At 61.1% G+C, this 461,373-nt stretch carries 399 protein-coding genes, 7 tRNA genes and 1 riboswitch (1 of these 407 cut by a window edge); of the genes, 201 read left to right on the top strand and 205 right to left on the bottom strand.

Annotation, left to right across the window (positions count from 1 at the left end; translation table 11 throughout):
• Together BM400_RS16405 and BM400_RS16400 are read right to left on the bottom strand one after the other, a co-directional pair.
• On the bottom strand, positions 1–850 hold the 5' portion of the coding sequence (locus BM400_RS16405; protein ID WP_175529065.1) for a rhamnogalacturonan acetylesterase. Its footprint begins 458 nt before the window's first position; the window shows 850 of its 1,308 coding nt (coding positions 1–850); its start codon is at positions 848–850; the stop codon falls past the left edge of the window.
• 25 nt (positions 851–875) lie between these two features.
• A complete protein-coding gene (locus BM400_RS16400; RefSeq protein WP_089840751.1) occupies positions 876–3,128 on the bottom strand; it encodes a glycosyl hydrolase in 2,253 nt (750 codons plus the stop codon).
• A gap of 99 nt (positions 3,129–3,227) precedes the next feature.
• Between BM400_RS16400 and BM400_RS16395 the strand changes: the two genes are divergently transcribed.
• The 3 genes from BM400_RS16395 (at position 3,228) to BM400_RS16385 (ending at position 9,642) form a co-directional block, all read left to right on the top strand.
• Positions 3,228–4,514 (top strand): DotU family type IV/VI secretion system protein, encoded by a 1,287-nt coding sequence (locus BM400_RS16395; RefSeq protein WP_141223973.1) that lies wholly within the window; start codon positions 3,228–3,230, stop codon positions 4,512–4,514.
• A gap of 158 nt (positions 4,515–4,672) precedes the next feature.
• Positions 4,673–8,041 carry a TonB-dependent receptor gene (locus BM400_RS16390; RefSeq protein WP_175529064.1) on the top strand — a complete coding sequence of 1,123 codons (3,369 nt, stop codon included), beginning with the start codon at positions 4,673–4,675 and terminating at the stop codon, positions 8,039–8,041.
• 86 nt (positions 8,042–8,127) lie between these two features.
• Entirely contained in the window at positions 8,128–9,642 is a 1,515-nt protein-coding gene (locus BM400_RS16385) for a glycoside hydrolase family 43 protein (RefSeq protein ID WP_089840744.1), read from the top strand.
• On the opposite strand, the gene BM400_RS16380 is transcribed toward BM400_RS16385, so the two are convergent.
• Both BM400_RS16380 and BM400_RS16375 read right to left on the bottom strand, forming a co-directional pair.
• Positions 9,636–9,989, bottom strand: coding sequence for a MarR family winged helix-turn-helix transcriptional regulator (locus tag BM400_RS16380; RefSeq protein WP_245781916.1), 354 nt, complete (start codon positions 9,987–9,989; stop codon positions 9,636–9,638). The two genes, BM400_RS16385 and BM400_RS16380, sit on opposite strands and share 7 nt — an antisense overlap.
• Positions 9,990–10,136: 147 nt before the next feature.
• Complete coding sequence (locus BM400_RS16375; RefSeq protein ID WP_089840739.1) at positions 10,137–11,750, bottom strand: DHA2 family efflux MFS transporter permease subunit; 1,614 nt, start codon at positions 11,748–11,750, stop codon at positions 10,137–10,139.
• Positions 11,751–11,986: 236 nt separating this feature from the next.
• On the opposite strand from BM400_RS16375, the gene BM400_RS16370 reads away from it, so the two are divergent.
• Positions 11,987–13,045, top strand: coding sequence for a bifunctional glycosyltransferase family 2/GtrA family protein (locus BM400_RS16370; protein ID WP_089840737.1), 1,059 nt, complete (start codon positions 11,987–11,989; stop codon positions 13,043–13,045).
• Between the two features lie 6 nt (positions 13,046–13,051).
• Here the strand turns inward: BM400_RS16370 and BM400_RS16365 are convergent, their stop codons facing one another.
• Positions 13,052–15,268: a tetratricopeptide repeat protein gene (locus BM400_RS16365; protein WP_141223972.1), complete on the bottom strand. Its 2,217-nt coding sequence runs from the start codon at positions 15,266–15,268 to the stop codon at positions 13,052–13,054.
• A gap of 368 nt (positions 15,269–15,636) precedes the next feature.
• Between BM400_RS16365 and BM400_RS22855 the strand changes: the two genes are divergently transcribed.
• From BM400_RS22855 to BM400_RS16350, 3 genes are all read left to right on the top strand, one after another.
• Entirely contained in the window at positions 15,637–18,075 is a 2,439-nt protein-coding gene (locus tag BM400_RS22855; protein ID WP_089840730.1) for a DNRLRE domain-containing protein, read from the top strand.
• Positions 18,076–18,180: 105 nt separating this feature from the next.
• Positions 18,181–21,267 carry an Ig-like domain repeat protein gene (locus BM400_RS16355; protein ID WP_089840728.1) on the top strand — a complete coding sequence of 1,029 codons (3,087 nt, stop codon included), beginning with the start codon at positions 18,181–18,183 and terminating at the stop codon, positions 21,265–21,267.
• 9 nt (positions 21,268–21,276) lie between these two features.
• Positions 21,277–21,858 (top strand): hypothetical protein, encoded by a 582-nt coding sequence (locus BM400_RS16350; RefSeq protein ID WP_089840726.1) that lies wholly within the window; start codon positions 21,277–21,279, stop codon positions 21,856–21,858.
• Between the two features lie 89 nt (positions 21,859–21,947).
• Here the strand turns inward: BM400_RS16350 and BM400_RS16345 are convergent, their stop codons facing one another.
• The 5 genes from BM400_RS16345 to BM400_RS16325 all read right to left on the bottom strand — a co-directional run bounded on the left by BM400_RS16345 (position 21,948) and on the right by BM400_RS16325 (position 25,798).
• Entirely contained in the window at positions 21,948–22,937 is a 990-nt protein-coding gene (locus BM400_RS16345; protein WP_089840723.1) for a polyprenyl synthetase family protein, read from the bottom strand.
• 123 nt (positions 22,938–23,060) lie between these two features.
• Complete coding sequence (locus BM400_RS16340; protein WP_089840721.1) at positions 23,061–23,564, bottom strand: YajQ family cyclic di-GMP-binding protein; 504 nt, start codon at positions 23,562–23,564, stop codon at positions 23,061–23,063.
• Between the two features lie 26 nt (positions 23,565–23,590).
• On the bottom strand, positions 23,591–24,421 hold the full coding sequence (locus BM400_RS16335) for a TatD family hydrolase (protein WP_089840719.1): 831 nt from the start codon (positions 24,419–24,421) through the stop codon (positions 23,591–23,593).
• Between the two features lie 8 nt (positions 24,422–24,429).
• Positions 24,430–24,993 carry a DinB family protein gene (locus BM400_RS16330; protein ID WP_089840717.1) on the bottom strand — a complete coding sequence of 188 codons (564 nt, stop codon included), beginning with the start codon at positions 24,991–24,993 and terminating at the stop codon, positions 24,430–24,432.
• Positions 24,994–25,150: 157 nt separating this feature from the next.
• Positions 25,151–25,798, bottom strand: a complete 648-nt coding sequence (locus BM400_RS16325) for an alpha/beta hydrolase family protein (protein WP_089840715.1) — start codon at positions 25,796–25,798, stop codon at positions 25,151–25,153.
• A gap of 215 nt (positions 25,799–26,013) precedes the next feature.
• Here BM400_RS16325 and mce point away from each other — a divergent pair, with 215 nt between their 5' ends.
• From mce to BM400_RS16290, 7 genes are all read left to right on the top strand, one after another.
• The gene (gene mce / locus BM400_RS16320; RefSeq protein ID WP_245781915.1) at positions 26,014–27,216 is read left to right on the top strand and encodes a methylmalonyl-CoA epimerase; all 1,203 of its coding nucleotides are present in this window, start codon (positions 26,014–26,016) and stop codon (positions 27,214–27,216) included.
• Entirely contained in the window at positions 27,216–27,857 is a 642-nt protein-coding gene (gene tsaB / locus BM400_RS16315) for a tRNA (adenosine(37)-N6)-threonylcarbamoyltransferase complex dimerization subunit type 1 TsaB (RefSeq protein WP_089840711.1), read from the top strand. The genes mce and tsaB overlap by 1 nt, the downstream gene beginning before the upstream one ends.
• Positions 27,858–27,859: 2 nt before the next feature.
• Entirely contained in the window at positions 27,860–28,321 is a 462-nt protein-coding gene (locus BM400_RS16310) for a GNAT family N-acetyltransferase (RefSeq protein ID WP_089840708.1), read from the top strand.
• Between the two features lie 143 nt (positions 28,322–28,464).
• Complete coding sequence (locus tag BM400_RS16305; RefSeq protein WP_089840705.1) at positions 28,465–29,106, top strand: phosphatidylserine decarboxylase family protein; 642 nt, start codon at positions 28,465–28,467, stop codon at positions 29,104–29,106.
• Between the two features lie 29 nt (positions 29,107–29,135).
• The gene (gene pssA / locus BM400_RS16300; protein WP_245781914.1) at positions 29,136–29,975 is read left to right on the top strand and encodes a CDP-diacylglycerol--serine O-phosphatidyltransferase; all 840 of its coding nucleotides are present in this window, start codon (positions 29,136–29,138) and stop codon (positions 29,973–29,975) included.
• A gap of 14 nt (positions 29,976–29,989) precedes the next feature.
• Positions 29,990–30,988, top strand: coding sequence for an Asd/ArgC dimerization domain-containing protein (locus BM400_RS16295; RefSeq protein ID WP_245781913.1), 999 nt, complete (start codon positions 29,990–29,992; stop codon positions 30,986–30,988).
• A gap of 21 nt (positions 30,989–31,009) precedes the next feature.
• Positions 31,010–31,096 (top strand) — tRNA-Leu (locus tag BM400_RS16290).
• Between the two features lie 131 nt (positions 31,097–31,227).
• Here BM400_RS16290 and BM400_RS16285 read toward each other — a convergent pair.
• A complete protein-coding gene (locus tag BM400_RS16285) occupies positions 31,228–33,228 on the bottom strand; it encodes an ATP-dependent nuclease (RefSeq protein ID WP_089840699.1) in 2,001 nt (666 codons plus the stop codon).
• Positions 33,229–33,517: 289 nt separating this feature from the next.
• Between BM400_RS16285 and BM400_RS16280 the strand changes: the two genes are divergently transcribed.
• Positions 33,518–38,074: an AAA domain-containing protein gene (locus tag BM400_RS16280; protein ID WP_089840697.1), complete on the top strand. Its 4,557-nt coding sequence runs from the start codon at positions 33,518–33,520 to the stop codon at positions 38,072–38,074.
• Here the strand turns inward: BM400_RS16280 and BM400_RS16275 are convergent.
• Positions 38,060–39,094, bottom strand: coding sequence for a tyrosine-type recombinase/integrase (locus tag BM400_RS16275; RefSeq protein WP_089840695.1), 1,035 nt, complete (start codon positions 39,092–39,094; stop codon positions 38,060–38,062). The genes BM400_RS16280 and BM400_RS16275 overlap by 15 nt on opposite strands.
• Positions 39,095–39,129: 35 nt before the next feature.
• Entirely contained in the window at positions 39,130–39,360 is a 231-nt protein-coding gene (locus BM400_RS16270; protein WP_089840692.1) for a helix-turn-helix domain-containing protein, read from the bottom strand.
• 106 nt (positions 39,361–39,466) lie between these two features.
• On the opposite strand from BM400_RS16270, the gene BM400_RS16265 reads away from it, so the two are divergent.
• The 7 genes from BM400_RS16265 to BM400_RS16235 all read left to right on the top strand — a co-directional run bounded on the left by BM400_RS16265 (position 39,467) and on the right by BM400_RS16235 (position 49,008).
• The gene (locus BM400_RS16265; RefSeq protein WP_089840689.1) at positions 39,467–40,621 is read left to right on the top strand and encodes a hypothetical protein; all 1,155 of its coding nucleotides are present in this window, start codon (positions 39,467–39,469) and stop codon (positions 40,619–40,621) included.
• Between the two features lie 206 nt (positions 40,622–40,827).
• Positions 40,828–41,175: a hypothetical protein gene (locus tag BM400_RS16260; RefSeq protein WP_089840688.1), complete on the top strand. Its 348-nt coding sequence runs from the start codon at positions 40,828–40,830 to the stop codon at positions 41,173–41,175.
• 83 nt (positions 41,176–41,258) lie between these two features.
• Positions 41,259–43,205: a type IV secretion system DNA-binding domain-containing protein gene (locus tag BM400_RS16255; RefSeq protein ID WP_175529063.1), complete on the top strand. Its 1,947-nt coding sequence runs from the start codon at positions 41,259–41,261 to the stop codon at positions 43,203–43,205.
• Positions 43,206–43,211: 6 nt separating this feature from the next.
• Positions 43,212–45,962: a MobF family relaxase gene (mobF, locus tag BM400_RS16250; protein ID WP_089840684.1), complete on the top strand. Its 2,751-nt coding sequence runs from the start codon at positions 43,212–43,214 to the stop codon at positions 45,960–45,962.
• Between the two features lie 58 nt (positions 45,963–46,020).
• The gene (locus BM400_RS16245) at positions 46,021–46,617 is read left to right on the top strand and encodes a type IV toxin-antitoxin system AbiEi family antitoxin domain-containing protein (protein ID WP_175529062.1); all 597 of its coding nucleotides are present in this window, start codon (positions 46,021–46,023) and stop codon (positions 46,615–46,617) included.
• Positions 46,614–47,531, top strand: coding sequence for a nucleotidyl transferase AbiEii/AbiGii toxin family protein (locus BM400_RS16240; RefSeq protein ID WP_089840681.1), 918 nt, complete (start codon positions 46,614–46,616; stop codon positions 47,529–47,531). Before BM400_RS16245 ends, BM400_RS16240 begins: the two co-directional genes overlap by 4 nt.
• A gap of 340 nt (positions 47,532–47,871) precedes the next feature.
• The gene (locus tag BM400_RS16235; RefSeq protein WP_089840679.1) at positions 47,872–49,008 is read left to right on the top strand and encodes a Fic family protein; all 1,137 of its coding nucleotides are present in this window, start codon (positions 47,872–47,874) and stop codon (positions 49,006–49,008) included.
• A 349-nt stretch (positions 49,009–49,357) separates the two neighbouring features.
• Here BM400_RS16235 and BM400_RS21755 read toward each other — a convergent pair whose 3' ends face one another.
• Positions 49,358–50,479, bottom strand: coding sequence for a hypothetical protein (locus BM400_RS21755; protein WP_141223970.1), 1,122 nt, complete (start codon positions 50,477–50,479; stop codon positions 49,358–49,360).
• An 814-nt stretch (positions 50,480–51,293) separates the two neighbouring features.
• On the opposite strand from BM400_RS21755, the gene BM400_RS16225 reads away from it, so the two are divergent.
• Together BM400_RS16225 and BM400_RS16220 are read left to right on the top strand one after the other, a co-directional pair.
• Positions 51,294–51,713: an organic hydroperoxide resistance protein gene (locus BM400_RS16225; RefSeq protein ID WP_089840675.1), complete on the top strand. Its 420-nt coding sequence runs from the start codon at positions 51,294–51,296 to the stop codon at positions 51,711–51,713.
• A 121-nt stretch (positions 51,714–51,834) separates the two neighbouring features.
• Positions 51,835–52,392, top strand: coding sequence for a cytochrome P460 family protein (locus tag BM400_RS16220; protein ID WP_245781912.1), 558 nt, complete (start codon positions 51,835–51,837; stop codon positions 52,390–52,392).
• A 116-nt stretch (positions 52,393–52,508) separates the two neighbouring features.
• Here the strand turns inward: BM400_RS16220 and BM400_RS16215 are convergent, their stop codons facing one another.
• The 5 genes from BM400_RS16215 to BM400_RS16195 all read right to left on the bottom strand — a co-directional run bounded on the left by BM400_RS16215 (position 52,509) and on the right by BM400_RS16195 (position 58,566).
• Complete coding sequence (locus BM400_RS16215) at positions 52,509–53,066, bottom strand: RNA polymerase sigma factor (RefSeq protein WP_175529061.1); 558 nt, start codon at positions 53,064–53,066, stop codon at positions 52,509–52,511.
• Between the two features lie 270 nt (positions 53,067–53,336).
• Positions 53,337–53,633, bottom strand: a complete 297-nt coding sequence (locus BM400_RS16210; RefSeq protein WP_089840670.1) for a DoxX family protein — start codon at positions 53,631–53,633, stop codon at positions 53,337–53,339.
• Positions 53,634–53,802: 169 nt separating this feature from the next.
• Entirely contained in the window at positions 53,803–54,435 is a 633-nt protein-coding gene (locus BM400_RS16205; RefSeq protein WP_089842043.1) for a response regulator, read from the bottom strand.
• Positions 54,432–57,449 (bottom strand): sensor histidine kinase, encoded by a 3,018-nt coding sequence (locus tag BM400_RS16200; RefSeq protein ID WP_245782002.1) that lies wholly within the window; start codon positions 57,447–57,449, stop codon positions 54,432–54,434. The genes BM400_RS16205 and BM400_RS16200 overlap by 4 nt, the downstream gene beginning before the upstream one ends.
• Positions 57,450–57,492: 43 nt before the next feature.
• Positions 57,493–58,566: a glycoside hydrolase family 16 protein gene (locus tag BM400_RS16195; protein ID WP_245781910.1), complete on the bottom strand. Its 1,074-nt coding sequence runs from the start codon at positions 58,564–58,566 to the stop codon at positions 57,493–57,495.
• 231 nt (positions 58,567–58,797) lie between these two features.
• Here BM400_RS16195 and BM400_RS16190 point away from each other — a divergent pair, with 231 nt between their 5' ends.
• Positions 58,798–59,193 carry a (R)-mandelonitrile lyase gene (locus BM400_RS16190; RefSeq protein WP_089840667.1) on the top strand — a complete coding sequence of 132 codons (396 nt, stop codon included), beginning with the start codon at positions 58,798–58,800 and terminating at the stop codon, positions 59,191–59,193.
• A 23-nt stretch (positions 59,194–59,216) separates the two neighbouring features.
• On the opposite strand, the gene BM400_RS16185 is transcribed toward BM400_RS16190, so the two are convergent.
• From BM400_RS16185 to htpG, 5 genes are all read right to left on the bottom strand, one after another.
• Complete coding sequence (locus tag BM400_RS16185) at positions 59,217–60,785, bottom strand: OmpA family protein (RefSeq protein WP_141223969.1); 1,569 nt, start codon at positions 60,783–60,785, stop codon at positions 59,217–59,219.
• Positions 60,786–60,788: 3 nt separating this feature from the next.
• Entirely contained in the window at positions 60,789–61,379 is a 591-nt protein-coding gene (locus BM400_RS16180; protein WP_089840662.1) for a hypothetical protein, read from the bottom strand.
• Positions 61,380–61,385: 6 nt separating this feature from the next.
• Complete coding sequence (locus BM400_RS16175; protein ID WP_089840660.1) at positions 61,386–62,417, bottom strand: GGDEF domain-containing protein; 1,032 nt, start codon at positions 62,415–62,417, stop codon at positions 61,386–61,388.
• Positions 62,404–62,928: a Rab family GTPase gene (locus tag BM400_RS16170; RefSeq protein ID WP_217644116.1), complete on the bottom strand. Its 525-nt coding sequence runs from the start codon at positions 62,926–62,928 to the stop codon at positions 62,404–62,406. Before BM400_RS16170 ends, BM400_RS16175 begins: the two co-directional genes overlap by 14 nt.
• A 251-nt stretch (positions 62,929–63,179) precedes the next feature.
• The gene (htpG, locus tag BM400_RS16165) at positions 63,180–65,051 is read right to left on the bottom strand and encodes a molecular chaperone HtpG (RefSeq protein ID WP_089840656.1); all 1,872 of its coding nucleotides are present in this window, start codon (positions 65,049–65,051) and stop codon (positions 63,180–63,182) included.
• 73 nt (positions 65,052–65,124) lie between these two features.
• Here htpG and BM400_RS16160 point away from each other — a divergent pair, with 73 nt between their 5' ends.
• Entirely contained in the window at positions 65,125–67,455 is a 2,331-nt protein-coding gene (locus tag BM400_RS16160; RefSeq protein WP_245781909.1) for an ATP-dependent helicase C-terminal domain-containing protein, read from the top strand.
• Positions 67,456–67,576: 121 nt separating this feature from the next.
• On the opposite strand, the gene BM400_RS16155 is transcribed toward BM400_RS16160, so the two are convergent.
• Positions 67,577–68,335 carry a dienelactone hydrolase family protein gene (locus tag BM400_RS16155; RefSeq protein ID WP_089840654.1) on the bottom strand — a complete coding sequence of 253 codons (759 nt, stop codon included), beginning with the start codon at positions 68,333–68,335 and terminating at the stop codon, positions 67,577–67,579.
• Between the two features lie 85 nt (positions 68,336–68,420).
• Here BM400_RS16155 and BM400_RS16150 point away from each other — a divergent pair, with 85 nt between their 5' ends.
• The 4 genes from BM400_RS16150 (at position 68,421) to BM400_RS16135 (ending at position 72,506) form a co-directional block, all read left to right on the top strand.
• On the top strand, positions 68,421–69,182 hold the full coding sequence (locus BM400_RS16150; protein ID WP_089840650.1) for a hypothetical protein: 762 nt from the start codon (positions 68,421–68,423) through the stop codon (positions 69,180–69,182).
• 80 nt (positions 69,183–69,262) lie between these two features.
• Positions 69,263–69,667, top strand: a complete 405-nt coding sequence (locus tag BM400_RS16145; RefSeq protein WP_089840648.1) for a BlaI/MecI/CopY family transcriptional regulator — start codon at positions 69,263–69,265, stop codon at positions 69,665–69,667.
• Between the two features lie 2 nt (positions 69,668–69,669).
• Positions 69,670–70,959, top strand: a complete 1,290-nt coding sequence (locus BM400_RS16140) for a M56 family metallopeptidase (RefSeq protein WP_089840646.1) — start codon at positions 69,670–69,672, stop codon at positions 70,957–70,959.
• A gap of 29 nt (positions 70,960–70,988) precedes the next feature.
• Complete coding sequence (locus BM400_RS16135; RefSeq protein ID WP_089840644.1) at positions 70,989–72,506, top strand: Do family serine endopeptidase; 1,518 nt, start codon at positions 70,989–70,991, stop codon at positions 72,504–72,506.
• A 364-nt stretch (positions 72,507–72,870) separates the two neighbouring features.
• Here the strand turns inward: BM400_RS16135 and BM400_RS16130 are convergent, their stop codons facing one another.
• Entirely contained in the window at positions 72,871–73,338 is a 468-nt protein-coding gene (locus BM400_RS16130; RefSeq protein ID WP_089840642.1) for a superantigen-like protein SSL4, read from the bottom strand.
• 237 nt (positions 73,339–73,575) lie between these two features.
• Between BM400_RS16130 and BM400_RS16125 the strand changes: the two genes are divergently transcribed.
• Positions 73,576–74,553: a glycosyltransferase family 2 protein gene (locus tag BM400_RS16125; protein ID WP_089840640.1), complete on the top strand. Its 978-nt coding sequence runs from the start codon at positions 73,576–73,578 to the stop codon at positions 74,551–74,553.
• Positions 74,554–74,644: 91 nt separating this feature from the next.
• On the top strand, positions 74,645–75,613 hold the full coding sequence (locus tag BM400_RS16120; protein WP_089840638.1) for a quinone oxidoreductase family protein: 969 nt from the start codon (positions 74,645–74,647) through the stop codon (positions 75,611–75,613).
• A gap of 316 nt (positions 75,614–75,929) precedes the next feature.
• Here BM400_RS16120 and BM400_RS16115 read toward each other — a convergent pair whose 3' ends face one another.
• On the bottom strand, positions 75,930–77,627 hold the full coding sequence (locus BM400_RS16115; protein ID WP_089840636.1) for a sensor histidine kinase: 1,698 nt from the start codon (positions 77,625–77,627) through the stop codon (positions 75,930–75,932).
• 75 nt (positions 77,628–77,702) lie between these two features.
• A complete protein-coding gene (locus BM400_RS16110; RefSeq protein WP_089840634.1) occupies positions 77,703–78,965 on the bottom strand; it encodes an MFS transporter in 1,263 nt (420 codons plus the stop codon).
• Between the two features lie 31 nt (positions 78,966–78,996).
• Between BM400_RS16110 and BM400_RS16105 the strand changes: the two genes are divergently transcribed.
• Both BM400_RS16105 and BM400_RS16100 read left to right on the top strand, forming a co-directional pair.
• Positions 78,997–79,776 carry an ABC transporter ATP-binding protein gene (locus BM400_RS16105; protein WP_245781907.1) on the top strand — a complete coding sequence of 260 codons (780 nt, stop codon included), beginning with the start codon at positions 78,997–78,999 and terminating at the stop codon, positions 79,774–79,776.
• Positions 79,777–79,841: 65 nt separating this feature from the next.
• Complete coding sequence (locus BM400_RS16100) at positions 79,842–80,369, top strand: STM3941 family protein (protein ID WP_089840632.1); 528 nt, start codon at positions 79,842–79,844, stop codon at positions 80,367–80,369.
• A gap of 90 nt (positions 80,370–80,459) precedes the next feature.
• Here BM400_RS16100 and BM400_RS16095 read toward each other — a convergent pair whose 3' ends face one another.
• From BM400_RS16095 to BM400_RS16065, 7 genes are all read right to left on the bottom strand, one after another.
• Positions 80,460–81,092 (bottom strand): GNAT family N-acetyltransferase, encoded by a 633-nt coding sequence (locus tag BM400_RS16095; protein ID WP_089842031.1) that lies wholly within the window; start codon positions 81,090–81,092, stop codon positions 80,460–80,462.
• 4 nt (positions 81,093–81,096) lie between these two features.
• On the bottom strand, positions 81,097–82,509 hold the full coding sequence (argH, locus tag BM400_RS16090; RefSeq protein ID WP_089840630.1) for an argininosuccinate lyase: 1,413 nt from the start codon (positions 82,507–82,509) through the stop codon (positions 81,097–81,099).
• Between the two features lie 110 nt (positions 82,510–82,619).
• Positions 82,620–83,717 (bottom strand): ornithine carbamoyltransferase, encoded by a 1,098-nt coding sequence (gene argF, locus BM400_RS16085; protein ID WP_089840628.1) that lies wholly within the window; start codon positions 83,715–83,717, stop codon positions 82,620–82,622.
• Entirely contained in the window at positions 83,710–84,981 is a 1,272-nt protein-coding gene (locus BM400_RS16080; RefSeq protein WP_089840626.1) for an aspartate aminotransferase family protein, read from the bottom strand. The genes argF and BM400_RS16080 overlap by 8 nt, the downstream gene beginning before the upstream one ends.
• Positions 84,978–85,760 (bottom strand): acetylglutamate kinase, encoded by a 783-nt coding sequence (gene argB, locus BM400_RS16075; protein ID WP_089840623.1) that lies wholly within the window; start codon positions 85,758–85,760, stop codon positions 84,978–84,980. Before argB ends, BM400_RS16080 begins: the two co-directional genes overlap by 4 nt.
• Complete coding sequence (argC, locus tag BM400_RS16070; RefSeq protein ID WP_245781906.1) at positions 85,757–86,818, bottom strand: N-acetyl-gamma-glutamyl-phosphate reductase; 1,062 nt, start codon at positions 86,816–86,818, stop codon at positions 85,757–85,759. The genes argB and argC overlap by 4 nt, the downstream gene beginning before the upstream one ends.
• Positions 86,811–87,248 carry an arginine repressor gene (locus tag BM400_RS16065; protein ID WP_089840619.1) on the bottom strand — a complete coding sequence of 146 codons (438 nt, stop codon included), beginning with the start codon at positions 87,246–87,248 and terminating at the stop codon, positions 86,811–86,813. The genes argC and BM400_RS16065 overlap by 8 nt, the downstream gene beginning before the upstream one ends.
• A gap of 165 nt (positions 87,249–87,413) precedes the next feature.
• Between BM400_RS16065 and BM400_RS16060 the strand changes: the two genes are divergently transcribed.
• From BM400_RS16060 to BM400_RS16050, 3 genes are all read left to right on the top strand, one after another.
• Positions 87,414–91,925: a glutamate synthase-related protein gene (locus BM400_RS16060; RefSeq protein ID WP_089840617.1), complete on the top strand. Its 4,512-nt coding sequence runs from the start codon at positions 87,414–87,416 to the stop codon at positions 91,923–91,925.
• Between the two features lie 146 nt (positions 91,926–92,071).
• Entirely contained in the window at positions 92,072–92,737 is a 666-nt protein-coding gene (locus BM400_RS16055) for a TetR/AcrR family transcriptional regulator (protein WP_089840615.1), read from the top strand.
• The gene (locus BM400_RS16050) at positions 92,730–94,520 is read left to right on the top strand and encodes an AMP-dependent synthetase/ligase (protein WP_089840613.1); all 1,791 of its coding nucleotides are present in this window, start codon (positions 92,730–92,732) and stop codon (positions 94,518–94,520) included. Before BM400_RS16055 ends, BM400_RS16050 begins: the two co-directional genes overlap by 8 nt.
• A gap of 3 nt (positions 94,521–94,523) precedes the next feature.
• Here BM400_RS16050 and recR read toward each other — a convergent pair whose 3' ends face one another.
• The 4 genes from recR to BM400_RS16030 form a co-directional block, all read right to left on the bottom strand.
• Positions 94,524–95,126, bottom strand: coding sequence for a recombination mediator RecR (recR, locus tag BM400_RS16045; protein ID WP_175529059.1), 603 nt, complete (start codon positions 95,124–95,126; stop codon positions 94,524–94,526).
• A 47-nt stretch (positions 95,127–95,173) separates the two neighbouring features.
• The gene (locus BM400_RS16040; RefSeq protein WP_089840612.1) at positions 95,174–95,497 is read right to left on the bottom strand and encodes a YbaB/EbfC family nucleoid-associated protein; all 324 of its coding nucleotides are present in this window, start codon (positions 95,495–95,497) and stop codon (positions 95,174–95,176) included.
• Positions 95,498–97,606: a DNA polymerase III subunit gamma/tau gene (dnaX, locus tag BM400_RS16035; protein ID WP_089840610.1), complete on the bottom strand. Its 2,109-nt coding sequence runs from the start codon at positions 97,604–97,606 to the stop codon at positions 95,498–95,500. It lies immediately after the preceding gene.
• 120 nt (positions 97,607–97,726) lie between these two features.
• Entirely contained in the window at positions 97,727–98,641 is a 915-nt protein-coding gene (locus BM400_RS16030) for a LysR family transcriptional regulator (RefSeq protein ID WP_089840607.1), read from the bottom strand.
• Positions 98,642–98,732: 91 nt separating this feature from the next.
• Here BM400_RS16030 and BM400_RS16025 point away from each other — a divergent pair, with 91 nt between their 5' ends.
• Entirely contained in the window at positions 98,733–99,632 is a 900-nt protein-coding gene (locus tag BM400_RS16025; protein WP_175529058.1) for a DMT family transporter, read from the top strand.
• A gap of 10 nt (positions 99,633–99,642) precedes the next feature.
• Here BM400_RS16025 and BM400_RS16020 read toward each other — a convergent pair whose 3' ends face one another.
• The gene (locus BM400_RS16020) at positions 99,643–100,116 is read right to left on the bottom strand and encodes an SET domain-containing protein (protein ID WP_089840603.1); all 474 of its coding nucleotides are present in this window, start codon (positions 100,114–100,116) and stop codon (positions 99,643–99,645) included.
• Between the two features lie 146 nt (positions 100,117–100,262).
• Between BM400_RS16020 and BM400_RS22850 the strand changes: the two genes are divergently transcribed.
• Positions 100,263–101,030 (top strand): tetratricopeptide repeat protein, encoded by a 768-nt coding sequence (locus tag BM400_RS22850; RefSeq protein ID WP_175529057.1) that lies wholly within the window; start codon positions 100,263–100,265, stop codon positions 101,028–101,030.
• A gap of 67 nt (positions 101,031–101,097) precedes the next feature.
• On the opposite strand, the gene BM400_RS16010 is transcribed toward BM400_RS22850, so the two are convergent.
• Both BM400_RS16010 and BM400_RS22140 read right to left on the bottom strand, forming a co-directional pair.
• Positions 101,098–102,660 carry a flavin monoamine oxidase family protein gene (locus tag BM400_RS16010; protein ID WP_089840599.1) on the bottom strand — a complete coding sequence of 521 codons (1,563 nt, stop codon included), beginning with the start codon at positions 102,658–102,660 and terminating at the stop codon, positions 101,098–101,100.
• 86 nt (positions 102,661–102,746) lie between these two features.
• Positions 102,747–102,917, bottom strand: a complete 171-nt coding sequence (locus tag BM400_RS22140; protein ID WP_175529056.1) for a hypothetical protein — start codon at positions 102,915–102,917, stop codon at positions 102,747–102,749.
• A 101-nt stretch (positions 102,918–103,018) separates the two neighbouring features.
• On the opposite strand from BM400_RS22140, the gene BM400_RS16000 reads away from it, so the two are divergent.
• A complete protein-coding gene (locus BM400_RS16000) occupies positions 103,019–103,852 on the top strand; it encodes an energy transducer TonB (RefSeq protein WP_141223967.1) in 834 nt (277 codons plus the stop codon).
• 6 nt (positions 103,853–103,858) lie between these two features.
• Here BM400_RS16000 and BM400_RS22135 read toward each other — a convergent pair whose 3' ends face one another.
• Positions 103,859–105,484, bottom strand: coding sequence for a putative N-acetylmannosamine-6-phosphate 2-epimerase (locus BM400_RS22135; RefSeq protein ID WP_175529055.1), 1,626 nt, complete (start codon positions 105,482–105,484; stop codon positions 103,859–103,861).
• Positions 105,485–105,597: 113 nt separating this feature from the next.
• Here BM400_RS22135 and BM400_RS15990 point away from each other — a divergent pair, with 113 nt between their 5' ends.
• The 5 genes from BM400_RS15990 to BM400_RS15970 are packed head-to-tail and all read left to right on the top strand — an operon-like array spanning position 105,598 to position 115,093.
• Entirely contained in the window at positions 105,598–106,641 is a 1,044-nt protein-coding gene (locus tag BM400_RS15990) for an L-rhamnose/proton symporter RhaT (RefSeq protein ID WP_089840592.1), read from the top strand.
• Between the two features lie 16 nt (positions 106,642–106,657).
• On the top strand, positions 106,658–107,530 hold the full coding sequence (locus BM400_RS15985; protein WP_141223966.1) for a GntR family transcriptional regulator: 873 nt from the start codon (positions 106,658–106,660) through the stop codon (positions 107,528–107,530).
• The gene (locus tag BM400_RS15980; RefSeq protein WP_089840587.1) at positions 107,523–111,977 is read left to right on the top strand and encodes a hypothetical protein; all 4,455 of its coding nucleotides are present in this window, start codon (positions 107,523–107,525) and stop codon (positions 111,975–111,977) included. The genes BM400_RS15985 and BM400_RS15980 overlap by 8 nt, the downstream gene beginning before the upstream one ends.
• Positions 111,977–113,935 carry an FAD-dependent oxidoreductase gene (locus BM400_RS15975; RefSeq protein WP_089840585.1) on the top strand — a complete coding sequence of 653 codons (1,959 nt, stop codon included), beginning with the start codon at positions 111,977–111,979 and terminating at the stop codon, positions 113,933–113,935. The genes BM400_RS15980 and BM400_RS15975 overlap by 1 nt, the downstream gene beginning before the upstream one ends.
• Positions 113,936–113,944: 9 nt before the next feature.
• On the top strand, positions 113,945–115,093 hold the full coding sequence (locus BM400_RS15970; RefSeq protein ID WP_089840582.1) for an acyltransferase family protein: 1,149 nt from the start codon (positions 113,945–113,947) through the stop codon (positions 115,091–115,093).
• A gap of 62 nt (positions 115,094–115,155) precedes the next feature.
• Here BM400_RS15970 and BM400_RS15965 read toward each other — a convergent pair whose 3' ends face one another.
• The 4 genes from BM400_RS15965 to BM400_RS15950 form a co-directional block, all read right to left on the bottom strand.
• Positions 115,156–115,602: a hypothetical protein gene (locus tag BM400_RS15965; protein ID WP_089840580.1), complete on the bottom strand. Its 447-nt coding sequence runs from the start codon at positions 115,600–115,602 to the stop codon at positions 115,156–115,158.
• A gap of 95 nt (positions 115,603–115,697) precedes the next feature.
• Positions 115,698–115,772, bottom strand: a tRNA-Cys gene (locus BM400_RS15960).
• A 90-nt stretch (positions 115,773–115,862) separates the two neighbouring features.
• Positions 115,863–115,937, bottom strand: a tRNA-Gly gene (locus BM400_RS15955).
• Positions 115,938–115,984: 47 nt separating this feature from the next.
• Entirely contained in the window at positions 115,985–117,916 is a 1,932-nt protein-coding gene (locus BM400_RS15950; RefSeq protein ID WP_089840578.1) for a hypothetical protein, read from the bottom strand.
• 173 nt (positions 117,917–118,089) lie between these two features.
• On the opposite strand from BM400_RS15950, the gene BM400_RS15945 reads away from it, so the two are divergent.
• From BM400_RS15945 to BM400_RS15920, 6 genes are all read left to right on the top strand, one after another.
• Entirely contained in the window at positions 118,090–120,264 is a 2,175-nt protein-coding gene (locus tag BM400_RS15945; RefSeq protein ID WP_089840575.1) for a beta-glucosidase, read from the top strand.
• Between the two features lie 145 nt (positions 120,265–120,409).
• Positions 120,410–121,051 carry a helix-turn-helix domain-containing protein gene (locus BM400_RS15940; RefSeq protein ID WP_245781905.1) on the top strand — a complete coding sequence of 214 codons (642 nt, stop codon included), beginning with the start codon at positions 120,410–120,412 and terminating at the stop codon, positions 121,049–121,051.
• A gap of 89 nt (positions 121,052–121,140) precedes the next feature.
• A complete protein-coding gene (locus BM400_RS15935) occupies positions 121,141–121,902 on the top strand; it encodes an electron transfer flavoprotein subunit beta/FixA family protein (protein ID WP_089840571.1) in 762 nt (253 codons plus the stop codon).
• The gene (locus BM400_RS15930) at positions 121,899–122,849 is read left to right on the top strand and encodes an electron transfer flavoprotein subunit alpha/FixB family protein (protein WP_089840569.1); all 951 of its coding nucleotides are present in this window, start codon (positions 121,899–121,901) and stop codon (positions 122,847–122,849) included. The genes BM400_RS15935 and BM400_RS15930 overlap by 4 nt, the downstream gene beginning before the upstream one ends.
• A gap of 18 nt (positions 122,850–122,867) precedes the next feature.
• Complete coding sequence (locus tag BM400_RS15925) at positions 122,868–125,261, top strand: (Fe-S)-binding protein (RefSeq protein WP_089840567.1); 2,394 nt, start codon at positions 122,868–122,870, stop codon at positions 125,259–125,261.
• A 54-nt stretch (positions 125,262–125,315) separates the two neighbouring features.
• The gene (locus BM400_RS15920) at positions 125,316–126,944 is read left to right on the top strand and encodes an MFS transporter (protein WP_089840564.1); all 1,629 of its coding nucleotides are present in this window, start codon (positions 125,316–125,318) and stop codon (positions 126,942–126,944) included.
• A gap of 323 nt (positions 126,945–127,267) precedes the next feature.
• On the opposite strand, the gene BM400_RS15915 is transcribed toward BM400_RS15920, so the two are convergent.
• The 6 genes from BM400_RS15915 to BM400_RS15890 all read right to left on the bottom strand — a co-directional run bounded on the left by BM400_RS15915 (position 127,268) and on the right by BM400_RS15890 (position 134,492).
• Positions 127,268–129,655, bottom strand: a complete 2,388-nt coding sequence (locus BM400_RS15915; RefSeq protein WP_089840562.1) for a glycoside hydrolase family 2 protein — start codon at positions 129,653–129,655, stop codon at positions 127,268–127,270.
• A gap of 386 nt (positions 129,656–130,041) precedes the next feature.
• Complete coding sequence (locus tag BM400_RS22845) at positions 130,042–131,085, bottom strand: HEAT repeat domain-containing protein (RefSeq protein WP_089840560.1); 1,044 nt, start codon at positions 131,083–131,085, stop codon at positions 130,042–130,044.
• A gap of 98 nt (positions 131,086–131,183) precedes the next feature.
• Positions 131,184–132,116, bottom strand: a complete 933-nt coding sequence (locus BM400_RS15905; protein WP_089840558.1) for a HEAT repeat domain-containing protein — start codon at positions 132,114–132,116, stop codon at positions 131,184–131,186.
• A gap of 238 nt (positions 132,117–132,354) precedes the next feature.
• Complete coding sequence (locus tag BM400_RS22840; protein WP_089840556.1) at positions 132,355–133,086, bottom strand: hypothetical protein; 732 nt, start codon at positions 133,084–133,086, stop codon at positions 132,355–132,357.
• Positions 133,083–133,664, bottom strand: a complete 582-nt coding sequence (locus BM400_RS15895; protein WP_089840554.1) for an RNA polymerase sigma factor — start codon at positions 133,662–133,664, stop codon at positions 133,083–133,085. Before BM400_RS15895 ends, BM400_RS22840 begins: the two co-directional genes overlap by 4 nt.
• Positions 133,665–133,778: 114 nt before the next feature.
• Positions 133,779–134,492, bottom strand: coding sequence for a hypothetical protein (locus BM400_RS15890; RefSeq protein WP_141223965.1), 714 nt, complete (start codon positions 134,490–134,492; stop codon positions 133,779–133,781).
• Positions 134,493–134,548: 56 nt separating this feature from the next.
• Between BM400_RS15890 and BM400_RS15885 the strand changes: the two genes are divergently transcribed.
• The 6 genes from BM400_RS15885 (at position 134,549) to BM400_RS15860 (ending at position 142,792) form a co-directional block, all read left to right on the top strand.
• Positions 134,549–135,787 carry a Zn-dependent hydrolase gene (locus BM400_RS15885; protein WP_089840550.1) on the top strand — a complete coding sequence of 413 codons (1,239 nt, stop codon included), beginning with the start codon at positions 134,549–134,551 and terminating at the stop codon, positions 135,785–135,787.
• Positions 135,788–135,857: 70 nt separating this feature from the next.
• Positions 135,858–137,192 (top strand): NAD(P)-dependent oxidoreductase, encoded by a 1,335-nt coding sequence (locus tag BM400_RS15880; protein ID WP_089840548.1) that lies wholly within the window; start codon positions 135,858–135,860, stop codon positions 137,190–137,192.
• Positions 137,185–138,618 (top strand): NAD-dependent dihydropyrimidine dehydrogenase subunit PreA, encoded by a 1,434-nt coding sequence (gene preA / locus BM400_RS15875; protein WP_089840546.1) that lies wholly within the window; start codon positions 137,185–137,187, stop codon positions 138,616–138,618. Before BM400_RS15880 ends, preA begins: the two co-directional genes overlap by 8 nt.
• 15 nt (positions 138,619–138,633) lie before the next feature.
• A complete protein-coding gene (hydA, locus tag BM400_RS15870) occupies positions 138,634–140,031 on the top strand; it encodes a dihydropyrimidinase (RefSeq protein WP_089840544.1) in 1,398 nt (465 codons plus the stop codon).
• On the top strand, positions 140,031–141,452 hold the full coding sequence (locus tag BM400_RS15865; RefSeq protein WP_089840543.1) for an NCS1 family nucleobase:cation symporter-1: 1,422 nt from the start codon (positions 140,031–140,033) through the stop codon (positions 141,450–141,452). Before hydA ends, BM400_RS15865 begins: the two co-directional genes overlap by 1 nt.
• Entirely contained in the window at positions 141,449–142,792 is a 1,344-nt protein-coding gene (locus BM400_RS15860) for an aminotransferase family protein (protein ID WP_089840541.1), read from the top strand. Before BM400_RS15865 ends, BM400_RS15860 begins: the two co-directional genes overlap by 4 nt.
• 119 nt (positions 142,793–142,911) lie before the next feature.
• On the opposite strand, the gene bshA is transcribed toward BM400_RS15860, so the two are convergent.
• Both bshA and BM400_RS15850 read right to left on the bottom strand, forming a co-directional pair.
• Positions 142,912–144,078: an N-acetyl-alpha-D-glucosaminyl L-malate synthase BshA gene (gene bshA, locus BM400_RS15855; RefSeq protein ID WP_089840539.1), complete on the bottom strand. Its 1,167-nt coding sequence runs from the start codon at positions 144,076–144,078 to the stop codon at positions 142,912–142,914.
• Entirely contained in the window at positions 144,078–145,010 is a 933-nt protein-coding gene (locus tag BM400_RS15850; RefSeq protein WP_089840537.1) for a ChbG/HpnK family deacetylase, read from the bottom strand. The genes bshA and BM400_RS15850 overlap by 1 nt, the downstream gene beginning before the upstream one ends.
• A 379-nt stretch (positions 145,011–145,389) precedes the next feature.
• Here BM400_RS15850 and BM400_RS15845 point away from each other — a divergent pair, with 379 nt between their 5' ends.
• From BM400_RS15845 to BM400_RS15805, 9 genes are all read left to right on the top strand, one after another.
• On the top strand, positions 145,390–146,289 hold the full coding sequence (locus tag BM400_RS15845) for a ThuA domain-containing protein (RefSeq protein WP_245781904.1): 900 nt from the start codon (positions 145,390–145,392) through the stop codon (positions 146,287–146,289).
• A 131-nt stretch (positions 146,290–146,420) separates the two neighbouring features.
• Positions 146,421–147,596, top strand: coding sequence for a Gfo/Idh/MocA family protein (locus tag BM400_RS15840; RefSeq protein WP_089840532.1), 1,176 nt, complete (start codon positions 146,421–146,423; stop codon positions 147,594–147,596).
• Entirely contained in the window at positions 147,596–148,555 is a 960-nt protein-coding gene (locus BM400_RS15835; protein ID WP_089840531.1) for a sugar phosphate isomerase/epimerase family protein, read from the top strand. Before BM400_RS15840 ends, BM400_RS15835 begins: the two co-directional genes overlap by 1 nt.
• A 314-nt stretch (positions 148,556–148,869) precedes the next feature.
• On the top strand, positions 148,870–149,886 hold the full coding sequence (locus BM400_RS22295; RefSeq protein WP_245781903.1) for a c-type cytochrome: 1,017 nt from the start codon (positions 148,870–148,872) through the stop codon (positions 149,884–149,886).
• Between the two features lie 49 nt (positions 149,887–149,935).
• Positions 149,936–150,997, top strand: a complete 1,062-nt coding sequence (locus BM400_RS15825) for a c-type cytochrome (RefSeq protein WP_217644115.1) — start codon at positions 149,936–149,938, stop codon at positions 150,995–150,997.
• Positions 150,998–151,006: 9 nt separating this feature from the next.
• Positions 151,007–152,566, top strand: a complete 1,560-nt coding sequence (locus tag BM400_RS15820) for an acido-empty-quinoprotein group A (RefSeq protein ID WP_089840527.1) — start codon at positions 151,007–151,009, stop codon at positions 152,564–152,566.
• Positions 152,567–152,734: 168 nt separating this feature from the next.
• Positions 152,735–153,892, top strand: coding sequence for a P-loop NTPase family protein (locus BM400_RS15815; protein WP_089840525.1), 1,158 nt, complete (start codon positions 152,735–152,737; stop codon positions 153,890–153,892).
• Positions 153,874–155,388 (top strand): DNA polymerase Y family protein, encoded by a 1,515-nt coding sequence (locus BM400_RS15810; RefSeq protein WP_141223963.1) that lies wholly within the window; start codon positions 153,874–153,876, stop codon positions 155,386–155,388. Before BM400_RS15815 ends, BM400_RS15810 begins: the two co-directional genes overlap by 19 nt.
• Positions 155,381–158,593: a DNA polymerase III subunit alpha gene (locus BM400_RS15805; protein WP_089840521.1), complete on the top strand. Its 3,213-nt coding sequence runs from the start codon at positions 155,381–155,383 to the stop codon at positions 158,591–158,593. Before BM400_RS15810 ends, BM400_RS15805 begins: the two co-directional genes overlap by 8 nt.
• Positions 158,594–158,623: 30 nt before the next feature.
• On the opposite strand, the gene BM400_RS15800 is transcribed toward BM400_RS15805, so the two are convergent.
• Positions 158,624–158,700: transfer RNA gene (locus tag BM400_RS15800), tRNA-Val, on the bottom strand.
• A 265-nt stretch (positions 158,701–158,965) separates the two neighbouring features.
• Here BM400_RS15800 and BM400_RS15795 point away from each other — a divergent pair.
• The 3 genes from BM400_RS15795 (at position 158,966) to BM400_RS15785 (ending at position 160,855) form a co-directional block, all read left to right on the top strand.
• Positions 158,966–160,177 (top strand): carbohydrate porin, encoded by a 1,212-nt coding sequence (locus BM400_RS15795; protein WP_245781902.1) that lies wholly within the window; start codon positions 158,966–158,968, stop codon positions 160,175–160,177.
• Between the two features lie 166 nt (positions 160,178–160,343).
• Positions 160,344–160,420, top strand: a tRNA-Asp gene (locus tag BM400_RS15790).
• A gap of 216 nt (positions 160,421–160,636) precedes the next feature.
• The gene (locus tag BM400_RS15785) at positions 160,637–160,855 is read left to right on the top strand and encodes a hypothetical protein (RefSeq protein ID WP_089840519.1); all 219 of its coding nucleotides are present in this window, start codon (positions 160,637–160,639) and stop codon (positions 160,853–160,855) included.
• 103 nt (positions 160,856–160,958) lie between these two features.
• Here the strand turns inward: BM400_RS15785 and BM400_RS15780 are convergent, their stop codons facing one another.
• The 4 genes from BM400_RS15780 to BM400_RS15765 form a co-directional block, all read right to left on the bottom strand.
• Positions 160,959–162,752 (bottom strand): glycoside hydrolase family 13 protein, encoded by a 1,794-nt coding sequence (locus BM400_RS15780; RefSeq protein ID WP_089840517.1) that lies wholly within the window; start codon positions 162,750–162,752, stop codon positions 160,959–160,961.
• A gap of 30 nt (positions 162,753–162,782) precedes the next feature.
• Positions 162,783–164,183: a glycosyltransferase family 87 protein gene (locus BM400_RS15775; protein WP_175529054.1), complete on the bottom strand. Its 1,401-nt coding sequence runs from the start codon at positions 164,181–164,183 to the stop codon at positions 162,783–162,785.
• Between the two features lie 252 nt (positions 164,184–164,435).
• Entirely contained in the window at positions 164,436–165,791 is a 1,356-nt protein-coding gene (locus BM400_RS15770; RefSeq protein WP_089840513.1) for a Gfo/Idh/MocA family protein, read from the bottom strand.
• Between the two features lie 173 nt (positions 165,792–165,964).
• Positions 165,965–166,348, bottom strand: coding sequence for a DUF302 domain-containing protein (locus BM400_RS15765; RefSeq protein WP_089840511.1), 384 nt, complete (start codon positions 166,346–166,348; stop codon positions 165,965–165,967).
• A gap of 103 nt (positions 166,349–166,451) precedes the next feature.
• On the opposite strand from BM400_RS15765, the gene BM400_RS15760 reads away from it, so the two are divergent.
• Positions 166,452–167,474 (top strand): LacI family DNA-binding transcriptional regulator, encoded by a 1,023-nt coding sequence (locus BM400_RS15760; protein WP_089840509.1) that lies wholly within the window; start codon positions 166,452–166,454, stop codon positions 167,472–167,474.
• Here the strand turns inward: BM400_RS15760 and BM400_RS15755 are convergent.
• The 5 genes from BM400_RS15755 to BM400_RS15735 all read right to left on the bottom strand — a co-directional run bounded on the left by BM400_RS15755 (position 167,467) and on the right by BM400_RS15735 (position 173,234).
• Positions 167,467–168,042 (bottom strand): DNA-3-methyladenine glycosylase I, encoded by a 576-nt coding sequence (locus tag BM400_RS15755; RefSeq protein WP_089840506.1) that lies wholly within the window; start codon positions 168,040–168,042, stop codon positions 167,467–167,469. The genes BM400_RS15760 and BM400_RS15755 overlap by 8 nt on opposite strands.
• Positions 168,039–169,442, bottom strand: coding sequence for a glucose-6-phosphate dehydrogenase (gene zwf, locus BM400_RS15750; protein ID WP_089840504.1), 1,404 nt, complete (start codon positions 169,440–169,442; stop codon positions 168,039–168,041). The genes BM400_RS15755 and zwf overlap by 4 nt, the downstream gene beginning before the upstream one ends.
• Positions 169,443–169,466: 24 nt before the next feature.
• Positions 169,467–170,489, bottom strand: a complete 1,023-nt coding sequence (gnd, locus tag BM400_RS15745) for a phosphogluconate dehydrogenase (NAD(+)-dependent, decarboxylating) (RefSeq protein ID WP_089842021.1) — start codon at positions 170,487–170,489, stop codon at positions 169,467–169,469.
• Between the two features lie 175 nt (positions 170,490–170,664).
• Positions 170,665–172,047, bottom strand: a complete 1,383-nt coding sequence (locus BM400_RS15740) for a sigma-54-dependent transcriptional regulator (RefSeq protein ID WP_089840502.1) — start codon at positions 172,045–172,047, stop codon at positions 170,665–170,667.
• Positions 172,044–173,234: a sensor histidine kinase gene (locus BM400_RS15735; RefSeq protein WP_245781901.1), complete on the bottom strand. Its 1,191-nt coding sequence runs from the start codon at positions 173,232–173,234 to the stop codon at positions 172,044–172,046. The genes BM400_RS15740 and BM400_RS15735 overlap by 4 nt, the downstream gene beginning before the upstream one ends.
• A 164-nt stretch (positions 173,235–173,398) precedes the next feature.
• Between BM400_RS15735 and BM400_RS15730 the strand changes: the two genes are divergently transcribed.
• Genes BM400_RS15730 through BM400_RS15720 form a run of 3 tightly spaced genes read left to right on the top strand, consistent with a single transcriptional unit; the run spans position 173,399 to position 178,973 of the window.
• Positions 173,399–174,664 carry a TolC family protein gene (locus BM400_RS15730; protein WP_245781900.1) on the top strand — a complete coding sequence of 422 codons (1,266 nt, stop codon included), beginning with the start codon at positions 173,399–173,401 and terminating at the stop codon, positions 174,662–174,664.
• Positions 174,661–175,827: an efflux RND transporter periplasmic adaptor subunit gene (locus tag BM400_RS15725; RefSeq protein ID WP_089840495.1), complete on the top strand. Its 1,167-nt coding sequence runs from the start codon at positions 174,661–174,663 to the stop codon at positions 175,825–175,827. The genes BM400_RS15730 and BM400_RS15725 overlap by 4 nt, the downstream gene beginning before the upstream one ends.
• Complete coding sequence (locus BM400_RS15720) at positions 175,827–178,973, top strand: efflux RND transporter permease subunit (RefSeq protein ID WP_089840493.1); 3,147 nt, start codon at positions 175,827–175,829, stop codon at positions 178,971–178,973. Before BM400_RS15725 ends, BM400_RS15720 begins: the two co-directional genes overlap by 1 nt.
• A 313-nt stretch (positions 178,974–179,286) precedes the next feature.
• Here the strand turns inward: BM400_RS15720 and BM400_RS15715 are convergent, their stop codons facing one another.
• Together BM400_RS15715 and BM400_RS15710 are read right to left on the bottom strand one after the other, a co-directional pair.
• Positions 179,287–180,756: a protein adenylyltransferase SelO gene (locus tag BM400_RS15715; protein WP_089840491.1), complete on the bottom strand. Its 1,470-nt coding sequence runs from the start codon at positions 180,754–180,756 to the stop codon at positions 179,287–179,289.
• Between the two features lie 122 nt (positions 180,757–180,878).
• Positions 180,879–182,519 carry a S41 family peptidase gene (locus tag BM400_RS15710; RefSeq protein ID WP_089840489.1) on the bottom strand — a complete coding sequence of 547 codons (1,641 nt, stop codon included), beginning with the start codon at positions 182,517–182,519 and terminating at the stop codon, positions 180,879–180,881.
• A gap of 284 nt (positions 182,520–182,803) precedes the next feature.
• On the opposite strand from BM400_RS15710, the gene BM400_RS15705 reads away from it, so the two are divergent.
• The 3 genes from BM400_RS15705 (at position 182,804) to BM400_RS15695 (ending at position 186,389) form a co-directional block, all read left to right on the top strand.
• On the top strand, positions 182,804–184,792 hold the full coding sequence (locus BM400_RS15705; protein WP_245781899.1) for a peptidylprolyl isomerase: 1,989 nt from the start codon (positions 182,804–182,806) through the stop codon (positions 184,790–184,792).
• Between the two features lie 86 nt (positions 184,793–184,878).
• A complete protein-coding gene (locus tag BM400_RS15700; RefSeq protein ID WP_089840485.1) occupies positions 184,879–185,868 on the top strand; it encodes a 3'-5' exoribonuclease YhaM family protein in 990 nt (329 codons plus the stop codon).
• Entirely contained in the window at positions 185,865–186,389 is a 525-nt protein-coding gene (locus BM400_RS15695) for a DinB family protein (protein WP_089840483.1), read from the top strand. Before BM400_RS15700 ends, BM400_RS15695 begins: the two co-directional genes overlap by 4 nt.
• On the opposite strand, the gene BM400_RS15690 is transcribed toward BM400_RS15695, so the two are convergent.
• From BM400_RS15690 to BM400_RS15680, 3 genes are read right to left on the bottom strand one after another with little or no spacing between them, the layout of a single operon-like run.
• Positions 186,379–187,278, bottom strand: coding sequence for a 2-dehydropantoate 2-reductase (locus BM400_RS15690; RefSeq protein ID WP_089840481.1), 900 nt, complete (start codon positions 187,276–187,278; stop codon positions 186,379–186,381). The two genes, BM400_RS15695 and BM400_RS15690, sit on opposite strands and share 11 nt — an antisense overlap.
• 45 nt (positions 187,279–187,323) lie before the next feature.
• Complete coding sequence (locus BM400_RS15685; RefSeq protein ID WP_141223962.1) at positions 187,324–187,692, bottom strand: hypothetical protein; 369 nt, start codon at positions 187,690–187,692, stop codon at positions 187,324–187,326.
• On the bottom strand, positions 187,689–188,228 hold the full coding sequence (locus BM400_RS15680) for an RNA polymerase sigma factor (RefSeq protein ID WP_245781898.1): 540 nt from the start codon (positions 188,226–188,228) through the stop codon (positions 187,689–187,691). The genes BM400_RS15685 and BM400_RS15680 overlap by 4 nt, the downstream gene beginning before the upstream one ends.
• A 159-nt stretch (positions 188,229–188,387) precedes the next feature.
• On the opposite strand from BM400_RS15680, the gene BM400_RS15675 reads away from it, so the two are divergent.
• From BM400_RS15675 to BM400_RS15655, 5 genes are all read left to right on the top strand, one after another.
• A complete protein-coding gene (locus tag BM400_RS15675) occupies positions 188,388–188,885 on the top strand; it encodes a hypothetical protein (protein ID WP_141223961.1) in 498 nt (165 codons plus the stop codon).
• A gap of 96 nt (positions 188,886–188,981) precedes the next feature.
• Positions 188,982–190,190: a chorismate synthase gene (gene aroC, locus BM400_RS15670; protein ID WP_089842018.1), complete on the top strand. Its 1,209-nt coding sequence runs from the start codon at positions 188,982–188,984 to the stop codon at positions 190,188–190,190.
• Positions 190,191–190,199: 9 nt separating this feature from the next.
• The gene (gene def / locus BM400_RS15665; RefSeq protein WP_089840472.1) at positions 190,200–190,712 is read left to right on the top strand and encodes a peptide deformylase; all 513 of its coding nucleotides are present in this window, start codon (positions 190,200–190,202) and stop codon (positions 190,710–190,712) included.
• A 19-nt stretch (positions 190,713–190,731) separates the two neighbouring features.
• Positions 190,732–191,664, top strand: coding sequence for a methionyl-tRNA formyltransferase (fmt, locus tag BM400_RS15660; protein WP_089842015.1), 933 nt, complete (start codon positions 190,732–190,734; stop codon positions 191,662–191,664).
• The gene (locus BM400_RS15655) at positions 191,661–193,031 is read left to right on the top strand and encodes a transcription antitermination factor NusB (RefSeq protein ID WP_089840470.1); all 1,371 of its coding nucleotides are present in this window, start codon (positions 191,661–191,663) and stop codon (positions 193,029–193,031) included. Before fmt ends, BM400_RS15655 begins: the two co-directional genes overlap by 4 nt.
• Position 193,032: 1 nt before the next feature.
• Here BM400_RS15655 and BM400_RS15650 read toward each other — a convergent pair whose 3' ends face one another.
• The 7 genes from BM400_RS15650 to aroB all read right to left on the bottom strand — a co-directional run bounded on the left by BM400_RS15650 (position 193,033) and on the right by aroB (position 201,468).
• Positions 193,033–194,091 (bottom strand): hypothetical protein, encoded by a 1,059-nt coding sequence (locus BM400_RS15650; protein WP_141223960.1) that lies wholly within the window; start codon positions 194,089–194,091, stop codon positions 193,033–193,035.
• Between the two features lie 99 nt (positions 194,092–194,190).
• A complete protein-coding gene (locus BM400_RS15645) occupies positions 194,191–195,288 on the bottom strand; it encodes a Gfo/Idh/MocA family protein (RefSeq protein WP_089840467.1) in 1,098 nt (365 codons plus the stop codon).
• A 170-nt stretch (positions 195,289–195,458) separates the two neighbouring features.
• Positions 195,459–196,325: a PASTA domain-containing protein gene (locus tag BM400_RS15640; protein WP_089840465.1), complete on the bottom strand. Its 867-nt coding sequence runs from the start codon at positions 196,323–196,325 to the stop codon at positions 195,459–195,461.
• A 100-nt stretch (positions 196,326–196,425) separates the two neighbouring features.
• Positions 196,426–197,886 (bottom strand): cation diffusion facilitator family transporter, encoded by a 1,461-nt coding sequence (locus tag BM400_RS15635; protein WP_089840463.1) that lies wholly within the window; start codon positions 197,884–197,886, stop codon positions 196,426–196,428.
• A 63-nt stretch (positions 197,887–197,949) separates the two neighbouring features.
• Positions 197,950–199,236 carry an MFS transporter gene (locus BM400_RS15630; RefSeq protein ID WP_089840461.1) on the bottom strand — a complete coding sequence of 429 codons (1,287 nt, stop codon included), beginning with the start codon at positions 199,234–199,236 and terminating at the stop codon, positions 197,950–197,952.
• Positions 199,237–199,415: 179 nt separating this feature from the next.
• Positions 199,416–200,198 (bottom strand): bifunctional demethylmenaquinone methyltransferase/2-methoxy-6-polyprenyl-1,4-benzoquinol methylase UbiE, encoded by a 783-nt coding sequence (gene ubiE, locus BM400_RS15625; RefSeq protein ID WP_089840459.1) that lies wholly within the window; start codon positions 200,196–200,198, stop codon positions 199,416–199,418.
• Positions 200,199–200,370: 172 nt separating this feature from the next.
• The gene (gene aroB, locus BM400_RS15620; RefSeq protein WP_089840457.1) at positions 200,371–201,468 is read right to left on the bottom strand and encodes a 3-dehydroquinate synthase; all 1,098 of its coding nucleotides are present in this window, start codon (positions 201,466–201,468) and stop codon (positions 200,371–200,373) included.
• A gap of 105 nt (positions 201,469–201,573) precedes the next feature.
• Here aroB and BM400_RS15615 point away from each other — a divergent pair, with 105 nt between their 5' ends.
• Positions 201,574–202,317 carry a TIGR03435 family protein gene (locus tag BM400_RS15615; RefSeq protein WP_245781896.1) on the top strand — a complete coding sequence of 248 codons (744 nt, stop codon included), beginning with the start codon at positions 201,574–201,576 and terminating at the stop codon, positions 202,315–202,317.
• On the opposite strand, the gene BM400_RS15610 is transcribed toward BM400_RS15615, so the two are convergent.
• The gene (locus BM400_RS15610) at positions 202,314–202,793 is read right to left on the bottom strand and encodes a hypothetical protein (RefSeq protein ID WP_089840452.1); all 480 of its coding nucleotides are present in this window, start codon (positions 202,791–202,793) and stop codon (positions 202,314–202,316) included. The two genes, BM400_RS15615 and BM400_RS15610, sit on opposite strands and share 4 nt — an antisense overlap.
• Positions 202,794–202,901: 108 nt before the next feature.
• Between BM400_RS15610 and BM400_RS15605 the strand changes: the two genes are divergently transcribed.
• Entirely contained in the window at positions 202,902–203,291 is a 390-nt protein-coding gene (locus tag BM400_RS15605) for a RidA family protein (protein ID WP_089840449.1), read from the top strand.
• Positions 203,288–204,511 carry an aminotransferase class V-fold PLP-dependent enzyme gene (locus tag BM400_RS15600; RefSeq protein WP_089840447.1) on the top strand — a complete coding sequence of 408 codons (1,224 nt, stop codon included), beginning with the start codon at positions 203,288–203,290 and terminating at the stop codon, positions 204,509–204,511. Before BM400_RS15605 ends, BM400_RS15600 begins: the two co-directional genes overlap by 4 nt.
• Here the strand turns inward: BM400_RS15600 and BM400_RS15595 are convergent.
• Positions 204,483–205,415: a TerC/Alx family metal homeostasis membrane protein gene (locus BM400_RS15595; protein ID WP_089840444.1), complete on the bottom strand. Its 933-nt coding sequence runs from the start codon at positions 205,413–205,415 to the stop codon at positions 204,483–204,485. The two genes, BM400_RS15600 and BM400_RS15595, sit on opposite strands and share 29 nt — an antisense overlap.
• Positions 205,415–206,194 carry a peptidoglycan editing factor PgeF gene (pgeF, locus tag BM400_RS15590; RefSeq protein ID WP_089840440.1) on the bottom strand — a complete coding sequence of 260 codons (780 nt, stop codon included), beginning with the start codon at positions 206,192–206,194 and terminating at the stop codon, positions 205,415–205,417. Before pgeF ends, BM400_RS15595 begins: the two co-directional genes overlap by 1 nt.
• 235 nt (positions 206,195–206,429) lie before the next feature.
• Between pgeF and aroE the strand changes: the two genes are divergently transcribed.
• Positions 206,430–208,007, top strand: a complete 1,578-nt coding sequence (gene aroE / locus BM400_RS15585) for a shikimate dehydrogenase (protein WP_089840437.1) — start codon at positions 206,430–206,432, stop codon at positions 208,005–208,007.
• Between the two features lie 71 nt (positions 208,008–208,078).
• On the opposite strand, the gene BM400_RS15580 is transcribed toward aroE, so the two are convergent.
• The 10 genes from BM400_RS15580 to hfq form a co-directional block, all read right to left on the bottom strand.
• Positions 208,079–208,603 carry a GNAT family N-acetyltransferase gene (locus BM400_RS15580; protein ID WP_175529053.1) on the bottom strand — a complete coding sequence of 175 codons (525 nt, stop codon included), beginning with the start codon at positions 208,601–208,603 and terminating at the stop codon, positions 208,079–208,081.
• 4 nt (positions 208,604–208,607) lie between these two features.
• On the bottom strand, positions 208,608–209,042 hold the full coding sequence (atpC, locus tag BM400_RS15575; protein WP_089840433.1) for an ATP synthase F1 subunit epsilon: 435 nt from the start codon (positions 209,040–209,042) through the stop codon (positions 208,608–208,610).
• A 54-nt stretch (positions 209,043–209,096) separates the two neighbouring features.
• The gene (gene atpD, locus BM400_RS15570; protein ID WP_089840431.1) at positions 209,097–210,536 is read right to left on the bottom strand and encodes a F0F1 ATP synthase subunit beta; all 1,440 of its coding nucleotides are present in this window, start codon (positions 210,534–210,536) and stop codon (positions 209,097–209,099) included.
• A gap of 26 nt (positions 210,537–210,562) precedes the next feature.
• Positions 210,563–211,654: a F0F1 ATP synthase subunit gamma gene (locus BM400_RS15565; RefSeq protein ID WP_089840429.1), complete on the bottom strand. Its 1,092-nt coding sequence runs from the start codon at positions 211,652–211,654 to the stop codon at positions 210,563–210,565.
• Between the two features lie 3 nt (positions 211,655–211,657).
• Positions 211,658–213,202, bottom strand: a complete 1,545-nt coding sequence (gene atpA, locus BM400_RS15560) for a F0F1 ATP synthase subunit alpha (protein ID WP_089840427.1) — start codon at positions 213,200–213,202, stop codon at positions 211,658–211,660.
• 39 nt (positions 213,203–213,241) lie between these two features.
• A complete protein-coding gene (atpH, locus tag BM400_RS15555; RefSeq protein WP_089840425.1) occupies positions 213,242–213,781 on the bottom strand; it encodes an ATP synthase F1 subunit delta in 540 nt (179 codons plus the stop codon).
• Entirely contained in the window at positions 213,781–214,512 is a 732-nt protein-coding gene (locus BM400_RS15550; RefSeq protein ID WP_245781895.1) for a F0F1 ATP synthase subunit B, read from the bottom strand. The genes atpH and BM400_RS15550 overlap by 1 nt, the downstream gene beginning before the upstream one ends.
• Positions 214,512–214,976, bottom strand: coding sequence for a F0F1 ATP synthase subunit B (locus BM400_RS15545; protein WP_089840423.1), 465 nt, complete (start codon positions 214,974–214,976; stop codon positions 214,512–214,514). Before BM400_RS15545 ends, BM400_RS15550 begins: the two co-directional genes overlap by 1 nt.
• Positions 214,977–215,192: 216 nt before the next feature.
• The gene (gene hflX / locus BM400_RS15540; RefSeq protein ID WP_089840421.1) at positions 215,193–216,689 is read right to left on the bottom strand and encodes a GTPase HflX; all 1,497 of its coding nucleotides are present in this window, start codon (positions 216,687–216,689) and stop codon (positions 215,193–215,195) included.
• A gap of 90 nt (positions 216,690–216,779) precedes the next feature.
• On the bottom strand, positions 216,780–217,094 hold the full coding sequence (hfq, locus tag BM400_RS15535; RefSeq protein ID WP_089840420.1) for an RNA chaperone Hfq: 315 nt from the start codon (positions 217,092–217,094) through the stop codon (positions 216,780–216,782).
• A 190-nt stretch (positions 217,095–217,284) separates the two neighbouring features.
• On the opposite strand from hfq, the gene BM400_RS15530 reads away from it, so the two are divergent.
• Positions 217,285–218,424 carry a DegT/DnrJ/EryC1/StrS family aminotransferase gene (locus BM400_RS15530; protein ID WP_342714594.1) on the top strand — a complete coding sequence of 380 codons (1,140 nt, stop codon included), beginning with the start codon at positions 217,285–217,287 and terminating at the stop codon, positions 218,422–218,424.
• A 69-nt stretch (positions 218,425–218,493) separates the two neighbouring features.
• Here BM400_RS15530 and BM400_RS15525 read toward each other — a convergent pair whose 3' ends face one another.
• The 4 genes from BM400_RS15525 to BM400_RS15510 all read right to left on the bottom strand — a co-directional run bounded on the left by BM400_RS15525 (position 218,494) and on the right by BM400_RS15510 (position 221,887).
• Positions 218,494–219,654, bottom strand: a complete 1,161-nt coding sequence (locus tag BM400_RS15525; protein WP_245781894.1) for an SH3 domain-containing protein — start codon at positions 219,652–219,654, stop codon at positions 218,494–218,496.
• A 105-nt stretch (positions 219,655–219,759) separates the two neighbouring features.
• Positions 219,760–220,893 (bottom strand): lactonase family protein, encoded by a 1,134-nt coding sequence (locus tag BM400_RS15520; protein ID WP_089840416.1) that lies wholly within the window; start codon positions 220,891–220,893, stop codon positions 219,760–219,762.
• A gap of 106 nt (positions 220,894–220,999) precedes the next feature.
• Positions 221,000–221,428, bottom strand: coding sequence for a Fur family transcriptional regulator (locus BM400_RS15515; RefSeq protein ID WP_089840414.1), 429 nt, complete (start codon positions 221,426–221,428; stop codon positions 221,000–221,002).
• A 21-nt stretch (positions 221,429–221,449) separates the two neighbouring features.
• Positions 221,450–221,887 (bottom strand): DUF2203 domain-containing protein, encoded by a 438-nt coding sequence (locus BM400_RS15510; RefSeq protein WP_089840413.1) that lies wholly within the window; start codon positions 221,885–221,887, stop codon positions 221,450–221,452.
• A gap of 77 nt (positions 221,888–221,964) precedes the next feature.
• On the opposite strand from BM400_RS15510, the gene BM400_RS22835 reads away from it, so the two are divergent.
• Genes BM400_RS22835 through BM400_RS15495 form a run of 3 tightly spaced genes read left to right on the top strand, consistent with a single transcriptional unit; the run spans position 221,965 to position 224,196 of the window.
• A complete protein-coding gene (locus tag BM400_RS22835) occupies positions 221,965–222,501 on the top strand; it encodes a twin-arginine translocase TatA/TatE family subunit (protein ID WP_089840411.1) in 537 nt (178 codons plus the stop codon).
• Complete coding sequence (gene tatC / locus BM400_RS15500) at positions 222,494–223,279, top strand: twin-arginine translocase subunit TatC (RefSeq protein WP_089840409.1); 786 nt, start codon at positions 222,494–222,496, stop codon at positions 223,277–223,279. Before BM400_RS22835 ends, tatC begins: the two co-directional genes overlap by 8 nt.
• Positions 223,276–224,196 carry a M28 family peptidase gene (locus tag BM400_RS15495; RefSeq protein ID WP_089840407.1) on the top strand — a complete coding sequence of 307 codons (921 nt, stop codon included), beginning with the start codon at positions 223,276–223,278 and terminating at the stop codon, positions 224,194–224,196. Before tatC ends, BM400_RS15495 begins: the two co-directional genes overlap by 4 nt.
• 106 nt (positions 224,197–224,302) lie before the next feature.
• Here BM400_RS15495 and BM400_RS15490 read toward each other — a convergent pair whose 3' ends face one another.
• Entirely contained in the window at positions 224,303–224,908 is a 606-nt protein-coding gene (locus tag BM400_RS15490; protein ID WP_089840405.1) for a histidine phosphatase family protein, read from the bottom strand.
• A 35-nt stretch (positions 224,909–224,943) separates the two neighbouring features.
• Between BM400_RS15490 and uvrB the strand changes: the two genes are divergently transcribed.
• Positions 224,944–226,932 carry an excinuclease ABC subunit UvrB gene (gene uvrB, locus BM400_RS15485; protein ID WP_089840403.1) on the top strand — a complete coding sequence of 663 codons (1,989 nt, stop codon included), beginning with the start codon at positions 224,944–224,946 and terminating at the stop codon, positions 226,930–226,932.
• A 63-nt stretch (positions 226,933–226,995) separates the two neighbouring features.
• Here the strand turns inward: uvrB and BM400_RS15480 are convergent, their stop codons facing one another.
• Positions 226,996–227,535 (bottom strand): glutathione peroxidase, encoded by a 540-nt coding sequence (locus BM400_RS15480; protein ID WP_089840401.1) that lies wholly within the window; start codon positions 227,533–227,535, stop codon positions 226,996–226,998.
• A 174-nt stretch (positions 227,536–227,709) separates the two neighbouring features.
• Positions 227,710–228,408 (bottom strand): HAD family hydrolase, encoded by a 699-nt coding sequence (locus BM400_RS15475; protein WP_089840399.1) that lies wholly within the window; start codon positions 228,406–228,408, stop codon positions 227,710–227,712.
• 88 nt (positions 228,409–228,496) lie between these two features.
• On the opposite strand from BM400_RS15475, the gene BM400_RS15470 reads away from it, so the two are divergent.
• On the top strand, positions 228,497–229,090 hold the full coding sequence (locus BM400_RS15470; protein ID WP_089842007.1) for an acetate uptake transporter: 594 nt from the start codon (positions 228,497–228,499) through the stop codon (positions 229,088–229,090).
• Positions 229,091–229,151: 61 nt separating this feature from the next.
• Here BM400_RS15470 and BM400_RS15465 read toward each other — a convergent pair whose 3' ends face one another.
• The 5 genes from BM400_RS15465 to lexA all read right to left on the bottom strand — a co-directional run bounded on the left by BM400_RS15465 (position 229,152) and on the right by lexA (position 233,903).
• A complete protein-coding gene (locus tag BM400_RS15465) occupies positions 229,152–230,192 on the bottom strand; it encodes a ComEC/Rec2 family competence protein (protein WP_089842004.1) in 1,041 nt (346 codons plus the stop codon).
• A gap of 34 nt (positions 230,193–230,226) precedes the next feature.
• Entirely contained in the window at positions 230,227–230,676 is a 450-nt protein-coding gene (locus tag BM400_RS15460; protein WP_089840398.1) for a YybH family protein, read from the bottom strand.
• Between the two features lie 32 nt (positions 230,677–230,708).
• On the bottom strand, positions 230,709–231,575 hold the full coding sequence (locus tag BM400_RS15455) for a DUF4097 family beta strand repeat-containing protein (RefSeq protein WP_089840396.1): 867 nt from the start codon (positions 231,573–231,575) through the stop codon (positions 230,709–230,711).
• An 88-nt stretch (positions 231,576–231,663) separates the two neighbouring features.
• Positions 231,664–232,866, bottom strand: a complete 1,203-nt coding sequence (locus BM400_RS15450) for an efflux RND transporter periplasmic adaptor subunit (RefSeq protein ID WP_089842001.1) — start codon at positions 232,864–232,866, stop codon at positions 231,664–231,666.
• A 431-nt stretch (positions 232,867–233,297) separates the two neighbouring features.
• Complete coding sequence (lexA, locus tag BM400_RS15445; protein ID WP_089840394.1) at positions 233,298–233,903, bottom strand: transcriptional repressor LexA; 606 nt, start codon at positions 233,901–233,903, stop codon at positions 233,298–233,300.
• Between the two features lie 375 nt (positions 233,904–234,278).
• Between lexA and BM400_RS15440 the strand changes: the two genes are divergently transcribed.
• The 11 genes from BM400_RS15440 to BM400_RS15390 all read left to right on the top strand — a co-directional run bounded on the left by BM400_RS15440 (position 234,279) and on the right by BM400_RS15390 (position 243,119).
• The gene (locus BM400_RS15440) at positions 234,279–235,052 is read left to right on the top strand and encodes a response regulator transcription factor (RefSeq protein WP_089840392.1); all 774 of its coding nucleotides are present in this window, start codon (positions 234,279–234,281) and stop codon (positions 235,050–235,052) included.
• Positions 235,042–235,284, top strand: a complete 243-nt coding sequence (locus tag BM400_RS15435; RefSeq protein WP_089840390.1) for a hypothetical protein — start codon at positions 235,042–235,044, stop codon at positions 235,282–235,284. The genes BM400_RS15440 and BM400_RS15435 overlap by 11 nt, the downstream gene beginning before the upstream one ends.
• Positions 235,285–235,317: 33 nt before the next feature.
• Complete coding sequence (locus BM400_RS15430) at positions 235,318–236,517, top strand: sigma-54-dependent transcriptional regulator (RefSeq protein ID WP_089840388.1); 1,200 nt, start codon at positions 235,318–235,320, stop codon at positions 236,515–236,517.
• A 112-nt stretch (positions 236,518–236,629) separates the two neighbouring features.
• Positions 236,630–236,983 (top strand): flagellar basal body rod protein FlgB, encoded by a 354-nt coding sequence (locus BM400_RS15425; protein ID WP_089840386.1) that lies wholly within the window; start codon positions 236,630–236,632, stop codon positions 236,981–236,983.
• 39 nt (positions 236,984–237,022) lie between these two features.
• Positions 237,023–237,454, top strand: coding sequence for a flagellar basal body rod protein FlgC (flgC, locus tag BM400_RS15420; RefSeq protein ID WP_089840384.1), 432 nt, complete (start codon positions 237,023–237,025; stop codon positions 237,452–237,454).
• A gap of 12 nt (positions 237,455–237,466) precedes the next feature.
• Positions 237,467–237,763: a flagellar hook-basal body complex protein FliE gene (fliE, locus tag BM400_RS15415; RefSeq protein WP_089840382.1), complete on the top strand. Its 297-nt coding sequence runs from the start codon at positions 237,467–237,469 to the stop codon at positions 237,761–237,763.
• A gap of 21 nt (positions 237,764–237,784) precedes the next feature.
• A complete protein-coding gene (fliF, locus tag BM400_RS15410) occupies positions 237,785–239,581 on the top strand; it encodes a flagellar basal-body MS-ring/collar protein FliF (protein ID WP_089840379.1) in 1,797 nt (598 codons plus the stop codon).
• Complete coding sequence (fliG, locus tag BM400_RS15405) at positions 239,581–240,621, top strand: flagellar motor switch protein FliG (RefSeq protein WP_089840377.1); 1,041 nt, start codon at positions 239,581–239,583, stop codon at positions 240,619–240,621. Before fliF ends, fliG begins: the two co-directional genes overlap by 1 nt.
• On the top strand, positions 240,614–241,312 hold the full coding sequence (locus BM400_RS15400) for a FliH/SctL family protein (RefSeq protein ID WP_089840375.1): 699 nt from the start codon (positions 240,614–240,616) through the stop codon (positions 241,310–241,312). The genes fliG and BM400_RS15400 overlap by 8 nt, the downstream gene beginning before the upstream one ends.
• Positions 241,312–242,625 (top strand): FliI/YscN family ATPase, encoded by a 1,314-nt coding sequence (locus BM400_RS15395; protein ID WP_089840373.1) that lies wholly within the window; start codon positions 241,312–241,314, stop codon positions 242,623–242,625. Before BM400_RS15400 ends, BM400_RS15395 begins: the two co-directional genes overlap by 1 nt.
• Entirely contained in the window at positions 242,625–243,119 is a 495-nt protein-coding gene (locus tag BM400_RS15390) for a hypothetical protein (RefSeq protein WP_089840371.1), read from the top strand. Before BM400_RS15395 ends, BM400_RS15390 begins: the two co-directional genes overlap by 1 nt.
• A gap of 334 nt (positions 243,120–243,453) precedes the next feature.
• Here BM400_RS15390 and BM400_RS15385 read toward each other — a convergent pair whose 3' ends face one another.
• Positions 243,454–243,861: a hypothetical protein gene (locus tag BM400_RS15385; RefSeq protein WP_141223959.1), complete on the bottom strand. Its 408-nt coding sequence runs from the start codon at positions 243,859–243,861 to the stop codon at positions 243,454–243,456.
• A gap of 45 nt (positions 243,862–243,906) precedes the next feature.
• Positions 243,907–244,221 (bottom strand): hypothetical protein, encoded by a 315-nt coding sequence (locus BM400_RS15380; RefSeq protein WP_089840368.1) that lies wholly within the window; start codon positions 244,219–244,221, stop codon positions 243,907–243,909.
• Between BM400_RS15380 and BM400_RS22115 the strand changes: the two genes are divergently transcribed.
• The 12 genes from BM400_RS22115 (at position 244,220) to BM400_RS15320 (ending at position 254,319) form a co-directional block, all read left to right on the top strand.
• Complete coding sequence (locus BM400_RS22115; RefSeq protein WP_175529052.1) at positions 244,220–244,774, top strand: hypothetical protein; 555 nt, start codon at positions 244,220–244,222, stop codon at positions 244,772–244,774. The two genes, BM400_RS15380 and BM400_RS22115, sit on opposite strands and share 2 nt — an antisense overlap.
• A 36-nt stretch (positions 244,775–244,810) precedes the next feature.
• Positions 244,811–245,152 carry a flagellar hook assembly protein FlgD gene (locus BM400_RS15370; RefSeq protein WP_089840364.1) on the top strand — a complete coding sequence of 114 codons (342 nt, stop codon included), beginning with the start codon at positions 244,811–244,813 and terminating at the stop codon, positions 245,150–245,152.
• A gap of 41 nt (positions 245,153–245,193) precedes the next feature.
• The gene (locus tag BM400_RS15365) at positions 245,194–246,423 is read left to right on the top strand and encodes a flagellar hook protein FlgE (protein WP_089840361.1); all 1,230 of its coding nucleotides are present in this window, start codon (positions 245,194–245,196) and stop codon (positions 246,421–246,423) included.
• A gap of 314 nt (positions 246,424–246,737) precedes the next feature.
• On the top strand, positions 246,738–246,980 hold the full coding sequence (locus BM400_RS15360) for a flagellar biosynthetic protein FliO (protein WP_089840359.1): 243 nt from the start codon (positions 246,738–246,740) through the stop codon (positions 246,978–246,980).
• Positions 246,974–247,744, top strand: coding sequence for a flagellar type III secretion system pore protein FliP (gene fliP / locus BM400_RS15355; protein ID WP_245781893.1), 771 nt, complete (start codon positions 246,974–246,976; stop codon positions 247,742–247,744). Before BM400_RS15360 ends, fliP begins: the two co-directional genes overlap by 7 nt.
• A 26-nt stretch (positions 247,745–247,770) precedes the next feature.
• Positions 247,771–248,043: a flagellar biosynthetic protein FliQ gene (locus tag BM400_RS15350; RefSeq protein ID WP_089840357.1), complete on the top strand. Its 273-nt coding sequence runs from the start codon at positions 247,771–247,773 to the stop codon at positions 248,041–248,043.
• Complete coding sequence (locus tag BM400_RS15345; RefSeq protein ID WP_089840355.1) at positions 248,040–248,804, top strand: flagellar biosynthetic protein FliR; 765 nt, start codon at positions 248,040–248,042, stop codon at positions 248,802–248,804. The genes BM400_RS15350 and BM400_RS15345 overlap by 4 nt, the downstream gene beginning before the upstream one ends.
• 16 nt (positions 248,805–248,820) lie before the next feature.
• Positions 248,821–249,948, top strand: a complete 1,128-nt coding sequence (locus BM400_RS15340) for an EscU/YscU/HrcU family type III secretion system export apparatus switch protein (protein ID WP_089840352.1) — start codon at positions 248,821–248,823, stop codon at positions 249,946–249,948.
• Complete coding sequence (flhA, locus tag BM400_RS15335) at positions 249,945–252,032, top strand: flagellar biosynthesis protein FlhA (RefSeq protein WP_089840349.1); 2,088 nt, start codon at positions 249,945–249,947, stop codon at positions 252,030–252,032. The genes BM400_RS15340 and flhA overlap by 4 nt, the downstream gene beginning before the upstream one ends.
• Positions 252,033–252,065: 33 nt before the next feature.
• Positions 252,066–252,974 (top strand): sigma-70 family RNA polymerase sigma factor, encoded by a 909-nt coding sequence (locus BM400_RS15330; protein ID WP_245781892.1) that lies wholly within the window; start codon positions 252,066–252,068, stop codon positions 252,972–252,974.
• Positions 252,975–253,147: 173 nt separating this feature from the next.
• Entirely contained in the window at positions 253,148–253,420 is a 273-nt protein-coding gene (locus BM400_RS15325) for a FliM/FliN family flagellar motor switch protein (protein ID WP_089840346.1), read from the top strand.
• Positions 253,408–254,319: a hypothetical protein gene (locus tag BM400_RS15320; protein ID WP_089840343.1), complete on the top strand. Its 912-nt coding sequence runs from the start codon at positions 253,408–253,410 to the stop codon at positions 254,317–254,319. Before BM400_RS15325 ends, BM400_RS15320 begins: the two co-directional genes overlap by 13 nt.
• Before the next feature lie 206 nt (positions 254,320–254,525).
• On the opposite strand, the gene BM400_RS15315 is transcribed toward BM400_RS15320, so the two are convergent.
• From BM400_RS15315 to BM400_RS15305, 3 genes are all read right to left on the bottom strand, one after another.
• Complete coding sequence (locus tag BM400_RS15315) at positions 254,526–256,400, bottom strand: DNA polymerase/3'-5' exonuclease PolX (protein ID WP_089840341.1); 1,875 nt, start codon at positions 256,398–256,400, stop codon at positions 254,526–254,528.
• Between the two features lie 65 nt (positions 256,401–256,465).
• Entirely contained in the window at positions 256,466–256,684 is a 219-nt protein-coding gene (locus tag BM400_RS15310; RefSeq protein ID WP_089840340.1) for a cold shock domain-containing protein, read from the bottom strand.
• A gap of 252 nt (positions 256,685–256,936) precedes the next feature.
• Positions 256,937–257,590, bottom strand: coding sequence for an NUDIX hydrolase (locus BM400_RS15305; protein ID WP_089840338.1), 654 nt, complete (start codon positions 257,588–257,590; stop codon positions 256,937–256,939).
• Between the two features lie 126 nt (positions 257,591–257,716).
• Between BM400_RS15305 and bshC the strand changes: the two genes are divergently transcribed.
• On the top strand, positions 257,717–259,318 hold the full coding sequence (gene bshC / locus BM400_RS15300) for a bacillithiol biosynthesis cysteine-adding enzyme BshC (RefSeq protein WP_089840336.1): 1,602 nt from the start codon (positions 257,717–257,719) through the stop codon (positions 259,316–259,318).
• A 9-nt stretch (positions 259,319–259,327) separates the two neighbouring features.
• Here the strand turns inward: bshC and BM400_RS15295 are convergent, their stop codons facing one another.
• Entirely contained in the window at positions 259,328–260,161 is an 834-nt protein-coding gene (locus tag BM400_RS15295) for a glycoside hydrolase family 6 protein (RefSeq protein ID WP_089840334.1), read from the bottom strand.
• A gap of 60 nt (positions 260,162–260,221) precedes the next feature.
• Between BM400_RS15295 and BM400_RS15290 the strand changes: the two genes are divergently transcribed.
• The gene (locus BM400_RS15290) at positions 260,222–260,530 is read left to right on the top strand and encodes a hypothetical protein (RefSeq protein ID WP_089840332.1); all 309 of its coding nucleotides are present in this window, start codon (positions 260,222–260,224) and stop codon (positions 260,528–260,530) included.
• A gap of 124 nt (positions 260,531–260,654) precedes the next feature.
• On the top strand, positions 260,655–262,457 hold the full coding sequence (locus BM400_RS15285) for an ABC-F family ATP-binding cassette domain-containing protein (protein ID WP_089840330.1): 1,803 nt from the start codon (positions 260,655–260,657) through the stop codon (positions 262,455–262,457).
• 153 nt (positions 262,458–262,610) lie between these two features.
• Here BM400_RS15285 and BM400_RS15280 read toward each other — a convergent pair whose 3' ends face one another.
• Together BM400_RS15280 and BM400_RS15275 are read right to left on the bottom strand one after the other, a co-directional pair.
• Positions 262,611–265,268, bottom strand: coding sequence for an ABC transporter permease (locus BM400_RS15280; protein ID WP_089840328.1), 2,658 nt, complete (start codon positions 265,266–265,268; stop codon positions 262,611–262,613).
• Positions 265,265–265,609 carry a PadR family transcriptional regulator gene (locus tag BM400_RS15275; protein ID WP_089840326.1) on the bottom strand — a complete coding sequence of 115 codons (345 nt, stop codon included), beginning with the start codon at positions 265,607–265,609 and terminating at the stop codon, positions 265,265–265,267. Before BM400_RS15275 ends, BM400_RS15280 begins: the two co-directional genes overlap by 4 nt.
• A 227-nt stretch (positions 265,610–265,836) precedes the next feature.
• Between BM400_RS15275 and BM400_RS15270 the strand changes: the two genes are divergently transcribed.
• Positions 265,837–267,138 carry a metal-dependent hydrolase family protein gene (locus BM400_RS15270; protein ID WP_089841991.1) on the top strand — a complete coding sequence of 434 codons (1,302 nt, stop codon included), beginning with the start codon at positions 265,837–265,839 and terminating at the stop codon, positions 267,136–267,138.
• A gap of 98 nt (positions 267,139–267,236) precedes the next feature.
• Here the strand turns inward: BM400_RS15270 and BM400_RS15265 are convergent, their stop codons facing one another.
• Positions 267,237–268,352 (bottom strand): alpha/beta hydrolase, encoded by a 1,116-nt coding sequence (locus BM400_RS15265; protein WP_089840325.1) that lies wholly within the window; start codon positions 268,350–268,352, stop codon positions 267,237–267,239.
• Positions 268,353–268,424: 72 nt separating this feature from the next.
• The gene (locus BM400_RS23000; RefSeq protein ID WP_141223958.1) at positions 268,425–268,541 is read right to left on the bottom strand and encodes a DinB family protein; all 117 of its coding nucleotides are present in this window, start codon (positions 268,539–268,541) and stop codon (positions 268,425–268,427) included.
• 39 nt (positions 268,542–268,580) lie between these two features.
• Between BM400_RS23000 and BM400_RS22995 the strand changes: the two genes are divergently transcribed.
• Positions 268,581–268,739 carry a hypothetical protein gene (locus tag BM400_RS22995; RefSeq protein WP_175529051.1) on the top strand — a complete coding sequence of 53 codons (159 nt, stop codon included), beginning with the start codon at positions 268,581–268,583 and terminating at the stop codon, positions 268,737–268,739.
• Positions 268,740–269,027: 288 nt separating this feature from the next.
• On the opposite strand, the gene BM400_RS15255 is transcribed toward BM400_RS22995, so the two are convergent.
• From BM400_RS15255 to nth, 9 genes are all read right to left on the bottom strand, one after another.
• Complete coding sequence (locus BM400_RS15255) at positions 269,028–269,804, bottom strand: enoyl-ACP reductase FabI (RefSeq protein WP_089840321.1); 777 nt, start codon at positions 269,802–269,804, stop codon at positions 269,028–269,030.
• Positions 269,805–269,849: 45 nt separating this feature from the next.
• Positions 269,850–271,031, bottom strand: a complete 1,182-nt coding sequence (locus BM400_RS15250; RefSeq protein WP_089840319.1) for a GGDEF domain-containing protein — start codon at positions 271,029–271,031, stop codon at positions 269,850–269,852.
• A gap of 51 nt (positions 271,032–271,082) precedes the next feature.
• On the bottom strand, positions 271,083–272,261 hold the full coding sequence (locus BM400_RS15245; protein ID WP_089840317.1) for a GGDEF domain-containing protein: 1,179 nt from the start codon (positions 272,259–272,261) through the stop codon (positions 271,083–271,085).
• Between the two features lie 80 nt (positions 272,262–272,341).
• A complete protein-coding gene (locus tag BM400_RS15240) occupies positions 272,342–273,598 on the bottom strand; it encodes a GGDEF domain-containing protein (protein WP_089840315.1) in 1,257 nt (418 codons plus the stop codon).
• Positions 273,599–273,678: 80 nt separating this feature from the next.
• Positions 273,679–274,065, bottom strand: a complete 387-nt coding sequence (locus BM400_RS15235) for an EVE domain-containing protein (RefSeq protein ID WP_089840313.1) — start codon at positions 274,063–274,065, stop codon at positions 273,679–273,681.
• 53 nt (positions 274,066–274,118) lie between these two features.
• The gene (murI, locus tag BM400_RS15230; RefSeq protein ID WP_089840311.1) at positions 274,119–274,937 is read right to left on the bottom strand and encodes a glutamate racemase; all 819 of its coding nucleotides are present in this window, start codon (positions 274,935–274,937) and stop codon (positions 274,119–274,121) included.
• A gap of 6 nt (positions 274,938–274,943) precedes the next feature.
• On the bottom strand, positions 274,944–275,609 hold the full coding sequence (locus BM400_RS15225; RefSeq protein ID WP_089840309.1) for a GerMN domain-containing protein: 666 nt from the start codon (positions 275,607–275,609) through the stop codon (positions 274,944–274,946).
• On the bottom strand, positions 275,606–276,379 hold the full coding sequence (locus BM400_RS15220) for an N-acetylmuramoyl-L-alanine amidase family protein (protein WP_175529050.1): 774 nt from the start codon (positions 276,377–276,379) through the stop codon (positions 275,606–275,608). Before BM400_RS15220 ends, BM400_RS15225 begins: the two co-directional genes overlap by 4 nt.
• Before the next feature lie 66 nt (positions 276,380–276,445).
• Entirely contained in the window at positions 276,446–277,264 is an 819-nt protein-coding gene (nth, locus tag BM400_RS15215; protein WP_089840305.1) for an endonuclease III, read from the bottom strand.
• 353 nt (positions 277,265–277,617) lie between these two features.
• On the opposite strand from nth, the gene BM400_RS15210 reads away from it, so the two are divergent.
• Positions 277,618–279,255: an OmpA family protein gene (locus tag BM400_RS15210; RefSeq protein WP_175529049.1), complete on the top strand. Its 1,638-nt coding sequence runs from the start codon at positions 277,618–277,620 to the stop codon at positions 279,253–279,255.
• A 199-nt stretch (positions 279,256–279,454) separates the two neighbouring features.
• Here BM400_RS15210 and BM400_RS15205 read toward each other — a convergent pair whose 3' ends face one another.
• Complete coding sequence (locus BM400_RS15205; RefSeq protein WP_089840301.1) at positions 279,455–280,228, bottom strand: chlorite dismutase family protein; 774 nt, start codon at positions 280,226–280,228, stop codon at positions 279,455–279,457.
• Between the two features lie 44 nt (positions 280,229–280,272).
• On the opposite strand from BM400_RS15205, the gene BM400_RS15200 reads away from it, so the two are divergent.
• The gene (locus BM400_RS15200; RefSeq protein WP_089840299.1) at positions 280,273–280,905 is read left to right on the top strand and encodes a DedA family protein; all 633 of its coding nucleotides are present in this window, start codon (positions 280,273–280,275) and stop codon (positions 280,903–280,905) included.
• 304 nt (positions 280,906–281,209) lie between these two features.
• Positions 281,210–282,550 carry an inositol-3-phosphate synthase gene (locus BM400_RS15195; protein ID WP_089840297.1) on the top strand — a complete coding sequence of 447 codons (1,341 nt, stop codon included), beginning with the start codon at positions 281,210–281,212 and terminating at the stop codon, positions 282,548–282,550.
• Positions 282,551–282,703: 153 nt separating this feature from the next.
• On the opposite strand, the gene BM400_RS15190 is transcribed toward BM400_RS15195, so the two are convergent.
• From BM400_RS15190 to BM400_RS22105, 3 genes are all read right to left on the bottom strand, one after another.
• Entirely contained in the window at positions 282,704–282,970 is a 267-nt protein-coding gene (locus BM400_RS15190) for a pentapeptide repeat-containing protein (protein ID WP_089840294.1), read from the bottom strand.
• 8 nt (positions 282,971–282,978) lie between these two features.
• On the bottom strand, positions 282,979–283,590 hold the full coding sequence (yihA, locus tag BM400_RS15185; RefSeq protein WP_089840292.1) for a ribosome biogenesis GTP-binding protein YihA/YsxC: 612 nt from the start codon (positions 283,588–283,590) through the stop codon (positions 282,979–282,981).
• 131 nt (positions 283,591–283,721) lie between these two features.
• A complete protein-coding gene (locus BM400_RS22105; RefSeq protein WP_089840290.1) occupies positions 283,722–284,555 on the bottom strand; it encodes a hypothetical protein in 834 nt (277 codons plus the stop codon).
• Between the two features lie 149 nt (positions 284,556–284,704).
• On the opposite strand from BM400_RS22105, the gene BM400_RS15175 reads away from it, so the two are divergent.
• Positions 284,705–286,990, top strand: coding sequence for an Ig-like domain repeat protein (locus tag BM400_RS15175; RefSeq protein ID WP_089840289.1), 2,286 nt, complete (start codon positions 284,705–284,707; stop codon positions 286,988–286,990).
• Here BM400_RS15175 and BM400_RS15170 read toward each other — a convergent pair.
• Together BM400_RS15170 and BM400_RS15165 are read right to left on the bottom strand one after the other, a co-directional pair.
• A complete protein-coding gene (locus BM400_RS15170) occupies positions 286,971–287,477 on the bottom strand; it encodes a DUF4149 domain-containing protein (RefSeq protein WP_089840287.1) in 507 nt (168 codons plus the stop codon). The two genes, BM400_RS15175 and BM400_RS15170, sit on opposite strands and share 20 nt — an antisense overlap.
• Before the next feature lie 20 nt (positions 287,478–287,497).
• Entirely contained in the window at positions 287,498–288,010 is a 513-nt protein-coding gene (locus BM400_RS15165) for a DUF6982 domain-containing protein (protein ID WP_089840286.1), read from the bottom strand.
• Positions 288,011–288,208: 198 nt separating this feature from the next.
• On the opposite strand from BM400_RS15165, the gene BM400_RS15160 reads away from it, so the two are divergent.
• Both BM400_RS15160 and BM400_RS15155 read left to right on the top strand, forming a co-directional pair.
• A complete protein-coding gene (locus tag BM400_RS15160) occupies positions 288,209–290,272 on the top strand; it encodes a tRNA nucleotidyltransferase/poly(A) polymerase family protein (RefSeq protein ID WP_089840284.1) in 2,064 nt (687 codons plus the stop codon).
• A 296-nt stretch (positions 290,273–290,568) separates the two neighbouring features.
• Positions 290,569–291,738, top strand: a complete 1,170-nt coding sequence (locus tag BM400_RS15155; protein ID WP_089840282.1) for a Gfo/Idh/MocA family protein — start codon at positions 290,569–290,571, stop codon at positions 291,736–291,738.
• 99 nt (positions 291,739–291,837) lie between these two features.
• On the opposite strand, the gene BM400_RS15150 is transcribed toward BM400_RS15155, so the two are convergent.
• The 5 genes from BM400_RS15150 to BM400_RS15130 all read right to left on the bottom strand — a co-directional run bounded on the left by BM400_RS15150 (position 291,838) and on the right by BM400_RS15130 (position 296,351).
• Positions 291,838–293,007 (bottom strand): mannonate dehydratase, encoded by a 1,170-nt coding sequence (locus BM400_RS15150; RefSeq protein WP_245781890.1) that lies wholly within the window; start codon positions 293,005–293,007, stop codon positions 291,838–291,840.
• A gap of 26 nt (positions 293,008–293,033) precedes the next feature.
• Positions 293,034–293,207, bottom strand: a complete 174-nt coding sequence (locus tag BM400_RS15145; RefSeq protein ID WP_175529048.1) for a copper resistance protein CopC — start codon at positions 293,205–293,207, stop codon at positions 293,034–293,036.
• An 80-nt stretch (positions 293,208–293,287) separates the two neighbouring features.
• Complete coding sequence (locus BM400_RS15140) at positions 293,288–294,067, bottom strand: cytochrome c oxidase subunit 3 (RefSeq protein WP_089840278.1); 780 nt, start codon at positions 294,065–294,067, stop codon at positions 293,288–293,290.
• Between the two features lie 26 nt (positions 294,068–294,093).
• Positions 294,094–295,800, bottom strand: a complete 1,707-nt coding sequence (locus tag BM400_RS15135) for a cytochrome c oxidase subunit I (protein ID WP_089840276.1) — start codon at positions 295,798–295,800, stop codon at positions 294,094–294,096.
• Positions 295,801–295,859: 59 nt separating this feature from the next.
• Entirely contained in the window at positions 295,860–296,351 is a 492-nt protein-coding gene (locus BM400_RS15130) for a DinB family protein (RefSeq protein ID WP_089840274.1), read from the bottom strand.
• A 223-nt stretch (positions 296,352–296,574) separates the two neighbouring features.
• Between BM400_RS15130 and BM400_RS15125 the strand changes: the two genes are divergently transcribed.
• Positions 296,575–297,849: a serine/threonine-protein kinase gene (locus tag BM400_RS15125; RefSeq protein WP_141223955.1), complete on the top strand. Its 1,275-nt coding sequence runs from the start codon at positions 296,575–296,577 to the stop codon at positions 297,847–297,849.
• Here the strand turns inward: BM400_RS15125 and BM400_RS15120 are convergent.
• Positions 297,846–298,574, bottom strand: a complete 729-nt coding sequence (locus BM400_RS15120) for a cytochrome c oxidase subunit II (RefSeq protein WP_089840269.1) — start codon at positions 298,572–298,574, stop codon at positions 297,846–297,848. The two genes, BM400_RS15125 and BM400_RS15120, sit on opposite strands and share 4 nt — an antisense overlap.
• A 16-nt stretch (positions 298,575–298,590) precedes the next feature.
• Positions 298,591–299,490: a HEAT repeat domain-containing protein gene (locus BM400_RS15115; RefSeq protein ID WP_089840266.1), complete on the bottom strand. Its 900-nt coding sequence runs from the start codon at positions 299,488–299,490 to the stop codon at positions 298,591–298,593.
• A gap of 70 nt (positions 299,491–299,560) precedes the next feature.
• On the opposite strand from BM400_RS15115, the gene BM400_RS15110 reads away from it, so the two are divergent.
• The gene (locus BM400_RS15110; RefSeq protein ID WP_089840264.1) at positions 299,561–300,559 is read left to right on the top strand and encodes an aldo/keto reductase; all 999 of its coding nucleotides are present in this window, start codon (positions 299,561–299,563) and stop codon (positions 300,557–300,559) included.
• A gap of 51 nt (positions 300,560–300,610) precedes the next feature.
• On the opposite strand, the gene pdxT is transcribed toward BM400_RS15110, so the two are convergent.
• The 4 genes from pdxT to truA all read right to left on the bottom strand — a co-directional run bounded on the left by pdxT (position 300,611) and on the right by truA (position 304,114).
• The gene (gene pdxT / locus BM400_RS15105; RefSeq protein WP_089840262.1) at positions 300,611–301,180 is read right to left on the bottom strand and encodes a pyridoxal 5'-phosphate synthase glutaminase subunit PdxT; all 570 of its coding nucleotides are present in this window, start codon (positions 301,178–301,180) and stop codon (positions 300,611–300,613) included.
• 114 nt (positions 301,181–301,294) lie between these two features.
• Positions 301,295–302,032 (bottom strand): tetratricopeptide repeat protein, encoded by a 738-nt coding sequence (locus BM400_RS15100; protein WP_089840260.1) that lies wholly within the window; start codon positions 302,030–302,032, stop codon positions 301,295–301,297.
• Positions 302,033–302,153: 121 nt separating this feature from the next.
• Positions 302,154–303,326, bottom strand: a complete 1,173-nt coding sequence (locus tag BM400_RS15095) for a M20/M25/M40 family metallo-hydrolase (protein ID WP_089840258.1) — start codon at positions 303,324–303,326, stop codon at positions 302,154–302,156.
• Positions 303,326–304,114 (bottom strand): tRNA pseudouridine(38-40) synthase TruA, encoded by a 789-nt coding sequence (gene truA, locus BM400_RS15090; protein WP_089840256.1) that lies wholly within the window; start codon positions 304,112–304,114, stop codon positions 303,326–303,328. The genes BM400_RS15095 and truA overlap by 1 nt, the downstream gene beginning before the upstream one ends.
• A gap of 354 nt (positions 304,115–304,468) precedes the next feature.
• Here truA and BM400_RS15085 point away from each other — a divergent pair, with 354 nt between their 5' ends.
• Together BM400_RS15085 and BM400_RS15080 are read left to right on the top strand one after the other, a co-directional pair.
• Entirely contained in the window at positions 304,469–306,523 is a 2,055-nt protein-coding gene (locus BM400_RS15085; RefSeq protein WP_245781889.1) for a TolC family protein, read from the top strand.
• Between the two features lie 118 nt (positions 306,524–306,641).
• A complete protein-coding gene (locus BM400_RS15080) occupies positions 306,642–308,807 on the top strand; it encodes a thioredoxin domain-containing protein (protein ID WP_089840251.1) in 2,166 nt (721 codons plus the stop codon).
• On the opposite strand, the gene BM400_RS15075 is transcribed toward BM400_RS15080, so the two are convergent.
• Positions 308,804–309,742, bottom strand: a complete 939-nt coding sequence (locus tag BM400_RS15075) for a mechanosensitive ion channel family protein (protein ID WP_245781888.1) — start codon at positions 309,740–309,742, stop codon at positions 308,804–308,806. The genes BM400_RS15080 and BM400_RS15075 overlap by 4 nt on opposite strands.
• A gap of 125 nt (positions 309,743–309,867) precedes the next feature.
• On the opposite strand from BM400_RS15075, the gene BM400_RS15070 reads away from it, so the two are divergent.
• The 4 genes from BM400_RS15070 to BM400_RS15055 all read left to right on the top strand — a co-directional run bounded on the left by BM400_RS15070 (position 309,868) and on the right by BM400_RS15055 (position 311,484).
• Entirely contained in the window at positions 309,868–310,317 is a 450-nt protein-coding gene (locus tag BM400_RS15070; RefSeq protein WP_089840249.1) for a hypothetical protein, read from the top strand.
• Positions 310,318–310,689 carry a hypothetical protein gene (locus BM400_RS15065; RefSeq protein WP_089840247.1) on the top strand — a complete coding sequence of 124 codons (372 nt, stop codon included), beginning with the start codon at positions 310,318–310,320 and terminating at the stop codon, positions 310,687–310,689.
• A 79-nt stretch (positions 310,690–310,768) separates the two neighbouring features.
• Positions 310,769–311,191 carry a hypothetical protein gene (locus BM400_RS15060; protein ID WP_141223954.1) on the top strand — a complete coding sequence of 141 codons (423 nt, stop codon included), beginning with the start codon at positions 310,769–310,771 and terminating at the stop codon, positions 311,189–311,191.
• On the top strand, positions 311,188–311,484 hold the full coding sequence (locus BM400_RS15055) for a hypothetical protein (RefSeq protein WP_089840242.1): 297 nt from the start codon (positions 311,188–311,190) through the stop codon (positions 311,482–311,484). The genes BM400_RS15060 and BM400_RS15055 overlap by 4 nt, the downstream gene beginning before the upstream one ends.
• Before the next feature lie 7 nt (positions 311,485–311,491).
• Here BM400_RS15055 and BM400_RS15050 read toward each other — a convergent pair whose 3' ends face one another.
• From BM400_RS15050 to BM400_RS15035, 4 genes are read right to left on the bottom strand one after another with little or no spacing between them, the layout of a single operon-like run.
• Positions 311,492–312,220 carry an SIMPL domain-containing protein gene (locus BM400_RS15050; protein WP_089840240.1) on the bottom strand — a complete coding sequence of 243 codons (729 nt, stop codon included), beginning with the start codon at positions 312,218–312,220 and terminating at the stop codon, positions 311,492–311,494.
• A gap of 31 nt (positions 312,221–312,251) precedes the next feature.
• Positions 312,252–313,676 (bottom strand): cytochrome P450, encoded by a 1,425-nt coding sequence (locus tag BM400_RS15045; RefSeq protein ID WP_089840238.1) that lies wholly within the window; start codon positions 313,674–313,676, stop codon positions 312,252–312,254.
• Positions 313,673–314,341: a dTMP kinase gene (gene tmk, locus BM400_RS15040; protein ID WP_089840235.1), complete on the bottom strand. Its 669-nt coding sequence runs from the start codon at positions 314,339–314,341 to the stop codon at positions 313,673–313,675. Before tmk ends, BM400_RS15045 begins: the two co-directional genes overlap by 4 nt.
• Positions 314,342–314,366: 25 nt before the next feature.
• Positions 314,367–314,723: a hypothetical protein gene (locus BM400_RS15035; protein ID WP_089840233.1), complete on the bottom strand. Its 357-nt coding sequence runs from the start codon at positions 314,721–314,723 to the stop codon at positions 314,367–314,369.
• 87 nt (positions 314,724–314,810) lie between these two features.
• On the opposite strand from BM400_RS15035, the gene BM400_RS15030 reads away from it, so the two are divergent.
• A complete protein-coding gene (locus tag BM400_RS15030) occupies positions 314,811–315,245 on the top strand; it encodes a DUF1801 domain-containing protein (RefSeq protein WP_089840230.1) in 435 nt (144 codons plus the stop codon).
• Here BM400_RS15030 and lpxD read toward each other — a convergent pair.
• Positions 315,229–316,239 (bottom strand): UDP-3-O-(3-hydroxymyristoyl)glucosamine N-acyltransferase, encoded by a 1,011-nt coding sequence (lpxD, locus tag BM400_RS15025; RefSeq protein WP_089840226.1) that lies wholly within the window; start codon positions 316,237–316,239, stop codon positions 315,229–315,231. The two genes, BM400_RS15030 and lpxD, sit on opposite strands and share 17 nt — an antisense overlap.
• Positions 316,236–317,462, bottom strand: coding sequence for a peptidase associated/transthyretin-like domain-containing protein (locus BM400_RS15020; RefSeq protein WP_089840225.1), 1,227 nt, complete (start codon positions 317,460–317,462; stop codon positions 316,236–316,238). Before BM400_RS15020 ends, lpxD begins: the two co-directional genes overlap by 4 nt.
• Before the next feature lie 100 nt (positions 317,463–317,562).
• On the opposite strand from BM400_RS15020, the gene BM400_RS22100 reads away from it, so the two are divergent.
• A complete protein-coding gene (locus BM400_RS22100; protein ID WP_089840223.1) occupies positions 317,563–318,090 on the top strand; it encodes a hypothetical protein in 528 nt (175 codons plus the stop codon).
• Position 318,091: 1 nt separating this feature from the next.
• Here BM400_RS22100 and BM400_RS15010 read toward each other — a convergent pair whose 3' ends face one another.
• The 4 genes from BM400_RS15010 to BM400_RS14990 form a co-directional block, all read right to left on the bottom strand.
• The gene (locus BM400_RS15010) at positions 318,092–318,358 is read right to left on the bottom strand and encodes a hypothetical protein (protein ID WP_089840221.1); all 267 of its coding nucleotides are present in this window, start codon (positions 318,356–318,358) and stop codon (positions 318,092–318,094) included.
• A complete protein-coding gene (locus tag BM400_RS15005; protein WP_175529046.1) occupies positions 318,359–318,820 on the bottom strand; it encodes a cytochrome c-type biogenesis protein in 462 nt (153 codons plus the stop codon).
• Complete coding sequence (locus BM400_RS15000) at positions 318,813–320,879, bottom strand: heme lyase CcmF/NrfE family subunit (protein ID WP_245781887.1); 2,067 nt, start codon at positions 320,877–320,879, stop codon at positions 318,813–318,815. Before BM400_RS15000 ends, BM400_RS15005 begins: the two co-directional genes overlap by 8 nt.
• Positions 320,880–321,318: 439 nt before the next feature.
• Entirely contained in the window at positions 321,319–321,687 is a 369-nt protein-coding gene (locus BM400_RS14990; protein ID WP_089840214.1) for a response regulator, read from the bottom strand.
• A 265-nt stretch (positions 321,688–321,952) separates the two neighbouring features.
• On the opposite strand from BM400_RS14990, the gene BM400_RS14985 reads away from it, so the two are divergent.
• The 3 genes from BM400_RS14985 (at position 321,953) to BM400_RS14975 (ending at position 326,833) form a co-directional block, all read left to right on the top strand.
• Positions 321,953–323,701, top strand: coding sequence for a sodium:solute symporter family protein (locus tag BM400_RS14985; RefSeq protein WP_089841980.1), 1,749 nt, complete (start codon positions 321,953–321,955; stop codon positions 323,699–323,701).
• Between the two features lie 10 nt (positions 323,702–323,711).
• Positions 323,712–323,960, top strand: a complete 249-nt coding sequence (locus tag BM400_RS14980) for a hypothetical protein (RefSeq protein ID WP_089840213.1) — start codon at positions 323,712–323,714, stop codon at positions 323,958–323,960.
• Between the two features lie 392 nt (positions 323,961–324,352).
• Positions 324,353–326,833 (top strand): protein kinase domain-containing protein, encoded by a 2,481-nt coding sequence (locus BM400_RS14975; protein WP_089840210.1) that lies wholly within the window; start codon positions 324,353–324,355, stop codon positions 326,831–326,833.
• 200 nt (positions 326,834–327,033) lie between these two features.
• Here BM400_RS14975 and BM400_RS14970 read toward each other — a convergent pair whose 3' ends face one another.
• Positions 327,034–327,945 (bottom strand): TraB/TrbI/VirB10 family type IV secretion system protein, encoded by a 912-nt coding sequence (locus tag BM400_RS14970; RefSeq protein ID WP_089840208.1) that lies wholly within the window; start codon positions 327,943–327,945, stop codon positions 327,034–327,036.
• 315 nt (positions 327,946–328,260) lie between these two features.
• Here BM400_RS14970 and eno point away from each other — a divergent pair, with 315 nt between their 5' ends.
• Together eno and BM400_RS14960 are read left to right on the top strand one after the other, a co-directional pair.
• On the top strand, positions 328,261–329,550 hold the full coding sequence (gene eno / locus BM400_RS14965; RefSeq protein ID WP_089840206.1) for a phosphopyruvate hydratase: 1,290 nt from the start codon (positions 328,261–328,263) through the stop codon (positions 329,548–329,550).
• Positions 329,551–329,776: 226 nt separating this feature from the next.
• Positions 329,777–331,339: a hypothetical protein gene (locus tag BM400_RS14960; RefSeq protein ID WP_089840204.1), complete on the top strand. Its 1,563-nt coding sequence runs from the start codon at positions 329,777–329,779 to the stop codon at positions 331,337–331,339.
• 177 nt (positions 331,340–331,516) lie between these two features.
• Here the strand turns inward: BM400_RS14960 and pdxS are convergent, their stop codons facing one another.
• The gene (gene pdxS / locus BM400_RS14955; RefSeq protein ID WP_089840198.1) at positions 331,517–332,458 is read right to left on the bottom strand and encodes a pyridoxal 5'-phosphate synthase lyase subunit PdxS; all 942 of its coding nucleotides are present in this window, start codon (positions 332,456–332,458) and stop codon (positions 331,517–331,519) included.
• 243 nt (positions 332,459–332,701) lie between these two features.
• Between pdxS and BM400_RS14950 the strand changes: the two genes are divergently transcribed.
• The gene (locus BM400_RS14950) at positions 332,702–333,427 is read left to right on the top strand and encodes a glycosyltransferase (protein WP_089841977.1); all 726 of its coding nucleotides are present in this window, start codon (positions 332,702–332,704) and stop codon (positions 333,425–333,427) included.
• 63 nt (positions 333,428–333,490) lie between these two features.
• Here BM400_RS14950 and BM400_RS14945 read toward each other — a convergent pair whose 3' ends face one another.
• Both BM400_RS14945 and BM400_RS14940 read right to left on the bottom strand, forming a co-directional pair.
• On the bottom strand, positions 333,491–333,973 hold the full coding sequence (locus BM400_RS14945; RefSeq protein WP_089840195.1) for a PaaI family thioesterase: 483 nt from the start codon (positions 333,971–333,973) through the stop codon (positions 333,491–333,493).
• Positions 333,974–334,065: 92 nt separating this feature from the next.
• Positions 334,066–336,567, bottom strand: coding sequence for a RecQ family ATP-dependent DNA helicase (locus BM400_RS14940; RefSeq protein WP_089840192.1), 2,502 nt, complete (start codon positions 336,565–336,567; stop codon positions 334,066–334,068).
• A gap of 213 nt (positions 336,568–336,780) precedes the next feature.
• Between BM400_RS14940 and BM400_RS14935 the strand changes: the two genes are divergently transcribed.
• Positions 336,781–338,169: an outer membrane beta-barrel protein gene (locus BM400_RS14935; protein ID WP_089840190.1), complete on the top strand. Its 1,389-nt coding sequence runs from the start codon at positions 336,781–336,783 to the stop codon at positions 338,167–338,169.
• A 78-nt stretch (positions 338,170–338,247) separates the two neighbouring features.
• On the opposite strand, the gene BM400_RS14930 is transcribed toward BM400_RS14935, so the two are convergent.
• On the bottom strand, positions 338,248–340,161 hold the full coding sequence (locus BM400_RS14930) for a hypothetical protein (RefSeq protein WP_089840188.1): 1,914 nt from the start codon (positions 340,159–340,161) through the stop codon (positions 338,248–338,250).
• A 307-nt stretch (positions 340,162–340,468) separates the two neighbouring features.
• Here BM400_RS14930 and BM400_RS14925 point away from each other — a divergent pair, with 307 nt between their 5' ends.
• The 3 genes from BM400_RS14925 (at position 340,469) to accC (ending at position 343,545) form a co-directional block, all read left to right on the top strand.
• A complete protein-coding gene (locus BM400_RS14925; RefSeq protein ID WP_089840186.1) occupies positions 340,469–341,587 on the top strand; it encodes an aminopeptidase P family protein in 1,119 nt (372 codons plus the stop codon).
• Between the two features lie 22 nt (positions 341,588–341,609).
• Entirely contained in the window at positions 341,610–342,110 is a 501-nt protein-coding gene (gene accB, locus BM400_RS14920; RefSeq protein WP_089840184.1) for an acetyl-CoA carboxylase biotin carboxyl carrier protein, read from the top strand.
• A gap of 79 nt (positions 342,111–342,189) precedes the next feature.
• Positions 342,190–343,545 (top strand): acetyl-CoA carboxylase biotin carboxylase subunit, encoded by a 1,356-nt coding sequence (gene accC, locus BM400_RS14915; RefSeq protein ID WP_089840181.1) that lies wholly within the window; start codon positions 342,190–342,192, stop codon positions 343,543–343,545.
• 22 nt (positions 343,546–343,567) lie between these two features.
• Here the strand turns inward: accC and BM400_RS14910 are convergent, their stop codons facing one another.
• The gene (locus tag BM400_RS14910) at positions 343,568–343,879 is read right to left on the bottom strand and encodes a hypothetical protein (protein ID WP_089840179.1); all 312 of its coding nucleotides are present in this window, start codon (positions 343,877–343,879) and stop codon (positions 343,568–343,570) included.
• Between the two features lie 35 nt (positions 343,880–343,914).
• On the opposite strand from BM400_RS14910, the gene thiE reads away from it, so the two are divergent.
• The 3 genes from thiE to BM400_RS14895 all read left to right on the top strand — a co-directional run bounded on the left by thiE (position 343,915) and on the right by BM400_RS14895 (position 347,658).
• Positions 343,915–344,541 carry a thiamine phosphate synthase gene (thiE, locus tag BM400_RS14905; protein ID WP_089840177.1) on the top strand — a complete coding sequence of 209 codons (627 nt, stop codon included), beginning with the start codon at positions 343,915–343,917 and terminating at the stop codon, positions 344,539–344,541.
• Between the two features lie 114 nt (positions 344,542–344,655).
• Positions 344,656–346,254: an amino acid permease gene (locus tag BM400_RS14900; protein WP_089840175.1), complete on the top strand. Its 1,599-nt coding sequence runs from the start codon at positions 344,656–344,658 to the stop codon at positions 346,252–346,254.
• Between the two features lie 210 nt (positions 346,255–346,464).
• On the top strand, positions 346,465–347,658 hold the full coding sequence (locus tag BM400_RS14895) for an acyltransferase family protein (RefSeq protein ID WP_141223951.1): 1,194 nt from the start codon (positions 346,465–346,467) through the stop codon (positions 347,656–347,658).
• Positions 347,659–347,730: 72 nt separating this feature from the next.
• On the opposite strand, the gene BM400_RS14890 is transcribed toward BM400_RS14895, so the two are convergent.
• Together BM400_RS14890 and BM400_RS14885 are read right to left on the bottom strand one after the other, a co-directional pair.
• Positions 347,731–348,510 (bottom strand): ABC transporter ATP-binding protein, encoded by a 780-nt coding sequence (locus BM400_RS14890; protein WP_089840170.1) that lies wholly within the window; start codon positions 348,508–348,510, stop codon positions 347,731–347,733.
• A gap of 191 nt (positions 348,511–348,701) precedes the next feature.
• On the bottom strand, positions 348,702–350,096 hold the full coding sequence (locus BM400_RS14885) for an efflux RND transporter periplasmic adaptor subunit (protein WP_089840167.1): 1,395 nt from the start codon (positions 350,094–350,096) through the stop codon (positions 348,702–348,704).
• A gap of 291 nt (positions 350,097–350,387) precedes the next feature.
• On the opposite strand from BM400_RS14885, the gene BM400_RS14880 reads away from it, so the two are divergent.
• Positions 350,388–352,130 carry a GWxTD domain-containing protein gene (locus tag BM400_RS14880; protein ID WP_089841974.1) on the top strand — a complete coding sequence of 581 codons (1,743 nt, stop codon included), beginning with the start codon at positions 350,388–350,390 and terminating at the stop codon, positions 352,128–352,130.
• Positions 352,131–352,319: 189 nt separating this feature from the next.
• Positions 352,320–354,035 (top strand): carboxypeptidase-like regulatory domain-containing protein, encoded by a 1,716-nt coding sequence (locus tag BM400_RS14875; RefSeq protein WP_175529044.1) that lies wholly within the window; start codon positions 352,320–352,322, stop codon positions 354,033–354,035.
• A 149-nt stretch (positions 354,036–354,184) separates the two neighbouring features.
• Here the strand turns inward: BM400_RS14875 and BM400_RS14870 are convergent, their stop codons facing one another.
• The 5 genes from BM400_RS14870 to BM400_RS14845 form a co-directional block, all read right to left on the bottom strand.
• Entirely contained in the window at positions 354,185–354,460 is a 276-nt protein-coding gene (locus BM400_RS14870; protein WP_089840163.1) for a hypothetical protein, read from the bottom strand.
• A 271-nt stretch (positions 354,461–354,731) separates the two neighbouring features.
• Positions 354,732–354,807 (bottom strand) — tRNA-Lys (locus BM400_RS14860).
• A gap of 122 nt (positions 354,808–354,929) precedes the next feature.
• Positions 354,930–355,784, bottom strand: a complete 855-nt coding sequence (locus BM400_RS14855; RefSeq protein ID WP_089840159.1) for a menaquinone biosynthesis family protein — start codon at positions 355,782–355,784, stop codon at positions 354,930–354,932.
• 80 nt (positions 355,785–355,864) lie between these two features.
• The gene (locus BM400_RS14850; protein WP_089840157.1) at positions 355,865–356,479 is read right to left on the bottom strand and encodes a biotin transporter BioY; all 615 of its coding nucleotides are present in this window, start codon (positions 356,477–356,479) and stop codon (positions 355,865–355,867) included.
• A 48-nt stretch (positions 356,480–356,527) separates the two neighbouring features.
• Positions 356,528–357,034 (bottom strand): hypothetical protein, encoded by a 507-nt coding sequence (locus tag BM400_RS14845; protein WP_089840155.1) that lies wholly within the window; start codon positions 357,032–357,034, stop codon positions 356,528–356,530.
• A 125-nt stretch (positions 357,035–357,159) separates the two neighbouring features.
• On the opposite strand from BM400_RS14845, the gene BM400_RS14840 reads away from it, so the two are divergent.
• From BM400_RS14840 to BM400_RS14830, 3 genes are all read left to right on the top strand, one after another.
• Entirely contained in the window at positions 357,160–357,555 is a 396-nt protein-coding gene (locus BM400_RS14840; RefSeq protein ID WP_245781886.1) for an FtsB family cell division protein, read from the top strand.
• Between the two features lie 81 nt (positions 357,556–357,636).
• Positions 357,637–358,476: an alpha/beta hydrolase gene (locus BM400_RS14835; RefSeq protein ID WP_089840153.1), complete on the top strand. Its 840-nt coding sequence runs from the start codon at positions 357,637–357,639 to the stop codon at positions 358,474–358,476.
• Positions 358,477–358,497: 21 nt separating this feature from the next.
• Positions 358,498–359,130, top strand: a complete 633-nt coding sequence (locus BM400_RS14830) for a flavin reductase family protein (RefSeq protein WP_245781885.1) — start codon at positions 358,498–358,500, stop codon at positions 359,128–359,130.
• Between the two features lie 168 nt (positions 359,131–359,298).
• Here the strand turns inward: BM400_RS14830 and BM400_RS14825 are convergent, their stop codons facing one another.
• Positions 359,299–360,714: a pyridoxal phosphate-dependent decarboxylase family protein gene (locus tag BM400_RS14825; protein WP_089840149.1), complete on the bottom strand. Its 1,416-nt coding sequence runs from the start codon at positions 360,712–360,714 to the stop codon at positions 359,299–359,301.
• A 101-nt stretch (positions 360,715–360,815) separates the two neighbouring features.
• On the opposite strand from BM400_RS14825, the gene BM400_RS14820 reads away from it, so the two are divergent.
• A complete protein-coding gene (locus BM400_RS14820) occupies positions 360,816–361,820 on the top strand; it encodes an acyltransferase family protein (RefSeq protein ID WP_089840146.1) in 1,005 nt (334 codons plus the stop codon).
• Positions 361,821–361,840: 20 nt separating this feature from the next.
• On the opposite strand, the gene BM400_RS14815 is transcribed toward BM400_RS14820, so the two are convergent.
• Positions 361,841–362,680: an ABC transporter ATP-binding protein gene (locus BM400_RS14815; protein WP_089840144.1), complete on the bottom strand. Its 840-nt coding sequence runs from the start codon at positions 362,678–362,680 to the stop codon at positions 361,841–361,843.
• Between the two features lie 84 nt (positions 362,681–362,764).
• Positions 362,765–363,544, bottom strand: a complete 780-nt coding sequence (locus tag BM400_RS14810) for an MlaE family ABC transporter permease (RefSeq protein ID WP_089840141.1) — start codon at positions 363,542–363,544, stop codon at positions 362,765–362,767.
• Positions 363,545–363,645: 101 nt separating this feature from the next.
• Between BM400_RS14810 and BM400_RS14805 the strand changes: the two genes are divergently transcribed.
• From BM400_RS14805 to BM400_RS14780, 6 genes are all read left to right on the top strand, one after another.
• Positions 363,646–364,698 carry a zinc-dependent alcohol dehydrogenase gene (locus BM400_RS14805; protein WP_089840140.1) on the top strand — a complete coding sequence of 351 codons (1,053 nt, stop codon included), beginning with the start codon at positions 363,646–363,648 and terminating at the stop codon, positions 364,696–364,698.
• Positions 364,695–365,633 (top strand): squalene synthase HpnC, encoded by a 939-nt coding sequence (hpnC, locus tag BM400_RS14800; RefSeq protein WP_089840137.1) that lies wholly within the window; start codon positions 364,695–364,697, stop codon positions 365,631–365,633. Before BM400_RS14805 ends, hpnC begins: the two co-directional genes overlap by 4 nt.
• Entirely contained in the window at positions 365,630–366,568 is a 939-nt protein-coding gene (locus tag BM400_RS14795; protein ID WP_089840135.1) for a phytoene/squalene synthase family protein, read from the top strand. Before hpnC ends, BM400_RS14795 begins: the two co-directional genes overlap by 4 nt.
• Positions 366,514–367,950 carry a hydroxysqualene dehydroxylase HpnE gene (gene hpnE, locus BM400_RS14790; RefSeq protein WP_281245506.1) on the top strand — a complete coding sequence of 479 codons (1,437 nt, stop codon included), beginning with the start codon at positions 366,514–366,516 and terminating at the stop codon, positions 367,948–367,950. The genes BM400_RS14795 and hpnE overlap by 55 nt, the downstream gene beginning before the upstream one ends.
• Positions 367,951–368,130: 180 nt before the next feature.
• On the top strand, positions 368,131–370,329 hold the full coding sequence (locus BM400_RS14785) for a DUF1800 domain-containing protein (protein WP_245781884.1): 2,199 nt from the start codon (positions 368,131–368,133) through the stop codon (positions 370,327–370,329).
• Positions 370,330–370,359: 30 nt separating this feature from the next.
• Positions 370,360–371,697, top strand: coding sequence for a DUF1501 domain-containing protein (locus tag BM400_RS14780; RefSeq protein WP_089840133.1), 1,338 nt, complete (start codon positions 370,360–370,362; stop codon positions 371,695–371,697).
• Positions 371,698–371,748: 51 nt separating this feature from the next.
• On the opposite strand, the gene BM400_RS14775 is transcribed toward BM400_RS14780, so the two are convergent.
• From BM400_RS14775 to BM400_RS14735, 9 genes are all read right to left on the bottom strand, one after another.
• Positions 371,749–372,141 carry a hypothetical protein gene (locus BM400_RS14775; RefSeq protein WP_089840130.1) on the bottom strand — a complete coding sequence of 131 codons (393 nt, stop codon included), beginning with the start codon at positions 372,139–372,141 and terminating at the stop codon, positions 371,749–371,751.
• On the bottom strand, positions 372,141–372,578 hold the full coding sequence (locus BM400_RS14770; protein WP_089840128.1) for a DMT family transporter: 438 nt from the start codon (positions 372,576–372,578) through the stop codon (positions 372,141–372,143). Before BM400_RS14770 ends, BM400_RS14775 begins: the two co-directional genes overlap by 1 nt.
• A 35-nt stretch (positions 372,579–372,613) precedes the next feature.
• Positions 372,614–373,051 carry a hypothetical protein gene (locus tag BM400_RS14765; RefSeq protein ID WP_089840125.1) on the bottom strand — a complete coding sequence of 146 codons (438 nt, stop codon included), beginning with the start codon at positions 373,049–373,051 and terminating at the stop codon, positions 372,614–372,616.
• Positions 373,052–373,336: 285 nt separating this feature from the next.
• A complete protein-coding gene (gene hpnJ / locus BM400_RS14760) occupies positions 373,337–374,818 on the bottom strand; it encodes a hopanoid biosynthesis associated radical SAM protein HpnJ (protein WP_089840123.1) in 1,482 nt (493 codons plus the stop codon).
• 62 nt (positions 374,819–374,880) lie between these two features.
• On the bottom strand, positions 374,881–376,218 hold the full coding sequence (locus BM400_RS14755; protein WP_089840122.1) for a TolC family protein: 1,338 nt from the start codon (positions 376,216–376,218) through the stop codon (positions 374,881–374,883).
• A complete protein-coding gene (locus tag BM400_RS14750) occupies positions 376,215–377,180 on the bottom strand; it encodes a tetratricopeptide repeat protein (protein ID WP_089840120.1) in 966 nt (321 codons plus the stop codon). The genes BM400_RS14755 and BM400_RS14750 overlap by 4 nt, the downstream gene beginning before the upstream one ends.
• Positions 377,181–377,182: 2 nt before the next feature.
• The gene (locus BM400_RS14745) at positions 377,183–378,424 is read right to left on the bottom strand and encodes an efflux RND transporter periplasmic adaptor subunit (protein WP_089840118.1); all 1,242 of its coding nucleotides are present in this window, start codon (positions 378,422–378,424) and stop codon (positions 377,183–377,185) included.
• Positions 378,425–378,482: 58 nt separating this feature from the next.
• The gene (gene recJ / locus BM400_RS14740) at positions 378,483–380,294 is read right to left on the bottom strand and encodes a single-stranded-DNA-specific exonuclease RecJ (protein WP_089840116.1); all 1,812 of its coding nucleotides are present in this window, start codon (positions 380,292–380,294) and stop codon (positions 378,483–378,485) included.
• Positions 380,295–380,424: 130 nt separating this feature from the next.
• Positions 380,425–380,895, bottom strand: coding sequence for a hypothetical protein (locus tag BM400_RS14735; protein ID WP_089840115.1), 471 nt, complete (start codon positions 380,893–380,895; stop codon positions 380,425–380,427).
• A 72-nt stretch (positions 380,896–380,967) separates the two neighbouring features.
• On the opposite strand from BM400_RS14735, the gene BM400_RS22830 reads away from it, so the two are divergent.
• The 3 genes from BM400_RS22830 (at position 380,968) to BM400_RS14720 (ending at position 381,685) form a co-directional block, all read left to right on the top strand.
• Positions 380,968–381,246: a DUF507 family protein gene (locus BM400_RS22830; RefSeq protein ID WP_089840113.1), complete on the top strand. Its 279-nt coding sequence runs from the start codon at positions 380,968–380,970 to the stop codon at positions 381,244–381,246.
• Entirely contained in the window at positions 381,243–381,518 is a 276-nt protein-coding gene (locus BM400_RS22825) for a DUF507 family protein (RefSeq protein ID WP_089840112.1), read from the top strand. The genes BM400_RS22830 and BM400_RS22825 overlap by 4 nt, the downstream gene beginning before the upstream one ends.
• A gap of 90 nt (positions 381,519–381,608) precedes the next feature.
• Positions 381,609–381,685, top strand: a tRNA-Glu gene (locus tag BM400_RS14720).
• Between the two features lie 511 nt (positions 381,686–382,196).
• On the opposite strand, the gene BM400_RS14715 is transcribed toward BM400_RS14720, so the two are convergent.
• The 5 genes from BM400_RS14715 to BM400_RS14690 form a co-directional block, all read right to left on the bottom strand.
• Complete coding sequence (locus BM400_RS14715) at positions 382,197–384,173, bottom strand: EAL domain-containing protein (protein ID WP_089840110.1); 1,977 nt, start codon at positions 384,171–384,173, stop codon at positions 382,197–382,199.
• A 165-nt stretch (positions 384,174–384,338) separates the two neighbouring features.
• Positions 384,339–384,908, bottom strand: a complete 570-nt coding sequence (locus BM400_RS14710) for a PEP-CTERM sorting domain-containing protein (protein WP_089840107.1) — start codon at positions 384,906–384,908, stop codon at positions 384,339–384,341.
• A gap of 298 nt (positions 384,909–385,206) precedes the next feature.
• Positions 385,207–387,522, bottom strand: coding sequence for a tetratricopeptide repeat protein (locus BM400_RS14700; protein ID WP_089840102.1), 2,316 nt, complete (start codon positions 387,520–387,522; stop codon positions 385,207–385,209).
• A 32-nt stretch (positions 387,523–387,554) separates the two neighbouring features.
• Positions 387,555–388,220, bottom strand: a complete 666-nt coding sequence (locus tag BM400_RS14695; protein ID WP_089840099.1) for an exosortase C-terminal domain/associated protein EpsI — start codon at positions 388,218–388,220, stop codon at positions 387,555–387,557.
• Positions 388,217–389,113 carry an exosortase/archaeosortase family protein gene (locus BM400_RS14690; protein ID WP_089840097.1) on the bottom strand — a complete coding sequence of 299 codons (897 nt, stop codon included), beginning with the start codon at positions 389,111–389,113 and terminating at the stop codon, positions 388,217–388,219. Before BM400_RS14690 ends, BM400_RS14695 begins: the two co-directional genes overlap by 4 nt.
• A gap of 411 nt (positions 389,114–389,524) precedes the next feature.
• On the opposite strand from BM400_RS14690, the gene BM400_RS14685 reads away from it, so the two are divergent.
• The 8 genes from BM400_RS14685 (at position 389,525) to BM400_RS14650 (ending at position 398,666) form a co-directional block, all read left to right on the top strand.
• The gene (locus BM400_RS14685) at positions 389,525–390,037 is read left to right on the top strand and encodes a polysaccharide biosynthesis/export family protein (RefSeq protein ID WP_245781883.1); all 513 of its coding nucleotides are present in this window, start codon (positions 389,525–389,527) and stop codon (positions 390,035–390,037) included.
• Complete coding sequence (locus BM400_RS14680; RefSeq protein WP_089840095.1) at positions 390,037–391,332, top strand: hypothetical protein; 1,296 nt, start codon at positions 390,037–390,039, stop codon at positions 391,330–391,332. Before BM400_RS14685 ends, BM400_RS14680 begins: the two co-directional genes overlap by 1 nt.
• A gap of 12 nt (positions 391,333–391,344) precedes the next feature.
• Positions 391,345–392,892 (top strand): GumC family protein, encoded by a 1,548-nt coding sequence (locus BM400_RS14675; RefSeq protein ID WP_089840093.1) that lies wholly within the window; start codon positions 391,345–391,347, stop codon positions 392,890–392,892.
• Positions 392,893–392,894: 2 nt separating this feature from the next.
• Positions 392,895–393,836, top strand: coding sequence for an ExeA family protein (locus BM400_RS14670; RefSeq protein ID WP_089840091.1), 942 nt, complete (start codon positions 392,895–392,897; stop codon positions 393,834–393,836).
• A complete protein-coding gene (locus tag BM400_RS14665) occupies positions 393,833–394,756 on the top strand; it encodes a CpsD/CapB family tyrosine-protein kinase (RefSeq protein WP_089840088.1) in 924 nt (307 codons plus the stop codon). The genes BM400_RS14670 and BM400_RS14665 overlap by 4 nt, the downstream gene beginning before the upstream one ends.
• A gap of 18 nt (positions 394,757–394,774) precedes the next feature.
• Positions 394,775–396,151: a sugar transferase gene (locus BM400_RS14660; protein ID WP_089840086.1), complete on the top strand. Its 1,377-nt coding sequence runs from the start codon at positions 394,775–394,777 to the stop codon at positions 396,149–396,151.
• Positions 396,152–396,228: 77 nt separating this feature from the next.
• On the top strand, positions 396,229–397,284 hold the full coding sequence (locus BM400_RS14655) for an SDR family oxidoreductase (protein WP_089840083.1): 1,056 nt from the start codon (positions 396,229–396,231) through the stop codon (positions 397,282–397,284).
• Positions 397,281–398,666 carry a nucleotide sugar dehydrogenase gene (locus BM400_RS14650; RefSeq protein WP_089840080.1) on the top strand — a complete coding sequence of 462 codons (1,386 nt, stop codon included), beginning with the start codon at positions 397,281–397,283 and terminating at the stop codon, positions 398,664–398,666. The genes BM400_RS14655 and BM400_RS14650 overlap by 4 nt, the downstream gene beginning before the upstream one ends.
• A 53-nt stretch (positions 398,667–398,719) precedes the next feature.
• Here BM400_RS14650 and BM400_RS14645 read toward each other — a convergent pair whose 3' ends face one another.
• Positions 398,720–399,784 carry a sigma 54-interacting transcriptional regulator gene (locus tag BM400_RS14645; RefSeq protein WP_245781882.1) on the bottom strand — a complete coding sequence of 355 codons (1,065 nt, stop codon included), beginning with the start codon at positions 399,782–399,784 and terminating at the stop codon, positions 398,720–398,722.
• Between the two features lie 342 nt (positions 399,785–400,126).
• On the opposite strand from BM400_RS14645, the gene BM400_RS14640 reads away from it, so the two are divergent.
• Positions 400,127–401,593 carry a sigma-54-dependent transcriptional regulator gene (locus BM400_RS14640; RefSeq protein WP_245781881.1) on the top strand — a complete coding sequence of 489 codons (1,467 nt, stop codon included), beginning with the start codon at positions 400,127–400,129 and terminating at the stop codon, positions 401,591–401,593.
• Entirely contained in the window at positions 401,586–402,050 is a 465-nt protein-coding gene (locus tag BM400_RS14635; protein WP_141223949.1) for a DUF6982 domain-containing protein, read from the top strand. The genes BM400_RS14640 and BM400_RS14635 overlap by 8 nt, the downstream gene beginning before the upstream one ends.
• Here the strand turns inward: BM400_RS14635 and BM400_RS14630 are convergent.
• The 7 genes from BM400_RS14630 to BM400_RS22095 all read right to left on the bottom strand — a co-directional run bounded on the left by BM400_RS14630 (position 402,047) and on the right by BM400_RS22095 (position 410,072).
• Positions 402,047–403,267, bottom strand: a complete 1,221-nt coding sequence (locus tag BM400_RS14630) for a glycosyltransferase family 4 protein (protein ID WP_089840071.1) — start codon at positions 403,265–403,267, stop codon at positions 402,047–402,049. The two genes, BM400_RS14635 and BM400_RS14630, sit on opposite strands and share 4 nt — an antisense overlap.
• 1 nt (position 403,268) lies before the next feature.
• Positions 403,269–404,615 (bottom strand): O-antigen ligase family protein, encoded by a 1,347-nt coding sequence (locus BM400_RS14625; protein WP_089840068.1) that lies wholly within the window; start codon positions 404,613–404,615, stop codon positions 403,269–403,271.
• A 51-nt stretch (positions 404,616–404,666) separates the two neighbouring features.
• Positions 404,667–405,785 (bottom strand): glycosyltransferase family 2 protein, encoded by a 1,119-nt coding sequence (locus tag BM400_RS14620; protein ID WP_089840065.1) that lies wholly within the window; start codon positions 405,783–405,785, stop codon positions 404,667–404,669.
• Positions 405,786–405,959: 174 nt separating this feature from the next.
• On the bottom strand, positions 405,960–407,483 hold the full coding sequence (locus BM400_RS14615; protein WP_089840063.1) for a lipopolysaccharide biosynthesis protein: 1,524 nt from the start codon (positions 407,481–407,483) through the stop codon (positions 405,960–405,962).
• Complete coding sequence (locus BM400_RS14610; RefSeq protein ID WP_089840061.1) at positions 407,480–408,502, bottom strand: glycosyltransferase family 2 protein; 1,023 nt, start codon at positions 408,500–408,502, stop codon at positions 407,480–407,482. Before BM400_RS14610 ends, BM400_RS14615 begins: the two co-directional genes overlap by 4 nt.
• 65 nt (positions 408,503–408,567) lie before the next feature.
• Positions 408,568–409,527 (bottom strand): glycosyltransferase family 2 protein, encoded by a 960-nt coding sequence (locus tag BM400_RS14605; RefSeq protein WP_089840059.1) that lies wholly within the window; start codon positions 409,525–409,527, stop codon positions 408,568–408,570.
• A gap of 152 nt (positions 409,528–409,679) precedes the next feature.
• On the bottom strand, positions 409,680–410,072 hold the full coding sequence (locus tag BM400_RS22095; protein ID WP_175529043.1) for a serine O-acetyltransferase: 393 nt from the start codon (positions 410,070–410,072) through the stop codon (positions 409,680–409,682).
• Between the two features lie 286 nt (positions 410,073–410,358).
• Here BM400_RS22095 and BM400_RS14595 point away from each other — a divergent pair, with 286 nt between their 5' ends.
• Genes BM400_RS14595 through BM400_RS14580 form a run of 4 tightly spaced genes read left to right on the top strand, consistent with a single transcriptional unit; the run spans position 410,359 to position 414,423 of the window.
• Positions 410,359–411,189 (top strand): polysaccharide deacetylase family protein, encoded by an 831-nt coding sequence (locus tag BM400_RS14595; protein ID WP_089840054.1) that lies wholly within the window; start codon positions 410,359–410,361, stop codon positions 411,187–411,189.
• Positions 411,186–412,304, top strand: a complete 1,119-nt coding sequence (locus tag BM400_RS14590) for a glycosyltransferase family 4 protein (RefSeq protein ID WP_089840052.1) — start codon at positions 411,186–411,188, stop codon at positions 412,302–412,304. The genes BM400_RS14595 and BM400_RS14590 overlap by 4 nt, the downstream gene beginning before the upstream one ends.
• Before the next feature lie 23 nt (positions 412,305–412,327).
• On the top strand, positions 412,328–413,530 hold the full coding sequence (locus BM400_RS14585) for a glycosyltransferase family 4 protein (RefSeq protein WP_141223948.1): 1,203 nt from the start codon (positions 412,328–412,330) through the stop codon (positions 413,528–413,530).
• On the top strand, positions 413,521–414,423 hold the full coding sequence (locus tag BM400_RS14580; protein WP_089840048.1) for a glycosyltransferase family A protein: 903 nt from the start codon (positions 413,521–413,523) through the stop codon (positions 414,421–414,423). The genes BM400_RS14585 and BM400_RS14580 overlap by 10 nt, the downstream gene beginning before the upstream one ends.
• Here the strand turns inward: BM400_RS14580 and BM400_RS14575 are convergent.
• Positions 414,413–415,696 (bottom strand): hypothetical protein, encoded by a 1,284-nt coding sequence (locus BM400_RS14575; RefSeq protein WP_141223947.1) that lies wholly within the window; start codon positions 415,694–415,696, stop codon positions 414,413–414,415. The two genes, BM400_RS14580 and BM400_RS14575, sit on opposite strands and share 11 nt — an antisense overlap.
• A gap of 542 nt (positions 415,697–416,238) precedes the next feature.
• Entirely contained in the window at positions 416,239–418,902 is a 2,664-nt protein-coding gene (locus tag BM400_RS14570) for an Ig domain-containing protein (RefSeq protein ID WP_089840044.1), read from the bottom strand.
• A gap of 300 nt (positions 418,903–419,202) precedes the next feature.
• Between BM400_RS14570 and BM400_RS14565 the strand changes: the two genes are divergently transcribed.
• Both BM400_RS14565 and BM400_RS14560 read left to right on the top strand, forming a co-directional pair.
• Positions 419,203–419,784 (top strand): PEP-CTERM sorting domain-containing protein, encoded by a 582-nt coding sequence (locus BM400_RS14565; RefSeq protein ID WP_089840042.1) that lies wholly within the window; start codon positions 419,203–419,205, stop codon positions 419,782–419,784.
• 91 nt (positions 419,785–419,875) lie between these two features.
• A complete protein-coding gene (locus tag BM400_RS14560) occupies positions 419,876–420,280 on the top strand; it encodes a hypothetical protein (protein WP_089840039.1) in 405 nt (134 codons plus the stop codon).
• Between the two features lie 28 nt (positions 420,281–420,308).
• Here the strand turns inward: BM400_RS14560 and BM400_RS14555 are convergent, their stop codons facing one another.
• Complete coding sequence (locus BM400_RS14555; RefSeq protein ID WP_089840037.1) at positions 420,309–420,887, bottom strand: recombinase family protein; 579 nt, start codon at positions 420,885–420,887, stop codon at positions 420,309–420,311.
• A 176-nt stretch (positions 420,888–421,063) separates the two neighbouring features.
• Here BM400_RS14555 and BM400_RS14550 point away from each other — a divergent pair, with 176 nt between their 5' ends.
• Complete coding sequence (locus BM400_RS14550; RefSeq protein ID WP_141223945.1) at positions 421,064–422,641, top strand: tetratricopeptide repeat protein; 1,578 nt, start codon at positions 421,064–421,066, stop codon at positions 422,639–422,641.
• Between the two features lie 26 nt (positions 422,642–422,667).
• Here the strand turns inward: BM400_RS14550 and BM400_RS14545 are convergent, their stop codons facing one another.
• From BM400_RS14545 to BM400_RS14530, 4 genes are all read right to left on the bottom strand, one after another.
• Positions 422,668–423,417 carry a hypothetical protein gene (locus BM400_RS14545; protein ID WP_245781880.1) on the bottom strand — a complete coding sequence of 250 codons (750 nt, stop codon included), beginning with the start codon at positions 423,415–423,417 and terminating at the stop codon, positions 422,668–422,670.
• 55 nt (positions 423,418–423,472) lie between these two features.
• Complete coding sequence (locus tag BM400_RS14540; RefSeq protein WP_089840030.1) at positions 423,473–424,846, bottom strand: multicopper oxidase family protein; 1,374 nt, start codon at positions 424,844–424,846, stop codon at positions 423,473–423,475.
• A gap of 69 nt (positions 424,847–424,915) precedes the next feature.
• Entirely contained in the window at positions 424,916–426,418 is a 1,503-nt protein-coding gene (locus BM400_RS14535) for an ATP-binding protein (protein ID WP_089840028.1), read from the bottom strand.
• The gene (locus BM400_RS14530) at positions 426,399–427,076 is read right to left on the bottom strand and encodes a response regulator transcription factor (RefSeq protein WP_089841959.1); all 678 of its coding nucleotides are present in this window, start codon (positions 427,074–427,076) and stop codon (positions 426,399–426,401) included. The genes BM400_RS14535 and BM400_RS14530 overlap by 20 nt, the downstream gene beginning before the upstream one ends.
• Positions 427,077–427,237: 161 nt before the next feature.
• Between BM400_RS14530 and BM400_RS14525 the strand changes: the two genes are divergently transcribed.
• From BM400_RS14525 to BM400_RS14465, 13 genes are all read left to right on the top strand, one after another.
• Positions 427,238–427,765 carry a c-type cytochrome gene (locus tag BM400_RS14525; protein ID WP_089840026.1) on the top strand — a complete coding sequence of 176 codons (528 nt, stop codon included), beginning with the start codon at positions 427,238–427,240 and terminating at the stop codon, positions 427,763–427,765.
• Between the two features lie 86 nt (positions 427,766–427,851).
• Complete coding sequence (locus BM400_RS14520) at positions 427,852–428,835, top strand: polyprenyl synthetase family protein (protein ID WP_175529042.1); 984 nt, start codon at positions 427,852–427,854, stop codon at positions 428,833–428,835.
• Entirely contained in the window at positions 428,832–429,944 is a 1,113-nt protein-coding gene (locus BM400_RS14515; RefSeq protein ID WP_089840021.1) for an ABC transporter permease, read from the top strand. Before BM400_RS14520 ends, BM400_RS14515 begins: the two co-directional genes overlap by 4 nt.
• Positions 429,941–430,636 (top strand): ABC transporter ATP-binding protein, encoded by a 696-nt coding sequence (locus tag BM400_RS14510; RefSeq protein WP_089840017.1) that lies wholly within the window; start codon positions 429,941–429,943, stop codon positions 430,634–430,636. Before BM400_RS14515 ends, BM400_RS14510 begins: the two co-directional genes overlap by 4 nt.
• 10 nt (positions 430,637–430,646) lie before the next feature.
• On the top strand, positions 430,647–431,978 hold the full coding sequence (locus BM400_RS14505; protein ID WP_089840015.1) for a heme-copper oxidase family protein: 1,332 nt from the start codon (positions 430,647–430,649) through the stop codon (positions 431,976–431,978).
• Positions 431,975–432,388, top strand: coding sequence for a hypothetical protein (locus BM400_RS14500; RefSeq protein WP_089840013.1), 414 nt, complete (start codon positions 431,975–431,977; stop codon positions 432,386–432,388). The genes BM400_RS14505 and BM400_RS14500 overlap by 4 nt, the downstream gene beginning before the upstream one ends.
• A complete protein-coding gene (locus BM400_RS14495; protein ID WP_089840011.1) occupies positions 432,375–434,309 on the top strand; it encodes a cbb3-type cytochrome c oxidase subunit II in 1,935 nt (644 codons plus the stop codon). Before BM400_RS14500 ends, BM400_RS14495 begins: the two co-directional genes overlap by 14 nt.
• Positions 434,306–434,878: a YceI family protein gene (locus BM400_RS14490; protein ID WP_089840008.1), complete on the top strand. Its 573-nt coding sequence runs from the start codon at positions 434,306–434,308 to the stop codon at positions 434,876–434,878. Before BM400_RS14495 ends, BM400_RS14490 begins: the two co-directional genes overlap by 4 nt.
• An 84-nt stretch (positions 434,879–434,962) precedes the next feature.
• Positions 434,963–436,357, top strand: a complete 1,395-nt coding sequence (locus BM400_RS14485; protein ID WP_141223943.1) for a hypothetical protein — start codon at positions 434,963–434,965, stop codon at positions 436,355–436,357.
• Positions 436,358–436,506: 149 nt separating this feature from the next.
• Positions 436,507–438,003: a two-component system sensor histidine kinase NtrB gene (locus tag BM400_RS14480; RefSeq protein ID WP_089840003.1), complete on the top strand. Its 1,497-nt coding sequence runs from the start codon at positions 436,507–436,509 to the stop codon at positions 438,001–438,003.
• 43 nt (positions 438,004–438,046) lie between these two features.
• Positions 438,047–439,369, top strand: coding sequence for a tRNA (N6-isopentenyl adenosine(37)-C2)-methylthiotransferase MiaB (gene miaB / locus BM400_RS14475; protein WP_245781879.1), 1,323 nt, complete (start codon positions 438,047–438,049; stop codon positions 439,367–439,369).
• A complete protein-coding gene (locus BM400_RS14470; RefSeq protein ID WP_089839999.1) occupies positions 439,369–439,863 on the top strand; it encodes a bifunctional nuclease family protein in 495 nt (164 codons plus the stop codon). The genes miaB and BM400_RS14470 overlap by 1 nt, the downstream gene beginning before the upstream one ends.
• 13 nt (positions 439,864–439,876) lie before the next feature.
• Positions 439,877–441,052 (top strand): glycosyltransferase family 9 protein, encoded by a 1,176-nt coding sequence (locus BM400_RS14465; protein WP_141223942.1) that lies wholly within the window; start codon positions 439,877–439,879, stop codon positions 441,050–441,052.
• Here BM400_RS14465 and BM400_RS14460 read toward each other — a convergent pair.
• Genes BM400_RS14460 through BM400_RS14450 form a run of 3 tightly spaced genes read right to left on the bottom strand, consistent with a single transcriptional unit; the run spans position 441,049 to position 444,401 of the window.
• Positions 441,049–442,170: a glycosyltransferase gene (locus BM400_RS14460; RefSeq protein WP_089839994.1), complete on the bottom strand. Its 1,122-nt coding sequence runs from the start codon at positions 442,168–442,170 to the stop codon at positions 441,049–441,051. The two genes, BM400_RS14465 and BM400_RS14460, sit on opposite strands and share 4 nt — an antisense overlap.
• 14 nt (positions 442,171–442,184) lie before the next feature.
• Positions 442,185–443,477, bottom strand: a complete 1,293-nt coding sequence (aroA, locus tag BM400_RS14455) for a 3-phosphoshikimate 1-carboxyvinyltransferase (protein ID WP_089839991.1) — start codon at positions 443,475–443,477, stop codon at positions 442,185–442,187.
• A gap of 36 nt (positions 443,478–443,513) precedes the next feature.
• Complete coding sequence (locus tag BM400_RS14450; RefSeq protein WP_089839988.1) at positions 443,514–444,401, bottom strand: aldo/keto reductase; 888 nt, start codon at positions 444,399–444,401, stop codon at positions 443,514–443,516.
• An 86-nt stretch (positions 444,402–444,487) separates the two neighbouring features.
• Between BM400_RS14450 and BM400_RS14445 the strand changes: the two genes are divergently transcribed.
• Together BM400_RS14445 and BM400_RS14440 are read left to right on the top strand one after the other, a co-directional pair.
• A complete protein-coding gene (locus BM400_RS14445) occupies positions 444,488–445,117 on the top strand; it encodes a LysE family translocator (RefSeq protein WP_089839985.1) in 630 nt (209 codons plus the stop codon).
• A gap of 74 nt (positions 445,118–445,191) precedes the next feature.
• Positions 445,192–445,548 carry a hypothetical protein gene (locus BM400_RS14440; RefSeq protein ID WP_089839982.1) on the top strand — a complete coding sequence of 119 codons (357 nt, stop codon included), beginning with the start codon at positions 445,192–445,194 and terminating at the stop codon, positions 445,546–445,548.
• A 48-nt stretch (positions 445,549–445,596) separates the two neighbouring features.
• Here the strand turns inward: BM400_RS14440 and BM400_RS14435 are convergent, their stop codons facing one another.
• The gene (locus BM400_RS14435; RefSeq protein WP_089839978.1) at positions 445,597–447,441 is read right to left on the bottom strand and encodes a SpoIIE family protein phosphatase; all 1,845 of its coding nucleotides are present in this window, start codon (positions 447,439–447,441) and stop codon (positions 445,597–445,599) included.
• A 55-nt stretch (positions 447,442–447,496) separates the two neighbouring features.
• Here BM400_RS14435 and BM400_RS14430 point away from each other — a divergent pair, with 55 nt between their 5' ends.
• Complete coding sequence (locus BM400_RS14430) at positions 447,497–448,165, top strand: O-methyltransferase (RefSeq protein WP_089839975.1); 669 nt, start codon at positions 447,497–447,499, stop codon at positions 448,163–448,165.
• Positions 448,166–448,394: 229 nt separating this feature from the next.
• Here the strand turns inward: BM400_RS14430 and deoC are convergent, their stop codons facing one another.
• Positions 448,395–449,162, bottom strand: a complete 768-nt coding sequence (deoC, locus tag BM400_RS14425; protein WP_089839973.1) for a deoxyribose-phosphate aldolase — start codon at positions 449,160–449,162, stop codon at positions 448,395–448,397.
• A 38-nt stretch (positions 449,163–449,200) separates the two neighbouring features.
• Entirely contained in the window at positions 449,201–450,028 is an 828-nt protein-coding gene (locus tag BM400_RS14420) for a DUF4130 domain-containing protein (RefSeq protein WP_089839971.1), read from the bottom strand.
• A gap of 119 nt (positions 450,029–450,147) precedes the next feature.
• Here BM400_RS14420 and BM400_RS14415 point away from each other — a divergent pair, with 119 nt between their 5' ends.
• Complete coding sequence (locus tag BM400_RS14415) at positions 450,148–451,149, top strand: LLM class flavin-dependent oxidoreductase (RefSeq protein WP_089839970.1); 1,002 nt, start codon at positions 450,148–450,150, stop codon at positions 451,147–451,149.
• A gap of 13 nt (positions 451,150–451,162) precedes the next feature.
• On the opposite strand, the gene BM400_RS14410 is transcribed toward BM400_RS14415, so the two are convergent.
• The 3 genes from BM400_RS14410 to BM400_RS14400 are packed head-to-tail and all read right to left on the bottom strand — an operon-like array spanning position 451,163 to position 453,180.
• Entirely contained in the window at positions 451,163–451,741 is a 579-nt protein-coding gene (locus tag BM400_RS14410) for an OmpH/Skp family outer membrane protein (RefSeq protein ID WP_089839967.1), read from the bottom strand.
• Positions 451,742–451,774: 33 nt separating this feature from the next.
• A complete protein-coding gene (locus tag BM400_RS14405; RefSeq protein ID WP_089839965.1) occupies positions 451,775–452,545 on the bottom strand; it encodes a hypothetical protein in 771 nt (256 codons plus the stop codon).
• On the bottom strand, positions 452,542–453,180 hold the full coding sequence (locus BM400_RS14400; protein ID WP_089839962.1) for an RNA polymerase sigma factor: 639 nt from the start codon (positions 453,178–453,180) through the stop codon (positions 452,542–452,544). Before BM400_RS14400 ends, BM400_RS14405 begins: the two co-directional genes overlap by 4 nt.
• Positions 453,181–453,534: 354 nt before the next feature.
• Between BM400_RS14400 and BM400_RS14395 the strand changes: the two genes are divergently transcribed.
• Complete coding sequence (locus BM400_RS14395) at positions 453,535–454,359, top strand: Ntn hydrolase family protein (RefSeq protein WP_089839960.1); 825 nt, start codon at positions 453,535–453,537, stop codon at positions 454,357–454,359.
• A 282-nt stretch (positions 454,360–454,641) separates the two neighbouring features.
• Here the strand turns inward: BM400_RS14395 and hpt are convergent, their stop codons facing one another.
• Positions 454,642–455,220, bottom strand: a complete 579-nt coding sequence (gene hpt, locus BM400_RS14390) for a hypoxanthine phosphoribosyltransferase (protein ID WP_089839957.1) — start codon at positions 455,218–455,220, stop codon at positions 454,642–454,644.
• A 120-nt stretch (positions 455,221–455,340) separates the two neighbouring features.
• Between hpt and BM400_RS14385 the strand changes: the two genes are divergently transcribed.
• The 3 genes from BM400_RS14385 (at position 455,341) to BM400_RS14375 (ending at position 460,663) form a co-directional block, all read left to right on the top strand.
• Positions 455,341–456,201, top strand: coding sequence for a prolipoprotein diacylglyceryl transferase (locus BM400_RS14385; RefSeq protein WP_089839955.1), 861 nt, complete (start codon positions 455,341–455,343; stop codon positions 456,199–456,201).
• A gap of 227 nt (positions 456,202–456,428) precedes the next feature.
• A riboswitch (cobalamin riboswitch) is annotated at positions 456,429–456,617 on the top strand.
• Positions 456,618–456,715: 98 nt separating this feature from the next.
• Complete coding sequence (locus BM400_RS14380; protein ID WP_089839953.1) at positions 456,716–459,556, top strand: ribonucleoside-diphosphate reductase subunit alpha; 2,841 nt, start codon at positions 456,716–456,718, stop codon at positions 459,554–459,556.
• A gap of 33 nt (positions 459,557–459,589) precedes the next feature.
• Positions 459,590–460,663: a ribonucleotide-diphosphate reductase subunit beta gene (locus BM400_RS14375; protein WP_089839950.1), complete on the top strand. Its 1,074-nt coding sequence runs from the start codon at positions 459,590–459,592 to the stop codon at positions 460,661–460,663.
• Positions 460,664–460,667: 4 nt separating this feature from the next.
• Here BM400_RS14375 and BM400_RS14370 read toward each other — a convergent pair whose 3' ends face one another.
• Positions 460,668–461,354: a M48 family metalloprotease gene (locus BM400_RS14370; protein ID WP_245781878.1), complete on the bottom strand. Its 687-nt coding sequence runs from the start codon at positions 461,352–461,354 to the stop codon at positions 460,668–460,670.
• Positions 461,355–461,373 lie beyond the last annotated feature (19 nt).

Raw genomic sequence — 461,373 nt, 5'->3', positions numbered from 1 at the left:
CCTTGTAAGTTGTTGAAGCATCGACATAAGTCTGCGGCCAAGCCTCCTTCGAGTCGTTATGGCAGAACTGGAGAAAGAGGTAGTCCCCCTTCTTCATCTGGCTCAGAATCTTGTCCAGCCGCAGCGCATTCGCAAAGCTTTTCAGCGTCTCCCCCGACTGCGCCTGGTTCGAAACAGCAACCCCCGGCTTCAAAAACCGAGGCAAAAGCTGTCCCCAGCTCACATCATTGCCGCCATCGCGATCCGTGACCGTCGAATCCCCAGCCAGAAAAACCGTAGGAGCGGAAGGCGCGGAAACAATCGAAATCGACCGCAAAGCCGCATGCGGACTGTTGATCTCGATCGTCAGTTTGTCATCCCAATCCAGCACATTGGCCCGGTCGAACTGGTCGAGACTGATCTCCTCCCGCCCCGTCGCATTGAGCGGTAACTTCGGAAGATGCGGCGTCCGAACATTCGTCGTAAAGGTCCTTTCGACCACCTTCCCAGCAGGCACCTCAACCCGCTCCGCCATCAACCGCCCCGACTCTGCCTTCAGCGTCGTCGTGGTAGAAACCGAAGAGTCGCCAAGACTGACCGTCACGGTATAGTTCCCCTCAGGAACACGCGCCGAGAAGAAGAACGGAGCCCCGCTGGTCGTCGTCTTGCCTTGATCGCCGTTCGCAAGCTGCGCTCCTGGCTCAAATCCATAACCCGTCGATTCCGCATACAAATCGGTCGGGGCCACATGGGTGAAACCCGCTCTGCCCGATCCGAAATCGAACTTCAAATCAGTAGCTTGCGCCGCGGCACAAACCGGCAACGTCGCGCCCAACAGGCAGACAAAAGCAAAACGACGAACATCGTGCATGGCATGCCTCATAGTCAACATTCGCTTACCGTACCGAGATCAAACGCGTCTCGTGACCCTTCAGATCGAGCGTGATGGTGGTGTCGACTCCATGGTGCGTGGAGGGCAGGGAAGAGACAACACTCGTCTCCGGATCCCACACCGAAACCGTCTTCCCCTTGCCATGAATCGTAACCGCATGCGACGCAGCCTGTGGCCCCTCATTGAAGAAGAAATACACCTCCGCATCGGCAAGCCTGCGGCTGATCACCTTCAGCGACGCGTCCGGCGCATCGAGCGAAACGTCCCGCACACCAACAGCAGCATTCACCGCCTTCTCGATCGCAGCCGGCACCACCTGCGGCGTCAGCGCGACCGCCGGTGGCTGTGCCGGTGGCGTCGGTGTCTCCGGAAGCTGCGCCGACGTCTCGACGGCCGCAAAGCCAAAGTCCACGGCAGTCGCCTCGCGCCCGTCCAGCATCGTTTTCCCCGCGATCAGCGAAGGCGTTCGCCCCAGAAACAAAACCTTCCCGCCGCCCTGCGCGAAGGCCTTCAGGCGATCAAGCTCCACCTGGCTGATGACCGAAGCCGAAGGCACAATCACTGTCCGATAACGATTCCCGCTCAGCGTCTCAAGATAGCCTCTGCCCGCCTCCAAATCACTCGCAAGCGCATCCCCACCGATCACATCGAAGTCGATCTGCCTCTCCGAGAGCATCTGCTCCGACGCAACAAAGGCACGGTCCGCGTCCGCATCGCCAAGCCAGAGCGAACTTGACGGCAGGTAAAGCGCGACCGAGGCATCGGGTCTCCCCATGCTCATCACGTAACTGATGCGACGCACATACTGCATCAGCCCCGGCCACGAAGGATCCCGCATCAGGGCGGATGGACCACCACCACGGCGGGTCGCAGTCGCCGGACTCGCCGTGGACGGGTAATACATCGTCTCCACCAGATTCACGCCGCGCACGAGCTGCTCGTTCAGAATGTACCGGGCCATCTGCCCGTCTGGCTCAGGCCGATAAGCCGCGAACGTCTCCGTAAACGCCCTGGGATGCCCGTATATATGCGCCGCGCTCGCCGCCAGACGCGGAAAATCCGAGATCGTGTCCTGCCATATCTGGTGCCAGATGCTGTCGATCCCAGGAACCTGAACGTACTTCATATCGCGGAAGAACTCGCCCTCCGAACGCACCAGCGCCAGTTCCATCTCTTCGTGGTTCAAATGCACCTGGTATTCGACATGATGGGCAGCACACCACTCACTCTGCGGCTTGAAAAAACCATCGCGAAACATCTGCGAGAACACGTCGTAGTAGTCGCCCTTGGCACGCAACTCTTTTTGCGTCAGGGTGCCGGCCGTCTGGCCTCGCGCAGGCAGCGAAGCCAGCATCGCCCCCAGGTAAGGATGAACGTCATATCCCTTAATCTGCTGAAAACGCTCGAACAAGGCAGGTGTCCATGGCAACCCGTTGATGGAGTAGTCTGGCTCATCCCCACGGAACCCCAGGATCGTCTTTCCAAACTCCTCCGGCATCGCGTCGTAGTACTTCTGGTGTGTGAAACCCAGGTACGCGGCGGTCGCTGCCGGGTTCAGGTAGTCCTCGAGCGACTGGGACTGATCCTTCTGGTGCGTTGGATTGGTGTCGCTCCTGGTCGGCGAAGTGCGGAACACATGCTCGACCACCAGAACCTCCCAATCTGACCCGGTCGGCGCGGCCCACGTCAGGGTCTCGCCGTCAATCTTCACCGGCTGTTGCTGGCCCGTGGAGCTAACCGCCACGGCTGCAACCACATCCGGCCCCACTGCCTGTCTCAGCGTAGCCCCGCCCTTCACCGGCAGACGTTTGGCAATTGAGAGGGCCTGCATCCGTAACGCGGGCTTGTCAGTCGTGAACTTGCCTCCGGCAAATCCGCTCGGATAGCCGATATCGTCCACGATCCATACCCGCATCGACCTCTTCTTTGCTTCGCCGACAAACTGTTTGAAGAAAGCAAGATACTCCGGTGAAAGGTAGGTCTGCAGCATGCCTCCGCCAGCCTGCACCGTCACTGCCTGGAACCCGAGACCTTTCATCGTGTCGAGGTCGTGTTGGACTGTCTCGATCGTCGCCGCCCCATTGAGCCCGTAGTAGGGTTCCGGGCCATACTCCGGCGGAGGCGCCGCCCACACCTTGGCAACGTCAGTCGCCGTCGGCATCTGCATCCGCTGCCAGGGCTGTTGCGCATAGGCCGAACCGAAAAACACGGCACACGCCGCAAGTTTCACCGCATTGTTAAGAGTTCGACCGCTCATCCGGATACAGCCTCCGCACCGAGTTATACATGGTTCGGACGAAGTATAGGAAATAGTTTTCCATTTGAAAATAGGCGTCGTGCGACGGACCAGACCTCTATGCCAAATGCTAGAATCGCGGTCGACACCACTATGTTGCCCGCCGATGTCCAGGAAGAAATCCGCACCGAACTGACCCCGGAGGCTATCCGCGAACAGCTTGAGATTCTGGTGCGGGACCACGTCTTCCGTTCCAGCAAGCGGTCGGTGCAGTTTCTCCGGGATGTCGTCGAAGAGACGCTGCGGGGTGCGGCTGAACATATCAAGGAACGCACGATCGGCGTCGAGGTCTTCGGTCGCGAACCCTCGTACGACACCAACGTCGACCACGTCGTCCGCACGGCGGCCATTGAGCTCCGCAAGCGGTTGGCGATCTACTACGGCGACCCGAAACATCGCTCGGAACTGCGCATGAGCCTCGTTCCTGGCTCGTACGTCCCACACTTCGCGCCGCCGTCCGAGGTTGAACCTGCTCCGGAGATGCCGCACGCACTCCCCGCCGCTGCCGAAGAGTCCGCGCCAGGAATCGAGCCAGTGCCGGTACGACGGGTTCTGCCCTGGGTGATGGCCGGAACAACTGTGGTTTTGCTCGCCTGCATCCTTCTTGGTTATCGCTGGTTGCACGCACCAGGCGCGCAGGACCTGTTCTGGGCACCGGTTGTCGATACGCCGGGAACGGTGCTTATCGCCGTCGGCGACGTCCCCAATGGACCTCCCAGCCCGCCCGTTGCGGGGGAGGGACGACCGGGAGACATCCCCGTCATCCATAAGACCTCATCCCCCTCCGTGCCGTTCGCCGATATGGTCACCGTCGCCCGGGTGCTCGGCATCCTGGACTCCCGAGGCAAGAAGGTCATCATCCGACAGGAGTCGGTCAGCTCCTTCTCCGACCTGCGCGAAGGTCCAGTTGTCCTGATCGGTGCCTTCAACAACGAGTGGAGCCTCCGTCTCAGCCGTCAGATGCGCTATACCCTCGCTCTCGATCCAGATCAACACCTCATCTATATAAGAGATACGAAGAATCCCGACCAGCGCACGTGGGCCTGGGGGACGGATAAATCGACCCAACATCAGGGGGAGTCCGGGGGGCCACCTCTTCAGGACTACGCCCTGATCTCTCGGATCTGGAACTCCGAGACCGGTCACATCGTGGTCGTCATCGGAGGCCTATACACCTACGGCACCCAGGCCGCAGGGGAACTCCTCAGCAACCCGCAACTGATGCAGGCAGTCGCCAAAGCCGCTCCTCTGGACAAGGCGCACGCCAATCTCCAGATCGTCCTGGGCACGACCGTCACCGACGGAACACCGGGTCCGCCAAGGGTGTTGGCCGTCTCGCAAGAGTAAATTGCCAATAAAAGCGCAATTCCTGACAGTCAGGAACCGTGTCTGTCTCACGTGTGGTCTCCCTGCCACCGTACAAACCTCACGCTTGAGCTCATCCCCTTCCGTTCGTTGCGAAAGATATGAGGGGTGGCCAGGGAAGACCTTCAGGGGAGACCGCAATGACCCATCGCCGCACCAGAATTCTGGCTTTCATCGTCTTTTGTACCCTCACTCTCTTTGCATCGCAGGGTGCCTTTGCCCAGGGGCTTGGACGCATCAGTGGCGTCGTGACCGATCCGTCGGGTGCCTCTGTCGGCAAGGCGACGGTCACGGCTACACGGAGCGGCACCGGTGAAGTGACCGAGGTGACCAGCGACGCCGGAGGTTCCTATGTCTTCCCGTCGCTTCCACCGGCCCAGTACAACGTGTCGGCCAAGGCTGCCGGCTTCTCCCAATTCAGGGCGCCCGATACCGTTCTCCAGGCCGATCAAGCCCTGACGCTCAATATCGTCCTCAAGCTGGGTGCCTCTACTGAGGTGGTTACCGTGACCTCCGCCGCGCCGCAGATCGACGTCACCACCGGAACGCTCTCGCAGGTCATCGATGAGCGCCGCGTGAACGATCTCCCGCTCAATGGACGCAACGCCGCCGCGCTCACCGTTCTGGTCCCGGGCGTCGTGGTTGCCCCCAGCGCCAACATCGATCAAGGCCAGACCAAGACATTCCCCACCGTCGCCGCCGTGACCATCAATGGCACACGCGCCAACCAGGTGAATTACATGCTCGATGGAGGCAACAACGTTGACGAGTACACGAACGTCAACGCGCCCTTCCCATTCCCCGACGTCCTCCAGGAGTTTTCGGTGCAGACCTCCAACTACAGCGCCGAGTATGGCCAGAATGCTGGCGGCGTGGTCAACATCATCACCCGTGGCGGCGGTAATCGGTTCCATGGAGATGCATTTGAGTTCGTCCGCAACCGCGTATTCAACGCGGCGAACTACTTCGCCTACAACAACGGCGTCAAGACAGTCGACCCCCTGAAGCGCAATCAGTTCGGTGGAACCCTCAACGGTCCAATCTCCATTCCGCACCTCTACGAGGGCAAGGATAAGTCCTTCTTTTCCTTCGGGGTACAGGCTACCCGTCTGCGGACCAACGGCGTGGGCGGAACTGCTTTCCTGCCGACACCTGCGCAGTTGGCTGGAACCTTTACCGGCCTTTCAAGCCCCATCATCAACCCGTTGACGAAGACCGCTTATCCCTGCACTCCCACCGGGACGACCTATACCTGCCAGATCAACCCGGCCGACTACTCCAAGCCGTCGCTCGCGCTCCTCAAATATCTGCCCACCATCTCTGGTGCCGACGGGACGTACCAGTTCTTCCGCCCCAGCAAGCAGAATTTCATCGAGTACACGGGCCGCGTGGACCACGCCGTCACCTCGCGGGACCGCCTTACGCTGCGGTACTTCTACGACAGCTTCGACAACGCCGGTGTGCTGAATCTTGCGAATCTGCTCAGCTATTCGGATCAGGCATCCATCCGCTACCACAACGCGCTCGTCTCCGAGACCCACACCTTCAGCTCCAGCCTGCTGAACAACTTCTCGCTCAGCTATCAGATCGAGAACGCCTCCCGTGGACCCGTTGCCGGCGCGCCCTCGGTTGCTGACTTCGGTGTCAACATCTGGCAGCCTGCCTTCAAACAGATCAACCAGATCGCGGTCGCCAGCTACTTCACTATCGGCGACAACCCCGCCGCCAGCTTTCGTCGCAACAACTACACTCTGGCGGATGACCTGCACTGGGTGAAGGGCAATCACAGCCTCAGCTTCGGCTTTCACGGCGAACTCGCCAAGGTGGACGTCGACAATCAGTTCCAGCAGCCCGGGCAATTCCAGTTTGGCAGCAACCTCCTGGTTTCAAACCCCTTAGCCGACTTTCTCCTCGGTGGCCTCACCGGATTCCAGCAGGCCTCCGGACAATACTTCAATAACCGTTATCACGTCACCGGCTACTACGCGCAGGATAGCTGGAAGGTGAACCGCCACCTCACGCTCAACTACGGCATCCGGTACGAGCCCTTCTCGCCGCAGCATGAGGTAAAGGGACGCCAGGGCATGTTCGACCCCGCCCGCCGTGCCGCCGGCACCATCTCCATCACGCATCCCACCGCGCTCGCCGGACTCGTCTTCCCGGGCGACCCAGGATTCATCAACAACATGGTGCCGGCTATCCTGACGCACTTCATGCCTCGTTTCGGCTTTGCGTATGATGTGTTCGGTGATGGCCGGACCTCTGTTCGCGGCGGCTTCGGTCAGTTCTACGACACCCGCCTTCCCGGCGTCTTCGATAACATCTTTGCCAATTCGGTTCCGTTCGTCGCGGCGGTCAACGTTACGTTCCCGTCGGGCGCTCCGGCTGACTTCGTCAATCCGTATAACAGCATCTCGGGCGGCAATCCGTTTCCTGCACCACAGCCCCCTCCGGCCAACTACTTCACGCTGGGCAACTACCAGGCGCAGAGCTACAGCACTTTCAGCCCATCGACCTTCCGCCTGCCGGTCAGCTATTCCACGAACCTGACGGTGGAACAGCAGTTCACGAACACGATCTCCGGACACTTCGCCTATGTGGGGTCGCGCAGCCTGCACCAGTATGTGCCGACTGACATCAACCCCACCTACAACCAGGGTGCGGCGGCCGGACAGCGCGTCTACTTCTCCACGATCCCAACCCAGAACTACCCCAACCAGATCGCCACGACCGACACCGGTGGCAACGCAATCTACCACTCACTCCAGGCTTCGTTGCAGAAGCGCGTCAGCCAGGGACTCACTGCTTTTGTGAACTACACCTGGTCGAAGGCGATCGACAACTTCCCGTTCGGTGCTTCGGCGACGGCTGTCGTTCCCGGTAACGGGTATGTGTTGCCAATCTACGAGCCGAACTACAAGCGTCTGGACCGCGGTCCTTCGGACTATGACCATCGCAACGTGCTCACCGTCTCTTATGTCTGGCAGCTTCCAAAGTGGAAGGGCGGCAACGCCTGGACGCGTTACGTCGTCAATGGCTGGCAGACCAATGGCATCTTCGCGATGCGCTCGGGTGATCCTCTCACGGTCACCGGAACGACCGGCAACAGCGGAACCAGTCTGAACCGCGAGCGCGCCGTATGGAACGGGCAAACTGCGTACGGTGGCAATGCCTGCGCAGGCATCTCGACGCCATGCAAGAACTACCTGAATCCAGCCAACTTCTCCTCTAACCCCAAGTACACTGCGAACTTGCCTCTTTCGTATGGCAACGTGACGAAGGGAAGCTTCGTGGGGCCGCGCTATGCCAACTGGGACGTGAGCATCATGCGTCTCTTTCCCATCCGTGAGGCGACGCAGTTCCAGTTCCGTGCGGAGTACTTCAACGTGTTGAACCACACGAACTTCGGGGATCCCAACCAGTCGCAGGCCAACGGCGCCTTCGGTCGAGTGACCTCGACCAACGGTGATCCACGTATCGCGCAGATGTCGATGAAGCTTCTCTTCTAGTTCTGTGAAGGGTGGGGGCGCATTGCCTTCACCCTCTTTTTCAAAGGCAAGAACTTGCACGATTGCCGAAGACTCGAGGGCGCCGCGTGAAGATCCTGAAGTCCCTGATCCTGTTTTGCTGTTGTACCTCACTTTCCGCGCAGACGTATAAGAATCCCGTACTCCTGGCCGATTACTCCGATCCCGATGTCATCCGCGATGGCAACGATTACTACCTGATCGCCTCAAGCTTTCACTTCGTTCCTGGTATTCCGATCCTGCATTCGAAGGATCTTGTGCATTGGGAGCTCTCCGGGCACGTCGTCCAGCGCCTGAACTTCAGTCCCGCCTATGACATGGTGGGTGGCAACCGCTATGCGGGAGGTATCTGGGCACCCTCCGTGCGATTTCACCAAGGGCTTTTTTACGTCTACTTCCCAACGCCTGCGGAAGGCATCTTCGTCAGTACCGCGCCGAAAATGACAGGACCATGGACCGAGCCCGTGGCGGTGATCGCCGGACCTGGGTTCGAGGATCCGTGTCCATTCTGGGATGACGATGGCAAGGCCTGGCTCGTACACTCCCGTCTGGGCGCTGGTCCGCTAATCCTGCATCGGATGGCAGAGGACGGCAAGTCCGTTCTCGATGCGGGCAGAGTGATCGTACAAGACCCCAAAGCGCTCCCGACTCTTGAAGGCCCCAAGTTCTACAAGCGGAACGGGTGGTATTACATCTTCGCTCCCATGGGCGGCGTGGGCGAAGGCTCTCAGGCCGTTCTGCGCGCTCGCAACATCGAAGGCCCGTACGAGCATCGCATCGTGCTCTCGCAGGGAGACACGAAGATCAATGGTCCACACCAGGGTGGGTACGTGGAAACTCCCGATGGACGCGGCTGGTTCCTGCACTTTCAGCAGAGGGGAGCGCAGGGACGCATCGTGCATCTGGAGCCCGTGGTTTGGAAGGACGATTGGCCGATCATAGGCAACGTTGGCGAACCGGTGAGCGAGGGGCCGTTGCCGGTCGCGATCTCCGGTGCCGCGAAGATGAAACCGCAGACTTCCGATGATTTCAACGCCCCGACGCTCTCACCGATGTGGGAGTGGAACCACAATCCCGAGGACACGCTGTGGTCACTCAAGGAGCATAAAGGATACCTGCGGATGCATCCTGGATATGCCTTCGACCTCATGCACGCGCGCAACACGCTGACGGAAGTGATGCAGGATGAAGCGCTCGACTTTACGGTGCGCATGGATGCAAGGCATATGAAGGATGGCGATCATGCTGGCATTAGCCTCTTCGACAGAAGCCTTAGCTCATTGGCCGTGGTGCAGAAGGCAGAAGGGAAGCAACTCATCTTTACCTCGATGGGCCACGAGACCCCCGGACCGCCAATCTCCACGGGAACGATCGAACTGAGCCTTCGCTTCAACGGAGATACCGTGAGCTACTTCTACAGCGTGAACGAGGGCAAGACGTTTCTTCCGCTGGGAACGCCGGTTCGCATGGCGTTCAGTTGGTGGAAGGGAGCACGTCCTGCGATCTTCTCCTACACCACCGACTCCCAGCCACACCCGAATCATTTCGTCGATATCGACTGGGCGCACTACACGGCTCAATAAGCCTCGGAGAACGCCGCGCGCATGCGTCCGATGCTGCGGTCGAGTTCTTCGTGAAGCCGTCTCTTCGTTGCTTCGCCGAGTGCCGCGTCGATCTCCCGCTGTGCCTTCTGCCACAGCGGTTTCGCCTCGGCAAGAATGGTCTTGCCGGCCTTGGCGAGAGTCACGGACTTCGAACGGCGGTCGACTCCCGCCCCTACCGTCACATAGCCGCAGCGCTCCAGCGGTGACAGGTTGCGGGTGAGCGTGGTGCGCTCCATCTCCAACGCGTCGGCAAGCTCGGAGATGGAGGGGGAGTCCATCCTCGCAACGTGGGACAAGATGCTGTACTGACCGACGTTCAATCCCATGGGGGCAAGATGTCTATCGTATAAACGCGATGCGATGCGTGCTGTCTTTCTCAGCCGCCCACAGGTGCAGCCGCACTCGTCCGTCGTGTTCATCGCAACCTCCAATCCGCCTGCGTCTATCAGTGTAGATACACCGCAGCCCTTCGGCTAGTGAGACGGTGGTGCCTTGTCTCCGGCCTTGAAGTTCTTCGTCAGAAAAATCAAAGGCGCAGCACACAGCGTGATAATCGCCAGGATGTGGAAACAGTCCATGAAGGCAAGCAGCCGCGTCTGGTTATAGAGTTGCGTGTAGAAGCGTGCGGTCGCGGCCTTCATGGCACCAGCCTGCGAGAACCCATGGACCTGGAGATAGTTCGCGGTCTGCTGGATCGCTGCACGCAGTCCCGGGCTGGATGCCGTTAGGTTTGCCCCAACGCTGGCTTGGTGGAAGTTCTGCCGGCGCTCGCTGACGGAGACCACCAGTGCGATCCCGAAGCTGCCTCCCCAGTTGCGGAAAAAGTTCGTCAGCGACGAGGCTTTGTTGTTCTGGTCGGGCCGTAGCTGCGAGTAGGTCATGACCGAGAGTGGCACGAAGAAGAACGCATAGCCAAGACCTTGGAGGGCTCTCGCCAGGGCATAGTGCTTGTAATCGGTGGCCAAGTTGAAGTGGCTGTAATGCAGCATGGAGAGCCCAATGACCACGGTCGCGCCGAAGAGCAGGATACGCGGATGGACGATGTTTCTCTGGACCAGTTGTGCCCCGACCGGAGCGAGAAAGGTAATAACCAGAGCACCAGGTCCCAGGACGAGTCCTGCGTCGATGGCGCGGTATCCGTAGAGCGATTGCAGCAACTGGGGAATCATCGTCGTTGTTGCGAAGAGACCGAGGCCGAACATGAAGTAGAAGACGCTGGATATGGCGAAGTTGCGCGTCTTCAGCATGCGGAAGTCGATGACGGGATCGTCCTGCCGCAACTCCCAGAAGACCGCGCCCACAAGCCCAGTTAGGCCGATGACAAACATCCAACAGATGAACGGCGAGCCGAACCAGTCGTCGATCTCACCACGGTCGAGCATGATCTCGAGCGCCGCTGACCCAACCGCGATCAACGCAATGCCGACACTGTCGATGTTGAGCTTGCCGTTGACCCGCACCTTCTTTCGCTCCTCCTGGAAGGCCGGGGGATCATGGACGAAGCGGTTGGTGAAGTAGAGCGAGATGAGTCCGATGGGAATGTTGATGAGGAAGACCCAGCGCCAGTTGTAGTTATCCGTGATCCATCCACCCAGCACGGGGCCGATCGCCGGTGCGGTCACGATGGCGACGGTGTAGAGAGCAAATGCCGAGGCCCGCTTGGCCGGCTCGAAGGTATCGACCAGAATCGCTTGTTCGACGGGCGCGAGGCCACCGCCACCGATGCCTTGCAGCACGCGGGCCAGAAGCATGATGTTCAGCGTGGGTGCAACGCCGCAGAGGAAAGACGTGATGGTGAACAGGGCCACGCAGGCCATGTAGTAATTCTTACGTCCGAAGACTCGTGACAGCCACGCCGAGAGGGGAAGCACCACGGCGTTGGCGACCAGATAGGTGGTCAGGATCCACGTCACTTCGTCGTAAGAGCGTCCCAGGCCACCTGCGATGTAGGGCAGGGACACGTTGGCGATGGAGGTGTCGAGCAACTCCATGAAGGTGGCCAGCGTGACGGTGAGGGCTACGACCCAGGGGTTGATCGCCGGACGGGATCGAACCTGAATCTCGGGTATGCTGACCGCGGTTGCCATGGGTTATCGTGCTCCTCTGTGCCAATGGGGCACCTGAAAGGTGTATATGCACTAGATGGGGCAGCGCCAAAGAAGATGCAGAGATTTGGCCGCGCGAAATCGCCAGGACTGGAGTCTGGGCGAGCAGACCCTGGACGAGTTGCCGTGGGACGGCGATGCGTCCGAAGGTGTTTTACGCAGGCAAAACGAGGTCGATCTTCCTCCCGTTCTCACTCTGGCCATAGAATAGCCAGATCATGACAGTCGATCCCCAATCCGGCCTCGAAAGCTGCGCTGTGCTCATCCCGGCGCGCGAACCGGAGCCATCCCTGACGAGTATCGTGTCGGGGCTTATCGACGCCGGTTTCGGTGCGGTGATCGTGTTGGATGATGGGAGTTCTGCAGGATGTCGTCCGCTCTTCGAGTCCGTCGCATGCCTGCCTCGTGTCCATTTTCTCCAGCATGCCGTCAATCTCGGCAAAGGTCGGGCGCTCAAAACCGGCATCAACAACTTTCTGTCTCAGCTCCCGGAGTTGACACATCTTCTGACGGCCGATGCGGACGGACAACACCTGGTCGCCGACATCGTTCGCGTCGCACAAGCGGCGCTGGCTGCCAACGGGCAGGTAATCCTAGGCGTGCGTGTCTTCGCCGCGGATGTGCCTCTGCGCAGCCGCTTCGGGAACCTGCTGACACGGCAGGTCTTCGCGCTCGTGACAGGAACGAAGCTGGCCGATACGCAGACTGGGCTACGCGCCTTTCCGCGAGCGGTGCTGGCCGATCTGATGCTATTGGAGGGGGAACGCTACGAGTATGAGATGACGGTCCTCGCCCATCTCTGCAGGCAGGGCAATCGCCTCGTCGAGGTCCCCATCGAGACCGTCTATCTGGACGGCAACAAAAGCTCGCACTTCGATCCCATACGCGATTCGATGCGGATCTACTTCGTGCTCGCCCGCTTCTACCTCTCGTCGATCCTGGCGGCGGGCATCGACTTTGCGGGCTTCACGCTGGCCTATGCCATCACGCATCATGTGCTGACCAGCGTCGTCTTCGGTCGCCTCAGCTCGCTGGTGAACTTCGCTCTCAACAAGAAGTTCGTCTTCCAGAGCCACGGCTCCGTCAAAGGAGCCCTCTGGCGCTATTACCTTCTGGTGGTGGGCATCGGAGGTCTTTCCTATGGCTCGATCTTCGCACTCCACACCTATCTTAATTGGAACGTCTTCGTGGCCAAATTCACGGTCGATGTGCTGCTTTCGTTGGTCAGCTTCTCGATGCAGCGGACGTTCGTCTTTCGCAATCGCCGCGAGGCGTAACCGATCTCAGCGCCCCGCCTTCTGCTTCTGCGAGAGCGACCACGCCAGGTTGTTCTTCGCGAGTTGAAAGTCAGGCTTGAGGGCAATCGCGCGTTTCGCCGCATTGATCGCCTGGTCCCACTTCTGCTCCGATTCATACGCCGCGGCGATGTTGTTCCAGGCCTCCGGAAAGTTCGGCCTAAGCGCCAGTGCCGCACGCGCTGCTGCGATGCTCTCGTCGAACCTGCCTGCCTGATTCAGTCGCAGTGAATCGTTCAGAAAGTCCTCTGGTGTCTTCGTTCCCGCAGGCTGCGTGGCTTTCGCCGTATAGGCGTTGAGGTTGTTCTTTGCAATCTGCAAGTCCGGATTGATCTCGAGTGCCATCTTCTCATTGGCGATGGCGTTCTTCAGGTCACCCATCTCCGCATAGTCCGCGCCGATGTTGTTGTAGGCCTCCGCCAGCTTCGGATCGATGTCCAGAGCCTTCTTTGCGGATGCGATCGACTGCTGGTAGGCGTGGTTCTGGTACTGGGTGAGCGACATCTGAAGCCACATGGGTGCGCCCTGGAGTGCAGGACCGGCAAGGGCTAGCTTTACCTCGACGTTCCCGGGATCGAGCCGCAGTACCTCCTGCTCCTCGGCCTTCGTACCCGCTAGATCGCCCGCTTTTGCCAGCGCTTCAACCAGCAGAGTCCTCTGCATCATCCGTGATCCGTTGACCGCGACGGCCTTCCGCAGCACTGCGATCGCCTCGGGAAGCCGTCCCTTCGCGATGAGGTAACGACCATAGTAAGCGAGGGGAGTATCGTCAGCTGGAGCGAGTTGAATCGCCCGCAGAAAGTGTCCATCTGCCTGACCATCGTTGCCCATCGCCGCCGTAACGACACCAAGGTTCACCTCGAGCGTCGCATAGTTCGGAGTCAGCAACAGAGCCCTTTGAAACAGGTCCAGGGCCTCCGGATACTTGCCGATGTTCATCTGGGTAAGTCCATAGATCATGAGTCCGCGGCCGTTCTTCGGCGACTTCTCCACGTCATCCCGCCACAGCGACTCCTCGGTCCTCCATACGGTATTCCGGACGTGCGTTCCCCACCCATAGGCTGCGAGTATGACCACGACCGCCGCACCCGCCCAGGCGCGTCTCTCACCGCGGGGTATCCACCGCCGCACAGCCTCGCCCAGCAGACATATCGCAGCCAGAACCAGCCCGACGAAGGAAAAGAACATCCGGTGGTCGTTCTCCACCTCCGACAGCGGATAGAGTGAGGTGGGCAACTGCGTCACCACGAACCAAAGCAGGCCGAACGCCACCGGTCGCAGGGCTCTCCGTTGCAGCGACGCCCATATCCCCATCGCCAGCCCGGCCAGAAACACGAAGCCGACGAGCGCGCGCAGCCCGAACTCCGTGAAAACCTGCAGGTCGGTATCGACGTTCAGATGCACAGGAAGGAACAGGGCATCACAGTAGCGAAGCCATACGTATGGCTGGGTCATCCTGTAATCCCAGGGGGAAAGGATCGACGGCGCAAAGCTCTTTGGGGTCATGTGCGATTCGAACGCCAGCAGAGCTCCTGTCAACGCGACAGCAGGCAGCGCCGCCATCAGCGCTCGCCGCGCGGCAGCCCACGTTGCACGCTCTTCTTCCATGAGCAGCACATACAGAAATAAAAGCACCGGAAACACGGCCGCAGGCGGCTTGGAGAGGAGCGCCGGCGCAACCGGAGCGAGGTAGATCCCAGTCTTCCGCAGCGCGGGCCAGCGGGCGTAAATCGTGAGCGACGCTACGCAGCCCAGGGTGCAATACAGATCGCCGCGCTGGATGACATAGTTCACGGTCTCTGCCATCGCTGGATGCAGGCCGTACCAGGCCGCGCCGGCGATCGCGATCCAGTCGTTATGCCCCCCAGGCGTGGTCCGGTCCAGAATCATCCGGTAGAGAAAGAACAGGCAGATGACCTGTAACAAAAACAGCAGAAACGTCGAAATATGGAACCAAAGCGGACCGTATCCGTGCCCCAGGGCATAGTCCAGCGCCAGCATCGTCGAGACGATCGGCCTGTAGGTCCGGTTGGCCGGCAGAACGCTGAATGTCGTGGCGTCGGTAAAGAAACGCGGGATATTTCCTAAGGAGCGGATCGAGGGATTGTCGACGACGGTATGGAAGTCATCGAAGTGGAATGTGTTGTGAAAATGGTTCGCATACGCGGCAAAGACAGCGACAAGGACAAGCGCGAGCAGCGCCATGGGCTTCTTCTTCAATGCACCAATACCTGCCAGTGGGGAACTCTCGCGAGTGTAGCAAATCCGTCTTCTATCCTGCTTCTCGCTAGGCTCATTCTGCTACGGGGATTACCCCCGTGCATAAAATTCACACGATGGAGGAAGATATCTTCCCATTCACGAGCTAGCGTGATAGGCTTCACAGCGTCAACAAAGTACATAAAACGATCCCCGCTTTTTTCTTACCGCTCTGCGGCAAACTCCCTTCGGTTGCCACATTTAGGCCCAACGCCCAAGCCCGCAATGATCTTGCGTAGGCTAGCGCGGTTTTATGTCTTCAAAAAAGCTAAAAGCCCAGTTGGGCAGAGCAAGCAAGGTATGTGGAGCGGCAAATGACGAAGCAGCGGGTGATGAAGTTTGGCGTAGCGGTCCTCCTGGCGATGTTTGGTGTACGTGCAGCGCAGGCCACCGATGTAACCCTTGTTGGGGATGCCCACGTGTACTCCGGCCGCCCCCTCACCAACTACGGTGGAGTCTCGAACCTCGCAGTGGGAAGCGGCAATACAGCGCTCATGCAGTTCGATCTGTCCGCTCTTCCGGCTGCGACCCTCTCCTCCCAGATCGCCCGGGCTTCGCTTCGCTTGTATGTGAACCGCGTCTACACGCCCGGTACCGTCAACCTCGCGCCGATCACGAGTGCCTGGAGCGAGTTCGCCGTGACGTATGCCTCCATCCCTACCCTTGGCGCGACGGCTTCAAGCTTTTCGGTCACAAGCAACGATCAGTACGTCACCATCGACGTGACGGCCTTGGTGCAGGGCTGGGTTTCGTCTCCTGCGTCAAACTTCGGCGTTGCTCTTTCAGCGCCGACGGCGAACGCTCTCTTCGACTCCAAGGAGAACGATGAGACGGCGCACGTTCCGCTTCTGGATGTCACCATCACCTCGCAGGGGCCGACTGGAGCAACAGGAGCCACTGGTGCGACTGGCCCACAGGGTATCCAGGGTCTAACCGGAGCTACCGGTCCACAGGGCATTCAAGGCATTCAGGGTGTGACCGGACCTCAGGGAATCCAGGGCATTCAGGGATTCACGGGGGCGACCGGAGCAGTTGGTGCACAGGGTGTTACCGGTGTCACTGGCGCTCAGGGCCTCACTGGACCTAGCGGTTCGACTGGTCTAACCGGAGCCACGGGTGCGACCGGGGCGCAGGGCGTTACCGGTGCGACTGGACTGACGGGTTCCACCGGAGCAACGGGAGTGACTGGAGCAACAGGTGCGACCGGAGCAACGGGTGTTACCGGGTCGACTGGCGTTACTGGCGCGACCGGCTCTACCGGTGTGACTGGCTCCACGGGAGCAATCGGCGCGACAGGCGTTACGGGCTCAACCGGCGCAACGGGGGCGAATGGCGTAACCGGAGCAACTGGCTCCACTGGAGTCACAGGTTCTACCGGAGCAACGGGCGTTACCGGCGCAACCGGTGCGACCGGAGTGACGGGTGCTACCGGTTCTACTGGCGCGACTGGTTCGACGGGCGTTACTGGAGCAACGGGCTCTACCGGTGCGACTGGATCCACGGGGGCAACCGGCGCGACGGGTGTTACCGGCGCAACCGGTGCGACCGGAGTAACGGGTGTTACCGGTTCTACGGGTGCGACTGGGGCGACTGGCGTTACTGGTGCGACCGGCTCCACCGGAGTTACAGGTTCTACCGGCGTCACGGGTAGCATTGGTGTGACTGGCTCTACCGGTGCAACGGGCGCGACCGGATCCACGGGAGCGGGTGTCAACTTCAAGGGAGCCTGGTCCAATACCCAGACTTTTGCAGTCAATGATATTGCGACGTATCCATCGACCAACGGCTCGGCGTACATCAATATCGTTGCCGTCACGTCGCTTCCAGGTACATCGCCCGACGTCGACACGACTCACTGGAAGCTGTTTGTTCCTGCTGGCTCGGTTGGTGCGACCGGTGTAACCGGTTCCGTCGGCGCGACCGGAGCGACTGGCATTGGACTGATGGGTGCCACGGGGGCTACCGGTGCTAACGGTGTCACCGGCTCGACCGGAGCTACAGGGGCTACGGGCGTCACTGGCGCGATCGGTTTCACCGGTGCTACGGGCGCTACGGGTGCCACCGGAACAACCGGTGCCACGGGCGCTACAGGTGCTACCGGTGTGCACTACACCGGTTCCTATAGCAATAGCTCTACCTACAGCGCGAACGATGTCGTCCTCTACAACAACGCTCTGTACATCGACATCTTCACGGGTGGCACCGTCAGTGCCGATCCGCCAACAGACACCACCTTCTGGGCTGTACTTCTCCCCTCGGGAGCCACCGGCCCGACCGGTGCAAACGGAGCCGCCAGCACGGTGGCTGGTCCGAGCGGGCCAGCGGGCCCAGCGGGTGCAACAGGGCCAGCGGGTGCCACCGGACCGTCGTCCGCGTCAACCCCCGCCACCAGCTTCAGCTTGGGCGTCCCTTACTCGGTCTATCCCCACGCCGTCAATGCCACGGGCTTCAACTGTTCTCCGATGGGAGGGCCAGCATGCGTGACCACAGCGGCCATTACCGGTGCCTATTCGTACCTCCCGCTTGCCTGCACGGCACACCTCACGATCTACTCCCCTGGGGCTAACACGTACACCTTGTACGAAGGGCCCTATGTGAGTTCGTCGAATCCGGGCACGTCGCTGGGAAGCTGCACAACGACCGCCGGAGGTACCTGCTCGATCAACCCGTCGCCTCAACTGCCCGCTGGGACGAATCTCTACATTCTGGCGCCCGCGAATGGCTTCTTCACATCGGCCTTCTCCTGCCAGTAACAATCAACCCGGTGTTCCACATCCGTTCTTACGATGTGGAGCACCCGGGCCGCACGTTGTCTCATTGTGATCACGATTTAACCGCACCGAAGGGGACCGCAGGCGATGAACAAGAGAAGGCTGGAAGTCGCGGCTGGTCTCCCGGAGGGGAAGATGCTCGATCGGGCTTTTGAAATGGGGAGCAGGGTAGGGCCGAAGACGTTTGCACTCTTCACCCGCATGGCTCTCGTTGCAGCGTCGCTGACCGTTCCCTTTGCGCGGCCCTTGAGCGCCCAAACGTCCGCTCAGTTACGCGCTTTGTCGAATCAGCAAGTTGCGAGCGGTGTTGAGGCGACGACTGTTCCTGTTTCTGTTCCTGCTGGTCTTGCGTACGATGCAGTGGGGAACCTTTATATCGCAGCGATGAACGATCAGGTGATCCGGAAGGTTGACCTGAACGGGATAATCACGACGGTGGTTGGCACCGGCGAGCAGGGTTTTGGTGGCGATGGTGGTGCTGCGCTCTCGGCGCAGCTTGACTCCCCGGCCGGTATCGCGATCGACGGCTCCGGCAACCTGTATATCGCGGACTCGCATAACCACCGGATTCGCGAGGTGGTGAACGGTGTGATCAGCACCATCGCGGGCACGGGCACGGCAGGCTTCTCCGGCGATGGAGCCGCCGCGACGAGCGCGCAGTTGAACCTTCCCACCGCCGTCAGCGTCGATGCTTCCGGCAACCTGTACATCGCGGACACGAACAACCAGCGCATCCGCAAGGTGGTGGCGGGTACGATCACGACGGTCGCGGGTACTGGCGAACAGATCTACTCCGGCGATGGTGGCCCCGCTCTTCTGGCCGGTCTCGATTCGCCCAACGGCGTTGCGGCCGATACGCTGGTCGCAGGCAAGTTCTACATCGGCGATACGCATAACCAGCGGGTTCGCCAGGTGGATGCCTCCGGGATCATCAGCACGCTGGCGGGCACGGGCACGAAGGCCTTCTCGGGCGACGGTTCGAGCGGTGTGGGAGCCGGCCTCGCTCGGCCCCGCGGCCTGGCCGTGGACACCAGCGGTCGCATCCTGATCGCGGACTCCGACAACAACCGCGTGCGGCTTCTCGCCAACGGTACTATCGCGACGATCGCGGGGGACGGTGAGCAGACCTTTGCGGGGGACACGGGTCTGGCGATCGACGCGGCTCTCGATACACCGCGTACCACCGCCGTGAGCAACTCCGGCCTCATCGCCCTGACCGATACGAACAACCAGCGCGTGCGGGGCATCACCCTGTCCGGCGCCATCGCGACGCTGGCCGGCATCGCTCCCAGCTCGACCGAGTCGCTGGTGCTGAGCGGCGTCACCAGCACGGTCTACGGCAGCGGCTCGTTGACCGCCACATTCAACTACGGCAGCGCCACGGCGACCGGAACGGTAACGCTTCTCGATGGCACGACCGCAGCCGGCACCGCAACGTTCAGCAGCAACACCGCTACGTTCTCGCTGGCGACCCTGACCGCCGGCCAGCACACCCTTACGGCGTCCTACGCGGGCGATACGAACAACCCGGCGATCGTCAGCGGCGTGTACCTCGTCACGGTGACGCCGCTTGCCATTGTCGCCACGGCGAACCCGGTCTCGATCCTGTACGGTCAGCCGATTCCCACGCTGACCGGCACCCTGACGGGCGTCCTTCCCGCCGATACAGCCAACGTCACGGCGGTCTTCGCGACGACCGCGACGCAGGGTTCGCAGACCGGCCTCTATCCCATCACGGTGTCGCTGACGGGCTCCGCCGCGCCCAACTATAGCGTCTCTCTCGTGACGGGCGGCCAGAGCGGCCCCGACGGTGTCACCATCGCGCCGGCCTCCAGCAGGACAGTTCTGACGACCTCGAACGCCTCCCCGGCCTACTCGGTCTCGACGACGCTGACCGCGACCGTCACGGCCTCGACGAGCGGCACGGCGACCGGAACGGTCCAGTTCCTGAACGGTGCCACGGTCCTCGGGACATCGGCCCTGAACGCCGGCGGTGTTGCAACGCTGCCGGTCTCGACCCTTCCCCTGGGCGTCAACTCGGTCACGGCGGTCTACTCGGGCGATACCAACCTGACCACCAGCACCTCCGCCTCCGTCACGGAGACGGTGACGCCGTTTGCCCTGGTCGCCACGGCGAACCCGGTCTCGGTGCTCTACGGCCAGCCGATCCCGGCGTTGACCGGCACGCTCACCGGCGTCGCCCAGGCGGATGCGGCGAACGTCACGGCGGTCTTCGCGACGACCGCCACGCAGGGCGCGCGCTCCGGCGTCTATCCGATCACGGTGACGCTGACGGGCTCCGCCGCAGCCAACTACACGGTCTCGCTCTCGGGTACGCCAGCCGTCACCATCGCGGCGGCTGGAAGCAGGACGGTCCTCGCGAGCTCGAACGCCTCCATCGTCTTCTCCACGCCCATCACGCTGACCGCGACGGTCACGTCCCTGACGAGCGGGACGCCGACCGGAACGGTGCAGTTCCTGAACGGCACCACGGTGCTCGGCACGGTGGCGGTGAACGCCGGCGGCGTCGCAACGCTTGTGGTCTCGACCCTGCCGATCGGCGTGAACGCGCTCACCGCGGTCTACGCGGGCGATACGAACTTCGCGACCAGCGCGTCGACGGCGATCGCGGAGACGGTGGGGTCCTCCGACTTCAGCTTCAACCTCGCCACCGGCGGCAACGGCACGCAGACGGTCACGCCCGGCCTGAGCGCAACCTTCCCCTTCACGGTCGCGCCGACGCTGGCGACCTTCCCGCAGGCCGTGACCTTCACGGTCTCCGGTCTGCCGCCGGGCGCGACCTACACGCTGTCGCCGGCCTCGATCGCGGCGGGCGCCGGAAGCACGGCGATGACCCTGACGGTGCAGACCTCGAACCTGGCCGGCAAGCTGGCTCCCGCGCCCATGCCCCGGCGCCACGGATGGCCCGCGGTTGCCCTGGGACTGCTGTTGCTGCCCTTCGGTACGCGTCGCTTCCGGCGTCTGTCCAGGCGCTTCAGCAGGCGCGGTCTGATGTTGGTCTGGATGGTCTTCGGTCTGGCGGCCGCGGGTGCTCTCTCGGGTTGCGGTGCAGGCGGGTTCTTCAACCAGCAGCAGCAGAGCTACAACATCGTGGTCACCGCGACAAGCGGATCGATCTCGCACACGGCCAGCGTCACGCTGACCGTGCAGTAAGGAGAACGGATGGCAAGCACACGGTTCGGCTGGGCTCTGTTGGCAGTTGCGCTGACGGCTTCGGCCATGGCGCAGAGTAAGCCAACGGTCGGGGAGAAGAGCAGCCGTCTGGATCTGTCGGTGAACTACGTGGCCGACATCGCCAACGCGCGCCCTGGAGCGTGCGGCTGCTTCGCCCTTCAGGGTGGAGGCACGGAGGAGGCGTTCTTCTTCCTTCCCAACGCGGCGGCGGTGGTGGATGTCTCGGTCGTCCACACGTCCAAGGTCAGCGGCACCAACGCTGGCCTTGGACTGGCGACGTTCCTGGCTGGACCACGCTATGCAATCCGTAACAAGAGTCGTTACACACCCTATGTGCAGGCGTTGATCGGCGGTGTGGTCGGCTTCGACGGACTGTTCCCAGGCCAAACCTCCACAACCGCCAAGTCCTTCGCCATCACCGTCGGAGGAGGGCTCGAGATGAAATACAACCAAAGGCTCTCCGTCCGCTGGATCGAAGCAAACTACCTCTCCACACACCTCCCAAACAACACAACAAACCAGCAAAACAACCTCAAACTATCCACCGGAATCACCCTACACTTCAAATAAAAAAACACAAAAGCACGCTGGCTGCTTGAGACAATGACAACCGCCTCAAGCAGCCAACGTACGTTTGAAGAAGAAAATCGGAAAGAAAGTTAGCGGTCGCGGGAGGTGACAAAGCCCGGCACCCAGAGCAGCGCGCGCTTGGCGTCGGTGTCAGGAAGCATGCTGAGCGAGAGCCGTGCGGCCTCGGCGTAGGCACATGCCGTGTCCATCGCATATGCGATCGACCCATGGCGATGCAGAATCTCGAGGATCTGCACATGCGACACACGATCAAAGCTACGGTCGGCAAGCACCGTGCGGATGGCTTCCCGATCGGCTCCTGTGCCGCGCTCAAGTGCGTGGATCACCGCGAGTGTCGCCTTGCCTTCGCGAAGGTCCGAGGCGACGGGCTTGCCGAGAACGTTTTCGGCTGCCGTCAGGTCGAGAACATCGTCGACGATCTGGAACGCGAGTCCAAGGTTACGGCCGTACTCGCCGAGGTGCGACTCGATATCGTCATCGGCGTGCGTGATGGCTGCACCAAGCTGCATCGAAACCTTGAAGAGGCAAGCCGTCTTGCGGTAGATCAGGTCGAAGTATTCTTCTTCGTTGATGAGGTGGCCGAGTTTCTCCATCTGGAGCAACTCGCCTTCGACCATCTGCTTGGTCAGCGAGATGAGGTAGTCGAGTACCTTGAAGTTGCGCTCTTCAAGTGCGGCTTCGAAGGCTTGCATGTAGAGCCAGTCGCCGGCCAGCACGCACTTGGAGTTGCCCCAGGTGGTATTTGCTGATGGCCGGCCGCGGCGCATATCAGCTTCGTCGATGATGTCGTCGTGCACCAGGGTCGCGGTGTGCAGCATCTCAACGACGGCGCCGAGCCGAATGCGGCTGTGATTCTCGCATCCGAGGGCCTTCGCGGAGAGCAAAAGGAGCAGGGGACGAATGCGCTTGCCGCCGCCCGACATGAGGTACGTCGCGATATCCGTGACGACTTCGATCGGAGATGCGGACTGCTGCGAGAACTCGCGCTCGATGGCGGCGAGGTCGTCGGCAAGGAGGTCTTTGACTTCCTCTGCGGTCGCGATGGAGAGCGTGCTCACTCTGAGTAACAGACTAACAGGACGTTCACCTGCATCCGGTAATCGGCCTGATGCGAAGACCAGGGCCGTTTGATGGGAGCGACAAGGTGAGCGCGGATTGAAGCCCTGCGCTCACCGCCGCGATTAGTTCGAGCGGAAGTTCGTGAACTGAATTTCGACGCCGAAGTCGCCGCCGCGGAGCTTGGCCATAATCTGCTGCAGGACGTCGCGATCCTTGGAGACCACGCGTACAGTGTCACCCTGGATGCTGGCCTGCGCCTTCAGCTTCGAATCTTTGACCACCGCGACGATTTTCTTCGCGTTGTCGGAGGCGATGCCCTGCTTCAGCTTGATTTTCTGGCGGACAGAGGAGTTAGAGGCCGGTTCGATCTTTTCATACTCGAGGTTTTTCAACGAGATGCCACGCTTGACCAGCTTTTGCGAGAGGATCTCGATGACGGCTGACAGGGTGTACTCGTCCTGCGACGCGAGTTGGATGGCCTCATCCCCATCTGCCAACTCGATCTTCGACTTCGAGCTCTTGAGGTCGAAGCGGGCGTTCACCTCTTTGCTGGCCTGATCGATGGCGTTTTTCACTTCCTGGAGCTCTACTTTGCTGACGACGTCGAAGCTGTTATCTGCTGCCATATCCTTATGTTTCCTCGAAGGCGATTCTACCGCATGGTGGTGGGGAAGAGGCGGTGGAAGTTGTTTGTTGTCAGTTCGGCGAGGGCTTCGGTGGTGAGGCCGCGAAGGTTGGCTAAAAGGCTGGCGGTGTGGGTGACCAGGGCTGGCTCGTTGCGCTGTCCGCGGTAGGGGATAGGGGCCAGGAAAGGGGAGTCGGTCTCTACCAAAATGCGGTTTTCCGGGGCTTTCTGGGCAGCCTGGCGGATTTCGTCGGACTTGGGATAGGTGAGATTTCCGGCGAATGACAGGTAGAAACCGGCCTCGACGGACCGTGCGGCGTGGTCCACAGAACCAGAAAAACAGTGCATAATTCCCTGGTTGGACGTGGGCCAATGTGTGGAAAGTATGGACAAAAGATCCTCCCATGCGTCGGCGTCGCCGTACTTCGCCTTGGCGTCGGGGCGGGCGAGCTCAGAGGTGCGGCAGTGGATGAGGATCGGCTTGCGGAGGTCGTTGGCGATCTTCAACTGGGAGATGAAGGCAGCCTGCTGGGTGGGGATGTCGGGGTTGTCGAAGTGGTAGTAGTCGAGGCCGATCTCGCCGATTGCGATGACTTTGGGGTCGGCAGCGAGGCGAGCGAGGTCGGCGAGGGCCTCCGGAGTGGCCTGGTGAGCCTCCTGAGGATGGATGCCGACCGAGGCGAAGATCGCGGGCACACCGGTGTGGGACTTGGCGATGGCGAGGGCCTGATGCATGGTTTCGGGGCCTTCGCCGATGCCGATGGCGAGAATGGTGGAGATGTTCTCGTCACGGGCACGAGCGAGGACAGCTTCTAGGTCTTCGAAGCTGTCCAGGTGGGCGTGTGAGTCGATGAGCATGCGTTGTCTTATTTCTCGCTTGGGGTGGGGGCGATGAGGCCCTTGAGACGCAGGTAGAAGGAGAGGATGGCGTACTGCTCGTTGTCATGCGAGACGTTGCCCCAGGCTGCGCCGATGCGCGAACGCTTGTTGGGGCCGATCTGGATCGCCTCAGTGACGTTGGTGTCGGTGAGGGTGGCGTAGGCCTTGTCGCAGAGGTCGAAGGAGGCCTTCAGGCTGGCGACGATGGTGGCCTTGTCGGCGGTGTCTGCAGGAACCATCTCGGACTCGAACTTTGTACCGAGCAGGGCGGAGCAGGTGTGGGACTGAGCTTCGGTGACGTGGTTGACAACGCGGGCGTAGGTGCGGATGTCGAGGCCGGCCTTGTAGCCGTAGTCTTCGGCCGGCATCTTTTCCGCCGCCTTCACGATGTTGCCTTTGAGATTGGTGTAGCTGCGCAGGACCTCACCGGCCGGACCGAGGTAGGGAGCGGGAGCGGTGGGGCCGTGGGCCATCTGGGCGCAGACAGGGATCGAGAGGGCTCCGGAGATCGAAAGGGAGGCGAGGACGGCGAGGGACGAGATGCGCTTCATGGATGGAATCCCCTTTGTGGGCAGTTAAGCTGGTGTGCAAGCTCAGGGTACCCGGAGGGACGGGATGGGACAAGGGGTTGATATATTTTGATTCGGCTCGTGGAGAATCCCGTGTTCTCCAAGCAAGGCATAAGCCGTTTCCCCTGAGCGCCAGGCACTACAAATAGCGTTCGAAGAAGTCGGCGATGTATTCGACAATGCGGTGAGCTGCGGGTGCGGTGAAGTAGTGTGTCTCCCCGGGAAGGATATGGCGCTCGTGGGCGATGCCGAGAGTCTGGAGACGCTGTTCCAGGGCACGCGCCTGATCGATGGCGACGACCTGATCAATCTCTCCGTGCAGGATGAGGGTGGGTGGGTAGGCGCTGGTGGCATGCGAGGCGAAGGGTTCGACGATCCCGCCGGATATCTCGGCAATGCAGCGGATGCCGGGGTGGAGCGAGGCGTGGGCGAGGGAGAGGAACGCACCCAGCGATACGCCGACCAGGGCGATGCGGTTGGGGTCGACGTTGGGGCGCGAGCGGACGTAGTCGAGGGCGTCGGTCACGGTCTCGAGCCACTGCGGGACGTGGACGCCGTCGAAGATGATGTCGGGGGTGGCGTGCCGGTCGTGGGTGCGGTCGAGGTAATGCGGAGCGTAGAAGGCGAAGCGGGACTGGTGGATATACGGAGCGAGGCGGTCGGGCCAGTAGGTGGTGTCGCCCCCGGCTCCGTGCAAGTAGACGATGGCGGGGTGGAGGGTGTCTGTGGTGGGCTCGATCTGGTTGAGGCGAATGGTGGTGCCGTGGCTCTCGATGGTCGTGTGCATAGGGCTCGCGGGAGATTGGAATAGCTGCAGGGAAGCAGGATCGAATACCCATTCGGTATACAGCAAGATGGGGTTGGGGCAAAGGCTCAATCCGGGTTGATCTGTTTCCAGTGTTTGGACGCTGGACAGTCTCGTATTTGTTTCGAGGAGGAACCGGATGAGTGCGGGAAGCTGCGGAAAGGTATGATCGCTGGTTGATGGGTTTGGAGGCGAAGTTGGCTTTAGAGGCGATGCTCGGACGGCTGAAGGCTGGGGAGGTCCGGGCGGTGGCCCGGGCAATCTCGTTCGTGGAGCGTGGTGAAGCCGAGGCTGAGAGACTGTTGGCGGGCTGCCGGAGCTTGATCGAAGAGCGCGGTGGACGCGGCCTGCGGATTGGTGTGACAGGGGCTCCCGGGGCGGGGAAGAGCTCTTTAGTGGATCAGATGGTACGTCTGCTGCGGGTTGGCGGGGAGACCGTCGGAGTCGTTGCGGTGGATCCTTCGAGCCCACTTACCGGAGGGGCTTTGCTGGGAGACAGGATCCGGATGCAGGGCTTTAGTGGAGACGACGGCGTTCTGATTCGAAGCATGGCTTCGCGCGGTGTTGCCGGAGGTGTCGGACGTGCGGCGGAGGGAGCTTGCCTGGTGATGGAGGCGGCGGGTCGGGATATCGTGATCGTCGAGACGGTTGGGGTGGGGCAGGATGAGGTGGCTGTCTCGGGGATGGTGGATGTCGTCGTGCTGGTGCTTGTGCCGGGGATGGGAGATGAGGTGCAGGCTTTGAAGGCCGGGGTCATGGAGGTGGCGGATGTGTTCTGCGTGAACAAGGCCGACCGGGGTGGGGCGGAGGGGGTCGAGGCTGAGCTTGTGGCGATGCAAGGGCTGGTGGCCGGCGGGAGGGCTGTTCCGGTGGTGAAGACGGTGGGGACCACTGGGGATGGAGTGGCGGACCTAATACATATGGTGCGATCGGTAGCGGGTCGAAGCGCGATACCCATATCTCGGAAGCGAGATGTGGCGCACCCTGATTTGTGGCACGGGCGGTTGGCGCTCGATCATCTTGGGATTGCGGTGAGGGAGATCGATGCGGCCCGAGGATTTTACGAGGGGCTTGGTCTCGCCGTGAATGGGGTGGAGACGGTGGAGCATGAAGGCGTGCGAGTGGCGATGATTTCGCTGGGCACAAGCAGGATCGAGTTGCTGGAGGCGCTCTCGGCGGACACAACGATTGGGCGGTTTCTGGACCGGCGGGGCGAGGGGCTGCATCACGTGGCGCTGCGGGTCGAAGGGATCGATGCGATGTTTGAGAGGCTGAAGACGCAGGGCGTGCGGCTGGTTAGCGATGCGATTCGGGTGGGTGCGGGCGGTCATCGGTATTTCTTTGTGCATCCGGCGAGCACAGGCGGGGTTTTGATGGAACTGGTTGAGGGAGGGAAGTAATGCGGGCTTTGTTGATTCATACATGTGGGGTGGAGGGTTCGGTGGCGGTGGCGGATGGGGTTGTGCTGGCAGCGGCGGTGCTGCCTCCCCGGACGTTTTCGGAGGGTGTGCTGCCTGCCGTACGGGAGGTGCTTGGCGCCGCGGGATGGACGGTCGCCGACCTGGAGGTCGTAGGGGTAGTGAATGGGCCGGGATCGTTTACCGGGGTGCGGACGGGGCTGAGCGTCGGCAAGGGCATCTGTGAGGCGCAGGGGATTCCGCTGGTGGGGGTTTCCCGGCTGGCTCTGCTTGCCGGGAGCGAGGGACTGGTGCATGCCTTGCTGGATGCGGGGCGGGGGGAGTTCTACTACGGGCGTTTTCGGGATGGAGGGAGCGAGGGAGAGCGGCTGGTGAAGAAGGAAGAGCTGGAGGCGCTTCTCGCTGAGGGAGGCACGGTGATGGCCTGCGAGGAGAAGGTGCTGGAGGAGCTGATGGGATGGGGTGTTGAGGCAATACCGGAGCCTTCCGCCGGGGATGCGCTCGGGCTGGTGTTGGCCGGGTTGGAGAATGAGGGCGAGGGGGTGCTGGGGGATGCGAACTACCTGCGCCGGACCGACGGGGAGATCTTTGCGAAGCCGATGGTAGGGCGGGTGGCCCCTTGAGCGTGCGCGTTGCGGGATGGCATGACCTGGCGGCGATTCTGGCAGTTGAGCGTGGCGCCGCCGAAGGACCGCACTGGACGGAGGCCCAATACCGGGAGGCGTTGGCGGGTGGCGTGGAAGGTTCTGCCGTGCGCCGCAGGGTTTTTGTTTGGGATGGCGTGCTGGGGTTCGCGGTCGGAATGGTCCTCGCTGTAGGAGGGGAGAAGGAGGCGGAGTTGGAGCATGTGGTGGTGAAGGCCGAGGCGCGCCGGCGAGGGGTGGGACGGGCGTTGTGCGAGGCGGTGATAGGGTGGTCCAGAGAGTGTGGTGCGGAGGCGGTGAGGCTGGAGGTGCGGGCTTCGAATCTGGGGGCGATCCGTCTGTACCAGGGGCTCGGTTTTTTGGAGGTCGGGCGTAGGACGGGGTATTATCGGGAGCCCCTGGAAGATGCGGTCCTGATGGAGCGTCCGGATGTGGCGCGGTGAGTGTGCGCTGGGTCTCCTTTGTGTGGGGAGTTGCATCATAACGTGTTGATTTGTCCGACTTTATTGGGGATTTCCGTTGCATGGACAAACAAGAGACAGAACGCTAACGAGCAGTGCGGGATACGGCCTTATAATGGAGATCTATGGTTCGTGATGGGATTTTTTATGCGCTCGGCCTGATGGTCGTGGATGTGTTGCTTTGGAAGCTGACGAGCATGCACTGGCTGGCGGCGATTCCGATTGTGCTGGCTCTGTTTTTTCTTTGGTTCTTCCGTGATCCGGAACGCGTGATCCCGACGGGGCCCGGGCTTGTGGTGTCGCCTGGCGACGGCCTGGTGACCGAGGCGGAGTGGATCGAGACGACGAGCGGAAGCCGTCTGCGTCTGAGCATCTTCCTGAACGTCTTCGACGTGCATGTGAATCGCGCGCCGATCAGCGGCGTGGTGAAGCATGTGGAGTACCGCAAAGGCACGTTCATCAATGCGATGAGCGCCGAGGCCGTACTGACGAACGAGCAGACGATGATCGTGATCGACGGCGGCGGGTACGAGGTTGGGTACAAGCAGATCGCCGGGCTGATTGCGCGCAGGATTGTGTGCGCGGTCAAGGAAGGTCAGAAGGTAGAGCGCGGACAGCGGGTTGGACTGATCAAGTTCGGCTCGCGCGTGGATGTGCTGATGCCGGCCGAGGCAGTGCTGAAGGTGAAGACGGGCTCGCGCGTGGTCGGTGGAACGACGGTGCTTGCGGAGCTGCCTTCGGTGATTCGGGCGGCGGTGTCGGCCTGATGCAGGAAGCACAGCAGGGAGGCTCAGCCGTGGACGAGACACACGCAGCACCCGCCAAGGGACAGCCGCGGCGAGGACTTTATGTCCTGCCGTCGCTGTTCACGGCCGCCAATATCGCTGCGGGCTTCTATGCGATCACGCAGAGCATCCAGGGCTCGGTCACGCAGCAGGCGTACTTCGACCGGGCTGCGCTGGCGATTGGCGTGGCGGTGATGTGCGACGGGCTCGATGGCCAGGTTGCGCGGCGCACGAATACGACCAGCGCGTTTGGCAAGGAGCTGGACTCGCTGGCGGACGTGATCACGTTCGGTGTGGCGCCGGCGGTGTTGGCCTACATCTGGGGGTTCCGGATGATTCCCATTCCGGCCCATCCGCTGATGCTCGACAAGCTGGTTTCGCTAGGCGTGGCGGTCTGTTTCCTTTTCCTGATCTGCGGGGCGAGCCGTTTGGCGCGGTTCAACGTGAGCGTGAATCCGCAGCCGAAGAATCCTGGGCGGCCTGGACGGAAATACTTTGTCGGTATGCCGATTCCGGCTGGCGCAGGCGTGATTGCCGCGGTGGTTCACTACTTTCACGGGTCGCCGATCGATGACTGGCGCATGTCGCTGTTGTGGGTCGGCCTGATCATCGGCACGGGCTTCCTGATGGTGAGCAGTTGGCGCTTCTGGAGCGGTAAGGAAGTCGGCACGGACGGTAAGAAGACCTACCGGGTCTTTGTGCTGATTGCCGCGATCGGTACGCTGATTTATCTGGATTCGGAAGATATGTTGATGCTGATTGCGCTGGGGTACCTGGTCTCGGGTGTGGTGGCGCGGTTGGCCTACTCTTGGGGCAGAGGACGGCGCAGGGCAGCAGGGTTGCCGGCATAATGGAGGGAACTCGGTTGCGGATTGGGATCGTTGGCGCGTCGTCGCTGCTTGGCAAAGAACTGGCGGAAGAGCTCGGATCGTCTGTACTGGCTGCGGCTGAGGTCGCCTTGCTGGATGAGGAAGAGGCCGCGGGGCAGTTGACTTCGTTGGGCGACGAGGCGTCGTTCATCCGAAGCGTTGAGCCGAGCGCGTTCTCGGGGCTGGATCTGGTTTTCTTTGCAGGAACGGCGGACCAGGCCCGAAAGTACGGGCCGGAAGCGGTAAAAGCAGGGATTGCGGTGATCGATCTGACAACCGCACTGCGAGGCGAGGCCGGAGCGATTGTCCGGTCTCCGTGGATCGCGGAAGCGCAGGGCGCAGGCAGCTTGATGAATCTGGGAACGTCTGTGGTCATTCCTGCGCATCCCGTGGTGGTGATGCTTGGGCTGGTCGGTGCGCGATGCACCCGGCTGGGTGTGAATCTGATGGCTGCGACGGTGCTGGTGCCGGCCTCGGAGCGGGGCCAGGCTGGAATGGATGAGATGCATCAGCAGACGGTGAATCTGTTGTCGTTTCAGAGCCTGCCGCAGGAGGAGTTCGACGCGCAGGTCGCGTTCAATTTGTTGCCTTCTCTGGGGATTGCGGCGAAGGTGGGGATGGACGAGACGGCAGCGCGTATTGAAGGGGAATACCGAGCGGCCGGTCGTCTGCCTGAGTTGACGCTGCAACTGGTGCAGGCCCCGGTGTTTCATGGGTATGCCGCCTCGGTGATGTTGGAGGCTGGCGCGAGGATGCCAGCGTCGGAGATCGTTGCTGCTTTGGCCGGAGAGCATATCGACCTTCCTGAGGAAGACGAGGTTCCGAGTAACGTAAGTGCGGCGGGTCAGGGCGATGTGATGGTCAGGGTAAAGTCCGGCGCGTCGCGTCGCATGTGGCTCTGGCTGGCCACCGATAACCTGAAGCTGACGGCGCTGCATGCAATCGCGTGTGCTGTGGAATTGGTGAGCCTGCGACCGAAAGGAATTGTGCAGTAAGGCTGGTAGAATAAGTTTCGAGCCGGGATGGCGGAACAGGCAGACGCAGCGGACTCAAAATCCGCCGAGGGCAACCTCGTGGGGGTTCGACCCCCCCTCCCGGCACCAATAAAATCAATGATTTACCAAATCAACGCATCTTCGGATGCGTTTTTCTGTGCCCAAACTGTGCCCAAAGTTCCGAAACCTACTATGAACGAATGCCAGCAGCGTTCGATAGAGCTTCTCAAGGAGAATTGCTAAAGCGCAGTTGTCGATGCGGCAGAAAATTGCAAGATTTTCTCGCACAGACGGTCGAGCGAGGGCGACTGACCGTTGGCCTTGTTGAGCCGTTCCAGGAAGTAACCAATGTAAATCGAGTTTTTGCCAAGATCACCCGCGTTGCCAGCATCAGCGCGCGCTTTATTTTCGACCGCTTCTAGCTGTGCTTCACCTTGAGGCCCGAGCGAGACTATGAATTCCCGCTTCGCAGTATCAGCCAGATCGGAGGGCCACATTACCAAATTGTCCCCCCATATGACTCCCGAGGGAAAGAGGTTGTCCTCATCGCCCCCAAGCAGTCGCACTAAGGCTCGATTGTCACGCTCATGATCTAATCGGACGCTGCGATTATCAACTTTTACGCCGGTCGCGTCCGTCTTCATAAGCTTATCGCCGTCCGCATCTATGATTGCGAGGGTGGGAATTTCAAGACCCAATGCGATGATGACAGGGCGAATCAATTCACTCTTCCCATTGACAGGAACTATGTGTGCTCCGCATCTTCGAAAACTATCCCATCGACCGGTCAGCACCATCCACGCTTGGATGTACGCTACATCCTCAAGACCCTCCACCAGAATCAGCTTTTGCGTGAAGAACATTTCGCTCAAGGAGGGTTGCAACGCCTGATGAAGCTTTGCACTGGTTGCAGATGAATTGCGAAGTGGCTTGTTCACTACGGACGCAAACCGTGCGGCAAGCTCAGCAAAAGTGTACTGTCGAATCGAGGAACAGTTGTTATCTAGAGAGCGCCTCACCATTCTGATACTTTCAAAGTTCTCGCCCGAGACAAAATAGGGGCTGTGAGTTGTAACGAGAATCTGGGCACCTTGAACCGACAGTCGTTCGAAAACGGCAGCGAGATGCCTTGCTTGAGGCGGATGCTGATACAACTCCGGCTCTTCACATCCCAGGAGTAGGACAGGGGCATCCTTGTCATCAAACGATGCGAGTTCTTGCAGCAATGCGAGCAGGAAGCTACGTTGAAATCCGTGGCCAAGGCGGGCTAGCTTTCCTTCAAAGCCACTTTCGCCCGCCAGAACACCCGCAATGGGCGGCGCGACACTGACCGCCTTTGTCGAATCATTCTCCCAAACCACCCGTAGAGTGGCTTGCGGATGGGCCCATTCAGCCAGCCGGTTACCTAGCGACTGCGAAATCCCATCAAGGGCCATCTGGTTTGCATCGAGTATCGACTGGTATTTAAGACGAGTCTCCCTCAGGAGAGTATCCAGATCGGTAGTGAAACTCAACTTTGCATTTACAGTTCTAGCCAGCAGACGGCCAAGAGCGCTCGTCTTCGTGCCAGACTCTTCTTCGGACGCGTCCTTGACGGCTGGAATGTAAATCCACTGGACGTATTTGGCTAATTTATTAGCTCCCTTGCTAACCCCGTAGAACTGATCTTCGCTCGGAATGAGCACGCATTTGTCGGGCTTGGAGGCTTCATACTCTCTAAGCCCGTTAGACATTCCGTCCTTGGTTGTTTTTAACTTAAGTGCAGCAATTTCCGGATCAGTCTTTTCTAGGTCAGCGAAGAGCGCCTGCAAATCCTTTGCCGAAGCCTGATCGCCCAGAGCCTTGAAAAAGGGCTTCAATGACTCCATTCCCAGTCGTTGGCCATATTGCTTGACCTCTGCTTTACCAGTAGCGGGATCGAAACGCGCGATGGCTGAAATAACGAGTTTGTCTTGCCGGACGTATTCTTTGAAGTCCAGTTTCGCGTCGGCATTTAGGTCAACGAAGGTGACGGTGATTTCAATTGGCTCAGCAACATCTTGCAGATGGAAATCTTGTGCGACGAGAGACGCCAAATCTGTCGGCGCACTGTCGATATTGCGGAAGAAAATGTTCAGAGCGCAGAGTACCGTCGATTTGCCTGCTCCATTCGGACCGACGAAGCAGGTATATGGATCTAGGTGCGCGACACTTCGTCTGATACAGCGAAGGTTGTTGATTGCGACAGTCTCAATACGCATAAGATTCTCCGACGTTGGTTGCGCAACGATATCCTTTGTCTACGACTTCAATCAAGCAACCTCATTTGATTGCTACACCGCCACCAGCGTCGCGGAGGCCGCACCGCCGACCTGTACGCGGCAATGATTGCTCCAGATAGCATTTGGGAGACGGTTCCGTGTTGTCATTCAATTCGGGAATTTGCGGATCAAACGGGAGTATGCCATTGCGACTGTTTACAATGAACCATTGCCAGACTCCTGCTTCTAGACGGCCTCGTAGAGCAAGACTCTGCACCTGGGAGCCTGAATGCCTGATCCACGCGAACTGCTGGTTTGCCTGCTGGACTACATCAAAGAGCAGACGAAAGAAGTTGACCCAAAGGGATACAGGCTCACGTCTTCGAAGGGGTTCCTTCGCAGGAGAGGCGATATTGCGGGCCTGCCCGGTGTCGAGTTCGACATTCGCGTTGCCGGGGATCATGTTTGGCTGCGGGTTCCAAGGTTGGCCGCCGATCCACCGCCCGATCCACCGAAGACTCACAAAAGCCTGCTCAAATTTAGTTCCGACCCTGCGGGCGCTCTGCCGTCTCTTGATGATGCTGCGCTCACGCGGCTGGTGAATAGGTCGATCCAAGCTCTCAAAGCCCAAGGCTCGCCAACCGATGAGGACATTGCCCGGTTGGAGGCACAGCACAGGGGCAATGCGGCCCAAGTGTTGGCCACCTACACCATAGCTTGGAAGTCGTGGGCGGCGGCTGAACAGCCGCGACGAATGACGATTGCACTTTATGGCGACCTCTTTACGCTGATACACCAAATGGAAGCAGAGCAGACAAGCAAGCCGCAAGAGTTGATTTGGGGTATTGGAGTCTCATCATGGGAGCTTGAGGCTGAGAAACAGCAGATTCCTTTTGAGTACCCGCTTCTAACTCAGACCATGGAAATCACCATCGACGATCAAACGATGGCGATTGATCTGCGTCCCCGTGCTACCGACACGCGCGTTGAACTGGACGCTTTTGTCGCCTGCCAGGTCGTCGGCGCTATTGAGGTTGAACGGGCTGCCACCGCTCATCTTGCCAAGCACAAGGACAGCCCGGTTACACCCTTTGACCCAGGAAGCTATACCGATGTCCTGAAGCTCATTGCAGGGAACCTGGATAGCGAGGGTGCTTACCGTGAAGTTCTGGCGCAGGGTGAACCCGTACCGGCACCGGGCGAGCATCTCGTCGTCACGGATGCCTGGGTTCTAATGTCTCGTCCTCGTGCGATCAATTACCTTTTCGATGACCTTAAGCGGCTGCAGGACAAGTTGGAGGACGGATGTGAGATTTACAGTGGGCCGCTTTCGCTTGTCACTCCGCCGTCAGACCAGCCGATTGAATTCGAACCCATCAGCTTTCGAGGGCTGTCTAGCCGGGGAAGCAGCGGTGCCGGTGGCGCTCCCGAAGAACTGTACTTCCCCCTGCCGTACAACGATGAGCAGGTGACTATCGTGCAGCGGCTCAAACGCGCTGCCGGTGTGACTGTGCAGGGACCGCCGGGAACCGGCAAGACCCACACCATCGCAAATGTCATTTGCCACTATCTCGCAACGGGTAAGCGCGTACTCGTTACTTCACGAGGTGAAGCTGCGCTCGGCGTCCTGCAAGAGAAGATCCCCGAAGAGATTCGCGCTTTGACGGTTTCGCTGCTCACGAGCGATCGGGAAGGCATTCGACAATTTCAAGGCTCTATCGAGGCGATTCAGCATCGTGTATCCCAGATCAATCCGGAACTGACGCGCCAAGAGATTGCACGGATTCAAAGCTCGATTGATCGTGCTCACTCGGAGCTAATCACCATCGACCGCAAGGTAGATGAGATTGCCCTTCAGCAGCTGTCGACAATCGAAGTTGACGGAGTACCGATGCGCGCCCAGGCGCTCGCGGAGTTGGTGCTATCGGGCCTGGAGCGATATGGCTGGTTTGAGGACTCCATTACTCTCTCCCCTGAGCACGCGCCTCCTCTGTTCTCAGATGAAGCGGGGCGACTCAGGGAAGCTCGCAGGAAGCTTGGGAAAGACCTTGTATATGTGCAGGCGCGTGTCCCTTCCGCAGATAGTTTCCCTTCGGTATCGGCTCTCGGAGACCTCCATGATGTGCTCGTGAAGAGGGAGAGCATCGAAAACGAGGTTCGCGAAGGCGATCTACTGCCTCTCAAAGCCAATACTCCAGAGGTGCTGGCTGCTACTCGCAAATTGCTTGTACTCACAGATGAAATGCTCGGCTTTCTCGCTGAGTTGGAGGAGTTCGGTGACGAATGGCCCTTCGATCTACGCACCAAATGCCGACAATCGTCATTCGCATCAGAACGTGCAGCGTTGGAGTCGTTATTCGACGATCTTGATGCACTGATCTACGCACGAGCTGAGTTCCTGAAAGCTCCGATTGTGTTTCCCGAAGCAGGATTGAACGATCCGAAAACGGTGGAAGCTGTTGCCCGTGCTGTCGACACCGGCAAACCGTTCGGGTTTGTCTCGCTTGGGGCCTCCGATGCCAAAGGGCATATTGCGGCGATTCGTATCGAAGGTCGTCCGCCCTCGACTTCTGAGGACTGGATAAAGGTGCAGAGATGGCTCGGACTTCACTTGCAAGTCCTCACCTTCAATACCCGGTGGAACGAACTGCATCAGCTCCTTTCTGTGCCGTCTCTCAGCGGTGGAGTAGGCGGCCTTCGTCAGCTTGAGGTTGTTGCGACTACTGCACGGAAAGCCCACACTTTGGCGACGCATTTTGATAAACATTTCTTGAGCGGTACACGAGATGTCTTTGAACGGATGCCGCAGACATCCACGAGCATTACCCGCTCCGATTTGGAATTTGTTCGACAGCAGTTGTTGCGCCATTTGACCTTCGCTGATCTGTCGCGAGCAGCTATGCAACTGAGCGACTTTCAAGAAAAGCTCGCAGGTAAGTCTGGCCCGATATCGGATGCTCTTCGGCTGTTTGTTGAGAAGGCTCTTGGGAATGGCGACGTGCCCAGAGAACGTGTTTGCGCTCAATATGCCGAACTCATGGAAGAGTTGCGGCGCATTGCGGCACTTGCGAATGATCTTTCATTCGTCCATGATTCCACGCTGCGGATTGAAGTAGCAGGTGCTCCCAAATTAGCTGCAAGAGTTAGGACTTCACCTGTTGCAGAATCGGGTGAAGATACCGCCTTCCCGACGACCTGGCGAGACGCATGGAATTGGGCTCGCGTTCGCACTCATCTTGACGCGATTGAGGCCAGGGATGAGCTATTGACTCTGGCAAGACGGAGGCGCGAGGTTGAGACCGGACTCGCGAGGTTTTATCAAGAGATGGTCGCCAAAGCGGCATGGCTGGCGACGAAGAAAAACGCGACACCGAAAATCTTGCAGGCTCTAGCCGGATATGCCACCGCCATCCGGCGCATCGGTCAGGGTACTGGACCGAATGCGACTCGCTATCGGCGCGATGCGCGGGAGATGATGTTCGACGCGGCTGGTGCAGTGCCTTGCTGGATTATGAATCACAACCGAATCTCGGAGGCGATGCCTGCCGACATCGGTGCGTTTGACTTGGTAATTGTTGACGAAGCGAGTCAGTCGGACTTGTGGGCTCTACCTGCGATCTTGAGAGGTAAGAAGATTCTTGTAGTCGGTGATGACAAGCAGGTATCTCCAGACGGCGGATTCATTGACAGCAGCCGCATTCAAGAACTGCTAGACCGATTCCTAGTCGATCAACCATATAAGTCTGAGATGACACCCGAGAAGTCGCTCTATGATCTCGCTGCAAGGGTATTCGCCGCCGATCAGGTAATGCTGCGAGAGCACTTTCGCTGTGTGCCTCCGATCATTGCTTACTCAAACCGAACCTTCTACCAGAACCAGATTCTTCCTCTGCGAATTCCTCGGGCATCGGAGAGGATCGAACCTCCACTTGTTGACCTCTATGTAGAGGGCGGTGTCAGGGATCATCACGACCGAAACGATTGTGAAGCGCAAGCAATCGCAGATGAGATCGAAGCGATCCTGAAAGATGAAAGATTTTCAGGTCGAACGATTGGCGTTGTGTCTCTGCTTGGAACGGATCAAGCTAAGCATATTGACTCTGCTGTGAACCAGAGATGTGATGCGGCGGAATTGCATCGCAGGAAGTTCTTGTGCGGTGATGCCCGCACATTCCAGGGCAGTGAGCGGCACATAATGTTCTTGTCTTTAGTTGTAGATCCCACCAGTTGTAAAGCGCTTTCAGGCAACATGTTCGATCAGAGATTCAACGTAGCAGCTAGCCGTGCGCAAGATCGAATGTACCTTGTGCGATCTGTCACTGCGTCTGACCTCTCAGACAAGGATTTGAGAATGACATTGCTGTCGCATTTCGATAAGCCACTCGTTATGAATACGGAGGAGACGGCGCGACTTATCGATCTCTGTGAATCAGGATTCGAACAGCAGGTTTACACGGAGTTGAGCACTCGCGGATACCGGGTGATTCCGCAAGTGAAAACCGGTGCGTACCGAATCGATATGGTTGTCGAAGGCGCTGGCGATATCCGTCTTGCTATTGAATGTGACGGCGACGAATTTCATGGGCCAGATCGGTGGCAGCACGATATGAATCGACAGCGCATTCTTGAACGTGCGGGCTGGGTTTTCTGGCGTTGCTTCGCTTCGACGTGGACATTGCGAAAAGATGAAGTCTTGTTTGAGCTGCTTCAGCGGTTACACGCAATGGGAATTGATCCTCTCGGCGCGGTGGAACGAGCAAGTACGTCGGTTGAGAAGCGTACTTGGAGGCCCCCGATAGAGGAAGCCTTAGTGAGTGCGCCTCAGAGCGGACTATTGCATCTCTAACTTCTTAAGGGCATCTGCAATATCTGTCTGCGAAACGATGGCATAGCGCTCGAATACGCTACGAGTGCGCCAGCCTCCGATCTTCATAATGACTCCTTCCGCGATCCCGGCTCGACGCAGATTGCGAGCCGCAGTGCGGCGCAGATCATGGAAGAGAAGACCCGGCACTCCGGCAGACCTACAGGCGTTCGCCCACGTCTCGCGGAAGTCCCTTACCGGCTTCCCATCGGGGCGGGTTAACACCGAGGAATCCGTAGACTTCCCGGCGACACATTGTGTCAGCAGAGTATGGATGTTCGCGGTCATTGTCACCTCGCGTCCGTCCTTGTTTTTTGTGGTGCCAGGTTCCAGGCGAATCGTCCTTGCGGCGACATCGATTTGCCCCACCTTGAGGTTGATGAGTTCGCTGATTCTCCACCCGTATGTCCGCCCCATCTCGACTATCGTTTGGAACCAGAGATCGGGGCAGTATGCGATCAGCTTTCTGTACTGTGCGTCTTCGAGGAACCCGGTACGGATATTGTCCTCAGTGAGCTTCGGAAACTTGGGGAGACGGAAGACCTTTGGCGGTGTGGCGAACATGCCGATACGGAACATCCGTTTGAGCGCAGCCATCTCGCGATTGATGGTCGCATTCGAGGCTTGCTCACTCTGGCGATGGTCAACGTATTTCGCTACCAGATCGCTTGTAACTTCCATGACCCGGCGCGACCCGAAGAACGGCTCGATGTGCAGCCGCCAGCGAGTCTGTACATCATCCGTCGTCTTCCGCCCATTGATGCGGTAATCGCGGAAGAGATCGTCCGCCAATTCACCCACAGTGATGCGGTCATGCGTCGGCCCGACGAAAGTATTGGTGCTGATTTCAGCCAGCCGCTTGCCCAGGATTCGAGTCGCTATGCGCTTGTCTTCTGTGCGAGTCGATTCACGAAATGATCTTCCGTTGCGGTGGTACTTGATCCACCAGACGGCGCTGTCTTTCCGCTGATAAAGACTTCCGGTTCCCCGAGGACGTGCCATATGAATATCCCCCTTGCATCCGCGATGCGGACGGTCTAGCTGGCGAAGAGATCGATGCCAGTGTGTTTGTGCCGGTCGATATAGGCGTCGAGATCACGAAGATCAAAGAGGAAAGGCGTACCTTCACCATCTTGCACGAAGGGCAATCCGCCGCCTTGGACTAAGCGCCGGAGCTTCCATTCGCTGATGCAGAGATAGTCGGCAGCTTGCCTCGTTCGGAGGAGGCGGCGGTGATGATGCGTTGGGGATGGTGGAAATCGCTGCATAGGGGAAGACCCTCCAGACTGCCGATATTGACAATTTAGTGCGGGGTCGGTATGTTGTCAAATTGTATGACATACAAATTGACGAGTGACATCTGGGAGGTTGTACATGGCACGCGAGCGTGAGCTTTCCGAGGACAGGAGTCAGGAACGTCAACAAAAGACACTATCCCTCCGCATATCGGACGTGTTGCATGATCGGTTGGAACGAGTCCGCGATGTCTTGTCCGTAAAAGCAGGCAGTCGTGTGACGACCTCCGAGGTTGCAAAGCATCTGCTGGAGTCTGCCGACGAAGAGCGCCTCGAATTGGTCGAGCTGATGCAGAAGCCGACAGATGCGCTTCTCATGATTCGGGAAAAACATGCGCAAGGAGTACGGCTCTCAAAGAACGAATGGACCTGCATCGCCTATTACGCGCACAGAGGCATGGAGTGGTTCACCGGAGGGCATTCCAACATTCTTCCTGATTCCTACATTGCGGTCGTCAAGGCTTTCCTGGCTGTCTACGACATCCTTCCCGACTCTGACACAAGACATCAGGACTACTACTTTGGGAATCTCGCCGACAGTGAATTCACGGCAAAACGTCCCATTACCAGCGATGTCGTGCTGAAGGCTGCGGCGCACTGCATCCACAAAGTAGAGACGGCCAAGAAGCCGTACAGGCCGCTGTATGTCGGGCGGAATCTCTATCATGCGCTCGACAGCGAGAACATCACAGACACTACCGCACTAAACGAAGCTCTGGCTCCCTTCTGGAAGGCTCTTTGGAGACTCGCAGCGAGAGGCCACTATAGAGTGTGCAGTCTTCCCCTTCGTGCCCCTAAAGCGGCAGGGGGTGAACACTATGAAGAAGAATCCTTTTTACCTCCAGTGTCGGAGTCTGTGCCTGATGGTGATTTCTCCCTCTCTTTCTCGACTCTTGACAACACCGATCTCTCGATACTTTTCGTCTTTCCAGGAACGCGCGGTGCGATGTATCCACTCAGCCGCTATCCGATGATTGCAGCGTTTCGTGCAATGCTGTTCGGCATTTGCGATGACAGCGAGATGCAGCATTGGGACGGTGAGATGTTCTATGCCTATACCAGCCGGAATGGTGACGAGATCGACGTCTCCTTTCGCGCCAAGGACAACGGCATTACGTTTGGTTTTTCATCCCGCGAATGGGCGGCTGTAAAAAGACTGTTTGCAAAGGCGTGGAATTCGCCTGAGGTCAGTCGCACTTGGGACAAGTTGGTCGAGGAGTACGGCGAGCTGTAAGTACGCGCTGCCTACGGCATCGGCTTAAGAAGGACACACCACCCCAGATTGGGTGCTGTGCAGGAACCTTAGTTGCCGTGCGGTAACTATCGGCAGAAGTTGGACTTCGATGCGGCCTGCATTTCTTGCTTGGAGCATCAGTACCGCACGGTAACTGCTTGATTCTTCGTTCGTCATGAACACGTTGTCGGCGAAAGGAAGCCCATATGGTGAAGCTCGCACTGCGCAATAAATCTGTCGGGACGAAGGTCACAGCGGCTGAGTTTGACGCTTTGGAGAGACGAGCACACGCGCAGAAGTTGACCCTTTCCGAGTGGGTGCGAGCAGAGTTGCTGAACATCAAGAAAGAAGACGGTGACGAAGTATTGCTCGGGGAGCTGTTGGCTCTGCGAGCGATCCTGATAAATCTTCTCTTCTCGCTCGGGAAGGGTGAGAGATTGACGGCCGAGGCAATGAAAGAACTGATCGAGCGTGCAGATCGAGACAAGGCAAATCGCGCAGCCGGACGGCGCACGGACGGAGGACTGTCCGTTCGCAATGCCGCTACTGAATAGGAAGTGAGGGCCTGAATATGTCGGAATGGGGACGGAAGGAATACTCGAAAGCATGGCCGAGCCGGACGCCGGTTTGGACGTGGATGGCAACGCTGCTATCGCTGGCTTTCTTCGTCGGTATGCTGACGCTCCAATACGAGGCGAGCTGGACGGCGGCGGAGCGTCTGTATCTGACGGACTACCTAAAGAGCGGAGCGCGGGGCAAGGCGTCTGCAACGGCAGCGAGCAAGTACACGCTGCTGGAGGCTGTGGTCGGCAAGGGCCAGCGCCTTGTGATGGACGACGAGATAGAGCCGATTCCATCGTTGGACGGTAGGCCGGGTTACAGGCTGACGGACGAGGGTGTGAAGCACGGCATCGCGCGGCTGACCTGGGTGAGGGGTACGTTCAACGACCGGATGCTGCATCGGGTCATGGGTGAGGCCGTCTATGAGAATGTCGGGAGCTGGGAGTTCTACCGGCTTCCCTTGTCCCTCGCAGTGGCGTTCTTCGTTCTTGCGCTGTTCTTAGCCGTGCCGAAGGACCGGGCGCGGAGGATGATTTGGAAGCATGGCCGGAGGCTACGCGGGCCGGAGCTGGTGACGACAGCGGAGTTCAACGAGAGGTTGGGCAAGTCGAAGCTCTTGACGACTCATCTGCCGGATGGCATCGCACTCATCAATGAGGAGCGGAGCTGGATCGATATTGTCATGCGCAATGATTTAAGTCGCTGGGCGCGGGTCCCGCGCGACCGCGAGGCGATGCACTTCCTCATCGTAGGAGACAGCGGCACTGGCAAGAGCGCGGCTATAAGACAGATACTTTCGCAGGTTTGGGAACGCGGCGAAGCGGCCATCGTCTACGACCCGGCGATGGAATATCTGCCCCAGTTCTACAACGAAGCCAGGGGCGACGTTGTGCTGAACCCGCTTGATGCGCGGTGTCCGTTCTGGACTCCCGGAGACGAAGTTCCGCACGAGGCCGAGGCCCTTACGCTTTCCGTCAGCCTGTTCCCAGATCAGGGCCGGGAGAACCGGTTCTTCGTCGAAGCGCCGAGGAAAATCTTCGCACACCTAATCAATTTGAGGCCGACGCCGGAGGAGCTAACGTACTGGATGGCGAACGCGGATGAGATCGACAAGCGGATCGCCGGAACGGAGATGGCGGCCATGATCGAGAAGGGCGCGGCGAACCAGCGCAGCGGCGTTCTGGGGTCGCTGAACATGGTGGCGGATGCGTTCAAGCTGCTGCCCAGAGAGTCGGAGACGAAGCAGCGTTGGAGCACGGTCGAGTGGGCAAAGGAGCGCAAAGGATGGGTGTTCCTGACATCGAAACCGACGATGCGGGAGAGGATGCGCCCGCTCATCAGCCTTTGGCTGGACTTGCTTGTATTGCGTCTGATGAATGAGGAATCGAGCACCCGCAAGACGTGGTTCGTGCTCGACGAGCTGGCCAGTTTGCAGCATCTTCCGCAGCTCAAAACGGCGGTGACGGAGAACAGAAAATCGAATAATCCGATGGTGCTGGGCTTTCAGGGCAAGGCACAGGTGGAGGCTCTGTACGGCCATGTTGCGGAGGCGATGCTGTCGCAGCCGGCGACGAAGATCTTCCTCAAAACCAGTGAGCCTCATGCGTCCGAATGGATCTCGAAAGCCATCGGCGAAATCGAAATCGAACGTTTCCGCGAATCGCGGACAGTGGGCCGGTTCCCGGCGAACTCGCAAAACGAGCAGCGTGACATCACGCGGGAGCCGTTGGTTATGTCGTCGGAGGTGGCGGGGCTTGACCCGTTACATGGCTACTTGAAGCACGGCAATTTGGTCGTGCGGATGCGCTTCCCGTATCTTGAGCTGCCGAACAATGCGCATAAGTTCGTCGAACGGAAGACGACCGCGACGGCTGAAAAAATAGCCGCGCAGCCGGAACCTGTTGCGGTCAAAGAAGCCGAGTCAGTGATCGAGGTTGCTCCTCCGAAGAAGCCGTCGGTCGCTGTCTCTGAGCAATTGAAGCCGCCCGCCCAGGTCAATGAACAGCAGCACTTTTTCGAGTAACCAATAATGGTGACGCTCTCAAAACCGATCAGCGCGGGACAGGCTCAGGCGTATCACAAAGAAGAGTTCGCCAACGCCAAGGAGAACTACTACACGGAGGGTGAGCGCGTGCGTGGTGAGTGGCAGGGCCAGCTTGCCGCGCGTTTCGGATTGACCGGCGAGGTCCAGGAGGAGCAATTCGCCCGACTGTCCGAAGGCCAGCATCCGGTGACCGGCGAGCAACTTGTTCGGCATCAGACGGTCCGTGAATATGAGAACGGGCGCGGTGAGATGGTGCGTTCAATGGAGCATCGTGCCGGTTGGGATGCGACGTTCAGCGCGCCGAAATCTGTCTCGCTAACCGCGCTTGTCGGAGGCGATGACCGGATTAGAGAGGCCCATCGGGAAAGTGTGACGGTCGCGCTAAACGAGATGGAGAGATACGTTCAGGCGCGAATCGGTGGCAACATTCCGGCAGAGACGACAGGTGCATGGGCTGTCGCCAAGTTCGAGCATGACAGCAGCCGACCCGTCGAAGGGTACGCCGCACCGCAGCTTCATACCCATGCGGTCGTCTTCAATATCACCGAAACGGCGGACGGCGATACGCGGGCGTTACAGCCGCAGGAACTCTACAAGACGCAGCAATACGCGACGGCGGTCTATCGTTCGGAGTTGGCGGCACGTTTGCAGGGAATGGGCTACGAGATTGAGCGCGGGGAGCACGGCCAGCCGGAGATAAAAGGCTATTCGCGCGAGTACATGGAGGCTTCGAGTCCGCGGCGGCAGCAAATCAAAGATCATCTTGCGGAGCATGGTCGCACCGGCCCCGAAGCTGCGGAGATAGCAGCGCATCACACGCGCGGCAACAAACAGAATCTCTCACACGATGAGGTGCGAGCACAGCATCAGATTATGGCAACCGCACACGGAGATCAGCCGCAGCGGGTTGTCCTAGCAGCGGCACAGTGCCCCGCTGTCGAGCTTGCCCCGGAAGGATCATTGACCGCCGCAGCCGACGGCATGAGCTACGCGCGAGAGCGCGGCATGGAGCGGGAGGCCGTGACCGACGAGCGTTCTTTGATGCGCGACGCTCTTAAACACACGATGGGCGAGGCACGATTGCCGGAGATACGCGCCGAGTTCGGGCGGCGGGTTCAGGCGTCGGAACTGATCGAGGTGGCACATCGAGAAGGCGCGGCTGGGCGCACGTTCACAACTCGCGAGATGCAAGGCTACGAGCGCGAGCTGATTGACCGGATGAAGTTGAGCCAGGGCAACCGTGAGGTATTGGCGGACGGCAACGTGCGGCAGCAGACGATGGAGCAGCATCCGCATCTGAGCTTGAGCCAGCGGAATGCCGTCGATACGGTGCTGACAAGCCGCGACCAAATGATGGCCTTGGAGGGCGTTGCCGGAGCCGGGAAGACAACATCCCTAGCCGCTGTTCGTGATGCTGCTGTGAGCGCGGGCTACGAGGTCGAGGGGCTTGCGCCGACATCGAGAGCCGCACAGAAACTCGGCGAGGCGGGCATGGAAACCCACACGTTGCAGCATCATCTCGCGCGTGGTGACCGCGCCGACGACGGCCAGAAACGGCTCTATGTTATCGACGAATCGAGCATGGCGAGCACTAAGCAGATGCACACGTTCATCGAGCGGCTAAGGGAAAATGACCGTGTACTCTTCGTGGGCGATACGCGGCAGCATGAGGCGGTGGAGGCCGGGAGGCCCTACGCGCAGTTGCAGGAGGCGGGGCTTCGCACGGCGCGTCTTGACGAGATCATCCGGCAGAAAGACCCTGCTCTGAAGGAGGTTGTCGAGCAGCTTGCGAGGGGCCACGTACGGGATGCCATCGGCAATCTCAACGAACAGGGGCGGGTGCATGAGATCGGCGACCGGCAGCAGCGTATCGCGGAGATTGCCCGCGAGTATGTGCGTTCGCCTGAGAACACGTTGGTGGTCTCGCCCGACAATGAAAGCCGTCGTGAGATTAACCAGCACATCCATCGAGCGATGCAGGACACCGGCCAGGTGAAGGGTGAAGAGCACCGAGTGCATGTGCTCTACGCCCGACAGGACATCACTGGAGCCGACCGGCAATACGCGCAGAACTACGAGAGTGGCGACGTAATCCGCTACTCGAAAGGGTCGAAGCCGCTCGGCATTGAGGCGGGGGAATATGCGCGTGTGGCCCGTACTGAGCCGGTGAATAACATCGTCACGGTAACGCGGAAGAGCGGAGAGGAGTTGAGCTATGACCCGCGCCGGTTGCAGGGCGTGACGGTCTACCGCGACACCGAGCGCACATTTGCAGAGGGCGACCGGGTGCAGGTGACCGCTCCGTATCACGAGCATAAGCTGGCGAATCGTGAACTGGGGACGGTGGAGCAAATCGACGGTGGCGGAAACCTGAAACTGAAGATGGACTCGGGGCGTGAGGTCGAGTTCAATGCGCGGCAACATCCGCATTTGGACTACGGCTATGCGGTCACGAGCCACAGCAGCCAAGGCCAGACCGCCGACCGGGTGCTGATTCACGTTGACTCCGAACAGGCGCACGGCGAGCTGCTGAATAGCCGCATGGCGTATGTCTCCGTTTCTCGGGCGCAGTACGACGCACAGATTTACACGAACGACGCGGCAACGCTGGGCCAAGAACTGAGTCGTGATGTATCAAAGTCGGTTGCACTTGAGGATGTGAGTATCGCGAAGAGCCTTGACCCACAGCCGGTTCAGCAGATCGTAGAGCAGATTGGATTGGGTTTGAGCCTGTAGGAGTGTTGCAATACGTCATCCTTTATAATCAACTAATGACGTTTTGAGACAATCGGCGATGACAAACAACATGGCTATAACAATGCGGTATGTTGGCAAGCACGGGATCGTCAGACCCCGCGATCTCGAAGCGCTTGGCATTCCGCGCGAATATCTTCTGCGTCTGTACCGGCGAGGCAAACTCAGCCGAACTGGTCGCGGCGTCTACACTCTACCCGACGCGGCCATTACCGAGAGACACTCCTACGCTGAGGTGACGAAGCGAGTTCCGGGAGCTGTTCTATGCCTTCTAACGGCGCTCGCTTTCCACGAGATCACGACTCAGAACCCATCATCGATTTGGATTGCCCTGGGGAAGGGAGCCAGAACACCCGCGCTGGAGTCTCCTTCGCTAAGGATTGCTCGGCTGTCCGGGCCCTCCCTCACCGAAGGGATTGAAACCCATCGTGTCGAAGGCATTTCCGTCCGTGTTTACTCCGCAGCAAAGACAGTCGCGGACTGCTTTAAGTTTCGCAACAAGATTGGCCTCGATATTGCAATCGAGGCTCTACGAGATTGCCTTTCGCAGAGGAAGGCGAGCATCAATGATATCTACCGCTACGCCAAGATTTGCCGCGTAAGCAATGTCATTCGCCCATACATGGAGGCCGTATGACGCGAGAACCCAACAAGAATCCGGCGGCATCCATCCGAGCCAAGCTCCTCTCCCTGTCCCGCGAGAAGGGCGAAGATTATCAGAGAGTGCTCGGCAGATTCGCCATTGAAAGATTCCTCTATAGGCTGGGGATTTCGACCTACAGAGATCGCTTTGTGCTTAAAGGCGCAACGCTCTTTACGCTGTGGACCGGGGAAACACATCGACCGACGAAAGACTTGGATTTGCTTGGCTGGGGCTCCTCTGCCATCACTGACGTTGAACAGGTATTCCGTGACATCTGCGAAATCACGGAGGACGACGGCATTGTCTTTGATAGTCAATCTGTCGAAGGGACGACGATCAAAGAGAACGACGAATACAACGGCGTTCACATCAGGTTTCGCGCTCAACTCGCTGGGGCGCAGATCACGTTGCAGGTCGATATCGGGTTTGGCGATGCGGTTTTCCCGGAGCCGGAGTTGGCGACTTTCCCTGTACTCCTGCCAATGTCAGCGCCGATCATTCGAGCTTACCCACGGGAGGCGTCGATTGCGGAAAAGTTGCACGCGATGGTTCAGCTCGACATCCGCAACAGCCGCATGAAGGACTTTTACGACATCTGGTTCATGGCGAATACCTGGGCATTCAAGTTGGAATCCTTGCGTAATGCAATCGCGTTGTCCTTCCAGCGACGCGGTTCTGCGATGCCGAATGGCGTCCCATTTGCGCTCACCGATGAGTTCTTGACCGATGCACAGAAATTGCAGTTATGGAAAGCTTTTGCGGGACGCCTGAACGTTGGTGATAAAGCTCTTACTCTCGCCGAAGTGGGGGCCGTGCTCCGCGCTTTCCTTGTGCCGTGTCTTTCATCCAAGAGCGATATCGCTCAAGTGTGGACGCCGACCATCGGCTGGCACGAGTCCGAGAGCTAATCACAACTTCACATCGAGCCGCTGGCGCGGCGTACCCTCCGCTCCAGCGTCTGTAAAGGCTCTGCGCTGCGCTCCGACCGCTAGCGCGGCGCTTCGCGGCCTTGACAGACGCCTCCGCTGCGGGTGATTTCCAATTATGAGAAGAATGTATTCTTCTCATGTGTCCAGAAACACATGAAGACGCAACCGTGCCAGAAGCTCCGTACGAATGCTCAATTAGCGAATCGGCCTGTAAGCAAGACTTGAAAATGCCATGGGCGGATGCCTGCCGCTAAGCCAACTTTCCAGTACAGACATCGTCTGAACTTCACTCATTGTTCGACCCAGGTGATAATGAGATATGGCCGACACCGAGGGAAAAATTCGCGATTGGCGGTCTGGTACAACCCAAGCGGAGCGCATGTGCGCGGCTCTCTTGCATCTGGAAGGTTACGAAGACATCGATCCACAGCATCCACTCGGAGGTCCAGACGGTCTAAAAGACGTTCTCTGTAAGAAAAATGGAAAGAAGTGGGTGGCCGCAGCTTTCTTCCCTCCGACCCTACCAACGCTCAAACAGATCAAGGACAAGTTCGCTCACGACTTGGACGGGGTCACAGGCAATGACGCCGATGCGATGGCGTTTTTCGTTAACCAGCATTTGACCATTGGCGAGCGCGAGGAACTAAGGTCACGGTCTCCCAACCACGAGGTAGAGCTCTATCACCTCGAACGCATCCGCGACCTCCTGGACTCCCCAAAGGGATGTGGCATTCGGCTGGAATACTTGCACATCCCGATGACTGAAGAAGAGCAATGGGCGTTTTGGAGCGTGATGAATGCCGATGTTGTCCGGAAACTCGTAGACAACGAAATGAGACGTAATCAGCAAATGACCTCCATGGAGTCAAAAATTGACTTGTTATTGGAACGCTCGATGGCGATTGAGGCAAATTTACGCTCGCAGCGCTCTTTGTTGAGCAAGGCGTCGACCATTGCGACCGCAGTAGAGATGCCAACGGCATCGTTTACGGCGGCTACCGTTTGCTGGATCCACCGGCTCCTAACTGAAGACACCGTTATGCCGGAAGCAGTCAGAGGACGTTTCCGCACTACTCAGAGTTGGATCGGAAAAGCAGGATCAACTTTAGCCACTGCCAGCTATGTTCCTCCTCCTCCGGAAGAGGTCCCGCTCCTATTGGAGCATCTGCTCATCTGGTGGCACCAACGGCACGAGGAGTTGATAGGCCGTCCCAAGTCTGAGGTGGCCACTTCTCTAGCGGACTTGCATCATCGTTTCTTGGCGTTGCATCCGTTCCTCGATTGCAATGGACGAGTTGCCAGGGCTATCACCGACCAAGCTGCACGAGAACTCTTGAACCAAGGTGTCCAGGCGGAGCTTATTGACGACAGCGCCTCTTACTACGAGGCGCTAAGGAGTGCCGATCAAGGTGACCTCGTCCCCCTGACTCAGCGAATCCTAGCTGCCCTTGGCTGAGTACCGAAAATTGCCCTTCTCATCCGCAGACATGCCCTACTCGGCTTTCTACTGTTGCCTAATCACCAATGGGTATTTCGAACCCCTATTGCCCTGGAAACGCGCTTTGGCCTATTAGCAGTAGTCAAGATTCCGTGGCAACATCACCAGCAAACCCAAGCGATTATCCGGGACTAATCCTCGCCGGCTACTTATCTGACCGCAGCAATAGGTGCGGCATACAGAGGAGCTAGACCTTCAGACACCCTTGAGAAGATCCACCAGCGTTTATATACGAGCGTCCGCAAATGCTGAAGAGGCTGCAATGTTCTCCAGCCATCTTGGCGTTCGAGTCCAATCTGCAATCGAGCTACGGCGTTATGTACTTTGTCAAAGAGGAAGCCATAATGAACTTCCCATCTGGTGTAGTACTCAGAGTTTTAGCCGTGATCAATTTATCCACTGTCTTATCATCGGTATGCAGGATGAGAGCAACATCGTCACGACTGATCAATGCGGGAAATGTTGTCAGATTCTGTAAAGCGTTGTAGTCGAGCTTATTGGACGCAATTGGCAATTTAGTGTCGCTGGTCGAGTAGAGAAAGTGTTTCGAGAAATTACTAGGGTCCTTTTTCCAATTAGAGAATGCGATGCTTGAAATTTCAATCGTCGTGATGTTCGGATCGGTTTGGAGCATCACTTGTCCGTTTTGTATGCCAAGCAAGGAGGTGGGGGGGCTGGCTATAGGGTTCGCTTGAAAATACCAGCCAAATTTCTGGTTACCGTTGGTGTTGTCAATATACGCATATTGATAGGCAGTTGTTTTCGGAGGGAACAGGGAGTCAAATAAAACTTTTACTCCAGAAGCGGCGGCTGTGAGCACGGAACCTCCAGCAGGTAGCGCAGGTGCTATTGATGCGACTGCACTATTGACGCCGCCTGCTACCGTGTCGGGCACCTGAGGTTTGGCAGCAGCCGTCGTTGTTCCTGGAAGCAGCCCGATTATCTGGAAGCAGGGTCCCGGCGTACAAGTCAGCTCTTTTCCGTCCTTGCCAAGTCCCTTCAAGGTAAAAGTGATATCCATCCACTCTAATTCATTGTCACCACTAACATTCTTGATCGCATCTGGATTGCTTGATAGATCTTTTCCTTCCGGGGTCCTAAGCGGTGTGGCTGAAATTGCTAGGAGAATAGAGGGATAGTTGAGCTTCGATGCCGGAGCTGCTGGGATATTCGTGATGGCGGTACTTCCGGACGGTACTACGGCAGTCCCATACGGGCCGGGTGTTACGTTGACGGTGACTCGGGCCCATTCTTGCTTACTAGGGTCTGTTATAGGTGAGGTCAACTGTGTGAGGGAACTAGTCTTCTCGCCAATCGGTGCAACAACCTCTTGTGGGGCCAATCGTACTTCTTGGGCGAGAATGCTAAGGGGTGTCGTTAACGTCACAATAGAACATGACAAGGCCAAAGCTCTGCTGAATGCTTGCATGATTGCTTCTCCAATTTGTGGTGGGGGCCGGAACCAGAATGGTAAGCTCAAGTATTGTAGTGTGCAAGAGAATAATCTGGCGTCGTCCTTCCCACCTGCCCTATCCTGCCATCGTCATTGCCCAAGCAAACCAATCAACAACTTTTCAGCTGGCATCAAATCGCCAAGGCACTTATTGAGTCTCGCGGGGGGACAAGAGTGACAAGTTGCCACTCTAAAAGGGCAATCTAAATGACCGAATCTGATGCCGCGAACTGTGCCCAAACTGTGCCCAAACATCCCGAATGACCCCTCACAGAACCGCATGGAACCGCATCGTCAAGTCCGCTAAGTCGCTGTAAACACTGTATTTTCAATATGTAGGAAGTAGGGGATAGGGACTCAAAATCCGCCGAGGGCAACCTCGTGGGGGTTCGACCCCCCCTCCCGGCACCAAGATAAAAACTTGAAGAGAAATATCACCGATTGGCCTCTCGATTCTGAGAGGTCAAAGTAGTTTATTGGCTGTTTGATAGGTTGGGTCATACCTTTTGATTTCGTATGGTCCCGTACATCCAGCGATCTGTTTCGAGAATCGCCTTCAGTGCAAGATTTGCTTCTTAGGGAATCCGCCAGGCTCGTGATTGCCGACCGCATCGATAGCCTAGAAGAAGATCCTTCCCCGGAAGGTTACAAACACCCTCTGGATTGGCCTTCTCCAAAAACTGCACGCACGCACCTCAGATCCTGTCACCATTCGCCTCTTTGCGTCTCTCATGTGCATCCCGGCTGCTTCTGCATGAGCGGAAGTGGTCCGGGGATTCAAAAAGGAGAGATGATGGCGATCCATAAAGTTCTTTACACGGCAAAAGTTCATACAGCAGGCGGGCGGGATGGAGGCTCGGCGAAAAGCGAGGACGGGAATCTGGACCTTGAACTATCCTTGCCTGGTTCGAAGCATGCCGGCGTCAACCCCGAGCAGTTGTTCGCGGCTGGATGGTCTGCATGCTTTCTCGGAGCACTCGCAATTGCGGCAGCCAAGCAAAAGATAACCCTGCCTGCTAACCGCTCGGTCGATGCAGAGATCGATCTTGGCACGGGAGAAGGCGGATTCCTGCTTGCCGCACGCCTGTCCGTCAATCTCCCCGGCATTGCAAGTGAGGATGGTGAGCGGTTGATTGAGGCTGCGCATCAGACCTGCCCTTATTCAAAAGCGGTGCGCGGAAACATCGAGGTTGCCGTCTCACTCGCGTGAACCGCGACCGGTGATTCGAAACGACTCGCACAAAACATCGGCAGGTGACCCCGCTGAGGTGCTTTGCAGTCAACAGCGATTTGTCCCGTTGAGAACCTACTCTCGCGGAAGGAGATGGCGCATGAATCGGAAGGTGAGTCTTGTGAAGCAGAGAGCCTTCCAGGCCCTGCTGTTTGTGGGCGTTGTGAGTCTATCCCTCCGCGGGGTCATGTTGAACCCGAGAGGAGTCTACGCCACGGCGAGTGTCGCGCAGAACGTTTCCCCCGGGAACAGCCTGCCGTCGGGATATCGGGATTGGCGGCTCGTCTCGATCGCTCACGAGGCCGGCAACCTGAACGACCTGCGCGCGATCCTGGGCAATGACCAGGCGATCGAGAGCTACCGGGCTGGAACGCTTCCGTTCCCTGATGGAACGATCATCGCTCGTCTGGCCTGGATCTATACGCCCTCGGAAGAGAACAACAAGGTCTTTGGGAAGGAGCAATCGTTTGTGGCCGGTACTCCCACCAACGTTCAGCTCATGGTCAAGGACTCGCAACGATACGCAGCGACGGGTGGGTGGGGATTTGAGCAGTTCGATCACGGCAAAGCCGCCAGTGCTGAGGCGACCAGCGGTTGTTACGCCTGTCATGCTCCGGTCAAGGATCGCGACTATGTCTTCACCCGGTACGCTCCATAGCGAACGTCCCCACATGCGTCCGCGACCTTCCCTCGGGTGCAACGCATGTCGGCGGGTGCGACTCCGCATACGAGCAGGGAATCGAAGGATGCATGTTCAAGAGCCCCTGCCAAGGCTCACTTGGTCCGCAATAGTCCGGGACCGAGCGACGCCTGCAACATCACGCGAGCACGATGCAGACGCGTCTTTACCAGAGCGATGGATATCTTCAAGGTTTTGGCTGTTTCGAAGGTCGTCAACTCCTGCATGACGCGCAGAACGAAGACTTGCCGATAGTCCTCTGAGAGTGCCTCCATGGCCCGCAATAAGGTGCGGCGTAGTTCCTGTCTTTCCAGAGACTGTGCAGGAGTTTCCCCTGCATCGGAGACGTTGCGCGTCACGGTCGAGCCGTCAAGAAGGGAATGATCGAGGGACTGCATGGGAAAAGAGGAACTGCGACGCAACCGGTTTCTCGCTTCGTTGATCGTGATCCCGATCAACCATGTGCTGAACCGCGAGCGCCGCTGAAAGGTATGCAGCTTGATAAATCCCTTCAAAAGGCTCTCCTGCGCAACGTCTTTGGCATCCTCTTCGTTCTTCATGTGCGAGAAGGCGATCCGATACAGGCGAGTCTGGTAGGGAAGGATGAGGGTGCCATAGAGATGCGTGCTCCCACACAGGATTGCAGAGATCATCTCATCTTCAGAGAAGCTGCCGCCAATGCGAAGCGCTAACTCTTGTCCGCCTGCCCATGTTTGATCCCTTGAGAGTCCAAGCGAGAACAGAGATGGAATCGATTCGGTCGTATTCGTGGAAGGGTGTAATGCTTGCATAGCGATGAGCCGATACTAAGAATTCAGCCGAATCGGCACAATCCTGTATTGAGCCGGTTTCCGTTACTCAATCGAGTAGCGTCGTTTCAATGCCTGCGCTCCATGACGATCACCGAGGGCAGAGAGTCGAGTTCATCGATCCCGCACTTCCAGTCGGCGGCGCCCGAACATCCGTGCGTCGATGGACCACATCCCCGGCCCGGTCATCGCAAGCGCGATGCTCACCGTCCCCAGCAGGAGCGAGCCCTGCACGCTCTCGGCACCATAGACGATCCCGATCATTTCGAAAACCCCGAGCAGTATCCCGGCCACCGGTGTCCAAAAGCCAATCAGCAGCAACGCGCCCAGAATCGCGGGCACAATCAATAGGGCAACGTGTCTTTGATGCGACTGAGCCGCCAGGCCCGGCACGCCGGAATGGATAAGCATCGATCCTGCGACGAGCCGCAAGAGAAGAAGGCCTGCGCCAGGCCATCCGTTCGGAAACATGGAGAACAAGCGCTGCAGTGGGTCGACCTCCGCCTACGCAGAACACTAGCAGCGGCATGCCGTGGATCCAACCCCCGAAAGCTCATGGATTCCTACCCTTTGGGGTAGGTCACAGCTCGAGGATCCCGCGTTTCAGGGCTATGGTCACAGCGTGCGTGCGGTCATTGGCGTTCAGCTTCGAGAGGATATTCTTCACATGCATCTTCACCGTATCCTCGGAGACCGACAGCTTGTCGGCGACGATCTTGTTCGAGTTTCCACCGGCGATCAATCGCAGCACGTCGATCTCCCTGCTGGTCAGACTACTGTCCGTGGCGTGTTCGGCGAGTTGAAAGGCAAGCTCGGGTGAAATGAATTTGCGCCCCGCCTGGACGGCGCGGATGGTCTCGAGAAGCTCTTTGCGAAGCAGACCCTTCAGCAGATACGCGCGCGCCCCTGCCTTCAGAGCCCGCAGTACTTCCACGTCACCCTGGTAGGTCGTCAGCACAACAATCTTCGCCTCGGGGAACTCTCCGAGGATCGCCGTCATGGCTTCAATGCCGTTCATCTCGGCCATACGCAGATCCATCAAGGTCACGTCCGGACGATGGGCTCTGAACTGCTCAATGGCTTCGCGTCCGCTCGAAGCTTCGGCGACGATCCGCATGTCGGGTTGACTGCCGATTAGAGAGGAGACTCCTTCGCGAAGAAGAAGGTGGTCGTCGACAGTAAGAATGCGGATCAGTGTATGGTCTGTGGTCATGGTCGTGTAGCGCTTCCCCTGCGGAACGGCCAAAGAGACGAGCGTTCCTGCGATGCTTCGTACGCGAGACGGGCTGAGAGCTTCAACTCAACTTCCGTACCGGCGCCTGTCTTGCTCCATAGATTGAATTGCGCATGAATGCGTTCCGCACGTTCCTTCATCCCGACGATACCCCAATGTCCCGGCCGGTTGCCATCGCGGAGCGTTTCAGGATCGATCCCATCCCCATTGTCGCGGAAGCGCAGCCGCAGGTAGGAAACTCCATACGTAATCTCCGTCTCGATATGATCGGCGTTGGCGTGAAGAAGCGAGTTCCTCAAGGCTTCAAGGCCAATGCGGCAGATCTCCTCGGTCAGCAGCGGATGGATCGACTGAGGCTCACCCTCGGTCAGCAGAGAAAGCGCAGGCATTGTCCTATGCCCGCCGGAGTTTTCTTCCTTCAGCCGTATCATCATCGCGTTCATCGTCTCAGCGAGATCGCTCGTAGAACCCTTCGTGGACCGAATGTTCTGGATCGCACCGCGACCTTCGCTGATGGCTTGATCGGCTCGTTCGAGTGCCCCGTCGAGTGTAGCCTTCGCTTCCAGGGGACGGCTTGGCAGCAGCTCATCCACGGTCTGAAAGCGAAGCATCAGGCCCTGGAAGCTTTGCAGCAGTGTGTCGTGCAGCTCCTGGGCGATGCGTGTTCGCTCCGCCAGCCTCTCCTGGAAGTTGAGATTCAACTGACGCGTCAGTCGATACACCCGCAGCTGGTAAAGCAGAACGAACGTCAGGCCGAATGCCGTGACGCAAAGGGCCTGAAACCACCATGTCTGCCAGAAAGCCCGATCGACGACGAAGGGCAGGCTGGCTTCCGAGCCATTCCAGAATCCTCCACCGCTCGAAGCGATCACGCGAAAGCGATACGTGCCGGGCCCCAGGTTCTTATAGATGACATGCCGCATCCCGGTCGCGTCACTCCAACTCTGGTCCGAGCCGTCGAGCTTATAGCGAAACTCCATGCGTTCCAGATCGGACAGGCTTGTGCTCGCAAACGTGAACGTGATGCTGCGCGTCCCCGGCGCAATCTTCGGTAAGCCCTTGAGCGTGACGTCTACTCCATCCGCGGTCATCGATCGGATGCGTGCTGCAATCGGTCTCGTATCGCTGCTTAGAATATGCTGCGGATCGGCAACCACCAATCTGGAGTTCAAAGAAATCCAGATCCGGCCCATGCCATCGCTCGTCATGGAACGGTCGCGGCGTGTTCCGTCCAGTCCCTGCAAGCCATCCGAAGCGCCGTAGGACTGCAGATCCGACCCGGCCACCGAGCCGGACAAAAGCAGATCGCGGTTCACCTGAATCACATGATCAGAGGTCGTAAACCACAGCGAGCCCAGGCCGTCTTCCGTGATGCCGGAGATCTGTTCCCGCAAGAGTTCGGGCAATGCGTGCATCAGATGGATGCTTCCCGAAGAGAGATAGGCCAGCCCCCCGTGAGTCGCGATCCATACCGTGTCTTTCGAGTCTTCATAGATCGACTCGATCCCGGAGGCTGGCAAGCCATCCCGCGCAGTCCATGCGGTCCAGCGACCATCCTTGAAGGAGTCCAGACCGGCCGAAGTCGCAAACCACATCGTCCCGTCATGGCCCTCAGCGATGGACTTCACATCATTCGACGAAAGCCCATTCGCCGTGGAGAAATTCGTAAAGCGTCCATCCTTCAGTCTGCTGACACCGGCGCTCACCGTACCGGCCCAGACCGTTCCATCTTGATGCGCATGCACCGAATACACGGTATTCTGCGCGAGGCCTGCGCGCTGGGTAAAGGTGCGTGCGGTCACCCGCCCGCCATTCACGGAGAGCCCGGTAAGCCCGCCTCTCTGCCGCCCCACCCAAACCTCGTCGCCGCTGCCACTGATGGAATACACGACATCATCGGTCAGGCCGGCTGCGGTGATCCGCGTGGTGTGCCCGTCCTTCAAAAAGTAAAGTCCTCCGGAGAGCGGCGCAAACCAGGTGCGGCCATCGTTGTCGATAGACAAGGGACCGATAGCCTGATGCGGTACGCCCTGCTCGCCCGCATAGGTTGTAAATGCGCCATCGCGCAGGCATTCAATCCCGTGTGCACCTCCATACCAGAGGCTCCCCTCGTGATCCACATAAACCGCGGTGACTTCGGAACCTTCCTCGTTGCTGAGAAGATCGAACGACGCAGCTCCCGATGCCGTAATCCGAAGGAGACCGCGATTCGTCCCGATCCAGAGGTTCCCGCTCCTGTCCTTGGCCAGGGCCAGAATCGCAAGATGCCTCGTCAACGAGGAAAAATCCGCGGCCACCGTACCCCGCGCGGTAAGCAGCAAAAGACCGCTTTCGGTGCCAACCCAAAGCCCGCCATCGTTGGACTGCAGCAGGGAATCGACCTTCTTGCCGCCTAGCGCCCCCGACCGATTGGATACGCTTCCGCCAAGGGTTCGAGAGAGCCCACCCTCGCGCGTAGCGGTCCAGACCGCACCGTCCCGCGTCATCGCCAGCGATGTCACCGTCCCCGGAAAGCTCTCAGCCCCCGCCACCGTCTCAAACGTTCGGTTGCGATAGAGGAATGTGCCGCCACCCAGTCCCGAGAGAAGCATCCCGTTCGCCTCGTCGGAAGCCATCGCGGAAAAGAGAAACGCACTCTGCGGAATCTGCGCACTGGCATCTTCAAAGACGCCGTCGCGATACCGCAACAAACGAGGACCATCCATCCTGATCCAGAGATTGCCTTCGCCGTCGGAGACCAGGCTGCGGATGGCGCCAAGGGGCTCTGCGTTGCGCAACGGCTGTTGCATCAGGGTAAACGTGAATCCGTCGTATCGCAGCAGTCCGCGTTCGGTTCCAACCCAGAGATAGCCATCGTTGGATTCCCCAATCGCGTGGACCTGTCCACCGAGAAACCCCTTCTCGGCGTCCCACCTCTCATGGATATACTGCGACATCGACTTCGTACGATCCAGCGCCGCACCCGTCTGCACCAGGCAGAGACCCAACAGCATCGCCACGGCCCACGTCCATGGTCGGCAGATTCGAATCAGCCGTCTACGGAAGATATTCGAACTTTTCAACCACCACCTCGGTCGGCAGTCTGGAGGGATTCTTGGAGTGCTGAAAGTCATACAGATCCATGTGGACCTTCTCGCTCGCCGGCACCGGAACGCCTGAGGTAAACACCTTTTCGCTAACCAGCTTCTGTCCGGTACCCAGAGCCGCGCCCCGTGTCGTCTGGAACGTCACCTTGCCGGGCTCCCAGCGAAACGAGTGCGTAAGCTCGCCTGCCGGTGCCATAAAGCGCGACACATTCTCCGGAACGAAGAACGGCTGAACGACATATTGTGCGTTCTTGCTCGCGGCATTCCCCCACCGGCTCAGCTCGATATCCAGTTCATTGGTGCGGTTCTCGTTCGCGCTCAGCTCATCGAACGTGAACAGTCCCACCGTGGCGGAAGGGTCAAGATGCGCGCTATCCTGCACCACAAACCGATACAGGCCATACCCAAGACTGCGCTCCAGGGAAACCTCGGCGCACGACAGCTTTCCATTGCGGCTCATCATGCGCAGATGCAGATAGCCCTTCGCATCCACCCACGCGTTATCCGGATCGTACGAATTCGTCACTCCGCCCCGGTCGTTATCCGAAGTGTTCACCGTCCAGTCGTATCCGCTGAAGTGAAGCACCTTGGGTATGATCGTCTCGCTGCCCTCTCCCTTCAGGGAGGTCACAGCCAGCACACCGTTCCCGACGGCCGGCAGCGCCGCCAGCCGCAAAGCCGGATGGAAGCCCGGTTCCACCAGCAGCGCCGCATACTCGATCCCCAGGTGCGTGGAGTTCTTCCAGACCTGGTCGGGCTGAATCGTCGTCAGGGGGTTGTTGGCGAACGGCTGCAGCCACCAGACCCCGCTCCGGGCATACAGCACGACATGGTCGCCGGGCTCAGCGTCGCTCACGCTGCCTGCCAGGTAGCCCATCTTCTGCGGTCCACCCAGATCGGCCTTGGGGACTTCGGTGATGGTGATCTTGGGGCGATGGTCGCGGCTCGGCTGATGGCATCCTGCCAGCAAAACCAGACAAACGCAGACAAGGATCCCCGCTCGTTTCCGGCCAAAGGAAGTCATCGGTATGAGATGAGTCATAGGCATCCGCCAGACCGAATCCTCGCTGGAAGTCCGGATACGCCGCACCGGCACCGGTAGTGTACACCGCAGCCGGATCGAAGCAGTCTAACCCGCCGCAAAGTCCAGGCCTCAAGCGTACTCATATACGGAAAATCTGGCTCAGCCAGGCCCACCCCGGTCCCCGGAAGGTACGATCAAGGCAGCGTTACCTACGGGAGAGAAGGAACAACGATGGAGATCAAAAAGATTGGCACGCAGCCTTCCGGCACAGGCCCGGCAGACTGGTTCACGGGCACGGTTCGGATCGATCCGCTCTTCCAGGCGCCCGACCCCGCACGCGTAGCCGGAGCCGCGGTCACGTTTGAGCCAGGAGCACGCACCGCTTGGCACACGCATCCCCTCGGGCAGACGCTCATCGTCACCGCCGGCTTCGGCCGCGTGCAGCGCGATGGTGGACCCGTCGAAGAGATCCGCCCGGGCGATGTCGTCTGGTTCTCTCCCGGAGAGAAGCACTGGCACGGAGCCTCACCCACCACGGCGATGACCCACATCGCGATTCAGGAGCGTCTCGATGGCAAAGTGGTCGATTGGATGGAGCACGTCACCGACGAGCAGTATCGAGCGTAGGTCCACATCAGCGTAGATCCACATCAGCGTAGGTCCACGGAGAACGTAACCCTCCGGTCGAGATCCTGCCCTTCCTGCATCTGCTCACTGTTTCCCGGCTGCTTGTCACTCAGTCCCGCGGCGGACAGAAGACTGGCATCGATGCCGCGTGCCACGAGAAAGCGGACGATCCAGTCCGCGCGATTCTTGCTCAACGCGTCATTGCGCGCCGAGGTGCCGGTACGATCCGTATGGCCAAACACCTGGATATGGACATAGCGCCTCTGCCGGCTCGCATCTGTCGCCAGCTCCTGAATCTGGTCGCCGATCGTATCCAGCAGCGCAAGCTGGTCGATGGGCAACGTCGTGGAGTCGACCTGGAAACGAACCGCCACCTTCCGCAGCGCGTCTGCTTCGTTGTTCAGCCTTCGCACATTGGCGAATCGCGGATCGAGCGAATAGTACGGCTCCCAATGCTCGGAAACCTGCGTCGGCGAAAGGTCATACTTCCCCAGCAGTGATATCGGGTCGATCGCCATCGGATCCCGCAACCCCCGTACCGACAGGCTCGTCCAGTCGCGTGTCTCCTCAATCACGACGATTCCTGGCTGATGCCGCAGCCTCTGGATGTAGTCGTTCCAGATCAGGGCGCGCCGAAAATAGAAAAATGTAGCCGCGCAAAGCAAAGCCAGCAGCACCACTCCGGCAATCTTGAACTTCAGGTAAGACTGCTGTTTCTTCGGCTTCTTCACCTCTTCGACCAGGCACTCCCCCAGGCTCTCCTCGAGCCCCGGAATGGCTTGCCCGGTCGTCTCGAACCGTGCCATGCCCACCTGAAAGTTCCGGTGAATATACTCGACTTGCCGCACCAGCACATCGCGCAGCCCGGCCTTTGGCTGTCCGCTGATCACGGCAGCCAGCAGGGCGATCGGTCCATGCTGCAGCCAGATCTTGAACTCGCCTACCTGGATCACGTCGAGATCGGCCTGCTGGTTCGAGGTAAACGAATCGCGGACGAAGTCCTGGATGGCAGTCAACATCCCGACCACCATGTCCGAGTCCTGCAGCAGGTTCGCCTGGTTCGTCACCTGGCCCAGCAAAAGACCCGTAGTGCGATGGATCACGTAGATGTGCTCGACGCGGTACGAAAGGCTATGCGCCAGCGCCACCTCCGCGAAGTTCTTCCCCGTCCTCCACGCCTCGATGCGCCACCCGATGCGCTCGGCCGAGAGGCTGTTAGCCAGCAGCTCGTTCGTTGAATCCATCATCTGCTGCACGGCTTGTCCAACAGCCTTGCGGACCGCCTCGCCGATCATGGGGAAGAGAATCCCCGCCATCATCGACGGATTCTCCTCCACCGAGATCCTTAGCGCATCTTCCACAACCGGGGAGAGCACCTTCCTGATCTTCGGATCCTTCTTCGACTCCGTCGCAAGGGAGCGTGCCACCACGTGACTACTCTGCACCGCGTCCGCCTCGAGCTTTTCGAGCCGCTCGCGATGATCGCGCAGATCCCGGATATACTCGCCAACCAGCAGCTCCTGCAGCTCGGAGAAGTGCGTCTCGGAGTCAGGGCGGATGGCGTCATACACCGATGGGCGTTCTCGTGCCAATCATTACTCCGTGGGATGAACGTCGTCTTTTTCCAGCTGCGTTGCCAGTTCGCGCATCAGGTCCGAGATCACCGCGCGATCCGCCTTGCGCGCATGCAGCTCGGAGACCCGTGTCTCCATCAGGCCGCGCACGCTCTCGTGTCGAAGACCGATCTCATCGAGCAGCTTCCGCGACTCGTTCATCAGGTCGCGCCGTACCGCGCTGTCGCCCTCGTTCATCGCAAGGTTCAGATCGCCAAGCCGCCGCGCCAGGCTCGTCAGCGCGCCCTTCATCTCCAGGTCGTGCGCCTCGAACGCCGACATGCGCTCCTCGCGTTCATCGCGAATCCGCTCCGCCAGGGCCTGCGTCTCGCTATGGAAAAAAGCCTCCAGCGACTCCACCCGGCGCCGCAGCAGATCCTTCATCTCGAACACTTCGCGGGCAAGGCCATCCTCGAGCCGCGCAAAACGCGCTTCATTGCTCTTGGTCTGCGACCCGAACAGGATATCCCGCACCTTTTCGATGCTTGCCTTCGGATCGGCCGGCGCGTGGTTGTCATACGAGTTGGGCTGGCCCGCCGCTTCTCCGGCTCCATCATGGTTGTACTCAGACATAATGATCTAGCTCCCGCTGTGTGTGTCGTTCAATCGTTCCAGTTTCGTCGCGACGATGACCCGGTTACGGCCCTCTTTTTTCGCGCGATAGAGAGCCGCATCCACCGACTCCAGAATCTGCGCCATGGTGCGATACCCATCCGGTTGCCGGGTATACGCTCCCAGGCTGGCCGTCACGTAAGGACCGACCTCGGAGTTCTTGTTCGGAAAATCCAGTGCACGAACCGCCTTATTGATGGTGGTCGCAATCAGAAACGCATCCGCGGCCTCGGTGGCTGGAAGCAGAACCGCGAACTCTTCGCCGCCGAAGCGCGCCACCATATCGGTCGGGCGCCGCACCGTATCCGCCAGCACCTTGGCTACCGCCCTTAAGCAATCATCGCCAACCGAATGTCCATAAGTATCGTTCAGCACTTTGAACTTGTCTATATCCATAAACAGCACGGACAGCGGCTCGCCCGTGCGCATGGAGCGGTTCAACTCCAATTGAAACGTCTGGTCGAAGTGACGGCGATTGTAGAGACCCGTCAGACCGTCGCGAATCGAGAGCTCGCTCAACCGGTCGTTCGCCGCCTGCAACGCCGCCGAGGACTTCTCCAGCTCCCCCTTCAGCCGCTCGATCAACTGCAACTGGATCGCCGTCTGGTGCGCATAAAGCTGCCACCGCTGCCGCTCTTCGTACAGGTCGTTGGCAGAGCGAATTACGATCAACTGCCTGCCATCGATCACGGCGGCAAACGCCAGCAGATGAACCTCCTCGTTCGAGGAGTTTGTCTGGGTCCAGAAGTCCGATTGCAGCCGCCCAAGACTTCCCCCTGCCCAAAAGGCAACCGCCTCGTTCAGGAAGACCTCCAGAAAGGGCAGCAGAGACACCACCTCGACAGCACGCGGGTCGGCCTCCGACAACGCGTCGAGCCATGGTGGAATCGCGCTGACGATGCGAACATCGTAACCGCTCACCTCCAGCGCCACGCAATCCATCGCGGCCAGCAGCGAGGCAAGGGAACCAGAGGCGGGATCGAGATTAGGGTTCGTCACTGTCTGCACCGCCTGCCTGGAGAAGCCGCGACGCAAGGTCGGAGAAGATCTGTTCCACGCCCTGTCCGTCCTTCGCGCTGGTCAGCCGCACGTCCCACCCGGTCGCACGAAACTCTTCGACATCGGCCGAGGTCACAGTCCAGTCCGCAATCAGGTCGGCCTTGTTCACCGAAACAATAAAGGGAACCGTCCCCAGGATGCCAACGACCTCTTGATGCAAGCGCGTCGTCGCCAGCAGCGTCTCACGCCGCGTCCCGTCCGAGACCAGAATGAAGCCCGCCGCGCCCTTCACCAGAGACACCTTCAGCGCACTCACCGCCGACTCACCCGCCAGATCCCACAGCACGAGAGTGACCTCCTCATCGCCGACCGTGACATCCTTCTTATCGATCTTCACCCCAACCGTCGTGTGATACTTGTCCGAAAAGATGCTGCGCACATACCGCGCCACCAGGCTGGTCTTGCCGACGCCGAACTCCCCAATGATGCAGATCTTCTTGTGAATACTCATCGACCGCTCCACCCCGTGGAGGGTTCAACCGTCATGGAATCGCTGGAGGACGAACAGGATTGCTCTGGAGAATGTTCGTGGTGGCGTGCGCTCTTCAAGTTCATCGGGGAGAAGGGGATCCCTTGCAGCATACCATCGGCTGCCGACCATCCTCCGCGCGGGGCAACGCTAAATTTAGACACTTCCAAAAGTAACTGGCGGTAATGGTTACCATCCCATCACCGCCAGCCTCCTACGAATGTGCTGTATCGCTATACCGACAGGCTCAACACGCGATTCAGCCGCTGCACAAACGCAGCCGGATCCTGAAGAGGCACGCCCTCCATCAGCAGGGCCTGCTCGAAGAGCATCCATGCCGCGTCCTGGGCGATCGCGTCATCGGGCCGCGCCAGCAGTTTCTTCACGATCTCGTGGTCTGGGTTGATCTCGAGCGTCGGCTTCGGCAGAGGAATCTCCTTCTGGCCCATCGCCCGAAGCATCTGCTGCATCTGCAGCGAGGGCTCTTCCTCATCGGAGACGATGCACGAAGGGCTGTCGGCCAGCCGCACCGACGCCCGCACATCCTTCACGCGGTCGCCAAGCGTAGCCTTCAACTTTTCCAGCAGAGGCTTCAGCGCCTCAGCCTCATCCTTGGCCTCTGGACTGTCGTCCTTCAGGTCTTCGCTGGTGGAGGCCTTGTTCACGGCCTTCAGGTCGATCTCGCCATACTTCTCGATCCCGGAGAAGACGATCTCGTCGATCTCGTCATCCAGGATCAGCACCTCGAGACCCTTCTTCTTGTAAATCTCCAGCAGAGGTGACGTACGCAGCAGGGACTCCGACCCACCCGTGATGTAGTAGATGCTCTTCTGTTCGCCCTGCATGCGTGTCTTCACATCGGCCAGGCTGGTCAGGCCTTCCACTGCGGTCGATTTGAAGCGGATCAGCTCCAGCAGCGCCTCGCGGTTCGCATAGTCGCCGTACAGACCTTCCTTCAGCGGCCGGTTGTACTCCTGAATGAACTCAAGGTACTTCTCCGGCTGGTTCAGCGAGATGTTCTTCAACTCCGTCAGAATCTTCTTCACGCTCGCCGTGCGGATGCTGGTCAGCACCTTGTTCTGCTGCAGAATCTCGCGGCTCACGTTCAGCGGCAGGTCTTCGGAGTCGATGATCCCGCGCACGAACCGCAGGTACTGCGGCAGAAGCTCCTTCGCATCGTCCAGGATGAAGACGCGCTTCACATACAGCTTCACGCCCACCTTGTACTCGGCCTGGTAGAGATCCAGCGGAGCCTTCGACGGAATATAAAACAGCGTCGTGTACTCGAGCGAGCCTTCAGCCTTGGTATGGAACCAGAAGAGCGGATCGTTCGAATCGCCCGAGATGGACTTGTACAGTTCCTTGTAGTCCTCGTCCGTCAGCTCGCTCTTCGACCGCCGCCACAACGCGCTGGCCGCGTTCACCTGCTCGGTCGTAAGCACCTTGTCGGACTTCTTTTCTTCGGCGTTCCACTCGCTCTTCTCGTAAGTCAGGAAGATGGGGAAGGCGATGTGGTTCGAGTACTTCTTGACCACTTCCTTCAGCCGCCAGCTATTGGCATACTGCTTGCCCTCGTCGTTCAGGTGCAGGATGATCGTGGTGCCAGCGACATCGCGCTCTGCGGGCTCGATATCGAAGCCGCTCTTGCCATCCGAGGTCCAGCGCCATGCCAGCTCTTCACCAGCCTTGCGCGAGACGACCTCAATCTTGTCCGCAACCATGAACGCGCTATAGAAGCCCACGCCGAACTGTCCAATCAGGTTCGAGTCCTTCTTGGCGTCGCCGGAAAGCTGGTTGAGGAAGTTCTTGGTGCCCGACCGCGCAATCGTGCCGAGATGCGAGATCAGGTCCTCTTCGTTCATGCCGATACCCGTGTCGCCGATCGTGAGGGTCGATTTCTCTTCGTCGAGACCAAGTGCAATGCGCGGATCGAAGGGGAGGTTCTTGAACGTCTCGTCGGTGAGCGTCAGATGGCGGAGCTTATCCAATGCGTCGGACGAGTTCGAGATCAGTTCGCGAAGAAAGATCTCCGGGTGCGAATACAGCGAGTGGATGATGAGTTGCAGGAGTTGACTGACTTCGGTTTGAAATTCTTGCTTTGCCATAGCCTCCATTATAAAAACTCCTGTCAAGCGTGCCGCGTTGACGGTCCCCGGTCACTGTGTTCCGATCAAGAGAGTGAACCGAAAGCCAGCATTGCCGGTGGACGCGATTCTGCCGGGTGTGCTCGAATCCCTGCGGACCACGCCCAGCCTCGTCATCGAAGCCCCTCCAGGAGCCGGGAAAACCACCCGCGTCCCACCCGCTCTCCTCGGCCTGGTTCCGGGCGAGGTTATCGTCCTCGAACCCCGCCGGATCGCTGCCCGCCTCGCCGCCCGCCGCGTAGCCTGGGAGATGAATGAGGAGGCCGGCGAGACCGTCGGCTATCAGGTCCGCTTCGAAGAAAAGATCGGCCCCCGTACCCGCCTCCGCTTCGTCACCGAAGGCATCCTCAATCGACGCTTCCTCACCGACCCCACCCTCAAGGGCGTCGACGCCGTCGTCCTCGACGAGTTCCACGAGCGCCACCTCGACAGCGACCTCGCCCTCGCCCTGCTCAAGCGCCTCCAACGCACCCGCCCCAACCTCCTCATCGTCGTGATGTCCGCGACCCTCGACGCCGGACCCATCGCGGCGTATCTCGGCAACTGCCCCGTCCTCCGCTCCGAGGGACGCCTCTATCCACTCACCATCCGCCATATCCCTTACTCCCCTGAGCCCCTGCACATCCAGGTCCGCAAGGCCGTCGCCACCCTCAACGCCGAGGGCCACACCGCCAACATCCTCACCTTCCTGCCCGGCTCTGCCGAGATCCGCCGCGCCATGCGCGAGTGCGAGAGCCTCCCCGGCCTCACCGTCCTCCCACTCCACGGCGACCTCACCCCCGCCGAACAGGACCGCGCCGTCCTCCCATCCGCTTTGCCTGGATTCAGGGAACGCAAGCTGATCCTCGCTACCAACGTAGCCGAGAGCTCCGTCACCGTCCAAGGCGTAAGCGCCGTCATCGACAGCGGCCTGGTCCGCCGAGCCACCTACTCTCCCTGGACCGGCCTTCCCACCCTCGAAATCGGCCGCATCAGCAAGGCCTCCGCCACCCAGCGCGCCGGCCGCGCCGGCCGGACCGGCCCCGGCCAGGTCCTTCGTCTCTACACCGAGAACGACCTCTTCCTCCGTCCCGGCCACGACACCCCCGAGATCGCCCGGACCGACCTCTCGCATCTCCTCCTCACTCTTCGCGCCATGAAGATCGCCCACCTCGGCGATCTCGACTGGCTCGACGCACCCCCAGCCGACGCCGTAGCCAGCGCCGAATCTCTCCTCGACCGCCTCGGCGCCAACGCCGCCATGGCCGAACGCCTCGCCCGCTACCCGTTGCCTCCACGCCTCTCCCGCATCGTCGTCGAGTCCCTCGAACGCGGCGTTGGCGAAGATGGATGCCGCGCCGCCGCCCTCCTCGGCCTCGGTGCCCGCAGCGAAAAGAGCGATCTCCTCGCCGCCCTGGACCTCCCGCCCGACCCGCGCCTCCGCCAGCACATCGAACAGCTCCTCCGCATGGCCCGCCCCTCCAAACAGGATCACCACAACGACGAAGCCCTCCTCCTCGCCATCCTCTCCGGCTTTCCCGACCGCGTCGCCAAACGCAAAGCAGGGAAGCAGGTCCTCCTCGCCTCCGGCATCACCGCCGAACTCGCCGGCGAAGTTCCCACCTATGAGTTCATGGTCGCCCTCGACGTCGAAGACCGCAAAGAAAACCCCATGCCCCTCGTCCGCACGACCGCCCGCATCGAGCCCGACTGGCTCCTCGATCTCTTCTCCGACCGCGTCGAAGAGCAGGCGACCATCGTCTGGAACCGCTCCAACGATCGCGTCGAACGCGTCAGCGCCCTCGTCTACGAAAAGCTCGTCCTCGAAGAGACTCGCGGAGCCGCCTCCGAGACCGAGGCCGCCGACATGCTCGCCGCCAAAGCCCTCGAAGTCGGCATCGAGCAGTTCGTCGACCGCGCCACCCTCGAACACTTCACCATGCGCCTCGAGTTCGCCGGCTTCGAACCGCCCGACATCGCCGGAACTCTCCGTGAGCTCTGCCTGGGCCTGCAAAGCTTCGGCGACCTGAAGAAGGCCTCCCCAAACTTCATGCCCTTGCTCGAAGAACGCTCCAACGCTCGCCTCCTCAACGAAGTCGCCCCCCTGAGCATCCGCCTGAAGAATGGCCGCCCAACCAAGGTCCACTATGAGCAGGGCCGTCCCCCTTGGATCGCCTCGCGCCTGCAGGACTTCTGGGGCATGAGAGATACCCCCAAAATCGGCCCCGACTCGATCCCTCTCACGGTCCACCTGCTTGGCCCGAACCAGCGCGCCCTCCAGACCACCACCGACCTGGCCGGCTTCTGGGACCGCCTCTACCCGCAACTCCGCCCCGGCCTGGCCCGCAAATATCCCAAGCACCAATGGCCCGAGAAGAAGGCGTAACGTTCCTCCTGGCCGAATGGATCTCCCAATGCTCGGCGATGAAGCGTGTTCTCGACCATCGGGGAGAGCCACGCGAAGCTGTAAGAAGGCGTGTGAACGCCCACCGCCCGCGCAGGGCGCCTTACGCCTGGTGATCCCCGTCGCTCAGCCGCCGATGGAAAAAGTTGAACACCAGACCCATCATGCTGTGCGCCAGATCCGGGTCGTACCGCAGTCCTTCGTCGCGCAGAAACGCATGCGCTCCATTCACCTCGATCCAGCTCATCCGCGTCCCGACTTCATTCAGCTTCGCCTGAATGATCGTGCGGCCCTCCAGCGGAACATGCGGATCCTGCCGCCCCCAAACCATGAACATCTCACCCTTGATATCGGCCGTCCGCGCCAGCGAGTCGTCCTTCATCCCCGCGCCCAGTGAAGCCTTGTGCAGGTCCGTCGCATAGAAACAAACCGTCCCCAGCACCTCGGGGTTGAACGCCGCCCGCCAAGCCAGATGACCACCCAGACAAATCCCCATCGCCCCGATCTTCCCATTACAGTCCGGCCGCGCCAGAAAATGGTCGATCACAGCCCGTGCATCGGCGTCGTAGCTGGCCACCTCCTTGCGATACTTCAGGTCGTTCCCCCGGTCCGATCCCGCCTGGTCATACGGGAACACCTCGCCCGCCGGAACGAACTCGTGATAAATCTCAGGAATCGCCACGATATATCCATGCCCCGCCAGCATCGCGGCGGTCCGGCGAATCGGAGCCGTAGCCTGGAAGATCTCGGAATAAAGAAGGATGGCCGGATAACGCCCCGGCGAGGCAGGGCGCAGAATATGCGTGCGCATGGGGCCATAGGGCGTGGAAAGTTCTACGTGTTCGCCGTCAAGAATAATCATGCAAATATCATAGGCTCGAACGTTCTCCTGTTAGCGAATACCATAGTCACACGTCAGAAGAATCAAAGGCTCGTGGAGGGTAGAGATGCGCAAGATGGTCTGGATGGGTGTGGTCTGTTTCATGGTGGCGCTCAGTGTGCCTTCCGCGCCGGCGCAGGTGGCCTTGGATAACGCCTCCGTCAGCAAAATGGCGAAGGCAGGCCTCGACGAGGCGCTCATCCTCTCCATGATCAAGGCCCAGCCCGGCACCTACGACCTGACCCCCGATGCCCTCATCGCCCTGAAAAAGAACGGCGTCACCGATCGCGAAATCGAAGCGATGACCGCCAAAGGGCCCGCGGCGACCCTCAACGACTACGATGGCCTGGACATCGGCGTCTACTACAAGACCCCCAAGAACCCGACATGGACCGAGGTACCGTCCGAGAAGGTCTACGCCAAGAGCGGCGGAGCCCTCAAATCGCTCGTCACCAACAACATCATCAAGCAGGACATGAACGGCCGGCTCGACGGCGCGACCAGCAAGCTCGGCGTCTCCATGCCCTATGAGTTCCTCATCGTCACCCCCGACGGCATGGCCGGAACCGACTTCACACTCGTCGACCTCGACCTCAAGAAGGACGCCCGCGAGTTCCGGACCAAGACCGGCGGCGTCTTCCATTCCAGCGAAGACGTCGCCCGCAACAACGTCCCATTCGAGCAGAAACGCGTCGCCCCGCACACCTTCCTCGTCATCCTCCCCAAAGGCATGGGCAAGGGCGAATACGCCTTCCTCGCTGCTGGCCTCACCGGCTCCTCCGCCACGGGCTCCAAAGGCAAGGCCTATACCTTCCACGTCATCGAATAACGTCATCGCCAGAACCGCGAGACGTCTGCTAACTAATCCTTTAGTACCTTCGTCTCATACCCAGAGGGAACTGACGGACGATGCCTCCGAAGCGATCCATTACGTTGACCGAAGCGGAACTCCGGCTCATGCGCGTGCTCTGGCAGCGCGGCGAGTCTGCTGTTTCGGACATGGTGGCGGCCGTCGCCGACGCCACGCCCCTCGCCTACACCTCTGTTCTCACCACGGTCCGCGTCCTCGAAAGAAAGGGATACGTCGTCCACCGTCAGGAGGGCCGCGCCTTTCTCTACAGCGCATGCGTCGCCCAGCACGAGGCCGGAAGATCCGAGGTCAGCCACCTCCTCAGCCGCTTCTTCGGCAACTCCCGCGAAAAGTTGATGCTCGCCCTCCTCGGCGATGAAGAGATCTCCGCCGAGGAGTTGCAGCGCATGAAGCAGGCCATCGCCAGCGCGGCGGATGACCTGCCGGAAGGCGAGGCGTGCTAACGATGCCTCTTCTCCTCGGAACATTCGCCCATCTCTTTGCCCTCGCCGGCTCGGCGCTCGTGGCCTCCGCCTGGGAAGGCTGTGTCCTGGTCGCCGCCGTGGCCTTCTCCCTGCGCCTTCTGCCCGGAATCCCCGCCCGAGCCCGCTCTCTGGTCTGGCTCGCCGTCATGATGCTCGTGGTGGCCCTTACCTTCGTCCACGCCTCCCACGCAACCGGCGAATCCAGCAACGGAGGCATCCAGATCGGTCTCGGCTGGACCCTCGCACTCGCCGCCATCTGGCTCGGCTTGTCCGCCGTCCGCGCAGCCCGCCTGCTCTGGAGCGCCGCGCTCCTCCGCGGAATCGCGACCCGTGCGCGTCGCCTGGCCGTGTCGCCCGAAATCACGCATCTCCTCAACGGACGAGCCATCGTCTGTGTCTCCGATGAGGTCAGCGTGCCCAGCGTGGCCGGCTTCTTCGCCCCCCGCATCCTTATCCCCTCCGGAATCGTCGACCGCCTCTCCGAACAGGATCTCCGCCAGATCGTCGTCCACGAGCGCGAGCATCTGCGTCGCGGCGACGACTGGGTCAACCTCCTGCAGAAGCTCAGTCTGGTCCTCTTCCCGTTGAACCCGGCCCTTGTCTGGGTAGAGCGCCGCCTCTGCGCCGAGCGCGAAATGGCCTGCGACGATGCCGTACTCAAGGCCACCGGCTCCCCCAAGGCCTATGCCAGTTGCCTCGCCAGTCTCGCGGAACACACGCTCGTCCGGCGCGGCGTCTCGCTGGCTCTCGGCGCATGGGAGCGCAGGCCCGAACTTGCCCGTCGCGTGGCCCGTATCCTGGCGCGTCCCCAGGGCGAGATGCGGCGCTCCCGCGCTGTAGTCGCCGCCATGCTGGTCGGCGTCGTCGCGGGCGGCGGAGCGCTCAGCCGTTCGCCCCAGATCGTCCGCTTCGCAAGCTCCGTGGACGCCCCGGTCGCAACTCTCCGCCCCATGGCCTCGGATGGCGCCCATATGGTCCTCGCCTCGGCCGTCGTGCCCATCCGTCACGACGGTGGTCTGGTCGGCGATGGTATTGTCCCCGCCCCGAAGCCCATGGCGCATAAGCCTGAGCGCAGGCGTTCACGCCCGGCGCTCTCGCCCACGGTGGCTCAGGATCGGGCAGCGCAGCCCGACCCCGAGGCCCGGATGGTCACCGTCCGTGTCGACGCCGCTTTGCCTGCGCGGCGCGTCCTCCTCGCCTTCGACGAGGACTCTCAGATTTCGTACGCGGCTGTTCCGGTTCGGAACGGCTGGCTCATCTTTCAACTCTAACCAGCTACCAACAAGGAGAAGGTATCTTTATGTCAGTGAAAACTAATTCATTAGTTGATGGTCTCCGCCGTTTCGGCCTGCCGGCTGGCATCGCAGCAGCAACAGCTCTCGGTACCGTCATGTTCGTCAACTCCAACGGCGTGCACGCCTCAGCCATCACCGCCGCGGCTCTCGACGACCAGAGCGTCTCGGCCATCAGCCAACTCGACCAGGCCATGGAGGCAGTCGCCTCCCGCGTCACCCCCGCCGTCGTCAACATCTCCGTCACCTCGAAGGCTGAGGACACCGACGATCAGGGAAGCATTCAGGGCCTGCCCCCTGGCTTCGCGCAGTTCTTCGGGCAGGGAGGCGGTCGGCCCCAGCAGCCCCAGACCCAGCACGGCATCGGCAGCGGCGTCATCATCTCGCCCGACGGATACATCGTCACCAACGGCCACGTCGTAGAAGGCGCCACGCAGATCCGCGTCACCCTCCACGATCGCCGCATCCTTACCGGTAAGGTCATCGGCGTGGACAAGCTCACCGACCTCGCCGTCGTGAAGGTTAACGCCACCGATCTGCCGGCTATCTCCTGGGGCGACTCCGGCAAGCTTGTCCCCGGCCAGACCGTCCTCGCCTTCGGCAGCCCCTTTGGCTACTTCCAGTTCTCCGTCACCCGCGGCATCGTCAGCGCGGTCGATCGCCCCAACCCCTACTCCGATGACGCCCGCAAGCCCGGCGGCTACATCCAGACCGACGCAGCCATCAACCCCGGAAACTCCGGCGGCCCGCTCGTCAACGCGCACGGCGAACTGGTCGGAATCAACACCTTCATCATCTCTAACAGCGGCTCCTTCGCCGGTGCCGGCTTCGCCATCCCGGCGCAGATCGCCAGAAGCACCACCGCCCAACTCATCAAGTTCGGCAAGGTCGATCATGGCTACCTCGGCATCAGCATGAACGACGTCACCCCGGATAACGCTCACTTCTTCAACCTGAACGACGCGAACGGCGCCATCGTGGCCCAGGTCACCCCCGGCTCCCCGGCAAGCGCCGCCGGCCTCAAGCAGGGTGACGTCATCCGTGCCCTCGATGGCCAGAAGATCGTCAACGGCAGCGCCCTCCAGGTGGCCGTCAGCCAGAAGACACCTGGAACCAAGCTGGCTCTCGACGTCCTCCGCAACGGCAAGGAGCAGACGATCAACCTGACCGTCGGCACCTACAAGAAGGATGGCCAGGAGGTCGCCGACGCATCCGGTGACGGCAGCCCCAAGAGCGGCAAGCTTGGCCTCGCCGTCGCCAACCTTACCGACGACCAGCGCCAGCAGTTGCATGTTCCCACCGACGTCAAGGGAGCCCTGATCGCAAACGTCCGCCCCGATAGCCCCGCCGAAGACGCCGGCCTCCAGCCCGGAGACGTCGTCCTCGAGGTAAATCGTCACGCCACCGCAACCGCCGACCAGTTCGTCAACCAGGTCCACGACGGCGGCAAGGATGTTCTTCTTCTCGTCTGGTCGAAGGGTAACGCCAGCTACCGCACCATCCACACGGACAGCGATAAGGGCTAAATTTGCCAATCGGAAAAAGGCTCGTCCCAACTGGGACGAGCCTTTTTGTATGGAGCTTATGACTGATCCAGTTTTGAGAGTGGTCTAACCAGTTTGTTGCGGAGTTCAGGTCCAGAGGGAGTACAGACCACTTTGTATCGACGCAGTGTGCTGGATTTTGGCCACGATTTCCATGCTCTTAGCCAGCTTATGTGGTGCTTTTCAAACCGGAAAAGCTGCTGGAAGACCATTGGGCTTTTGGTGGGTGGGACATGCTAAGTCCTTTAGAACACCAGGATACGTGGAGCGACTCCATAGCCCCAGCCGGATTCTCGTCCACAATCTGCGGTCACAGGTCGGACCTGTCGAGCAAGTTGTTTCTTTTCTAGCTCTTGCGACAGCCGTTGTTGTAGACCTGGGGCTTGCGCCACTCGCGATTTGTGGCAAACAGCACGCAGGCTGCTCCCGTGTCGGTGTTGATGCGCCAGGTGATATTGCCCTGCCGATAAACCTGTATTTTCCCGGTCCCAGCGAAGACCATGCCGTTGGGAGGCTGGCGGTCGATCGTGTCGGATGCGGGCAGCGAACCCGCGTCGGAGTCGGCCTTCAGCGAGGTCTGCGTGGTGATGACGGGCTTGGAAGGGGTGGAAACAGAGGTCGAACCGGGCATCGCAGACTTGTTGACCGGTGCCGGGGCGGGGGTCGAGTCGGGCGGTGCCAGCGAGGTCGTCACCGAGTTATCGGGAGAGATTGTCTCGCCGTCGTTTGCAGCCTGGGTGGCGCGGTAATGATTGTACCAATACCCGCCCAGCAGAACGAGCGCGATGAGAACGGTAATTCCAACGATCTTCATAAAAACGGCCTCGGTTTGTATCGAGCCTGCCGTGGGCGACAGATGGGAAAACGCACTGCAAATGGTGCAACCCAAACTTAACTATAGATCCAGCAGCGTGGGCTGAGATTGTCTGGTGGAGTGTTAATTCTACTGATTGCTTTGACCCTACCAAAGGTTGGTCCGTCCTGGGAAGTCCGGAAGGATTGTCGTTGTTTGTCACATGGCTGTCGCTGCTCCGGGCGTATCATAAAGGGCGTGCTGAAATACTCCATCGTCGTGCCGTTTCATAACGAAGAAGAGAACGTGACCGCGCTCTATGACCGGGTGAAGCACGTCATGGAGCTTGTGGGTGAGACGTTTGAGCTGGTCTTTGTCGACGACGGCTCCCGCGACCGCACGTACCGCCTGCTTGAAGAGATCGCCGCGGTCGACTCGCGTGTGCTGGTCATCAAGCTGCGCCGTAACTTCGGGCAGACCTCCGCCCTTGCCGCGGGCTTCGATCATGCGCAGGGCGAGTGCATTCTTGCCATGGATGGCGACCTGCAGCACGATCCCTCCGAGATTCCCAACTTCCTCGCCAAGCTAGAAGAAGGCTACGACGTCGTCAGCGGATGGCGTGCGCAGCGTGGGGACAACCTCATGATGCGGCGCATCCCCTCGATGCTCGCGAACAAGATCATGGCCGCCTTCTCCGGCGTCGCGATTCACGACTTCGGCACTACCTTCAAGGCCTATCGCCGCGAGGTGATCCAGAACATTCCGCTCTATGGCGAGATGCATCGCTTCATTCCCGCGCTGGCAAGCTGGTACGGCGCAAGCATCTGCGAGATTCCCATCTCGAACCCGCAGCGGGTGGCGGGCAAGAGCCACTACGGTATCTCGCGAACGTTCCGGGTCTTCTTCGACCTGCTCACCATCCGCTTCCTGCTCCGCTACATGACCCGCCCGCTCCACTTCTTCGGCTGGATCGGTGCGGTCGGCATGCTCTCGGGCGGCGCGATCGGCGCGTGGATGATCCTGCTGAAGCTGATCACGCATCAAGCTGTCGGCGGAGAGCACGGGCCTCTGCTTGTGCTCGCGGCAGTCCTGATTCTGGGGGGAATTCAGATGCTTGGAATCGGCCTGTTGGGAGAGCTCCAGGTAAGGCACTTCCACACGGCGAACCACCGGGCTCCCTACGCCGTGGACCGGATTCTGCGGCTGCGGTCAAACGAAGAGAGCATGCACCTTTGAGATCGTTGTAAGTTCTAAGTTGTACGTTCTAGGTGCGAATCCATTTTCCCTAGAACTTAGAACTGGCAACTTACCACTTCCAGAGGGTGCGATGAAGGCGATTCAGATGTTTGAGACGGGTGGGCCAGAGGTTCTGCGTCTGGTGGATGTCCCAGTACCTGCTCCAGGGCCGAAGGAAGCGCTGATCAAGATTGAGGCCTGCGGGGTCAACTTTATCGACACGTACTTCCGCGAGGGACGTTATCCCGCTCCACTGCCCTATACGCTTGGGCAGGAGGCTGCCGGTATCGTGGAGGAGGTCGGCTCCGAGGTCACGACCGTGAAGGTAGGCGACAAGGTGGCGTGGTGCGGCGTTCCAGGCACCTACGCGGAGTACGCCGTCGCGCCCGCCGACCGACTCGTGCATGTGCCTGACGGGTTGAGTTCGCAGCAGGCAGCCGCGGCGATGCTGCAGGGCATGACCGCTCACTATCTCGCACAAACGACGTATGTGATTCACGCAGGCGACACGGTGTTGGTCCACGCCGGTGCGGGCGGTGTTGGCCTTTTGCTCACCCAGATGGCGAAGCGGCTGGGCGCATGGGTGATCACGACCGTCTCCACCGAGGAGAAGGCCGAGCTCTCGCGCGCAGCGGGCGCGGATGAGGTGATCTTCTACAACCAGGAGCCTTTCGAGGTTGCGGTGCGGCGCATCACCGAGGGTGTTGGCGTGCCGGTGGTCTACGATTCGGTGGGCAAGACCACCTTCGAGCAGTCGCTAAAGTGCCTCGCGCCTCTTGGCATGATGGTGCTTTATGGCGCATCCAGCGGTGCCGTGCCCCCGTTCGACCTGATCCGTCTGTCGCAGATGGGATCGCTCTTCGTCACCAGGCCCACCCTGAAGGACTACATCGGCCCCAGAAAGTATCTGGAATGGCGCGCCGCGGACGTTCTGGGCTGGATCGACGAGGGTGCTCTCAAGCTGCGCATGGAGTACAGCTACCCCCTGGCCGACGCCGCCGAAGCCCACCGAGCCCTAGAGGGCCGCAAGACCACCGGCAAGGTCCTGCTGATCCCTTAAAAGGGCAAAGAGGCCTGGCTAATAAGCTTTCTCTCATTGCGCCCCCTTTCTGGGCTTTGTGTCGATCTCACCACACAAAGTTGCTCTTTAAACACGCCTCTATGTGATTGAAAACAATCAACTTTTGGGTTTGTGGGGTTTTGTGGTGGATTTCAGGTTTTTATGGGTGTTTCTTCGGGTTTCTTTGGGTTTTACCTGTAGTTGTCGGGACGGTAAAACGTGGGTTCATGCATGGATTTTGTGGGCAGAGGGATGGTGAACGACGGTACACCTTCTGCCGGAGTGAGACGCTGGGCGGCCGGACTCGGGTGGGTTGCTAATCCGTGCTGCCGACGGGGAGGACGAGCTGGAAGGTCGTTCCGTGGTGACGATCGTTGGTGCAGCTTTTTACCTTCATCCAGCCGCCGTGCTTCTCGATGAGGTCGGCGGCGACCCACAGGCCGAGTCCGTTGCCGGTTTTTTCCTTGGTGGTGAAGAAGGGCTCGAAGACCCGGGCCAGGACGTTGGGAGGCATGCCGCAGCCGGTGTCCGAGACGGCGATGCGGATGACGCTGCGACCGGCGCGCGTCCAGGCTTTGGACAGGGCGGCTCGTACGACGATCCGGCCACCACGCGGGGTGGCATCGAGCGCGTTCGAGATCAGGTTCACGAGGACCTGCCGCAGTTCGCCGGCGGAGCAGACGATCGCGGGTAGCGGGGGGTAGTACTCCTCGATCACGTCCACGCCCTTGGAGCTGATCTTGCCGCGCAGGAGCTGGACGGAGGACGCCAGAATGGGCGTGATATCGGACAACACCGGAGCCGTGTTTTCCCGGTAGAAGCTGAGGGTCTGGGTGGTGATCTGCGTGACGCGCCGCAGCTCTTCGGTGGCGAGGTCCGCGTAGGTGTGCTGTTCGTCCATGCTCTCGCTGGTGCGGATGAGATAGAGCAGGTTGGAGATCGACTCGAGGGGATTGTTGATCTCATGCGAGATACTCGCGGCTAGACGCCCGGCGACCGCCAACTTTTCGTTCTTGCGGAGCACCTCTTCCATCCTCTGCTTGTTCCGGGTGAGCTGGGTGAGGGCGAGGTCGCTGCGCCAGATCAGGACCGTCTGCAAGCCGATGACCGCCACGGCGAAGAGGCTGAGCGCGAAGGAGGGTTCGTACCATCCCCTGCGTATGCCGTCCGACACGGAGAGGCCGATGAGCAGAGGGAGCGCCCATGTGCCGACCAGCAGTTCGATGCGAGCTTCAATGCCCAGCTCCTGCGCAAACAGAGAGCGCATTGGCTCCCGCGTGGGGCGGCAGGCAAAGGCGGCTGCAAAGAGCAGAAGCAGGGACAGCGCGCTCTGCAACGACATGGCGTCCAGCAGACGGGCGTTGAAGAGGGCGTGGGCGCGAAAGAGAAACCCGGAGATCGTGGAGAGGGCCAGCATCAGTCCAATGGACTGGAGTGCCGTGCTCAACCTGCGCAGACGGTCGAGCATGAGGAGCGAGAAGGCCAGGAATCCGATGCCTACGCTGCTGCCCATCGACATCCGCCACGGCGTCTCCACGTGGAGGAGGCCGTATTGAGCGGCCAGTCCTGCGAGTTTGACGAAGATGGCGTGGGGAATTCCGGGGGTCGACTGAAAGAGCAGAGCCAGAATACTCATGACTGCGAAGGCGAGCGGGACCAGGCACAGGATGTCTCCCACTCGCGTGAGAAGCTGACCTGACCGGCGCAGATGGCGTAGCAGGACGACCAGAGAGAGCGCGATGAAGCAGACTGCCGCCGACCAGCGCATGGGGCCGATCATGGGCATGGTGAGCTCTGTCCTGTGCCCGAACCATCCTGCCAGCGTTATCGCGGACGCCGTACCCACCAGGCCGCTGAAGAGGTAGACGACGAGCGGCCAGACGGCCGGGGTGTCGTATCCGGACGTGAAGATGCGGCGCGGCCACCGTGTCTCGGTGGGCACGGAACTCCCCGGAGAAGACAAGGTGTCGTCCTTCCGGCTTTCCGAGGTGCCGCTGTTCTTCTGAACGTTCAATGAGGCGCTCTCCTGTCTCCGTTGTATGACGCAGGAAAGGCCTCTGCGTGCCGTAAGGAGAGGAATCGAATCAGCCTAGAGAGGCTGGGGCGATTCGATGGGGTCAACATCGGGTGTATCGAGTTTGGTGGCGTTCGGAGAGAGGCTTTCCAGCTTGCGGAGGCCCGGAAAGAGGCGCATCCAGACCAGGGCGATGACGATGCTGCCGAGCCCGCCGAGAATGGTGGCGGGGATGATGCCAAACCAGGAGGCGGTTACGCCGGATTCGAACTCGCCGAGCTGGTTGGAGGTGCCGATAAAGAGGGAGTTCACGGCGGAGACACGGCCACGCATATCGTCGGGCGTCTCCAACTGGACGAGGGAGGAGCGGACCACGACGGAGACGACATCGGCGCAACCGAGGACGCAGAGGACACCCATCGACAGGAGCACGTTGCGGGAGAGGGCGAAGACCACGGTCGCCATGCCGAAGACGATGACGGCGATGAACATTTTGCGGCCCGCGTGGGTGTGGATGGGGTGACGGCCGAGGTAGAGGGAGGTCGCGAGGGCGCCGACCGCGGGAGCGAGCCGCAGGAGGCCGAGGCCCCATGGGCCGGTATGCAGGATGTCCCGGGCATAGGCGGGAAGGAGCGCGGTGGCTCCGCCGAGGAGGACCACGAAGAGATCGAGCGAGATGGCGCCCAGGATGTTTTTGCGGGCGCGAATGTAGTGGATGCCGGAGAACAGGGAGGCGGCGGAGACGGGCGTTTTGGGGGGCGTGATCCGCCGGCTGCGGATGGTGGAGGAGAGGATGGAGGCGGTTGCGAACAAGACTGCGCACAGGGTGTAGGGGATGGGTGCTCCGAGAGCGTAGAGAAGGCCACCCAGAGCGGGGCCGACGATGCTTGCGGTCTGATTCGCGGAGGCGGAGAGGGCGATGGCTCGGGGCACGAGGGACTCATCGACGAGGGTGGGAACTAGGGCTTGCGTGGAGGGGCTTTCGAAGGCTCGCGCGGCTCCGAGGAGGGAGACGGCGACGAAGATGCCTGCGGGATGCAGACGATGGAGGAAGCTGGCGAGGGCGAGGGTCGCCATGGTCGTCGCTTCCACGATCTGGCAGATGGAGATGATCGTCTTGCGGTTGAAGCGGTCGGCGGTATGGCCGACGATGAGTGTGAGGCAGAGCATCGGCAGGAACTGCGCGAGGCCAACCATACCCAGGGCGAAGGTGCTGTGAGTGAGCGCGTAGACCTGCCAGCCGATGGCGACGGCGGCCATCTGGAAGGAGATCGTGGAACAGATGCGCGCGAACCAGAATCTTGGATAGGATGTTGTTCCAATGGTGGGGATGGCCATTGATTTAAGGATGACACGATATTCTGTCTGTATGTCGTCTCCGTTTCTGGAACTGTCTCATGTGAACGTGGCACGCGGTGAGAGCACCGTGCTGCATGATGTCAACCTGACCGTGCATCCGGGCGAACATATAGCCATTCTTGGCCCGAACGGATGCGGGAAGTCCACGTTGATCAAGACGATGACGTGTGAGTGCTATCCGCTGGTGCGGCCAGAGACGAGGGTGAGGATCTTCGGCCGGGAGCGGTGGGATTTGACGGAGTTGAAGAAGCGTCTGGGGGTGGTTTCGGCCGAACTGCCGGGGAAGCCTATGCTGACCACCACGGGACGGGATGCGGTGTTGACTGGGTTCTTTTCAAGTTCGACCCTGTGGCCGAATCTGCGGGTGACGTCGGAGATGGAGGATCGGGCGGATGAGGTTTTGAAGTTAGTGGATGCGACTTCGCTGGTGAAGAAGGAGGTCGGGGCGATGTCGGCAGGGCAGCAGAGGCGCGTGATGATCGGGCGTGCGCTGGTGGCTTCGTCGGGGACGCTGCTGCTGGATGAGCCTTCGAATGCGCTGGATCTTTTTGCGCAGAAGGAGTTGCAGCAGTTGATGCGGAAGCTGGCGGGGCAGGGGACGACGATCATCCTGATTACGCACCATCTGCCGGATATTATTCCGGAGATCGATCGGATCTTGATGATGCGGGAAGGGCGGATCGTGGGGGATGGACCGAAGAGCGAACTGCTGACGGAGGAAAAGCTGGGTGGGCTGTTTGGGACTGAGGTGGCCCTGATGGAACGAGCCGGGTACTATCATGTTTCATAATTTGTAGCTGATTTTGTTGCGAGTCCTTTCTGCCGACGTGGGCCGGACGCGCCAGGAGAGGTGCGATGAAGGCCGTACCGACGTTCGATCAGTTGCCGCTGGTATTGCGGATGAGTCCGGTGCGAACTTCATTGATGCTTTTGGTGTGTGCGGCGTTTGCGACAGCGGGTGTGTGGATGGCGCGAGACGGCCAAGGTATGGGGTATTTCTGCGCTGCGTTTTTTGGGTTGGGAGTGATCGTTTTTGCCGTCAATCTTCACCCTCGGGCTGGGTATCTGCGGCTGGAGAAAGCGTCGTTTACGGTGTGTAGTTTGTTTCGGGCTCATACCGTCCTGTGGTCGGATGTGGAGACGTTTGGCGTGATGAAGATCCGCCACAACAAGATGGTGGCATGGAACTTTGCACCGACTTACGAGGGTAAGGCCGGGGTTCGTAAACTGAATCGAGCGTTGGCGGGGTTCGATGCGGGGATGGCGGGTTCGTACGGCGGACTGACGACGCAGGCCCTGGCGGAGATGATGGAGGGGTTGCGGGTGGAGGCGATGCGCAAACCTGAAAGCGGTGTTCCGTTTGGGATCAGCGAGCGGATTTAGGTTGCAGCGAGGATGGGCTATTCAGAGCTCGGCGGCATAGGAGAAACCCACATCTCAAAATCGAGATGTGGGGCACCCGCATTTGTGGCTCTAGCGATTTGTGCTGGGCGGGACGGGGTGCGGGGCGAGGGATGTGGTCTGGAGCTTGACGAGTTCGTCCTGGCGGAGGCGTGGGGGGCCGAGGACGGCTACCTTGGGGAGAGGGCCGCGGACCATGGTGACCTCGTCGCAGGCGTAGAGGCGGGGGCAGTTCTGGCAGTCTTTGTAGATCTTGTCGGGGATGCTGGTGCGGTCGGCTACGCGGAAGCCGAAGTGGAAGAAGAAGTCGGGGATGCGGGTGAAGAGGCAGACCGCGGTGACGCCTTGTTCTTCGGCTTCTTCCAGAAGAGCGCGTAGGAGCTTGCCGCCGGCGCCCTGGCCCTTGGCTTCGGGTTTGACGACGATGGAGCGGACCTCGGCGAGGTGGGGGCCGTAGAGGTGCAGGGCTCCGCAGCCGAGGAAGACGCCGGCTGCGGATTCGGCGATGTGGAAGTCGCGGACGTTCTCGCATATCTCCGCGTAGTTGCGGCGGAGGAGGGTTCCGTCGTGCGAGAGGGAGTTGACGAGCTCGAAGATGTTGACGGCGTCCTGGAGCTTGGCGTTGCGCACGACGGCGCCGCCCACGCGGGTGCGCGAGGAGCTGGTCGAGTCGCTGACGGGCTGCAGAGGGGTGAAGGACGCCATCAATTTAGTTTATCCCCGACAGCCTTTTTCTTGCATCCTGGAGGGCCTGTTTTACGCGCGGGCGAGAGGTCCCACCGATGACGTCGTGGCAGTCGAGGGTGGCCTCGAGGGTGATGGCGGCGTAGAAGTCTTCGGCGAAGGCTTCGGAGAGAGACTGAAGTTCGGAGAGGGGGATGTCGTTGAGCTCGCGGCCGGATTCGAGGCCGAGGCGGACGGCGTTGCCGATGATCTCGTGGGCCTTGCGGAAGGGGATGCCTTTGTTCGAGAGATAGGTGGCGGCGGCCATGGCGTTGAGATAGCCGGTGGTGGCGGCGGTCTGCATGGGGGTGGCGCGGAACTTGAGGGAGCGGGTGAAGGCGGGCAGGACGGAGAGGATGCCGGCGATGGTATCGGCTGCGTCGAAGATGGGCTGCTGGCCTTCCTGGAGGTCCTTGTTGTAGGCGAGGGGAAGGCCCTTGATGAGCATGGAGAGAGTGGTTGCGGCTCCGAGGAGACGGCCCGATTTGCCGCGGATGAGCTCGGTGAGGTCGGGGTTCTTCTTCTGGGGCATGGCGCTGGAGCCGGTGGAGAAGGCCTCGGGGAGATCGAGGAAGCCGAACTCGGCGGTGGAGTAGAGAGTGAGCTCTTCGGCGAAGCGCGAGATGTGGATGCCCAATGTGGACAGGGTTTGCGTGAAGTCGAGCATGAAGTCGCGGTCGCTGGTGGCGTCCATGCTGTTGGGCGTGGGGGCGTCGAAGCCGAGGGCCTTGGCGGCGATGGTGCGGTCGAGGGCGAGGGTCGCACCGGCGACGGCTCCGGAGCCGAGGGGGCAGAGGTTCATTCTCTTGCGGGCATCGGTCAAACGGCTTAAGTCGCGCTCGATCATGCTGACGTAGGCCTGTAGCCAGTGGGCTACGAGGACGGGCTCGGCGCGCTGGAGGTGGGTGTAGCTGGGGATGACGGACTCGCCGGAGGCTTCGGCTAGCTCGATGAGGGCGAGGGCCCAGTCTTTGAGGGCGATGACGGTCGCGTCGATGGCATCGCGCACGAAGAGGCGCATGTCGGTCGCGATCTGCTCGTTGCGGCTGCGGCCGGTGTGGAGCTTGAGGGCGAGGTTGCCGATGTGCTTGGTGAGTTCGAGCTCGGTGAAGTGGTGGATATCCTCGGCGTTGGGTGCGGAGGCTACTACCTTGGGGCCGTCGAGTTCGACGGTGGCGAGGACTTTGTCGAGGCCTTCGAGCATGGTGATGAGCTCGGTCTCGGTGAGGATGCCGGCGGCGGCGATGGCGCGGGCGTGGGCTTTGCTCGCGGCTACTTCTTGTGGGAGGAGACGCCAGTCGAAGGGGAAGGAGCGCTGCCACTCTTCGAAGGTTGTGTTGAGGGGCTCGCGGAAGCGGCCTGACCACATCTTGGCTGCGTTTTGTTCTTGCTCGGACATCTCGGATTGCCTTGTCTGACTACGGGGAAAGCGATCTCGTTATGTTGCATACCCCATCCTTTTGAGAGAGCCAAAGGGATGGGGTCCTTGTTTGTAACCGAATCGATTGCTTATGCGGTGACGCGCTTGCGGGCCTGGATGCCGCGGTCGCGGGAGTTGGAGATGCGCTTGGCCCCGCCGAGCAGCATGAGGAGGAGGGCCTTCTGGGCGTGCATGCGGTTCTCGGCCTGGTCGAAGACGACCGACTGCGGGCCGTCGAGGACGGCATCTGTGACCTCGGCGTTGCGGTGGGCGGGGAGGCAGTGCATGAAGACGGCGTGGGGCTGCGCGTGCGCCATCAGGGCTTCGTTGACCTGGTAGGGCTTGAAGATGGGGGCGCGTTTGGTGGCCTCGTGCTCGAAGCCCATGCTGGTGCAGACGTCGGTGTAGACGGCGTCGGCGCCGGTGACGGCCTTGATGGGATCGGTGGTGAGGGTGATGGAGGCACCGGTGGTCTCGGCGATCTCGATGGCCTTGTGGATGATCTCCAGCTTGGGGGCGAAGCCCTTGGGCGTCGCGATGGTGCAGTGCGCGCCGAGCTGTGCGGCGGCCAGCATGAGGGAGTGGCAGACGTTGTTGCCGTCGCCGACGTAGGTGAACTTGAGGCCTTCGACGGAGCCGAAGCGCTCTTCGAGGGTGAAGAAGTCGGCGATGGCCTGGCAGGGGTGCTCGAGGTCCGAGAGGGCGTTGATGACGGGGACCTTGGAGCAGGCGGCCATCTCGGTGATGGTGTCGTGGGAGTAGGTGCGGAGGACGATGATGGACATCCAGCGCTCGACGTTGTGGGCCATGTCGGGCAGGGACTCGCGCTCGCCGAGGGGCGACTGGGTCTGGTCGACGAAGATGGCGTTGCCGCCGAGGGTGTTGATGGCGGCTTCGAAGGTGAGGCGGGTACGGAGCGAGGCCTTCTCGAAGAACATGACCATCTGGCGCGCGTCGAGGGCGTGGCGGAAGTCTTCGGGGTGGTTTTTGACGGCGTGGGCGAGTTCCATGATGGCGGCCATCTCCTGGACGGAGAGGTCGGCGATGGAGCAGAGGTCGCGACCGTTCATGCGCTTGGTGGCCTCCGAGAAGGCGGTGTCGGACTGGATGCCGAGCGTGACGGTGGCCTTGGGGGCGACGAGGACTTCTTCGTTGGGCTTGTTCATGATGACGGTTTTGCTACCCATGTGCTTTCTCTCCAGCGAGATTGGATGCTGCCAACGATGGCATGGTGGTGAGGATCTCGTCCATGGTCCGGATCGCGATATCGATCTGGTCGCGGGTGAGGATATAGGGCGGAAGGAAACGGAGGACCGTGTCGTGCGTGCGGTTGAGGATGAATCCACGCTCCATCATGGTTTCGTGCAGATGCTTGGCGACGTCGGCGGAGTGGAAGTCGACGCCGATCATCAGGCCGGCTCCGCGGACTTCCACGATGGCTTCGTGCTTCTTTTTGAGTTCGTTAAATTGCTCGATGAAATAAGTGCCGACTTCGGTTACATGAGCCAACAGGCCCTCGTGCTTGATGGTGTCGATGACCGCGATCGCCACGGCACAGGCCAGGGGATTTCCGCCGAAGGTCGTTCCGTGCATGCCGGGCTTGAAGGCGCGGGCGGCTTCTTCGGTGCAGAGCATGGCACCCATGGGGACGCCGCCGGCGAGGGGCTTGGCGAGTGTGGTGACGTCGGGGCGCACGCTGAAGTGCTGGTAGGCGCACCAGGTGCCGGTGCGGCCCATGCCGGACTGGATCTCGTCGAAGAGGAGAAGGGCACCGGTGGAGTCGCAGAGCTCACGGGCTGTGGCGAGGAACTCTTCGCTGATCCAGTTGATGCCGCCTTCGCCCTGGAGGACTTCGATGGCGATGGCGCAGACTTCGTTCGAGAACGCGGCCTTGAGAGCGGCGACATCGTTGTGCTTCACGAATTCGACGCCGGGCATGACGGGGCCGAAGGGCTCACGGTAGGCGGCCTTGTGGGTGGTCGAGACGGAGCCGATGGAGCGGCCGTGGAAGCTGTTCTCGAGCGCGATGATTTTGGTGCCGATCTGCTTGCCTTCGGCGCGCAGCAGTCCGGCGTGGGCGCGGGCGAGCTTGAGCGCTGCTTCCCAGGCTTCGGTGCCGGAGTTGCAGAGGAAGACGCGGTCGAGGCCGGTGATCTCGGTGAGGCGGAGGGCGACTTCGGTGGTGCCGCGATGGAAGAAGAGGTTCGACGTGTGAATCAGCGTCTCGGCCTGCTTCGTGATAGCTGCTGTAATGGCGGGGTGGTTGTAGCCGAGGGCGGAGACACCGATGCCGGAGAGCAGATCGAGGTAGCGCTTGCCCTCGCTGTCATAGAGATAGACGCCTTCGCCGCTGGCGAGCTCGACCGGGTACCGGCCGTAGGTCTGGACGAGGAGTCTGGACTCGGCGGTTTGCAGCTCCTCAAGTTGTGTGGTGGCGATTGCAGTGCTCATGCGACCATGACCTCCGTTCCATCGTTGACGCGGGTTGAGATAAGGTCGGGCAGCACGGCAGCCGACTCGGCGGGGAGGATGCGGACTCGCTTGACGCCGCCCAGCAGCGCGGCTTTGCAGGCGTTGAGCTTGGGCAGCATGCCGCCGGAGACGATGGACTGCTTCTCGAGTGCGGGGATCTGCGCGAGGGTGAGCCAACGCATGACCTGACCGTCCGCACCCTTGACGCCGGGGACATCGGTGAGGAAGACGAGGGTGTCGGCCTTAGTGGCGATGGCGCAGGCCGAGGCCATCTCGTCGGCGTTGATGTTGTAGTACTCGCCGTCGAAGCCGAGGGCGATGGAGGAGATGACGGGCACCGCACCCATGGCCCAGATGGCTTCGAGATAGCGGGGGTTCGATTGGGCGATCTCGCCGACGAAGCCGAGGTCGGGGTTGGTCTTCTTCTTGCGGGCGCGGAAGACGTTGCCGTCGCCACCGGCGAGGCCGACTGCATCCTGCCCGTGCTTGCCGAGGGCGGCGACGAGAGACTTGTTGACGCGTCCGGCGAGCACCATGAGGGCTGCATCGCGGGTCTCGGCGTCGGTGACGCGGAGTCCGGAGATGAACTCGCTCTTCTTGCCCATGGCCGCGAGGGTTCTGGTCAACTGCACGCCGCCGCCATGCACGACGGCCACCTGATTCCCGTCCTTGACGAGATCGGCGATGGCGCGTCCGCAGGCATGCAGGAGCTTCGGATCTTCAAGGGCAGCTCCGCCCAGCTTGACGACAAATTTCATAGAAGGCCATCCTGTTCCGCGAACCCGAGCATCAGGTTCATGTTTTGTACCGCCTGTCCTGCAGCGCCCTTCAAGAGGTTATCAAGGCACGAGACGAGGAGAAGGCGTGTTCCGTTTTTGTGAAGGTGAAAGCCGATGTCGCAGTAGTTGGTTCGGACGACATGCTGAATCTGCGGCAGGTTGGGCGTCTGGTGGAGACGCACCATGCGCTTTCCCGCGTAGAAGTCAGCGAATAACTTCGTGATGGCTTCCGGCGTCGTGGGCTGGGTTAAACGCACATAGATCGTCGAGAGGATGCCACGCGGAATCGGCAGCAGATGCGGCGTGAACTGAATCTGATCTTCACTCAAGTGCAACTGCTCGAGCAGTTCCCCGGTGTGACGGTGACCGAAGACGTTGTAGGCGGAGAGGTTGTCGGCTGCATACATGAAATGCGTCTTGGCCGTGGCGGCCTTGCCCGCGCCGCTTACGCCGGATTTTGCGTCGCAGACGATGAGTTCCTTCGGATCGAGGAGGCCAGCCTTCGCCAACGGGGCGAGAGCGAGGATCATCGAGGTGGAGTAGCAGCCGGGATTGGCGAGCAGGCGAGCCTTGGCGATCGCTTCGGCATGAAGCTCGGGGGCACCGAAGACGGCTTCGGTTTCGAGGGCGTCGGCTGCGGCGGGATCGGCGTCGGTGAGGTTGTAGACGGCGCTGTTCTTCTTTTCCTTGAGGCGCCATGCCCCGCTGAGGTCGATGACGCGGATGCCGCGCCGGATGGCCTCGGGAGCCCACTCGCGGGACTGCTCATGAGGCAGTGCGAGGAATAGGATGTCGATCTTGTTCGCGACGAGCGTGTCCCAGGAGAAGGGAAGGATAGGGTCGGCGATGCCGTCGGTGGTGGCGAGCTGGGGCTGGAGGTCGGTGAGGACCTGTCCGGTGGCTTCACCGGCGCGACCGAAGAACATCGGGCGGGTGGTGAGCCCCGGGTGGTTGAGGAGCAGGCGGGCGAGTTCGCCGCCGGAGTAGCCGGAGACGCCGGCTACGGCTACGCGTGGGCTTTGCTGTGGGCTAGCCAATGTAGGTCGCAATCCTTCCCCGCAGCGTGGCTGCGCGTTTGTCATCGGGACAGATGATGAGTACGGTGTCGTCGCCGGCGATGGTACCGACGACCTCCGGCCAGTCTTCGTAGTCGATGTTGGCGGCGATGGGCTGCGCGCCTCCGGTAGTGGTGATGATGACGATGAGATTCTGCGCCTGCCGGACCTCAAGGCCGAAGCTCTTCAGGACGTCGAAGGTTTCGGGGAGATCGTCATCGGTGGTGGGGACGTTCGGGAGACGATATCCGTTTGGTCCCTTGGAGAGGTTGAGTTCGCGGATGTCGCGCGAGAGCGTGGCCTGCGTGACGGTATGACCGAGCGCGGCGAGTTTGCGCCGCAGGTCATCCTGATTGGCGACGTTTCCGGAGCTGAGAACCTCACGGATGGCGGAATGGCGTTGAAGCTTCATGACTAGGACAGATGACCGAATTCCGTGATGCATAAAAATACATCAACATGTATAAATATACATGAACGCAGCATTCGGTCGTCAAGGGCAGCGTTGACTCGAAAGATGAGGGCTTCGTAGGCCATCCCTGAGCAAAAAGGGACGCTAATCGAAGTATAGTGAAGCATGGACTGGTTAACAACAGGTAACCGGCAGGATGCTGCCGTCGGCATTGGCGTCTCTCAAAATGGGAGGCGCAATCTGGTCGATGCACGTTTCGATCAGGATTCTTGTGGCGTTGGATTTGTGGCTTCGATCGACGCAGTCGCTTCACACACCATCTTGAAACAGGCTGCGGGTGCGCTTGCGCGTCTGGCGCACCGCGGTGCGGTTGCGGCCGATGGCAAGAGCTCGGACGGCGTGGGTCTGATGACCGCTGTGCCGGCTGCGTATCTGCTTGGTGCATGCGGCCACGCGGTCGATGGCGCGCTGGGTGTGGGGATGCTGTTCCTGCCTGCGGGTGAGACCAAGGCGGAAGCCGTGATCGAGCGATGTCTCGTCTCGCAGGACCTGAAGGTTCTGTGTTGGCGCGAGGTTCCGACGAAGCCTGAGGTGCTTGGCGAAATCGCTCTCTCCACCATGCCGGTGATCAAGCAGGTTCTTGTCGTGAATGGCGAAGGCGATGCCGCCACCATGGAACGCCGCCTTTACCTGGCGCGGAAGCAGTTCGAAAAGCTGACCGAAGCCGGTGAAGTTGAGGGCTACCTCTGCTCTCTTTCTTCGAAGACTCTTGTGTATAAGGCGATGTGCTCCGGCACGCTGCTGCCTGAGTTCTTCCCCGACCTGGCGTCGGAGGAGTATGTGACTCCTTTTGCGATCTTCCATCAGCGTTATGCGACGAACACGGCTCCGAGCTGGCACCGGGCGCAGCCGGGACGGATGCTGGCGCACAATGGCGAGATCAACACCGTGTGGGGCAATCGCTCGCGCATGGTGGCCCGCGACGCGACGCTGCCGGTCGAGTGCAAGCCGGTGCTGACGCACGGCGGCACGGATTCGACGAGCCTGGACGAGGCGATCGAGCTGCTCTCGCGCAACGGACGTACGACGGCCGAGGCTGTGCGTATGCTGCTTCCGCCTGCCGAAGAAGGGCACCTGGGATCGGCCTTCCTGCGCTACAACACCGACTGCGCGGAGCCTTGGGATGGCCCGGCCGCCATTGCGTTCTCAGATGGCACGCTGGTGGGCGCTGCGCTCGACCGCAATGGACTTCGGCCCTGCCGCTTTGCCGTTACGCTGGACGGGCTGGTCGTTGCCGGGTCCGAGGCTGGACTGGTCGACCTCGATCCCGAGCGCGTTTCGCACAGCGGACGCCTTGGCCCCGGCCAGATGCTGGTCGTCGATCTTGCGCGGAACAAGTTTTATGAGGACGAGGCGCTGCTCGCGCTCTTCGACGAAGAGATGGGCGAGATGCCAGCCTCGACCGATATGCCTTTGGCGGGCATCGCGTCGGTGAGCCCGGATGCGGCTGCTCTTTCGGCTCTGCAGCGTGGCTTTGGCTACACGCGCGAAGACGTGAAGATGATTTTGCAGCCGATGGCAGCCGACGGCAAGGATGCTGTCTGGTCGATGGGCGACGACACCCCGCTGGCCTTCCTGGCGAAGGCTCCGCGGCCGGTCTACGCGTACTTCCGCCAGCGCTTTGCGCAGGTGACGAATCCCGCGATCGATCCGCTCCGGGAGGCGTGCGTGGTCTCGCTGCATACGCGCCTTGGACCGTGGCCTCACCTGCTGGACAAGAACGCTCCTTTGCCTGGCCTCTGGCTCAAGTCGCCGTTCCTCTCGACCGGACAGGTCGCGGCTCTGCGCAGCGGTCAGTACGGTCACGTCGACGAGATGCGCCTGGCTGAGCTGCACTGTCGCATCGAAGAGGATCAGACCCTCGCGACGGCGCTCGATGTCATCTGCGACCGCGCGGTGGAGCTGGTCCGCGACGGTGCCCGTCTTCTTCTGTTGTCGGACCGTTCCGCCAGCCCTGAGCTCGTCCCTGTGCCCATGGCGATGGCGACCGGCGCGGTGCATCAGGCTCTTGTGGCTGCAGGACTGCGTACGCTGACCGGGATCGCTGTGGAAGCGGGCGATTGCCGCGACATCCACCATGCCGCCGTGCTGATTGGGTATGGCGCGGGCGCGGTGTGCCCGTGGCTCGCGCTCGAGACCGGTATGGCTCTGACGCCCGCCGGGGGAGACCGCGCCGCCAGCGAGTACCGGATGCTGAAGGCGCTGGATGCGGGGCTCGCCAAGGTGATGTCGAAGATGGGCATCTCGGTGGTGGACAGCTACCGTGGGGCGCACCTGTTCGACATTCTCGGACTGCACCAGAGCGTTGTGGATCGTTGCTTTGTCGATACGCCGGCACCGCTGAGCGGTATCGGGTTCTCGGACCTGGAAGCGCATCTCCGCGCGACCTGGCAGCCGACTGTGGCCGCTGTTTCGGCGGAGCTGCCGGACTATGGCTGGGTGCGTTTCCGCAAGGCCGACCTGGCCGAGCCGCACGCCTGGCAGCCACCGACCGTGAAGGCGCTGCAGTCCGTGGTGGGCAGCGCACGGAATGTGCCGCAGCCTGCGGACCCGGCCGCGGCGTTCCAGATCTACACGCAGGGTGTGGTGAACCGTGAGCCTGCCGTGCTGCGCGATCTGCTGGAGATTCGTCCGGCGGGTGCGGAGTTGCGGCTTGAGGCGATCGAGTCGAACTCGAGCATCGTGAAGCGCTTTGTGGCTTCGGCCATGTCGCTTGGCTCGCTGAGCCCTGAGGCCCACCAGACCATCACCGCTGCGATGAACATGCTCGGCGGCCGGTCCAACACGGGCGAGGGCGGGGAAGACAGGGATGTCTACAAGGCCCAGCCGCAGCTTGTGCCGGCAGGTGGCGATGGCTCGGGCCGTTCGCTCGCTTCGGGGGGCGTGGCTGTCATGGAGCGCCCCATCGAGGCTCCGGCGGTCCATGTTTCGCTGAATAACAAGATCAAGCAGGTGGCTTCGGGCCGGTTCGGCGTCACCGCCGAGTATCTGGCGCACGCCGAGGAGATCGAGATCAAGGTCGCCCAGGGGGCGAAGCCCGGTGAGGGCGGACAGCTTCCGGGACACAAGGTCAGCGGCCTGATTGCTCGTCTGCGTCATGCGCAGCCGGGCGTCTCGTTGATTTCGCCTCCGCCGCATCACGATATCTACTCGATCGAAGATCTGGCGCAGTTGATCTATGACCTGAAGCGCGTGAACCCGAAGGCATCAGTTGGCGTGAAGCTGGTTTCGAGCTGCGGCGTCGGTACCGTGGCCGCGGGCGTGGCCAAGGCGTATGCGGACTTTATCGTCATCGCCGGCAACACCGGAGGGACGGGTGCGGCGGCGCTTTCGAGCATCAAGTACGCGGGCAATCCGTGGGAGCTTGGCCTCGCCGAAGCGCAGCAGGTGCTGATGCATAACGGCATGCGCGGACGCGTTCGTCTGCGTACCGATGGTGGGCTCGCCACGGCTCATGACGTTCTTGTGGCTGCGCTGCTTGGGGCGGATGAGTACGCTTTCGGGACGGCGGTTCTCGTGGTGCTGGGCTGCGATATGGCTCGCCAGTGTCACCTGAACACGTGCCCGACGGGCATTGCGACCCAGAAGCCTGAGCTGCGGGCCAAGTTCCGCGGTAAGCCGGAGCATGTAGTTCGCTTCTTCGAGGAGCTCTCCTCGGATCTGCGTCATCTTCTGGCTCGCTATGGACTGCCTTCGCTGGAGGCGGCTGTCGGCCGCACGGATCTGCTGGAGCAGGTCCGGTTCGAGGGCAACCTCGACCTGAGCCCCATGCTGGAGCGGGTGAACGACGGGCCGAAGAGCTGGGAGGGCAAGCCGAACAACCGTCCCGACGAGAAGGCGCCTATCGACGATGCCTGGGTTGAGCCGGCGCTTCGGGCGCTGGAACAACGCGAACCGTATTTTGTCCGTGCGAAGGTCGACAATGGCGACCGCTCGGTGGGCACAAAGCTCGCCGGAGCGTATGCGCTGAAGACGGTCGAAGACGAAGCTGCCGTACCGGAGGCTCGAATGGAGCTCGAAGGCATCGCGGGCCAGTCCTTCGGCGCCTTCGCGGTGAAGGGTATGACGCTGCGTCTCGACGGCCAGGCCAACGATTTCGTCGGCAAGGGTCTGTCAGGTGGCGAGATTGTGATCCGCGCGACCGGCCTTGCGGCCAAGGATAGCGGACAGCATGTGATCCTCGGCAATGTGGCGCTGTATGGCGCGACCTCCGGGGCGCTCTACGCGGCTGGACGCGCTGGCGAGCGGTTTGCCGTGCGCAACTCCGGCGTGACCGCCGTGGTGGAAGGCGTTGGCGATCACGGATGCGAGTACATGACGGGTGGAACGGTCGCCGTTCTGGGACGCGCCGGCATGAACTTCGGAGCGGGCATGACCGGGGGCGTGGCGTGGGTGTTCGATGGCGACGGATCGTTCGTCAACGACAAGCGCTACCATGTCGACTTCATGGAGCCTACGGCCTTCGACGACTGCAGTCCCGAGATCCAGGCGGAGCTGCGCGGTCTGCTCGAAGTCCACACGGAGAAGGCCTCCAGCGCACTTGCTGCCGCGCTTCTGGGGAACTGGCCGGAACGGGTCCAGGGCTTCGTCCGCCTTACGCCCAAGCCGCAGGTCTAGCCTCTGCTTTATGCGAGAGGGCCCACGCTCCGTCTGGGGTGTGGGCCTTTTCTTTTTTCATGCGTTGAAACGGTGAACTGGCATTCATTCGCGGGTTTGGGTAGAGTGGCGTGACTGGGAGATTGTGCATCTCTCCTGTTACAGGTATGCGGGAAGCGAGGCGGAGTCTGAAGCGGAAGACAACGAATGCGGAGGGTGGGTTGAAGGCGGAAGGCAGACAGGTGCCGGCAGCGGAGAAGTATCAGCGGATTCTGGACGCGGCGGTCGAGGTGATCGCCGAGAATGGCTACTTCAACTCCCCGGTGAGCGCGATTGCCGCGAAGGCCGGTGTCGCGGATGGAACCGTTTATCTCTACTTCAAGAGCAAGGACGAGGTTCTGCGCACGGCGATCGACACGACGTTTGCGCGCTTCTACGGGCGGGTGGAAGAGGAGTTCAAGACGATTACCGGGCCGAAGGAACAGCTCGAGTTTATTGCGCAGGTTCATCTCGAAAGCCACGAAAACCGCAGTGTCGCCATCTTAATGCAGACGGAGATGCGCCAGTCCGCGAAGTTCATCTCCGAGTTCTCGCATCATCATCTCGTCAAGTACATTAGCGTGGTGCGCGAGGTGGTTCGGCGCGGGCAGAAGATGGGCATCTTCCGGTCGGATGTGTCGGACGGGGTCGTCGCGCATTGCCTGTTTGGGGCGATCGACGAGTTGCTCAGCTCGGCAGTCTTCACGGGACGCGCGTACGACGCCAAGGCAACCGCGGCCCAGGTCATCGACGTATTACTGAACGGGATTCGCTCCGGAGAAAAGCATGTTTAGTTTGAAGACGATGAATGACGTGTTCGCCATGGTGGCAACGCGTGGCGATAAGACCGTCATGATGTGGCAGGATGCGCAGGCCCAGTGGCACCCTATCAGTTCGAAGCAGCTCTATGGCCGTGTGCGGGCGCTGGCGGCGGTGTTTGCGTCGTGGGGCGTAACGAAGGGCGATCGCGTCGCCATCCTGTCCGAGAACCGCCTGGAGTGGATTATCACGGACTTCGCTACGCTCTCGCTGGGCGCGGCCGATGTGCCCTTGTATGCGACGACCACTGCGGATCACGTTGGGTACATGCTGCGCGACGCGGGTGCGAAGGTGCTGGTGGTCTCTTCCGGGGAGCAGTACGCCAAACTTGCGGGTGCGGGCGATCTGCCGGATCTCGAACATGTGATCGTGATGGACGACGGTGACTTCGCCAATGCGGAGAAGTTCTCCGCGCTGATGGAGGCCGCGCCCTCGCTCGAAGCCCCCGATGCGGCCTTCGACACGCGTGCGCAGGAGGTCGCTCAGCCTGACGATCTCGCAACGTTGATCTACACGTCCGGCACCACGGGCGAGCCCAAGGGTGTGATGCTCAGCCACGGCAACCTGGCGAGCAACATCAATGTTTCGACCGATCCACTCAACTTTACGGATCAGGATAGCTGCATTTCGTTTCTGCCGCTGTCCCACGTTACTGCGCGCCATACGGACTACGCGCTGATGTGCCATGGTGCGACGCTGGCCTACCTGCCGAAGTTCGATCTTCTGGTGGCGGCGATGAAGGCTGTGCGTCCTACGGTGGTGATTGCCGTGCCTCGCGTGTACGAGAAGATCCGGCAGGGTGTGGAGGGCAAGTCCGCGCACTCGCCGATCAAGCGCGCCATCCTGAAGACGGCGGTTAGCGTGGGGCAGTCCCATCGCGAACAGACGCTGCGCGGCGAAGGGCCATCGGGGCTTGTCTGGAGCCTGATGGACAAGCTGGTGTATTCCAAGATTCGCGAGGCCTTCGGAGGGCGCGTGCGTGTATTTGTTTCGGGCGGCGCTCCGCTCGGTATGGACTCGGCCGGCTGGTTTGCCGATGTCGGCATCCGCATCTTCGAAGGCTATGGGCTGACGGAGACTTCGCCGGTCATTGCGGTGAACTACCCGAGTGCGCACAAGATCGGTACGGTCGGCAAGCCTCTCGTGAACGTGGAGTGCCGCTTCGCCCCGGATGGCGAGCTGGAGGTGAAGGGACCGTCCGTCTTCCACGGCTACTGGCATAAGCCGGATGCGACCAAGGAGGCCTTTACCGAGGATGGCTGGTTCAAGACCGGCGACATCGGCGCGATCGATCATGAGGGCTTCCTTTCCATTACGGACCGCAAGAAGGAACTGCTAAAGACCAGCGGAGGCAAGCTGATTGCGCCGCAGCCGATCGAGAACAAGTTGAAGGGCAATACGCTGGTCGGCAATGCCGCGCTGGTGGGCGACAAGCACAAGTTCGCGTGCGTGCTGCTCTCGCCGAACTTCGCCGCGCTGGAAGGCTGGGCGAAGCAGCAGGGGATCGCTACCAGCAATCGCGCGGAGCTTGTGAAGAATCCCAAGGTGATCGCGACCTACCAGGGCATCGTCGATGGCGTGAACGGCTCGCTGGCCCAGTACGAGAGCATCAAGCGGATGACGGTTGTCGGGGATGAGTGGTCGGTGGAAGACGGCGAACTGACGCCGAGCATGAAGCTGAAGCGCCGCATCATCGAGAAGAAGTACGAGAAGGAGATTGGTGAGTTCTACGCGGACGAGGCCAGCTCCCACAAATAGGGGCTAGAACTCGCGGCGGCCTTCGAGCGAGCGCGTCATCGTCACTTCGTCGGCATACTCGATGTCGCTGCCGGCGGGGATGCCGGTGGCGATGCGCGTGACCTTCAAGGTGGGCGCGATGCGATGCAGTTCGTGACCGATGTAGGCGGCCGTGGCCTCTCCCTCGGTGGTTGGGCTGGTGGCGAGGATTACCTCTTCGACGGCGGTCAGGCGGGTCAGGAGGTTCGCGATGCGAAGCTGCTCCGGGCCGACGCCTCCTATGGGCGACAGCGTGCCATGCAGCACATGGTAGAGGCCGTTGAAGCTGCGCGTCTTCTCGATGGTTGCGATGTTGGTGGGCTCTTCGACGACGCAGATCTGGATCTGCGACCGCAGCGGCGAGGTGCAAAAGATGCAGGGATCGACGTCGGTGATGTTATTGCAGAGCGAGCAGAGCCGGAGTGTGGCCTTCAACTCGCGGATCGCGATGGCGAGTGCCTCGGCGTCTTCCGCCGACGAGCGAAGGACGTGAAACGCGAGTCGTTGCGCGGATTTCGTGCCGATCCCCGGGAGCTTGCGCAGCTCGTCGATCAGGCGTGACATCGGTTCGGCGAAGCGAGAGGCCATAAGGACAGTTCTCAGCTGTAAGTCTTGAGAGTTTGAACGGACAACGGTTATCCGAGTCCGGGGAGGTCGAAGCCTCCGAGCATGTTGGCGGTGGAGGCCTTCATGGCCTCGTCGGCCTTCTGGCCGGCCTGGTTCACCGCGGCGGTGATGAGGTCTTCGAGAAGCTCCAGGTCGTCGGGTGTGCTGCCCATCGCCGTGGGGGAGATCTTCAGCCGGAGGAGCTCCTTGCGGCCATTCATCCGGACGGTGACGACGCCACCTCCGGCGGAGGCCTCGACGACGGTCTCCGAGAGCTTCTGTTCCATCTCGCCCTGCATGGCCTGCGCCTGCGAGAGCATCTGCTTCATCTTGCCAAGGTCCGAAAAGTTCATTTAGTCCTCTCTCAGGTCGATCACGTTGCGTATCTCGGCCTGGAACAGGCTCTGCGCACGCTGCACGATAGGATGCTCCATGGCTTTGGCCTGTGCCGATCCGGAACGGGGGGCCTTGGCTTTTTTTTCTGCAGCCTTCATCGCGGGGTCGGCGGGCAGGAGCGTGATGTTGACGGGGCCGCCGGCCTGGCGGACCGCGAGGCGCAGGATCTTTTCGGCATCGGCGTTGACGACTACGCCCAGCATGATCTTCGAGAGCATCGTCTGGATCTTGAGGGTGTCGCCGTCGAGTATAAAGTTCGCATCGCCGATGGCATCGGACGCCGAACCCTGCTTCGCGTTCGACAGTGCATCGACGACCGCATCCTGGAGGTGCGAGGCGGGTTCGCCCGGTGCGGAAGGGGCTGGAGCCGGTGGCGCCGCGACAGGGGTGGCGGGTGCCGGAGCGGAGAAAGGAGATGCCACCGCCGCGGGGGGCGCGACCGGAATGGGCGCTGGGGCGGGCACCGGTGGGGGAGGTGTGGACGGCGCCGAGAACGGAGACACGACCTCGACCGGTGCCGCGACCGGCTGAGCGGCTCCAGGCGGCGTAGCGAGGGGAGACGCAGCCACCACCGGAGGCACTCCAAGTGCCGGCGGAGGAGAGACGGGGGCCGCGACCGCGACAGGCGGTGCAACAGGGACAGGGGGTGCGACGGGAAGGGGAGCAGCCACAGGTGGTGCCGTCTTTGCGACCGGCACTGGCTCGGGCTGGTGGCCAACCGAGATCCCCTGGAAGCGCTCGCGATTTGGCGTGTCGGCGAAGGGCGAAAACGCGGGCCTGGTGTCCGCCGGGGCTGCTGGAGCTGTGGGGCGGGGAGCGGGAGCAGCGGCCACAGGGCGCACCGCGGACTGAGCCCGTGGCGCGGAGCCACCACCACCGCCCGCAAGCTGGCTAAGAACCTCTTCCACCGGCAGCAGACGCCGCAGATGCACCAGCTTCAGCAGGCCGAGCTCAAAGTGAAAACGCTGCTCCTGCCGGTAGCCAAGCTCATCGAAGGTACGGAGCATTGTCTGCAGGAAGCGGGTCAGCTCTTCCTCGGTGAAGAGCGCAGCCGTCCGTGCGGCACGCCTCTGCTCGTCGGGTGAGATCTGGAGAAGCTCCGCCGCTGCGCCACCCTCGGCCGATTCGGGCGTGAGCCCGGAGATCTTTGCAATGAGGGAGTTCCGCAGATACCGAACCGCCTGCCGGGCCAACTGGGCCGGGGAGTTTCCAGCGTCCAGCAACTGGTTCGCGGTGGTCATGACCTCGGCGGAGTTGTTGTCGTTCACCGCCTGAAGGATGCGCTCGAAGACCGCGTTGGGTACCGTTCCCATCAGTTCGCGAATCTGCTGCGCGACGAGACGTGGACGGCCATCCTCCACAGGAGCGGAGGCGATGGCCTGGTCCATGATGGAGAGCGCGTCGCGCATCGAACCGTCGCCGGCCTCAGCCAGCAGCGCCAGGGCGGCTTCGTCGGTGTCGACGTTTTCGTGGGCGGCGATGGCCCGGATTTCGCCGAGAATATCGACCAGCTTCACCGCATGAAAGCTGAAGTGCTGGCAGCGGGATCGGACGGTCTGCGGAATGTCTTCGGGCTGGGTCGTCGCCATCATGAAGATGACGTGGTCGGGTGGCTCCTCGAGCGTCTTCAGCAGGGCGTTGAAGGCCGCGTCCGTAATCTGGTGGGCCTCGTCGAGGATGTAGATCTTGTAGCGGTCGCGGGAGGGACGATAGCGGGCGGCGTCGCGGAGTTCGCGAATCTCATCGATGCCGCGATTGGTGGCGGCGTCGATCTCGATGACGTCGACGGCGTTTCCGGCACGGATTTCAGTGCAGGACTCGCAGACCTCACAGGGCTCCGCGAGCGGCCGCAGTTCGCTGCCGATGGGGTTGCGGCAGTTCAGGGCGGCGGCAAGTATGCGTGCGATGGTGGTTTTGCCGATGCCACGGTGGCCGCTGAAGATGTACCCGTGCGCGATCCTCTGCTGCGTCAGCGCGTTCATCAGGGTCACGGTGACGTGGTCCTGGCCGGCGACGTCGGCGAAGCGGCGGGGGCGATACTTGCGGGCTAGAACCTGATAGGCCATGGGTGTCCAAGGTCTATTGTAGCCGCTGGGCATGTGCGAAATCGGTCGTTTGGATACGCCTCGGGGAGCCCGAAGGTCCAGCTTTTTGTTCGTACGAAAGAGTGGGGATGGAGCTGCGGACTATTGGCGCGGTCGACCGGTCTGGGCCTTGCCGCTCAGCACGTCGACGGCGGTGGTCCAGAAGGCCTGCATGGTGGGAGAGAACCACTTCTCCTTGTTGCGGACGATCTGGGTGTAGACGTACAGGCGGCGCGGGGGCCAGCAGAGGGCGACCAGGCTTCCGCTGCGGAGCTCCTCGGCGACGACGATCTCGGGCAATACTGCGATGCCCATACGGGCGAGGGCGCACTGCTTGATGGCTTCGACGCTGGTGAATTCGAGGGATCGGGTAAGGCGTGCTCCGGTGCGGGCGAGGGTGCGCTCAAAGAGGGCGCGATAGCTGCATCGTCGCTCGGTGAGGAGGAGTTGTTCGGCGGCGATTGCGTCGGCGGTCACGCGCTTCGTCCGGGCCAGCGGATGGCCTGCCCAGACGGCAAAGACCATGCGTTCTTCGTGCAGCGAATGGACGACGTACTGCGAGTTCTGGACGGGCTCGTCGATGGTAATGGCGAGGTCGATCGTGGGGTCGGAGACGATGGCGCTGGCGCAGATGGGCGAGGCTTGCAGGACGATCTCGACGGCGGGGAACTGGCACTGGAAGTTGCGGAGGAGATCGGGCATCCGGTAGGTGAGGACGGACTCGGACGCCGTGAGGGTGAGGCGTCCGGCGGGGGTGCCGCCACGGTGGACGGAGAGGCGCGCCTCTTCGGCGAGGTTGATGAGGCGCTCGGCATAGGGAAGGAAGTCGGTCCCGGCGGCGGTGAGCGATAGGCCGCGTCCTACGCGGTCGAAGAGGGGGACACCGAGCTCGGACTCGAGTGCGTGAAGCTGCGCCGTGACGCTCGACTGCGCGTAGTTGAGGGTGCTGGCGGCGCGGGTGACGGAGCGCTCGTGGGCGACGGCGGCGAAGGAGCGGATCTGGCGGAGGTCGAGCATGGGGGCTGCTCCGGATACATCGATGGATTCGATGGGTTGTATCGTATCAATTCATTGGACGCGATGGAAATCCGCTGGCATTGTTGGGGATATGAAGACGAGGACGGTACTGCAGATTCTGTTGTTGTCGGCGGTTTGGGGTATTTCGTTTCTGATGATCCGGATAGCGGGGACGGTGTTTCCGCCGGTGTGGGTTGGGCTGATGCGCTCGAGCCTGGGGGCTCTGCTGCTTTGGACCGTGTTGCTGCTGGGCGGCAATAAGCTGCCGCCGCGCCGGTTGATTCGGTGGCTTCTCCTGGTGGCGCTGTTCAACAATGCGATTCCATTCACGCTGTTCGCGCTGGGCGAGAAGACGGTACCGAGCAACATTGCCGGGGTGATCAATGCGACGACGCCGATCTGGACGCTTCTGCTCTCGCTTGCGATCTTTCGGGTGAGGATGACGGCGCTGATGATTGGCGGGGTGCTGCTGGCGTTCGTCGGGGTGGTGGTTGTGGTGATGAACCAGACGGCCGATCCGGCGCAGGTGCCGGGGGCTGCGCTGCGGGGCTCGATTGTGATTGCGCTGGCGGCGCTGGGGTATGCGATTGCGACGGTGATTGCGAAGGCCAAGCTGAATGGGCTCGATCCGATTGGGCTGGCAACGACGCAGTTGACGCTTTCGGCGGGGATGCTGCTGCCGTTCGCTGTGTTCGGGGAGCATCCTTCGGCACTTTCGTGGGCGCCAGTGGCGGCGATTTCGGTGCTTGGCTTCGCCGGGAGCGGGCTGGCTTACCTGCTGTATTACAAGCTGCTGGGCGAGGTTTCGGCGACGCAGGTGGTGGCGGTAACGTACCTGCTTCCGTTGTGGGGGCTGCTGTGGGGCGCGGTCGCGCATGAGGCAGTGGGCCTGCCGGCGTGTGTGGGCGTGGCGATTACGATTGTCGGGCTGGTGATTCTGAACTGGAAGCCGACACCCAAGGAGCAGGCGGTGAAAGCGCAGACTGCCTGAGCTTCCTTGATCAATCGGCGGCTTGTCTGGCGGCGGCTTTGGCCTTGGCACGTTCGAGGCGGGCGCGGCGCTTGAGTTCGAGGGGGCTGAACATGGTCTTGCGGCAGTTGGGAGCGCCGCAGTCGCAGTCGGCGGTGGCGTCGTCGGAGTCGAAGAGGTTGTACTCGTAGGTGAGCTCTTCGCCGGGCTTGATGGCGCGCAGGGTCGAGATGTAAATGTGTCCGTCGACCTCTTCGGACTCGCAGTTGGGATTGCAGGAGTGATTGAAGAACATGGGCGTGCCGAAGCCGTCGATGACCATGTCGTCCTCGCCGTAGCCGAAGAGGTAGGTGACGAAGCGTTCGGCGTAGCGGGCGTCGGCGACTTCCTTGGTCATGCGTGGACCTTCGTACTCGCAGACGCGCGTTCCCTTGCGGAGGGTGCGGGTGGTGTAGCAGCCTGCGGCGTGGATAGAGGAGGAGCGAATGACGAGCGTCGGGAGCATGAGGCAGGGACCAGGGATCAGGGAATAAAGATCAGGTGTTCTTTTGCGACTATAGCAAATGCGTTTGGGACGGCGTGATTTGGTGATCCTTCGACCGGCTGCGGCGATTGCGTGACAAATGGGGCTTCGGCGTCGTCCAATGGGGTATGGTTCGTTGCGTCTGGATGCTTGGGTTGGTGATGGTGGGCGCTGCGGCGGCGCAGACGGGGAAGCCTTGTCCGACGGATGGGAGCGCTCAGCCGAAGGGGTGCGTGGTGGCACCGGCGAAGGCTCCGGGGAACGCGTTTCCTTATCCGGGAGATACGCCGGACACACCTGCCGCGGATGCGCCTGCACCTTCGGCACCGAAGACGGTGGCTCCGGATGCGCCTGCGGCCCCGGCACCTTCGGGAGCGGCGGACAGGTTTCCTTATCCGGGGGAGGCTCCTGCGGCTCCGGCTCCGAAGGCGGGTGGGGCGGGGGATAAGTTTCCGTATCCGGGGGAGACTCCGGCCGATGGTTCGAGTTCTTCGAGTTCGTCCAGCTCTTCGAGTTCCGGCGGGGAGGATCCGGCTGCGGCGGATGACAAGGGTCCTCTGAAGGATGAGGGGACGACGGGTTCGACGAAGAGCTCGCGACGTCGTTTGCGTCCGCCGGCACAGAAGATTCTGAGCGACCCGGAGAGGGAAGATGAAGACCTTACGGTCGCGAAGTTTTATCTGTCGCGGGGAAATCTGCAGGGAGCGTATCTGCGGACGAAGGATGCGGTGAAAGTGCAGCCGGACGATCCGGACAGCCACTGGGCGCTGGCAGACGTGGCGGACAAGATGGGGAAGAAGGATGAGGCGACGACCGAGTATCAGGCTTATCTGAAGCTCGATCCCGAGGGAGAGCATGTGAAGGCCGCCAAGGCTGCGCTGGGGAAGCTGAAGTAGGGCAAGGGCGGTCGGGAAGAGACACAACGTCCGTGGGCTCATGGATGACATGAGCCCACGGACGTTTTCAGGACTTGAGGGTGGTGGCGATGCGATCGATGGCGTGGTGGGCTGAGAGGACGGCACCCTCCTGCCAGCCTACGAGATGCGAGAGGTAGTCGCCGGCGAAGTAGGTACGGCCTTGCGGCTTGTCGAGTTGGGCGTAGGCTGGGTCGCTCGTGGCGAGGTGGTTGTTGGCGAAGCAGCCGAGTGAGTAGGGGGTCTTCGACCAGTTGATGTAGATGGGCTTGGTGAGCAGCGAGCCGCGGCCCGGGTGAAGGGTTTCTACGGCCGACCGGGAGGCTTCGAGCTTGGCGTGTGTGTTGGGCAGGGCACCAAAGGCGGTGGGTTTGCCGGCGGCGTCGTGCTCCAGGTTGAAGCCGGCGACTATTACGCCGGTGGGCGAGAAGAGCTTGTCGGTGGGGTACCAGACGATGTCGACGGGGTGGGTGAGGAAGGAGATGCCGCCGTAGATGCGGTTCTCCTTCTCCCAGAAGCGCGGGGCTTCCCAGGCGATCTTGTAGAGGGCGGTCATGGGCATGCCGGTGAAGGCCTTCCTGGTCTCGGGGGTGAAGTTGTTCTTTGTTTTCGCGAGCACCGAGATGGGCATCGTGCAGATGCAGAAGTCGGCTTTTGCGGTCTTCGGAGTGCCGGAGTGGGTGTAGGCAACGGTGACGCCGTTGTCGCTGGTGGTGATCTCGGTGACGGGTGCTTCGTAGACGATCATGTCCTGCGGCATGGCGCGGGCGAAGCCGTAGGGGATGCGGTCCATGCCGCCGACGGGCTGGAACATGGTGACCTGCCAGTCGATCTGATCTTCGTAGACCTCGCCTTTGCTGAGATCGGCGGCGAGGAGCTCGGAGAGCTTGAGTGGCTGGTGAAGGACCTCCTTCGAGAGTCCTGCTCCGCGTGGCGTGGTGAAGCCGGCGCGGGTGGTGCCGGTGTACTTCCCGTCTTCGAGGTCGCCGTAGGTGGTCAGAAAGGCGAGCATGCGCTCACGGTCTTCGGGGGTGAGTTCGGCATCGAGAGCTTTGCGGTCGATGCATTTGGCGAGGAGTTCGGCGAGGTATCCGCGGGTGTCGTAGACGACCTGACGCTGCTCGACGGGCTTGCCGCCGTTGAGCAGCGGGGACTGCATGAGGGCGGAGCGGGAGACGTTGACCTCGACTTCGACGGGAACGCCGAGCTGCTGACAGTAGTCGAGGAGGTGGGTGTGATGCGAGGGAATGCGGGCTGGGCCGGCGTTGAGGTAGCCGCCGTTCGACCAGGTACAGTGCTGGGTCTCGCCGTCGGTGGTGGTGATGGTGCTGCCGTCGCGGACGGACCAGGAGCGGCCTCCAGGGCGGTTGCGGGCTTCGAGGATGGTGCAGGTGAAGCCGGCCTTGCGAAGCTCATAGGCTGCGGTGAGCCCGGCAATTCCGGCACCGAGGATGAGGACTGTCTTCCCGCGGCCGAAGTCGGGGGCAAGGATGGGAAGGGAGGACTGGCCCACTGCGGGGATGAGGCCGAGGGTGTTCATGGCGGAGAAGGTGGCAGCGTAACCGCCGATTTGGGCGATGCGCTCGAGAAAGACACGGCGGGTGAGGGGCATGTACGGGGGCTCCTGGTGTGTCCTGTCTGATTTTTGGGTGACAGGTCCAGTGTGCCGGGTGGAGAAGGGGATTACAAGGATTTGTTTTAGTCTGCCTCGGGCAGGGCGGCGAGGTGGAGGGAGATGGTCTGGATCTCGGGGCCGTTCATGACGGCGACCATGATGCAGTCCTTGTGGAGTCCATCGTCGCCGGCGGCGATGTACCAGGGCATGACGGCTTGCTCAGGCTTCGAGTTGGCGGATGTGTGGTCCGGCATGATGGGCTCCCTCGGTTCGTCTTTGCTGGAGAAGTTATCGGCTGCTGACGGGCACTCCATGAGAGGATTCAACCACGACTTGCCGCAGAGGAAGAGGAACCGTGACGCGTTGGATGATAACCGTGGTGTTGCTGTTGGCGGGCGTGCCATCGCCTGCGCAATCGAACGAGGCGGACCTGACAGCAAGGCTGCTGGGGAAGCAGTTGTATCTGCGTGGGCTGTGGGGAAGCGACAAGCTGAAGTTCGATGGTGCGGGTGTACCTGAGGGCGACGCCGGGACGACCTCCTGCACGCTCTCCGGTATTGAGATTGAGTCGGTGAAGTTAAAGAGCGGAAAGCTGGTTCTGGAGGGGCGGCGGTACGGCATCGTCTATGACAGATCGATGCCGAAGCGGATTGCGATGGATGTAACCGTCGTCATGGGTATGGGGACCAAGCCGGAGAAGATGCATCTTGAAGTGATGGAACCGGCGGGCAAGAACTACGGGCCTGCGCTCGATGCGATCTTTCTGGATGACTTCGGCAAGGTGGGCGGATCGTGCCGCGATGGCTGGCGGAGCTTTGCGGAGAAGCAGCTTGCGATCACTTCGACGGCGCCGATAAAAAGCGGCGCGGCGCCGGTGGTGGAGGAGAAGAAGATGGATGCGCTGCGCGTCGGTCGCGACGGCGTCAAGGCACCGGTACCGCTGAAGATGCCGGATCCTGTGTTCAGTCAGGCGGCCCGCGCCATGAGAGTCTCGGGGAATGTGCTGGTCTATCTCTGGGTGGGGCCTGACGGCCGGCCCAGCCATATCCGTGTGATTCGCCCGTTGGGGCTGGGATTGGACGAGTCGGCTGTCACCGCGGTGGCGGGTTATCAGTTCAGACCGGCGCTGCGCGGCGACGAGGCGGTGACGGTGGAGATGAACGTCGAGGTTAACTTCCAGATCTTCTGACGGGTTTCATTCAGAGTGTGCGTTGAAGACGGAAGCGGCGGCGCCTTGTACCCCGGCGTAGTGCCCGGCTGTGGCGTGCAGGATTCTGGGCGGGCGTTTGGTGCCGAAGTGGAGTAGGGACTGGGTCTTCTGCTGAAGCTCTTCGAGGAAGGTTGGTTGTCCCTCGATGAGACCGCCGGAGACGATGACGGCTTCGGGGTCGAGGATGTTGAACACGTTCGCCAGGCCTTCGGCGAGATGCGTGGCGAGCGTGGTGTAGGCGGCGCGGGCTGCGGGGTCTCCGGCGATGGAGAGGTTTGCGATGTTGCGCGCTTTGGTGGCGTCGTCGCCCTCGAGAGGCTTGGGCGCCTGATACGCGCGGATGAGCGCTGCGGTGGAGACGTAGGCCTCAAGGCATCCGTTGCGGCCGCAGTTGCAGGGCTCTCCGTCGAAGCGGATGACCTGGTGGCCGATGGTGCCGGCGAATCCGTGCTGGCCGCGCTGCAGCTTGCCATCGACGACGAGGCCACCCCCAATGCCGGTGCCGATGGTGAGCGCAACGAAGCTGGAGAGGCCTCGGCCCGCGCCGTAGTGAAGCTCAGAGAGGGCGGCTGCCTGCGCGTCGTTTTCCACGAAGATGGGGAGGGAGGTGTGGCCGGCGAGGAAGCCGCGGATGTCGAACCCAGCCCATCCGGGGAGGTTTTCGGTGGCGGCGAAGACGATGCCGTTCTCGGCGTCGATGGCTCCGGCGCTGGCGATGCCGATGCCGGTGAGTCCGATGCTATGCACGGAGGCCGTGGCGAGGGTCTGCCGGACGGCCTCGAGCAGGGAGGCTGCGATGACGGCGCGGCCACCGGAGGCCTGGGTGGGGATCGAGATGTGGGATGAAACCTCACCGGTGGAATTGACGATGGCCGCCTTGATGGCGGTGCCGCCGATGTCGATTCCGATGGCATGGGCAATGCCATGAGAGACGGGGGCATCGATCGCGCGGAGGAAGTTGGCGGTGATGGTACCGGGGCGCGTGATGGCGGAGCCGACGACGACGCACCATGCTCCGGCATCGAGGGCGCGGCGGGCTTCGGTGGGTGTGCCGATGTGGCCTTCCGCGACGACGGGACGCTGGGTCGCGCTGGCGATGGCACCGACCAGTTCGAAGTCGAAGGAGGTGGTGCCGGCGGTCTCTTCGGTGTATCCGTTGAGGGTGGTGCCGATGAGATCGCAGCCGGCCTGGGCGGCGGCGATGCCGTCGCGGAGGGTGGCGATGTCGGCCATGACGAGGACGTTGAGCTCAGCCTTGATGCGGGCGACGATCTCGCGCCACGGTTCGCCATAGGAGTGGGTGCGGTCGGTGCAGTCGAGCGCGACGATGTCGGCTCCGGCAGCGGCGAGGGCTGCAGCGTCGGCGAAGGTGGGGGTGATGCGGAGCATGCCGCCACGGTAGCTCTTCTGGATGCCGATGATGGGCACCTGCGTGTCGAGGCGCACGGCGCGGATGTCTTGCGGGGAGTTGAGGCGGAGGGCCTTCGCTCCGCCGAGCACGGCGGAGCGGGCGACACGACGGAGCGTATCGGTGTCTTCCATGGGATCGTTCGGCGCGGCCTGGCAGGAGACGACGAGCTGACGGTGTAGGCTGGCGAGTGTTGTAAGCATGGGTTAAAGGTCTTTCCGCTCCGTGCGCGTATTCTATCGACGAAAGGGTTGCGTCGAACATCTCTAGTTGTATAGTGTACTGACGGAAGCGGGCGGTACGTCAAGAGCGGTGGATGGGAGTCAACGTGGAAGGTGTCGTTGCGTTCGGTGCTCTGCTGGCCCTGCTGTCCGGGGCGATGAATGGTTTATTCACGATGCCCATGCGTTTCCTGGGGCGGTGGTCCTGGGAGAATGTGTGGAGCGTGTTCATCGCCGGTGCGTGTTTGGTGCTGCCGGTGGTGATGGTGTCGGCTGCTCCGGGGAGTTGGAACGTCCTGATGCATGCTCCGGGGCATGCGGTGATCATCGCGTTGTCTACGGGGTTTGCGTGGGGCTTTGGCGCGGTGATGTTCGGGCAGAGCGTGAGCGCGATCGGCATTGCGCTGGCGAATACGTTTGTGCTCGCGATCAGTTCCGCGCTGGGTTCGCTGATTCCGATGTTGCTGCTGACGCCGGAGAAGATTCATGAGCGGGCCGGCGTGGCGATCCTGTCGGGCATTGCGGTGGAGATTGTGGGTATCGCGCTGTGCGGGCGTGCAGGCATGATGCGCGAGAAGGCGGCCGCGAGTGGGGATGCGGCGCAGCGTGGGGATCTGGTGGGGAAGGCGCGTCCGATGGCGGTGGCGCTTCTGTTGGTGGTGGGATCGGGGTTGTTGTCGGCGGTCTTCAATATCGGGTTTGCGCTGGCGCATCCGATTGCGGCGTTTGGACAGGCTGAAGGGTTGACGGAGTTCGCCAGTACGAATCTGATCTGGATTCTCATGATGGGCGGCGGGGCGGTTTCGAACCTGGGCTTCTGCGCGTATCTGCTGATCAAGAACAGGAGTGCGGGCAAGTTTCTGCAGCCTGGGGGTGGGAGGCTGTATGGGCTTGGGCTGGTGATGGCTCTGCTTTGGGGTGGAAGCATCTTTGTGTATGGCGCGGCAGCTCCGAAGCTGGGTGCGCTGGGCGCCTCGATCGGATGGCCTCTAAGCCTTGCGACTGGATTGCTGGTCGCGAATGTCGTTGGACTGACCTTGGGCGAGTGGAAGGGTGCGCCGAAGGGTTCGTTGGCATGGATGTTCTCTGGAATAAGCATTTTGATCGTCGCGATTGTTATCTTGAGTAAAGCCAATTAAGCAGAGGAGACGGCGCTTGAAAAAGAGACAAGGACGTGAAGCAAAGAAAGTAACTCCAGCAGTCACAAAACGTGGGGATGGGTTTGTACCCCTGGATAAGAACAGCTTTGAGCCTCTGTACTTTCAGATGCAGAAGCAGATGGAGCAGAAGATCCGGTCGGGAAAGCTGGCGGTGCATGATCCGCTCCCGGGTGAGGCGGAGCTTTCGCGTATCTTCGGGGTGAGCCGGATGACCTCACGGCAGGCGTTGCAGGGCTTGACCGCGGATGGGTTTGCGTATCGCGAGCGTGGGCGTGGAACGTTTGTGTGCGCGGCGAAGGTGGAGAAGCATATCGCGCATCTGCTGGGCTTCAGCGCGGAGATGAAGCTGCTGGGGCTGAAGGCGAGCTCAAGGGTGCTGGCTTCGGCTACGGTCAGTGCCTCACCGCAGATTGCAGCGAGCCTTCAGGTTGATCCGCAGGCTCCGTTGACCATGCTGCACCGGCTGCGTTTGGCGAATGGAGAGCCGATCGCGATTGAGCAGGTGTGGGTGCCGCAGACGCGATTCCCGGAGATCGATAAAGTCGACTTCGCGAAGGCTTCGCTCTACGACACGCTGCGGGATCGTTATGGCGTGAGGATCGGGTCGGCGAACGAGACGATCGAGGCGCGGGGCGCGACGAAGGCGGAGGCTGCGCTGCTCGGCGTTGCTCTTCGGGCGAGCTTGTTGGTGGTGTCGCGTACGCTGCTGGATGGCGATGGGCATCCCGTGGAGCTGGCGCACTCGATGTATCGCGGCGACCGGTATCGCGCTGTGCTGACGATTCCGGCGACAGGCATGGATGCGAAGGAGAAGGTAAATCTTCCGCGAGACCGCGTGAAGGTGAGGAGGAGTAAAACGCTTGCGTGAGGACATTCTGTTCGGTCAGGTTTCGAGGCGGCGCTTCCTGCAGACGAGCGCTCTGTTTGGGGTGGACGCGGCTTCGAGCGCATGGCTTCCGGAGGCATTACAAAGAACCGCGCTCCAGCATGCGAAGAAGATCTCGCTGCTGGAGGACGGTGGGTTGACGGGGTCTGCCTGGGGATGGCAGTTCACCGGTGGGGCGTCGGTGGCGAAGGGTGCGGGGCGCGGCGGCCTGGGTGCCATTCATGTGAAGAGCGCAGATGGAGATTATGCGCGGTTCCTGGTGCTCGGGCCTGTGGTGGGAGCTACGTATACGTTGTCGGGTTGGGTGAGGACGGACGGGATCGTCGCCGCGGAAGAGGGCGCCGGGGCCTACGTCGCGGCCTCGCAGTTTGAGTTCCAGGGCCGGCCCACGGAGTTCACTGTCGATGGCAAGCAGGCGGTGGAGATTCGTTATGGGAACTACGTGGGCACGGGTGGATGGAGGCGATTTACGCAGTCGGTGAAGTGCTTGCCGACGACGGCGTGGTTTGAGGTGGTGGCTGGGTTGTACCGGGCTTCGGGAGAGGCCTGGTTCTGTGGATTGACCTTCGTGGAAGGTGCCGAGGGCGCAGCGTTTGAAGACACGATGACGGCGCGTGAAGCGGCGATGCTGGCGCATCGATCGTCGGTACGGAGTGGTGGGCGGGTACGGCCTCGGGCGGCGATTCTCGAGGAGGCGGGGCTGCCGGTCAAGGGCGCTTTGACGGAGCCGAAGCGGCTTGCGAAGCTGCTGGGTGACACGCATGACGTGGCGATGATTTCGGCGTCCCAGATGGCGGATGCGGCGCAGTTGAACCGGAAGCATTTCGATCTGCTTGTGCTTGGGTATGGTGAGACGTTTCCCCTGGCTGCGCGGGAGTCGATGCTTGCATTTCTGGCCGATGGAGGTGATCTGCTGACGACCGGCGGCTATGCATTTCAATCGCCCGTGGTGATGCAGGATGGTCAGTGGCGGTTTGTGAGCGAGACGCTGAAGGCGGCGACGAAGAACGTGCTGCCATCGTTTGCGGACGTGGGGTGGAAGGGGACGAACGCATTGGTCGCGGGAACGGTGGCTCGTCTGACGGTGCCGAAGCACGTGTGGATGCAGGGCGCGGAGTGGCACTACGACTTGCCGGCGACCGGGGATGGCAAGCAGTATTTCTTTGCGGCGCAGTGGCGTGTGATGGATGTCGAGGCTGCTCCCGATGGTGTGGCGTCGATTGGAGTGGAGCAGCTTGATAAGGCGGGAAACCCTTCGTATGCGGCTCGTTTGACCTTTGCCGATGCGGTTGGCACTTCGGACTGGACGCGTGTGGAGCGGTTGTTTTACCTGGTGCCCGGGTGCGTCACGCTGCGGGTGAAGGTGGCACTGAAGAATGCTTCAGGTTCGGTGGAGGTGATGGATCTCCGGCTGGAGGAGCGTGCGGAGCAGGTCAGAATCAACACGGCGTTTGGATGGCCGGAGGATTCGCTGACTGTGACGGGCAAACAGCTCGGGTTGTTCGATGCGGACTACCGCCTGAAGAGGGTCGCAGGGCTGCGGAGTTTGCTGGATGGCGTGCAGAGCGCGGAGGCCGTCGAAGGGTATGCGGCGAGCGGCGTTGTGGGAATGAACTATGCGCGCTGGACTCCATTGCTGGTGGCGTTTGACGCGAGTGGGAGGAAGCGTGGCGCGGCGGGGGCGCTGATGCACCATCACCACGGGCCTTATACGCGCAGCTCGTGGGCTTTTTTTGGAGTGGAGAACAAGGATGTCTTCGCGACGAAGGCTGGGGTGTCGGCATTCGGGGCCGCGGCGAAGGCGCTGGCGCGGAAGTGTTACCTGCATAGCGCTGAGACGGACTATGCGACGTATCGCGATGGGGAAGCGGTGCGGATGCGGGCGTTGGTCAGCAACTACGGGTTGCTGGCTGCGAAGCTTCGGCTGCGGGTTTCGGTGATGCACGGCGAGATGTTGGTGCATCGCGTCACCCGTCCGGTTGTGATGGCGGTGGGCGAGACGATTGCTGTCGAAGAGACGTGGCGTGGTTCGTTGGATGGCGAGCAGTATGCGGTGCGGATGGAGTTGATGGATGTTTTTTTTGTGCTGGACTCTATTGAGACGGCCTTCAATGTCTGGAGAGATGCGACGCTGAAGGCCGGGATGGCGGTCGCGTTTCGCGAGAACTACTTCCAGGTAGAGGGCAAGAGCGTGTTTCTGCAGGGGACGGACGACTACCTGCATACGTTCATCGATCAGGATGAGAATCCAGGGACTTGGCTGAAGGATGCGCAGGGGTGTCGCGATTCGGCCATCGATGTGTATGAGAACCTGATGGGGCTGCGCGGGCCGCAGCATCGTCCTACGGAGACCTGGTGGCGATGGGTGGATGCCATGCTGCTGAATACCCAGAGGGTGGGCGGCATCTTCTTTCCGGGGATGTTGGTGTTCAGCAACACGGCCGTGAGCGACGTGGATCTCGGCGACCAGAAGGCCTATGTGAAGGCCTTTGCGAAGCGGTACGGCGGTGCCGCGGGCATCATGTACTACCTGAATGGGGATCTGCAACTGCACGATCCGAACCTGCCCGATCTGCAGAAGCTCTACAACGAATTTTTGACGACGAAGTATGGAACGGACGCAGCCTTGCGGACCGCGTGGAAGGTGTCTCCTCCGGAGGTTGGGCTAGGTAAGTTGACGATCAGGCATGGATCGAGCGACTGGCATGACGTGCGCACGCTGGATGATTTTCAGTTCCGCACGTTCCTGGTGCGGCGCTGGTTGAATGCGATGCATGACTCCATTCGCGAGGTCGATACCGTGCATCCCGTGACGGCTGAGTTCTATCAGTCGCCGGTGTCGGGGATCGATCTGCTGACGGCGCTGGGCAAGTTGGAGCTGGCGAATTTTGGCTACTTCAACGGGAAGGATGAGGACTCCTACCGGTTTCCGCAGATTTGCCGGTTTCTGGACCAGAGCATGCGCGGGAAGGGAATCAACGTCGGCGAGTTCGGCGTGAAGACGCATCCGGCATGGAACGATACGGGCTATTACATTGAGGCGCGCACGGAGGCGTACGAGCAGAGCTACTTCCTGTCGCTGGCGCACTATGGCTTTGCGCTGGGTGCGTCGAAGATTCAGAACTGGTGCTGGAAGTATCCGGCGGACCTGCCGTTTGAGTGGGGCATCAACTATCCGAATGAGATGGTGCCTCGGGACGTGCGCGCCTTTTACCGGAATAGCGGGATCCTGTTCCGGTCGTTGCGACCGCGGTACGAGGCTGCTGAGACGGTGATGCTGTTGGCGAGCGACAGCCGAATGGGTGGGCAGGGCCATCGCATCGTCGAAGGGCAGTTGAATGCGATTCGTCTGCTGATGGATGAGAATGTGCGATTCGGGACGCTGACGGATGAGTTTCTAGAGGAGCTTCCGCCGGGGGTGAAGACGATCTTCTATCCGCTGCCATACTGTCCCAGCGATGCGATTGTGGAGCGGCTGGAACGGTTCGTCAAGGAGGGTGGACAGCTCTATGTGTCGGGTGACATCAGCTATGACTCGTTGCGGCAGAGGACGAGGACGGATCGGCTGCGGCGACTCTGCGGCGTGGGATTCATTGCGGAGCGTTACGCGCCTATCGACTACGGCAAGGGCGCAATCGGGACGGTAGCGCAGGGTCTGTGGCCTGCCTACGACGCGGCTCCTTCCATGGAGATGAAGCTGGAGGGTGCGCGTGCGTTGCTGATGGATGTCAGCGGACATCCGGTGGTGACCGAGCATGGGTATGGCAAGGGTCGTGTGATGTTCTCCGCGGACCCGATCGAGCTGCATGGAGATCCTCGCTACCAGTCATATGGGCACGCTTTCTATCGGGCTCTTGTGAATGCGTTGAAGGTTCCGGCGGAGAAGGTTGAGGGGCAGGGTGTTCATTGCTTCCGGGTGCCCTCGCAGGATGCGCGTCAGGTGAAGGTGTTGGTGAATCATGGCGCGAAGAGGGAGGCGGTGACGGTCGATGGCGTGCGGCTCGTTCTGGAGACGCATCTGCCTGGAGTGGTGGTGAGCGAGGCGGGTAAGGGCCTGCAGGCGGTGGAGAGCTCCGGGGATGTGTTCGAGAACGGGAGTGCGTTGATCTCGAGCGATCTGCACATGATGGCGATCGCGTTCGACCGCGAGCCGCTGGCGTCGGCCAAGCGCGTGCTGCTGCTGCCGATGGGAACCGGGACGATGACGCTACATACGAAGCATGCCTTGGTGAAGCCGGTGTTGCTGATGGGCGAGATCGTCGATGGGCGTTGGAAGCAGTATGCTGTCCGTCCGCTGCAGGGTGAAATTGCGGTGGATGCGGAGCTTTCTCTTTCGATGCTCCTGGTGTGTGAGGAAGCGGACCGCGCGGGGACGATCGCGGAGATGGAGGTGTGGATGAACACACCGTGGAAGCTGGGGGAGGCTTGATGCTTGTACGCGTGATGGCTGTCTGGATGGTGTGTGCTTCGGTGATGGCGCAGGAGCCGAAGAGGCTGCTGGATGTGATGAAGGTGTCGGTCGACGGCGCGCCCGGTGCTGCGCTGGTGGTTCCGGTCAAGGGGCCGGTGCATGAGGTGTCCTGCGAGATTGTGATTGTGGGCGCGGGACTTGGTGGGGTGAGCGCTGCTCTTGCGGCGACGAAGGCGGGTCATACGGTTTGCATGACGGAGCCCACGCTCTGGGTGGGCGGGCAGGCCACGTCGCAGGGCGTGTCGGCCTTCGATGACAACAAGTGGATCGATACGACGGGTGGGACGGCGAGCTACCTGGATCTGAGCCATCGCATACGCGCCTATTATGCCGGGTTCCGGCGGGACAAGACGGTGAGCGTGGAGCAGTCGATCCAGGGATCGATGTCGAACCCAGGTGGATGCTGGGTGGGACGGCTTTGCTTTGAGCCGGAGCCGGCGGAAAAGATTCTGAGGGAGATGCTGCAGCCGGCGATTGCCACAGGCACGCTGAAGCTCTGGACTCACACTGTGCCGGTGGAGGTGCAGAAAGACAAACGACGCTTCGAAGCGGTCGTCGCGTATGACTTTGGCACGTCGTCGTGGCTGAGGCTGAAGGGGCAGTACTTTGTAGAGGCGAGCGAGCTTGGGGAGTTGCTGCCTCTGAGCGGGACGCCCTTTCGCAAGGGCGCGGAGGCGCAGTCGGAGACCCATGAGCGCAATGCGCCGGTTGTCGCGGACCCGCATGCCAGCCAGAGCTTTACGTATCCGTTCATCCTGGAGAAGGCTGCGACGCAGGGCGGATTGGGTGAGGTTAAGCCACCGCAGTATGAGAGCTTTCTGCCGCACTATACGATGGTGGTGGACTACGGCAAAGGGAAGCTGCTGACGTACGGGTTCTATGAGGCGAAGAAGGGGCTGCCAGGGTCGTTCTGGGTGTACCGGCGTTCGATCGACGCGGCGCGGTTCGATCCGGCGAAGTTTCCGGAGGATCGGGCGATGATCAACTGGAGCAGCAACGACCATTGCGATGCGAATCTCCTGAGCGATGATCCGCAGCTCCAGGCCAAGGCTTTGCAGGATGCGAAGAGGGCTTCGCTGGGGTTTGCATGGTGGATTCGGCATGAGGTTCCGCGTGATGGCGGCGAGGGTAAGGGATATCCGGAGCTGGCGGTGATGCCGCATGCGATGGGCAGCGACGATGGGTTGTCGCAGCATCCTTACATCCGGGAGTCGCGGCGGATCGTGCCTTTGCGGACGATCGTCGAGGAGGATCTGGCGGTGGACTTTCAGCCGGGTGCGCGGGCGGCGCTGTATCCGGATAGCGTGGGGATTGGCTGGTATCCGATCGATATTCATAGCTGCGACCGGCAGGACTTCGTGTCCGCGTCGAAGCCGTATGAGATTCCGCTTGGTTCGCTCATCGCGAAGGACGTGGACAACCTGATGGCGGTGGGTAAGGCAATGGGGACGACGCATATTACGAATGGCGCGTATCGTCTGCATCCCACCGAGTGGGCCGCGGGCGAGGCCGCTGGAGCCACGCTGGCGTGGGCTCTGGAGCACAAGGTCGGGCTGGCGGCGATCGATGGGGATAAGACCCAGATGGCTGGTTTGCAGAAAGCCCTCGTGCAGAAGGGGCATCCGGTGTTCTGGTACGACGATGTGCCGGTTGCTTCTCCCGGGTTTGCCGCGATGCAGATGGGGGGCGCGCAGCGGTGGTGGACGGCGGACGCTACCACGCTGCATGGCGAAGGGGACGCACCCATGACGGAAGGCGAGATCGTGGCCGCGCTGGGCGGCAGGCCGAGCGCTCGAGCAAAGATGGGACAAATGACGTGGCCGGATGTGCATGCGCTCGGATACGATACCGGGATACGCACAGGTGTCGTTCGCAGGCGGGAGTTCGCGAGCTGGATGCTGGAGCGAATGCGCTAAGAGGTGTCCATGGCAACGTTGGTCCGTGAAGAGGTCAAGCCGGGCAGGGTTCTTTCGCTCGATGTGGTGCGCGGCATTGTGATTGCGTTCATGATTCTGGTGAACGACGCCGGTGGCCGGGAATCGTACGCGCAGCTGGAGCATGCGGCATGGAACGGATGGACGCTGACGGACCTGGTGTTTCCGTCGTTTCTCTTCATGGTCGGCATCGCGGTGGTCTTCGCGACCGAGGCGCGGTTGTCGAAGGGTGAGACGAAGCGAACGCTGATGCGACATGCGCTCTATCGCTCCGTGGTGCTGTTCTGCTTCGGGCTGATTGTGAATGCGTTTCCCCTGTTTCACCTGTCGACATGGCGTATCTATGGCGTGCTGCAGAGGATTGCAATCTGCTACCTGGTGATGTCGGCGGCTTATCTGCTGAGCAAAAAGGCCGCGGTCTTTGTGGGGATTACGGTGGCGTCGCTGGTGGGCTACTACGTGATCATGCGATGGATTCCGGTGCCGGGATATGGAATTCCGGGACGCGATGTGCCTCTGCTGGATATGGATCACAACTGGGTCGCGGTCATCGACCGGGCGATCATGCCGGCGGCTCGTCTCTACCAGAGGGTGCGCGATCCGGAGGGTTTGCTGAGTACGCTGCCTGCTCTTGGAACGGCTGCGCTTGGCGTGCTGACGGGCCTTTGGCTGCGGAGTGCGCGTCCTGCCGTCACGAAGGTCGTTGGTTTGCTCGCGGCGGCGGTGTCGGGGATTGTGCTGGGAGAGATCTGGAACATCTGGTTCCCGATCAACAAGAAGATGTGGACGAGCTCGTATGTGCTCTTCGCAGCCGGCTGCACGCTGCTGCTGCTGGCGGTCTGCTACTTCCTCTTCGACGTGAGGAAGGCGCGCAGGGAGTGGGCTTACCCTGCGCTGGTCTTTGGATCGAATGCGATTACGGCCTACATGGTGTCGGAGCTACTGGCGGGCGCCCTGGGAGCGATCCGGTTCGAGAGCGGCGGAGCGACCACGAATCTGCACCGATTTATCTTCGATGGTGTGTTTGCGCATATTGGCTCACCTGCGTTCGCTTCGTTGTTGTTTGCGCTGGTGTATGTGGGCGTCTGTTGGATTCCCAACTGGGTGCTCTATCGCAAGAAGATCTTCCTCAAGGTGTGACACGAAAAAGGGCGGAGCCAATGGAGGCTCCGCCCTTTCTTCTGTAAAACGCAATCGAGCGGCTAGCGGCGTCCGCCGCCGGAACGACCGCCCCCACCGCCGACGTGTCCTGCGGCGTGCTCATTGCCGGCTTCGTGTCCGGCGTTCCCGACATGACCCTGGAAGTCGCGAGCCTCGTTGCCGTGAAAGTGATTGAAGGGCTGCTCACCGCGGTCAGGGAAGGGACCCGCGTAGCCATGATGGGGATCGTAGCGGTTGTCGACGTGTCCATAGAAGCCCTGGCGGCCGTGGTACCAGTGGCCTGCACCGATGAAGGCGCCGCCGATGAACCAGTCGGGTCCGTAGAAGCCGTAGGGAGCGCAGTTATAGGGCGCGTAGTCGAAGTATCCATAGGGGCATACGGGTTCCGCTCCGAACTGGATCGAAATCTGCGCAGGGGATGCAGTGTGGGCGAAGAGGAAAAAGCCTGTGGCAAGGCCGAGCATCGTGAGAGATTTGCGAACGTTCATGGGTACACCTCGGAAGGTGAGATGCGGGAATGCTTTCCGGGGGATACCTGAAAAGTGAGGGTCGTCTCAGTTTTGATTTTCTGGGAAGGAACTTTTGGAGGCGCGGGTCGGGATCGAACCGACGCATAAAGGTTTTGCAGACCTCTCCCTTACCACTTGGGTACCGCGCCTCGTGTCATCTGATACGACTCAAACGGGGCCTGATGGGGATTCACGCCTGCCTGAATTGTATGGAGAGTGTATCGCAGATGAGGTTTGTTTGGAGCGGGAGACCGGGGTCGAACCGGCGACATCTTCCTTGGCAAGGAAGCACTCTACCACTGAGCTACTCCCGCTCGTACAAGATCAATTATACCGAGGCTTTGACCCGAGGTCAACGTGCCTAGTCGGTGCGTTGGGAAGGGGGAAGATTGAAGGCGACACGAGGCCCTGCGATGTCGCCCACACGATGACGAACCACGTGAGGCGTGACCAGGATGACGAGCTCGCTGGTGTCTCTGGTGGCGTTCTGCTCGGTGGGAACCTGGAAGCCTGGAAGCTCCGATAAACCGGGCAGGCCGGTCACGGCAGAGGCTTCGCTCTTCGAAAGCGTGCTGGCGAGAAGCGCGGATTCCCCGTCGGCAACGGTGACGTCGGAGGTGAGGGTCCGGCTGTTGAGGATGGGGATGTTGTTGAGGGAACCGGAGCCCAGCGCTTCAAACTTGAGATCGAGATGGAGGAAGATTCGACCCGACTTTTGCACAGTCGGCGTCGCCTTGAGCGTGAGACCGAGATCCTCGTAGGAGATCTGCGGGATGGTCGTGGTGCTGTTGGTGCCGAGGTATTGCGAAAGCAGCGAGGCGGCGCTTGTGCCGTTGACGCTCACACCCGCAAGGGACGAGGCGCTCGGGGTGCTGTAGGTCGACGTCGTGATGGGGTAACGGGAGCCGGAGCGGAAGATGGCCTGCTGGCGGTCGCCCACACGCATCTGGACGTCGTCCAGGGCGTGCGACTCGGTGGAGTTGAGGCTGAGATTGAAGTTGAACACCGAGGAACTGGTGATGCCGGTCGTGGTGAACTGATTGCTCACCGCTCCCGTGGTGGTGTTGATGCTGCCGCCGAAGATCGCGAGGGTGCTCGAAAGCAGGGAACTGGAGACCAGGCCCGAGGCGATGAGCTTGAAGGCGATGGCGACATCGGAGTCCGTGGAGCTGATGAGCCCTTGCGAGATGGCCTGGTTGACGAGGCTCTGGTTGGCCTGAACGAGGGCTGCCGCGGCGGCGCTTACGTTGTACGCGCCAAACTGCGGAGGCTGGAAGCCGATGTCACGGCCATGGGTGATGTCGACGGAGTAAACCTTGAGTTCGAGCATCACCTCCGAGCCGCCGTCGAGCAGATCGGCGAGGACGAGGTTGATGGCCTTCAGGGTCTCCGGGGTCGTGCGTAGAACGAGCGAACTCTGGGCCTGTTGCACGGTCAGCAGCTTGACTTCGAACAGGTTGCGGACGACATTGGCGAGGTCCTGCAACTGGGTGATGGTCTGCCCCGGAATATAGATCGTTTCGAGGACCAGATGATCGAAGCGAGTGTGGTTTTCGACCGTCTCTTTGGCGATGAGCAGGCTTTTTTCGTCGAGCGGCACGCCGAAGACGTCACCCATGGCGAAGAGGACGGGGACGGCCTGATCGTAGGTGACGTCTTCGAGGTCGAAGCGGACCTGCTCGTTGCTTGCGGACTCGTCGAAACTCACCTTCATGCCGTAGGCGCGTTCCACCTGCGTGATGGCGTCTCGCAGAGTGCCGTGGATGTGAAAGGACTTTCTTGATGTCTTATCGGGTTGGATGGCGATGGCATCCGCAAAAGCCGTGGCCCTGGGGAGCTGGGTCTCGATGGTGACGGCTGCGGGCCGGGGCGGAGCGATCTGGTGCTGCGCGACGATCGGATCGCGGGGATCGAGCGCCCTGGCCTCGGCGAGGAGTGCATCGGCCTGGACGGGGTGCCCATGCAGACGCGCGTCGGCTGCCTTGTGGACAAGCTCGGTGAGGCGGTGCTCACGCGCCAGGGAGATGGCCTGCGCATAATCCGGGTTATTCGGATCGAGGGCTGCAGCGCGGGTGAAGTCCTGCTCGGCGGTCGCGGCATCACCATGGTCGAGCGCCCTGGCCCCGGCGAGGTAGGCGTCGGAGGCAGCCAGGGATCTGCCTTTGGGCAGCGCGGCGGCCTGGGAGGTGACGGGCGTCGTGGGGGCTTGCTGACCCTGCGCGTTCAGCATGAGGGCCAGGGCGCAGAGGGCTGCGGCAGCTTGGCGGGCTCGGCGCTGGGTGGAAAGGGTCATCAACTAAAGTTTAGACGGATGTGGCTCGGGAAGGGAGAGGGAGGGTTTTGCCCGGGAAACTTCTCCGTGGACAATCGTTTGATTCGATTCAGGGCACGGCATCGGTTTTCCTTACCAAAATCGTTTCATATGGTTAGACTGTTGCTCTATCGAGAGAGAGTTTCTGGAGGCTTATGAGATATATTCGTTCGTCTGGGTGGGTTCTGGCCGTGGTGGCCTGCGTTGCGATCGGGGTGCAGGGCGCCGTGGCGCAGGGAGCGAATCTTCCCTGGAAGGACAAGACCCTCTCGGCGGATCGGCGAGCGGATCTGGTGGTGAAGGCGATGACCTTCGACGAGAAGATTCGGATGGTGCATGGCATCGGGTGGGGTGTGCTGCGCCCGGGCGATCCGGTGCCGGCCGATTCGAATCATGGCGCAGGCTTTGTGCCCGGGATCGCGCGGCTGGGGATTCCGAAGATCGATCAGGCGGACTCCGCGGTTGGGATCAGGCAGGCGGCATACGATGCGCGCTACGCGACGCTGTTGCCGTCGGTCCTTGGTCTGGCCAGTAGCTGGGATCTGGACGCGGCGGACCTCTACGGAAAGGTCATTGGGAGAGAGCTGCGAGCGTGGGGGACGAATATGTCCATCGGCGGCGGCATGGACCTGACGCGCGAGCCGAGGAATGGACGCAACTTCGAGTATGCCGGCGAGGATCCGGTGCTGGCGGGCAACATGGTCGGGCAACTGGCCATCGGGGTGCAGTCGCAGCATGTCATGGGAGACATCAAGCACTACGCCCTGAACGACCAGGAGACCGGGCGGACCACGGTTGACGTGCTGATGGACAAACGAACTATGCGCGAGACGGATCTGCTGGCGTTTGAGATTGCGATCAAGAAGGCGCAGCCGGCGGGTGTGATGTGCTCCTACAACCTGGTGAATGGTGATCATGCCTGCGAGAGCGACTATCTGTTGAACGAGGTGCTGAAGAAGGAGTGGGGCTTCAAGGGCTTCGTGGTCTCGGATTGGGAGGCGACGCACTCCAACGTGAAGGCCGCCAACGCCGGGCTCGACATGGAGATGCCGGGGGAGGACTACTTCGGCAAGGATCTGCGGAAGGCGGTTGAGGATGGCAAGGTTCCCATGGCCCGCCTGGACGATATGTGCCACCGGATTCTGCGCAGCATGTTTGCGGCGGGCGTGGTGGACGATCCGTTCGTGCGCAGGGTCGTCGACCCCTTCCAGGGCCGCGAAGATGCCCGGCATATCGCAGAAGAGAGCATTGTGCTGTTGAAGAACGATGCAGGCATGCTGCCGTTGCACACCGGAATCCAGAAGATTGTGCTGATCGGCGGCCATGCGGATGTTGGAGTTCTGTCGGGTGGCGGGTCGGCGCAGGTGGACGCTCCGGGTGGCGATGCCGTGACGCACGAGGCGAGCCGCGGCTGGCAGAAGACGGTGTACTTTCCTTCCTCGCCGATGAAGGCGATCCAGAGGCTGGCTCCCGGGGCGGAGGTGGTCTTCGTTTCGGGAACGGATAAGGCCGAGGCAGCGCGCATGGCGACGGGCGCGGATGTGGCGATCGTCTTCGCGACGCAGCCCATGTCGGAGGGCCACGATGCGGCCACGCTCGCTCTGCCGGACGCGCAGGATGAGCTGATCGCGAGCGTCGCGGCGGCGAATCCGCATACGGTGGTGGTGCTGGAGACGGGCGGGCCGGTCTCGATGCCCTGGGTGGGCAGCGTGCGGGGCGTGATGGAGGCCTGGTTCCCCGGCATCGGCGGTGGAGAGGCGATTGCGGATCTGCTCTTTGGTGCGGTCAATCCGTCCGGCAAGCTTTCGATCACGTTCCCCAAGAGTGAAGCGGACCTGCCGATGCCGGTCATCCCGGGAATGCAGAAGCGCGATGCGAACGGCGACGTGAAGAACGTCTTCGACATGAGCTACAAGGAAGGGCTGGCGGTTGGGTACAGGTGGTACGAGGTGAGCGGTCACGTGCCGCTGTTCGCCTTTGGGCACGGGCTCTCCTACACGAACTACCGGTACTCCGGGCTGAAGGTGAGTGCCACCGGCGTGCAGTTCGAGGTGACGAATACAGGTTCCATGGCCGGGGCTGAGGTGGCGCAGATGTATGTGCGTCTGCCGGCTGCGGCGGGCGAGCCATTTCAACGTCTTGCGGGCTGGGCGCTGGTCAGGCTGGCCCCGGGAGAGACCAAGACGGTGACGCTGCCGCTCGACCGGCGCTACATCTCGGTGTGGGATGTGGCGGGCAACCGCTGGCAATTGACGCCGGGCGAGTATGGCGTGCATGTAGGCGGTGCCTCGGACGACGCCGGATTGAAAGCGACGGTGCCGTTGAAATAAACCCTTCCGGTTTGCGCGGAGTTACATCAGATCGGGAACGTAACCATTACTTTTCTCGACGTTTTGCCGGCTGAGACGATAGCCTAATGCTGGAACGCACCCTCTGGGCCCCAAGTGTGCATCCAAGCTGATGAGGAGATTGCCCTTGGTCGAACTTGATGGTGTAGATCCGGATGCTGTGGAGCTGATTATTGCCGAAGGGCATATTGGCGCACGGATCAAGCAATTGCGATTGAAGCGCTCGATGGGGCTGGTGGAGCTGGGGCAGTTGACCGGGCTTTCGGCCAGCTTCCTGTCGCAGTTGGAGACGGGACGTGTGGTGCCGACGCTGCGAAATCTTGCTCGCCTGGCGCTGGTATTCGGTAAGGATCTGTCGTTTTTCTTTCAACCGGAGAAACAGAGTTTTTTCAGGATCCAGAGGAAGAAAGACCGGGTCCGGCTCCCGCAGCCGCGACCGGCCAATCCGTCGCACGTTGCGGAGAGCTTCGGCATTCTGGTGCCGGACCGCAGCCTTGGGCCCTGCATGGCTGAGTTCTTCCCCAACAGCGATGTCCCTCCCTTCGAGCCGAAGATGTATCAGGGACACGAGATGATCTATATGATTTCGGGCCAGTTGGCGGTGGATTTCGGGAGTCGCAAGGAGCATCTGGAGGCCGACGATGTCGCATTTCTCGATGCGGAGACGCCCCGGAGCTTCCGCTGCGCGAGCGACACACCCGCGACCGCTCTGATCATCAGCATGCCCTACCGGTCGGATCGGGATCTGCCCCGTAGCGGACGGCTCTAGATCGGTTCGTTGACGAACTGAATGATCATTCAGTATGCTCCTTCCTGTCGCGTGTGGCATAGTTTGAGCGGACGGGACGGGAGTGTATCGTGCGAATTCTGACATTGATCCGGCAGGTGCTCGACGCGGAAGAGAGCGTACGCGTCGAGGCGGCTGCTGTAGCGCTGGGCTCAAGCAAGCTGGTGATGGATACGATGGACGAGTACGGCGTCGAAGAGGCGCTGCGTCTGCGTGAAGGCGGAGCGGAGGCTGAGGTGGTGGCTCTCGCTGTGGGGCCTGCGCGCCTGCAGGACGCGCTGCGGACCGCGCTGGCGATGGGAGCCGACCGGGCGATCCATGTCGAGACCGATGTGATACTCGACGCGATGGCGCTGAGCAAGGTGGTCGCGGCGATCGCCACGAAAGAAAACGTGGATCTGGTCCTCTCCGGAGGCCAGCAGGCGGACTGGGACAGTCATGCACTGGGTGCAGCCGTGGCCGAGAGGCTCGGCTGGCCGCAGGCGACGTGGACCAGTGCGTTGTCGCTCGCCGGCACAACGCTTACGGGAAAGCACGACGTCGATGAGGGAAGCGAGACCTTCGAGGTGGACCTTCCGGCGGTCGTGACCACGCAGCAGGGATTGAATGAGCCCCGCTATCCCACGCTGCCGGGCATCATGAAGGCCAAGAAGAAAGAGATGCGGAAGGATGCGCTGGAGCGCTTCGGCGTAACGCCGTCGGTGACGGTGAAGGGCGCGGAGATCCAGGTGAAGGCCCGTCTTGGAAAGATCCTCGACGGGAAGAAAGATCCGCAAGCGGCAGCGGCGGAGTTGGTTGGATTGCTGCGCAACGAAGCACGGGTGATCGCATGATTCTGATTGTGGCGGAGATGAGTGGCGGCAGGCTTTCCAAAAGCACGCTGGAGATGGTCGCGGCGGCCCGGCAGATGGGGCGCGGCGGCGACGTGACAGCTCTGGTGCTGGGAAGCGGCGTGGCAGCGGTGGCGGCCGAGGCCGCGAAGTACGTGGACACGGTACTGGTCGGAGATCTGCCGGCTCTGGCGCAGTACGGTGCGGAGACCTGGTCGGCGGCGGTCGCGCAGATTGCTCGCGAAGGCGAGGCAGATGCGGTGTTGATCGGCGGGAGCCGAAGCGGTCGTGAGTACAGCCCTCGGGTTGCGGTCAAGCTGGATGCGCCCCTGCTCGAAGATGTGATCTCCCTGAAGGATGAGGGTGGAGTCCTCACTGCATCGCGATACACCTATTTGGCACGGGTGACGGAGACGATCGAGACCTCGGCTAAAATTGTGGTCGTGACGGTGAAGCCTGGAGCCTTCGCTCCCGCCTCGCCACTCCCTGCTGCCTCGGAGCAGTTTGATGTAGATCTCTCGCTGCCCACCTCCAGACTGAAGGTAACCGGCAAGACGACGGAGAAGTTGGATCGCGTCTCGCTTGCGGAAGCCGATATCGTCGTCTCGGGCGGGCGCGGTGTGGGCAGTGCCGCAGGCTTCGACGCGACGGTCGTCCCGCTCGCGGATACCTTGGGCGCTGCCATCGGAGCGACCCGCGCCATCGTCGATGCGGGCTGGAGGCCTTACGCCGAGCAGGTCGGCCAGACCGGCAAGACCGTGCAGCCCAAGGTCTACATCGCGGTCGGGATCTCCGGTGCCGTGCAGCATCTCTCCGGCATGAACAAAAGTAAGGTGATCGTGGCAATCAACAAGGATGCGGACGCACCGATCTTCAAGGTGGCGGACTACGGGATCGTGGGCGACGTGAGCGTTGTGGTTCCGGCGATGCTGGATGCCTTAAAGAAATAGCAACAAGAAGGGTTGCGTATGCTTCCGCTGTCCAGCAGGATCGCGTTTCTGGTGTTCGCGGCGGTGACGGGCTCGCTTGGGGTCTGGGGCTTCTATCGCCTGTACCGCCGGATTGCGCGCGGACGAGCGGATACGGAGTTGCGCTTCGACGGTCTGCCCGCGCGCATCGGTGCAGCGCTGGTGACGACCCTCACGCAGAGCCGCACCTTCAAGAAGCGCCCCGTCGTGGGACTGTTTCACTCGTTCATCTTCTATGGATTCGTCTTCTACGTGCTGGTGAACGGCGTCGATGCATTGGAGGGATTTCTTCCGTTAGAGATCAAGCCGGAGAATATGCTCTCTTCCAGTTACTTATTTCTGGCGGATGTCTTCAGCTTCCTCGTCTTGCTTGGCGTCATCGCGTTGGTCGTCCGGCGTTTCCTGCTCCCCAGCCGCAGAGACTTCCGTTTCAACGCTCGAACGATGCTGCATGAGAACGTGAAGCTGGGGCGCATCTCTCGCGATTCGCTGATCGTCTCCGCTTTCATCCTCTTCCATGTGGGCAGCAGAGCGATCGGTGCAGCCGCGAAGGTCGCGATCGACGGCAGAGACAGCTTTCAGCCGTTTGCGTCCCTGCTTTCGGATTGGGTGCCGGCGCAGTATGCTGAGGCACTGCGGGTATTTGGCTTCTGGGGAGCCCTGGGCAGTGTCCTCGCGTTTCTGGCCTACTTCCCCTACACGAAGCACGTACACATCTTCATGGCGCCGCTCAAGTACACGGTGGCGCGGAAGGCGACGTCGGGCGTCATGCCTCCGGTGGAACTCAATCTCGAGGTCGAAGGAGACCTGGGCGTCGGGGCGAAGATGCTCGAGGACCTGAGCTGGCCCCGGATGCTCGATGCGTATGCGTGTATCCAGTGCAACCGCTGCCAGGATGTGTGCCCGGCCAGTTCGACGGGCAAGTCGCTGAGTCCGGCGGCGCTCGAGATCAACAAGCGCATGGAGTTGAACACCCTCGGCTCGGCGTTTGAACTGGGTGCCCCGAGTCCCCGCCCCTTGCTGCAGTTCGCGCTTTCCGCCGAGGCCGCCTGGGCCTGTACAACCTGCGGGGCCTGCGTCGAGGTCTGCCCCGTGGGCGATGAGCAGATGTTCGACATCCTCGATGTGCGCCGGCAGCAGGTGATGATCGAAGGTGAGTTCCCGCAGCAGTTGCAGACCGCCTTCCGCGGCATGGAGCGCGCGCAGAATCCATGGGGCATCAACAAGGCGAAGCGGCTCGATTGGGCCGAAGGCCTGCGCGTCCCGACGACCGACGAGAAACCTACGCCGGACGTCCTCTATTGGGTCGGTTGCGCGGCGAGTTACGACCCTTCCGCGCAGAAGACGGCGCGCGCGTTCGTGCAGTTGTTGGACCAAGCGGGCGTGGATTTTGCGGTGCTGGGCAAGCGCGAGTGCTGCACTGGCGACTCGGCGCGCAGGGCGGGCAATGAGGTCCTCTACCGGCAGCTCGCGGAGGAAAACGTCACGACACTGAACGAGGTCAAACCGAAGCTGATCGTGGCGAGTTGTCCGCACTGCATGAATGCAATCGGCAAGGAGTACGCGCAGATCGGCGGAGACTATACGGTCGTCCACCATACTGAGTATCTGGAGGGACTGGTGTCGGCGGGAAGGCTTGCGCCCACGCCTTCGACCGAGACCGTGACCTACCACGACCCCTGTTATCTGGGTCGCCACAACGGTGTCTACGATGCGCCACGGAATTTGTTACATATCCTGTCGAATGACGTTGTGGAGTTGCCGCGGTCAAAGGAGAACTCGTTCTGCTGTGGAGCGGGTGGGGCGCAGTTCTGGAAGGAAGAGGAAGAGGGCAACGAGCGCATCTCGGATAACCGATTCCGCGAGGCACAGGGGGCGCTCGCCTCCGCGGAACATGAGAAGGTGCTCGCTGTGGGTTGCCCGTTCTGCAAGAGCATGCTCGGAAGTACTCCGTTGAAGGGGGCGACCGACGATGTGACGATCAAAGACGTGGCGGAGATTCTTCTTGAAGGGGTTCTGCGCGCCAAGGGGATGGCCGCTTCGCCTGCCGTAGTCAGTGCGCCGGAGACGGCTCCGGTCGCTGTAGCTCCGTCTCTGCAAACACCTGTCGTCGCGGTGATTCCGCATGAGCCGCTGATTGTGCCGGAGCAGGCCTCGCCCGAGGTGATTGCCGCTCCGGTCGCCGAGAGAAAGAAGTGGGCACCGAAGGCAGCATCTCCCACACCGGTTGTGGAGGCCGCTCCTGTTCCCGAAGCGGTCCCGGAGCGCAAGAAATGGCAGCCGAAGAAGGTGGAGGGTACGCAGGTTGCCCCTGCGGTTGTTGATGTTCCTACCGTTGAGCCTCCAATTGTTGAACGGAAGAAGTGGACGCCGAAGAAGTCGGACCCCGTTTAGGAAAAGGTTTCGGCGGAGCGGTGCGTTCGAGCGCCTGGACGCATCCATAGAGTTGTGCCCGCAACATTTGGATATCGATCGCAGGTTCTGCCCCCCCGCTCGGCCTATGAGCCCGGAGAAGACAATACCGGCTGCTCCGAAGAGAACCTGAAGTGGGTCATGGTGGCCACGATCCTTGGATCCGGGCTGGCCTTCATGGACGGCTCGATCGTCAACGTCGCGATGCCGACGCTCCAGACGGACTTTGGGGCGACGTCGAGCGCGATTCAGTGGGTCGTACAAAGCTATACGCTCTTCAGTGCAGCTCTGCTTCTACTGGGCGGGACGCTGGGTGATCGGTATGGCCGGCGGCGAATCTTTTTCTGGGGCGTCGCGCTCTTTGCCATCGCGTCCGCCGGTTGCGCGGCGGCGAGCACACTTGGGCTGCTGGTGGCAGCGCGGGCGGTGCAGGGAATCGGCGCGGCGATGCTGATTCCTCAGGGGCTTTCGATCCTTTCGGTATCGTATCCGGAGAAACGCAGGGCGAAGGCGATTGGCACCTGGTCGGCATGGACCAGCGTCTTTGCGGCCCTGGGCCCGGTGGTGGGTGGGTGGCTGGTACAAGCGTGGTCATGGCGTTTGATCTTTGTGCTGAATCTGCCGATTGCCCTCACGGTTCTGGTGATGACACGCAGGATCCCGGAGAGCAAGGCCAACGGCAAGGATGGGAAGCCTGTCCCGCTGGACCGGCTGGGGGCGACGCTGGCCACTGTGGGCTTCGCAGCGGTCATCTACGCGCTTTCGTTTGCGCCGGAGTTCGGGTGGGACGATGCGCGCGTGCTGTCTTTGCTCGGGGTAGGCGGCGCGCTGCTCGCTGGATTCCTATGGTCGCAGGCGGGTCGCGTGGGCGCGATGATGCCTCTCGGACTGTTCCGGATCCCACGGTTTCTGGCCCCGAACCTGCTTACTTTTCTTCTCTACGGGGCACTCTACGGATCGCTGTATGTAACGCCGTTTTATCTGATCCAGGTAAGACACTACAAGCCGGCGATGGCGGGCGCGGTCTTTCTTCCTCTGATCGCCCTGATGTTCCTGTTCTCCACGTGGGCGGGGGGGATGGTCGCCAAGGTAGGCGAGCGATTGTTGCTATGTGCCGGTGCGGGGCTTGCCGGGGCAGGATATGTGGCGTTCGCCGTGTTCGACCGGAATGAGACCTACGTGACGGGTGTGCTGCCCGGGGTGCTCCTGCTCGGCGCGGGCTTGACGCTTTCGGTTGCGCCGCTCACCAGCGCCGTCATGTCTTCGGTCTCCGAGTCGGAGGCAGGCGTGGCCTCGGCGGTGAATAACGCGATCTCGCGGCTTGCCGGACTGCTGGCCGTCTCGCTCCTCTCGATTGTGCTGGCACATGGTTTCGGGGCGGCGCTGGCGCGGCAGTTGCATCAGTCGGATCTGCCCGGCGACGTGCAGAAGACGATGCTGGCAAGCCAGGGGCGCCTGCACGACACGCCGATTCCAGCGAGTCTGCCGGCGGAGCAGAGGGTGAAGGCGGAGGGGATGCTGGATACTTCGTTTCTGGCCGGTTTCCGGCTGGTGATGCTCTTTTGCGCCGGTGGTGCCTGGTTAGGCGCGCTTGCGGTGGCGCTCCTCTTGAAGGAGGGAGATCGCCCTGGGGTTTCGCCGGTGGCTCCTGTGGCTGGCACATAGCGATCTCATCTCCTATTGGATCGAGAGGCACTCCTTGTTCCCTCATCGAAGTACGATTGGTATGGTAGACCGAAGATCGCTCATGATGGTCGTCCCGATGGCCACGTTTTCCATGCATTTTTCCATGATTTTTGGTGCTTTTGGCGATCAAAAACAGTGTGGAGAAACATTGGGTTTTTTGCCTGGGGCAACCGCTAAGTTGTTTGTAGAACCATGTTTACGTCATGTTGCTACAAAGGGGCATCGGGACGGGGTACACAAGACTGAGAGGTAGGACCAGCGCTCCTGGGGGTTCGGGGATTTGGTCCTACCTCTTGGTGACTTTAGGCGAGTTCGGGGACGGATGGGGTCAGGGTGAAGACCACGGATTGTGTGCCGAGGTGCGGGTGTTTGGCGTGGAGGGTCACCTTGCCGGGGGCCTCGCCGGCGCGGATCCAGATGGCTCCGGTTCCAGCTACGAGGGAGAACGGGTTGTCGCCGACGATCTGGGCCGGACCTTCGAGCGTGAACTGGATGGCCTCGGTGGCGAACTGGCGGGGTGCGCCGAACTCGTCGGTGCAGCGGAGGACGACGCGGGTGGAGTCGGCACCGTCGGCGACGAGGGTGGTGTCGTCGGGCAGGACGACGAAGGCCTGATCGATGCCCTTGCCGGAGTACTTCTTCGAGAGCGCCAGCTTGCCTTTGAGGTAGCCGTCGATCCGGAGGTCGCCCCAGTGGTCGCTCACGGCTTTGCCGAGGTTGATGTTGAACGGCGGGTAGGGCAGGTGGTCCCACTTCGCGCGGTCGGGATCGACTTCGCCGACGAGCTGGAAGCCCTTGCCATAGTCGATGTAGATCTTGAGATGGTCGCAGTTGGAGCTGATGAGGGCGTCCCCAAAGAGGGTGGACTCATCGCCGCGCGACCAGTAGAAGGCGGGTTCGATGACAACCTCTTCGGATGGGTCGCACATGGACTTGTAGAACCCGGCGGCCGGCTTGGGTGTCCGCCACATGTCCATAACTCCATGATAACAAATGCGATCTCCGGATCCGAAGTTGCCGTGGGTGTTGTAGTCGAAGGCGCACCAGCCGATGCCGCCGGCGTACTGGGGGTCGGACCAGAGCTGGTTGTGGACGCGGATGTGGCGGATGGTGTGTTCGCGGAGACGCTCGAGGTCGTCGAAGGTCTTGGTGGGGAAGGTGTGGCCCACGAACTCGGTGTTGAGGTATTTGCCGTGGATCGGTGGCTTCAGGGGGAAGCCGAAGTCGTTCATGGTGAAGACGTCTTCGAGGAACTCGGACTCCTGGAAGTAGCGGATGCCGCCGGTCTGGCGGGATGTATCGAGGGCGTGAGCGGTGGCGTTGGTGCGGACGTAGAAGTCGTGGTTGTCGCGGGACTCGTTGATGCGCACGCCCCAGAGGACGATGGAGGGGTGGTTCCAGTCGCGGCGGACCATGCGCCGGACGTTGTCGACGGCGACGTCCTGCCACGCCTTGTCGCCGATGTGCTGCCAGCCGGGAATCTCTTCGAGAACAAGCAGTCCGAGCTCATCGCAGGCGTCGAGGAAGTGGCGGGACTGCGGATAGTGCGAGGTGCGGACGATGTTGGTGCGGAGGTCGCGGCGGAGGATGATGGCGTCCTGGCGCTGGACGCGGGCGGGCATGGCCTGACCGACCCAGGGGAAGGTCTGGTGGCGGTCTAAACCGCGTAGTTTGATGATCTTGCCATTGAGCGAGAAGCCTCCGTCGGTGAACATGGCCTCGCGGAAGCCGATGGTGCGGGTCTCCTCGTCGATGGGGGCGCCGTTCTCGGAGAGCTGGACGTGGACGGTATAGAGGTTGGGATGGTCGAGGTCCCAGAGATCGATCTTTCCAAGCTTTTCGAGCGTCAGGGTGTAGGAGTTGGGGTAGGGCGTGACGGGCGGGAGGGCACCGGCGGCCTGGTCGGCGTCCTGCGGGTGGTGCGGGGTAACGGTGGGGGCTTCGATGGTGTGAGTGGCGGCGGCGATGACGGTGGCACCCTTACGCAATTCGGCGTAGAGGCTCAGGGCACCGGGTTTGGACTTCGGGCCGCGGTCGAGGAAGCATTCGACCTCGACCTTGGGGGCATCGGTGAGGACGTGGATGGGGCGGGCGTGGATGTTTTCGAGGAAGGTATCGGCGACGACGCGGAGGTTGACCTCGCGGTAGATGCCGCCGAAGGTGAGGTAGTCGATCTCGTTGCCGAAGGGCGGGATGTCGGCGCGTTCGGTGGAGTCGACCTCGACGGCGAGGACGTTGCGGCCGGCGTGGTTGATGTGGTCGGTGAGCTCGAAAGAGAAGGGGGTGAAGCCGCCACGGTACTCGCCGAGCTTCTTGCCGTTGAGGTAGACGGTCGAGGCGGTCATGACGCCTTCAAAGTCGACAAAGACGCGCTTTCCGGCGGCGGAGGCGGGAATGCGGAGCTCGCGGCGGTAGAGCGAGACGAAGGTGTAGGTGGCCTCGTCGAAGCTGTGCCAGGGAAGCATGACGTTGGTGTGCGGGATGACGACCTTGTCGAAGTGGGCGTCGTCGAAGGCGAGGGCGGTGCCGCCCTTTGGATTCTTCGGGTTATAGCGCCAGCCGCGATTGATGGGCAGGATGGTGCGCCCTCCCTTGGTGGTGCGGGGCGCGGCCTGCGCGACGGCGGTGGTGGCGATGGACGTGGCTGCGGCGAGTGTGGTCGAGTTCTTGAGAAAGTCCCTGCGGTTCATCGTTCCCCTGCGTCGCCCGCTGTAGCGTACCTGCGGCGAGGCTTTTTTGCTGGCAGGGAGATGATAAAGGATCGAGCGGGAGAACGTTTTCTTTGGCGGAGTGGTCGGACCTCTTTGCTCTGTTTTTTGAGGTGTGCGTCTGAAATAGGCATTTGTGGGGATTTATGGTGATTTTTGGTTGTTTTGCCGGTTTTCTTGCCCGTTTCTTCGGTATTTACCTGTAGTTTTCGGGACCGTACACGATGGAGAAATGTATGGATACTGTGGCCAAATGTATGGAAAATGTGGGTTGCGGAACGTCGATGTTTTTTCTTGGTTAAGAAGAAAAAGAGGGCGCGGCTTTTGGCCGCGCCCTTTCCGAAAAGGCAGTACTTTGACCATGCGATCTACTGCTTGATCAAACGTGTGAGGTAGTCGAGGGCGTGGGGATCCCTGGACTGACCGAGCCAGAAGACGGCCTGTTTGCGGACGGCGGGGTCTTTGCTGTTGCTGGCCAATTCGACGAGGCGAGCGGTGGACTCGCCGTCGGGCAGACGGCTGATGGCGAAGACGGCCGACTTGCGGACCTCGGCGTTGGGGTCGTTGACGGCGATGTTGCCGAGATCGGCGCCTACCTTCTTGCCGCCCTTGTTGGCCATCCAGAACTGGGCCTGCTTGCGGACTTCGGGGGAGGCGTCGTCGTGTGCCATGCGGATGAGTTCGTCGAGGGCGGCGGGCTCCTTGACCAGGGTGAGGTCGAAGGTGAGTTTCTTGCGGAAGGCTTCGTCGGGGTCGTTGCGCGCGTACTTGCGGAGGGCGGCAAAGCCTTCGGTGCCGCGCTGGTTGGCGAGCCAGAAGGCGGCCTTGTCGCGGAGGTCGATGGGGTTGGAGGGCTCGGCGAGGGCGATGAGGGCAACGGTTGCCTGGGGTACGTTGTGGGCGGCGATGGCGAAGAGGGCGGAGGAGCGGATGCGGTCTCTGCGTTCGCTGCTTTCGGTCTTCGCGAGGGAGGAAAGGAGCTGGATGCTGTCGGTGGGGCTGACGTTGGTGAGCCAGAGAAAGGGCTGGTCGCCGGCGTCGAGGATGCGTGTGGGATCGACGAGACGGATGCGGGTGGCTACGCCCTGCTCGACGTGGATGAGGAGGATGGCCTGGGTGGGCGTGACGATGGGATCGTCGTTGTTGCGTCGATAGGAGTTGCCGTCGTTGTTGAGGTCGAGGGTGCCGGCGTTGTTGGAGTCGAGCTGGAGGCCGGGGATGAGGGCGACGGAGTAGCCGATCCAGGTGGGGTGGCCGCTGCGTTTGACGGATTCGAGGTGCGGGGTGAGGCCGTTGGCGGCGGATTGGGTGGTGAGCTGAGTGTGGAGGACCTGGGGAGCACTCTGGGAGTGGAGTGTGCGGGCGAGGGCGAGGAGGGGGAGGAGGATCAGGGTGCGGACGTGAGGGTGCATGGATTCGCTCCTGGGAATCTGGGTACGTGGCTGGTTGCGGGTGTGGGCTGGCTTGCGGCTGGAGTGCCGACCTAAAGCAAATACGGGGTGAAGAACCGCTATTTGAGCAATTCGATCATGTAGTCGGTGGCAGCTTTGTCGTGCATGAGGGCGAGCTGGGAGACGATGCTTCGTTTGAGTTCCATGTTCTTCTCGTTTTTGGCGAGTTCGACCATGCGGGGTGCGTCCTGCGAGATGAAGAAAGCGGAGATGACGGCCTGCTTGATCTTGATGTCGCTGGTTGTGGCGTAGACCTGGGCGAGGGTATCGTTGGCGGCTTTGCCCTTGTAGATGCCCATGGACTGGATGGCTTCGCGCTGGAGGCTGGGATCGAGCTTGCCGAGGACGGCGTCGTTGAGGATGGCCTGGGCTTCGGGCGACTTGCTCTGGGCGAGGACGAAGAGGGCGTGCCGCTTGATGTTGGAGGGCTGATTGCCGGTGAGGATGCCGCGGAGGAGCGGGATGGCGCGGGCGGGGTCCTGGTTGAGGAGCGAGTTGAGGGCCAGCATCTTGATGTCGGCGTCGGGGTCGCGGGACTCAGAGCGCAGCGTATCGCGCTCGGCGCGGGAGTAGGAGTCGCTGCGGGTGAAGGTGAATGTTCTGGTGGTGGGGGGCGTCGGGGGCACGGGAGGGACGGGGGGCACGGGGTTGGAATAGCCGGTGACGTCGATGTTGAGGGCGTCGCAATCCTTGTTCCATGTGCTGTCGGTGAACTGGGCGCGGAGCTGGAAGCAGGTGGCGAGCGCGAGGGGCTGGTTGCCGAGCTTGTTGAGGGAGTAGGCCTTCCAGTAGAGGGCGGCGTCGACCTTCTTTTGCCTGGCATTGATGACCTGGTCGAAGGAGGTGACGGCATCCTTCCAGCGATGGTCGTTCATGGCCCTGGTGCCGGAGATGTAGGCGGCGGGATCGTCGGAGGAGATGATGGGTTGGGCGGCGTGGACGATGGGGGTGGATGCGAGGAGGAGTGCGGCGGTTAGGAAGATGGTTTGCATGGTGGGGGTCCTTGTTGCGTTTCGTGTGTGGGAGAGAGATGTGACTGGGAGGAAGACATATCCCAGGGGCTAAAGCCCAGTTCCGTGGCGGTTTGTGAGACCCAGGGCTGAAGCCTTGGGGTACCTAGAAGCGAGGGCGAGAACAAGCAACGGCAAAAGAAGAAGCAGATTCCCTTCGGGAATGACAACCAAAAGGGCAACGGCAAGGGCAAGGGCGAAAGATTTTGTTTATTTTTCTTTATTGCCTCTGATCGTTCTGGCGAAGGATACGAATGTCGAGGAGGAGGCCGTCCGTATTCATGCTGATGCGGACGTGCCATCCGTCGTCGGGCTTGTTGACGGGTTCGTGGTCGATGGTGGTGAGGACGCGGCCGAGATCTTCGAGGACCGCGGCCTGGGCGAGGTCGCCGTTGTGGTGGGCGGTGGAGACGTAGACCGCATTCTTGACGAGGAGGTTGTGGGCCTCGGTGCGGGTGGTGGGATCGAGGGCGCCTTGTGCGTGATTGACCTCGGTAAGGAGGCGCTCGGCGGAGTCGAGGTGGTTGGCGATGGAAGGATCTTTGGGCGAGTTGGTGAGTGGGCCGGGATGGTTGAAGGCGTAGTCGTTCTTGGGCCTGGTGTGAGGGTGCAGGGTGAAGACAGCGACGGTGAGCAGGGCGGCGGCGGCAAGGCCTGCGAGGCTCCAGTTCAGGCGTGGGAGCTGATACCACTTGCGCTGGACAGGGACCGGGGTGAGGGTGGGAAGGTTGATGCGCAGGCGCTGCCAGGCGTGATCGAGGTTGGCCTGGGGGACTGCGTCGGCGGAGAAGACGCGTAGGGTCTCGGCGATGGACTCGGAGAGGCTGGCGCAGGCGCTGCACTGCTCGACGTGGGCGCGGACTGGGGCTTCGTCGGCGAGCTCATGCAGGTGGAAGGCGATGAGGTCTTCTTCGCAGGGGTGGAGCGGCGTGTTGTGATTGAAGTTGGTCATCGTGACATCACCATGGGAGAGAGCGAACGGCGGAGTTTGCCTACAGCGCGGAAGATGGCTTGTTTGGCGGAGTTCGCGGGGATGTTGAGGGCGGTTGCGATCTCGGCGATGGGGAGCTCCTCCATGTGGCGGAGGGTGAAGGCGGTGCGCTCCATGGGGGTGAGGGAGGCCATGGCGGCCTGACGGATGGTGGTGGCCTCGGTGTCGAGGAGGGAGTGTTCGGGCGATTTGCGGGTGTCTGGGATTTGCATGGTGTTCAGGGTGGGGGTTGCGTCGTCGCCGATTTGTACGGCGTGGTGCACCTTGTCGCGGGTGCGGCGCTCGACGAGATTGATGGAGAGATTCATGGCGATGCGATTGATCCAGGTGGAGAAGGTTGCGTCGTGACGGAAGGTGGAAAGGCTTTTGTAGGCGCGCAGGAACGCTTCCTGCGCAACGTCTTCGGCGTCGGCCGTATCGCCGATGATGCGGTAGGCGATGCGGAAAACAAACTGGAAGTGGCGGTCCATCAGCACCTTGTAGGCGTCGGGGTCTCCGGCGAGCACTTGCTGGATTGCTTGATGGTCTGTCGTTTCCATTCGCACGATTAGACAGGAGGATGCGGGGGCGGTTAGGTTCGGGGCGAAATTATTTTTCAGTGTGGGTAAAGATAGCGCGGGGGGAGGGAATGTCCATCCGACCCTGGCCCTGTGTCAGTGAGAGAATTCGCGGTGAGCGTGTTTGAGCAGCGAGCGATTGGTGTAGACCTGGGTGAATCCGAGAGCCATGCATACGAGGAGGAGGGCGAACTCGAAGGGAGTCCGTCCTTTGGCGTCGCGGACATTCCACCAATCGGTCAGCCGCGGATGGACTGCCGATGCCGCCGTCTCCACGACCATGAGCGCGAGGAGGAAAGCGAAGTGGCGGAGGAGGAGGCGCGGAAGTTGCGGGCGCACCGCCGGGCAGGTTAAGAGGTAGCGGGGATTCTCTCGCGATGCGGAGAAAGTGAGCCATGTGACGGCGAGCGTGTAGGTGATGACCGAGGCTTGCTGGAGCGGCCAGGGGCCTTGCATGGTGAGGAAGAGAGGGATGCTCCCGATAGTGGCAGACAGGAACAATGTCGTCAGCAGAAGAAAACGGCCGAGGGAGGAGGGAGCGCTACGGCAGGGGTCAGAGTAGGGCCAGGATTGCATGTCGCGCGATTGAGGAACGAAGGAGAGGACGTGATCGACCGGGATTGCGTAATTCTGCTCGCCGTCGCTGGGGTGGACGCGATTGGAGGCGATCACGTTAACGATGAGTTCGTCGCGGTCCTCATCATATGCAGTGATCTCGGCGGTGATGCGTCGGCTTCGTTCAAGATGGAAGACGCCGATCTGACCGATGCCGGTTTCGTCCATCCAGTCTGGGAATTCTTCTTGTCGCATGTTGGCGATCAGCATAGCAGGGTCGTGTAGTCTGTCCCTTTGATTGGGAGAGTGCGATGGGTTTGGATTCGGGGCGGCTGGTTCGGGATTTGAAGGAGCTACGGGCGCTGACGGGGGATGAGCACGGGGCGCAGCGGGTGGCATGGACGCCCACTTGGCTGAAGGCGAGGGAGTGGTTTCAGGCCAAGGCGACGGCGCTGGGGATGGAGCACCATCTGGATGCGGCGGGGAACTCGTGGTCCACGTTGCGGGGGGAGTCGGAGCGGGTCTTGATTCTGGGCGGGCATCTGGATTCGGTGCCGAATGGTGGGTGGCTGGATGGATGTCTAGGGGTGTTGGGGGCGTTCGAGGTAGCTCGGGGGTTGAGCGAGGACTATGGTGGGCGGCCTCCGCTGACGATTCGGGTGGTGGACTGGGCGGATGAGGAAGGGGCTCGGTTTGGGCGGAGTCTGTTTGGGTCTTCGGCGTTTGCGGGCACGGCTTCGGTTGCGGCGGACCGGATGCGGACGGATAAGGATGGGGTGACGCTGGAGGCTGCGCTGGCTGGTTGTGGGATCGATGTGGAGCGGGTTGGGGATGCGGTGTCGGAGCAGGCCGATGCGGCGGCTTATCTGGAGTTACATATTGAGCAGGGGCCTGTGCTGGAGGGGATGGGGCTTCCGCTGGGCGCGGTGACGGGGACCAAGGGCGTGGAGCGGCATGCGATTACGTTCCATGGGCAGGAGGCGCATTCGGGATCGACGCCTATGGGTGTAAGGAGGGATGCTCTGGCTGCCGCGGCGAAGCTTGCGCTGGAGATACGGCCGATCGCGAAGAAGCATGCGGATGCGGTGGCTACGATGGGGAGCGTAAAGACGTTTCCGGGGATTGTGACGGCGGTGGTGGGGCGGTGCGAGGCTACGCTGGATATGCGGGATCTGGATGCCGGTGTGCTGGCGGAGATGTTCGCGGAGGCCAAGGCTGCGAGCGAGCGGTTTGCGGCAGAGGAGCGATGCAGCGTCGCGTGGTCGCGGATATGGAGCATTGAGCCGATTCCGTTCGATGAGCGGTTGATCGGGTTTTGCGATGAGGCGATTTGTGAGGTCGCGGGAGTGTCGCACAGGCTGCCCTCGGGGCCTTTGCATGATGCGGCGGAGGTGGCTCGGGCGGGGATTCCGACGGTGATGATGTTTACGCAGTCGCTGGCGGGGCTGAGCCATAATCAGGCCGAGGATACGAAGGTGGAGCACCTGGAGATGGCGGCTCGGGCGTTCGATGCGTTGGCGCGGAAGACGATGGGGTGGTTGGCGTCGTAGCGTGGATGGTGCATAATCAGTTCTTCTCGCGAACGCAAATGATGGCGCATATGGAGGCTGACCGCACCGGATGAGTGAGACGATACCCTTTTCGCAACGGATAGAGGCTGTGCCTGAGATTGTGACACGGTTCGGGGATCTGCATCCGCCGTTCGACCGGCAGGGTGCGGTGACGGAGTCGAACCGATGTTTGTTCTGCTTCGATGCGCCGTGTGCGGGGGCTTGTCCGACGCATATCGATGTGCCGCGTTTCATCAAGAAGATTGCGAGCGGGAACCTGGCAGGTTCGGCAAAGACGATTCTCGAGGCGAACATCCTAGGGGCGAGTTGTTCGCGAGCGTGTCCGGTCAAGGTGTTGTGCGAAGGGGCTTGTGTGCTGCACCGGTATAACAAGCAGCCGATTGAGATTGGGCGGCTGCAGCGGTATGCGATGGATGCGTTCCATGCGAGTGGTGCTGCGCTGCCGTTTGAGGCCGGGGTGGATACGGGGCGGAAGGTGGCGTTGATTGGGGCGGGGCCGGCTTCGCTGGCGTGTGCCGCAGAGCTTCGCCGTAAGGGGATTGCGGCGACGATCTATGATGCGCGGCCTTTGCCGGGTGGGCTGAATACGTATGGCATTGCGGAGTACAAGCTGCCGCTGATCGAGAGCCTGCGGGAGATCGATATGCTGGCTCAGTTGGGCGTGGAGTTTCGCTTTGAGACGGTAGTTGATGCGGCGATGTTGGCTTCGCTTGAGGCTGAATGCGACGCGGTGTTTCTGGGGATCGGGCTGGGGACGATTCATCGGCTTGGGTTGGCGGGCGAAGAGATGCAGGGCATGACGAATGCGCTGGATTTCATCGCGGGGTATAAGGCCGGTGAGATCACTACGGCGCCTACGCGTGTAGCTGTTGTGGGCGCGGGGAATACGGCGATCGATGCGGCGATTGCCGCGGTGCGGCTGGGTGCCGGTGAGGTACATATGGTCTATCGTCGTGGACCGGAGCAGATGTCGGCATTTCAGTTCGAGTATGAGCATGCACGGGCTGAGGGTGTGAAGTTTCTGTGGCATGTGCAGCCGGTTGGGCTTGAGGGCGCGGGTGCGCTGGAGGCTTTGAAGCTGGCTCGGCTGGAGGCCGCGGAGGATGGCTCGATTGTGCCTGTGGCTGGGTCGGAGTTCTTACTCGGGGTGGATATGGTGGTGATGGCGATTGGGCAGGGGACGCACTCTGTTTTCGCCAGCGAAAAGGTGACGATGGAGCGTGGGCGGGTGGTGATCGATCGGGCTTCGGGACAGACTTCGAACGCGAAGTACTTTGCGGGCGGCGACTGCACGAATGGCGGGCGTGAGGTGGTTGATGCAGTGGCTGATGGGAAACGGGCTGGTGTTGGGATAGTGGCCTGGCTGGAGGGACAGCATGGCTAAGGCTACGCTTGCGAGTACGTTTTGCGGGATACCGATGTTGAACCCGTTCTGGCTGGCCTCGGCTCCGCCGGCGAACTGCGGCGAGCAGGTGATGCGGGCGTTCGATGCGGGCTGGGGTGGAGCGGTTTGGAAGACGATTGGCGAGCCGGTGACGAATGTGAGCTCGCGGTACTCGTCGATCGATTGGGCCGGGCAGAAGATGATGGGGTTCAACAATATTGAGCTGATCTCCGACAGGCCGATCGAGATGAACCTGAAAGAGATTGCGGAGGCGAAGAAGCGGTATCCGAAGCATGTGATTATTGCCTCGCTGATGGTGGAGAGTAAGCGCGAGAGCTGGCATGAGATTGTGGCGCGGGCGGAGGATGCGGGGGCGGATGGGCTCGAGTTGAACTTTGGTTGTCCGCATGGAATGAGCGAGCGCGGGATGGGCTCGGCCGTGGGGCAGGTGCCGGAGTACTGCGAACAGATTACGGGGTGGGTGAAGGAGAAGGCGCGGACTCCGGTGATTGTGAAGTTGACGCCGAATATTTCGGATATACGGATGCCGGCGCGTGCGGCGAAGAGGGCGGGCGCGGATGCGCTGAGTGCGATCAATACCATCAACTCGATTACGGGGATCGATCTGGATACGCTGACGCCGAATCCGAATGTGGATGGGCGGAGTTCGCATGGTGGGTACTGCGGGCCCGCGGTGAAGCCGATCGCGTTGAACATGGTGCAGCAGGTGATGAGCGATCCGTTGGCTGCGCTGCCGATGTCGGGGATTGGTGGTGTGGCGTCGTGGCGGGATGCGGCGGAGTTTATTCTGCTGGGCTCGAGCAGCGTGCAGGTGTGTACGGCGGTGATGCATTACGGGTATCGCATCGTCGAGGACATGTGCGATGGGCTGCTGGAGTGGATGGATACGAAGGGATATCGGACGATCGATGACTTTCGTGGGTTGTCGCTGCCGCAGGTGCGGGAGTGGAAGAACCTGAATTTGAACTATCGAGTGGTTGCGGAGATTCATGCGGACAAGTGCATTGGCTGCCAGCTTTGCTATACGGCTTGCTGGGATGGGGCGCATCAGTGCATTCATCTGGATCGGGCTGAGGGTGGGATGGAGGAGGCGGTTTTGGGGACCGATCCTCGGTATGTGATGCATGAGCCGAATCCGCATGGAAAGGCTACACCGGCGATGGTCGCGGCGCAGAGTGCGACGGTGATCTCGACGACGCCGATTCCCAAGCTGGATGCGGGTGGGGCGGGGTCGCATGCGAGCTTGACGCCGCTGCACCGGATTCCGCGGGTGGATGTGGATGAGTGTGTGGGGTGTAACCTTTGTTCGCTGGTTTGTCCGGTGGATGGATGCATCACGATGGAGCGGGTTGAGAATGGGTTGGCGGCGGAGAGCTGGGCTGAGCGGACGGTCTCAAATTTGTAATCATGGGAGTTACGTATGGGGATCTTGATTCAGGGCGGGACGGTGGTGAGTTCGGAGCGGAGCTATAAGGCCGATGTGTTGATTGAAGGCGAGTCGATCCTTGCGGTGGGGGAGTGGCTCGATCCGGGTGGGCATACGGTTGTCGATGCGGATGGGCTGCTGGTGATGCCTGGAGGCATCGATGTGCATACGCATCTGGATATGCCGTTCGGGGGGACTGTGTCGGCGGATGACTATACAACGGGGACGATTGCGGCGGCGGTGGGTGGGACGACGACGGTGATCGACTTTGCGCTGCAGGCCAAGGGCGGCACGATGCGTGAGGCGTTCGATGTCTGGATGGCCAAGGGTGTGGGCAAGGCTTGTGTCGATTGGTCGCTGCATATGGCGGTGACGGATCTCGGGGCGGATGAGGCTGCGGGGTTGGCGGAGATGGAGGCGATGGTTGCGGAGGGGATCGCTTCGTTCAAGCTGTTCATGGCGTATCCGAATGTGCTGATGATCGACGATGGGCTGATGTTCAAGGTGATGCAGAAGGCGGCTGCCTTGAAGGCGCTTTGTTGTATCCATGCGGAGAATGGGAGCGCGATCGATGTTGTGGTGGCGCAGATGATCGCGGAGGGGAAGACGGAGCCGCACTATCATGCGTTGAGCCGATCGACGAAGGCTGAGGCAGAGGCGACGCATCGTTCGATTGCGCTGGCGGAGATGGCGGGGGCTTCGGTTTATATCGTGCATCTTTCGAATGAGGACGCGCTGCGGGAGTTGCGGCATGCTCAGAACCGCGGGCTGAAGGCGCTGGCGGAGACGTGCACGCAGTATCTGGTGCTGTCGCTGGAGGAGCAGATGCCGGGCAAGAGCTGGGAGGAGGCGAAGTATGTGTTTACTCCACCGCTGCGGGAGAAGTGGAACCAGGAGGCGCTTTGGGGGGCGCTGGAGGATGGGGCTCTGTCGGTCGTTTCCACGGATCATTGTCCGTTCCGGTTTGCGGATCAGAAGGAGCTTGGGCGGGGTGATTTCCGGAAGATTCCCAATGGTGGGCCGGGGATTGAGAATAGGTTACAAATTTTGTGGCATTTTGGGGTGAACTCCGGACGGCTGACGCGGGAGCGGTTTGTGGAGTTGAGTGCTACGGCGCCGGCTCGGATCTTCGGGATGGAGAAGAAGGGCGCGATCGCGGAGGGGATGGATGCGGATGTGCTGCTTTGGGATCCGCATGCGGACTATACGATCAGCGCGGCCACGCAGAAGATGGCTACGGATTACTCGATGTTTGAAGGGTGGAAGGTGAAGGGGAATGCGAGGCATGTGTTCTCGCGTGGGGAGATGGTGGTGAAGGATGGGGAGTGGGTTGGGGCGGTTGGGCGTGGGCGGTTTGTGAAGCGGGTGGCGAATGCCGGAGGTTTTGCCTGATGGTTCTTAATCCGGATGCGCGGTTGTACAACGAGGACCTTGCTCCTACGTCGCCGGCGCAGAGGACGTGGGGAACGTACAACTACATTGCGCTTTGGTTCTCGATGTCGATGGAGGTGACGACGTATATGCTGGCGTCGTCACTGATTGCAGGTGGCATGAACTGGAAGCAGGCGGTGTGTACGATCCTGCTCGGGAATCTGATTGTGCTGATTCCGATGATTCTGAATGCGCATGCGGGCGCGAAGTATGGGATTCCGTTTCCGGTGTTTGTACGGGCGAGTTTTGGGACGCGCGGTGCGAATATTCCGGCGATTCTGCGGGCGATTGTGGCGTGTGGGTGGTTCGGGATTCAGTCTTGGATTGGGGGCACTGCCATTGCTCAGATGGTGAATGTGCTTTGGCCTTCGACGGTTGCGATGCCCGCGGTGACGTGGGTTTGCTTTCTTGGGTTCTGGATGTTGAACATGTTTGTAGTTTGGAAGGGTGTTGAGTCGATCCGATTTTTGCAGAGCTTTTCGGCTCCGTTCATGCTGGTGATGTCGGCTCTGCTGCTGGGTTTCATGCTGCATAAGGCGGGTGGGTTCGGGCCTATGCTTGCGGCTCCCAGTCAGTTCACTTCTACGGGAGCTTTTCTCAAATACTTCTTTCCGGCGTTGACTGGGATGGTGGGGTATTGGGCGACGTTGTCGCTGAACATTCCGGACTTTACCCGGTATGCGAAGAACCAGGATTCGCAGATCCTGGGTCAGGCGTTTGGGCTGCCGGTGGTGATGACGATGTACTCGTTTCTGGGGATCGCCTGTACTTCGGCTTCTACGGTGGTGTTTGGCGAGCCGATCTGGTCGCCGGTGGTTTTGCTGGGGCGGTTTCATCAGCCTCTGCTGGCTTTCCTGGGGTTGATTGCGCTGCTGGTTGCTACGTTGAATGTGAACATCGGGGCTAATGTGGTGGGGCCTTCGAATGACTTTGCGAACCTGGCTCCGAAGTGGATCAGCTTTCGGATGGGCGGGTTGATTACGGGCGTGCTGGGGTTGGCGATTATGCCGTGGCGGTTGATGTCGAGCTCGCATAATTACCTGGGATGGCTGGTGGACTACTCGGCGGTGCTGGGGCCTGTGGCTGGGATTATGGTGGCGGACTACTTCTTCTTCAGGCGTCGCAGGCTGGATGTGAATGCGCTGTATCAGTGGCGTGGGGCTTATGAGTATCGCAATGGATTGAATGGCGAGGCGCTGATCGCGCTTTTGCTGGGGATTGTGCTGGCTTTGATCGGGCGGTTTGTTCCTTCGCTGGAGTGGCTGTTCAAGCTGGCCTGGTTTGTTGGTTTCTTTGCGGCCGGTGTGGTGTATCTGGCCTTGATGACGATGCGGTATGGACAGCCGGCTCCGGTGCCGGCCGATGAGAGGGAATTGGTATGAGCACACTGAGTTCGCAGGAGATTGTAGAGCTGACGAGGAAGTATAACTACGGCACGTGGCGTTTTCAGAAGGGCTGGACGCCGATGCATATTGCGGATGCGGAGGGTTGTTATCTCATTACGGGGGATGGGCGGCGGCTGCTGGATTTTTCGTCGCAGTTGATGTGCTCGAACCTGGGACATAAGAATCAGGCGGTGATCGACTCGATTGCGAAGCAGGCGCAGGATCTGGCGTATGCGATGCCCGGGTATGCGACGGAGGCGCGGGCGGAGTTGTCGAAGCTGCTGGTGGAGGTGTTGCCGGCGGGGTTGAACAAGTTCTTCTTTACGACGAGCGGGACGGAGGCCAATGAGGCTGCGTTCAAGATTGCGCGGATGTATACGGGGAAGACGAAGATCATTGCGCGGTACCGGTCGTACCATGGCTCGACGAGTGGATCGATTGCGGCGACGGGCGATCCTCGGCGGTGGGCGATGGAGCCGGCGGGCAAGGGGCAGGGCGTGATCTTTGGGCCGGAGGTGCATTGCTACAAGTGCCCGATCAAACATACGTATCCATCGTGTGGGATTGCGTGTGCGGATTATCTGGAGCACATGATTCGCAATGAGAGCGATGTCGCTGCGGTGCTGGTGGAGCCGATCGTGGGGACGAATGGGGTGATCGTTCCGCCGGATGGGTACATGCCGAAGCTCAGGAAGATCTGCGATGCGTATGGGGTGCTGCTGATTGCGGATGAGGTGATGAGTGGATGGGGCAGGAGCGGGGAGTGGTTTGCGATGAACCACTGGGGGGTTGTGCCGGATATTTTGGTGACGGCGAAGGGGATTACTTCGGCTTATGTGCCACTGGGTTTGTGTGCGACGAGCGAGAAGATTGCAGCTTACTTTGAGGATCACTACTTTGCGCATGGGCATACGTATGAGGCGCATCCGATGACGCTGGCTCCGGCGGTGGCTACGATTCATGAGATGGAGCGGTTGGGGCTTGTGGAGCGGGCGCGTTCGCTTGGCGGGTATATGGAAGGGAAGTTGCGGGAGTTGATGGAGAGGCATGTTTGTGTGGGGGACGTGCGAGGAAAGGGGCTGTTCTGGGCGGTGGATCTGGTGAAGAACAAGACGACCAAGGAACCGTTCAATACTTACTCGGATAAGGTGGCTGGGAAGGTGCTGGTGGTGGACCAGATTGCGGGGAAGGTGCTTGGGGAGGGCGTTACGATTCAGGCCTGGGTCTCGCATTTTGTGGTGGCTCCGCCGTTGATTGTGACGAAGGAGGAGATCGATCGAGGGGTGGCGGCGCTGGATCTGCATCTTTCGATTGCGGATGGGTTGGTGGAGGCTTAGAGGCTTTCCGGATGTTCTTAGACGACAAGCCCACATCTCAGAAGCGAGATGTGGGGCACCCGGGTTCCCTGGCTGGTTGAGGAGGGCGGTCTCCCTTCGCTCGATATCCCCCCTTAGTCTTAGAGGGCGGGTGTGCCTGCTATTACTTGCTCGTAGAAGTCCTCGTAGCGGGTGATGATGTTTTGGGCGCAGAAGTGATTTTGAGCGGTTTGGCGGGCTGCTTGTGCCATGTGTCCGAGGCGAGTGGGGTTGCTTAGGAGGTCGATGGCGGCTTTGGCCATGGATTCGATATCGCCTATGGGGAAGAGGAGGCCGTTGACGTTGTGCTCGATCAGTTCGGGGACGCCGCCTACCTGGGTGGCGATGGCGGGGACTCGGCAGGCCATGGCTTCGAGGGCGGCCAGGCCGAAGGACTCCATCTCGGAGGGCATGAGCATGAGATCGGCTAATGGGAGGAGTTCGTAGACGTTGTCCTGTTTGCCCAGGAAGTGGATGCGGTTCTGAATGCCGTGTTTACGGGCGAGATATTCGGCTACGGAGCGGTCGGGGCCGTCTCCGATGAGCATGAGGCGGGCCGGCATCGCTTGCGCTACGCGGGCAAAGACTTCGACTACGTCGGCGACGCGCTTGACGGGGCGGAAGTTCGAGAGGTGGACGAGGAGTCTCTCGTTTTCGTTCGCGTACTTCGGACGCATGCGGGCTACTTTTTCTTCGTCGCGCTTGTAGATGTCGCAGTCGACGAAGTTGCGGATGACCTCGATGGGGCGGATGATCCGGAAGGCTTCGTGGGTGCGCTCGGCGAGGTAGGCGGAGATGCTGGTGACGCCGTCGGACTGCTCGATGCCGAACTTGGTGATGGGGAGGTAGGAGGGGTCGAGGCCGACGAGGGTAATGTCGGTGCCGTGTAGGGTGGTGATGAAGGGGAGGTGGATGCCTCTTGTGGCCAGCATTTGTTTTGCCAGCAGGGCCGAGACGCTGTGGGGGATGGCGTAGTGGACGTGGAGGAGGTCGAGCGAATAGAACTCAGCGACCTCGGCCATGCGGGTGGCGAGGGCGAGGTCGTAGGGCGGGTGCTCGAAGAGGGGGTAGTGATAGACGGCTACTTCGTGGAAGTGGATGTTCTTTTCACGGCCGTTGAGACGGAAGGGTGGAGCGGAGGTGATGAAGTGGACTTCGTGGCCGCGGGCTGCGAGTTCGATGCCGAGCTCGGTGGCGACGACGCCGGATCCGCCGTAGGTGGGGTAGCAGGTGATTCCGATGCGGCGGCGGGGGCGGGTTTCGCTCATTACAGGACCTTTTCGTAGCCGGTCTGGGGGAAGAACTGACCGATCTCGCGTAGGACGTTGAAGGGTCCCACGCTTCCGTAGTGGATGAACTCGGGGGAGTGCGGATGCATCCGGAGGGCGGGGACCTGGTGCATGAGGGCTTCGCGTTCGACGTCGCGGTGGTGGCGGAGGCGGGTGGTGACGGCGTCCAAAGCTGCGTCGTTATAGCCGGGATGGACGACGAGCTCCCAGGTCCCGTGGTCTGGGATGCTGGTGAGGGTCTGGGCCAAGGTGTGGATCGTAAGGTCTCCGGTGGCGGAGATGGAGATGGTTCCGTCGGTGGTGCCGACCTCCTGTTGGGTGCGGCGCATCTCGTCGAGGAAGCGGGGGCCGAAGTAATGGCAAAGGGCCTTGAGGACCAGGCGGCGGGCGCGCGTGCCCTGGTTCAGGGCTAAGGACCAGCCGGGTTCAAATGGATTGCGAATGGCTCCGATGCCGCAGCGCTCGGCGATGTGGAGCAGGGGACGGGATACGGCGGGGAAGATGTGGGCGTGCTTGTGGGTGTCGAGGTGCGTGATGTCGATGCCGGCGCGTTGGAGCTTCTGGATCTGGGCGGATGCTTCGCGGAGGATGTCGTTTTCGCGCACGGTGCCGCGAAGGACGGCCTGGGCGAAGTCCATGAGGGAGGGACGGAAGGTCTTGCCGTCGGCTCCGAGGAGGGTGGGGATGTCGTAGGGGTGTGAGACGGGGACGCCGTCGGTGAGGACGATGTGGCAGCCTACGCCGAGGGTGGGGTTTGCGAGGGCGATCTGGACGGCTTCTTCGAAGGCCGGACCGGTGGCCATGAGCGTGGTGGAGGTGATGGCCCCGGCGTGGTGGAGCTCGCAGACGGCACGGTTGATGCCGGGGGTGAGGCCGAAGTCGTCTGCGTTGATGATGAGGCGGGCGGGCATGGGGAGTTTGGTTGTCCTGGCAGACGTTGTTTTGGCTGGGACAGGAAGGCATACCCCAGGGGCTAAAGCCCCCGCCTTTGCGGTGGCCTGTGAGACCCAAGGTTAAAGCCTTGGGGTTCCTAGAAGCAAAAAGCACCAGATCCATAGAAGCTAACGCTTTGGGGTACCTGGACGCTCAGCCCTGGAGTACCTGGAAGCAAAAGCGATGTCGGCTATGGGTAAGGTATCACCGGGGCAGATGTAGGTTGTCTGGATGGGTCTGGGTTGGCAGGGATGGGAATCGTGAGTACACTTCTTCCGAGCCGTAAATCCTTTTGGGAAACGTTTCGTTCCGCTTCCAAATGGATCGAGCCTGCGACAGGAAAGCGATGGAGACGACGTGAGACAGCCAGGGAAATTTCTGCTTTTAGCGGTGGGTTTGGTTGGGATGACGGGTGGTACGGCGTGGGGCCAGGGTGCGGCCTCGGTGGCTCCGGCGCCGCATATGAAGCCGACGCATCTGAAGCATGTGCTGGTGATCGGGCAGACGAAAGGGTTTGAGCACGATTCGGTTTCGCCGGCGATGGCGGCGGTGTACCGGATGGGCGAGGAGAGCGGTCTCTGGGATACGGAGATGCGTACCGATACAGAGCTGCTGACCAAGAAGGACCTGGGACGGAATGCGAAGACGCTGAACTACTTCGACGCGATCGTGTTTGCGAGTACGACGGGGGAGCTGGAGCTGGACGACAGCCAGAAGGCTGATTTTCTCTCGTTCGTCCATGACGACGGCAAGGGCTTTGTGGGGATTCATGCGGCGCTCGATACGAATTACAAGTGGCCGGAGTATGGCGAGATGATTGGGGGGTATTTCGACCAGCATCCTTGGATGACGTTCAATGCGCCGATCCGGCTGGAGGATCCTTCGTTTCCTGCTGTACGGCACTTTCCGGCGGCGTTTACGAAGTACGACGAGATCTATCAGCCGATGACGTGGTCGCGGGACAAGGTGCATGTGCTGCTGAGCCTGGATGCTTCGAAGCTGGACTTCTTCGATCATGCGAAGGATGCGGCTCCGGGTGCGTTGAATCCGCGGGTGCATCGCAAGGACAAGGACTGGGCTGTGGCATGGTCGAAGATGTATGGGAAGGGCCGGGTTTACTACTCGACGCTGGGACATACGGAAGAGGCGTGGCATGATCCGGATGTGACGAAGATGTACTTTGAGGCGATCAAGTGGGTGCTGGGCATGACGGAGGGAAGCACGGCTTCGCATCCGCCTCTGCCGGCTTCGAAGTAGGCTCGTTGAGGGTGGGCTTTCCCGGTGAGGGATGGCGGGCTGAAACGGAATACTGGGATTCTTCGCTGCGCTCAAGAAGTGAACAAAATTTCGGAGTGACAACTAAATAGGGAATGAGATAGGTTCGACGGATGAAAAAGATTGGGATGGGGCTGATCGGGCCTGGGTTTGTGGCGATGCACCATATCGATGCGGTGCGGCGTCTTGGGGATGTGGATGTGGTCGCGATTGCGGGGTCGTCGGCGGAGTCGTCGGCGCGCAAGGCGAAGGAGTACAAGGTCGATCGGTCGTATGGGGACTATCGCGCGCTGATTGCGGACCCGGATATCCAGGTGATTCACAATACGACGCCGAACCATCTGCATTTGCCGGTTTCGCTTGCGGTGCTGGAGGCGGGAAAGCATCTGATTTCGGATAAGCCGCTGGCGCTGAACTCGAAGGAAGGCAAGACGCTGCGGGATGCGGCCCTGGCTGCGGGCGTGGCGCATGTGGTGACGTTCAACTATCGCGGGAACCCGCTGGTGCAGCAGGCTCGCGGGATGGTGGCCCGGGGCGAGGCCGGGAACGTCAATTTTGTGCGTGGGTATTATCTGCAGGACTGGATGACGGACCCGAATGTGTATTCGTGGCGGTCGGATCCGGCGAAGGGTGGGGTGAGTTCGGCGCTGGGGGATATCGGGTCGCACTGGTGCGATCTGGCGGAGCATGTTTCGGGACTGAAGATTGTGCAGGTGCTGGCGGATTTGAGCACGGTGATCAAGACGCGGTATTCGGCGGGGGCTTCCGCGGAGGCGTTTTCCACGACGGCTGCGGGCGAACGGACTCCGGTGCAGGTGACGGCGGAGGATCTGGCGAGCGTGCTGGTGCGGTTCGACAATGGGTCGAAGGGCACGTTTTCGGTGGCACAGGTGATGCCTGGGCATAAGAACGATGTGGAGCTGGAAGTGAGTGGGCTGGGCTTCTCGCTGAAGTGGCGGCAGGAGGAGCAGAATGAACTCTGGATCGGTCATCACGACCGTCCGAACCAGGTGATGATGAAGGACCCGGGACTGGTTTCTCCGGATGCGAGGAGGTATGTGCATCTGCCGGGCGGGCACCAGGAGAGCTGGGCGGACGCGTTCAAGAACCTGATGATGGATGCGTATGCGTGGATTGCAGAAGGAGGCAGGCCGGAGGACAAGCCGGCGATGCTGCCTACGTTTGAGGACGGGTATCGATCGACGTGTCTGGTCGAGGCGATGCTGGAGAGCGCCGCGAAGGGCGGGGTGTGGCAGGACGTGGCCTACGTGGCCGGGGGGATGCGCTAATGAAGCTTGGAGTATTTACGCCGTTGTTGTCGCAGATGCCGTTTGCGGATGTGCTGGCGAAGCTGAAGGGGATGGGCATCTCGACGGTGGAGCTGGGCACGGGGAATTATCCGGGTGGGGCGCATTGCAATCTTTCGATGCTCGAAAATAAGGCCGAGCTGAAGGTGTTCAAGGACACGATCGACGAGTACGGCTTTACGATCAGCGCGTTGAGCTGCCATGGGAATCCGCTGCACCCGAATCCCGAGATTGGGGATGCGATGTCGGAGGTGAACCGGAAGACGATTCTGCTGGCGGCGGAGCTTGGGGTTTCGACGGTGGTGGATTTTTCGGGTTGTCCGGGGGATCAGGTTGGGGCGAAGGCTCCGAACTGGGTGACGTGTCCGTGGCCGCCGGAGTATCTGGATGTGTTGAAGTGGCAGTGGGATGAGGTGGTGACGCCGTACTGGGTGAAGCGGGGTGCGTTCGCGGCGGATCATGGAGTGAAGATCGCGATCGAGATGCATCCGGGGTTTGTGGCTTACAGTCCTGAGACGATGCTGAAGTTGAGGGCGATTGCGGGGCCGTCGATTGGGTGCAACTACGACCCGAGCCACATGTTCTGGCAGGGGATCGATCCGATCGGTGCGATCCGGGTTCTGGGCGATGCGATCTTCCATGTGCATGCGAAGGATACGCAGATGTATCCGTCGAACCTTGTGAAAACAGGCGTGTTGGATACGAAGTTGTACACGGAGGAGAGGGATCGCGGATGGATCTTCCGGACGTGCGGTTATGGGCATGGCGCGGAGTGGTGGAAGGAGTTTGTTTCCACGCTCAGAATGTTTGGCTATGATGGTGTTCTCTCGATTGAGCACGAAGATAGCCTGCTTTCGCCGGAAGAGGGATTGACGAAGGCCGCTGCGTTTTTGAACGAGATTGTGATCAAGCAGGATGCCGTTGCGGCGTGGTGGGTTTAGCGTTTGACTGGAGCGGGAAGAGTACGCACGGCTCGACGTGTGGATGGCAGGAATTGAGCGTTTGTTCTCTCCGGAAGGCAGTTGGTGCCGGTGAGATTTCGAGATGGGATGCAGGATTAGCCAGGCAGAAGCAGTGAGGAGAGAACATGTCAGCGGGATTTCAACCGGGGCCCGGAGATCGGGGCAAAGCATCGCACCCAGGATTTGCGGGGGTGAGCCACGGACGGAACAGAGCGACGATGCAGGTGTGTTCCGGCTTGCTGGCGCTTTTTGCCTCTTTTTCGGCCGTGTTTTTGTCGGGTTGCCGGAGTGACATGCAGGACCAGCCGAAGATGTATCCCCAGCGTGGTGCGGCGTTGTTCGCGGATGGACGTTCTGTGCGGCCGCAGGTGCCCGGAACGGTTGCGCGCTCGCAGGGGAAGGACGATTTGTACCAAACGACGGGAATGGTTGATGGCAAGGTTGGGGATGCGCTGCCTTTTCCCGTTTCGAGCGAGTTGCTGGCTCGCGGGCAGGAGCGGTTCAATATTTATTGCTCGCCATGCCACTCGCGGGTGGGCAACGGTAAGGGCGCTATCGTGGAACGTGGCTATTACCGGGCGGCTTCGTTTCACTCCGAGCGTCTACGGCAGGCTCCGCTGGGGTATTTCTTTCGGGTGATTAGCGAAGGATATGGGGCGATGCCTTCGTATTACTCGGAGATTGCGGCCCAGGATCGTTGGGCGATCGTGGCGTATATCCGCGCGCTGCAACTGAGCCAGAACGCGAAGACGTCGGATGTTCCGGCGGGACGCGCGGCAGAAAAGCTGGTGAGCCTGGAGTCGAAGGAAGGATTTACGGAAGAGTTTCTGTCTTCTTGGGGTGTCACGCGGAATGCGCGGACGGATGGCGCGGCGGTACAGGCTCCCGCTGTGGCTCCTCCGACCGTTGCGGTTGCTGCCGTGAAGACCGATCTGGCGGCGGGAAGCAAGCCAGCTTCGATTGCGGCTCATCCGGCGACGACGCCGACCGCGATTGCGGATGGAGCGAACGCACCAGCGAAGGCTGCAACGGTGGCAAAGGCTACACCGGTTGCTGCGGCTCCAAAGGGCGATGCGGCAGCCGGGGCGAAGCTGTATGCGGCGAATTGCTCGATGTGCCACCAGCCGAATCGAGCAGGGTTGCCCCCGGTTTTTCCATCGCTGCTGGGTATTGTTGGCAGGGTCGGCGAGGCGCATATCCGGGAGACGCTGATCTCGGGTAAGCCGGATGCGAAGCCACCGATGCCATCGTTCTCGAAGTTTTCTCCGGAAGAGGTCGACGATTTGCTTGAGTTTTTGCGCACGAAATAACGGATGTACTGACCACGGCTAGGCATTTGAAGGTGTGAGGATCAAACTGATGACACAGGGACGTATGTTGGTGTGGATGGCGTTGGCGATGGGCACGATCACGGTTGGCCGTGCGAAGGCGCAGGCTACGCCGGATGTCGGCGCGGCGTACTATGCGGCTCATTGCTCGATGTGCCATGGGCCGAACCGTCAGGGGAATCCTCCGACGTTTCCGTCGTTGGTCGGCGTTGGCAAGAGGATGACCGAGGCGCAGATCGTGGAGTTGCTGCATACCGGGAGGAAGGTGATGCCGGCCGTCCCGACGTTGCAGGGCGCCGAGCTGGCGGCCGTGATCCGGTTTCTGGAGACGGATCCGGTGATGCCCGCACAGGCTGCTGCCCCACCGCCCGTGGCCTCCGCTGCCGGGCCGGTTCACGCCGGGGATATTGCGGCGGGTTCCGCGTCGTTCCGTCAGAACTGTGCGTTCTGCCATGGACGGGATGCGATGGGTGGCGAGTCGGGACCGGATCTGACGCGTTCGAAGCTGGTGCTGTCGGATGTGTCGGGGAACAAGATTGGTGAGGTCATCCGGGCTGGACGTCAGAATACGGAGAAGAAGATGCCTGCGTTCAACTTCTCGGACCAGGAGATTCTGAACGTTTCGGCGTTCATTCACAGCCAGGTCGAGAAGGCTGCGGCGAGTGCGAAGAAGCCAGGCGGACGGAAGGGCGTCGATGTGGCGGACCTGCAGACGGGCAATGTGGAGGCAGGGAAGAGCTACTTCAATGGCGCAGGGACGTGCTCGTCGTGTCACTCGGCTACGGGGGACATGGCGCATGTGGCTTCGAAGTATGAGGGGCTGCAGCTCGAGATGCAGATGCTGTATCCGCGGAATGCGAAGTTCAAGGGCACGGTGACGCTGCCTACGGGCGAAAAGGTAACGGGAATCGTTGCGTATAAAGACGAGTTCGTTGTGGGCCTGAAGACCGAGGATGGGACGTACCGGTCCTGGTCGCTCGACAAAGTGAAGTATGTGGAAGATGCGCCGGTGAAGATGCATGCGGAACTTTTCCCGAAGTACACCGACAAGGACATTCACGACCTGATGGCTTACATCCAGACGTTGAAATAGAGGCGAACCATGAAGCTGCGCGATTTAGCTTTGGCATTTTTTTCGATGGCTGGAATGATCGGCGCCGGTGCTTCGGCGCAGAGTCCGGATATGGCCGGGTTGCTGCACCCGGGGACGGACTCGTGGCCGACGTATCACGGGGATTACAGCGGAAGGCGGCATAGCTCGCTGACGCAGATTACTCCCTCGAACGTGGGGAAGATGGGGCTGGCGTGGGCGTTCCAGACGGGGACGGGTATCCAGATCAAGTCTTCGCCGATTCTGGTGGATGGGATTTTGTACTTCACGCTGCCGGACAATGTGTGGGCGGTGGATGCGCGGTCGGGGCATATGCTTTGGCGGTACACGTATCCGCCGAACCCTGGGCTGCATATCGGCCACCGCGGTGTGGGGATCTACAAGGGCACGCTTTACTTCACGACGCCGGATTGCCATCTTGTCGCTCTGGATGCGAAGACCGGTACGGTGAAGTGGAATGTCACGATCGCCGACGTCAGCAAGGGGTACTGGATGTCGGTGTCTCCTCTGGTGGTGAGGGACCATGTGATTGTGGGGGTATCGGGAGACTTCGATAACCTGCAGGGCGTGCTGCAGTCGCGCGATGCGGAGACGGGTGAGAAGCAGTGGGAGTGGAATGCGTCGCCGCCGCCGAACACGCCGGGGATGACGACGGGTGGCGGGATGTGGATGACCGGAACGTACGATCCGGACCTGAACCTGATCTATTGGGGCACGGGGAATCCGACGCCGGTGCTGAACGGAAAGCCACGCCCCGGGGACAATCTGTATACATGCAGCATTGTTGCGTTGAATCCGGACACGGGCAAGCTGACGTGGGCGTTTCAGCCCTCGCCGCACGATACGCATGACTGGGATGCGGCGGAGACGCCGGTGCTGGTGGACGGGGACTTTCATGGCAAGCCGCACAAGATGCTGATGCAGAGCTCGCGCAACGGGTACTTCTTTGTACTGGACCGGACGAACGGCAAGAGTCTGCTGACGACTCCGTTTGGGCCGGTGAACTGGGCCAAGGGGATCGATGCGAAGGGACAGCCGATTCCGAATCCGGATAAGGAGCCAGCTCCGGATGGACGTCTGATTGCTCCGGATGAGGGGGGCATGACGAACTATCGTTCGCCGAGCTTCGACCCGAAGCTGGGATTGTTCCTGGTGAATGCGCATCCGAGCTACAGCCTTTATTTCGCGAAGCCGGCGGATGGCGCTTATGGCTGGGCAGGTGCGGACTATGGACTCTGGAGTGTGGGGTTGATCGAGGCGATCGACTACCAGACGGGGAAGATCAAGTGGTCGCATGAAGTGGGGCAGGGCGGCTCGGGTGCCGGGGTGCTGACGACGGACTCCGGGGTGCTGTTTACCGGCGATGGGAGCGGAAACATTATCGCTCTGGAGACGGCGACGGGGAAGACGCTTTGGCATGCGGGCACCGGGGTCGGCATGGCGACTTCGCCGATGACCTATGAGCTGGATGGGCGGCAGTATGTGCTGGAAGGAAGCGGCGGTGTGATGTTTGCGTGGGCTTTGCCACTGGATGTCGCCGCGGCGAAGTAACGAACGCGGCCCCGGGCCTGACGGCATGAAAGACGGATAAGTGCAAGCAAGAGCTTGGCTTATCCGTTTTTTGTGCGTTTGTGTGCATGCCTGTTCTTCCACAGGGCGCGTTTTTGCGGCATAGATATTCCGGTTGCGTTAAGGCGAAAATAAGGCGAAACTAAAACCTTGAAGAGCGCAGCCCACCTTCGTTTGCAGATTGAGACCAGCCTGATGACGCGCGCGCCCTCGGCTTTGTCACCGCGGGAGCGCTTTGCGCCGGAGCGGATGGCGTGCGGGGTAGAGGCGTGCGATGCGCTGTTGTCAGGTGGGTTGCCGGTGGGGGCGCTGACGGAGCTGGTGGGGCCGGAGTGCTCGGGACGGACGACGGTGGCGCTGTCGTATGTGGCGGCCAGTACAAGAGCGGACCGCGTGTGTGCGTGGATCGATGTGGCGGATTCCCTGGATCCTGAGACGGCGGTGGGGCATGGGGTGGATCTGGAGCGTTTGCTGTGGGTCCGATGCGGGGCGAGCAAGGAGGATGTGGCGGCTGTTCCGGTGGCTGCGGTTGGGATGAAGGTAGGGGCGGGGGAGCCTGTGGCGCGTGGTTTGCAGGGCGGCGGGAGCCCGCATCCGCGATCAGAGGGGCGGGGGATGCCGGAGGCGATCAGCGCCATGATGCAGGCGCATGGGGGCTTGTACGACAAGCATATTCGGAGGGAGAAGAGGTCGATTGGGACGCCGGGAGCACCGAATCGTCCTCTGACGTTCCGGGCGGTGGAGCGGGAGGAGCAGATTGCGTTTGACCGCCTGCCGGCTCGGCGTGGCGAGGAGCTTCTGGCTCCCCGGTGTGCGGAGCCTTTGCATGAGAGGCGCAGGGAGGTGAGTGCGCAGCAGTGGGATGCAGCGAGCAAGCCGCTGCGGGCTGCTCCGCGTGCGGCCCGGCAGTCGTGGGATGCTCTGGATCATGCGTTGAAGACGGCGGATCTGCTTTTGCAGGCGGGTGGGTTCAGTGTGGTGGTTTTCGACCTGGGAAGTATTCCGGCGGAGCGTGCGTGGCGGATTCCTTTGGCGACGTGGTTTCGCTTTCGAGGTGCGTGCGAGCGGACGCGAGTGAGTGTGTTGCTGCTGACGCAGCATCCTTGCGCACGCAGCAGTGCGGAGGCGGTGGTGCGTCTGCATCCGGGGGGCATGGTGGGCGAGAACAGCGTGATGCGTGGCATTGCCTATTCGGGAGAGGCGGAGAGGCAGCGGTTCAGGAGCCATGTGGTGCCGATGAGGAAGCCTCCGCAGATAGAACGGCCCGGGCACTGGGAAGGACGAGCGGCGTGGGCGGCAAAACGATGATGGAGTGGTACGTCTGCGTGCATGTGCCGGAGTTTGCGGCACAGGCTCTTTTGCGTCTGCGGGCGGAGGTGGGAAAAGGGCCTGCCGTGGTGCTGGAGGGGGATGCTCCGCTGGAGCAGGTGTGCAGCGGCAATGCGGCCGCGCTGCGCCTGGGAGTGGCGCATGGCATGACGCGTGCGGAGTTGGATAGTTTTACGGGGCTGTCGATTCTGAAGCGCTCCCTCGCGGAAGAGGGCAATGCTCGCCTGGCGCTGTTGGGTGCGGCGGGGATGTTTACGCCGCGCATCGAGGTGATGGAAGGCACGGATGCGGCCTGGGTGATGGTGCTGGATATGACGGGAAGTACACGCCTGTTCGGCAGTCCGGAGCAGCTTTCGATGCGCATTCAGCAGATGATGAGGACGTTGCGGTTTTCGGTGCGGATCGCGGCCAGCGGGAATCTGCGGACGGCGGTGTGTCTGGCTGCCTCGGCGGTGCGGCGGCCTGTGGTCGTTACGCGGGGCGCGGAGGCGCAGTGCCTGGCTCCGTTGCCGCTGGCTGTGCTTGGGTTGACTCCGCAGCAGACGGAGGCGTTTGCGTTATGGGGGCTGCATACGCTTGGTGAGCTGGCTGCGCTGCCGGAGGTCGACCTGATTGTACGGATGGGACAGCAGGGAAAGCGTCTGCGTCTGCTGGCCAGGGGGGAGCATCCGCATCTGATGGTTCCCGATGAGCCGGTGTTTTTGCTGCAGGAGTTGCTGGCGTTCGATGCTGCGGTGGAGATGCTGGACTCGCTGCTGTTTGTGCTGGGGCCGATGCTGGGACAGTTGATCCTGCGGGCGCAGAACCATTCGCTGGCGCTGGCGAGTGTGACCGTGAAGCTTGGGCTGGATGGCGGAGGGGAGCATACGAGAACGATCAAGCCGGCAGTGCCTCTGGTGGATCGTGCGATGATCCTGCGGCTTCTGCATCTCGATCTGCAGGCGCATCCTCCGTCTGCGGGTGCGGTGAGCCTGTCGGTGTCGGCTGAGCCGGGGGAACGGAGCAAGGTGCAGATGGGGTTGTTCTCTCCGCAACTGCCGGAGCCGACGCGTCTGGATGTGACGCTGGCTCGGATTGCCGCGCTGGTGGGGGAAGAGCATGTGGGGCGGGCGTGCCTTAGGGATACGCATCAGCCGGGAAGTTTTCGGATGGAGCGGTTTCTTGTGCCATCGTCGAGCAGTCGGAAGGAGGTGCTGGCGGGGGCTTCGGTTGCGTTGCGGCGGTATCGACCGCCTGTTGCGATTCATGTGCGGATGGATCAACGGAGGCTGAGCGGGTTCTCTCTGCATGGGACGCTGTATGCGATCGAGAAGGCGTATGGTCCATGGCGGAAGAGCGGGGATTGGTGGTCGGAACAGGTGTGGTCGAGCGAAGAGTGGGATGTTGAGGCAAAGGCGCAGGACAGTACGCTGCTTTGTTTGATCTCGCACGATCTGTTGCAGGAGCGATGGCACCTGGAAGCGCTGTATGACTGAGTACATCGAGCTGCATGCCTCGAGCGCGTTCAGCTTTCTGGAAGGAGCATCCCAGCCGGAGGCTTTGATTCAGGCTGCGGTGAAGATGCAGATGCCGGCGATGGCGCTGATGGATCGCAATGGATTTTATGGTGCTCCACGCTTCCATACCGAGGCGAAGGATAAGGGTATTCGCGCGCATATTGGGGTGGAGATCGCGGCTTCCGGTCTGGGGATGCGCTTACAGCCGCCTGCGTGGTTGCCGCACCAGTGCAAGCCGGAGCCCGTGCGTCTTCCTCTGCTTTGTACGTCTCGCGTGGGGTATCAGAATCTTTGCCAGATGATGACCCGGTTCAAGATGCGTGAGGCCACGAAGAGCGAGGGCTTCGCGACGGTGCAGGATCTGGGTGAGTTTGCGGGAGGATTGATCTGCCTGACGGGCGGGGATGAAGGGCCGCTCGCTTCGGCTTTGGCGCGGGGCGGGGAAGAAGAGGGACGGAAGACGGTTGAGAGGCTTGTAAGTCTCTTTGGGCATGGGAACGTCTATGTCGAGCTGCAGCGGCATGGAGATCGCGGGCAGGAGTCTCGGAATCAGGCAGCGCTGCGGATTGCGGAGTCGCTGCGGTTGCCTATCCTGGCGACCAATGGGGTGCGCTATGCGACGCAGTATGAGCGCGAGATTCTGGATGTGCTGACCTCAATCCGGCATGGTGTTTCTCTGGACCGGGCGGGCCGTTTGCTCCAGGCGAATTCGCAGCGGCAGGTCCGTGGCGCGAAGGCGATGGGTGCGTTGTTTCGCGATCTGCCGGAGGCGATCGAGAATAGCGTATTGCTCTCGCAACGGCTGGAGTTCGCGATGAACGACCTGGGGTATGAGTTTCCAAGCTATGACGTGGGCGAGAACGATTCCATGGACAGCTTTCTGGGCAAGCGGGTGATGGAGGGAATCGTTACCCGTTATCTGCCCAAGAACGATGACGACCTGATGCGGAGGGCGAAGAAGCAGGCGGAGAAGGAGCTTGCCTTGATTGAGAAGCTTGGTCTGGCGGGCTACTTTCTGATCGTCTGGGACATCGTCGAATACTGCAAGGCGCATGACATTCTGGTGCAGGGACGAGGCAGTGCGGCCAACTCCGTGGTCTGCTATGCGCTGCAGATCACGGCGATCGATCCGATCGGGATGGACCTTCTGTTCGAGCGATTTCTGAATGAGAATCGCAAGGAGTGGCCGGATGTGGATCTCGATCTGCCTTCGGGAGAGAAGCGCGAACAGGCGATTCAATATGTGTATCAGCGGTATGGGGAGCTGGGGGCGGCGATGACCGCGAATGTGATTACGTATCGGGGGAAGTCTGCGGCGCGCGAGGTGGGGAAGGCGCTGGGGTTCGACCAGGATACGTTGGGACGGATCTCCGGGTTGGTGGGGAACTGGGAGTGGCGCAAGAAGGACGAGACGATTGGCGACAACTTCAGACAGGCCGGCTTCGATGTGGAGCATACGCGGATTGCGAAGTATGTCGAGCTGTGTGAGCGGATTCAGGACCTGCCGCGGCATCTGGGACAGCATTCGGGCGGCATGGTGATCTGCCAGGGACAACTGAACAAGGTGGTGCCGCTGGAGCGTGCGTCCATGGCTGGACGGACGGTGCTGCAGTGGGACAAGGAAGATTGCAACGATCTGGGTCTGGTGAAGATCGATCTGCTTGGGCTGGGGATGATGGCGGTCATGAAGGATTGTCTCGATCTGATTCCGAGGCACTATGGGGAGGCGATCGATCTGGCGCATCTTCCGCAGAACGATACGGAGGTGTACGACACGCTCTGCCGCGCCGATACGGTGGGTATGTTTCAGGTGGAGAGCAGGGCGCAGATGGCCTCGATTCCGCGCAATGCGCCGCGGATTTTTTATGACCTGGTGGTGCAGGTGGCGATCATTCGGCCGGGGCCGATTGTGGGCAAGATGATGCATCCGTATATGCGGCGGAGGCAGGGGAAGGAGGCGGCGACTTGCATTTTGCCGGAGCTGGAACCTGTGTTGCGGCGCACGCTGGGGGTTCCGCTGTTTCAGGAGCAGCTTCTACGGATCGCGATGGTGGTGGGGAACTTCAGCGGGACGGAGGCGGAGGAGTTGCGCAAGGCTGTGGGGATGCGCCGCTCGTGGAAGCGGATGGAAGAGCTGATGGTGAAGCTGCGGGCCGGGATGGTGGTCAATCAGATCGCTGAGGAGACGCAGGAGGTGATCGTGCAGAGCATTCAGTCATTCGCGCTGTATGGGTTTCCGGAGTCGCATGCGGCGAGTTTTGCGCTGATTGCGTATGCTTCGGCTTACTTTAAGGTGAAGTATCTGGCGGCGTTTACATGCGCGATGCTGAACAACCAGCCGATGGGGTTTTATACGCCGGCAGTACTGGTGAAGGATGCGCAGCGTCATGGGCTGCGGGTGCGCCCGGTGGATGTGCAGAGTTCCCATACGGAATGCACCGTGGAACATGAGGAGGATGGGTCGCTTTCTCTGCGGCTGGGGCTGCTCTACGCGCGTGGGCTGAAGAGGCAGACGGCGGATATGCTGGTTCACATCCGGCGGCATACGGGAGCCTTCAAGAGCGTGGAGGATCTTGCGTTGCGGGTTCCTACGCTGAACCGGAGCGATCTTGCGCAACTGGCGCGGATTGGGGCTATGAATGCATTGGGCGAGGTGGCGCATCGGCGTGAGGCTATCTGGCAGGTGGAACAGGTGAGCCGTCCGGTGGGACCTTTGCTGCGACAGCATGAGGCGGCTCCTGTGTCGACGCGGTCTCCTTTGCGGATGATGAAGACGGAAGAGCGGCTGATGGCGGACTATGCAGGCACGGGGCTGACGACGGGGCACCATCCGATGGCGTATCGGCGTATGGAGTTGCGGCGGATGGGGGTGCTTTCAGCGGTGGAGTTGCAGCGAGAGCCTGATGGGCGCAGGGTGATTGCCGCTGGGGCCATCATTGCGCGGCAACGACCGGGCACGGCGCTGGGTTTCATCTTTCTTTCGATGGAAGATGAGACGGGTATCGCCAATATCGTGATCCACCCGGAGCTCTATGAACGGGACCGGGTGATTGTGACGCGGGGAAAGTTTTTGAAGGTTACCGGGAAGCTGCAGAACCAGGATGGTGTGGTGCATGTGAAGGCGGAGCGGGTAGAGCGGCTGGAAGCCGTGGCGATCGAGGTGCGGTCGCATGACTTCCATTAGGAGGGGTTTTGGATGGGATTTGGGATTCGATGGTGGGCGGTGAGGGATTCGAACCCCCGACCCTCTCGGTGTAAGCGAGATGCTCTAACCAGCTGAGCTAACCGCCCGTCCTTTTGCCGGCGCGATGGCACGGCTAGGCACTCTTTCCAGTGTATGGCAGCATGAGGCGATGTGCAATGTGCAACCGCCCCCTCTAAAGAGGCTTGCGGCTTGGTGGCTGCCGGGACTATGGTCGGAAAGACTACACGGTACAGAACGATGATCGAGCGGATGAGGCGAGCGGGACTTTTTGAGCTGGCGTTTTTGTGCTTTGGCGCATGGACTGTTTGTGCTGCTCAGGTGGGGTCCGGGGCTCCGGACGCTTCGGCACGCGTGCAGCGGGAGAGCAAGGCGCAGGAGGAGGCGGTTGCGCGGGCGCAGACCGCGGCCCGGTATCCGGGGCAGGCGCTCGATATGGATGCGGTGGTGCTTGGCACGGTTCCTCCGGATCCTCTATTTAAGGCCGACCCGCTGCATCCTCTGATGAGGCCGGTGGACTTGATGCTGGATGGACTGCGGAAGACGCATCCTTTCAGCTTTGCGGCGTCGTACACCCTGCTCGACCAGTATGCGACGGCGACGCCTGACGGAGTTCGGCACAATGCCGGGACGGGGCGATTCGATTTGGTGGGTGCCTGGAAAGTATACGACCATGAGACGCATGCGGGGACGATCAGCATGCTGGTGCGGTCGGGAACGAATCTCGGCGTGAGCGAGCAGTTCAACCTGAGCAATGCGCTGGGTTCGGGGCTGGTGTTGAACTGTCTGCAGGGCGGTGGACCGCAGGACACGATCACGCTGAACGTTTTGTACTACCGGCAAGACTTTTACCAGAGGAAGATCGCATTTTATATCGGGAAGATCCATCCCAATGAGTTCATCAGCCTGAGCCTGTACAACAATGATGAGCGCAGCCAGTTTCTGAATGCGGAGAACGATGGGAACCTGACGATTCCGTCGGATGGCACGTACGCTGGGGGAGCGGCGCTGGAGTACCAGGTGACGCCCCATTTTTATGTGCATACCGTGACGATCGACACGGAAGGCGGGGAGCAGCGCAACCTGAAGACGCTGGCGGACCGGAAGTATATGAACGCGGTGGAGTTGGGGTGGAAGGAAGGCACGCCGACTCGGCAGGAGCATCTGTTTCGCATGGTGGTGTGGCGGGACGATACGGCCAGTCAGGGAAGCGGAGCAGGAGCGGGCTTCGGTTCGGACTATGAGCTGGCGAGCGGATGGGTGCCGTTTGGGAGACTGGGCATCGCGACGGATAAAGGCAACTCGATCAAGCGCATCTTCGACGCGGGGCTGGCGCATATACGGCCGTTCGGGAGGCGTGGGGATATGTTTGGCGCGTCGATCAACGTGACGGAGCCGAGCCACGGCGCGAAGCACCACGAGACGCTGTTTGAGACGTTCTATCGTGTGAGAATGACGCGCAGTCTGGAACTGGGGCCGGATCTGGAGGTGTCGGTTCATCCGACGAACGCTCCGAAGGCGTATACGACGGCTCTTCTGGGGATTCGTGGAAAGCTGATTTTTTAGGGGCGAATTTTCCACTGCGAGAGAGGTGGAGCATGACGCAAACGGCTCTTGTTCTGATAGACTTGATCTTGTTGCCGGGTGCTGAGGACTGCACCGGTGACGAGGCAGAAGAGAGCGAACGCTTTGCAACGCATCTTCTGTATCCAAGTTGTTGAAGAAACAGCCTGGGGACGTAGCTCAGTTGGTTAGAGCGCCGCCCTGTCACGGCGGAGGTCGCGGGTTCGAGCCCCGTCGTCCCCGCCATCAAACCGAAACAAGGTTGATGGCATAGTGACAAAAATTCGAATGAGTGAAAGGGTGCTGATCTTCATCAGCACCCTTTTCTGCGTCTCCTGCATGGACCACCTGCGTCGAGAGGTTTGCACGCGATAGGCCCTGCTCGAACGTTGCTATCTTCCAGGCTTCGGTAACCGCCATCGACGGTGAGAATCAGGTTCTGATTCCCAACTGCCGCACCAGTTGCTCCGGCTCCGGCAGCACCAGCCTGACAACATCCTTCGGTTTTCGCAGACGGGCATCCCGAACACCGGTGGCTCATCGAGTCATCACGGAGATGCGGTCCCGGGCCTGAGCGCTCCTACCGGTGCGACGATCGATGCTTCTGGAAACGTCTGGGTCTCGAACAATGCCACCGGAACACTCACGCAGGTGATCGGCTACGCCGCGCCCATCATCTAACCGCTGGCCCTGGCGTCTTCCGATGGGACCATCGGTCAGTTGCGTTAAGATGACAGACTTCGTTGCGAAGCCGAACCACTTTCGGTCCGGCTTCGAAGCGTTGCTAACGTACGGAGCCAATCCAGGATGCGAAGGGTGGGAGGGTGATGGTGAGGCTTGTGTTTCCGGCCAGCGAGGGGGCGCTGGTGAGGATGGTTTCTACCGCGGAGGCTTTGATCTTCGCGGCGGCAAGATCCAGCGTGATGGTCTGCGGCTGGGCGGAGAAGTTGAGAGCTACCACTGCTGAGGGTGCTCCTGAGGGGGCGGTTCGGCCGTAGGAAAGAACGTTGGGGTTGGCGGGGTTGAGCAGCACGAAGCCACCGTCGTGCAGGGCCGGTAGATCGCGACGCAAGTGGATGAGCCGTGTGTGCCAGTTGAGAAGCGAATCGGCATCGGCAGCTTCGGTTTTCACGTTGACGGTGATGTAGTTGGGAGTCACCGGCAGCCAGGTTTTTGGATCGGTGCTGAAATCTGCTTCGGGGTCTGCGTTGCTCCACTGCATGGGCGTGCGCTCGCCGTCGCGACCCTTCTCGCGGGGCCATCCGGTGATGCCGATGGGATCCTTTACGTCTTCGACGCGGGTGGGTGTGGCGGTGACCATGCCGATCTCTTCGCCGTAGTACATCATGGCGGTGGCGCGGCTGGTGAAGAGGATGGTTGCGATGATCCTGGCGATCTGGGCGTTATGGACGCCGTCGCCAAAGCGGTCCCATGAGCGTGGGTTGTCGTGGTTATCGAAGACCAGGAGGGGCTGGGATGGGCCTAGCGTGGTCTCCATCTCGTTGAGTGTCTGGCGGATGTGAGGAAGGTCGAGAGACACGTTCTCACTGTTGGGGCCACCGCCTTCGGAGTGGAAGCCGACGAGCATGTCCATGGGGAGATGGAGTTCGTTGCGGGCTGGGCCACCGTACCATTTGAGGAGCTCTGCTGTGTTGGGGAGGTAGGTTTCGCCGATGAGAACGCGGTGACCCGGATACTTGTCGGCCATGACGCGCATGCGGCGCAGGACGCCGTGTACCTCGGGCAGCATGTTGGTGTAGACGTCGTTGAGATTGGGATCGCCCTGTGCGTTGGTGCCGGGAGCTGCGATGGGCTCGTCGCGGAGTTGCGCGTCTTCGAAGAGCGTGGGCACTGCGTCGAGGCGGAAGCCGGCTACCCCGCGGTCGAGCCAGAAGCGCATGGTGCCGAACATGGCTTTTTCGACGGCGGGGTTGCGCCAGTTGAGGTCGGGCTGTTGCTTGTAGAACTTGTGGTAGTAGAACTGGTGGACCTTCGGGGACCACTCCCATGCGGAACCACCGAAGAGGGCGACCCAGTTGTTGGGGGGGACGCGGCCTTCGTGGGCGAGGGGGCCGGTGCCCGGTTTGCCGTCGCTCCAAACGTACCAGTCGTGTTTCGGGTTGGTGCGGGAGGAGGCAGCTTCTTCGAACCATTTGTGATGGTCGCTGGTGTGATTGAGGACCATGTCGAGGATGATCTTGATATGGTGCTTTTCGGCGTCGGCGAGGAGATGGTCGAAGTCGGCCAGGGTGCCGTACTGGGGATCGATGTTCTCGTAGTCGGAGATGTCGTAGCCGAAGTCCACCTGGGGCGAGGGGTACATGGGCGAGATCCAGATGGCGTCGACGCCGAGGCCTTCAAGATAGCCGAGGCGCTGGGTGATGCCGTTGAGATCGCCGACGCCGTCACCGTTGGTGTCCTGGAAGGAGCGCGGATAGATCTCGTAGATGACGGCGTGCTTCCACCAGGTTGAGTCGGTGCTGGGGGTCGCCGCGGACTTGAGCTGGACGGCGGTCTGCGCTGTCAGCACGCTGGGGAGAAGAGAGAGGGCGAGCAGAGCGGAGAGGAGACGACGCATACTCCATGATACTTCCTGGTTGGGAAGGAGTCAGATCCAGTCGTGTTCGAGGATGTGTTGTGGTGCTCCGTTGTCCGTCGCTCTTTGTTGCTGTGGGGATGTAAAGTCCCCGTGCAGCAACTTGTACATCATTCCGAGGTAGAACAAGCATGCAAGCAGGCAGGCCAGCGAAACCTGGCGCTCAATGAGCACTGTATAGAGGTGTCCGTTCCAGATGGAACCAAACAAGAATTTTGGAATATGGATGAGATATCGATGCCCTAACAGGTGGGTGTAGGTCACTGCGAGGCTGATGGACAGCGTCATGAGGATGCTTGTCCTCCCGATTTTGGATTGCGATATCAGGAAGGCAAGCGCGGGGAACGTCAGAAGCAGCAAAAGCGTGTCGCCGGAGCGATGGTAGAACGGGAGCAGGCTGAACGCACAGACGGACGCGATGCATATGAGATCTTTTGCGCGTCCATCCTGGAGGCGCCGCACGAGAGTAACCCATACCACGAGCAGAACGAGAGAGATCGCCCAGGCGACATGGTTGTAGAAGGCGCGGTCATCCCTGAAGACGCTGATCACAGCCTGCAGATCCGCGATGTTCGTTGCGTCGTGGTTGGTAGGTCCTGGATTGCTCAACCGGCCGGGCATCGAGATCGCATTTAGATTCATGGCATATTCGCGGTACCAGTTCTTCATATTCGGTTGTGTCGATACCCAGAGCAGAGGCGGTATGCACATCCCTATGGTCGTGCCGATGATCTGGAGTGCGCGTGTACGGTAGGCCTTGATCAGCAAAAGATAGAGCACCAGAGCGTATCCGATGTGAGGTTTGATCACTAAGGACAGGGAAAAGAGCAAAACGCCGGCCAGCTCGTAGCGCCGCTTCAGGATGCACCACAAGCCGACACAACAGAGTCCAATTGCCGGCACCGACGGGTTCGCCACCATGAGTGCGATTGGGCCGTTTGGCGCGAGAAAAAAAGCGATACACAGATTTGCTGAGAGTGGAGAATAGTCGGCGCACAGATCTGCGATCAGCACGACCGCACATCCGTAGATCAGGATGGAAAAAGCGAGCCAGGCGTACAAAGCCAGAGGCCACCGCAGGACTGAGATGGGTGTGAGGTAGACCAGGAACGTTGGAGGATAGCCGGCGATATTGGGTGCAAAAGGCCCCTCGGACGAGGGGATAGCTTCTTGCAATGTTCCCCCCTGCTTGAGAAACTCTGCCATGGTTTCAGATGCGCTAAAAGGATCGCACCCCGCGACGATACACCGCCCACTCCCGTAGATCGCTCTGAAATCGATGCCGGCATAGGGTTCCTGGCGGGGATGAATAGCGAGCGCGGCGTGCAACAGCCAGCCGAACAGGGCGATGGATATGCCCAGATATCGCTTCCAGGAAGCAAGTTGGTGCTTCTGCGTAGAACTCACAACCATGGACGACTCCAGCCAGTACGCTTCGGGTAGCACCCGGCGAGAGGACTTTGAGCTGAATTTCGATTGGGAGGAGTCTAAACGAAACATGCACCTCGCGATACCTCCATCTGAGGGATAAGTCCGTTCCTTCAGGGCACGAAGTCCCAATTTGGTATTGACGCATGCGATCAAACAGAGCAAACGTCCCGCCTGCCTTTGAGGGGAGCGGGACGTTTGTTCTGTTTGATCGACGTGGATGGAAGTGGCTGAGGTCTATGCCTTTGCCAGGACCATGGTCTCGGGGTCCCACTTGACGGCACCGCCACGGCTGATGCTCTCGTTGGAGAGTAGGGCGGCTCCGGCGGCACGCAGGCCGAAGGTGGCGTCTTCGGTGACGGGCTTGCGGGTGCGGACGGCGTCGAAGAAGGTGTGGAAGTGGTCGTAGCTGTCGCTGTAGCCCTTGGGCGCGGTGTAGCGCTCGGAGGACTTGAGGCTGTTGGCGGTGGGGCGCGGTGGCGGATACTTTGCGTCGTACTGCTCGACGATCTGCTTCTGCATGGCGGTGGTGTAGGTGCCGATGGTCAGGCCTGGATCCTTGGGGTGGGGGGCGTGGTTGATGGTGAGGCCCTGTCCGTTGATCTCCATGGTGCCCTCGGAGCCGGTGAAGAGGAAGCCCTCATTGTCGTCACCGCCTGAGGCGAAGTTGACGCGCAGGCTGAGATTGAAGCCCTGGGGATAGTCGAAGATGCCAAGCATGACGTCGGGAACGTCGCGACCGTCCTTCCAGTAGCGGATGCCGCCGGTGGCCATGCCGCGGGTGGGACCGTTGGATCCGGTGATGAAGTGGGTCCCGCTGAAGAGGTGGACGAAGAGGTCACCGGCGACACCCGAGCCGTAGTCCTTCCATTTGCGCCACTGGAAGAAGCGTTCGGCATCGAAGGGGCGTTTGGGCGCGGTGCCTTCGAAACGCTCCCAGTCGCAGGTGGTGGTGCTGGCGTCGAGGGGCACGGTGTAGTTCCAGGCACCCTGAGAGAGGCTGCGGTCCCAGTGGGCGCTGACCATGTTGAGCTCGCCGATGGATCCGGCGGCGAGCAGTTCCTTGGCTTTGGCATAGAGGACGTTAGAGACGCGCTGACTGCCGATCTGGATGATGCGGTTGGTCTTTTTTGCGGTGTCGATCATGGCGTGCCCATCGGAGTAGAGATGGATCATGGGCTTTTCGCAGTAGACGTCCTTGCCGGCGTTCATGGCGTCGATGGCGGCCTGCTTGTGCCAGTGGTCAGGTGTGGCGATGAGGACGGCGTCGACGTCCTTGCGGGCGAGGATCTGGCGGTAGTCGCGGGTGGTGAAGAGGTCGTTTCCGTAGACTTCCTTCATGTGGGCGAGGCGTCCGTCGTAGCAGTCGGCGACGGCGACGAGCTTGACGCCGGGGACCTGGACGGCCCAGCGGGTGTCGCTCTGGCCCTGGATGCCGGCTCCGATGAGGGCAAGGTTGATGTGATCGTTGGCAGAGGGTGCCTTGCCCATGTCGGGGAAGGGATCGGTCAGGACACTGATCTTGCCCGTGTAGGCCTGCGCCGCTGCCAGACCTGCGGTTTGAAGGAACATCCTGCGATCGAGACTCGCCATGCGTTGCTCTCCTTGATTGCCCATTTCATCGATGTGGTAACGATTCCGCGCCGTGCGCTGGAAACACGAGTCATCTTACATGGAAGAGGAAAGACAGGTCATCCTGGCGTGGAGAGTGCTTGGTTTTCAAGGAGACACGAATGGTTCTGCTCATGCCGGGGCACGCCGATGGTCTAGAGAGGGCCCGGCTTGACGGCGGCCTCGCATAGGTTGCGAATGCCGCCGATTGCCGCGATCATGTCGTGCGGCAGACCGTGGCGCTCTGCGAGATACTCAGGCGTATTGTAGGAGAGCCATACCGCGCCGGAGGGCTCCTGCCAGACGAGAGCCTTCAGCGGCAGATCGATGGCCAGCGTGGGTGCGGCGATCATCAGCGGCGTGCCTGCCTTAGGTGCGCCGAAGATCAGTACCGTCGCGGGCGTCATCGACAGACCTGCTGCCTCGGCGGTCGCGCGGTGGTCGATGGTAGCGAAGACATCGATGCCATTGCCGAAGAGGATGATCTGTAGACGGTCGAGCGTCTCGGCGACCGTGTAGGGACTTCTCAAGTGCGTCATTCCGTTTTGTTCCACAGGAGTCTCCTCTGCCGAGGCCATTCTAACGGCAGCCGCGCCCCGGGGGACTGTTTCAAGGCCAGCCGATTGTTATAGAGTCACATGTATGCCGGCCGTCAGGATGAAGGATATTGCGCGCGATCTGGGTGTCTCCGCCGTTACGGTGTCGAAGGTGCTGCGCGGCCATCCGGATATTGGACAGGCGACGACGGACCGTGTGCTGGCGCGGGTGAAGGAGCTGAAGTACAGGCCCAACCTGATGGCACGCAGCCTGGTCACCGGCCGGAGCTTTCTGGTTGCGTTTGTGGTGCCGGATCTTGTGCATGGCTTCTTCTCGGAGATTGCGATTACAGTTTCGACGGAGCTGCGCAAGCATGGTTACTCGATCCTGATCGCCTGGACCGCAGACGACTCCGAGGTGCAGTCGAGCGAGATGCAGCATCTGCTCTCCGTTGGGATCGACGCGATGATCGTGGCCACTTCAGGAAACGATACATCCGCCTTTGAGCTGCTCGAAGAGCGGGGTACGCCGTATGTCCTTCTGGATCGGGACTTGCATGCGTTGAAGGCTCCCTTTGTGGGGGGCGACGATGTTCTTGCGGGTCAGCTTGCTACGCAACACCTCATCGATCAAGGATGCAAACGGATCGCTCATATCTGCGGGCCGTCCATGAGTCCCGGGTTGCGCAGGCTCGAGGGCTATCGCGTTGCGATGAAGGAAGCGGGGCGCACGGTCAACGAAGACTATATTGTGACGCCGGTGGATGACGGTGCACGCAGCTTCCAGCATGGGTTCGAGGCTACCCAACGTCTGCTTGCCCTGAAACCTCGCGTCGACGGCATCTTCTGCTTCAACGACCCTCTGGCCATTGGCTCTATGGAGGCTATCTTCGCGGCTGGTCTGCGTGTGCCGGAAGATATTGCGATCATCGGTTGCGGCAACCATCCGATGGGTGAGACGTTGCGGCTTCCGCTCTCGACGGTCGACCAGGATATGAAGGGCCTTGGCGAGAAGTGCGCCAAGGCGGTTCTGGCACTGCTGGCTGCGCCGGTGAAGGCAAGCACGAAGAAGTACATTCTGAAGCCGCTCCTGGTAGTGCGGAAGACCTCACAGCGCGGGACTAAATAGCCTTCTTCTTCGCGCAGGGCTTGCGACGGAAGCAGTCCGCGGCATGATCGTTGGTAATGCCTACAGCCTGCATCCATGCATAGACGATTACCGGACCGACGAACTTGAAGCCGCGCTTTTTCAGGTCGGCGGAGATCTTCTCCGAAAGCTCGGTCTTCGGGGGCAAGGGGCCTTCGTGCTGGATGGGCTTGCCACCCGCCATGCCCCACACATAGTCGGAGAAGTCTTCTCCGCTGCGCTGCATCGCCAGGTAGATCTTTGCGCCGCCGATGGTGGCTTCGATCTTGGCGCGAGCGCGCACAATGCCGGAATTCTGCATGAGTCGCTCGATGTCCGCCTCTTTGTATCTGGCGATGCGTTCCGGGTCGAAGTGGTGGAAGGCCTCGCGGAATGCTTCCCGCTTTTTCAGGATGGTGATCCATGAGAGGCCAGCCTGAAAGCCCTCGAGCATGAGCACCTCCCAAAGGGTCCGGCTGTCGCGTTCGGGCATGCCCCACTCTTCGTCGTGGTAGCTGCGCATGAGACTATTGTTGCCGGCCCATGCGCAGCGGGTCATTGTGTCGCTCATCCCACGACCCGGTAGACGTCCTGCGGCTCGGGCGTGGGGATGTCCCATCCGCCGGGAGGGATGAGGCTGGGGTCGCAGTCCTGCGGGCCCCAGGTTTGGGGCTCATAGACGTGGACGGGCGTGGGGGCGTTCAGGATTGGATCGACGATGCGCCACGCTTCTTCGACATAGTCCTGTCGGGCAAAGAGGGTGGCGTCACCGGCCATGGCGTCGGTCAGGACGCGTTCGTAGGCCTCCATCTCGGTGGGCTCGGGGTGTCGCGTGGCCACCATCTCGACCTCCTGCCGGGGACCTGTGCCGGAGACCGATGAGGTTGAGACAGCGAGGGCGATCGTCATCTCTGGGCTGATGCGCATGCGCACGTAGTTCTGTGGTGAGTCTGGTTCGGTGATGTTGGTATGGGGCGGCTTACGCAGACGCGCCATGACCTCGGTGCAGGTGACGGGCAGGTTCTTGCCGGCACGAATGAAGAAGGGAACTCCGTCCCAGCGCCAGGACTTGATCTGCATACGCAGCACGGCGAAGGTCTCCACCTGGGAGTCGGGCGCAACCCCCTTCTCGTCGAGATAGCCCTTGAACTGGCCGCGGATGAGGTCGTCCGCCGTGATGGGGGGGATTGCCTTGAGGACCTTCACCTTCTCGTCGCGGACGGACTCGCTGTCGCTGGCGGCGGGGCACTCCATGGCGAGATTGCAGAGCACCTGGAAGATGTGGTTCTGGATGACGTCGCGGATCGCGCCGGTCTGGTCGTAGAAGGAGCCGCGGCCCTGCACGCCGAAGTCTTCGGCCATGGTGATCTGCACGCTCTCGATGTAGTTGCGGTTCCAGATGGGCTCGAGGAAGGAGTTCGAGAAGCGGAACGAGACCATGTTGTGCACGGGCCCCTTGGCGAGGTAGTGATCGATGCGGAAGATCGACGACTCTCGAAACGCGGACAGCAGGATGCGGTTGAGCTCCTGCGCGGAGGCTAGGTCATGGCCAAAGGGCTTCTCGACGATCATGCGTGCATCTTTCGCGGATCCGGACTGCACGAGTTGCTCGACGACCTTCTCGAACATCGACGGAGGAATTGCGAGGTAGTGCGCGGGCCGCTTCGCGTCGCCGAGCTCCTTGCGGACTGCCGCGAACGTTGCGGGATCGGCATAGTCGCCGTCCACATAACGCAGCAGCCCGCTGAGCTTGGTCCATGCATCCGGATCGAGGCCTCCGTGCTTTTCGAGGCTGTCCTTGGCGCGGTCCTTCAACTGATCCAGGTTCCAACCGGCTTTGGCGACGCCGATGACCGGAACGCTGAGGCTGCCGCGTTTGATCATCGATTGCAGGGCAGGGAAGATCTTCTTATAGGCGAGGTCGCCGGTTGCGCCAAAGAAGACAAGTGCGTCGGAGTGCGGCTGGGTCATGGTGGGTCCTCAGAAAGTGCGGGGTTACTTTTCGGCTGGCTTTTCGAGATGTCCGCCAAACTCGTAGCGCATCGCGGAGAGAAGTTTATTGGAGAACTCTGCTTCGCCGCGCGAGCTGAAGCGCTCATAGAGCGAGGCTGTGAGCACGGGCGTGGGAACACCCTCGTCGATGCCGGCCCTGATGGTCCAGCGTCCTTCGCCCGAATCGGACACGCGTCCACCGAACTTCGACAGGGCGGGATCCTCGATGAGTGCCTGCGCGGTGAGGTCGAGGAGCCAGGAGGCGATAACGCTGCCGCGACGCCAGACCTCGGTGATCTCCGGCAGGTCGAAGTCGTACTGGTAGTGTTCTGGATCGCGGAGGGGGGTGGTTTCGGCGTCGATCTCGCCAAGATGCTTGCCGATGTTTGCGGACTTCAGCACGCCGAGGCCCTCGGCGTAGGAGGCCATCATGCCATATTCGATGCCGTTGTGGACCATCTTGACGAAGTGGCCCGCGCCGTTGGGGCCGCAGTGCAGATAGCCATCCTCGGAGGTCCCGATCCCCGGCTTGCGTCCTGGCGTGGGTCCCGCGTCTCCCTTGCCAGGAGCGATGGTCTTGAAGATGGGGTCGAGGTGTTCGACGGTGGCGTTCGAGCCGCCGATCATCATGCAGTAACCGCGCTCCAGGCCCCAGACGCCTCCGCTGGTGCCTACATCGACGTATTCAATACCCTTTTCTGCAAGCATCTTGGCGCGACTGATGTCGTCTATATAGTACGAGTTACCGCCGTCGATGAGGATGTCGCCCTTCTCCAGGTGAGGCACGATGGAGGCAAGTGTCTTCTCGACGACGCCGGCCGGAATCATGAGCCAGATGGCGCGCGGGGTCGTTAGCTTGCCGATCATATCCTCGATTGAAGTCGCTCCGGTGACTCCCTCTGTCTTCGCCAGATCCGCGACTACGTTGGGGGACATGTCGAAGACGACACACTCATGCCCGTGGGCCACGAGCCGTTTGACCATGTTGGAACCCATTCTGCCAAGACCTACCATTGCCAGTTGCATCGACGTCTCCTTCAAGAGGCGGGTGTTGTTTCGGGGAGTGGGGATTCTGAGCCATCTGCTGCATCATACGATGCGTTTAGCGGGCGCAACGACGCACCCCTCAAAAGGGTGGTTTGTGTCGCGAGCGCCCGAAGGACATCTCCGCAGGCTTCTTGTCTGCTGTTCTGAGTGCGTCTTAGAGGGCAGGCTCCGGGTCGGTGGTCATCAGGCCATGCTTCTCCATGCGATAGATCAGGGTACGGCGGCTGATGTCGAGATAACGCGCGGCATGGGTCTGGTTGCCGCTGAACTTCTCGAGCGCACGGCTGATCAGGTCGCGCTCGATGGCCTCCAGGCTGATGCCTTCTTCCGGCAGATCGCGCCATGGCGCGGTGGAGTCGGTGGAGGAGCCCATCAGCTCTTCGGGAAGATCTTCATCGGTAATCAGGTCCGAGGCCGAAAGCACCAGAAGGCGTTCCAATACGTTTTCGACCTGCCGCACGTTGCCAGGCCACCGGTAGGCAATCAAACGGCGCTTCACGGCGGGTGAGAGCCTGACGTCCTCGAGTCCATGCCGCGTCTTGGCACGCTCCAGCAGGGAATCGATCAACTCCGGAAGATCTTCGCGACGCTCCCGCAGCGGCGGGATCAGGAGAGGGACGACGGCTAGACGGTAATAGAGATCTTCGCGGAAGGTCTCATCCTCGACCATCGCGGGAAGGTTGCGATGCGTCGCCGCGATGACGCGCACGTCGACCTTGACTTGTGAGTTTGCACCGAGCTTGGGGAGCTCGCCCTCCTGGAGGACGCGCAGCAGTTTCACTTGTGCTTCCAGGGGAAGTTCGCCGACCTCGTCGAGAAAGAGCGTGCCGCCGTCGGCCGATTCGATGCGTCCGGTCTTGTTCGTGAGGGCGCCTGTGAACGCGCCTCGGGTGTATCCGAAGAGCTCCGATTCGACGAGTTCGCGTGGGATGGCGCCGCAGTTGATGGCGACGAAGGGCCGGTTGCGTCGGCGGCTGTTGTGGTGGATGGCGCGCGCCAGCAGTTCCTTGCCCGTGCCGGTCTCGCCCTGGATCAGGACGGTGGTATCTCGCTGGGCTACGCGCGCGGCCTGATCGAGCACGCGGAGGAAGCTCTTCGAGTGCCCCACGATCCCCTCGAAGCCATATCGCTGGTCGAGCGCGGAACGAAGCGTTCGCACCTCCTCGATGAGGTTCTGCCTCTCCATGGCACGATGCACCACAAGCAGCAGAGCATCGAAGTCGAGGGGCTTCATCACGTAGTCGTAGGCTCCCAGCTTCATGGCCTCGACTGCGGTCTCCACCGTGCCGAACGCGGTCACGACGATGACTGTCGTCTGTAGCCCTTCCCTGGTGATGCGGCCCAGCAGTTCCAGGCCAGAGGTGGGCATACGAAGGTCGGTGATGACGAGGTACGGCTCGGTCTCCTGCAGCATCTTCCAACCTTCGTTGCCGTCGGTGGCGAGAGAGACTACGTATCCGGCCTCTTCGAGCTGCATCTTCATCACACGGCGCAGGCTGCTGTCGTCATCGACGACCAGGATGTGATTGCGCTTCATCGAACCGACCTCACGCTCTCTATGGCGACAGCCTCCGAGGCTGGCAGTTGCAGGCGGAAGATCGTGCCACGCCCTTCATTCGGCCGGAAGGTCAGCGTTCCTCCATGCTGTGCTGCGATGTTGGATGCGATCGCCAGGCCGAGCCCTGTGCCTGTCTCCTTGGTGGTGAAGAAGGGCTCGAAGATGCTCTCCCTCGCCTCGGTTGGGATGCCTTGCCCTTTGTCGCACACCTCCACGCAATACGCATCGTCCTCAAAGAAGCTGCGAATTGTCACGGCTCCATCTTCCCGCGTGGCCTGCACGGCATTCAGAATGAGATTGAGCAGAAGCTGTTTGATCTGCTCCGGATCGCACTGGACCTCGCGGCTTTCCGGTTGCGACTCCACCACGACCCGCAGGTTCTTGGTGTTGTGCTGCGCCAGCGCCGTGACGGAACGCACCATCTCCTCGGGATCCATACTCTGGTAACGAGGCAGACGTGGGCGTGCGAACTCCAGGAAGTTCGTCAGCAGCTTGTTCAGCCTCTGCGACTCTTTCGTCAGGATGTTCAGGCACTCGGTTCTGCTCTCCGCGGAGGCCTGTCCACGTGCCAGAATCCCAGCCGCTCCGCTGATGCTCGCCAGCGGATTGCGAATCTCATGGGCGAGGCTTGCGGAGAGCTGGCCCGCCGCAGTCAGCCGTTCGGTCTTCTTCAGCTGATCGATATTTTGCCGCAGCTCCGTGTACACCTGTTCCAACTCCAGTTTCGTCGTCTCGACCCGCCTCCGTTGCGTGCGTTCCCGTTCGGCCAGCACACCGGCGATCATTCCTGCCGCGCCAAAGGTGCTCAGTTCGACGATCTGGTCCTGGGCATCGAGGGGCTCGCTGAACCAGTGGCGGTGGATCGAAGGCGCCTGCAGGACGGTGGCCAGGAGAATCGTCTTCAGCGCACCCTTCCATCCGAAGAGAAGTCCCGCCAGCATGAACGGCAGGATGTTCAGATGGTGCAGGATGTTGTGCAACACGACGTCGTGGGGTGGGGTGAACCACGAGAAGAACGCCAGCGCGGTCACGAGCAGGACGATAAACGCCGCTTTCATCCTCGTCGATCGCAGGCTGGTCATGCCGTAGAGCATGTCTTCATTCTCCCACGCACGCCATCGTTGCCCCGGCAGAGCGCAGAGAGGGAAGAGCAATTCAATCGCCAACCCGGGAGCGTCGCTTTCCAAGGACGTGGAGACGAGTAAGAGCAACGTGGTGAACCATTTGGGTAGGGCGTTGTCCCATATGGGACAACCGGGCTGCGCCGCCGGTCGCGAACCCTATCCTTTGCAGCGTTTTGCTTTGGCGCTCGAATTGCCTTAGTCAAAGCGTGACGCTTCGACGCTTATCTCTCGTTCCGATTCTTCTGCTGGCACTGCCGCAGGATCGGCCCCTTGTTGCGCAGTCTGCCGCACCAGTCATCCTGACCCTGGACGACGCCATTACCCTGGCCGAGCGCAACAGCCCACTCCTGCAGGGAGCGGAGGCCGATACGCTGAAGGCGAAGGGCGCAGCACGTGCAGCACGGGCTTATACCAATCCTTCGCTTGAAGTTTTTCAGGGCAAACAGTCGGCACGTCCCATCGCGACACCCGGCGTTCCGGGTCTCCTCCAGCACTATGCCGCATACCAGCCGATTGAAATCCCGTCCGAACGAAGGGCACGGCAGCGTGCCGCGGACCTCGCCATTGCAAGCAAGGCTCTTGGCCAGCGCGGGGTGGCCCTCTCGGTTATCGCCGAGGCCAAACATGCTTTTTACGACACGCTCCATCGCCGCGAGGAGATCGGCCACGCCAGGGAGAACCTCCAACTGGTCGAAGATCTGCTCCGTCGCGTGAAGGTTGAGGTTGAAGTCGGCGAGAAGGGCCGACTGGAACTTACCCGCGCGGAGGCCGAGGCAGCGCGCGCCAGCTTCGCCGTGCAAAGCGCCCAGCTTGAGTACGCCAAGTCCATCGCGGCGTTGCGTCTGGCCATTGCCGCACCCCCCGACGCGAACCTCGATCCGCGAGGGGAATTTGAACCGCGGATCACGCTCGTCCCGATCGCCGAGGTGAGGGATGCGGTACTCCGCGCACACCCGGCCATCGGCCAGTCCGAAACCGACATCGAGGTCTCCCGTGCGTCGCTGGAGCGCGAGCGCGCTCTCCGTATCCCGCAGCCGACGGCGTTCGCCGAGTTCGAAAACCAGCCCGACCTGCGCTTCTGGCGAGCAGGCATTACCGTGCCAATTCCCCTGTGGGACCGCCGCCGGGGCCAGATCGATGAGGCCAAGGCAACGATCTCGCAGACGACCTCGGTCCTGAATCAGCGCCGCCTCGAGCTTGTCGCTGCGCTTGAACGTTCGTACGAGCAATATCAACTCGCCGACCAGCAAGCCACTGCGCTCGAGTCTGCCCCGTTGCGCGCGGCCGAGAGCGCGGTCGATGCCGCCAAGGCCGCTTACCGCTTCGGAGAACGCGGCATCGTCGAGGTGCTGGACGCGCAACGCGTGCTGCAGAGCGTTCGCGGCGACCTGCTCGAAGCGCAATTTGCACGCCAGTCGGCTCTCGTCGACCTGGAAGAACTTGGCGCGGTTGCGCCCGGAGTAAAGCCTTGATCACGACCCACCGCCTCCCCGCGATTCTCTCCGCCTTCCTCGTTCTCCCTCTGCTCGTGACGGGCGGATGCAAGGAGAAGCCCAAGGCCGCCATTGCTGCCGAAAAGAGCAATCCCAATGAGGTCGCGGTTACTCCGGCGCTCGCTGAGAATCTGAAGTTCGGGACGCCTGAGATGCAGGATGTCGTCGGCAACCTGCAGGTGGCGGCGCACGTCGAGACTGATGCGCGCCGCATCGCGCATGTCGGCTCTCCGGTGAAAGGCCGGATCCTTCGTCTGCTTGCTTTTGAAGGCCAGAGCGTGCGCCCCGGGACTACGCTTGCCATGCTTCACAGCACGGATCTTTCCGATACCCAGTTTGCGCTGATCAAGGCCGCCTCGCAGCAGACGCTCGCCGCCGCCGGTGTCCACCGCGCCGAGCAGCTTGTTAAAGCGGACGTCATCGGCCGCGCTGAGCTTGAACGCCGCGAGGCCGAACTGCTGCAGGCGAGTACCGAGGCCGCGTCATACCGCACGCAACTCCATGGACTCGGCATGACCGAAGGCCAAATCCACCAGCTCGAGACCACACGCAAGCTCAGCGCCGACTATCCCATCGTGACGCCCAGGGGAGGCACCGTGCTGAAGCGCGACATCACGATTGGGCAGGTGGTCCAGCCCGCCGATCCGGCGTTCACCATCGCCGACCTGTCGAGTGTCTGGATCGTCGCCAATGTGCCGGAAGAGGATGCCGGTCATCTGAAGAGCGGGATGCAGGTCGAGGTGCGGATTCCTGCGCTGCCCCAGGAGAAGATCACCGGTCGCCTGAGCTTTGTCTCGCCCATCGTCGATCCCGCGACGCGGACGGTCGAGGTGCGCATGGACCTTGCCAACCAGCGCGGTTTACTCAAGCCAGACGAACTCGCCAGCATGACCCTGACGGGCCACACCGAACGCAAGCTGACCGTGCCGAATGCCGCGGTCGTGCGCGAGGATAACCAGGACTATGTCTTCGTCCAGGCTGCCGAACAGAAGTACATCCTGCGGAGTGTTACGCTGGGCGAGGAAGAGAATGATCGCCGCGTCGTGCTTAGTGGCGTTGCTGAAGGTGAAAAGATCGTCACCGAAGGCGCCTTCCATCTGAACAATCAGCGCAAGCAAAACGCGGTCAAGGGAGGCGAGTAATGCTCGCTTCCATCATTGCCGGCGCGCTGAAGCAGCGCCTCATTCTCGTCGTCATTGCGCTGGCTTTCGTCGGACTGGGGATAAACGCGGCCCAGAACCTTTCGGTCGACGCCTTTCCCGATGTTGCGAACGTGCAGGTGCAGATTGCCACGGAGGCGGAGGGCAAGTCGCCTGAAGAGGTCGAGCGCTTCGTCACCATCCCCATCGAGATCGCCATGACCGGTCTTTCGGGCATGACCGACATGCGTTCGCTCAATAAGCCCGGGCTCTCGCTGATCACGCTGGTCTTTGCCGACGGCAGCGATCTGTACCGCGAACGCCAGATGGTCTCCGAGCGTTTGGCCGAACTGCGCGACCGCATGCCCGAGGGCGTCACGCCTATCCTTGGCCCCATCACCAATGCGCTGGGCGAGGTCTATCAATACACGCTGGAGATGCCGGGTGAAGGAGCCTCCAAGCACGCCCTGACGCACGACGAACTGATCCAGCGAAGGACGCTTGAAGACTGGGTCGTTCGTCCTCTGCTGCGCTCCATTCCCGGTGTCGCGGAGATCAATTCCACCGGAGGCTTCGTCAAGCAGTACGAGACGCTGGTCGATCCGCAGAAGCTGCATTATTACAACCTCACCATCAACGATGTCCGCACCGCGCTTTCGCGGAACAATGCGAATGCCGGCGGCGGTGTGCTGCCGCAGCATGCCGAGCAGTACCTCATCCGGAGCGTCGGTCTGATCCGTGACCTGGACGACATTCGCAACATCGTGCTCAAGGAGAAGAGCGGCACGCCCGTCTATGTGCGCGACGTTGCCGAGGTCCGTATCGGCACGGAGGTTCGCTATGGAGCGATGATCAAGAACGGCTACACCGAAGAGGTGGGCGGCGTCGTGCTGATGACCAGCGGAGGCAACGCCAAGGAGATTGTCAGCCGCGTGAAGGAACGCGTTGCCGAGATCAACCGCAAGCACATGATCCCCGGCGGGATTGAGATTGTGCCGTACTATGATCGCTCGCAACTGGTCGACGCTGCGATCCATACCGTCACCGAGGTGCTGGCCGAAGGGGTAGTTTTTGTTGTGATCATCCTGTTCCTCTTTTTGGGTGATCTGCGTTCGAGCTTCATCGTCAGTGCCAACCTCATTCTCACGCCGTTGCTTACGTTTCTGGTGATGAATCACATCGGCCTATCGGCGAACCTGATGTCTCTCGGTGGCCTTGCGATCGCCATCGGGCTCATGGTCGATGGATCGGTTGTCGTTGTCGAGAACGTCTTCGCGCAGCTCAGTCACGCACGCCATGCCGCCCATGGAGATGTCGACGAGAAGAGCAAGCTCGAGATTGTGCTCTCCGCTGTGAAAGAGGTTGCGACGCCGACTGTCTTTGGGGTCACCATCATCATCCTGGTGTTTCTCCCGCTTATGACGATGGAGGGGATGGAAGGCAAGATGTTCGCACCGCTTGCCTACACCATCGCCATCGCCCTGGCCATCTCGCTGGTGCTTTCGCTCACGCTGTCTCCTGTGCTGTCGTCGTATCTCCTGAAGGGTGGCTCGGAAGAGGACACATGGCTCGTCCGCATGCTGCGCAAGCCTTACAACGTGCTGCTGCGCTGGGCTTTGGCGCACCGGATTGCGATGGTGCTGGGTGTCATCGTCCTCTTCGTCGGTGCGCTGTCGCTTGTGCCCCTGCTCGGGACGTCCTTTATCCCCGAGATGCAGGAGGGCACGCTCTCGCCCAACGCCGACCGCGTTCCCAATATTTCGCTCGATGAATCGCTGAAGATGGAGAAGGAGATGCAGCGGCTGATGCTGCAGGTGCATGGCGTCGAGAGCGTCGTCTCCCGCGTTGGCCGAGGCGAATCGCCAGCCGACCCAGCCGGTCCGAACGAGGCCGATGTACTCGCGTCACTGATGCCACCCGAAGAGCGTCCGCACGGTATGACGCAGGACCATATCGCGGAGCAGATCCGCAATCGCCTCGCCTCGCTGCCCGGCATCAACCTTGTGATGTCGCAACCCATCAGCGACCGCGTCGACGAGATGGTCTCGGGTGTTCGTGCCGACGTCGCCGTGATGCTCTATGGCGATGACCTCGACATCCTTGTCGGCAAGGCCAATGAGATCGCCAAGGTGGCGTCTTCGATCCAGGGCACGCAGGATACGCGGGTCGATCGTGTCGGCGGTCAGCAGTACCTCACCATCCAGATCGACCGCGATGCCATCGCTCGGTACGGACTCAACGCAGCGGACGTCAATGTCGTCATCGAGACTGCCATCGCGGGCAAGTCCGCCACCGACATCTACGAGGGGGAACGCCGCTTTGCCGGTGTGGTGCGTCTTCCGCAGACGTTGCGTGACTCGGTCGAAGACATCCGTGAGCTTCAGATCAGCTCGCCCGATGGGCCGCGCATCGCGCTGAAGGATCTTGCGAGCGTCAAGGTCGTCGAAGGTCCGGCTCTCATCAATCGCAGCATGGGCAAGCGACGCATCGTCGTCGGTGTGAACGTGCAGAACCGCGACCTCGGCGGCTATGTGAAGGAGTTGCAGGAGAAGGTGGATGGCAACGTTCATCTTCCGGGCGGTTACTACATCGAGTGGGGAGGCCAGTTCCACAACATGGAGCGCGCGCTCCACCACCTCACGATCATCGTCCCCATCACGATCGCGGCGATCTTCTTCCTGCTCTTTGTCCTCTTCCAATCGGTGCGTTTCGCCGCGCTCATCATCATGGTGCTTCCGCTCGCATCGATCGGCGGCATCCTTGGGCTGTTCTTCACGGGCGAGTATCTCTCGGTGCCGGCGTCGGTTGGCTTCATCGCGCTATGGGGAATCGCTGTGCTCAACGGCGTCGTGCTCGTTTCGTACATCCGCAAGCTGCGCGATGAGGGACACAGCCAGGAAGAGGCTGTGCGTGAAGGCACACGGCTCCGCTTCCGCCCTGTCATGATGACGGCCACCGTAGCGGCCATTGGCCTGGTGCCTTTCCTCTTCGCCACCGGTCCGGGCTCGGAGATTCAACGCCCACTCGCCATTGTGGTCATCGGCGGTCTGCTGAGCTCCACTGCGCTCACGCTGCTCCTGCTGCCGGTGCTCTACGCCTTCTTCGAAGGCAAACAAGCTCCCTCCGTACCATCTCTCGCGGAGGCTTGAGGCGGGCCCCCGCGAGCGCAGGGGGTCCGTTTTTTTATTCCATGTCCTTCGCTCCCTCGGGCTTCAAGAACCGTGTGTAGCCATTCAAGCTGAAAGGTTCACAGACGTGCTTCATCTCCGGTTCCGCGAGATCGGCTTCTATCTTTGACTTGGCTACCGTGGCGAGACAGCGGAGACAGATGGAGTGGTAGGTACCTTCGTAGTCGAGCCGATGGGGGAAGCTGGGCGCGTTGATGCAGCGACCTCCTGATGTGTGGTCAACACACTCTATCGGAGATCGCGTTGTTTGTCGGTCTCCCCAGCTACATGCGCATCAGGTTCCGCAGAAGGTCTGCAGGACGCGCTCTTCCGGGCGTGCCGGGGTCGAGTACCTCTCCCTGCCAACCTGATCCTCGTACGGTTGTGTGACGACCGCCAGCAACTGCTCAAACGGCTGGAAGTCCCCGCGCTCCACAGCGAAGTCGATCATCTCTTCCACGCGATGATTGCGCGGAATGAACGCCGGATTGACCTGCCGCATTGCTGCCCGGCGGTCCTCTGCCGATACGGTCTCAAACTCCAGTCTTTTTTCCCAGGCAATCGCCCATTCGTCATACGCAGCAGGGTCGGCGAACAACTCGCGCGGGCCCTGGTTGTCGGCGAGCCTGCGGAAGGTCAGCGTGAAGTCCGCATGATTGGCTGCCATACGCTCGAGAAGATCTTCCGTCAGCCGGTCGTCTCCTTCGCGCTCAGCCGCCAGCCCAATCTTACTGCGCAACCCGGCGTTGCGCGCTCCTTCATACTTTGCCTCAAAGGTTGAAAGGGCATCGTTGGCCGAGGCCAGCGCACCCTCGTCGCTTCCTTCCTCCTGCGCGAGGATTGGGAGCATCGCCTCCGCCAGACGGGTCAGGTTCCAGTGCGCCGCATGGGGCTGGTTGCTGTAGGCATAGCGACCCTGGCGGTCGATGGAACTGAAGACCTTGCGCGGCTCGTACGCTTCCATAAAAGCGCACGGGCCGTAGTCCAGCGTCTCGCCCGAGATGGAGGTGTTGTCAGTATTCATCACGCCATGGATAAAGCCCAGCAACATCCACTGCGCGACCAGCGCGGCGTGCCGTGCGATCACACCATCCAGAAGGCCGCGATAAGGTTTCTTCGTCCCTACAACCTCGGGATAGTGCCGTGCGATCGCATAGTCCGCGAGCTTGGAGAGGCCCTCCGTATCCCCGAGCGCGGCGAAGTACTGGAATGTACCCACACGGAGATGACTGGCGGCGACGCGCGTAAACACAGCACCAGGCAGGGCAGCTTCGCGGAAGACCTGCTCCCCGGTTGTGACTGCGGCGAGAGCCCGCGTGGTGGGCACACCGAGAGCCGCCATTGCCTCGCTCAGGACATACTCTCGCAGAACGGGACCGAGGGCGGCACGGCCGTCACCGCGCCGTGAGAAGGGCGTGGGGCCCGACCCCTTGAGTTGAATGTCGTAGCCTTTAACCTCTCCCAGCAGGTTCGCGCGTCCGTCTCCGAGCTGGGGAACAAAGTGGCCGAACTGGTGCCCCGCATACGCAATTGCCAGGGGCTCGGAGCCGTCCGCAACGCGGTTGCCGGCGAGGATCGCAACACCCTCCTCGCTGGCTAGCTGCTGCGGGTCGATCCCGAGGTGCTCCGCAAGAGCGACGTTCACCTTGATCAGGCGAGGCTTCGCGACGTGGGTTGGATTCACCCTCGCATAAAAGCGCATGGGCAAGCGCGCATACGTATTGGTGAAGCCGAACTGAACGGTACCTGAAGCGGAAGAAGTCATATTGGATTCGATGTGAGAAGACGGGTTTCGTTCCAGATCAGAGACGACGACGGCCAAAGACGACTCTGCCGGTGCCGACTCCACCCGACGGGGGAAGCCAAACACCGGCAGGGGTGTGGACGTTACCGGCGTGCGGTGGTCAGGGGCTTCTGTGTGGACTCGTTGCTGTCTTCGAGCGCGCGTGCCTCAGGCAGGAAGGTCATCGCTTTGTTGATCTGCGGATCCCACTCGGCGCGAACCTTAAGACCTTCAAGCTGGCCAAACTGCGTCGTAAAGAGATCGCTCTTGATGCTCTCCTTCACCCAGTCGAGGTTTGCGGAAATCTCGGCGTCGGTGTAGTCGATCTTGCTCGTCTTGAGGAAGCCCTTGAAGCTCTGCAGCACGGAGTCATCCACCACAAAATCCTTGGGGATAGACCGGTTTGAGAGATAGAAACGGGCGAAGTCGAAGAAGGCGTAGTGGAAGAGAAGGCCGTTCTGGAAGGAGTTCGCCTTCACCTGATCGATCTTCTCGTCGGGCGTAATGCCTCCTCCACCGTAGACGGTGCGTCCATGGTCGGTGAGCTTCACTTCGAGGTTCGACTTGTCCTTCTGGTCGCGCCCATCGCGGACGACATAGTAGTCGTAGAGGCTCATGTGGTCGTATGAACGCTGAATCAGGCGACCGGAGGGAGTGTAGTAGTGGTAGGTCGTCAGCGCCAGACCGGAGTTCTCGCTGATCGTGAAAACGGTCTGTACAAGTCCTTTGCCGAAGGTGGTTTCACCGACGATTAAGGCGCGATCGTGATCCTGCAAAGCACCCGAGACGATCTCCGCCGCCGAAGCGGTGTTGCGATTCACTAGCACGACGATGGGGTACTTCTCGTCCGATCCGCGCGAGGCGCGGTAGACCTGGTCGGGGAAGGCCCGGCCCTTCTGCGAGACGACGATCTGCCCCTTCTTTAGGAACTTGTCGCTCATGTTGACGGCTTCGTTGAGGAGTCCGCCGGGGTTGCCGCGCAGGTCGATGACAAGCCCGGTCAACGGTCCCATGCCCTCGAACTTGTCGAGCGCATCGCCGACTTCGCGGCTGGTGGTCTCCATAAACTGCTTGACGTGGATGTAACCGACACCCGGCTTCGGCTCAAAGGCCAAATCGACCGAAGGCTGCGGGATCTCGTCGCGGACGAGGTCGAATACGAGGTTCTTGGGCTGGCCTTCGCGGTACATCGTGACCGTCACGTGCGATCCGCGGGGTCCCTTGAGCATGGCGGCGACCGCTGCGGAGTCGAGGTTCTCGCACGACTTGCCGTCTACCGAGATGATGGTGTCGCCCGGGCGGATGCCGGCCTTGTAGCTCGGGGTGCCCTCAAAAGGAGCCATGACGACGATCTTGGTCGTCGCGGGCTTGTCGCCGTCCGCAGGCTTGTCCGGCTGCGGCTGGATGGACATGCCGACGCCGTAGTAGCGCCCATGCTGATCTTCGCGCATCTGTGCGAAGGCCTTTGGATCGTAGAAGTTGGAGTGCGGGTCGAGAACATGGAGCATGCCCGGGATTGCGCCATCGTAGATGACCTTGTCGGTGCGATCGGCGTTCAACTGATCCGCGTAGTTCTGCTCGACGATGGAGTAGACATTGGTGAACTGGTGGAGCGAGTCGCGGAGTGTGGACTCATCGGACGCGGACTGCGCAGCGACCTTCTGGCTGATGATCGAGCCGAGAACACCGCACGTAGCGAGGAAGACGGTAACGGAAAAGAGTGCGCGGCGGGTGCGTGGAGCCATCGGCGGTGTGTCCTCGAAAACTGCGCTAGAAAAGCGTTTCGCTACGGTTAAAGACAGTCCTGCGTTGGACGGAGTATACACCCGGAGGTGAGCGCAACGCAGGGTTTAGGCCACTGCACCCGGGGTTCGGAGGTCCAGTTCGGCTTTCGAGGCGATTCGGCCTTAGAATAGGTTGACACCATTTCTCAGCGGCTTCGTCTTAAGAGGGAAGCCTCGGCATCGGTGCGGGTTGTGCCTGTCTGCGACAGGCTAAAAGGGTTTTCTGGATGAATGAAGGAACTTCGATGAATCGTCTTATGCGTTCGGCTCTGCTGAGCGGCGCGGTGGCCTGTGTGTGTGCGGTTCCGGTGTGGGCGCAGGCCCCTCCGCGGTATCAGAGCCCCATCATGGCTCCGTCTGCCCCCGCGAAGCCAACGCTTCCTGTGCCGGCAGCAGTTACGCCGAACGGTGTCGTGGTGGAAGATGTCGTGGTCCGGGTGAACGACCAGATCATCAGTCAGAGCGACGTGATTCGCGCGCAGCAGCAGCTCCAGCAGGAGATTGAGCAGGCGCATGCGACCCCGGCGGAGGCTGCCGATCGCGAAAAGAACATGCTGCGCGACATGATCGACCAGCAGTTGCTGCTCTCCAAGGGCAAGGAACTCGGTATCAACGCCGATGCCGAGGTCATTCGCCGGCTCGACGAGATCCGTAAGCAGAACCACTTCGAGACGATGGAAGATCTCGAAAAGGCAGCACGCTCGCAGGGCGTGTCGTTTGAAGATTTCAAGGCTGGCATCAAGACGAACGTGATCACGCAGCAGGTTGTGCGTGACGAAGTCGGCCGCCGTATCGGCCAGATGACTCAGGCGCAGGAGACGGCCTACTACGATGCGCATAAACAGGAGTTCGTGCAGCCGGAGCAGGTTCGTCTTGCCGAGATACTGATCGCGACTCCCGCCAACCCGACCGAAGCTCAAATCGCCGAGGCGCAGGCCACCGCGAACGATGTTTCCGCGAAGCTGAAGGCCGGTGCGAAGTTTGAGGATATGGCCAAGCAGTATTCGACCGGTCCGGCCGCACAGCAGGGCGGCGAGCTTGGCATGTATAAGCCGGGCACGCTGGGCAAGGTGCTCGAGGATGCAACGTTCCCGCTGCCGGTTGGCGGTCTGTCGGCGCCGATTCGTACGCGCCAGGGATTTGTGATCCTGAAGGTGCTGGAGCACCAGCAGGCCGGCGTTCCTCCGATGAAGTCCGTGGAGAACGAACTGCAGAATGCAATCTACCAGGAGCAGATGGGCCCCGCGCTCCGCGCTTATCTGACAAAGCTGCGTGAAGAAGCGTATGTTGACATCCGTCCCGGTTACATCGACTCCGGTGCAAGCCCGAAGCAGACCAAGCCGATCTTCTCCGCCTATGCTCCGCCACCGGTGAAGAAGAAGAAGAACCAGTCGAAGTCGCGCTACGAGGGCGAGTTCCGCCGGGCTGCCGTTGGCGTGAACAAGAGCGATAGCGACGGCTCCGCAGCGCCGGCAACACGTCCCGCACCCGTTGCCGCTGCGGCAACCACTCCGACCGCACTTGCCGGTACGAACGCTCCCGCTGAGACAGCCGCCGCAACGCCGGCATCCACGGTGTCCGTTCCGGAGAAGACGTCCGCCCGTCGCGCACAGCCTGTCAGCAAGAAGGAAACGAAGACGAAGCGGATTCGTCGCGAGAAGGTTCGGTTTGGCCAGGCTCCGCGTAATGCTCTTCCGGCCGGTCCGGATGAGACGGCGGCAGCGGCGCAGATTCCGGCAGCAGGTCCGGGCAATGCGGTGGGCGGTCTACCTGCCCTCGGCAGCCAGACGGCTCCGGTCAACGCAGGCGTCAACGTAGACGATCCGCTGGCTCCGGTGGCGGCTCCCGTCAAGAAGACCCGCTACTCCTCGCGTGCGCCTGAGGTGAAGCTGCGCAAGACGAAGGTGAAGGTCGCGAAGGCCAACGAGAAGGCGATTGCGACCCCCGTGTCGATGACCGCCGAGGAGAAGGCGACCAAGCAGACGCAGTCGACGGCTCTCGGTCTGAGCGGCGATACGACGAAGAAAAAGAAGAAGCGCAAGAAGGGCGATCCGAAGGAGCGTCTGCAGGAGAAGGCTCCCGAGCCGAAGACGGATAAGTTCGCAAATCCGACTGGTCCAGGGACCTCGAACGACCTGAGTAAGACGCCCATTGGCGGTGCTCCTGCTCCTGCCCCTGCCCCTGCTCCCGCATCCGCTCCGGCGCCTGCTCCTCCGGCAACGCCGCAGAACTAAGGAACGATCCACTCAACCGGAAGGGCGTGCGGGCTTCGGCTCACACGCCCTTTTCCTTTGCCGGGAAGCGGGTATTCTTGGTAGCGATGAAAGACTTTTTTATAGCGGATGCCGTTAAGTTCGAGAACGTCGTCGTCACCACCTACTTCGCGCTGGCCTCGGTGCAGGTGCGGGACAAGAAGACCGGCGGCCAGTACCTGGCGATGACCCTAGCGGACAAGACCGGCTCGTTCGAAGCGCGCATGTGGGACGACTTCGCCGAAGCCATCGCGAACTGCGCCGAGGGTTGCTACGTCAAGGTGCAGGGACAGGTCACGAAGTATCAGGGCAAGTACCAGATCACGCTGACCAAGATGCGACATGCCGCCGAGAGCGAAGTCGATACGGCCGACTTTGTGCCCACGACCAAGTACGACATCGAGGAGATGTTCGCCGAGTTGCGCGGCTACGTAACAAGCTTCACGAATCCCGATCTCACGCGCCTTGTCCTTGCTTTCCTCGACGACCCCGAGATCGGCCCTGCCTTCAAGACCGCTCCCGCCGCCAAGATGCTGCATCACGCCTGGATCGGAGGCCTGCTTGAGCATGTGCTTCTCCTGGTGCGCGTCTGCCGGGCTACCGCGCCGTTTTATCCGGAGGTCGATCCCGAGCTTCTGGTCACAGGAGCGATTCTTCACGACATTGGGAAGATCCGCGAGCTGAGCTGGAGGTCGTCGTTCTCCTACACGGTCGAAGGCCAGATGATCGGCCACATCTCCATCGCGCAGGGGATGCTGCGTGAGAAGGTCCAGCAGATTCAACCGTTCCCGGAGAAGCTCCGTGTGCTGGTCGAACACATGATCCTGAGCCACCACGGCAAGTACGAGTTCGGTTCGCCCAAGCTGCCCATGACGCCCGAGGCCGTGCTGCTCAGCATGCTCGACGATCTCGAAGCGAAGATGCAGAATATGCGTGCCGAGTTTGGCAAGGCCACCGCCGCAGGCAAGGGCGGCGGTGAGATGACGGAGTGGGTGCGGAGCATGGAGAGGCCGCTGCTCGATTCGCAGGCGTATCTGAAGACTGAGGAGACAAAGTGAAAACGACCATCGCCCTACTATCGCTTGGCTTTGCTGCAACCACCGCCGCTTTTGGCCAGACCGGCAACCCCGTCGTCACGAGCGCACGAGAGATCTTCGACAGCCAGTCGAAGTACATGATGGCGGCCGCGGCGGAGATGCCTGAAGCCAAGTACGGTTTCCGTCCCACGCCGGAGCAGTGGACCTTTGGCAAGACCGTGGCGCACGTCGTGGGTGGAAATAACCACGTCTGCGCGATGTTGGCCGACGTCGCTTCGCCCAAGGTCACGGTAACGGAAGCATCGACCAAGGACGAACTGGGCGCAGCGCTGAAGGAGTCGTTCGACTTCTGCGGCAAGGCGCTCGACGGCCTGAAGGATGCGCAGATGGGCGACCCGATCACCTTCTTCGGCGGGACGAAGAAGCCGAAGGCCCGCGCCCTGACGGAGTTGGTGGCCGATCTATCGGACCACTACTCGCAGATGGCAAGCTACCTTCGGCTGAACGGCCTGCTGCCTCCATCGGCGAAGCCTAAGAAGTAGTGCGCGGCTTTAGGTTTTTCAGGAGCGCATAGAGTGTCGCGTTGATGGGAGTTGGTATCCCGTGCTTCTTCCCGAGGCGCGGGATCACTCCGTTGCGTGCATCGGCTTCCAGTTCCCGCCCCGCGAGGCGGTCGTAGTACATGGAGTTGCCGCCTCCAGGTGTTCCCGGCGTGCCCGCAAGCTGCACCACGATCCGCTCTGGCAGGCCATCGTCGAGCACCGCACCCTCCGCCCTGCCTACCTTCATGCATTCGCGTACGATCTGACGGCACAACTCGGCGACCTCCGGCTCGCGGATGACGGACTGGTCCCGCTCGGTGAGCGCCGTCAGCGAACCGTTGGCGGCATTCAGGCACATCTTCTCCCACAGGCTCCTGAGAAAATCGGCGGTCATCTTGACCGGAAGGCGTGACCCCTCAAAGAGCGTCTGCAGTCCGCTGCCGAGGTCGCCCTCGGGAACGACGAGGTGCGGCGTCCCGGTGACGATCACTGTGCCGGGCGCGGTGCGCTCAGCAGGAATCTGCACGACGACGGGCAGGATGCGCTCCGGATTGCCGATGATGGGCGTGACGGAGTCGAAGTGCTCGACGCCGTTCTGGAGCACGGCAACCCTGGTGTTGGGCCCCGCAAGCGCTCGAAGCCAGGATTCGGTCGCTGGCACCTGCTGCGCCTTCACGCAGAGCAGCACCCAGTCCACCGGAGCAGGCGAGGATGGTGTGGTGGAAACCTCGGCAGGGGAGACGATCGCGCTTCCGTCCGGGAAGGACACATGAAGGCTCTCGAAGGGGGTATTCGCGCAAAAGACGACCCGATGCTTCCCGGTTTCGACCAGCGCGGAACCTACCGCGCAGCCGATTGCTCCGGAACCGATGATGGTGACTGTGGACATCGACGTGCCTCCTGGCGGTCTGAACCTCTCCGATTGTAGAGGCTGCTACCGGGTACCCGGAAAGCTGCGCGTGCCAAGCCACAGTGCCAGCGCCAGCATCTGCGCGATCAGGATGTATTCCAGCAGAACAAGCGGCGTCGGGCTCAACGGGTTGGCAGCCGTCGTCGCCGGAGACAGCACAGCGACCACCACGGCGAGCACGAGGAGTGAGATCCACGCCGCAGCCTGACCATAGTGGGTCTGGGGCTGCATACGCTTTACGGGTTGTGCCTGCGCCATCCTGGCCATGCGGGCGGCGAAGTCCCCAGGAATCGCAGGGTTGGGCTTCACCTCCAGGGCTTCGAGCATCGCGGGATAGAGCGCTGGATCGGCGTCGTGTTGCATCGGTTGGTCCGCTTTTTCGTTAGGTCTCATGCGATCCTTTCTACCGGCGCGGTTCGTCGTGCGGTTTGTGCGCGAACATGATCGCCCAATTTTTGGCGGCCACGATGAAGATGGGTCCGTACCGTTCCGATCGGCAGGTTCAGCGTCAGGGCGATATGCTCGTAACTACACTCCTCCTGATGATAAAGGACCAGTACGGCGCGCTCGGGTTCCGAGAGCAGGAGTAGACCTTGGTCGACCGCATCGAGCATCTCCTCCCGCGCATACTCCTGCTCGGCGTTCCTCCCGTGTGAAGGCAAGGTCTCGACAAACGCTGGAGCATCGTCATCCGGATCCGAAGCCGGGGTAAACCGGTACTCGCGATCCTTGCGCCGTCTCTTCCACTCGTCCTGCGCCACGTTGACGATGATCCGATAAAGATAGGTCGAAAGCTTCGCCTCTCCCTGAAAGTGAACTAGCCCACGATAGAGCCGCATGAAGACCTCCTGCGCCAGATCCTCGATGCGATCGTGCGAGCCGGTCAGACGGAGCAGCGTACGAAAGACAAGCGCCTGCTGCTCCTGCACGATGCTCTCGAAGTCCGCCTCGGGATTGGGTTTGGTCGGCAAGGTTGGGTCAGACCGCAGGTATCGGGAAAAGTTTCAGCGAATAGTTTGAAACTTAGCAGAGCCTACGCAGTCTTAGGGGGCGTTGTTCAAAATGGATTGGTGTGGAGGTGGATGATCATGATGGATGTCACTGAGGCGCTTGCTAGCCCTTATATCGTTCCGGTGTCGGCATGCGCCATGGTATTGGGAATCGTCATTGCGTCGAAGGTCGCGGAGGTCCGCAAGCGGCAGCTTGAGTATGAGGAGAGAATGGCTGCGCTGGCCAAGGGCTTGCCTCTGCCGCCTCTCGAATCTGAAAGCAAGAACCAGATGTGGGCCGCGATGAACGGCGCTCCCATGCAGCAGATGCAACAAATGCAGCGGGAGCGCGAGGCAGAGGGAATAGCACGGAGGCGCGGCGGCATTCGGCGCGCCGGCATCATCCTGGTGACCGGGGCGGTCGGGGTTGCGTTGTTCTTCGCGGTGCTAGCCATGATTCTTCAGGAGCGCGATGTCTTTGCGGGCGTACCGTGCGCACTGATTCCGTTTGCGATTGGAGTCGGACTATTGATCGACGCGAGGGTCAACACCAAGGAGCAGGAGGAGGCAGCAGCGGTGCTTGCGCTGAAGGAGTAAAGCGCAGGCTCCCGAAGGAGCTGGGCTTGTTACAATTTGAGTTTGGCCTTCGGCAAATTTTGCCCAGGCCACACTTCATTTCAGCGGGTCTTCATCGTGAGTTCGAAGTTCAGGTTTTCGACGGCAGGAGAGAGTCACGGCGAGAGCCTTGTGGCGATGGTCAGTGGTCTGCCGGCAGGCGTTCCCGTAGTGCAGGAGGTCGTCGATCGCGAGCTGTGGCGGCGGCAGCAGGGCTATGGCCGTGGCGGTCGCATGCGGATCGAGCGCGACAAGGCGCACATCCTCAGCGGCGTGCGCCACGGTAAGACCATCGGCTCGCCCATCGCGATGACGCTCGCGAACAACGACTGGAAGAACTGGGGCGAGATTCTTCCAGTTGAAGAGGGAGACGCCGCGAAGCACAAGGCGGTTGCGTCTCCGCGTCCGGGCCATGCCGACTTGGCGGGTTCTCTTAAGTATGACTTTAAAGATGCTCGCTATGTGCTTGAAAGAGCGAGTGCTCGCGAAAGTGCCGCTCGCGTGGCGTGCGGTGCGATGGCCAAGTTGCTCCTGCGCGAATTAGGGATTGAGGTGGCGAGCCACACTGTGCGCGTGGGCGGGCAGGAGCTTGGCCGCGATGCTGCTTGGCCCGAAATCGTAGCCTCCTGCGCTCGCGAAGAGGTCCTGCTGAACTGCGTGGATCCTGAAGCCGAAGCGCGAATGAAGTCCGAGGTGGATCGCGCTCTGCGGACGGGTGACACCATCGGCGGTGTCTTCGAGGTGGTGGTCCACGGACTGCCTCCGGGCGTCGGAACCCACGTGAACTGGGACGAGCGCATGGACGGTTTGCTCGCGCAGGCCGTGATGAGCCTCCAGGCGGTGAAGGCCGTCGAACTGGGGCGGGGAGTGACCGCTGCCGAATCAATGGGTTCAACCGTGCACGACGCGATCGCCTACGCGGAAGAGGGCGAGAACGAGCCGGAAGACGGCGGTCCGAAGTTCACGCGGTTTAGCCGCGAGAAAAATAACGCTGGCGGCATTGAGGGCGGTATCTCCAACGGAGAGGACATTGTTGTGCGCGGGTATCTGAAGCCGATCTCGACGCTGCGGAGGCCGCTTGGTTCCGTCAGCTTCGCGACGCGGGAGCCGGTCAAGGCGGCATACGAGCGTTCGGACGTCTGTGTGGTGCCGGCCGCGGGCGTTGCGGCGGAGGCGATGGTCGCGCTCACGATTGCAGGGCTGGTGATCGACAAGTTTGGCGGCGACTCGCTGCGCGAGATGAAGCGGAACTTTGACGGATATGCGGAACAGATTCGGAAGTTTTAGAGAGGGCTTGTGAAGATTCATGAGGTGGTGAAGTACCCGGAGCCGGTGTTGGCGAAGCGCGCCACGGAGGTGACGGAGTTCGACGCAAAGCTGGCGAAGCTGGTCGACGAGATGTTCGACAGCATGTACGCCGCGCAGGGGATCGGCCTTGCCGCGCCGCAAATTGCTATTTCTAAAAGAATTACAGTGATTGACGTGAGCTTTAAGGAGCGCCCGGAAGAGAAGCTGGCGCTGATCAATCCGGTGATCGTCGAGCAGGAAGGCCGTCAGGTCGAAGAAGAGGGCTGTCTCAGCCTGCCGGAGATCCGCGAGAAGGTCGTTCGCGCGGAGTGGGTGAAGGTGAAGGCGCAGAATGTAAAGGGCGAGTGGTTCGAGGTGGAGGGCACAGAGCTTTTGGCGCGGGCTCTCCAGCATGAGATAGACCACCTGGACGGCGTGCTTTTCATCGACCGGATCAGTCGTCTCAAACGCGAACTTGTGATGCGTAAGATCAAGAAACTACAGAAGAATGGCGAGTGGTAAGGCTGGGCTGGAGGGTCCGATGAAGATCGTTTTTTGTGGGACCCCGGAGTTTGCGGTGCCGACGTTGCGGGCGGTGGTGGCGGCTGGGCATGATGTGCGCCTTGTCGTGACACAGCCGGATCGCGGTGTGGGACGCGGGTTGGTGATGCAGGCTCCACCGGTGAAGGTCGCGGCACAAGGTCTTGGAATTTCAGTCGTCCAGCCTGAAAAAATCAAGAACAACCTTGAGTTTCGGGCGCAACTTGAAGAAATCAGGCCGGATGTAATCCTGGTTGTTGCGTATGGCCGCATTGTCCCGGATTGGATGTTGGCGCTTCCTCCCTTTGGAAACATCAATTTACACGGAAGTTTGCTGCCGAAGTACCGGGGTGCCGCGCCGATTCAGTGGGCGGTGGCGAATGGCGAGACTCATACGGGGGTGACCTCTATGTTGTTGGAAGCAGGGCTGGATACGGGGCCGATGCTTCTGGCGCAGGTGGTTCCCATTGCCGAAGAGGAGACTTCCGAGGATGTATTTGAGGGGTTGGCCGCGGTCGGGGCCGAACTTATCGTGAAGACTCTGCAGGGGTTAGAGGATGGTTCGGTGCAACCGATTGCGCAGAATCATGCGCTGGCCACGCTGGCTCCGATTCTCAAGCGGGAGGATGGGCTGGTCGATTTTTCGCGGCCGGCCAAGGTGATTTACGACCGCTGGCGCGGCTTCCAGCCATGGCCGGGTGCATACACGTTTTTGCGGGGTAAGAAGCTGATTCTGAGCCGGTTACGAGTTGCTGATGGAATGGATGGCCAGGTGGGAAATGTAGTCGTAGAAGGTGGTAGATTGCTGGTTATTTGTGGTGAACGGACCAGCATCGAGCTGGTCGAGGTGCAGATGGAAGGCAAGAAGAGGATGGCGGCCTCGGAGTTCCTGCGCGGATACCAGATCAAGACGGGCGAGCAGGTGGGACAGTGAAGCCGGGGAAGCAGGGATCAGGGACCAGGGAACAGGGAGCAGGAAAGAAGCCGCGCCAGTTTGTGAAGGGCAGGCCTGCCAGTGCCGGGCCGACCCGGTCGGCGGCGGAGGCTCAGGCCAAGGTATCTCCTGCACGGCGGGTGGCGTTTGAGATTTTGTTGCTGGTCGGAGCGAACAAGGGGCATAGCGACGAACTGCTGCATGGGGTGCGGACGGAGGAGCTTTCGGAGGCGGACCGGAATCTTGCCACGGCGCTGGTGATGGGTGTGCTGCGCTGGGAGATCGCGCTCGATGCACGGGTGAGAGTGCATCTGCAGAGACCGGATCAGGCTCTGCCGGAGCCGGTCGCGCTGGCGCTGCGGATGGGGGCGTTCCAGTTGCAGCATATGGACCGGATTCCGGCGCATGCGGCGTTGAGTGAGTCGGTGGAGCTTTGCCGGGCGGCGGGTCATCCGCATGCGACCGGGATGGTGAATGCGATTCTGCGCAAGGTGGCAGCGGCGCAGAAGCCGAAGGAGCGGATCTTTGAATCGGTCGCGGCGTTTGCGGAGCGGTTAGGGCATCCACGCTGGATGGTGGAGCGGTGGGTGGCTAACTACGGGCGGGATAAGGCGCTGAAGATCTGCGAGGCGGACCAGACGGAGCCGGTGGCGGGTGGGGTGTTCGAGGCGCTCGATAACGGGGACCAGGGCGCGGGGAAGATGCCGCAGATGGACGATGGATCGAGGCTGGTGGCGGAGATTGCGGCGGCGGCGGCTCCGGCGGTCGAGGGGAGGGCGCTGCGGGTTTGGGATTGCTGCGCGGCTCCTGGGGGGAAGACGCTGATGCTTGCTCTGAGGACCAAGGGCGAGGTACTGGCTAGCGATGTGAGTGCGCGGCGTCTGGAGCAGATGAAGGGGCGGCTGCGGCGGCACTCGTATGCGGAGGGGGTTCGGACGCTGGCGGTGGATGCGGCTGCGTTACCGGCCTCTGAAGGCGAGTTCGATCTGATTTTGTGCGATGTGCCTTGCAGCGGGACGGGGACGCTGGCTCGGAATCCGGAGATTCGGTTTCGGATGACGCAGGAGGAGTTGGGGCGGCAGGCTGGGCGCCAGAGGGAGATTCTGGGGGCGGCGCTGAAGAGGCTGGCTCCGGGGGGACGGCTGGTCTATTCGACGTGTTCGCTGGAGCCGGAGGAGAATGAGGCGGTGGTGGGGACGGTTGGGGACGGGTTCAGACGGATTCCGGTGGGGGAGTTTCTGGGTGGGATTCCGGGGTTGAAGGAGGGTGGGGATTTGTCTTCGGCGGTGGTGGATGGGGCGCTTCGGACATTGCCTGGGGTGGATGGGTGTGATGGGTTCTTTGCGGTGGTGGTGGAGCGGGTTTAGTTCACTTTACGGGTTTTGGCTCTCCGAACTCCGGGTGGTCGGGGCGGGAGAAGGAGGTTTTGGGGTGGTTGGGCTGCTTGATGTAGGCCAGCCATTCCTGGGCTAAGGCTTGGGTGGGGAAGAAGGCGGCTGGCTTTTCGTTTGGAGGGAAGGCGGTGCGGTTGCGTGAGATATGGGCGTCGCAGACGTTCCATAGCGGGAGTCCCCAGTGGTCCTGGTATTGGGTGGGACAGGGCTGGATGGATCCGTACCAGCCCGCTATCTGGTTCATGGGGCGCAGAGGCCGATTGGGGCTGGGCTTTCTTGCGTCGATGACGGCCTGGAGCCAGTCGAGGAGGAAGGGACGGATGTTGTTGATGCAACAGTGGGGGATATTGTTCTGGACAAGGAAGATCCATGGGGCGTGGTGGGTGCGGTGGTGGTCATAAAAGGCGTAGGGTTTGGTCACGCCTGCGATGGCGTCGTGGCCTCCTGCGACGATCAACTCGGGTACGGCGATGCCGTTCGTGTCGAGCGTGATCTTGTCGACGTTGTCCGGATCGGTCTGGCCGGGATTGGCGAGGATGGAGGCCAAGACTCGATCCGGCGAATATGCGACGAAATGCCCGAAGTAGGCACCTGTACCGGAGAAACCGAGGAGGATGAGCTTTGCCTTAGCTAATTCCGGGTGGCCGCTTTCTGAGCCGAGGTTTGCTAAGGCCGAGAAGAGGGAGCGGCCAAGGCCATTTCCCGGGTTCATGTCCATCTCGCCCTCTTCGGCGGTGCGTGAGGCTGGGCATTGGTGGGCGAGGACCATGGCGATGCTGTTTTTGCTGGCAAAGGCGATGACGCCGGGGTCGGTGTAGAAGCTGGTGATATCGGGGCCACGATCGTAGATGACCCATGCGGCCTTGACGGGGACTTGTGCGGCGGGAAACGAGACCTCGTATTGACAGGGTTGGGCTATGTTCTCGCCGGGCTGAGGAGGGTCGACGGCCTTGTATTGCTTCAACTGGGATGGGGCTGGCGGAGGGGTGAGAAGCAAGGCCAGTAGAGCGGCATGGATGACTCGGGATCTCATACCTGAAAGACGCCTTGTTTCTCGGAGCGCTCGTTTTTTTCATGACGGGGCGGCAAACCCACATCTCAGAATCGAGATGTGGGACATCCGGTTTGTGGATTAGTTGGGCAACGGGGTTAGACGGATGGTTTGGCCGGTTTTGGCGCTGCGGCGGGCGGCGTCGAGGATCTGGACTACGACCATGTTGGTTTCTAGGGAGGAGAGGTCGCCTTTGGAGTCGATTTGATGGTGGAGGACGGCCGCCAGATAGTCCAATGAGGTTGCGTGTTCGGGGGATAGTGGGGGTGCGGTCGATTCGGTTTCGGTTTTGTCGCCCTTGTAGCGGGTGCGGATGTGGTCCGAGGCTACGGTGAAGATGGTTCCGTTGACTCCGTAGACCTCCATGTTCTTGACGGAGAAGGACCAGTTCCAGGAGGGGAGCAGGACGGCCTGGGTGTGGGGGTAGCGGAGGACGATTGTGGCGTCGTCGTCGACCCTGGGGTAGGTGCCGGGCTTGTCGGTCTGGGCGACCGCGGTGACGGAGATGGGGGTCTGACCGTGCATCATCTGGGTGACCATGTCGGCTCCGTAACAGCCGAAGTCGAACATGGCGCCGGCTCCGTTCTGGACGGGGTCGGTGAGCCAATCCAGGAACTCGGGGGTGACGCCGATCTCCTTCGGTCCCTCGTGGCCGTCGCGAACGATGACCTTGCGGACCTCGCCGAGTTTGCCGCTGGCCGCTTCGTTGAGGGCTTCCATGTTGGAGGAGTACCAGGTGGTCTCGTAGTTGGTGAGGACCTGGATGTGGTTGGCGCGGGCAAGGTCGCGGATGGAGAGAGCATCTTCGACGGTTGTGGCTAGAGGCTTCTCGACCATGGCGGAGACGCCGTGATGGGCAGCGATCTCGATGACTCGGCGATGTCTGTAGATGGAGGTGTAGACAAGGACTGCGTCGGGGTGGAGCTTGTTGAGCATCTGGGCTTCATCTGGGTAGAAGAGGGTGGGGTCGAGATGGAAGCGGGTGGTGTACTTCTGGACGAGGGCCTGGTCGGGCTCCACAATCGCTACGAGTTCAGCCGAGTGGCTCCTGGGGAGGGCGCTGAGGAAGCCGGCTACGTGGTTGTGGGTGAGGCCGATGATGGCGACTTTGATGGGGGCTTGCTGGGCGGGGAGGCTGGATGCGGTCGCTACGAGGAGGAACGTGAGGAGTCGGCGCATAGGGGAGAAGGATAACGCACGATTCGATGGGGTGGGTAGGGCATTGGGCGGAGTGGGCCTCGGTTGAGTTTCGCGGCTTCACACCCACATCTCAGAATCGAGATGTGGGGCACCCGGGTTTGTGGCTTCCCTGAGCTATGACCGCAGGACCCCAGCCATCCGGATGATTCTTACGGAGCAGGGGTTGGAGTGGCCGGGGTAGCGTCGACGGTGGGGGTGGGGTGGGAGAAGGCGAGGTGGACGCCGTCGCCTCGGGTGACTTTGTGGCCGGCCAGAGGGAATTGGGCGACTACGTTGCCGGTTGGGTAGGTGAAGGTTGGGGTGACGGGGACGGCATCCTGGTAGGCACCGCTGGCAGTGGCGGGGCTCGCGGAGCCGTCGGGGTTGGCGGCCGCTACGGCCACGGGGTCGGGAGTGCGGATGATGTGCAGACCGGCGGCGGCGGCGCGGAAGCTGGCCACGGCGAAGGAGGTGCCGGTGAGGTTGGGCATGACGAAGGTATCGGGGGAGGCGGCGTCGGGGGGCTGGGAGATGAGGAGCGAGACGCGGGGGCCATCTACGTTCGTCGCGTTGGGCGGGGGGGACTGGGCGAGGACGGTGTCGGGCGGCCCGTCGGTGGGGAGGTAGGAGACGGTGCCGAGCTCCAGGGTGAGGCGCTTGATGGCGATGGTGGCGGAGCGCTCGGACTGGCCGATGGTGTTGGGGATCTGGACCTGCTGGGATCCGAGGGATTCGGTGACGCGGACCTCGGAGTCGCGGCGGACGGTCTCGCCGGGAGAGGGGGACTGGCTGATGAGGTGGCCGGCGGGGATGCTGGTGGAGTAGAAGCGGTTCTCGATGTTGAGCGAGAGCCCCTTGGAGCGGGCGCGCTTCTGGGCGTCGGGAACGGACAGGCCGGAGAAGCTGGGGACGTCGACCTCACGGCCGTGAATGGCGAGGCGCATGGTAATGAAGGCGGAGAGCAGCGCAACCGCCAGCATGGCGAGTGTGCCGAAGGCGAGGTTGAAGAGGCGGAGGATGCGGAGTTGAGTGCTCATAGGGGCAGATGTACGTTGTCAGTTCTAGGTTGTAAGTTGTTCGTTTGCGGGTTTGAGTTGTTTGGTTTCTATCGAGGGATCCTTGGAACTCAGAACTGTTTCATCTCCGGTTGTCGGTGGCAGGTTCGGGGTGGATGAGGAGGCGGGCGACCTCGGGATTTTCGAGCTTGAAGCTGCCTTCGAGGGCGGTGATGATGTCGTGGACCTCGGACATGGGGAGATCGTCGGGCAGGGTACAGTGGCAGTTGACCTGGATACGGTCCGATCCGTGGGAGGGCATGTGGGTGACGAGGACGTCGTGGATGTCGAGGATCTTGGGGTAGGCGCGGGCGGCGGTGCGGAGGCGGCGCTCTAGCTGACGGTCGTGTTCGAGGACGGCGGGGTGGAGGATGGTGGCGGGCTCGGACTCGATGTGGGTGAGGATGGTGGAGATGGCGGGGACCTCCAGGCGCATGTCGGCCTCGAGCTTGGTGACGAGGTCATGGGCCTGACGCAGCGGGAGGGTCTCGTCGACTTCGAGATGCTGCTCGACGTGGAGGTGTCCGTCGTATTGCTGGACGGAGACGTCGTGGATGGAGAGGTTGGCGCGGGCGGCGACGGCGCGGATGCGGTCGTGGACAGACTCGGCGAGGGAGGCGGTGGGGACGGAGTGGACGACGACGTCGGCGCCGGGGTAGAGGAGCTGGACGGCGGCGGTGGCGGCCATGGTGATCTGCTCGGAGCGCTGGAAGGTGACGTTGCGGGGGATGCCGAGGGTAAGGTCGGCGAAGTAGGTGGCTCCGGAGCGGCGGGTGCGGAGGCGGTCGACGGAGATGACGCCGGGGATGGCGAGGAGGTCGTGGATGAGTTGGCGGCGGATCTGCTTACGGGTCTCGGGCGGGGTGGCGTCGAGGAGGTTGTCGATGGTCTTGCTGGCGAGGGCGTAGCAGACCTTGAGGATGATGAGCGAGACGACGAGGGCGGCGATAGGGTCGGCGAGCTCGAGCCCGGGGATGTGGAAGCGCTCGCCGGCGTAGGCGGCGGAGAGGCCGAGGAGGACGGCGAAGGAGGACCAGATGTCGGTGCCGAAGTGAACGGCGTCGGCCTCGAGGGCTTCGCTGGCGTAGGCGACGGCGACGCGGTGGAGGTTGCGGGAGCGGGTGTAGTCGACCGCAATGGAGAGCAGAAGAACGACTATGGGCCAGGGGGACATGACCAGGGCGAGGTGGGTGCGGCCGAGGATGCGGTGGAGGGACTCGTAGACGATCCAGATGCTAGAGATGAGCATCAGGCCGGTCTCGACGAAGGCAGAGAGGGACTCGATCTTGCCGTGGCCGTAGTTGTGGTCCTCGTCGGCGGGGCGGTCGGAGACGTTGACGGAGAGCAGGGTGATGGCGGCGGCGATGAGGTCGATGCCGGAGTGCGCGGCCTCGGAGAGCATGCCGAGCGAGCCGGTGAGGAGGCCGGTGATGAGCTTGAGGAGGGTGATGCCGAAGGCGGCCAGGACGGACGAGAAGGCGGCGGCGCGCTTTTCGGCATGCGGAGCGGGCACGGCTGCGTTCGGTTGTGCCGTGAGGCTCATAGGGGCAATCGTACAGGGTTCGGCGGTGGGATAGATGGCCGGAACCACTTGGTAACAGGATTTTTAGGCGGGCCTCGACCTTGTGCTGAGATAGATCATGATGCCGGCGGCGAGGAGCATCGGCACGGCCATGGCGAGGAGACCGTGCTGGTAGTCGCCGGTCAGGTCGCGGGCGAAGCCCATCCAGTAGGGGCCCAGGAAGCCGCCGAGGATGCCGATGCTGTTCATGGCGGCGACGGCTGCGGCGCCACGGCGACCGGCCAGGAAGCTGCTGCCGATGGACCACAGGGGCCCCTGATAGGAGTAGTTGCTGACGACGATGACGAGGAGCGATGTGAGGGAGACGACAGGGTTGGTCGCCAGGCCGAAGACGACGAAGGCCGCGGCGATGACGATGCAGGCGGGGATGACGTGGGAAAAGGGACGGCGGCGGCGATCGGCGATGGCTGCGCTGATAAGCATGGCGACGGCACCGACGAGGCTCATTGCCGCGATGAGGTAGCCGACGTTGGTGATGGGGAGGCCGGTGACTTTCTGGACGATGGCCGGGGCGGAGAAGCTGTAGGCGTAGCCGGAGGCGAGGGTGAAGAAGATGAAGAGGCCGAGGAGCCAGACGCGGGAGTCTTTGAAGGCGGGGGCCAGGGCGTGGGTGGATGGGTCTTTGGGGGCGGGTACGCGGGTCATGATGGCGTCGCGCTCTTCGGGGGTGAGCCACTTTGCCTGGGCTGGGGTTTCGGGCAGCAGGAGGAAGAAGAGTATGCCGAGGATGACGGCGGGGAGGCCTTCCACGATGAAGAGCCATTGCCAGCCGGCTAGGCCGAGGTGTCCTTGCAGGTTGAGGAGAGCGCCAGCAACGAGGCCCATGAAGACGGAGGACAGAGGGAAGCCGATGTAGAAGCGGGAGACGGCGCGTCCGCGCTGCTCGGGCGGAAACCACTGCATCAGGTAGAAGACGACGCCGGGAAAGAAGCCTGCTTCCGCCATTCCAAGGAAGAAACGGGCCGCGTAGAACTGGAGCGGCGTTCGGACGAAGACCATGGCCATGGCGATGAGGCCCCAGGTGACCATAATGCGGGCTAGCCAGCGGCGGGCACCGAAGCGGTAGAGCAGGAGGTTGGACGGGATCTCGCAGGCGGCGTAGCTGAGAAAGAAGAGGCCCGCTCCAAAGCCGTAGACAGTGTTCGAGAAGTGCAGGTCGCGGTTCATCTGGAGCGACGCGAAGCTGATGTTCACTCGATCCATGTAAGCGGTGGCGTAGCCGAGGCCGATGAGAGGGAGCAGACGCCAAGAGGCTTTACGAAGGGCCGAGCGGGTGACGGGGTCTGAAGCAGGAGCAACGTCCACAGTCATGAGGCTTCTCGTCGTTTGAATAGCCCTTGCGGGTTAGTCGGACGATAGCATGGCTTTCGCTCTTATAGTGGGGATTTGTGGAGGAGAAGGGGGAGTGGGCGAGACTTCGCTGAGATGTGACGGAGGACCCCACCCTCTCTCGCCGGCGCGCCGCCGATCTGAGGATGGGCACCCGTCGACTAGTGGCAGGGCTTGGTAGCGCGGTAGAGGCCTGCTGTGCCGAAGGTGTAGGGGGTCCAGGAGGACTTGATGTAGCCAGCTTCGCCGATGAGCTGCAACATGCGCGGTGCGCGGGGAAAACGCTCCACGGAGGCGGGCAGATAGGCGTAGGCAGCCTTGTCGCCAGAGAGGATGCCGCCGATGAAGGGCAGGATCTTTTTGAAGTAGAGCGAGTAGGCCGAACCGATGGTGCCATCAGGCTGGTTGCATTCGAGGATGCCGATCTGGCCGCCGGGACGCAGGACGCGATGGAGTTCAGCGAGTCCCTCGGCGTAGTTGGCGAGGTTGCGGAAGCCAAAGGCGGAGGTGATGAGGTCGAAGCTGTTGTCCGGGTAGGGCAGGTGGAGGGCGTCCGCTTCGACGAAGACGGCGTTGGCCTTGGCATGCTTGGCGCGGGCGCGATCGAGCATCTGCGCGGAGAAGTCGACGCCGGTGACCGGGGCTCCCTTGCAGGGGCGGAGCTTGATGAGGGCGCCGGTCATGTCGCCGGTGCCGCAGCAGAGATCGAGCACACGGGAGGCGGGGTCGCGGAGAACAGGCAGGAAGGCGCGCGATGCGCGCAGCCACCAGGTACGATCGAGGCCGACCGAGAGGATGTGGTTCAGGCGGTCATAGCTGGGAGCGATGGTGTCGAACATGCGCTGGACGTTGACGGAGGCGCTGAGTTCGTCGGCTGTTCCGGCGGGGCGGGCGCCTGTGACCAGGGTGTGCGGGGTGGCGATCGTTTCGGGTGCAGTGGACATACCAGTTTTAAGAGTACGCCTAATATACGCAAGAGAAAAGAGTCGGTCGGTCTCTGCCGGCTATAGATCCCGGTTTGTGGGCTGGAGCAAAACAAGGCACAAGCAGGATCGAAAGGATGAAGGCGGATACGAACAGCAGAAGCTTTGCCTTGATCCGCCTTGCATCTGCTCCTTACGCCTTGTTTTTCATCTCATGGAGCATGGACTGCGTTGCCGTCAGGAGCTCGGCGTCGGTGACGTCGAAGACGATCTCCGTCGAGCCGATGCCCGTGGTCAGGACGAAGGCCCGGCGGCCGCTGCGGCGCTTCTTGTCGGACGCCGTGAGGGCTACGAGCTTCTTTGCGGTTGCCTTGAACGGAGGCAGGGGGCCATACGCGTAGACGAGCGTGGCCATGCGGTCGAACTCGGCCTGGGTGATGAGGCCGCGGTTGAGGCTGACGTGCAGGGCGGCAATCTGGCCCCAGCCAATGGCCTGTCCGTGGAGGAGCACTTTGTACTCTGTGGCGGACTCGATGGTGTGTCCGATGGTGTGGCCGAAGTTGAGGATCATGCGCGGGCCGGATTCGCGCTCGTCGATGTTGACGACGTTGGCCTTGACCTGCACGGACGCGGTGACGACGCGGGTGAGGGCCTTGACGTCAGGCTTTTTGGCCAGGATCGCCTCGGTTTTTGTTTCGAGGAAGCGGAAGAGTTTGGGGTCGCGGATGATGGCGGCCTTGACCGACTCCTGCAGTCCGGAGCGGAGCTCGGCGGCGGGAAGGGTGAGGCACAGCTCGGGGTCGACGAGGGTGGCGAGCGGATGATGGAAGCTGCCAATGAGATTCTTGCCCGCGGCGAGGTTGACGCCAGTCTTGCCGCCGACCGAGGAGTCGACCTGTGCCAGGAGCGTGGTCGGGACCTGGAGATAGGGGATGCCGCGCATATAGATGGCGGCGAGGAAGCCGGTCATGTCGCCGAGGACGCCGCCACCGAAGGCGATGAGCAGCGAGTCGCGGTCGGCACCCTTCTGCGCGAGCTGTTCGGCCAGGCGCTCGACGGAGGGGAGCCGCTTGTGGCTCTCGCCCGCGGGGAGGAAGAGCACCTCGGGGGGCGTGGGAAAGCTGGCGAGGAAGGGCTTCGACCAGAGCTTCCAGATGTTGGGCGAGGTGATGACGAAGAGGCGCGACTTCGGGGAGAGAGTGCGGACCCGGCGGTGCAGGGTGCGGAGAAGGCCGGGGCTGATGACGACTTCGTACTGGGCGGTGGGGGTGGTGACTTTGATCGAGGACACTGTACCTGTATCGTATCGCGTTCGTGGAGGAACTTCCCGGTGGTATCGTCCGTAGCAGAACGCATGATGCCTGTCTGGTTTCGCGCTGGATGTTCGCTCTTCCTTATGCTTTGCCTCGCACCGGTTTGCCTGATGGCGCAAACGGTCGCGGCGGCCCCGGCACCTGTACCGTTCGAGGTCGTCTCGATTCGACCGCATCAGCTTACCGGGAACGACCCCTCTGACCGGAAGATCCTGCCCGGTGGACGCTTCGTGGCGAGGGCGACGAGCGTGCGTACGCTCATCCGTATCGCCACAGGGCTTGACGATAACCGCATCTCCGGGGCCCCGGGCTGGATCGACGGTGAGTTGTTCGATATCGATGCCACGACCGCCGATCGCGCGGAGGTGAAGACGGCGTCACAGTTCCAGGGGCTGATTCTCTCTCTGCTCGAAGAGCGCTTCCAGTTCAAGTTCCACCGTGCGGAGAAGGAGGGGCAGGTGTACTGGCTGGAGGTGGACAAGCCGGGGAAGCTGGGCCCTTCTCTGAAGCTGAGTGCCGAGGATGCGAAGCCGAACATGAGCGTCAATGCGAACAGTGCGAGGACGCAGATGAAGGTGTCGAGCATGTCGATGACGGATATCGCGGCGGGGATGAACCGTCAGGTCGGGAAGCCGGTGCAGGACCATACCGATCTGAAGGGCCTCTACGACTTCCAGATCGAATGGTCTGCTGAGGACGCCCCGAATGCGTCGAGTCCTTCGCTGTTCACGGTTGTGAAGGAGCAGCTTGGTTTGAAGCTGCAACCGGCAAAGGGTGTCATCGGCACGATGGTGATCGACCGGGTGGAGCGCCCGTCCGACAACTAGAGCAGCAAGAGTAGAAGAGGGATGACGATGCCGGCCGCGAGCGTGGCCGTAATCACCGAGGGGCGCCGCGAGAATTTGTAGGCCATGTAGAGTCCGGTGAGCGTAGAGAGGAAGAGACTGATCGCGACGAAGAGGAAGAAGATCTTCATCGGGAGCAGGTTCTTCGCCTTCTGGGGCGCGACTGGTGAAGGAGCCGGAGTGGGTGTGGGAACAGGAGCGGGCACCGTCTCCGGTTTGGGGGCGGGCTTGGCCTCTGACTTGCGTTGCGGGACGACGAGTGTCTGCTTCTTGTGAAGCTGGCCGAGCTCGACGAGGATGGCGGGCGGCTTGTAGCTGCTGCCCCGGGTAGTCTCGTGCAGGGAGAAGGTCTGGACGGCCCCCGTGAAGGCGAAGAAGAGCAGGGCCGGGGCGAAGAAGACGCCGGTGTAGAGGTGGAAGACGCGGGCAGACTTCAGCAGGGCGTGTGGGGTCGGCATGAGAGTGATCCTAGCTTCGCATGGCTTGCGCCGATTGCACATGAAGTTTTCGTCATAGGGCCGGAGGGGTTGGTATGCTTGGGGCATTCGAGACAAAAGGCGGGCGCAATGGGAGCGGTAGAGCTTTCTTCGGCGAAGTTTCCCTTCAGCACGGCACTGTGGATGGGCGATACCTGCTCGATCAGCGGGCATCTTGGCATCGATCTGGCGACGGGGGCGGGGCCAGACGACCCGGAGGCCGAGGCGCGGCTGATGATGGAGAACTTTCGCTCGACGATCGTTGGGGCAGGGATGAGCATGGACGACCTGGTTTCGGTCGAGGTGTTCTGCACGGACCTGGCGCTGTTTGCGACGTTCAACGCGGTGTATCTGGAGTTCTTGACCGAGCCTTATCCGGCGAGGGCTTTTATCGGGATCAAGGACCTTCTGTTTGCGCGGCGCTTTGAGATTCTCGGCACGGCGATCCAGGGTGCGGCAGCGGGAAAGAGGCGCGGATGAATCGTCGGGATGTGTTGAAGATGGGTGGTGCAGCGATGGCGTTGCCGGCGGTAGGGATGGTTGAGGGCGGACTGGCGGGTGTACGCGGGCACTTCGGCACGACGGTGCGGAGCGGCATCTGCCTGAACAACGCGCGGTGGCATCCGCTGAGCGATGGCGCGGCACAGTCGATCGAGGAATACATCGCGTACAAGAAGCGGGGCATCTGGAATCCGCCGGATATGGTGAGCGAGACGCAGAGCCAGGTGAAGGCGGCGTTCGCGCGGCTGATTGGCGCTTCGGCGGCGGAGGTAGGGTACTGCAACTCGACGATGGCGGGCGAGAACATCGTCGTCAACGGGCTGATGGAGAAGCTGCAGGCGGGCGGGAATATCGTGACGGACGGGCTGCATTTTGAGGGCTCGCTGTACATGTACGAGGCGCTGTCGCGGCAGGGGATCGACGTGAGGGTGGTTCGGCCGAAGGACTGGGCTGTTACTCCCGAAGCGCTTGCGGCGGTGGTGGACAAGAAGACGGTGCTCGTGGCGGTTTCGGCTGTGTCGTATGTGAATGGGTTCTCGCACGATCTGAAGGCTGTGGGGGATCTCGCGCATGCCCATGGGGCGTATCTGTATGCGGACCTGGTGCAGGCGGTGGGGGCGGTGCTTCTGGATATGAAAGCGCTCGGGGTCGATTTCGCGGCGTCTGCCAGCTACAAGTGGCTGATGGGCGATATGGGAGTCGGCTTCCTGTATGTGCGGGAGGGACTGCTGGGTGCGGCGCTGAAGAGGACTGTGTGGGGCTACAAGGAGCTGTCCGAGAACGCGTATCACGAGTTTCCCGGGGATACGCCCGGGGATGAGGTGTTCTCGTGGACCCAGAGGAAGGACGTGGCGGGCTTCTCCGAGCTGGGGACGTACTCGAATACCACGGTGATGGCGCTGAAGTACTCGCTGGGGTATCTGGAGAGGATAGGCGTGGCGAGCATCCGGCGGCATGGCGATGCGTTGAAGGCCAAGGTGAAGGTTGGTCTGGCGGCCAAGCCGGGGTTCGAGTGCATCACGCCCGCTGGAAGCGTCGGGCCGATTGTGACGTTCCGGGTTGGGGATGCCGAGACAGCGAAGAGGAGGCTGGCCGGCGCGAAGGTGGATGTTTCCTGGACGTCGGACCGCATGCGGATTTCGCCGTCGGTTTACAACGATGCAAGCGACGTTACGGCGTTGCTGGCTGCGCTGGCTTAGCTGGAAACGCCAGCGAGAGCCCTGTCGTGATGCCCAGCAGACCGAGGATGACTGCCAGCGACGAGAGCGGGCCAAGCTCGAACCATCGGGTGGCCAGCATCTTGATGGCGGCGAACGCGAGCACCGCCGCCAGTCCGTAGTGCAGGAAACGCAGCTTGGCCAGCATGCCGATGAGCAGGAAGTAGAGCGAGCGCAATCCCATCACCGCCATGATGTTCGAGGTGTAGGCCAGGAACGGGTGGCGCGTGATCGAGAGCACAGCGGGGATGGAGTCCAGGGCGAAGACGAGGTCGGTTGCCTCGATGGCGATCAGCGCGAGGAAGAGCATGGTCATGCGGCGGTGGCCGTCTTCACGGGCGAAGAAGCGGTCGGTACGCAGGCTGACGGGGTGAATGCGGGAGATCCACTGGATCCAGACGGGGGGCTTGGAGTCGGATGTCTCGTGGCTGGGAAAGAGCAGGCGGATGGCGGCGTAGAGAAGGATGAGGCCGAACGCGTAGGAGACCCAGTGGAAACGCTCCAGCAGGCCGATGCCGCCGGCGATGAAGGCGCCACGCATGACGATGGCTCCGGAGACTCCCCAGAAGAGCACGCGCGGCTGATGGGAGCTGTCGATCTTGAAGACGCCGAAGAGAAGCAGGAAGACGAAGAGGTTGTCGATGGAGAGGGCTTCTTCGAGGGCATAGCTGGCGAGGTACTCCGACGTGCTCTGTCCGCCCAGAGTGGCGTAGACGAAGAGCGCGAAGGCCAGAGCGGCGCCGATCCAGAGCGCGGTGGCGACGAGCGATTTCTTGTGGATGGGACTGTGTTTGTGCGTGCGGTAATAGACCAGTTCCACCCCGAGCAGGACGACAAGACAGAGGTGAAAGCCGATCCAGTGGGAGATGGGGGTGGTTGCAGGCATTAAGCCATGGTATCCGATGGAGATACAGCGATGACGGACATCATGCGCCCAGTGACGCCGTTCTCGGCGCGGTAGGAGAAGAACGCGCGGCGGCCTTCGAAGGAGAAGGTGCTTGCGGTACACAGGTTCTTGATGGAGATGTTCGCCGAGGGAACTCCGGCTGACATAAGCTGGCGGCGGTTTGCCTGCCACAGGTCGAGCTTGCGGTTGCGAAAGAGCTCCGAAGCGTAGGAGAAGGTCTCGTGGAAGCGCGTGATGACCTCGTCGCCCACCATGTAGCAGCACGGTCCGATGCTTGGTCCTATGGCTGCGAGCAGGTCTTCGGGGTCGCTCCCGTAGGTCGCGCGCATATGCTGGACGCCCTTCTCGACGATTCCGGCGACCGTGCCGCGCCAGCCAGCGTGGAAGGCTCCGACCGCCCGCTGTTTTCGGTCGGCGATCAGGACGGGGACGCAGTCCGCTGTGAGCATCGCCAGGAAGACGCCGTGGAGGGCCGTGGTGAGGCCGTCGGCTGGCTCGAGGGGGGTGCTGGTGTCGGTGACCGCACGCGTGATGTCGGAGTGGATCTGGCGCGTGTTCCGGAGGGGCCAGTCATGGCCGGGAGCGATGCTTTGCAGGAAGAGGCGGCGATTCTCTTCCACCTTGGCGCGATCGTCTTCCTGCGTGAAGCCGAGATTCAGATCGTCGGGCTGGCCGTAGACGGTGCTGACGCCCCCGGCGCGGGCACTGAAGCCGTGGCGAAGCCAGGGAAGAGCGGTGAGTTGGGCAGCCTGGAACATGGCCTGATTCTACTTGGCTCAACGTAACAGTTACCCCGTGGATACGCATGTAGTGGAAAACGGCGTGACTTTTCAGCGAGGTTGGCGTCTGATACAGGTTGCCCGGTATGGGACGGCGGGCTTTTTTTGCGCTACGATTTCAACTTGATTGATTTCGCAGCGTTTTGTCGACTGTTGCATCCAAGTGAGCGGGCCTATAAGATACCCGCGGTTGTCCAAGAAGTGAGAACGAATATTGCCTAGTCCAAATACACAATTTCTGCGCTCCCGCATCGGTAAGGTCTGTGTGGCCATCACCGGATCTACGCCTGCCGAGATGATTGAAAAGGCCGGCGCCGTCGTCAAAGAAACTTCGTTTATCGAATTTCGTCTCGACTACCTGGAGAAGCCCCTCCTCGCCCTGCCGAAGCTGAAGGCCTTCTTCACCGAACACGCCGAGGTCACGGCGATTGCCACCTGCCGGCGCGAGGCGAACGGCGGCAAGTTCGCCGGGAACCTGGCGGCGGAGATCGACGTGCTGATCAAGGCTGCGGGTTCGGGTTTTTACATCGTCGACCTGGAACTGGAGTCGGCGGAAGAGGCGAAGAAGGGTGAACTCGAGAAGCTGAAGGAAGCCGGGGCCGCGCTGATCGTGAGTTATCACGACTTCAAGGCGACTGGAAATCTCGACGCGATCTACAAGCGGATCGAGCCGTTTCACGCGGACTTCGTGAAGATCGTCCCGACCGCGAAGCACCTGACCGACAACGTCACGTTGATGCGCTTTATCGAGCGGATGAGCGATTCGGCCAACATCATCGGCATCTGTATGGGCGACGCCGGGGTGATCTCGCGCGTCCTCGGCGTGCGTGCAGGCAGCGCGTTTACGTTTGCTGCCGCGACCCAGGGCGAGGAGACCGCTCCAGGGCAGATTGCGGCCCGGACGCTGATTGAGACGTACCGGCTTGACCAGGTGGATGCCGCGACCAAGGTCTACGGTGTGGTCGGGAATCCAGTGAAGCATTCGATGTCGCCGGCGATGCTGAATGCCGCGTTTCGCCGGGAGACGGTGAACGCGGTCTACCTGGCGCTGCAGACCACCGATCTGAAAGATCTGATCAAGCTGGTGCAGGATATCCCGCTGCAGGGACTGAGTGTGACGATGCCGTTCAAGCAGGACATTCTGCCGTTCCTGGAGAATACGGACCCCCTGACGGCCAAGATCGGCGCCTGCAACACCGTTCTGCGCGCGCAGGATGGCAAGCTGTACGGATTCAATACCGACGTTGCCGGCATCACGGTGCCGCTTGAGCGCCGGATGCCTCTGAAGGGTGCGAAGGTGCTTCTGCTGGGTGCTGGCGGATCGGCGCGTGCCGCGGCCTTTGGCCTGAAGGAGAAGGGCGCGGAGGTGCATATCCTGAACCGCACCGCCGAGACTGCTGCCAAGCTCGCCAAACAGGCGGGTGCGAAGGTCATCAAACGCGAGTTGCTGGCGAAGACTGCCTTCGACATCGTCATCAATTCGACTCCGGTTGGCATGGCGGGCAACAAGAGCGCGCAGCTTCTCGATGAGAAGGAGCTGAATGCGAAGCTGGTGTTCGACCTCGTCTACAACCCGATCGAGACGCCGTTGCTTCGCCTGGCGCGGCAGAAGGGCATTCCGGTCGTCACTGGTGTCGAGATGTTCGTGCAGCAGGGCGCGCGGCAGTTCGAGATCTGGACAGGGAAGCCTGCTCCGGAGGAAGAGATGCTGCGGGTTGTCCTGCATGCGCTGAAGCAGCAGCAAGAGGCTGCCGCGGCAGAGGCTCCGGCGAAGGCGGCCAAGGCAAAATAAGGCTGCATCATCCGCGCGCAGGGTGCGCTCCAACCCGGTCGCCGAGGTCGTATAGCCCTCTGGCTGGATCGCTAGGAGCGCAGCGGATTATCCAGACGATACGCCGGATGCTGCAGGCCTGTGGGTTCGTAGAGTTCGTCGTGGGTGTAGCGGTAGCCGAGGCTCTGGACGAGCCGGGCGGACGCGGCGTTTTGCGGATGATGCCGGACCAGGATGGCGGGCGTGTGGAGCACCTCGAAGCCGTAGCGATGGATAGCCTCGGCGGCCTCCTGCCCAAAGCCCCGGCTCTGGTAGAGAGGCCGGAGGTGGATGCCCATCTCCAGCTCCGTGGCGTGCGACGGATGGGGCCGTAGCCCCGCGCATCCGGCGAAGTCGCCATCCTCCAACCGAAAGACAGGCCAGTACTGGATGCCGGCGGAGGCTTGCGTGGCTTGCTCCCGAGCGAGGCGGTCACGGCAGTACGCGGTCGAGAACGGGCCGCCGATCAAGCCGGTGGCGGCAGGGTCGGTCCAGAGTGCGACCGCCAGAGACAGGTCCGCCCCGGACCATGTACTGAATCCGAGGCGGCTGGTGGTGAGAAAGTAAGTGCGGGACACTGGATTAAGCGGTGCGGCCCTCGGCGGAGGCGATCTTCTCCTCGGCCTGACGGGTGAGGGCGTTGGCTTCGTCGTACTGGTCGCCGTTGTCGCCAGCCTCATTCCACATCTTCTGGGCTTCCTGGAGTTCGGCGCTGGCTGCAGCCTTGTCGATCTCTGCCGGGACGACCGCTGTCTCGGCGAGGATGGTAACGCGTTCGGGAAGAACTTCGACGAAGCCCCAGGCCACGAAGAACTTCTGCTCGTGCGAGCTTCCGCCGTGCAGGCGCACTTCGCCGGCGCCAAGCTCGGCCAGGAGCGGGGCGGCGCCGTAGAGGGCTTCGAGATAACCGGACATCGCGGGCAGCTCGACGGCCTCGGCGGTCGCGTCTAAGAGAACGCGGTCGGGCGTGACGAGACGAACCTGAAGAAGACCGGATTGATTGATTGCTTCTGCCATTACCTTGCCTTTAGCCTCTCGCTCCCGAGGTCATCGAGAGCGAGAGGCAGGTGTTTATGCGTTCTTCATCTTTTCAGCAGCGGCGAGAACGTCCTCGATGCCACCCTTGAGGTAGAAGGCCTGCTCAGGAATCGAGTCGTGCTTGCCCTCGATGACTTCCTTGAACGCGCGGACGGTGTCCGCAACCTTCACGTACGCGCCGGGGATGCCGGTAAAGATCTCCGCGACGTGGAAGGGCTGCGACAGGAAGCGCTGGACCTTGCGGGCGCGCGCCACGGTGATCTTGTCCTCTTCCGAGAGCTCGTCGATACCGAGGATGGCGATGATGTCCTGCAGATCCTTGTACCGCTGAAGGATGCGCTTGACGCCCTGCGCCACATCGTAGTGCTCCTGGCCGACAACGCGCGGGGACAGAATGCGCGAGGTAGAGGCAAGGGGATCGACGGCCGGATAAATACCAAGCTCAGACAGGGGACGCGAAAGCACGGTCGTTGCGTCCAGGTGGGCAAAGGTTGTGGCCGGCGCGGGATCGGTAAGATCGTCGGCGGGCACGTAAACGGCCTGCACCGAGGTGATCGAACCCTTCTTGGTCGACGTGATGCGCTCCTGCAGTTCGCCCATTTCGGTGGCGAGGTTCGGCTGGTAGCCCACGGCGGACGGCATACGGCCGAGCAGCGTGGAGACCTCGGAACCGGCCTGGGTGAAGCGGAAGATGTTGTCGATGAAGAGCAGGGTGTCGGCGCCTTCTTCGTCGCGGAAGTGCTCGGCGACCGTCAGGCCGGTGAGCGCCACGCGCAGACGCGCCCCTGGGGGCTCGGTCATCTGACCGTAGATCAGCGCGGCCTTGGACTTCGTGAAGTCGTTGATATCGATAACGCCCGACTCCTGGAACTCATGCCAGAGATCGTTGCCCTCACGGGTACGCTCTCCGACGCCGGCGAACACGGAGAAACCACCGTGCTGCTGCGCGACGTTGTTGATGAGCTCCTGAATGACGACGGTCTTGCCGACGCCGGCGCCACCGAACAGGCCGATCTTGCCGCCTTTGAGGAAGGGCTGGATGAGATCGATGACCTTGATGCCGGTCTCGAACATCTCTTCCGAGGTCGACTGCTCGTCGAACGCGGGCGCCTGACGGTGAATCGGCATGTGTTTCTTGGCGTTAACCGGTCCAAGCTCGTCGACGGGCTCGCCGAGAACGTTGAGCACGCGGCCCAGGGTCTCACGGCCAACAGGCACCGAGATGCCGGCGCCGGTGTCGATCGCCTTCATGCCGCGAACCATACCTTCGGTCGCCACCATGGCGATGCAGCGCACACGGCCTTCACCGAGGTGCTGCTGCACCTCCACGATGACCGAGAGCGGCTGGGGGACGGTAAATCCGTCGCTGACGATGCGCAGCGCCTGGAAGATCGGCGGCATGTGCGACTCTTCGAACTGGACGTCAACGGCCGGGCCGCTGATGCTGATTACTTTTCCGATGTTTTCTGCCATAGTCTCTTTCGCTTACAGCCTTCGCGTTATAGCGCTGCTGCGCCACTTACGATTTCGATGATTTCCTTGGTGATTGCTGCCTGGCGCACGCGGTTCATGGTGAGCGACAGGGAATCGATGAGGTCGCCGGCGTTCTTGGTGGCGGCGTCGGTTGCGGTCATGCGGGCGGCGTGCTCGGCTGCCACGCTCTCCAGGAGGGCGTGGAAGATCTGCGTGGCCACGTAGCGAGGCATGAGGTGCTTGAAGAGCTGCTCCGGCGACTGGTCGAAGATGTAATCGACGTCGGCGTTGCCGAACTTCTTCGCTTCCTTCTCCATCACCGACTCTTCAGGCTCGTTGACGCTGATGCCTTCAGAGGCTGCGGACTTTGCCGCCGCGTCGCGCTGCTCCTCGCTCATATTCTCAGCGGCGGTGATCTCATGCGACCCCAGCTTGCGGATCGGCAGAAGCTTCTCGACGACGACGCGCTGCTGGATGACCGATTTGAACTCGTTATAGACCAGGTAGACGGCGTCGATCTCGGTCCGCTCATAGCGCTCGATGATCGAGTGAGCGAGCTTCGTGACGACATCGAACTCGGTCTTGCCAAGAAGGTCGAGGTGTTCACCGGTGACTTCGATCTGCTCCACACGATGACGGATCGTCTCGTAGTGCGTGGAGAGCTCGTTGTCGTAGTGCTCTTCCGTCTTCTCGTAGTTGGCGGCAGGGAAGCGCTTCTTGTAAAAGCCGACAGCCTTCTTGCCGATGGGCTCGAGGTCGACGTTCTGTCCCGCAGCGGTACGCTCCAGGAAGAACTTCTGCGCGGCCTTGCCGATGTTCGAGTTGAAGCCGCCCGCGAAGCCCTTGTCACCAGCGATGACGAGCAGCAGGACGTTTTTCTCTTCACGCTCGGCCAGGAGCGGGTGAACGATCTCGCCCGTCTGGGCGTTGTACAGGTCGGTACGGCGGACCAGCGACTCAAGCACGTTCGTGAGCATCTGCGCGTAGGGTCGTGCCTGCATGGCACGCTCCTGTGCGCGGCGCAGCTTGGCCGCCGAGACCATCTTCATGGCCTTGGTGATCTGCCGCGTGTTCTTCACACTGCGGATGCGGCGACGTAGATCGAGGACGTTTGCCATGGATTACTTCGCGACCGCCTTATCCTTGAGACCTGCGAGGAAATTCGCCTTGTACTCCTTGATCGCGTCGGTCAATTTGCCCTTGAGCACGCCGGGCTTATCGAACTCCTTCTTCGTCTTGATCTCTTCCAGAATCGCGGGCTGTGCGCTCTCGATCCAGGGGAAAAAGCCATCCTCGAAGGCGCGAAGGTCCTTGACCTCAACATCGTCGAGCAGGCCATTGACGCCGGCGAACAGGATTGCCGTCTGCTTTTCGGCAGGGAGCGGCTGGTACTGGGGCTGCTTCAGAAGTTCGGTGAGGCGCTGGCCGCGGTTGAGCTGCTGCAGCGTTACCTTGTCGAGATCCGAGCCGAACTGCGAGAAGGCGGCGAGCTCGCGATACTGCGCGAGATCGAGCTTCATCGTCGCACCGACCTGTTTGGTGGACTTGTAGGCAGCGGCGAAACCGACGCGCGATACGGAAAGACCGACGTTGACGGCGGGACGGATACCCGAGTTGAAGAGATCGGTCTCGAGGAAGATCTGTCCGTCGGTGATCGAGATCACGTTGGTCGGAATATAAGCCGAAACGTCGCCGGCCTGCGTCTCGATGACGGGCAGGGCAGTGAGCGAACCGCCGCCGAGCTTATCGGAAAGCTTGGAGCTGCGCTCCAGAAGTCGGGAATGCAGGTAGAACACGTCTCCGGGGTATGCTTCGCGCCCTGGCGGACGGCGGAGGAGCAGAGAAATCTCGCGGTACGAAGCGGCGTGCTTGGAAAGATCGTCGTACATCACCAGCGCGTGCATGCCGTTGTCGCGGAAGTACTCGCCGATGGCGGTTGCGGCAAATGGTGCCAGATACTGCATCGGAGCGGGCTCGGAGGCAGTCGCGGCCACGACGATGGTGTACGCCATCGCGCCGTTCTCTTCGAGCGTCTGCACCACCTGGGCAACCGACGAGCGCTTCTGGCCGATGGCGCAGTAGATGCAGATCAGGTTGTTCTTCGCGGAATTGATGATGGTGTCGAGCAGGATGGCGGTCTTGCCGGTCTGGCGATCGCCGATGATGAGCTCACGCTGGCCGCGGCCGATCGGAATCATCATGTCGATGGCCTTGATGCCGGTGGCCATGGGCTCGGTGACGCCCTGACGATCGATCACGCCGGGAGCGAGACGCTCAACGGGAAGGAACTCGGTCGTCTCGATGGGGCCCTTGTCGTCGATGGGCGCGCCGAGCGCGTTCACGACGCGGCCGATCATCGCCTTGCCAACCGGCACGGACATAATCTTGCCCGTACGCTTGACCTGATCGCCTTCGGAGAGCTCGGTGTAGTCGCCCAGAAGCACGGCACCGACCTGGTCCTCGTCGAGGTTCATGGCGAGACCCGCAACGCCGTGGGGGAACTCGATGAGTTCGCCGGCCATGACCTTGTCGAGACCGTGTACGCGAGCGATACCGTCGCCCAGAGAAATGACGGTGCCGACTTCGTCGACCTGAATCTTCTGTTCGTAGCTTTCGATCTGCTGACGAAGCAGCTCGGTTATCTCATCTGCCTTGATCTGTGCCATATCTTCTCTTTTACTCGTTTTCTTCGTACGAAACTTGGGTTATGCGTTGATCAGCTTTGTCTTCAACTGCTGCAACTGCGCCCTGACGGATCCGTCATACACGGTGGATCCGATACGGACGACAACTCCGCCGAGCAGGGTGGAATCCTGATGGTACGCGGTGCGAATCGCCCCGCCGGCCAGCGCACTGATGCGTGCCTCGAGCTCGACGCGGTCGGCATCGTTCAAGGGGCGGGCCGTAGTGACTTCAGCGTCGGTGATCGAAGCGGCCTCGTCGGCGAATGCTGCGAACTCCGCGATGATCTCCGGCAGATCGTGCAAGCGCTCATGCGTCATGATGACCGCAATGAAGTTGCGAACCTGCGGATAGACACCGATCTTGCTCGTGACGGCATCGACGATCTTGAGCTTCTCCGGTGCCGCAATCGACGGATTGCCAAGGAACTCATGCAACTCAGGGCTTCCGAGCAGCGTACCGGAGAAGTCTTCCAACTGCTGCTTGGCAAGCTGGGCGTCGAGATGGGCTGACCTGGCGACATCGCCAAAAGCGTGGGCGTAGCGAAGGGAGACGGTCGACATTAGTTCTGCCCTTCCTTCGACTCATCCGCGCCGAGGTTGCGGGCAAAGTTCTGCACCAGAAGACGGTCCGTCTCGGCCGAGATCGTGAGCTTGCGCGCGGCCTGCTCGATGGCAAGCTCGGCGGCGTACTTCTGAATCTGACGCTGCGCATGAATCGTGGCGGCGGAGATCTCCTGTTCGGCGGCGGCGAGGATCTTGGCCTTCTCATCCTCAACCGAAGCCTTGATGCGCGCCTCATCCTTGACCGAATCGGCCTCGGACTGAGTCTTCATCGCGGAGATCTGAGCATCCAGTTTCGACAGGCGCTCTTCCACACTGTTCAGACGGGCGGAGGCCTCTTCGGTGGCCGTGCGGGCGTCGACGAGGTGCTTCTGGATGGCGGAGTTGCGATCCCGGAAGGTCTTCGGCAGCGTCTTCACCAGGAAGAGGCCAACCAGACCTGCGAGCACCACGAAGTTCACGACCGTGAAGGTGGTTGCCGCCTGCTCGGCGTTGAGACCGAACAGCTTGCCGAACTTCTGCACCGAAGGCGACTTCAGGTACGCGTCGTTCTCGTCCTCGGCTTCCTTCTTCTGCTCGGGGCCGGCGGCCTCGGGAGTGGACTTCGCGCCCGAAGCGGTGACGTGCTCGGGAGCTTCCTGCATCGCGTGTGCGAAGGGGAGTGTGCCGAAGAAAAGAGCCGCGACGAAGGCGATGCGGAGGGAATTCTTGATTGCAAAGGAGAGGCGCATTACTGGGTGGCCTCCGTGGAGATGCCCGCGGGAAGAACGGCGCGCATCACCTGTTCGCTCAGGGCTTCGGAGAGGGCTTCGATCTGCTGGCGGGCGGTGGCAGCCGTGCGCTCGATCTCGGCGCGGGCTGCGGCAACGCGCTGCTGCGTGGCGGTACGAGCCTCTTCGAGGGCGGCATCGCGCTCGGCATTCCACTGCTTCAGCTTGGCTTCGCGCGCGGAGAAGATCTCCGAGCGGGCAGCGCGCAGCTTGTCTTCGTAAACCTTGGTCTCGGCTTCCGCAGCGGAGATGGCTCCCTTGGCCTGCTCGATAGCACCCGAGGTGCGGGCGCGGCGCTCGGCCAGGACCTTGTCCAAGGGCCGGCGCACGAGAAGGCCGTACGCGATGACGAGGAGGATGAACAAGATCATGGTCGGCACGGAGCCGAGCACAAGATCACCGAGTTGATTGAGAATCTGATCCATTGTTTGGGTATCGCCGGTCGGTCTTGAACCGTCTTGTTGCAGACTACGCGTTGGGTGTGGCTGAATCCGGTGCGCGAGATCGCCATGTGGGCCGGTCCGGCAGGGGTGTTTAGGTCGCGGTACCTACTATTTTTAGCAAAGGGGTTGGGGGAGTGTCAAACAACATGATTCCGCTATTCGCGCAGGTTGCTCGATAAACGCACCGGGTGCCCCCGATCACGCAACGACTTCCGTTTCTCGCCCGGAACGCTCCCGAAAACGGCGGTAGCGATTGAGCAGGGAAGCCGGCCCGCGCACCTCCAGGAAGACCAGATTTCCCTCAAAACGCTTCGTTTCAATCACGGCCCCTGCCTCGAGCGACGCCAGAATCGCGCCTTCGGACTGCGGAAGCCGGAGGCGCGACTGGATCAGGGGGTCCACCACCAGCGCGTCGTCGATGGCGGCAATCAATGCCGGAAGACCCACCTTCGCAAGCCCGGAGACAAGGATGTCGCCGGGGATATTCGACAGATTTTCACGTTCGCGCGGACCGACGAGGTCGATCTTGTTCAGCACCTGCAGAACCGTCTTTCCTTTGACCTCCAGCTCGGCGAGGACCTTCTCCACCTGTGCCTTCTGCTCATCGCGCATCTCGGACGAGGCATCCTGGATATGCAACAGAATCTCCGCCCGCTCTACCTCCTCAAGCGTGGCCCGGAAGCTGGTGACGAGCTGGTGTGGCAGATTGCGGATAAATCCGACCGTGTCCGAAAGCAGGATCTTCCGTCGCGAGGGAAGCGTAAGCTGACGCAGCTTTGGGTCGAGCGTGGCGAACATCCGCGCCGATTCCAGCACGCCCGCCTCGGTCAACGCATTGAACAGCGTGGACTTACCGGCGTTGGTGTAACCCACCAGGGCAACTACCGGTACTGGGACCGCCTCGCGCCGCTGCCTCTGCTGACGGCGAATCCGCCGGACCGCCTCGAGCTGCTCCTTGATGCGATCGATGCGGATGTTGATCTTGCGGCGGTCGGTCTCGAGCTGGGTTTCGCCCGGTCCGCGGGTGCCGATACCGCCGCCGGTCTGGCTCATGGCGCGACCGCGTCCGGAGAGGCGGGGAAGCTGGTATTCGAGCTGGGCGAGCTCGACCTGCAATTGGCCCTCACGCGTCCTGGCGTGCCGGGCGAAGATGTCCAGGATGAGCTGCGACCGGTCGATGACGTGGCAGGGCATGCGCGCTTCGATATTACGGAGCTGCGACGGCGTGAGGTCGTGGTCGAAGAGGACAAGCGACGCCCCCGTGGAGGTCACGATCTCAACGATCTCGTCCAGCTTGCCCTGGCCCACCAGGGAGCCGGGATCGGGCTTCTGGCGGCGCTGCACGATGGTGGTCGCGATGGTCGCCCCGGCGGAGCGGGCAAGCTCCTCGAACTCGGCGCGCGAGGCGTCGAAGTCGAGGTCATGGATGTTTTCGGCGGCAGGGTCCTCGCCGGCCAGCAGGGCAGCGGTGTCGCGGGCGAGTCGCGCAGCGGTAGTAAGCTTCTTGCGCTTCTGGTCGGCCGTGAACTCCACCGCGACCAGCACGGCGAGCTCGGACTGCTGATGTTCGGTGAGCGAACGGCGTTCGCGGGCCGCAATGGCGGCTTCCTGGGCTTCGGCGGCTTCGACGAGTGAGCGCCGCTGTGGACGCTTGGTCTGTTCTTCTTCGTGCTGCGGAGATTTCTTTTTACGCAAAGAGGCCTTCTAGAGGGTAAAGACGCGAAGGCATCGGCGGGGAGCATGCCGATGCCTTGCTGGAAGGAGGATTCATTGTGGTGCGCCGTATCAATGATCGGTGGCAGCGGAGACCGGCTCATGCACATGCACGGGAGCAGGAGCATGGCTGATGGAGCTGTGCCGCGGTTCGGACTTGCCTTCGCCGTGGCTGGCGGAACGGCCACTGACCACCGTGGAGATGGCGTGTTTGAAGATCAGTTGCTCCTGGCTGTTGTTTTCAAGCAGCACGGAGTATTTGTCGAAGGACCGGATCTTGCCGGTGAGCTTCACGCCACTGACCAGGTAGATGGTGATGGGGCTCTTGTCTTTGCGGACCGTGTTGAGAAAGGTGTCCTGGATATTCTGTGCTGGCTTTGAATCCATAGGTTTAGAGCTCCTTCGAATCAAGTTGTTCAGTTGTGAAAGTGCGACAAAAAAGGTCAAGGAACCGGCCGGGGAGCTACCGGTTCCACCGCGCCTCGTATCGACAGGCGTCTCTCAGATACAAGCCAACCAACGATACGACCATCCACGCGGAATTTCAAGCCGAGAGGGGCGTTGTAGGATGGACGGAGTGACGCCCGCAAAAGTTACCCCCGTTCCGATGCTCGATTTCAGCCGCCAGTTCGCGACCATTCGCGAGGAGGTTTTGGCCGCGGTCGAGACAGTCTTGACCTCCCAACGCTTCATCCTCGGTCCCGAAGTAGAGTCGTTTGAGCGCTCCGCCGCCCTGTCCTGCGGCGTTCCCCACGCCATTGGATGCGCCAGCGGCACGGATGCGTTGTGGCTGGCCATGGCCGCCGCCGGGGTCGGCCCCGGAGACGCGGTCGTGACCAGCCCGTTCAGTTTTTTCGCTACGGTCAGCTCCATCCTCCGCTGTGGTGCCCGCCCGGTTCTGGCTGACATCGACCCGCAGACGTTCAACCTGTCTCCACAGACTGTGGGCGAACTGTTGCGTGGCGGGGAGACGATCAAGGCTGTTCTGCCGGTGCATCTCTATGGCCAGTGCGCAGACTGGGATGCCTTCTCCACGTTGCGCGAGGAATTTGGCGTGACGCTGGTCGAAGACGCCGCCCAGGCCTTTGGCGCGGAATGGCGTGGTGTGAAGGCTGGTGCTCTCGGGGCCTCGGCTGCATTTTCGTTCTATCCCACCAAGAATCTCGCGGCGGTTGGCGATGCGGGCCTCGTGACGACCTCATCCGAATCCATCGACGAGCGCGTGCGCAGCCTTCGCGCCCATGGCATGAAGCGCCGTTACTATCACGATGAGGTCGGCTGGAACTCCCGTCTCGACACTATTCAGGCTGCCGTTCTCGAGGTGAAGCTGAAGTACCTGCCGGAAGGCAACCGCAAGCGGCGGGCCCTGGCCGCGGGCTACGCGGAGATGTTCGCAGCGGCCGGTTTGACGGGAAAGGGAATCGTCCTCCCGTTCGAGGACTCTCGCGGCACGCACGTGTACCACCAGTACGTGATCCGGGCTCCGAAACGGGATGCCCTCCGTGCTTTCTTGGCCGAGCGGAAGATCGGCACGGAGGTCTACTACCCCTTGTCGCTTCATCAGCAGGTCTCGCTGGTCGACCTCGGCTACAAAACGGGAGACTTTCCCGAGTCGGAGCGTGCGGCGGAAGAAGTCCTCGCTCTGCCGATGTATCCGGAGTTGCGGAGCGACGAGCAGGAGATCGTTGTCGGCGCGATTGCGGAGTTTTTCCGCTAGATCACTGCCGGTTCGTCATGCTTCCAGGGAAGTATCAGGAGCCCAGGAAGCATGAGCCGAAGAGGAGGCTCATTTCTTCTTCTTGCCCTTCTTGTTTTTCTCCGGCGGAGGCTCCGGATGCGCCTGTTCCTGCTTTGGATCCTGCCCGGGGTCGAGGATGCGGTGGACCGAATTGCCCTCCAGTCGCCATGTCTTCGAGATTAGCTTGCCTGGTGTCACCAAACCCGTCACAGGATCGGGGACGGCGGGTGCAGAGTCTGCTGCCAGCACCCGATAGGTGAAGCTCGGCAGCTCGGTCTGGGCCATTACCGACTTGCCGTTCGCATCCTTCATCCTGCCGATCTTCACCGGCAGGTAGCCTTCGATGTTCTTCTCGCGGAAGCCGGTCTCGTAGCGATGCATCTTGGTCGACCAGGTAAAGAGCCGGACCTGGTCGAAGTCGTACGGCAGGCCGGCACGGTAGGGGCTCAGCACCGTCAGGTAAATGGGAACGTCCTTGTTGTCCATCGGGGCTCCAGGATCGTTCACGGTGGTGAGAACGTAGGCCCCGACAAAACGCTGGCCCTCGGCATACCTGGTGAGCGTGTCGGGTGCATCAACGTCAATCATCCGCGAGTAGATCCAGCCGGAGTGCTTCTGCGCATCGCGGACCAGCCACCAGTCCTCCATGACAGGAGGAAGCGGCGCGGGAGCAGGTTCCCCGGGCTTGGCTGGTGGAGGCTTCGGCGGCGCCTGCCCCGGGGGCAGAGCCTTCGGCAGCGTGGCGCGCGCGATCAACTGCAGCTTGTCGCCCTCGGCGAGCCGGTAGAACCGCTCCGTCTCGCGCCCTGGCTTGATGTGCAGATACACCTCGTCGCGCACGACGGCGGAGGCTACCGAGGGATCCTTGGCATGATCTTCCGCAAGCTTCGTAAAGGTGTCCGCGACCTGTTGGGTGGCGACCGTCTTCTCGTCGATCCAGCCGATCTCGCCCTTGGTCGTCTTGACCTTGATAAAGCGCCGTCCATGCTCGAGCACGGTGAGCTTATCGCCGTTATTCACGATGCCAGTCCGGTTGGAGACGGCGGCGATACGGTCGCGCAGAAACGTCTGCTTGGCCGTCACATAGACGTACTCGCTCGAAAGCACCTTGGGACGGAAACGGGAGCAGCCCGTAAAGGCCAGGAGAAGCACAAACGACATGGCGAAGACACGGATCCGGCCGGCGTGGTCAGACTGGGTGGAATGCATACGGAGGGCGTTGCTCCTTCAGGCGGACAACTCCCATTATAGGCGGAGGTCCCGATACGGTTGGATGCCGTATCGGGCACAAACGGAGAGAGAAACGCGACGAACCTAGTGAGTCATCGCCACGGCGATTGCCCCCGTCGGGTCGGTTCCAGTCGTCGCGGTGCTGGCGACGTTCAGCTTGCCCGCTGTGGTGGCGTCGAAGCTGTACATCGTCAGATCGGACGATCCACCCAGCGAAGCCGCGACGATGTATTTGCCAAGCGAGTCGCGTCCCAGCGAGTTCACGTTGACACCGCTGGCGAAGGGTGAACCCGAGATCGGCGTCAGCGCGCCCGAGGTCGCAATGGTGTAGCCGGAGATCGTGCCATCGGTGCGGTTGCCCGCGTACAGATAATCTCCGGTGGCGTCGATTACGACCGAATACGGACCCCCGCCGGCAGCAAAGGGAGATCCGCTGACGGAGTTCAGCGCACCGTTCGAGCTGATCGTATACGCCGTCACACCGGCCCCGGTGCCGCTCCGCGCGATGTAAAGATGCGTCGAGGTGGAGTCGACCGTCAGCGCGTTGTCGCTGCTCGTCGTGGAGCCTGCCAGGCTGGTGTTGTACGTCAGAGCCCCGGTGGAGGTGTTGAAGTTGAACACCGCGTCACCGCCCGTGCCAAGCGCGGCGAAGACGAACGCTCCCGACGGAGCGAACTTGATGGCCCGCGGAGCCGAAACGCCGTTGCCCGTAATGCTGTACGTGGCACCGGTGGCCGCGTTCAGCAGACCGGTCGAGGTGTTGATCGCATACTCGTCGACGGTGACACCGCTTGCGTCGAGCGCGAGCAACCAGTTGCCGTCGGGGGAGACGTCCAGGGAGACGACATTCACGCTAGCCAGGGCCTGACCGCTGTTCAGTGCCGTCAGTTGCCCCGTCGTCGTATTGATCGAAAAGCCGTAAAGAGCCACGGCGGTGCCGACGTACAGATACGTATTTGCCGGCGTTACGACCAGGCTGGTCGGGGAGATTCCAAGGCTGTAAGGCGATCCACTCACCGACACCAGCTTGCCCGAGTTCAGCGCGAACGCGGCAAGATTGGTGGTTGTGGCATTCGCTACGTAGGCGTAGCTCGTCGTCGAACCCGAACCCGAGCCGCCACCTGTGCCGGGGTAGACGAAGAAGTTTCCGCAGCCGCTCAGGGCCGGGATCGCGGCGCAAAGCGCAAGCCGGAAAAGATACTGCGGGGAAAAACGCATGCATAGCCTCGTAGAAAAGAGCCGCGTTGGAAGACGGGGAGCCGCGACCTTCCCGTTAGACGCAGCCGATGCCCCGGAGTTGCGAACGAGGGGAGCGAAAGAACGTTCAGGCCTGCTGGCACTTCGCGCACAGCCCAATCACATCGACCGCGTAGCGCTCGACAAGGAACCCACCCGGCAGGCGATCGTGCTTCGGCAGAAGGCCAAGCTCGGCCTCGTCGATATCGGTGATCGACTTGCAACGGCTGCACACGACGTGATGGTGATCGGAGCTCGCCATCTCCACCCGTACGGTGCCGTGGTGGAGGCTGACCTCGCGCAACACGCCGCTTTCGACGAAAAGATGGATATTCTTGTACACCGTGGCCAGTGAGATGGTCGGGATGCGCTGCCGGACCTCGGCGTAGATCTCCTCGGGAGAGGGGTGTCCGTGCATCGACTGCATCACCTCATACAGCACTTCGCGCTGATGGGTGACGGCGATCCCCTGTTGCTCGCAGAGGGCACGGAACGAGATGTCGGCTGCGGCGGCCATCTTTCAATGGTAAACGAGAATCTAGTTCAGCCGCTCGCGTTCGATCCGGCCGAAGCGCCCGTCGATCGGTTTGCGGTCGGCGATCGACTCGTTTTCGTTCACCCAACTGGTGATCGTAAGTTCGCCAAGCTGCCAGCTCAGGAAGACCGTCGCACCCTCGAGCTTGCACGGAAACGCCAGCACGCCCTCTTCAAGATCCGCCACCTGCACCCCGATCGCTTCGATCTCGGCCAGCGTATCCTGCACCTCTTTGCTGCTCTTGTCGAACTGCGCACGGCGTTTGGCGGCGACGGAAACGTCGACCCGCACGCCGCCCGAGAGGAAGATGCGCTGCGAAAGCTCCTGCATCTCGACTTCCAGCCCGGAGGCCTTCTCGGCGTTCGCCTGGGCTCTCTTGAGGAGCGATTCGAGCACAGGCAGAAGGGTCTGCGCCTCCTGCCAGGTGAATGTCTTGGTCATCGCCGCCCTCTCCCTTCAAAGCTTATTCTAGGCCGATTTGTCCGGTCTGTAACGAGGCCGTATCATGGGAGGCAAGTATGCCTAGCTTTCAGGACAGTGCAGTCATCTTCATTATCGCGTTGCTGCTCTTCGGCCCCAAGAAGCTGCCGGAGCTGGCACGCCAGTTGGGCAAGCTGATGGGCGAGTTCCGGCGCGCGTCGAACGACTTCCGGATGCAGATGGAAGACGAGCTGCGGATGGCCGAACAAGCCGATCGCCAGAAGAAGATCGCCGAGATTGAGGCGGCGGCTCCGGTTGCACCCGCGCTTGAGGCGTCGACGGAGCTCGAAACGACCATGCCCACGGCCCATCCCGATAGCGGGGAAGACTTCGTCCAGAGAGACGGCGCAGTCGAATACACGGTGGAAGATCCCGCGCCGGTTGCGGCCGAGGTTCAGCCCATCGCCAGTGAGGGTGATTTGAAGATGATGCCGCCCGACACAGGGCTCCCGGTGGGACGGGGTAACAGCGCGTTGACGCCTCTGCTCGAATCGATCCCCGAGGCCACGCCGGCCGAGATCGAGGCGCGTGCCGGTCATGCCGCGGAAAGCACGCAGGTGGACCACCATGGATGACCCGATCGATAAGGCACGCGCCGAGATCAAAGACCGCGCCGAACTGCCCGGCATGAGCCTGATGGAGCACCTGGAAGAGCTGCGCAAGCGCCTCGTCCACTCCATCCTGTACCTGCTCGGCGGCTGCGCCATCGCCTATGTCTTCAACGCGAAGCTCATCACCTGGGTGCAGCAGCCGCTGCTCAACATCGGCCTCAAGATGACGATGACCCACCCCACTGACGCGCTGAACCTCATGATCAAGTCGGCGGCGGTCTTCGGTGCCATCTTCGCCAGCCCGTTCATCCTGTACCAGGTCTGGCTCTTCATCTCCCCGGGCATGTACGCGCACGAGAAGAAGTACGTCTTCCCCTTCATGGGCGCGACCGTCGGCCTGTTCCTCAGCGGAGCCTGGTTCGGCTATCGCTATGTGCTCCCCGGCGCAATGGTCTTCCTCATCCAGGACATCGGCAAGAACTACACCCACATGATCACCATCGAGGACTACACCGGCTTCTTCCTCGCGGTCATCCTCGGACTCGGCGTCACCTTTGAACTGCCGGTTCTCATCTTCTTCCTTGCGCTCTTCGGCATCGTCGACGCGAAGTTCCTGCTCAAACACATCCGTTACGCGATCCTGCTGATCTTCCTCATCGCTGCCATCATCTGCCCGCTGCCGGACCCCATCAGCATGTGCCTCTTCGCCAGCCCGATGCTTGTCCTCTACCTCATTGGCGTGGGTGTCGCGCTGGTCGTCCACCCGGAACGTCGTAAGGCCAGGGAGGCCAAGCGCGCATGAAGAGTCTTCTGAAGCTGAGTCTGCTGTTGCTGGTCTGCCTGCCGTCGTTCGCCCAGAAGCCCGGTGCCGTCAGTGGGGCCGCCGTCTATGCGACCACCAGGCAGCTTCTGGCGGTCGCGCCGAAGCGCTTCAACGGCTCTCCGGGTCACGCGAAGGCCGAGCAGTTCATCCAGGATCACTTCGCCCCCGAAAAAGCCAAGGGCAACTTCGAGCAGGACAGCTTCACCGCCCGCACGCCCGCCGGCATGCAGTCGATGAACAACTACATCGTCAAGTTCCCCGGCAAGAAGGACGGCATCATCGTCCTCGGCACCCACTACGAGACCAACTGGCCCCTGCGCGACATCAATTTCGTTGGCGCCAACGACGGAGCCGCGACCACTGCGCTGCTCATTGGCATCGGCCAGTACCTCCGCGCCCACCCGCCCGAGGGCTACTCGGTCTGGCTGGCCTTCTTCGACGGGGAAGAGGCCGTCCAAAGCTGGACGAACTCCGACTCGCTCTACGGATCGCGCCACCTCGCCGCCAAGTGGAGCCAGAACGGAACCATCGGCAAGATCAAGGCCTTCGTTCTCGCCGACATGTGCGGCGATCGCGACCTGAACATCGATCACGACGCTAACTCCACGCCCTGGCTGGAAGACCTGCTCGCCACCGCAGCGAAAAACACTGGCCACGCGTCCTCGGTCTTCAAGAACCAGACCGAGGTCGAAGACGATCACTTACCCTTCAAACAGCGCGGCGTCCCGGTCCTCGACATCATCGACCTCGACTACGGTCCCCCCACCAAGGAGCATCCGGAAGGCGGCTTCCACCACACCGAGCTCGACTCCATCGACAAGGTGAGCGCCCACTCCCTGCAGATCTCGGCGGACCTCTTCCTCGAAGTCATCCGTCTCGTCAACGCCAAAGGCTAGTTCCGGAAAGAAACAAAGAAAAGCGGGAGGAACCAGGCGTCGTGCCTGTTCTTATCCCGCTTTTTTTGATCCTGGTTACGAATTGCTTTAGAGTGAAGCCGCGTAGTTATCCGCCGAACCCACGATTCCAGTGCAAGATCACCCGCGTCTCCCGCTCCCATCCGAGCACCGAAACGCTCCCCGTCCCAAGCCCGAACAATGCGCCACCCTTAGCCGGCAATCCAATCCACCGCGCCGCCAGAATACGCAGAATATGCGCATGCGCGAACAGCGCCACATTCCCGCCGCCCTGCTGCCCACCTGCCTCCAGCGCCCGTGCGATCACATCATCCGCCCGCTCGCCCACCTGCTCCGCCGTCTCGCCCTCATAGATGGGATCCTTCCACACCGACCAGCCCGGAACCTCCTCGCGAATCTCCTTGGTCGTCTTGCCCTCGTAGATCCCGTAATTCCACTCCATCAGCCCTTCATCGATGTACGCGTTGTCGATCAATCCCGCGATCCGGCATGTCTCCTTTGCGCGGTGCATCGGGCTCACAAACACCGCCGCAAACGGTGTGTCCTTCAAATAAGCGCCAAGCTCGACGGCCTTCTCGCGCCCGTTGTCGGTCAGCGGAATGTCGGTGCGGCTGGTGTGTGCCCCCGAAAGGCTCCATTCGGTTTCGCCATGTCGACAAAGCCATAGCTGGCTTGGTGGGATCAGTAAGCTCATGCGTGAAAACCTCCGTCTTCCTCTATCCTATAGGGATGGACTTTCAGCTTGTGACATCGTACAAACCGCAGGGAGATCAGCCAAGGGCCATCGGCGAGCTCGTCGCCGGGATTGAGGCAGGCGAAAAAGACCAGGTGCTGCTCGGCGTCACCGGCTCCGGCAAGACCTTCACCATGGCCAAAGTCATCGAGGAGCTGCAGCGCCCCGCGCTCATCCTCGCGCACAACAAGACGCTGGCCGCCCAGCTCTATCACGAGTTCAAGACCTTCTTTCCCAACAACGCCGTCGAATACTTTGTCAGCTACTACGACTACTACCAGCCCGAGGCCTACATCCCCTCCGGCGACCTCTTCATCGAAAAAGAAGCCACCATCAACGAAGAGCTCGACAAGCTGCGCCTCGCAGCCACCCGCAGCCTCTTCGAGCGCCGCGACGCTATCATCGTCAGCTCCGTAAGCTGCATCTACGGCCTCGGCTCGCCCGAAGCCTACTACGGCATGTTGCTGCTGCTCGAACGCGGCCAGAAGATCCGCCGCGAAGACATCACCCGCCGCTTGGTCGAGATCCTCTACGAGCGCAACGACGTCGACTTCCGCCGCGGCACTTTCCGCGTGCGTGGAGACATCATCGAAGTCTTCCCAACCTACGACGAGTCCGCCTACCGCATTGAGCTCTTCGGCGACGAGATCGACGCCCTCTCGCAGATCGACCCGCTCTTCGGCACCGTCAAGCAGAAATACTCCCGCCTCCCCATCTACCCCAAGTCCCACTATGTCGTTCAGCCCGAACGCAAGAAGACCGCCTCGGACTCCATCCTCGCCGAGATGGAGTGGTGGGAAAAAGAACTGGAGTCCCAGGGCCGTCTCGTCGAGAGCCAGCGCATCCACCAGCGCACCCGCTACGACCTCGAGATGATCAAGTCCGTCGGCTACTGCCACGGCATCGAGAACTACTCGCGGCACTTCTCCGGGCGCCTCGCCGGCGAGCCGCCACCCACGCTCCTCGACTACTTCCCGCGCGACTTCCTCCTCTTCATCGACGAGTCCCACGTCACCGTCCCGCAGCTTCACGGGATGTGGCACGGTGACCGCAGCCGCAAGCAGAATCTCGTCGACTACGGCTTCCGCCTGCCCAGCGCCATGGACAACCGCCCGCTCAAGTTCGAGGAGTTCGAAGGCCGCACCGGCCAGATCATCTACGTCTCCGCCACCCCCGGACCGTACGAACTGACGAAGGCCGCTGGCGTCGTCGTCGAACAAATCATCCGCCCCACCGGCCTCATCGATCCCATCGTCGAGATCCGTCCCGTCAAGGGCCAGATCGACGATCTCCTCGCCGAGATCCGCGACCGCGTCTCGAAAGACCAGCGCGTCCTCGTCACCACCCTCACCAAGCGCATGTCCGAAGACCTGGCCAACTACTACACCGAGGTCGGCGTCCGCTGCCGCTACATGCACTCCGAGATCGAAACCCTGGAGCGCATCAAGCTCCTCCGCGACCTCCGCAAAGGGGAGTACGACGTCCTCATCGGCATCAACCTCCTCCGCGAAGGTCTCGATCTCCCCGAAGTCTCCCTCGTCGCCATCCTCGACGCCGACAAGGAAGGCTTCCTCCGCTCCCAGGGCTCGCTCATCCAGACCATCGGCCGCGCCGCCCGCCACCTCGAAGGCCGCGCCATCCTCTACGCCGACAAGATGACCGACTCCATGCAGCGCGCAATCAACGAGACCGACCGTCGCCGCGAGAAGCAGGTCGCCTATAACGAGGAGCACGGCATCACCCCCGCCTCCATCAACCGTCCCCTCGAGATGGGCCTCGCCGGCATCCTCAAGGCCGACTACGCCGACCTCACCGACGAGGCCGAGGGCATGCCTGACTTCGCCACGCAGGCCGAGCTCGACGTCTACATCGGGAAGCTCGAATCCGACATGCGCGAAGCCGCCAAGAAGTTCGAGTTCGAAAAGGCAGCGAAGCTCCGCGACACCGTCCGCGAACTCCGCACCAAGGAGTTCTTGTTCAGCTAAAGAAAAATCCTCACAACCAGAAGCCTTGGTTGTGAGGATTTGTATTTGCGCGGCGGCCGAGCGCTACTGCTTTTTCAACTCAGCCTCAATCGCCGCGATCACCTCGGGAGAGTCCGGCGTTGTCGCCGGTTCAAAGCGGCCTACCGGTCTTCCATTGCGTGCGACAAGAAACTTCGTGAAGTTCCATTTGATCTCGCCACCCACCGCAGGGTTCGCCGCCTTGTCCGTCAGGTAGTGATACAGCGGTGCCTGATCCGCACCCGCCACCGATACCTTCGACATCATCGGAAACGTCACATGGTACTTGCGGTTGCAGAAGGTCTTGATCTCGGCCTCGGTTCCAGACTCCTGGTTGGCGAAGTTATTCGCCGGAACCCCCACCACCACAAGCCCCCGGTCTTTGTACTTCTCGTACACCGCCTCGAGCGCCGAGTATTGCGGCGTATACCCGCACGCACTCGCCACATTGACCACGAGCAGGACCTTGCCCTTGTAGGTTCCAAGCGAAGTCGGCTCTCCATCGATTGTCTTGAGTTTGTAGCTGTAGAGCTGGTTCGCGGTTCCCGCAAACGCAGCGATGGCGGTACCAAGCAAGGCCAACATGAGTCGTTTCCGCACAGTGTTCTCCGTTTCTCTTAGCCGACGATGGCTGGATGCAGCCATTATAGGTCGTTCCCAAAATGTCATTCTCGCAAAACTCACAGCACCTGCGTTGGTTTTGCTGTCCCCAGGATGCTGAACCGCGAACGCCTCATGCCGTGTTAGGCCCAAGCCATTCTAGGCAAAGATCGCTGACGGCCACTCGATCGGAGCATCGACAGTGACGTCCGGCTGCGCCGCCGCCAGCGTATGCGGAGCCAGCCCGAACGTACAAGCCACCGAACGCGCCCCGGCATTCCGCGCCGTAAGAATGTCCACATCGGAGTCGCCGATCATTACCGTCTCAGCCGGGGTGATCGGCGACTCGGATGGGTGCAGCGCATTGGCCTCCGCGATCAGCTTCAGCAGCCCATGCGGATCTGGCTTTTTCGTATGGAACGAGTTCCCCCCATAGTTCTGAAAGAAGTATCGATCCAGCCCGAAGTGCGTGCAGATATCCCGCGATGGATGCACCGGCTTGTTCGTCAGCACCGCCATCGGCACGTCCGGATGTGCCGCACGAATCGCCTCCAGCGCCTCAAAGACGCCCGCATAGACATAGGTGAAGTCCAGCTTGTGCGCGCGGTAGTAATGGAGAAAGAAGCCTAGCGCCTCATCCAGCAGAGCATCCTCCACATAGTCCGGGTCGCCCAACGCCCGCCGGATCAGCATCGACGCACCATCGCCAATGTAGCTGGCAATCACGGCGTCCGGCAGAGAAGGCCGCGCCAGATGCGCCAACGTGGCGTTTACAGAGTTGCAGAGGTCCTGGCGGGAGTCGATCAGGGTGCCGTCGAGGTCGAAGATCAGAAGGCGCGGAGCAGGGAAGCGGTCCATAACTTAACGATACGGGATACGCCCATCCATGTACGATGGTGCCCGCATTCGCAACCCACTGTTTCCCGCGCCAAGGAGAGAAGAACGCATGCCCGAAGTCCTCGCCGCACCAGCTACTCTGCCCAAAATTGCAAACCCAGGCCCACTCGGCCTACTCGGCTTCGGCCTCACGACGTGCGTCCTCTCGTCCGTCAACGCCGGTCTGCTTCCTCCCGAAGCCGGAGTCGTCGTCGTCCCGCTCGCCTTTGCCTACGGAGGCATCGCGCAGATCATCGCCGGCATCCTCGAGTTCAAGGTCGGCAACACCTTCGGCATGGTCGCCTTTACCTCCTACGGCCTCTTCTGGTGGTGGTTCGCCCTGCTCAAGTGGACCATCGGCGCAGGCTGGCTCAAGGCCCCGCCCGCAAGCGCCGTGGCAGTTACTTTGCTGATGTGGGGCGTCCTCACCTTCCTCTTATGGATCGTGACCTTCCGCCTCAACAAAGCCGTCTTCAGCGTCTTCCTTCTGCTCTGGATCGCATTCTTTCTGCTTGCCGCAGGCGACTTCGGGTACGCTACCGGCAAGCTCGGCGGCTACGTCGGCCTGCTCACCGGCATCGATGCCATGGCAGTAGCCTTCATCGAAGTCCTGAACGCCGTAGCCGGCAGGGTCGTCCTCCCACTCGGAGACCCCATCCTCTAGCTCCCGAACCGGGTGCCCAGGTCTCGCTTCCGAGACCTGGGTTCCTCTCTGCCGTGCGCAATTATTTCGCCGGATACGTCTCCGTAGCATGTGTGCGATCGTTCGTAATCTCAAACGCACCATTCGGATGCGCAATCAATTCCAGCCCAACCCCCGCATCCGTTCCCTGCGGATTCGCAACGTACTTGTCCGCGGTGTTGTTCTCCGGCCCACCCTCCTCGGAGTAGTGAAGTTGCCACAGTGCCTCCAGCCCTGGGCTTGTCTGATAGACCTTCAGCACCGGAGTCGACCCACCCTTCTTCGCGCCGTTGTCCATAATCGCAACGCGTGGCGCAATCGCATGCACCAGCGCCGGACTCGAGCTCTGGTACCAGCCATGGTGCGAGACGATGTCGATATCGATATGCCCCAGCTTGTCGTTGGGACACATCATCTGCATCTCTTTGTCCCAGGTCAGGTCGCCCAGGTCCAGAATCTTCAGCTTCCCAAAGCGGATCAGGATCCCCAGCGACCGCGCGTTCTCCGTCACATCTGCTGGCCTCGTCTCGGACACGCCGCAAAACGCATTCGGCTTCCCCGCACCGGGCAGCGCATGGGCGATCGTCTCACCATCGGAACTGATGACCATCGCATCGATGCCGGTAATCGGCAGCTTGTCGCCCGGATGCAGCACAAGCTGCTTCTGCTTCCCGCCCGCCAGCAAAGCCTGATACGCCGTATAGCCCTCCACCGTGCTCTTGTCCCCCGGCTCGCGATTCGGCCCATGCACCAGGAACGTGCCGATCGGGAACCGCGCCGCAAGCTGCGGCACTCCGCCCACATGGTCCGCATGGTAGTGCGTGATCAGCACATAATCGATGCGGCTCAGGTGCGCCGCCTTGGCCGCGGCGACGATACGGTCGGCATCGCGACTCTCATGTCCCGCCCACCCCGTATCGATCAGCAGGCTCTGCCCGGTGGGCGTCACAAAGAGCGTCGACTGCCCGCCCTCCACGTCGATAAACGAGATCTTGAGTTCGCCCGATTGCGCGACGGCAGGAAACGTAAAGACGGCAGGAAGCGTAAGAAGGCCTAGAGCGAGCGTGAGCAGAATCGATTTCATGCAGGCCATTCTCTGTTGTGGAGGGTGCTTCCGTCTACTGGGGTTTCATCTCGGTCCATGCCTGCTGCACGATCAGCCACCGCCCGGCCACACTGCGATACACCGTCAAGTACGAACCCTTGAAGTGATTCTTCGCGCCGGTCGCCCGAACGGTGATGTCCTCGTCGTAATCCCCGCTATCGAAGGCGAGATCGCCCGACACCTCGACCGACCGTGACCGGAGATGGCACGAGGCGTCGAAGGTTGAGGTGACGGTCTTGTAGAGAGTAAGTGGCTCACTGGCTCCGTGAATACGCGCTCCGGAGGGATCGAGGAAGTCCGCATCTGGCGTATAGAGCGCCACGGCTGCTTGGACTTGCTTACTCAAAAGCGTCCCGATCCACTCGGTGCGCGCTGTAGAAAGCTCGTCCTGAATGCTCATCTCTGCGATGGCGCACGAAGGAAGGAAGAACGACAAAAGGGCCACAATCGTCTTAGCGATCATGGCCCATCCTCTCACTTTTTGTTGAGAAGCTTTTATTTAATCTCGATGTCGCCCGAGCCGGTGCTGGCACGAAGGTTAGGGCCGCCGCCGTTCACGGCACCGGTTACATGATGGTGATTCGCGCTCGACTGCATCGAAAGCGGCTGGTGAACACGAATGTCCCCCGACCCAGTCGACGCCGAGAGAGTAAACCGGGCGCCGTCGCCCAGGCTCGACCGAATCGATCCCGAACCCGTCTGCAGACGCCAGTCATTGGCAACACGTCCGGAGATTTCAATGTCCCCTGAGCCCGACTCCGCGTTCAATCCACCGTCCACACCACGCAGACGGATCGAACCGGATCCGGTCGAGGCCCGGACATCGCCCTGGCCCTGTTCGTCGAGTTCAATGTCGCCCGATCCGGAACGCAGGTAAGCCGGCCCGTGTACCCCGCGCAGACGCACGCTCCCGGAACCCGTTTCGGCCTTTACATTCTGTCCCACATCCTGGCTCTCCACGTCGCCCGACCCCGAAGTTGCCGTGATCGTCGAGGCGCGGGGAAGCGTGATCTCGTAGTCGATCGAGATATTGCGGTACAGATCCCGGCTCTGGCGCTCGCCAATGATAATGTCGTTGCCGTTCTGCTGCACCGGAGGATTCGCAACGATCTGATCGATCCGCTTATCGACATCGCCATACCCGCCCGAGAACCATCCGCCATTATTGCTTCCATGGAGATGGGCAGCGATGTGAACCTGGTTATCCGAGCCCGGACGCAGGTGGACGTAGCCTGAACCGGTCGCTACCGTCACATTCGGCGAGCCCGACGTCGAAAGCTTGCGCTCGAAGTTGTGGTCCGCGGCAAAGGCGGTCACGCTTGCGAAGGTAAGGGCCAGCGGAAGAAGCGATTTCTTGAACATGGGACTCCTCATTGCGAATCGTTCGATAGTTGGATGCGTTGACTGCAAAGCTCGTTCCATCCATTTCGGGCCAAACTCCACGCCCGGATTATTGCTGCAAAATCACATCCTGTCCGAAGTCGAGACCGCTCAACACCTCGGTCTTCGTGCCATTCGAAAGCCCGGCCACAATCGTCACCTTGCGCTTACCCGACTTCTGCGTCGCATCCGGCACTTCGACGGCGGCATTGCGATCCTTGTCGTAGATCACCGCCTGCTCCGGAATCGTCAGCACCTGCTTATGCTCCTCCAGAAGAATCTCGGCGTTCGCGGTCATATTGGCCTTTAGCTCGCCACCCGGATTGTCGATCGAGATGCGCGTATCGAATGTGGTGACGTTATCCTTTTCGACGCCGAGCGGCGTGATGCGGGTTACGTGGCCAAGAAACGTATGGTCGCGGAAGCTCTCCACCTTGATCCGCGCCGGCTGATTCAGATAGATCTTGCCGATGCCGCTCTCATCCACCTTGCCCTGCACGTAGACTTGGCTCGTATCGCCCACCGTCATCACCAGCGTGGCCGTCGAACCCAGCACCAGGATCGAGCTGACCGCGTCGCCAATCTCGATATCCCGCGAAAGGATCGTGCCATCCATCGGCGAAACGATGCTCGTATACGCAAGCTGCTCTTCCAACTGCTTCAACGAAGCCTGCGCCTGGGCGACCTGCGCCTCGGCCTGATGCATCTTCGAGGTGTCGACCGTAATCTGCGCCAGTCCCTTGTCCTGGATATTCTTCGCCGAAAGATACCGCTGCTGCGCATCGTCCAGCGCCTGCTGCGAGACCACCCCGATCGAAGACATCTGCCGCGCACGGTCGTATGTATGCCGATACATCGGAAGATCCGGTGCCTCCGCATTCACGCGGTCGAACTGGATCGCCGCCGCAGCCGCGCGCGCATTGGCCTCAGCCGCCGCAAGCTGCGCCTTCTGCGCAGCCACCTGGTCCAGAATCTCCTGCTGATCGAGCTGCGCCAGGATCTGACCCTTCGTCACATGAGCATTCACATCGACAAAGATCTTCGTCACAATCCCCGAAGCCTTCGACTTCACCTCGACCTTGGTCACGGGCTGCACCTTGCCGGTCGCAACCACGGAGTGAGCCACATCACCGCGCTCCACCTTGGCCAGTTGCGAACTCTCAAACTTCGGCTTCGTCCCATGGGCAATGGCGATCGCGGCGGATCCGCCCACAACGACAACCGTAAGGAGAATCCAGAGCCAGAGCTTCGAGCGTTTCCTGCTGGTCGACATGATGATGTTTCCTTTGTGAAGAAGATGCATGGGCTACACACGGGGAGGACTGTTCAAGCCAAAATACGCAGGGAAGCGCGCAATGGTTCCGTAGATCTGCCAGAAAGCAACGCGTACGGAAGTAAATTTTCAGATGGACTGGATAGTCCTGTGCATCGGGTCTCGAAAGCCCGCGCAGAGACGCGCAACAGATCCCAGACGACCGGTTCACAGGAAAGCGGAGCCCGCAACCCACTCTTGCCCTCGCGGCGGATCTGTAGGCGTACCTTCAGAGGCTATATGCTCCCGCGAGCCAATCCGTCCGCTCAGCGAGGCCGTGTCGGATACCGACCCCCGCAATGGCGGTCAACCAGGATGCAGCAGAACACGGTGCAACGGGGGAACGCCCTTATACCATCATCCCAAATCGCGAACCCCGATAACCTTCAGCCTTATGCGTACTTGCGCAGCACGCCGAGCACCTTGCCCTGAATGCTCACGCTCGTCGCCGGCGCATAGATCGGCGCCATCTCGTGGTTGGAGGGCTGCAGCCGGATCATCGTGCCTTCGCGATAAAAGCGCTTCAGCGTAGCATCCGCTCCGTCGATCAACGCGACGATAATCTCGCCCTCACGCGCCGTCTTGGTGCGCTCGACCAGCACATAGTCGCCGCTGACGATATGCTCATCCCGCATCGAATCCCCACGTACTTCCAGCGCAAACACCTCGCGGTTGCCGATGATGTCGCCCAGCGAGATCGATTCCGCGCTCTCGATCGCCTCCACCGGCTGCCCCGCGGCGATACGCCCCATCAGCGGCAGGCGCTCAAACCCCTTCTTGCTCGTCCGCGCCGGCAGCACGTCGATCGAGCGGCTGCGGTTATGCGCCCTCTGCAACAGACCTTTGTTCTGCAGGTTCGTGACGTGCTTATGCACCGTGGCCAGCGAGTTCAGGCCAAGCCCCGTCGCAATCTCTTCGTACGAAGGGGAGTAGCCATTCTTCTGCGTAAAGCCGGAGAGAAAGTCGATGACCTCTTTTTGCCGCCGCGTGATCGCCATGGCGTCAATTGTAGCGAATAAAAAGCGAACTGGAGGAGAAAAAATGACATCAACATTCCGAACGGGTTATTTACCAAAAAGATGCCCATTTTGGGCCGCGGGATCGAAGTCCCATTTTGGAACCACGGAACGCAAATCAGTCACTTCGATCTTGCCTCATCCACACATCCAGGCAGAAGGTAGAACCACGCAGAAATTGTTCTAACAAGGAAAGCCGCGATTCCAGCAAAGGCAAGCGCACTTCGTGGCAAGTCCCGGCACAACCATGCCGGGATGCAGGTTGGCCTTTTGACGCGGAGATATCTTGATCGTTGAGATCTCTCCCAACGTTTCGTACGCAGAGCAGTTCACAAACGGATCGGGCCAGGAGATGGAATGCGTGTATTGATCGTGGAAGACGATACATCGTTGGGGATGTTTCTGCAGAAGGGTCTGCAGATGGAGGGCCACAGCGTGGCCTGGGTGGGGGATGGCGATGCGGCGCTCGAACGAGCCGCGACGGAGCGTCCCGATCTCATGGTGCTCGACCTCGGTCTGCCCAAGCGGGATGGCGTCGAGGTCTTGGAAGCCATGCAGGGCCTCTATCGCGGTATGGGCGTCATTGTGCTCACCGGACGAGCCCAGGTCGAGGAGCGCGTGCGCTGCCTCAACCTCGGGGCGGACGATCTCCTGATGAAGCCCTTCTCGCTTCATGAGCTGACCGCGCGGTGCCGCGCCCTGCTGCGGCGTCGCGAGCAGTATGCCGATCCCTCCCTCCGCTCGGCCGATCTGGAGCTCAACCGCATGGACCGTCGCGTCACCCGCGGTGGCCGGCCCGTCGATCTGACCGTGAAGGAGTTCAGTCTGCTCGAGTATCTCCTCCAGCATCGTGGTCGCTGCTGCAGTCGCGCGGAGTTGCTGCGTGAGGTCTGGCAGATGTCTCCCGACGCCGGGACGAACGTCGTCGATGTCTACGTGAACTACCTGCGCAGGAAGCTCGCCGTGGGCGGAGACGCGTCTGCTCCGGTTATCGAGACGGTGCGCGGCGGGGGCTATCAGGTCGGTCGCGCCATCGATGCCCCCGGTCCGCCGAACTCCACCTGCGCTCATCCCGTCCCGAGGATGTCCGTATCGGGCCCAACGCTGGCAGGAGCCCGCTATGGAGCCTGAGCAAGAGCTTGTCACCGGCAAGACCCGCATCCTGCGCGAGCTCGCCGCCTCACTCCACGACATGGCCCAGCCCCTCACGGCGCTGCAATGCCGTCTTGAGATCGGACAGATGTTCGGCACGCCCGCTTCCTACGAGGAGGCGGTGCTGGAGGCTTTGCGCGAGAGTCAGCGTCTCTTCACCGCCGTGACCTCCATGCGGGAGATTCTGCGGCAGGCACTGGAACAGAACTAGACGGGTGGTCCCCGGCGGACAGGAGAAACTAGGATGGCATCGGCGGCGGGGCAGACAGGGCAGATGGCCGGATCACGTACGGTCGTGTTGGCAAGCGCGGATACTGCGTTGCGCGAACGTCTCAGGCAGAGCCTCACCGGGCTTCGCTGGCAGGTTCGCGAGGCCGGTGGCGGAGCCGAGGCGATCGAACTCATGGAGCGCTCCCGACCGGAGGCTCTCCTGGTCGATAGCTGGCTTCCGGACCTTGAAGTCGGTGAGTTCTCCGGCATGGTCCGCACTCTCTATCCCGCGCTCGATCTCCTGCGCGTGGATGGTGTCTCGGACGCCGGCACCGCCCGCAGTCCACGCCGGAACGAGCTGCTGCATGCCCTGCGCGAAGCCCAGGAAGAGTTCGACCGACCGGCCGCCGTCGAGCCGGACCCCGCTCCGGTCGCACGGGCCGTCGTACGCGATATCCGAACAGCCGCCCCCACCAGCGGACTCGCCGACATGGTCGGGACCAGCGAGCCCATGCTCGAGCTCGGCCGTATGATCCGTCTCGTCGCCCCCCGCTCCACCACCGTTCTCATCGAAGGCGAGACCGGCACCGGCAAGGAGGTCGTCGCGAAGGCCGTGCATCGCCTCAGCCTGCGCGCCGCCAAAAGCTTCACCGTCCTCAACTGTGCTGCGATCCCTGAGTCGCTCCTCGAGGCTGAGCTCTTCGGCCACACCCGCGGGGCCTTCACCGGAGCCGTCCAATCCCGCACCGGACGCATTGAGGCCGCTCACGGCGGCACGCTCTTCCTCGACGAGATCGGCGAGATGCCCCTCGCGCTCCAGGCCAAGATGCTGCGTTTCCTCGAGTACGGTGAACTCCAGCGCGTCGGCGACAACGAGGTCATGCGTGTCGATGTGCGCGTCATCGCCGCCACCCATCAGGAGCTCGAACGCCGCTCAAAGGAGGGTACCTTCCGCCTCGACCTCTACCATCGCCTCGCCGTCTTCCCGGTTGAGGTCCCCTCCCTCCGCGACCGTCTCGGTGACATCCCCGCGCTGGTCGATTACTTCCTGGAAGGCATGGGACGCGAGCAGCCCCGCAAGCGCCTCTCCGGACCGGCGATGACGAAACTCATGTCCTACGCCTGGCCCGGCAACGTGCGTGAGCTCATGCATGTGCTGGAACGCGGCGCGATCCTCTCCGGCGAATCGCCCGAGATCGCCGCCGAAGAGATCCGCTTCGGTCGTGGCCGTTAGCGCAACGAAGTCAGTCCTCCCCCAGGCCATCCCGGGTCGATAAGAGCGCTCTCATCCGAGGGCGCTTTTGTTTGGTCCCTCACATGCTTCCTTCCCAACCGGAGGCATTCGCATGCAAGTGACCACCCCAATGAGCGAGGCGCTGAAGCGCTACCTCGACCTCGCCAGCGACCAGATGAAGATGACCGCAGGCAATATGGCCAACGTCGACACCCCCGGCTTCAAGACCCAGGGCTTCGACTTCGAGCGCGAGTTCCAGGCCCAGCTCAACGGCCTCTCCCAGGTCCCTCTCGCCACGGCGGGCGACGTGGACGGCCTCGTCTCCCGTCCCGACGGCAACAACGTCTCCATGGACCGCGAGTCGCTGCAACTGGCCAAGACGCAGCTCCAGTTCCGCACCGCCGTCGAGCTTCTCAAACACCAGTACTCCTCCGTCATGTCCGCCATTCACGCCGAAAGCAAGTAGCGAAACGCACAACGTAGAACGTACAACGGGGAACGTCTTATGAATCTCTTCGGAATGATGGATATCAGCTCATCGGCTCTTCGCGCGGAGCGTGTACGCGCCGAGGTCGTAGCCTCGAACATGGCCAACGCCGAGACCACCCGCACCGAAGACGGCGGCCCCTACAGGCGTCATCACGTCGTCTTCGCCGCCGCCTCCAGCCAGACCTTCGGCAGCATGCTGAACAGCCAGATCGCGACCCCAGGCGGCGTCTCCGTCGCCGGTGTCGTCGAAGACCAGAGCGCGGCCCTCAAGCGTTTCGACCCCGGCCACCCCGACGCAGGCCCCGACGGCTACGTCAGCTACCCCGACATCAACCCCCTCACCGAGATGGTCGATCTCATGGGCGCACAGCGCGCCTACGGGATGAACGCCTCCGCAGTTCAGGCAGAGAAGGGGATGGTCTCAGCCTCGTTGGACATCTTGAAGTAAACGGAGAAGCACATGGTCATCGGCGCATCAGGCATAGGACAGATCGCAACAAACATCACGCCCCCACGACTCTCCGGAGCTCCCGGCGAGATGCCCTTTGGCGGCATGCTCCGATCCATGATCGATCAAACCTCAGCCCTCGACGCGAAGGCGTCGGACGCCGTCTCCGGACTTCTCAGCGGCAAGGGCGTCGAGATCCACGATGCCATGATCGCCACCCAGAAGGCCGACATGGCCTTCGAACTCGCCCTCCAGGTCCGCAACAAGGCCGTCGGCGCCTACCAGCAGATGATGGGTATGCAGTTCTAACCGCACGTCACGGAGAAGGCCTTGGCAGACCCCAAACAACCCGCAGGCACGGAGCTCGCCCGCACCGCCCCGGCGACCGCGACGCAGGCCTTGGCCGCCATGCACCAGGTGCGCGACCGCCTTATGGCCCTGCCGCCCCGTCGCCGCAACCTCCTCCTCGGCGGCATGCTCTTCGTCCTTGCCGGATGCGCCGCGCTCACCTGGTTCTGGCAGCGTCCCGACTGGCGTGTCCTCTTCTCCGGCCTCGACGCCCGGGACGTCCAGACCGTCTCCTCCGAGCTCGCCGGCGCTGGCATCCCCTTCCAGACCACCCCCGACGGCTCCAGCCTCCAGGTCCCCGCCGACGCTCTCGACAAGGCCCGCATGGAGGTCGCCGCCAAGGGCATGCCTCAGACCGGACGTCTCGGCTTCGAGCTCTTCGACAAGCCCAACTGGGTCGGCAGCGAGTTCGACGAGCGCGTCAACTACCAGCGCGCCCTCGAAGGCGAGCTCGAACACACCATCGCTTCCCTCGGCGTCATCCACTCCGCGCGCGTCCACCTCGTGCTGCCCCAGCAAACCCTCTTCGCCAGCCAGGACAAGATCGCGAAAGCCTCCGTCGTCCTTAAGCTTCGCCGCGCCTCTCTCACGCCCGAGCAAATCGACGCCATCCGCTCCCTCGTCGCCAGCGCCGTCGAAAACCTCTCCCCCGACAACGTCACCCTCGTCGACGCCGAAGGCCGTCAGAACCTCCAGGCCAAAGGCCGGGGCAGCGCCGCCCATGCCGATATGGAGCAGGCCCTCGAAGCCAAGCTCATCGCCATGCTCGAACCGCTGGCCGGTCGCGAAAACGTCCGAGCCACGGTCAACATCGCCTACGACGACACCACCGTCGAGCGCACCGACGAAGTCTATGACCCCGCCCAGAGCGCCACCCTCACCATGCGCAAGACCGAGCAGATCTCCGCTCCCAGGCCCATCCCCACCGGCATCCCCGGAACCGCCAGCAACACCCCTGCCGCCGCTCCCGCCGCGTCCGCGCAGGCTGCCGGGGCCGCCGCAGCCGCGGGCACACCGCCCCTCCTCAAAGAGGCCGCCCCCGTCTACCCCACCGCCGCCGCCGGTGCCAGCCAGACCTCGACCGAAGAGCAGGGAACCTACGGCGTCACCCGCCACGTCGTCCACACCGAAGAAGGCGCTGGCCGCATCCGGCGCGTCACCGCCGCCGTCGTCGTCAACGATCGCCAGATCACCGAAGGTGCCGGCAAGACCCAGCACGTCACTTGGAAGCCACGCTCTCCCGACGAGATGAAGCACCTCGAACAACTCGCGCAGGCCGCCGTAGGCTTCGACGAAAGACGCGGCGATCAGGTCGTCATGTCCAACGTAGGCTTCCACGCGAACGTTCCCGATATCCCCCTCGCCCCCATGGCCAAGCTCCTCGAAGAGAGCAGGAGCTTCCTCGCCCAGCAGCCAAGCCTCTTGCGCACCGCCATGATGGGACTCATCGCCTTCTGCGTCGTACTCTTTGTCCTTCGTCCCGTCGCGAACCAGATCTCCGCCGCCCTCAAGGCGCCCGTACTTCTGCCCGCCGGCTCGCCCACCGGAACCACCGAAGTCGAACCCAACGCCCTGGCCGAAGGTACCGCGACCCCCAGCCTCCCCACCCCGGAACCACATCACGCCACCATCGGCCTTCCCGTCCTTCCCATCAAGAGCCGCACCACCCTGCAGGCCCAGGCCATCTTCGATCACGTCTCGCGTCAGATCGCCCGTGAGCCCGCCCAGAGCACACGCCTGCTCGAAGTCTGGCTCGGCGCGCAGGAAGGAGACGCGTAATGGAAACCCTGCAACTCCCCGAATCCTCCAGCTTCACGCCCGCCGAGATACCCGGCATGCGCAAGGCCGCCATCCTCATGGTCACCCTCGGCGAAGAGCTCGCCAAGCAGATGTTCCAGTCCCTCACCGACCAGAACGTCCAGCGCGTCACCGAAGAGATCATGACCCTGCGTTCCGTCACCCCCGAGGAGACCACGCAGGTCCTCACCGAGTTCTACGGCCTCCTTGAAACTCAGCAGTACATCGGCCGCGGCGGCCCCGAGTACGCCCGGAAGCTCCTCACCGAGGCCTTCGGAGCCGCCCGCGCCGAAGAGCTCCTCGCCCAGGTCCGCATCCTTCAGGACCGGTCCGCCGGCGACCTCAAGATCCTCCAGAAGATGGATGTGCAACAACTCAGCAAGTTCCTCGAAAACGAGCACCCGCAGACGGTCGCACTCGTCCTCGCGCATCTCGACGCCCGCCGCGGCTCCAGGGTGCTCATGCACCTCAAGGAAGAGACCCGCGTCGATGCCGTCCGGCGCCTCGCCGAGATGCGCCAGTTCTCCCCCGAGATGGCCCAGCAGGTCGCCCTCGTCCTCAATCGCCGCATGGAGGCCATGGGCGAAGGCCGATCCCGTCGCTCCTACTCCGGCTTCAAGGTCGTCGCCGAGCTCCTCAATATGCTCGACCAGGAGTCCTCGAAGACCATCCTCGAAGAGATCGAGACCAGCCAGCCGCAGCTCGCCATCGGCATCCGCACCCTCATGTTCACCTTCGACGATCTCCTCACGGTCCCCGCCATCGCCATCCGCGAGATCGTCGGTGCAGCCGACAAGCGCAACCTCGCCGTCGCTCTCAAGGGAGCGAAAGACAGCATCCGCGCCCACCTCTATAAGGCCATGAGCTCCCGCGCCGTCGAGATGCTCAAGGAAGACATGGAGACCATGGGCCCCGTCCGCTCGAAGGACGTCCACGCCGCCCAGCAGGAACTCCTGCAACTCGCGCGCCGCCTCGAAAGCGAAGGCAAGATCGTACTCAGAGTGGAGGCCGAAGATGCATAGCGAACACGTCGAAGTAAAGATGCGCATGGGCGTCATGAACACCCCCGGCGAACTGCGTGGAGAGGTCACACCCCTCATCTTCCAGTCCGCCTCGCGCCGCTCTGTCCCCACCGAAGCCGAAGCCCTCTTCAACCCAACGCGCGCCGAGGAACAGGCCGAGATCGTCGACGGTCTCCGCGGCCAGGTCAAAGCCCTCCAGACCAAGGTCGAACTCGTCCGCGCCGAAGCCCGCACGGAGGGCCGCACCGAAGCCAACGCCTCGTTCGCAGCCTCCCTCGAACAGGAACGCGCCTCCATCGCCGTCGCTTGCGCGCGCTTTGCCGCCGACCGCGAGCGTTACTTCACCGAGGTCGAAGGCGAGGTCGTCCGTCTCGCCCTCGCCATCGCCGCCCGCGTCCTCCATCGCGAAGCCCGCATGGACCCTCTTCTCCTCGCCGCCTCCGTCCGCGTAGCCCTCGAAAAGATCGCCGGCCAGCCTGGCGCCATCTTGCGGGTCCCTGCCCAATCCGAGACCGCATGGCGTAGCCTCTTCACCGGCAATGCCACCGTCGAAGTCGTCGCTGGCGAAGACCTTCAGGACGGCGATCTTGTCCTCGAATCCCCCGTGGGCCGCGTAGAGTTGGGTATCCCCGTGCAACTCGAAGAGATCGAAAAAGGCTTCTTCGACCTCCTGCAGAAAAGGCCATCCTGATGGCCGTATCCGGCCCTCTGGCCGCCTACTTCGCGCAACTCGCCACCCGTCCCGCCTGGCGCTGGAGCGGACGCGTCGTCGAAGCCAACGGACAGACCATCGAGTCCGAAGGCCCCATGTGCTCCGTCGGCGAGTGCTGCGAGATCCTCGACGCCGAAGGCACGCGCCACCGCGCCGAGGTCATCGGCTTCCGCGGCCGTCACGTCCTCGCCATGCCTCTCGCCGAAACCCGCGGCGTCCGCTACGGAGACGCCGTCCTCGCCCTCGGCGTTCCGCCCGAGATCGCCGTAGGCCCCGCCATGCAGGGCCGCATCCTCAACGCCATCGGCCAACCCATCGACGCGCAACCCGCCCCACGCGTCACCCAGCGCTGGCCCCTCGACGGCATCGTCCCGCGCCCCATGGAACGCGTCCCCATCAAGCAACCTCTCTCCACCGGCCTCCGCGTCCTCGACGGCATGCTCACCGTCGGCCGCGGCCAGCGCGTCGGTATCTTCGGTGGCTCCGGCGTCGGCAAGTCCACCCTGATTGGCATGATGACCCGCAACACCGAGGCCGACCTCACCGTCGTGGGCCTCGTCGGCGAGCGCGGCCGCGAAGTCCGCGAGTTCGTCGAAGACTCCCTCGGCGCCGAAGGCCTCCGCCGCTCCGTCGTCTTATGCGCCACCTCCGACGAAAGCCCCTTGCTCCGCATGCGCGCCGCCATGGCCGCCACCGCCGTCGCCGAATCCTTCGCCGCGCAGGGCAAGCACGTTCTGCTCGTCCTCGACTCGCTCACCCGCTACGCCATGGCCGCCCGCGAAGTCGGCCTCGCCGCCGGCGAACCACCCGCCAGCAAGGGCTACACCCCCAGCGTCTTCACCAAGCTCGCCAAGCTCGTCGAGCGCGCCGGAAACTTCACCACAGGAAGCATCACGGCCTTTTACACCGTCCTCATGGAAGGCGACGATCAGCAGGACCCCATCGTCGACTCCGTCCGCTCTCTCCTCGACGGACACATCGTTCTTTCCCGCTCCCTCGCCTCCGCCGGCTGGTACCCGCCCGTCGACGTCCTCGACTCCCTCAGCCGTCTCATGCCCGCCGTCACCACGCCCCAGCATCGCCACCAGGCCGCCATCGCCCGCCGCCTCCTCTCCGCGCATCGCAAGTCCGAGGACCTCATCCGCATCGGAGCCTACAAGCCCGGCACAGACCCCGAACTCGATCAGGCCATCCACGCCCTGCCGCTCCTCCGCGCCTATCTCCAGCAAACCTCCAACGAACACATCACCATGGCCGAATCCATATCCCGCCTCGAAGGCCTGGACCTCTGATGTCTCTCCCGCGGACACCACGAGCCGCCGCCCTCCACCGTATCGCTACGCTGTACAGCGTCGTAGAAGACATGCACGCCGTTTCTCTCCGGCTGGCAAGCGCCAGCGTCGACGAAGCCGAGCAAGCCATCCAGGCTGGACGCAACGCACTCGCCGCAACCGGCAACGCCGCACGCAATGCCCTCACCACCGGCGACCGTGAAGAATCGCTCTTCGCCCAGTCTCAAACAGAGATATTCACGGCCCGTGCGGTCCGCCTCGAGTCCCTCAAGGCACAACGCCTCGCCGCCGAGTCCACCGCTCGCGCCGACTTTCTCGCAAGCCGCCTCAAGACCGAGCAGATGAAGCAACTCGTCGCCCACATCGCCGAGCAGGCCACCCTCGAAGAGTCCCGCCGCTCCCAGTCCCTCTCCGACGATCGCTACGCCGCACGCCGCGCATGGCTCTCCGGTCGCAGCCTCCAGCGCGATCCGCAACAACTGAGAACCCGCTAATCCAGCCGCACCCATCTTTGGCCCCTCACATGCATTCCTCATCGCGAACGAGGAGGGAAGCGACGATGACGACACTGGCCGTGACCCTCCTTGGAGTCCTGAACCCAACAGCGCTCCATGGAAACCCCGTAGTTACAATTTCCACACCCGGCAATACCAAAGCCCAGCCGCCCTTCGCCGAAACCATGGCCGAAGCCGGCGTCCCATCCACGACTCTCACCCTCAAAGAGCCCACCCTCCCGCAACTCCCCACCGTCACGTCTCAGCTTCACCCCACACCGATCCCATCTCAACCCCAAACAATCGCAACAGCCCCCATCGCAAATCAAACGTATCAAAAAAACTTACAAACCACGCAGCCTGAAATCCCATCGTCTCCCGCCAAAGCAATCGCCAAGGCGGCACCCATAGAAACAACCGAAACAATCACCGAAGCCGCACCAGCCCCCGAGCCCGAATCACCTCTCTCCGCGCCTCCCACGCAGGCGCTCGTAGCTTCGACAAACATCCCCGCGCCTTCAACTCCCGCCGCAAGCAAAGCAGAGCCCGAGGCTGTCTCTCTCGCTGAAGCACCTTCAACAAAACTCCCAGCGAAGGCGGTCGAAGCCCCATCCAGAAAGCCCACAATACAAGCCAGGCCAACAACACTTTCAACCGCCACACCCGAGCCGCAGCCAATCGTCCCCTTGGCGTCACCGCCGGAGCAGGCGACTACAACAACCCAGTCCGTCGCCACTGCCACCCTTCTCCCAGTCATCGAGCCAAAGAACCCCCCGGCATCACCGGCTCAAATCACCATCCCCACGGCGCCTGCACCGCAAGCAGTAGCCTCCCCATCGCCACAAGCCAACACCACCTTCGAAATCACCCCAACCCCAGAGCCCGCCGCACCCGCAAAGGCAGCAGCCGCACCCGATCCGCCAATTGAGCCAACCCCACGCAACGCATCACCCGGCACCTCCACGACACGAGTCCCGCGCAAGCCATCCGCGGAGACAACCAAACCCACCCCAACGAAGCCTCTATACGAAGCCCCATCCACCGTGCCATCGCCCACCCCACCCCAGCCCATCCCCGTATTGGCGCCGCAATCCGCCAGCATGCAAGCCGCTCCCACAATGCAGGCCGTAGCGCCAACCATCGCCGCAGCCCCACAACCCACTCCACAAAAAACAACCGAAACAACCGCCGCCCCCATAGCGGAAGCCCAAACACCAGCCCTGCCCACGCTCCCCCACACTACCCTCCAGGCTTCTCCGACAACGTTAGAAGTAGGTGTCCCCAGCGGCACGCACGGCTGGCTCAAGATCCGTGCCGAGATCGATTCCACCGGTACCGTTCAGGCTTCGCTCTCTCCCGCCAACCACGCCGCCCACGAAACCCTCCGGCGCGATCTACCCGCCCTCACCACCTTCCTCGCCAACGAGCAGGTAGCCGTCCAACTCCATGTAGCCGAACCCCCACAAACTACCCCCGCATCGCATGACCAGGACCTCACCCCAGGCACATCCACCCCTGACCAAGGCAATGGCAACCCCCACCCGAACCCCGACTCACCCCCGACCGCGGAAAGCCCGGAGAAAACCGACTGGTCCACTCCAATCTACGAGCCCCAAAGCCTCCACGGAGGCAGTTGGGTCAACGTAGTCGCCTGAAATACGCACCAACAAATTACGAACAGGAGACCCACCATGGGAGTTTTCGACATCGGTTCCACGCAGAGCAGCGCTACCGTAGTAGGCGCCGCCCTCACCCCCAAGAGCACCGCCGCCCAGGCTGCCACTACCTCGTCCACCACCGCCGCCGGCGGCACCATCACCTCCGGCGACTTCCTCACGCTCCTCGTCAGCGAGCTCAAGAACCAGGACCCCACCCAGCCCACCGACCCCAACGCCTACATCACCCAGCTCGTCGGCGTAAACAGCCTCCAGCAGCTCATCCAGATCAACCAGGGCATCGGCTCCCTCGACACCGCTGGCGGCAGCGGAAGCGGCACCACCACCGGCAACGCAGCCGCCATCCAGCGCTCCTGACCCCCCCAATCCAACACCCCCAAAAAACAAAGGACCCCGACATGCCCAACTTCTCCATCGCCCTCACCGGTCTTCAGGCCGACTCCACCGCCCTCAACACCATCGGCAACAACCTCGCCAACCTCAACACCACCGCCTTCAAAAAGCAGACCACCACCTTCGAAGATCTCTTCTACCAGCAGATCGGCTCGTCTGGTTCCGGCGAAGAGCTCCAGACGGGCGCAGGCGTCAAGGTCGCCGGTACCGCCTCCAGCTTCCTCCAGGGCAGCCTCTCCACCACCGGCAACTCCACCGACATGGCCCTCAACGGCGACGGCTTCTTCGTCGTCCAGAACGGCAACACCCAGTCCCTCACCCGCGCCGGCAACTTCCAGCTCGCCAAGGACGGCAGCCTCCTCACCTCCGACGGACAGCAGGTCATGGGCTTCGGAGCCGCCAACGGCGTCGTCAACTCCACCGGCAACCTTACCGCTCTCACCCTCCCCCTCGGCGGCAACGGCGTCGCCAAGGCCACCCAGAACTTCGCCGTCGACGGCAACCTCGACGCCACCGCCGGCGTCGGCACCTCCTTCAATACCTCCGTCACCATGTACGACTCGCTCGGAAAGAGCCACGTCGCCGCTGTCAGCTTCACCAAGGCCTCCGCCAACAGTTGGGACTACTCCGTCACTCTCCCGTCAGGCGAGTCCACCGGCACCCCCATCAACAACAACGGCACCCTCACCTTCAACTCCTCCGGTGTCCTCACCTCACCCACCACAGGCATCTCCGGCATCACCTTTCCCGGCATGTCCGACGGAGCCGCCGACATGAACTTCTCCTGGAATCTCTACGGAGCCTCCGGAGCCCCCACCATCGCGCAGTCCGCCTCGGCCTCCACCGCCACCGCCAGCAATCAGGACGGCTATGCCAGCGGCACCTACCAGAGCTTCGCCGTCGACAGCTCCGGCATCCTATCCGCCACCTTCTCCAACGGAGACGTTCAGGTCGTAGGCCAGCTCGCCATCGCCACGGTAGCCAACGCCGACGGCCTCACCCGCGTCGGCGGCAACAACTACCAGACCTCCGCCGCCTCCGGAGCAGCCAGCTACGCCGGAGCAGGCGTAGGCAGCCGCGGCACCATCCAGGACGACGCCCTCGAAGGTTCCAACGTCGACATCTCCACCGAGTTCTCCGAGCTCATCGTCGCCCAGCGAGCCTTTCAGGCCAACTCCAAAACCATCACCACCTTCGACCAGATCACCCAGGACGCCATCGGCATGATGCGCTAACCAGCCGTGGGCTTAGGCGCTCTCAACACCTAAGCCCATCCGTTGCACTTGTCGTCGTTCTTGCCGTTGGTTCTTTGGTTGTCATCCCCGAAGGGGATCTGCTTTGCCTTTGCCTTTGCTCTTGTCTCTGAGATGAGTTCTGGCTTGAGCCCGGACATCCAACACCGGCAACGATGCGAGGCTTCGGCGCGGGTATGTTCTCGCCTTGGCTTCTGTCCCGCCGCCGCCTCCTAAGCCCTAAGCCAAGCCCCAACCTAAAATCCCCCTAATATCTTCGCCCCACCCACGGTCCCTCACATGCATATCTCCTCTGCATGAGGCAGACCGCAACCCAAACCATGCACCCCGGAGGCCTGGCAGGCTGGCTCCTCAGTCGCTTCTCCACCCAAAAGCCCACCCGCCACCTCCAGATCATCGAAACCCTCCCCCTCGGCGGCCGCCGCCAACTCACCCTCATCCTCTGCGATGGCGAACGCTTCCTCGTCGGCGGAGGCACAGACGGCATCGAGACCATTGTCCGCGTAGGCCCAATCCCGCCCGCGGAGCCCGCATGCTAAGGCTCCTCCTGCTCATCCTCGCCCTTACGCTCTTCTCTACCACTCCCGTCCAGGCCGCCACGCCCAGGCATCTCATCGCCGCCGCAAAGTCCATCCCGCAAGACACCACCCAGCAATCTATCGCCCAGGCCATGGGGACCAACGGAAGCGTGCCTTGGTCCATCGTCCTCGGCCTCACCCTCCTCACCCTCATCCCGGCCATCCTCCTCGCGATGACCCCGATGGTGCGCCTCCTCGTCGTCTTCCACTTCCTCCGTCAGGCCCTCGGCACCCAGACCGCGCCCTCCAACCAGGTCCTCATGGGCCTCGCCCTCATGATGACCTGGTTCCTCATGGGCCCCGTCCTCACCGAGGTAGACAAGACCGCCACCGCCCCCTACCGAGCCAACGAAATCTCCGGCGAACAAGCCATCGAACGCGGCGTCATCCCCGTCAAGCACTACCTCCTCAAGTACGCGCGCGAAAAAGACCTCGCCGTCTTCGCCTCCGCCGGCATGGCGGAACGCCCGAAGAGCAAAGACGATCTACCCATGCAGATCATCGTCCCCGCCTACATCCTCAGTGAGCTCAAAGCCGGCTTCCAGATCGGAGCCATCCTCTTCCTGCCCTTTCTCCTCATCGACGTCGTCATCGCCAGCGTCACCACCAGCATCGGCATGATGCAGCTACCCCCCGTAGTCATCTCCACCCCCGTAAAAATCCTCCTCTTCGTCATGGTCGACGGCTGGAACCTGCTGGCCGACCAACTCCTCAAGAGCTTCTGAACTGACAACTGAGAACTGACAACTTTATGTCCCCCGACCAAACCGTCCACCTCTTCCGCGCCCTCCTCGTAGAAGCCATGCTCCTCTCCGCTCCGTTACTCCTCTCCGCCGCCACCATCAGCCTCATCGTCTCCCTCATCCAGACCCTCACCAGCGTTCAGGAACAAACCCTCACCGCCGTTCCCCGCCTGGTCGTCGTCTTCACCGTCCTCATGGCCACCCTCCCCTGGAGCGTCCACCGCCTCGTCGCCTACACCACGCACCTCTGGACCGACCTCCACCGGTACCTATCCGTATGAAGATCAACGACTGGCCCACCTTCCTCACCGCCGCCCTCCTGGTCATGGTCCGTCTCAGTGGCCTCCTCGTCTTCGCGCCCGTCTTCAACTCCGCCGCCATCGCTCCCCGTATCAAGGCCGGCTTCGTCTTCGCGTTCACCTTCCTCATCTCACCCGCCATCCTCACCATCCCCGGAGCGAACCCCACCCTCACCGCTCCATCCCTCCTCGGCGAGCTCGGCGTAGGCCTCACCTTCGGCCTCTCCCTCATGCTCCTCACCGAATCCCTCACCTTCGCCGGAGCCCTCCTCGGCATGGAGTTCAGCTTCTCCCTCGTCAACCTCATGGACCCCAACTCTCAGGTCGAAACCCCCGTCCTCGGCCAGATGCTCGGCTGGCTCGGCATCCTCGTCATCCTCGGCTGCGGACTCGACCGCACCCTCCTCGCCGCCATCGTCCGCAGCTTCGCCGTCGTCCCCGTCGGCACCGCCGTCCTCCACGCCTCCACCAGCCGAGCCCTTATCCACATGGCATCCGGCATCTTCCTCTCCGGCCTGCAACTCGCCTCCCCCGTCATCGCCGCCGCTCTCGCAGTCGAAGTCACCATCGCGCTCATCGGCAAACTGGCTCCCCAACTTCCCACCCAGGTCATCGGCATCCCCCTCAAGACCCTCACCGCCTACACCGTCCTCCTCGGCTCACTCGCCGTCTGGCCCGGCTGGATCGAACGCCACTACACCGCGCTGCTAGACGCCGCAGGAAGGCTCCTGCTCCAGGCATGAGTGAAAAGGTGCACGTATGAGCGAAAAAGGCACAGAACAAGCCACACCCCAACGCAAGCAGAAGGCCAAAGAAAAAGGCGACTCCGTACGCAGCCGCGAGCTCCTCTCCGCTGTAGCCATGCTTGGAGGCATCGCAGCCCTCGGCTCCGTCTCCCAGTCCTTCGTCCGCACCTGGAGCCAGCTCTACCTCGAATCCCTCCGCACCAACCAGCTCGGCACCGACACCGAATTCATCCACGCCATCCGCACCATGCTCGCCCCCGCCCTCATCCCCGTAGCCCTCGTCATGGCCGCGGCCTTCACCGGAGCCCTCGCTGTCGGCATTGCCCAGGGCGGAGGCCTCAGCATCCACCCCAACGCCCTCTCGCTCAAGTTCACCCGCATGAACCCCGCGACCAATCTCGCCAACATCGTCAGCCTCCGATCGTTCACCCGACTCATGAAATCCCTCGTCCCAGCCGCCATCATGATCGTCCTCGGCTGGGGAGCCCTCAAGGCGCTCATGATCCCCATGCCGGTCATGTCCACCATGCGTCTGCCGCAAACCTTCTCCGCCGTCTACTCCCTGGCCCTCGACGCCGCATGGGTCTCACTCGCCTGGTCCGGACTCGACTACGCCGTCGAGTACATCGCCTGGAACAAGCGCCTCAAGATGACCAGGCAGGAGATGCGCGAAGAGGTCAAGGAAGCCATGGGCAACCCCCAGGTCAAAGGCCGTATCCGCCAGCTCCAGAACGCCGCCCGCAAACGCAAGGTCAAGGCCGACATCTCCCGCGCCTCCGTCGTCATCACCAACCCCACCCACTACGCCGTCGCCCTCGAGTTCTCCTTCGAGACCATGTCCGCTCCCATCGTCCTCGCCAAAGGACGCGACCTCCACGCGAAAGAGATCCGCGAAGCCGCCCAGTGGGCCGGCATCCCCCTCATCGAAAACCCACCCCTCGCCCGCTCCCTCTTCAAGCTCGTGGAACCCGGCCAGTCCATCCCCTTCGAGCTCTACTCCGCCGTCGCCGGCATCCTCGCCTTCCTCTACCGCCAGAAGGTCGAAGAGAAGATGCGCAAGGAGCGCCACCGCCGCGAGCAGGAACAACGCACCGCCCACAAAACATCCATCGCCCTGCGTCCCTACGGAGCCTCCCAATGAACCCCGCCAAACTCAGAGTCTTCATGCTCCCCGTCGGAGCCATCGCCATGGTCTTCGTGATGCTCATCCCGGTCCCCGGCTTCGTGCTGGACATCCTCCTCGCCGCCAGCATCACCGCCTCGGTCATCGTCTTCCTCACCGCCGTGCAGATCCGCAAGGCCGTCGACTTCTCCGTCTTCCCGACGATGCTCCTGCTCCTCACCATGTTCCGCCTCTCCCTCAACCTCGCCTCCAGCCGCCGTATCCTCCTCCACGGCCACGAAGGCACCAGCGCCGCCGGAGCCGTCATCGAGGCCTTCGGCCAGTTCGTCGTCGGCGGCAACTACGTCGTAGGCTTCGTCCTGTTCCTGGCCCTCATCGCCATCCAGTTCCTCGTCGTAAGCCATGGCGCTGTACGAACCGCCGAAGTCACCGCCCGCTTCACCCTCGACGCCCTCCCCGGCAAGCAGATGGCCATCGACGCCGACATGAACGCCGGTCTCATCGACGAGCAGGGCGCCCGCAAGCGCCGCCAGGCCATCGCCCGCGAGGCCGAGTTCTACGGAGCCATGGACGGAGCCGCACGCTTCAACCAGCGCGACTCCATGGCCACCATCCTCCTCACCGTCATCAACATCGTCGCCGGCCTCGTCATCGGCACCATCCAGCAGGGCGTGGACCTCATGACCGCCGTCAAAACCTACACCATCCTCACCGTAGGCGACGGCCTAGTGACGATGATCCCCAGCCTCCTCGTCTCCATCGCCGGAGGCATCGTCCTCACCCGGGCCTCCTCGGCCGGAACCCTCGACAGCGAACTCGGCACCCAGCTCTTCAAAGGCCGCAACACCCTCTGGATCGCCTGCGGAGTCCTCTTAGCCCTTGCCCTCATCCCCGGCCTCCCCAAGCTCTCCTTCGTCCTCATGGCCGCGGGAGTAGCCCTCATCGCCCGCAAGCTCCCAGCCGACTCGACCGCCCCCGCCGAAGACCTCGCCACCGTCGGCACCAAGGCCAAGGTCGAAGAAGCCGCCAAGACCGAAAACCTCGCCAGCCTCCTCAAGATGGACGAGCTCACCCTCGAGATCGGCTTCCAGCTCATCCCCCTCGTCGACGAAAAACAAGGCGGCCAGATGCTCAACCGCGTCCGCGCCCTGCGCCGCCATCTCGCCACGGAGCTGGGCTTCATCGTTCCGCCCGTCCACATCACCGACAACCTCCGCCTCAAGCCCCGCGAGTACTGCGTCTCCCTGCGCGGCGTGGAGATCGCCCGCTGGCAGACGGAAGGGAACTGCCTCCTCGCGGTCAACGCCGATCCCAAGGCCCGCCCCATGCCCGGCGTAGAAACCCGCGAACCCGCCTTCGGTGTCATGGCCCGCTGGATCCAGCCCGGCCTGGAAGAACAAGCTTTGGCGGCTGGTTATTCCGTGGTAGACCAGACCACCGTTATCGGCACCCATCTCGGCGAACTCATCCGCCGCCACGCCCACGAGCTCCTCGCCCGCCAGGAAACAAAACGCCTCCTCGACTCCATGTCCGAGGGCTACCCCAAGCTCGTCGAAGAGCTCGTCCCCAAGCTCATGTCGCTCGGCGAGGTCCAGAAGGTCCTCCAGCAGCTCCTCCGCGAGCAGGTCTCCATCCGCGACCTCGGAGCCATCCTCGAGGTGCTCGTGGAAGCCGCCGCCGAGAGCAAGAACGTAGTCCACCTCGTCGAACGCGTCCGCCAATCGCTTGGCCGTGGCCTCGTCCGCCCGTTACTCGACAACGAAGGCGGCCTCCGCGTCCTCATGCTCGAACAAGGCCTCGAACACGACCTCCTCAGCACCTTCGACCCCGCCGCCGCGGCCCATCTCCTCGGCGACGGAGCCCGCTCCACCGGCATGCCGGCCGACTTCCTCCGCCGCCTGGTCGAATCTGTGAAACGCCTAACCGGAGCCGGCCAGACTACGGCCATGCCCGTGCTCTTATGTCCATCGCCGGCCCGTTATCACGTAAGGCGCTGGCTCGAACCCTACCTTCCCAAGGTAACGGTACTGGCCCCGGTCGAAATTCCACCGGAGATCCGGGTACGCAGCATCGGGACGGTTGGTGAGGGAAGGCACGGCTAGGCATCACGAAACGAATCAACGAGGAGAAACACCATGGGCGGACTCAATCAGATTCCAGTAACCGTATTGCAGGACCTGGCCGCGGGCAGCATGCCCAAAGCCGCCATCTTCGGCGGAGACGCCCTCTCCTTCCACCAGGAGCCCGCCCCCACCCTCGCCTCCGCTTACGCCGGTGCAACCGGCATGGCCAACGGCATCCACGGCCTCACCGCCGAGGACCGCGACCGCCTCCTCCTCGAACATCTTCCCACCGTCCGCTTCCTCGCCCGCCGCATCCACGAGCGCCTTCCCCAGCACGTCGACCTCGAAGACCTCGTCTCCGCCGGCGTCGTCGGCCTGATCGACGCCTTCGAAAAGTTCGACCACTCCAAAAAAGTCCAGTTCAAGAGCTACGCCCAGTTCCGCATCCGCGGCGCCATCCTCGACTCCCTCCGCACCCTCGACTGGAGCCCCCGCGAGCTGCGCCGCAAGGGTCGCGCCGTCGAAGAGGCCATCCGCACCGTCACCCAGCGCTGTGGCCGCGCCGCCACCGACCACGAGATCGCCGGCGAGCTCCAGATCTCCCTCGTCGAGTACCAGCAGCTCCTCGGCGAACTCAAGGGCCTCGAGATCGGCTCCCTCCACATGGAGCGGACCGAGGATTCCGGCGACGATGAAATCGCCTACATCCCCGGAGCACCCGACGAAGACCCCCTCTTCCGCTGCCTGAAAGGCGAGATGAAGCAGCATCTCGCAGACGCCATCGATGAACTCCCCGAACGCGAACGCCTCGTCCTCACCCTCTACTACTTCGAGGAATTAACCATGAAGGAGATTGGCCTGACCCTGGGCGTAGTAGAGTCCCGCGTCTCCCAGATCCACTCCTCCGCCGTCCTTCGCCTCCGCACCGCCCTTGCCGCTCTTGGAGCCCCCAAACTCAAACCCAAAACCGCCCGTCGCTAACGCGCTGCCCACCCAACCTATCCCGTGTCCCGCCCTTGCCGTCTCCCTTGCCTCTAGGTACTCCAGGGCTTGAGCCTTGGGTCTCACAGGACCGCCAAGAACAAGGGCTTTAGCCCCCGGGGTATGCCTTCCTATCCCAGCCGCAACCGCCATTCCTGGCTCCCACGGAAACCATGCCCGAAGAACTCACCATCCTGGCCGACATCGAACTCGAAGCCACCCTCCGATTCGGCTCCCGTCGCATGACCCTCCGCGACGTCCTCGCCCAGCAGGCCGGAGACGTCGTCGAGCTCGACCGCCACGACTCCCAACCCATCGACCTCCTCATCGGCAACCGCATCGTCGCCCGCGGACAAGTCGTCGTCGCCAACGGAAACTTCGCCCTCAGAGTCACCGAGGTCGCTGCCCCACAAATGCGTCTGGAGAGCATCGCATGCCAACCCTAATCCCAGGAACGGACCAGTACATCCCCGGCTCCGGCCGCACCATCGCCGCCGACCCCCACAAGCGTACCTGCGCCAACCCCGACTGCTCCTCCGCCTGGGCCAAGCCCTGGAAGAGCCGCCGCCGCCCCATCTTCGAGGGCCAGTGGGGCTGCGGCTCCAAATGCCTCGAAGCCATCGTGCGCGCCTCCGTCAAGCGTGAAGTCACCGACGGCATCGGCGCCGGCTTCGATGCCCCCCATCGTCATCGCATCCCCCTCGGCCTCGTCATGCTCGCCCAGGGCTGGATCACCCACCCCCAGCTCCGCTATGCCCTCGACCAGCAAAAGTCCCGCGGCACCGGACGCATCGGCGACCTGCTCATCGGCGAGTGCGGCCTCCCGCCCGAGCGCATCACCCAGGGCCTCAGCGTCCAGTGGAACTGCCCCGTCATGACCACCGAGGGCATCACCCCCCGCGCCGCCGCCCTCACCCTCCCCCGCGTCTTCATCGAGCAGTTCGGCCTGCTGCCCCTCCGCATCGCCGGCTCCCGCATCCTCTATCTCGGCTTCAAGGAGAACCTCGACGCCTCCGCCGCCTTCGCACTCGAGCGCATGAGCGACCTCAAAGTAGAGAGCGGCCTCATCAACGACCAGGACTACGACGAAGCCCGCCGCCGCCTCCTCGCCAGCGACTTCGTCCCCACCGAGACTATTGCTGTCCGCGACTCCGAAGAGATGACCCTCAGGATGCGCGAGCAGCTCGAAGACCGTCAGCCCATCGCCGCCCGTCTCGTCCGCGTGCACCACTTTTACTGGTTCAGAATGTGGCTCGAGACCGGGGCCATCTCCACCCACGGAACCATCCCCGGCTCCACCGAGGATGTCCACGACGCCCTCTTCCAGATCGGTGTGCGCGCATAGCGCTTTTACCGCATCGTGGCCACATTATCCATACATTTCACCACGTTTTACCGTCCCGAAAACTGCAGGTAAACCCCAGGGAAACCCGAAGAAACAGGCAAGAAAACCCGAAATCCACCACAAATGCCTGAAAAACCCCACAAATGCCAAAAACAGACCACTTTCCGCGAAAGTGGTCTGTTTTTGGATCGGCGGCGGTCGGACCTCTAAGGCCGTTTTCGCAGCGACGCCAGGAACGCTTCCGGAGTTTCAGCGGTATTCAGCACATCGGCCTTCGTCAGCCAGGCGCGCCGCAACTGTGTGATTCCGAACGGCATATTGTCCAGCTCCTCGGTCGCATGCGCATCCGTGTTGACGCTGATCGCGCAGCCCAGTTCCTTGGCCAGCTTCAGATGGGTGTCCTTCAAGTCTGCCCGGGCCGGATGCGCATTGTGCTCCACCGCCACACCCAACGCCGAAGCGCGTCGGAAAACCTCCTCCAGATCAACAGCATACGGATCCCGCTTCAACACTTTGCGTCCCGTCGGATGGCCCAGAATCCGCGTGTAAGGGTTCTCGATCGCCCGCAGAATCCGCTCCGTCATCTGCGCGATCGGCTGGTCGAAGCGCGAGTGGACACTCGCCACGACGATGTCCAATTGTTCCAGAGTCTCGTCCTCCAGGTCCAACTGACCCTCCGCCAGAATGTCCACCTCGATCCCCGTGAAGATCCGGAACGGTGCCGTCGGCTTCGCAGACGCGAGGCTCGCATACTGCGGAATAATGTCTGCCCTCAACGACTTAGCGGCGAGCGAAGCCTCGTATGCCGCCCACTGCGGGCCCTTGCCCGCGGCAAACTCCTCGGCCAACTGCTCGGAAACCTCACGAACCCGTTTCGCATGTGCCAGCGCCCGGGCATCGTCCATGCCGTTCGTCATGGCCAGGTTCTTGGAGTGGTCGGTGATGGCGATGTACTTCAATCCACGCCGGATAGCCGCCTCGGCCATCTCGCGGATCGTCGCCGTCCCATCCGTCTCGGACGTATGCATATGCACATCGCCGCGAATGTCCGCCAGGGTAATCAGCTCGGGAAGGGTATGATTCGCGGCGGCTTCGATCTCCCCTGCGTTCTCCCGCAACTCGGGCGGAATGAAGTCGAGGTCGAGCGCGTTGTAGATCTCCGCCTCGCTCACCGCCGCGACGATCACGTTGTCTTCGAGACGCAGCAGGGCGTACTCGCTCAGCGTCAGCCCACGCTTAATCGCCCTCTGCCGCAGCGCCACATTGTGCATCTTCGATCCGCTAAAGTATTGCAGCGCAGCACCATAGCTGGCGCGAGGAAGAAGCCGGACGTCCACCTGCAGGTTGTTCCGCAGGGTAAACGTCACCTTGTTTTGCCCGCGCGCCATCAGCTTGTCGATCAGGGGCAGCGTGGCGACATGCTCGACGGCCGCCGCGACGACGTTCGCCTCGCAGGCGGGCCCGGTGGCCAGCAGATCGAGGTCGCCGACCGTCTCGCGGCCGCGGCGCAGCGATCCGGCAGGCGTCACCTGGTCGATCCCCGGAAACTCCAGGATGAGCGCGGAGATGCGCTGCGCAAACTCATGCGCGTGGTCGATCCGGAACCGCGAGGAGTTCTTGCGATAGTCCTCGATTCCTTTCAATAACTTGGCGGTAAACTTCTCGCCCATGCGGGGGAGGGTATTCAGGTGACCGGCCTTGGCTGCCGTCTCCAGGGCATCGATATCGCCCACCTGCAGTGCCGACCAGATCAGCGCCACGGACTTTGGCCCCATTCCCGGCAGACGAAGGAGGTCGAGCATCGTGGGTTTGTATTTGTTCAGCAGCTCTTCGCGCAGAGGCATTGACCCTGTCGCGACCAGATCGCGAAGATTCGCGGCCATGCCCTTACCGATGCCGGGAATCGCCAGCAAGAGCTTTGGATCGGCGTCAGGAGCCGCAAGTGGCGCTAATTGTGTGGTTTGCTGTTCGACTGCTTCCGCCGCTCGCCGGTAGGACCGGATGCGGAAGGGGTCGGCTCCGTCGATTTCGAGGAGGGATGCGGTTTCATCGAGAAGACGGGCGAGAGAGATATTGTCCATAAGCACTTTGAGGGACCGATCATCGGCCCCTCAACAGTATGCAACGGAACGGAGAGAAGAGTGGGTCAGGCTGGTTCCTGCAGACGGACTACCTGGTCTGCCTGTGGGCCCTTGCTGCCCTGAATGATGTCAAAGCCGACCTTGTCGCCCTCTTTGAGGGTCTTATAGCCGTCGAGCTGGATGGAGCTGTAATGAACGAAGACATCGGGGCCTCCGTCACGACCGAGGAACCCATAGCCTTTTGCGTTGTTGAACCACTTCACTTCACCTGAATACTGGGACATGTTCTTTCTTCTCCTGGGCCCATTTCTACCGAGCGCCTTACGCAGCCGGACTGATTGTTACGATGCGGCTCCGGCTCGCAGGGTCGCCTTCGACTTTCCACGGTAGGAGGATGTGCGGAGCATCTCTGTACGCTAGATGACATAAGAGGCCTGCTGGCTTCACTCGTTGGAAACAGTTTTCATCTGGACAAAAAAGCGCCCCCGCTGGCTTCATGCGAGGGCGCTTCATCAACATTTATTTGGACGTCGCTTCTAACGGCCTTTGGCGTGAGCTGCCGCGAAGAGAGAGAGGCCAATCAGTGTCTTCCCGTCGTGAATCTGGTTGGTGGCAACCAGTGCCATCGCGGCGGAGAGGGGCAGTCGAACGATCTCGATGTCTTCATCTCCTTCGGGCTGTGCCTGACCAGGAGTAATATTTTCAGCAAGATAGATCTGCATCCATTCTCCGAGGAAACCGGGGCTCGCGTAGTACTTGGTCAACAACGTCCACTTCTTGGCTCGGAATCCGGTCTCTTCAATCATCTCGCGCTTGGCGGCGGCGAGGGGCTTTTCCCCGACTTCGATGCGCCCGGCCGGCAGCTCTAGGAGGAACTGTCCGGCAGCGTGGCGGTATTGGCGAATCAGGATGACGTCCGGATCCTTGGTATTGGTGCTGGCGTCGACGGCCAGAATGACGATCGAGCCGTTATGCCGAATCAGCTGCCGTACATTAACCGTTCCGTTCGGCTCCTGCACCTTCTCCGTATAAACGTTGAAGATACGGCCTTTAAACGAGAGCTTCGAGGAGAGGACGGTGCCTTTCTTCGCGCGCTTCGCCGGCTTCTTCGAGTCGGCTGCGGTCTTGACGGGGACGGTGGAGACGCTGGTCACGGAGGCTTTGGCTGGGGACTTTTTCTTGATTGCCATGGGCTTACGTTATCATCCTGCATCGGGCAGTGTGGGTTGGGCATCCAACAGACTAACGGTTTGACGATCTTCGTAGTATTGATGGGAGAGGTGTGTTTGCTCTCTCCCGCCGCGTGAGGAATTTGCATGAGCAGTGAATGTTTCCCGATGACCGCGCTGCCGCATACGTCGCGGCTCTTTGCCGACTTTCTTTCGATGCCCCAGGCACCTGAGGAAGCGGCTGTACGTGGTTGGTATGGAACGGGTTACCGTGCTGCCTCCGTGGAACATCCGGAGCGTCTAGCCGATGCCCTGAAGGCTCAGTCGGTGGAGTTTGGCGCGGGGGAGGCAACGCTCGCGAACATCGAGAAGCTGCGCCATGGTGCGCGAGCTGTGGTCACCGGGCAGCAAGTAGGGATGTTCGGTGGTCCCCTGCTGACCATTCTGAAGGCGGCTACGGCGGTGGCACGGGCGAAGCAGGCTTCCGATCAGACGGGCGTCGAGCATGTTCCAATCTTTTGGATGGCCACGGAAGACCATGATTTAGATGAGGTTGACCAGGTTTCCCTGCTCACCAAGCATGAGATGGTGACCCTCCGGGCTGGGTTGAAGACGACGGCTCCGGTCGAAGTGGGTGGGGTGGTGCTGGGGCCCGAGGTGGAGGCTCTGCTGGAGCAGGCGAGCGAGATGCTGGAGTGGGGTCCGGTGTGCGATATGCTGCGCGAGTGTTATGTCTCGCGTGAGGGATACACGGCGACGCTTGGGGGGGCCTTTGCACGCTGGATGGGCAAGCTATTCGAAAAGCAGGGTTTGGTGGTGCTCGATGCATCCGGGCGGGAGTTCCACGCGATGGGTGCGGTGGCTCTCCGGTACGCGATTGAGCACGCAGCAGAGCTCGAAACGGGGTTGCTGACGCGGACGAAGGAGCTGGAGGCTGCTGGGTATCACGCGCAGGTTCTGGTAGCTCCGGGTCATTCGCTGCTGTTTCTGGTGGACGACGAGACGGGGGGACGGGCTGCACTGCGCCGGACGGGTGACATTTGGAAGGCTGCGGGCAAGACCTACGCGAATGCAGATCTGCTTTCTATTCTTGAAGATGCACCGGAAAGGTTAAGTCCGAATGCACTCCTGAGGCCGGTGTTTCAGGACTGTTTGTTGCCTACCGCGGCCTATATTGGCGGGCCCGCCGAGATTGCTTATTTCGCGCAGAGCGAGGTCGTTTACAGGGCTGTGTTGGGTGCGGCGACACCGGTTTTGGCGCGTTTCTCGGCTACGCTGGTGGAGTCGGCGATCGGTAACGTGTTGGATCAGCATGAGTTGCGTCTGCCGGGTGTTTTTGGAACTGCAGAGGAGCTCGCGCAGAGGCTTGGAGCCCGGGCGATGCCGATTGAGGCGAAGCGGAAGCTGGCGGCGGTCGGGAACGCGATGGATAAGGAATTGACGATTCTCGAGGATTACCTGGGTGCGATGGACGAGAGTCTGGGCCGGTCGGCTAGGGTGTCGGGATCGAAGATGCGCTATCAAATGAACAGGTTACGGCGCATGGCTGCGCATTTCGAGTTGCAGAAAGAGGGCAGCTTGAAGAAGCATGCGGACGCCTTGATTCTGCATCTTTACCCGGATGGGCAGACGCAGGAGAGGATCGTGGCGGGTGCGTGGTTTGTGGCGCGCTACGGGGATGGGCTGGTGGACAGGCTGGTCGCAGAGGCCTCGGACTGGTGCGGCGGACATGTGGTGGTCCGGCTCTAGTTTGGCGTGTTAGCCGCGCACGAGCTCTATGGCGAGGCTGGGGACGAATGCTCCGGCGTCCGCCGGACCGTCGGACTCGCCGGGGCACTTGATCCATAGGTTGGCGTCGACGGATTGGGACGCGGCCATTGACAGGGGGAGCTGGCCGATCTTGCGACCGGTTGGGTTCTGGGTTTCCTGCACATTCTGTGGAGGGCCGTTTCCGTTGCGTGAGGTGTCGATGACGGAGGGCTTGCCGGTGGCTTTGAAGAGCTGCAGCGCGTAGGCCTGACACTCAGCGTCTGTGCGGAAGTTGGAGACGTTGAGGGAGAAGCCCCGGTTGGCTTTGGTTCCCAGTGCCTTGTAGAGGCTGGCGGTCTCTGCTGCGGAGAGCCATGCGGCGTGGCCGGCGTCGAGGTAGACTGTGCCGGCTTCGGAGAGCTGGTCGATGGCGTAGGCGAGGCATGCGCCGCGAAGCTGGGCGGCGTCGTCCTCGAGCTGGGGGATGAAGGGCAGGGCATCGGGCTCGAGGATGAAGACGGGGGCGAAGGGCGCGGTGAGGCTCTCGATGGTGTCGATGAACTGTTCGTACTCTTCGAGGGTGGCGGCTCCGCCGGCGGAGGCACCGTTGTTGTCGCGACCGGGGATGTTGTAGACGACGAAGACGGCGGTTTCGGTGCCGGGGAGTTGGGTGAGGGCGTTCCGGAGTCTGGCGGGGGTGCTCGCTGTATCCGTGAGCCAGATGGCCTGGGGTTGGGCGGCGAGGAAGGCGATCTCCGGTGTGCCTGGGTGGCTTGCGTTGTAGCGGGTGGCGGAGGAGTCGGGATCGACGAAGAGGGTGGCGGGGTCGAAGGGGTTATTCATGCTTGGCTCGCTCTGGTTTTAGAATAGCGGACTAGGATCATAAGCAGAGGGTGGTGCGCGATGGGTTTGAGCGATGAGGCGTTTGAGGTGAGCTGTCCGGACTGTGGTGCGATGTTGACGATCGATCCGGTGACGCGGAGTGTGATTGGGCATACGGCGGCTCCGCGGAAGAAGACGTTCGAGGACTTTGGGGCGGCCGCGGCGGCGTTGCGCGAGGCGGATGCCCGTCGGGATTCGTTGTTCAAACAGAGTTTGGACGCGCAGAAGAACAAGGACGATGTGATGGCGAAGAAGTTCGCCGAGGCGGTGAAGAAGGCTAAGGAAAGTCCGGTGACGGAGAGGCCTTTTCGGGAGTTCGATCTGGACTAGAGGCTGTGTCCTGCCGGGCGAGCGCTCTGCGCGGGAGGTGGCCACTTCGTGACTGATCACTGCTTCGCGAGGCCCTCCCGTTGGTCAGGAATGGGATCCTGGCGCCGACGCGGTAAACTTGCGTATGCCTCCTATTTTGAATGCGCAGGGTTTGACGAAGGCCTTTGGCGCGAATGCTTTGTTTCGTGAGATTAGTTTTGTTGTCTCTGATGGTGATCGTATTGGGCTGATTGGTCCGAATGGCGCTGGTAAGTCGACGCTGCTGCAGGTGCTGGCGGGGGAGCAGGACGCCGACGAGGGCGATGTGGCGATGCGCAAGCGGGCGCGCATCGGGTACGTGAAGCAGGAGTCGGTGTTTGCGCCGGGGCTCTCGATTCGGGATGTGCTGGAGGCCGCGCTGGAGCGGGCCGGGGTGAGCGAGGCCGAACGCGAAGGACGGATGAGGGAGACCTCCGGAAGGACCGGGTTTCCGAGCCTGGAGGCTGAGGCCGCCAAGCTGAGCGGCGGGTGGAGGAAGAGGCTCGCCATTGCCGAGGCCGTGGTGACGGGGCCGGATGTGTTGCTGCTCGATGAGCCTACGAACCATCTGGATCTGGCGGGGATTACGTGGCTGGAAGAGATGCTGAAGCAGGCCTCGTTCGCGCAGGTGATTATCAGCCACGATCGTTATTTTCTGGAGAACGTCGCTACCGAGATGGTGGAGCTGAACCGCGTGTATGCGGAGGGTCTTCTGCGGGTGAAGGGGACGTACTCGGAGTTCGTTGAGGGCAAGGCGAACTACATGGAAGCGCAGTCGAAGCTGCAGGATGCGCTGAAGAACCGGGTGAAGATCGAGGTGGACTGGCTGCGTCGTGGGCCCAAGGCCCGGTCGACCAAGGCCAAGGCGCGTATCGATAACGCGAACGACCTGATCGGGCAGTTGAAGGATGTGAACCAGAGGACGCAGACGTCTTCGGCGGGGATTGAGTTCTCGGCGACGGAGCGGCAGACGAAGCGGCTGGTGGAGCTTGAGGATGTCTCGATTGTTCTGGGCGAACGGACCATTGTGGAGGGGTTGAACTTCCTCTTTGCGAACGGCGTTCGCGTCGGGCTTGTTGGGCCGAATGGAAGCGGCAAGACGACGATTCTGAAGCTGCTGACCGGGGAACTGGAGCAGGCTTCGGGTGTGGTGAAGAAGGCGGCTTCGCTGAAGGTCGTTTACTTCTCGCAGTTGCGTGAGCTGGATGAGGGCGTGACACTGCGGCGGGCGCTGGCTCCGGATTCGGACTCGGTGTTGTACCAGGGACGCGTGGTGCATGTGGCCAGCTATGCGGCCAAGTTCATGTTTACGTCGGAGCAGTTGAACCAGCCGGTGGAGAGGCTGAGCGGTGGGGAGCGGGCGCGTGTGTTGATCGCGAAGCTGATGCTGGAGCCGGCGGATCTGCTGTTGCTGGATGAGCCGACGAACGATCTGGACATCGCTACGCTGGAGATTCTGGAGGAGTCGCTGCTGGAGTACACCGGGGCTCTGGTGCTGGTGACGCACGATCGTTACATGCTGGATCGCGTGTCGACCATTGTGCTTGGGCTGGATGGGAAGGGTAAGGCCGAGCGCTTCGGAGACTACTCGCAGTGGGAGGCCTGGCAGGGTAAGGGCGGCGAAGAGTTGATGGAGGAGAAGGCTTCGGCGCAGGGACCGGATGTGAAGGGGTCTTCGGCGAAGAAGAAGCTTTCTTACCTGGAGGCCCGGGAGTATGCGGGGATCGAGGCTGCGGTGGAGGCGGCGGAGGAGCGGCTGAATGCGGCCAGGGACCTGCTGGATGAGCCTTCGGTGGCGACCAACGCGGATGCATTGACGGCGGCCCTGCATGAGATGGAGAAGGCGCAGGAGGTTGCGGATGGGCTGTATGCGCGGTGGGCGGAGCTGACGGAGAAGGCGGGTGGGTAGTTTCGGTGGCGGGATGAGTGGTGCGGTCTCGTTTCCCTTGATACCCCACCGTCTCGATGAGACGGAAAGAATGGGCACCCATCGTTTCGGCCTTATCGAAAGGGACAAGCCCACATCTCAAAGGCGAGATGTGGGGCACCCGGGTTTGTGGCGCTAGTTGTTTCTTAGGGCGACCATGGGGTTGATGCGACTGGCTCTGCGGGCGGGCAGGTAGCCGGCTAACAGGGCTACCACGGCCAGCAGAAGGATGATGGCTCCGAAGGTGATGGGGTCGGTGGGTTTGGTGCCGAAGAGCAGGGTGGCGATGAGGGAAGAGACGGCCAGGGAGGCTACTGTGCCTACGGCGATGCCGATCGCGGTCATGCGCAGGGTTTTTCCCAAGACGCCTAGCTGGACGTTTTGCTGGGTTGCTCCGAGCGCCATGCGGATGCCGATCTCCTGGGTGCGTTGGGTGACGGAGTAGCTGATGACGCCGTAGATGCCGAGCGAGGCGAGGAGAAGACCGAGCGTGGCGAAGATGGCGACGAGGTAGACGAAGAAGCGTCGGGGGCTGCCGGCGTGGTCGACGATCTCCTGAATGGGCTTGAGGTCGGCGGAGGGCTGGCCGGGGTTGAGCTGGCGGAGGGTCGCGAGGACCGCCGGTCGGAGCGTGGCGGCGGGCAGGGTGGAGCGGATGACGAGATTGGGGTCGGAGGAGCCGAACTGCGGGGCGGCAGCGGAGAGGTACATTTGCCAGCCTGATTTGGCCTCGGCGCTGGTCTCGCGTACGTCTTCGATGACGCCGATGACGCGAGCGTCCGCTCCGCCGACGAGGGCTATGCGTCCGATGGGGTCTTCGTTGGGCCAGAGGTAGCGGGCTACGGTCTGGTTGACGACGACGACGGCTTGTTTGGGGTCGACGTCGTCCCAGGCGATGTCGCGGCCTTTGACGAGGCGCATGCCGATGGTGTGGAGGTAGCCGGGGGTAACGATGTAGACGAAGGTGCCGGGGAGCTCGTCCTTCTCGTAGTGCTTGCCCTTGGCGGAGATGCCCCAGGAGCGGTTGCGGGACATAGGGAGGGAGTCGGTGATGGCGGCGGACTGAACTCCCGGGACCTGCTCGATGCGGTGAATGACCTCGCGGTTGAAGGCGGCGTAGTCGGCGGCGGTGGTTCCGTGGAATCTGTCGGGGATGTCGAGGAGCATGGCGGAGGCGCGGGAGGGCTCGAAGCCGAGGTCGACATCGAGGACGCGGAGGAAGCTGCGGAGGAGGAGACCGGCGCCGACGAGGAGGACGCAGGCGAGGGCGATCTGGCTGACGACGAGGGTGGTGCGGAGGCGGTTGGTGGAGGTGCCCCCGGTGGTGTTGGCGGCGGAGTCCTTGAGTGCGCTTTGGATGTTGCCGCTGGAGATGCGGAGACCGGGGACGATGCCGAAGAGGAGACCGGCGGCGACGGCGATGAAGAGGGTCCAGGCGAGGGCCTCTTTGTCGATGGCGATGCTGGACATGAGGGGCAGGGCGATGGAGCCCTGATGGGCGAGGTAGAAGACGGCTCCGAAGGCGAAGGCGAGGCCGAGTAGGCCTCCTGCGGCAGAAAGGAGAAGGGATTCGGTGAGGAGTTGGCGGACGATGCGGCTGCGGGCGGCACCGAGGGCGGAGCGGACGGCGAACTCCTTGGCGCGGGCGGCTGCGCGGGCGAGGAGAAGGTTGGAGAGGTTGACGCAGACGATGAGGAGGATGAGTCCGACGGCGCACCAGAGGACGATGAGCGAGGAGCGGAGGCTGCCGGCGATGTACTGCTTCAGATCAGTGAGATGGCCGTCATAGCCGCCCTTCCACCCTTGCTTCACGCTGCCATAGAGGGTGGGAAAGAGGAGGTTGGCTTCGGCCTGTGCGGCGGGGAGGCTCACGCCCGGCTTGAGCCGACCGGTGAGAGAGATCATGTTGCCCCACTCGCGAAACTTGTCGTACAGGTAGGGCGTGAAGAGGTCCATCTTGGCGCCCGGCGAATAAATGGCTCCGAAGTCGAACGACTCCGGCAGGACGCCGATCACGGTGTTGGGCGTAGTGCCGAAGGTGAGGGATTTGCCGATGATGTTGGGATCGCCATTGAGCTCGCGCTTCCAGAAGGGATAGCTCACAATGACGACGGAGGGTCCGCCGCGCTCCCACTCCTGGTGGTTGAACGTAAGGCGGCCCATCAGGGGCTGCACGCCGAGCGTGGTAAAAAAGTTCTCCATCACCTCGATCTGCGAGAACGGCTTGGGGACGCCGCCGGTGTTGAGCTTCCAGTTGCCAGGAGCGGTAAAGGCATCGTAGCCGGTGACGTTTTCAAACGAAGTGTTGCGCCGTTGGAACTCCTGGACGGCGTCCGTGGAGTACGTCGCACAGGAGGCTCCGCACTTCGACACCAGAGGCGCAATGCGCACAAGCTGTGACGGTTGCGGAAAGGGCAAAGGCCGCAGCAGCAGCGTGTTGACCACGGAAAACACAACGATATTCGCGCCGATGCCCAGTGCCAGAATCAGCACGGCAACCGTGGTGAAGCCGGCATCGCGGCGGAGGGTGCGGAAGGCGTAGCGGAGGTCTTGGAACAGGGTTTCGAGCGCGGGAACGCCGCGTGCAGCGTGGTGCTGGTCGCGCGCCTGCTGGATGCCTCCGAACTGAATCAAAGCCTGTCGACGAGCTTCGTTGGGGCTCATGCCCCTGGTAAGGTTCTCATCGGTGGCGATGGCGATGTGGGCGGCCATCTCACGGGAGACTTCGGCGTTGATCTCTTCCTGGCCGAACAGGGAACGAAAGCGCTGGATGGATTGGCGGAGGGTGGTCATTTTTCACCTTCCATGGAGAGTACGCGGCCCATGACGGCGGCGAGGCGGTTCCAGTAGGCGGCGTCTTTTTCGAGTTGCTTGATGCCGGCCTTGGTGATGGCGTAGAACTTGGCGCTGCGATTGTTCTCGCTGATGCCCCACTCGGCGGAGATCCAGCCGCGCTGCTGGAGGCGGACCAGAGAGGCGTAGATGGTTCCCTGGTTGAGCAGGATCTCGTCTCCGGAGACCTGCTCGATGCGCCGGGCGATGCCGTAGCCGTGCATGTCACCCATGGTGAGGAGTGTCTGGAGAACCATGGTATCGAGGGTTCCCTGGAGGAGGTCGAGTTTGGCTTCGGGCATGGTGTTCGCTCCTGTTGTGATGCCACATGAGTATGACATGGCTCTATGTGGTTGTGCCACAGGAGAGGGTACGGAGGCATGTGCGGTTTGGTTCCATGCCGGATGGGATTGTTTCTCTGGATGGGAGAGAGAGACCGCAAAAGGGGACGAGAGGGATGGTGCATCCGTCGGCTTTGTCGCTGTTTGGCGAGGGCGGATGGCGGGATTCGCGATATGCTGCTTGCACGATGACTCCTTTCTTTCGGGTACTGGCGGCGGTTGTTCTGGGTGGTTCGGCATGGAGTGCTGCGATGGGGCAGTTGGCGGAGCCGGAGTCGGCGGTGGTGCTGCACGCGGCTCGTCTGCTGGATGTGCGTGAGGGCAAGGTGATCGCTCCGGGTGAGGTGCTGGTTGTGGGGGACAGGATCGTCGAGGTGGGGACGAAGGTGAAGCGTCCGGCGGGGAAGGTCCAGGTGATCGACCTGGGAGATCGGACGCTGATGCCGGGGCTGATCGATGCGCATGTGCACCTCTTTCTGCATCCTGGGGCTGAAGATTTGCAGACGGTGCAGGAGAGCGTCCCGCAGAGGACGCTGCTGGCGGCGACGGCGGCGAAGGACGATCTGATGGCGGGGTACACGGCCGAGCGGGATATGGGCAGCGAAGGCGCGGGGAGTGCGGACACAGCGGTGCGGGATGCGATCGATATGGGGATGATTCCGGGGCCGCGGATGCGGGTGAGCGGGAACGCGATCGACCTGACGAACGGGCACGAGGATGCCGCGGGGTTCAATCCGGCGCAGAAGGTGCTTTCAAATGCGGACTACGCGGATTCAGCGGTGGAGATAGTGAAGGTGATGCGGCAGCAGAGAAAGGAAGGCGCCGACTTCACGAAGATCTACGAGACGGGGCACGACCGGGCGGAGGGTTCGGGGCTTGCTGCTCCGTACCAGTACACGGTGGAGGAGCTGAGAGCTGCGGTCGCGGAGGCAGCGCGACTTGGCGGGCAGCCTGGCCACGGCGTTGCGGTGCATGCGACGACGGAGCCTGGGACGGGCTATGCGGTTGCGGCGGGCGTGGCGTCGGTGGATCATGCGTACCAGTTGAGCGACGAGACGATGGCGGCGATGAAGGCGAAGGGAATCTTCGCGGTGCCTACGTTTGCGATCTCGGAGTACTTTGTAGAACACGCGGAGGGGGATCGGGTCGACCGGGAGAAGGCGCTGCAGGCGTTTCATGCCGCGAACTTCAAGAAGCAGCTTGCGGCGGGTGTGCCGATGGCGGTGGGAAGCGATGTCGGGCCATTTCCGCATGGGACGCAGGCGCGGGAGATGGTGTTGATGGTGAAGTATGGGATGCCGACTATGGACGTGCTGCAGGCGGACCTTCTGAACGGCGCGAAGTTGCTCGGGTGGGAGGGAAAGATTGGGGAGTTGAAGGCGGGGTATTTTGCCGATGTGATTGCCGTGGAAGGGAATCCGGTGGAGGATATCTCGGCTACTGAGAAGGTGCGGTTTGTGATGAAGGGTGGAGTTATTTTCAGGCGGTAAAGACGTGCTGCGTCAGGTTGGTGTTGCGTGTGCCCCGCATCTCGCTGGAGATGCGGGGCACGTGTTTTGTCGCTCCAGCTATGAGCTTGGTGCTGGAGCTAATTTTTTGCTGAGTAGTCTTTCCAGATATATTCGAGGGCCTCGGGCAGGGTTTCTGCCCTGACGGCACGGTCGACGTGGCCGGCGTTCCTGGCGAAGACGAACTGGTAGTGATAGTCGCGGGCGGAGAGGACCCAGGCCATGTTTTCATTGGCCTGCACCCAGTCATGCATGTTGTCTCGCATCGCGTTGGGATTAAAGAGGTCGCGGTCGCCGACCTCCATCCAGAGGCGGATGGGCTTGGGGTCTCCGCTGGATAGGAGGCTCTCGTGGAAGCCCCAGGCGCCATGCGGGTACTTGGGATCGGGTGGCCATTGCTGGTTGATGAAAGTGCCTGAGTAGGTGAGGACGCGGTGGTAGAGGTCGGGGTGGAACCAGGCCATGATGAGAGCGCAGGATCCGCCGGAGCTGCCGCCCATGGTGGCGCGTGCGTCGGGGTCTTTCGTGAGGGTGACGCCGGCTTGTTTTTCGACGAGCGGCAGGACTTCGGTTTCGACGAACTCGGCGTAGCGGGGCGACATGGTGTCGTACTCGAGTCCACGCTCGGAGCCCTGGGCGTCGCCTCCTCCATTCTGAATGGAGATGGCCACCATGACGGGGACGCGCTTCTGGGCGATGAGGTTGTCGAGGGTGGAGAAGAGGAGCTTGTCGGGGCCGTCGGCACCAACGATGAACGGCGCGGGCGTGCCGGGAACGTATTGTTTGGGAACGTAGACGGTTACGGTGCGGGTGTAGGGCGCCGGGTGGCTGGTGGTGACGACTAGCTTGGCCGGGTCGGCTGGGTCGGGTGTACCGAAGGTGTCTGGATCGCGGGCGATGCCTGGATAGAGCTTGGAGTCGGTCGACTGCATGGTGATGGTGGTCAGGGTGCCTTCGGGCACGCCTTCGTGCGGGAGGGTGGCGGGGTCGGCGGGATGGGTGGGGCCTAGGATGAAGTTGCCGTCGGTAGCGGCTGGAGCGTTCGTGGAGTCGGGGAGGGCCTTGGCTGGAACGTAGCCGGGCGAGTTGGGGGCTCGGGTGGGTGGGGCGGGTCGTGCGGGGGGCTTTGCGGTGGGTGTTTGGGCCGATACGGCCAGAGCGGTGGTTAAGAGAGTGATGGTGATCGTGCGGCGCATGCGGACTCCCCTTTTGGTGGTCGCGGAACTATAGCACCGAAAGGGGAGTTATGACTTGCCTGAAAGGAAAGGCTAGAAGCCCATGCGATCGTCGGCGGAGGGACCGTAGGTGGCGGGGACCGGGACGTCGAGCAGGCGGAGGTAGACGCCGAGCTGGGCGCGGTGGTGGATGAGATGGTTGAGAAACATGGCGCGGTAGGCGGCGAAGCGGGTTCCGGAGAAGATGGGGTGGCCGTTAAAGTGAGAGCCCAGGTCTCTTCGAGGGCGGCGTCGGTGGTGGAGGCGAGATCCGATTCGATCTTTGCGGCGAGCTTGTCGAAGGCGGCTACGACCTGCTCGGGGCTTTCGAAGACGAGACGCTCCGGCTTGGCGACGCCGAAGTCGTAGTTGGGGGTGGTGAGGATATTGGAGCCGAAGGAGGGGAGCTGGGCTACGTGGGCGGCCAGCTTGCCGAGGGGCATGGACTTCTCGTGGCAGGTGTACTCGGGCCTGGCAGGGAGGCGTTCGAGAACGGTGCGGGTGGCTTTGAGCTCATTGCGGAGTTCCGGGAGGAGCAGTGTGGTCAGGGACATGGCGTTCCTTCGTTGGACGTGAGAGGAATGGGTGACACAGAGACCCAGGCGTTGCCCCCGCACCACAGCATTGAGGTGGGAGGCAACTGCGTTGGCGGCGCTTTTAGAGGCCGGTGATATTGTAGCCGCAGTCGACGAAGGTGATCTCGCCGGTAATGCCGCTGGCGAGGTCGCTGGCGAGGAAGAGGGCTGCTCCGCCGATCTCGGACTGGTCGACGTTGCGCTTGAGGGGGGCGCGCTCGGTGACGGCGTCGAGGATCTTCGAGAAGTCCCCGATGCCGCGTGCGGCGAGGGTCTTGATGGGGCCGGCGGAGATGGCGTTGACGCGGATGCCGCGCGGGCCAAGCGACGCCGCGAGGTAGCGGACGGTGGCTTCGAGCGCGGCCTTGGCTACGCCCATGACGTTGTAGTTGGGGAAGACCTTGTCGGCGCCGTAGTAGGTGAGGGTGAGGATGGATCCGCCGGCTTCCATGAGGGGCGCGGCTCCGCGGGCCACGGCGATGAGCGAGTAGGCGCTGATGTCGTGGGCGATGCGGAAGTCGTCGCGGGTGGTGAGGAGGAAGTCGTTGTGGATGGCGGCGGGAGGGGCGAAGGCGACGGCGTGGACGACGGAGTGGATTGTTCCGAAGGTGTCCTTGATCTGCGCGAAGAGGGCGTCGATCTCGGCGTCGTTGGCGACGTCGCACTGGTAGGCCTTGGCGGTCCCGGTCTGGCCGAGATCCTCGATGAGTTGCTCGGATTCCTTGCGGAGGCGCTCGGACTGATAGCTGAGGACGAGGGTTGCTCCGGCCTCGGCGAACTTCTGGGCGATGCCGTAGGCGATGCTGCGCTTGTTGGCGAGGCCGAAGATGACGGCGACTTTGCCTTTGAGATCGATCATGCGGTGTTTGCTCCTCGAATTCTTTCCGAGGGTAAGGATAGCAGTTCAGCGGGGGACGGGAGTGATGCGGACGGGGATAGCGTCGCCGCCAGAGTGCAGGAAGCGGATGCAGTCGCGCCCCGCGCTCTTGGCCTGGTAGAGGGCTGTGTCGGCCCGGGCGAGCAGGGATGGGGTGGATTCGCCGGGGTCGGACTGGGCGATGCCGATCGAAAGGGTGGGTGCGGTGGGGAGCTGGGAGAGTGCCTTGCGGAAGCGGTCGGCCACAATGAAGGCGTTTTCTATCCCGATGTCGGGGAGGATGAGGAGGAATTCGTCGCCGCCGTAGCGTCCGAGGTGGTCGAAGGGGCGGAGGACGGCGGAGACCGTAGAGGCGACTTTCTTGAGAGCCTCGTCGCCTGAGTTGTGGCCGAGGGTGTCGTTGATGGTTTTGAGGTGGTCGACGTCGAGCAGGAGCACGGCGGTGGGGGTTCCGGTGCGCGCGCCGCGGGCAAGTTCCTCGCAGAGCTTCTCTTCGATGGCGCGGCGAGTGTAGACGCCGGTCAGGGTGTCCTGCTGGGCGCGGCGGGATAGGCGGCTGGTGATGGCGAAGCTGACCAGCATGAAGGAGAAGGTGCCTTCGATGAAGATGTAGACGATGCCTGAGACGAGGGTCGAGGTCTGGACGGCGTTGCGCTGCATGAAGTTCTGGGGGGCACCGTGCAGTGCGGTCAGGAGAGCCCGGGAGGCGCTGATGAGTCCGAGGACGACGAGCGAGCAGGCAAAGAGGATGCGGTGCGGCAGGCCCTCGGCGTTGCGAAAGAGCGTGGCCGAGGTGAGGAGTCGGCAGAGGGCGATGTAGCTGGCGGAGAGGATGATTCGGGGGACGATTCGCTTGTCGAGAGTGCTGTAGTACACGTGCGCGCCGAAGAAGATGGCGGTAACGGTGTAGACGGGGGGAAGATAGCCGGGTGCGCGAAGGTACTGCCGGATGCCCCGGTAGGTGAGGAGGTATCCGACGTAGGTGCAGGCGTTCGAGACGATGATGCTGTAGAAGTCGGGGATGACGCCACGAAGGGCGAGCAGGATGAGTCCTGGGGCCCCGAGGAGGAAGGCCGCGGCGAGCGTGCCGGCACCGCGGATGGAGCGGTCGTACCGGTGAAGCGCCAGCAGGGCGAAGCCGAAGGTGGCAACGGACAGGACCTGGATGGCGATCAGTGTTCGATTGTCGAGCCAGTGGAGGATGTTCACGTCTGTATGTCGAGATTCTAGACGAGGTGGCGCGGGGCGAATAGAGGCGGCTCAGGTGCCCATCGATGCCGATTGATCGCTGGGGTGGATGGCGGCGGAGTGATGGAGGCGGATGCAGTCGCGGCCGGCGTGCTTGGCGCTGTAAAGGGCGGCGTCGGCGCGGGCGAGGAGTGCAGGGGCCGATTCACCGGGGTCGGACTCGGCGATGCCGATGGAAAGGGTGGGGGCGTCGGTGCGGGCGAGGGCCACGCGGAAGGACTCGGCGCGGGCTGAGGCATCGGGGAGGGTGAGTTCGGGGAGGATGAGCAGGAACTCGTCGCCTCCGAAGCGTCCGAGGTGGTCGAAGGGGCGGAGGCTGGCGGTGAGGGTTTCGGCGACCAGCTTGAGGGCGTGGTCGCCGGCGGCGTGGCCGTGGGTGTCGTTGACGGACTTGAAGAAATCGACGTCGATGAGGAGCGCACAGACGGGCCATCCGGTGCGGTCTCCGCGGGAGAGTTCCTCCTGGAGCTTGTCCTCGATGGCGCGACGGTTGAGGATGCTGGTGAGGGGGTCGCGGTGGGCCTTGTCTCTGATGGTGGAGGCGAGATCGAAGTACATGAGCGAGAGGTTGAAGATGCCCTGGACGGCGATATACAAGAGGCCGAGCAGAAGGGCGTACGTTTGCACGGGGTTCTGTTGCATGTAGTCGTGGGGCGCGCCGTGGATGAGGGTGAGGACGCCGCGTCCAAGGCTGATGCAGCCGGCGGACAAGAGGGAGATAACGAAGAGGATGCGGTGTATGCGGCGCTCGGCATGAACGAAGACGGTCCAGGCCTTGAGCAGCGACAGAACGCCCATGGTGACGCTGGCGATGACGATGCGCGGGACGATGCGTTCGTCGATGAGCGCGTAGTAGACGTGGAGCGCGCCGGTGATGCAGACGAAGACCAGCGCGAAGGTGAAGTAGCGCTTTTCGTTGAAGATAAGAAGGACTCCCCGGTAGAGCAGCAGGAGCGAAACGTAGACAAGCAGGTTGCCGGTGACCACCGAGAGGAAAAACGAGATGTGGCCGCGCATGGCAATGAGCAGGATGCCGGGGATTCCGAGAAGGAAGGCGGATGCCAAGGTGCGGGCTCCGCGGAGGGCTGGGTAAGCGGAGCGGAAACCGAGCAGAAGGCAGGCGAAGGAGCTCGCGAGCATGCACTGGCACGCGAGGAGGGTTCGGTTATCCAGCCATGTAAGAGGATGCATGCTTTAGCCCTGGGGAGGATGCTGTGGGTGCGTGCGAGAGCATCGCGTTGAGGGGTTCATGCTATTGTATGCGCTCGAGGCTAGAGCGTGGTATTGCGGGTGCGGCGGCGGGAGGTGACGCGGCTGAGCAGCGTGGCTCGGGGGAGCGCGACGTGCGGATGGGGTCCCGGGTTGCCAAGATCCGGCGGCGGCTGGAGACGGGAGCAGTTGCGCCCGGCGCGTTTGGCCTCGTAGAGGGCTGCGTCGGCGCGACCGATGATGTCGATGGGTTCCTCGTTGCGCTCGAAGAAGGTGACGCCGATGGAGAGGGTCATGGGCGGGATGCGCGCCGTGGCGGACATGCTGATGAGGGCTTCGCGGATGCGTTCGGCGATCATCATGGCAGGTTCGCCGGTGGTCTCGGGAAGAACGAGAAGGAACTCATCGCCGCCGAAGCGGCCGAGCGTGTCGTAGATGCGCAGGACGGAGGCGATGGAGCGCGAAACGAGTCGGAGGGCTTCGTCGCCGGCGGCGTGACCCTGGATGTCGTTGATGGATTTGAAGTGGTCGATGTCGATGAGGAGGACAGCGATGGGCCGCTGGCTGCGGCGGGTGCGTGCGATCTCGACGATGAGCGCTTCTTCGATGCCGCGGCGGTTGAGCGTACCGGTAAGGAAGTCGAGCTGCGCCTGGTGCTCGATGGTGGAGGTGACCTCGCGAATGAGCATGGTGAGGTAGAACATGCCGTCGACGCAGACGAAGAGGATGCCGGAGAGGAGCTGCGTGGACTGGATGGGATCGTTGGTGAGGAAGCTGTCCGGGGAGCCCTGGAGGGGGACGAGCAGCGCCTTGATGAGGGTGCTGGCGGAGAACAGGCCCAGGGTGATGGAGAAGAGGATCATGTGCATCTGGCCGGCGGAGCGTTTATAGATCTCGTACGCCATGAGGGCGCGTGCCACGCCGACCGTGAGCGAGATGACGAAGATGCGCGGGATGATGTTGTGCTGCACCTCGCTGTAGTAGGTAAGGACCACGAGCGAGACGCCGGCGAGGGTAAGGAGAGCGGGCATGTATCCGCGGGACTGGCAGAAGAGCAGCACACCGCGGTACAGGAAGACGTAGAGCAGGAAGATGAAGAAGTTAGCGACGACGATGGAGAGGAAGTTCGGAATGTGTCCGCGAGCGGCGAAGAGGGCCGCGGTGGGAATGCCGAGGGAGAAGCCGATCGCCATGGAGCCGACGCCGCGAAGCTGCGGATAAAGGCGCCAGATGCAGAAGAGGACAAGGGAGAACACCGCAGCCATGATGCACTGGCAGACGATCAGCGTCCGGTTATCAACCCAAGAGAAGAGATGCATCGGTTTACCCAGGAGGAAGGTGTTGCGTGGCCCGTGGTCTATGTTACGCCGGACCGTTGCCGGTGGCGAGCAGAAGCTGCTTATCCGTGGACAAGCCAGTCGTATTGCTCATCGGTAATGGGAACGACGGAGAGGCGGAACTGGCGAAAGAGGAGCGAGTCGGTGAAGAGGGGCGAGTTGCGGAGGTCGTCGAGTGTCTTCTCGCGCTTGAGACGCTTGCCTGGCTTGATGCGGACGATGGGCGTCTTGGGATCGTCGGGGTCTGTCCCGTTGGAGACGACGGATGCAGTCCCGATGGCGGCCTTGCCAACGTTGGAGTGATAGATGACGAGCTTCTCGCCCTTCTTCATGTTGCGCAGATAGATGAGGGCCTGGTTATTCTTGATGCCGTCCCAGGTGGTTTCGCCGTCGCGGAGAAGGTCGTCGTAGGAGTACTTGTCGGGTTCGGATTTGAGGAGATAAGGCATAAGGACAGGGTACAGGGATCAGGGATAAGGGAACAGGTCTAACCGCCCCAGGTCTAGCCGCCCAGATCGATGAGTTCTACGGGAGGGAGTGGGTGCCCGAGAAAGCGGGAGCCCAGGCGCTGGAACTTCTCGATGGAGTCGGTGGCATAGAAGCTTGCGCTGGAGATCTGGGTCGTGGGTTCGGTGTGGATGGTCCGGGCTACGGCGAGGGCGGTGGCCTGCGCGGAGTCGATGATTTGCAGCGGGTAGTTCATGGTGAGGAGAGTGGCTTCGATCAGGGGTTTGAGCAGGGGGTAGTGGGTGCAGCCAAGCAGCAGGGAGGTGGCGTGGGGGGCCTCGCGCTGGGCTTCGGCGAGATAGATGCGGAGCACCTCGGCGGTGACGGACTGGGTTTCGGAGGTATTGTCGAGCCAGCCCTCCTCGACCAGAGGCACGAGGAGCGGGCAGGCTTTCTCCGTGGCGGTAAGATCCTGGGCTTCGAGAGCCCTGGTGTAGGCTCCCGACTGAACAGTGGCCGAGGTCGCGAGAACGAGGACGTGGCTGCCGGGTGCGGCTTTGGCGGCGGCGGCTCCGGGCGCGATGACGCCGGTGACCGGGATGGGCAGGTCGTGCTTCAGGTCATCAAGAGCGAGAGCCGTTGCCGTGTTGCAGGCTACGACGAGGTGCTGGGCCCCCTGCTCGAGCAGGAAACGGCCGCTCGACAGGGCGTAACGGGCGATGGTCTCGCGGGATTTGGAGCCGTAGGGAAGGCGGGCGGTATCGCCAAGGTAGAGGTAGCGGGCTCCGGGGATGAGCGGAAGGAGTTCGCGCAGGACGGTGAGTCCGCCGAATCCGGAGTCGAAGACGCCTAGGGTGATGGTGGGGGTCGGCATGATGGCTTACTTGGAATCGAGCGGAACGAGGGGACGGTTGGCGGTATCGGTGGCCTGGTAGGCGCGTAGGAGGCTAGCGTGGCCGGCGAGGGTTTCGCGGGGCTTCCCGTCGACGAGGAAGCGCACCTGGTCGATCTGGGGCAGTGCGGCGTGCAGGGTGCCGATGATGGACTGGAGCGTGAGCGTTTCGACGACGACGCCGGAGGGGTGGTTGTCGGCGAAGCTGCCGCGCAGGTTGATGACGGCGGTCTCTCCGGTCGAGGAGCGCGAGAGGGAGTCGAGGCGGTTGGTGGTGTTGGCCGTTGGGGGTGGCGACGGCATGGTGAGGAGGAAGATATCGGCCACGGCGGAGCCCTGCTTCAGCGGATGGGCGGATTCGGTATCGCCGTACTGGGTGATGAGGTTTTCGAGCAGGGCGCGGGCGCGGATCGTGGGCTCGGCGGGAAGGGCTACCTGGCGCTGGGTGGGCGTGATGGAGGCATCGGCATCGGACGCGAGGTAGAAGGTGACGGTCTCGGGACTGTTGGCGTTGGGCGCGGAGAGAGGCGCGAGGTTGCCGGTACCCTTGAGGCGCTTGTGAACCTGCTCGCAACCGCGCAGCAGGAAGGCGAACATGAGCAGCACGCAGCCGATGAGAGACCAGAAGAGGATGCGCTGGTAGCGTGGGATCACTGGGCAGCTCCCGGGGTCTTGGGCGTTACGGGCCTGGGGACCTTCGGCTTGACGGGCGTGGGGGGTGGGGTTGGGATCGGAGCTGCGTTCTTGAGGGTGGTGTCGTTCTGATCGCGGAATGCGGTAATGGCGGCGGTGAGTGCGTCGGCGACGCTTTGCTGGTAATCGGCGCTGGTGACAGGGGTCCTGCCGTTGGGAGCGAGTTCGAGCAAGAGCGCGGGGCAGGTGAGGGAGTCGATGGGCGGAACGGAGGAGCGCAGGGTGATGGCGGGAACGCGGGCCGAGGTGAAGGCCTTGCTGGCGAGATCGAGCAGCGAGGCGGAGTCGCCGACGTAGGCGGACTGGGCGGTGTCCCAGGGGAGAGCGATGTGCTCGTCGTCGGAGGGCGTGAGGGAGGACGCGGCAAGGTAGGCTCCGGAGCCGGAGTTGCTGGCATGCAGGAGCAGGCAGACCGAGGCGCGGGCGTGGTTGGCCAGCTCGGCGCGCTGGTCGGAGGTGGGGCCGGTGTCGCCGTCGCGAGTGGTGATGACCTGAAAGCCGTGTGCGGTGAGCGTGGACTTCAGCCGTCCGGCGAGGGCGAGGGTGAGGTCTTTTTCGAGGAGGCTGTCCGTGAGGTGAGCGCCGGAGTCTGAGCCGCCGTGGGCTGGGTCGAGGACGATGAGGTTGCGGATGGGCGCGGGGATCGCGGGGGCGTCGTGGGTCTGCTGCGCGGCCAGAGGCACGGCGAGAGCGAGGCAGAGGGCGAGCGTGTGGTGAGGTCGGAGGGTCACTGAACTTGGTTGGATGCTACTCGTTTCATTGTAGGGGTTGAGGCGCCGTTTTATTCTTTGCGGCCATCAGTGGCTGTACCAAGTCTTGTCGAGGGAATTGCAGATCTTCTCCAGCGTGCAGTCGGTGCACTTTGGGTTGCGCGCGATGCAGACCTGGCGGCCATGGTGGATGAGTTCGTGGGAGAAGTTGATCCAGCGGTCCTGCGGGATGATCTTCTGAAGGTCCAGCTCGATCTTCTCGGGTGTGGTGCTCTTGGTGAGCTCGAGCCGCTGCGAGATGCGCGAGACGTGCGTGTCCACGACGACGCCCGAGGGAATGCCGAACCAGGAGCCGAGGACGACGTTGGCGGTCTTACGGGCTACGCCGGGAAGCAGAATGAGCTCTTCGATGGTCTCGGGGACCTTGCCTTTGAATTTGTCGACGAGGACCTGCGCGGCGGCCTTGATGTTTTTTGCTTTGGCCCGGTAGAAGCCGGTGGAGTGGATGATGCGCTCGATCTCCTCGAGTGGAGCGGCGGCCAGGGCTTTCGGGGTGGGGAAGAAGTCGAAGAGCTCCGGCGTGACCTTGTTGACGTTGACGTCGGTGGTCTGGGCGGAGAGCGCCGTGGCGATGACGAGCTCGAAGGCGTTACGGTGGGTGAGGGCGCAGACGACGCCGGGGTAGGTTTTGGCGAGCGCATCGAGGATGGCGGCGACCCGCTCCGGGGAGGTGGGTTTGATGGTGCGGCCGCGCTTGATCTTCGGGGAGACGGGTTCGGTCGCGGCGATCGTGCGGGCCTTCGCGGCGGGGACACCTTCGATGGCCAGCTTACGCGCCCTGGGGGTGAGCTTCTGCGGAGGAGTAAGTGCCCTGGCGGATTTTTTTGCAGGCTTTTTTGTAGGCATGGCGTTTGAAGTTAGAGGATAACCGATGGGCGATGACGTGGCGACGCGATGACTTCGGAGGACGCTTTTTCTGTAGGATCCGTTTGTTGGGACCGCAGTTCCAAAAACGTTGCGTCCTGTAAACAACATCTGCACGCCCTCCTCTCGCTGCGGGCAACAGCCCCGGCAACCCATGTCATCAGAGTTGTTATCGCTATGTGTATCGGCAAGTTCGCCGTTACGCGGGTGTTCGTGTTGGGCCATCAGCATTTGTCACCTTATGACGAAGCCGGTGGCGCAGCTTCCCGGCGATGTCATGAATTAAGGAGACCTCCCCGATGTATTCCCGTTTTCCCAGAATGTTCCATTTCTTGTTGCTTGTTCTCTGTTCGCTCACCCCGGTCGTAGCTGCAAGCGCTCAGGCAAATGCACGCCAACAGCAGCCACATGGCGATGTTCCCGCGCTCGACCGGTTCGATATCTATGCCGGTTACGGTTACATCCACCCGGTCGACAGCGACATCAACAATTATCACTATCAGCCGGTGTACAACCCGAACGCGACCCTCAGCTTTACCGGGTACTTCAACCGGCACATCGGTGTACAGGTGGAAGGCGGATACTTCTCCGGACCGAACTCCGACGTGCTTGCGGCCAAGTGTGCTTCCCAGGGCCTCTGGTGCCAGTACAAAGATCCCAACTACTACACGGCCGAAGCCGGTCCGGTCTTCCGTTATCAGTTCGGCAGGCTCGTTCCTTTCGTGCATCTTCTTGGAGGAGCCGCGCGCATCTCAGGCCCCATCAACCAGCCTCCTACCTGGGGCTGGGCGACCACTGGCGGTGTAGGCGTCGACTACATCCTGCCCTGGTGGCATAACCGCATCGCCGTCCGTCCCGTCCAGGCGGACTTCCACTACTCGCAGGTCAACTACGGCCCGCTCTCTCCGGCTCCTGGATTCAACGGCGGCCTCGGAGAGATCTATGCCTATAAGATCTCCGGTGGTCTCGTTGCCCGCTTTGGCAGCATGGCGGAGCCTCTTCCCGTGCAGCTCGCCTGCCCGGTCAGCCCAGCTGTCATCTACCCCGGCGATCCCCTCAATGTTACGGCTCAGGCGCTCAATCTCGATCCGAAGCACAAGACCGTGTACGAGTGGAAGTCTTCCGGCGGTATGCTCACACCCAATGATGGAGGTGCTTCCATCTCAACCGCTGGTCTTGCGCCCGGCGACTACACCGTCACCGGCCACGTCTCGCAGGGGCGCCGCGTGAACGAACAGGCAAGCTGCCAGGGAAGCTTTACGGTTAAGCCGTACGAGCCGCCCACCGTCACTTGCAGCGCTACGCCCAGCACACTGAAGACCGGTGACAGCTCCACCATCACCGCCAACGGTGTCAGCCCGCAGAACCGTCCGTTGACCTACTCGTATTCCTCGACCGCGGGACAGATTGCCGGCACCGGTCCCACGACAACCCTCTCCACTAACGGCGTTCCCCCGGGCACGATCAACATCACCTGCAACGTCGTTGACGACCTCGGCAAGACCGCGATGGCGAGCACGACGGTCACCATCGAGGTTCCCCCCGTGGTCGCGGCCGTACCTCAGTCGCAGTCACTCTGCAGCGTCTCGTTCGAGCGTGACCGGAAGCGCCCTGTGCGCGTGGACAACGAGGGCAAGGCCTGCCTCGATGACGTCGCGCTGAACCTCAACCGCGATCCTGCTTCGAAGCTCGTGATTGTCGGCAAGTATTCGAGCGATGAAGATCAGATCGCCGGAGAAAAGCGCAGCGTGAATGTTCGTGCCTACCTCATCGAAAAGGGTGTGGACGGATCGCGCATCGAAGTGCGGGTTGGAGATGCTTCGGGACGGAGCGCCGACGACGTGCTTCTGCCCTCCGGTGCAACCTACAACAATGGCGGCACCACGTTCGATCCGTCGACGGTTCGTCCGTCGCTCAACGGTTCTGCGCGCCGCCACGTGGCACGCCGTCATAGAACGTCCACCACGAACTAACCAGGAAAGACGTCCATCCACGGCCAGGCAGAAGGGAGAATTTCTCCCCTCTGTCTGGCTCTTTTTTTTTGCGAAGGAACCGAAGGGCTGCTTCGAGATGGAGATCGTGGAAGGCTTACGAATCAAGAACGCGCTCCCCGTGACCAGGGATGGTGCCCTGATCACGAGAAGCGCGTTCGACGATCCATGCCGATGCCTGTTATCCGAGGCGGTTGAGCATCTCGGTCGGCTGCAGGCGGACGCACGAGAAGATCGGCGTGTCCTGCAGGGTGTAGAGGCTGATCTCGGTCTCGCGGAGCTGCTGGACGAGGTCGAGGAAGTCTTCGGGGAAGTTGGTCTCGAAGGCGACTACGAACTCCTGGTCGTCGATGCCGAAGGAGTAGGTCGTGTTCAGCTTGACGCGCGGGTACATGAGGCCGATACGGATGTGCTCGTCCATGAGGCGCTTGCGCTCTTCGGCGGAGAGCAGGTACCAGGGACGCGTCTTCCAGAAGGGGTAGATGAAGATGTACTTCTGGCCGCCGGGACGGATGGCACCGCGGCCCTCGCCTTCGCTCTCGTCGGGACGGTCGATCTGGTACTGCGAGCGCTTGGTCATGGCGAGGAAGTTGTGGGGTACGTTGAGATAGCCGCCGAGGGGCGTGGCCATGAGCTCCGAGCGCATCTTGTTGAGTTCGTCGACCGCGTAGCCGATGCTCCAGAGGCACATGTCGACGTCGCCGCGGGTGCCGATGGTGGAGTAGGTGAGGGAGAGGAACTCACCGGGCTTGTTCCAGCGGGCGAGGACCTCGGCGAACGCGGCCTTGTGGGCCTCTTTTTCTTCGGCAGGGAGGCGCCGCCATTCGGGCATGACCTTGTAGAAGGTGAAGCAGACGATCTGGCGCTTCACGGGCGGCTTGGAAGGATCGTGGGGAGCGGCGCCGTAGCTCGATGCGGGACGGCCTGCGGGAGGAGCGGTGATCGTGTCTGCCATACCTTTCATGCTACCAAAATGCGCGACCCGTTATACTTGCCGGTATGTCCGCAAAACTTGTCGCCCTGCTCACAGGCCTTAGCGTCACTGGTAAGTACACCCTCGTTCTGCTCTTCATGGCGCTGCAGTCGGCGTGTGTTCCGATTCCGTCTGAGGTGATTATGCCCTTTGCCGGCGCGTTTCTGGCGCACTCGCAGTGGGACTTGGTGATCCTGGCGACGCTGGCGTCGATCGCGGGCAATATCGGCTCGATTCCTGCGTACTGGGTGGGCGCAAAGGGCGGACGGCCCATGGTCGAGCGCTTTGGTGGCTATGTGCTCCTCAGCCGGCGCGATCTGGATCTCGTCGAGCACTTCTTTGCGAAATATGGATCGATTACGGTGTTGATCGGTCGCATGCTGCCGATCGTGCGGACGTTTATCGCGCTGCCGGCGGGCGTGGCGAAGATGAACCAGCTTCGCTTTCATGTGTATACGTTCATCGGCTCGTGGCCGTGGTGCTATGCGCTGGCGTATGTGGGGATGAAACTGGGTAACCAGTGGGAGACGAATCCGAAGTTCAAGGAAGTGTTCCATCGCTTCCATCTGGGTGTCGAATTCGTATTGCTGGTAGGCATCATCTGGTTTGTGACCTCGCACTGGAAGAACCGCATCAAGGCTGAACCCTCGGCCTCTTAGTCACCAAGAGCACGGCGTCATCAGCATCACGAGAATAAAAGACGGATAAGAAAAGACGAAGGCTCCTTGCTTTCGGACCTTTTTTATCCGTCTTTTTCCTGCCCTTCCAACCCGGTGACGTCTTGCTTCCTTGCGGCGATTCTTAGTTAGCGGTGTCTATAAAAACCGCGTCTTTACTGATGATTTCCAGTCAGCGGTTACTATTCGGAGATAGGGTAAAACGTTTGCAAACCGACTTTTCGTGCGCCATACTAAGCCCGTCCGCAGAGGCGGAACAACGCACACGAGAGAAGGTTACCGAAGCATGTCGACACCCGGAGCCGCACACGAAGACGCGGCCAGCATCAAGCCAGCCACAGGAAAACTTGGAATCATGATCCCCGGCATGGGAGCCGTTGCCACCACGCTGATCGCAGGCGTCGAAGCCGTGCGGCGCGGATTCGCGAAGCCCATCGGATCGATCTCGCAGATGGGCACGATTCGCCTGGGCAAGAGAACCGATGGGCACTCGCCGCTGATCAAGGACTTCGTACCGATCGCGGATCTGAACGACATTGTGTTTACCGGATGGGATATCTTCGGCGGCAACCTGTATGACGCAGCCAAGACGGCCGGCGTGCTGGAGCGCGATCAACTGGAGTCGATGCGGCCGTTCCTCGAGTCGATCGAGCCGATGCCGGGTGTGTTCGATCAACATTACGTCAAGAGGCTGACGGGGCAGAAGGTCAAGGTGGGCAAGAACAAGTGCGACCTCGCCAACCAGATCCGCAACGACATCGCGGAGTTCAAGACGAAGACCGACCGGCAGGTGATGATCTGGTGCGGGTCGACCGAGATCTATCTCGAACAGACGGAGGTTCATCAGACGCTGGAGGTGTTCGAGAAGGGCCTGGTGAACGACGATCCAGGGATCTCGCCCTCGATGCTGTATGCGTGGGCAGCGCTGAAGGAGGGAATTCCGTTTGCGAACGGCGCGCCCAACCTGACGGTCGATATTCCCGCGCTGCGTGAACTCTCGAAGAAGATGAACGCGCCGATCTGCGGGAAGGACTTCAAGACGGGGCAGACGTTCATCAAGACCGTGCTGGCTCCGGCCTTCAAGACGCGCATGCTGGGCGTCAGCGGATGGTACTCGACGAATATCCTGGGCAATCGCGATGGCGAGGTGCTGGACGATCCGGAGAGCTTCAAGACCAAGGAAGTGTCGAAGCTGGGCGTGCTGGAACACATCTTCCAGCCGGATCTTCATCCGGACCTGTATGGCGACATCTATCACAAGGTCCGGATCAACTACTATCCGCCGCGCGGCGACAACAAAGAGGGCTGGGACAACATCGACATCTTCGGATGGCTTGGGTATCCGATGCAGTTGAAGGTGGATTTCCTATGCCGCGACTCGATCCTTGCAGCTCCGCTGGCGCTCGATCTCTGCCTGTTCATGGATCTTGCAGCACGCACGCCGGGGCTGCGTGGGCTTGGCATTCAGGAGTGGCTGAGCTTCTACTTCAAGGACCCGGATACGGCACCGGGTGTGTATCCGGAGCACGATCTGTTTATCCAGTCGATGAAGCTGAAGAACACGCTGCGGCACATCATGGGTGAAAACCTGATCACCCATCTTGGGCTGGAGTATTACGGGGAATAGACACTGAGAGACAGAGAGCGGTGGCCAAGCTGGCCACCGCTTTTTTCTTTAAGAACAGGCAAGAGACTGTGGGGTAAGACGGAGAAAGCGGGAAAAAGAAGCTACGGCAAAGCGGTCGAGATGGGTCGACCATTTTGTTACTCTTTTTGTTGCTTACTTGCCGGCTAGGTATGCGGCCAGCAAATTGGTGACGAGAATGCCGTTGATCGTCATACCGTCGAGGGTGCAGTCTGTGATGGAGGCGTTGGTCAGGTTGGCGTTCTCGATCGCCAGGCCCGTGGCGTTGATGTCTTCCAGGTGCGCGCCGGTGAGCTTGATGTTCTCGAGCTTTACGCCGGAGAGGTTGACGTCGTGGAAGCTGGATCCGGAGAGATCGCACGACACGACTTCGAGAGGCTCGGCTACCTGGAAGAGCTTCATGAGATCTCCTATTCGGCGAGGGCGTGCAGACGCTGCCAGAGCTGAGGGATGCCGTCGTTGGTCTTGGCCGAAACAGGCAGGATGTCGTCGATCTCGTGAACCTTGCGCAGCGCCGCCATGTTCTTGTTGAGGACGTTCTTCGAGACGCGGTCGGCCTTCGTCCCGACGACGAGGTAGGGGCGCTGCATCTGCTGGAAGTAGTGGATGAGCTGCGTGTCCGAGGGCTGGGGCGGAATGTTGGTGTCGACGAGGCAGACGGCGAGGGCGAGCTGGTCGCGTTCGGCGAGATAAGGCTCGATGAAGGTGGGCCACTCGGAGGAGATGGACTTCGAGATCTTGGCGTAGCCGTAGCCGGGAAGATCGGCGAAGATGAGCGTGGGGCGCGCCTTCTTGTTGTTGCCGGAGCCCTCGTGCAGGGCGAAGAAATTGATGGCGCGGGTGCGGCCTGGAGTGGACGAGGTATGGGCCTCTTTGGAGCCTAGCAGCGCGTTGATGAGCGACGACTTGCCGACATTGGAACGGCCGAGGAAGGCGACCTCAGGCGCGTTGTGGGTCTTGGCCTCCGTGGGGAAGTGTGACGGGTTGGTGGCGGAGAGGAGGAAGACCGGGCTAAGACGCATAGTTTCAGTTTACCGCTGCCTTGGCGGCAGGTATGGGAATGACTAGCAATTGTGGGCAAATATGGAAAATGACGCAAAGCAAAGGCGGCGCCAGCATCAGGCTGGCGCCGCCTTTGGGTGAGTCGATTGCGCTAGCGGACCTGGACGGAGCTGCGCAGACGGAAGGTGACGGTGGACTCGGAGGGGATGACGACGTCGCGGTCGCCGGTGTACGCCGCCGCGGCCGTGCCTCCACCGCCGCCGGCGAGGGCTCCGATGGCGGCTCCCTTGCCGCCGCCAGCCAGACCGCCAATCAGCGCGCCGAGGCCTGCGCCTCCGGCGATGAAGCCGGTCGAGCGCTTGCCGCGTCCCTTGGCCTCGCGCTCGTACTCGCTGGAGCTCACGCGGACGCCGCCGATGCTGGTGAGTTCAATGCCAAGGGCGCCCGAGCCAGCGAAGCGTCCGCGTCCCTTGGCGGCGACGACGGTGCCGGCAACACGAGTTCCGCGGGAGAAGCCGGGAATGGACTGGGAGAGAACACCGGAGAAGCCGTCACCAACTTCGTTATGGCTGGCCGAGAGAGTCTGGGTAATGGTGACCGAGACGGGCGTCCCGGCGGGAAGTGTCACGTATTGCTTCACCGGTGCTGGAGCGGGACCAGACGCTGGTGCTGGCGCAGGGGAATATGCCGTGGCCGGGGCAGGTGTTGTCGCTGGCGCAGGCTGGGCCGGGGCATAGGTTCCGTCCGACTGCAGGACGCCCTGCTGGCCGGTTGCCGGTTGGGCCGGTGCGGGCGTAAAGCTGCCATCCGGATTCAGTGTGCCCTGCACCGGGGTAGCGGGTGCGACCGGCTTGCTCTTGCAACCGCTAAGCATGGAGAGACTGGCGAGCAGAAGAAGCGTAATGACACCAGCGGCGGCGAAGCGGACTGGGGTTCCGAGGAGAATCGAGGGTCGGAGCGGTGATACGTGTGTCTTGGTCTTCATTGCGTTCTCCCGCGGCGTGTCCGGACGGGCCCTTTGTGTCCAGAGTGACATTATGTCTGGCCGCATCTACATGGATGCAGAATCGTCTCCTGGGGGTTCCTCATTTGTGAGCGGTAACCGACGTGGTACCCTCACATCGTTCGGAACGGATGGCCATGGGGACGCAGAGCGGTACAAACCCAGGGAAGCTGATCGGCGGTCTCGTGCTTGCGTGCCTGCTGGCCGCCTCGCGCGCGCAGACGGCGGTCGTGCCTCTGCTGTCGCCGGTGGGGCTGGCGTTCGATGCCGCGGGCGGGGTGTACGTCGCGGAGTCCGGCAGGCACGTCGTGGACCGTTTCGACCCGGTGACCGGCGCGTTTACGGTGGTGGCTGGGAACGGCACGCAGGGGTTTGCGGGCGATGGTGGCCCGGCGACAGCGGCCGAGCTGGATTCGCCGCAGGGGCTGGCTCTGGATGCCGCCGGAAATCTGTATATCGCCGACGCTCATAACCATCGGGTAAGAATGGTCGCTGCCACGACCAAGGTGATCTCAACTGTGGCGTCGGGATTCAGGCTGCCAATGGCAGTGGCCCTGGATGGCGTGGGAGATCTTTTTGTGGCGGATGCGGCAGACCACCGGGTACAGCGGGTCGTTCTGGCGTCCGGGGTTATCTCGACCGTTGCGGGCAACGGCACGGAAGGAAGTGGCGGCGATGGTGGCGCGGCTACGGAGGCTGCGCTGGATTCGCCGGGTGGACTGGCCCTGGATCCAGGCGGAAATCTCTACATCGCCGATACGCATAATCATCGGGTGAGGATGGTCGCGGCTGGGACGGGATTGATCTCGACGTTGGCAAGTGGGCTGGGGTTGCCGAAGGGAATCTCGGTGGATACCACCGGGGATATGTATGTGGCAGATCGTCAGGGCCATACGGTGTTCAAGCTGGCTGGTGGATCGCTCACGATGCTGGCGGGAACGGGCGGTGAGGGATTCGCGGGTGACGGTGGGCCGGCGGTGGCTGCCTTACTCGATGGTCCGCAGGCGGCGGGGGTGTCTCCGGCTGGGCTCGTTACGCTGGCCGACACGCGCAACCAGAGGGTGCGGCAGGTGGACCGGAGCGGTGTGATCCGGACGCTGGCCGGGGTCGGACTGGAGAGCGGAACGGTCGTGTTCACCGGGGCTTCGGTGGTGCAATATGGAACCGGGAGTCTGACGGCGACGTGCCACGGAGCTACCGGATCGGTCGTGTTGTATGACGTCTCGGGTGGAACGCCGGTGGCGCTTGGAACAACGGCGCTGGTGGATGGGGTGGCGAGCTTCAGTACGGCGGGTTTGGCGGCTGGGGGGCATCGGCTGCTCGCGGCCTATGGCGGAGACGCGGGACATGCGGCGGGCGAGAGCGGGGTCGTATCGCTGACGGTGACGCCGGCTCCGCTGATTGCAGCTGCCGGGACGATTGCGATGGTCTATGGCGCAGCCGTTCCGGGGGTGACAGGAACGCTGACGGGGGTACTTGGCCAGGATGTAGGGAAGGTGTCTGCGGTCTTTGCCACAGATGCCACAAGCCTTTCGCCGGTTGGGATCTATCCGGTCACAGCGAGGCTGACAGGCGCCGCTGCGGCGAACTATGCCGTGACGGCTACCGGAAACGTGACGATCGGGCAGGCTGGGAGCGACACAACGCTTGGGAGCTCTGCCCTGACGGTGACGAGCGGGACCCCGGTGACGTTCTCGGCGAAGGCTACTTCAAAGACGCAGGGGGTGCCGACGGGCCGGGTCAGCTTTCTGGATGGGGGCGTGACGGTAGGGGCGTTGGCGTTGGACGGCAGCGGCGCGGCGTCGATGCCGCTGACGCTGGGGCCGGGAACGCACGCGGTCACGGCGGTTTATGGCGGGGACGCGAACTTTTTGGGAAGTGCTTCTGCGGCACTCTCGGAAGAAGTTGTCACGTCCGTGATCGCTGCCCAGCCTGACTTTGCGCTGAATGCGACGAACGGCACGCAGACGATCGTGGGAGGTACGTCCGCGACCTTTGGTTTTGGGGTGACGGTGACGAACGGGAGTTTGAGCGGGCCGATTCTGCTGGCGGCGACGGGGCTGCCCAATGGGGCGTCGGCTTCGTTCCACCCGGCGGTCATTCCACCGGGCGGAGCCGTGACGAGCTTTACCATGACGATTCAGACGGTGAAGCCTGCGGCGATCTCGCCCATGCAGGCCGCGACCTTTGCGCTGGGAGTGCTGCTGTTCCTCGGGCTGCGGAGGAGGAATCGAGTGGTTGGCGTGCTGTTTGGGCTTGGACTGCTCGCCGGGTGCGGCGATCGGGTCACCAACGTGGGTAGTGGAGGTTCAGGGAAGGGGCCGGTGAGCTATCCGATCACGGTGACCGGAACCTCAACGGCCTCCTCCGGTGCGGTGCTGGAGCATACAGCGGTGGTTACGCTGACGGTTCAGTAAGACGCCTGACGCCGGCGTCGCTCGCGAGCAGCACACAGACGCCCAGGCCGAGAAAGAGGATGGTGCCCTCAACCCGCTCGGAGCGGATGTGCAGCACTTCGAAGTGCTGGCGGTAGGGGTTGCCGGTGTCGGCTGCGTCGATGTTTCCGCCGGCGTGGGTGCGGTCGTCCTCCATGGCGTTGACGATGACCTGGGTGTACTGCGTGAGGATCATCATCAGGCCGATCAGCACGCTCTGCGCGATCGCGCTCCGGGAGGCTGAACGATAAAAGCGGACGAGAAGGAAGCTGGCGATCAGGAAGACCCAGCCACAGGCGAAGCCGATCTTGTTCAGCACCAGCAGCGTTCCGCGCACCACGATGCCGGCCTCGTGCGGGCTGGGGAGATTGTGGAAGGCAACGGGAGCGACGACGAAGGCGAAGAAGACGATGCCGCCAACCCAGACGACGAGGCTCAGTAGGCGGAGGGCGCGAAGGAGGGATGGCATGCTTTCAAGGGTAAATGGTTCTAGGGAAATAGCAGAGGTTGAGGAGCAACCGGTTTCGCCGGCTTGACCGTGCGCGAAGGCGTCGTGATGACCGCCAGCACCTGGAACGACGCAATCGCGCTGCGGGGCACAAACACGCGGTGGGTGTTGGTGCGATCGTCGGGCGGGGTGAGGAAGAGGCCGGAGTCATGGGTGAGCGCGTCGAGCAGGGCGTTGTCGAGCGGGGCAAGGCCTTCCATCTGATCGCCCCCGGGGAAGGTAATACGCACCCAGAGGCCTTCGGCGCGTGGACGCGACAGGAAGGTCGTGCGGGTGAGCCGTTCCGGATTGATCGAATCGTCCAAATTAAAGTCGCGAACATACGAGATGAGCTTGACTTCAGCGACCGGAAGAGGGAGGATGCGGCCAGTCAGGTCGAGAAGATCGAGCTTCGGCGGAACGTCCTGGGTGAGCAGACCGTTTGCTGGAAGGTAGCCCGGGAGGTGCGAGTTGTCGAGGCGTCGGAGAATGACTTTTTTGCGGGAGGCCGCCATGGGGATTGTTCGCTCTGGTCTTCAGCCGATCAAAACGCTGCTCCAAAAAAGGTGCAGCCGAGGTGGTCAATTAGCCTCTTCTATGATACATTCGAGCTTTGCGCGGGCTGGAATGCGCTTTGTAAAGCATTGAAAAATAAGTATTTAGCTTGATTCCCCAGTGCCTGTACGGATGGGTTGGAGCGTAAGCGAGAGACTATGGCCGATTACATCTATCTGCTTGAGAACCGGCTTTCCACGGCACAGAAAAACGCCTTGACCGCGGTCCGGGAAGTATTGAAGGCAAAGGGCTTAACGCTCTTTTTGGTGGGCGGTGCCGTCCGCGATTTGACCAGTGGATCGCCGGTGCGCGATCTGGATGTGGCGGTTCAAGGGAACGCCCTCAAGCTCAAGAAAGATTTGGAGTTAGCAGGCGCGGTCGTGACCGGAAGCGTGGACGCGACACAGAGCCTGTTTTTGCGGTTTCCGGGTGGTGTGCGGATGGAGATTGGCAGTACTTTGTCGGTCACCTATCCCAAGCCGGGAAAACCGGTGTACACGCCCGCGACGATTCTCGAAGATCTGCGGCGGCGTGACTTCACGGCGAACGCGATGGCGCTTTCCCTGAACGACGGCTCCTACGGCTTGCTGATGGACCCGCTGAACGGCGTGGCCGACATTGAGAACCGCGAGCTGCGCCTGGTGAGCAACTACGGATTCATCGAGGAGCCGGTGCGGATGATCCGCGCGGTGCGCTTCTCGGCCCGGCTTGGCTGGACGCTCGAAGAGAAGACCCAGACCCGGTATGAGACGGGTAAGTCCGAGGGCTATATCTCGGCGATCCAGGACGCCCAGAAGGGCTATGAGGCCGAGGAGATCGCGCACGAGGAAGATCCGCTGCGTGTCATGAGGCGCCTCGAAAGCGAGGGCTGGATGCAGGTGATCGCGCCGGCGTGGAGCTCGTCCAAGGCCAATGTGGCTGAACTGGACAAGGTCCGCGAGGTGCAGACGCAGTTGCAGATGCAGGGCATCCATCCGGACCCGGCGACAGTGAACTTTCCGCTCTTGACGGCGAAGCTGAACGCGAAGGAGGTTGCGGATCTGAAGAAGAGCTTCCCGCGTCCTGGCTTTGTGGAGGAGATCGACGCGCTCGAAGCCGAGGCCAAGGCCTTTGCGACGGAGCTGGGCGGCAAGGCTGCGGCCAAGCCGTCGGCTGCGTACAAGCTGATCAGCAGCGCGAAGCCGGAGGCGGTGCTTTCGGTGGCGTACGGCTCGAAGAGCGCCGCGCTGCAGGCGAAGTTCAAGAGCTTCTTCGGCGAGTGGCCTGCGGTGAAGAACGCGATTCCGTATGCGCTGATGCAGGAGATGCGCATTACACCCGAGCTGCCCGTGTACACGGAGTTGGTGGAGAAGCTGTTCTTCGAGCTGATGGACGGCAACCTGGGCACGACGGAGGAGTTGAAGGCGTTTCTTGAGCCGTATTCGCCGCCCGCACCTCCGCCGCCAGTGCATCTGCGCCGTCCCCGCGCTACCCGCAAGGACGCCAAGGGCGCGAAGGCCAAGGCGAAGCGCGAGGCCGAAGCGGCAGACGATGACGACGATGATGACGACGACGATCCGAGCGATCCGTCCGACGAGGATGAAGCCGAGGCCGAGGACGAGGATCTGAACGAGGTCGCCGAGCTTTCCCTGGGCGGACGCCGTCGGCGCGACGAGATGGATCTGGACGAGGACGACGGGGGCGATGAGGACGAAAAGCCCGCGAAGAAGTCGGCCCCGTCAGAAGAAGAGCCCGAGGATGAGCCGGTCGCGAAGTCGAAGCCTGCACCGAGGGCTTCGACTTCCGCGCCGGCTCCGGTTGCGAAGGTCGCGCCGGCGCCTCCCCCTGCTGCGGTGAAGGTGGCCGCGAAGGTGGTGGCCAAGGCTCCGGCGAAGGTGGCTGCGAAGGTTGTGGCTGTGGCGAAGGCCGCTCCGGTCAAGGCAAAGGCCGCTCCGGTGAAAGTTGTGGCGAAGAAGGCTGTACCGGCGAAGACTGTGAAGAAGAGTTCGGCCCCGACCCCGGTTAAGGCGAAGGTTGTGGCGAAGGCCGCGCCCGTGAAGGCGGTCGCAAAGAAGGCCGTTCCTGCCAAGGCCGTAAAGAAGGTAGCCGTGCCGGTGAAGGTCGCGGCGAAGAAGGCTGTGGCGAAGAAAGCTGTTCCGGTGAAGGCTGTCGCGAAGAAGGTTGCGGCCAAGGCTCCCGTGAAGGGCAAGGCTCCGGTGAAGGTAGCGAAGAAGGGCCGGTAAGCGGTCCATACGCCGTTTGTCGGTTGCCGCCGGATGGAAGGTTGAGACCCACATCTCAGACAGGGATGTGGGGGGACTTGGGCTTGATGCGGTGTCAGATGGCACATGCGCCCCGTCGACCATCGTGGATGGTGCGGAGCGTGGTGCTGGGGCTGATACTCGCTCCGGATGCGTCGGTTGCACAAACAACGAAAACTGTAGATGCGCGTCCGTGGAGGCGGCGAGGTATAGCCCGCTGGAGGCAGCGACACGGCTCGAAGTGCTAGGATGGGCGCGAGATTTTCAGGAGGATTGCCTTGTCCTTGAAGCCGGATCGTCGTTCGTTTCTTGTGGGTGGTGGACTCACTGCCTTAGCCTCAGCGCGCGCCTTTGGTGCGAGCGATACGCTGCGGGTTGGCATCATCGGGGCCGGTGGCCGGATGAACCAGTTGATGGCCTCGGCCGATGTCGCGGGTGGGTACGAGATCGTCGCGGTGAGCGATGTGTATGGGCCGCATGCCGAGGCGGTGAAGGCTCGCTCGAAGGGGGTGGCGACGACGCATGTGGACTATCGCGAAGTGCTCGACAACAAGGGGATCGATGCGGTGATCATTGCGGCACCGGACCACTGGCACGTCAAGATCGCGACCGACGCGATCGCTGCGGGTAAGGATGTGTATCTTGAAAAGCCTGTGACGCATACGCTCGAAGAGGGCGCGCCGTTGATCCATGCGGTGCGGTCGAGCAAGCAGATTCTTCAGTGCGGGATGCAGCAAAGGAGCTGGAGCCACTTTCGCAACGCGGTGGATCTGATTCAGGGTGGAAGTCTTGGCCACATCACGCAGGTGCGGACGTACTGGTGGCAGAACTACGGGCGTAGTTGGGTGCCGAAGCCTCTGGATATGTCGCAGCTCAATTGGAAGCGCTGGCTGGGAAGCGCGCCGCAGCAGGAGTTCACGCTGGAGAAGTACTTCCGCTGGCGTTGGTTCTGGAACTTCGGCGGTGGTGCGATGACGGACCTGTTCACCCACTGGATCGACGTGGTGCACTGGGCGATGAAGGAGGATGTCCCCTCCACGGCTCTGATGCTTGGAGACAAGTATGTGTATGAGGGGTGGGACTGCCCGGATACGATCCAGGCGGCGTTCCGGTATCCGGGGTTCGATGTCGTCTATGAGGGCATGATGAGCTCTTCGATCGACGATGGCGGGCTTGAGTTCCGCGGGACGACGGGCACGCTGAAGCTTTCGCGTTCGGGGTTCTCGCTCTATCGCGAGGCGGTGAAGAGCGACGTGAATCCGGTGCTGTCGGAGAAGAGCTTCGAGGATGGCACGAACGCGCATATGGCGAACTTTTTCGAGTGCATCAAGACGCGGAAGGACCCGCATGCTCCAGTGGAGACGGGCGTGGCGGCGGCACGTGCCGGGCATATCGGGAATATGGCTTACAAGAACGGCGGCAAGACGACGTGGCCGGCGAAAAGCTAGCGGCCGGCCTGCCAGGGCGCCCTGGGCGGGCGGCGGTGACTGAAACGATGCTGGTCCTCGTGTTGCTCGGATTCGTTTTCGAGCAACGCGAGGGCACGGTCAGGCGTGGTTCACCGACTGGATCAAGCCTCGGATATATCCGTAGCAGAAGGCGAACGACTGCAGGCCTCCGGGATCGCTGGCTGCTGTCGGGACGTGGTCGGGCATCAGCATGTACTGGTACCCGACCTCTTTATACGTCCGGATCGCCTGCACCATGTCCACGTCGCCCTCATCCGGGTAAACCTCGACGAAGTTGTCGCGGTGCCCACGGATGTTGCGGAAATGCACGTTGAAGATCTTGTTGCGCGTGCCGAAGTAGCGGATGACGTCGTGGATCTCCTCATTCGGGTTGTGCAGCATCTCCGACACGGTGCCCTGGCAGAAGTTGAGGCCGTGGTAGGGGCTCTCGTTGATCGTGATGAAGTGCTTCAAGCCATCGACCGTGCCCAGCACGCGGTCGACGCCCATATAGCCCGAGGGGGGAACGCCGGGGTCGTGCGGATGGCAGGCGAGGCGGATCTTGTTTTCGTTGGCGACGGGCACGACGCGGTCGAGGAAGTATGTGATGCGCTCCCAGAAGGCGTCGGCGTCGACGTGTCCGGCACGAGTGAGGCCTTGTGTGGTGTCGATGGGCATGGTGTTGCCTTTGGTATCGTCATGCCCTCCGACGATGACGCGTTCCTTGGTGTAGGGTGCCTCGGCGAGGTTCCAGACGGAGTCGATCTCGTCGCCACGGCCGGGCTGCTTGCCGGAGCGGAGCACACCGAGGATGCTCATGTTGTATTTGATCGATGGAAGTCCGGCCTGTGCGCAGTTGCGGATGAGATTCTGAAACTGCTCGATGTCGCGGTCGCGCTCGGGCGATTGCGCGAGCATGATCGACGGATGCCTCTCTTTGTCGATGAAGCTGGATTCGAGGATCGGCGGACCGACGCAGACGATCTCGATCTTATGCTTGGCGGCGAGGTCCTTCATGCGGTTCAGCTCTTCGAGCGTGGGGAAGGTGCGGCCGCCGGAGGTCTCGGGGTATCCGCAGATGTGGCGGACGCCGTAGCGGGCGAAGTAGCCGAGGTGCGCGTCGTTGGTGGGCGCGGACTGGCAGCCCAGCTTGAAGAGGGCAGGGCCGGTGTGCTTCGGCGCGGGCTTTGGGGCTTCTGCGTTGGCTTTGAGGGTGAGTGCGGCGGCGGAGACGCTGGCGAGAAATTGGCGGCGGTCTATACGGTCCATAGGCCATCCAAATTAGCACGTTGCGGTTAGCGGTGGCGCTTGAGGATGATGAGGGTTGTGATGAAGACGGTTCCTGCTGCTCCGGCGAGGAACAAGATGGCTTCGCGGTAGGCGGATTGGGTGGCGGGGGGCGTGGCGCGGGTGGAGTCGGCGCATTGGGTGCAGCCCTGGGGGTGGGCTGTGGCGGGGAGGAGGATCAAGGCTGTGAGGAGAACGATGTGGCGTGGGTAAACCCACATCCCAGAAGCGGGATGTGGGGTACCCGGCTTTGCGGCTGTGGTCACTGGAAGAAGGCCAGGAGGACGAAGAGGAAGAGCCAGAGGACGCCCATGCAGTGCCAGTACCAGGCGGCGCAGTCGACCAGGATCTGACGGTTTTCGATCTGCTTCGAGACGTACAGGCCGGCGATCGCGGCGATCAGGGCGGCCAGGCCGAGGATGAGGTGGAAGGCGTGGGTGTAGGTGATGAGGAAGAAGAAGCGGCTGCTGGGGTTCGTGCGCAGGAAGGCGTGTTGCTGGTCGAGCTGGTGCCAGGCGACGGTCTGGCCGACGAGGAAGGCTAGTCCGAGCGCGATGGTGGCGGCGATCCAGGGCATCGCGCGGCGACTGGTTGGCTTGCCGAGGCCGAACCATTCTTCCATGACGTCGAACTGGTGGAACATGCGGCGGCGCGCGATCTCCATGGTGACCGATGAGAGGAACAGCACGGCGGTGTTCAGCCAGAGGATATGAGGGACGGCGGTGGGGAGCCAGGGGTTGATGTAGCGGTCGTACGCGTCGACGTGGCCGCTGGACTTGGTGACGAAGAAGGTGCTGATGATGGCGACGAAGAACATCAGGTCGCCGGCAAGGGCGAAGAAGAGTCCCAGGCGGAAGCGCTCGAGTTTCTCGCGGGGTCCGCGCCGTCCGGCGGGACGGTCGTTCCAGTTATCGCCGTCACCACCGCCTCCGGTGCGCTTGAGGCCGTCGTCGTAGGGCGGCCTGCGGCCTGTGCCGTGGTCGCCGTCGTCGGTGGAGGGACGTTTGCGGTCGGTATCGGATGGGGTAAAGATCGCGGGCATGATGGCTCCGTCAGCTTGGCTTCAGATTACTCCGGTTTCTGGTTCGATGCAGAAACGGAATGCCATTGGGGGGTGAAGGTGTGTTCGTCGTAACAACAGGGGGCTGTGTAGACGGTGATCGGGTCATCGGATGCGGGGGCGAAGGGCGCGAGACCGGGGTGCCATTCGAGGGTCGTCGCGTTCCACGGGTTCTGCGGGCTGGGCTCGCCGTGGTGGAGGCTGCGGACGAGATTCCAGAGGAACGGAAGCTGCGCGAGAGCGAGGCCGATCGCGGACCAGGTGATGTGTCGCTGCAGCGACATCGTCTGCGCCAGGAGGCGTCCGGCGGCGTTGGGGATGCCGGTGAGCTGGGCGTAGTGGCGCGGCTCGCCCATGAGGCCGGTGAAGTGCATGGGCAGGAAGGTGTTGTAGGCGAAGAACAAAGTGAGCCAGAAGTGCCAGCGGCCGAGGGTTTCGGAGAGCAGGCGGCCGGTGAGCAGGGGGAAGTAGTAGTAGATCGCGGCGCAGAGACCGAAGATGCCGGCCATCGCCATGATGAGGTGGAAGTGGGCGACGACGAAGAAGGTGTTGTGCAGATATTGGTCGAGGATGGGCTGGGCGAGGATGGGGCCGGTAAGGCCTCCGGTGACGAAGAGCGAGACAAAGCCGAGGGACCAGAGCATCGGTGTGGCGAGGCGGGGTTTGGAGCGCCACGTCGTCGCGAGCCAGCTCAGCACCTTCGCGGTGGAGGGCAGGGCGATGGCCATGGTCGAGATGGAGAAGGCGGTCCCGGCAAAGGGGTTGAGTCCTGCGACGAACATGTGGTGTCCCCAGACGAGGATGCCTAGTCCACCGATGAGTAGGGTGGTCGCGATCATCGTTCTGTAGGCGAAGGGCTTGCGATGAGAGAAGTTCGCCAGGAGCATTGAGGTGAGGCCCATGCCGGGGAGGATGGCGATGTAGACCTCTGGGTGTCCGAAGAACCAGAAGAGATGCAGCCAGAGCAGGGGCGATCCGCTGCCGCTGGTATGGAGGACGCCGCTTGTGAGGTCGCCGGCCGGGATGAAGAAGCTGGTGGAGGCGTGGCGGTCCAGGAAGAGGAGCAGAAGCGCGGCCAGCAGGACCGAGAAGGCGATGAGCGAGAGCAGGGCAGCGGTGAACCAGGCCCAGACGGTAAGTGGCAGGCGGTCCCACGTCATGCCGTCGCAGCGATAGCGGATGACGGTGGTGAGGGTGTTGATCGACGCCATCGTGGTCGCGATGCCGAAGAGAGCGATCGAGAGGAGCCAGAGATCCATCCCGAGGCCCTGTCCGGGACCCGCGGAGGCAATGGCCGAGAGGGGCGGGTAGGCCGTCCAGCCCGAGATGGCCGCTCCGCCTTTGACGAAGCTGGAACAGCAGAGTGTGATGAGTGCCGCAAGGGTGGTCCAGAAGCTCGCCGCGTTGAGCGCCGGAAAGGCCATGCGGCGCGCGCCGATCTGCGCGGGCAGGATCAGGTTGCCGAAGCCCGATTGCGGGGCCGTGGTGAGGACGAAGAAGAGCATGATCGTGCCGTGGAGGGTGACCATGGCGAGATAGTCTTCGGGCTTGACGATGCCGTGGCCGGGAATATGCAGATCGGGGTAGGTGAGGTGCACCCGCATGAGCAGCGAGAGCGCGGCGCCGATCAGGACGGACGCGACCGCGAGCGCGAGGTATTGGAGGCCGATGACGTGGTGGTCGGTGGTGAAGAGGTACTTCCGCAGCGTGCTCATTCTCTCCACCTCCTGTATCTTGAGGGTATCGCAGGCGGCTGAGGGTGAGGGATTTGCCGCTACGGGCGTGTGGCCCGCATGAAAAGATAGTCCATCGACCACCCGGGCTTTACGCCGTGCTGCCGGACAAGAGTAGCCAATTGCGCGTAGTGGCGGATCGAGTGCATCAACGCGTGAACGAAGATAGTGCGGCGGCTGGCGAGCAGGGTACCGGCGCTGCGTGTGGTGAACTCGAGTGGTGTCTCCCATGCCGTGGCGTGGTCGGCGATGGCCTCGCGATATAGCTTCATTGCCTGGTCGTGCGCGGCGTAGATGCCGGCGACGGATTCGACCGAGACCTCGTCATAGGTGGATTCGGTGAGCCCGTGAATGCGTTGGGCATAGCGGAGCTCTACGACGGTGATGTGGTGCAGGAGTCCGGCGACGGTGTGGGTGTCGAGCACGTCGCAGGGAAAGGCGAGAATCCCGGGGGTATGCGTGGCGAGATCGCGCCAGCCCGTGGAGGTCGTTTCCAGCCAGTCGAGAAGCTCTTCGGCGGTGAGGGCAGTCATGGAACTTAGCTTATCGAGTGGGCGTGTTTCGGTGTGGCGCGGTGGAAGAAGTATCAACATCGATTTCTCTTTATCCATTGACCATTCGGTTACCCCCGGTTGGTATCCACAGCGAAAGGGCATCCAATAGAAATATGGGCAGTTGACCTTCGCGAGCCGTATGCGAACGGTGCTGTCACAGAACGCTATCTCCCCGAGGTTCTGCGAACCGGATTGGATGCACATGCTGCTTTGGAACGACTACGAAGGAATGACCATCGACGGGAAGTACAAGCTGGGTTCGTTGCTCGGGCCGCAGGGACGGAGTGCCCTGTTCGCCGTGGCGGAAGGGACGGAAACCCCATCGGCGATTGCGGTGACGGAGTCTCTGAACGACGAAGAACAGATGCTTGCGTGCTGGAGCAAAATCGCCGCCGTCGAACAGGAGAACCTGCTTCCGCTGCGTCAGTTCGGCAAGACGGAGCTTGAGGGCTCGCCCCTGACGTATGTCGTGATGGAGGCCATCGACGGTGCGCTTGCGGACTTGTTGAAGGAACGCGCCGCGACCCACGAGGAGACCCTGCAGATCGCCATCAGCGTGACGGCAGCCCTGCGTGCGCTGCATGAGGCGGGCCTTACGCACGGCCACCTTGTCGCGGAGAACGTTGTTGCCGTGGGCGAGATGGTGAAGCTGCGTACCGACTGCATCCGCGAGTACACCAGCGACACGGACGCGGAGCGCGAGGAACGAGTCCGGAAGGATGTGCAGGATCTTTCTCTGCTGATGCTGCGTGCTCTGACGCTGGAACGGTCGTTTACACCGGAGACCAAGCTGGCGGCCCCGTTTCGCCGTGCGGTGGCGAATGGTATTAACGGAACCTGGGGACTGGCCGAGATCGCGGACGCTCTGTCGCCTCCCACGGTCAAGCCGTTTGTGCTTCCTGAAAGGCCGCAGGCTGCTGAGCCGCTGCAATACACCTTGCCCGTGGTCACGGTCGATCCGGCGACGCCCGAGCCCCTCGCGTTGGAGGATGTCCTGGTCACCCGGCGGGTGCAGACGGAGATTACTCCCTTTGGCTTCGATCGCCGCCTTTATGGGGTGGCCGCGTGTGCGGCCGTGTTACTGATCATGCTTTGCGTTCATCTGTTCCGGGCGAAGCCGGTGCAGTCGGCGAATGCCGCGACCCCGGTCGCGACGCCCACAGTCGCGGCGGCGACACCGGCTGCTCCCGCTCCAGGCGCGGAGGAACGCGCCTCCATTGCAGGCCATATGTCGGCCGGCTGGTACGTGATCGCCTATACCTATAACCACGAGGACCAGGCCTGGAAGAAGGTCTCGGCGATCATGAAGCAGCATCCGGCGTTGCAGCCTGCGGTTGTCTCGCCGGGCGGCCATGGGCCGTTCCTGGTGGCAATCGGTGGGCCGATGACGCGGACCGGAGCGACGGCGGTGCGGAGCAAGGCCGTCCGGGCCGGTATGCCTCGCGATACGTTCGTCCGGAACTTTTCGGGCGCCTAACGGCCTGCCTTCACAGCCAGCCATGCCGCGAAGGCCTCCGGGGTAACGACCCGGAGGTTCGCTTGCATGCGATAGTGGCCAAGACCGCAGAGTTGTGTGCAGAGGATGGCATAGGTGCCGGTTTTTGTCGGCGTGAAGTGCAGATGCGTCGTCTGTCCGGGGATCGCGTTCTGCTTCAGCCGCATCTCCGGGATGGCGAAGCCGTGCATGACGTCCAGGGCTTCAAGCTTGATGTCCACCTCGCGGTCCAGCGGAAGCACAAGTTCGCTGCTGACGATATCGTCGGTTCCGTGTTCGTCGGAGGGGTCGATGCCGAGGGGATTTCCAGCGCCCGGTTCAACGAACTTCGGCATGGTGCGGCCAAAGGTGGCATCCATCCCCGGATAGCGGACATACCAGGCGAACTGCATTCCCGTCACCTCAACCTGCAGTGCGGTCAGCGAAGCTCCCGTATAGCGGGTCGCGGCCCACAGACGCTCGGCCTTGAGGGTCAACCCGGCGAAGACCAGGGCCAGCAGCGTGAGCGGCAGGTACTCGACGACCCAGTTCTTCGCCGGAGCTGCACGGCGCAGCGTAAGGCCGGTGAGCAGGATGACGTGGACCAGCGTGAGAAGGCCGAGGGCGATCCAGAGATTCAGCAGGAGATGCTGGTCGAGTGTGGGGCCGTGGGCCGATGCGTCCCCGGGCAAGGGCCAAAGTGCAGCGAAGATATGCAGGGTCGGCACAATTCAAGGATACTGCCTAGGATGTGGGGTCTTTGCGGAGTGGCGGTGACTGGTAGCGCGGCTTGGCCATCGGCTCCGGCGGCGACACCATGCGATAGCGGATGGGAAGCGCGGGGCACGGATCGGTCATGCGCGGCATGTGCCAGCAGGGAAGGATGCCTGCGGCGGTGGACTTCAACGAGGCATCTTCGGTGGCGTCCTCCGTCAGGTGCGTGAGCTGGGCGCGCGTGGCGTTGAGCTGCGCTGGATTCAGGCGTAGTGATGGCAGGGCAGCAATGAGGGCCGAACGCACCGGTTGTGGATTCGGTGCAGGCAGGAACGCGAGCAGGCCGGTGTCCAGCCGGGCACTGTGTTTCTTCGCGTGTGCGATGGTCGCGATCAGTTTAGGCAACGAGTTTGCCGGGAGATTGGTGCGGTGCAGGAACGCGAGGATCGCGTCGACGCTCTCAGGGTGCGTGTCCACGTCGAGCGAGAGGAGTGCCGGGACGATCGCGGAGCCGAGCGCGGGATCTGGCTGGTCAAACGCTTTGAGCAAAGCCGGAATCACCGGTGCGGGAGGATGCGGCGTGAAAGCTCCCAGGGCCAGCACGGTCAGCGAACGGACCGAGGGCTCGGGGTCGGTAAGGTGCGCGGCGATCGTGGCGGCTTCGGGGTTCAGCGTGGCGTGGTTGGCTTCGGGGATGGAGATGACCGCCAGCATCGCAAGCGTCCGGGTCTGAGGGTCCGGGTCGGCAATGGCCTTCAGGATCGGCGGCAGGGCCGCGCGGGTCATCTCGGGTGTGGCGCTGGGCAGGGTGTCGGCCAGGCGGATCAGGGAGGATTGCGTGGCAGCGGCGTTGTGAGCCTGTTCTGCGGAAGTGAGGGCCTGGAGGGGAGTCGCGGCCTGAAGCAGAAGAATGGTGAGGGCAAAAAGCATCGTCTACTCAGGGTAGACGTTTCCCGGCGAGATCGGGAATCTCCCGACCGGAAATCGCATCTTATCGGGCATGAGTCTGAAGACGGTCAAGCTTGGTTCGCAGGGCGCGGTGGTCTCGCGCATGGGTCTCGGTTGCATGGGGATGAGTGAGTTTTACGGGGTGACGGACGATGTCGAATCGGCCGCGACGCTGGTTCGTGCGCTCGATCTGGGGGTCACGTTTCTCGATACCGCCGACACCTACGGGATCGGCGATAACGAACTGCTGATCGGCAAGACGCTTGGTGCGCGTCGCGATGAGGTCTTCCTCGCGACGAAGTTCGCCAATGTCCGCAAGAAGGAAGACCCGTCCTTCTGGATGGTGAGCGGCCGTCCCGAGTACGTGCATCAGGCCTGTGACGCTTCCCTGAAGCGGCTTGGCGTCGATCATATCGACCTGTACTACCAGCATCGTGTCGATCCCAACGTGCCGATCGAAGAGACGGTTGGCGCCATGGCGGAGCTGGTGGCGGTGGGGAAGGTGAAGTATCTTGGTCTCTCGGAGGCCTCGCCCGCGACGATTCGCCGCGCGCACGCGGTCCATCCGATCACGGCATTGCAGACGGAGTACTCGCTCTGGGAGCGTCATGTGGAGGAGGAGATTCTCCCCACGGTGCGCGAGCTTGGCATCGGCTTTGTGCCGTATAGCCCTTTGGGGCGTGGGTTTCTGACGGGTGCGATCCAGTCCAAGGCGGAGCTTGGATCCGGAGACTTCCGTGCGGAGCGCTATCCGCGCTTTGCCGGCGAGAACTTCGACAAGAACCAGGTGCTGGTCGGTCGTGTGCGCGCTATCGCCGACCGGATGGGAGTGAAGCCCGGGCAGCTTGCGCTCGCCTGGGTGCTGGCCAAGGGAGAAGACCTGGTCCCCATCCCGGGTACGAAGCGCCGGAAGTACCTCGAAGAGAACGTCGCAGCGGCGGACATCCATCTGACGCCGGAGCAGGTGCTGGAGCTCGAAGCGGCTATCCCGCAGGAGGAGATCGTGGGCGACCGCTACGCAGAGGCCTCCATGAAGACGATCGACCGGTAGCCGCCCATACGTCGCCCTCTGGCCGGGGAAGAATATTCCCCGGCCGGTGGACTACGCTTTGATCATATCCAGAAAGAGTTGGTGGACGCGCGTATCGTGCCCCAGTTCCGGGTGGAAGGTGGCAGCGAGAATGTGTCCCTGCCGCACCAGAACCGGATGTTCATCGCGGCTGGCGAGCACTTCCACCGCAGGGCCGGTGCGGTCGATGCGTGGTGCGCGGATGAAGACCATCTCGAGCGGGCCGCCGGGCAGCGTGGTGGGCTCGGTCAGGATGGTGGAGTCGAGCTGGCGCCCGTAGGCGTTGCGCTGTACGGTGATGTCGAGGGCCGCGAAGGACTTCTGCGCGGGGCTGGAGACGTCCGTCGCGAGCAGGATGCACCCGGCGCAGGTGCCGAAGGTCGGCGTCGTGTGGACGAACGTGTTCAGAGCGTCGTAGAAGTTGCCACGTTCGAGGCTCTTCAACATCGTGGTGGACTCGCCGCCGGGCATGATCAGCCCATCGAGTCCGTCGAGATGCTCCGGCAGGCGAACGGGACGCGGCGTTGCGCCGAGGGCTGCGACGACCTTGGCATGGGCTCCGAATGCGCCCTGGAGGGCCAGGACTCCGATGGTGAGTGGCATGGGTATGTGTGCTCCCGCTGGACCGTTCTCGTCATGCATCCGTTCGGAGCGGAGCTTTTTGCAAGAGAGGTCTTTTCCCAGTATAGAGAACCGGGCGGGATGCGCGGTGTGCGCCTAGTTGGATGCGACGTCGGGGGTCTGGTGTTCCAGGCTGCGGACGATCCTTTCGATGTCGGGATGGGGCTTCTGGGGGCCCTCGGCCACGAGGTACAACCGGAGTTCGCGGGCGGCGTCGGGGAAGTGTTGCGCGAGCAGCAGCGCGTTGCCGCGGAGGATGTGGACTTCGCGGCAGGTGGGCGGCGCGAGCTTCAGCGTCTGTCCGCTCCAGTAGAGAGCCTGTTCGGCGTTTGAGATGCCAATGGAGGCACGCGCCATCTCGTAGGCCGCCTGCCATGTAGTCGACTCCGGTGCGCGCGTCATGCTCAGCACGAGGAAGGCATCGTGGTAGCGGTGGAGGCCGTTGTACGCGCTTGCCAGTGCGATGCCCGACCATGTCACGCCCGGCTCGATCTGCCGCGCAGTCAGAGCGTCCTCCATCCCTTCCTCCAGATGGCCCTCGTGGATCTTGTGCGTGGCCTTCAGGACATAGAGCGCGGCGAAGTTGGGTTCGATGGCGAGCGCCGCTTCCGTCTCGCGTTCGAACTGCTGCTCGTTGCGGGTGGCCGTGGCTTCCCGGGCCCGGACGTAGTGCTCCCAGGCCTTCTCGGGCACGCGGAGACCCGCGACGGAGACGGTGATTTGCCGGTTCGGCGGAGAGGGAGAGGTGTGGTCTTCGGAGAGGCCGGGTGTGGCTGCGATCAGGAGAAAGAGACCGCTTACGGGGAGGAAGATCTGGAACCTTGGAAGCTTCATCGTGGTACACCGCTGGGTTCATCGTCTGTGACGCGTCGAGACACGTCGTGCAAGCGGCTGTAAAGAAATACCCCTCCACCCATGGATGTCAATGAGCTTGACGGAGTTTATTTTGATAGGACTACTCGGAGTCAGGAAGGCTATCGAGCAGGGTGAGCAGCACCCGTCGCAGGGCCAGCTCGCGTCCTGTGGGGTCGTACCACTCGGCCAGCGTGTGAATGCCGCCACCTGTGCCCCCGGTGCCTATGGCAATGGCCGGAATCCCGAGGGAAAGCGGGATATTTGCGTCCGTCGATCCGATCCGGGGTTCGGTGCGCAGGCCGAGATGACGGTCCACCGCGCGCAGCACCTGAAGGAGCGGGACGTCATTCGGCAGGGTCGCGGCGGGGCGGTCGCCGATCAGCTCCACCACGACGGGATGCGGCGCAAGCACGGCGCGAAGATGCGTCTCGGTGGTGCGGAGCTGCGTGGGATCGGTGGAGCGAAGGTCCAGCAGGGCCGAGGCCGACTCCGGGATGGAGTTGATGCTGGTGCCTCCCTCGATGCGACCGACGTTCAGCGTGGTGCGCGGCGCATCCGGTAGAGGGACGGAGGAGAGCGCTGTCAAAGCACGCGCCAGGTGCAGAATCGGGTTCGGCGTCCCGGCGTCGGTCCAGCTATGGCCGCCGGGACCGCTGGCCGTGAGGCGGAAACGCAGGCTCCCGAGCCCCGAGGTCACGACCGCTCCGGTGCCCGAACCTTCAAGGGCGATGGCCGTGCGAATCCGTCCGGTATACGGACCGGTCGAGAAGAGGTGGCGCATCCCCCGCAGATTGCCTTCGCCCTCCTCACCCACGTTCGCCGCGAAGAGAATCGTCGTCGGCGGCGTAATGTTCGCGTAACGCAGGGCGGCGGCGATGCCCAGCAGCGCGGTCAGCCCGGGGCCGTTGTCGCAGGCGCCGGGGCCGCGGATGACGGATCCCTCCTCGGTCGGCACGGTCAAGGTTCCGGCGGGGAAGACGGTGTCGAGGTGCGCTGAAAGCAGCGTCACCGGTCCATCGCCGGGGCCCAGCTCCCCCAGCGCATTCCCCGCGTCGTCGAGATGGACGTTCGTCAGCCCAATCGCGGTAAAGCGCTCCACGAACCACTGGGCCCGGGCGGCCTCTCCAAACGGCGGCGCCGGAATAGCCAGCAGCTCGAGTAGCCACATCCTCATCTGCGGCTGATGCAGGTGCAGCCAGTGGAACGCGCGATGCACCGGAAGCGTCGAGACGAGCCGCGTGATGCGGAACTGGTAGTGTGCTGCGGTGGCCATCAATACTCGACCTCATGGAGGAAGAGTCCGCGGGCCGGTGCGGTCGGTCCTGCAGCGCTGCGGTCGCGTGCGGCGAGGATCGCCGGGATCTGCGATGCAGGCAGGCGCTCCGAGCCCGCTTCGACGAACGTACCCACCAGGTTCCGCACCATGTGGTGGAGGAAGCCCGATCCGGTGACCCGGTAGCGAAGCAGCCCCTCAGGGCCGGGGTCCTGGACCCAATACGAGGCGAAGAGGGTGCGTGTGTTCTCCTTCGGGAGCACGGGGGATGCGTTACGGTGTGCCTGGTCGGGGTTCACCGCGGCGAAGCTTGAGAAGTCGTGGGTTCCGACGACGTGCGCCGCCGCCTCGTTCAGCAGGTCGAGTGAGAGTGCGCGTGGGCTGGCCCAGACGTAGGGTGCGAGAAATGGTGGGCATATCGTCTCCAGCGCGGTGATCCGCGGCAGGATGCGGTACTCGTAGGTCTTCCTTACGGCGCTGTGGCGAGCGTGGAAGCCGGGCGCAGCCTCGGCGACCGAGAGCACCCGGATCGATGGCGGCAGCACACGGTTCAGCGCGAACAGCAGGTTGGAGGCTGGAATCTTCGCGTTCAGGGGAAAGCTGACCACCTGCCCCAGTGCGTGGACGCCGGTGTCGGTGCGCCCCGAGCCCTGCGGCAGTACGGTCTCCCCGGTCAGCGCAAGCAGAGCCTCGGCCAGCGTTCCCTGGACCGTGATGAGGCCCGGCTGTACCTGCCAGCCGTGGTAGGGGGTTCCGTCGTACGCGAGAATGGCTCTCCAGTGCGGCATGCAATCTTCGCACGGTAACACGCCTGCGGAGGAGCGCGTTTGGGTTGGTATACTTTCTGGGACACGGAAAAGGTTGATTCGGATGGGCCGGCAGTTGCTCGTCGGCAGGGGTATTTGCGATTTCACGGAACGAAGCCCGATCGAAGTACGTATCCGTGGATCAGAAGTATTCTTCCAGCAAAGATTGAGAGTCCTTTCGGGGTGCCTGGGCGTCTGAAAGACATATATCCAGAGGCACGAAGTCGCGGCAGACGTGTGCTGTCGCATTTTGATGTGGAATGGCAGGAGAGAGCGCAAGTGAGATTACGGGATTTACAGGCGGCGGCGAGTGTAGCGGTAGTTCTGATGGGCTCAATGGCACAACCGGGATTCGCCCAGGTGCAGAAGGTGAAGACAGGCAATGGGGGCCAGTCGGTGGCGGCCGGTCAGCAGGATCTGCCGACAGCTCCGGCACCCAAACAGACCGAGCCCCTTTTCATGCTGGATACGCCGGTGAACTATGCCGAGCCGCGTCACCAGACGCTGCGGCATCCGCTGGATGCCTACAAGGCGACGGACTATCCTCTGCCGCGCCTGAGCAACACACCCCGGCTGCGTGACCTTCTGCGGGATGGCAAGCTGTACCTTAGCCTTTCAGATGCCGTGACCCTCGCGCTCGAGAACAACTTCGACATCGCGATCGCGCGCATCAACCTCGACATCGCCGACACCGACGTGCTGAGGACCAAGGCCGGCGGATCGTTCCGCGGCGTCTCGACCGGTCTCGTCACCGGAACACTGGGCGGCACCACCTCCACCATCACCGGCGGCGGCGGCCCCGGCGGCACCTCCACGTCGTCGGGCGGAAGCGGCACGGGTTCTTCGGGCCTGGTGCTCAGCGAAAACGGCAACGGGCCTCTGCCGGAGCTGCTCGATCCCAGCATCACCGGAAACCTCTCGTACGAGCGCGCCAACACCAAGCAGAGTTCGACCCTGATTACCGGAACCGATACGCTGGCGCAGGATACGGCGACCTACAACTTCGGCTATACCGAGGGCTTCATTACCGGTACCGCGTTGAGCGTTACCTTCAACAATTCGCATACGTCGACCAACAGCCAGAGGCAGAGCTACAGCCCGCTGTTGAACACCACCTTCCGCGCTCAGGCCACGCAGCATCTTCTGCAGGGCTTCGGCACCTGGATCAACACGCGCTTCATGATCCAGGCCAAGAACGATCGACGCATCACGGATTCCGCCTTCCGCCAGCAGATCATCTACACGGTGACGCAGGTCGAGAGCATCTACTGGGCTCTGGTCAGCGCCTATGAAGATGTGCAGGCCAAGCAGCGCGCGCTCGATCAATCGACCAAGCTGACGGCGGACAACCGCAAGCAACTCGAGATCGGGACCCTGGCTCCGCTCGACGTCGTGAACTCCGACTCGGCGGTCGCGACCGACAAGCAGGCGCTCATCGCCTCCGAGTCCAACCTGAAGTACCAGCAGCTTGTGATGAAGCAGGCCCTGGCCCGCAATCTCGACGACAAGGGTATCTCGGACTCCGAGGTGATTCCTACCGACCGCGTCGGTCTCGACCGCCTGGTCGAAGAGGACATGCCGGTCGATGAACTGGTGCAGCAGGCATATGTGAACAACCCGCAGATCGAGCAGGCGGTGTTGACGATGAAGAACAACGAGATCACGATCCGCGCACTGAAGAACGGCCTTCTGCCTACGGCAGATGCCTATGCCTTCTACGGCGGATCGGGTGTCGGCGGTGCACAGAATCCGAACCTGAACTGCAGCTCGAGCTTCTCGGCTGGTTCGTTCACCGCGTGCCCTCCGGGGTATGTGGCCAGCTCGAACTACGGCAACGTCTTTGCGAACACCTTCAACAACACCTCGCCGGACTACGGTGTCGGGATCAACATCACCATTCCGCTGCGCAACCGTATCGCGCAGGCCGATCAGGTTCGTTCGCAGATGGAGTACCGCCAGACGCAGATGCGTCTGCAGCAGCTCTATACGCAGATCAAGATCCAGGTCATCAACGGGCAGTACGCGTTGACCAACGATCGTGCTCAGGTCATGTCCGCCCAGGCGACGCGCGACTTCGGCGCACAGAGCCTCGACGCCGAGCAGAAGAAGTACAAGCTCGGCGCCTCGACCACGGCGCTCGTGCTCGCGCAGGAGAGGACGCTGGCGACGGCGGAAAACAACCTCATCTCGGCCACGGCGGCGTATGCGCGTGATCGTTCGAACCTGCGTCAGCTTCTCTCGAACACGCTCGATCAGTACGGCATCAACCTGGTCGATACGGCCCGCGGCGATGTAAACACGAAGCCCGTCATCCCTGGGCTGACGGCGCCCAAGGCACCCGAGGCTCCCAAGCCCATCGTGGTTTCCGGCGATCCTTCCACTACCAAGTAATGAAACATCGTCATCAGCGAGCGAGCCCGGACTTCAGTCCGGGCTCGCTCGCTTTGCGAGGTGCGAATCCCTCACGCCGCGTTTTCCGATTGCATCCAACGAGGACTAAACTGAAGAGATGAGTGAGAACGTCGAAGTGGTAAGCGGCCCCTTGGTACACCAGAAGAACTCTCTGTCGGAGGCCGCCTCGGCGTACCTGCGTTCGGCAATGCATCAGCCCGTGGAGTGGATGGAATGGGGCGATGCGGCCTTCGCCAAGGCAGTGGCCGAAGACAAGGCCATCCTGCTCGACATCGGCGCCGTCTGGTGCCACTGGTGCCACGTCATGGACCGCGAGAGCTACGAGAATCTCGAGACTGCCGCCGTCATCAACGACCACTTCATCGCCGTGAAGGTTGACCGCGACGAGCGCCCCGACGTCGACACGCGTTACCAGGCCGCGGTTGCTGCCATCAGCGGACAAGGCGGATGGCCCCTGACCGCATTCCTCACCCCCGACGGCAAACCCTTCTTTGGCGGCACCTATTTCCCCCCGCAGGACCGCCACGGACGCCCCAGCTTCAGGCGCGTGCTCCTGACCATGGCCGAGGCCTTCCAGACGCGCCGTTCCGAGGTCGAAGAGTCCGCCGACAGCGCCGTCGCCGCCATCGAGCACAACGAGGCCTTCTCCGGTCATGCCGGCGACCCCGGTCCTGAGCTGGTCGAGAAGCTCATCACCTCCGCCCTGCAGCAGTTCGACACCAAGAACGGCGGCTTCGGCGCCCAGCCCAAGTTCCCCCACTCCGGTGCGATCGATCTGCTCATCGACTGCTCCTCCCGGGCCCACTCGGTAGATGGCCTCGAAGACAAAGCTCGTACTGCGGCCCTGGTCACGCTGGACAAGATGTCCAAGGGCGGCATCTACGACCAGCTCGCCGGAGGCTTTCACCGCTATTCGGTCGATGAGCGCTGGGTCGTCCCGCACTTCGAGAAGATGGCCTACGACAACAGCGAGCTGTTGAAGAACTACGTCCACGCCTTCCAGACCTTCGTCGAGCCGGAGTGCGCCCGCGTCGCTCGCGACATCATGCGCTGGATGAACGAGTGGCTTACCGACCGCGAACTCGGCGGCTTCTACGCCTCGCAGGATGCCGACTTCTCGCTTGAGGATGACGGCGACTACTTTACCTGGACGCTCGATGAAGCCCGCGAAGTCCTGACTCCGGACGAGGTGAAGATCGCTGCGGCCTTTTACGACATCGGCGAGATTGGCGACATGCACCACAACGCCGCGAAGAACGTTCTCTTCGTCCGCGACACTCTGGCCCAGGTCGCAAAGAACGCCGCTATGACGATGGAGACGGCATCGTCCCTCCTTGCCTCGGCCAGAGCGAAGATGTACGCGGCACGCAAGCTCCGCCCCACGCCCTTCGTCGATAAGACGGTGTACGTCGGCTGGAACGGCATGTGCATCTCGGCCTACCTCATTGCGGGACGCGTCTTGAACGCCCCCGATGCCATCGCCTTCGCGCTGAAGTCCCTCGATCGCGTCCTCGAGACCGCGTGGGACCCGTCAGTCGGTATGGCGCACGTTGTCGCGTACGGGGAAGTCCCCGCCGGCAAACGCATCGCAGGCGTGCTGGAGGACTACTGCTTCATCGGCCACGCCGCGCTCGACGCCTGGGAGGCTACCGGCGAGATGCGCTACTTCACCGCCGCCGACACCATCCTGCGCGAGGCCCTGAAGCGCTTCTACGACCGCACTGGCGAGGCCTTCTTCGATACCGAGACGCCGGCCGAGGGAGAGCGTTTCCTGGGCGCACTGGCCACGCGCCGCAAGCCCCTCCAGGATTCACCCACACCGGCAGGGAACTCGGTCGCCGCCGCCCTGCTCATCCGCCTCGAAGCCTTGACCGGAGACGCAACCTACGGCGAAAAGGCCCAGCTTACCATTGAGAACTTCGCCGGTGTCGTCGAGCATTTCGGGCTCTTCGCCGCCACCTACGGCCTGGCTCTGCAGCGCATGGTCCAGCAGCCGGTGCAGGTCTGCGTGATCGCCGATGAGGCGGACGAAGCCGGTGCCCGACGCCTCGAGGCCGTCGCTCTGGCCCGCTTCGCCGTCAACAAGAGCGTTGTCCGCCTGCGTCGCGATCAGTTCGGCAGCCTGCCCCCGGCGCTCGCCCAGACGCTGCCACACCTGCCTGCGATGGAGGGCAGCTTCGCCGTGGTCTGCAGCGGCAATGCATGCCAGCCGCCGGTAAACAACGTGCAGGAGTTGATGCTTCAATTGAACGGAGCCCTTTAACTTCCAATCGTGGGCGGAGCCGGAGGAGCCGTCGGATCCCGCTTCGCCTGCATCAGCAGCATATCTGCCGACACACCCAGCGGAATCCCGTTCGACTCGAACGCAAGGATCACCCGCCGCCGCAGCTCACGCAGCACGCCGTCCCTCTGGTTCGCCCGCACCCGCATATTGATCGGGTAAATCACTTCGCGACCCTTGATCTCATTCACCCCCAGCACAGTGGGTGTGTCGAGCAGGATGTCCTTGAAGGCAACATCGCTGGCCAGCTCTCTTGAGAGTTGCTTCAGCAGGGTGATCACGGCATCGGGGTTCGCGCTCGCGTCGACCGAGAGATTCAGCGTACCCACCGAATAGTCGCGGGACAGATTCGCCACGGTGGCCACCTGCGAGTTCGGGACGATATAGACCGTTCCATCCCCATCCCGCAGCGTTGTCGAACGCAGGGTCAGATTCTCGACCGTGCCTTGCAGCGCCGCGACCTTCACCACCTCGCCCACGTTGTACTGGTCTTCCACCAGGATGAAGATGCCGTTGATGATGTCCTTGAAGAGGCTCTGCGCGCCCAGGCCGATGCCCACGCCGAGGATTCCTGCCGAAGCCAATAGTCCGGTGTAGGGGATGTTCAGCAGCGTCAGAATCTGCAAGAAGGCCAGCAGGCCGAGGATCGCATACGACGTCGCCCTCAGCGTGGAGGCAATGGTGCGGAGCTGCGCCGCCCGATGGGCGTTTCCCGTTCTGCGGTCGGCGACGCGTTTGATCCTCTTGACGAAAAATGCGACGATCCGCCACAGAATGAAGAGGAACAGGAGCGTCACCAGCACCTTCGGCAGGCGATCCCGGACCATGACGATCAGATCGGCGTGCCAGGTATGCTCGATCCCTTTCAGATTCAGTGAGGGCTCATCTTGCGGATTCAATGGGTTAAGGAGCATCATCGTGATATCTCGTCCAGTTCTTGTTGGTACTTAGGTTGTGCCGCTACGGCGTCTTCTGTACATGGATGCCAAATCGGGCCGAAGGGAAGCAAGGGTTCTGCCCCTGCGGCGGAGAGGCGTTTCTGATGACAACGGTACGGAAACAGCGCTTTGGCTGGCTGGTCGCCGGATGCATGTTGCTCGTCCCCGGCGCAACGATGAAGGCCCAGAAGCGGCTGCCGATCGGTGGATCGACAGTCCCTCCGCTCACCGGGACGGGAAGTGCAACGAGCACTCCGGCCTCGGACAATGGACGCGGTCCGGGCAGCACCGGATTGGATCTCGGACTGCCGGACGATAGCTCGGATTCTACCGTGAACCGCAACGTCGCTGCAGTCCGCGCCAGCATGGCCAACATGGAACGGCATAGGGCGCTCGCTTTGGAGAGCGATCAGTTGCTCCGCATGGTGGCGGATCTGCAGGGCAAGATCGCCTCCAACACCTCAGGCCTTACGCACGAGGAGATGCTGCGTCAGATCGGCATGATCGAGAAGCTCGCGAAGGATGTGAAGGAACGGATGAAGGGAGCGCGCTAGGTGAAGCTGAAGGGAACGGTGGTGGCGATGATTCTGGGAAGCTGCATGGGAACCGGAGCGGCGATGCAGAAGCCAGCGTCACAGAGCTCAGCGCCGGATCCGTTCGGCCTGCCGTCGGATACGATGCAGTCCGACGACCAGTTTGGCGACGCTCACCGCAGGATGGAGATGCTGAGGGTCAAGAGCGCAAACGCCGAACGCCAGAAGCAGTTGACGCGCGAGGCCACCGAGCTCCTGAACGTGGCGGGCGAACTGCACTTCAAGGCACAGAAGAGCGACGGGAGTGTCACGCAGGCGGAGATGCTGCGTCAGGCCGAAACGATTGAAAGGCTTGCGCACAACGTGAAGGAGCGCATGAAGGGGTCACGCTAGGTGCCTCGAGAGCGCGGCGTATCGGGTACGGAGTGGCAGGTTAGGATGGAGCTGCATGAAGGAGAGTTCGTCGATGCGAATGAGTCGGAAGACAAGGGAAGTGCTCCTGGCGGCGGTACTTCCTGGTATGTTGGCCGCTGTCGCCGTGGCGCAGAAGGCTCCTTCCGCGCCGGCTCCCGTAACCGGGGTGCCTGCACCGCTGACATTGCCATCCTCGTATAACCCCTATGACGACCCCACGTTGAGGAAAGGCGCATCCAGTACGGGCGATCCCCTCGAGGACAAGCGGCTGGCGTATTTGCGTTCCCACCAGGCTGTCCTGGATCGGCAGAAAGCTTTGACCCGGGAGTCTGCCCAGCTCTTGCGGATGGCCAACGAACTCCAGGCCAATGCCGGGAAGGGCGATACCAGGGAGTTGCAGGAGACCATGCTGCGCCAGATCGAAAAGATCGAGCAGTTGGCTCGCAGCTTGAAAGAACGGGCGAAGGGAGAGAAGTTATGAAAGCAATGCAAACAGCGGCGCTCATCGCAGCGATGACACTGATGACCTCCGCATGGGCCCAGTCCGCGGCTCCCGTACTCCCCACGCCTCCGCCGCCGGCAGTGACGGACAAGCCGCCCATGTCCGACAAGCAGAAGCAGCTCCTCGAAGAGACCAACGCCTTGTTGAAGATGGCTGCGGAGTTGAAGGTCAGCGTCGACAGGAGCACCAAGGATCAGCTCTCGCTCGACGTGGTCCGCAAGGCAGAGGCCGTGGAGAAGATGGCTCGCGAGCTAAAGGCCAAGCTCAAGTAGCGGGCGTTTACTCGATTGCATAGATAACCTGCACCGTCGCTTCGCTCTGGACACGTTGCGCTTCGATTGAGAGCGGTGCGACCTGATCGCTGTTCGCCGAACGCGCCATGGCGGACATCATCATTCGCGGAGCGATCAGCCCGTTGCTCACGGTATTCGTCGCATACAGCGGTTTGCCGAGCGTGACGCCCATCCCCTTCGCAAGCTCCGTCGCCATGAGGCGCGCACGCTCTGTCGCACGGCGAATCGCCTCCGTATCCAGTGCCACGCTGTTCTTCATCCGCCAATTGATGTCGCCGCTCTGGTTCGCGCCCGCCTGGATCGCCGCGTCGAGAACCAACGCCGCATCCTTGGGCGCAACGCTCACCGTCCAGCTCTGCTGCACGCGGAACTTCATCCCCTTCTGCGCCTTCACCTCATAGTCCTGCAGGCGCGCCACCTGCTGGCTCTGGCTCTGGATCTCGGACTTCTGCGCACCCGCGTCCACCAGCGCCTTCACAATGCCGTTCGACGTTGCCGATGCGGCCTTGTAGGTCTCCGGAAGCGTCATGCCGTACGCCGTGAACCCAATGTGGATCTCCGCGACCTCGGGCTCGGCCTCCGCATGATCGCTGGCCGAAACCGAGAGCGTCCGGTTGTCCTTGGTGATCGCGAGCGATGGGCTATTGACGGTCTGGGCGGAGAGAAGCGAAGAGGCAAGCAGCAGTGGGGCGACGAAGATCGAGGTCATACGCATACCTCATTGTATGCATGGACTTACCGATGCGTTAGCGGGCAAGGAGACGCATCATCAAAGGATCGCGCGGACGCAGCGTAATCTTCGCCTGCGGCATCGGCGGCGTAGTGCCCATGTACTCCATCCGCCAGCGGCTGGCCAGCGTCGCAATCGAGAAGATGCCCTCCATCCACGCAAAGGCCTCGCCGATGCACTGCCGGTTGCCTCCGCCGAAAGGGAAGTAGGCGAACTTCGGGCGACCTGCTTTGCCCTCCGCCGTATGGCGATCGGGATCGAACCGCAGCGGATCCGGAAAGTACTCTTCGCTGCGGTGCATGATGTACTGCGAGAAGAAGAAGTGCGCCCCCGGCGGAATCCGCCACGGTCCCAGCGTCACCGGCTTCGTCGACATCCGTCCCATCGCCCACGCCGGCGGGTACAGCCGCATCGCCTCCGCAAAGACCTGTTCCGTATAGCGAAGCTGCGGGTAGTCCGCCAGCGTCGGCAGTCGGTGCGTGCCATCGCCATTGCCCAGCACCGCATCGAGCTCCGCATGCAGCTTCGCCTCGGCGTCGGGGTTCTGGCTCAGCAGGTACCACGTCCAGGTCAGTCCATTGGCAACGGTCTCGTACCCTGCCAGGAAGATCGTCAGCACCTCGTCGCGCACCTGCTGGTCGGACATTCCGGTATGCTCGCCGAGCGCATCCTCCTCGTCGTCCTTGCTCGAAAGCAGCATGGAGAGCAGATCGCCTTTATCGACGCCCGCGGCTTTGTGCTCCGCAATCAAACGGTCGACCGTCGCATTCAAACGGTCGCGCGACCGCCGAAACTTGATGACGCCTGGGATCGGCCAGTTGAGATACGATTCCAGCTTCGGCAGGCCGATCAGGAAGTTGTACAGGCCCATGATCGCGTTGACATCGTCGTTGATGCGCCGGACATCGTCCGTCACCTCCGTGTCGAACAGCGTCCTCGCCACAATCTCGAGCGATAGATCCATCATGCCTGCGGCGATATCGATCGTTGCCCCTGCCTGCCACCGATCGCGCTGCCCCGCTGCAGCCGCGGCAATCGTCTCTCCATACGCCTGGATGCGCTGCCGGTGAAACGCAGGTGCGGCAATGCGGCGCTGCCGTTTATGGATCGGATCGTCCGACGTAATCAGCCCTTCGCCCAGCAGGATCTTCATCCGCTTCAGCGTGCGCTCCTTCACAAACGACCCGGCCTGGTTGATGAGAATCTCGCGAATGTACTCCGGGTCGTTGACGAAGATGATGTACGTGTTGAACAGGCGGTAGTGCGCGATGTTCCCAAATTTTCGGTGCAGATACTCGAACAGCAGGATCGGATGGCCCAGCTTCACCCACGGCTTAAACGCGTAGTAGGGCAGGGAGAGCGGCAGCCCCGGAGGAATCTTCCATGCTCCGTCCGGGGCAGTCGCCTTGGGATCGATCTCGACGATGGGCGGTGTGGTCATAGCGTGGGCAGACGCGCTTCCACCGCATCGCGAATCTGCAGCTCAATCAGGTCGATGGAGGCGTCGTCCGTGATGGCCAGGACACGCCCCGTCTCGCGCACAGCAATGGCCAGGTACGCCCCATGAATGCGTGCGTAGAACTCGTCCGACTCGCGTTCGAAGCGATTCTCGTCCGTTCCTTCGGTCTGGATATGCTTCTGGTTCCGGCGGCGCGCGCGGTTCAGGGACGTCTGCAGATTAGGCAGAAGAAGCAGCGTCAGATCCGGCTGAAGGTTGCCGCAGAGAGCCTTGTGCAACGCAAGAATCGGCTCCGAGCCAAGCCCGCGCCCTCCGCCCTGATAAGCCTCCGACGAGTCCGTGTACCGGTCGCAAAGGACGATCGCGCCAGCCTCAAGCGCAGGCAGAATCACCTCGGCGATGGACTGCGCCCGGTCCGCGAACATCAGCGCCAGTTCGGTATGCGGGGCGATCGTGCCCAGCGTCGCTTCGGAGCGGGAATCAAGCAGAATGGAGCGGATGCGGTCGCCCAGAGGCGTCGATCCTGGATTGCGCATCGTGATAACCGTGCGACCGGTATCGGTCAGGTACTGCGCAAGGCGGCGAAGCTGGGTCGTCTTGCCGGAGCCGTCCAGACCCTCGAAGGTAATAAAAAAGCCGCGTGCCATAAGGACAGGGTATCGCCTTTACCCGCTAGCGTGTAGCGGCCTTTGGCGTCAGGCTCCATTGCGCCGCTGAATTGGTGATGTCAATGGAAAGCCTGCCTTCGATGCTCTCATTCAACGACGGCCCATCGGAGGTGTGATCGTGGTGCATCGCATCCGTGTAGAGCAGCTTCGTCGGTCCGGAGCCAAGTACCTTGAAGCGATAGTGAAACACACCCTCCGGAGCCAGATTCTCCGTGCCGAAGCTCGCGCTCGGGTAGTCCACTTCAAGCAGAGGAATCGGAGCCGACGTGTGGTTCGTGACCGTCGCTTCGATATAGCGGGAGTGGCAGCCGGCGGTAAACAGGAGGGTCGCGGCAAGAGCCAGCAGGGGGACAGAACGCATGCCTCTAGGGTATCAGGTTGACTGCCGAAGACAGGACGGAGCGCGTTCCCGCCCGGCTGTACTAAGATCGCAAGCATTGGAGGAAGCATGAAACCACAAGAGCTGGAGCATGGCGCAAAGGCACCCGAGAAGATCACCCAGCGCATTCACGATCTCGCCGACTGGCGTGGCGAAACCCTCGCCCATATCCGCCAGCTCATCCACGAAGCCGACCCCGAAATCGTCGAGGAGTGGAAGTGGAGAGGCGTCCCCGTCTGGGAGCACGACGGCATCGTCTGCACCGGCGAATCCTACAAGCAGGTCGTAAAGCTCACTTTCGCCACCGGAGCCGAGCTCGACGATCCCAGGAAGCTCTTCAACTCCAGCCTGGAAGGAAACGTGCGCCGTGCGATCGACATTCATGAAGGCGAGAAGATCGACGAGGCCGCCCTCAAGCAACTCATCCGCGCAGCAGTCGCGGCCAACACCACTGCGGTCACCGCGCGACTCGCCAAAAAGAAGAAGCCTAAGACTGCTTCTTGAGGTCCCGTAGAATCCCGGGAAGTTTATTGATCAGCGCCGTAGTCCGCAGCCACTGCATGCTGTCGACCGCCGGATACCCACTGACCTTCTTGCCCGCCGCGACATCGTTCGGGATCCCCGACTGCGCCGTCGCGATCACCCCATCGCCCACGGTCAGATGTCCCGCCACCCCAACCTGCCCCGCAAGAATCACGTTCTTCCCAATGGTCGTCGACCCGGCCAGGCCAACCTGAGCACAAAGCAATGTATTCGGTCCAACCGTGGATCCGTGCCCGACCTGCACCAGGTTGTCGATCTTCGCCCCGGCCTGGATCCGCGTCTCGCCGATCGAAGCCCGGTCGATACACGCATTCGCCTGTACCTCGACGTTGTCTTCCAGCACCGCTGGCCCGGACTGCACAATCTTGTACCAGGGCCCACCGGGCAACGGATTCGGCCCCTGCTGCCGCGCGAACCCAAAGCCATCCGCCCCAATCACCGCGCCATTCTGCACGATGACCCCATCGCCCAGATGGCAATGCTCTCGCACAATCGCATGCGCATGCAGGAAAAGATGCGCCCCGGCGCGAACCCCCGGATAGACCACCGCATGAGCCAGAATCGTCGCATGCGGCCCAATCTCCACGTCATCGGAGATGACCGCATACGGCCCAATGTGCGCGCCTTCGCCAATCTTCGCCGTCACTGCGATCACCGCCGTCGGATGGATCCCCATCGCATAGGCCGGAGGCGTATAGAACAGCTCAATTGCACGCGCGAACCCAAGGTAAGGATTCGCGAGACGCAGCGTAGCCGTCTCGATCTCGGGGAACGCAGGATCGACCAGAATCGCCGTAGCCCTGGTCGTCCGCGCCATCGCGGCATACTTCGGGTTTGCCACGAAGGTCAGGTGCCCCGCACCCGCCTCCTCGATGCCGGCAATGCCGGTGATCTCAGCCGCGGGATCACCCACGAGCGTCGCATCCAGATGGCGGGCTATGTCTGCGAGCTTCATACCTTGGGCGTCTCGTCGCGGGCAATCGCGCGCTTCAGCACAACATCCAGCGCCGCCCGCTGTTCGGCATACTCGGCTTCGGTAATCTTTCCGGTCAACCGGTCCGACTCCAGCGTGAAGAACTCCTCCTTCAGCGCACCCAGCACGCCCACCGGAGCCGCCGGAGAAATGGGAACCGCTGCCGCCACACCCTTGCCGCCAGTAGTCACCATGAAGCCCGCGCCGGCCGCCAGCACCAGCCCAAGTCCACCCAGAATCCACCACTTGTACTTCGCCCACGGATCGTTCGAGCCTTCCGGATCGATGGGATTGCCGAGCCCGCCACCCGGACGCGTGTCGTTGCCCGTCGGAGCCTGTCCCTGCACGCCCTGCGAGGGTGTATCCTGCGGTCCACCTGTTCCCGGCGTTGCGGCTGCGGCATCGCGCGGCAACTGCCCCGTGCCTGAAATCGTAAACTCCAGCGGCTGCGAAGGCTGCACGTTCCGCGCCACATAGGTCTGCGCCGTCGTCTCCTCCGTCACCGCGGTGTACGGAGCCGATGGACCAGCCTTGAAGGTCATCGACTTCGGCATCATGATCGCGATCGTGTCGGTCGGCATCACCGGATGCGGCGCAAACTGGAACGATCCCGAGTAGGGAACGGTGTACGTAATCTGAAACCGCGTCTCGCCCGGACGAATCGGGAAGACGAACGCAAAGTGGTTCGGCTGGTCGCCAAGAGGCACGGGAGCCGCCTGCACCGGCATGCCGCCCGGCCCAAGCGCCGCCGAGCCCGCCACCACCGCACCCGCCGGCAGATAGAACTCAAACGGACGATCCGAGAACTGCGTCATCGGAGGCGTCGATTCGTTCTTCACAAAAAAATTCTCGACAATACGCAAGCCGGCACCGCTCGGGTCGGACTGAATCCGCATCACATCGGCTTCGCTCGTGATCCCCGCCACCTTCGCCGCCGCGTTGTAGACCTCGACCTCCACCGAATCCGCACCCGGCTGCACCGGACGGAAGTAGTTGGCCTTGTCATGCGTCACGCGTACCAGATGAATGCCGTCATCCGGCACGTCGAGCTTGAAGCGCCCCCTGGCATCGGTCTTCGTCTTGGTCGACTCCTGCATGCCCTGCGCCAGCTTGATGAGGGTCACATCATCCCCAGCGGAGGGCTTGTTGGTCGTCTTGTTCGTCACCACGCCCGACAGGGTGGAAGCAGCAAACGCAGAAGGCAAAAGGCAAAGAAGGGCAGCGGCAGAGAGGACTTTCGATGAGAAGCGCACACCTGATTTTACGTCAGAATACGCCTCAGTCCGGGTGTAAGCTTTCCGCACGATGATCGATCTCCCCACCGATCCGGTCCAACTCCCTCAGCGCTTCCTTCAAGCCCCGAAGCGAAGCACCGTCGTCATCGTCACGCTCTTCATCGCTCTATTCTTCATCACCCCCGCCGTCGCCTTCACCGCAATGGCATGGCGCTCCTGCGATGGCGCATCGTGGCGCATTTTATTCGCTTCCGTTGCCATCCTGTTGTTCGCTCTGCCGGCCAGAATCGCCTTCATCGCACGGCGCAGAAAAATCCGCACCGGCCAATGGCCCGCGACCGCGGAGGAGCGCCTGGAAATGCGCAGGAAGTGGGGCCGCTGGGGGGAACCACGATGGATGTCCCGCAGCGCGCCATGGCTTGGATACGGCACAGTCCTTGTTTGGAGTGCCATGGCGCTCCTCAAACTCCGCCAGTGGCACACCCGAACCCACGCACCCTCTGACCTCATCATGGCCGCGCTGTGGGCCTTAACCGCCGCATTCAGTCTTCTGTCTGCTCGCGTGAACGCAAAAAAAGTCGCAAAACAGTCGCAGTAGCCTAACGCCCGCCCAGCCCCTTCATCTCCGCCAGCACCCGAGCTGCCTCATTCTCCAGGCTTGTCCTCTGCTCCACGAAGTCCTCTTCCGGATACTTCCCGGCAAGGTTCTCGAAGTTCAGATCCCGCAGGTTCTCATAGATCACATCGCGCCGCTCGCGCAGGTAGTCGAGACGCGTCTTGTCCGCCTGACGAAACGGATTCTTATCTGGCCAGAAGATAAACGCAAACAGCAAAAGCGAAAGAACAGCACCGCAGAGGAGTCCCATTTAGTATTGCGTCTCCTGTCGAATCTGTGCGCGCAGCGCGTCCGAAATCGGTGGCGCGCCGCTCCCCGGGCCATCGGTCGGCGGACGCCGCTTACGCCATATCTTGATCAAAAAAGCCACGCCGACCGTAGCAAACAGAAACACCGCCATCGGCGTAATCCACGCCACATCGTCGAACCCGCCACGCATCGGAGCCGCCAGCACAATCGCTCCGTACTTCGCCGCGAACCAGTTCAGAATCAGGTTCTCCGGACCACCCAGATTCACCTGGTCATGCAGCTCGCCGATCATGCGCGTCGAGTCGGGGCAGCCAACGTGGTTGCACTCCAGCAGAATCTGGTTGCAGCCACACACGCACATCATCTCGTGGCCGACCTTGTTATAGATCTGCGCCGGATCCGCCGCGCCCATCAGCCCGACACACAGCAGCAAGCCCGCGACCAGCGAAAGATACTTACGCATGCGCGGAAGCCTCCGCAGCCCTGGCTTCACCCGCTGAGACAGTCCGCGTCCCACCGGGCTTGATCGCCGGCACCAGGGCCAGCAATGTGCCCATCGCCACAATTACCACGCCAATCCAGATCCACACGATCAGCGGATTGATGAACACCTTGATGATCGGCTTGTCCGTATCCGGGTTCTTGCCTTCATAGATCACGTACAGATCGTTCTGCAGCGTCGTATGGTTCGCTACCATCGTCGCGTACGTCTGGCTCGCGTTGTAGAAGCGCTTCTCCGGGTTCAGCGTCGTAACCTTCTTGCCGTACTTGTACGCATCCAGCACCGCGAACTCAGTGTCGTAGTTCGGGTTCGAGTCCTGTGTAAAGCTCTGGCACACAATCTTGTACGGCCCAATCAGCAGCGTGTCGCCGAAGCCCATCTCCTGCTCCTTCGACTGATTGAACGCGCCACCCGCGATCCCGATGAACATCACCACGATGCCAAAGTGGACAAGGTACCCGCCATACCGGCGCGTATTGCGCCGCACCAGCGTCACGGCCGAATGGAAGAAGTTCTTGCTCGTCTGCGTCATCACCACGCCCACGCCGCGGAAGAACTCCGACGAGATCGCCGTCACCACACCCGCCGAAAGCGTAAACGCCATTAACGAGAAGATCGTCGCATGCATGTCGTCGCCGTCTTTCCACGGACGAACGCCCGCGATCATCAGCACGACCAGCGTCACGGCCATGGCAATACCCGGCAGCACGAAGTTACGCTTGATCGCGCGAATCGATGTCGAGCGCCATGCCAGAAGGGGACCAAGCCCCGTCAGGAAGAGAAGAAACAGCCCGATCGGGATATTGACGCGGTTATAGAAGGGAGCGCCAACCGTAGCCTTCTCGCCCTTCACATACTCCGAAAGTACCGGGAACAGCGTGCCCCAAAGCACCGTGAAGCAAGCGACCAGCAGGATGAGGTTGTTGAACAGGAAGCTCGACTCACGGCTCACCAGTGACTCCAGCCGGTTCTCGCTCACCAGGTGATCGCGGTTCTTGAAGAACACAAACAGGCACACCATGAACGAAAGAAGGATGAACCCATAGAACCAGTAGCCGATATTCGACTGCGCGAAGGCATGCACCGAGGCCACAATCCCCGACCGCGTCAGCAGCGTACCCAGAATCGTCAGCAGGAACGTCGAGAAGATCAGCCAGACGTTCCAGTTCTTCATCATGCCGCGCTTCTCCTGCATCATCACCGAGTGCAGAAACGCCGTGCCCGTCAACCAGGGCATCAGCGAGGCGTTCTCCACCGGATCCCATCCCCAGTACCCACCCCAGCCCAGCACGGAGTACGCCCAGTGCGCGCCCAGGAAGATGCCGCACGTCAGGAACAGCCACGTCACCATCGTCCAGCGCCGCGTGATATGAATCCACTTCTCACCCGGATACCGCATGATCAGCGCGCCCAGCGCAAACGCAAACGGAACCGAGAACCCCACATATCCCAGGTAGAGCATCGGCGGATGGATGACCATCTCCGGGTATTGCAACAGCGGATTCAATCCAAATCCATCCAGCGCCACCGGCCCCGGCTGAATGTCGAACGGGTGCGCCGCGAAGTTCAGCAGCAACACAAAGAACAGCTGGATGCCGGCGAGGATCGTCGACGCGAAGGCCGACAGCTTCACATCCACCTTATGGCGGAATCGCAGCACAAACCCATACGCCGAAAGCAGCCACGCCCAAAGGAGAAGAGAGCCCTCCTGCCCCGACCACAACGCCGAAAACTTGTATGCGGTGTGCAGGTCCTTGTTCGTGTGGTGCATGATGTACGCAACCGAGAAGTCGTTGGTAAACGCCGCCCAGCATAGTGCGAACGCTGCGCAGCTCATGGCGATAAAACTCGCCATGCCGGCGCGACGGGCCGTCTCACCAAGCCTGCGGGCCGCGGCGTCGTTGGTGCGGGAGAGTGCAGGCGTCAGCGCGAACGCGCCGGCCACCAACGTATAGAGGCTCAGAATGAGCGCCAGGAGCAACGTGAACGAGCCGAACTCCGGCATGGGATGGGTAGGCATGAGTTTACTTGGCTTTCATTCTCTCAAGCCGCAGAGGGAAGGGCAATGTTTCGGCGGTAAACGGACGCGGAGGGTGGAACTCGCTCTCCACCAAAAGGACACTCACGCTGCGGGAAACCTCATCTTCTACGAATCTCATCCTGCCCGAGCAGACCGGAAGCTTGCCAACCTGGAAGAAAAGAGGGTGCTATTTCTCGAAAACGGAATGTATGGTCTTTTGGCCACGTTTCCCATGCATGGGACCACGTTTTACCGTACCGAAAACTGCAGGTAAAACCCGAAGACACAGGGAGAAACTCCAAGAACGCGGTAGTAAACCCCACAAATGCCTGGAATTCACTACAAAAGCCAAAAAAAGGGTTTTAAAAGAGATATTTCGTCCCTTCGCCGAAGAAGAAGGAATCTTTCGACTGGGATATTGGTCAGACCTCTCCGCAGGTCAGGTGCCCGGGAGAAGGGTGTGAACGGTCGCGAGGAGGAGATCGGGGAGGAGGGGTTTCAGCTTGAAGACGACGTTCAGGTCGGCGTATTCGGCCTCGGCCTCTTCGAGGCCGCTGATCACCAAGACCGGCATCGTGGGCCGAATCTTGCGTAGCTCCTGCACGAATTGGGCTCCGCTCATACCGGGCATGATGTGATCGGTGATGACCAGGCCGATCTCCTCGGGGAACTCGCTCTTTTGAAACTGCTCGAGCGCGCGGCTTGGATTGAGAGCCGCGATCACGAAATACCCGGCTCGCCTGAGGATCGTCTGGCGGGTCGCGGCTTGGACTGCATTATCGTCTACGAGCAGAACTGCTGAAGTCATCGTGCCTTTCGCGTACGTCGTCTAAGCGACATGGCGTCTTTTTTCTGTTTTTTACGCTTCTGCATGTGATGCGAATACTCGGCAAAAAGCTGTCTCTCACGTTGCCATATTCTTAGAAAGATTCCAACCGCGCCCGAGTACGGGATGGACGGAGGGGGCGAAACCAAGTAGAGTCGTCCCGTAGGAATGCTGTCTGAGCCGCGTTCCGATTCCTGAATACTTTAGGGCAAAACACGTGAATCTTGGTCTTGTTGATTGGCTGATCATGCTGGTGTACTTCGTCTTCGTGCTGGGCATTGGTTTTGCCCTGAAACGTTACATGCGGACGAGTCATGACTTTTTCCTCGCGGGCCGCTCTATTCCGGCCTGGGTCTGCGGTTTGGCGTTCATTTCCGCGAACCTGGGCGCGCAGGAAGTCATCGGCATGGGTGCCTCGGGCGCCAAGTACGGCATTATCACGAGTCATTTTTACTGGATCGGCGCGATCCCGGCTATGGTCTTCGTCGGCATCTTCATGATGCCGTTCTATTATGGGTCCAAAGCGCGGTCCGTGCCTGAGTTCCTGCGGATGCGCTTCGACGAAAAGACGCGTGCGATCAACGCCTTCTCGTTCGCCATCATGACGGTCTTCAGTTCGGGGATCTCGATGTATGCGATGGCCCTTTTGATTGAGACACTTGGGCTCTTCGACGGGCTTATGCCGCACCAGTACATCTTCCACGTTTCCGTGCTGCTGTCGGCTGTGATCGTGCTTGGATACATCTTCCTGGGTGGGCTGACCAGCGCGATCTACAACGAAGTGCTGCAGTTTTTCCTGATCGTCGCTGGCTTCGCACCTCTGGTTTGGATCGGTTTGAGGAACGTCGGCGGATGGCACGGTATCCAGCAGAAGCTTGGCCCATCCATGACGCACTCCTGGCGTGGCATGGCGCATGCGAATACGAATCCGCTGGGCGTGGAGTGGGTGGGGCTGGTGATGGGGCTTGGCTTTGTGCTGAGCTTCGGCTACTGGTGTACGGACTTCCTCGTGGTCCAGAGGGCGATGGCCGCGGATTCGGAAGAGTCGGCGCGGCGGGTTCCGCTGATTGCGGCGATTCCGAAGATGTTCTTTCCGTTCCTGGTGATTCTGCCGGGGTTGATCGCGGTCTCGGTGACCTCGCACATGGCGGCTCCGACGACGTTGTCCGCCTCGGGTGCGGTGACGCCGCAGCACTATAAAGGGCTGATTCCAGAGAAGATGAATCTGGTGACTGGGCAGCCCGTCGTCGACAGCAAAGGGGAGCCGGTCTACAACTACGACCTCGCGATTCCGGCGATGTTGCTGCATTACTTCCCGACGGGTGTGCTTGGGCTTGGGCTGACGGCCCTGCTGGCCAGCTTCATGTCGGGCATGGCGGGCAACGTGACGGCGTTCAACACGGTGTGGACATACGACATCTACCAGGCGTACATCAACAAGCGAGGCACGGACGCCCACTACCTCTGGATGGGAAGGATGGCCACCGTCGGGGGGGTCGCGTTATCGGTCGCCGCGGCGTACGCGGTGACCAACTTCAACAACATCATGGACGCGTTGCAGTTGATCTTTTCGCTGGTCAACGCACCCTTGTTCGCGACGTTCCTGCTGGGCATGTTCTGGAAGAAGACGACCGGGCATGGTGCTTTTGTGGGGCTGCTGACGGGTACGGCTGCTGCGCTGGTACACCACGGACTGACGTTGCCGATGGACGCAAACCCCGGCATTCATGGGGCTTGGATCCATCTCGTCCATACATACCCGAGCGATATGGCGCAGAACTTCTGGACGGCGATCTTCGCGTTCTCCGTCAATCTTGTCGTGACGATTGCAGTCAGCCTTGTGACGGAACCGAAGCCGGAGAACGAGCTGGTGGGTCTTGTCTACTCGCTGACGCCGAAGCCGGTGGAGGGCCATCTGGAGTGGTGGCAGAAGCCCTCGACACTGGCCATCGTGGTCCTTGTGCTGCTGGTCGCTTTGAATCTGGTGTTTGCTTAGGAGGGTTGAGATGGGACTGGATATTCGGATTCCGCTGGGCTTGTTGTTTCTCGCCACAGGCGGGATTATGTCGGTGTACGGGTTCCTGACGCGGAACAGCGCGATCTATGACAAATCGCTGGGGATCAATCTGAATCTCTACTGGGGTCTGGGCCTCTTCCTGTTCGGCCTGGTGATGTTCGTCATGGGCCGCCGGGTGAAGTGGCAGGACGATCCGGTGACGCCACGGCCGTGGGAGCGCAAGGGTGGCGGGCACTGATTGGTTAGACCAATCCGAGGTGTGCCGTCGAAAACCTCGTGTTCCCCAGATCCGCACACTTTGTGAGGCTGAGGGACTCTACTTTGGCATTTGTGGTGAATTCTGGGCATTTGTGGTGAATTTCAGGTTTTTCTGCTTGTTTCTCCGGGTTTCGCTGGGTTTTACCTGCAGTTTTCGGGACGGTAAAACGTGGTGTTTTGTCTGGAAAATGTGGACATTTCGTGGTCCGCTGTATGGATATTCGAGACCATTCTGAAATCCTGATCCCCGGCGAGCGAAGTCCGGTTGCGGCTTGCCGTTTCGGCTGACCGCAGTGGGATTTTGGGGTGGGTTTCAGGCTTCGGTTGGTCCGCGTTCATCTTACCCACACGGTAACTTGCGATAATGAATGGATGAAGCGCCGTATTATCGGGCACTACGAGTTCATTCGGAAGATTGGGGCCGGCGGGAGCGGGGTGGTTTACCTGGCGAACGACACGCTTTTACAGCGGCCCGTTGTCTTGAAGCTTTTGAAGCGCGGGGCGCTTACGCCCGAACAGATGAGGACGACGCAGTTGCGGGAGGCGAGGCTGGCCTCGGCGATCGACCATCTGAATGTCTGCGCCATCTACGATGTGGGCGAGGCGGACGACGAGGCGTACATCGTCATGCAGTACATCCCGGGCAAGAGCCTGGATGGGGTGATTGCGGCGGGTCCGGTGGGGCTGCAGATGCTGCTTTCGATCGGGATCCAGGTTTCGGATGGGTTGTTTGCCGCGCATCAACTGGGGATCTTCCATCGGGACTTGAAGCCGGCGAACGTGATGCTGACGGAGGGTGGGCTGGTGAAGATTCTCGACTTCGGGCTGGCGCGCCGTCTGAACATGGACAACATGGACTTCGACCCGTCGGCGCCGTCGAGCGCGGCGAGGATCGCTCCGGGGGCGACGTATACGGCGCGGGGCGGAACGATTGCCTATATGGCTCCAGAGCAGTTTGTAACGGGGCAGTCGAGCGTGCAGTCGGATATCTTTGCGCTGGGCTTGATTCTGTACGAGTTGGCGAGTGGGCGACATCCGTTTCACCGGCCGGACGCGCCGGAGTTTCAGTCGATCCGGGCGGTGCAGTTTGCGGACCCGCCAGCGCTCCGGGAGATCGCTCCGGATCTGCCGGTGGAGTTGGAATCGGTGATTCTGCGTTGCCTGGAGAAACAGCCTTCGGCTCGTTATTCCTCGGCGGCGGATGTGCGCGAGGCGCTGCGGACGACGATGAAGGCGATGCAGTTGGACTCGGTGGTGATGCCGGGGGATATTGTGCCGCACCACTCGACGCCGCAGGGCCGGCTGACGCTGGAGACGCCGGAGGAAGAGAAGAGGACGACCGGCCTGCTGTCGATGCTGGCGGAGCGGTTCCGCGAGTCGAGCCCCGTTACGGTGGGCAAGCAGAACACGATTGTGGTGCTGCCGTTCGCGAACTTCGGGACGCCGGGAGCCACTGGGGATGTGGCGCCGCTCTACGGATATGCGCTGGCGGATGCGATTGCGGCAAGGCTGGCGCGGATGCCTACGCTGGTGGTCAGGCCATCGAGTACGTTGATGACGGTGCCTACCCAGCAACTGGATCCGTTGAGCGTGGGGAAGAAGCTGCTGGTTCACTTTGTGCTGGCGGGGAACTTTCTGCGGTCGGAGAAGGGCTTCGACCTGAACTGGCAGTTGCTGGATGTGCCGCGGCAGAGCGTAAGAGCGGGCGGGTCGATCAATGTGGCCTCGTTCGATCTGATCTCGGTGCAGACGGAGATCTGCAACGAAGTCTTCAGTACGCTGCATGGGTTTGGGGATCTGCAAAACGACCGGGCGGTGACGCGGACTTCGCTGGATGAGGATGTTTCGGAGGAGTATCTGCAGGCGCGGGCGGTGTTGAGCTCGTTCATGTCACGGACGGGGAGCAGGGACGATTTGAACCGGGCGCGGGAGCTGTTTGAGTCGGTGGTGAAGCACGACGACGACTACGCGCCGGGGTGGTCGGGGCTGGGGATTACGCATCTGCAGTATGCGCGGCATGGGCTGGGCGGGCAGATGCATGTGCTTGAGGCGCGCAGGGCATTCGATAAGGCGCTTTCGTTCGATCCGCAGTCGGTGGAGGCGAATCTGTACCGTGTGTACATGCTGCTGTCGCGCGGTGAGAAGGAATCGGCTCGTCATGGGATCGAACATCTGCTGCAGACGGCCGGGAACGACTGGAATGTGCATCTGGTCGCGGGGATCACGCTGCGGGCGGATGGCATGTATGAAGAGGCGCTGGACCAGTTCAATACGTCCCTGCACATGAATCCGGCGAATGCGGCGCTGATCTACAACCACCGGGCGAGGGTGTATCAGTACCAGAACCAGTTGGAGCTCGCCGGGGATGAGATCGATAAAGGCCTGACGCTGGAGCCGAAACAGCCTTTGCTGCGGATTTCAAAGGGCTACCAGGAGATGCGGCTGGGGAATCTTTCAGGGGCGATCGATACGCTGGAGAGCGTGGCGCGGGAGGATCACTCGCTGCGGATTCTTTATCCGACGATTGCGCTTTGCTATGTGCAGTTGGGGGAGAGGGATAAGGCAGCTACGTTCATTGTGGATGAGACGTTGTCTGCGGCGGAGGCGGATAGCGAGATGGCTTACCGGCTGGCGACCTACTTTGCGCTGGACGGGGATGAGTCGGAGGCGCTGCATTGGTTGAGGCGGGCGATCTATCTGGGGAATGAGAACTATCCGTGGTTCTCGATCAATCCGGCCTGGCGGAAGCTGAGCGGGCATAGCGACTTTGAGCGGATCCTTGAAGATCTGAAGAAGAGCTTCCGGAAGAATCAGAAGAACTGGAAGAGGTTGCTGGCTGGGGTTCGATCGTAAAAACAGGCAAAAGATTGTGGGGAAAAGGCGGGAAAAGCGGGAAAGAGAGACCAAGGCGAAGACGGAATACCCGGGCAGTCATCGATACGAGGCCCTGGGTAGATATTGAATACGGGGTTCTTCGCTTCGCTCAGTTTGATTGGGCAATACGATGGGCGCGGCTTGTTGCCGCGCCCTTTCTTGTTTGGTTTGTGTTGTCTTTATCGGGCGATCGAGGCGATGGTGATGGGCTCGTTGAGGGTGAAGATGAGGTTGGTGTCCTTGGGAAGGACGGTCTGGCGGTCCTGCTTGAGCCACCATGCGGTGCCTACTCCGGCACCGACGAGGGCACCTACGCCTGCGCCGACTCCGCCGCCGATGACGGCTCCTGCGACGGCTCCTGTGCCGGTGGCGATGCCGAGGGCGGCTACGGTTTCCTTGATATGGTCGCGGCGGTAGAGGGTGCCTTCGGAGTCGATGCGGGTGGCGAAGGACTGACTGGTATCGATGAGCTGGGCGTGGAGGTCGTAGTGGGAGCCGTCGGGCAGGATGATGCGGTGGGGCTCAAGGTGGAGGGCGGCGGCGCCGCGGATGCGATGGCCTCCATGGACCTCGGTGAGGCGGCCTTCGAGGGTAGAGCCGGCGGGGATGAGGAGGTGGTTGTTCTGGTAGACGGGTTCCGTGACGATGGCGGAGAAGGGGTCGCCTGCGTGGTTGACGGAGGTGGAGAGGGTTTCGAGGACGCGGGCCTTGAGGAGGATGTTGGAGGGGAAGGCGGCGGCACGGGGGCCGGGGTCGCCTACGATCATGCCGTCGGGGTTGGGGACGGGAGTGCCGGCGAGGCCCTGGGGGGCGTCGGACGGCGGGGTGGCGGGGCGGTAGGGGGCGTAGGTCTCGGACTGGGACGCAGGGGCGGTGACGGGGGGGAGGTCTGTGGACGGCGTCATCGCGCGGCGCTGGGAGGCTACGGGCGTGGGCTGGTAGCCGGGAGGAAGCTCGGGATCGATGGGAGCGCTTTGCTGTTTGGTGACGGTCTCGGTATCTGGGGGCGGGTTGGACACGCCGCTGGTTTGCGCGGAGAGCGCGACGGGAAGGGAGAGAGCGAGGACGGCGGCAGCGGTCGTGAGTTTCATGGTCTTCCTCGGGAGTGCTGGATCGTACGTAAAGCTTAGACACGAGGGTACGAGGTTCTGTTGCGGATGTGGTGGGGATTCGGGAGCGGGGAATCGGGGGTGTCACCTCCCGTGGGAGAGATTTCAATAGGAGGTTCTGTTCATTTCTGTTTGGTAGAATGCAGCTAGAACGGGGTGGCGATGGAGCTGGTAGAGACAATCGGAGGGGCACGGGGGCCGATTGCGGTCGATCGTAGGCCGCGGTTGAACGACAGGCTGGCGCATCGGGTGATCTCGGCGGGCCAACAAAATTCTGCAAGTGACTATGGGAGTGGTATGACTGAGATTGTTTCGATCCGTGCACGTGAAATCCTCGACTCGCGAGGGAATCCGACTGTTGAAGCCGATGTGACGCTGAGTGGCGGAGCGATGGGACGCGCGGCGGTGCCGAGTGGTGCCTCGACCGGCGAACATGAGGCCGTGGAGCTGAGGGACGGAGATAAGGATCATTATCTCGGCAAGGGCGTGTTGGGCGCGGTGGAGAACGTCGAGACGGCGATTGCGCCGGAGCTGACGGGCATGGACGCGGCGAACCAAAGGCTGATCGACGCGACGATGATCGCAATCGACGGTACGGAGAACAAGTCGCGGCTGGGTGCGAACGCGATTCTCGCGGTTTCGATGGCGTGTGCGCGGGCCTCGGCGACGGCATTGAAGATGCCTTTGTACCGGTATCTTGGTGGCGTGAATGCCTGCATTCTGCCGGTTCCGATGATGAACATCATCAACGGCGGAAGCCATGCGGACTCGAATGTGGACTTCCAGGAGTTCATGGTGATGCCGGTGGGCGCGGAGACGTTCTCGGATGCGCTGCGCTGGGGCACCGAGGTGTTCCATACGCTGAAGGGCGTGTTGAAGAAGAAGGGTTACAACACCGCGGTGGGCGATGAGGGTGGGTTTGCGCCGAGCCTGAAGTCGAATGCCGAGGCAATCGAGCTGATTCTGGAGGCGATCGAGAAGGCCGGGTATACGCCGGGCGAGCAGATCTCGATTGCGCTGGATCCGGCGTCGAGCGAGTTCTACGACAAGGCTTCGGGGCTGTATGTGTTCAAGAAGTCGGATGGATCGAAGAAGACTTCGGGCGAGATGGCGGCGTTCTGGGAGGATTGGGTTCGTCAGTATCCGATCGTTTCGATTGAGGACGGTCTGGCTGAGGACGACTGGGATGGCTGGAAGCTGCTGACGGACCAGATTGGCGATGTGTGCCAGTTGGTGGGCGACGATCTTTTCGTGACCAACACGAAGCGCCTGCAGCAGGGGATCGAAGCCAAGGTTGGCAACTCGATTCTGATCAAGGTCAACCAGATCGGTACGATTTCTGAGACGCTGGAGGCGATCGAGCTGGCTCGTCGTTATGGGTACACCTCGATTATTTCGCACCGGTCGGGCGAGACGGAAGACACGTTTATTGCGGATCTTGCGGTTGGTACCGGGGCTGGGCAGATCAAGACGGGTTCGGCTTCGCGTACGGACCGGATTGCGAAGTACAACCAGTTGCTGCGGATCGAGGAAGAGCTGGGGCAGGCGGCGGCTTTTCTTGGGTTGGAAGCGTTGAATGTTGGGTAAAACACGATAACGATGCCGTTGTTGTGCGAGAGGCCTCATCTTCGGATGGGGCCTCTTGGCGTTTTGAGGTCTGCTGTTAGCACTGGAATCTCTGGCATCAAGGCTGCGATGGGTGCGGCGTGTACGGATTCTCTGCGGGATATTCGTCGATCGCTATGGTAGGTTTGACAGATCCCTTTTAAGGATCGACATGGCTCCGTCAACAAGAGACTCTGTAGTTTGCGGCTTGTTGTACGTTGTCTCCCTGCTGACCCTGGCGAGTGTGCTGCGTCATCAAGCCGGGTTTCCGCTCGATGATTCCTATATTCACCAGGTGATTGCCCGCAACATGGCGGAGACGCACGTCGTGGGCTTTCAGCCAGGTAGAGCGTCGTCCGGTTCGAGCAGCCTGGTATGGACGATGATCCTGACGGCGGGAGACATTTTGCTGGGACGGGTGTCGCCGGTATGGTTCTGTCTCGCGCTCAGTGTGTGTGTGATGGCGACGATCGGGTTCGTCTTGATGCGTCTGACCCAGCAGGACGGTTTATCCGGGGCTGCTGCGTGGGCGATTGCGTTGGCTCCTGCTCTGAGTGGGAACTTCCAGTGGCTTGGGCTGATCGGCATGGAGCACCTTCTGTTCCTCGCCTTGATGCTGCTGTTGCTTGAGATCTGGTTGAGGCCGCTGCAAGCGCGATCTGCGGCGACGCCATTTCAACTATTTCTGCTTTGCTTTCTGATGGTGTTGACGCGGCTTGAGGGAGTCTTCCTGATTGGTGCGGTTCTGGGCTGCTGGCGGTTTGCCGATCGGCGGATGAAGAATCTCGTGTTGCCTGGGGTGGGAACCCTGGCTGGACTGGTTGTTTCGCTTGGCTGGAACTGGAAGATTTCCGGACAGTGGATGCCAGCGAGCATGCGCGGCCGTCAGTTCCTGTATATGGCTGGCTACGGCAGGTTGGACATCAGGGTGCGCTTCCTTTGGGACTCCTGCCGTCGCATGCTGATGACCTGGAGTATCGGCTCGGGAGAGAGCGGGTTACATGGTGGAGTCTGGATGCTTTCTCTTCTGCTGCTTGGGGGACTGGTCCTGTTTGGAATCCGCGAATTGATGGCACGTCACGCCCGTCGATGGATCGTGTTAGTTTTATGCGCTTTTACGGTGGAAGCGGCTTATCTGTTTGTTCTGCCGGCGGCGGGACATGGCGGACGGTATATCGCCCTGCCCATGATGGTTTGTATGAGCCTCGCATCCTTTGGCCTTCATGCGTTGCTGACGACGATTGGGGGGAACCGGAAACTGGTTGGAGCAGGGGTGGGGATCGCCTGCGGGCTGACGCTGTGCTTGTCGCAGAGGGCTTGGATGCGGGCATCCGAGGCGGAGATCGAGCAGATCCGCACGGAGCATGGAGTGATGGCCGCATGGATGCAGGAGAATCTGCCGGCGGAGACGTTTACCGGGCTTCATCTGGCAGCCTTCGATATCGGGCGGATCGGATACCAGTTCCGTGGCCGCATCGTGGATCTCGGTGCCCTTGTCGACAGCCATTTTCTGCCGTATCTTCGGACCGCAAGGACGGGAGACTATCTTCGGGAACACGATGTTCGCTACGTCGTCCTGCCGATGACCGATCAGAATGATCGACTGGCCAGTGTCTGGTTAGCTTTGGATCCAGAGCATGGGGTAGAACTCACGCTGGTGCATACGGTGTGCGCGGATCGGGGAATCGCTGAGCTTGCCTGGATTGCCAGCGGAACCGCACTTCCTTGTCAGTATCTCTATTCGATACGATATGTGACACCTGTCAGGTGAACAGGCTTCCATCGGATAAACCGCTGAGGTGTGGGATGCACGGGGATTCAGGGGCGTGGCCCTTATGGCGATGAGACTGGAGTAAGCCGGGCACAAAAACAAAGCCCCGGAGGTATCCGGGGCTTTGTTGCTATCTTTTAAGCCTTTGCGCGGAGCACGATCGCCAGAGCGGCTAGCTTACCAGCCGCGGGTTTGCATGAGGTGCTTCTCTTCGATGGCGGCGGCGGCGAGACCCTTCATGCTGCCGATGACGGCTTCGGAGGCCTCGGAGACGATGCTGGGGTCGTTGAAGTGGGTGGTGGCGAGGACGATGGCCTTGGCGCGGGAGACGGCCTCGTCGCGCTCGAGGGGGTTGTTCTCGACGTCGAGGGGGGTTGCGCCCTCCTTCATGAAGATGCCGGAGCCCACGAAGACCGTCTCGGCGCCGAGCTGCATCATGAGGGCTGCGTCGGCGGGGGTGGCGATGCCGCCGGCGGAGAAGTTGGGGACGGGGAGCTTGCCGTTCTTGGCGATCCACTGGATGAGCTCGTAGGGCGCGCCGTGGACCTTGGCGGCGTTGTAGAGCTCTTCGTCGCCGAGGACCGTGAGGGCCTTGATCTCGCGGACGATCTGACGCATGTGCTGGACGGCGTGGACGACGTCTCCGGTGCCGGGCTCGCCCTTGGTGCGGATCATGGCTGCGCCTTCGGCGATGCGTCGACAGGCCTCGCCGAGGTTGCGGGCTCCGCAGACGAAGGGCGTGGTGAAGGCATGCTTGTCGATGTGGTAGACCTCATCGGCGGGGGTGAGGACTTCGGACTCGTCGATGAAGTCGACGCCGAGGTACTGGAGGACCTGGGCTTCGGCGAAGTGGCCGATGCGGGCCTTGGCCATGACGGGGATGGAGACGGCATCGATGATCTGCTTGATGAGCTTGGGGCTGGCCATGCGGGCTACGCCGCCTTCGGCGCGGATCATGGCGGGGACGCGCTCAAGCGCCATGACGGAGACAGCGCCGGCTTCTTCCGCGATGCGGGCCTGCTCGACGTTCATGACGTCCATGATGACGCCGCCCTTGAGCATCTCGGCGAGGCCGGTCTTGAGGCGGAGCGAGGTGGAAGTAGAGGTGGTGTCTGCCATGATATGTCTCCTTCGTGGGCCGAGGGCGGCTCTGCTATGCAGGCCGTGTGACTTTTGATCTCTCGGCGGTCTTGAAATGTCAGTTTAGCAGTAAATGGGGTGCGTGCATGGCCGGGAGCGGCGCAATCCAGTAGGGGAGACATGCCTTGCGGGTTTGGTTCATGGGACGGATATTGACGGGATATTCAATGCAAATTCATGGGTGGGGACGACGATAAGGGGAGTTTCAGCAGGGAGGCATGCGTGGATGAGCTGACGATCGTGATTCCGGCGAAGAATGAGGTCCTGATGCTGCCGCGGCTTTTGGAGTCGCTGTGCGGGCAGGACTATGCGGCGATGTGCGGGACGCGGGTGCTGGTGGCGGATGCGGGCTCGACGGATGGGACGGTCGAGGTGGCGCTTTCGTTTGCGCACCGTTTGCGGGTGGAGGTGATTCCGGGTGGCCTGCCAGCGGTGGGGCGGAATGCCGGGGCGCGGGCGGCGCGGTCGCGGTATGTGCTTTTTTTGGATGCCGATGTGGAGCTGGGAGACGCAGGCCTGGTGGGGCGGGCGGTTGCGGCAATGAAAGGCAAGGGGCTTGAGTGCTGCACGACCAATATCGGGTGTAAGCTGGGCGGGTTCTTCGACGATGCGCTTTACCTGGGGAACAACATCATGCAGTGGGTGGGGTCGTGGTGGAAGCCGTTCGCGACGGGGATGTTCATGATGTTCGAGTTGGAGGCGTTCCGGCGGCTGGGTGGGTTTCATGAACAGGCGCTGTTTGCGGAGGATTACCTGCTATCGAAGCAGGTTCACCGCAGCCAGTTTGCGATTGTCCGTGGGGTGGTGCTGACTTCGAACCGGCGGTTCAAGAAGCTGGGACACGGGCGCATGGTGTGGATGTTCTTCAAGACCATGATGCATACGTGGGATGAAGAGTATTTTTTGCGGGATCAGGGGTATTGGGAAGAGGCGGAAGGTCAGTTGTAAGTCGTCCGTTCTAAGTTCTAAGTACTGTTGTTTGCGACTTACAAGTTAGAAGGTACAACTGCTTTAGTGGCCGGCTTTTTCCGGGGTAATGTTGCTTGGGATCATGGCGGGGTTGATTGCAATGAAGAGTCCCTCGGCTTGTGCGAGCAAGGTGCCCTCAGCGTTGTGGAGTTGAGCGGAGTGGAAGAGCTTGCGGCCTTCGCGACGCTCGTGGGTGGCGGTGAGGGTGAGGTCCTGGTAGAGGGGAGAGGGGCGGAGGTAGTCGACCTCCATGTGGCGGGTCATCGCGAGCGTGTCGAGGGGGCGGTTGAGCTTGGACATGGCCTCGTCGAAGAGGGTGGCGATGATGCCTCCGTGGATGTAGCCGGGAGGGCCTTCGTAGATGCGGGTGAGGTTGACGGTGGCGGTGACGGTGGGATGGCCGGTTTCCGGGTGTTCGCTGCGGTCGAAGTGGAGGTGCAGGCCCTGCGGGTTGGCCGGGCCGCAGGCGAAGCAGTGGCCGGCTTGCTCGTCCAATGTGGGGGCTGAATTGTCATTCATTGGCATGGTGGCAGGGTAGCAGATTGCGCTTTACCAGGCATCTGCGGCTCAATACCCATATCCCAGAGGCGGGATGTGGGGCACCCGGATTTGTGGCGCTACTGGTTCAGGACCTGGAGGATCTGGGGGCCGAACTTGGCGGCTTTCTCGGGGCCTATGCCGGAGATGGACTGGAGCTGGGCGATGGTCTTCGGTTGCTGGAGTACCAGCGAGCGTAGGGTCGAGGAGCCGAGGACGAAGAACTGGGGGAGGCCCAGGCGCTCGGACTCGGTCTTGCGCCAGTCGCGGAGGCGGGTGTCGACGGCTTGCTGGTCGGGGGTGAGTTCGACCTCGGGTTGGGGGTTGGTGGCGGCGGGGCGAGGGGTGAAGGAGGGGCGGACGGGGACGGTGGCCGGTTTTGCTGCCGTGGAGGTTTTTACCCCACCCTTGGTGGATGTTGTCGACGAAGGGTGGGAGCCCCGATCCGGGGAGTCTTGCGACAGGGTCAGTTTGGACTGGCTGGCCGGGCGGGTTTTCTTTGCCGGCGTGGTGGGGGTGCCGTATTCGGCGGTCTCTACCTGCTCGTTGCGGCAAAGGGCGCAGATGGCGGCTCCGTAGCGGTCGGCTTTTTCTGGGCCTATGCCGCTTACGTTGAGGAGAGCGCTGATGGTGGTGGGCTGGGCCTCTACGATGGCGGTGAGGACGGCGTCGCCGAAGATGATGAAGGCGGGTTTGCCGGTCTTGGCGGCTTCGACCTTGCGCCACTCGCGGAGGCTAGTTTCGAGAGCTCGCTGGGCGGGGGTGAAGGCGGCGGAGGCGTCTTCGCGGACGGCGCGGCGGGTGGCTTTAGGGGAGGAGGCTTTGCCCTTTTTGCCGGCGGGGGCGTCGGTCTCGCGGAGGAGGAGGTCGGGGGTGAGGGTGAGGCCTTGTTCGGCGGCCTCGCGGCCCTCGTAGGTGAGGGCGGCTTTTTTGAAGCTGATGAGTTCGCCGGCGGGGTTGGTCCACTGCTCGGGCGTGATGGAGATGAGGGCGGCGCGGGAGAGGCAGTCGAGGAGGGCTTCGAAGGTGCGGCGGTCTTTTTCGGCGGGGGTGCCGCGGAGGGCTCCGGCGGCGAGTTCGGTGTGGAGCTTTCCGGTGGAACGGGATTGGCCGTCCAAGGCCCGCAGGATGGCGGAGAGCTGGCGGAGTTCTTCGGAGTCGGGGGGCTGGAGGCTGGATTGGGAGGTGGCGGAGGCGGGGTCGCAGGCGTCGCAGTGGCCGCAGGGGCGGGTGCCGTCGGCGGTGTCGCCGAAGTGGCGGATGAGGGCGGTCATGCGGCACTGGTGGGTGTCGGCGAAGGTGGCCATGCGCTCGATCTGGCTCTTGCGAAAGGCGACCTGGGTCTCGTAGCCGGTGCGCCAGGTGGTGAGGCCGGTGGAGCGGACGTTGCCGGCCATGTCGATCTGGGCGGCTCCCTGGGAGGCGAGTTTTTCGACGGCTTTGCCGAAGATGTCGGGGGACATGCGGAGCTGGCGCCAGAGGGGCTCGGGCATGAGGAATTCGGGCTTGAGGGCGCGGGCTACGCGGTCGAGTTCGGTGGCGGGGGGGTAGTCGCGCTCGAGAAAGGTCTCGTGGATCTTTCGGTCTACGAACGAGTGCAAAAGAATGGTTCGCGATGGTAATCCGTCGCGGCCGGCGCGGCCGATCTCCTGGTAGTAGGCCTCGACGGAGCCGGGGAGGGCGATGTGGAGGACCGTGCGGACGTCGGCCTTGTCGATGCCCATGCCGAAGGCAATGGTGGCGACGACGATGTCGAGGGAGCCTGCGAGGAAGTGGCGCTGGACGCGTTCGCGGGTGGCGGGGTCGAGGCCTGCATGGTAGGCGGAGGCCTTGGAGCCGAGTTGCGAGGCCAGCTCCTCCGCGGCCTTGCGGCTGGGCGCATAGACGATAGCCGGAAGGTTTTGTTTATTTTTCAATAGCTTGACGGCGAACTCGGTGCGGCGGGGCTTGGACATCTCGACGACCTCGATGGCGAGGTTGTCGCGGCGGAAGCCGTGGATGAAGAGCGCGGGGGATTGCAGGTTGAGCTGGTTGACGATGTCTTTCTGGACCGTCGGGGTTGCTGTCGCGGTGAGGGCGATGATGGGGGCGGGGCGCAGGGCGGGGAGGTGGTCGCCGAGGGTGCGGTAGTCGGGCCGGAAGTCATGGCCCCAGGCGCTGATGCAGTGGGCTTCGTCGATGGCGATGAGGGCTGGCTTCTTCTTGGCCAGCATCTCGGGGAAGCCGGGGACGCGCATGCGTTCGGGGGCGATGAAGAGGAACTGGAGGGTGCCGTCGAGGTAGTCGCGGCAGGCCTGGCGGGCTTCGTCGCGGGAGAGGCCGGAGTGGATGCGGGCGACGCGGAGGCCGGCGGCGGTGAGTTTATTGGCCTGGTCGTCCATGAGGGCGATGAGGGGGGAGATGACGAGGGCGGTGCCGCCGCGGGCGATGGCGGGAAGCTGGTAGCAGAGGGATTTGCCGGCACCGGTGGGCATGACGAGAAGGACGTCGCGGCCTTCGGTGGCGGCGCGGCAGACGGCCTCCTGGTTCGCGCGGAAGGCGGGGAATCCGAACGTGCTGTGGAGGAGTGTTTCGAGGTTCATACGGCTTTCTGATTTTCGCATATTCTTCGAGTCTTGCCGGATGGGCTCGCTGCGCGGGTGGCGGTCGAACTGTGAGTTTTCTAACGGTTGTGGCGCCAGCGAGTCGTGCGGGCGTCCCGTTGTTCGGTGCGGTCTGCGTGCAAACGCCGGGTGAGGGTTGGGGGAGTGTTTTTTACACAGCTTCTTGATGGTGCGGGGGTGCATGCTTAAGGCATGGTTTCGAGATGGTTGCGGATCGGGCTCGTTGTGTATGTGCTTGGAGGTTTTGGGGTTGGCTTTGCGCAGGACGGAGCGAAGCCTACTTTCTTTGCGCGCTGGGGGGATTTTTACAGGACGGATTGGAAGCCATTGGATCCGTCCGCCCCGGTTGCTGCTCCGGCTCCACGGCGTGGGCTTCCGCAGGCGCTGGATTCGCCTCCGTTCCCGAGCGCGGACTGGTCGTATGGCGGGTCACCGACGATTGGGGAGGCGGATGGGAACAGCTATCCGCTGATGACGGCGATCAACGGTGCCAGGAGCAGGACCAAGGTCTACGGATGGGTGCAGCCTACGCTGAACTTCTCGACTTCCTCGGGGAGCAATGCGCCGCTGGCGAACAATCTCTATCCGAACCGGCTGGAGATGAACCAAGTGGTGCTTTATGTGGAGCGGCTTCCGGATTCTGTCCAGAGGGAGCATCTGGATTGGGGATTCCACCTGACGGCGTTGTACGGGACGGACTACCGGTATACGACGGACAAGGGGTACTTTTCGAGCCAACTGCTGGTGCATAACCGGCAGTATGGGTTCGATCCCAGCCTGGAGTACCTGGATGTGTATATCCCGGGAGTGCGAGAGGGGATGAATATCCGGGTGGGGCGGTTTATCTCGATTCCGGGGATCGAGGCGCAGTTGAGCCCTAACAACTACTTTTCAACGCACTCACTGCTGTATGGGATCGATCCGTTTACCGATACAGGGGTGCTGGTGACGATGCAGGCGACGAAGCAGTGGGTGGTGCAGGCTGGGTTGACGGCGGGGCACGATATCGCTCCGTGGGCCAAGGGAGCGAAGCCTTCGGCTACGGTATGTGGCAGCTATACGACGACTTCGGTGAACAACAACTTCTACGTGTGCGCGAATGGCATCAATGACGGGAAGTACTCGTTCAACAATCTGCAGCAGTATGACGGGACGTGGTATCACCGGTTCTCAAAGACGTTGCACATGGCTACCGAAGCCTATGTGATGTACGAGCGGGATGTACCGAGCCTGGGCGGGACGCTGGTGCCGGAGACGGGGGCAAATGGGGCTCTCTGCCGGGCTGGAGTGCAGAGCTGTTTTGCGCCGGAGTGGGCCTTTGTCAGCTATCTGAACAAGGAGCTTTCTCCGCATACGTTTGTGGGGTTTCGCGGGGACTTTCTGAACGATAAGAAGGGGCAGCGGACGGGGTTCAACACGAAGTACACCGAGACGACGTTGACGTTGAGTCACTGGGTTGGAACAACGGTGCAGATTCGCCCTGAGATTCGGTTCGATCATGCCTGGGACAGGAATGCGTACGACAAAGGGACGACGCAGAACCAGTTCACGGTGGCTACGGATCTGATCTTCCATTTTTGAGGCGGTTGGGAATGTTTCTCGGCGGTTGTCCCCACATCGCAGAAGCGAGATGTGGGGACTCCGATTTTGTAGCCCGGGTTATTGGAGAGAGACGATGTAGGTGGAGGGGCGCGGTGTGCCGGGAAGGATGGCGCAGACGCTGACCGTTACCGTATCGGGGGCTGTGACCTGTGCGTTGACCTGGAAGGCTCCGCCAGGGCTGAAGCCAGGTGCTCCGGTGGTGCTGGCTACGGTGACTGGGACCATGGTGTTGTTCGCGCCGGGGATGGTGGCGGTTCCGGTGGCGCAGGTGCCGAGCGCGAGGGGGCGGCCTCCGATAGCGGTGGTGGTGCCGTGGAGACCGGTTTTTGCGAGGAGGGAGCCGCTTGCGGGATCCCACCTGATGTCTCCTCCGGGAAGGGAGAAGAGCGTGATGGGTGTGTTGGGCGTGTCGCGGTTATTTTGGACCCGGATGAGGATGTGAGGTGCGGGTCTGAAGGCTAGTCCGACGTCGAAGTAGCCGTCGATGTGGTGGAAGTCGGGGGCGTCGAGCGGGCCGCCGAAGGGCTTGTAGAGAGTGACGGGATTGGCGTTGCGGGTGAGACGGCCGATGAAGTTGTTTCCGCTGGTGCCGGGGCCATGAAGGACGAGCAGGTCGCCAACACTCCCCCAGCCGTTGGAGGGCGTGTTCTGGTAGACGTTCATCGATCGTCCGGTGACGCTGACGGCGACGTTGTGCGGGGCCTCGATGAGATCGGAGGTGGCCCAGGGAACTGCATTGGGCTCGCAGATGGGGTTGGCCCCGAAGGTGCGATTCGTGACGACCTCGCATCCGGGGTAGAGATGATAGCCGTCGAGGCCATCGACACCGACCGCAGCAGCCTCATCTCCAGTCATGGGGATAAAGCCGCCAGCAACCACGCCACGCCGGTTCATGCCGTAGATCAGGTGGTGCGGGTCGAGGGCTCCGAAGGCGTAGTAGGAGGAGCGGTAGCCGGTGAGGGCGAGGTTGGCGTCGAAGCTGATGTATTGGCCGCAGAGACCACCCTGGAAGATGGATATGCCGGCGGTGTTGGGGTTGCGGACGGCGATCGTGATGCTTTGGCTACCGCCTGAGGGGGTGGAGGCCGCCGTGATGGGAGCCTGCTCTGGATAGTTGGGGCCAGTGACACAAACGACGCCTTGGGGTCTGAAACGGCCTTGCTTGAGCGTGACGTTGCAGGTAAATGGGGTGTTGACCTGGGCGGTGTGGTTGTTGGGAATGGCGGTGTTGCAGATTCCCCATGCGGTTGAGAGTGGAAGTTCGTTATCGACAGTGAGGGTGTTGAGGTAGGTGCTGCCGGGAAGAGGAGCACTGCGACCGGTGAGGTGTCCGCTGATGGTGCCTTTGGTGATGTCGAGAAGGGGGGCTCCGTCGGTGGTCCAGTTGTTGCCGGACACAAAGGTGAGTGCTGGCGCGATGTCACCGGTGCCGGTGGTGGAGGCAATCTTGCCGTGGAAGTAACCGTCTGTCTCACCGACATTGGCGGCTTCGCCTTTGATGGCTTCGTCGGAGAGGGCGGTGCTTCCTCCGTCAGAAAACACGTAGTCGTAGGTGCCCATCGTATCGCCCGTCGCATGCTTGTTCAACTTGAGAGACCGGCCTTGCGCGATGCCGCGATTGGCTACGTTGAGTTCGTCCACATTGAGAAACTGGACGCGCCATCCGCCGAAATTGCCGAGGGAAATGCCTGGGCCAGTGGTGGTGAGTTCGGTGGAGTGGGCGGATTCGTGACCGTTGGGGTCCGCCCCGCCATGATCGAAGGTGAAGACGCCCAGGGTGCAATCGCGGGCGTGGGTCAACTCGTTGAGCGGGCAATTGGTGAGGCGGGTGGCCTGAATGGGGGCGGCATCGGGGTGGACGGTCTGGGAGGCGCTCTGGGGCGCAGTCTGGGGTACGGTCTGGGCGGGGGAGGTGGGAGGCAGAAGGAGCAAGGGAAGTAGGGCAGCGATGCGAATCCGGGGCATCATCATGCTCCCTAGGGTACGCTCTCTGGGGTGCGTTCCGGTGAACGGACGTCCGATCCCTTCCATCGGGTGGAAAGAACCTCTTCTGCGGGGGGGTATGCTTTGCTCTCCCAGGCCTCTGCGAGGCTCCCATGAGGACGAGACCGAACAGACAGTGAAGGGTGTTGATGAGTCGGATCAGTCGAGGCGGGCGGGAATGGGATCCTGCACGGAGCTTTCGGGTGCCGGGTGAGAGTCGAGTAGCCATGTGCCTCATTTGAGGATCGTTCCGGGGGGCGAAACATTGAAGGGAGAGTCCGTTAGAATGGGTCGAATGAACTATAAGGCGCGGCAGAAGAAGGCAGTGAGGCGTGTGGGGAAGTTGGCGGAGGCGCTGCTGGTGACGCATCTGCCGGATGTCCGTTATTTGAGTGGATTTACTGGGTCGAACGCGGCGCTGGTACTGGTTGGCGCGAAGGCGATGCTGTTTACCGACGGACGCTACACCGCGCAGGCCCAGGCCGAGGCAGTGGGGACGAAGGTGACGATCGCGGCGAAGTCGGCGGTCGTGGCGGCGTGTGAGTGGATGGAGGCAGCGGGCGTGACGCGGTGCGGCTTCGATGGCACGCAGACGACCGTGGCGGCGTTGACGCGGATGGAGGCGGGGCTTTCGAAGGCGTTCGGGGTGAAGGCGCGGCGGGAGATGTTTGTGGATGTCGGCGCACTGGTGGCGAGGCTGCGCGAGGTGAAGGACGAGGATGAGATCGCGATTCTGCGGCGAGCGGCGCTGTTGGGGTGTGGGTTGTTCGACCACATGCTTGGGTTTATCGAAGGTGGTATGACGGAGATGGCCGTTGCGGCAGAACTGGAATACAGGGCAAGGCTGGCTGGCTCCGAGGCGATGAGTTTCGAGACGATCGTTGCCAGCGGGGAACGGTCCGCGCTGCCGCATGGCCGGGCCACGTTGGCGAAGATTCCCAAGCGGGGATTCGTCACGCTGGACTTTGGGGTGGTGGTGGACGGGTACTCGAGCGATATGACGCGGACGGTACATATGGGCCGGGCTCGGGGTCCGGTGAAGGCGAGTGCGGTTCCGGGCGAGCGGGACGTGTATGATTTGGTGCTGGAAGCACAGGAGTCGGCGGTCCGGGCAGTGAAGCCGGGCGCGAGTGCCGGCGATGTGGATGAAGCGGCACGCAGCGTGTTGCGGCGAGCGGGGCTGGATGGATTTTTCAGCCACTCGACGGGGCATGGTGTCGGGCTTGAGATTCATGAGGGGCCAAGGCTTGCGGCGAAGCAGACGCAGACGCTGGAGGCCGGTATGGTCGTTACAATTGAACCGGGCGTTTATCTGCCGGGCAGTTTTGGTTTGCGTATCGAAGATATGGTGCTGGTGAGTGCCGTGGGCGGCGAGGTTCTGACGCCGAGCCCGAAGGCCTGGATTGAGTTGTAAGAGATTTTTTTTGGGAGAGATGATGGACGGGAACAATCTGGACGAGCTGAAGCAGTTGATTGAGTTTTTGAAGGCGAACGAGATTGCCGAGTTCGACATGGAGCGCGAGGACCTGAAGGTCCGGATCAAGTTTGCGGGCGAGGCTCCTGTAGCAGCCGCCCCCGGGCTGGATATGGCACAGTTGAGCCGGCTGATGGCTTCGGCGCAGGCTCCGGTTGCGGCTGCTCCGGTCGCTGTTGCGGCTCCGGTTGCAGCGGCTGCACCTGCTGTGGTGGAAGAGAAGCTGCATGAGGTGAAGTCGCCGATCGTGGGGACCTTCTATGAGTCGCCCTCGCCGGGAGCCCCCGCGTTCGTCAAGATCGGGGACATCGTCGAGGTTGGGCAGGTGCTCTGCATCGTGGAAGCGATGAAGCTGATGAACGAGATTGAGTCCGATGTCGCCGGGGAAGTGGTGAAGCGGATTGCTTCGAGCGGGCAGCCGGTGGAGTATGGCCAGCCTTTGTTCGCGATTCGGGCCAAGTAAAGAGAGACACGCACAAGGCAGATTCCCTTCGGGAATGACAACCAAAAGGGCAACGGTACGAAAAAGGCATCGGTTATTCATGTTTCGTAAGGTTTTGATTGCAAATCGCGGAGAGATTGCACTGCGGGTGATTAGCGCGTGCAAGGAGATGGGGATTCGGACGGTCGCTGTGTACAGCGAGGCGGACCGCAACTCGCTGCATGTGCGGTTTGCGGATGAGGCGATCTGCATTGGCCCGAATCGTTCGGCGGACAGCTATCTGAACGTGCCGGCGGTGATCTCGGCGGCGGAGATCACGGATGTGGACGCGATCCATCCGGGGTATGGGCTGCTGAGCGAGAACGCTAACTTTGCCGAGGTGTGCCGGGCGAGCAATATCAAGTTCATCGGGCCTCCGCCTGAAGTCACGCGCATGATGGGCGAAAAGTCCACGGCGCGGCAGACGATGAAGAAGGCCAAAGTGCCGATTCTGCCGGGCTCCGATGGCGTGATTGCCGATGTCGATGAGGCGCTGGAGTGGGCGAAGTCGGTTGGTTATCCGGTGATCCTGAAGGCTGTGGCCGGTGGCGGCGGGCGTGGCATGAGAATTGTGCGCTCAGCGGCCGAGCTGCCCTCGATGTACAACCAGGCCTCGACCGAAGCGGCGAATGCGTTTGGCAACGGCGACATGTACATGGAGAAGTTCATCGAGCGGCCGAGGCACATCGAGTTCCAGGTGCTGGCGGACGAGCATGGCAATGTGATGAGCCTGGGAGAGCGGGAATGCTCGATCCAGAGGCGGCATCAGAAGCTGATTGAGGAAGCTCCTTCGCTGCAGGTCTCGCCGAAGCTGAGGGCGGAGCTGGGGAAGACGATCGAGCGTTCGCTGAAGGACATTGGATATTGGAACGCCGGGACGATCGAGTTTCTGATGGATGAGGATGGGAAGATCTACTTCATCGAGATGAATACGCGTATCCAGGTGGAGCATTGTGTGACCGAAATGGTTACCGGTGTGGATCTGGTGAAGGCGCAGCTTCGGATCGCGCAGGGCGAGAAGCTTTCGGACATTGTGCCGAAGGTACCGGAGATTCGCGGTCACGCGATCGAGTGCCGCATCAATGCGGAGCATCCGGAGAAGTTCACGCCGTCCGCGGGTAAGATTACGGCGTATAACGTTCCCGGCGGCAACGGGGTTCGGGTGGATACGGCGCAGTATGCGGAGGGTGTGGTGCCTCCGTATTACGACTCGTTGATCGCCAAGCTGATCTGCCATGGCAAGGATCGCGAAGAGGCGATGAACAAGATGCAGAGGGCGCTGAGCCAGTTTGTGGTGCAGGGGATTCATACGACGATTCCGCTGCATCAGAAGATCTTTGCGGATCCGGAGTTTCGTTCTGGGGCCTTCGATACGAAGTTCATGGAGCGGTTTTTCGAGCGGCAGAAGCAGGGGTAACGGCTTCTGCCGGTGTTCCGGGTCAGGCTTCGGTGGGCATAAGCCTGCTTACCATGCGCTTGGTGGCCCAGTATTGTGCGATAGGGAAAATGCCAGCGGGGAACAGGAAGCTGATCAGAGTGGTGTAGAGGATGAGGGGCTCCCGCACGAGATGGAAGTGGCCGCTGAAGTACATGAGGCTGAAGTAGCAGACGCACATCCAGATGAAGAGTGCGGATCCAATGAAAAGCGTGTGAAGGGCAAGACCACGCCGGGACATGCGCTTCCATCGCTCCTGAAGTTTTGCGAGTTGCTTTGCGTTGATTGGATCGGTCAGCTTTCCGGTGAGCTTCACGGATACCTCGATGCTGCGGGGGTGAGGGTTTCGCGATGATTATCTCCCGGCTGTATGCGATTGTCGATGTAGATGTTTTGCGGGCGCATGGGTGCAGGGTGCGGTCGTTTGGAGAAGAGATGCGCCGGGCCGGAGTGGGGCTGGTGCAGTACCGGAACAAGAATGGGACACCCGAGGATATGCTGCGGGACGCGGCGATTCTGCGGGAGGTCTTCGCCGGGACGGGCGCTACATTGCTGATGAACGACCGGGCGGATCTGGCGGCGCTGGCCGGATGGGATGGGGTTCATGTGGGGCAGGGGGATCTGGCTCCGGCGGATGCGCGGATGGTTGCGGGGGCGGGAAGTATTGTGGGGATTTCTACGCATGTTGCGGCGGAGATTGAGGCCGCATCGGCCAGTTGCGCAGACTACGTTGCGATTGGGCCGGTGTTTGCCACGGGGACGAAACTGGATGCTTCGCCTGTGGTGGGCCTGGAGGGGGTACGGCGGGCGCGGATGCTGACTCGCAAGCCGCTGGTGGCGATTGGCGGAATCACCCGGGCGAATGCGCGGAGCGTGATCGACGCCGGTGCGGATGCGGTGGCGGTGATCTCGGGGCTGATAGTTAAGGGTGAATGTCCGGGACGGATTGCGGAGGAGTTTCTGGAGCTTTTGCGGTAGGTTAGTATTGCGTTACAACCACCAGTCCAATGGTCACCGGGTTTGACTCGCTTGAGCCCCGTGGACGAGTTCGGCTGGGGGATGCGAATTGAAATTTGGAGAGGTCTGACACGCATGCCCACAATCTTTGCAAAGAAGTCGATGGAAGCACTGATGGAGGAGTCCCATGAACATGGGTCGCACTCCCTGGAACGCTCGCTGGGGCCATTTGCGCTGACGGCGCTTGGCATCGGCGCGGTGATCGGTGCGGGCATCTTTGTATTGAGCGGACTGGGCGCGCAGACGGCAGGGCCGGCTTTGATGCTGGCGTTTGTGCTGTCGGGGCTTGGCTGCGCGTTCGCTGGGCTCTGTTACGCAGAGTTCGCGGCGATGATTCCGCTGGCGGGGTCGGCCTACACGTATGCGTATGCGACGCTGGGTGAGCTGTTTGCGTGGATCATCGGCTGGGATCTGACGCTGGAGTACGCGATGGGCGCGAGCACGGTGAGCTCGGGCTGGTCGAACACCTTTGTGGAGTTCCTGGCAATCTTCCATCTGAAGTTTCCGCTTTGGCTGGCGTACGACCACTGGACGGGATTGAAGAAGGCCTACGAGATCGTGGCGCGGCAGGAGTTGATGGCGGCGCATCCGGATTTCGTTTCCGGAACGAAGGTTTTCAGCGATGCCTTGAGCGCGCTGATGTCGCATCCTTCGCCGGCGTTGACTGCTGCAGCCCATGCCTTGCTGAATGCACCGAAGATCGGTGGCGTGGAGATTGGGTTCAACCTGCCGGCGTTTCTGATTGCTCTGGTGATTACCGCAGTGCTGGTGATCGGGATCAAGGAGTCGGCGAACTTCAACGCGGGCATCGTAGTGCTGAAGGTTGCCGTGGTGCTGTTCGTGCTGGGGCTTGGTTCGCACTATGTGAACAGGGCGAACTGGGGACAGGACTGGCACACGTTTGCTCCGTTCGGTGTCGGCGGGATCGGGCTTGCGGCGGGGTTGGTGTTCTTCTCGTATATCGGGTTCGACGCGGTCTCGACTACGGCTCAGGAGGCGAAGAATCCGCAGCGGGATATGCCGATCGGCATGATTCTCTCGCTGGCGATCTGTACGCTGCTTTATATCGGCGTGGCGGCGGTGCTGACGGGCATGGTGTACTGGCCGCAGGTGAACGTCGAGGCCCCGATTGTGCGGGCGTTCCTCGATCGCGGATTGAATACGGCGGCGAATGTGGTGACGATCGGCTCGCTGGCCGGTTTGACGTCGGTGATGCTCGTGATGCTGCTTGGACAGAGCCGAGTGCTGTACTCGATGGCCAAGGATGGGCTGCTGCCGCGTGGGTTCTTCGGGGATGTCCATCCTCGTTTCAGGACACCGTGGAAGGGGACGATTCTGGCCGGAATGCTGGCAGCGGTGGTGGGATCGGTGACGCCGATCGATGATATCGGCAAGATGGTGAATATCGGCACGCTGTTCGCGTTTGTGATCGTGTGCATCTCGGTGATCGTGTTGCGGCGGAAGGATCCGAACCGGCATCGTCCGTTCCGTACGCCGTTTGTGCCGGCGATTCCGATTCTGGGGATCCTGTTCAACGGCTACATGATGTATGAACTGGGCAGGGCGAACTGGATTCGTCTGATCGTCTGGCTGCTGATTGGGCTTTGCGTTTACTTCGGATATAGCCGGAAGCATAGCCGGGTACAGCAGGGCCTTACGAAGAGTTTTGAGTAGAAGAAGGCGCCGATAACCAGGCAAACGCCCGGGATTCCCGGGCGTTTGCCTTTGTTGGCTGCTACCGTCTGTCTGAGCCGCAAAAGGCGCGTGATAAACTCCGGCAAATAGACCCAAGCGATAAGATGCGTGTCATTCTGCGCTCTCCCCTGAGTGCAACCACCCTTGGGTATCTTTCACATCCCCATCCATGCAGGAGATCGATTGTTGGTGTCTTTTCCTTCGCTCCGTCGAATCACCGCCAGTGGTGCTTACCTGCCCGAGATCGACGGTCTCCGATTCATGGCGATCTTCGCGGTGCTGGTGTTTCACGTCCTTCTGTTATCCCAAACTTATATGGGATACTATGCGCTGCCTTCGAATGCCTTTGCGCACTTCACCTACGACTTGATGCTGAATGGACGCTATGGCGTTCCGGTATTTTTCGCCATCAGCGGCTTTATTCTCGGCCTTCCGTTTGCGAAGCAGTATCTCAACGGCGGCAAGAAAATCGGCTTTGGACCCTATCTGATGCGTCGGGTCACGCGTCTCGAACCCCCCTATATCTTGAGCCTCTTGATTCGCACTGGCCCGGTGATGGCGGCAAAGGGCTATACCTTCCTGTGGATTTTGCCGCATCTTCTGGCTAGCATTTTTTATCTGGATATGGCCATCTATCGGGATTACCCGGTGGTGCAGCTTGTTGCATGGTCGCTTGAGATCGAAATTCAGTTCTATCTGTTGATCTTCCTTCTTGCCCCTCTGCTCTTCCGCGCCAAAGCGACGCTGCGCCGTTGCGTTTTCGTTTTCGCGCTGTTTCTTCCGGGTACCGTGCAGTACTACCTGTGGAACTACACAGGTCTGTCGCATCATGATCTTTTCTTCTATTCGATTGGGGTCTGGATTCAATTCTTCCTGGCGGGGATGCTTGTCGCCGACATTTTCGTGACGGACCTTGGCCGGATTCCATCCACGTGGCTTTGGGATGTCTTGAGTGCTGTCGTGTGGATCGTCTTCTTCATCGTTCCGGACGGTGGCTCTCAGGTTTTCGGACCGGCTATGCTCGTTCTTCTGCTGCTTGGAGCATTCAAAGGGAAGGTCTTCCGGTGGTTTTATAGCCTGAGCCCTATTTCGATCATAGGTGGCATGTGCTATAGCATTTACCTTACGCACTCGCTGGTCCTGCAAGCTCTCGCTTTCGCTTACTATAAGATGGCGCCACGCGATCCAAGCTATCTTCGATTTGTAGTATCGATCCTGATCTTCATCCCGCTTCTTATTGCGGCAGGCGCAGTCTTTTTCGTGCTGATCGAGAGGCCTTGCATGGATAGGAGATGGCCGCAGAAATTGCTAGCTTTCCTTTCCGGCAAGAGGGAAGCTCCGAAGAAGCAGGCTGTCACCGTAGATGCCTCCCTTCCGCGTTGATCGCATTCACACAAGAAAGGCTACCCTGGGAAACGGGTAGCCTTTCTTGTTTCGTTCGCGACTCTAAGAGACCTAGTGGCTCAACTTCTGGCCGGTGATGCGGCTGGAGGGCTGATCGCTGGCTACCGAGCCGTCGCGGATGGTGATGACGCGGTGTGCATATTCGGCGATGTCAGGCTCGTGGGTGACGACGACGATGGTGTTGCCCTTGGCGTGGAGGGTGTCGAAGAGACCCATGATCTCGACGGACGTTTTGGAGTCGAGATTTCCGGTGGGTTCGTCGGCGAGGATGATGGAGGGTGAGTTTACCAAGGCGCGCGCGATGGCGACGCGCTGGCGCTGACCGCCGGAGAGTTCGTTGGGCTTGTGCATCATGCGGGAGCCTAGATTGACCGACTCGAGCACGGCCCTGGCGCGTGCGGTGCGCTCGGCTGCTGGTGTGCCGTTGTAGATAAGAGGGAGCTCGACGTTGTGGAGGCTGGTGGCGCGGGCGAGGAGGTTGAAGGTCTGGAAGACAAAGCCGATCTCTTTGTTGCGGATGCGGGCGAGTTCGTCGTCGTTGAGCTTGGAGACGTCGTGTCCGTTGAGCCAGTAGCTGCCCTTGGAGGGCGAGTCCAGACAACCGATGAGGTTCATCAGGGTCGACTTGCCGGAGCCCGAGGGGCCCATGATGGCGACGTACTCGCCGTGCTTGATGCGCAGATTGACGCCGCGGAGGGCGTTGACCTGCTGGTCGCCCATGACGTAGGTCTTCCAGAGATTGCTGGTGACGATGACGTCGCCGGGGTGGGGGCCGTCGGCGTTGGGGAACTCGGTGGTGGGCTGTACGGGTGCTAGGGTTTCGATGGCCATCCGGGTCTCCGGGTATTTCGATGCTGCGGGTTGCGGTTCGGGTTCTGCAGTCAGAACCATATCCCTGGGCTAAAGCCCGTTTTTTTGCGGTTCGAAGTGTCCGGGCCGAAGCCCGGACGTATCCTGAGAAGCAAACGCGAAGGCAAGAGAAGGTCTCCTTCGGGGATGAGAAGCAAAAACAGAGCCTGAGGCTAAGACGTCGGGGTCGCTTCGACGGAGTTGTCGATTTTGACATGGGTCCCGCTCTTCAGATTGCGCAGAACCTTGTAGCGCCCGGTGACGATCTCGTCGCCAGGTTTGAGGCCGGAGACGACTTCGATGTCCGTCGCGCCGGTGATGCCGGTGGTGACGGGAACGAAGTTGACGCGGAGCTTCTTGTTGACGGTGTTGAGGACGTAGACGCCCTGGATAAGTTTGGGCTTGGCGGTGTTGCCGCCGGTTGACGCCTGCGTCGCCGCGGGCTTGCCGAGGTGCTTGAACAACTCCGCTTCGGCTACGGGATCGCGCTGGACGAGCGATTGAATGGGGATGGTGAGGGCATCGGGCTTGTGCGCGGTGGTGATCTTGGCGGTAGTGGAGAGGCCGGGGCGAAGATCGTCCTGATTGGCGACGCCGTCGATGGTGACGACGACCTTGAAGTCCTTGGCCTCTTCGGTGCCGGTGGTGGACTGGCTGGTGGCGACGCCGGTGGTGCGGAGGAGGGCCTGGTCACCGACCTGGGTGACATGGCCTTTGAAGGTGCGGCCGGGGAGAGCGTCGACGGTGATGTCGGCGGTCTGTCCTATCTCCACGTTGACGATGTCGGTCTCGTCGACCTTGACCTCGGCGGTGATGACGGACATGTCAGCGAGGGTCATGAGGGTGGAGCCTTCGGCGTTTTGGATGCCGACGACCATGGTCTCCCCCTCGCGCACGGGGACGTTGGTGACGAGGCCATCAAAGGGGGCGCGGGAGATGGTCTTGTCGAGGGCGTCGTAGTTGGCGCGCTGCGAGGCAACGGCCTGGTTGACGTGTCCGCGCTGGGAGTCGGTCTGGGCCTTGGCCTGGGCGAGCGCGGCCTGGCGCTGCTGCAGAGTCGCGGCGGAGACGTCGAGCGCAGCCTTCTTGGCGTCGTAGTCCTGCTTGGCGATGAGCTTGTCTTCGTAGAGGGCCTTGGCGCGGCCGTAGTCGAACTTCTTCTGCTCGAGATCGGCCTGGGCCTGCGCGATATTCGCCTGGGCGGTCTGTTCGGCGGCGATGTAGGAGCTGACGTCGGTTCTGGAGGCGGCGATGGTCGCGTTCTGGGCGGCGACGGTGGCCTGGGGCTGAACGCTCTCCACAGTGGCGAGGACGTCGTTCTTCTTGACGTGGTCACCCTCTTTGACGTTGAGGTGGGTGATGCGTCCGAAGGCGGTGGCACCGATGTTGACATAGGTCTTTGGCTTGATCTGGCCTGTGCCGCTGACGATGGAGACGAGGTCCTGTTTCGTGGCCTTACCGGTGGCGACGGGCGTGACGCTGCCCTGGTTGCTGACGGCGGTGCCAATGCCGATGCCGATGAGGACCAGAACGACGACAACGATGATGATGATTTTCTTTGTGCTCATGAGCCTTTTCTTTTCGATTCTCGGGTCGGATAAGGGGTGCAGGTTGGATCGCTGTCAGCAACGGGTACGCAAGGCATTGTCTTCGGGTTCCCGGTGTTGGACGCTTTTCGGGGCGCGACCGCTCTTTTTTATGTTTGGGCCGCTTTCGTTTCGCGCGAAATGCGGTCCTACACGTATCCGTTGGTTTGGCAGAATGATATCAGGGCAGATGCGCTTCGTGGATTCCAGTTCTTGTCTTCGGGTTGCTTGCCCACTACAATCAAGGTTGCACTCTGGAGCATCGCGGCCACTATGAGAATTTCAGTACGTCCCCAGTTTTATTCGTTCCTGCTCCTCCCGTTTTTGAGCTTTGCTGCGGTGTCTGCGCTTGGCCAGGACGCTACGACGACGCCGCCTCCCGCGAATGGCGTCGCGAAGGGTCCGGTGGTGGTAGAGCACCCCGACCCGCTGAAGACCCGCATCTCGGATAAGAAGCGGTTCGAGCAGCAGAAGAGCCTGAAGGCTGAGTTGAAGGGCGGTTACAAGAAGTGGGTTGACGAAGACGTCCGCTGGATTATCTCGGACGAGGAGCTGGCGGCATTCAAGCAGCTCTCGAACGATGAGGAGCGTGACCAGTTCATCGAGCAGTTCTGGCTGCGGAGAAACCCGAACCCGGATTCGCCTGAGAACGAGTATCGCGAGCAGCATTATCAGCGCATCGCGTACGCCGACGAGCACTTTGCCGCAGGTAAGCCGGGCTGGCGCACGGATCGCGGACATATCTATATCGCATACGGCAAGCCGGATAACATCGATTCGCACCCGAGCGGCGGACAATATGAGCGTCCGATGGATGAGGGCGGCGGATCGACGTCGACGTTCCCGTTCGAGATCTGGCACTACCGCTATATCGAGGGTATCGGCGACAACATTGACATTGAGTTTGTGGACTCCTGCATGTGCGGCGACTACCACGCGACGATCGACCGGTCGGAGAAGGATGCTCTGAAGAACGTTCCGGGCGCGGGCGCAACGATGTCCGAGCAGATGGGGCAGTCGACCAAGGCGGATCGTTTCTCGAGCGGTGGCCTGGAGCAATTGGGCAAGGGACCGGGCACGGAAGGAAACCAGAGCAAGCAGTTCGACCGGTTGGACCGGTACGCGAAGCTGATGGCTCCCCCGCCGATCAAGTTCAAGGATCTCGAGGCGTTCATGGCGACCGGAAAGATTCTGACCGGGCCTCCGTTCCTGTTCGATGTGCGCACGGACTACGTCCGCGTGACGAACGAGACGGTACTGGTGCCGCTGACGCTGCAGATTCGCAACAAGGACATTACCTTCAGCAACAAGGACGGCGTGGCGATGGGCACCGTCAACATCCTTGGCCGCGTGTCGAACCTGAACCACAAGGTGGTGCAGACGTTTGAAGAGTCGGTAGGCGTGCAGGTGCCGAGCGAGCTGTTGGCTCGCAAGCAGAACGACATGTCGGTGTACTGGAAGGCACTGCCGCTGCGCCCGGGGCTGTACAAGATCGACATCGTGATCAAGGATGTGAACAATCCGGACCACATTGGTACGTGGCGCCGGAGTGTGAACGTTCCGAAGTACGATGACGATCATCTAGCCGCTTCGTCGCTGATCCTGGCCGATCAGATGGAACGGGTTCCTTCGCGGGATATCGGTGCGGGTAACTTCGTCATCGGAGATACGAAGATCCGGCCGCGGGTTCCGAATGCGATTGCGGCTCCGGTGACGTTCCATCGCGGACAGAGTCTGAACTTCTGGATGCAGGTGTATAACCTGGGCATCGATGAGAAGAGCAAGCAGAACGGTGCGACGGTCAACTACGAGATCACGGATATGGCGACCAACAAGGCCATCGTCGTGAGCCAGGAGTTGACGAACAAGCTGAGTCCGAACGCGGATCAGTTGACGATCGAGAAGAGCATGCCTCTGGCGAGCCTGCAACCGGGCAAGTACCAGGTGAGCATCAAGGTCAATGATGGAGTGTCGAAGCAGCAGATTGCAGAATCGGCTCCATTTATTGTCGATTAGAACTTTTCAGCAGGGGAGCCGCCTGTTATTGTGGGTGTCTCCCCTGACTGAACGAAGATGCGGTGAGCGAGCGCGGATGGTATGGCGATAAGCGGCCGCTGGGCAGGCAAAACCTCTTCCGTGAAACCCTGCTTGGGGCTTCGGAGAGATTTCTGGAGTGGGCCGGTACGACGCCTTCGGTGCCTGACTGTGCATAAGATCCGGATTGAATTCGTTGTGGCCGCACTGCTGTGGATGACAGCGGGATCGGGCTGGGCTGCGAGCTCAGACGCCGCCGTCTCGGGTGTGGTGCGGGATGCGCAGGGTGTGGCGCAGATGGGGGCGCTGGTCCAAATTCTGGGATCCGACGCTACGCTGGTGCGGACGGCCTATACCGATTTAAGCGGACATTACCGTGTGGAGAATCTGCTGCCTGGGCGTTATCAGGTGAGGGCAACGCTTGCCTTATTTACTCCGGCGATTCGCAGTAACCTGCGCCTGCCAGTTGGAGCGCGGGCGGTCGTTGACCTGACGCTAAGTACGGTCTTTCAATCGACGAGTTGGCTGCCTGCAGAGCGCAGGCGGGCGGATGAGCCTTCCGACGATTGGAAGTGGACGCTGCGATCGGCGGCGAACCGGCCGATTCTGCGCATGATCGATGATGACGGTCAGATTCTTGTCGTTTCCTCTTCGGCGACCGAGGCTCACAAGCCGGCGCAGCATGTGAGCGCTGCAGTGACGAGCGGGGACGGTGGTTTTGGGCTCGGCGGGGTGCATCACAAGTTCTCTGTCGATACGGCTTTCGAAGATGGTTCAGATATCGTGTTGCGGGGCGATCTGGGGAGCGAGCTGAGTGCGACGGGCCGGGCTCCGACGGCGGATTTCGATGCGGGATACGAGCGGAAGATCGGCTTCGACGGCGCGGCGCGGGTGGTGATGAACGTCCAGTCTCATCCGGAGATGCGCAGCACCGGGGGGGCTGCGGGGCTGGGCTCGATCCGGCTTGCTACGGCGCAGAAGACGAAGCTGGGCGACCTGCTGGATGTGGAGTATGGCTCGTCGGTCACGGCGATTCGCGTCTCGGGTGTGGGGATGGCGACGATGCCGTTTATGCGCATGACCGTTCACCCGGTCGAGAACTGGTCTGTCGGATACAGGATGGCGACGTCGCGGGAGTTGCAATCGTATGAGGCGCTCGATGCGCTGCAGGGAGAGACTCCCGTGGCTGCGATGGCGAACGGGCGGCTGGCGATCGAGAAGGGAATGCACAACGAGTTCGCGATCAGCAGGACGGACGGCCGGGGGCTGGTGCAGGTGGCTTTTTACCATGACGCGATCCATAACGCGGGGATCGCCGGTACGGGGATTCTGAGCCCCGACGATCTGCAGAGGCCTGGGGTGCAGGGGCTTCTGATCGATACGATGACCGACAGCTTCCGCCTGTTGAGCAACGCGTATTCGGCCCAGGGTGTGAGGGTGACGATTTCGGAGCCGATCACGCAAGGGCTTTCCGTGGCGTTTGCGGCCAGTTCAGGTGCAGCCTTGTCTACACGGGACTGCGCCACGACCCTACAGGCGGCCAGCGAAGGCATGCGTGTTCGGCAGGGGCAGACGGCCACCATTGCTCTGAAGGGGCGTGTGGCGGGCACAGGGACTAAAATACGGGCTGCGTACCGGTGGCAGCCACGGAGCATGGTGACTTCGGTGGATGCGTACGCTCCGTTCAGCGACCAGAGCTTCCTGAGCTTCTACCTGTCGCAGCCGCTGCGGTTCGGGGGAGTGCTCCCGACTGGGCTGAATGCAGTGGTCGATGTGACGAACCTTCTGGAGCAGGGATACCAGCCGCTGATCTCGAAGGATGGTCGTACGGTGTTTCTGGCGCAGTCTCCCAGGGTCATTCAGGCTGGGCTCTCTTACACCTTCTAATCTGGCGTTGTTTTCTCCGTTGGGGACCTCTGTCTGTCCATGCAGACTGTGACGAGGAGTTTCTACCGGTTGTGCGGGTGCCACGCAATCAAGCCAAGGACAAAGGCAGAATCTTCTGGATTCTGCCTTTGCTTTTGACGGCCGATGGATCACCCATACATCGGCTTTGGAGGTTCTGCCATGCGCCGCGCAGGGCCAAGGGGCATGCTGGAGGGGTAGCTTTGCCTTGGCTGTGGCCGAACGGCTGCAAGCCGCTGCGAGGCCTCACGCCGGATCTCGAGTTGTGTGATCTTCTCCGATACTGCCATGCTGATGAAAAAGTTGAGAGATGTGCCTTCTTCCAATGCCAGTTTCATGGCCTGCTCCCGGACGGAGAGGGGAAGGCGGAGAAGGAAGCTTTGCTTACGCTTGATCATGTCGTTCATGTTGCCTCGCTCTTGGATTGCTCAGGGGTGGAAGCGATATTTGAATAGATGGAACTGAGTTCCGTCCGCTGTGATTATGATCACAACCTTAAGCGCTGTGGAATTGATCGGCGTTGATCAAGATCAAGAAAAGCAGAATTTTATGTTTTGGACACCCTTTGGTCACATTGTCCGCGGGCGAACCGCAATGGGGCCAGACCGTGATGCTGACGCAAAAGGAAAGTCCCAGCGGTGGGCTGGGACTTTCGTGCAACAGGTGAAACAGATTTGATGGTGGACGCGGTAGGGATCGAACCTACGACCAGTCGATTAAGAGTCGAATGCTCTACCAACTGAGCTACGCGTCCATTTTGGGTTTTTTGAGGTAGCCGGCTTGCTTCATTGCCTCGCTGCACTCGTCCAACGCACTTTTTCAAAGTTATCACACTCGCCCTGATTTATGAAGCCCGGACGAGTGTTTCCTGTGGATTTATCCGACGAAATCGACGTTTGCCTTGTGAGGGATGATGCCCTTCTCAAAGCCCATGTCGAGGAGCTTGCGGATGGCTTCTCGGCCGTCTTCGCCGTAGCTGAGCGTGCGCTCGTTGACGTACATGCCGACGAAGCGGTTGGCTGTTGCGGTGTCGAGGTCGCGGGCGAACTGCATCGCGTAGGCAAGCGCCGGCTCACGGTTGTCGAGGGCGAGTTGGATGGAGTCGTGCAGGGCCTTGGTGGTGATCTCCATGGTCTCCTGGCCGAGCTTGCGGCGTATGGCGTTGCCGCCGAGGGGAAGGGGGAGACCGGTCTGCTCACGCCACCAGACGCCCAGGTCGAGGAGCTTGACGAGGCCGTCGTTGGCGTAGGTGAGTTGCCCCTCATGGATGATGAGGCCGGCATCGTACTTGCCTGCGACGACGTCGGGGATGATCTGGTCGAAGGGAACCGTGACCGTCTCGTAGTCGGGGTAGTAGAGCTTCAGAGCGAGGTAGGCGGTCGTCAGCGTGCCCGGGACGGCCAGGGTCTTCTTCTTGGTCTCTTCGAGCGTGATGCGCCGTGGTGCGACGATCATGGGGCCATAGTTCTCGCCGACAGATCCACCGCAGGCCATCAGGGTGTAGTTGTCCTGGAGGTAGGGGTAGGCGTGAAAGCTGATGGCGGTGACGTCGTAGAATGCCTCGTTGATGGCCTTGTGGTTCAGCGTTTCAATGTCGGTGAGTACGTGGGTGAACTTGTAGCCGGGGACGCGGACCTTGCCGGTGGCGAGGCCATAGAACATGAAGGCGTCATCGGAGTCGGGGCTGTGGGCGATGCTGATCTCTTGGATTTCAGTGTTCAGGGTGCTCATGGGTACTGTTTTCTCGAATTTCTGGGTGAAGGCTGGTTCAGTTTTGGCGCGGACGTTCGACGCGGGTTAGGAAAGATGCGTTAGGAGCGCGAAAGGGTGCGACCGGCGGAGTAAAGACCCGCGGCCGCGGCGACCTTGATGACTTCTCCGGGCAGGAAGGGGACCACGCCCATATGCATGGCGGTGGTGGTGGAGAGGTGAAGATAGCTGGCGAGCCAGGTGGCTCCGACGAGGAAGAAGAAGGCTGCGCCGACGGTTCCGGCGACCGCAGCGGAGGCGTAGCGGAGGGTCGCAGAGGCATCCACGCGGGGCGACTTGCGGGCCAGGGTGACGATGGCTCCGGCTGCTGCCGCGGCGAGGGGATAGGAGAAGAGGTATCCACCATTGGTGCCGAAGAGCTGCAGGAGGCCTCCGGGACCGGCGGGGCTGAAGACAGGCAGGCCGGATGCTCCTTCGATGAGGTACAGGACCATGGCAGAGAAGGCGACGACAGGGCCCAGTGAGAGTCCCACAAGGAGGACGCCGAAGGTGACGAGCGAGAGCGGTACGGGCGTGAAGGGAAGAGGAACGGCAAGGCGCGCGCAGACGGCAACGAAGGCCGAGCCCGCAACAGCGAGGAGGGCCTGTCCCGCAAGGGTCTCGTGGAATGGCTTGGCGGGCGAGAGGACGACGGTCTGGGAGGCTGCGGAGTTCATGGTGTTCCTTTCAGTGCGGCACCGGATCTGGCTTGGTGGATAGCCGGGTCAGGCCTGTTTGATATTAGACCGGTTGGGAGTGGCGCGGTTGGCCGGTTCGGGATCGTTAAGATCGCCGAGATCCTTATTGAAGTAAGCCCAGTCCAAGCGGTCGGAGACGCGTGGAGGTGCGGGTTTGCGCGGCGGACGGCGCACCCCGTGAATCGGGAGATCGTGCGTCTGGAGTTCCCCTGCTACTGCAGGGGTGACTGTCGGCGGCGTGACGGGAGAGATAAAAGGCCGCGTCTGGACCGGAGTCTGGATTTGATTCTGGGTGGGATGGAGCTTGAACTCGCGGGGATCGAAGAACTCAAAGGGACGAGCCGGGGCGGGCGCGGAGGGAGGGGCCGTGCTTTCGGGCTCCAGGAAGGGACGCTCTCCGGTTGATGGTTTGCGGGCTGGGGGAAGCGGGGCTTCGTCGACGGGCTGGCTGAGCCGGACGTGTCGAGCGACGGAGAGTGCGGCCCACAGCAGAGCGGAGAAGGCCAGGATCGAGATGGCGTAAAGAATTCCCATCGGCAAACAGAAGAATACCAAGTGCTGGGCGTTCTTGCACTGGAATCGTCGCAGGCATGTAGAAGCTTGATTCCCGGATGCTATTGCCGATTGACGATGAAGAGCGGGGGAAGTGTACTGGGATTGTGAACCACCAAGAAAACTCGGTGATGCGTGGGCGGTCGTTTCAGACGCTGAGCAGGCTTGCGCTCAAGCTTTGGGCGCAGCGGACAAAGCTGGCTACCGGAGCGGCGGCTGTGTTGGCCGTGACGATGGGGTATCACGTTGTTTTTGGGCACAATGGGCTGATCGTTTATAGCCAGAAGAAGGAAGAGGCGCGGCGGCTGGGCGCGCAACTGGACGACCTCCGGCGCGAGAACGGGCAGTTGAAGGATCATACGCAGCGGCTGGAGAGCGATCCCAACGCGATCGAGCATCAGGCTCGGGAAGAGCTGCACTACACCAGGCCGGGTGAGGTGATTTACACGCTTCCGCCGGATCCGGCGAAGTCTTCTTCGGCGGGAACGACTACAAAACAGTAGGTCGGGTTTCCATCCCATCACATCCTTTCAATGCTTTTTCGAATGCGCCATCCGTTTGGGAATGACCCGCGTTCTCTAAGCATGCAGACTTCCAATGTGTTGGAGAGGACTCCGCCGGAGGCGGACCACAGGATCCACTATGGAACCGGTGCGCTGCAATTCGGTGACCTTTTTTTGCCGAAGAATCTACCTTTCGGGGTTCGTGTGCCGTTGGTGGTGTTTGTCCATGGTGGGTGGTGGCGGTCGGAGTACGACCTGGCGCACGCAGGGCACCTTTGCGCTGCTTTGAAGGAGCAGGGATATGCTGTTTGGTCGATTGAATACCGGCGTGTGGGGTACACGGGGGGTGGGTGGCCTACTACGTTTCAGGATGTAGCGGCAGGTTTCGACTTCTGCCGGGAACTGGCGGTGAGCTATCCGCTGGACATGGAGCGGGTGGTGGCAATGGGACATTCCGCTGGGGGGCACCTGGCATTCTGGTTGGCGGGAAGACACCATGTTCCGCATGACTCCCCGGTTGGAGGCATTGTTCCTTTGGTGGGATTGCGTGGCGTGGTTTCGCTGGCCGGTGCGGTGGATCTCCGGTTGACGTGCGATCTGGCGGGGTACTTTACGTTTGCGCATGACAAGACGGAGGTCTATACGCTGATGGGCGGGTCTCCGAAGCAGTTGCCGGACCGGTATCGCGGGGGCAATCCGGGGGAGCTGCTTCCGTTCGGGGTGCCTCAGGTCTTGCTGCAAGGGAGTAATGACCAGCAGATGCCGCCGGAGTTGCCGGCACGATGGGCGGAGCAGGCCCGCCGGCAGGGAGATCGTGTGACGGTGACGATCATTCCGGGAGCGGATCACTTCGACCTGATCGATCCGCTGAGCAAGGCGTGGCCCGTGGTGCTGGGTGGGGTGAAGCGGGCGATGTTGTAGCCTCGATGTTGAGGTGTCTGCGTGCATATTGAGATGGAGAAGGCTACAGCCCGTGAGACGTATAACCTGCTGATCGGGCTCGTCGCTCCGCGGCCGATTGCGCTGGTGACGAGCATGGATGAGGAGGGCCGGCTGAATGCCGCCCCATACAGCTCCTACAACTACCTTTGCACGGACCCGCCGATCATCGGGATGGGTGTGATGAACCGGCCGGGGACTTGGTCGGGGAAGGATACGGCGCAGAATATCCGGCGGACGGGCGAGTTTGTGGTGAATGTCGTCACGGAAGACCTGCTGGACGCGATGAATGTGTGTGCGACGGACTTCCCGCAGGGCGTGAACGAAGTGGAGATGGCTGGGCTGACGACGACGCCGTCGAGCCTGGTGAAGGTTCCGCGGATCGCGGAGGCGCATGCGGCGCTGGAGTGCGTTGAGTTTCAGACGATCGAGATTGGAAAGAGCCGGATTGTGATGGGGCGGGTCGTAGGGATGTACATCGAGGACCGGTTCATGGATGGGCACGGGCATGTGCTGGCGAAGGATCTGCATGCCGTTGGGAGGATGAATGGGCTGGGTGCCTATGTGAAGACGCGGGATGCGTTTGTCGAGGTGCCGCGGATTCCTTACTCGGAGTGGGAGAAGGGGAAGCGGTAGTACCTCCCCCCCCTGGGTTTTGGCGTAAAGTCTTCAAACGGTTGAAGTTAGCGCTGGACTTTCCTGCAAGGTATTGAAAAGAAAGGATTTCCGTTTGTAAAGTATTGATTGCGCAGGAGTTATTGCACTCACGCGTGGGGGAAGATGTGTTCTCTTATCAGCTTTGAGCTACGAGCTTTCGGCTATGCGGCGGATGGTGGCCCAGGTTTGAGCGATGTCGCCGGCTTCGGTGGGGAGGGCCCCAATGGAGATGCGGACCATCCATCGTCCGTCAAGAGTGGCCGGGGTGAGGTAAGCCTCGCCGGACTCGTTGACGGCTTGCGCCCATGCTTTGGTATGGGTATCGAGCGCTTCGCCGGTGAGGCCATCGGGTTCGTGGCGGATGCAGACGGTCTGGAGAGGGACGGGGGCGACGACGCGCCAGTTGGGGGTGGCGGCGACCACGGCGGCCAGGGTCTGGGCGTTGGCGAGGTCGCGGCGGAGACGGGACTGCAGGCCTGATACTCCTTGTTCGCGGAGGATGAACCAGAGCTTGAGGGCACGGAAGCGGCGGCCAAGCGGGATGCCCCAGTCGCGGAGGTTGCGGACCTGGCCGTCGACCGAGGATTGGAGGAAGCTGGGGTTAGTGCTCATGACGCGGACGAGGTGCTCGGGGTCGCGGACGAAGTAGAGGGAGCAGTCGAAGGGGACGCCGAGCCACTTGTGGGCGTTGAGGACGAGGGAGTCGGCTTGCTCGATGCCGGACCACATCCAGCGGCACTCGGGGAGGATCATGGCGGAGCCGGCCATGGCGGCGTCGACGTGGAGCCAGAGGTTGTGTTGGCTGGCGAGGTCGGCGATGGCCTGGACGGGATCGATGGCGGTGGTGGCGGTGGTCCCGGTGGTGGCTACGATGGCGCAGGGGAGGAGATTGGCGGCCAGGTCGGCTTCGATCATGGAGGCCAGGGCTGCGGGGCGCATGGCGAGGTCGGCGTCGGTCGGAACGAGGCGGATGTTGTCGCGGCCGAAGCCGGCGAGGAGGGCAGCTTTGTCGACGGAGGAGTGGCTCTGGGCGGAGACGTAGATGATGAGGGGCTTGGGCTCGGCTTGCAGGCCACCACGGGCGAGGGCGTAGTTCGTGATGCGCTCGCGGGCGGTGATGAGGGCAACGAGGGTGCTTGTTGAAGCGGTGTCCTGGATGACGCCGTGCCAGTTGATGGAGAGGCCGACCATCTGGCGGACCCAGTCTAAGGTCACGTCTTCGATCTCTGTGATGGCTGGAGAGGACTGCCAGGCGAGGCCGAGGACGCCGAGGCCGGTGGAGGCGAGGTCGCCGAGGACGCCCGCGAGGAGGCCGTTCGAGGGGAAGTAGCCGAAGAAGCGGGGGTGCTGCCAGTGACTGAGGCCGGGGAGGACTACGGTGTCGAGGTCGGCTAGGATTTGCTCGAAGGGCTCCGGGTCTTGTGGGGGGGATGTGGGGAGTTGGTTGGTGATTTCTTTGGGTTTCGTCGCGGCCATGACGGGGCGGCCGGCGAGGGTGGCGCGGTAGTCGGCGATCCAGTCGATGAGTTGGTGGCCGTGGATGCGGAACTCTTCGGGGGTCATGGGGTGATGCTAGTGGATGGAGATATGGAGGGCAATTGAAGAAAGGTGGTTGGAGGTACTTCCAGAGGCTGGACTGGGTGCCTGCTATATTTGGACACTGTATGGAGAAACCGAATCTTGACCTCCTGCGCACCATCGCTGTGACGCTGGTTGTGGCCGATCACGTGCTGGTCTACAAGGGGTTGAAAGGTTACAACATCGGTCTTTTTGGGGTGTACATCTTTTTTGTCCATACCTGTTTGGTGTTGATGTGGTCTTTGGAGCGCAATCCCCATACTTTGAACTTCTACATCCGTCGGATCTTCCGCATTTACCCCTTTGCGATGCTGATCATTTTGGCGACTTTTCTTCTTGGTTTCCCGCCTGACCGTGGCGACGAAGTGAATTATATTCCCCTGGTCCGTGGGAGCCTGAAGGGGCTTTTTGAAAACCTCGCTCTGATACAGAACCTCCGTGGTGGCCGTTCGATTGCCGGTGTGACCTGGAGCCTGCCCATGGAGCTTGACATGTATGTCTTCCTGCCCATGCTCTTCGCGTTTACGGCGCGCGAACTCGCGATTTGGCCCCTCCTCATCATGTGGGTGTTGTCAGTTTCTCTACTCAACGGGATGTATCCCGGGCAGCAGGGGAATTTTTTTGCCGTGCTGATCCCGGACTTTCTTCCCGGCGTGATCGCGTACGTTGGCTTCCGCCTTCGCAGGCCGATTCTCCCTGCTGCATTGCTTCCTTTGCTGGTTGCCGTGCTGTGCTGCGTTTTCGTGCTGTTTCCCAAACATCGTGTCGATTGGTGGACTTCTTTAGCCCTGGGTCTTAGCCTTCCGTTCTTTCATCAGATACGATATGGGGCTGTCCAAAAGATAAGCAAGATCGTTGCGAAGTACTCTTACGGTGTCTACCTTACGCACCCATTCGGAATTTTCTTTGGGATTCATCTGCTGAAAGGCTATTCGGCCTGGCTTCAGATTCCGGTCCTTCTCGCGAGTGTTGCGATCATGTCCTTCGCCGGTTACCATCTCATCGAAGAACCGTTCATCAACATGGGGAAGCGCATGGCGTTCAGGCTGGAGCGGCGTGCCGGGGTCGACGATCTGGATGCGCGCACGTAATCCTGGTTCATCGGGACGGATCAGGAGAGGTATTGCTTGAGCCAGGGGTCGGGGGAGTGGACGAGCTCCTGGGTGCTGCCTTCGAAGACGATTTTTCCCTCGTTTAGGACGAGAAAGCGGGTGCTGGGGTCGATGCCTCCGTTGGGGATCGGCTCCATCTTGTTCTCTTCGAAGTTCCACTGGTGGGTGGCGAGCGTGAAGGCGTCCTGGAGGCGGTGCGTGATGAGCAGGGCGGTGGTGTGGGAGACGTCGCGCTGCTTGACGACCAGCTCGACGATGGTGGTCGAGGTGATGGGGTCGAGGCCGCCGGTGGGCGAGTCGTAGAGGATGAGGTCGGGTTTGGTGATGATGGCGCGGGCGATGGAGACGCGGCGACGCATACCGCCGGAGAGCTCGGAGGGAAACTTCGCGATGGCACCGGGCAGGGCAACGAAGTTCAGGACCTCTTCGACGCGCTTGTGGGATTCCTCAAGGGGGACGCGTCCTTCGTTGAGCCGGTAGGCCACGTTGTCCTCCACATTCAGCGAGTCGAAGAGCGCGGACTCCTGGAAGACCATGCCGATGCGGGCGCGGAGCTTGAACCGGTCGCGCTCGCGCATGGCGACGATGTCTTCGCCGAAGACGTGGATGGAGCCACTGTCGGGCTGGAGGAGGCCGTCGACGAGCTTGAGGAGTACAGACTTGCCGGTGCCGGCGGGGCCGAGGATGATGAGCTGCTGGCCGCGCTCGACGCTGAAGGAGAGATCATCGAGGACGGGCTTGCCAGAATCGAACGTGATGGAGACGTTCTTGAAGGCGACGACGGGTCCACGGCGCTCGTCGGTGGTGGGCTCGGGTTGGGGGACGGTTGTGGTGGCCATATCGGGGTAAAGAACAAGCAAAGGAAGAAGCAGATCCCCTTCGGGGATGACAACCAAGCAAAGCGACAAGCGAAGAGCAGAAAACTAACGACCGAAGATGCCGATCATGGCGCGGCTAACGAGGAAGTCGACCACGATGATGAAGACGGAGGAGACGACTACGGCCTGGGTGGTGGCTCGGCCTACGCCCTGCGTGCCTCCCTTGGTGTTCATGCCGAAGTAGCAGCCTACGGTGGAGATGATGAATCCGGAGAAGAGCGGCTTGGTGAGTCCCTGGACGACGTCGGCGTATTCGAGCGATCGGTAGGAGTTGTGGAAGTAAGAGCTGGCGTTCAGGCCGAGGAGAGTGACCGAGACGAGCGCTCCGCCGGCGATGCCGACTGCGTCCGACAGGATGGTAAGGAAGAAGAGCATGAAGACGGTCGCGGAGATGCGCGGCGTGACCAGCTTGCGGATGGGGTCGGTGCCCAGGGCACGCATGGCGTCGATCTGCTCAGTCACCTTCATGGAGCCAATCTCGGAGGCCATGCCGGAGGCGTTGCGGCCGGAGACCATGAGGCCGGTGAGAACGGGGCCGAGCTCCTTGACCATGGAGAGTGCGACGAGGGAGCCGGTCATCGAGACGGCGCCGAAGGCCTGCAGAGAGGTGGCGGACTGGAGCGCGAGCACGCATCCGGTGAAGAATCCCGTGAGCACTACGATGGGCAGCGATCCGAATCCAATCGAGTCCATCTGGGTGAAGATGTCGGCCCAGTAACGGGGTTTCGAGAATAGGTTCGCGACTGCGCGGCCGGACAGGATGGAGTAATCCTGGATGGCACCGATCTTGTCTTTGGCAAAGGCCTCTGGGCTAACAAATGGCATCAGGTTTATGGCTCACTGTATCAGATGCAGATGGAGCGAAATCGTTCCTCGAATGGATGAGGATTGTTGGGAAGTGAGAAGATAACAGGGTGATAACGGAGATGACAGCGGCGGTACTGCATGGGAAGGAAGACCTGCGCCTGGAGCAGGTGGCGATGCCGGTAGCCGGTCCGGGCGAGGTCATCGTGCGTGTTGGCGCGGCTTTGACATGCGGAACGGACCTGAAGGTCTACCGCCGAGGCTACCACGCGGCGATGGGGAAGCCCCCGATGCTGTTTGGGCATGAACTCGCAGGGACGATTGTCGAGTTGGGTTCGGGGGTGACAGCTTTTTCGTTGGGAGACAGGGTGAATCCGCTGAACTCGGCTCCGTGCGACGCGTGCTACTTCTGTCTGCACGGGCAGGAGAATCTCTGCGAGGACCTTCTGTTCAACAACGGGGCCTATGCGGAGTATGCGCGGATTCCAGCCCGGATTGTGGACAAGAATATGCTGCGTGTGCCGGACGACGTTCCGTTTGAACATGCTGCTTTGACGGAGCCACTGGCCTGTGCGGTGCGTGGATTTGAAGAAACAGGGGCGAAGTCCGGGGATTCGATGATTGTGATCGGCGCTGGACCGCTTGGGTTGATGCTGATGCATGTCGCGGAGATCGCGGGCGTCGATGTGATCGCGGTCGTGAAGCGGGCGGACCAGGTGGAGGTGGCGAAGGTTTTTGGCGCACGCCAGGTGGTGAGGGTGGACGAGCATGACGACGTCGTCGCGGCGGCTCGCGCGCTGACTCCAGGTGGGCGTGGCGCAGATGTCGTGATCGAGGCCGTGGCGGTGCCGCAGACGTGGGAGTGGGCGGTCGATATGGTGCGGAAGGGTGGCGTGGTGAACTTCTTCGGAGGGCCGCCGTCGGGGACGAAGGTGCAACTCGATACGAATCGGCTGCATTATGGGGACATTACGCTGAAGGCCAGTTTCCATCACACGCCGGCGACGTGCCGGAGGGCATTCGGGCTGGTGACGAGCGGCAGGTTCAAGTGCGCGGAGTACATTACGGGACGGATCGGGCTGGATGGCGTGCCGGCGGAGTTTCCGCGGATGATGGCGCGTGTGAGCGGCGTGCGGGATATCAAGACGGCGGTATTTCCGGGTGGGGTGCGATGATCGAGGCGGCTGTGGACCATAGTTTGAAGCAGGGGCCCAAGGCCTATTGGACGCCCGACGAGAGGCCAACGCTCGATGAGGCGAACGCGTGGTGCAAGGCGCTGACGGGCTCGCACTACGAGAACTTTCATGTGGCGACGTTTTTTCTCCCGAAAGAGGTGAGGCCGCACTTTGAGAGCATCTACGCGTATTGCCGGGTTGCGGACGACCTTGGTGACGAGGTTGCCGATACGGAGACGGCCAAGGGGCTGCTGACGGCCTTCGGCGAGATGCTGAACGAGTGCTACGACGCGCCGGAGCGGTCGATGCATCCGATCTTCGTGGCGCTGCGGGAGACGGTGGTCGCGTGCGATTTGCCTCGGGAGCCGTTTCTCGACCTGCTGGTGGCTTTCCAGATGGACCAGGTGAAGACCACCTATCACAATATGGGCGAGCTGATGGAGTACTCGCGCTACTCGGCCAACCCGGTGGGGCGGCTGGTGCTCATGGTGTGCGGGTATCGCGAGGAGACGCTTGCACTGCTGTCGGACAAGGTGTGCACGGCGTTGCAGTTGGCGAACTTCTGGCAGGACGTGGTCGAGGATGCGGAGCGCGGACGGCGGTATCTACCCGGCGAAGTGATGGAGCGGTGCGGCGTGGACGAGGGGCAGATCCTGGGGCGCGTGTTTACCGGGGAGTTTGCGCTGATGATGCAGAGCCTGGTGGCGGAGACGCGGGCCATGTTGGCCGAGGGTGGGGTCATCTCGCAGCATGTGGATGGTGAGCTGCGCGTGACGCTGGACCTGTTCCGCAAGGGCGGCGAGGCGATCCTCGATGGGATCGAAGCGCAGGGGTACGATGTGCTGCGCGGGCGCCCTGTGGTGACGAAGGCGAAGAAGGCGATGCTGCTGGCTGGGGCTCTGTGGGCCAAGTTCTGGGCTGGAGGCAAGCGGTGACCGTAGAGGCAGCGTACGCAGCGTGCAGGGTGATCGCCAAACGTGAGGCGAAGAACTTCTATTACTCGTTCCGGGTGCTTCCGCAGGCCAAGAGCGACGCGATGTGCGCGGTGTATGCGTTTATGCGCAAGGCGGATGATCTTGCCGATGATGAGGCGATCACGCTGGAGGCCCGGCGTGTGGCGATGGCGGCTTGGCTGGGGGCGTGGCGTGCGGCTCGCTCGGGTGGGGCGACCGACGATCCGGTGTTTATCGCGCTGAGCGATGCGCAGACGCGGTTCGCGATCTCGGACGAGTTGCTGGAGGATCTGGTGCGTGGAACGACGCTGGATCTCGAGGCAGAGCAGGAGGGCGTCGCCGGAATCGGCGTGACTTCTGCGGACGAGGGCGTAACGACGTACCAGGTATATGAGACCTTCGAGGGGCTCTATCGTTACTGCTACCTGGTGGCTTCAGTGGTTGGGCTAGTTTGTATCAAAGTATTTGGGTATTCGGATCCAGCGGCGGAGAAGCTGGCCGAAGAGACCGGGATTGCGTTTCAACTCACGAACATCCTGCGCGATGTGAAGGAGGATGCCGAGCGGGGAAGGGTGTATCTGCCGCTGGACGACATGAAGAAGGCTGGAGCAGACGTCGAGCAGATTGTCATCGCGACGGAGCAGGGCATTGTGGGGCGTGGGGTGAAGTTCCTGGTGCGGTGCGAGGGGGAGAGGGCGAAGGAGTACTACAAGTCCGCCGAGGCGCTGCTGCCGATGATCGATGCCGACAGCCGCGCGGCGCTTTGGGTGATGGTGACGATCTACCGGAAGTTGCTGGAGAAGATTGCTGCGAAGGGATATCCGGTGAGCGAGCGGGTGAGTCTGCCTACGGTGCAGAAGCTGTGGATCCTGGCGCAGGGCGCGAGGATGGCGCGGCGGCTGAAGGGGGCTCGTTGAGCGGGCGGGAGATCATTGTCGTTGGGGCGGGTGTGTCCGGTTTGAATGCCGCGAGCGCCCTGGTGAAGGCGGGAGAGCGCGTGACGCTGCTGGAGCGCCGCGAGTTCGTGGGCGGGCGAGCTTACTCGTACAAGCATCCGGCGCTCGAGGAGACGGTCGACTCGCAGCATGTGTTGCTTGGCTGCTGCACCAACCTGATCGACTTCTGTCATGACGCCGGACTCGATGGAAAGATTCGCTGGTACGACGAGCAGACCTTTCTGGAGCCGGGCGGGCGGGCCAGTACGATTGCGTTGAGCGGCTTGCCGGCTCCGCTGCACTATGCGGCGAGCTTCGCGAAGGCGAGTATGCTGACGCTGGCGGATAAGGCTTCGATTGCACGTGGCTTGCTGGGTTTCGCGCGAGGCAATCATGAGCCGGATGCCGGGTCGATCGCGGATTGGTACAAGCGGACGGGGCAGACGGCGGGGGCGATCCGGCACTTCTGGGAGCCGATCGTGCTGGCTACGCTGAATGACTCGTCCGACAACTGCTCCATGAAGTATGGCGGCAAGGTTTTCTACGAGCTGTTTCTGAAGACGGCATACGGCGGTAAGTTAGGGATTCCTACCGTTCCGCTGAGTGAGTTCTATGGCGCCGGCGTGGCGCGCATCGAGGCACAGGGGGGGCGGGTGGAGCTCGGGACCAGCGTGGAGGGCCTGACGCAGGGGCCGGATGGTCGCTGGGTAATCGCCGCGGGAGCGAAGACTTTTGTTGCGGATGACGTCGTGCTGGCGCTGCCGTTCGAACAGACGACAAAGCTGGTTCGCGGCATGTCGTTGCAGGGTGGCGAGGAGGTGCGGACGGAGCTGCTGGAGACGATGGGGCGCTTTGTGCATGCGCCGTTTATCTCCATTCTGCTTTGGTACGATCGGGAGATCACGACGCTCGACCATGCGTGGTTATTGGATACGACGATCCAGTGGTTCTTTCACAAGTCCCGGATTCGCGGGACGGGTGGAGGGAGTTATGTCGAACTGGTAATCGCCGGATCGAAGACGGAGCTGCCCATGAGCCGTGCGGAGATTCTGGAGCCTGCACTGGTGGAGCTGGCGCGGTTTTTCCCCGGGGTGCGGGAGGCGAAGCTGCTGAAGAGCGGCATCCTGAAGGAAGCACGGGCGACATTTTCGGTGACTCCGGGGCTGGATGCGGTGCGGCCTGGCCAGAGGACCGGGTTGGATGGGTTCTACCTGGCGGGGGATTGGACAGCTACGGACTGGCCTTCCACGATGGAGGGGGCGGCGCGGAGCGGAAGGCTGGCTGCGGGGGAAGTCGTCGGCGAACGCGATCGGTTTCTGATGGCGGAGCCGGATGCGGAAGGGTTCATGCGTCTGTTCGCGTAGTCAGCGGCATGCTTCTGTCCCAAAGCTGCGGGGGGTTTGCGGTTGATGCCAATAATTAAATTTTTCTACGCAACTTACTGATGCCGCTAGGTTTGGTACTGGTACGCACGCGTTTCCGGGCCCAGACGTGTTCCTTCCTGCCTTCGCCCTGAAGCTTAAATTTCTATCGAAACGGAGCGCATGAGCCCTCGGGATCGTGAGGGAAAGATGCGGTCGTTTGTGGAGGTCGCTTTGACGAACAAGGGCGTATGGGTGGCACGGCTGAGCATGTGCGGGTTGGCTTCTCTTGGGTTGGCCGGGTGCAGCGGTTCGTCCGGATCGAGCAGTTCGACACCGACGAGTTCTGCCGTGACGGTTTCCGTGAGCGGGGCGAGTTCGGTGAGGCTTGGTTCGACGGTGCAGTTTGTCGCGACCGTGACGAACACCACCAACAGCGCCGTAACTTGGAAGGTGAATGGAGTTGCCGGAGGGGCTGCGGCTACGGGGACGATCTCGACGGCGGGCGTGTATACGCCTCCGCTTAGCCTGCCCGGCACGAATCCCGTGACGATCTCGGCGGCGAGTGTGGCGTCGCCGACGGCTTCAGGATCGGTGAGCGAGGCCATCTGGAATCCCGTTCCATCGGTTACTGCCGGGACTGCGACTCAGACCTCCCCGGGAACCTCCTACCTGCTCGACGTCGTTGGTGCGAACTTCGCTTCTGGGGCGACGATCCAGATTAACGGTGCCGCGGTCATGACGACGTACGTTTCTCCGACGGAGCTGCAGGCCGGCATCACGCTAACAGCGGGTGCGGCAACGGTACCGGTTACGGTCGTGAATCCTGACCCGGGATCGAGCAGCTCTGCGACGGTGCAGGCCTCGGTGACCTCGGTTGCCGCGTCGTTGACGGCGGCCGCGAGGCTTCTTGACCAGGCGACCTTCGGACCGACCCTCGCCGATATTCAGCATGTGCAGACCGTCGGGATCGGCGCGTACCTGACGGAGCAGTTCAACACGGCTCCGACGCTTCTGCCTGCGTTGTCTCTGGCCCCCAAGGCCATCTGCACCGCGACGAACCTGACGCCGTGTGAGCAGTCGGAGTGGTGGCAGGCTGCGCTGACTGGGCCTGACCAGCTGCGGCAGCGCGTGGCTCTTGCGCTCGCGGAGATCTTCGTTGTGTCGACCAATTCTGTGAACGCGCAGTCCGTCGTGACGTACCAGAACATGCTGGCGACAGACGCGTTTTCTAACTTTGCGACGATCATGAAGGACGTGACGGTTTCGACCGCTATGGGCGGCTATCTGAACATGCTACAAAGCAACAAGCCGGGAAACGGGCAGATTGCGAATGAGAACTTCGCGCGGGAAGAGATGCAGTTGTTTTCGGTGGGTCTGAACCTGCTGAACCAGGATGGGACGCCGCAACTGGATAGCACGGGGAATCCCATACCGACGTACACGGAGGCGCAGGTGCAGGCGTTCGCCCGCGCTTATACGGGATGGACCTATGCCACGGCGGCGGGTGGGGTTCCGACGAAGTTTCCGAACAACACGGCGAACTATGCGTTGCCCATGGTGGCGGTCGAAAGCGCGCACGATACGACGGCGAAGATGCTTCTGAACGGCACGGTACTGTCTGCCGGCGGAACTTCCCAGCAGGACCTGACAGGCGCGTTGGCGAACCTCTTCAGCCATCCGAATGTAGGGCCGTTCGTCTGCCGGCAGTTGATCCAGCATCTCGTCGCGAGCAATCCGAGCGGGGCGTATGTGTCGCGTGTGGCGGCTGTTTTCGCGAACAACGGCAACGGGGTGCGCGGCGATATGCAGGCTGTCATCAAGGCCATTCTGACCGACAGTGAAGCCAGGGCGGGAGACACGAACGAGGGTGCTGAGGGCGGGCACCTGCGCGAGGGAATCCTGTATGTCGCGAATGTGATCCGGGGTCTTGGCTTTGTGAACTCGAGTTCGGTGGGTGACTACTCTGCACTGGGCAATTATTCTGCGACGTTGAACGAAAGACCCTATGCGGCGGGGAGCGTCTTCAACTTCTTTCCTCCGGACTATGTGATTCCCGATTCGACGATCAATGCTCCGGAGTTTGGACAGGAGAACACCGCTACAGGGATGTTGCGGCTGACGCTCGCGGACAACGTGGTCTACAACCGCATCAGTGGATTTACAGGGAATCTATCGGCGACGAGCGGACTTGGACTGACGGCAGCAAACCCGGCGAACCTGGTCGACTCACTCGGAATCGTTTTCATGCATGGGCAGATGCCCGCGACGATGCGGACCGCGATTATCAACCACATCGCGGGGCTTACCGACATGGGTCAGAGGGTGCGCGTTGCCACCTATCTGATTATCACGTCGCCGCAGTACAAGGTTCTGCACTAGGACTTGAGCTTGGAACAATGGGGGGTGCACATGGGCGTGAACCGCAGAAGTTTTATCAAGTACGCATCGCTGGCCGCGGCAGGGAATGCCGCCGGACTGAGGCCGTTCGGCGCGTTGAATGCGCTGGCACAAAACTCAACCGACTATAAGGCGCTGGTCTGCATCTTCCTCTATGGCGGGAACGATGCGAACAATATGCTGGTGCAGTTCGATACTTCGGGTTACGCGAATTATGCTTCGGTGCGCGGTCCCCTGGCGCTCCCGCAGAGTTCGCTGATCCAGTTGGGTGCGGCGCCGAACTTTGCTCTCAACGCGAACCTGCCGGATATTGCCACGCTGTTCAACGCGAATGTAACAGCGATGGTTACCAATGTCGGAACGCTCGTGCAGCCGACGACCAGGGCGCAGTATCTCGCGGGTCAGGTGCTTCCAGTGAACCTGTTTTCCCATACCGACCAACAGTTGGAGTGGCAGAATGCCTCGCAGAGTTCTTCGGCTGCCACGGGTTGGGCGGGGCGGATTGCGGACCTCACGAATGTCGCGTTCAACCCGAATGGGAAGGTGCCGATGATTACCTCGGTAGCCGGCGATACGGTGTTTTGCAACGGGGTGAAGAGTACGCCGGTGTCTGTGAGCACGGGCAATGTATTCAACGCGCAATGCAGCGAGGGTACGACGGAGTGTGCGGCGCAGCAGGCTACGGCCCAGGCTTTGCTGACGTTCAGCTCGGGGCTTTCGCTGGTGCAGGCGGACCAGGGGATTATGACCAACGCGTATGGGTATGCGAAGACGCTGTCCGACGCGGTGCAGTCGGTGACGCCTTTGCAGACGGTGTTTCCGGCTACCGGCATTGGCGCGCAGTTGAAGCAGATCGCGCAGATCATCCAGGTGCGGGCGGCGCTGGGAGTGTCGCGGCAGATCTTCTTCGCGGGGGTGGGGAACTTCGACACCCACCAGAATCAGGTGGCGCTGCAGGGAGCTTTGCTGGCGCAGTTGAGCCCGGCGATGGCGGCCTTTTATGCGGCGACGCAGGAGCTGTCGGTGGCGAACCAGGTGACGCAGTTTACGATGTCGGACTTCTCGCGGACGTTCCAGCCGAACTCGAATACAGGGAGCGACCATGCGTGGGGATCGCACCATATCGTGATGGGTGGCGCAGTGAAGGGCGGGAAGATGTATGGGACGTTTCCAACGCTGGCGCTTGGCGGGCCGGATGACTCGGGGTCGAATGGACGGTGGGTTCCGACGACGGCGAGTGCGCAGTATGCGGCTACGTTGGCGCAGTGGTTTGGGGTGAGCGCGGCGCAGTTGCCGACGATCTTCCCGAATATAGGAAGCTTTGCAACCAATAATTTGGGTTTTGTGTAACGTGTCTGCGGCGGGTGCCCCAATTCTCAGAAGCGAGACCTGGGGCACCCGCTATCTTGCCAACAGATAGACGCCCGCGGCGACGAAGAGGACGGCCAGCCAGCGGCGGCGGTCTACGTTTTCGCGGAGGAAGAGGCGGGCGGCAATGGCGTTGCCCACGTAGTTGAAGCTCGCGATGCCGGGGGCGGCGAGAGAGAGATCGACCAGCGACAGGGTGAAGAGCATGGCGAAGAAGTTCAGCGCCATGCAGGTGCCGCCGACGATGAAGGTTGGATTGCTGATCACGGTGCGGATGGCTCCGGGGAGTCCGGATTTGGTGCGGATGTCGTCGAGATCGCCGATCTGACGCATGGCGGCGGCGATGAGGACTTCGCCGGCAATGGCTAGGGCGGCTACAACGGCGATGCAGGACCAGGAGACGAGGCGTGATGTTGTGGGGTGCATTAGATGGCCACCCCGGGGGCTTTGCCTGTGTCTTGTAGCGGGTTGTCGCGGTCGGTGCGGGCGGGGGAATTGGCGACGAAGCCCACGGCAGATGTGAGAAGGAGGATGCCGAACCAGCGGGAGAGGCTGAGGTGCTCATGCAGCATGAAGCGGCTGATGAGGGCGATGACGACGTTGCCAAAGGCGGTCGCGGGCATGACGAAGGTGAGGTCGGCCCAGGAGAGAGCGGTCATGTAACAGGCGAAGAAACCGATGAGGAGGAAGATTCCGACGACGATGTTGGGGTTCGTGAGGGCGTGGAGGAGGAGGGTGAGGTGGTGGAGGTCGGCGGGGCCTACCTGGGCCATGCCTCTTGAGAGGAGGGCGTCGCCGAAGGAGGCGGTGAGGACTACGGCTAACAGGACGGCGTATTGGGAGGGGGCGAGGCGGTGTTTCATCTTCTACGATTTTAGAAGATGTGGGGGCGATGCGCTTAGAGGTCGTAGACGGCGCGCGGGGCGCGAGTTTGCAGGGCTTCGAGGAACTGGGGGATGCTGGCAGGATTTGCGATGAGGCTCCCGCCGTCGGAGAGGGGAGGATCGCGGTGGTACATGATCTCGATGGTGTTGGGGATGGCGCGCTTATAGGGCTGCCAGGGGCGGATGCGGGCGATCTCGCTCCATGGGATGGATTTGGTGGTCCAGAAGCGGCGCTCGAAGAGGCCGGTCTCGCGGATGTCCCACCAGGTGAAGATGTACTGGGCTGCGTTGAGCAGGACGAGGAGCAGGTAGGTGATGGCGCAGATCCATTGCAAGGAGACCACATCGCTGCGAGGATGCCTGCGGATCGACATGGTGGCGGTGCTGATCCAGAGGGAGCAGGTGAAGAAGTTGAGCCAGAAGGCGAGGCCGAGTTTGGAGCGAAAGCGCATGCGGGGAGTGTAGCGCGGATGGGAGAGCGGGGAAAGGGATTTCTGTTTGGTTTGGGGACGTCTTTGTTGCGGGTGAGGGAGAACGGTCTCGCTTCGCTCGGTACGGATGGGGAAGAGTTGGAGCTCCTCGGAAATTCTGTGGCGTCACTTGAATACGCGGGGTCTTCGCTGCGCTCAGAATGACAAGGTGTATGGGTGGATGACAAAAGGTATGGGGGAGGCGAGGTGCAGGCAAAGAAAAGCGGGGACAGCCTGGTGGCTGTCCCCGCTTTGTAACGGTTTCGGTTACGCGTTCATGCTGACGGATTCCTGCGCCTTGAGGGCGTTCTCTTCCTTCTTCAGACGGCTCGCCTTGTTGCGCTGGGCGCGGAGCTTCATGAAGCTCTTCGCCTCGACGTACAGACGAGGGACATCGCGGTTCACGATGGCCTTCCAGACGACGCGAGCTGCGGCCTTGGGGCGGAAGTAGTACTCGTCATAGAAGCGGTGGACCATCTCCATGACGTACTCAGCGGGCACGCCGGGGTACTCGATGTGCGCCATCTGGTGTCCGCCGGTGTCGGCCATGACGTCGTTGGTGATGAAGCCGTTCTTGGCAGCGTAGTCGTAGAACTCCGTGCCCGGGAAGGCGTGCGCGACGGAGACCTGAATGGTCTCGCAGTCGAGCTGCTTGGCGAACTCGATCGTGTTGCGGATGGACTCCTTGGTTTCACCGGGCAGACCGAGGATGAAGTCGGCGTGGATGATGAGTCCGAGGTCGTGGCAGTCCTTGACGAAGTCGCGTGCGCGCTCTACGGTGGCACCCTTCTTGATGTTCTTGAGGATCTGGGGATCGCCGGACTCGAAGCCGACGATGAGCAGGCGGCAGCCGGCTTCCTTCATGGCCTTGAGGGTGTCGCGGTCGGTGGTGACGCGCGAAGTGCAGGACCAAGTGAGGCCGAGGGGCTTCAGCTTCGCGCAGAGCTCGATGGTGCGCGCCTTCTGGATGTTGAAGGTGTCGTCGTCGAAGAAGAACTCCTTGACGTGGGGGAAGAGCTCCTTGGCGTGCTTCATCTCGGCCGCGACGTCGTCAGTGGACCGCTTGCGCCAGGCGTGGCCGGAGAGGGTCTGGGGCCAGAGGCAGAAGGTGCATTGCGCGGGGCAGCCGCGGGTCGAGTAGAGGGACACGTAGGGGTGGAGCAGGAACGGGACGTTGTACTTGGTGACGTCCATGTCGCGGGCGTAGATGTCGGTGACCCAGGGCATGGCGTCGAGGTCTTCGACCTGAGGACGATCGGCGTTGTGCTGAATCACGCCGGAAGCGTCCTTGTAGCTGACGCCGAGGATCTCAGCGAGCGGCTTGCCGTTGGCGTACTCGACGACGGAGAAGTCAAACTCGCGGCGGCAGACGAAGTCGATGACGGGGCACTCGTTCAGGGCGCGGTCGGGATCGGTGGTGACCGGCGGTCCGACGAAGGCGATCTTGATAGAGGGGTTGCCGCGCTTGATGGCTTCAGCGAGACCATGATCCCCATGCCAGCCCACGGTCGAGGTGAAGAGGACGAGGAACTCATAGTCCTTCGCGATCTCGATGGTTTCCTGCGCGGAAACGTGGTGCGGCGGAGCGTCGAGCAGCCTGGATCCTTCGAGCATGCCAGCCGGATACGCGAGCCACACGGGATACCAGTACGACTCGATTTCGCGGGTGGCGGGCCAGCGGGAGCTGGCGCCACCGTCAAAATTCTCGAACGAGGGCGGATTGAGGAAAAGAGTCTTTAGGGGTTTCATCGCTACCTTTTAGTTTACCACTTTGCATCTGGAAGATCGGCGAAAGGGGGTACCTTTCGGGTTCAGGGGGTGGTGGTGGGAACGGTCGTGGAGGACAGGGACTTCAACCATGCGGTCAATCCTCCGGTCTGGCGGAGCAGGCTGATCTCGGCCTGCCGAAGCTGGTACGCGGCGTCGATGACGGCGAGGTACTTGTCGCGCTCGCCGATCAAGGCGTTCTGCTCGTCCTTGGGCGTCATCTGGGGACCGTCGGGTGTGGTGCCCCGTAGCTGAACGCGCAGGATCTCCAATTGCTGCTGGGAAAGCTGCTGCTCGAGCCCGGCGACGTCGGCGTTCGCCTGAAGCTCCTCGATGGAGTGGCGGAGCTTCGATTGGCCGTCGAACGAGAGAAACTGGGCGTTGCGGGCTTCCTGGTAAGCGTGAGAGGCATCGGCGGCGGATTCGCGCGCCTTGGCCTGATGGACGCGGTCGTACAAAGGAAGCACGATCTGGATGGCGAAGACGCTCTGGTTGGCGCCGATGGAGTTGCCACCCTTCAGGCTCTCGATCTGCTTGAAGGAGTCGGTGAAAGTGGCGTAACGGTTGTACTGGACGATGAGGTTGAACTGCGGCCGGTAGAGGTAACGCGCGTCACCGAAGGCCTGTTCCTGCTTGGCGTGAGCCGCGGCGAATGCTGAGGCGACACCGGGAGAGGTGTAGGCCTCGAGCGAAACGGGTGCGACCGGGAGAGGTGCATCGGGGAAGACACCGTCCAACTGAACGGCGCCGGGGTTGAGGCCGAGCAGGTTCGCGAGGTGGTCGCGGTCGATGGCCGTTGTGTCCTGGGCGTGGAGCAGGGACTGGTGCAGGCGTGCACGGGAGAGTTTGGCCTGGGTCAGGTCGATGGCGGAGTCTTTTCCCGCATCGACGCGCTCCTGCTCGATACGGACGAGAGCCTCGGCGTAGTTCCGCTGTTGGCGGATGGCGGCTTCGCGTTTGGTGTCGTGGTCAAGCGCGGCATAGGAGAGCGCGGTGTCTTCCGCGACGGCGTCCCGCGCATCGTCATACGCGAGCTGCGCGGCCTTGACCCCAGCATGGGCCGAGCGAATGTAGTCGAACTGTGACTGGTTATAGACCAGGGATCCAGCGTTGGCCGCAAACAGTGTGGGCGGATTGGGGCTGTATCCGTAGGAATTTCCGAAACCTCCGCCAATCGTGACCTGTGGAATGTAGGCGCTGTGTGCTTGTGAGAGCTGGGCCTCGGCCTTCTGGACGTTGGCCTCGGCCATCAGCACCTTCGGGTTGCGCTTTACGGCAACGTCGACGGCTGTGGAGAGCGAGAACTGGGCATGGGCCGTCGCAGCCAGAAGGAGGAGCGTACACGGCGCGAGGCGCTGGATGAGGGGCGCGTTGATGGTCAAGCTCCTTTCGCGGCTTCGCGGGCCGGGGCGTAGTTTGGGGCGAGGGCGAGAGCGGCTGCATACTCTCGCTGCGCGCCGGCCTGGTCTCCGTGTGCTGCCAGCAGTTTACCCAGTTTAAGGTGCACTCTGAAGGCGGGAGCGTCATCGCTCTTAGCGGGAGAGACGAGATAGTCACGAAGAGCCCGCTCGGCCAGGTCCGGGGCACGCTTTGCATCGATCAGAATACTGGCTGCGTCGACCAGCGCCGGACCGTGGTTCTTGTCCGCACGGATGGCATCGCGGATCGCACTCAGAGCCTGATCGGGCTGGTTGTGCGTCTGGTAGAAGAGGGCAAGGTCGGTATAAGCCTCCGGCGTATGGCCAGCGGAAACGGCGGCCTTGAACTCAGCTTCGGCGGTCTGGTCGTCGTGGTTCTTCTTGGCAATATAAGCAAGCAGGCGATGGGATCGGGCAGGCCACCGGGATGCCATGTTGGCGGCAAGCTGGCGGGCGCGGTCGATGTCTCCACCGGCGATGGAAGGGGCGTCCACGTAGAACTGGCCGAGGTCGGTGGCTGCGTCCATATTATTGGGATCGGCCTGCACGGCGCGTTCGAACGTAGCCCGAACCTTCTTGGCCAGCGCGAAACCGCTGAGGGGATTGACGTGTCCTGCCTTGAGACCATAGGCGCGCCCGAGCCAGTCGAGGCTGACGCTGTCGTTCGGAGCCAGGGAGACTGCCATCTCACATGCTCGGACGGCTTCGCTGCTCAGATCCTGCGCGTAGTAGACGCGGCAGAGAAGCTGGTGTGCTCGTGGTGCTCTGGGGTCGGCGGTGATGGCCGAGTGGAGGATCTTTTCGGCGTCGTCGACGCGCCCCTGCTGCAACGCGGCGAACCCCGCCGAGGTGTCGGCGCAGAGCGCGGAGAGCGGTGCCAGCAGAAGAAGAACGACGACTTTGCCGAGGGAGGGAAGCCGGGTCATCGCTATTGGACTGTCTTGACTTCGAGACCGTCAGTGAGGTCGCGGTTAGTGGTGGCGTTGAGCACGACGATGTCCTTGTCCGAGAGGCCCGAGAGAACCTCGACGCGGGTAAGGTTGGTCGCGGGGCCGACCTGGATGTTGGTGCGGCTCAGGCGGCCGTCGACGACGCGGAAGACGTGGTCGCCGCCATCGGTGTGGAGAGCCTCGCGCGGGATGCTCAGAGCGTGCATGCGCTGGGCGGTGGTTACCTTGACGTTGACGTTCGTATTGGGCAGCAGGTCGCCGTGTGCGTCGTCGACGGTAATGATGCATTCTCCGACGTTGCGGGTGCCATAGGTGATGACGGTGGTGGGCGGACGCTCGACGTGACCGTGCCAGGTCTGGCCGGGCTTGGCCTCCCAGCGGATCTCGACGGGCTGATTTGGCTGGAGGCGGCCAATCTCCGGCTCATCGAAGTAGGCACGAATCTGAATGCGGTCGAGATCGGCGATGTCAAGCAGGTCTTCTCCTGCCGTGACGAAGTCGTATTCGGAGACCGGAATGGCGTATACGGTGCCGGCGATGGGGGTGCGCTGGTTGACGGCCGCAAGCTGCGCCTGAGCGGCGGCGAGTTGGGCTTTGGCATCGGCAACCTGGGCTGAGGATCGGCTGAGATCGGTGGAGCCGTAGCGGGAGGTGCTGCGCCGCTGGATGCTGGCGAGATTGCTCTCGTCGGTAGAGAGCCGCTGCTGTGCGGCTGCAATCTCATTCGCGGAAGCGGATCCATGCTGCTGGAGCTGCTGCAGCGTCGCGAGGCTCTTGGTGTCCTGTGCGACGGCCAGCTTCGCTCGGTCGAGGTCGCCGGACATCCCGATGCGCTCATCCTGTGTTCCGCCACGCGACATGTCTGCGGCTGCGGATTCGGCGGAGCGAAGAGTCGACAACGCGGTCGCCACACGGGCACGGGCGTCGGTGTCGTCCATTTGCACGACCAGGGTGCCTGCCTTGACCTTATCGCCGATCTCAACATCGATATGCTTCACCACGCCGGCGTTCGGCGCGTGGGCCTGCCACTCTTCGATGGGTTCGATCTTGCCATTGGTCGGAACGGAGCTTACCAGGTCCTGATAGCTGACGGGAGCGGTCTTGACTTCGACAATCTCGCGCGTGAAATGGCGAAAGCCAAAGATCGCAGCGATCAAAATCACGATCGCGATGCCCGAGACGAGAGGAGTGTTGGATCGTTTTGATTCGATGGTTTGCATTCTCTAAGAGTCGTCAGTATATAAGACGACGGACGTTCCGCTTACGAAGCATTTTTTTTCAAGAGGATAGATACGAGTTCATGGAAGTGGATTTCAGGTCGACTAACTCCAGTTGGAGGCGGTTTATTTGTTGATAGGTGCTGGTGCGTAACCGGTAGGCAATATCGATCCGTGAGCCCGCTTCGAGGCCTTCGGTGTGCGCGACCCAGTCGATGGTTCGAGTCCAGCCCAGGGCCTCAAACGGAGCGTGGCTGGTGTTGCTGTCGCGCAACCGAAGGCAGACGTGTTTCTCCTTCAGGATGCGAATGGGATCAGTGAGGATAAGGTCTCGGCTGATGAAGATTGGCTCCGGGAAGGCGTTGCCGAAGGGTTCGAGCCGCTGGAGCCACTGGTAGAGCGTCTGGTCGACAGCCGCCAGGGGAATCTCGGCATCGCAGTGGAGCACCGGGGTAAGGACCTCGGTCGTGAGGTGAAGTGTGGCGTGGAGCCGCATACGGTGGCGGAGCTCATCCAGACTTTCGGACGGGATCGTCAGCCCTACAGCGTGGGCGTGACCGCCGAACTTGGTAAAGAGGGCGGGCGCATCGACTGCGGTCAGCGCGTCGAGCAGGTGGAAGCCTTCGATGGAGCGCCCCGAGCCATGCGCCTGTCCGTCCTGATGGGTGAGGACGAGGGCTGGCCGATTGGTGCGTTCGACGATACGGGAGGCGAGGATGCCAAGCACGCCGCGGTGCCAGTCGGCGTGATCGAGAATGATGCATTCCGGCGCGTAGGGCTTGAGGGCGGCTAGCTGGAGGTCAATGGCTGCCAGCGCCTGCGCCTCGGTGGCGCGACGATCCTGGTTGAGTTGGTCGAGCTTCTCCGCGAGCATCTGGGCCTTGGCGGCGTCTCGCGTGAGGAGGAGCTCAACGACGTCCCCGGCTACGTCCATGCGTCCGGCGGCGTTGATGCGGGGGGCGAGGCGGAAGCCCACTTCCATGGCGGTTGGAGCTTGATCCAGCGGTAACTTGGCGACCTGCATCAGGGCTCGCAGGCCTGGCTGGACGGGGTTGGCCAACTCTCGCAGACCGAGCCATGCGATCGCTCGATTCTCGCCGATCAGCGGAACGGAGTCGGCGATTGTGGCGATGGCGACCAGTTTCAGAAATGAGGGAATGATGCGGGAATTGAGAAGATCGAGGGCCCGTGACGGATCTGGCTGGCGCAGAGCGTGGGATGTGAGTAGAGCGTGCGCGAGTTTGAAGGCTACAGCCGCCCCGCACAGGCTCTTGTTCGGGTAAGGACAGTTGGGCTGGGCGGGGTTGATGACGGCGAGAGCGTCGGGCAGCCCGGAGACGTCGTCCGGGAGGTGGTGGTCGGTGACGATGAGGTCAAGGCCGAGTGCCTTCGCCTCGTCGGCGGCAGCGAAGGCGCGGATGCCGGTATCGACTGAAATGACAAGACGGATACCGGTGAGGGCTGCCTCGCCGAGCACCTTGGTCTGCATCCCGTAGCCTTCGCGGATGCGATGGGGGACGTGGTACGTCACCTTCGCAGGATGGCCTGGCGGTGCGACGCGTTCGATCGCGGTCTTCAGGAGAACGGTTGCGGTGGTGCCATCGACGTCGTAGTCGCCGTAGATAAGGACGGGCTCATCGCTTCCCAGGGCGCGCTCAATCCGAGCAACCGCCTCGGGCAAGCCGAGAAGGAGATTCGGGTCGTGAAGATCGGCGAGGGAAGGGGAGAGGAAGGACTTCGTGTCGTCGATGCCTCGGTCCGCGATAATTCGGGCAACCGCGGGAGGGCAGGCTAGATGGCGTTCGAACGCAGCGGTGCGGATGGGATCGGATGCGGGAAGTTCCCAGCGGAAGAGGGCTGCCGTTTCGGTCATCGCGGGAGAATTTTCGGCGGCGGACAGGAGACGATTCCCCAAGGGCCGGAGCCCCACATGTTGCAGGCCCGGGTAAAAACTCGAGCCTATCTAAAAAAAAGGCGAAAAATCTTGTTGAAAGCCTTTTCCTCTATTCCCGGTCGTCGTCTTCGTGGTCGTCGACGAGAATCCCGCCGAGGTCGCCGATGGTCTCCATCAGTTGCTGAAAACTGTCGTACCAGTCGGTTGCCATCTCGCAGATGAACATGACGCCCTGGTGGGCGAACCCGAGTTGCAGATACCCAACCTTCCCGACGTGCTTCATCAATTGCTCGGCCTCTTCGACCTCGATCTCGTCCGAGTCGGGGAAGGTGTCTTCGCGCAGTTGTTCGATCAGCAAGGTAATGTCCTCGCGTTCGAGGATGACCTCGGACATCGTGAGGAACGGGGCGCCGGCTGCCTTGGCGTGTTCGACGAAGTCCTTCCAGCCGTCGGCGTCCTCTTCTTCAAAGAGAACGGTGGGGACATCTTCGGTGACGTAACCGTTGAGGCGGCGCATGCCGTGGCCGGCGATGAACGCCACCATGTCGTCTTTCAGCGAAATAAGGTTATCTGGTTGCATGCAGAGAGTATTGTCGCAGAAAGGGGGCGGATTCGCACATCAACCTGCGTGGTATAGTCAAGGCTAAAGTCCATGATCTTTTCTAAAGAATATGTTGGTTACCTGGCGCGTCAGACTGTAAAGCAGTTGATGGCCGAGAAGATGATTCACTCCGAGAAGCCGGCTGTCCTGAACGAGCGGGTGGCGGAGGGGATGATCGAGGAGCTGTCGCTCGAAGACCGCATTAACGATGAGGTCCGCGTGATCCTTGAGGCGTTCCAGGACGATATGCGCAAAACCGGCGCGAGCTACCCGGAGATGTTCAAGAAGGTAAAAGCCGAGCTCGCCCGCAAGTATAAGGCGGTGCTGTGAGAATCTCTGCGGATAAGGTAAACAAGCTGGCCCACACTGTGGCTGACACTCTGGCTGAGATCCCCGAGTGCGACTTTTTGGAGGACCGAAACACGATCCGCCAGGAGGCCCGCAAGGCTCTGCTGAAGCTGCTGACCGAAGAGACGAAGATCGATCAGGCCGCGCGCCTGAAGATCTCGTCGCAGAGAAAGATCATCGTCGAAGGCTCGCAGGAGTGGGACATCCTCTACCGCAAGTACTACAACGACGAGGTCAAGAAGCTGGGTATCTAGCACCTGTTTGGCAAGCTCCATCGGGTTTGCTATACTTGGAAAGTTGAGTGGTTGAGGCACACACGCTTCCTGCTCTATGCTGTGCAATATGGCGTTATGGTGTAACTGGTTAACACGTCGCCCTCTCAAGGCGAAGAGTCCGGGTTCGAGCCCCGGTAACGCTACCAAAATACTCAATAAGATCAATCATTTACCAATGAGTTCCGTGAGGTAGATCGACGGGTACGGTCGATTGCGACCAGGAGTGGGTGATAGGCACACCGCGCCAAGCCTGCATCGCCGCGGCGTTGGGAATCACTAGACTCCCTGGTGAAACTGAGACAGTGGCTAAGGGAGAGTTGAGAGACTCGATCTGATCGAGCTAACTGTCGCCACTTTTGCCTCGTGGCACCCGGGCTACCCTCAAAGTCCTGAGGGGCCTTATCGCATAGAACGGTGTCGGTTCTACGGATGCGGAGGGATCGGCTGAAAGTCTTATTCGAAACTGTGTCTGTTCGCTCATTGGTAGCGATAAAAACGCGACCTGCATGCATCGCATCGAAACGGGTGAAGGCGGATCAGATTCTTAAGACGCGCGAAGAGCCATTTCTTCCGTGACGGCCTTACTGACATGCTCGTTTTGCAACGGGGACACATGGGCATTCGATGAACTCCTGCGATCGTGGAAAGGGTTCTGCGTTAGTGGGTTTGCGTTCCGGCCAGCGCCGGTTCACTGGCTGACGGCGAGATGTTTCCTGAGCCTCTAAGGCCCTGCGTCAAGAGGAGCAACATCTCGCCGGCCGGGATTGGGCGGCTGTAGAGATAACCCTGAACAAGATTGCAGCCGTATTCCATCAGGGCGTCGCTCTGATGGACGTTTTGTATGCCTTCCGCAAAGACTTCGAGCCCCAGATCGCGTGCGAGATCGATGATCATGCGGACGATGTTCTTTTTTGTTGAGCCCTCTCCAAGGCGATCGACAAAAGATTTGTCGATCTTGAGGCTGTCGATGGGGTATTTTTCGAGATAGCTGAGGGAAGAATATCCGGTGCCGAAATCGTCGAGCGCGATCCGGATGCCGATTTTGCGGATCTGTGCGAAGAGGGCGGTGACTCTTTCGGGATCCTTCAAGAGCATCGTTTCCGTCACTTCAATCTGCAATGAACGGGCATCCACCTGAATTTCGGCGAGGAGATCGACGAGGTCGGGAAAGAAGTTCGCATCGTCGAGCTGCTTGCTGGAGACGTTGATGCTAACGAGGACTGGCACGCCGGGTAGGGCGTCCTGCCAGCTCTTGAGCTGCTTACAAGCCGTGCGAAGGATCCAGGCGCCCAACGGCAAGATTGTTCCCGTCTCCTCGGCGAGCCCAACGAATTCTATCGGGGCGAGAAGACCGCGTTCAGGGTGATTCCAGCGGACCAGAGCTTCGACACCCACGATGCGCAGAGTACGGGCGTTGAGGATGGGTTGATAGAAAAGTTCGAACTGTTCGCGTTGGACCGCGAGCTTCAACTGCGACTTGGTTTGGATGAGCGCCGTGGCGCTTTGGTGCATGACCTCATTGAAGGCGAGGTACCGTCCGCCTCCCTGAAGCTTGGCGCGGTACATCGCGGTGTCGGCATCACGCAGCGGATCTTCGGGCTTGGCATGACATGCCTGAACCTCACAGATGCCCATGCTGCCGCTGATCACGATGCCGGGACCGATGGAGGGGAACGGTTCTTCCAGTCGCTCCAGAATCCTTTGCGCGGCGGTAAGGACCTGGTCGAGAGACTGGATGTCATCCAGAAGGATGGTGAACTCATCGCCACCGAAGCGGGAGATGGTATCCCTGGGGCGGCAGCATCCCTCCAGGCGTCGCGCGACTTCAATCAAGACGAGATCGCCTGCACGATGGCCCAGCGTGTCATTGACGGCCTTGAAGCCGTCGAGATCAAGATAGATGAGTGCGCTCTGAAATGGCTGCCGGGTCTGAGCGTGTTGCAGCGATTCTGTGAGCCGATCCATGAAGTAACCGCGGTTCTTCAAGCCAGTGAGATCATCGTGGAAGGCTGTGTGGGCAAGCCTGGCTTCGATCTTCTTGCGCTCACCGATCTCGAAGGAGAGAGCTTCGTTTTGCATTTCGGCGGCCTTCGCACGGATAGCTACTTCCTCGTTGGCTTTGCGCTCGCTGATGTCGCGCAGCAGGGCTATCCAATGGGTGAGTGCGCCATTGTCGTTATGGACGGGCGAGATGCTGAGCTCCGCCCAGAAGACCGCGCCATCACTTCTGTAGTTGATCAGCTCAATTTCGACAGGATGGCGCTTATGGAGTGCTGTTCTCAGGGTTTTGAGGGCCGCAGAGCTTGTAAGAGGGCCCTGAAGAAACCTGGGAGATTTGCCGATGACCTGCTGCGGCGTATAGCCCGTGATCCGAGTGAAGGCAGGATTGACGTATTGAATGCGAGGGCCGGGCTCATCAAGAATTTCGGCTTCAGTGATCATCACACCTTCATTGGCATTCATCACAACGGATTCCAGAAGGCGGAGGTGCATATCGACGGCGTTTTCTTGCAACTTGGTTTCTTCCTCGAAGCGGCGGAGGCGCTGGAGTTTCATTTGATCGATCAGTTTCAGTGGGGATTCTGATGTGCGTCCGTTGGTGCCTGTTGCTGCAACTGGCTCGGTAAAGATCATGGGTGTCCGGGGAGTGACTTTGCGGGAGAAGAGGCTGCAGTGATGCGGAAGTTGTCTTTGTCGCCAGAGTCGCTTTCTGAACGCATGGCAATCTCTGTCCGCGATCAAAGCCTGGTTTAGAAAGGGCGCCGCCACGAGGGCGGCGCCGAGAACAAAGACGTTCAGTTAGATAGCGAGACGCCGGCGGCGGAACAGCATGCATGCTGCACCCACGAGACCGGTTCCGAGAAGCAGGAGGCTGTTCGGCTCAGGGGTGACTGCGGTGCTGACCAACTGGAAGCTGGTGATTCCCGTCGTAGAAGATGTGAGGGAAAATAGACCGGAAGTGGGCGTGTACACATTGGCCCCGGTTCTGTTGTTGACTTCGTAGAAGGTGCCTGTGCCGGACACAGCCAACGTGGGGGAGCTACCCGATGACGAAACGGATGAGCTAACGATGCTGCTGATTGTGAAGTAGAGGGTATCGAGTACGTTGCTTACGGAAAATACTTTTGTACCGATCGCGGAGCTATCGAAGCTAAAGCTCTGCAAAGCGGCGGTGAAGAAGCGGAAGGGAGACATGTTATCCGTGGCGGCCAGAACGATGCCTGTGCTTGGATCAAAGCTGATGCCAGTTGAGGTGAACGTATCTGTTCCGCCAATGGCGACGGAACCAGTAATGGGTGTGGCGGATGCAATGGATACAGAGGCAATCAGCATCGCGCACAGGGCTAGGAATTTCGTGATCTTGTTCAATGGTCCTCCGGGAATTCCGCTCGGGAGCGGGTCGCTATGCAAAAGGCCAAATGCTTCATCACATCCGACCCATCTTGCGGTTGCGAGAAGGCTATTTGCATTTGGATGACCATTTCCGCGTCAATGAATTCAATGATTTGAAGAGATAGTACAAAGATAGGCGTGCAAAAAAATGCGTATAGTTGACCTATTCTGCCCCACTTGGTGTTCATGAATGGAAGGAGGCAATTCTTGGTGTGGGTTAAATAAATCAGAGACGGCCTGAGTGCCGTCTCTGATTCATACGGGTATCTAGAGCTCAGCCAAGCTTGGCCAGTGCGTCGGCCGCGTCCTTTGCCGTCTGCGTGTTTGGTGATAGCAAGGAAGCCTTTCTAAGATGCACGGCGGCGCTTGCTTTGTCATTCAGCTTTCCGTAGGTGAGACCCAGATGGTATTGGATCGAAGCGTTCGCCGGATCGAGTTTCAAGGCGTCCTCAAGAAGATCGCGTGCCGATGCGAATGTCCCTTTGTGGTAATAAACCCAGGCAAGCGTGTCCGCGGTGCTTGGGGACTCCGGCATGGCGCGTCGTGCGGTCTGCGCCAGTGACAGGGCCAGATCTGTGTTGTCCCCGTTTTCAATCATCAGGTAGGCGAGATTATTCGAGGCCACAGGATGCCCCGGCTTAACCTGGATTGCCTTCTTGTAAAGATCCATTGCTTTCGCAGAGTCTCCCTTTGCTTCCTCGAAGGTTCCGAGCATGACATACGCGCTCGCGTCATCAGGATGCGCATTCGACCACTGCTGCCAGGCCGCAATGGCTTGATCGGTCTCGCCCAATGCTGCCTCTGCCTGAGCGAAGGTCTGCAGGACACTTTGATTGGAAGGATCGAGTTGCATTCCTTTCTTCGCGCTATCGCGAGCGGATGTGGCGTTCTTCATGCCAAGTTGAAGAATCGCGAGGTCGTTGTAGAGATTGGCATTGCTGGAAGAACGCGTGATTTGCTCTTGAACGCGCGCGATTGCCTTCTCCGGCTGTTTCGCTGCGAGATCGTATGTGATGAGCAGATGTAGAGCGGATAATTCGTTGGGGTCTTTGACCAACGCTTGTTCGAGCAAGACCTTTCCTTCGGGGATTTTCTGTTGCCTCAGACGGAGTTGTCCAAGTTCGGTGTATGCGATCGCGTTATTGGGATCTTTCTTGAGCGCGGTTTGGAAGTCGATCTCCGCCTGGTCGTACTGCTTCTGATTCGCCTCCGCCGTTCCGCGCCAGAGATATGCGCTTGCATAGTCCGGGTGGAGATTGATCGTGTTGTCGGCAACCTGGGCCAGGAGGCTGGAATCGCCGCGCTGGCTCGCGATGGACGCGAGTCCGGATTGCGCTTCCAGGCTGGAGGGATCGAGACGGGCAGCTTCGCGGAAGCTGGCTTCCGAGAGGCTGAGGTCACCCTTTAATTTCGCACTTTGAGCGAGGAGGAGTTGCACCGGAACGCTGTCTGGAACATTTTTTGCGGACTTCTGAAGAAGCGCAACGGCCTCGTCCTTCCTTCCAGCGTGGAGGAGAAGCGCACCGTTGAGGAGTTGTACGTCCGGCGAGTTGCTGCTGACCTTGCTCAGGTCGTCCACGACGGTCTGGGCCTTCGCATAGTTATCGCGTTGTATGAGGACACGTGCATAAACGACCTTGAGCGGAACGCTTTTCGAGTGCCTTGCGACCAGACCGGAGTACACCTCTTCCGCACGATCCGCGTGACCTGCCTGGACGAGATAGTCCTTGAGCAGCTGGGCCGCTTCGAGGTTCTCCGGCATATCCTCGGCGGCTTGTTGCAGTGCATGCTCCGCGCCTGCATCGTTGCCCATCCTGAGATAAAGGCCTGCGAGACCGGAGCGCGCCTGGAGGTTCTTTGGTGCCTCTCTAATCGCGGTGATATATTCCTGCTCGGCGCCCTGGCGGTCACCGCGTTTCTCCATAAGCACCGCGAGTACGAGATGCGCGGATGTATTTTTTGAGTCGAGTGCTACGGCGCGGTGCAGTTCTTCTTCCGCTTGTGCGCTATCGTTGCCGCTTTCGCTTTCAAGGATGGCGAGTGTGGAGTGAAAACTAGAGCGCTTGGGATCGATCGACAAAGCATGCTGGATGTAGCCGAGGGCCTCGGGCAGATTACCGGCTTTTTGCGCGATGTTGGAGCGCAGGGCATAAGCATCGGCGTTGTTCGGGTCCATAGCAAGAACAGCCTTCGCCTGATCCAAAGCGCGATCCGGAATGCCACCGGTGATGAGCATGGAGCCGAGATCGATGCGCGCGGGCAGGTTGGATGGGTTCAGGTCGACGGTCCTCATCAGCTCCTGATAAGCGGGCATGAGTGTGCCCATCTTCATGTAGGTCTTAGCCAACTCGTAGTGAGCTTCGTCGTAGTTGCGATCCACCTTGATCGCGTTCATCAACTGAATTGCGGCTTCCTTATACTTTCCGTCGTTCTCATACCGAATGCCGCTCTGCAGATACTTCCTCTTCTCTACATTGGGATCATGTTTGCATGCCGCGGTGGAGAGGACGGCGAGTGAGGCCATGACGACCGCGGTGTAGCGATTGGGTTGAACTTTTGATCTCTTGGTCATATTGATTTCCTTTTTCATAAGCTGGTGGGAGATTGCGGATCGGAGGCGGTTCAATCTGGAATGAATGCGGGGAGAATGGGCGAGAGATGCTCTGCGAAGCTGATCGCGCGGCGATGGGCGCTGAGCCGGCTCTCTCCGCTCTGTATCGGTGTGATGATGCGAACGAGTGCCGCATCCGTGCGATTGAGACGGATGGAGTCGAGCAGGGTGTACATCTTGGCGCTGTAATCGCTGGCGATGTCGCGACCGTGGGAGTGATACCAATACAAGACTTCTTCGCGGGTCTTGCCGTTGGAGATGATGTATTCGCCGATGTGATGGATACTGCCGTCGGATGATGTCAGATCCGCTATGTCTTTGGAGTCAAAGGTCCAGCCTGAGCCGGGAAGACAGTTTTGGGGGGAATGAATGGCCTGCCCGGTGCGCTGAGTCGGGAAGTAGCCGATGAATAATCCGATGGGAACGGATTGGGTGGCCGGCGAAGAGGTGAGTTCGTCGGGTGAATAGGTTCGGTTGAGGAACGACCCCTTGCCGAGGACCTGGAGGATGGCGGGATCCAACGGAATCTCCTTGCCGTTCCATGGCCCAACAACGGAGGGAAATTCGGTCAATGGAGCGCTTGGGGGTACGGTGTCCACGTCTCCGCGCACAAAGATAAGACCGCGAGCCAGGAGCAGTAGGATCAGAATCGCGAACAAGCGGGCAGACTGTTTCATACGGAGACCGCCTTTCGCGCGATCAGCCGCATGGCACTGTGGATGAAGAAGAGACAGCAGAGCGAGATAACGAACATGAGCCAGCCCGAGAATTCATGAAAGAATCCGATGGCCTTATCGGGATTCCAATATTGAACGCAAAGGCCGGTTCCTACGATGCGCAACGCGTTTGCGGCAACTGCGATCGGCACCGCTGCGAGAGCGAGTGCAAGACGACGCCACCGGGTCGGCTCTAGAAAATATCCGTAGATCACGGCTACCGTGAACAGGCTCAGCAGCGACCGTATACCGCTACAGGCCTCCGCGACCTCAAGCTGCATGGCGGGCAACTGGATGACATTGCCATCGCGGAGGACTGGAACACCAGCGAGAGGGAGCGCGGCGCTGGCAAGCCGCGACGCAAAAAGTTGCAGAGGGAAGGTGATCTGGTTGAAGAGGAGCGTAGGCAAGGGAATTGCGAGCAGAAGGACGAAAAGAATGAATTTGGTCTTGCCAAGCGCACGGCGACCGGCGAGGGTCCAGATGAGCCCGGCGCAGAGAAGGATGAAGGAGATTCTCGACAGGAAGAGGTCCGCACCGAAGACGCCCGTAAGCAGGGTGACAACGCCAGCGGCCACCAGCGTCAGTCCCCACCAGCTTGGCGAAGTAGCTTCCGCGAAGAGGATGCGGCGTTGATCCCAAACGAGAAAGGCGACGAAGAACGGGATGAGGAATCCATGGGAGAAGTCGGGAAGCTCAAACCAGTCCGATACAAGCTTGATGCCGATATCCAGATAGAGACTGAACACCAGGGCCAGGATCAACACGCCCATAACCCAGGTGTGGACTTGGCACTTCGGGACCGATGAGCCGCGGCGGATATTGGCAATTGGGATCTCAGCTTCCTTTACCATGCGCCGCTCCTTTCTCTGACTACGCCGTTTGTCGATGTTGGCTGGGACGAGACAACCAGAGAGGGATAGCGAACTGTTTGCGCACAGTGGGCATTTTTTTTCCCAATCCGGAGATCTTCCCCCAGCCGAAAATCGACGTAGGAGGGGAGCGGAAAGGAATTTCCATGTAACAACGCAGCTTTTTGCGGTTTGGCTGTTGCCGTGCATAGATCCAGCTCAATGATCTTCTTCGATGTATGTCCGTCCATGCAGTTCAGGCGCCCCATAAAGACTCTTGGTAGCATCTTGGGGGCCATTGTGGTTCTCTCGGCTGCGGGGTCCGCGCAACAGACTGGTACAAGGCCGGCAATCTCCCTGCCTGTGCCTCCCTCGCAGGCTCCATCTGCCGTTCCCGAAGTGCAGACATCCGCGATGGCGAATGTTTCGGATACGGCACCGAATTCATCACAATATGTCATTGCTGCAGGCGACACGATCCAGGTGGCTGTATGGAAAGAGCCGAGTCTATCCAGCTCGTTCCCGGTGCGCCCGGACGGGATGATCTCGCTTGCGTTGATCGGTGACCTTCCAGCTGCCGGCTTCACTCCGATGACGCTTAGTACGGACATTAGCGCGCGGTTGAAGAAGTACATCAACCAGCCGAACGTGACGGTGACGGTGCTCTCTGTGCACGTCAAACAGGTCTACGTGCTGGGCGAAGTGCAGCATGTAGGCCCGGTCACTTTCCTTACGGGCATGAGCCCGCTGCAGGTTCTTTCGACGGCGGGTGGCCTTACCCCCTATGCGAACGGGAAGAAGATCTACATTCTCCACGGAGAGCCGGGCAAGCAGCAGAAGATTCCCTTCGACTACAAGAAGGCGATCCGGGATGGAAATCAACAAGGGGTCTCGCTTGCCGCAGGCGACACCATCGTGGTGCCCTAATGACGAAGAAAACCCTGCTTTGCCACATCTTCTTTTGCGGCTCAACTGTCGTCCTCCTGGGGGTTCCCGTGGTCCGCGCCCAGGCTGTTCCCGCAGCCACGGCACCTGCGCCCTACCAGGGCTTCGATGTGCCTGACTTGAGAGGCAATCTGACCTATGCTGTGAGCGCTTCGGAGACGGTAACGACCGGATATAACGGCGGCGACGGCACCGCGACCTCTACCAACATCTCCGGTGATGTTGCGTATTTGTCGCGCAGCGAGACGCATCCCTTCAGTGCCGTCTATTCGGGAGGCTTTCTCGGCAGTACATCGGGCTATCAACCCTCCACGACATTCCAGAATCTTTCGCTGTCGCAGGTCTTGAAGCAGAAGAAGTGGAACTTCATTGTTGGAGATACGGTCAGCTATCTTCCGCAGAGCCCCACTGTGGGCCTTTCAGGTATCCCCGGGCTCGGCGATCTCGCGATCGACCCCGTGCAGGTCGGTCAGGGCTTCGGATCGGGCATTCTTACGAACTATGCGAACCGCGTCAGCAATTTCGCGAGTGCAACGGCGACACGGAACCTCACCGGCAGCACCTCCATCGAAGGCACGGGTTCGTATGGGATTCAGCGCTTCCTGACCGATTCCGTCTTTGCACTGAACAGCAACCAGGTAACCGGCTCGGGCGGCCTCAACCATCGCATCAACGCTCGCAACACCGTAGCTGCAAATTACAGCTATTCCCGCTTCACGTATGTCGATGAACCGTACACCTTCAATACCAACGGTCTGAGTTTTGAATATGTGCGGAGCTTTACGCCGCGCCTCATCATGGATGCGTCCATTGGACCGCAATGGAACGCAGGCACGACATTCAGCTCCACGTCGCTGTCCGTGGCAGGCTCGCTATTTTTCAGCTACGTCCGTGAAAAAACAAGCATGTCCCTCGGGTACACACGAGGCACGAATAACGGTTCCGGGGTTGTTCCGGGTGCACTGTCCGATTCGATCGGATTCAGTGCACGGCGGATGCTCAATCGGGCCTGGGGCGCAGCGGGCAGCGTGAGCTACGCCCACTCGAGCAGCCTTGCCAACGTAACGACCACACCCTTTTCGATTGACGCCGTCGTCGCAAGCGGACAGCTCTCTCGTCAGTTGAGCCGCAGCTTCTCTGCCTTCGGCAGCTACACGATCCAACGGCAAACGACGCAGGGCATCGTTGCTTCATCATCGAACGCGTTCAGCGGACTTTCCCAGACGTTTGGCTTCGGGGTGACGTACTCCCCAGGCCAGATCCGTCTAGGACGTTAGCAAAGGAGCACCATGCTGGGTCACCGCACACTGACGTTGGAAGACTACGTCTCAATTCTGAAACGCCGAGGTTGGATGATCCTGATTCCTGTGATCATTCTTCCCATTATTGCCTTCGCTGCAACGTTTCTTGTTGCTCCTCAGTACCTCTCGCAGACGCTCGTCATCATTGAAGGGCAGAAGGTTCCGGACAACTATGTCAAGCCGGTCATCTCGTCTGATCTGGACAGCCGCCTGGCCTCGATGAAAGAGCAGATTCTAAGCCGCTCAAGCATCCAGCCCATCATTGAGAGATACAACCTCTACTCTGGCAAGTCGATGTCGATGGACGATCGCATCGACCTCGCGCGACGCAGCATCGAGATCAAGCCAATCGCCTCAGAGATTGCGCACTCTTCCGGACTTCCGGGCTTCTTTGTCTCCTTCAAAGCTGGCGATGCCCACACCGCACAATTGGTCTGTGGTGATATTACGTCGCTCTTTCTTGGCGAGAATCTACGCTCACGCGAGGCATCCGCTCAAGGCACGACTGACTTTTTGAAGAGCCAACTGGCCGATGCGAAGCGCAACCTCGATGAACATGATGCGAAGCTCGCCAACTTTCAGCGGCAGTACATCGGACGACTGCCGGGTGAAGAGCAACCTAACGTCAACATGCTGACCAGTCTAAACACGCAGTTGGACGCAGCGACTCAGGCACTGTCGCGCATGGAGCAGGACAAAGCATACGAAGAGGCTATGCTGGCTCAACAGTCACAGAGCTTTCAGTCTTCGAGCACTGCTGGTCTAAGCCAGCCCGGGACACGGCAGACACGCGAACTTGAGTTGCAGAGTTTGCTCTCGCAGGAAGCTGATCTCACGAGCCACTATACCGCCGACTATCCCGACGTGATCGCGGTGAAGCGTAAGGTCGCTGATCTTCGCCGTGAGATTGCGCGCACGCCGACGGTCACGGGGGCTCAGGTCAGTGTCGCATTCCCGAACAGGAACGACTCAATGGCTGTGCAACAGTTGCGGGCGCAGATCCATTCGGCGGAAATTGGCATCCAGGCGAAACGGAAGGATCAGGCGCAGATTCAATCGCAGATCGGGATGTATCAGAGCCGCATTCAGTCCAGTCCGCTTGTGGAGCAGGAATACAAGGAACTGACTCGGGACTATCAGACGGCGCAGACGTTCTATGACGATCTGCTGACCAAGATGAACCAGTCGAAAATGGCAACTGACCTTGAAAAACGCCAGCAGGGCGAGCAGTTTCGAGTGATGGATGAGCCGAATCTTCCCGATGCACCATTCTCTCCCAAGCGCAGCGTGTTTGTAATGGGTGGTCTGGTCGGGGGACTTGCCCTGGGACTTTTGACGGTGGGTTTGTTCGAGTACAGCGATACCTCGCTGCGTAACGAGCGCGATGTGTGGGCCTTCACAAAGCTACCTACTCTCGGTGTCATCGCATTTTCTGATGTCATTTCAGATGTCGCGCCTCAGGGACGCTTCGCGTTGCTCCGGCGATCCTTCAGCCGGAGGCTTTCAAAACCTTCTGCCACGCCGGTGGGGGGATAGCGATGTACAAGAGATTCTTTGGGATTGAGAGCAACCCCTTCAGTGGGAGCCCCGATCCGCGCTTTCTCCACATGATGCCGCATACGCGCGAAGCATTGGCTGCGCTGGAGTACGGTATCACCACGCGGAAAGGCTTCATCGTTCTTACGGGTGAGGTCGGCACCGGCAAGACGACACTGTTGCGGCATGTTCTCAACTCGTTCAACCCGGAACTGGTCTTAACGTCCTTCGTGTTCAACCCACGAATGGACTTCATCGATTTCCTGGAGTTTGTTCTCTGTGATTTTGGTCTATCACCGACGGCACGAACGAAGTCAGGCATGCTGATTCAACTCAATCGCTGGCTGATCGAGCGATTCTGGCACGGTCAGACCTGCGTCGTGGTTGTTGACGAGGCTCAGAATCTTTCGTGCGATCTGATGGAGGAGATTCGCCTGCTGACGAACCTGGAAACCTCATCGGAGAAACTGCTGCAGATCGTTATTTCGGGACAACCCGAGCTCGAGGAAAAGCTCAAGCAGGATGATCTTCGCCAGCTAAGGCAGAGGGTTGCACTGTGGTGCCGTACGCAGGCGCTTACCCACCAGCAGACGGTTTCCTATATCGAAGAAAGGTTGAAGATTGCAGGGGCTGTCCAGCCTGTATTCACAGAGGACGCGGCCACGTTGATCCACCGTGCGAGTGCCGGAATCCCCAGAGTAATCAACCTGATCTGTGAACACTCGATGATTCTCGCGTATGTCGAGGAGTTGCTGCGCATCCCCGCGGCCCTGGTCGGGGCTGTCATTCAGGATCTGGATCTTGAGCTCACGACATCACCCTGTCTGAGCGCTTTCGATCAAGGCGATGGCGATCCTTTGACTCACGACCATTCGCCGCTCTCTTCCAATATCAACGCAAAACGCCTCTCCACCTGGACTGAAGGCGAGAGACGAGACCTATGAGCAAAATCTATGAAGCACTGCTGCGCGCTGAGATTGAGCGCCTGACAACGAAGGATGAAGTTTCGCAAGCGACAACTGTCCCGCTACCAGTTCGAGAGAGAGACTATGCCGAGCTGTCGGCGGGACCCGGCTGGCCTGATGTGGATGTGGTTGCATCTTCTGTTCTGAACGGTTTGCCTTCTGATCCTGCGAAGATCGCGGTCAAACGTTGGAAGCCTCTTCTTCACCAGCTTCCGGCTCTTGGAGAGCGCGGTGCCTCCGTAGAGCAATTTCGCACCTTGCGCTCTCGCGTTCAAGAGTTTCGTGATCTTGGTGTGCTGAAGACTGTTTTGGTGAGTAGTGGCCTGCCCGGTGAGGGTAAAAGTTTCGTCTCAGCAAACCTTGCCATCTCTCTGGCGCGCAGAAAACAGAATCGCGTTCTGTTGATCGACGGAGACATGCGACGGAGTTCGCTCCACAAACTTCTCGGGGCACCCTGCGAGCCTGGTTTGACAGACTATCTCTCCGGCAACGCATCCATGTTCGATGTCATGCAAAGAGCCCACGCGAGCGACGGTATGCCTTCCGCGTTGTCTTCGCTGACGTTCATAGCGGGCGGTGGAGATGCAGACAATGCGGCGGACCTTTCGAGTAATAACCGCTTCAAAGAACTGATCGTGAAGGCGTCTGCCTTCTTCGACTGGATCATCGTCGATTCTTCACCGGTGAATGTCATTGCAGATGGAGTCAATCTCGCACACGCCTGCGATGGTGTCCTGCTCGTCGCGCGTGGCGGTGTGACGAAGTTTGAAACGGCACAGCGAGCGCTCTCTCAACTCAAGGCCAGCAACGTGTTGGGTATTGTCTTGAACGCAGTCTCCGACCCTCCGGTGAGCGGCGGCTATTACGGCTACGACGCGCCGGGCAAGCAGACGACCTAACGGGAGTGACTCCACACGATGTTCCGTTTCCTGAACGTGTATTACCCAAAACGAACGGTGAGCCTTTTCGTCTGCGAAGCGTTCCTCGTGGCTGGATGCTTCCTTATTGCGACGCTTGCGTTGCTCGGACCCGACACGTACATCGCGATTATGTATGAGTCGGGGGGAGCCAAGATCGCGAGCATCACCGCGCTCAGCCTCATCCTGTCGTACTACTTCGATCTGTATGAACCTCAGATCGTATCGGGACGTACCGAGATCTATTTCCGCATCCTGCTTGTTCTCGGTTTCGACTGCTTCATTTTGGCGCTCGTGATCTTTCTCTATCCGGCTGTGATGATTTCACAGTGGGTGTATGCACTTGGATTCGCGCTTCTGACTCCAGTGCTGATTGTTTGGCGCAACGCCTACGACTGGCTTCTCAGTCATCGCCAGTTTCGGGAACGAGTGTACGTGCTCGGCGCAGGAGAACAGGCTCACAACATCGTCGCGACCATCCGTTCACGCTCCGATATTGGGATGGAAGTGGTCGGCTGGTCTGGTGCAGAACTGAATAAAGAAGAGCGCAAGGAAACCTGGATCCAGGATCTGGACCGGCTTTCAAAAGGGAAGCACGCTTTGCAGCGCATCATCGTTGCGGTTGAGGATGGGCGCGGTGAGCTCCCAGTGCAGGAGCTTCTCATGCTTCGCTTTCAGGGGATCGCCGTGGAAGGTGTCGGCGAACTCAACGAGAAGCTATCCGGCAAGATCCAGTTGGATGGATTGCGTCCGAGCAACTTCCTTTATAGCGAAGGCTTTCGCATTCGCGCCTCGCAGCAGATGATGCGCAACATCGTTTCGACCGTTGCCGCTTCCGTGGGGCTTCTTCTTTTTCTTCCTGTGTTTCCCATCGTTGCGCTTCTTGTGAAATGCACGTCGGGAGGACCACTCTTCTTTCGACAGACTCGCATTGGTATTGGCGGGAAGACATTCCAGGTAATCAAGTTTCGTTCGATGTTTACGGATGCGGAGTCTTGTGGGGCGAAATGGGCGACGAAGAATGACCCCCGGGTAACACGCTTTGGCATGTTCATGCGGAAGACTCGCCTTGACGAGATTCCACAGTTATGGAACGTAGTTCGAGGCGACATGAACTTTGTCGGGCCTCGGCCGGAACGTCCTGAGTTTGTGCCGTGGCTCGAAGAGCAGCTTCCGTTCTACTACTTGCGGCACTTGATTCGACCTGGTCTTACAGGCTGGGCCCAGGTGCGTTACGGATACGGCGCAACGCTGGAAGAGACAAAGGAAAAGCTTCAACACGACCTCTACTACCTAAAGCACATGTCGCTGGGCCTCGATCTGCTGATCATGTTCGAGACGATCAAGACGATCGTACGACGACGGGGCGCACAGTGACCTGACATCTGCATCCTTCTGTTTTGCCAACAAAACCAACCGCAAGTTCAACCGCTTTTAGTCATACGAGGAACTGCATGGCACGCTATCTCATTACCGGCATCGCCGGATTTATTGGCTCTACCCTTGCGCATGCTCTTGTCAACCAGGGTCATCAGGTTTGCGGGATCGACAACCTGTCGACCGGACGCCTGGCAAACATCGCGGATATTGCCTCGTCGATTACTTTCCATCAGGCCGACATTCAGGATATCAACGCTTTACATGCGGCTTGCATTGGAGTGGATTATGTTCTTCATCAGGCAGCTCTGGCATCTGTGCCACGTTCTGTAAAAGATCCTCTTGCCTCGCACGAGTCCAACATCAACGGAACCTTGAATGTTCTTCTCGCGGCACGTGACGCCAAGGTGAAACGCATTGTGTATGCTGCGTCATCGTCGGCGTATGGAGATCAGCCCGTCCAGCCGAAACAAGAGGAGATGAGCCCAAATCCACTTTCACCTTACGCTGCACAGAAGCTTGCAGGCGAGTACTACATGCAGTCTTTCTGCAAGGTCTACGGCATGGAAGCTATCTGCCTGCGCTACTTCAATATCTATGGGCCGCGCCAAGCCGCGGACTCTCCGTATTCAGGTGTCATCGCTCAATTTATCTACAAGATGATGGCCGGCGATACGCCCATGATCAACGGCGATGGGCTTACCAGCCGGGATTTCACGTTTGTCGACAACGCTGTGCGTGCGAATCTCCTCGCGTGTGACGCTCCGAAGCAGTACGCGACTGGCCGGGTGTTCAACGTGGGTACGGGCTGCAGCCACACGTTGAACGATCTATACTGCGCCCTCGCAGAGCTACTGGAGTTCAAAGACAATGCGAAGTATGGACCCGCGCGCGTGGGAGATGTACAGCATTCGCTGGCGAATATCGAGCGAGGCCGCATCGAGCTCGGGTATCGACCCAAGACTGATTTCAGGGCTGGGCTTGAAGAGACGGTGCGTTGGTATCTTGCAGAGTCTCGCTCTGCCATCGAGCACGAAATGACGTCCGTCGAAACACCGGCTTTCGATCTGGGCCGCATGAACGATATGAAGGAAGCACAGCACGTGATGCAAGCGTATGAAGGAGTTCGATGAGCCTGGACAACACGATTTTTTTTGACGCATCCTCTTTGTCTTCAAGTGCGGCTGAACGCTTGGGACGCCTTCAGGCGCGGACAGCCAGAATCGGTGTCATAGGCCTCGGTTATGTGGGGCTTCCGCTTACCCTGCTGCTGGCCGAAGCAGGCTTTCAAGTCACAGGATTCGATATCGACGAGAAGAAGATCGGCGATCTTGAGGCGGGCCGTTCTTACATCTTTCGCATCCCCGAAGAAGAGATTCAAGCCGCACGAGCGCAAGGTCTTCGTGCGACCTCTGACTTTTCGCGACTTGCGGAGCAGGACGCCATTTTGATGTGTGTTCCGACACCGCTCACCAGTCATCGCGAACCGGATCTGAGCTATATCGAGAACACCGCGCGTGCCACTGCCACCTGGATCCGGGAAGGGCAGCTGGTTGTGCTTGAGAGCACAACTTATCCCGGTACGACGGAGGATGTGCTGATCCCATTGCTAGAGTCAGGTAATCCGCATGGCCTGCGCGCGCAAACAAACGTCGCAGCTGCCACCGGGGAAGGTGTGTTCTATGTTGCGTTCTCTCCGGAGCGGGAAGATCCGGGGAACACGACCGTTGCTCGACGTGACATTCCCAAGGTGGTGGGCGGTCATGATCCTATTGCGACTCACATGGCCGCTACCTTGTATGAGGGGATCTTCGAGAAGGCTGTGCGTGTCTCGACAACGCGAGTTGCCGAGATGACCAAGTTGCTGGAGAACATCTATCGTTGCGTCAACATTGCGCTGGTCAACGAGCTGAAGGTTTTGAGTCTGAGGATGGATGTCAACATCTGGGAGGTCATCGACGCAGCATCCACGAAGCCTTTCGGCTTTCATCCCTTCTATCCAGGACCGGGGCTTGGGGGACACTGCATTCCAATCGATCCGTTTTACCTTAGCTGGAAGGCGAAGGAGTACGACTTCAATACGAGGTTCATCGAGCTGGCCGGCGAGGTGAATGAGGGGATGCCTGAGTTCGTAACGCAGCAGGTTGCGAAAGCACTGAACAGGGAAAAGAAGGCCCTGAACGGCTCCAAGATCCTCATGCTTGGCATGTCCTATAAGCGCAATATCGATGATCTGCGGGAGTCTCCGTCGCTGACCATCATCGAGTTGCTTCGTGCTGAGGGAGCGGAGGTTCTTTACAACGATCCCTACCATCCCACCGTGGGTCGTGGCCGCCATTACAACCTGAACATGACCTCTACGCCGCTGGACAACCTGTCGCAATACGACTGCGTACTGATCGTGACAGATCACTCAGACTACGATTATCAGCAGATCGTGAACGAATCCAAGCTGGTGGTGGATACGCGTAACGCGACGAAGGGGATTGCCTCTACCAAGATCGTGCTTTGCTAACTCGCACCGCGGATGGGCTGTTGAAGAGGCACTTCAATAGCCCATCCGCAAGGTTATAGAAGCCTAGGGCCGGCAGTGGGAGTACCGGAGCGGGATGGCACCTTGGAGACCGTGACCGGCGATGGCGCTTTCTTGTCGGCGTCTTGTTCAGAACCCTTGTCGTTGAGCTTGTATAAGAGAGATCGATAGCTGATCTTTAGCCATTTGGCGGTTTTCTGACGGTTCCAACTGTTTGCCCGCAAGACCCGCATGATGATCTGGCGCTCTAGATTGTGCGTAGCGCGCCTTGTGACTTGTTTCAGTGAGATCGGTTCACTGACATCGAGATTGGCGATCGGATCACGTTCGTCGGTTTCTTCATGACTCAACTCCGCGATTAGTCTCTCCTCATCGCCAAGCAGGACATAGCTGCGGACCAGGTTGTCGAGTTGCCGGATGTTGCCTGGCCACTGATACTGCTGCATCCATCGCATCGCCGATCGGGAAAGCGGCGGAGGCGAGATGCGGAATGCGTGCGCGTGCTGCTCGAGGAGGTAATCGACGATTTCGGGAATGTCACCCAGGCGCCGACGTAACGGAGGGATATCGATCGTCATCGCGTTGATGCGATACAGAAAGTCCAGACGGAATGAGCCGTCTCTCACTTGGTCCTGGAGATTCCCATTGGCGACCGTGACGAGACGCGTCCTGATCGATCTTGTATCGTGGCCGCCTACCCTCATAAATGTACCGTCTTGCAGCAATTGGAGCAGTTTGGATTGAACGGTCACGTCGAGGCTTCCAACTTCATCCAGAAAGAGTGTTCCGCCATCGGCTTGTTCTACTCGGCCCCTCTTTGTCGAGTTCGCACCAGTAAATGCGCCCTTCTCGTACCCAAAGAGTTCGGTTTCGAGCAGAGATTGAGGGATTGCGGGACAACTGACCTTGACGAGTTGGCCGCCCGTCTTGCCACGAAACGCGTGCATCATTCTCACGCACACTTCCTTTCCCGTGCCGCTCTCGCCCTGAATCAGAACGGGAATTTCTGTCGGCGCGACGGACTCAAGCTTTTGGCGAATGGATACCATTTCCGGCGTAGATCCGAATACGATTTTCAGGGGCGGCATATCGTCTGGCATCTGATCATCCGAAAAGTGTTGCTGTGGCATAGTGCCCAATTGTGCAGTCCTCGTGTTCATTCGATGGAGTCTGATTCTGTACTTGCACGTGAGAGGCCAATGCGGCTCGAGGGTGTTTCCTCGGCCAATGCGTTGTGACTTCGGAAGTTAGCGAGGCTTATCGGCGATATCGGACGAAAGCTTCCAGAGAGCGTTTCGCAGGTGTGGGAAAACATGTACTGAATGGTGCAAAATGGCCGCATCGCATGCAGCTAAATTCTCGATACTAGCGTCCAATATAAGAACGAGAACATGGGCCTTTCACATCCTGTACGTACGGTGAAGCTCGCATAGGAGCAATCTTTGAAGATTCACCCAGCACTTTCTGCATCAACTTATCTCCCCGGTAAACCCTCGCTTTTTCTCTTCGAATCCAACAAGACTGTATTGGACTACCTCAAAAGAATGGTGGGAAAGCAATACACCGTTCATGCCTTCACGGATGCTCGCTGTTTCCTGGAAAAACTTGGATCAGAGGAATCTCCGGGATTGGTCGTGCTGAGCTGGGAAGGTGCGGATGTATCTCTTCCCATCCTCAGCGAATTGCGCGCTGCGCACTCCGAAGTACCCGTTGTTGCCCTTTCCTGTTCGAACCAAGTGTCCGATTACCAGCATTTCCTCCGGCTCGGAGCTACAGAGGTTCTTCTCAAGCCGCTGGTCAAGGGCGATCTGGAAGAGGTCCTTAGTAAGCTGCTGCCTTCACTACAAACGGACCCGAAGCACGCCACCGAAATCCCTCTCGATGACGACCGGTCGTTTGTGCGCTCCAGTAAACGCATGCGCGAGATTGAAGGCCAGGCCAAGCTTGTAGCCTCTTCCGATATCCCCGTACTCATTCTCGGTGAGAGCGGTACAGGCAAGGAAGTTCTGGCGACGTACACCCACAAGATGTCGCGTCGCAGCAAGAAAATGTTCATGAAGATTAATTGCGCGGCCATGCCGGCGGAGCTTCTTGAAAGCGAACTGTTCGGTTACGAGCAGGGAGCTTTCACAGGAGCTGCCAAGATGAAGCCGGGCAAGTTTGAAACCTGCGATGGCGGCACAATCTTTCTCGATGAGATTGGCGAAATGCCGGCGATTCTCCAGGCCAAGCTTCTTCAGGTCCTTCAGGATGGCACTTTCTCGAGGCTTGGAGGCCGCACGTCCATGCGTGTGGATGTGAGGATCATCTCGGCGACCAACGTGAACATGAAGGAGGCTATGGCTCAGAAGAGTTTTCGCGAGGACTTGTATTACCGCCTGAACGGCATCTCCCTGGTGCTCCCCCCGCTTCGTGAGCGAACGGAGGAGATTCCGTCCCTTGTCTCGTACTTCATGCGGAAGGGAGCGGCGAAGTACGGCCTGCAACCCATGTCCGTATCATCGGAGCTGATGTCGTTGTTCACGGAGTTTTCCTGGCCCGGCAACTTGCGGGAGCTTGAGAACGTGATCAATCGCCTTCTTGTGATGCAAGATGAGAAGTCAATTATCGAAGAGGTGACGGTTCGTGCCGTGCCCGGCATCTCGGCGGATCGTGCGGCTGCTGTCGGCAATATCACTCATCTTGGCGGACTGAAAGACATGGTGCGCGATCTGAAGGGCGAGGCCGAATCCGTCGCAATCACCCAGGTGCTCGAGGCAAAAGGATGGAACCGAAGGGCGGCGGCGTTGTCTTTGCAGATCAGCTATAAGGCGCTTCTCTACAAGATCAAGCAGTACAACCTTGCACCGAGCTCCATGCAGATGAGAGGCTACCAATTGGACATGGGCGGACGGGCTCTCCGTGCCTGATAAAGTGATCATTCAATATGGGGATCGAGCAGTACGTGGCTACGTCGACAAAGAAGAGTGGCCTCCCGCGAAAGAACTGGGGCACGAGCTATTTAGTGTCCCGATGCGCTCTGAAGAGACCGAACCGGGGCGAGAGATTTCGCTCGTTGGTGCGAAATGTGTGTTCTTTGTCAAGACCTTTACCGGCAAACCTCATGAGGACCTGCGCTTCCACGATGACGTCCCACCGCTTGACTGCCTTTGGGTACGGGTCGTATTTCGCGATGGAGAGGTGATCGAAGGTCTTGTCCGCAATAGTTGCAGCTTCGTCAGCCATCCGGGGTTCTTCATGATTCCAACGGATCCGGAGGGCAATAACTGGTTGATCTATGTGATCAAGGAAAGCCTCACGGATCTTCGAATCCTCGGTCTTCGCCCTGCCTCCGAGTCGCTGCAACATCTCGAGCGGCTCGGCTAAACGAAGGGGCGCCCGAGCAAACGGTTGTAGACAGCCGCGGTGCGAGTCATCATCGCGGCTGTCGTGAATCTTTCTGAGACCCTCAGCTTTCCACGGGCACCCATCTCTTCTGAGCTGAGGGGATTTTGAAGTGCTCGCATGAGGGCTTCGGCCAATGCCGGAGCATCTTCCGAAGGAACGATATATCCAGTCACTCCGTCTTCCACAGCCTCGTCGTTGCCGCCCACTCGGGTTGCAACGACGGGTAGGCTGTGGGCCATAGCCTCGATGATGGCGTTTGAAAATCCTTCGCTTCGCGATGGTAGAACAAACAGATTGCTCGCGTTAAGATACGGTCCAAGCTCGGTCACGCTTCCGAGGAAGCTTACATGACGCTCCAGATGAGAATCCGCGATCATGGTGGTGAGTCTTTTGAAACAGTCTGGCTCAAGTACGCCGCCAGCTATGCGGAAGTGAACATGCGGGACGCTCTTGACAATGATTGCAGCGGCTTGAATCAGAACGTCGAAGCCTTTAACATGACGGATATTGCCTACCGTAATGACCGAGAGAGAAGCGTTGGCGCGTCGATCGGGATGCCTGAGGCCATCGTTCAGATCAAGGCCGTTGTAGATTGTTTCTACCCGCTCAGGCTTTATTCGGTCGATCTTGATCGCATGTGTGCGGACCTTGTCGGACACCGCGAAGACTCTGTCCGGAAGCTTTGACATCAGCCTGTATGCGATCTGGTGCTTGCGGCCTCTGAGGATGCCCATATCTCTGCGGCTCCAGATCAGCTTTGCTTTCGTGAATGCCTTCACAATGAGACCTGCCCACAGATCCGAGCTCTCAAAGAATGTCTGTACTAGCTGAATGTTCTGCGCGGGGATTAATTTTGCAAGAGCTCGAGCCGCGCGCAATGCCTGAAAGTCGTATGTCTTCGTAAGGGGTAGCAGAAAGACCGGGCATGGGGGGTGATCCTGAAGGAGGGAGCTTTCCGGATGGACATCGAACGTGAGGATGGACACGCGGTAACCGTACTGAGGCAAAAGTTTCGCCATGCGAAGCGCAATCTTTTCGCCACCGCCGAGTATCTTGGGAAATTGGTCGAGCACAAGAAGAACATGGGGAAGCCCGTCGTTCTGCCGTCGACCGAGATGCGTGCGTGATGACGCTAGAAGTTGAATCGGTCCATCAAATGGGTACCACTGCATCGATGCATTTGAATCTTCCATCATGTCAGTTCCACTCCAGATGCGGGGCACGCGACAAGATGGGCTGTTTGGGTTTCAGGCCCAGCGGTTCGGGGCCGTCAGCTAGTTCTGCGGTTAGCTCTGTGGCTCGCAACGTGGCAGCCGTCAGTATCCAAAGCAGACCATTAATCTCCACATAGGTCCATCGGTCGCCGAAGCAATTTGCGATCAAACAGGAACATACCGCAAGAAGATATCCAAGTCCGATGCCCTGATAAAGCGGGTCCCGGCCATTCCGAAAGACACGGTATCCTGCACCCAGCATCTGGTAGAGCATCACTATTGCGATGACCCCGCCGATCACTCCCGTCTCGACCAGCACCTTGACATACCAGTTATGCGTGTCTTTCAGGTTGGCGGTGTGCTCGCCCAACTGAAAGGTCGCGTAGCCCATTCCGAATACCGGACTCGCCAAGAACATTTGTTTGGATTGCTCCCATAGGTCGACTCGTTCTTGTGCGGATGCCTCAAGGGCGCCGTTAGAGTTCTTCGTCATATTGACTCGCTCCGTCACGGACTTTGGCACGACCGACTGCCATGTGATGAGAAAGATCGCGAGGACGATCAGCATCTTGCGATTCTTTAGAACCCCGAGGACTGCGAAGGAGAAGATTAGGGCCAGGTATGATCCGCGCGAGAAGGTGTACATCGTTGTGACGACCGTAAGCGCGACGAGCGCATAGCCGGCAAGCTTGATCTTCTTGCGCTTAACGAAGGCAGTGAATCCGCAAAAGAACATTGCGAACTGGGCGAGGAACGCGGCGAGCTGATTCGAGCCGTATGCAAGTGGACCTGTACCGCGCTTGCTTTCGTCGAAACTGTCGATGCTGCGTGAGAGGCTCTCAGCCAGCGCATTCTTGTCGACCAGAAAGAGAGAGATTGCCGTCACAATGACTAGTCTCTTCAGATCCTGACGGGTTTCGATGGTGAGTCCGGCCGCAACCATCAGCAGAGGGAGAAGCATGTAATCCTTCCACGTGACGAAGTTGATGTCTGAGAGCCAAATCGGTGCAGGTGCATGGCTCATCGCTGTGCCCATCCACATAGAGAGATAGAGATAAGAGGCAAAGACGAACCAAGTGAGATAGAGCTTCGATTTCGGAAGACGGTTGCCTTTGAGCAGTGCGCCAAGGATCACGGCGACTACCAGGATGGTCAGCATATTGCCGCCGAGGGGATAATCGGAAAATCTATCCCGCATGGTGCGATATGGAATAAAGGGCATCATGTAGTACAAGCCCATGATTGGCCGGCCTGTGAGAGAGGCGAGAATCATGATCCAAAAGCCGAGATAGGCCACGAATGGGATGTAGTGTCCGAGTCCTGTTCCCATTCCATTTCTCCTTCGCACCGCCACAGACAGCGAGCGATGTTACGAGTTGGGCTAAACCCAAATCTTCTTTCGCCCCGCAGCAAAGTTATAGAACGCAGAAAGCGCGGCGGCGTTCAGCATAAGGAAGGTGTGTGCGATGCGCACGAGTTTCATCTTTCGAGATGCGGGCATCACGATGGCTAATCCTGCGGCTGCGTAGCAAAGCGATTGCAGGATAAAAGCAGATAGGTAGAGTGCACCGCCGGCGAACGCGGACGTAAGCAGCATAAGCAGCAGCCAGAGGGGAACTGCGAGGCGGAACAGCTTATGGCTGATGAATCGAAACAGAAGCGGGTTGTTTGGTGAGAGCAGCCATGGAGCCAACTGCACAAGTTGATAGTTGCCTGTCAATGTGCGGATCTTGCGTGAGAACTCCTTGCCTGGCTGACTGAAGATACGATCCCGAGCGATCGCCCCCGGCTCGAAGAGGACACGTTTGCCCGCGCGTATCACATTCATGGGAGTGAGCACATCATCGAGAATCGTGCCCTCTGGGAGATCGCGGTAAAGGTCTCTCCGTACGGCATAAATAGCTCCCGTGGCTCCGACAACAGACCCTGAAAGCGACTCAAACTTTCGCATCGACTTTTCAATCTTCCAGTAGATGCCAAGTGCATCACCTGACGGCACACCAGGGGATGATTCAAGGAGAAGCTCGCCGCTCACCGCGCCCACCGAGTCATCCGCGAAACCTGAGACCAGTTCCTGGAGTGCGTCGTGATCGACGGTCTGGCGTACGTCAAAAAAGACCAACAAATCGCCCGTCGCGTTTCGCACCGCGGCATTGAGTGCAGATGCCTTGCCGACAGCTTCTTCCAGTAGGACCGCCGTGACGTCGCTCGCACGCTGCAGAAGCATCGCGGTTCTGTCCGTCGATCCATCCGACACGACTACGATCTGGATTCTGTCTGGCGGGTAAGCAAGCGAGCGCAGATTGATGAGCTTGTTCGGAAGAAGCGATTCCTCATTGTGAACAGCCATGACGATCGAAACGGAGGGCGTCACGGTTGCCTTATGCGCCGGACGCGGATGGAAGAAAGCCATAATCCGAAGCAGAAGATAATAGCCAGCGTAGGTATAAAAGACACACGCAGCTGAGACCCAGAAGACGACCTTCATCACATTCACCATCTGGCGTCTATCGCCGGATTTCGCTTTCTCCCTGAGACCATGCAATCAGCGGACCAATTGAAAATGGTCCTTGCCGTGGTGTTGATCGGTCTCCGCGGCGCGCCTGGACGTTAGCAATGGGAAAATATTTACTCATTGATGCCAAACATTTTCTTATCGACATGACGGTAACCGTCAGTTCACGGCGGCCTGACCGCGCCGTTTCGCAATGATGATCCGGATCTTAGGAATCTCGCGGTGAAACACCACGAAGGCTCCCATCACCGCCAGCGGGAGAAGAGCCATTGTCTGAAGCACGAAACCCATTAGCTTTGCTGGTTGCCAGTGCATCTCCGCCCAGTGAGAGACAAAGAGAAAAGGCAACATGGCAAGAACAGGTCTGAGCCATCCATCACGGACATAGACGAACGTTGGCATGTGCACCAGCTTGCAGAGATAGCGCGGCCAGAAGAAAAGTGACGTTGCAATGGTTGGAATCATAGTGCCAAAGGCCACGCCCAGCACTCCGATGTGCTTCACCAGAATCAAGCTTAGGAGGAGGTTTGCGAGTCCTTCAGCCAGTGTGACGATGGCGAGCGTCTTCTGCCGGTCCAGCGCAAGCGCAATGCCGTTGACGCTGGCATTTGCGAGCATGAGTGCCGCCGCAATGGCGAGGATCTGTAGAACGCGTGTGGCCTCTACGGAGAAGCGATCTCCAATCCAGAGGCAAAGAAGCGTGTCGCCCCGAATGACCAATGTGATGACAATGGGGTAGGTTACAAGTAACACAAGCTGTGTTCCTCGTACATGCAACTGCCGGAGTCGATCAAACTGATCGAGCGCTCGAAAAGAGCTTGCGAGCGGCATAAAAAATTTGAGAACGGAGAACGCGATCTGTCGCACATATTCAACCATTTTGGCCGAAATTGCATAGTAGCTGACTGCGGATGCCGTGACAAAGATCCCCACGACAACGTTATCGGTGTAAAGGATCAGTTGGCCTGCGCCATTTCCGATCAGAACCCAGAGGCCGAGACTCCATAGTGAGCGCATGAGTTCTGGCGGAGGGCGATGCAGATGGATGCGCAACTCGGGGCAGACGCGGAAACACGCTACTGCTGCAACGATGTTGATCGTCAGCACGATGCACAGTTGCCATCCGGCCATCGCCATGATGCTATGCCCACTCTTCAGTATGGGAATCAGGCCAAGGCTGGTCAGCGTAACCTGGACCATCTCCAGTAGTCCCAGAAGATCGAAGTATCCAATGCCGGACAGGACAGCGGTGAACACACTGAAGACCAGCGTGGACGAAAGCGTGGTTGCGGCAAGCACAAGCGCAACGCGTGCCGTTGTCTCATATTGTGTCGGGATGTGAAAGATGTGCGGCAAGAGCGCCGAGAGGCAGAGAGCGATGGCCATGACTCCGGCGGCAGTCCAGAGGCGAAGCCAGAGTGCTGCAGAGACAACTTGGCTGACCTCCTGATGATCACCGCGGGCTTGTGCCTTCGCGGTGAACCGCACGACCGTGGTTCTGAGACCGAGGTCCATGAAGTACATGTATGAGACGGTGGACTGCACCAAAACCCACACCCCGTATCCGGCTTCGCCAAGATGGTGGATCAGGAACGGGGACATGAACAGGCCGATTGCGATGGAGAGAAAGGTGGACACCCAACCGATCACCACGCCCCCGGTAAATCTGCGGAGAGAGATCATTGACTGGCTCCGTTCGCGGATTTTGGGTGCAGATGTCTGATGCCTTGGTAGGCGCGGTACAGCCACTCGCCAGCGTTGCTCCAGGCTGTGCGCTGCTGCAGGGGGGGATAGTAGTCGACGGCAGCCGTCCAGCTGGGATCCTGTGGATCGCGGCCCGCATCGGACCGTTTAAGCTGTCCGATACGGGCGAAATAATGCATCGAGAGAAGAAAATAGTTTCGCGGTGAAGAACGCAACGGACCGTATGCGGGAGCATGAAGAAACTCATGGAGCAGGATGATGCCGTCGAGCCGGTCTTTGCGGAGCGTGCTCTGCGCGTTGGTGCTGGTTGCGGATTTTCCGTGGACTCTAAAGGTAACGAGTGGCTCGTCAACGTAGGCAATACCGCGGCGGGTAGCAATGCGCGTCCAATATTCGAAATCTACCAGTTGAATCATGCAGGCATTGAAACGGCCGAACTCTTCGAGTGCGTCACGATGCAGCATGACGCAGCTCGGTTCTCCCACGAAGTTGGACAGGGGGGTGCGCGCGACCTGTGATGAAAACTCGCGCGCATGGATAAAGTCTCTACCTGGGAACAGAGCTGCAAACTCAAGAGCCCGCATATAGGCCGTGAACTTCTTACGCTGATCGGGCGAAACCTCGGGAAAGAAGGAGACTTCGCGTCGGCAGCATACGAGAGTTGCGGACGTGCGCCGTGCTGTGGCCAGCATCTCTTCTACGCAACGTGGTGCGAAGAGATCATCTTGAAAGAGAAACAAGATCCATTCGCCACGAGCCAATTCTCTCGCACGATCCCAGTTGCCAGGTAGACCAAGATTTTGCGCGTTTCTGTGGATACTGATTCGGGTATCCAGCCGAGCATATCGTTCAGCGATCTCAATCGTCTCGTCCTTTGAGCCATCGTCCACCACAAGCACCTCGATATCGTCGAAGGTTTGAGCGATCGCGCTATCAAGGGCTTCGGCAATGAAACGTGCGGCATTGTAGGTCGGAATGCAGAGGCTAACAGTAGGCATGTTTGATACGTATCTTCACGTTTCCTTGTTGGGTGACGAAAGCGGCAGTTGAACGAACTGCCCTTCTAAACGCGGGCGAGACCTTCGCGGGATTTGCGACGAGGCCACCAGTATCTGAAGTCAAGGTGAAAGTGACGCAGCCGCGTCCAGAGCATGTGTGCCAGCACTTTGTAGCGATAGGCGGGCACGATCTTGCCGAAGAGCGGCCAGCGAAGAAAAGACTCAATGGCGAACTCCCAATAGCGTTCGTGATTTGCTTCGCGGAGGTCAACGGCAAGTCGGTAGAAGAGACGCGCTTCAACACGCCGCTTCCACATCGCCCTGGGTATACCCTTCAGGTCAGAGAGCAGGAGTGTATCCAACAGCGAAAGCGCGGCACCGGTCATAGGAAGAACATTCTTGCTCTCGTTGTTTTCCCACCAGCGATAGAGTGTCAAACTCTCCGCAACTTCCTGGAAAGCATCCTTTGAGTACCGCTGCACAAGCCGGAACCACAAGCTCCAGTCATCGACACAGTAGACGTTTTTGAAACCGCCAATCTCAATCAAGGCAGATCGTCGTACCAGCGCTGTAGAAGGCAGAATGGGTGTTCGGTAGCGCAGGGCCGGCCACAGCTCTTGAGCTGGAAAGGAAGGCATCTCGTGTCTCTTGCCGTCGCTGTAGAGAAAGGTAAAGGCGGAGTAGACGACCATAAGCTCAGTGCGGGATTCAGCCACCTGCATCTCCACTGCAAGCTTCTGCGGAAACATCAGGTCATCGTGATCGAGAAAAGCGATCCATTCACTGGAAGCCTCTCGAATCCCCGCGTTTCGAGCTCCTGCGATGCCCGTATTCTGCTGCTTGATATATCGAATCCGATCTCCGAAGGATCGCGCGACTGCTTCTGTGGCGTCTTTGGAGCCGTCGTCGATGACGATGATTTCATCAGCCTGTCGGCTTTGCGCGAGTACGCTTTCCAGCGTTTCACGCAGGCATGCTTGTGCGTTATAGGCAGGGATGACAACACTGACGGTTGATCGGAACATAGGTGCTGCAACTTTCGTGTGGCACGCTCAAACATGGCCGGAGACTGGGGAGATGCTCGAAGGATCGTGCGGTCTCATCCAGGCGCGAAGTATGTTTCAGCGCCAGCGTGGCCCATTCCATCAAGACCAGTATAGCGTTTTCGCTTCTGCCGTTACGGTTTGTCTTCAAGAACACGATTCACGTAACCCGCTGAACCGGTGTGTGAAATAGTTTTCCCAGGGTTGCCCAACACAACGGAATATGCGGGCACATCGAAGTTGACATACGCACCCGGAGCGATGAGCGCTTCGCGCCCGATCGTAATTTTCCCCACGAGAATTGCGTTTGCTCCGACCCATACGCGGTCTTCGAGTGTCGGGCTCCCAACCCGTTCACCCCGGCTTGTTGCTCCAATGGTGACGCCTTGTGCAATGTTGATATTCGCGCCAAGCACTGCGTAGGGACTGATGACAACCCCGCCGAAATGGCCGAGGTAGAGTCCCTTGCCAATAACGGTTGCGGGAGAGATGTCGAAGCCGTAGCGAAAGCGATAGTGGTTCAGCAAGACGCGATTGTAGAGATACCCGAAGATTCCCAGGCCTTTCCTGCGCTCCCGGTAAAACCCCACCTTACGCAGATAGTAGGAGAAGCGGAACCCCGGATCCTTCCAATACGCCACAAGAATGCCTCTGATGCCGGTTGCGCCGTGGTACCGGAAGGCATCCGCTCGTACGATCTCCCAAAGATCCACTATGCCCGCTCCCTTCGCTATGACCCCATGGAAGTGACCGAGTAGCACTCGGACTTGCCTACCATACCATTCCCGGAAGGTGGCAAGCTGCAATCGGCGTTTGGCCCTCTACTTGCTACTGACAGTGATGGAAAGAGAGAGCGGCATACGAATGCGCAGTAGCGACCTTAGTGCGTCGGAGCTCCAACCTCGCCGCCTTCACCTTCTCTACCATGAACTGCGCGAGAGCGAGAGCGAGTACTCCTACATCGTCACCACGCAACAATTTGCCGGGCATCTTGCACTCTTGTGTGCGGATGAATCTGTGCAGGCGGGTCCACGTCCGGAGTTTACCTTCGACGACGGCCACATCTCCGACTTCGAGCATGCGCTGCCTCTTCTCTCCGAGCAGAGGGTGAAAGCGAGCTTTTTCATCACAGCGGGTTGGACGGGATCCCGCACGGGCTATATGGGTTGGAGCGAGTTGCGAGCTTTGCAGGAAGCGGGACACTCTATCGGGGCGCATGGCTGGAGCCACGCTCTTCTTCCGCATTGTAGCGATGTCGAATTGGATCAGGAGCTTCGTGTTGCGCGACTTGTCCTCGAGGATAGGCTTGGGAGCGCAATTGATAGCATGTCCTTTCCCGGTGGCCGTTACGACAAGCGCGTCCTGAAGGCGTGTCATCAAGCCGGCTATACACGGCTGTATACCTCGGAGCCGCGAACGCATCTCTCTGGAGGTGTTATTGGCCGCGTGAACGTTCGTGGAAGCATGACGAACACTTATCTGCAGAAGCTCTTCGACGAGCGCAGTGGGGCTTTGACAAGTCTTGAAAGGCAATACGTTTTAAAGGCGTTTCTTCAAAAGCTTTTGGGCGACCGTTTTTATGCATCACTCTGGAGCATGATCAACCGAAAGCAGCCGGATGCCGATGCGGTGAGCAAGGCATGAAGGTCCTCCATCTCATCAGTAGTGGCGGACTGTACGGAGCGGAATCGGTCATCCTAAGTCTCTGCCGGAACATGAATGCCGGTGGAGACCAGTGCGAGGTGGTTGTCTTTGGAAATCTGCCGCGTCCGAATCTTGAACTGCACGAAGCCCTAGTCGAGATGGACGTGAAATCCCATGTGTTGGAATGCTCAGGTCCACTGGATCGAACGGTTCCTCGTCGCCTTCGTGCTCTGATTGAGACCTCCGACCCGGATGTCCTTCACGCCCACGGGTATAAGGCGGATGTTTATGCATGGCTCGCACTTCGCTCGTCATCACTGCCTCTCGTCTCCACATGTCATACCTGGTACGACAACGATATGGCTGCACGTGTTTACGGAATCATCGATCGCCTTGTACTGCGCCAGTACACTGCTGTGGTGGCAGTCTCACAGGCGGTCGAAGAGAGGCTGAAGGATGCTGGTGTGCTGCCGCGAAAGATATGGCTTATCCGCAACGGAATTGACCTGAACCCCTTCCTCTCCATCCCACTACGGGATGGTGGGATAGGCACAGAACACACCTTGCACATAGGCCTCGGCGGGCGTCTTACACGAGAGAAGGGAATCGATGTTTTCCTGCGCGCGGCACATGGCGTCCTTGAGGTCTTGCCAGATGTACGCTTCAGCGTTGCCGGTGACGGCCCGGACAGAGTGGAACTCCAGTGCTTGATCGACGAATTGCATATCGAAGGGAACGTTCGTTTACTCGGACGCTGTTTGGATATGCCACTCTTCTACGCGTCGCTGGATATGCTTGTGTCGTCATCGCGACAGGAAGGCTTGCCGATTGGCCTGCTGGAGGCAATGGCGAGTGGCCTTCCCGTGATCGCGACTGCAGTCGGCGAAGTCCCAAAGATGATTCTCAACGGTCGTACTGGCACGCTTGTACCTCCGGAGGATGTAGAAGCCTTGACCCGTGAGATGCTCCGTCTCCTGGGCGATCCGCACATCCGTACATGCTACGGTCATACTGCCAGACGGCTTGTCTCAAAAGAGTTCTCGGCGTCGCGCATGACGGCAGAGTACAGAGCACTCTATGCACGGAGCATCGGTGAAAAGCTTGGTGCGCATTGACCGTGCTCGAAGACAGGGGAGAGTTGAAGACACGCATGCGGCCGAGCGTCTTTATGATGGACCTCCTGGCGACGGTGCCCTATTACACCGCATACCTTTCGCAGGCACTGCTGAACCACAGCGTATCGCTCACTGTCGGTTCCATCTCTTACTATCTCGACCCATCCTGTTTCGCAGCGCGTGGCATTTCTCTCAATCCGGGGCTGTCGGACAGGGTCGGGAAGCTGAACCTGTCGCGGACACCCAGAAGAATCTTCAAACTGTTTGAAGCGATGCTGAACATACTGGTGCTCGCGGTGCGCTTTCTCGTTCATTGCCCTGACGTCATCCATGTGCAGTATCTTCCGATGCTTCGCTGGTCTTTGCCGTTTGATCTTTGGCTCGTCCGGTTCGCGAGGGTACGTGGCGCGAAGATCATTCTCACTATTCACGATCTTCTCCCACACGATACGGCGGAACTCCACAAAACGCTCTTCAAGAGCTTGTACCAGAGCGTTGATGCGATCATCTGCCATTCGGCTATCGTCAAAGATCGGCTCGTGGCTGAGTTCGGCGTTGCCCCCAGCGATATTTCGGTCATCCCGCACGGCCCTTTCTTCTATGACCTGCCCGTAGCCGATCCCCTGATCCACACCACCGCCGGCAGCCCTCTCATCGTCCTCTGGCAGGGTATTGTATTTCCGTATAAAGGCGTGGACCTTCTGCTGGATGCGTGGCAGCAGGTCGAAGCCTCCGGCATCTCTGCGGAGCTTCATATCGTGGGCACAGGTGCTCCCGAATTACTCGACACCCTGCATGCGCAGGTGAACACACTCAGTCTCCAAAGGGTCATGATGGACTTCCGCTTCATCTCCCCTGAAGAGCTCATCGTCCGCTATAGATCAGCCGACATCGTGGTGTACCCCTATCGAGCCATCACGACGAGCGGTGCCCTTGCGACGGGCCTTGCACTTGGAAAGGCGATCGTCGCAAGCGACTTGCCAGTGTTTCGAGAGCTGCTTCTTGACCGCGAAAACGCTCTCCTGGTCGACCCCGCAGATCGTGATCAATTGGCTAACGCACTGGTCACGCTTCTAAAGGATTCCACCATGCGCGATCGATTCGCGGCCCGGATCAGCGCCCTGGACTTCGGTGACGCCTCATGGCGTTCCATCGCTGCATGCACGGCGAAGGTCTATGACGACGTGTGCGGCCTCTCGCAACGATCCGAGGAGCCATGCCGGTAGTCGACATCATCATCCCCGCCTACAATGCCGCGGCATATCTTTCTCTTACGATTGAGAGCGTCATCGCGCAGACCTTCCAGGACTGGCGGATCGTGCTCGTCGACGACGGTAGCACGGATGAGACTGCTTCTATTGCAGCCGCTTACAGCGCAAGTCTCGGGGATAAATTCCTCCTCATCAGCCAGCAAAATCGTGGTCTCCCGTCCGCCCGTAATGCTGCGATGAGGGCGTCCTCTGCCGAATTTCTGGCTTTACTGGATGCGGATGACCTATGGTTGCCGCATCGACTCGCAGCATCGCTGGCCCCCTTTCAAGAACACCCCGAGATCGGGTTGACCTATGGACTGATTACACGGATCGACGCGAAAGGAAAGCTGCTTGACACCTTCAAAGGCAATCCAGTCGACGCGCAGGGAAGGATTGCGCCCGCTCTTTACAAGCGCACGGTTGAGCTTCCTTGTCCGACCATAACCTTCCGGAGAAGCTGCATCGCGGCCGTTGGCGGCTTCGATGAGTCGATGCGTGCGAGCGAAGACCGTGACCTGTGGTTCCGCATCGCGCTCCGTTACGAGGTCGCTGTTGTGAGTGAAGTCATTGCTTCTTACAGGATCTACCCAGGCTCCATGTCTGCTGACGCCGATCGTATGTTACGTGCTCAGCTCCGCTTCATCCGCAAGCATTATGGATCACCGGGATGTGGCTTCTTTGCCAGGCAGAGCGCGATGGCTCGCGCCTATAAGCAGCGCGCGGACACGCTGAAGGGGCAGGCAAAACCTTCTGCCGCGATTGTGAGTTCGCTTCATGCTGTCCTTCTGTGCCCCATGGATCCGTCGAACATCCGGACTGCGGCGTCACTTCTGCTCTGTGTGCTGCGTTCGTCTTCTAAGCGTTGAGTCTCTTGCGGAGCAGCACGAACCCGCGCGCTGCGAGCGAAACAAGCACAGCACCCCCGAGATATCGGTAGGCGAGTGGCTTCGCTGGTGCCCGCTGCTTTTGCTCCTTGTCCGTGCCGCTTGGTGACACCACGCCAGTCGGCTTGGTGTCGCCGAAGCCGAAGAGATGCCATGTCTCATCGACCAGATGCGGATCCTCGCATACCGCATGCGTCTCGTGTAGATCCCGCGCGGGGCATGGCCAGTTCTTCTTGGCGTGGAATGTCGTGTTGTGGTCAAAGCGGCTGCCGGCATTGCGATATGCTTTGGTGGCATCCTGCGCATAGATGGGATTGGAGTAGTCGCCGGTACCGCCGGAAGGATAGCCATTGGCTGCATTGTTGCGAAAGCCGACGAATACATTGTTCTGTTGCCGAATCAGACATGTCTCAGCCGCGCAAACAGCATTGACGTCCACCTCGAGCGCGGTCGCGGAGGCCGAATACACGATGTTCCGCTCGAAGACCGTTGTACTCCCATCATTGACGGTGATCTTGATGCCCGCATCCGCGGCTCGACAGAAGTCCGAGAGATGCGCGTTGAAGCCTTCGGGCGTTCCCGGGATCTTCTGGCGCAGCGCGTTACAGTTGGTATAGATAACATTGTCCGTCATCGTCCCGCTGCTTCCACCCACCTTCAACTGCTGCCCCATGTTGCCGTAGGCTAGCGTATGGGTCACCGTCATGCTCGAACCCGCGCCAGTAAGATGTAAGGCGTCCAGGCCGTCCTGCGTGTTGTTGTACACCGATCCCTGGTCGAAGCGCACCTGCCATCCGGGACTGCTATCGACCGTCGCGGTGCCGAAGCCATCGCCGTATCCGCTGGCATTGTCATCGGTACAATCCTGGTAAGGCGCTGGATGCGTCACTGGATACTCTTCCGCGCAGCCATTCCAGCCGATCTGGAAGTGTTGAACAAGAAGGGAACCGCTGCCCGTCTTGCCGTCGCCTGCATCCGCGTTCCAGCCTGCTGCAGCATTACCCAGCAGATCGAGATCTCGAAACACCGTTCCATCGCCGGTAGGGCCAACCATGCCGGCAGCCGCCATCCCGTGAATATGAACATCGGCGAGTACATCATGCGTGGAAGCATTCGACCAGGCGACGCCGTTGCTCGCATAGTCGGACAGTTTGCCGACTTCGCGATTGCATCCATTGCGCTGGCCCGAAGTGCCGCACGCGGAGAAGTCCGTTACATCGATGCACGCGATTTCAACATGCGAGGATCCACGCATGTTAAAAACCGCGGCCACTCCATAGCCGCCATGTAGTTGGGTCTTTGCGGAGGCATCGTGGCACGCCGCAAAGTTCTCTCCCAAAATCCTTGTCGGCGCTCCTTCTGATCCTGACGGTGGCGGCGGCGCACCGGAGGCATATGGATCCCCCTGAATGCCCCAGTACATCTTCGATGCGTTGTCCAACGCGCCCGAAGCACTGTTCCAACCCACCCGGTACGAAACCCCATCGCGCAGAGATCCGCGAATCAAATAGATATCGCCGCCTGCACCAATCCATCCGTACGCTGGAAAAGAGGAGGCATCGCTTGTGGTTGTATACGATCCATCCTGCCAAAGCAGGCGAACATCGTTGAAGGCGCAGGCCCGATTGGTTCCCGTGCCCGGATAGGGCTTGTCTGCTCGTCCATCACACTGGCCCGAGAGCATCCGCGTCGAATAACGCGTGCCTCCATCGCGACGTACATACCAGGTTGTCGCACACAGGGAACTACAGGTCGAAAGAAGAACCAGTACGCATAACGCCTTCCAGGGAAACGTCACTAATCATAAGCTCCGATGCTTGGAGGGTCCGTCCGTATTTTGCCAGTATAGTCGACCGTTACGTCCGGGACGAAGGCTCCGGCTCTTTGCAGCACTGTCGTAAGCAGGCCGTCCGACATATCTCCATACCCGTACAGATGCCAACTCTCATCGACAAGCCCCGGATCCGCACAGATGGCTTGCGTCTCTCCGCTCGCACCACACTTCCAGTTACTCTTCGCATGGAAGGTGACATTGTTGGCATAGACGCTGCCCACGTTGACGAATGGATTGACGGTGGAACCGATGTAGATCGGATTGCTGTAGTCACCGGTCCCGCCCGCCGGATACCCCGCGGCGCTGTCGTTTAGAAACCCGAGGAAGATGTTATTCCGGAAGTCGATCTTCGAGGTCGCATCGCACGGCCCCTTGGAGATATCACACTCAATATCGATTCCCGTAGCACTTGCTGAATACACCGTGTTGAAGTCAAAGCGTAGTGTCGTGTTGGCTCCGACGGTCATCAGAATCCCCGCGTCGGCCGCACGACAGAAGTCACTCAGTCTGGAGTTGAAACCCGCAGGCACGCCCGGTATGGATTGCCGCAGCGCATTGCAGTTCGTGACGATGAGGTTGTTGGCGGCCATCCCCGCTGCGCCGCCCACCTTGATCTGCTGGCCCATGTTGCCATAGGCAAGCACGCGGGTAATCGTCATGCTGGAGTCCGCCCCGGTCAGGTGGAGAGCGTCCAGACCGTCCTGCGTGTTGTAGCTCGCGATCCCCTGATCGAAGCGCGCAACCCAGCCGGGATTGCTGGTCGCTGTTGCCGTCCCGAATCCATCGCCGTATCCTCCAACGCTGTCGTCGGTGCAGTCTGCGAAGGGCAGCGCGGCGGTTGCAGGATACTGTTCCGCACATCCGTTCCAACTGATGTTGAAGTTCTGTACGAGCAGCGAACCGGTCCCGGTCAGGCCATCGCCGTTGTCGGCGTTCCACCCGGACGATGCATTTCCCAGCAAATCCAGATAGGTCATCACCGTTCCATCGCCGGTAGGTCCCATCATCCCGGAAGAAGCCATGCCGTGAACGTGCATATCGGTGAGCGTGTCGTGGGTCGCTGTGTTTGACCACTGAATCCCATTCGTCGCATAGTCCGAGAGACTTCCCACCTCGCGATTGCATCCGTTGCTCTGGTTGGCCTTCCCGCACGAGGAGTAATCCGTAATGTCGAGGCATGCGACATCGACATACGACGAGCCACTCATCGTCAAAACCGCCGACACGCCAAAGCCGCCATGCAACTGTGTCTTCTGCGAGGCCACATGGCACGAGGCATAATTTTCGCCTAAGATCCGAGTATGCTGCGCGGCTGTTCCGGACAGCGGTGCTGGTGCGCCCGAGCCGTAGGGGTCTCCTTGAACTCCCCAGTATTGGCTCGTGGCCGCATCCCATGCGCTGGCATTGTTATTCCAGCCGACACGGTACGAAACGCCACCTGCCATTGAGCCGCGGATGAGGTAGGTATCTCCTCCTGTGCCGATCCAGCCGTAGGCCGGAAACGAAGACTGGTTGCCGGTGGTCGTGTAGGAGCCATCCTGCCAAAGATAGCGCACATCCTTGAAGGCACAATGTTGGTTCACGCCGGTTCCCGGATAGGCGGCGTCACCTTGACCGTCGCATTGCCCATTGCTGACGTTTATGGAGTAACGTGTGCCGCCGTCGGTGCGAACGTACCAAGTGGATCCTGAACTTGCTGGAGACGGAGGAGCCACCACCACCGCGACGGAGACGGCCGTGGACTGCGTCTGCATGGGCGTACCGGAGTCCGAGACTGAAGCCGTGAAGACAAAAGTTCCGGATGTCTTCGGCGTCCCCGAGAGGCTGCCATCGGCCCCAAAGCTCAGGCCAGGAGGCGTAGTGCCGGATGAGAGGTACCAGTGGAACGGGGCACTGCCACCGATCGCCTGCATGCTGCCTGCGTACACCGACCCGACGACGCCCCCCGGCAACGCCGCGCCGGCAATCTTCAGGGGCGGAGGAGCGATCACCAGAGAAATCTGCACCGTCTGAGGCAGCGTCACGGTGCTGCTGTCGTCTACCGTAACCGCGAAGCCGAACGTTCCGGAGGTGGTCGGTGTTCCTGCAATCATCCCGGTGGTGCTCGAAAGACTGAGCCCTGTGGGAAGGTTTCCGGACACAAGGGACCACTGATAAGCTGGCAGCCCGCCGCTCACGGGCAAGCTAAAGGTATAGGGCGTCCCCTGGACCCCTGCTGGAACGGAAGACGTTAGCAGCACAAGCGGGGAGACGACGGTCATGGCAAGCGGCGCGGTCGCTGTCTGCGTGGGAGTTACATTGTCGGTTACCTGGACAACGAGGTTCGAGGTTCCCGTCGTCGCAGGCACGCCCGAGATAATCCCGGTGCTGGCCGTCAGATTCAGCCCCTTGGGAAGGCTCCCCGCTGCGATTGCCCAGGTGTAACTCGATGAACCGCCACTCGCCTTGAGCGCAGTTTGGTAGGGGGCACCATCTAACGCGGGAACAAGTGAGAGAGATTCCAGTTTCAGCGGCGCGGCCGTGGCGCTCGCGGCGATCGTTGAAACGGAAGAACCGCATCCAGTAAGTAGGGTGCAGACAAGGTAGAGGCTGATGCAGGGAAGAACAAGCTTCGACAGGGGGCCCATGTGGTTCCTCGCATGTTTCCATTCATCGCTGCCAGTGGACGTCCGAGTCGTTTAGGACGACTTCCAACGCTCCCACCAGGTGGAGTTCTCTTTGCCAGAACGGGTACAACAGCCTCATCGCTCAAACAGTTGGCGATTCAGCAGCCACACAGTGGAAGTGAATAGGTAATAGAGTGCAAAGATTTTCACACTGGACTCCTTCGGTCTATACAACTTGTGGGTTATGGCGTGGTTTTCGATGGTTCTCGAATGGTCCCTGGATTGCAAATTCCTGGAGAGAGAATTGGAGATTGCTCAACCATGAAGATGCTTCGCCGGGCCCCGTTGTTCGTCTTGCTAGCCACAACTACCATTGCGGTGAGCGCGGCAACCGTGCAAACGTCCTCAACATGCCAACGCATCATCCGCGAATACCGCGAAAAGATGGTCCGCAATCCTGTCAGCAAAGCGACCGCCGCGCGCTGGGCCGAATGGGGAAAGACGCACCCGAACTTCAAATCGCATCCCCGGCCCCGGTTCAAACTGACTCCGGAGGAGATCGTGCATAAGGTGGACTTCGCCTGCGAAGTTCCAAGAATCAAAGTTCCGGAGATCGCCGAACTCGTTCCTCCGATGATTCCCGACTTCTCCTTTCCACCCGACGTCCCGAACCTTCCTCCGGAAGCGCCGCCGCAGATTACTGAAATTGCAACCGTCGGCAGCCCAGGGGCTCCTACGGTCTTCCCGCCTTACAACCCGGTTGGCGTCCTTCCCCCGGGGCTGACGCCTGTTCCTGAGCCGTCATCATGGCTCCTTGCTCTCACAGGCATCCTGATCGTGGCGTTCTCGCGCAAGAGACTTGCCGGGCGGCGGCAGGAAAGCAGATGTAGCAACCCGTCATAGCGATCACCCAAAAGTTGTAGTGGCGTACATCGTTTGTGTGATGGTCGCCGGGCAACCCGCAGCGGATCCTTAGTCCCTAAGGTCCTCCCTCATGCGCGCTCTCAAAGTTGCTGGAAGTCTCGCCGTATTCGTTGCTTTGATCCTGAGCGGAAGGTCTGCGTCCGGGCAAAACGCACCACGCGATGCGGTTCGGGTCACCTGCTCCTGCGAGGATGCCGTCGGAAAGGCGTATGCGGATGCCTTGCGGAATGCACTCACCGGGAGCAAGCACTTCCGCGTGATGGCAGTGGGTGAGCTCCTGGATCAGGAGCCGATCAGCATCAACATCGTCTCTCTCCCCATCGGAGACGGTCCGAATGGTCAACCGCGAACCGTCATCTCGGTCGTCTCGATGCGTGGAGGAGCAATGACCCACCAACTGATCGAGACCTGCAACAAGATCGAGATCGAATCCTCAGCCCAGGCGAAGTTGCTGGAACTCGTCAATTGGAAGTAAGGCTGCCCTGCGAACGCCGCAGAGAAGTCTAATGCGACGAGCGTGACTGGATCGTCTTCGACGGTGCCGGAATCCATCGATACAGTGTCGATAAGGAAACTCCCAGGCTATTCGCCGCCTCGCTGGGGGGCATGCCGCTCGCCAGCAGTTTACGGGCGTGCAGAATCTTGCTGTCCGTCATTTGCCGGCGCCTTCCACCTGTCCGCCCTGTTTTTTTGGCTACTTCACGGCCCGCTAAGGTGCGTTCCAGCGCCAATTCCCGTTCCATATTGGCCAGATCGATCACAAATTCACAGAACGAGCGGCCTTTGCCAGTTCTCGTGTCGATGCCATCCCGCAGGCTCCGGAGATGAACACCTCGCTTGCGAAGGTCGGTCAGAAGCGCTTCGAGCTTCTTCACGCTGCAGCCGAATCGATCCAGCTTCCAGACTACCAGCGTGTCTCCCCGTTTGAGGGACGCTTGAAGCCGGGAGAAGCCAGGCAGCGAAACGCAGTTCGCCGATCCCTGATCCTCAAAAATCTCTCGACAGCCTGCTTCGATCAGGCTCTTTCGCTGTGGTTTGATATCTTCTTCCGGGGTACAGACTCGGGCGTAGCCAAGGATCATCAGAAACTCTCATACAAAGTGCGAAGCGCTGCGAATGAAATCTCTACATAGGAAGTCGTCTGAAGCGGCGAATCAAGTCCCTGGAGTCATTCTGCAGGCAGCACGCAGAGTGGCATTTGTGATCGATCCGGCATTTCATCACTATTTCACGTTGTCCACTTGTATAGAGCGGTCGCATGAAACTACGAATTCCATTCGCTTATAATGAGCGCGACCAGGAAGAAAACCAACCTGCAACAACGGACAAAAAAGGACATTTGCAGACAAATCGTTCCACCAACCACCTGTTGCCCGGCCTCGCCTCCAGTCGGCTCCATTCCTGGAAGGAGATTGCTGCGTTCTTCAATCGGGATGTACGCACTGTAAGGCGATGGGAAATCGAGCGGAAGATGCCGGTGTATCGCGTTCCGGGAGGTCCAAGGAGCGGCGTCTACGCATACGTCAACGAACTCGAACGGTGGCTCCGAGACGACGGCGGGAGATCTCTCACGGAGCAGCAATGCGTTGAGATGCGGCATCTGTCAACGGTAGAGGTGGTCCTGCCGGCCGCGCCGGAACGATCATCTTCCAAGGATCCTGCTCCATCGTCACCAATCAGCGTGCCTGGCGCGCACGAGCGCGGTCATTGGATTTCCATGGCCCTGAAACTGGCACTCGGCATTGCGTGCTGTTTGGCAGTCGTCTGGTTTCTACGCGCGCATCATGTTGCATCGACTTCGTTGCAGGGGTTCACACATGCTGGCTTGAGAGAGGACGTCGAGGCCCCGGAGGCGCAGGACCTGTATCTGCGTGGTCGCTATTTCTGGAACCTTCGTACTGAAGAAGGAGTCAAGCAGGGGCTAGCGCTCTTCTCGAAGGCGGCTGACCAGGATCCCCATTTTGCCGCAGCCTACGCAGGCATCGCCGACAGCTACATTCTGATCCGTCAATACGGCCACATGCCCGATTCCCAGGCGTTTCCCCTGGCGCTCAAGGCCAGCCAGAGGGCGCTCGCCTTGGATGCGAACTCATTTGAGGGCCATAGAAGCTACGCCTTTGTCCTTAATTATTGGATGTGGAACTTTCATGCCGCTGAGGATGAGTTCCGCAAGGTCATCGCCCTCCGCCCGGACGACGCTCTGGGGCATCACTGGTATGCCACCTCTCTTTACTCCAACGGCCGCTTCCACGATGCCCTGGAGGAGATCGAAATCGCTCGACAGTTGCAGCCGGAATCGATCGCCATTCTGGCAAACCGCGACCTGTTACTCGCGCAGATGGATCAACAAGCCGCCTTCACTGACCTGCTCCTGTTGGAAGATGCCAATCCTTCTTTTCCCCCCATCCACAGCTATCTGGCGGAGATTCACCTCACCCGTGGAGAGCTGAAACAGTATTTAGAGGAGAGCTGGCTGGCGGCATCGCTGTCCGGCGATGCGCAACGGGCTCAGATTATCCAGCATGCGCAGAGCGAACTTGCAGCCCGGGGTTCCAGGGCAACACTGTTGCGTCTTGCCGATGGATACGCTGATCTGGCCGACAGAGAGTTTCCAGACGCCATGACCCCGGCATTTCTCTACGCGCGCCTTGGGGAGAAGCAGCGCGCTCTTCACTACCTGACTCTAGCTTGCGGCCGGCATGAATCAAGTTTCTTGCGAGTCGGATATGACAAAGCGTTTACATCTCTGAGTACGGACGTGACTTTCCAAAACCTACTGAGGCGACGGAACACTCCAATGGGAGCAGATGGCCCGTCCACCTCTTCCGGCTGCTAAGCGATGGTGGCATTCCCGCTTTGTCTCTACTCGATCGAGCTATGCTTTCCCCAGTCGAATCGCCTGCCCAGAATCCCCTTGACGATCAGGTGGTCCGTTGCGGAGGTCGGCCCTACTCCGACCCCTATGTTGATCTCCCACTTTGGCGAAACATTCAGGTCGGTCACGGCGAAGATCTGCTGCTGCTGATTATGCAGCGTGTCGAAAGAGCCCAGACGACCATAGTCGGCGTAGTACTCCACACCGCCGCTCACCTTGCGAGTAAAGTCGTAGCCGACCTTCGCCCCGGGGGCGAATCCCACGCCCTGCCTCACATCGGGACCATGCCACGTGCGCTCCAACGCGGGATTCACCGCGAGATACCAGCGACCGATCGTCTTGTCGATGATTGGCCGTATCTCCCACGTCCACGTATCCGGCGAGTAGACGGCCCTCTGGTACCCGACCTCTGTCGAAAGGCTAAGGCCAACGGGAAGGTGCCAACTATCCGGCGCGCGCACCCGTGGCCGGATATGGTCGCCGACCCACTGCACCCCTTGTCCGGCCTGCTCGCTGGTGAAGACGTAGAAGCCGATCTCCGACCAGCTATTGATCCCCTCGGTCAGCTCGAGCGTCTCGTGTTCCTGGTGGTTGGTGGGGATCACGCCACCGACAGAATACTTCTGGCCGATGGGTGTGAAGTTCGAGTGGATCTCAACCATCAGGTTCTTCGGCGGAACCGTGTCCGAGCCGTAGACCTGAATCTCATAGTTGCCCTGCGCCATCGCGTGATGCACTGAACAAAGAGCAAGGGCATATAGGAAGAGCTTTACGCAGCGGTGCAAAAGGGAATTAGGCATAGTCGAACACCATCATGAAGCCGCGGTCCATGTGATCCTGCTGGTGACAGTGAAAGAGGGTCTTGCCGGGATTATTCGCCACAAACTCGACTTCGGCGGTGCTAGCCGCGCGGACCAGCACGACATCCTTGTGTAAGCCGTGCAGTTCGGCGCTGCCGTCGACGCGGCGCACCTCAAACGTATGTCGATGCAGATGGATCGGATGGTCATCCATGCTGTCGTTTTTCATCACCAGTCGATAACGCTGCCCGGCTTGCAAAATCGGAGAATTCTTCTGCGGATAGCTCTGTCCATTGATGCGCCAAAGCTCCTGGTTTCCGTGTCCTTGAAACTTGGCATCGAAGACAAGGTTGATTCGCTTGGCGGTCGCGGCGTCTTTTGGTTCTGCCGCCTTGCCGGCGAACTGCTGATAGTCCCAGACGAGATCGTCCGGCTGGTTCCATACGGGTTTACCGCTCGAGTTCGCATACTCGAAGACAATTCCCATGCCGATGGCCTGGACATGTTTGCGGACTTCGCCCAGGATCCAGACTCCGGGATGGTTCATCGCAACGATGGCGGAGACACGCTCGGCAGGTGCGAGCCGCAGCATGGAGACCGACCGCGACTGAGGGAGGCTATTTCCGTCCAGTGCGATCACCTCGAAGCTGTGGCCCGAGAAGGACACCCAGTGAACCTCCGTCGGACTGCTGTTGAGCACATGCACCAGAACCCGCTCGCCGTGCTTCACTCTGACCGGTTCACCGAAGCCAAGCATCTTGCCGTTGATGGTGGCGAAGTCGTAGATGGGGTTCATCGAGCCATCGTCCCCACCCATCAGGCGGCCGCCCCAATCATGGAGCGCGAGAAAGACCTCGCGGTCGTACGCTCCGGGGCTCTCACTCCCTTCGATGAGCAGAAAGCCGTGGAGTCCGCTGTACTGTGCCTTCGTCAGATTCTTTCCTGCGAACGTGTGCGTGTGATACCAGCGAAATCCCGCCGGATCCGGCTTCATCCCATACCGCACGGTAGCCCCGGGAGCGATCATCGGCGTCCCCTCTTCCATCGCGCCGTCGATCTCCGACGGCAGCGTAAGGCCGTGCCAGTGAACGACCTCCGGGGAGGGGCTGCTGTTGCGGATCACAACGGATTGCTCCCGACCCTCTCGCATACGCAGCAACGGTCCAGGCACCTGTCCGTTATAGGCGAGCGTACGGATGTGATGTTTCGGCGATGCCTCCAGCGTATAAGGGGCGATCTCGAGCGCAATCTCAGAATCCCCAGTGCCATGAGCGATTCCGGGGATCAGCAGGGAACCGGTGGCTAGCCCGGAGAGCTGCGTGAATCGTCTGCGGGTCATCGCTGGCGGAGGTGCTTGATCGAACATGGTGCGAGTATCTCCGGCATACAAAAGAAGAAGTAAGCAAAACAAACGGACGTTTCGAAGGGGGCAACGCTAAGCTTTGGTCGTCAATTCGAGACCTCTTCCATGCGATCCGAAGGCCATCGTAAGAGGAATCGATGCTTCACTCTCCTGGATCGCAAGCGGCAGCGAGATTTCAAGCTGCGCTCCCCCGGATGGACGATTGAACGCGGCGACGCTTCCTCCGTGGGCGCGAGCCACGGCTGCCACAAAGGCCAGGCCGAGTCCGTGCCCGGTGGAGTTGCGTCCCTTGGTGCGTTGCTCAAACATGTGGTCGACCACTTCGTACGAGAAGCCCGGTCCGTCATCCTGAACAATCAGGACGGCATGCAACTCTTCCCGCCGAATGCCGATGCGGATGTTGCAGGACGGCGGAAGATGCTTGATCTCGTTATCGAGGAGATTGGCGACCATGCGATGGACAAGCGCGGCGTCGGCGTCAATGACCACGGAGCCGCCACTCTGCAATTGCACCCCTAAGCCCTTCTCGGACATAGAGGGTTCGTACAGATCGATCATGGAGCGCATCAGATCGTCGAGATCGATCTCCGACCGGTTCAACCGCAGTGCGTCGGCCTTGGCCTCCGCAACATCCAGCGAACTGTTGAGGAACTCGGTCAGGCGATCCAGTTCATCGATGGCCGAGACGATGGGCTCACCCTGATCGCTCCGCACACCGCTGGAGAGATACATCTCGAGCTTGCCGCGAATGGCCGTGAGAGGGCTTCTCAAGTCGTGCGCTAGCGAGTCGGTGATGGTGTGCAGTTGATGCATCGAGCTCTCGATGCGATCGAGCATGTGATTCAGGGTCCAGGCGAGTTGCGCCACTTCATCTCGGTTCTCGCTGCTCGGCACGCGACTGCTGATATCCGACTGACCGATGACGGAGGCGGCCTCCGTAATGCGCCGGACGTGTCCGAGCATCCGCCGTGTGGCATAGAAGACGATGAGGAATCCAAACAGGACGATCACCAGGCCGAGCACGACAAATTGAATCCGAAAGTTGCGCAGGACGCGCAGTTCGTCCCGCTCGGAGAGTCCGAGGTAGATGTGGCCGCCATCGGCTGTCTGCAGCGACGCCACGCGAAAGGGAATAGGGAAGCCAGCGACCTTGAGGTCGGAGGGCGCCTCGGGCTTGAGCTTCGCCTCACGGATGGCTTGCGCGGCGGAGGCGCCGTCGCCGCTCCCCACCCATAAGTTCATCGCGCCATCCGGCGTCGATTGCAGGAAGAAGACCGAGTCATTCTCAGGCCCGCTGGAACGGAGCTTATTCGGCACCTCGCGACTCGCGAGCTCGGCCACCTCGCCCACGAAACGCGAATAAAGCCGATCCTTCGGGGTGTGTTCCGCAACATCGCCCAGAACCTCGACTTCACCCGAAAGCCATGCATCACTGCGGCGTTGGATGTCCTCTGCGACAAAGCGATGCAACACCACGAAGACCAGCAGCGTCCCGCACGCAAAGGCCAGGGTGGCCCAAAGCGAGATGCGCCATGCAGCACTGCGAACATTGGGCCTATCGATCTTTGAGGACATAGCCTACCCCACGGAGTGTCTTGATGAGGGGCTCGCGTCCCTCGGTGTCGACCTTGTTGCGAAGCCGGTAAATATGCACGTCGACGACATTAGTGTCGGGCTGAATCCGCATGCCCCAGACCTGATCGAGAATCATGGAGCGAGTAACGACGCGACCCGCGTTGCGACACAGATATTCGAGAAGCACGAACTCCTGCGGCGTAAGTTGAAGCGACTCCCCACCCCGCGTGGACTCGCGGCGGAGCAGGTCGAGTTCGAGATCGAGCACACGCAGGCGGGACGCTTCATTGCTGGACTGGCTGTGCCGGCGCAGCAGATTCCGAAGCCGGGCCAGCAGTTCAGCCAGGGCAAACGGCTTGGTGAGATAGTCGTCGCCGCCCTGCTCCAGGCCGCGGACGCGGTCGTCGACGGTGCGGCGTGCGGAAAGAATGAGAACCGGAGACTTCACCCCACGCTGGCGCAGCCGCAGGATGAGGTTGATGCCGTCCATGTCAGGCAGGCCCAGATCGACGATCAATGCGTCGTGAGCGCCCTCGATCGCAAGCTGCTCGGCGGTCGCTCCATCGGTGGCAACTTCCACCTGATAGCCAGCCTCTGCAAGTGATCGTTTCAGGAAGCTTTGAATCTCGAGTTCGTCTTCTACGAGAAGGACGCGCATGGTCGGATAGTAGCCCATTTGAAGGGTGTTTTTCAGGGCCATCCTGTTTTCAAGGATTCATGACGGCAAAAATGAACGACTTGTCATTTTCGGGTTGGATACCGGTCATCTTCGCGGGATATATCTGAATCCAGAGCAGGTCTTGCCGCTTGGGGAAGCCGATGAAACATGGTGTCGCGGTCGTTGGAAGTTTTCTCGGAGGTCTTCTGGTCCTCCCGGTGTTCGTGGCGCTGTACCTGGCATACGGCAGGCCCCCGGTTGCAACGGCGGATGCTCCGTTTCCGTTTGAAGCGAGGATTGTGCAGCTGCCGCTTGAGGCCCGCATCCATCGTGAGATGCCGTCCACAGCCCCGGTGAGTGTAACCCCGGACACACTCGCAGCGGGGGCGCAGGTGTATCGTAACGAGTGCGTGGCCTGTCATGGAGCGCCCGGTAAACCTTCCAGCTTTGCCAGGACGATGTTTCCGGAGGCTCCACAACTCTGGGCGAAGCATAAAAGCGGGGTCGTCGGGGTAAGCGACGATCCGGTCGGTGAAACCTATTGGAAGGTCAGGAACGGCATTCGGCTCTCGGGAATGCCAGCCTACGGCCCGGTCATCTCTGACACGGAGATCTGGCAGGTGAGCCTTCTCCTCTCTGTCGCCGATAAGCCTCTTTCCACGGAAGTCATGACAACGCTCGCACCCTGATCAAGCGACGTCAATGAACACATTGTCATGGAGAAAGCTCATTCGGATCGAGTTGTGACCCGTCCAAGAAAACAGGAGAGCATCTCTTGCCAACGCTCGAAAGTACGATGGAACGTTCGGTTTTGAAACCACCCAGCGCGAGAGTCTCCGACGCGCCCGCGCGTGCGAAGCTCCAGGCGATGCTGCTGGAGCAGATGCCCCTGTCGGCGAACGTCGATCCGCGCCTGCGCGAGGCACTGGAGCATCTCCTCGAAAACCCGGGAAGCCTGTCCAGGCCTCGTCTCGCCATGCGCACCGCGATGGCCTACGGCCTCGCAGAGAAGCAGGCCTGCGATCTTGCAGTTGCGCTCGAGTACTTCCACACCGCATCCCTCGTCTTCGACGATCTGCCCTGCATGGATGACGCGGCGCAACGGCGCAATGTCGCCTGCGTTCATCTCGCGTTCGGAGAGTCGCAGGCAATCCTCGCGGCTCTCGCCCTGGTGAACCGCGCCTATGCGCTCCTCTGGCGCACGATCGCCTCCGGCCCAGGTAGCAGACTTTCCACCGCCGCCGATTATGTAGAGGAGAACCTCGGCACGGAAGGCTTGTTGAACGGTCAGAGCCTCGATCTGAACTATGGATCGCTGCCGCATGATGGCGAGACCACGGAGCGGATCGCATACGGCAAGACGGTCTCCCTGATTCGTCTCTCGCTCGTGCTTCCTGCCATCCTCGGCGATGCCGGAGACACAGAGGTCCATCTGCTGGAACGGGTCGCGCGCTATTGGGGATTCGCGTATCAGGTCCTCGACGATCTGAAGGATGTTCTCGAAAGCTCCGGTGAGACCGGCAAGACAGGCGGTCGCGATGCGGTCCTGGATCGCCCCAACGTCTCGTTGTCGATCGGAACGGAACCGGCCATCCGGCGTCTGACGCAGTTCATCCGCATCGGCGATCGATCGCTTATGCGCCTCTTGCGCGAGCGACCGGAGTTGGTTTTCCTGGAGGAGCTCCGCAACGATCTCGAACGGCAGCTTGCCTCACTTCAAGCGCGTTACGACTTCGAAATCGAACGAGGGAGAGCATGATCTTCCTCAAGTTGATTCTGACGAACCTTCTGCGTCATCGCATCCGTTCCTTCATCAGCATTGCGGGTATCGCATTCAGCGTCGCTGCGATGCTGACCATCGTGACCATTCTGCAGGGCGCCATCGGCATGTTCTCGGGTATCCTCTCCAGCGATAGCGAACTCATTGTCTTCGAGCGCAACGTGTCGGACCTCTTCTTCAGCAGTGTGCCTTCGGATGCAGTAATCCAGATTCGAGGCTGGTCGATCGTGCAGCACGCAGACCCTGTGCTCTTCGGTGTGGTCTCGAGTGCGGATCACCCCATCATCACCTGCTTTGGCGTCACCTCCGCGGATGCCCGCATCCGCAAGGCGACATGGCAGGAAGGCAGCCGCGCGGACTTCGGGCAGCACGAAGACGATGTCGTGCTTGGTGGAAGAGCGGCGGAGTTCCTGAAGGCGCATCGTGGCGACCATGTGCAGATTGGCCACGGCACCTTCCACGTCATCGGCGTCGTGAAGACCGCCAATGGCTTTGAGGATGGCGGCGTGTTTATGCCACTTGCCTCCGCGCAGACCTTCTTCCACAAGGAAGAATCATCGTCCGTGATTACAGTGAAGCTCCAGGACAAAGACCAGACCGCACGATTCAAGGCCATGGTGAAGGAGAAGTTCCCGAACCTGATCGCGCTCGAAGACGCTGAGTTCGAACGCTCCTATTCGCAGTTCAAGATTCTCAAGGCGACGGCCTGGGCGGTCGGCGGATGCGGTCTTCTTCTCGGTGGCCTTGGTGTGGCGAACACGATGATCATGTCGGTGTTCACGCGCATCCGCGAGATCGCGATTCTGCGCGTAAACGGCTTCTCCAACGGACAGATCGCGGGCATGATCTTCGGTGAGTCGGCCCTCGTCTCGATCCTCGGTGCAATCGTTGGTCTGCTCATCGGGAGCGGGTTTCTCTTCGGCCTTAAGTTCGTGCCCGCGTTGCATGGGTACGTCGACGTGACGATTCAAGGCGTAGTCGTCTTGACCGTCATCGTCCTTGCCCTGGTCACGGGTGCCATGGGGGCGCTCTACCCGGCGGCGTACGCCATGAAGATACGCGCGGTGGAGGCGCTTCGATTCGAATGAGTTCACTCAGCGCAGCAACGCAGACGAACATCGTGCTTTGCGCAGAAGGTGTCTGGAAGAGCTACGACGACGGCGCCATCACGGTGCTGAAGGGCGTGGACTTCACGGCAGAACAGGGCAGAACGGTGGCCTTGTGCGGCCCTTCGGGCTGCGGCAAGAGCACGCTCCTCCATCTGCTGGGCGGCCTCGATCAACCGGATCGGGGCCTGCTCGCCGTGAACGGCAAGGAACTCAATCGCCATCACGATTCATTGAAGCTTCTGCGCCACGAGGTAGGCTTCGTCTTCCAGTTACACAACCTCATTCCGGACCTCACGCTCGAAGAGAACTGCCTCATCCCCACCGTTGCCGCAGGACTAAACAGAAAGGCTGCGCAGGAGCGCCTCCGTGAACTGACGGAAAGAACCGGATTGAGCCATCGCCTGGATCACCGCATCCAAAAGCTCTCCGGCGGCGAACGCCAGCGCACCGCACTCTGCAGGGCCTTGATGAATCGTCCCGGCATCCTGCTGGCGGATGAACCGACGGGCTCTCTTGACGAGGCAACCAGCGAGTCCGTGTTTCAGCTCCTGCTGGAGATCGTAGCGAACGAAGCGGTGACTCTGGTGATGGCGACCCATGATCGCGCGCTGGCCCATCGTTGCGATCGCATGATCGAGATGCACGACGGGAGGATTCGTGAGTCTCTCTAGGAGCACCGTCGTGCTGAGATCGGAGAACGCGGGCCTCAAGCCTTTCCGGATCAGCAACGTGGCACCTCGTCCGAATGCGATTGCGCTTGCGTCGTGGCATAGCCTGGCATGGCTGGTCTTCGCGAATGCTGTCGGTGTCCTCATCGCCGCGCTTCTTCTCATGCCGCGGATCAATACGTTGCTTACCCCATGGACGTATGGCCGATGGATGCCGGTTCACATCGATCTCCAGCTCTACGGCTGGTGCAGTCTCCCTCTGGTTGGCTTCCTCTTGCGAGCCTACGGTGCAGACGCGGGTTGGACCGCCGCATGGTGCCGCCCGGTCCTCTGGATCTGGTCCACCGCGCTCGGCGTCGGCGCGCTCTCGTGGATCACGGGACATTCTAGTGGCAAGCTCTTCCTGGACTGGGTCGGCTATCCAAGAGTCCTCTTTCCGCTCGCCTTGATGGCCCTCTGGGCTCTGTTGGTGGCAGCCTTCGCGGCAAGCTGGAGCGTCGAGAGGACAATAGGCAGGTGGGTCAAGGGCATTGGCCTGGTGGCATTGTTCGCCATCCCTCTGCTCATCTACGTGGCCGCAAGTCCGAATCTCTATCCGCCCATCAATCCCGATAGCGGCGGCCCGACGGGCGCGAGCCAGTTGGAGTCTACGCTGGTCATCGTCGCCGTCCTGCTTTTCCTGCCCCTGGGACTGACCTCAGGCCGGCAACGTCGCTCCTCGTCTCGCGTCTTCTGCTGGTTGGTGTTCGCTGCGGAAACCCTGCTGTGCCTAGGGCTCGGACGCGCCGACGTGAGCCATCATCGTCCCGTGCAGTTCATGAGCCTTGCCAGCCTCCTCGTGTGGCTGCCTCTCATCCCGATGTACTACGCGGGATTCATGTGGCACCCGAATACAAAGCGCTGGCGTATCGCCTTCCTGGCTTGGTGGGTCGTTCTGGTCCCAACGGGATGGTCCCTGTTCTTACCCGGAGTCCTCGATCACTTCAAGTTCACCGATGGCCTCGTGGGACACTCCCTGCTCGCAATGGCGGGCTTCGTTTCAAGCCTGCTGATCTTCGTCATGGTACAGATGCTGGGTAACGACGGATGGATCTTCAACGGCACGTGGTCCTTCTACGTATGGCATCTCAGCGTGCTGGCTTACGTCGCGATCATGTTCATCGCCGGATGGCATGAGGGCACCAACCCGACGTTCAACATCCTTCCCGGTGCGGCGCGCAACGGTATCTACGCGCTACGTCTGCTGTTGGGCGTACTGATCTTCCTCGCGTCGTTGGACTGGCTGATCGATGCCAATACGATGTTGCGCGAAAAGGAAGCGGAAGCCGCAGGAGTCACAGCATGAAGAAGTCCCAGCTCTTACTCGCCTATCAACTCTTGATCGGAGCGTCCGACTCCGCAACCGGTCTTCTGCTGCTCGTGGCGCCGGCCTTGACGCTTCACCTGATGAGGCTGCAGGCCCCGGACACCGCACTCCCGTATCTCTCGTACATCGGAGCCTTCGTGTTGTCCGTAGGTCTCGCCTGTTGGTACGGTGCGATGTTGGCTGCGCGACCGGGTTCGCTGGCGAAGCTTGAGGTCGTGTGGCTTCTGACGGGTATCACGCGGGCTATCGTCGCCCTGTTCGTCTTGACGAAGATCCTCTCAGGCGGGCTGGAAGCAGGCTGGTTGACGGTTGCAGTCTCCGACGGCGTGCTCGCCGGGCTTCAGTTTGTCGGACTGGCACGAGGCTGGTTGCGCGATGCCACGCTGTAGCCGCATCGCCTCCGGCTGGCGGGGCATCAGCCTCGTCGCGATCACCTATGTCTATTTCCTCATCTTTGCGCAGTTCGGTTTTCTCAAGCGTCTCGCCCAACTGGAGATTACAGATTCTCATCTGAAGGCCGTCATGGCGGCAATGGCCGCTGGTGGCATTCTGCTAAGCCTCCTCGCGCCTCGTGTCTCTTGGCTGAGCAAGCCCGAATCTCGCCTGCAGGTCGCGTTTGCCCTCTCCGGCGGAGCAGCCCTGCTTTCGCTTCTGCCGCTTGGGCTCCCCGCAAGCATCGCCGTCTCGTTCCTCATCGGCACCGGCCTCGGCCTGCTGACCGTCACGCTCGTCACCCATCTGCGTCGTTGGCTTGGAGCCGGCGAGGAGCTGCTCAAGGTCGGTCTCGGCACCGGCCTCGGCTATCTCATCTGCAACCTTCCCCTGTTGTTCACAAGCGGCCCGCAAACGCAGGCGTGGACCTCGGCAGCCCTGTGTGCAGCCGGAATCGCGATCGCCGGCAAGACGCAGCCGGAAGAAACGCGTGAGGTTCGCAGCAGCGTCCGAAAGCCGATGTCTTTCCCGGTCGTGTTGCTCTGTTTCACGGCGCTCGTCTGGCTGGACTCGGCCGCCTTCTTCATCATCCAGAGCACTCCTGCTCTCAAGGCCGGCACCTGGCAGGGTGCGCTGCATCTCTGGGCCAATGGAGTGCTGCACCTGGTCGCCGCCTGCGGTTCGGCGTGGCTTCTGCGCCGCCGCGGACTTTCCTTCGTATTGTCTGCCGCCTTCGCTGCGTTGGCATGTGCATGCGTCCTTCTGCTTGAGCCGAATCGCGTAGCCCTTGCCTCACTCTTCTATCCCATCGGCGTTTCGCTCTACTCCGTCGCTCTCGTCGGATATCCCGCTCTGCTTGCTCCCGCCACGTCAACCGAGGAGCGCGCACGCAAGGCCGGATGGATCTATGCGATAGCCGGTTGGATGGGATCGGCTCTGGGGATCGGGATGGGACAGAATCTGGGGCACGTCCCGGTCGCCTTCGTGCTGCTGGCCGGAGCGGTTGTGCTCGCTCAACCCATCCTCGCGCTCCTTCGCACCCGCCGCCGCGAGGTGCTGGCGACGGCAGTCATTCTCGTCACGGCCTTCGCTGTCGATAAGCTAACGACCGCGCTCGGTGCGACCCGGCCTTCACCCTCCCAGGTGGAGCGAGGCCGGCAGGTCTACATCCAGGAAGGCTGCATCCAGTGCCATTCCCAGTACGTCCGCCCCGGCTCAGCCGATGTCCTGATGTGGGGGCCCGTGCAGACCATGGACGAACTACGGCGGCAACATCCGCCGCTGATTGGAAACCGCCGCCAAGGGCCCGACCTTGCGGAGGTCGGAACGCGGCGCTCCGCACTCTGGCTCAGAATGCACTTCGAGGATCCAGCGGCGTTGACGCACGGATCGTTCATGCCTTCGTACGCATCGTTGTTCCGCACGGGGAGTCGCGGTGAGGACCTCGTGGTCTATCTGCAAAGCCTGCGTGGCGAAGGCGAAGCGCAGCAGCGTCGGGCGGAGGACGCATGGCAGCTCTCGCCGGAGAGTGTGCAGCACGCGAACGCGGGAGAAGGAGCCGGACTGTTCCTCACCTACTGCTCGACCTGCCACGCCGAATCCGGTCAGACTCGCGCGCGTTGGAACAAGGCGTTCCGCAGAATGCCCCCGAATCTGATGCGTGGCCCTCTCCTCTCTCTCGACCCAGCCGCATCGCCCGAGGCGCAAAGGGAGCATTTGTCCCACCTTATCAAGTTTGGAATTCCGGGGACCGACATGCCCGGTCACGAGTACATGCCCGATACCGGGATCGCCGCGCTGAGCCTTTGGCTGAGTGAGGTCAGCCCGGCAACCCAGCCCACCGCAGCGACTCACGACACGCAAGGAGCTACACCATGAAGATGCATCTCCCTCTCTCCGCCCTCACCCTCCTCCTCGCGGGCACCGCCTTCGCGCAGCGCCAGACGCTCGCCGTCCAGCCGGATGCCAGCGCGGTCAGCTTCTCGCTCGGCGCGACCGACCACGCCACGAAGGGCAACTTCCATGTGGAGAAGGGAACCGTCACCTTCGACCCAAAGACCTCCGCGATGGAGGGCCTCGTAGTCGTAGCCGCTGGAAGCGGAAAGACCGGCAACGACAGCCGCGACAAGAAGATGACCAAGGAGGTACTCGACGCAGCCCACTTCGCGGAGGTCACCTTCGCCCCCGCGTCCTTCCAGGGAAAGATCGCCCCCGCCGGCGACTCGACGATCCAGGTGACCGGCACCTTCACCCTGCACGGAACCCCGCACCCGATGACCGTCCCCATGCAGATTCACATCGATGGTGCGTCCTTCAAGGGCCAAACCCATTTCGTCGTGCCCTATGTGCAGTGGGGCTTGAAGGATCCCAGTATCTTCATCCTGAAGGTCGCCAAAGAAGTGGAGGTCGATCTGACGCTAGCGGGCACACTCGACGCTGCGCACTAACGGACGCCTTCCGTACTGCGGTCAACAGAGAACTTAATACCCATTTCAGCGGGAACGCGATGTATGCTGGCGGCGGAGGTTCCGATGACTTCTACCGCACACCACGGCTACGGCGCAGGTGACGATCTCCAGCAGCCACTTAGCGTCGCGTTCCTGCCCCTTCTGGGCAGCCTCATCTTTACCGGCGCGGCCGTCCTCGCAATCTGCGGTCTCCCCCGCGCCAACTCCCTTACCTGGGCTGGCGTCTTCGGATACGCCATCTGCTACGTGCTCATCGCGCTCCTCGCCCACTCCATCACCATGTGGGCCGTGTGCCGCGGCTTCCGCGCTCAGCTTGACGCCTCGGCGGGCCCTCTGATCATCGGCCTCTGGATGGCCGTCGCATGGCTGCCCCTCCTCTGGATTCTCGTGCAGGAACACTCCGCCTGGGTGGCAGCAGTCCCTCCACTCATCGCTGGCCATGGCGTCGTCTTCCTCCGCCGTTGGCTGGGTACCGCCGAGCTCCCCGACGAACCCGAGACCAGGAGCCTCTTCGCAATGAGGGAAGAGCCCTCCCTCCTGTCCGTTGTAGCCGCGCCCGCTCTCTCGGCCCTTGCCTTCCAGGCCGGCATCGTCCTCATCATCCTCGATCAGCCCTTCACCGCCGGCCTCCTCATGGCTGCCGGTGCCGTCTACCCTGTCTGGCGCTTCCCCATGCGGATGAAGGTGAGCACCGGCGCTCGCCGCCGCTCCGTCGCGATCGGCTCCTTCGACGTTCTTCTCCTCACCTCAATCGCGCTGATCCCATTCCTCCGCAGCGTCGTGCTGATGGGCGGGCTCGGTGGCCTTCTGCCTCACGTCGCCGCCAGCGGAGCCGCACCCGCGATGAAGGGAGCCGTCGAGAAGCCCGCGGCAAGCGACTACTCCGGCATCATCCTCTTCGTCCCCGCGAAACCGAAGGAGAAGCTGGTGCCTCCTCCCCCCATGCAACACACGGCTCTTCTGGGCGCACACGCCAAGCCCCTCGTCATCCCCTTCGACGGCGCGTACTGGTACTTTAAGGTCCCCGATCCCAGGCCCAAGCCGGACGCGCGCGTCGTCAAGGGCGATCCCATCAAGGCCAACGTCCACTCCACCGACTTCCGTCCCCTTGCCATGGAGGCCCACCAGATGCTCGGCTCGCCCATCCGCATGGACTGCTGCACCTCCATGCGCGTATCCATCCGCAACGGCGACAACCGCATCGGTGCCATCCACGTAGAGCTCATCCTGAAGGAGAAGGGCCGGTCCCAATCCCTGGGCACTGAGGTCCTCCGTTCAAGCGTCGCGACCCAGATCCCCCTCGACCGCGCTCCGGTCGACGAGACCCTGAGCTTCCCGATCCCGGCCTCCGTCAAGGCGAAGAAGTTCGACGAGATCGCCGTCGTCATCAAGGCCGCACGCGAGCGATCGCGTGCGGGAGCAAAGCTCGCCGTGCAGGAGTTCACACTGGTGCCATAGCCTTCTGTCCGAAAGAGTGTCATGTATCCGACATAGCGGTCGATTTCTGCGGAAAAGCTCGTCGTATGCCCCTCTAAACGCATCCGTGCTTTTAAACGTGAGCTAGAATCTGCTCGCAAGGGCAGGAATCCAGGAGGATCATCCTCGAGATGGCGGTATCAGTCTCCAGTACGTCGACCATAAGGCGCGCCCTCGGCTATCCGTGCGCGCTTGCGCTTCCTTGGCTCGCGGTCATGGGGACGCAGCGGTTCACGGTGCTGCACGATACTCCTCTGGCGCTCAGCTTCGTCGCCGTCGCCATCGTGGGTTTGTTGTTCACTCTTGTACCCTCCCTGCTTGCGGTGGCAGTCACTGTGGTGGTCTACAACTATCAGATCCTGGAACCGGTGGGGCACTTCTCGCTGGGGGTGCAGCCTCTGCTACGGTGCGGGATTATTCTCTCGATCGGTCTCCTGCTGGTGGGATTTGGTGAGCGGAGACGCAGGGTCTCCGAGCGGTGGTGGGCGACGCTTCAGTCGCTGCAAGGGCACACCGATGCCCTTGCTCAGGCGCAGCAGGGCAGCAACTCGGCGGCATGGATGTTCGATGCGAAGACGCGTCGGACCTATTGGTATCCCGGCGGCAAAGAGATCTTCGGACGCTCACTCGAGGAGATATCGGCGATCGGCTCTCCCAACATGTTCGTATTGGAAGAGGACCGAAACGCGATCGCCGAGGCCGCAAAGAGGACGTCGACGACAGGGGCCCCGTTTCATGTTACGTTTCGCGTCCCTTGGCCAAATGGAGAGATTCACTGGCTGGAGGCCAACGGGGTGCCGATGCCTGGGGATCCTATGACCTGGCGCGGTGTGACGACGGACATCACCGATCGCAAGTTGACCGAAACGGCTCTTGTTCGCGCTGAGAAGCTCGCTGCGGCCGGGCGATTAGCCTCCTGCATCGCCCATGAGTTGAACAATCCCCTGACGGCGGTCACGAACCTGATCTATCTCGCGAAGAGCAAGGCGGTGGATGCCGACGCGTTGCTCTACCTGGCCAGTGCTGAGAGAGAATTGCGCCGGCTTGCGGAGATATCCAGCCAGACACTGCGGTTTCATCGGCAATCTGTCGATCCGGCAGCGTCGGACCTCGCGGAGGTTCTTGGTGATGTCCTGGACTTCTATGCCGGCAGGTGCGCGCAGGCCGGAATTCAGGTAAAGCTCGAGTCGTCGGGCAACTGCTCCCTCGTCTGCTGGCAGACCGAGCTTCGGCAGGTCCTCAGCACTCTGGTCCGCAACGCCATAGACGCCATGCCGAACGGCGGTACGCTCCGGGTGAGGGTCGGTCCAACCACAGCGTGGAGGGACGGTGCTGCATCTCTGCGGGTCACAATCGCCGACACCGGATTCGGGATGTCGCCCGCAGTCCAACGCCAGCTCTTCGAACCCTTCTTTACAACCAAAGCGGATGTCGGCGCAGGCCTCGGCCTTTGGGTCGCATCCGGAATCGTCGAACGTCACCGCGGAAGGCTCAGCGTGCGTAGCGCGACGGACCCGCAACGGTCGGGCTCTGTATTCCGCCTTGTCCTGCCATGCGCGGAGGTCGAGCAGCAGCAGCGTACAGCGGATGTGGAGGAGCTTGACGTCGATCATCAGGCCATGCGTTGAAAGCTCCGCAGCGCCCGAGCAGCAGCGCGATATACTGAAGAGTGTGAGCAAGACTTTTTATATCGAAACATTCGGCTGTCAGATGAACGCCCACGATTCCGAGAAGGTCATCGGAACCCTGGAGCATGAAGGCTACCTGCGCGTCGAGGACGAGGCCGAAGCCGGCTTGATCCTCTACAACACCTGCTCCATCCGCGATAAGGCCGAGCAAAAGGTCTTCCACCGGCTCAATGAGTACAAGCGGATGCAGGGCGAGGGCAAGAAGTTCGCCGTGATCGGTTGCGTCGCCCAGCAGGAAGGCACCAGGATCTTCGACAAGGCGCCGTACGTCTCGCTCGTCTCGGGCTCCGCCTCCTACCGCAATCTGCCACAGATGCTCGCGCGCCTCGAAGCCGGCGAAAACCGGATCACCGGCCTCGACGACCGTCAGACCGACGAGACCTTCGAGACCGAGTTCGTCGCTCGTACCAATCCGCATCGCGGCTACATCACCATCATCGAAGGCTGCGATAAGTTCTGCGCCTACTGCGTCGTCCCGTACACACGCGGCAAGGAGCGCTCACGCGCCGCGAACTCCGTCATCGACGAGGCGATCCGCATCGCCGACCAGGGCTTCACCGAGATCCAGCTCCTCGGTCAGAACGTCAACTCCTACAACGACCCCTCCGCCAAGATGACCTTCGCCGAACTCCTCGCCGCCGTGGGCAGCGTTCCCGGTATCAAGCGTGTCCGTTTCACCACCTCGCACCCGCGCGACTTCACCAAGGACATCGTCGACGCCATCGATGCCGTCCCGACCCTCTGCGATCACGTCCATCTTCCCGTCCAGAGCGGCTCGACCGCCGTCCTCAAGGCCATGAATCGCGAGTACACCCGCGATTGGTACCTGGAGCGCATTAGCTGGATCAAGGCCGCGAAGCGTGACATCAGCATGACCTCCGACATCATCGTCGGCTTCCCCGGCGAGACCGAGCAGGACCTCGAAGACACCGCGACCCTCCTCGAAGAGGTCGGCTACGATCAGGTCTTCGCCTTCAAGTACTCTCCGCGCCCCAACACCCCCGCCGTCACCCTCGCCGATTCCATCCCCGACGAGGTCAAGGTCGCTCGCCTTCAAGTAATTCTTGAACGCCAGCGAGCCATCCAGAAGGCCAGCTATCAGAGGCACTTGGGCGAGGTCATGGAGGTGATGGTTGAGGGCCACAACCATCAGCGCGGTCAGGTCACCGGACGCAGCTCCCAGAACAAAACCGTCAACTTCACTGTGACCGACCCCATCCTCCCGGCGACCGGCAGCTACCGCACCGTAAAGATCACGCAGACCTTTCCCAACAGCCTCGTAGGCGAGGCAGTGAGGGTCAACTAATGCCCATCGAAGAAGTCGAGATGCAGATTCGCGGTCTCATGATGGACCCCGTCACCAACATGCCCATCGTGGTCCTCAAGGATATCGCCAGCGACCAGGTCCTGCCCATCTGGGTCGGCCTCTTCGAGGCCAACGCCATCGCTCTCGAGCTCGAAAAAACGGCGACGCCACGCCCCATGACCCACGACCTCCTCCGCAACTTCGCCCGAGGCCTCAACGCCCGCGTGGAAAAGGTCGTCGTCAGCGAACTCCGTCAGGACACCTTCTACGCCGTTATCTGGATGGACCACGCCGGTGAGCGCGTCACCATCGACGCCCGCCCCTCCGACGCTATCGCCCTGGCCCTCCGCTCCGACTGCCCCATCTACGTAGCCCGCGACGTCCTCAACCGCTCCCGCCAGGTAGCCGACGGAGCAGGGAACATCAACGCCGAAGAGCTCCGCAAGTGGCTCGAAAACCTGAACGACGACGAGATGGGCCGTTACAAGATGTAAGGGGAGGCTGTGCTTGGGTGTTGCTGGAGCGGTGAAGTCGGTGGGACTGTCTGCGGTGGCGGCAGTGGAACGTGTTTTGCGTGGCACTCGCATGAAGCCGGATCCCGCCGCCGCCCGCAATGTCCTCGTCCTGGAGTACCGCCTGCCCCTCGGATGCTGCGTCCACCAGACGCCGTTCTACGAGGCCATGAAGCTGCGCCGTCCCGACGTCTCGATCACCGTCGCCACACGAGGCCTTGGTGCGGACTTCCTGCGCCATCATCCCTTCGTCGATCACGTTATCTCCACCTCGTCCGATGGCCTGAAAGACCCGCGCGCCGCTGCCCGCGAGGTGCGTGCCCAGTTGGCCGCGAAACAGATTCGCCCGGACTGCATCCTCACCGGCTTCTGGGACTCCCGCACTGTGATGGCCGTGATGGCGATGCTGACCGCCCCGGTCTGGCGTGGCGGCTATACCCTCGCCCCGGAGCTCTTTCAAAAGCCGCTCCAGCGCGACCGCTCCCTCAGCCAGATCGGCCTTGCCCTTAAGCTCGCAAAGCTCATGGGAGCAGAAACATCGCATCTCGAGCCGCGCGTCTTCTTCTCCGCAGCCGACCAGTCAGCCGCCCAGGCCTTGCTTGCCGCTGCGAACCCCACCGGTAAGCCCCTGGTCGTCATGGTTACCCAGGGAAGCGGCGGCCAAAGCACCGGATGGAAGGACGAGCGCAACGTCCAGGTCATCCGCTACATCACTGAAACCCTCGGATTCGCCCTGGTCTTCGTCGGCACCCCCGGCGATACCGCCCGCATCGAAACACTCCGCGAAGCCGCAGGCGGTGCCGGCACCTCGGTAGCCGGCAAAACAACGGTTACAGAGCTAGCCGCATTGCTAGCGATGAGCGATTGGGTCGTCTCCATCGACACCGGCACCATGCACGTCGGACGCGCCGTAGGTGTTCCCATGGTCGTCCTCGGCCCGTCGTGGCAGGCTCCCGAAGAGTGGATGCCGCTCGGCTTCGACCACATCAAGGTGATGCGCGGCGAAGACAAACCCCATGATCCTCCCGGCCCTCCGGGCTATCAACTCGATGAGATTCAAGCGGACTGGGTAACCACAGCACTCGACAGACTCATCCAGGCCTACCCCGCATCCTCTGAAGCCCGCGCATCCCGTATCGCACGTGGCCTCTCAACAGTGGACCACCGCTAAACCCACCCGCAAAGCTCAGCCACCCGTTCCGCCCACTCATCCTCCGTCGGCAGCGCAGGCAAAGTCACACTATGATGCGCCCCGCGCATCACCTTGCCGATCGCCTCCGTCATCGCAGGCAGCATCGAGCTTTCGTCTCCAAACAGCACCGTAGCCCACGGAGTATCTAGCAGAAGATCGCTCACCCCCGACTCCCGATGCAGCAACACCGGAATTCCTCGTTGCAGAGCCTCGACAGCCGGTATCCCATACCCCTGGATCGCCGGCATCAGGAACAGATGTGCACGGTCATACATCACCGCCAGCTCCGCATCCGGGACGAATCCGTGAAAGTGAACGCGGTCCGCGATGCCAAGCTCCGCGGCCATCTGCGTAAGCTCTCCCAGCAGAGGCCCCTTACCCGCAAGGTCGAGCTGCCAGTTCACCCGCGAGGACAACCGCATCGCCCCCATCTCCAGCGCGGCGAGCGACCGCAGAATCCAGTCGATCCGTTTATTCCCTTCAATCCGGCACACCGAGAGCATCCGCAACTCGCCCTCCACAGGCCGCACGACCGGCGCTCCACTCCTGCCAAACCCGCCCATCCGCGCAATCTCGGCGTGCACGCCGAAGTCCTTCAGGCACTCCGCCCGCAGAAACTCGCTCGTGACGATCGTCTTCCCCCCACTCCGCAGCCCCCACCCGATAATGGCGTTCGACACCGCCATCCGGATCCTTCCCTTGAGCGTACGCACGCTCTCATCCCCAAACAGCGAAACGCTGTCATGCATGATGCAGTGCGTCCCCCGCAACCCGGCCAGCGTCGCATGCAGAGCCGGCTGGTATCCGCTCAGCAGGGGCTTCAGCGGCGATTCACCACGCGCCGCAAAGTGCTGCTTCAGCGCAGCCACCTTGGCCCGCACTCCACCCACGGGCTCCAACGCCACCACCTCCACCGGGTGGGTAGCGTACTGGGCGATCTGGCAGCCATCGCGATACGTCAGAAAATAGTGCGGAAGCCCGCGCCGCTGCAGCCATCCCGAGAGTGCCAGGAAGCTGCGTTCCGCACCGCCAAGCTGCTCGATCTCGGCGATAAAGAGAGGCCGTGCCTCCCTAAGGGCTGCCTCCGGCTCGCTCATCGCACTCTCCTGGTCTACCGTGGACAAAGCGTCTCAAGCTGCGCGAAGAACTCCGGAAAGCTCACCGCCGCCGCCTCGGCTCCGTCGATCTCCGTGTCGCTCGTCGCCCGCAAAGCCGCGATCGAGAACGCCATCGCGATCCGGTGATCCAGCCCCGAGTCGATCGTCGCGCCATGCAGGGTCTGGTTCCCGGGAATATCCAGCCCGTCCTCGAACTCCGTGAACTGCGCGCCCATCGCCTTCAGGTTCTTCGCAACCAGCGCAATGCGGTCCGATTCCTTGATCCGCAGCTCCTTCGCATCGCGAATCCGAATCCCCCCGGTCGTGTAGGGAGCGATCGCCGCAATCACCGGCAGTTCATCGATCAACTGTGCCGAAAGCGCACCCGTAATGTCGACGCTTTTCAACCCACCCGGAGCGCGATTCACCTGGATCGTGCCGATCATCTCGCCGTTGTGCTCTTCCACATTCAGCACCTTGATCTTGCCGCCCAGCGCGACGATCACGTCCAGCAGAGCCGAACGCGTAGGATTCATCCCCAGCGAGTCCAGCACCAGGTTCGAGTCCTCGAACAGCAGAGCCGCGCACAAAAAGAACGCCGCCGAAGAAAGATCGCCCGGCACCACCAGCTCCGGAATCGCCGTCAGCCTCTGCCCACCTGGAATCGCCAGTCGATCCCCCGTCCGCGTCAGCGTCGCCCCAAAGGCCTTCAACGCATGCTCGGAGTGGTCGCGCGTACGAATTGCCTCCGACAGCGTAGTCGTCCCGTCCGCCTGGAAGCCCGCGAACAGCACCGCCGTCTTCACCTGCGCGGAGGGAATTGGCGTATCGAAGTCGATCGCCTTCAGCGGTCGTCCGTGGATCGTAATCGGCGCATGTCCCTCGGTCAGGTGCATCTCCGCGCCCATCATCGAAAGCGGCTTGCGGATCCGCTCCATCGGACGCGGCGTCAGCGACTCATCGCCGATCAGCGTATACGTCCCCGCATGCGGAGCAATCAATCCCGACAGCATCCGCATCGTCGAGCCCGAGTTCCCGCAATCCAGTGGCGCGGAAGGTGCGGTAAACACGCCGCCGGTACCGGTCACGGTCACGGTGCCGCGCTCACCTTTTTCCACGATAGCGCCCAGCGCCTCCATGCAGCCAAGCGTCGAATGCGGGTCAGCGCCCGTAGAAAAGTTCACGAGGCGTGTCGTGCCGGCGGCAATGCCGGCGAGCATGCCGTAACGGTGCGAGATAGACTTATCGCCGGGAAGGGTGAGGGAGCCTTGCAGGGTGCGGGCGGGACGTACGATCTGGGTAGACATTCACCTTCTATCTTAGCGGATGGAACTCATCGCCTCTCACGCAGCCGCAATCCTCTGCACAAGATTGTTCTGCTCATTCTGGCTCTCCGCCCCAATCGTAAACGCATCCAGCACACCCGTCCCCAGCGCATACCGAATCGCCTCCGCGGGCTTCTCCCGCAGGTCGCCCTGTCCCAGAATCTTCATCCCGATCACGCCTTTGCCGTCCGCCTTCATCTGCTGCAGAATCGGCACAATCGTCTCTGGCCCCGCGTCCATGTTCGACCCGATCGGATTCAGCCTAGCCAGATCGATCTCCACCCACGGACTCTTCGCCGCCGCCCGCAGCGCCGACAGCGAGTGGCACGAAACGCCATGCGCCCGAATCACGCCCTTGGCCTTCGCCTCCGACAGCACATCCATGCACCCGCCATACTTCGTATCCCAGTCCGGCTCCGTCATGCAGTGCAGCAGCACAATGTCGATATGCTCAATCCCCAGCTCCCGACGGAACCGGTCCAGGTCGGCCCGCACACCCTCCGGCGTCCGCGCATTGGTCTTGGTCATCACGGTCACCTTGTCGCGCGGAAGCTCCTTCAGTGCAGCGGCGACATAAGGATGCGACCCATACTGGTCGGCCGCATCGAAGAACCGCAGCCCATTCTCGTGATACCCCTCGACCATCAAACTTGAGAACGCCGACATCCCCAGCCGCGTCTGGTTGGAGTGGCCGCCCGACCCATGCGTCCCCGACCCCATCGCCAGGCGGCTGGTCCGAATGCCCGTATTGCCCAGCACGATGTCGTCGTGCGCATGAAACTTCGCAGCAAGCGGTTCCGGCTCAATCAGCGCGGCGCGGGCAATCGGGGAGCGCGCCAACATCGCAACACTGACACCCTTCGCGGTGTGACGGAGAAAGTCTCTACGGCTGGTCAGAGGGAGCATGGCAAGTCTCCTTTGCCGAGAGAATACGCCGACCCGGGCTAAACAGGGAAGAAAGAAAGTGACGCCGCCCTGTTAGTATCTGCCGCATGCAAATCTTTCTGTCCCTGCTCGCCCTCATGGGCGTTCATATGCTCGCCGTGGCGAGCCCCGGACCCGGCTTCATCTCGGTCATCCAGACCGCCGTCCGCAATCCCCGGCGCATCATGTTCATGCATGTCTTCGGCCTCGGCCTCGCCTCTGCCGTCTGGGCCTGCTCGGCCATCTTCGGATTGCAGGCCATCATGGTCAAAATGGCCGGTCTCTACCGCGCCATGCAGCTTGCCGGTGGTCTCTACCTCATGTGGATCGGCTTCAAATCCTGGCGGTACGCCAACGTCCCCCTGCCTCCACCGGCCGGCGGCGGCACGGAACTCACCGTGCCCCAGGCCATCTGGCGCGGCTTCAGCACCAACATCGCCAACCCCAAGGTGATGGTCTTCTACGTCAGCATCTTTACCGCCGTGCTTCGTCCCAACATGCCCGGCTGGGTGCGCGCCCTGGCGGTCTGCATCACCATCTTCGACAATATGGCCCTCTATGGAACCCTCGGATCCCTCATCGGAACCCCCAAAGCCCAGGCCGGCTACCTCCGAATGAAGTCCCGGATCGACCGCGCCGCCGGCACCGTCATGCTCGGTTTTGGTGCCAAATTGGTCTGGAGTGCCCGCCGCGCCTAAATAGTGCTTGCCAGTCGTATGTTCAAACCGCTAGTAATGGGGTGTGACTGAGTACCGTCTCTAGAGGTTCGACTATGACATTTACCCTGAACACGAACTTTTCCAAAATCTCTGCGGTCCTTGTGTTGGCCGCGTGCAGTTGGGCAGCCGTTTCGGCAATCGCCGCGCCCCCCACGGTCTCCATCAACGGGTATGTCACCGACGCCAAGTGCGGTGCCATGCACGGCAAGGAAGGCCCGGATGTGGCCTGCGTGAAGAAGTGTATTGAGGGAGGCGCGAAGCCAGTCTTCGTCGACGACAAGACCGGATCCGTCTGGGCCATCGAAGATCCCGAAGCCGTCAAAGGACACTATGGCCACCACATCACCGCAACCGGTCTCGCCAACACCGAAGGCAAGTCCATCCATATTGACAAGGTAACGATGCTCTAACGCATCACCCGCAGAATCCCGTGCCCCGTCGAAACGATGGGGCACTTTCTATTTAACCCGCAGCACCACAACCGTCTCATCGTCGAAGTGGTCCGTACCCGCCTGGAACAGAGTCACCGCATCCAGAATCGCATCCACCGCATCCTCCGCGGACTGGTGTGCCGTCGGATGATGCTTCAGGAGCGTGCTCAGCCGGTCGTCCCCGAACATCTCCTTCTGCGGATTCAACGCGTCCACAATCCCGTCCGAGAAGAACACCACCATGTCCCCCGGCTTGCACTGCAGCACCGTCTCGTCGTAGCTCACATCAGGGAACAGCCCCAGCGGAAACCCCTCCAGTTGCAGCGTGGAAACCGCCAGCGCATTCGTCAGCGACTGCGTATCCCGCGTCACATACAGCGGCTGCACCGACCCCGCATTCGCCAGCGTCAGTGTCTGGGTCGCATCGTCCCACACCGCCATCAGCATCGTGACGTACTGCGCTGCCAGCTTGCGCTCCTGTAACTGATCGTTCAACGCCGCCAGCATCTCCGCCGGGCTCAACTCCAGCGGAGCCAGCGACCGCAGAATCCCCGACACCAGAGCCGCATACAAAGCCGCCGGTGCCGCCTTGCCCGAGACGTCGCCAACGCACAGCGCCACCCGCCCCTGCCCATAGTCGAGGAAGTCATACACATCCCCGCCAATCGACCGGGCCGCCATAAACCGTGCCGCAATCTCAGCTTTGCCAACCTTCGGTGGAGCCGACGGTAGAAGCCGGAGCTGCACCTCTCGCGCCATGGCCAAATCGCGCTCCAGCCTCTGCTCCTCTTCATGGATCCGCTGATACAGCCGTGCATTCGCAATCGAGATCGCCACCTGCGCCGCCAGTGTCGTCAGCGTCTTCAGGTGGTCTTCGTTGTAGTAGTTCACCCGTGTGTGTTCCAGATCGATCACGCCGATCACGTTGCCTTTATAAATCAGCGGCGCCGCCAACTCCGACCGTGTCTCCGGGTTCTCCAGCACATAGCGCGAGTCCTTCCGCACATCTGAAGAAAGCACCGGCGTTCTCTGCGCCGCGGCCGTCCCAATAATCCCTTGCCCCGGTGCGATCGCCCGCCCCCGATTCACCCGCTCGCCATACCGCGTGGAGAAACGATGCTCGAAGTGCTCCGTCGTCTCATTCCAAAGCAGGATCGTGAACATCTGGAAGTCGATCACACGCTTCATCGAAAGACCGATCCGCTCCAGCAGATCGTCCGGATCGAGAATCGACGTAATCTCCCGCGAGATCTCGTTGATCACCGTCAGCGTCTGCGCCTGTCGTGAAACCCGCGTATACAGACGTGCATTCTCAACCGCAACGGCCATGCGCGAAGCCACCAGCTCCAGCAGCCGTTGATGCTCCGACGTGAAAAAACCGGCGATCTCGGACTCGATATCGAGCACGCCGATCACCTTGTTCTTCACGATCAGCGGTACCGCCAGCTCCGACTGCACCGCGGGATTCGCATCGATATAGTGCTGCGCCTCCGGTCCCGTCGTCACGTCCTCGACCCGGATCGACTTCCGCCGCAGCGCGGCCTGCCCAACGATCCCGTGACCCACCTTCACGCGCCGCCGCTCCACCTCCGGCGCATGCCCCACCTGGAATCTCATCCAGAGTTCGTGCGTGCGGTCGTTGATCAGCAGAATCGCGAAGATCCGGTAGTCGATGATCGATCGCACCAGGTCCGCTACACGATGCATCAGCGTATTCAGGTCCAGCGTTGCATTCAACGCATCGGCCAGCGTGTGTAGAAAGTCCACCGCCAGCGGCTCCACCCGAATGTTCGGGGTCTCCGAGTGAGGATGGAACAGCGCCCGTGGACGTGCCGCCGTCTCTTCCATCTCGAGTTTGGTCTCTTCGGGCATCGCGCTAGACCATATTACTGTGTGATGACTTGGCACGCGTTGTTATCATGCTCGGATGAATCAGGAGATATGGACAGCAGTCGATGTTTTTGTAACGGACACCATGATCGGCCCGGATGAGGTCCAGCAGGAAACCCTCCGCAGGAACGCCGCCGAGAACCTTCCCGCCATCGACGTCGCTCCGAACCAGGGCAAGCTTCTCTATCTTCTAGCGAAGATCCGCAACGCTAGGCGCATCCTCGAGATCGGTACCCTCGGCGGATACTCGACAATCTGGCTCGCCCGCGCCCTACCCCCGGAGGGACGCCTCGTCACCCTGGAGTTCTCCGAACTCCACGCCAGCGTAGCCGCCGCCAACGTGGCGCACGCAGGCTTTGCCGACCGCGTTGAAATCCGCATTGGCCCAGCGCTGGAATCCCTCGTCGAACTGGCTGGCGAAGGCGAAGAGGCCTTCGACCTCATCTTTCTCGATGCCGACAAACCCAACAACCCGCACTACTTCGAGTGGGCCATGCGCTTCTCGCGTCCCGGTACCGTCATCGTCGGAGACAACGTCGTCCGCGACGGGGAAGTAGCCAACCCCGACAGCACCGACGAGCGCGTCGTCGGCTCCCGCCGTCTCCTCGAACTCATGGGCTCCGACGACCGCATCGAGTCCACCGCCCTCCAGACGGTCGGCGTCAAGGGCTACGACGGCTTCGCCATCGGCATGGTCAAGGGTTAGAGGAGGCGGGATAGGTCGCCACGTTCCGGCAAAAATCTCACCACGGAAACGTGGCCACACTATCCATGCACTTCACCATGAAAATCCACGCAGCTCACCACGTTTTTGCGCCAAAAAAGTCCTGGTGAAACATTGGGAAACCGCGGTGCGCTGCCGGTAAGCCCTTTAGAAGACCACAATTACCGGCAATCGTGGAAGTAAGCCTGTCTTGAGGCCGATTGGTCCAACCTCAATAGCCAGATGGAGCGGAACTGGTAGGAACAATCCCGGCCAATTCCGACAGAATCCGCACGCTCGCGCTTGCCCCAATCCGGTTCGCACCGGCCTCCAGCATGGCCTTGGCGTCCGCCAGCGAACGGATCCCACCCGAAGCCTTTACCCCCGCCCGCGTGCCCGCATGTGTTCGCAGAAGGGCAATATCGTCCACCGTAGCGCCACCCGTCGAGAACCCCGTCGAGGTCTTCAAAAAGTCCGCACCGGCCGCGAGGCAGAGCTCGGAAGCCCTGTGTTTCTCCTCAAAACTCAACAAACACGTCTCCAGAATCACCTTCACGATCGCGCCAGACCCATGCGCCAGCTCCACGACTCCCCGAATATCCTGCTGCACATGCTCGAAATCCTCGGCTGTCCCCGACTTCAGAAGTCCAACATTTAAAACCACATCGACGTCGTGCGCACCCTGCTTCAAGACCCGTACGGTCTCGTCCCGCTTCGAAGCGGAGAGCGAAGCACCCAGCGGAAACCCAATCACAACACCCACCGAAACACCCGTTCCGGCCAGCGCCGCAACAGCCGTCGAAACCCAGAACGGGTTCACCATGGCGCAGGCAAAACGGTGTTCCGCTGCCTCCGCGCAAAGCTGCAAAACCTGGTTGCGCGTAGCCTCCGGCTTCAACAAAGTGTGGTCCAGCGTAGCCGCAAGATGCGCAGCGGAGGACAGGGCGGTGGCGGCAAAGGTGGCGGCGTCGTACGTCTTGAGATCGGTGAGAGTATTCATTGGTGCGGAGTGCTCCTTCGTGACTACAGCCCTCTATCTTATGCTTCTTGAAGAGTGTCTGGCGTGGATGCATGCGCCGCGTAGTGCGTGCGCCAGATCGGCTCCAACTCATCGAGTTCCGTCTCCGACGGCGTCGACGCGCGCGGAACTCCCGGCGTGTACGTCAACTGCTTCGTCGCCGGGTTCCACGTCGCACTCGCCTCCGGGGTGAGTATCGTCCACGGCAGAATGGCGTAGCGACGCGCGTACCACGGCGCCGCCAGCGGCAGGATGCGATGCTCCGGGCGATGCCACGCGATATAGTGATCGCACTCGGTCTCCGGAGGCGTATCGCACGGCTCAATCTCGGTCTTCGTCGGTCCGAACGGCGTCGACGTCACCAGCAGCAGATGATGCGGGTCCGGCTCGTTAGGATTGGTCTGAACTAGCGGTTCATCGAGCACCGTGGGGTGCGGCTCCGGCGATCCCGGTGCCATCACCTTGTGAAAGCGAACCTCTGCCCGCATCCGACGCAGGTCTCGTCGGACCTGTGCCGCCAGATGTTGTATCCGGCCGATATCCTCATCGCGATCCCGCGTCAGCAGCGTGTGATCGCCCTGCAACCGGTACAACACCCTGTAGAGAAGGTTCCACCGTCCCGGATCGCGATGTGCGCCAGCCAGCATCGCCGTCGAGAGAAAATGCCTCGAAATCCGCGGACGTGGACGCACAACTCCGGTAGGCGGCGCATCCTCCTCCAGCGATAGGGTTGCGGGAGCCGTGGCGTCCAGCAGGTCGAGCTCGACCGGTGCATACCCCAGCCGTAACGCCTCCCGCGCCGCCGCGCGCCATGCCTCGAACTCGGGTTGCAGAAGGATTTGCCGCATGAAGTTCTCTGCATTGGATGCGCTCCTCCCGCTTTGGTCATCCCCGTGGAGCGCAATTTCCAGTGGGCGGTTCGCCGCCCGTCTGGGTCCATTTTGGTTCGACCATCATCTAATCAGACATGAGTCTTCGTCTGTCAGTTCTCGATCAGTCCCCGGTCGCCATGGGAAGCACGCCCGCCGAGGCGCTGCAGCGGTCCATCGACCTCGCCAAGCATGTCGATACCCTGGGGTACACGCGGTTCTGGATGTCCGAGCACCATGCCATGGACACGCTGGCCTGTACCGCGCCCGAAATCGTGCTCGCCCGCATCGGGGCGGAGACCAGACGGATTCGCATCGGCTCAGGAGGCATCATGCTGCCCCACTACACCTCGCTCAAGGTGGCGGAGGTCTTTCGGACGCTGCATGCGCTCTATCCGGACCGCGTGGACCTGGGGATAGGCCGCGCTCCCGGGGGCGGACCGATTGAGGCGGCGGCGCTGCGGCGCAACCGCAATGTGCAGCCGGTGGATGACTTTCCGGACCAGGTGACCGAGCTGCTGGCGTTCCTGGGCAAGGACTTTCCGGCATCGCATCCGTTTTCCAGGATCAAGGTGGCTCCGGATGCTCCGGGCGGCCCGGATGTGTGGATGCTCGGGTCGAGCCAGTGGAGTTCGTCGGCGGCGGTGGAGTTCGGGCTGCCCTATGCCTTTGCGCACTTCTTTTCGGCGCAGGGGACGCGGGAGGCCATCTCGCGCTACCAGGCGGCGTTTCGGCCATCGAAGTTCCGGGAGAAGCCGGAGGCGACGGTGGCGGTGGGGGTGATCTGCGCCGGCACGCAGGAGGAGGCGGAGTATCTGGCGTCCTCGGTGCGTCTCTTGCAGGTGCGGATCCGGCAGGGCGACCGGTCGCCGGTGGCGGCTCCGGAGGATGCGCTCCGGGAGCTACGGGCCTGGGGTGGGCCTACGCCGGAGGAAGGGGAGTGGCCGCGCTACTTTGTGGGCACGCCGGAACGGGTGCGGGAAGGGCTGGAGGGAATGGCCCGGGAGCTGGAGATTGGGGAAGTCGTGGTGAATACGATCGTCTGGGACCATGCCAAGCGGTTGGAGAGCTACAAGCTGCTGTCCGATGTGTTCGCTTGAAGATTGGTCGGGACTACTTCGGTGCGGAAGGGGTCTTTGCGCTGGTGGGAGCAGACGGCAGCGTGCTGGATTGGGTATCGTAGCTCTTGATGACGTCGCCGGTGATGTCGACGTTCGCGGCGGTGTACCAGACTGCCGGAGCGGTCTCTAATCCTCGTTCGATCACGGCGGTGTAGTGGTGCTGACGGGCGTATTCTTGTAACACTCCGTAGACCTTCTGGGCAACGCGTTGAAAAACCTGCTGGGCCTCGGTCTGAGAGTCGTTGCGGAAGTCCTCTTCTTCACGCTGAAGCTGCTTCTCTTTTCGATCCAGCGTGGCTGCGCGAAGCTGTTTTTCCGTATCGGTCAGCTTGTCGGGATTGGCCGATAGCTGTTTCCGGAGGGATTCGATTTCATCGTTGAGAGCCTTCAGCGCTGTCTGGCGAGGGGCGAACTTCTTCTCCAGAGCACCAAGATCGCGTTGTGCCTCTCCAGTTTGCAGGACGGCTGTGTTGAAGCTGATGGTCGCGATGGCCGGCGTGGCGGTGGGCTGCTGGGCTCCGGTGGCGAGGCAAGATAGAGCAAAAAAAGACAAAAGGGTCCGTGCGCGCATCGTCGCGTTCTCGTTTCTCTGGCTGGGCCAGGATTAGGGGTGGGAGGAGATATTGGGGATGAAGGTGAGATCGCTGATGGCGACTTCGCCAAGATGAAGCGTAGGTGGTTCCTGTGGGATCAGGCTGGCCATATCCACTTTGAAGGGAAACGAAGAGGGTTGGACGAGAGGTTGGAAGCCGATCTTCTGGCTGACGAAGGTGGGCTTGGTGACCAGGACGTCTTCGTGACGAAGATCCCGACTGAAGACAGGTTGACTTCCGGCGCCGGTCGTCGCCAACTGCGGCCACGCAAAACGGAATGAGGAACTGAGCAAGACTGGATGGTGAAGAGCGGCGGGCTTGGCGTTCCGGACGGGATGAGCAATGGCATGCGGGAGTGTTGGTTCAGTCGCGACTGCCACCGTTAGCCCGTGTAACGGCGCTTTTCTAAGCTGCGGTGTGGGTTCAATCGGCGACCTCGTGGTCCAACTCCAACTGACAGCACACACCAGTAACGCGGCGATCGACGCGAGCTGGAGGGCATAGGTGGGTAGTGCTCGCGCAGGTGCCCGGAGTGGAAGACCCTCCCGGGTGGCGCGGGCGATAAAGCGAGCTTCATGTCCGCGTGGAAGCTGCGGGCGCGCGGACGTGGCAAGGTTGAGATGCGGCGCGAGGCCGGCGATTTCTGAGAGGGTCTGCTGGCAGCGCGTGCAGGATTGGACATGTGCGTTGAGGATTGCTTGCTCGGCGCTGGTTAGCTGCTCCGTGCCGGATAGAACGGCGAGCATGTGGAACTCCTGATTGCAGGCGGTTGTCGTGGTCATCGTCTGCCTCCTTTTGCGTTCTTACGGATCTTCTCGAGGCCCCGATACAGGTTGTGACGGACTACGCGAACCGTTTCGCCGGTGCGCAACGCGGCTTCCTCGGCGGTGAGACCTTCTCCGTAGATCAGCTCGATGGTGCGCCGTTGACGTGGTTCCAGGGTGCTGAGGAGTTGGTTGACGAGGATGCTCGTCTCCGCTGCTCCCGGTGGTTGCCGAAACAACTGGGCTTCGTCGAAGGAGTCGGTTTGGAAGTAGCGGTTCGAGGCCATGGCGCGGCGGGCGTTGAAGGTTCTCTGGTAGGCAAACATGACCAGCCAGGACTTGAAGCTGCCTCGTGCGGGGTCGAATTGATGGATGGATCGGAAGACGTCGAGGAAGATTTGTTGGACGGAGTCTTCCGCCTCGGACTCGTTGCGGAGGATGCGGCGGGCGATGCCGAAGAGGAGGGGACTGTGGCGGCGGAAGAGGACAGTCAGGGCGTCGGCTTGTCCTTGCTGGAGGCGGAGGGCGAGTTCTTCGTCGGTGCTGAGGGTTTGTCTGAGTTTGGAGAGGAGGGATGGGGAGTCGGGCGATGGGAGTGCGTCGAGGTGGCTCGGCACGGGGGCGAAGACGAGTTGGCTGAATCGGGAGGTCATCGGTGTTCTGCCCGAGTATGCACGTGGGACGCGCGGATTTCCCCAAGGTGAGAGGGAAATTGTTTGGAGTGAGGGGGAACTCCGCAGCGGGTGAGGGATGGGCTAAAGACGATGCATCGGTAGGTAGCGCTCAGAGAGGTTGTGATACATGCAATTATTCGGGACCATGGAGGCGCTTGCAGAACTGTGCGTTGTTGGCGGAGGCGTCTGGGTTAGCGTAGAGTGCTCTTGACGTCAGCTGAGTTTATTGGCGGATTTGCGTACATTTTTTTTGGAGGGCACTCGGTGACGGTTTGTGTCGGAGCAATGGCCTCATTTCGGGGAAGCTCCATTTTAATCGGAGCATCGGACAGAATGGTGACTGCAGGAGACATCGAGTTCGAACAGGAACAGACGAAGATCTTTGTCCTCACCAAGTCCGTAATCATCATGGTTGCTGGCGATCTAACTGTACAGGCTGACATTCTTCATTCAGTAATTGAGCATAAGAATAGACAGCTAAACGAATATCCCGACGAATGGCTGAGCGTTAAGCTTGTTGCAGATTGGTTCTATGAAGACCTCGCCGCAATAACACGTCAGCGCGCGGCCAAGATGATTCTCCACCCGCTAAACTTAGACTTCGATAAGTTGGTCTTAGCGGGAATCGATTCCGAATTGGCAAATCAACTCGCGAAAGAGCTACTGGATTTCCGAATTGCGCCGATACAAGCCATAGTAATGGGAATCGATGCATCAGGGGCCCATATCTATGAAGTCAGTAACGAAGGCGTTGTCTGTCAAGACTGGACGGGGTTTGCATCGATAGGCGCTGGAGCGTGGCATGCCAACTCGCAGCTTATGTTTGGTGAACATGTCAAACATAAAGAGATGGCGGAAACGCTGATGCTCGTGTATACGGCGAAAAAGCGCGCTGAAGTTGCGCCAGGCGTCGGCGAAAAGACAGACATGATCGTCATCGGACCAGAGTTGGGTCATTTCACCCACGTCGGTGAACCCGCAATGGCAGAGCTTCGAACTACCTACAATCGCGTAAGGAAGCAAGCACAGAAAGTGAGGGAAAATGGCAACGCGAAAATCGCCAAGTTCATCGAGAGGGCTATTGGAGAACCGGCTCTTGAAGACCCCGCTCCGAACCTTATCGAGCCGGGTACCGTTGATGGTCCCGCAAAAGCTTGATGGTAAGAAAAAGTTTTTGGAAAAACGATTGCTTGGAAAGTGATGGCAAGAGCTGCATCAACTGCGTTCGGACATCATATCCATTGTTTGTTCGACGAAGAATTTTGGAAGAGTTGCGACTGAAAGATTACCTGTCCCACTCGCGTCCGGAGGGTGGCTGTTGGAAATGGTCGCAATGTCAAAACACCTTCTTCTAGCTTTAGCGAAACCAGAAATCAACGACAAAAAATCCCCCAGTCTCGGATGAGACTTGGGGGATCTTTTTCGACGTTTGCGTGGGCCTTAGTGGCCTACGGCTTCTTCGGGGTAGAGGCGGATGTCGGGGACGTTGCGGTAGACCTCGGCGTAGTCCATGCCGTAGCCGATGACGAACTGGTTGGGGATCTGGAAGCCGATGTAGTCGGCCTCGATGGGGACGAGGCGGCGCTCGGGCTTGTCGAGGCAGGTGGCGATCTTCAGCGAGGCGGGCTTGTGCTGGAGCATGAGGCCGCGGAGGTAGCTGAGGGTGAGGCCGGTGTCGAGGATGTCTTCGACCAGGATGACGTGCTTGCCCTCGATGGGGTTGTCGATGTCCTTGATGAGCTTGACGGCTCCGGAGGAGACACGGGCGCGGCCGTAGCTGGAGACGGCGACGAAGTCGAAGGTGTTGTCGACCTGGATGGAGCGGGCAAGGTCGGCAAGGAAGATGGCCGCGCCCTTGAGCACTCCGATAAGGACGATGGGTTGGCCGTTCTTCGTGAGGCCGGCGTAGTCCGCGGTGATCTGGTCGCCGATGGCCTTGACGCGAGCGGCGATCTGCTCGGTGGAGAAGAGGACTTCCATGACGGAGGGGGACGGGAAGGAGGGGGTCGTCGTTGCCATAAGGTACTAGCGTATCGCGGATTGGGCTGTGGGAGAACAGTGCTTAAGTCTTGGGTCCCGGCGTCTGGCGCGCTTCGGTATACTTGGGTGCTGGGGCTTTCGGCCCCTTTTGCGAGGGTTATGTATCCGTTTATCAATCTGGGACCGCTACATCTGGGGACGTTTGGGCTGCTGTTGTGGCTGGCGGCCGTGGTGGCGGGGATCGTGCTGCACAAGAACTTTATCCGCAATGGCGTGGACGCCGATGCGCTGAGCATCGTGACGCTGGTGACGATCATGGGCGTGCTGGGCGCGAAGACGTGGCACGAGCTGCAGGATGTCCATGCGCTGGTGGCGGAGATGAAGCAGATTGCGCTGCCCGGCTGGTCCCACCCGATGGAGGTGCTGCTGGGCTTCCTGAAGTACCTCCAGGGCGGGTTCGCGTGGTTTGGCGGACTGGTCTTCGGCATCGGCTGGCTGATGTGGGAAGGCCGGCAGGCTCGTCCGGAAGGTCGGACCAGTTGGGCCGCCGCCGTAAGGATGTTGGACCTCGCCGCTCCAGCGGCAGCCATCGGCTACGGCGTAGGCCGCATCGGATGTCTCACCTCGGGCGATGGAGACTACGGGATCAATACGACGCTGCCGTGGGGTGTGCACATGGCGAAGGACGCGCTGGTGCCTCCGACGCCGCCGGACGCGCTGGTGCAGCCTACTCCGGTGTACGAGTTTCTGTTTGCGCTGCTGATTGGCTGGTTCTTGTGGAGGCTGGGCAAGAAGATGCTGCCTCTGGGATGGCTGACCGGGCTTTACCTGGTGCTGAGCGGCATCGGTCGGTTCCTGGTCGAGTTCGTCCGGGTGAACCCCAAGCTGTATTGGGGCATGAGCAACGCGCAGTTGGCCGCTCTGGTGAGCGTTCTGGCCGGGGTCCTGGTGATGATCGTGGCAAAGGTGAAGCATCAAGAGGTGCTGCCGGCGATCCCCGACGAGGCCGTGGCGGGATAGGGTTTGCGGATAAAAAGAAGACGCCAACCGTGGTCGGACTTCTCCCTGGTAAGGGTGTTAGTTTGTGCCGCAGCAAACAAGCCCACCCAACCCGCAGAAGCTATACCAACAACCCCAAATGACCGCATGGATTCCTTTGGGGGGATTGTAGCCCTTTGGTGCGGGTGTTGTCGGCTGTGCCGAGATATCCACAATTGGTAGTTGCTCTCCAGGTGGGGTCGCAAGCTATAGTGGGTTTATTCCATGGTCACTCCTTCGCGGAGTGTGAAAAGGGAATCCGGTGAAAGTCCGGAACTGCCCCGCAGCGGTAAGCAGGTACGAAAGCCCAAGATGACACTGGAGTTTTGCTCTGGGAAGTCCGGCGATTAGGTCCGATCCTGCAAAGTCCGAAGACCTGCCATCGAAACATTCGCTAGCGCCTCCGAGGGGAGGCGAGGTGGCAGCGTACTTTTGTCCTTCGCGGAGGACGACCCGCTGTTTTCTCGCACGCTTCAGAGGCCAAGGAGATTTATCCATGGCCGCATCCGCAACACACGATTTTGGGACCCTTCCTCCCCCTGCCTCCATACACTCCTCGACGTCCGCCACGCCTGATTTTCAGGTGATTGGCCGCAGCGGGAGTCTCTCCGGTTTCGATCCAAGCCGGATCTCGATTGCGATTACGAAGGCCTTTCTGGCGGTTGAAGGGAATGCCGCAAGTGAGTCGCGGCGCATCCACGAGGCTGTCGATGGGCTGACTCGGCAGATTGTCGAGACGCTGACGCGTCGGGCGGGCGTGGCACGGGCGATCCACATTGAAGATATTCAGGACCAGGTCGAATTGGCGCTGATGCGCTCGGGCGAGCACAAGATCGCGCGGGCGTACGTGCTGTACCGCGCGGAGCGCATGCAGGAACGTCGCAAGCGCGAGGAGGTGGGTGCGGCCCCGGCGCAGCCTCGGCTGAACGTGAAGCTGCAGGATGGGCGGACAGAGCCACTGGATGAGGCAGCGCTGCGGCAGGTGGTGGCGACGGCGTGCGACGGGCTCGATGGTGTATCGGTCGATGCCGTGATGGCGGAGGTACATCGGAACCTTTATGACGGCATTCTGCTGCATGAGTTGGGGCTCGCGCAGACGATGGCGGCGCGTGCGCTGGTGGAGCAGGAGCCCAACTACGCGTACGTAAGTGCGCGACTGCTGCTGAACGGATTGCGTGATGAAGCCCTGGGGTTTGTGCTGCCAGAGGTGGTAAGCGGGTCCCAGCGGCAGATCGATCTGCGCTACGACGAGTACTTCCCGGAGTACATCAAACTGGCGATCAAGCTGGAGATCTTGGATAAGGAACTGGGGGCGTTCGACTTGGTGCGGCTGGCGGCTGCGTTGAAGCCTGAGCGCGACCGGAACTTTCAGTTTCTGGGGCTGCAGACGCTGTATGACCGGTATTTTCTGCATCGGGACCGGATTCGGTTCGAGCTACCGCAGGCGTTCTTCATGCGGGTTGCGATGGGGCTGGCTGTGCGAGAGATCGACCGGGATGCCAGGGCGATCGAGTTCTATGAGCTGCTGTCGTCCTTCGACTTCATGTGCTCGACGCCTACGCTGTTCAACGCGGGTACGCTACGGCCGCAGCTTTCATCGTGCTTTTTGACGACGATCCCGGACGATCTGGATGGGATCTTCAAGTCGATCAAGGACAATGCGTTGCTCTCGAAGTATGCGGGTGGCCTGGGCAACGACTGGAGCGCGGTGCGTGGCCTAGGGGCGCATATCCGCGGGACGAATGGTGAGTCGCAGGGGTTGGTTCCGTTTCTGAAGGTGGCGAACGATACGGCAATCGCGGTGAACCAGGGAGGCAAGCGGAAGGGAGCGGTGTGCGGGTATCTGGAGACGTGGCACATCGACATCGAGGAGTTCCTGGACCTGCGCAAGAATACGGGGGACGACCGCCGTCGCACGCATGACATGAACACGGCAAACTGGGTGCCGGACTTGTTTTTGGAGCGGGTTGAGGCCGATGGGACGTGGACGTTGTTCTCGCCGGACGAGACGCCGGATCTGCACGACCTGTATGGGACTGCGTTTGCGGAGCGCTATGAGCACTACGAGGCGAAGGCGCAGCGCGGTGAGATGCGTGTGACGAAGACGCTGCGCGCGGTAGAGCTTTGGCGGCGGATGTTGACGATGATCTTCGAGACGGGCCATCCGTGGATCACGTTCAAGGACCCGTGCAACCTTCGGTCGCCTCAGCAGCATGTGGGCGTCGTCCACTCATCGAATCTTTGCACGGAGATCACGCTGAATACGAGCGGCAAGGAAATCGCTGTGTGCAACCTGGGGTCGGTGAACTTGGCGAACCACGTGACCCCGGCGGGAATCGATGAAGCGCGGCTGAAGAAGACGGTGACGACGGCGATGCGGATGCTGGATAACGTCATCGATATCAACTTCTATACGGTACCGGAGGCTCGCCAGTCGAACCTGCGGCATCGGCCGGTGGGGTTGGGGATCATGGGATATCAGGATGCGCTTTACACATTGCGTATCCCGTTTGCTTCGGTCGATGCGGTGCGGTTTGCCGACACCAGCATGGAGCTGGTGAGCTTTCATGCGATCTCGGCTTCCGTGTCGCTCGCGGCGGAGCGGGGGCGGTATCCGAGCTTCGAGGGTTCGTTGTGGAGCCAGGGCGTGCTGCCGGTGGATTCGATTGAGCTCCTGCAGAATGCGCGAAAGCATGAGCTGCACATGACACGCAGCACGACGCTGGACTGGACGGGTCTGCGCGAGCAGGTGAAGACGACCGGCATGCGGAACTCGAATACGCTGGCGATTGCGCCGACGGCTACGATCTCGAATATTTGCGGCGTAACGCAGTCGATCGAGCCCACGTACCAGAACCTGTTTGTGAAATCGAATATGTCGGGGGACTTTACGGTGGTGAACTCGTCCCTGGTTCACGACCTGAAGCAGGCGGGGCTCTGGGACGAGGTGATGGTCTCGGATCTGAAGTACTTCGACGGAGCGCTGGGCGCGATCGATCGCGTACCCGATGCGTTGAAGCGGCTGTACGCGACCTCGTTCGAGATTGAGCCGACATGGTTGATTCAGGCGGCGGCACAGCGGCAGAAGTGGATCGACCAGGCACAGTCGCTGAATCTCTATCTGGCGCAGCCGAGCGGGAAGAAGCTGGATGCGCTCTATCGCGAGGCATGGCATGCGGGGCTGAAGACGACCTACTACCTGCGGTCGCGGAGCGCGACGCATGTGGAGAAGTCGACGATGACACGGACGGACGGAAAACTGAACGCTGTGTCGATGGATGCATCGGGCGCAAAGGTTTGTGCGATTGACGATCCGACATGCGAAGCCTGCCAGTGAAGCGAACGAACGACCAACCCTTGAGGAGATGACATGCTGAGCTGGACCGATACCGCCGATTCTGTTGAGACAACCGCCGCACCGATTGGGGGCCGTGTTCGCGTCGACGACAAAGCCATGATCAACTGCCGCGCCGATGTGAACCAGCTTCTTCCGCTGAAGTACCGATGGGCGTGGGAGAAGTATCTTGCAGGGTGCAACAACCACTGGATGCCGACCGAGATCTCCATGCAGGCCGACATTGCGTTATGGAAGAGCCCGAACGGACTGACCGAGGACGAGCGGAGAGCGATCAAGCGGAATCTTGGGTTTTTCGCGGCTTCGGAGTCGCTGGTGGCGAATAACATCGTGCTTGCGATCTACCGTCACCTGACCAACCCGGAGTGCAGGCAATACCTTTTGCGGCAGGCTTTCGAGGAGGCGGTGCATACGCATACGTTTCAGTACATCGTCGAGTCGCTGGGGCTGGACGAGGGTGAGCTGTTCAACATGTACCGGGAGGTTCCATCGATTACGGGGAAGGCGGCCTGGGCGATCCAATACACGCAGCACCTGAGCGATCCGTTGTTCGAGACGGGCACCACTACTTCGGACCAGGCATTTCTGCGCGATCTGATCGCGTTCTACGTGGTGTTCGAAGGGATGTGGTTCTATACGGGCTTTGCGCAGATTCTTTCTCTGGGACGAAGGAACAAGATGGTTGGAATCGCGGAGCAGTACCAATACATTCTGCGCGATGAGTCCATCCACCTGAACTTCGGGATCGACGTGATCAACCAGATCAAGAATGAGAATCCGCACCTGTGGACCGCAGCCTTCCAGGCAGAGGTAAGCGGGATGATCCGCTCGGCGGCGGAGCTAGAGGCGGCTTACGGCCGCGACACGATGCCGAACGGCTTTTTGGGATTGAGCGCAGGGCTGTGCGAGGAGTACATGCACTTTATCGCGAATCGCCGGTGCGGCCAGATTGGGCTGACGGCGGTGTTTGCGCCGACGGAGAATCCTTTTCCGTGGATGTCGGAGGCAATGGACTTGAAGAAGGAGAAGAACTTCTTCGAGACGCGGGTGATCGAGTACCAAAACGGCGGATCGCTGGGATGGGACTGACGGCTTAGAGGAGCTTCAGATAGGCCTTCGCCTCTTCCAGTTCGGGGAAGAGGCGCTCCTCGGCCTGGAAGGCTTTGGAGTGGACGCAACGACGGCCGGCCTTGACGCGTACGGGGTGCTTGAGGTGAAGCATCTCGTGATAAAGCAGGTACTCGATCGCGCAGCGGGGGGTATCGGGACGGTCGAAGACGCGGCTGACGACGATGGTGTTGTGGGCGGCGTCGTAGTGGCCCAGCATGCGGCGTGCGTGGTGGGCGGACCAGGTAAGGGTCGGGCGGCCGAGGAGACCGTGGAAGAAGCGGGTGTTGAGGCTCTCGAAGACCTCGTTCAAGTCGTAGTAGTGGCCTTCGGGTTGGGTGATGCGCTTGCGCCCGCGGGTCTGGCGAATGTGCTCGGCCTGCTTGGTCATGGCTTCGGAGGAGACATGGCGGCGGTAGCGGTCGGCGTGTGAGGCGGCGATGGGCTTCTTATAGAGCTTAGCGAGGAGGATGTGCGCGATGGCGTGGTGAACGGTCTCGGGGGCGTGTTCGAGGAGGTCCGACAGACGAACGTGCAGACGTCCTTCGCGCAGGCGGATGGTGGTGTTCAGGGAGGTGAAGCGGCGGAAGCGTACGTCGAGCGGAGGGATGGGGGCTCGGGGGCGGAGCTCGCGGTATTGCTCTTCGAAGATGCGAATTAAGGCTTCAGGCACGGCTTTTGTCAGCTTAACA

The sequence above is a fragment of the Granulicella pectinivorans genome, assembly GCF_900114625.1.
GTDB lineage: Bacteria > Acidobacteriota > Terriglobia > Terriglobales > Acidobacteriaceae > Edaphobacter > Edaphobacter pectinivorans.
This window is presented reverse-complemented; position numbering and strand designations above follow the sequence as displayed.

Coding starts and splice junctions, on each gene's coding strand:
- BM400_RS16400 (WP_089840751.1), bottom strand. CDS start 3,128: ATGAGCGGTCGAACTCTTAACAATGCGGTGAAACTTGCGGCGTGTGCC.
- BM400_RS16395 (WP_141223973.1), top strand. CDS start 3,228: ATGCCAAATGCTAGAATCGCGGTCGACACCACTATGTTGCCCGCCGAT.
- BM400_RS16390 (WP_175529064.1), top strand. CDS start 4,673: ATGACCCATCGCCGCACCAGAATTCTGGCTTTCATCGTCTTTTGTACC.
- BM400_RS16380 (WP_245781916.1), bottom strand. CDS start 9,989: ATGGGATTGAACGTCGGTCAGTACAGCATCTTGTCCCACGTTGCGAGG.
- BM400_RS16375 (WP_089840739.1), bottom strand. CDS start 11,750: ATGGCAACCGCGGTCAGCATACCCGAGATTCAGGTTCGATCCCGTCCG.
- BM400_RS16370 (WP_089840737.1), top strand. CDS start 11,987: ATGACAGTCGATCCCCAATCCGGCCTCGAAAGCTGCGCTGTGCTCATC.
- BM400_RS16365 (WP_141223972.1), bottom strand. CDS start 15,268: ATGGCGCTGCTCGCGCTTGTCCTTGTCGCTGTCTTTGCCGCGTATGCG.
- BM400_RS22855 (WP_089840730.1), top strand. CDS start 15,637: ATGACGAAGCAGCGGGTGATGAAGTTTGGCGTAGCGGTCCTCCTGGCG.
- BM400_RS16355 (WP_089840728.1), top strand. CDS start 18,181: ATGAACAAGAGAAGGCTGGAAGTCGCGGCTGGTCTCCCGGAGGGGAAG.
- BM400_RS16350 (WP_089840726.1), top strand. CDS start 21,277: ATGGCAAGCACACGGTTCGGCTGGGCTCTGTTGGCAGTTGCGCTGACG.
- BM400_RS16340 (WP_089840721.1), bottom strand. CDS start 23,564: ATGGCAGCAGATAACAGCTTCGACGTCGTCAGCAAAGTAGAGCTCCAG.
- BM400_RS16335 (WP_089840719.1), bottom strand. CDS start 24,421: ATGCTCATCGACTCACACGCCCACCTGGACAGCTTCGAAGACCTAGAA.
- BM400_RS16330 (WP_089840717.1), bottom strand. CDS start 24,993: ATGAAGCGCATCTCGTCCCTCGCCGTCCTCGCCTCCCTTTCGATCTCC.
- BM400_RS16325 (WP_089840715.1), bottom strand. CDS start 25,798: ATGCACACGACCATCGAGAGCCACGGCACCACCATTCGCCTCAACCAG.
- tsaB (WP_089840711.1), top strand. CDS start 27,216: ATGCGGGCTTTGTTGATTCATACATGTGGGGTGGAGGGTTCGGTGGCG.
- BM400_RS16305 (WP_089840705.1), top strand. CDS start 28,465: ATGGTTCGTGATGGGATTTTTTATGCGCTCGGCCTGATGGTCGTGGAT.
- BM400_RS16285 (WP_089840699.1), bottom strand. CDS start 33,228: ATGCGTATTGAGACTGTCGCAATCAACAACCTTCGCTGTATCAGACGA.
- BM400_RS16280 (WP_089840697.1), top strand. CDS start 33,518: ATGCCTGATCCACGCGAACTGCTGGTTTGCCTGCTGGACTACATCAAA.
- BM400_RS16275 (WP_089840695.1), bottom strand. CDS start 39,094: ATGGCACGTCCTCGGGGAACCGGAAGTCTTTATCAGCGGAAAGACAGC.
- BM400_RS16270 (WP_089840692.1), bottom strand. CDS start 39,360: ATGCAGCGATTTCCACCATCCCCAACGCATCATCACCGCCGCCTCCTC.
- BM400_RS16265 (WP_089840689.1), top strand. CDS start 39,467: ATGGCACGCGAGCGTGAGCTTTCCGAGGACAGGAGTCAGGAACGTCAA.
- BM400_RS16260 (WP_089840688.1), top strand. CDS start 40,828: ATGGTGAAGCTCGCACTGCGCAATAAATCTGTCGGGACGAAGGTCACA.
- BM400_RS16255 (WP_175529063.1), top strand. CDS start 41,259: ATGGCAACGCTGCTATCGCTGGCTTTCTTCGTCGGTATGCTGACGCTC.
- mobF (WP_089840684.1), top strand. CDS start 43,212: ATGGTGACGCTCTCAAAACCGATCAGCGCGGGACAGGCTCAGGCGTAT.
- BM400_RS16245 (WP_175529062.1), top strand. CDS start 46,021: ATGACAAACAACATGGCTATAACAATGCGGTATGTTGGCAAGCACGGG.
- BM400_RS16240 (WP_089840681.1), top strand. CDS start 46,614: ATGACGCGAGAACCCAACAAGAATCCGGCGGCATCCATCCGAGCCAAG.
- BM400_RS16235 (WP_089840679.1), top strand. CDS start 47,872: ATGGCCGACACCGAGGGAAAAATTCGCGATTGGCGGTCTGGTACAACC.
- BM400_RS21755 (WP_141223970.1), bottom strand. CDS start 50,479: ATGCAAGCATTCAGCAGAGCTTTGGCCTTGTCATGTTCTATTGTGACG.
- BM400_RS16225 (WP_089840675.1), top strand. CDS start 51,294: ATGATGGCGATCCATAAAGTTCTTTACACGGCAAAAGTTCATACAGCA.
- BM400_RS16220 (WP_245781912.1), top strand. CDS start 51,835: ATGAATCGGAAGGTGAGTCTTGTGAAGCAGAGAGCCTTCCAGGCCCTG.
- BM400_RS16215 (WP_175529061.1), bottom strand. CDS start 53,066: ATGATCTCTGCAATCCTGTGTGGGAGCACGCATCTCTATGGCACCCTC.
- BM400_RS16210 (WP_089840670.1), bottom strand. CDS start 53,633: ATGCTTATCCATTCCGGCGTGCCGGGCCTGGCGGCTCAGTCGCATCAA.
- BM400_RS16205 (WP_089842043.1), bottom strand. CDS start 54,435: ATGACCACAGACCATACACTGATCCGCATTCTTACTGTCGACGACCAC.
- BM400_RS16200 (WP_245782002.1), bottom strand. CDS start 57,449: ATGCTGTTGGGTCTCTGCCTGGTGCAGACGGGTGCGGCGCTGGATCGT.
- BM400_RS16195 (WP_245781910.1), bottom strand. CDS start 58,566: ATGACTTCCTTTGGCCGGAAACGAGCGGGGATCCTTGTCTGCGTTTGT.
- BM400_RS16190 (WP_089840667.1), top strand. CDS start 58,798: ATGGAGATCAAAAAGATTGGCACGCAGCCTTCCGGCACAGGCCCGGCA.
- BM400_RS16180 (WP_089840662.1), bottom strand. CDS start 61,379: ATGTCTGAGTACAACCATGATGGAGCCGGAGAAGCGGCGGGCCAGCCC.
- BM400_RS16170 (WP_217644116.1), bottom strand. CDS start 62,928: ATGAGTATTCACAAGAAGATCTGCATCATTGGGGAGTTCGGCGTCGGC.
- htpG (WP_089840656.1), bottom strand. CDS start 65,051: ATGGCAAAGCAAGAATTTCAAACCGAAGTCAGTCAACTCCTGCAACTC.
- BM400_RS16155 (WP_089840654.1), bottom strand. CDS start 68,335: ATGATTATTCTTGACGGCGAACACGTAGAACTTTCCACGCCCTATGGC.
- BM400_RS16150 (WP_089840650.1), top strand. CDS start 68,421: ATGCGCAAGATGGTCTGGATGGGTGTGGTCTGTTTCATGGTGGCGCTC.
- BM400_RS16145 (WP_089840648.1), top strand. CDS start 69,263: ATGCCTCCGAAGCGATCCATTACGTTGACCGAAGCGGAACTCCGGCTC.
- BM400_RS16140 (WP_089840646.1), top strand. CDS start 69,670: ATGCCTCTTCTCCTCGGAACATTCGCCCATCTCTTTGCCCTCGCCGGC.
- BM400_RS16135 (WP_089840644.1), top strand. CDS start 70,989: ATGTCAGTGAAAACTAATTCATTAGTTGATGGTCTCCGCCGTTTCGGC.
- BM400_RS16130 (WP_089840642.1), bottom strand. CDS start 73,338: ATGAAGATCGTTGGAATTACCGTTCTCATCGCGCTCGTTCTGCTGGGC.
- BM400_RS16120 (WP_089840638.1), top strand. CDS start 74,645: ATGAAGGCGATTCAGATGTTTGAGACGGGTGGGCCAGAGGTTCTGCGT.
- BM400_RS16110 (WP_089840634.1), bottom strand. CDS start 78,965: ATGGCCATCCCCACCATTGGAACAACATCCTATCCAAGATTCTGGTTC.
- BM400_RS16105 (WP_245781907.1), top strand. CDS start 78,997: ATGTCGTCTCCGTTTCTGGAACTGTCTCATGTGAACGTGGCACGCGGT.
- BM400_RS16100 (WP_089840632.1), top strand. CDS start 79,842: ATGAAGGCCGTACCGACGTTCGATCAGTTGCCGCTGGTATTGCGGATG.
- BM400_RS16095 (WP_089842031.1), bottom strand. CDS start 81,092: ATGGCGTCCTTCACCCCTCTGCAGCCCGTCAGCGACTCGACCAGCTCC.
- argH (WP_089840630.1), bottom strand. CDS start 82,509: ATGTCCGAGCAAGAACAAAACGCAGCCAAGATGTGGTCAGGCCGCTTC.
- argF (WP_089840628.1), bottom strand. CDS start 83,717: ATGGGTAGCAAAACCGTCATCATGAACAAGCCCAACGAAGAAGTCCTC.
- BM400_RS16080 (WP_089840626.1), bottom strand. CDS start 84,981: ATGAGCACTGCAATCGCCACCACACAACTTGAGGAGCTGCAAACCGCC.
- argB (WP_089840623.1), bottom strand. CDS start 85,760: ATGAAATTTGTCGTCAAGCTGGGCGGAGCTGCCCTTGAAGATCCGAAG.
- BM400_RS16065 (WP_089840619.1), bottom strand. CDS start 87,248: ATGAAGCTTCAACGCCATTCCGCCATCCGTGAGGTTCTCAGCTCCGGA.
- BM400_RS16060 (WP_089840617.1), top strand. CDS start 87,414: ATGGACTGGTTAACAACAGGTAACCGGCAGGATGCTGCCGTCGGCATT.
- BM400_RS16055 (WP_089840615.1), top strand. CDS start 92,072: ATGCGGGAAGCGAGGCGGAGTCTGAAGCGGAAGACAACGAATGCGGAG.
- BM400_RS16050 (WP_089840613.1), top strand. CDS start 92,730: ATGTTTAGTTTGAAGACGATGAATGACGTGTTCGCCATGGTGGCAACG.
- recR (WP_175529059.1), bottom strand. CDS start 95,126: ATGGCCTCTCGCTTCGCCGAACCGATGTCACGCCTGATCGACGAGCTG.
- BM400_RS16040 (WP_089840612.1), bottom strand. CDS start 95,497: ATGAACTTTTCGGACCTTGGCAAGATGAAGCAGATGCTCTCGCAGGCG.
- dnaX (WP_089840610.1), bottom strand. CDS start 97,606: ATGGCCTATCAGGTTCTAGCCCGCAAGTATCGCCCCCGCCGCTTCGCC.
- BM400_RS16030 (WP_089840607.1), bottom strand. CDS start 98,641: ATGCTCGACCTCCGCCAGATCCGCTCCTTCGCCGCCGTCGCCCACGAG.
- BM400_RS16025 (WP_175529058.1), top strand. CDS start 98,733: ATGAAGACGAGGACGGTACTGCAGATTCTGTTGTTGTCGGCGGTTTGG.
- BM400_RS16020 (WP_089840603.1), bottom strand. CDS start 100,116: ATGCTCCCGACGCTCGTCATTCGCTCCTCCTCTATCCACGCCGCAGGC.
- BM400_RS22850 (WP_175529057.1), top strand. CDS start 100,263: ATGGTTCGTTGCGTCTGGATGCTTGGGTTGGTGATGGTGGGCGCTGCG.
- BM400_RS16010 (WP_089840599.1), bottom strand. CDS start 102,660: ATGCCCCTCACCCGCCGTGTCTTTCTCGAGCGCATCGCCCAAATCGGC.
- BM400_RS22140 (WP_175529056.1), bottom strand. CDS start 102,917: ATGCCGGACCACACATCCGCCAACTCGAAGCCTGAGCAAGCCGTCATG.
- BM400_RS22135 (WP_175529055.1), bottom strand. CDS start 105,484: ATGCTTACAACACTCGCCAGCCTACACCGTCAGCTCGTCGTCTCCTGC.
- BM400_RS15990 (WP_089840592.1), top strand. CDS start 105,598: ATGGGAGTCAACGTGGAAGGTGTCGTTGCGTTCGGTGCTCTGCTGGCC.
- BM400_RS15975 (WP_089840585.1), top strand. CDS start 111,977: ATGCTTGTACGCGTGATGGCTGTCTGGATGGTGTGTGCTTCGGTGATG.
- BM400_RS15970 (WP_089840582.1), top strand. CDS start 113,945: ATGGCAACGTTGGTCCGTGAAGAGGTCAAGCCGGGCAGGGTTCTTTCG.
- BM400_RS15965 (WP_089840580.1), bottom strand. CDS start 115,602: ATGAACGTTCGCAAATCTCTCACGATGCTCGGCCTTGCCACAGGCTTT.
- BM400_RS15950 (WP_089840578.1), bottom strand. CDS start 117,916: ATGACCCTTTCCACCCAGCGCCGAGCCCGCCAAGCTGCCGCAGCCCTC.
- BM400_RS15945 (WP_089840575.1), top strand. CDS start 118,090: ATGAGATATATTCGTTCGTCTGGGTGGGTTCTGGCCGTGGTGGCCTGC.
- BM400_RS15930 (WP_089840569.1), top strand. CDS start 121,899: ATGATTCTGATTGTGGCGGAGATGAGTGGCGGCAGGCTTTCCAAAAGC.
- BM400_RS15925 (WP_089840567.1), top strand. CDS start 122,868: ATGCTTCCGCTGTCCAGCAGGATCGCGTTTCTGGTGTTCGCGGCGGTG.
- BM400_RS15915 (WP_089840562.1), bottom strand. CDS start 129,655: ATGAACCGCAGGGACTTTCTCAAGAACTCGACCACACTCGCCGCAGCC.
- BM400_RS22845 (WP_089840560.1), bottom strand. CDS start 131,085: ATGCACCCTCACGTCCGCACCCTGATCCTCCTCCCCCTCCTCGCCCTC.
- BM400_RS15905 (WP_089840558.1), bottom strand. CDS start 132,116: ATGCAAACCATCTTCCTAACCGCCGCACTCCTCCTCGCATCCACCCCC.
- BM400_RS22840 (WP_089840556.1), bottom strand. CDS start 133,086: ATGACCAACTTCAATCACAACACGCCGCTCCACCCCTGCGAAGAAGAC.
- BM400_RS15895 (WP_089840554.1), bottom strand. CDS start 133,664: ATGGAAACGACAGACCATCAAGCAATCCAGCAAGTGCTCGCCGGAGAC.
- BM400_RS15890 (WP_141223965.1), bottom strand. CDS start 134,492: ATGCGACAAGAAGAATTCCCAGACTGGATGGACGAAACCGGCATCGGT.
- BM400_RS15885 (WP_089840550.1), top strand. CDS start 134,549: ATGGGTTTGGATTCGGGGCGGCTGGTTCGGGATTTGAAGGAGCTACGG.
- BM400_RS15880 (WP_089840548.1), top strand. CDS start 135,858: ATGAGTGAGACGATACCCTTTTCGCAACGGATAGAGGCTGTGCCTGAG.
- preA (WP_089840546.1), top strand. CDS start 137,185: ATGGCTAAGGCTACGCTTGCGAGTACGTTTTGCGGGATACCGATGTTG.
- hydA (WP_089840544.1), top strand. CDS start 138,634: ATGGGGATCTTGATTCAGGGCGGGACGGTGGTGAGTTCGGAGCGGAGC.
- BM400_RS15865 (WP_089840543.1), top strand. CDS start 140,031: ATGGTTCTTAATCCGGATGCGCGGTTGTACAACGAGGACCTTGCTCCT.
- BM400_RS15860 (WP_089840541.1), top strand. CDS start 141,449: ATGAGCACACTGAGTTCGCAGGAGATTGTAGAGCTGACGAGGAAGTAT.
- bshA (WP_089840539.1), bottom strand. CDS start 144,078: ATGAGCGAAACCCGCCCCCGCCGCCGCATCGGAATCACCTGCTACCCC.
- BM400_RS15850 (WP_089840537.1), bottom strand. CDS start 145,010: ATGCCCGCCCGCCTCATCATCAACGCAGACGACTTCGGCCTCACCCCC.
- BM400_RS15840 (WP_089840532.1), top strand. CDS start 146,421: ATGAAAAAGATTGGGATGGGGCTGATCGGGCCTGGGTTTGTGGCGATG.
- BM400_RS15835 (WP_089840531.1), top strand. CDS start 147,596: ATGAAGCTTGGAGTATTTACGCCGTTGTTGTCGCAGATGCCGTTTGCG.
- BM400_RS22295 (WP_245781903.1), top strand. CDS start 148,870: ATGCAGGACCAGCCGAAGATGTATCCCCAGCGTGGTGCGGCGTTGTTC.
- BM400_RS15825 (WP_217644115.1), top strand. CDS start 149,936: ATGACACAGGGACGTATGTTGGTGTGGATGGCGTTGGCGATGGGCACG.
- BM400_RS15820 (WP_089840527.1), top strand. CDS start 151,007: ATGAAGCTGCGCGATTTAGCTTTGGCATTTTTTTCGATGGCTGGAATG.
- BM400_RS15805 (WP_089840521.1), top strand. CDS start 155,381: ATGACTGAGTACATCGAGCTGCATGCCTCGAGCGCGTTCAGCTTTCTG.
- BM400_RS15780 (WP_089840517.1), bottom strand. CDS start 162,752: ATGCGTCGTCTCCTCTCCGCTCTGCTCGCCCTCTCTCTTCTCCCCAGC.
- BM400_RS15775 (WP_175529054.1), bottom strand. CDS start 164,183: ATGGTTGTGAGTTCTACGCAGAAGCACCAACTTGCTTCCTGGAAGCGA.
- BM400_RS15770 (WP_089840513.1), bottom strand. CDS start 165,791: ATGGCGAGTCTCGATCGCAGGATGTTCCTTCAAACCGCAGGTCTGGCA.
- BM400_RS15765 (WP_089840511.1), bottom strand. CDS start 166,348: ATGACGCACTTGAGAAGTCCCTACACGGTCGCCGAGACGCTCGACCGT.
- BM400_RS15760 (WP_089840509.1), top strand. CDS start 166,452: ATGCCGGCCGTCAGGATGAAGGATATTGCGCGCGATCTGGGTGTCTCC.
- BM400_RS15755 (WP_089840506.1), bottom strand. CDS start 168,042: ATGAGCGACACAATGACCCGCTGCGCATGGGCCGGCAACAATAGTCTC.
- zwf (WP_089840504.1), bottom strand. CDS start 169,442: ATGACCCAGCCGCACTCCGACGCACTTGTCTTCTTTGGCGCAACCGGC.
- gnd (WP_089842021.1), bottom strand. CDS start 170,489: ATGCAACTGGCAATGGTAGGTCTTGGCAGAATGGGTTCCAACATGGTC.
- BM400_RS15740 (WP_089840502.1), bottom strand. CDS start 172,047: ATGAAGCGCAATCACATCCTGGTCGTCGATGACGACAGCAGCCTGCGC.
- BM400_RS15720 (WP_089840493.1), top strand. CDS start 175,827: ATGCTCGCTTCCATCATTGCCGGCGCGCTGAAGCAGCGCCTCATTCTC.
- BM400_RS15715 (WP_089840491.1), bottom strand. CDS start 180,756: ATGACTTCTTCCGCTTCAGGTACCGTTCAGTTCGGCTTCACCAATACG.
- BM400_RS15710 (WP_089840489.1), bottom strand. CDS start 182,519: ATGGCTCCACGCACCCGCCGCGCACTCTTTTCCGTTACCGTCTTCCTC.
- BM400_RS15705 (WP_245781899.1), top strand. CDS start 182,804: ATGAATCGTCTTATGCGTTCGGCTCTGCTGAGCGGCGCGGTGGCCTGT.
- BM400_RS15700 (WP_089840485.1), top strand. CDS start 184,879: ATGAAAGACTTTTTTATAGCGGATGCCGTTAAGTTCGAGAACGTCGTC.
- BM400_RS15690 (WP_089840481.1), bottom strand. CDS start 187,278: ATGTCCACAGTCACCATCATCGGTTCCGGAGCAATCGGCTGCGCGGTA.
- BM400_RS15685 (WP_141223962.1), bottom strand. CDS start 187,692: ATGAGACCTAACGAAAAAGCGGACCAACCGATGCAACACGACGCCGAT.
- BM400_RS15675 (WP_141223961.1), top strand. CDS start 188,388: ATGATGGATGTCACTGAGGCGCTTGCTAGCCCTTATATCGTTCCGGTG.
- fmt (WP_089842015.1), top strand. CDS start 190,732: ATGAAGATCGTTTTTTGTGGGACCCCGGAGTTTGCGGTGCCGACGTTG.
- BM400_RS15650 (WP_141223960.1), bottom strand. CDS start 194,091: ATGAGATCCCGAGTCATCCATGCCGCTCTACTGGCCTTGCTTCTCACC.
- BM400_RS15645 (WP_089840467.1), bottom strand. CDS start 195,288: ATGCGCCGACTCCTCACGTTCCTCCTCGTAGCGACCGCATCCAGCCTC.
- BM400_RS15640 (WP_089840465.1), bottom strand. CDS start 196,325: ATGAGCACTCAACTCCGCATCCTCCGCCTCTTCAACCTCGCCTTCGGC.
- BM400_RS15635 (WP_089840463.1), bottom strand. CDS start 197,886: ATGAGCCTCACGGCACAACCGAACGCAGCCGTGCCCGCTCCGCATGCC.
- BM400_RS15630 (WP_089840461.1), bottom strand. CDS start 199,236: ATGACTGTGGACGTTGCTCCTGCTTCAGACCCCGTCACCCGCTCGGCC.
- ubiE (WP_089840459.1), bottom strand. CDS start 200,198: ATGTCCACTGCACCCGAAACGATCGCCACCCCGCACACCCTGGTCACA.
- BM400_RS15615 (WP_245781896.1), top strand. CDS start 201,574: ATGCTTTGCCTCGCACCGGTTTGCCTGATGGCGCAAACGGTCGCGGCG.
- BM400_RS15610 (WP_089840452.1), bottom strand. CDS start 202,793: ATGCCGACCCCACACGCCCTGCTGAAGTCTGCCCGCGTCTTCCACCTC.
- BM400_RS15605 (WP_089840449.1), top strand. CDS start 202,902: ATGGGAGCGGTAGAGCTTTCTTCGGCGAAGTTTCCCTTCAGCACGGCA.
- BM400_RS15600 (WP_089840447.1), top strand. CDS start 203,288: ATGAATCGTCGGGATGTGTTGAAGATGGGTGGTGCAGCGATGGCGTTG.
- BM400_RS15595 (WP_089840444.1), bottom strand. CDS start 205,415: ATGCCTGCAACCACCCCCATCTCCCACTGGATCGGCTTTCACCTCTGT.
- pgeF (WP_089840440.1), bottom strand. CDS start 206,194: ATGTTCCAGGCTGCCCAACTCACCGCTCTTCCCTGGCTTCGCCACGGC.
- atpC (WP_089840433.1), bottom strand. CDS start 209,042: ATGGCAGAAGCAATCAATCAATCCGGTCTTCTTCAGGTTCGTCTCGTC.
- atpD (WP_089840431.1), bottom strand. CDS start 210,536: ATGGCAGAAAACATCGGAAAAGTAATCAGCATCAGCGGCCCGGCCGTT.
- BM400_RS15565 (WP_089840429.1), bottom strand. CDS start 211,654: ATGGCAAACGTCCTCGATCTACGTCGCCGCATCCGCAGTGTGAAGAAC.
- atpA (WP_089840427.1), bottom strand. CDS start 213,202: ATGGCACAGATCAAGGCAGATGAGATAACCGAGCTGCTTCGTCAGCAG.
- atpH (WP_089840425.1), bottom strand. CDS start 213,781: ATGTCGACCGTCTCCCTTCGCTACGCCCACGCTTTTGGCGATGTCGCC.
- BM400_RS15550 (WP_245781895.1), bottom strand. CDS start 214,512: ATGCGCCTCTCCTTTGCAATCAAGAATTCCCTCCGCATCGCCTTCGTC.
- BM400_RS15545 (WP_089840423.1), bottom strand. CDS start 214,976: ATGGATCAGATTCTCAATCAACTCGGTGATCTTGTGCTCGGCTCCGTG.
- hfq (WP_089840420.1), bottom strand. CDS start 217,094: ATGGATTCAAAGCCAGCACAGAATATCCAGGACACCTTTCTCAACACG.
- BM400_RS15525 (WP_245781894.1), bottom strand. CDS start 219,654: ATGCATTCCACCCAGTCTGACCACGCCGGCCGGATCCGTGTCTTCGCC.
- BM400_RS15520 (WP_089840416.1), bottom strand. CDS start 220,893: ATGCGTTTTTCCCCGCAGTATCTTTTCCGGCTTGCGCTTTGCGCCGCG.
- BM400_RS15515 (WP_089840414.1), bottom strand. CDS start 221,428: ATGGCCGCCGCAGCCGACATCTCGTTCCGTGCCCTCTGCGAGCAACAG.
- BM400_RS15510 (WP_089840413.1), bottom strand. CDS start 221,887: ATGACCAAGACATTCACCTGGCAGGAGGCGCAGACCCTTCTGCCTGTG.
- BM400_RS22835 (WP_089840411.1), top strand. CDS start 221,965: ATGCCTAGCTTTCAGGACAGTGCAGTCATCTTCATTATCGCGTTGCTG.
- tatC (WP_089840409.1), top strand. CDS start 222,494: ATGGATGACCCGATCGATAAGGCACGCGCCGAGATCAAAGACCGCGCC.
- BM400_RS15495 (WP_089840407.1), top strand. CDS start 223,276: ATGAAGAGTCTTCTGAAGCTGAGTCTGCTGTTGCTGGTCTGCCTGCCG.
- BM400_RS15490 (WP_089840405.1), bottom strand. CDS start 224,908: ATGAGCTTACTGATCCCACCAAGCCAGCTATGGCTTTGTCGACATGGC.
- uvrB (WP_089840403.1), top strand. CDS start 224,944: ATGGACTTTCAGCTTGTGACATCGTACAAACCGCAGGGAGATCAGCCA.
- BM400_RS15480 (WP_089840401.1), bottom strand. CDS start 227,535: ATGTTGGCCTTGCTTGGTACCGCCATCGCTGCGTTTGCGGGAACCGCG.
- BM400_RS15475 (WP_089840399.1), bottom strand. CDS start 228,408: ATGGACCGCTTCCCTGCTCCGCGCCTTCTGATCTTCGACCTCGACGGC.
- BM400_RS15470 (WP_089842007.1), top strand. CDS start 228,497: ATGCCCGAAGTCCTCGCCGCACCAGCTACTCTGCCCAAAATTGCAAAC.
- BM400_RS15465 (WP_089842004.1), bottom strand. CDS start 230,192: ATGAAATCGATTCTGCTCACGCTCGCTCTAGGCCTTCTTACGCTTCCT.
- BM400_RS15460 (WP_089840398.1), bottom strand. CDS start 230,676: ATGATCGCTAAGACGATTGTGGCCCTTTTGTCGTTCTTCCTTCCTTCG.
- BM400_RS15455 (WP_089840396.1), bottom strand. CDS start 231,575: ATGTTCAAGAAATCGCTTCTTCCGCTGGCCCTTACCTTCGCAAGCGTG.
- BM400_RS15450 (WP_089842001.1), bottom strand. CDS start 232,866: ATGTCGACCAGCAGGAAACGCTCGAAGCTCTGGCTCTGGATTCTCCTT.
- lexA (WP_089840394.1), bottom strand. CDS start 233,903: ATGGCGATCACGCGGCGGCAAAAAGAGGTCATCGACTTTCTCTCCGGC.
- BM400_RS15440 (WP_089840392.1), top strand. CDS start 234,279: ATGCGTGTATTGATCGTGGAAGACGATACATCGTTGGGGATGTTTCTG.
- BM400_RS15435 (WP_089840390.1), top strand. CDS start 235,042: ATGGAGCCTGAGCAAGAGCTTGTCACCGGCAAGACCCGCATCCTGCGC.
- BM400_RS15430 (WP_089840388.1), top strand. CDS start 235,318: ATGGCATCGGCGGCGGGGCAGACAGGGCAGATGGCCGGATCACGTACG.
- BM400_RS15425 (WP_089840386.1), top strand. CDS start 236,630: ATGCAAGTGACCACCCCAATGAGCGAGGCGCTGAAGCGCTACCTCGAC.
- flgC (WP_089840384.1), top strand. CDS start 237,023: ATGAATCTCTTCGGAATGATGGATATCAGCTCATCGGCTCTTCGCGCG.
- fliE (WP_089840382.1), top strand. CDS start 237,467: ATGGTCATCGGCGCATCAGGCATAGGACAGATCGCAACAAACATCACG.
- fliG (WP_089840377.1), top strand. CDS start 239,581: ATGGAAACCCTGCAACTCCCCGAATCCTCCAGCTTCACGCCCGCCGAG.
- BM400_RS15400 (WP_089840375.1), top strand. CDS start 240,614: ATGCATAGCGAACACGTCGAAGTAAAGATGCGCATGGGCGTCATGAAC.
- BM400_RS15395 (WP_089840373.1), top strand. CDS start 241,312: ATGGCCGTATCCGGCCCTCTGGCCGCCTACTTCGCGCAACTCGCCACC.
- BM400_RS15390 (WP_089840371.1), top strand. CDS start 242,625: ATGTCTCTCCCGCGGACACCACGAGCCGCCGCCCTCCACCGTATCGCT.
- BM400_RS22115 (WP_175529052.1), top strand. CDS start 244,220: ATGCAAGCCGCTCCCACAATGCAGGCCGTAGCGCCAACCATCGCCGCA.
- BM400_RS15380 (WP_089840368.1), bottom strand. CDS start 244,221: ATGCTGGCGGATTGCGGCGCCAATACGGGGATGGGCTGGGGTGGGGTG.
- BM400_RS15370 (WP_089840364.1), top strand. CDS start 244,811: ATGGGAGTTTTCGACATCGGTTCCACGCAGAGCAGCGCTACCGTAGTA.
- BM400_RS15365 (WP_089840361.1), top strand. CDS start 245,194: ATGCCCAACTTCTCCATCGCCCTCACCGGTCTTCAGGCCGACTCCACC.
- BM400_RS15360 (WP_089840359.1), top strand. CDS start 246,738: ATGAGGCAGACCGCAACCCAAACCATGCACCCCGGAGGCCTGGCAGGC.
- fliP (WP_245781893.1), top strand. CDS start 246,974: ATGCTAAGGCTCCTCCTGCTCATCCTCGCCCTTACGCTCTTCTCTACC.
- BM400_RS15350 (WP_089840357.1), top strand. CDS start 247,771: ATGTCCCCCGACCAAACCGTCCACCTCTTCCGCGCCCTCCTCGTAGAA.
- BM400_RS15345 (WP_089840355.1), top strand. CDS start 248,040: ATGAAGATCAACGACTGGCCCACCTTCCTCACCGCCGCCCTCCTGGTC.
- BM400_RS15340 (WP_089840352.1), top strand. CDS start 248,821: ATGAGCGAAAAAGGCACAGAACAAGCCACACCCCAACGCAAGCAGAAG.
- flhA (WP_089840349.1), top strand. CDS start 249,945: ATGAACCCCGCCAAACTCAGAGTCTTCATGCTCCCCGTCGGAGCCATC.
- BM400_RS15330 (WP_245781892.1), top strand. CDS start 252,066: ATGGGCGGACTCAATCAGATTCCAGTAACCGTATTGCAGGACCTGGCC.
- BM400_RS15325 (WP_089840346.1), top strand. CDS start 253,148: ATGCCCGAAGAACTCACCATCCTGGCCGACATCGAACTCGAAGCCACC.
- BM400_RS15320 (WP_089840343.1), top strand. CDS start 253,408: ATGCCAACCCTAATCCCAGGAACGGACCAGTACATCCCCGGCTCCGGC.
- BM400_RS15315 (WP_089840341.1), bottom strand. CDS start 256,400: ATGGACAATATCTCTCTCGCCCGTCTTCTCGATGAAACCGCATCCCTC.
- BM400_RS15310 (WP_089840340.1), bottom strand. CDS start 256,684: ATGTCCCAGTATTCAGGTGAAGTGAAGTGGTTCAACAACGCAAAAGGC.
- BM400_RS15305 (WP_089840338.1), bottom strand. CDS start 257,590: ATGGCAATCAAGAAAAAGTCCCCAGCCAAAGCCTCCGTGACCAGCGTC.
- bshC (WP_089840336.1), top strand. CDS start 257,717: ATGAGCAGTGAATGTTTCCCGATGACCGCGCTGCCGCATACGTCGCGG.
- BM400_RS15295 (WP_089840334.1), bottom strand. CDS start 260,161: ATGAATAACCCCTTCGACCCCGCCACCCTCTTCGTCGATCCCGACTCC.
- BM400_RS15290 (WP_089840332.1), top strand. CDS start 260,222: ATGGGTTTGAGCGATGAGGCGTTTGAGGTGAGCTGTCCGGACTGTGGT.
- BM400_RS15285 (WP_089840330.1), top strand. CDS start 260,655: ATGCCTCCTATTTTGAATGCGCAGGGTTTGACGAAGGCCTTTGGCGCG.
- BM400_RS15280 (WP_089840328.1), bottom strand. CDS start 265,268: ATGACCACCCTCCGCCAATCCATCCAGCGCTTTCGTTCCCTGTTCGGC.
- BM400_RS15275 (WP_089840326.1), bottom strand. CDS start 265,609: ATGCCCGAAGCCAAACTCGACCTCCTCCAGGGAACCCTCGATACCATG.
- BM400_RS15270 (WP_089841991.1), top strand. CDS start 265,837: ATGACTCCTTTCTTTCGGGTACTGGCGGCGGTTGTTCTGGGTGGTTCG.
- BM400_RS15265 (WP_089840325.1), bottom strand. CDS start 268,352: ATGCGCCGCACGATCACCATCACTCTCTTAACCACCGCTCTGGCCGTA.
- BM400_RS23000 (WP_141223958.1), bottom strand. CDS start 268,541: ATGTTTCTCAACCATCTCATCCACCACCGCGCCCAGCTCGGCGTCTAC.
- BM400_RS15255 (WP_089840321.1), bottom strand. CDS start 269,804: ATGATCGATCTCAAAGGCAAAGTCGCCGTCATCTTCGGCCTCGCCAAC.
- BM400_RS15245 (WP_089840317.1), bottom strand. CDS start 272,261: ATGCATCCTCTTACATGGCTGGATAACCGAACCCTCCTCGCGTGCCAG.
- BM400_RS15240 (WP_089840315.1), bottom strand. CDS start 273,598: ATGCATCTCTTCTCTTGGGTTGATAACCGGACGCTGATCGTCTGCCAG.
- BM400_RS15235 (WP_089840313.1), bottom strand. CDS start 274,065: ATGCCTTATCTCCTCAAATCCGAACCCGACAAGTACTCCTACGACGAC.
- murI (WP_089840311.1), bottom strand. CDS start 274,937: ATGCCGACCCCCACCATCACCCTAGGCGTCTTCGACTCCGGATTCGGC.
- nth (WP_089840305.1), bottom strand. CDS start 277,264: ATGCCTACAAAAAAGCCTGCAAAAAAATCCGCCAGGGCACTTACTCCT.
- BM400_RS15205 (WP_089840301.1), bottom strand. CDS start 280,228: ATGGCAGACACGATCACCGCTCCTCCCGCAGGCCGTCCCGCATCGAGC.
- BM400_RS15200 (WP_089840299.1), top strand. CDS start 280,273: ATGTCCGCAAAACTTGTCGCCCTGCTCACAGGCCTTAGCGTCACTGGT.
- BM400_RS15195 (WP_089840297.1), top strand. CDS start 281,210: ATGTCGACACCCGGAGCCGCACACGAAGACGCGGCCAGCATCAAGCCA.
- BM400_RS15190 (WP_089840294.1), bottom strand. CDS start 282,970: ATGAAGCTCTTCCAGGTAGCCGAGCCTCTCGAAGTCGTGTCGTGCGAT.
- yihA (WP_089840292.1), bottom strand. CDS start 283,590: ATGCGTCTTAGCCCGGTCTTCCTCCTCTCCGCCACCAACCCGTCACAC.
- BM400_RS22105 (WP_089840290.1), bottom strand. CDS start 284,555: ATGAAGACCAAGACACACGTATCACCGCTCCGACCCTCGATTCTCCTC.
- BM400_RS15175 (WP_089840289.1), top strand. CDS start 284,705: ATGGCCATGGGGACGCAGAGCGGTACAAACCCAGGGAAGCTGATCGGC.
- BM400_RS15170 (WP_089840287.1), bottom strand. CDS start 287,477: ATGCCATCCCTCCTTCGCGCCCTCCGCCTACTGAGCCTCGTCGTCTGG.
- BM400_RS15165 (WP_089840286.1), bottom strand. CDS start 288,010: ATGGCGGCCTCCCGCAAAAAAGTCATTCTCCGACGCCTCGACAACTCG.
- BM400_RS15160 (WP_089840284.1), top strand. CDS start 288,209: ATGGCCGATTACATCTATCTGCTTGAGAACCGGCTTTCCACGGCACAG.
- BM400_RS15150 (WP_245781890.1), bottom strand. CDS start 293,007: ATGGACCGTATAGACCGCCGCCAATTTCTCGCCAGCGTCTCCGCCGCC.
- BM400_RS15140 (WP_089840278.1), bottom strand. CDS start 294,067: ATGCCCGCGATCTTTACCCCATCCGATACCGACCGCAAACGTCCCTCC.
- BM400_RS15135 (WP_089840276.1), bottom strand. CDS start 295,800: ATGAGCACGCTGCGGAAGTACCTCTTCACCACCGACCACCACGTCATC.
- BM400_RS15130 (WP_089840274.1), bottom strand. CDS start 296,351: ATGACTGCCCTCACCGCCGAAGAGCTTCTCGACTGGCTGGAAACGACC.
- BM400_RS15125 (WP_141223955.1), top strand. CDS start 296,575: ATGCTGCTTTGGAACGACTACGAAGGAATGACCATCGACGGGAAGTAC.
- BM400_RS15115 (WP_089840266.1), bottom strand. CDS start 299,490: ATGCTTTTTGCCCTCACCATTCTTCTGCTTCAGGCCGCGACTCCCCTC.
- BM400_RS15110 (WP_089840264.1), top strand. CDS start 299,561: ATGAGTCTGAAGACGGTCAAGCTTGGTTCGCAGGGCGCGGTGGTCTCG.
- pdxT (WP_089840262.1), bottom strand. CDS start 301,180: ATGCCACTCACCATCGGAGTCCTGGCCCTCCAGGGCGCATTCGGAGCC.
- BM400_RS15100 (WP_089840260.1), bottom strand. CDS start 302,032: ATGAAGCTTCCAAGGTTCCAGATCTTCCTCCCCGTAAGCGGTCTCTTT.
- BM400_RS15095 (WP_089840258.1), bottom strand. CDS start 303,326: ATGGCCACCGCAGCACACTACCAGTTCCGCATCACGCGGCTCGTCTCG.
- truA (WP_089840256.1), bottom strand. CDS start 304,114: ATGCCGCACTGGAGAGCCATTCTCGCGTACGACGGAACCCCCTACCAC.
- BM400_RS15085 (WP_245781889.1), top strand. CDS start 304,469: ATGGCACAACCGGGATTCGCCCAGGTGCAGAAGGTGAAGACAGGCAAT.
- BM400_RS15080 (WP_089840251.1), top strand. CDS start 306,642: ATGAGTGAGAACGTCGAAGTGGTAAGCGGCCCCTTGGTACACCAGAAG.
- BM400_RS15075 (WP_245781888.1), bottom strand. CDS start 309,742: ATGATGCTCCTTAACCCATTGAATCCGCAAGATGAGCCCTCACTGAAT.
- BM400_RS15070 (WP_089840249.1), top strand. CDS start 309,868: ATGACAACGGTACGGAAACAGCGCTTTGGCTGGCTGGTCGCCGGATGC.
- BM400_RS15060 (WP_141223954.1), top strand. CDS start 310,769: ATGAGTCGGAAGACAAGGGAAGTGCTCCTGGCGGCGGTACTTCCTGGT.
- BM400_RS15055 (WP_089840242.1), top strand. CDS start 311,188: ATGAAAGCAATGCAAACAGCGGCGCTCATCGCAGCGATGACACTGATG.
- BM400_RS15050 (WP_089840240.1), bottom strand. CDS start 312,220: ATGCGTATGACCTCGATCTTCGTCGCCCCACTGCTGCTTGCCTCTTCG.
- BM400_RS15045 (WP_089840238.1), bottom strand. CDS start 313,676: ATGACCACACCGCCCATCGTCGAGATCGATCCCAAGGCGACTGCCCCG.
- tmk (WP_089840235.1), bottom strand. CDS start 314,341: ATGGCACGCGGCTTTTTTATTACCTTCGAGGGTCTGGACGGCTCCGGC.
- BM400_RS15035 (WP_089840233.1), bottom strand. CDS start 314,723: ATGCGTTCTGTCCCCCTGCTGGCTCTTGCCGCGACCCTCCTGTTTACC.
- BM400_RS15030 (WP_089840230.1), top strand. CDS start 314,811: ATGAAACCACAAGAGCTGGAGCATGGCGCAAAGGCACCCGAGAAGATC.
- lpxD (WP_089840226.1), bottom strand. CDS start 316,239: ATGAAGCTCGCAGACATAGCCCGCCATCTGGATGCGACGCTCGTGGGT.
- BM400_RS22100 (WP_089840223.1), top strand. CDS start 317,563: ATGATCGATCTCCCCACCGATCCGGTCCAACTCCCTCAGCGCTTCCTT.
- BM400_RS15010 (WP_089840221.1), bottom strand. CDS start 318,358: ATGGGACTCCTCTGCGGTGCTGTTCTTTCGCTTTTGCTGTTTGCGTTT.
- BM400_RS15005 (WP_175529046.1), bottom strand. CDS start 318,820: ATGCGTAAGTATCTTTCGCTGGTCGCGGGCTTGCTGCTGTGTGTCGGG.
- BM400_RS15000 (WP_245781887.1), bottom strand. CDS start 320,879: ATGCCTACCCATCCCATGCCGGAGTTCGGCTCGTTCACGTTGCTCCTG.
- BM400_RS14990 (WP_089840214.1), bottom strand. CDS start 321,687: ATGACTTCAGCAGTTCTGCTCGTAGACGATAATGCAGTCCAAGCCGCG.
- BM400_RS14985 (WP_089841980.1), top strand. CDS start 321,953: ATGCTGGTGTACTTCGTCTTCGTGCTGGGCATTGGTTTTGCCCTGAAA.
- BM400_RS14980 (WP_089840213.1), top strand. CDS start 323,712: ATGGGACTGGATATTCGGATTCCGCTGGGCTTGTTGTTTCTCGCCACA.
- BM400_RS14975 (WP_089840210.1), top strand. CDS start 324,353: ATGAAGCGCCGTATTATCGGGCACTACGAGTTCATTCGGAAGATTGGG.
- BM400_RS14970 (WP_089840208.1), bottom strand. CDS start 327,945: ATGAAACTCACGACCGCTGCCGCCGTCCTCGCTCTCTCCCTTCCCGTC.
- eno (WP_089840206.1), top strand. CDS start 328,261: ATGACTGAGATTGTTTCGATCCGTGCACGTGAAATCCTCGACTCGCGA.
- pdxS (WP_089840198.1), bottom strand. CDS start 332,458: ATGGCAGACACCACCTCTACTTCCACCTCGCTCCGCCTCAAGACCGGC.
- BM400_RS14945 (WP_089840195.1), bottom strand. CDS start 333,973: ATGCCAATGAATGACAATTCAGCCCCCACATTGGACGAGCAAGCCGGC.
- BM400_RS14940 (WP_089840192.1), bottom strand. CDS start 336,567: ATGAACCTCGAAACACTCCTCCACAGCACGTTCGGATTCCCCGCCTTC.
- BM400_RS14935 (WP_089840190.1), top strand. CDS start 336,781: ATGGTTTCGAGATGGTTGCGGATCGGGCTCGTTGTGTATGTGCTTGGA.
- BM400_RS14930 (WP_089840188.1), bottom strand. CDS start 340,161: ATGATGATGCCCCGGATTCGCATCGCTGCCCTACTTCCCTTGCTCCTT.
- BM400_RS14925 (WP_089840186.1), top strand. CDS start 340,469: ATGAACTATAAGGCGCGGCAGAAGAAGGCAGTGAGGCGTGTGGGGAAG.
- accB (WP_089840184.1), top strand. CDS start 341,610: ATGGACGGGAACAATCTGGACGAGCTGAAGCAGTTGATTGAGTTTTTG.
- accC (WP_089840181.1), top strand. CDS start 342,190: ATGTTTCGTAAGGTTTTGATTGCAAATCGCGGAGAGATTGCACTGCGG.
- thiE (WP_089840177.1), top strand. CDS start 343,915: ATGATTATCTCCCGGCTGTATGCGATTGTCGATGTAGATGTTTTGCGG.
- BM400_RS14900 (WP_089840175.1), top strand. CDS start 344,656: ATGCCCACAATCTTTGCAAAGAAGTCGATGGAAGCACTGATGGAGGAG.
- BM400_RS14890 (WP_089840170.1), bottom strand. CDS start 348,510: ATGGCCATCGAAACCCTAGCACCCGTACAGCCCACCACCGAGTTCCCC.
- BM400_RS14885 (WP_089840167.1), bottom strand. CDS start 350,096: ATGAGCACAAAGAAAATCATCATCATCGTTGTCGTCGTTCTGGTCCTC.
- BM400_RS14880 (WP_089841974.1), top strand. CDS start 350,388: ATGAGAATTTCAGTACGTCCCCAGTTTTATTCGTTCCTGCTCCTCCCG.
- BM400_RS14870 (WP_089840163.1), bottom strand. CDS start 354,460: ATGAACGACATGATCAAGCGTAAGCAAAGCTTCCTTCTCCGCCTTCCC.
- BM400_RS14855 (WP_089840159.1), bottom strand. CDS start 355,784: ATGAGCACCCTGAACACTGAAATCCAAGAGATCAGCATCGCCCACAGC.
- BM400_RS14850 (WP_089840157.1), bottom strand. CDS start 356,479: ATGAACTCCGCAGCCTCCCAGACCGTCGTCCTCTCGCCCGCCAAGCCA.
- BM400_RS14845 (WP_089840155.1), bottom strand. CDS start 357,034: ATGGGAATTCTTTACGCCATCTCGATCCTGGCCTTCTCCGCTCTGCTG.
- BM400_RS14835 (WP_089840153.1), top strand. CDS start 357,637: ATGCAGACTTCCAATGTGTTGGAGAGGACTCCGCCGGAGGCGGACCAC.
- BM400_RS14825 (WP_089840149.1), bottom strand. CDS start 360,714: ATGACCCCCGAAGAGTTCCGCATCCACGGCCACCAACTCATCGACTGG.
- BM400_RS14820 (WP_089840146.1), top strand. CDS start 360,816: ATGGAGAAACCGAATCTTGACCTCCTGCGCACCATCGCTGTGACGCTG.
- BM400_RS14815 (WP_089840144.1), bottom strand. CDS start 362,680: ATGGCCACCACAACCGTCCCCCAACCCGAGCCCACCACCGACGAGCGC.
- BM400_RS14810 (WP_089840141.1), bottom strand. CDS start 363,544: ATGCCATTTGTTAGCCCAGAGGCCTTTGCCAAAGACAAGATCGGTGCC.
- BM400_RS14805 (WP_089840140.1), top strand. CDS start 363,646: ATGACAGCGGCGGTACTGCATGGGAAGGAAGACCTGCGCCTGGAGCAG.
- hpnC (WP_089840137.1), top strand. CDS start 364,695: ATGATCGAGGCGGCTGTGGACCATAGTTTGAAGCAGGGGCCCAAGGCC.
- BM400_RS14785 (WP_245781884.1), top strand. CDS start 368,131: ATGAGCCCTCGGGATCGTGAGGGAAAGATGCGGTCGTTTGTGGAGGTC.
- BM400_RS14780 (WP_089840133.1), top strand. CDS start 370,360: ATGGGCGTGAACCGCAGAAGTTTTATCAAGTACGCATCGCTGGCCGCG.
- BM400_RS14775 (WP_089840130.1), bottom strand. CDS start 372,141: ATGCACCCCACAACATCACGCCTCGTCTCCTGGTCCTGCATCGCCGTT.
- BM400_RS14770 (WP_089840128.1), bottom strand. CDS start 372,578: ATGAAACACCGCCTCGCCCCCTCCCAATACGCCGTCCTGTTAGCCGTA.
- BM400_RS14765 (WP_089840125.1), bottom strand. CDS start 373,051: ATGCGCTTTCGCTCCAAACTCGGCCTCGCCTTCTGGCTCAACTTCTTC.
- hpnJ (WP_089840123.1), bottom strand. CDS start 374,818: ATGAAACCCCTAAAGACTCTTTTCCTCAATCCGCCCTCGTTCGAGAAT.
- BM400_RS14750 (WP_089840120.1), bottom strand. CDS start 377,180: ATGACCCGGCTTCCCTCCCTCGGCAAAGTCGTCGTTCTTCTTCTGCTG.
- BM400_RS14745 (WP_089840118.1), bottom strand. CDS start 378,424: ATGCAAACCATCGAATCAAAACGATCCAACACTCCTCTCGTCTCGGGC.
- recJ (WP_089840116.1), bottom strand. CDS start 380,294: ATGACCGAAACGGCAGCCCTCTTCCGCTGGGAACTTCCCGCATCCGAT.
- BM400_RS14735 (WP_089840115.1), bottom strand. CDS start 380,895: ATGCAACCAGATAACCTTATTTCGCTGAAAGACGACATGGTGGCGTTC.
- BM400_RS22830 (WP_089840113.1), top strand. CDS start 380,968: ATGATCTTTTCTAAAGAATATGTTGGTTACCTGGCGCGTCAGACTGTA.
- BM400_RS14715 (WP_089840110.1), bottom strand. CDS start 384,173: ATGATCTTTACCGAGCCAGTTGCAGCAACAGGCACCAACGGACGCACA.
- BM400_RS14700 (WP_089840102.1), bottom strand. CDS start 387,522: ATGAAAAAGGAAATCAATATGACCAAGAGATCAAAAGTTCAACCCAAT.
- BM400_RS14695 (WP_089840099.1), bottom strand. CDS start 388,220: ATGAAACAGTCTGCCCGCTTGTTCGCGATTCTGATCCTACTGCTCCTG.
- BM400_RS14690 (WP_089840097.1), bottom strand. CDS start 389,113: ATGGTAAAGGAAGCTGAGATCCCAATTGCCAATATCCGCCGCGGCTCA.
- BM400_RS14685 (WP_245781883.1), top strand. CDS start 389,525: ATGGCGAATGTTTCGGATACGGCACCGAATTCATCACAATATGTCATT.
- BM400_RS14680 (WP_089840095.1), top strand. CDS start 390,037: ATGACGAAGAAAACCCTGCTTTGCCACATCTTCTTTTGCGGCTCAACT.
- BM400_RS14675 (WP_089840093.1), top strand. CDS start 391,345: ATGCTGGGTCACCGCACACTGACGTTGGAAGACTACGTCTCAATTCTG.
- BM400_RS14670 (WP_089840091.1), top strand. CDS start 392,895: ATGTACAAGAGATTCTTTGGGATTGAGAGCAACCCCTTCAGTGGGAGC.
- BM400_RS14665 (WP_089840088.1), top strand. CDS start 393,833: ATGAGCAAAATCTATGAAGCACTGCTGCGCGCTGAGATTGAGCGCCTG.
- BM400_RS14660 (WP_089840086.1), top strand. CDS start 394,775: ATGTTCCGTTTCCTGAACGTGTATTACCCAAAACGAACGGTGAGCCTT.
- BM400_RS14655 (WP_089840083.1), top strand. CDS start 396,229: ATGGCACGCTATCTCATTACCGGCATCGCCGGATTTATTGGCTCTACC.
- BM400_RS14650 (WP_089840080.1), top strand. CDS start 397,281: ATGAGCCTGGACAACACGATTTTTTTTGACGCATCCTCTTTGTCTTCA.
- BM400_RS14645 (WP_245781882.1), bottom strand. CDS start 399,784: ATGCCAGACGATATGCCGCCCCTGAAAATCGTATTCGGATCTACGCCG.
- BM400_RS14630 (WP_089840071.1), bottom strand. CDS start 403,267: ATGATGGAAGATTCAAATGCATCGATGCAGTGGTACCCATTTGATGGA.
- BM400_RS14625 (WP_089840068.1), bottom strand. CDS start 404,615: ATGGGAACAGGACTCGGACACTACATCCCATTCGTGGCCTATCTCGGC.
- BM400_RS14620 (WP_089840065.1), bottom strand. CDS start 405,785: ATGGTGAATGTGATGAAGGTCGTCTTCTGGGTCTCAGCTGCGTGTGTC.
- BM400_RS14615 (WP_089840063.1), bottom strand. CDS start 407,483: ATGATCTCTCTCCGCAGATTTACCGGGGGCGTGGTGATCGGTTGGGTG.
- BM400_RS14610 (WP_089840061.1), bottom strand. CDS start 408,502: ATGCCTACTGTTAGCCTCTGCATTCCGACCTACAATGCCGCACGTTTC.
- BM400_RS14605 (WP_089840059.1), bottom strand. CDS start 409,527: ATGTTCCGATCAACCGTCAGTGTTGTCATCCCTGCCTATAACGCACAA.
- BM400_RS14590 (WP_089840052.1), top strand. CDS start 411,186: ATGAAGGTCCTCCATCTCATCAGTAGTGGCGGACTGTACGGAGCGGAA.
- BM400_RS14580 (WP_089840048.1), top strand. CDS start 413,521: ATGCCGGTAGTCGACATCATCATCCCCGCCTACAATGCCGCGGCATAT.
- BM400_RS14575 (WP_141223947.1), bottom strand. CDS start 415,696: ATGCGTGGATCCTCGCATGTTGAAATCGCGTGCATCGATGTAACGGAC.
- BM400_RS14570 (WP_089840044.1), bottom strand. CDS start 418,902: ATGGGCCCCCTGTCGAAGCTTGTTCTTCCCTGCATCAGCCTCTACCTT.
- BM400_RS14565 (WP_089840042.1), top strand. CDS start 419,203: ATGAAGATGCTTCGCCGGGCCCCGTTGTTCGTCTTGCTAGCCACAACT.
- BM400_RS14560 (WP_089840039.1), top strand. CDS start 419,876: ATGCGCGCTCTCAAAGTTGCTGGAAGTCTCGCCGTATTCGTTGCTTTG.
- BM400_RS14555 (WP_089840037.1), bottom strand. CDS start 420,887: ATGATCCTTGGCTACGCCCGAGTCTGTACCCCGGAAGAAGATATCAAA.
- BM400_RS14550 (WP_141223945.1), top strand. CDS start 421,064: ATGAAACTACGAATTCCATTCGCTTATAATGAGCGCGACCAGGAAGAA.
- BM400_RS14540 (WP_089840030.1), bottom strand. CDS start 424,846: ATGTTCGATCAAGCACCTCCGCCAGCGATGACCCGCAGACGATTCACG.
- BM400_RS14535 (WP_089840028.1), bottom strand. CDS start 426,418: ATGTCCTCAAAGATCGATAGGCCCAATGTTCGCAGTGCTGCATGGCGC.
- BM400_RS14530 (WP_089841959.1), bottom strand. CDS start 427,076: ATGCGCGTCCTTCTCGTAGAAGACGAACTCGAGATTCAAAGCTTCCTG.
- BM400_RS14525 (WP_089840026.1), top strand. CDS start 427,238: ATGAAACATGGTGTCGCGGTCGTTGGAAGTTTTCTCGGAGGTCTTCTG.
- BM400_RS14515 (WP_089840021.1), top strand. CDS start 428,832: ATGATCTTCCTCAAGTTGATTCTGACGAACCTTCTGCGTCATCGCATC.
- BM400_RS14510 (WP_089840017.1), top strand. CDS start 429,941: ATGAGTTCACTCAGCGCAGCAACGCAGACGAACATCGTGCTTTGCGCA.
- BM400_RS14500 (WP_089840013.1), top strand. CDS start 431,975: ATGAAGAAGTCCCAGCTCTTACTCGCCTATCAACTCTTGATCGGAGCG.
- BM400_RS14495 (WP_089840011.1), top strand. CDS start 432,375: ATGCCACGCTGTAGCCGCATCGCCTCCGGCTGGCGGGGCATCAGCCTC.
- BM400_RS14490 (WP_089840008.1), top strand. CDS start 434,306: ATGAAGATGCATCTCCCTCTCTCCGCCCTCACCCTCCTCCTCGCGGGC.
- BM400_RS14485 (WP_141223943.1), top strand. CDS start 434,963: ATGACTTCTACCGCACACCACGGCTACGGCGCAGGTGACGATCTCCAG.
- BM400_RS14480 (WP_089840003.1), top strand. CDS start 436,507: ATGGCGGTATCAGTCTCCAGTACGTCGACCATAAGGCGCGCCCTCGGC.
- BM400_RS14470 (WP_089839999.1), top strand. CDS start 439,369: ATGCCCATCGAAGAAGTCGAGATGCAGATTCGCGGTCTCATGATGGAC.
- BM400_RS14460 (WP_089839994.1), bottom strand. CDS start 442,170: ATGAGCGAGCCGGAGGCAGCCCTTAGGGAGGCACGGCCTCTCTTTATC.
- aroA (WP_089839991.1), bottom strand. CDS start 443,477: ATGTCTACCCAGATCGTACGTCCCGCCCGCACCCTGCAAGGCTCCCTC.
- BM400_RS14450 (WP_089839988.1), bottom strand. CDS start 444,401: ATGCTCCCTCTGACCAGCCGTAGAGACTTTCTCCGTCACACCGCGAAG.
- BM400_RS14445 (WP_089839985.1), top strand. CDS start 444,488: ATGCAAATCTTTCTGTCCCTGCTCGCCCTCATGGGCGTTCATATGCTC.
- BM400_RS14440 (WP_089839982.1), top strand. CDS start 445,192: ATGACATTTACCCTGAACACGAACTTTTCCAAAATCTCTGCGGTCCTT.
- BM400_RS14435 (WP_089839978.1), bottom strand. CDS start 447,441: ATGCCCGAAGAGACCAAACTCGAGATGGAAGAGACGGCGGCACGTCCA.
- BM400_RS14430 (WP_089839975.1), top strand. CDS start 447,497: ATGAATCAGGAGATATGGACAGCAGTCGATGTTTTTGTAACGGACACC.
- deoC (WP_089839973.1), bottom strand. CDS start 449,162: ATGAATACTCTCACCGATCTCAAGACGTACGACGCCGCCACCTTTGCC.
- BM400_RS14420 (WP_089839971.1), bottom strand. CDS start 450,028: ATGCGGCAAATCCTTCTGCAACCCGAGTTCGAGGCATGGCGCGCGGCG.
- BM400_RS14415 (WP_089839970.1), top strand. CDS start 450,148: ATGAGTCTTCGTCTGTCAGTTCTCGATCAGTCCCCGGTCGCCATGGGA.
- BM400_RS14410 (WP_089839967.1), bottom strand. CDS start 451,741: ATGCGCGCACGGACCCTTTTGTCTTTTTTTGCTCTATCTTGCCTCGCC.
- BM400_RS14405 (WP_089839965.1), bottom strand. CDS start 452,545: ATGACCACGACAACCGCCTGCAATCAGGAGTTCCACATGCTCGCCGTT.
- BM400_RS14400 (WP_089839962.1), bottom strand. CDS start 453,180: ATGACCTCCCGATTCAGCCAACTCGTCTTCGCCCCCGTGCCGAGCCAC.
- BM400_RS14395 (WP_089839960.1), top strand. CDS start 453,535: ATGGTGACTGCAGGAGACATCGAGTTCGAACAGGAACAGACGAAGATC.
- hpt (WP_089839957.1), bottom strand. CDS start 455,220: ATGGCAACGACGACCCCCTCCTTCCCGTCCCCCTCCGTCATGGAAGTC.
- BM400_RS14385 (WP_089839955.1), top strand. CDS start 455,341: ATGTATCCGTTTATCAATCTGGGACCGCTACATCTGGGGACGTTTGGG.
- BM400_RS14380 (WP_089839953.1), top strand. CDS start 456,716: ATGGCCGCATCCGCAACACACGATTTTGGGACCCTTCCTCCCCCTGCC.
- BM400_RS14375 (WP_089839950.1), top strand. CDS start 459,590: ATGCTGAGCTGGACCGATACCGCCGATTCTGTTGAGACAACCGCCGCA.